This is a genomic window from Nonomuraea sp. NPDC003709 (genome assembly GCF_040610775.1).
Lineage (GTDB): Bacteria > Actinomycetota > Actinomycetes > Streptosporangiales > Streptosporangiaceae > Nonomuraea > Nonomuraea angiospora_A.
On the sequence record NZ_JBEXMW010000010.1, the window covers coordinates 1 to 461,373 of the forward strand.

At 70.1% G+C, this 461,373-nt stretch carries 335 protein-coding genes, 4 tRNA genes, 2 pseudogenes and 1 riboswitch (1 of these 342 only partly in view); of the genes and pseudogenes, 166 read left to right on the plus strand and 175 right to left on the minus strand.

Translation table 11 applies throughout. The annotated features are described in order from the left end of the window. The first annotated feature begins 100 nt into the window (after nucleotides 1-100). The 4 genes from ABZX61_RS28915 to ABZX61_RS28930 all read left to right on the plus strand — a co-directional run bounded on the left by ABZX61_RS28915 (nucleotide 101) and on the right by ABZX61_RS28930 (nucleotide 4,208). Nucleotides 101-811 (plus strand): hypothetical protein, encoded by a 711-nt coding sequence (locus tag ABZX61_RS28915; protein ID WP_355199327.1) that lies wholly within the window; start codon nucleotides 101-103, stop codon nucleotides 809-811. Between the two features lie 505 nt (nucleotides 812-1,316). Further along, nucleotides 1,317-1,550, plus strand: coding sequence for a hypothetical protein (locus ABZX61_RS28920; RefSeq protein ID WP_185067672.1), 234 nt, complete (start codon nucleotides 1,317-1,319; stop codon nucleotides 1,548-1,550). 29 nt (nucleotides 1,551-1,579) lie between these two features. After that, nucleotides 1,580-3,571 carry a DUF6571 family protein gene (locus ABZX61_RS28925; RefSeq protein ID WP_355199329.1) on the plus strand — a complete coding sequence of 664 codons (1,992 nt, stop codon included), beginning with the start codon at nucleotides 1,580-1,582 and terminating at the stop codon, nucleotides 3,569-3,571. Between the two features lie 19 nt (nucleotides 3,572-3,590). After that, entirely contained in the window at nucleotides 3,591-4,208 is a 618-nt protein-coding gene (locus ABZX61_RS28930) for a hypothetical protein (RefSeq protein ID WP_355199331.1), read from the plus strand. Nucleotides 4,209-4,626: 418 nt separating this feature from the next. Here the strand turns inward: ABZX61_RS28930 and ABZX61_RS28935 are convergent, their stop codons facing one another. Beyond that, nucleotides 4,627-5,991, minus strand: a complete 1,365-nt coding sequence (locus tag ABZX61_RS28935) for a tyrosine-type recombinase/integrase (RefSeq protein ID WP_355199333.1) — start codon at nucleotides 5,989-5,991, stop codon at nucleotides 4,627-4,629. Then, the gene (locus ABZX61_RS28940) at nucleotides 5,988-6,179 is read right to left on the minus strand and encodes a helix-turn-helix domain-containing protein (protein WP_355199335.1); all 192 of its coding nucleotides are present in this window, start codon (nucleotides 6,177-6,179) and stop codon (nucleotides 5,988-5,990) included. Before ABZX61_RS28940 ends, ABZX61_RS28935 begins: the two co-directional genes overlap by 4 nt. A 994-nt stretch (nucleotides 6,180-7,173) precedes the next feature. Here ABZX61_RS28940 and ABZX61_RS28945 point away from each other — a divergent pair. Beyond that, nucleotides 7,174-7,533: a hypothetical protein gene (locus ABZX61_RS28945; RefSeq protein WP_355199337.1), complete on the plus strand. Its 360-nt coding sequence runs from the start codon at nucleotides 7,174-7,176 to the stop codon at nucleotides 7,531-7,533. Nucleotides 7,534-7,573: 40 nt separating this feature from the next. Here ABZX61_RS28945 and ABZX61_RS28950 read toward each other — a convergent pair whose 3' ends face one another. Together ABZX61_RS28950 and ABZX61_RS28955 are read right to left on the minus strand one after the other, a co-directional pair. Continuing rightward, nucleotides 7,574-7,867, minus strand: a complete 294-nt coding sequence (locus ABZX61_RS28950; RefSeq protein WP_355199339.1) for a hypothetical protein — start codon at nucleotides 7,865-7,867, stop codon at nucleotides 7,574-7,576. A gap of 402 nt (nucleotides 7,868-8,269) precedes the next feature. Then, nucleotides 8,270-8,887 carry an ATP-binding protein gene (locus ABZX61_RS28955; RefSeq protein WP_355199341.1) on the minus strand — a complete coding sequence of 206 codons (618 nt, stop codon included), beginning with the start codon at nucleotides 8,885-8,887 and terminating at the stop codon, nucleotides 8,270-8,272. Nucleotides 8,888-9,091: 204 nt separating this feature from the next. Between ABZX61_RS28955 and ABZX61_RS28960 the strand changes: the two genes are divergently transcribed. Together ABZX61_RS28960 and ABZX61_RS28965 are read left to right on the plus strand one after the other, a co-directional pair. After that, a complete protein-coding gene (locus ABZX61_RS28960) occupies nucleotides 9,092-9,913 on the plus strand; it encodes a helix-turn-helix transcriptional regulator (protein WP_355199343.1) in 822 nt (273 codons plus the stop codon). Then, nucleotides 9,900-10,127: a DUF397 domain-containing protein gene (locus ABZX61_RS28965; protein WP_355199345.1), complete on the plus strand. Its 228-nt coding sequence runs from the start codon at nucleotides 9,900-9,902 to the stop codon at nucleotides 10,125-10,127. Before ABZX61_RS28960 ends, ABZX61_RS28965 begins: the two co-directional genes overlap by 14 nt. Nucleotides 10,128-10,281: 154 nt before the next feature. Here the strand turns inward: ABZX61_RS28965 and ABZX61_RS28970 are convergent, their stop codons facing one another. The 3 genes from ABZX61_RS28970 to ABZX61_RS28980 form a co-directional block, all read right to left on the minus strand. Further along, nucleotides 10,282-10,530, minus strand: coding sequence for a helix-turn-helix domain-containing protein (locus tag ABZX61_RS28970; RefSeq protein ID WP_355199347.1), 249 nt, complete (start codon nucleotides 10,528-10,530; stop codon nucleotides 10,282-10,284). 308 nt (nucleotides 10,531-10,838) lie between these two features. Next, complete coding sequence (locus ABZX61_RS28975; RefSeq protein WP_355199349.1) at nucleotides 10,839-11,735, minus strand: DNA methyltransferase; 897 nt, start codon at nucleotides 11,733-11,735, stop codon at nucleotides 10,839-10,841. Continuing rightward, the gene (locus tag ABZX61_RS28980; protein WP_355199351.1) at nucleotides 11,735-12,415 is read right to left on the minus strand and encodes a hypothetical protein; all 681 of its coding nucleotides are present in this window, start codon (nucleotides 12,413-12,415) and stop codon (nucleotides 11,735-11,737) included. Before ABZX61_RS28980 ends, ABZX61_RS28975 begins: the two co-directional genes overlap by 1 nt. Nucleotides 12,416-13,075: 660 nt before the next feature. Between ABZX61_RS28980 and ABZX61_RS28985 the strand changes: the two genes are divergently transcribed. The 10 genes from ABZX61_RS28985 to ABZX61_RS29030 all read left to right on the plus strand — a co-directional run bounded on the left by ABZX61_RS28985 (nucleotide 13,076) and on the right by ABZX61_RS29030 (nucleotide 25,474). Beyond that, nucleotides 13,076-13,489: a hypothetical protein gene (locus ABZX61_RS28985; protein ID WP_355199353.1), complete on the plus strand. Its 414-nt coding sequence runs from the start codon at nucleotides 13,076-13,078 to the stop codon at nucleotides 13,487-13,489. A 343-nt stretch (nucleotides 13,490-13,832) separates the two neighbouring features. Beyond that, complete coding sequence (locus tag ABZX61_RS28990) at nucleotides 13,833-14,741, plus strand: hypothetical protein (protein WP_355199355.1); 909 nt, start codon at nucleotides 13,833-13,835, stop codon at nucleotides 14,739-14,741. Between the two features lie 327 nt (nucleotides 14,742-15,068). Continuing rightward, nucleotides 15,069-15,488, plus strand: a complete 420-nt coding sequence (locus tag ABZX61_RS28995; protein ID WP_355199357.1) for a pilin — start codon at nucleotides 15,069-15,071, stop codon at nucleotides 15,486-15,488. 221 nt (nucleotides 15,489-15,709) lie between these two features. Next, entirely contained in the window at nucleotides 15,710-17,182 is a 1,473-nt protein-coding gene (locus ABZX61_RS29000; RefSeq protein WP_355199359.1) for a hypothetical protein, read from the plus strand. Next, nucleotides 17,179-18,141, plus strand: coding sequence for a PrgI family protein (locus ABZX61_RS29005; protein ID WP_355199361.1), 963 nt, complete (start codon nucleotides 17,179-17,181; stop codon nucleotides 18,139-18,141). The genes ABZX61_RS29000 and ABZX61_RS29005 overlap by 4 nt, the downstream gene beginning before the upstream one ends. Beyond that, nucleotides 18,138-19,970 carry an ATP-binding protein gene (locus ABZX61_RS29010; protein ID WP_355199363.1) on the plus strand — a complete coding sequence of 611 codons (1,833 nt, stop codon included), beginning with the start codon at nucleotides 18,138-18,140 and terminating at the stop codon, nucleotides 19,968-19,970. Before ABZX61_RS29005 ends, ABZX61_RS29010 begins: the two co-directional genes overlap by 4 nt. Continuing rightward, nucleotides 19,967-22,531, plus strand: a complete 2,565-nt coding sequence (locus tag ABZX61_RS29015) for a type IV secretion system DNA-binding domain-containing protein (RefSeq protein WP_355199365.1) — start codon at nucleotides 19,967-19,969, stop codon at nucleotides 22,529-22,531. Before ABZX61_RS29010 ends, ABZX61_RS29015 begins: the two co-directional genes overlap by 4 nt. Nucleotides 22,532-22,568: 37 nt before the next feature. After that, nucleotides 22,569-23,603 (plus strand): replication-relaxation family protein, encoded by a 1,035-nt coding sequence (locus tag ABZX61_RS29020; RefSeq protein WP_355199367.1) that lies wholly within the window; start codon nucleotides 22,569-22,571, stop codon nucleotides 23,601-23,603. Beyond that, entirely contained in the window at nucleotides 23,600-24,562 is a 963-nt protein-coding gene (locus tag ABZX61_RS29025; protein WP_355199369.1) for a C40 family peptidase, read from the plus strand. The genes ABZX61_RS29020 and ABZX61_RS29025 overlap by 4 nt, the downstream gene beginning before the upstream one ends. A gap of 207 nt (nucleotides 24,563-24,769) precedes the next feature. After that, nucleotides 24,770-25,474: a hypothetical protein gene (locus tag ABZX61_RS29030; RefSeq protein ID WP_355199371.1), complete on the plus strand. Its 705-nt coding sequence runs from the start codon at nucleotides 24,770-24,772 to the stop codon at nucleotides 25,472-25,474. 103 nt (nucleotides 25,475-25,577) lie between these two features. Here ABZX61_RS29030 and ABZX61_RS29035 read toward each other — a convergent pair whose 3' ends face one another. The 6 genes from ABZX61_RS29035 to ABZX61_RS29060 all read right to left on the minus strand — a co-directional run bounded on the left by ABZX61_RS29035 (nucleotide 25,578) and on the right by ABZX61_RS29060 (nucleotide 30,268). Further along, nucleotides 25,578-25,919, minus strand: coding sequence for a hypothetical protein (locus ABZX61_RS29035; protein ID WP_355199373.1), 342 nt, complete (start codon nucleotides 25,917-25,919; stop codon nucleotides 25,578-25,580). A 92-nt stretch (nucleotides 25,920-26,011) separates the two neighbouring features. Continuing rightward, nucleotides 26,012-26,521 carry a hypothetical protein gene (locus ABZX61_RS29040; protein WP_355199375.1) on the minus strand — a complete coding sequence of 170 codons (510 nt, stop codon included), beginning with the start codon at nucleotides 26,519-26,521 and terminating at the stop codon, nucleotides 26,012-26,014. Between the two features lie 29 nt (nucleotides 26,522-26,550). Beyond that, nucleotides 26,551-27,144 carry a hypothetical protein gene (locus ABZX61_RS29045; RefSeq protein ID WP_355199377.1) on the minus strand — a complete coding sequence of 198 codons (594 nt, stop codon included), beginning with the start codon at nucleotides 27,142-27,144 and terminating at the stop codon, nucleotides 26,551-26,553. A 170-nt stretch (nucleotides 27,145-27,314) separates the two neighbouring features. After that, nucleotides 27,315-27,761 carry a hypothetical protein gene (locus ABZX61_RS29050; protein WP_355199379.1) on the minus strand — a complete coding sequence of 149 codons (447 nt, stop codon included), beginning with the start codon at nucleotides 27,759-27,761 and terminating at the stop codon, nucleotides 27,315-27,317. Between the two features lie 200 nt (nucleotides 27,762-27,961). Next, complete coding sequence (locus ABZX61_RS29055) at nucleotides 27,962-28,966, minus strand: DUF932 domain-containing protein (protein WP_355199380.1); 1,005 nt, start codon at nucleotides 28,964-28,966, stop codon at nucleotides 27,962-27,964. Between the two features lie 213 nt (nucleotides 28,967-29,179). Further along, on the minus strand, nucleotides 29,180-30,268 hold the full coding sequence (locus tag ABZX61_RS29060) for a hypothetical protein (RefSeq protein ID WP_355199381.1): 1,089 nt from the start codon (nucleotides 30,266-30,268) through the stop codon (nucleotides 29,180-29,182). A 412-nt stretch (nucleotides 30,269-30,680) separates the two neighbouring features. Between ABZX61_RS29060 and ABZX61_RS29065 the strand changes: the two genes are divergently transcribed. Further along, complete coding sequence (locus ABZX61_RS29065) at nucleotides 30,681-31,928, plus strand: hypothetical protein (RefSeq protein ID WP_355199382.1); 1,248 nt, start codon at nucleotides 30,681-30,683, stop codon at nucleotides 31,926-31,928. 73 nt (nucleotides 31,929-32,001) lie between these two features. Here ABZX61_RS29065 and ABZX61_RS29070 read toward each other — a convergent pair whose 3' ends face one another. Beyond that, entirely contained in the window at nucleotides 32,002-32,271 is a 270-nt protein-coding gene (locus ABZX61_RS29070) for a hypothetical protein (protein ID WP_355199383.1), read from the minus strand. Nucleotides 32,272-33,640: 1,369 nt separating this feature from the next. Beyond that, nucleotides 33,641-34,399: an ATP-binding protein gene (locus ABZX61_RS29075; RefSeq protein ID WP_355199384.1), complete on the minus strand. Its 759-nt coding sequence runs from the start codon at nucleotides 34,397-34,399 to the stop codon at nucleotides 33,641-33,643. A 282-nt stretch (nucleotides 34,400-34,681) separates the two neighbouring features. Between ABZX61_RS29075 and ABZX61_RS29080 the strand changes: the two genes are divergently transcribed. Continuing rightward, nucleotides 34,682-35,137: a helix-turn-helix transcriptional regulator gene (locus tag ABZX61_RS29080; protein ID WP_355199385.1), complete on the plus strand. Its 456-nt coding sequence runs from the start codon at nucleotides 34,682-34,684 to the stop codon at nucleotides 35,135-35,137. Here the strand turns inward: ABZX61_RS29080 and ABZX61_RS29085 are convergent. After that, nucleotides 35,127-35,846: a bacterial transcriptional activator domain-containing protein gene (locus ABZX61_RS29085; RefSeq protein ID WP_355199386.1), complete on the minus strand. Its 720-nt coding sequence runs from the start codon at nucleotides 35,844-35,846 to the stop codon at nucleotides 35,127-35,129. The two genes, ABZX61_RS29080 and ABZX61_RS29085, sit on opposite strands and share 11 nt — an antisense overlap. Before the next feature lie 1,277 nt (nucleotides 35,847-37,123). On the opposite strand from ABZX61_RS29085, the gene ABZX61_RS29090 reads away from it, so the two are divergent. Both ABZX61_RS29090 and ABZX61_RS29095 read left to right on the plus strand, forming a co-directional pair. Further along, nucleotides 37,124-38,131: a LuxR C-terminal-related transcriptional regulator gene (locus tag ABZX61_RS29090; RefSeq protein ID WP_355199387.1), complete on the plus strand. Its 1,008-nt coding sequence runs from the start codon at nucleotides 37,124-37,126 to the stop codon at nucleotides 38,129-38,131. A gap of 19 nt (nucleotides 38,132-38,150) precedes the next feature. Next, nucleotides 38,151-39,983: a S9 family peptidase gene (locus ABZX61_RS29095; protein ID WP_355199388.1), complete on the plus strand. Its 1,833-nt coding sequence runs from the start codon at nucleotides 38,151-38,153 to the stop codon at nucleotides 39,981-39,983. A gap of 5 nt (nucleotides 39,984-39,988) precedes the next feature. Here the strand turns inward: ABZX61_RS29095 and ABZX61_RS29100 are convergent, their stop codons facing one another. From ABZX61_RS29100 to ABZX61_RS29110, 3 genes are all read right to left on the minus strand, one after another. Beyond that, on the minus strand, nucleotides 39,989-40,165 hold the full coding sequence (locus ABZX61_RS29100; protein ID WP_355199389.1) for a hypothetical protein: 177 nt from the start codon (nucleotides 40,163-40,165) through the stop codon (nucleotides 39,989-39,991). Between the two features lie 223 nt (nucleotides 40,166-40,388). Then, nucleotides 40,389-41,231 carry a hypothetical protein gene (locus ABZX61_RS29105; RefSeq protein WP_355199390.1) on the minus strand — a complete coding sequence of 281 codons (843 nt, stop codon included), beginning with the start codon at nucleotides 41,229-41,231 and terminating at the stop codon, nucleotides 40,389-40,391. Nucleotides 41,232-41,233: 2 nt separating this feature from the next. After that, the gene (locus ABZX61_RS29110) at nucleotides 41,234-42,133 is read right to left on the minus strand and encodes a DNA-processing protein DprA (RefSeq protein WP_355199391.1); all 900 of its coding nucleotides are present in this window, start codon (nucleotides 42,131-42,133) and stop codon (nucleotides 41,234-41,236) included. A 1,024-nt stretch (nucleotides 42,134-43,157) separates the two neighbouring features. On the opposite strand from ABZX61_RS29110, the gene ABZX61_RS29115 reads away from it, so the two are divergent. Next, a complete protein-coding gene (locus ABZX61_RS29115; RefSeq protein ID WP_355199392.1) occupies nucleotides 43,158-43,385 on the plus strand; it encodes a winged helix-turn-helix domain-containing protein in 228 nt (75 codons plus the stop codon). Between the two features lie 97 nt (nucleotides 43,386-43,482). Then, the gene (locus tag ABZX61_RS29120; RefSeq protein ID WP_355199393.1) at nucleotides 43,483-43,956 is read left to right on the plus strand and encodes an NUDIX domain-containing protein; all 474 of its coding nucleotides are present in this window, start codon (nucleotides 43,483-43,485) and stop codon (nucleotides 43,954-43,956) included. On the opposite strand, the gene ABZX61_RS29125 is transcribed toward ABZX61_RS29120, so the two are convergent. After that, nucleotides 43,953-44,099, minus strand: coding sequence for a hypothetical protein (locus ABZX61_RS29125; RefSeq protein WP_355199394.1), 147 nt, complete (start codon nucleotides 44,097-44,099; stop codon nucleotides 43,953-43,955). The two genes, ABZX61_RS29120 and ABZX61_RS29125, sit on opposite strands and share 4 nt — an antisense overlap. A gap of 844 nt (nucleotides 44,100-44,943) precedes the next feature. Here ABZX61_RS29125 and ABZX61_RS29130 point away from each other — a divergent pair. Then, nucleotides 44,944-46,812: a DUF262 domain-containing protein gene (locus tag ABZX61_RS29130; RefSeq protein WP_355199395.1), complete on the plus strand. Its 1,869-nt coding sequence runs from the start codon at nucleotides 44,944-44,946 to the stop codon at nucleotides 46,810-46,812. A gap of 526 nt (nucleotides 46,813-47,338) precedes the next feature. Here the strand turns inward: ABZX61_RS29130 and ABZX61_RS29135 are convergent. The 9 genes from ABZX61_RS29135 to ABZX61_RS29175 form a co-directional block, all read right to left on the minus strand. Further along, nucleotides 47,339-49,198 carry an ATP-dependent helicase gene (locus ABZX61_RS29135; RefSeq protein WP_355199396.1) on the minus strand — a complete coding sequence of 620 codons (1,860 nt, stop codon included), beginning with the start codon at nucleotides 49,196-49,198 and terminating at the stop codon, nucleotides 47,339-47,341. Next, nucleotides 49,195-51,102 (minus strand): AAA family ATPase, encoded by a 1,908-nt coding sequence (locus ABZX61_RS29140; RefSeq protein ID WP_355199397.1) that lies wholly within the window; start codon nucleotides 51,100-51,102, stop codon nucleotides 49,195-49,197. Before ABZX61_RS29140 ends, ABZX61_RS29135 begins: the two co-directional genes overlap by 4 nt. Nucleotides 51,103-51,235: 133 nt before the next feature. Then, nucleotides 51,236-52,981 carry an N-6 DNA methylase gene (locus tag ABZX61_RS29145; RefSeq protein WP_355199398.1) on the minus strand — a complete coding sequence of 582 codons (1,746 nt, stop codon included), beginning with the start codon at nucleotides 52,979-52,981 and terminating at the stop codon, nucleotides 51,236-51,238. A 212-nt stretch (nucleotides 52,982-53,193) separates the two neighbouring features. After that, nucleotides 53,194-54,087 carry a serine/threonine-protein kinase gene (locus ABZX61_RS29150; RefSeq protein WP_355199399.1) on the minus strand — a complete coding sequence of 298 codons (894 nt, stop codon included), beginning with the start codon at nucleotides 54,085-54,087 and terminating at the stop codon, nucleotides 53,194-53,196. After that, complete coding sequence (locus tag ABZX61_RS29155; RefSeq protein ID WP_355199400.1) at nucleotides 54,084-56,222, minus strand: UvrD-helicase domain-containing protein; 2,139 nt, start codon at nucleotides 56,220-56,222, stop codon at nucleotides 54,084-54,086. Before ABZX61_RS29155 ends, ABZX61_RS29150 begins: the two co-directional genes overlap by 4 nt. Continuing rightward, nucleotides 56,219-62,617 carry a DEAD/DEAH box helicase gene (locus tag ABZX61_RS29160; RefSeq protein ID WP_355199401.1) on the minus strand — a complete coding sequence of 2,133 codons (6,399 nt, stop codon included), beginning with the start codon at nucleotides 62,615-62,617 and terminating at the stop codon, nucleotides 56,219-56,221. Before ABZX61_RS29160 ends, ABZX61_RS29155 begins: the two co-directional genes overlap by 4 nt. After that, the gene (locus ABZX61_RS29165) at nucleotides 62,614-67,599 is read right to left on the minus strand and encodes a class I SAM-dependent DNA methyltransferase (protein ID WP_355199402.1); all 4,986 of its coding nucleotides are present in this window, start codon (nucleotides 67,597-67,599) and stop codon (nucleotides 62,614-62,616) included. The genes ABZX61_RS29160 and ABZX61_RS29165 overlap by 4 nt, the downstream gene beginning before the upstream one ends. Beyond that, nucleotides 67,596-70,379 (minus strand): DEAD/DEAH box helicase, encoded by a 2,784-nt coding sequence (locus ABZX61_RS29170; RefSeq protein WP_355199620.1) that lies wholly within the window; start codon nucleotides 70,377-70,379, stop codon nucleotides 67,596-67,598. Before ABZX61_RS29170 ends, ABZX61_RS29165 begins: the two co-directional genes overlap by 4 nt. Before the next feature lie 10 nt (nucleotides 70,380-70,389). Then, complete coding sequence (locus ABZX61_RS29175; protein WP_355199403.1) at nucleotides 70,390-71,391, minus strand: serine/threonine-protein kinase; 1,002 nt, start codon at nucleotides 71,389-71,391, stop codon at nucleotides 70,390-70,392. A 459-nt stretch (nucleotides 71,392-71,850) separates the two neighbouring features. Here ABZX61_RS29175 and ABZX61_RS29180 point away from each other — a divergent pair, with 459 nt between their 5' ends. Then, nucleotides 71,851-74,613, plus strand: a complete 2,763-nt coding sequence (locus tag ABZX61_RS29180) for an AAA domain-containing protein (RefSeq protein ID WP_355199404.1) — start codon at nucleotides 71,851-71,853, stop codon at nucleotides 74,611-74,613. Between the two features lie 216 nt (nucleotides 74,614-74,829). On the opposite strand, the gene ABZX61_RS29185 is transcribed toward ABZX61_RS29180, so the two are convergent. Further along, the gene (locus ABZX61_RS29185) at nucleotides 74,830-78,138 is read right to left on the minus strand and encodes a type ISP restriction/modification enzyme (RefSeq protein WP_355199405.1); all 3,309 of its coding nucleotides are present in this window, start codon (nucleotides 78,136-78,138) and stop codon (nucleotides 74,830-74,832) included. Between the two features lie 523 nt (nucleotides 78,139-78,661). Here ABZX61_RS29185 and ABZX61_RS29190 point away from each other — a divergent pair. Next, a pseudogene (locus ABZX61_RS29190) lies at nucleotides 78,662-79,933 on the plus strand (IS256 family transposase). A 33-nt stretch (nucleotides 79,934-79,966) separates the two neighbouring features. On the opposite strand, the gene ABZX61_RS29195 reads toward ABZX61_RS29190, so the two are convergent. Next, the gene (locus ABZX61_RS29195; protein ID WP_355199406.1) at nucleotides 79,967-80,407 is read right to left on the minus strand and encodes a hypothetical protein; all 441 of its coding nucleotides are present in this window, start codon (nucleotides 80,405-80,407) and stop codon (nucleotides 79,967-79,969) included. Here ABZX61_RS29195 and ABZX61_RS29200 point away from each other — a divergent pair. Next, nucleotides 80,400-80,984, plus strand: a complete 585-nt coding sequence (locus ABZX61_RS29200) for a VWA domain-containing protein (RefSeq protein ID WP_355199407.1) — start codon at nucleotides 80,400-80,402, stop codon at nucleotides 80,982-80,984. The genes ABZX61_RS29195 and ABZX61_RS29200 overlap by 8 nt on opposite strands. A 134-nt stretch (nucleotides 80,985-81,118) precedes the next feature. Continuing rightward, the gene (locus ABZX61_RS29205) at nucleotides 81,119-81,418 is read left to right on the plus strand and encodes a hypothetical protein (protein ID WP_355199408.1); all 300 of its coding nucleotides are present in this window, start codon (nucleotides 81,119-81,121) and stop codon (nucleotides 81,416-81,418) included. A gap of 377 nt (nucleotides 81,419-81,795) precedes the next feature. On the opposite strand, the gene ABZX61_RS29210 is transcribed toward ABZX61_RS29205, so the two are convergent. Then, nucleotides 81,796-82,983, minus strand: a complete 1,188-nt coding sequence (locus ABZX61_RS29210) for a DUF3578 domain-containing protein (protein ID WP_355199409.1) — start codon at nucleotides 82,981-82,983, stop codon at nucleotides 81,796-81,798. Between the two features lie 328 nt (nucleotides 82,984-83,311). On the opposite strand from ABZX61_RS29210, the gene ABZX61_RS29215 reads away from it, so the two are divergent. Beyond that, a complete protein-coding gene (locus tag ABZX61_RS29215) occupies nucleotides 83,312-83,887 on the plus strand; it encodes a hypothetical protein (protein WP_355199410.1) in 576 nt (191 codons plus the stop codon). A gap of 66 nt (nucleotides 83,888-83,953) precedes the next feature. Here the strand turns inward: ABZX61_RS29215 and ABZX61_RS29220 are convergent, their stop codons facing one another. Beyond that, entirely contained in the window at nucleotides 83,954-84,211 is a 258-nt protein-coding gene (locus ABZX61_RS29220) for a hypothetical protein (RefSeq protein ID WP_355199411.1), read from the minus strand. 827 nt (nucleotides 84,212-85,038) lie between these two features. Here ABZX61_RS29220 and ABZX61_RS29225 point away from each other — a divergent pair. The 8 genes from ABZX61_RS29225 (at nucleotide 85,039) to ABZX61_RS29260 (ending at nucleotide 99,111) form a co-directional block, all read left to right on the plus strand. Then, entirely contained in the window at nucleotides 85,039-85,692 is a 654-nt protein-coding gene (locus ABZX61_RS29225; protein ID WP_355199621.1) for a VWA domain-containing protein, read from the plus strand. A gap of 33 nt (nucleotides 85,693-85,725) precedes the next feature. Then, nucleotides 85,726-87,147, plus strand: a complete 1,422-nt coding sequence (locus tag ABZX61_RS29230; RefSeq protein ID WP_355199412.1) for a protein kinase — start codon at nucleotides 85,726-85,728, stop codon at nucleotides 87,145-87,147. 638 nt (nucleotides 87,148-87,785) lie between these two features. Further along, the gene (locus tag ABZX61_RS29235; protein ID WP_355199413.1) at nucleotides 87,786-90,554 is read left to right on the plus strand and encodes an AAA domain-containing protein; all 2,769 of its coding nucleotides are present in this window, start codon (nucleotides 87,786-87,788) and stop codon (nucleotides 90,552-90,554) included. Further along, a complete protein-coding gene (locus ABZX61_RS29240; protein WP_355199414.1) occupies nucleotides 90,532-91,977 on the plus strand; it encodes a hypothetical protein in 1,446 nt (481 codons plus the stop codon). Before ABZX61_RS29235 ends, ABZX61_RS29240 begins: the two co-directional genes overlap by 23 nt. 7 nt (nucleotides 91,978-91,984) lie before the next feature. Next, on the plus strand, nucleotides 91,985-94,351 hold the full coding sequence (locus tag ABZX61_RS29245; protein WP_355199415.1) for a hypothetical protein: 2,367 nt from the start codon (nucleotides 91,985-91,987) through the stop codon (nucleotides 94,349-94,351). Next, nucleotides 94,348-96,291 carry a DUF2357 domain-containing protein gene (locus ABZX61_RS29250; protein ID WP_355199416.1) on the plus strand — a complete coding sequence of 648 codons (1,944 nt, stop codon included), beginning with the start codon at nucleotides 94,348-94,350 and terminating at the stop codon, nucleotides 96,289-96,291. The genes ABZX61_RS29245 and ABZX61_RS29250 overlap by 4 nt, the downstream gene beginning before the upstream one ends. A gap of 1,022 nt (nucleotides 96,292-97,313) precedes the next feature. After that, the gene (locus tag ABZX61_RS29255; RefSeq protein ID WP_355199417.1) at nucleotides 97,314-97,550 is read left to right on the plus strand and encodes a helix-turn-helix domain-containing protein; all 237 of its coding nucleotides are present in this window, start codon (nucleotides 97,314-97,316) and stop codon (nucleotides 97,548-97,550) included. Further along, nucleotides 97,543-99,111, plus strand: coding sequence for a tyrosine-type recombinase/integrase (locus ABZX61_RS29260; RefSeq protein WP_355199418.1), 1,569 nt, complete (start codon nucleotides 97,543-97,545; stop codon nucleotides 99,109-99,111). The genes ABZX61_RS29255 and ABZX61_RS29260 overlap by 8 nt, the downstream gene beginning before the upstream one ends. Before the next feature lie 211 nt (nucleotides 99,112-99,322). On the opposite strand, the gene ABZX61_RS29265 is transcribed toward ABZX61_RS29260, so the two are convergent. Further along, nucleotides 99,323-99,396 (minus strand) — tRNA-Arg (locus ABZX61_RS29265). Between the two features lie 1,069 nt (nucleotides 99,397-100,465). Here ABZX61_RS29265 and ABZX61_RS29270 point away from each other — a divergent pair. Next, complete coding sequence (locus ABZX61_RS29270) at nucleotides 100,466-101,248, plus strand: phosphotransferase (protein WP_355199419.1); 783 nt, start codon at nucleotides 100,466-100,468, stop codon at nucleotides 101,246-101,248. Further along, nucleotides 101,232-102,158, plus strand: coding sequence for a cobalamin biosynthesis protein (locus ABZX61_RS29275; RefSeq protein WP_355199420.1), 927 nt, complete (start codon nucleotides 101,232-101,234; stop codon nucleotides 102,156-102,158). The genes ABZX61_RS29270 and ABZX61_RS29275 overlap by 17 nt, the downstream gene beginning before the upstream one ends. 60 nt (nucleotides 102,159-102,218) lie before the next feature. Here the strand turns inward: ABZX61_RS29275 and ABZX61_RS29280 are convergent, their stop codons facing one another. The 3 genes from ABZX61_RS29280 to ABZX61_RS29290 all read right to left on the minus strand — a co-directional run bounded on the left by ABZX61_RS29280 (nucleotide 102,219) and on the right by ABZX61_RS29290 (nucleotide 104,469). Next, nucleotides 102,219-102,452 (minus strand): hypothetical protein, encoded by a 234-nt coding sequence (locus ABZX61_RS29280; RefSeq protein WP_350728071.1) that lies wholly within the window; start codon nucleotides 102,450-102,452, stop codon nucleotides 102,219-102,221. A gap of 90 nt (nucleotides 102,453-102,542) precedes the next feature. Further along, nucleotides 102,543-103,322, minus strand: a complete 780-nt coding sequence (locus ABZX61_RS29285) for an exodeoxyribonuclease III (RefSeq protein ID WP_355199421.1) — start codon at nucleotides 103,320-103,322, stop codon at nucleotides 102,543-102,545. A 364-nt stretch (nucleotides 103,323-103,686) separates the two neighbouring features. Then, nucleotides 103,687-104,469, minus strand: a complete 783-nt coding sequence (locus tag ABZX61_RS29290) for a hypothetical protein (RefSeq protein WP_355199422.1) — start codon at nucleotides 104,467-104,469, stop codon at nucleotides 103,687-103,689. Nucleotides 104,470-104,604: 135 nt separating this feature from the next. Here ABZX61_RS29290 and ABZX61_RS29295 point away from each other — a divergent pair, with 135 nt between their 5' ends. Beyond that, the gene (locus ABZX61_RS29295; RefSeq protein ID WP_355199423.1) at nucleotides 104,605-105,333 is read left to right on the plus strand and encodes an AfsR/SARP family transcriptional regulator; all 729 of its coding nucleotides are present in this window, start codon (nucleotides 104,605-104,607) and stop codon (nucleotides 105,331-105,333) included. Nucleotides 105,334-105,404: 71 nt separating this feature from the next. Here the strand turns inward: ABZX61_RS29295 and ABZX61_RS29300 are convergent, their stop codons facing one another. Next, nucleotides 105,405-108,407 (minus strand): BTAD domain-containing putative transcriptional regulator, encoded by a 3,003-nt coding sequence (locus ABZX61_RS29300; RefSeq protein WP_355199424.1) that lies wholly within the window; start codon nucleotides 108,405-108,407, stop codon nucleotides 105,405-105,407. A 212-nt stretch (nucleotides 108,408-108,619) separates the two neighbouring features. Between ABZX61_RS29300 and ABZX61_RS29305 the strand changes: the two genes are divergently transcribed. The 3 genes from ABZX61_RS29305 to ABZX61_RS29315 are packed head-to-tail and all read left to right on the plus strand — an operon-like array spanning nucleotide 108,620 to nucleotide 110,417. Then, the gene (locus tag ABZX61_RS29305) at nucleotides 108,620-109,723 is read left to right on the plus strand and encodes a zinc metalloprotease (protein WP_355199425.1); all 1,104 of its coding nucleotides are present in this window, start codon (nucleotides 108,620-108,622) and stop codon (nucleotides 109,721-109,723) included. Between the two features lie 8 nt (nucleotides 109,724-109,731). Next, nucleotides 109,732-110,052: a hypothetical protein gene (locus ABZX61_RS29310; RefSeq protein ID WP_350728077.1), complete on the plus strand. Its 321-nt coding sequence runs from the start codon at nucleotides 109,732-109,734 to the stop codon at nucleotides 110,050-110,052. A 32-nt stretch (nucleotides 110,053-110,084) separates the two neighbouring features. Next, the gene (locus ABZX61_RS29315) at nucleotides 110,085-110,417 is read left to right on the plus strand and encodes a DUF4326 domain-containing protein (protein WP_350728078.1); all 333 of its coding nucleotides are present in this window, start codon (nucleotides 110,085-110,087) and stop codon (nucleotides 110,415-110,417) included. A 1-nt stretch (nucleotide 110,418) separates the two neighbouring features. Here the strand turns inward: ABZX61_RS29315 and ABZX61_RS29320 are convergent, their stop codons facing one another. Continuing rightward, on the minus strand, nucleotides 110,419-111,036 hold the full coding sequence (locus ABZX61_RS29320) for a hypothetical protein (protein WP_355199622.1): 618 nt from the start codon (nucleotides 111,034-111,036) through the stop codon (nucleotides 110,419-110,421). Nucleotides 111,037-111,056: 20 nt separating this feature from the next. Between ABZX61_RS29320 and ABZX61_RS29325 the strand changes: the two genes are divergently transcribed. Then, nucleotides 111,057-111,224 carry a hypothetical protein gene (locus ABZX61_RS29325; protein ID WP_350728301.1) on the plus strand — a complete coding sequence of 56 codons (168 nt, stop codon included), beginning with the start codon at nucleotides 111,057-111,059 and terminating at the stop codon, nucleotides 111,222-111,224. Here ABZX61_RS29325 and ABZX61_RS29330 read toward each other — a convergent pair. Further along, entirely contained in the window at nucleotides 111,200-112,759 is a 1,560-nt protein-coding gene (locus tag ABZX61_RS29330) for an ABC transporter substrate-binding protein (protein WP_355199426.1), read from the minus strand. The two genes, ABZX61_RS29325 and ABZX61_RS29330, sit on opposite strands and share 25 nt — an antisense overlap. Nucleotides 112,760-112,931: 172 nt before the next feature. Between ABZX61_RS29330 and ABZX61_RS29335 the strand changes: the two genes are divergently transcribed. Further along, nucleotides 112,932-114,818: a nitrate- and nitrite sensing domain-containing protein gene (locus ABZX61_RS29335; protein WP_355199427.1), complete on the plus strand. Its 1,887-nt coding sequence runs from the start codon at nucleotides 112,932-112,934 to the stop codon at nucleotides 114,816-114,818. Then, the gene (locus ABZX61_RS29340; protein ID WP_185067699.1) at nucleotides 114,811-115,167 is read left to right on the plus strand and encodes a DUF742 domain-containing protein; all 357 of its coding nucleotides are present in this window, start codon (nucleotides 114,811-114,813) and stop codon (nucleotides 115,165-115,167) included. Before ABZX61_RS29335 ends, ABZX61_RS29340 begins: the two co-directional genes overlap by 8 nt. Here ABZX61_RS29340 and ABZX61_RS29345 read toward each other — a convergent pair. Further along, nucleotides 115,145-116,554, minus strand: coding sequence for an MFS transporter (locus ABZX61_RS29345; protein ID WP_355199428.1), 1,410 nt, complete (start codon nucleotides 116,552-116,554; stop codon nucleotides 115,145-115,147). The two genes, ABZX61_RS29340 and ABZX61_RS29345, sit on opposite strands and share 23 nt — an antisense overlap. 75 nt (nucleotides 116,555-116,629) lie before the next feature. On the opposite strand from ABZX61_RS29345, the gene ABZX61_RS29350 reads away from it, so the two are divergent. Then, the gene (locus ABZX61_RS29350; protein WP_350728082.1) at nucleotides 116,630-117,091 is read left to right on the plus strand and encodes a MarR family transcriptional regulator; all 462 of its coding nucleotides are present in this window, start codon (nucleotides 116,630-116,632) and stop codon (nucleotides 117,089-117,091) included. On the opposite strand, the gene ABZX61_RS29355 is transcribed toward ABZX61_RS29350, so the two are convergent. Genes ABZX61_RS29355 through ABZX61_RS29385 form a run of 7 tightly spaced genes read right to left on the minus strand, consistent with a single transcriptional unit; the run spans nucleotide 117,084 to nucleotide 124,909 of the window. Continuing rightward, nucleotides 117,084-117,950: an ABC transporter ATP-binding protein gene (locus tag ABZX61_RS29355; protein ID WP_355199623.1), complete on the minus strand. Its 867-nt coding sequence runs from the start codon at nucleotides 117,948-117,950 to the stop codon at nucleotides 117,084-117,086. The two genes, ABZX61_RS29350 and ABZX61_RS29355, sit on opposite strands and share 8 nt — an antisense overlap. A gap of 2 nt (nucleotides 117,951-117,952) precedes the next feature. Further along, nucleotides 117,953-118,756, minus strand: a complete 804-nt coding sequence (locus tag ABZX61_RS29360) for an ABC transporter ATP-binding protein (RefSeq protein WP_355199429.1) — start codon at nucleotides 118,754-118,756, stop codon at nucleotides 117,953-117,955. After that, complete coding sequence (locus ABZX61_RS29365) at nucleotides 118,753-119,607, minus strand: ABC transporter permease (RefSeq protein ID WP_355199430.1); 855 nt, start codon at nucleotides 119,605-119,607, stop codon at nucleotides 118,753-118,755. Before ABZX61_RS29365 ends, ABZX61_RS29360 begins: the two co-directional genes overlap by 4 nt. Further along, nucleotides 119,604-120,620, minus strand: a complete 1,017-nt coding sequence (locus tag ABZX61_RS29370; RefSeq protein WP_355199431.1) for an ABC transporter permease — start codon at nucleotides 120,618-120,620, stop codon at nucleotides 119,604-119,606. Before ABZX61_RS29370 ends, ABZX61_RS29365 begins: the two co-directional genes overlap by 4 nt. Before the next feature lie 2 nt (nucleotides 120,621-120,622). Beyond that, entirely contained in the window at nucleotides 120,623-122,248 is a 1,626-nt protein-coding gene (locus ABZX61_RS29375; protein WP_355199432.1) for an ABC transporter substrate-binding protein, read from the minus strand. A gap of 23 nt (nucleotides 122,249-122,271) precedes the next feature. Beyond that, nucleotides 122,272-123,846, minus strand: coding sequence for a hydantoinase/oxoprolinase family protein (locus ABZX61_RS29380; RefSeq protein WP_355199433.1), 1,575 nt, complete (start codon nucleotides 123,844-123,846; stop codon nucleotides 122,272-122,274). Continuing rightward, nucleotides 123,839-124,909: a DUF917 domain-containing protein gene (locus ABZX61_RS29385; RefSeq protein WP_355199434.1), complete on the minus strand. Its 1,071-nt coding sequence runs from the start codon at nucleotides 124,907-124,909 to the stop codon at nucleotides 123,839-123,841. Before ABZX61_RS29385 ends, ABZX61_RS29380 begins: the two co-directional genes overlap by 8 nt. 106 nt (nucleotides 124,910-125,015) lie before the next feature. Here ABZX61_RS29385 and ABZX61_RS29390 point away from each other — a divergent pair, with 106 nt between their 5' ends. Beyond that, nucleotides 125,016-125,450 (plus strand): RpiB/LacA/LacB family sugar-phosphate isomerase, encoded by a 435-nt coding sequence (locus ABZX61_RS29390; RefSeq protein WP_355199435.1) that lies wholly within the window; start codon nucleotides 125,016-125,018, stop codon nucleotides 125,448-125,450. 23 nt (nucleotides 125,451-125,473) lie between these two features. Here ABZX61_RS29390 and ABZX61_RS29395 read toward each other — a convergent pair whose 3' ends face one another. After that, the gene (locus ABZX61_RS29395) at nucleotides 125,474-127,471 is read right to left on the minus strand and encodes a zinc ribbon domain-containing protein (RefSeq protein WP_355199436.1); all 1,998 of its coding nucleotides are present in this window, start codon (nucleotides 127,469-127,471) and stop codon (nucleotides 125,474-125,476) included. A 418-nt stretch (nucleotides 127,472-127,889) separates the two neighbouring features. Here ABZX61_RS29395 and ABZX61_RS29400 point away from each other — a divergent pair, with 418 nt between their 5' ends. From ABZX61_RS29400 to ABZX61_RS29415, 4 genes are all read left to right on the plus strand, one after another. Then, nucleotides 127,890-128,114: a hypothetical protein gene (locus tag ABZX61_RS29400; protein ID WP_355199437.1), complete on the plus strand. Its 225-nt coding sequence runs from the start codon at nucleotides 127,890-127,892 to the stop codon at nucleotides 128,112-128,114. 156 nt (nucleotides 128,115-128,270) lie between these two features. After that, nucleotides 128,271-129,434 (plus strand): amidohydrolase, encoded by a 1,164-nt coding sequence (locus tag ABZX61_RS29405; protein ID WP_355199438.1) that lies wholly within the window; start codon nucleotides 128,271-128,273, stop codon nucleotides 129,432-129,434. Between the two features lie 27 nt (nucleotides 129,435-129,461). Beyond that, on the plus strand, nucleotides 129,462-131,969 hold the full coding sequence (locus ABZX61_RS29410; protein ID WP_355199439.1) for a Tex family protein: 2,508 nt from the start codon (nucleotides 129,462-129,464) through the stop codon (nucleotides 131,967-131,969). Between the two features lie 330 nt (nucleotides 131,970-132,299). Continuing rightward, nucleotides 132,300-133,433, plus strand: a complete 1,134-nt coding sequence (locus ABZX61_RS29415; protein WP_355199440.1) for a hypothetical protein — start codon at nucleotides 132,300-132,302, stop codon at nucleotides 133,431-133,433. Between the two features lie 179 nt (nucleotides 133,434-133,612). On the opposite strand, the gene ABZX61_RS29420 is transcribed toward ABZX61_RS29415, so the two are convergent. Continuing rightward, nucleotides 133,613-134,197 (minus strand): TetR/AcrR family transcriptional regulator, encoded by a 585-nt coding sequence (locus ABZX61_RS29420; protein WP_355199441.1) that lies wholly within the window; start codon nucleotides 134,195-134,197, stop codon nucleotides 133,613-133,615. A gap of 79 nt (nucleotides 134,198-134,276) precedes the next feature. On the opposite strand from ABZX61_RS29420, the gene ABZX61_RS29425 reads away from it, so the two are divergent. Then, nucleotides 134,277-135,149 carry an NmrA/HSCARG family protein gene (locus ABZX61_RS29425; RefSeq protein WP_355199442.1) on the plus strand — a complete coding sequence of 291 codons (873 nt, stop codon included), beginning with the start codon at nucleotides 134,277-134,279 and terminating at the stop codon, nucleotides 135,147-135,149. Here the strand turns inward: ABZX61_RS29425 and ABZX61_RS29430 are convergent. Continuing rightward, the gene (locus ABZX61_RS29430; protein ID WP_350728096.1) at nucleotides 135,142-135,837 is read right to left on the minus strand and encodes a TetR/AcrR family transcriptional regulator; all 696 of its coding nucleotides are present in this window, start codon (nucleotides 135,835-135,837) and stop codon (nucleotides 135,142-135,144) included. The genes ABZX61_RS29425 and ABZX61_RS29430 overlap by 8 nt on opposite strands. A 102-nt stretch (nucleotides 135,838-135,939) precedes the next feature. On the opposite strand from ABZX61_RS29430, the gene ABZX61_RS29435 reads away from it, so the two are divergent. Both ABZX61_RS29435 and ilvD read left to right on the plus strand, forming a co-directional pair. Beyond that, entirely contained in the window at nucleotides 135,940-137,160 is a 1,221-nt protein-coding gene (locus tag ABZX61_RS29435) for a saccharopine dehydrogenase C-terminal domain-containing protein (RefSeq protein WP_355199443.1), read from the plus strand. Between the two features lie 48 nt (nucleotides 137,161-137,208). Then, nucleotides 137,209-138,858: a dihydroxy-acid dehydratase gene (gene ilvD, locus ABZX61_RS29440; RefSeq protein ID WP_355199444.1), complete on the plus strand. Its 1,650-nt coding sequence runs from the start codon at nucleotides 137,209-137,211 to the stop codon at nucleotides 138,856-138,858. A gap of 215 nt (nucleotides 138,859-139,073) precedes the next feature. On the opposite strand, the gene ABZX61_RS29445 is transcribed toward ilvD, so the two are convergent. The 6 genes from ABZX61_RS29445 to ABZX61_RS29470 all read right to left on the minus strand — a co-directional run bounded on the left by ABZX61_RS29445 (nucleotide 139,074) and on the right by ABZX61_RS29470 (nucleotide 144,142). Beyond that, entirely contained in the window at nucleotides 139,074-139,283 is a 210-nt protein-coding gene (locus ABZX61_RS29445) for a hypothetical protein (RefSeq protein ID WP_355199445.1), read from the minus strand. An 18-nt stretch (nucleotides 139,284-139,301) separates the two neighbouring features. Then, on the minus strand, nucleotides 139,302-139,679 hold the full coding sequence (locus ABZX61_RS29450) for an STAS domain-containing protein (protein ID WP_350728100.1): 378 nt from the start codon (nucleotides 139,677-139,679) through the stop codon (nucleotides 139,302-139,304). A 41-nt stretch (nucleotides 139,680-139,720) separates the two neighbouring features. Continuing rightward, entirely contained in the window at nucleotides 139,721-140,698 is a 978-nt protein-coding gene (locus tag ABZX61_RS29455; protein ID WP_355199446.1) for a phosphotriesterase-related protein, read from the minus strand. Between the two features lie 58 nt (nucleotides 140,699-140,756). Then, nucleotides 140,757-142,169, minus strand: coding sequence for a methionine--tRNA ligase (locus ABZX61_RS29460; RefSeq protein ID WP_355199447.1), 1,413 nt, complete (start codon nucleotides 142,167-142,169; stop codon nucleotides 140,757-140,759). A gap of 152 nt (nucleotides 142,170-142,321) precedes the next feature. Continuing rightward, nucleotides 142,322-143,575 (minus strand): APC family permease, encoded by a 1,254-nt coding sequence (locus ABZX61_RS29465; protein ID WP_355199448.1) that lies wholly within the window; start codon nucleotides 143,573-143,575, stop codon nucleotides 142,322-142,324. Nucleotides 143,576-143,662: 87 nt separating this feature from the next. Next, on the minus strand, nucleotides 143,663-144,142 hold the full coding sequence (locus tag ABZX61_RS29470; protein WP_355199449.1) for a universal stress protein: 480 nt from the start codon (nucleotides 144,140-144,142) through the stop codon (nucleotides 143,663-143,665). Nucleotides 144,143-144,226: 84 nt separating this feature from the next. On the opposite strand from ABZX61_RS29470, the gene ABZX61_RS29475 reads away from it, so the two are divergent. Then, on the plus strand, nucleotides 144,227-144,592 hold the full coding sequence (locus ABZX61_RS29475; protein ID WP_355199450.1) for a hypothetical protein: 366 nt from the start codon (nucleotides 144,227-144,229) through the stop codon (nucleotides 144,590-144,592). Here ABZX61_RS29475 and ABZX61_RS29480 read toward each other — a convergent pair. Continuing rightward, entirely contained in the window at nucleotides 144,553-145,182 is a 630-nt protein-coding gene (locus tag ABZX61_RS29480) for a DUF998 domain-containing protein (RefSeq protein WP_355199451.1), read from the minus strand. The genes ABZX61_RS29475 and ABZX61_RS29480 overlap by 40 nt on opposite strands. Nucleotides 145,183-145,396: 214 nt before the next feature. Here ABZX61_RS29480 and ABZX61_RS29485 point away from each other — a divergent pair, with 214 nt between their 5' ends. Continuing rightward, entirely contained in the window at nucleotides 145,397-146,371 is a 975-nt protein-coding gene (locus tag ABZX61_RS29485; RefSeq protein WP_355199452.1) for an aldo/keto reductase, read from the plus strand. A 13-nt stretch (nucleotides 146,372-146,384) separates the two neighbouring features. Here the strand turns inward: ABZX61_RS29485 and ABZX61_RS29490 are convergent, their stop codons facing one another. After that, nucleotides 146,385-147,317, minus strand: coding sequence for an anti-sigma factor RsbA family regulatory protein (locus tag ABZX61_RS29490; RefSeq protein ID WP_355199453.1), 933 nt, complete (start codon nucleotides 147,315-147,317; stop codon nucleotides 146,385-146,387). Nucleotides 147,318-147,497: 180 nt separating this feature from the next. On the opposite strand from ABZX61_RS29490, the gene ABZX61_RS29495 reads away from it, so the two are divergent. From ABZX61_RS29495 to ABZX61_RS29505, 3 genes are all read left to right on the plus strand, one after another. After that, a complete protein-coding gene (locus ABZX61_RS29495) occupies nucleotides 147,498-148,052 on the plus strand; it encodes a DUF1707 domain-containing protein (protein ID WP_355199454.1) in 555 nt (184 codons plus the stop codon). A gap of 67 nt (nucleotides 148,053-148,119) precedes the next feature. Continuing rightward, entirely contained in the window at nucleotides 148,120-148,536 is a 417-nt protein-coding gene (locus tag ABZX61_RS29500) for a hypothetical protein (RefSeq protein ID WP_355199455.1), read from the plus strand. Nucleotides 148,537-148,629: 93 nt separating this feature from the next. Beyond that, entirely contained in the window at nucleotides 148,630-150,099 is a 1,470-nt protein-coding gene (locus tag ABZX61_RS29505) for a DUF2079 domain-containing protein (protein WP_355199456.1), read from the plus strand. Here the strand turns inward: ABZX61_RS29505 and ABZX61_RS29510 are convergent. Beyond that, nucleotides 150,075-151,187 carry a glycosyltransferase gene (locus ABZX61_RS29510; protein WP_355199457.1) on the minus strand — a complete coding sequence of 371 codons (1,113 nt, stop codon included), beginning with the start codon at nucleotides 151,185-151,187 and terminating at the stop codon, nucleotides 150,075-150,077. The two genes, ABZX61_RS29505 and ABZX61_RS29510, sit on opposite strands and share 25 nt — an antisense overlap. A 23-nt stretch (nucleotides 151,188-151,210) precedes the next feature. On the opposite strand from ABZX61_RS29510, the gene ABZX61_RS29515 reads away from it, so the two are divergent. The 3 genes from ABZX61_RS29515 to ABZX61_RS29525 all read left to right on the plus strand — a co-directional run bounded on the left by ABZX61_RS29515 (nucleotide 151,211) and on the right by ABZX61_RS29525 (nucleotide 156,599). Then, complete coding sequence (locus ABZX61_RS29515; protein WP_355199458.1) at nucleotides 151,211-152,029, plus strand: PIG-L family deacetylase; 819 nt, start codon at nucleotides 151,211-151,213, stop codon at nucleotides 152,027-152,029. Between the two features lie 49 nt (nucleotides 152,030-152,078). Then, entirely contained in the window at nucleotides 152,079-153,137 is a 1,059-nt protein-coding gene (locus tag ABZX61_RS29520; RefSeq protein WP_355199459.1) for a lysylphosphatidylglycerol synthase domain-containing protein, read from the plus strand. Nucleotides 153,138-153,203: 66 nt separating this feature from the next. Next, the gene (locus ABZX61_RS29525; protein WP_355199460.1) at nucleotides 153,204-156,599 is read left to right on the plus strand and encodes a BTAD domain-containing putative transcriptional regulator; all 3,396 of its coding nucleotides are present in this window, start codon (nucleotides 153,204-153,206) and stop codon (nucleotides 156,597-156,599) included. On the opposite strand, the gene ABZX61_RS29530 is transcribed toward ABZX61_RS29525, so the two are convergent. Continuing rightward, nucleotides 156,568-157,068: a hypothetical protein gene (locus ABZX61_RS29530; protein ID WP_350728115.1), complete on the minus strand. Its 501-nt coding sequence runs from the start codon at nucleotides 157,066-157,068 to the stop codon at nucleotides 156,568-156,570. The two genes, ABZX61_RS29525 and ABZX61_RS29530, sit on opposite strands and share 32 nt — an antisense overlap. Nucleotides 157,069-157,221: 153 nt before the next feature. Here ABZX61_RS29530 and ABZX61_RS29535 point away from each other — a divergent pair, with 153 nt between their 5' ends. Beyond that, complete coding sequence (locus tag ABZX61_RS29535; protein ID WP_355199461.1) at nucleotides 157,222-157,740, plus strand: VTT domain-containing protein; 519 nt, start codon at nucleotides 157,222-157,224, stop codon at nucleotides 157,738-157,740. Here ABZX61_RS29535 and ABZX61_RS29540 read toward each other — a convergent pair. Beyond that, nucleotides 157,717-157,926 carry a DUF1508 domain-containing protein gene (locus ABZX61_RS29540; RefSeq protein ID WP_192787332.1) on the minus strand — a complete coding sequence of 70 codons (210 nt, stop codon included), beginning with the start codon at nucleotides 157,924-157,926 and terminating at the stop codon, nucleotides 157,717-157,719. The two genes, ABZX61_RS29535 and ABZX61_RS29540, sit on opposite strands and share 24 nt — an antisense overlap. Before the next feature lie 101 nt (nucleotides 157,927-158,027). Between ABZX61_RS29540 and ABZX61_RS29545 the strand changes: the two genes are divergently transcribed. Then, nucleotides 158,028-158,864, plus strand: a complete 837-nt coding sequence (locus ABZX61_RS29545; RefSeq protein ID WP_350728118.1) for a serine hydrolase — start codon at nucleotides 158,028-158,030, stop codon at nucleotides 158,862-158,864. Here ABZX61_RS29545 and ABZX61_RS29550 read toward each other — a convergent pair. From ABZX61_RS29550 to ABZX61_RS29580, 7 genes are all read right to left on the minus strand, one after another. Further along, on the minus strand, nucleotides 158,826-159,599 hold the full coding sequence (locus ABZX61_RS29550; RefSeq protein ID WP_355199462.1) for an ATP-binding cassette domain-containing protein: 774 nt from the start codon (nucleotides 159,597-159,599) through the stop codon (nucleotides 158,826-158,828). The two genes, ABZX61_RS29545 and ABZX61_RS29550, sit on opposite strands and share 39 nt — an antisense overlap. Further along, nucleotides 159,596-160,573, minus strand: coding sequence for an ABC transporter ATP-binding protein (locus ABZX61_RS29555; RefSeq protein ID WP_355199463.1), 978 nt, complete (start codon nucleotides 160,571-160,573; stop codon nucleotides 159,596-159,598). Before ABZX61_RS29555 ends, ABZX61_RS29550 begins: the two co-directional genes overlap by 4 nt. Next, nucleotides 160,570-162,327, minus strand: a complete 1,758-nt coding sequence (locus tag ABZX61_RS29560) for an ABC transporter permease subunit (RefSeq protein ID WP_355199464.1) — start codon at nucleotides 162,325-162,327, stop codon at nucleotides 160,570-160,572. The genes ABZX61_RS29555 and ABZX61_RS29560 overlap by 4 nt, the downstream gene beginning before the upstream one ends. Next, nucleotides 162,324-163,766 (minus strand): ABC transporter substrate-binding protein, encoded by a 1,443-nt coding sequence (locus ABZX61_RS29565; RefSeq protein WP_355199465.1) that lies wholly within the window; start codon nucleotides 163,764-163,766, stop codon nucleotides 162,324-162,326. Before ABZX61_RS29565 ends, ABZX61_RS29560 begins: the two co-directional genes overlap by 4 nt. A gap of 96 nt (nucleotides 163,767-163,862) precedes the next feature. After that, entirely contained in the window at nucleotides 163,863-164,456 is a 594-nt protein-coding gene (locus tag ABZX61_RS29570) for an MBL fold metallo-hydrolase (RefSeq protein ID WP_355199466.1), read from the minus strand. A gap of 266 nt (nucleotides 164,457-164,722) precedes the next feature. Next, on the minus strand, nucleotides 164,723-165,238 hold the full coding sequence (locus ABZX61_RS29575) for a hypothetical protein (protein WP_355199467.1): 516 nt from the start codon (nucleotides 165,236-165,238) through the stop codon (nucleotides 164,723-164,725). Nucleotides 165,239-165,290: 52 nt separating this feature from the next. Further along, the gene (locus tag ABZX61_RS29580) at nucleotides 165,291-165,470 is read right to left on the minus strand and encodes a hypothetical protein (RefSeq protein ID WP_185067740.1); all 180 of its coding nucleotides are present in this window, start codon (nucleotides 165,468-165,470) and stop codon (nucleotides 165,291-165,293) included. 72 nt (nucleotides 165,471-165,542) lie between these two features. Here ABZX61_RS29580 and ABZX61_RS29585 point away from each other — a divergent pair, with 72 nt between their 5' ends. Then, complete coding sequence (locus ABZX61_RS29585) at nucleotides 165,543-166,595, plus strand: LacI family DNA-binding transcriptional regulator (protein ID WP_355199468.1); 1,053 nt, start codon at nucleotides 165,543-165,545, stop codon at nucleotides 166,593-166,595. 9 nt (nucleotides 166,596-166,604) lie between these two features. Here the strand turns inward: ABZX61_RS29585 and ABZX61_RS29590 are convergent, their stop codons facing one another. Both ABZX61_RS29590 and ABZX61_RS29595 read right to left on the minus strand, forming a co-directional pair. Next, entirely contained in the window at nucleotides 166,605-166,979 is a 375-nt protein-coding gene (locus tag ABZX61_RS29590) for a DUF4267 domain-containing protein (protein WP_355199469.1), read from the minus strand. 97 nt (nucleotides 166,980-167,076) lie between these two features. After that, nucleotides 167,077-167,421, minus strand: a complete 345-nt coding sequence (locus ABZX61_RS29595) for a patatin-like phospholipase family protein (protein WP_355199470.1) — start codon at nucleotides 167,419-167,421, stop codon at nucleotides 167,077-167,079. Between the two features lie 88 nt (nucleotides 167,422-167,509). Between ABZX61_RS29595 and ABZX61_RS29600 the strand changes: the two genes are divergently transcribed. Further along, the gene (locus ABZX61_RS29600) at nucleotides 167,510-167,785 is read left to right on the plus strand and encodes a hypothetical protein (protein ID WP_350728128.1); all 276 of its coding nucleotides are present in this window, start codon (nucleotides 167,510-167,512) and stop codon (nucleotides 167,783-167,785) included. On the opposite strand, the gene ABZX61_RS29605 is transcribed toward ABZX61_RS29600, so the two are convergent. The 5 genes from ABZX61_RS29605 to ABZX61_RS29625 all read right to left on the minus strand — a co-directional run bounded on the left by ABZX61_RS29605 (nucleotide 167,767) and on the right by ABZX61_RS29625 (nucleotide 173,575). Beyond that, on the minus strand, nucleotides 167,767-169,587 hold the full coding sequence (locus ABZX61_RS29605) for a serine/threonine-protein kinase (protein ID WP_355199471.1): 1,821 nt from the start codon (nucleotides 169,585-169,587) through the stop codon (nucleotides 167,767-167,769). The genes ABZX61_RS29600 and ABZX61_RS29605 overlap by 19 nt on opposite strands. A 76-nt stretch (nucleotides 169,588-169,663) precedes the next feature. Next, complete coding sequence (locus ABZX61_RS29610; RefSeq protein ID WP_355199472.1) at nucleotides 169,664-171,067, minus strand: MmgE/PrpD family protein; 1,404 nt, start codon at nucleotides 171,065-171,067, stop codon at nucleotides 169,664-169,666. Between the two features lie 13 nt (nucleotides 171,068-171,080). Continuing rightward, nucleotides 171,081-171,875, minus strand: a complete 795-nt coding sequence (locus tag ABZX61_RS29615) for a cyclase family protein (RefSeq protein WP_355199473.1) — start codon at nucleotides 171,873-171,875, stop codon at nucleotides 171,081-171,083. 76 nt (nucleotides 171,876-171,951) lie between these two features. Continuing rightward, nucleotides 171,952-172,764: an RNA methyltransferase gene (locus tag ABZX61_RS29620; protein ID WP_355199474.1), complete on the minus strand. Its 813-nt coding sequence runs from the start codon at nucleotides 172,762-172,764 to the stop codon at nucleotides 171,952-171,954. Continuing rightward, on the minus strand, nucleotides 172,757-173,575 hold the full coding sequence (locus ABZX61_RS29625; RefSeq protein WP_355199475.1) for a DUF4184 family protein: 819 nt from the start codon (nucleotides 173,573-173,575) through the stop codon (nucleotides 172,757-172,759). Before ABZX61_RS29625 ends, ABZX61_RS29620 begins: the two co-directional genes overlap by 8 nt. 117 nt (nucleotides 173,576-173,692) lie before the next feature. On the opposite strand from ABZX61_RS29625, the gene ABZX61_RS29630 reads away from it, so the two are divergent. The 12 genes from ABZX61_RS29630 to ABZX61_RS29685 all read left to right on the plus strand — a co-directional run bounded on the left by ABZX61_RS29630 (nucleotide 173,693) and on the right by ABZX61_RS29685 (nucleotide 189,007). Beyond that, the gene (locus ABZX61_RS29630; protein WP_355199476.1) at nucleotides 173,693-174,331 is read left to right on the plus strand and encodes a hypothetical protein; all 639 of its coding nucleotides are present in this window, start codon (nucleotides 173,693-173,695) and stop codon (nucleotides 174,329-174,331) included. A 192-nt stretch (nucleotides 174,332-174,523) separates the two neighbouring features. Further along, complete coding sequence (locus ABZX61_RS29635; RefSeq protein WP_355199477.1) at nucleotides 174,524-176,296, plus strand: substrate-binding domain-containing protein; 1,773 nt, start codon at nucleotides 174,524-174,526, stop codon at nucleotides 176,294-176,296. A 118-nt stretch (nucleotides 176,297-176,414) separates the two neighbouring features. Further along, nucleotides 176,415-177,959, plus strand: a complete 1,545-nt coding sequence (locus tag ABZX61_RS29640; protein WP_355199478.1) for a sigma-70 family RNA polymerase sigma factor — start codon at nucleotides 176,415-176,417, stop codon at nucleotides 177,957-177,959. A gap of 286 nt (nucleotides 177,960-178,245) precedes the next feature. Continuing rightward, complete coding sequence (locus ABZX61_RS29645; protein ID WP_350728136.1) at nucleotides 178,246-178,608, plus strand: hypothetical protein; 363 nt, start codon at nucleotides 178,246-178,248, stop codon at nucleotides 178,606-178,608. Further along, complete coding sequence (locus ABZX61_RS29650; protein WP_350728137.1) at nucleotides 178,605-179,735, plus strand: GNAT family N-acetyltransferase; 1,131 nt, start codon at nucleotides 178,605-178,607, stop codon at nucleotides 179,733-179,735. Before ABZX61_RS29645 ends, ABZX61_RS29650 begins: the two co-directional genes overlap by 4 nt. Nucleotides 179,736-179,876: 141 nt before the next feature. Continuing rightward, nucleotides 179,877-180,710 (plus strand): glycosyltransferase family 2 protein, encoded by an 834-nt coding sequence (locus ABZX61_RS29655; RefSeq protein WP_350728138.1) that lies wholly within the window; start codon nucleotides 179,877-179,879, stop codon nucleotides 180,708-180,710. Nucleotides 180,711-180,721: 11 nt separating this feature from the next. Beyond that, nucleotides 180,722-181,663, plus strand: coding sequence for a glycosyltransferase family 2 protein (locus ABZX61_RS29660; protein WP_355199479.1), 942 nt, complete (start codon nucleotides 180,722-180,724; stop codon nucleotides 181,661-181,663). Further along, nucleotides 181,660-182,463: a polysaccharide deacetylase family protein gene (locus ABZX61_RS29665; RefSeq protein ID WP_355199480.1), complete on the plus strand. Its 804-nt coding sequence runs from the start codon at nucleotides 181,660-181,662 to the stop codon at nucleotides 182,461-182,463. Before ABZX61_RS29660 ends, ABZX61_RS29665 begins: the two co-directional genes overlap by 4 nt. Further along, nucleotides 182,456-183,772, plus strand: coding sequence for an oligosaccharide flippase family protein (locus tag ABZX61_RS29670; RefSeq protein ID WP_350728141.1), 1,317 nt, complete (start codon nucleotides 182,456-182,458; stop codon nucleotides 183,770-183,772). The genes ABZX61_RS29665 and ABZX61_RS29670 overlap by 8 nt, the downstream gene beginning before the upstream one ends. A gap of 89 nt (nucleotides 183,773-183,861) precedes the next feature. Continuing rightward, the gene (locus tag ABZX61_RS29675; RefSeq protein WP_355199481.1) at nucleotides 183,862-187,092 is read left to right on the plus strand and encodes a hypothetical protein; all 3,231 of its coding nucleotides are present in this window, start codon (nucleotides 183,862-183,864) and stop codon (nucleotides 187,090-187,092) included. A gap of 109 nt (nucleotides 187,093-187,201) precedes the next feature. Beyond that, nucleotides 187,202-188,368: a DUF418 domain-containing protein gene (locus ABZX61_RS29680; RefSeq protein WP_355199482.1), complete on the plus strand. Its 1,167-nt coding sequence runs from the start codon at nucleotides 187,202-187,204 to the stop codon at nucleotides 188,366-188,368. A 6-nt stretch (nucleotides 188,369-188,374) separates the two neighbouring features. After that, nucleotides 188,375-189,007, plus strand: coding sequence for a GNAT family N-acetyltransferase (locus tag ABZX61_RS29685; protein WP_355199483.1), 633 nt, complete (start codon nucleotides 188,375-188,377; stop codon nucleotides 189,005-189,007). On the opposite strand, the gene ABZX61_RS29690 is transcribed toward ABZX61_RS29685, so the two are convergent. Continuing rightward, nucleotides 189,000-189,698, minus strand: coding sequence for a uridine kinase (locus tag ABZX61_RS29690; protein WP_355199484.1), 699 nt, complete (start codon nucleotides 189,696-189,698; stop codon nucleotides 189,000-189,002). The genes ABZX61_RS29685 and ABZX61_RS29690 overlap by 8 nt on opposite strands. A 101-nt stretch (nucleotides 189,699-189,799) precedes the next feature. Next, entirely contained in the window at nucleotides 189,800-191,383 is a 1,584-nt protein-coding gene (locus ABZX61_RS29695) for an alpha/beta hydrolase (protein WP_355199485.1), read from the minus strand. 416 nt (nucleotides 191,384-191,799) lie between these two features. On the opposite strand from ABZX61_RS29695, the gene ABZX61_RS29700 reads away from it, so the two are divergent. Both ABZX61_RS29700 and ABZX61_RS29705 read left to right on the plus strand, forming a co-directional pair. Continuing rightward, nucleotides 191,800-192,576: a MerR family transcriptional regulator gene (locus tag ABZX61_RS29700; protein WP_355199486.1), complete on the plus strand. Its 777-nt coding sequence runs from the start codon at nucleotides 191,800-191,802 to the stop codon at nucleotides 192,574-192,576. A 161-nt stretch (nucleotides 192,577-192,737) separates the two neighbouring features. Beyond that, nucleotides 192,738-193,400: a hypothetical protein gene (locus ABZX61_RS29705; protein WP_355199487.1), complete on the plus strand. Its 663-nt coding sequence runs from the start codon at nucleotides 192,738-192,740 to the stop codon at nucleotides 193,398-193,400. Between the two features lie 3 nt (nucleotides 193,401-193,403). On the opposite strand, the gene ABZX61_RS29710 is transcribed toward ABZX61_RS29705, so the two are convergent. Next, the gene (locus ABZX61_RS29710) at nucleotides 193,404-194,291 is read right to left on the minus strand and encodes a hypothetical protein (protein WP_355199488.1); all 888 of its coding nucleotides are present in this window, start codon (nucleotides 194,289-194,291) and stop codon (nucleotides 193,404-193,406) included. 225 nt (nucleotides 194,292-194,516) lie between these two features. Continuing rightward, nucleotides 194,517-194,837, minus strand: coding sequence for a hypothetical protein (locus ABZX61_RS29715; RefSeq protein ID WP_350728149.1), 321 nt, complete (start codon nucleotides 194,835-194,837; stop codon nucleotides 194,517-194,519). Between the two features lie 326 nt (nucleotides 194,838-195,163). Between ABZX61_RS29715 and ABZX61_RS29720 the strand changes: the two genes are divergently transcribed. Further along, on the plus strand, nucleotides 195,164-196,039 hold the full coding sequence (locus tag ABZX61_RS29720) for an alpha/beta fold hydrolase (protein WP_355199489.1): 876 nt from the start codon (nucleotides 195,164-195,166) through the stop codon (nucleotides 196,037-196,039). Here the strand turns inward: ABZX61_RS29720 and ABZX61_RS29725 are convergent. From ABZX61_RS29725 to ABZX61_RS29735, 3 genes are all read right to left on the minus strand, one after another. Next, nucleotides 195,987-197,036, minus strand: a complete 1,050-nt coding sequence (locus ABZX61_RS29725; RefSeq protein WP_355199490.1) for a hypothetical protein — start codon at nucleotides 197,034-197,036, stop codon at nucleotides 195,987-195,989. The genes ABZX61_RS29720 and ABZX61_RS29725 overlap by 53 nt on opposite strands. Beyond that, nucleotides 197,033-197,362, minus strand: a complete 330-nt coding sequence (locus ABZX61_RS29730) for a PadR family transcriptional regulator (RefSeq protein ID WP_355199491.1) — start codon at nucleotides 197,360-197,362, stop codon at nucleotides 197,033-197,035. Before ABZX61_RS29730 ends, ABZX61_RS29725 begins: the two co-directional genes overlap by 4 nt. 81 nt (nucleotides 197,363-197,443) lie before the next feature. Next, nucleotides 197,444-197,911: an ATP-binding protein gene (locus tag ABZX61_RS29735; protein WP_355199492.1), complete on the minus strand. Its 468-nt coding sequence runs from the start codon at nucleotides 197,909-197,911 to the stop codon at nucleotides 197,444-197,446. A gap of 197 nt (nucleotides 197,912-198,108) precedes the next feature. On the opposite strand from ABZX61_RS29735, the gene ABZX61_RS29740 reads away from it, so the two are divergent. Then, nucleotides 198,109-198,936 carry a helix-turn-helix transcriptional regulator gene (locus ABZX61_RS29740; protein WP_350728155.1) on the plus strand — a complete coding sequence of 276 codons (828 nt, stop codon included), beginning with the start codon at nucleotides 198,109-198,111 and terminating at the stop codon, nucleotides 198,934-198,936. Then, nucleotides 198,926-199,138 carry a DUF397 domain-containing protein gene (locus ABZX61_RS29745; protein WP_350728156.1) on the plus strand — a complete coding sequence of 71 codons (213 nt, stop codon included), beginning with the start codon at nucleotides 198,926-198,928 and terminating at the stop codon, nucleotides 199,136-199,138. The genes ABZX61_RS29740 and ABZX61_RS29745 overlap by 11 nt, the downstream gene beginning before the upstream one ends. A 660-nt stretch (nucleotides 199,139-199,798) precedes the next feature. Here ABZX61_RS29745 and ABZX61_RS29750 read toward each other — a convergent pair. The 3 genes from ABZX61_RS29750 to ABZX61_RS29760 all read right to left on the minus strand — a co-directional run bounded on the left by ABZX61_RS29750 (nucleotide 199,799) and on the right by ABZX61_RS29760 (nucleotide 203,170). Continuing rightward, complete coding sequence (locus ABZX61_RS29750) at nucleotides 199,799-201,187, minus strand: xylan 1,4-beta-xylosidase (protein ID WP_350728157.1); 1,389 nt, start codon at nucleotides 201,185-201,187, stop codon at nucleotides 199,799-199,801. 160 nt (nucleotides 201,188-201,347) lie between these two features. Then, on the minus strand, nucleotides 201,348-202,097 hold the full coding sequence (locus ABZX61_RS29755) for an SDR family NAD(P)-dependent oxidoreductase (RefSeq protein WP_350728158.1): 750 nt from the start codon (nucleotides 202,095-202,097) through the stop codon (nucleotides 201,348-201,350). A 44-nt stretch (nucleotides 202,098-202,141) separates the two neighbouring features. Continuing rightward, nucleotides 202,142-203,170 (minus strand): phosphotransferase family protein, encoded by a 1,029-nt coding sequence (locus ABZX61_RS29760; RefSeq protein ID WP_350728159.1) that lies wholly within the window; start codon nucleotides 203,168-203,170, stop codon nucleotides 202,142-202,144. Between the two features lie 158 nt (nucleotides 203,171-203,328). Between ABZX61_RS29760 and ABZX61_RS29765 the strand changes: the two genes are divergently transcribed. Beyond that, entirely contained in the window at nucleotides 203,329-204,411 is a 1,083-nt protein-coding gene (locus ABZX61_RS29765; RefSeq protein ID WP_355199493.1) for a GNAT family N-acetyltransferase, read from the plus strand. Beyond that, a complete protein-coding gene (locus ABZX61_RS29770) occupies nucleotides 204,408-205,541 on the plus strand; it encodes a DegT/DnrJ/EryC1/StrS family aminotransferase (protein WP_355199494.1) in 1,134 nt (377 codons plus the stop codon). The genes ABZX61_RS29765 and ABZX61_RS29770 overlap by 4 nt, the downstream gene beginning before the upstream one ends. Here ABZX61_RS29770 and ABZX61_RS29775 read toward each other — a convergent pair. Continuing rightward, nucleotides 205,522-206,229: a hypothetical protein gene (locus ABZX61_RS29775; RefSeq protein WP_355199495.1), complete on the minus strand. Its 708-nt coding sequence runs from the start codon at nucleotides 206,227-206,229 to the stop codon at nucleotides 205,522-205,524. The two genes, ABZX61_RS29770 and ABZX61_RS29775, sit on opposite strands and share 20 nt — an antisense overlap. A gap of 88 nt (nucleotides 206,230-206,317) precedes the next feature. Continuing rightward, nucleotides 206,318-207,700: a PLP-dependent aminotransferase family protein gene (locus ABZX61_RS29780; RefSeq protein WP_355199496.1), complete on the minus strand. Its 1,383-nt coding sequence runs from the start codon at nucleotides 207,698-207,700 to the stop codon at nucleotides 206,318-206,320. 71 nt (nucleotides 207,701-207,771) lie between these two features. Here ABZX61_RS29780 and ABZX61_RS29785 point away from each other — a divergent pair, with 71 nt between their 5' ends. The 9 genes from ABZX61_RS29785 to ABZX61_RS29825 all read left to right on the plus strand — a co-directional run bounded on the left by ABZX61_RS29785 (nucleotide 207,772) and on the right by ABZX61_RS29825 (nucleotide 217,601). After that, the gene (locus ABZX61_RS29785) at nucleotides 207,772-208,410 is read left to right on the plus strand and encodes a pyridoxamine 5'-phosphate oxidase family protein (RefSeq protein ID WP_355199497.1); all 639 of its coding nucleotides are present in this window, start codon (nucleotides 207,772-207,774) and stop codon (nucleotides 208,408-208,410) included. Nucleotides 208,411-208,458: 48 nt separating this feature from the next. Continuing rightward, nucleotides 208,459-210,786: a serine/threonine-protein kinase gene (locus ABZX61_RS29790; protein WP_355199498.1), complete on the plus strand. Its 2,328-nt coding sequence runs from the start codon at nucleotides 208,459-208,461 to the stop codon at nucleotides 210,784-210,786. A gap of 106 nt (nucleotides 210,787-210,892) precedes the next feature. Further along, entirely contained in the window at nucleotides 210,893-212,548 is a 1,656-nt protein-coding gene (locus ABZX61_RS29795; protein ID WP_355199499.1) for a serine/threonine-protein kinase, read from the plus strand. A 21-nt stretch (nucleotides 212,549-212,569) separates the two neighbouring features. Beyond that, on the plus strand, nucleotides 212,570-213,904 hold the full coding sequence (locus tag ABZX61_RS29800) for a hypothetical protein (protein ID WP_355199500.1): 1,335 nt from the start codon (nucleotides 212,570-212,572) through the stop codon (nucleotides 213,902-213,904). Between the two features lie 49 nt (nucleotides 213,905-213,953). Beyond that, nucleotides 213,954-215,084 (plus strand): DUF2510 domain-containing protein, encoded by a 1,131-nt coding sequence (locus tag ABZX61_RS29805; protein ID WP_355199501.1) that lies wholly within the window; start codon nucleotides 213,954-213,956, stop codon nucleotides 215,082-215,084. 68 nt (nucleotides 215,085-215,152) lie between these two features. After that, nucleotides 215,153-215,746 carry an oligoribonuclease gene (gene orn / locus ABZX61_RS29810; protein ID WP_350728169.1) on the plus strand — a complete coding sequence of 198 codons (594 nt, stop codon included), beginning with the start codon at nucleotides 215,153-215,155 and terminating at the stop codon, nucleotides 215,744-215,746. Between the two features lie 67 nt (nucleotides 215,747-215,813). Next, nucleotides 215,814-215,889 (plus strand) — tRNA-His (locus ABZX61_RS29815). A 188-nt stretch (nucleotides 215,890-216,077) separates the two neighbouring features. Further along, nucleotides 216,078-216,272 (plus strand): LuxR C-terminal-related transcriptional regulator, encoded by a 195-nt coding sequence (locus tag ABZX61_RS29820; RefSeq protein ID WP_235030925.1) that lies wholly within the window; start codon nucleotides 216,078-216,080, stop codon nucleotides 216,270-216,272. Nucleotides 216,273-216,380: 108 nt separating this feature from the next. Next, on the plus strand, nucleotides 216,381-217,601 hold the full coding sequence (locus ABZX61_RS29825) for an NAD(P)/FAD-dependent oxidoreductase (protein WP_350728170.1): 1,221 nt from the start codon (nucleotides 216,381-216,383) through the stop codon (nucleotides 217,599-217,601). On the opposite strand, the gene lat is transcribed toward ABZX61_RS29825, so the two are convergent. The 5 genes from lat to ABZX61_RS29850 all read right to left on the minus strand — a co-directional run bounded on the left by lat (nucleotide 217,591) and on the right by ABZX61_RS29850 (nucleotide 222,168). Then, entirely contained in the window at nucleotides 217,591-218,865 is a 1,275-nt protein-coding gene (lat, locus tag ABZX61_RS29830) for an L-lysine 6-transaminase (protein ID WP_355199502.1), read from the minus strand. The two genes, ABZX61_RS29825 and lat, sit on opposite strands and share 11 nt — an antisense overlap. Before the next feature lie 66 nt (nucleotides 218,866-218,931). Then, a complete protein-coding gene (locus ABZX61_RS29835) occupies nucleotides 218,932-219,474 on the minus strand; it encodes an HdeD family acid-resistance protein (protein WP_355199503.1) in 543 nt (180 codons plus the stop codon). A 46-nt stretch (nucleotides 219,475-219,520) separates the two neighbouring features. Next, nucleotides 219,521-219,886 carry a PPOX class F420-dependent oxidoreductase gene (locus tag ABZX61_RS29840; protein ID WP_355199504.1) on the minus strand — a complete coding sequence of 122 codons (366 nt, stop codon included), beginning with the start codon at nucleotides 219,884-219,886 and terminating at the stop codon, nucleotides 219,521-219,523. Next, nucleotides 219,886-220,533 carry a hemolysin III family protein gene (locus tag ABZX61_RS29845; RefSeq protein ID WP_355199505.1) on the minus strand — a complete coding sequence of 216 codons (648 nt, stop codon included), beginning with the start codon at nucleotides 220,531-220,533 and terminating at the stop codon, nucleotides 219,886-219,888. Before ABZX61_RS29845 ends, ABZX61_RS29840 begins: the two co-directional genes overlap by 1 nt. A 120-nt stretch (nucleotides 220,534-220,653) precedes the next feature. Continuing rightward, nucleotides 220,654-222,168: a penicillin-binding transpeptidase domain-containing protein gene (locus tag ABZX61_RS29850; RefSeq protein ID WP_355199506.1), complete on the minus strand. Its 1,515-nt coding sequence runs from the start codon at nucleotides 222,166-222,168 to the stop codon at nucleotides 220,654-220,656. Nucleotides 222,169-222,239: 71 nt separating this feature from the next. Here ABZX61_RS29850 and ABZX61_RS29855 point away from each other — a divergent pair, with 71 nt between their 5' ends. From ABZX61_RS29855 to ABZX61_RS29880, 6 genes are all read left to right on the plus strand, one after another. Further along, nucleotides 222,240-223,061, plus strand: coding sequence for a fused MFS/spermidine synthase (locus tag ABZX61_RS29855; protein WP_350728176.1), 822 nt, complete (start codon nucleotides 222,240-222,242; stop codon nucleotides 223,059-223,061). A gap of 97 nt (nucleotides 223,062-223,158) precedes the next feature. Then, nucleotides 223,159-224,097: an SPFH domain-containing protein gene (locus ABZX61_RS29860; RefSeq protein WP_355199507.1), complete on the plus strand. Its 939-nt coding sequence runs from the start codon at nucleotides 223,159-223,161 to the stop codon at nucleotides 224,095-224,097. Beyond that, entirely contained in the window at nucleotides 224,097-224,363 is a 267-nt protein-coding gene (locus ABZX61_RS29865; protein ID WP_350728298.1) for a hypothetical protein, read from the plus strand. Before ABZX61_RS29860 ends, ABZX61_RS29865 begins: the two co-directional genes overlap by 1 nt. Next, complete coding sequence (locus ABZX61_RS29870) at nucleotides 224,332-224,973, plus strand: GPP34 family phosphoprotein (RefSeq protein ID WP_355199508.1); 642 nt, start codon at nucleotides 224,332-224,334, stop codon at nucleotides 224,971-224,973. Before ABZX61_RS29865 ends, ABZX61_RS29870 begins: the two co-directional genes overlap by 32 nt. Nucleotides 224,974-225,014: 41 nt before the next feature. Continuing rightward, nucleotides 225,015-225,554 (plus strand): MarR family transcriptional regulator, encoded by a 540-nt coding sequence (locus ABZX61_RS29875; protein ID WP_350728179.1) that lies wholly within the window; start codon nucleotides 225,015-225,017, stop codon nucleotides 225,552-225,554. Then, nucleotides 225,551-225,910 carry a hypothetical protein gene (locus tag ABZX61_RS29880; RefSeq protein ID WP_355199509.1) on the plus strand — a complete coding sequence of 120 codons (360 nt, stop codon included), beginning with the start codon at nucleotides 225,551-225,553 and terminating at the stop codon, nucleotides 225,908-225,910. The genes ABZX61_RS29875 and ABZX61_RS29880 overlap by 4 nt, the downstream gene beginning before the upstream one ends. On the opposite strand, the gene ABZX61_RS29885 is transcribed toward ABZX61_RS29880, so the two are convergent. The 10 genes from ABZX61_RS29885 to ABZX61_RS29930 all read right to left on the minus strand — a co-directional run bounded on the left by ABZX61_RS29885 (nucleotide 225,903) and on the right by ABZX61_RS29930 (nucleotide 233,921). After that, the gene (locus ABZX61_RS29885; RefSeq protein WP_355199510.1) at nucleotides 225,903-226,232 is read right to left on the minus strand and encodes a nuclear transport factor 2 family protein; all 330 of its coding nucleotides are present in this window, start codon (nucleotides 226,230-226,232) and stop codon (nucleotides 225,903-225,905) included. The genes ABZX61_RS29880 and ABZX61_RS29885 overlap by 8 nt on opposite strands. Further along, nucleotides 226,229-227,314, minus strand: a complete 1,086-nt coding sequence (locus ABZX61_RS29890; RefSeq protein WP_355199511.1) for a low temperature requirement protein A — start codon at nucleotides 227,312-227,314, stop codon at nucleotides 226,229-226,231. The genes ABZX61_RS29885 and ABZX61_RS29890 overlap by 4 nt, the downstream gene beginning before the upstream one ends. Nucleotides 227,315-227,364: 50 nt before the next feature. Then, entirely contained in the window at nucleotides 227,365-227,937 is a 573-nt protein-coding gene (locus tag ABZX61_RS29895) for a superoxide dismutase family protein (RefSeq protein WP_355199512.1), read from the minus strand. Nucleotides 227,938-228,032: 95 nt separating this feature from the next. Continuing rightward, the gene (locus ABZX61_RS29900; RefSeq protein ID WP_185067795.1) at nucleotides 228,033-228,293 is read right to left on the minus strand and encodes a 4a-hydroxytetrahydrobiopterin dehydratase; all 261 of its coding nucleotides are present in this window, start codon (nucleotides 228,291-228,293) and stop codon (nucleotides 228,033-228,035) included. Between the two features lie 9 nt (nucleotides 228,294-228,302). Then, nucleotides 228,303-229,148, minus strand: a complete 846-nt coding sequence (locus ABZX61_RS29905; protein ID WP_355199513.1) for a carbohydrate ABC transporter permease — start codon at nucleotides 229,146-229,148, stop codon at nucleotides 228,303-228,305. Beyond that, nucleotides 229,149-230,063, minus strand: a complete 915-nt coding sequence (locus tag ABZX61_RS29910; RefSeq protein WP_350728185.1) for a sugar ABC transporter permease — start codon at nucleotides 230,061-230,063, stop codon at nucleotides 229,149-229,151. A 4-nt stretch (nucleotides 230,064-230,067) separates the two neighbouring features. Further along, the gene (gene ngcE, locus ABZX61_RS29915; RefSeq protein ID WP_355199514.1) at nucleotides 230,068-231,507 is read right to left on the minus strand and encodes an N-acetylglucosamine/diacetylchitobiose ABC transporter substrate-binding protein; all 1,440 of its coding nucleotides are present in this window, start codon (nucleotides 231,505-231,507) and stop codon (nucleotides 230,068-230,070) included. Between the two features lie 175 nt (nucleotides 231,508-231,682). Beyond that, nucleotides 231,683-232,600, minus strand: a complete 918-nt coding sequence (locus ABZX61_RS29920) for a hypothetical protein (protein ID WP_355199515.1) — start codon at nucleotides 232,598-232,600, stop codon at nucleotides 231,683-231,685. Next, entirely contained in the window at nucleotides 232,597-233,139 is a 543-nt protein-coding gene (locus ABZX61_RS29925; protein WP_355199516.1) for a sigma-70 family RNA polymerase sigma factor, read from the minus strand. The genes ABZX61_RS29920 and ABZX61_RS29925 overlap by 4 nt, the downstream gene beginning before the upstream one ends. A gap of 431 nt (nucleotides 233,140-233,570) precedes the next feature. After that, nucleotides 233,571-233,921, minus strand: a complete 351-nt coding sequence (locus ABZX61_RS29930; protein WP_355199517.1) for a helix-turn-helix domain-containing protein — start codon at nucleotides 233,919-233,921, stop codon at nucleotides 233,571-233,573. 54 nt (nucleotides 233,922-233,975) lie between these two features. Here ABZX61_RS29930 and ABZX61_RS29935 point away from each other — a divergent pair, with 54 nt between their 5' ends. After that, the gene (locus tag ABZX61_RS29935; protein ID WP_355199518.1) at nucleotides 233,976-234,578 is read left to right on the plus strand and encodes an NAD(P)-dependent oxidoreductase; all 603 of its coding nucleotides are present in this window, start codon (nucleotides 233,976-233,978) and stop codon (nucleotides 234,576-234,578) included. Here ABZX61_RS29935 and ABZX61_RS29940 read toward each other — a convergent pair. Beyond that, nucleotides 234,572-235,780, minus strand: coding sequence for a DUF4032 domain-containing protein (locus ABZX61_RS29940; protein ID WP_355199519.1), 1,209 nt, complete (start codon nucleotides 235,778-235,780; stop codon nucleotides 234,572-234,574). The two genes, ABZX61_RS29935 and ABZX61_RS29940, sit on opposite strands and share 7 nt — an antisense overlap. A 64-nt stretch (nucleotides 235,781-235,844) precedes the next feature. Between ABZX61_RS29940 and ABZX61_RS29945 the strand changes: the two genes are divergently transcribed. Next, entirely contained in the window at nucleotides 235,845-237,371 is a 1,527-nt protein-coding gene (locus ABZX61_RS29945; protein ID WP_355199520.1) for a DUF885 domain-containing protein, read from the plus strand. Here ABZX61_RS29945 and ABZX61_RS29950 read toward each other — a convergent pair. Both ABZX61_RS29950 and ABZX61_RS29955 read right to left on the minus strand, forming a co-directional pair. Further along, complete coding sequence (locus ABZX61_RS29950) at nucleotides 237,366-238,001, minus strand: class II aldolase/adducin family protein (RefSeq protein ID WP_350728193.1); 636 nt, start codon at nucleotides 237,999-238,001, stop codon at nucleotides 237,366-237,368. The two genes, ABZX61_RS29945 and ABZX61_RS29950, sit on opposite strands and share 6 nt — an antisense overlap. A 40-nt stretch (nucleotides 238,002-238,041) precedes the next feature. Beyond that, the gene (locus tag ABZX61_RS29955) at nucleotides 238,042-238,626 is read right to left on the minus strand and encodes a TetR/AcrR family transcriptional regulator (RefSeq protein ID WP_355199521.1); all 585 of its coding nucleotides are present in this window, start codon (nucleotides 238,624-238,626) and stop codon (nucleotides 238,042-238,044) included. A 46-nt stretch (nucleotides 238,627-238,672) separates the two neighbouring features. On the opposite strand from ABZX61_RS29955, the gene ABZX61_RS29960 reads away from it, so the two are divergent. Beyond that, on the plus strand, nucleotides 238,673-239,590 hold the full coding sequence (locus ABZX61_RS29960) for a carbohydrate kinase family protein (RefSeq protein ID WP_355199522.1): 918 nt from the start codon (nucleotides 238,673-238,675) through the stop codon (nucleotides 239,588-239,590). Further along, nucleotides 239,587-240,801 (plus strand): aminotransferase class III-fold pyridoxal phosphate-dependent enzyme, encoded by a 1,215-nt coding sequence (locus tag ABZX61_RS29965; protein WP_319719253.1) that lies wholly within the window; start codon nucleotides 239,587-239,589, stop codon nucleotides 240,799-240,801. Before ABZX61_RS29960 ends, ABZX61_RS29965 begins: the two co-directional genes overlap by 4 nt. Here ABZX61_RS29965 and ABZX61_RS29970 read toward each other — a convergent pair. From ABZX61_RS29970 to ABZX61_RS29985, 4 genes and pseudogenes are all read right to left on the minus strand, one after another. Beyond that, nucleotides 240,798-241,643 carry an alpha/beta fold hydrolase gene (locus ABZX61_RS29970; protein ID WP_355199523.1) on the minus strand — a complete coding sequence of 282 codons (846 nt, stop codon included), beginning with the start codon at nucleotides 241,641-241,643 and terminating at the stop codon, nucleotides 240,798-240,800. The two genes, ABZX61_RS29965 and ABZX61_RS29970, sit on opposite strands and share 4 nt — an antisense overlap. Before the next feature lie 251 nt (nucleotides 241,644-241,894). Next, a pseudogene (locus ABZX61_RS29975) lies at nucleotides 241,895-242,260 on the minus strand (hypothetical protein); the annotation flags it as partial. Nucleotides 242,261-242,560: 300 nt separating this feature from the next. Continuing rightward, a riboswitch (cyclic di-AMP (ydaO/yuaA leader) is annotated at nucleotides 242,561-242,696 on the minus strand. Nucleotides 242,697-242,862: 166 nt separating this feature from the next. Next, nucleotides 242,863-243,063 carry a DUF5302 domain-containing protein gene (locus tag ABZX61_RS29980; protein WP_355199524.1) on the minus strand — a complete coding sequence of 67 codons (201 nt, stop codon included), beginning with the start codon at nucleotides 243,061-243,063 and terminating at the stop codon, nucleotides 242,863-242,865. Between the two features lie 48 nt (nucleotides 243,064-243,111). Further along, entirely contained in the window at nucleotides 243,112-244,560 is a 1,449-nt protein-coding gene (locus tag ABZX61_RS29985) for an MDR family MFS transporter (protein WP_355199525.1), read from the minus strand. 56 nt (nucleotides 244,561-244,616) lie between these two features. Between ABZX61_RS29985 and ABZX61_RS29990 the strand changes: the two genes are divergently transcribed. From ABZX61_RS29990 to ABZX61_RS30000, 3 genes are all read left to right on the plus strand, one after another. Beyond that, nucleotides 244,617-245,111: a PadR family transcriptional regulator gene (locus ABZX61_RS29990; RefSeq protein WP_355199526.1), complete on the plus strand. Its 495-nt coding sequence runs from the start codon at nucleotides 244,617-244,619 to the stop codon at nucleotides 245,109-245,111. A 110-nt stretch (nucleotides 245,112-245,221) separates the two neighbouring features. Further along, nucleotides 245,222-246,190: a rod shape-determining protein gene (locus ABZX61_RS29995; RefSeq protein WP_355199527.1), complete on the plus strand. Its 969-nt coding sequence runs from the start codon at nucleotides 245,222-245,224 to the stop codon at nucleotides 246,188-246,190. 59 nt (nucleotides 246,191-246,249) lie between these two features. Next, nucleotides 246,250-246,690, plus strand: coding sequence for a hypothetical protein (locus ABZX61_RS30000; RefSeq protein WP_355199528.1), 441 nt, complete (start codon nucleotides 246,250-246,252; stop codon nucleotides 246,688-246,690). A 37-nt stretch (nucleotides 246,691-246,727) separates the two neighbouring features. Here the strand turns inward: ABZX61_RS30000 and ABZX61_RS30005 are convergent, their stop codons facing one another. The 4 genes from ABZX61_RS30005 to ABZX61_RS30020 are packed head-to-tail and all read right to left on the minus strand — an operon-like array spanning nucleotide 246,728 to nucleotide 250,294. Further along, on the minus strand, nucleotides 246,728-247,948 hold the full coding sequence (locus ABZX61_RS30005; RefSeq protein ID WP_350728203.1) for an ABC transporter permease: 1,221 nt from the start codon (nucleotides 247,946-247,948) through the stop codon (nucleotides 246,728-246,730). Beyond that, nucleotides 247,948-248,643: an ABC transporter ATP-binding protein gene (locus tag ABZX61_RS30010; RefSeq protein WP_355199529.1), complete on the minus strand. Its 696-nt coding sequence runs from the start codon at nucleotides 248,641-248,643 to the stop codon at nucleotides 247,948-247,950. Before ABZX61_RS30010 ends, ABZX61_RS30005 begins: the two co-directional genes overlap by 1 nt. Beyond that, nucleotides 248,640-249,773, minus strand: coding sequence for a peptidoglycan-binding protein (locus tag ABZX61_RS30015; protein ID WP_355199530.1), 1,134 nt, complete (start codon nucleotides 249,771-249,773; stop codon nucleotides 248,640-248,642). The genes ABZX61_RS30010 and ABZX61_RS30015 overlap by 4 nt, the downstream gene beginning before the upstream one ends. Next, the gene (locus tag ABZX61_RS30020) at nucleotides 249,773-250,294 is read right to left on the minus strand and encodes a hypothetical protein (protein WP_355199531.1); all 522 of its coding nucleotides are present in this window, start codon (nucleotides 250,292-250,294) and stop codon (nucleotides 249,773-249,775) included. Before ABZX61_RS30020 ends, ABZX61_RS30015 begins: the two co-directional genes overlap by 1 nt. 156 nt (nucleotides 250,295-250,450) lie before the next feature. Between ABZX61_RS30020 and ABZX61_RS30025 the strand changes: the two genes are divergently transcribed. From ABZX61_RS30025 to ABZX61_RS30035, 3 genes are read left to right on the plus strand one after another with little or no spacing between them, the layout of a single operon-like run. Then, entirely contained in the window at nucleotides 250,451-251,107 is a 657-nt protein-coding gene (locus ABZX61_RS30025; RefSeq protein ID WP_350728207.1) for a response regulator transcription factor, read from the plus strand. Between the two features lie 26 nt (nucleotides 251,108-251,133). Then, complete coding sequence (locus ABZX61_RS30030; RefSeq protein WP_355199532.1) at nucleotides 251,134-252,489, plus strand: ATP-binding protein; 1,356 nt, start codon at nucleotides 251,134-251,136, stop codon at nucleotides 252,487-252,489. Nucleotides 252,490-252,508: 19 nt separating this feature from the next. Beyond that, a complete protein-coding gene (locus tag ABZX61_RS30035) occupies nucleotides 252,509-252,865 on the plus strand; it encodes an ArsC/Spx/MgsR family protein (protein WP_355199533.1) in 357 nt (118 codons plus the stop codon). A gap of 327 nt (nucleotides 252,866-253,192) precedes the next feature. Here the strand turns inward: ABZX61_RS30035 and ABZX61_RS30040 are convergent, their stop codons facing one another. From ABZX61_RS30040 to ABZX61_RS30050, 3 genes are all read right to left on the minus strand, one after another. Further along, complete coding sequence (locus tag ABZX61_RS30040) at nucleotides 253,193-253,354, minus strand: hypothetical protein (RefSeq protein WP_355199534.1); 162 nt, start codon at nucleotides 253,352-253,354, stop codon at nucleotides 253,193-253,195. Between the two features lie 173 nt (nucleotides 253,355-253,527). Continuing rightward, entirely contained in the window at nucleotides 253,528-254,016 is a 489-nt protein-coding gene (locus ABZX61_RS30045; protein WP_355199624.1) for a hypothetical protein, read from the minus strand. Between the two features lie 215 nt (nucleotides 254,017-254,231). Beyond that, nucleotides 254,232-254,888: a methyltransferase domain-containing protein gene (locus ABZX61_RS30050; protein WP_355199535.1), complete on the minus strand. Its 657-nt coding sequence runs from the start codon at nucleotides 254,886-254,888 to the stop codon at nucleotides 254,232-254,234. Between the two features lie 132 nt (nucleotides 254,889-255,020). On the opposite strand from ABZX61_RS30050, the gene ABZX61_RS30055 reads away from it, so the two are divergent. Further along, on the plus strand, nucleotides 255,021-256,778 hold the full coding sequence (locus ABZX61_RS30055; protein ID WP_355199536.1) for a protein kinase: 1,758 nt from the start codon (nucleotides 255,021-255,023) through the stop codon (nucleotides 256,776-256,778). Beyond that, a complete protein-coding gene (locus ABZX61_RS30060) occupies nucleotides 256,775-258,490 on the plus strand; it encodes a protein kinase (protein WP_355199537.1) in 1,716 nt (571 codons plus the stop codon). Before ABZX61_RS30055 ends, ABZX61_RS30060 begins: the two co-directional genes overlap by 4 nt. Here the strand turns inward: ABZX61_RS30060 and ABZX61_RS30065 are convergent. Beyond that, nucleotides 258,487-259,329, minus strand: a complete 843-nt coding sequence (locus tag ABZX61_RS30065; protein WP_355199538.1) for an SDR family oxidoreductase — start codon at nucleotides 259,327-259,329, stop codon at nucleotides 258,487-258,489. The two genes, ABZX61_RS30060 and ABZX61_RS30065, sit on opposite strands and share 4 nt — an antisense overlap. Nucleotides 259,330-259,416: 87 nt before the next feature. Between ABZX61_RS30065 and ABZX61_RS30070 the strand changes: the two genes are divergently transcribed. The 3 genes from ABZX61_RS30070 to ABZX61_RS30080 all read left to right on the plus strand — a co-directional run bounded on the left by ABZX61_RS30070 (nucleotide 259,417) and on the right by ABZX61_RS30080 (nucleotide 262,690). Next, nucleotides 259,417-260,121: a hypothetical protein gene (locus ABZX61_RS30070; protein WP_355199539.1), complete on the plus strand. Its 705-nt coding sequence runs from the start codon at nucleotides 259,417-259,419 to the stop codon at nucleotides 260,119-260,121. A 230-nt stretch (nucleotides 260,122-260,351) separates the two neighbouring features. Next, entirely contained in the window at nucleotides 260,352-261,734 is a 1,383-nt protein-coding gene (locus ABZX61_RS30075; RefSeq protein WP_355199540.1) for an AMP-binding protein, read from the plus strand. Then, the gene (locus tag ABZX61_RS30080; RefSeq protein WP_355199541.1) at nucleotides 261,731-262,690 is read left to right on the plus strand and encodes a hypothetical protein; all 960 of its coding nucleotides are present in this window, start codon (nucleotides 261,731-261,733) and stop codon (nucleotides 262,688-262,690) included. The genes ABZX61_RS30075 and ABZX61_RS30080 overlap by 4 nt, the downstream gene beginning before the upstream one ends. A 1-nt stretch (nucleotide 262,691) precedes the next feature. Here the strand turns inward: ABZX61_RS30080 and ABZX61_RS30085 are convergent, their stop codons facing one another. Next, nucleotides 262,692-265,637: a BTAD domain-containing putative transcriptional regulator gene (locus tag ABZX61_RS30085; RefSeq protein ID WP_355199542.1), complete on the minus strand. Its 2,946-nt coding sequence runs from the start codon at nucleotides 265,635-265,637 to the stop codon at nucleotides 262,692-262,694. A 98-nt stretch (nucleotides 265,638-265,735) separates the two neighbouring features. Here ABZX61_RS30085 and ABZX61_RS30090 point away from each other — a divergent pair, with 98 nt between their 5' ends. The 10 genes from ABZX61_RS30090 to ABZX61_RS30135 all read left to right on the plus strand — a co-directional run bounded on the left by ABZX61_RS30090 (nucleotide 265,736) and on the right by ABZX61_RS30135 (nucleotide 284,329). Beyond that, nucleotides 265,736-267,535 carry a glycoside hydrolase family 15 protein gene (locus tag ABZX61_RS30090; RefSeq protein ID WP_355199543.1) on the plus strand — a complete coding sequence of 600 codons (1,800 nt, stop codon included), beginning with the start codon at nucleotides 265,736-265,738 and terminating at the stop codon, nucleotides 267,533-267,535. 27 nt (nucleotides 267,536-267,562) lie between these two features. Further along, the gene (locus tag ABZX61_RS30095) at nucleotides 267,563-268,453 is read left to right on the plus strand and encodes an SseB family protein (RefSeq protein WP_350728219.1); all 891 of its coding nucleotides are present in this window, start codon (nucleotides 267,563-267,565) and stop codon (nucleotides 268,451-268,453) included. Continuing rightward, nucleotides 268,450-268,854, plus strand: a complete 405-nt coding sequence (locus ABZX61_RS30100; RefSeq protein WP_350728220.1) for a hypothetical protein — start codon at nucleotides 268,450-268,452, stop codon at nucleotides 268,852-268,854. The genes ABZX61_RS30095 and ABZX61_RS30100 overlap by 4 nt, the downstream gene beginning before the upstream one ends. 105 nt (nucleotides 268,855-268,959) lie before the next feature. Beyond that, on the plus strand, nucleotides 268,960-269,364 hold the full coding sequence (locus ABZX61_RS30105; protein ID WP_350728221.1) for a YbaB/EbfC family nucleoid-associated protein: 405 nt from the start codon (nucleotides 268,960-268,962) through the stop codon (nucleotides 269,362-269,364). Continuing rightward, the gene (locus ABZX61_RS30110) at nucleotides 269,361-269,705 is read left to right on the plus strand and encodes a hypothetical protein (RefSeq protein ID WP_355199544.1); all 345 of its coding nucleotides are present in this window, start codon (nucleotides 269,361-269,363) and stop codon (nucleotides 269,703-269,705) included. Before ABZX61_RS30105 ends, ABZX61_RS30110 begins: the two co-directional genes overlap by 4 nt. A gap of 10 nt (nucleotides 269,706-269,715) precedes the next feature. Then, a complete protein-coding gene (locus tag ABZX61_RS30115; RefSeq protein ID WP_355199545.1) occupies nucleotides 269,716-280,089 on the plus strand; it encodes a hypothetical protein in 10,374 nt (3,457 codons plus the stop codon). 49 nt (nucleotides 280,090-280,138) lie between these two features. After that, nucleotides 280,139-280,663, plus strand: coding sequence for a hypothetical protein (locus ABZX61_RS30120; RefSeq protein WP_355199546.1), 525 nt, complete (start codon nucleotides 280,139-280,141; stop codon nucleotides 280,661-280,663). Then, the gene (locus ABZX61_RS30125) at nucleotides 280,656-281,201 is read left to right on the plus strand and encodes a hypothetical protein (RefSeq protein ID WP_355199547.1); all 546 of its coding nucleotides are present in this window, start codon (nucleotides 280,656-280,658) and stop codon (nucleotides 281,199-281,201) included. The genes ABZX61_RS30120 and ABZX61_RS30125 overlap by 8 nt, the downstream gene beginning before the upstream one ends. Nucleotides 281,202-281,289: 88 nt before the next feature. Beyond that, nucleotides 281,290-283,626 (plus strand): right-handed parallel beta-helix repeat-containing protein, encoded by a 2,337-nt coding sequence (locus tag ABZX61_RS30130; RefSeq protein ID WP_355199625.1) that lies wholly within the window; start codon nucleotides 281,290-281,292, stop codon nucleotides 283,624-283,626. Nucleotides 283,627-283,744: 118 nt separating this feature from the next. After that, nucleotides 283,745-284,329, plus strand: coding sequence for a phospholipase (locus tag ABZX61_RS30135; RefSeq protein WP_355199548.1), 585 nt, complete (start codon nucleotides 283,745-283,747; stop codon nucleotides 284,327-284,329). 48 nt (nucleotides 284,330-284,377) lie between these two features. On the opposite strand, the gene ABZX61_RS30140 is transcribed toward ABZX61_RS30135, so the two are convergent. Further along, a tRNA-Lys gene (locus tag ABZX61_RS30140) sits at nucleotides 284,378-284,451 on the minus strand. Nucleotides 284,452-284,570: 119 nt separating this feature from the next. On the opposite strand from ABZX61_RS30140, the gene ABZX61_RS30145 reads away from it, so the two are divergent. Together ABZX61_RS30145 and ABZX61_RS30150 are read left to right on the plus strand one after the other, a co-directional pair. Continuing rightward, entirely contained in the window at nucleotides 284,571-285,419 is an 849-nt protein-coding gene (locus ABZX61_RS30145) for a MoxR family ATPase (protein ID WP_185067936.1), read from the plus strand. Further along, nucleotides 285,403-286,767 carry a VWA domain-containing protein gene (locus ABZX61_RS30150; protein ID WP_355199549.1) on the plus strand — a complete coding sequence of 455 codons (1,365 nt, stop codon included), beginning with the start codon at nucleotides 285,403-285,405 and terminating at the stop codon, nucleotides 286,765-286,767. The genes ABZX61_RS30145 and ABZX61_RS30150 overlap by 17 nt, the downstream gene beginning before the upstream one ends. 50 nt (nucleotides 286,768-286,817) lie before the next feature. On the opposite strand, the gene ABZX61_RS30155 is transcribed toward ABZX61_RS30150, so the two are convergent. Further along, entirely contained in the window at nucleotides 286,818-287,564 is a 747-nt protein-coding gene (locus ABZX61_RS30155) for a nuclease-related domain-containing protein (protein WP_355199550.1), read from the minus strand. A gap of 200 nt (nucleotides 287,565-287,764) precedes the next feature. Here ABZX61_RS30155 and ABZX61_RS30160 point away from each other — a divergent pair, with 200 nt between their 5' ends. Then, nucleotides 287,765-288,355 (plus strand): TetR/AcrR family transcriptional regulator, encoded by a 591-nt coding sequence (locus ABZX61_RS30160; RefSeq protein WP_350728229.1) that lies wholly within the window; start codon nucleotides 287,765-287,767, stop codon nucleotides 288,353-288,355. On the opposite strand, the gene ABZX61_RS30165 is transcribed toward ABZX61_RS30160, so the two are convergent. From ABZX61_RS30165 to ABZX61_RS30175, 3 genes are read right to left on the minus strand one after another with little or no spacing between them, the layout of a single operon-like run. After that, complete coding sequence (locus ABZX61_RS30165; protein WP_355199551.1) at nucleotides 288,326-289,369, minus strand: acyl-CoA dehydrogenase family protein; 1,044 nt, start codon at nucleotides 289,367-289,369, stop codon at nucleotides 288,326-288,328. The two genes, ABZX61_RS30160 and ABZX61_RS30165, sit on opposite strands and share 30 nt — an antisense overlap. Further along, nucleotides 289,366-290,529: an acyl-CoA dehydrogenase family protein gene (locus tag ABZX61_RS30170; protein ID WP_350728231.1), complete on the minus strand. Its 1,164-nt coding sequence runs from the start codon at nucleotides 290,527-290,529 to the stop codon at nucleotides 289,366-289,368. Before ABZX61_RS30170 ends, ABZX61_RS30165 begins: the two co-directional genes overlap by 4 nt. Beyond that, a complete protein-coding gene (locus ABZX61_RS30175; RefSeq protein ID WP_355199552.1) occupies nucleotides 290,526-291,728 on the minus strand; it encodes an acyl-CoA dehydrogenase family protein in 1,203 nt (400 codons plus the stop codon). Before ABZX61_RS30175 ends, ABZX61_RS30170 begins: the two co-directional genes overlap by 4 nt. 109 nt (nucleotides 291,729-291,837) lie before the next feature. On the opposite strand from ABZX61_RS30175, the gene ABZX61_RS30180 reads away from it, so the two are divergent. From ABZX61_RS30180 to ABZX61_RS30190, 3 genes are read left to right on the plus strand one after another with little or no spacing between them, the layout of a single operon-like run. After that, a complete protein-coding gene (locus ABZX61_RS30180; RefSeq protein ID WP_350728233.1) occupies nucleotides 291,838-292,413 on the plus strand; it encodes a GNAT family protein in 576 nt (191 codons plus the stop codon). Nucleotides 292,414-292,420: 7 nt separating this feature from the next. Then, nucleotides 292,421-294,229 carry a hypothetical protein gene (locus ABZX61_RS30185; RefSeq protein ID WP_355199553.1) on the plus strand — a complete coding sequence of 603 codons (1,809 nt, stop codon included), beginning with the start codon at nucleotides 292,421-292,423 and terminating at the stop codon, nucleotides 294,227-294,229. Between the two features lie 20 nt (nucleotides 294,230-294,249). Next, nucleotides 294,250-294,822 carry a hypothetical protein gene (locus tag ABZX61_RS30190; protein ID WP_355199554.1) on the plus strand — a complete coding sequence of 191 codons (573 nt, stop codon included), beginning with the start codon at nucleotides 294,250-294,252 and terminating at the stop codon, nucleotides 294,820-294,822. Between the two features lie 14 nt (nucleotides 294,823-294,836). On the opposite strand, the gene ABZX61_RS30195 is transcribed toward ABZX61_RS30190, so the two are convergent. From ABZX61_RS30195 to ABZX61_RS30220, 6 genes are all read right to left on the minus strand, one after another. Next, entirely contained in the window at nucleotides 294,837-295,721 is an 885-nt protein-coding gene (locus ABZX61_RS30195; RefSeq protein ID WP_355199555.1) for a hypothetical protein, read from the minus strand. Nucleotides 295,722-295,865: 144 nt separating this feature from the next. Beyond that, nucleotides 295,866-296,240, minus strand: a complete 375-nt coding sequence (locus tag ABZX61_RS30200) for a VOC family protein (protein WP_355199556.1) — start codon at nucleotides 296,238-296,240, stop codon at nucleotides 295,866-295,868. A 45-nt stretch (nucleotides 296,241-296,285) separates the two neighbouring features. Continuing rightward, entirely contained in the window at nucleotides 296,286-298,436 is a 2,151-nt protein-coding gene (secA2, locus tag ABZX61_RS30205; RefSeq protein ID WP_355199557.1) for an accessory Sec system translocase SecA2, read from the minus strand. A 187-nt stretch (nucleotides 298,437-298,623) separates the two neighbouring features. Continuing rightward, a complete protein-coding gene (locus ABZX61_RS30210) occupies nucleotides 298,624-299,487 on the minus strand; it encodes an EamA family transporter (RefSeq protein WP_355199558.1) in 864 nt (287 codons plus the stop codon). A 171-nt stretch (nucleotides 299,488-299,658) separates the two neighbouring features. Then, nucleotides 299,659-300,474 (minus strand): SAM-dependent methyltransferase, encoded by an 816-nt coding sequence (locus ABZX61_RS30215; protein WP_355199559.1) that lies wholly within the window; start codon nucleotides 300,472-300,474, stop codon nucleotides 299,659-299,661. A gap of 67 nt (nucleotides 300,475-300,541) precedes the next feature. Beyond that, on the minus strand, nucleotides 300,542-301,627 hold the full coding sequence (locus tag ABZX61_RS30220) for an acyltransferase (protein ID WP_355199560.1): 1,086 nt from the start codon (nucleotides 301,625-301,627) through the stop codon (nucleotides 300,542-300,544). A 151-nt stretch (nucleotides 301,628-301,778) separates the two neighbouring features. On the opposite strand from ABZX61_RS30220, the gene ABZX61_RS30225 reads away from it, so the two are divergent. Then, the gene (locus ABZX61_RS30225; RefSeq protein ID WP_350728241.1) at nucleotides 301,779-302,120 is read left to right on the plus strand and encodes a PRC-barrel domain containing protein; all 342 of its coding nucleotides are present in this window, start codon (nucleotides 301,779-301,781) and stop codon (nucleotides 302,118-302,120) included. Between the two features lie 58 nt (nucleotides 302,121-302,178). Here ABZX61_RS30225 and ABZX61_RS30230 read toward each other — a convergent pair whose 3' ends face one another. Beyond that, the gene (locus ABZX61_RS30230) at nucleotides 302,179-302,775 is read right to left on the minus strand and encodes a nucleotidyltransferase (protein ID WP_350728242.1); all 597 of its coding nucleotides are present in this window, start codon (nucleotides 302,773-302,775) and stop codon (nucleotides 302,179-302,181) included. A gap of 113 nt (nucleotides 302,776-302,888) precedes the next feature. Between ABZX61_RS30230 and ABZX61_RS30235 the strand changes: the two genes are divergently transcribed. Further along, on the plus strand, nucleotides 302,889-303,038 hold the full coding sequence (locus ABZX61_RS30235) for a GPGG-motif small membrane protein (RefSeq protein ID WP_165959640.1): 150 nt from the start codon (nucleotides 302,889-302,891) through the stop codon (nucleotides 303,036-303,038). 347 nt (nucleotides 303,039-303,385) lie between these two features. Continuing rightward, nucleotides 303,386-303,565, plus strand: coding sequence for a hypothetical protein (locus tag ABZX61_RS30240; protein WP_355199561.1), 180 nt, complete (start codon nucleotides 303,386-303,388; stop codon nucleotides 303,563-303,565). Here ABZX61_RS30240 and ABZX61_RS30245 read toward each other — a convergent pair. Together ABZX61_RS30245 and ABZX61_RS30250 are read right to left on the minus strand one after the other, a co-directional pair. Further along, nucleotides 303,562-304,293 carry a metallophosphoesterase gene (locus ABZX61_RS30245; RefSeq protein WP_221519178.1) on the minus strand — a complete coding sequence of 244 codons (732 nt, stop codon included), beginning with the start codon at nucleotides 304,291-304,293 and terminating at the stop codon, nucleotides 303,562-303,564. The two genes, ABZX61_RS30240 and ABZX61_RS30245, sit on opposite strands and share 4 nt — an antisense overlap. Then, on the minus strand, nucleotides 304,286-304,534 hold the full coding sequence (locus ABZX61_RS30250) for a BON domain-containing protein (protein WP_192787480.1): 249 nt from the start codon (nucleotides 304,532-304,534) through the stop codon (nucleotides 304,286-304,288). Before ABZX61_RS30250 ends, ABZX61_RS30245 begins: the two co-directional genes overlap by 8 nt. 206 nt (nucleotides 304,535-304,740) lie before the next feature. Between ABZX61_RS30250 and ABZX61_RS30255 the strand changes: the two genes are divergently transcribed. The 3 genes from ABZX61_RS30255 (at nucleotide 304,741) to ABZX61_RS30265 (ending at nucleotide 307,942) form a co-directional block, all read left to right on the plus strand. Further along, nucleotides 304,741-305,016 (plus strand): hypothetical protein, encoded by a 276-nt coding sequence (locus ABZX61_RS30255; RefSeq protein ID WP_350728245.1) that lies wholly within the window; start codon nucleotides 304,741-304,743, stop codon nucleotides 305,014-305,016. Between the two features lie 7 nt (nucleotides 305,017-305,023). Further along, a complete protein-coding gene (locus tag ABZX61_RS30260; RefSeq protein WP_355199562.1) occupies nucleotides 305,024-306,031 on the plus strand; it encodes an SDR family oxidoreductase in 1,008 nt (335 codons plus the stop codon). A gap of 84 nt (nucleotides 306,032-306,115) precedes the next feature. Further along, nucleotides 306,116-307,942, plus strand: coding sequence for a transketolase (locus ABZX61_RS30265; protein WP_355199563.1), 1,827 nt, complete (start codon nucleotides 306,116-306,118; stop codon nucleotides 307,940-307,942). Between the two features lie 87 nt (nucleotides 307,943-308,029). Here ABZX61_RS30265 and ABZX61_RS30270 read toward each other — a convergent pair whose 3' ends face one another. Together ABZX61_RS30270 and ABZX61_RS30275 are read right to left on the minus strand one after the other, a co-directional pair. Beyond that, nucleotides 308,030-308,515: a ChaB family protein gene (locus ABZX61_RS30270; RefSeq protein ID WP_350728248.1), complete on the minus strand. Its 486-nt coding sequence runs from the start codon at nucleotides 308,513-308,515 to the stop codon at nucleotides 308,030-308,032. Nucleotides 308,516-308,528: 13 nt separating this feature from the next. Continuing rightward, nucleotides 308,529-308,810 (minus strand): hypothetical protein, encoded by a 282-nt coding sequence (locus ABZX61_RS30275; RefSeq protein ID WP_350728249.1) that lies wholly within the window; start codon nucleotides 308,808-308,810, stop codon nucleotides 308,529-308,531. Nucleotides 308,811-308,848: 38 nt separating this feature from the next. Between ABZX61_RS30275 and ABZX61_RS30280 the strand changes: the two genes are divergently transcribed. From ABZX61_RS30280 to ABZX61_RS30290, 3 genes are all read left to right on the plus strand, one after another. Further along, nucleotides 308,849-309,358, plus strand: a complete 510-nt coding sequence (locus tag ABZX61_RS30280) for a shikimate kinase (protein WP_350728250.1) — start codon at nucleotides 308,849-308,851, stop codon at nucleotides 309,356-309,358. Nucleotides 309,359-309,370: 12 nt separating this feature from the next. Further along, the gene (locus ABZX61_RS30285) at nucleotides 309,371-309,925 is read left to right on the plus strand and encodes a GNAT family protein (protein WP_355199564.1); all 555 of its coding nucleotides are present in this window, start codon (nucleotides 309,371-309,373) and stop codon (nucleotides 309,923-309,925) included. Nucleotides 309,926-310,021: 96 nt separating this feature from the next. Beyond that, a complete protein-coding gene (locus ABZX61_RS30290; RefSeq protein ID WP_355199626.1) occupies nucleotides 310,022-313,330 on the plus strand; it encodes a serine/threonine-protein kinase in 3,309 nt (1,102 codons plus the stop codon). Here the strand turns inward: ABZX61_RS30290 and ABZX61_RS30295 are convergent. Genes ABZX61_RS30295 through ABZX61_RS30305 form a run of 3 tightly spaced genes read right to left on the minus strand, consistent with a single transcriptional unit; the run spans nucleotide 313,327 to nucleotide 317,243 of the window. Further along, nucleotides 313,327-315,114: a serine/threonine-protein kinase gene (locus ABZX61_RS30295; RefSeq protein ID WP_355199565.1), complete on the minus strand. Its 1,788-nt coding sequence runs from the start codon at nucleotides 315,112-315,114 to the stop codon at nucleotides 313,327-313,329. The genes ABZX61_RS30290 and ABZX61_RS30295 overlap by 4 nt on opposite strands. A gap of 58 nt (nucleotides 315,115-315,172) precedes the next feature. After that, entirely contained in the window at nucleotides 315,173-316,174 is a 1,002-nt protein-coding gene (locus tag ABZX61_RS30300; RefSeq protein ID WP_355199566.1) for a hydroxyacid dehydrogenase, read from the minus strand. Nucleotides 316,175-316,208: 34 nt separating this feature from the next. Continuing rightward, nucleotides 316,209-317,243 (minus strand): substrate-binding domain-containing protein, encoded by a 1,035-nt coding sequence (locus ABZX61_RS30305; RefSeq protein WP_355199567.1) that lies wholly within the window; start codon nucleotides 317,241-317,243, stop codon nucleotides 316,209-316,211. A 98-nt stretch (nucleotides 317,244-317,341) separates the two neighbouring features. Between ABZX61_RS30305 and ABZX61_RS30310 the strand changes: the two genes are divergently transcribed. The 3 genes from ABZX61_RS30310 (at nucleotide 317,342) to ABZX61_RS30320 (ending at nucleotide 319,179) form a co-directional block, all read left to right on the plus strand. Then, nucleotides 317,342-318,442, plus strand: a complete 1,101-nt coding sequence (locus ABZX61_RS30310; RefSeq protein WP_355199568.1) for a winged helix DNA-binding domain-containing protein — start codon at nucleotides 317,342-317,344, stop codon at nucleotides 318,440-318,442. Between the two features lie 259 nt (nucleotides 318,443-318,701). After that, nucleotides 318,702-318,854, plus strand: a complete 153-nt coding sequence (locus tag ABZX61_RS30315; protein ID WP_355199569.1) for a hypothetical protein — start codon at nucleotides 318,702-318,704, stop codon at nucleotides 318,852-318,854. 67 nt (nucleotides 318,855-318,921) lie between these two features. Next, nucleotides 318,922-319,179, plus strand: coding sequence for a DUF1876 domain-containing protein (locus ABZX61_RS30320; protein WP_185067965.1), 258 nt, complete (start codon nucleotides 318,922-318,924; stop codon nucleotides 319,177-319,179). A 1-nt stretch (nucleotide 319,180) separates the two neighbouring features. Here ABZX61_RS30320 and ABZX61_RS30325 read toward each other — a convergent pair whose 3' ends face one another. The 5 genes from ABZX61_RS30325 to ABZX61_RS30345 are packed head-to-tail and all read right to left on the minus strand — an operon-like array spanning nucleotide 319,181 to nucleotide 325,604. After that, the gene (locus tag ABZX61_RS30325) at nucleotides 319,181-320,086 is read right to left on the minus strand and encodes a dihydrodipicolinate synthase family protein (protein WP_350728258.1); all 906 of its coding nucleotides are present in this window, start codon (nucleotides 320,084-320,086) and stop codon (nucleotides 319,181-319,183) included. Further along, the gene (locus ABZX61_RS30330) at nucleotides 320,083-321,117 is read right to left on the minus strand and encodes an ABC transporter ATP-binding protein (protein ID WP_355199570.1); all 1,035 of its coding nucleotides are present in this window, start codon (nucleotides 321,115-321,117) and stop codon (nucleotides 320,083-320,085) included. The genes ABZX61_RS30325 and ABZX61_RS30330 overlap by 4 nt, the downstream gene beginning before the upstream one ends. Then, entirely contained in the window at nucleotides 321,110-323,047 is a 1,938-nt protein-coding gene (locus ABZX61_RS30335; RefSeq protein ID WP_355199571.1) for a dipeptide/oligopeptide/nickel ABC transporter permease/ATP-binding protein, read from the minus strand. The genes ABZX61_RS30330 and ABZX61_RS30335 overlap by 8 nt, the downstream gene beginning before the upstream one ends. Next, nucleotides 323,044-324,003: an ABC transporter permease gene (locus ABZX61_RS30340; RefSeq protein WP_355199572.1), complete on the minus strand. Its 960-nt coding sequence runs from the start codon at nucleotides 324,001-324,003 to the stop codon at nucleotides 323,044-323,046. The genes ABZX61_RS30335 and ABZX61_RS30340 overlap by 4 nt, the downstream gene beginning before the upstream one ends. Continuing rightward, nucleotides 324,000-325,604, minus strand: coding sequence for an ABC transporter substrate-binding protein (locus tag ABZX61_RS30345; RefSeq protein ID WP_355199573.1), 1,605 nt, complete (start codon nucleotides 325,602-325,604; stop codon nucleotides 324,000-324,002). Before ABZX61_RS30345 ends, ABZX61_RS30340 begins: the two co-directional genes overlap by 4 nt. A gap of 132 nt (nucleotides 325,605-325,736) precedes the next feature. On the opposite strand from ABZX61_RS30345, the gene ABZX61_RS30350 reads away from it, so the two are divergent. After that, nucleotides 325,737-326,447, plus strand: a complete 711-nt coding sequence (locus ABZX61_RS30350; protein WP_355199574.1) for an FCD domain-containing protein — start codon at nucleotides 325,737-325,739, stop codon at nucleotides 326,445-326,447. Here the strand turns inward: ABZX61_RS30350 and ABZX61_RS30355 are convergent. Then, nucleotides 326,444-327,031, minus strand: a complete 588-nt coding sequence (locus tag ABZX61_RS30355) for an HD domain-containing protein (RefSeq protein ID WP_355199575.1) — start codon at nucleotides 327,029-327,031, stop codon at nucleotides 326,444-326,446. The two genes, ABZX61_RS30350 and ABZX61_RS30355, sit on opposite strands and share 4 nt — an antisense overlap. A 37-nt stretch (nucleotides 327,032-327,068) precedes the next feature. Between ABZX61_RS30355 and ABZX61_RS30360 the strand changes: the two genes are divergently transcribed. Continuing rightward, entirely contained in the window at nucleotides 327,069-327,926 is an 858-nt protein-coding gene (locus ABZX61_RS30360; protein WP_350728265.1) for a DUF4429 domain-containing protein, read from the plus strand. A gap of 54 nt (nucleotides 327,927-327,980) precedes the next feature. Further along, nucleotides 327,981-328,409 carry a nucleoside deaminase gene (locus ABZX61_RS30365; protein ID WP_355199576.1) on the plus strand — a complete coding sequence of 143 codons (429 nt, stop codon included), beginning with the start codon at nucleotides 327,981-327,983 and terminating at the stop codon, nucleotides 328,407-328,409. Nucleotides 328,410-328,492: 83 nt separating this feature from the next. Here ABZX61_RS30365 and ABZX61_RS30370 read toward each other — a convergent pair whose 3' ends face one another. Beyond that, nucleotides 328,493-329,701, minus strand: a complete 1,209-nt coding sequence (locus ABZX61_RS30370; RefSeq protein ID WP_355199577.1) for an NADP-dependent malic enzyme — start codon at nucleotides 329,699-329,701, stop codon at nucleotides 328,493-328,495. Between the two features lie 320 nt (nucleotides 329,702-330,021). Between ABZX61_RS30370 and ABZX61_RS30375 the strand changes: the two genes are divergently transcribed. Both ABZX61_RS30375 and ABZX61_RS30380 read left to right on the plus strand, forming a co-directional pair. Further along, the gene (locus tag ABZX61_RS30375; RefSeq protein WP_350728268.1) at nucleotides 330,022-331,434 is read left to right on the plus strand and encodes a carboxyl transferase domain-containing protein; all 1,413 of its coding nucleotides are present in this window, start codon (nucleotides 330,022-330,024) and stop codon (nucleotides 331,432-331,434) included. A 12-nt stretch (nucleotides 331,435-331,446) separates the two neighbouring features. Then, complete coding sequence (locus ABZX61_RS30380; protein ID WP_350728269.1) at nucleotides 331,447-331,656, plus strand: DUF5988 family protein; 210 nt, start codon at nucleotides 331,447-331,449, stop codon at nucleotides 331,654-331,656. A gap of 257 nt (nucleotides 331,657-331,913) precedes the next feature. Here the strand turns inward: ABZX61_RS30380 and ABZX61_RS30385 are convergent, their stop codons facing one another. Beyond that, a complete protein-coding gene (locus tag ABZX61_RS30385; protein WP_350728270.1) occupies nucleotides 331,914-333,581 on the minus strand; it encodes a 2-isopropylmalate synthase in 1,668 nt (555 codons plus the stop codon). A 209-nt stretch (nucleotides 333,582-333,790) separates the two neighbouring features. On the opposite strand from ABZX61_RS30385, the gene ABZX61_RS30390 reads away from it, so the two are divergent. Beyond that, complete coding sequence (locus ABZX61_RS30390; RefSeq protein WP_350728271.1) at nucleotides 333,791-334,669, plus strand: UbiA family prenyltransferase; 879 nt, start codon at nucleotides 333,791-333,793, stop codon at nucleotides 334,667-334,669. A gap of 16 nt (nucleotides 334,670-334,685) precedes the next feature. On the opposite strand, the gene ABZX61_RS30395 is transcribed toward ABZX61_RS30390, so the two are convergent. Together ABZX61_RS30395 and ABZX61_RS30400 are read right to left on the minus strand one after the other, a co-directional pair. Further along, nucleotides 334,686-335,615 carry an aldo/keto reductase gene (locus ABZX61_RS30395; RefSeq protein WP_355199578.1) on the minus strand — a complete coding sequence of 310 codons (930 nt, stop codon included), beginning with the start codon at nucleotides 335,613-335,615 and terminating at the stop codon, nucleotides 334,686-334,688. Between the two features lie 211 nt (nucleotides 335,616-335,826). Then, on the minus strand, nucleotides 335,827-338,571 hold the full coding sequence (locus ABZX61_RS30400) for an AAA family ATPase (protein ID WP_355199579.1): 2,745 nt from the start codon (nucleotides 338,569-338,571) through the stop codon (nucleotides 335,827-335,829). 899 nt (nucleotides 338,572-339,470) lie between these two features. On the opposite strand from ABZX61_RS30400, the gene ABZX61_RS30405 reads away from it, so the two are divergent. The 3 genes from ABZX61_RS30405 to ABZX61_RS30415 all read left to right on the plus strand — a co-directional run bounded on the left by ABZX61_RS30405 (nucleotide 339,471) and on the right by ABZX61_RS30415 (nucleotide 341,932). Beyond that, complete coding sequence (locus ABZX61_RS30405) at nucleotides 339,471-340,418, plus strand: sensor histidine kinase (protein ID WP_355199580.1); 948 nt, start codon at nucleotides 339,471-339,473, stop codon at nucleotides 340,416-340,418. Continuing rightward, nucleotides 340,405-341,067 (plus strand): response regulator transcription factor, encoded by a 663-nt coding sequence (locus ABZX61_RS30410; RefSeq protein ID WP_355199581.1) that lies wholly within the window; start codon nucleotides 340,405-340,407, stop codon nucleotides 341,065-341,067. Before ABZX61_RS30405 ends, ABZX61_RS30410 begins: the two co-directional genes overlap by 14 nt. Before the next feature lie 133 nt (nucleotides 341,068-341,200). After that, nucleotides 341,201-341,932, plus strand: a complete 732-nt coding sequence (locus tag ABZX61_RS30415) for a 4'-phosphopantetheinyl transferase superfamily protein (protein ID WP_355199582.1) — start codon at nucleotides 341,201-341,203, stop codon at nucleotides 341,930-341,932. A 228-nt stretch (nucleotides 341,933-342,160) separates the two neighbouring features. On the opposite strand, the gene ABZX61_RS30420 is transcribed toward ABZX61_RS30415, so the two are convergent. Both ABZX61_RS30420 and ABZX61_RS30425 read right to left on the minus strand, forming a co-directional pair. Then, nucleotides 342,161-343,012: an ABC transporter permease gene (locus ABZX61_RS30420; protein ID WP_355199583.1), complete on the minus strand. Its 852-nt coding sequence runs from the start codon at nucleotides 343,010-343,012 to the stop codon at nucleotides 342,161-342,163. Continuing rightward, nucleotides 343,009-343,854, minus strand: a complete 846-nt coding sequence (locus tag ABZX61_RS30425; protein WP_350728278.1) for an ABC transporter ATP-binding protein — start codon at nucleotides 343,852-343,854, stop codon at nucleotides 343,009-343,011. Before ABZX61_RS30425 ends, ABZX61_RS30420 begins: the two co-directional genes overlap by 4 nt. 161 nt (nucleotides 343,855-344,015) lie before the next feature. On the opposite strand from ABZX61_RS30425, the gene ABZX61_RS30430 reads away from it, so the two are divergent. The 5 genes from ABZX61_RS30430 to ABZX61_RS30450 all read left to right on the plus strand — a co-directional run bounded on the left by ABZX61_RS30430 (nucleotide 344,016) and on the right by ABZX61_RS30450 (nucleotide 350,112). Continuing rightward, nucleotides 344,016-344,732, plus strand: coding sequence for an ABC transporter ATP-binding protein (locus ABZX61_RS30430; RefSeq protein ID WP_355199584.1), 717 nt, complete (start codon nucleotides 344,016-344,018; stop codon nucleotides 344,730-344,732). Further along, nucleotides 344,729-345,451 (plus strand): ABC transporter permease, encoded by a 723-nt coding sequence (locus tag ABZX61_RS30435; RefSeq protein WP_350728280.1) that lies wholly within the window; start codon nucleotides 344,729-344,731, stop codon nucleotides 345,449-345,451. Before ABZX61_RS30430 ends, ABZX61_RS30435 begins: the two co-directional genes overlap by 4 nt. Then, entirely contained in the window at nucleotides 345,448-346,749 is a 1,302-nt protein-coding gene (locus ABZX61_RS30440; protein ID WP_355199585.1) for a sensor histidine kinase, read from the plus strand. The genes ABZX61_RS30435 and ABZX61_RS30440 overlap by 4 nt, the downstream gene beginning before the upstream one ends. 3 nt (nucleotides 346,750-346,752) lie before the next feature. Next, nucleotides 346,753-347,388, plus strand: a complete 636-nt coding sequence (locus tag ABZX61_RS30445; RefSeq protein ID WP_185067987.1) for a response regulator transcription factor — start codon at nucleotides 346,753-346,755, stop codon at nucleotides 347,386-347,388. 219 nt (nucleotides 347,389-347,607) lie between these two features. Beyond that, nucleotides 347,608-350,112, plus strand: coding sequence for a PEP/pyruvate-binding domain-containing protein (locus tag ABZX61_RS30450; protein WP_355199586.1), 2,505 nt, complete (start codon nucleotides 347,608-347,610; stop codon nucleotides 350,110-350,112). A gap of 62 nt (nucleotides 350,113-350,174) precedes the next feature. Here the strand turns inward: ABZX61_RS30450 and ABZX61_RS30455 are convergent, their stop codons facing one another. The 18 genes from ABZX61_RS30455 to ABZX61_RS30540 form a co-directional block, all read right to left on the minus strand. After that, nucleotides 350,175-351,149 carry a methyltransferase gene (locus tag ABZX61_RS30455; protein ID WP_355199587.1) on the minus strand — a complete coding sequence of 325 codons (975 nt, stop codon included), beginning with the start codon at nucleotides 351,147-351,149 and terminating at the stop codon, nucleotides 350,175-350,177. Nucleotides 351,150-351,160: 11 nt separating this feature from the next. Beyond that, nucleotides 351,161-351,904, minus strand: coding sequence for an alpha/beta fold hydrolase (locus ABZX61_RS30460; protein ID WP_355199588.1), 744 nt, complete (start codon nucleotides 351,902-351,904; stop codon nucleotides 351,161-351,163). Beyond that, a complete protein-coding gene (locus tag ABZX61_RS30465; RefSeq protein ID WP_355199589.1) occupies nucleotides 351,901-352,935 on the minus strand; it encodes a Gfo/Idh/MocA family oxidoreductase in 1,035 nt (344 codons plus the stop codon). The genes ABZX61_RS30460 and ABZX61_RS30465 overlap by 4 nt, the downstream gene beginning before the upstream one ends. Further along, nucleotides 352,932-353,999, minus strand: a complete 1,068-nt coding sequence (locus ABZX61_RS30470) for a saccharopine dehydrogenase NADP-binding domain-containing protein (RefSeq protein ID WP_355199590.1) — start codon at nucleotides 353,997-353,999, stop codon at nucleotides 352,932-352,934. The genes ABZX61_RS30465 and ABZX61_RS30470 overlap by 4 nt, the downstream gene beginning before the upstream one ends. Then, nucleotides 353,996-359,458 carry an amino acid adenylation domain-containing protein gene (locus ABZX61_RS30475; protein WP_355199591.1) on the minus strand — a complete coding sequence of 1,821 codons (5,463 nt, stop codon included), beginning with the start codon at nucleotides 359,456-359,458 and terminating at the stop codon, nucleotides 353,996-353,998. The genes ABZX61_RS30470 and ABZX61_RS30475 overlap by 4 nt, the downstream gene beginning before the upstream one ends. Next, a complete protein-coding gene (locus ABZX61_RS30480; protein WP_355199592.1) occupies nucleotides 359,455-365,739 on the minus strand; it encodes an amino acid adenylation domain-containing protein in 6,285 nt (2,094 codons plus the stop codon). The genes ABZX61_RS30475 and ABZX61_RS30480 overlap by 4 nt, the downstream gene beginning before the upstream one ends. Nucleotides 365,740-365,869: 130 nt before the next feature. Next, the gene (locus ABZX61_RS30485) at nucleotides 365,870-368,947 is read right to left on the minus strand and encodes an amino acid adenylation domain-containing protein (RefSeq protein WP_355199593.1); all 3,078 of its coding nucleotides are present in this window, start codon (nucleotides 368,945-368,947) and stop codon (nucleotides 365,870-365,872) included. A 2-nt stretch (nucleotides 368,948-368,949) separates the two neighbouring features. Further along, the gene (locus tag ABZX61_RS30490; protein WP_355199594.1) at nucleotides 368,950-369,768 is read right to left on the minus strand and encodes a hypothetical protein; all 819 of its coding nucleotides are present in this window, start codon (nucleotides 369,766-369,768) and stop codon (nucleotides 368,950-368,952) included. Between the two features lie 26 nt (nucleotides 369,769-369,794). Then, nucleotides 369,795-397,244 (minus strand): SDR family NAD(P)-dependent oxidoreductase, encoded by a 27,450-nt coding sequence (locus tag ABZX61_RS30495; protein WP_355199595.1) that lies wholly within the window; start codon nucleotides 397,242-397,244, stop codon nucleotides 369,795-369,797. Between the two features lie 57 nt (nucleotides 397,245-397,301). After that, entirely contained in the window at nucleotides 397,302-398,204 is a 903-nt protein-coding gene (locus ABZX61_RS30500; RefSeq protein ID WP_355199596.1) for a VCBS repeat-containing protein, read from the minus strand. Nucleotides 398,205-398,381: 177 nt separating this feature from the next. Further along, nucleotides 398,382-399,170, minus strand: a complete 789-nt coding sequence (locus ABZX61_RS30505; protein WP_350742342.1) for a hypothetical protein — start codon at nucleotides 399,168-399,170, stop codon at nucleotides 398,382-398,384. Further along, nucleotides 399,167-400,066, minus strand: a complete 900-nt coding sequence (locus tag ABZX61_RS30510) for an ATP-binding cassette domain-containing protein (RefSeq protein WP_350742340.1) — start codon at nucleotides 400,064-400,066, stop codon at nucleotides 399,167-399,169. Before ABZX61_RS30510 ends, ABZX61_RS30505 begins: the two co-directional genes overlap by 4 nt. A 39-nt stretch (nucleotides 400,067-400,105) precedes the next feature. Next, nucleotides 400,106-401,527, minus strand: a complete 1,422-nt coding sequence (locus ABZX61_RS30515) for an isochorismate synthase (protein ID WP_355199597.1) — start codon at nucleotides 401,525-401,527, stop codon at nucleotides 400,106-400,108. Between the two features lie 25 nt (nucleotides 401,528-401,552). Further along, nucleotides 401,553-403,142, minus strand: a complete 1,590-nt coding sequence (locus ABZX61_RS30520; RefSeq protein ID WP_355199598.1) for an AMP-binding protein — start codon at nucleotides 403,140-403,142, stop codon at nucleotides 401,553-401,555. 48 nt (nucleotides 403,143-403,190) lie between these two features. Next, the gene (locus tag ABZX61_RS30525; protein ID WP_355199599.1) at nucleotides 403,191-412,601 is read right to left on the minus strand and encodes an SDR family NAD(P)-dependent oxidoreductase; all 9,411 of its coding nucleotides are present in this window, start codon (nucleotides 412,599-412,601) and stop codon (nucleotides 403,191-403,193) included. A 34-nt stretch (nucleotides 412,602-412,635) separates the two neighbouring features. Next, nucleotides 412,636-423,525 carry a type I polyketide synthase gene (locus ABZX61_RS30530; RefSeq protein ID WP_355199600.1) on the minus strand — a complete coding sequence of 3,630 codons (10,890 nt, stop codon included), beginning with the start codon at nucleotides 423,523-423,525 and terminating at the stop codon, nucleotides 412,636-412,638. A 31-nt stretch (nucleotides 423,526-423,556) separates the two neighbouring features. Then, nucleotides 423,557-449,011: an SDR family NAD(P)-dependent oxidoreductase gene (locus ABZX61_RS30535; RefSeq protein WP_355199601.1), complete on the minus strand. Its 25,455-nt coding sequence runs from the start codon at nucleotides 449,009-449,011 to the stop codon at nucleotides 423,557-423,559. Between the two features lie 37 nt (nucleotides 449,012-449,048). Continuing rightward, entirely contained in the window at nucleotides 449,049-449,798 is a 750-nt protein-coding gene (locus ABZX61_RS30540) for an alpha/beta fold hydrolase (RefSeq protein WP_355199602.1), read from the minus strand. 336 nt (nucleotides 449,799-450,134) lie between these two features. Between ABZX61_RS30540 and ABZX61_RS30545 the strand changes: the two genes are divergently transcribed. Together ABZX61_RS30545 and ABZX61_RS30550 are read left to right on the plus strand one after the other, a co-directional pair. Further along, nucleotides 450,135-451,175, plus strand: coding sequence for a MupA/Atu3671 family FMN-dependent luciferase-like monooxygenase (locus ABZX61_RS30545; RefSeq protein WP_355199603.1), 1,041 nt, complete (start codon nucleotides 450,135-450,137; stop codon nucleotides 451,173-451,175). Beyond that, complete coding sequence (locus tag ABZX61_RS30550; RefSeq protein WP_350741595.1) at nucleotides 451,172-451,690, plus strand: flavin reductase family protein; 519 nt, start codon at nucleotides 451,172-451,174, stop codon at nucleotides 451,688-451,690. Before ABZX61_RS30545 ends, ABZX61_RS30550 begins: the two co-directional genes overlap by 4 nt. Nucleotides 451,691-451,733: 43 nt before the next feature. Here ABZX61_RS30550 and ABZX61_RS30555 read toward each other — a convergent pair. The 3 genes from ABZX61_RS30555 to ABZX61_RS30565 all read right to left on the minus strand — a co-directional run bounded on the left by ABZX61_RS30555 (nucleotide 451,734) and on the right by ABZX61_RS30565 (nucleotide 453,402). Next, a tRNA-Lys gene (locus tag ABZX61_RS30555) sits at nucleotides 451,734-451,807 on the minus strand. A 41-nt stretch (nucleotides 451,808-451,848) separates the two neighbouring features. After that, nucleotides 451,849-452,772 carry a nucleoside hydrolase gene (locus ABZX61_RS30560; protein WP_355199604.1) on the minus strand — a complete coding sequence of 308 codons (924 nt, stop codon included), beginning with the start codon at nucleotides 452,770-452,772 and terminating at the stop codon, nucleotides 451,849-451,851. A 237-nt stretch (nucleotides 452,773-453,009) separates the two neighbouring features. Further along, nucleotides 453,010-453,402: an OsmC family protein gene (locus ABZX61_RS30565; protein WP_350741599.1), complete on the minus strand. Its 393-nt coding sequence runs from the start codon at nucleotides 453,400-453,402 to the stop codon at nucleotides 453,010-453,012. 52 nt (nucleotides 453,403-453,454) lie between these two features. On the opposite strand from ABZX61_RS30565, the gene ABZX61_RS30570 reads away from it, so the two are divergent. Together ABZX61_RS30570 and ABZX61_RS30575 are read left to right on the plus strand one after the other, a co-directional pair. Continuing rightward, nucleotides 453,455-454,156: a hypothetical protein gene (locus tag ABZX61_RS30570; protein WP_355199605.1), complete on the plus strand. Its 702-nt coding sequence runs from the start codon at nucleotides 453,455-453,457 to the stop codon at nucleotides 454,154-454,156. A gap of 50 nt (nucleotides 454,157-454,206) precedes the next feature. After that, nucleotides 454,207-454,983, plus strand: a complete 777-nt coding sequence (locus ABZX61_RS30575) for an FAD:protein FMN transferase (protein ID WP_355199606.1) — start codon at nucleotides 454,207-454,209, stop codon at nucleotides 454,981-454,983. A 74-nt stretch (nucleotides 454,984-455,057) separates the two neighbouring features. On the opposite strand, the gene ABZX61_RS30580 is transcribed toward ABZX61_RS30575, so the two are convergent. Further along, nucleotides 455,058-455,333 (minus strand): hypothetical protein, encoded by a 276-nt coding sequence (locus ABZX61_RS30580; RefSeq protein WP_185068012.1) that lies wholly within the window; start codon nucleotides 455,331-455,333, stop codon nucleotides 455,058-455,060. A gap of 134 nt (nucleotides 455,334-455,467) precedes the next feature. Here ABZX61_RS30580 and ABZX61_RS30585 point away from each other — a divergent pair, with 134 nt between their 5' ends. Continuing rightward, on the plus strand, nucleotides 455,468-455,848 hold the full coding sequence (locus ABZX61_RS30585; protein WP_185068013.1) for a phage holin family protein: 381 nt from the start codon (nucleotides 455,468-455,470) through the stop codon (nucleotides 455,846-455,848). Nucleotides 455,849-455,855: 7 nt separating this feature from the next. Beyond that, nucleotides 455,856-457,214: an aromatic amino acid lyase gene (locus ABZX61_RS30590; protein WP_355199607.1), complete on the plus strand. Its 1,359-nt coding sequence runs from the start codon at nucleotides 455,856-455,858 to the stop codon at nucleotides 457,212-457,214. 56 nt (nucleotides 457,215-457,270) lie between these two features. On the opposite strand, the gene ABZX61_RS30595 is transcribed toward ABZX61_RS30590, so the two are convergent. Continuing rightward, nucleotides 457,271-458,260 (minus strand): LacI family DNA-binding transcriptional regulator, encoded by a 990-nt coding sequence (locus tag ABZX61_RS30595; protein ID WP_355199608.1) that lies wholly within the window; start codon nucleotides 458,258-458,260, stop codon nucleotides 457,271-457,273. Nucleotides 458,261-458,503: 243 nt separating this feature from the next. Between ABZX61_RS30595 and ABZX61_RS30600 the strand changes: the two genes are divergently transcribed. Both ABZX61_RS30600 and ABZX61_RS30605 read left to right on the plus strand, forming a co-directional pair. Beyond that, nucleotides 458,504-459,364 carry an amidohydrolase gene (locus ABZX61_RS30600; RefSeq protein ID WP_355199609.1) on the plus strand — a complete coding sequence of 287 codons (861 nt, stop codon included), beginning with the start codon at nucleotides 458,504-458,506 and terminating at the stop codon, nucleotides 459,362-459,364. Continuing rightward, nucleotides 459,361-459,894 carry a cysteine dioxygenase family protein gene (locus ABZX61_RS30605; RefSeq protein ID WP_350741611.1) on the plus strand — a complete coding sequence of 178 codons (534 nt, stop codon included), beginning with the start codon at nucleotides 459,361-459,363 and terminating at the stop codon, nucleotides 459,892-459,894. The genes ABZX61_RS30600 and ABZX61_RS30605 overlap by 4 nt, the downstream gene beginning before the upstream one ends. On the opposite strand, the gene ABZX61_RS30610 is transcribed toward ABZX61_RS30605, so the two are convergent. Further along, nucleotides 459,863-460,531 carry a (2Fe-2S)-binding protein gene (locus ABZX61_RS30610; protein WP_355199610.1) on the minus strand — a complete coding sequence of 223 codons (669 nt, stop codon included), beginning with the start codon at nucleotides 460,529-460,531 and terminating at the stop codon, nucleotides 459,863-459,865. The two genes, ABZX61_RS30605 and ABZX61_RS30610, sit on opposite strands and share 32 nt — an antisense overlap. Before the next feature lie 10 nt (nucleotides 460,532-460,541). Then, nucleotides 460,542-461,373, minus strand: partial view of an MFS transporter gene (locus ABZX61_RS30615; RefSeq protein ID WP_355199611.1) — the 3' portion only. 341 nt of this gene lie beyond the right edge of the window; 832 of the gene's 1,173 nt are visible here — the last part of the coding sequence; the start codon falls outside the window, past its right edge; the stop codon is at nucleotides 460,542-460,544.

Below are 461,373 nucleotides of genomic sequence, written 5' to 3' on the forward strand. Positions count from 1 at the left end.
AGATGCAGTACCGCCCCAAGCTCTTAGACGCCTTCCTGGCACACACCGGCCTGATCACAGACCTGAGATCGAGATGACACCCCGAACTTTCATTTCTGTGATGCAGGACATCGCGGCGGAGGACGAGCACGACTCCCAGGCCGGGTTCCGGACCGCCTCGGAGTACAGCATGAAGCCCAACTTGCAGGACAGCTGGCGGGAGTTCACCGAGGACATCTTGCAGCCGCTGTTCGACTTCCTCAGCGAGCGCGTCGGCGCTGAGAGCAGCATCCTGCACACCCTGCAGCGCTATCGGACTCGCATCGAGTGGTTCGATCGCGAAGAACTGCACGCGCGATACACGGCGGACACCCGCAACGGTGAGGAGATCTACAATCTCGACCTTCAACGCTTTCTGTTCCTCGAGGGCGATCACATCACGCATGCCAAGCCGCGATCAGCCTCTGGTGAAGCGGACCTGATCGGCGACCTCGACGGTCGCGAGCCCTTGATCTGCGACGGAAAGATCTTCGACGGTGACGGGCGGGGCAAGTCCTACCTCATCAAGGGCCTGCACCAGATCATCAAGTACGCCCACGACTACGGGGAGCGCACCGCCTACCTCGTCGTCTACAACGTCACCGACAAGCTCCTAGACTTCCCTACCGACGGCACCCCCGGCGCCTGGCCGCCGTTCACCGAACTAGCCAGTGTCCGGGTGTATTTCATCCACGTCCGTGTCCTGCCGCCGACCACCACCGCCAGTAAGGCCGGTAAGGCTACCCGCGTCGTCATCGCCCGTGACGACCTCACCAACCCCGACAGCACCTGAACGCCCCCCGCCAAACGGTGCGACTGGGGCAGTTGGCAGCGCAGAGCCAGCCAGTCCATCGCGCCATGTGGTTGTGCGTCTCACAGTGACCGGTCGCGCCAGATACCGATCCCAGAATCACGCTTATCGCGCAGACAAAGTCATGTTGTGGGCTTTAGGCCGGATCTACACCACCCGACGGGACGTAGCCAGCGCACAGGCGGCTCCTCTACGCGCCGTCCCGGGTTCCATCGCCGCTCTGATGCGAATCGCCGACCTGAACTCACCGAGGCGAGACTGGCCCGGTGGAGCCCTTCACGAATACTCGCATGCCACTTGAACTGCACGGATGGAGTTTCGACAGGCGCACCATCCACGGTCTGTCCGCGCCATAGCCACTTCCCACCTTGTACGTACGGCCGGAGCTTTCGGGTTCGAGCGATATCCACTTGGTCGGACTCGTCCCAGATGTGCCATCCATGGTTACCATTCAAGCGTCCAGTCGTCTTTCCCGGGTCAGGCCGTCATGCCGACGAAAGATGAGGTAGAGACCGCTCGCCGACAGATCGAGCGTCTTTCCGATCAGTGCGAGGCGGATTTACGCGAGCTCATCCGCCTCGCCGAGGGTGGTGCGCTGAAAGGGCCGGAGGGCGACAAACTCTCCGCCGATATCCGCCAGTGGGAGCGCGACACCAAGAACTACTTCCGGGCGGCCCTGGACACGCTCCACAACCTTCCCGCGTCCGAGGTGTCTCCATGAGTCCTCGCGTGGGTATCAACCCTGAACTCATGACCAAGGTCATAGCCATGCTCAAGCGCACGGGACCGGAGTTCCGGGAGTCCAGCCGCCAGGTCGAAAGCGCGCTCGGCCGTCTCGGCGTCGAGTTCTGGACCTCGCCCGCGCTGCGCAGGGTCGCCGACCAAATGAGCGAGAAGCCACCGGACCTTCAAGGTCGCCTGGACCTGATCCTCGCCACCCCCGACGCGGAGCTCGAGCGCGACGGCATCATCTGGGCGGACGGCGCGGACTGGCAGTCCAGCACCACGGAAGGCGCCGCTCTCGCCCAGGCGGTGGCGGCGAAAGTCCGTGCGCAGGCCAAATCCGGGACCTTCGACGCCCAGACGATCGCCGAACTTGAGAAACACAAGAACGATCCTCTCTTCGCGGCCGCGTTCGCCAAGGAGATCCCGCCTGATGAGCTCAAGCGATTGATCTCCCGCATGTTCAGAACAGATCTTCCCCCCGCCGGCCGCCCGGATGAGAAGGACCTGGGCACGGAGAAAAAGGTCGCCGGGCTGTTCAGCACCATCCTGGGCACCGCCTCCCGGGCCAGGAAGCTGCCCAATAACTACGCCGATGAACTGCTCAAGGACCTGGACGACCCGCAGAGCGCCTTCGCCATCGGCAAGCTCCTCGGCAAGGGGAAGTTCGACCACGCGTTCATGCTCGATGTGGTGAAGCGGGTCTACGACTTCGACGTGGCTCACCCGCAGGCGCGGGCAAGAGAGCCGGAGTTGCCGCTTCCCGGCCAGGACAAGGTTCGGCATGCCCCCGACGTGAGCCCCATGAGCACGGTGCTGAGTGCTCTGATCCATCATCCGAAGGTGGCCCAGGATTTCTTCACCGACCCCCAGCGGAGGCCGCTGGCCTACCTGATGCGCGAGCGGCGGTGGGGGCCGGAGAGCGACAACCTGCTCGGCGCGGCCCTCTACGAGGCGTCAACGAAGTTCCGGGACCACGGCATGCCCCGGGAGCAGTCGAGCGGATACAAGGCCGCGCTCATCACCTCATGGGCGAGCCATTACTGGGCCGAGGAGAAGGTGCAGCAGAACCTGCCGAACACCCGGATCTGGGCCGCCTCCATCCACGCCAACTACATCAGCGACGTTCACCGGGCCTACCAGGCGCCGCCGACCACGGAAATAGGCGTGGACGCCGCCTACGATCCCGACAAGTCCCTGTCCGGTGTACAGCCCTATGGCGCCGTCTTCAACAAGGACGAACTGAAGAAGGCCATGACGTGGGCGTTCAAGGACAACGACGCGTTCATGACCGTGGCGGCGGCCCACGCGCAGTACTCGGTGAAGGTCCTGGACGAGACGGCGTCCGAGCTGGCCGGGGAGGTCAGAGCCGAGTTCGCGGCATGGCATAAGTCGCATCCCGACGCGACCAAGAAGCAGATCGACGAGAAGCGGCAGGACATCCTCGAGAAGAAGATGGGAGGCGGCGGCGGGGCTTTCGAGTTCCAGGGCGCGGTGAACGACCTCAGCGAGACGACGTACGCGATCACGGATGCCGCGAACATCGCCAAGATCGAGGAGGCCAAGAAGAACGACGAGCGATACGCGGCGTTCAAGAACATGGTGACAAAGATCATCGACCTGGCTCCGGGACCGCAGGGCAAGTTCGTCGGCCTGCTGGTGGACGAAGCGAAGGATCACATCTACGGAAAATTCACCTCCAACTCAGAGGACAAGGCAAAAGTAGCGGCCGGGAACGCGATCGAGGACGCCAAGGTCATGTTCCGGGATGCCACCGCGGCAGCCATGATGCGGCACGGACTTTTCGGTGACGGATCGGCACCAGCACCAACTCATCCATACGCTTCCAAGCAGTTCCCAAAGGGCTCTCCCGGCGACTTCCTGGTAAATGGGGAGATCATGTCAAAGGATGAAATGAGCGCAGACCAAAGAAGGGCCTACCGTGAATGGCTCTATCTGAACGATGATACGAAACGTGTCTTCTATGGCGCAAATTCCGCCATAACCCGAGACTCTTGATCCACAACAGAGGCCCCCCATGAGCCAAACCTCCTTCAGCACGAGGAGAAGCCTGTTACCGCCCACGGCATTACTTCTTGCGGCAGGCCTGCTGACTGCCTGCTCGGCCTCTCCATCATCGCCTCCCTCACCCACACCGGACACGCGGCCGCTCGGCGATGTCACCACTGCGCCCAAGGAATGTGGCCTGGTCTCGAAGCAGTCCATCGAGCGCGCCACCGGCCTCGGCGATTTCACTGTCGAGAAGTACATGTCCGACGATGGCAAGTACCTCGATTCCTGTTACATCTACACCAAACCCCGCAACAAAAGCGGCTATCGCCTCAGAATCGAGATAGATACGTCACCACTCCCGCTAAGCAATATTGAGCAAATCAAAGCATCCAGTGATGGAGTCGACCTGCCCGCCGACGCCGGGCCCGGATTCACCTTCACCCTCGTGGAGTCCGGGGTAAAATACGAGAGCGCCGGCTGGGCATGGGCGCGGGACGGCAGCAGCATGCTCACCGTGACGCTCGCCGAGACCCCGTCGAACAGGGATCCGCAGAAGGACGCCGCCGAGTTCATTCGTCAGCTCAGGCCCATCGTTCTCGACACGGACAGAGCATCGACGCGGGCTTCCGGCCGACGCCAGTGATGGGCTCACGCGTACACAGTCGATCGAAGGCCGAGACTACCGACTGCCTCACCAGCAGGGCGACAACCAGCTTGGCCACTTCCACCGACTCTCGGACGGAGGTATCTACCTCCACCTCATAGCAACCAGGCGCATGGAGCGGCTCATCAAACGACGGTATCGAATTCCTGCCAGTCCGCCCTGATATCCATTCACGCCGGTGATTGAGCAGGCTTTTTGGCCTCTAAGGGTTGCCCGGCCATGGTGTCACGGAGGCATCGAGCGGGCGGATGCCGTGTGGCGACTGTGCAGGGAGCCGACAGGGCGAATCATTCAGGCATACCGAGCGCGGCGTCTCGTGGCGGGAACACCGACATGACGCGGGGCAGGAAGTGAAAGGGCCCCGGTCGGGCCGGGGCCGAAAGCAGATACATGTAGGCTATTCGTCCAGAGCCTCGTTGATCTTGCCATTGATGTGCTCTTGCTGACCGTCCACGCATTTCGCGTAAACCCGCAGCAGGACATCCACGCTATGGCCGGCGCGCTTGGCGACTTCGACGGCCGGGACGCCCACGTTCAACCAAAGAGAAACTGCCGCGTGCCGCAGATCGTACGGTCGAGCAGCCAAAGAAGAGGCGAACTGCGCGGGGGTGAGCGCGAGTTTGCGAGCTTCCTGCCAGACGTAGGAATGCGCCGAACTGGAGTAGGTGCCACCGGTGCCTGTGTGGAAAACTCTGCCGTCCGCGGCGGTACCGTACTCGGTGATGTGCTCGCGAAGCATGGCGACCAGGACGGGCGGGATGGGGATCTCTCGTGTTTCCCTGTCCGCACGGTGCTTCAGGTTGCGCGACTCGTGGGTCTCGCCGGAGTTGGTCCAGCGCTTCGTTCCCTGGGGCCGCGCCTTTTCCAGGACGATCAGGCCCCAGCCCGCGTCCGGCAACGTGCAGTTGGCCAGCCGCAGGTCCGCCGCTTCCTCCGGCCGAAGCGCGGCGTAGTAGACGCATGCGAACAGCGTCTTGAGCCGAGGGCCGCGCTTGCGGCCTACCTTGGGCACTGCGTCGAGGAGTTGCCGTGCTTGGGCGGGGTTGACCACCGTGCGGGGATCAACGAGTGCTACAGGCTTGGGTACTCTCCTTTTGATCTTGTCCAGCGGGTTGCTGTTGAACAGTCGCTCCTCGACTGCATGCTCCAGCAGGTGATGCAGGATGGCGCGCTTGCGCCGTACCGTGTTGGCTGCCGCCGGCGTACCGGAGAAGGTGATCGAGATGGCGTCGAGGGCCTTGCGAAGAACCTGTGCTTCTTCCAAGGCCGTCAGCGGTAGAGAGGTCCTCTCCAACCAGCTCAAAGCCACGGCCTGTGCCGGTGTCAGGTCGGCCCGCCGCTTCTCCGGGAGCAGCGCGTGGATCCGGAGAACCTCCCTGAGTTCCCCAGCGGTGGGACGGTGCGGTGCATCGATGACCAGCGCAGGGACGAGAGACAGCAGTGCGTACGCGTCTGTCTCTCGAGTTCGAGGCGCTGTCGAGTTCCAGCGCCGAAGGACGTACGCCTGAGCGAACTGCAGGACGGACGGCCCGGAGGATTGCCGCGCGCGCTTCGACACTGGGAGACCGGTGGCGAGGTCGAACTCCTCCCCCACCTTGGTCGCCTGCCGCAAGTCGGACATGAAGGCGTTGGCCAGGCCCTTGGTCCGGAAGCTCTTCGACCTCTCCTTGCCGGCCACTCGCCAGCGAGCGATGTAGGTGGGTGCACTTCTATTGGAGCGCTGCTGAACGCAGCCCAGTTTCACGTCGTACGTGGTGCTCACCTCGACTCCCGCCGTGAGTCGAGCCAGGCCATGAGATCGCTCCGCCAGACGCGGAGTTCGAGGTTGGGCAGTTGGAGGCAGACCGGTGCCCGGCCAAGCTGACGCCAGCGGTAGAACGTGCGGCGGGACACACCGCCCAGCTCTTTGAGGACCTGAGGAACGGTCAGCAACTCGTCATGCCTGGTCATCGACCAACTCCCGTGTTTGGATCGCAGATACCGGTGCAACCGCTGTCCGCAGGGCCGGATAGCGTACGGACACGTCGGATCTTGCAGTGGACGCCGTGTGCGCTGTCCGGCTCATGGGTGGTGTTGTCGTGGCGCAGGAGCCCGCTTGGGGTGCGATTGGGGCGCTTCACACTGCCACGTAGGTGAATGCGTCGACGGGGCCCGCCGATTCTGCGGATGTGGCTGGCCCAGCAGTCGTCAGTCCGGCCGTTGAGCCGGTCCGTCGTCTCCATGGCGGCGCGGGAATGGGCAAGGTTCTCCAAGGTACGCGTCTTTCCTCTCCAGTGATCTACTCTGGCCTCGACCCGTCGGGTGTCCTGACGGACGTATGGCCCCGTGATCACCCGCGTGGTAGCGATCGCCGGACGGCCGAGGCACGGGCTATGGACCCTCACCTCTGGCCGCGTCGTCAAGTCCAGCGATTTGGTGCGCTCACGTGTCACGGCAGCTCAGCGCTGATCCAACCGTCGGGCGGATAAGCGGCGAGGAGTGGGATATCGGCGGCTTGCGGAAGATCAGCAGATCTTCGCGCGCGGTGGCATGGATCGGCAGTCCACGCACCCAACCCATACATGCTTCGACCAGTTCGAAGAACTGGAGCTGGGACGTGACATCCTGCGCCGGGCGGCCAAATATTTAGCCGGCGAGACCAACTGGTCAGCGCTTCCAGTTCGTCGTCGACCACGCGGGCGCCTGCGGCGGCAAGCGGCAGGCGCACATGCGCAGAGCGCCGCCTCAACATGAATGGACGCCACCGCCAGGATCGGTTGACCTGAGCAACGGCAACTCTCCCCAGCCCGGAGCGGCTCGCAATGACGCTGGATCGATGGCCTTGTGAAGCACCGCCCAAATGTTGATCAAGCCATGTCGCCAGGGATGCTGGGCTGCGGGCCCCAGACACGCAGGAGGTTCACAGTAGCTCCGTTCTGATCTCCTCACACGGAACGGATAGCCCATGCTCCGTCGCATCGCCCTGTCAGCCGCCGCTCTCGCCGTCCTGCTGGCTCCTTCGCCGGCCAAGGCCCAGACCTCGGACGGCTGGCATGATGACGCCGGCTGGGGATCGGTCAGCGTCTCTGCCGACCGCCACCGCATCACCGTCTGTGACCTAAGCAACGACGGCCGTGCCGTCCGGGTCGAATACGCCACCTCCTACCTGCAGACATGGACCATCGTCGACTCCAACGGCGCCCGCTGGGGCTGCAAAACCGACTCCACCTTCTTCAGCCGCATCACCGCCTTCAAGCTCTGCGAAGGTCGTAAATACGGCTTTTGCCGCCCCTCCACCTGGATCTCACGATCCGGCCTTGGGTAAGCCGGGCCAGTCTGCAATCTTGCGCAAGCGGCCGGGCAGTCTATGCGCTCCTTCTTCGGCGTCGTCCTGCCACGATCTGCGCGGCCGTCAGCCCGCACACGTGTTCTACATACCATCGGCGGCTGTTTGCGGCTTTCCGGCCATCCCAATCCTTGAGGTCCTGATTTGAGATATTGAGAGGGGCCGCCACTTTGATCGGCCGGTAGGTGGCACGCCAGATCTGCGGGTCACGCTCATAGGTGGGGTTCCAGTACGTGTAGTCGCCGCCAACGACCGCCTCGGGATCGAGATCGATGCGGAGACCACCGCGATCGAACAGGTACACCTTGATCACGTCCCTGCCGCACTCGCGGCAGCACGCTCGTCGGGCGCTCATGTCGCGTTACCAGCGTGCGCGGGGTGCGCTCCCAACAGGTGAAAATCCGACCGCATCATGGAGGAGTGCGGCGGCACTTGGCGGCGTGTGGGCCATATCACTGCCGCGCCTGCCACGGGTCCGGGGCCGAAGGAGGCGCATCTCCGGTCCGAGGGTTCGTCCTGCCCTAGATCGCCACGCCCAGCTTGCTCGGCGCATTGCACGGCACGAGTGGCGTGCCGGCGTTGAGGTTGCTCATGTCTCGCACCGCAGCCGCGTCCCCCACATCGCTGATCGATGCGTACGCCAGGACGGTGCCGTTGACTTACGGGGGCCCCTCCGAGCCTGTAGGTGTGCGGGCTATTGATCCTCTTGCCGTGGTCATTGACCATGAGCGATGTCCCTGCCGACACACCTGTGAGGTTGGTCTGCCAGACCGTGGAGGGCCTGGCAGCCTGCAGTCCCCCGCCCGCCGTCGGCGATACCTGCCGCTTGGAGTTGGGAAGGCTCAACGGGACCATCGACTCTCGCGTGGCCTGTCGCAGACGCGTCTTCCCCCAGTACAGCCCACACATTGCGGCGTCCGGCATTGCAGGTGTAGGTGCCCCAGGCAGAGGCGTACTCCGCCACGATGCCCAGGCCGCGACCTGTCTCCGAGGTGAAGGCAGGCGAATGCGGCTGCGGCAAGGGGGACATGTCCAGGGTGCCGGGATCGATGACCTCCAGCAGGAGGAAGCGGCGGCCGCGGCTGACGCGTAGCACTACCGACTCACGCCCCAGGCCGTGTGCCGGGTGGATGACGGCGTTGGTGAGCAGTTCGCTGGCCACCTGGAGGAGCGAAGGGAGCAACAGATCGTCCTTGCCAATCCACTGGGTGAGGACATGTCGCCCCTGGCGAGGTGCCCTCGCGTTACGAGGCAGGCTGATCTGCGAAATCAGGATCATCGCTGTCGGCGGGCGAGATTCCTGCACCGGCACGGGCGCGGTTTCCGTTGGCATGGATATCACCGACCATCTCGGGGGCTTGGCCTCAAGGTCCACAAGATCGGCTCTTCTTGTGAACCCGAGTTCGCCTGGTTCGTTGAAGACACTCCCCAGACTGGCCCCCGCCAGTTACTTTGAGTAGTCAACAGGCGACACAGTTGCTTCACACATCGGGTTCACGGATGTGTGTGTACTTGTGAACGTGAGGGTGATGCGTCCATGGCCGCAAGCGAACTCGACCCAGGAGCCAGTCCTCTCGCTCTCTTCGGGGCCGAACTGAGGAGGCTGCGGGACGAAAGAGGCGTAACGCAAGAAGAGATCGCGGACTACGCCCATGTCAGCAAGAGCCTGGTCAGCCAGATCGAGAACGCCAAGCGCACACCGCAGCGAGACTTCACCGAGCAGGTAGAGAGCCTTCTCGGCCTCAAGGGAGACCTGCTCCGCCTCTTGCCCCTCGTAATCAAGACAGGACCGACCTGGTTCCGCCAGTGGCCAAAGATCGAGGCCAACGCGCATACCCTGCGGACGTGGCAACCCCTCGTGGTTCCCGGACTGCTTCAGACGCGCAACTACGCTCGCGCGATCCTGAGCGGGCAGCCGGGCATCAGCAACGAACGCGTCGACGAAGAAGCTGAGGCGCGCCTCGCCAGGCAGGTGGTGTTCGACCGTCCCGAGCCACCCATGTACGCGGCGGTCATCGACGAAGGAGTCCTCCTGCGCCCCATTGGAGGAGCCGGGGTGATGCGACAGCAGCTCGACCACCTCCTCGAACTGCTGGCTCACCCCTGCATCACCCTGCAGATCGTTCCGATGACCGCCGTACCCACGATCGGCCTGTTGGGCGGATTCGTCATCGCCCAACTCCTCCAGGGACCAGACGCCGTGTACTTGGACTCAGCCGCGGACGGCGAGGTAACAGATCGCGTGGACCGCGTGCGCACCGTTAGTGTCAGATTCGACGCCATCCGGTCATATGCCCGACCGGTCAATGAGACCGCAGACGCGATACGCGAGAAGATGGTGATGTATGAACGTGACTGACGAGCTGGCTGCCGAGCTGGAGACAGCGCAGTGGCGTAAGTCCTCCTTCAGCGGCGCCAATGGTGGCGACTGCATCGAGGTGGCCCAGCTGAGCGGCGACCACTTCGGCATCCGAGACACCGAACAACCCGACGACGTGCAGCCGTGGATCGTGCGCGGGAGTGTCTTGCGCGCCTTCGTGGCCGGCGCCAAGGCTGGCGAATTCGACTTCTAGCCCAATCGAGGAGGAGGGCGAGATCACCTCACCCTCCTCTCCCACCTCCGGACAGGCGCTTGGCCATAACCGCGGTCGTGCTACGGGGGAATCTGCCCTTGGCGACTTTGAGCTCCTTGCTCGCCGCCTTATCAGGGTCTTTCGCTATCGGGGGTTATCCGTCCTCGCGTGCAGGGCGGCTCTCGCTGCCGCCCTCGTTCATGTGGTCGAGTAGCGCCCGCAGCCCGCGCACCGGCACCGCGTACCGGCCACCGATACGCAGCACCCGGCACGGAAACCCACCTGCCTTCGCGAGGCGGTATGCCTTGGTGCGGCCCATGCCGAGCAGCCGCCCGGCCGCAAGCAAGCTGATCACCTCCGGCTCCTGCTGTGCCGGGTGGCTGGTTGGGGTTGTGCTGGTCATGCATCGCCTCCATGAGCATTTGATGAACAAGGACATGCGGGTCGCGTGGACCGCACGTTCCTGGCGGGCTGTGGTGGGCGCCACGCCCCAAACCCGGGCCCGGGCTGGCCCAGGGGCGCGGGGGTGGGACCGCCGTTCATCGACGGGCGGCCACAGCCCCGGTTCGGGGTTCGGTACCGCGGCGGATGGGTGGGTGGCAGGCGGTATCGACGCCACCTCCATGGCGTGCGTCCAGCGAAATCCGCAGGTCTACGACCGCGCCCCAGCGCCCGGCCCGAAGCCAGGCCGGGGACCAGGGCTACGCGGGGCTACTCCAGCTCGTGGACGGTTGCCAGTGCAGAGCCAGGATCGAGCTGGGCCAGCAGCTGAGACCGGCGAAACACGAGCAGGTCTTCATGCGCGACTGCGTGGATCGGCAGCCCGCGCGCCCATCCCTTGCGCGCCTCGTGGAGCTGGAAGAATGACGCCCGGTTGAGGAGCTGGCCGTCGCCGAGCCCGCACAGCAGGCAGACGATCCGATCCACGAACTCCAGCCCGTTCTCACGAGCAAGAGACTGTACGTGGCCGGGTAGGTTGACCAGTTCGCCGCGTATCCGGTACGGCCGCACCGTGATTGCCACCACGCCGCCCGGCCGCAGCAGTGTCACGCATCCGGCCAGGATGCGGCCGAACCCGTCGAGGAGTTGCGGGAGCTGCTGGTGGGCGAGGTTGGCGCGGTCGTGGGAGTAGCGCTGGTTCCATTTGCGCACGCCCGGCTCGCCGGTATCACGGGTGGAGCGGATGTGCCCGTGCGTGGCCGCTCCGTACGGGGGCGAGGTGAGCACCAGCGCCGCCTTCCCTACCAGGTCGGGGAGCAGCCGGGCGATGTGCCGGGAATCCCCGGCCATCACCCGCCCGAAGCCGGACGCACCCTGCTTGCGGGCGTAGCCAAGGTTGGCGATCGCCAGCCGCGCCCACCGCTCCTCGTACTCCACGCCTGCGGCGTGCCTACCGAGATGGGCAGCTTCGACGAGGGTGGTGCCGATCCCGCACATCGGATCGATCACCAGTTCTCCTGGACTGGTATAGGTCTCGATCACCCTAGCGGCGATCGAGGGCAGCATCTTGCCGGGATGCTGCATCGACTCCGGCACGTACCGGTCCCGCCGCTGCACCCGCGAGGGCCGTTGCCCGGTCGCCCACACCGAAGTCGTCACCTCAACCATCAACGCTCACCTCCGGTCCGAGCCGAAGCCTCGGTGCCCTCCATGCCTGGAAGCGTCGATGCCTCTGGGCCCGAGGGCATCTGAGGTTTGGCGAACAGCAGCACGTCCGAGTGCACTCGCGCGCTCGCCGGCAACCCGGCGCACGCAGGCAGCTCTCGTAGCCCGGCCAGAGAACAGCGGGAGACGTACGGCTCGATGCGCTCACCGCGGACGGGGTGCCGCAGAGCAATGACATGCTGCAGATACACCAGTCCCGCGTCACGGGCCAGCTCGATGACCTCCGGCACCGGGTCTACCACCGTGCCTTCGCGCTGCAGACCGGTCACCACGACCAGATGTCCGCCCGGCTTCACCAGCCCCGCAGCGTGGGCGATGTCGAAGACCTCGGCTTCAGACTCCGAGCCCGGCCGCCCGGTCGACCGGCCCAGGGGCTGCCGGCAGGTCTGCTCGGCCACGACCAGCCCCGCACTGCCGGCGAGATCCGCCAGCACCGAGGACTCATCGGAAGAATCAGTGACGCGCAGTTCAGCGACCTCCAGGTCGTAGTCCGGGTGTGTACGCGCGAGGCAGGTCCAGGACACACCCGCGCGAGCTACGTCGGCGAAGACAGCCACCGGCAGGCAGCCCGCCGTCAGCGCGGCCGAGACCAGCTGATGATCCGTCGCGCCGAGGTTGATCACCGTCTCGCCGAGCCGGGTGCACGCAGCGACGAGGTGACGGGCCAGTGGACCGCTAACCGGGTGGCAGCAACCCGCCGGACAGGTCGCTACCGATTCGGTGTCGGCTGCCGCAGACCACACCGACAGCGGCACATGCCCCCGAACCAGCCGAAAGCCGGAGCCATGGAGCCGAGCGTCCAGTCCGGATGCGATGAACGAGGCGTCAGCCGTGGCAGGCCTGGTAGAGACGCAGGAACTGGCAGATGCAGGAGCAGTCGAAGATGTAGTGGGTTCGGTCATGTGGGTGTGGCCCGAATACCGGGCCACCGATCCCTGTCACTGATCCAAATACCTGCCGCAAGACCCCAGTTGAGACAACCCATCACGTAAAGGTTCGGCAAGGCCGGCTCCACTCCAGGGCCCGTCCCCCGGCGCTCCCTGGCGGATGGTCCGCAGGCTGTCGGCGACCGTGCCGGGCAGGCGCTCGCCAGATCACACTCCCCCACCTCCTTCCTCCGGCTCTTCGCCAACGAAGCTTGTTTTCGCAGGTCACAGCTCTTTCGTGCATGTTCCGAGCAACCTCCGTCACCGGGCTCATCACGATGGCCAAGCACTGTTGCCCGGTGCGACCTACCCTGAGAAGACAGCACACCGCGACGTGTCAGCCGGGAGGCGATCTGCATGCCGAACCGGAAGGACGAACTGGCCGAACGCCGCTTCGCCAAGCTCGTCGACCAGGTCAAGGCGATGATGGTCGCCTGCCTCAAGCCGGAGTATCGCGGCTTCTACGGCCAGCTCATTCTCGCCCGCGACGCAATGGACGAGTTGGGTGATGTGGCCGAGGTCCGACAGGCCGCGAGGGCGGCGGGACGTCAGCTCGGCTGGCGGGTTCGGACTCATGTCACCGACGACGGGACAGTCATCGTCATCGATGACCGCGACCCGCCCCAAGAGGTCCGGGAGCTGGCGGCTCACCGTTCAGCCGATGCTGTCTCGGCTGTCCTTGCCCGAGCGCAAGCCGAGGCCCGCATGCTCCGCACCAGCGCGCCCATCCCCCTCCCTACCCGTCCGCCCGGCCCCGGCGTGGACCTCTGAGTGACACGCCGCAGGCCCATCTCGGCGGCGGCGATCCAACGGTCCAGGCCTCGTCCACCGCGTTGACACAAGCTTGACCTGGGACTTTCAGCTTCATCCCGTTACCGCAGCTCACGGCAGCTTTCCGTGCGCAGCGTCATGGATCTCGTCTCCCTGCCATCCAACGGACATTGGTACAGCAGGCCAGCGTTTCCGCAGGTCATCATCGGTTCCGACGCATGATCCAAGCATGGTGTGATCTTTGCCGTGTCCGATGTCTGATCATTTCCTGCCCGGTTCCTGCCCGGGCGCTATGGCGACCTAGCGACGTCCGAAACGAACACGCCTAATCGGGAGCGTCGCTATGTCCCACCCTCTGGTCCGCCTCTCCGCTGGCACCGCCAATGCGGCCATCGCGAGCACGACCATCACCGACCCGGTCGAACCGTTGTCCACCCTCGCCCTCGAAGCAGACCACGCCCAACCCAGCCAGGCGCCCGACCGCCTCGGCGGCAGCCCATGCCGCCAGGGCGGCTCCCTGCCGCTGGACGTGGTCGAACACGCCTTCACCCTCCTCATGCGCGGCCCTGCCCCGCTGTCGGTCGACGGCGCGCAGCTCGGACACGGGCTTCCAGCCCGGTCGATCCCGCTGAACGAGCTGCGAGAGATGCTGCTGCATCCGTCCTGTTCACGCACCACCCGTGACCACGTGTGGCGGCACCTCATCGAGCAGGCCCGCACCCATCGAGGAGCGTGGATGGTCGCCGCCGTCGCCCTGGCGATCCCGATGCTGCGCCGCCTCGTCAGCACCCTCGCCAGCAAGATCCCGGCCGAACGGGTCGATCGCGAGGACCTGGAGGCCGAGGTCCTGACGGCCTACATGGAAGCCATCTGCCGGGTGAACCTGGCCTGGTCGCATCCGGTGCTGCGACTGTCGCGGCTGACCCACATCGCCGTCATCCGCGCCCACGCCACCGACCAGCCCACTCTGCTGGCCGACCCTGATCTCACCGACCGGGCCGAGAGCGGTCAGCAGACGCTCGCCTACCCGGCCGGCCACCCTGACCTGCTCCTCAACAGGGCCGTCGCCCAACAGATTCTCACCAATGAGGAGGCTGAGCTCATCGCCTTCACCCGGCTGGAGGGCATCCCGCTCAGCTCCTACTGCCGTCGCCGCGGCCTGCTCTACTGCACTGCGCTCAGGCGACGCCAGCGCGCCGAAAACGCCCTCTACCAGGCACTCCAGCGCGGCGAACTATCCCGCGACCTGTAGCGATCACGTCGGGCGCCAGCGGCGAGCACCCAGCAAAGACTGCACAAAATTCGCTGGCCCCGATGCCTTAACTCGGCTCTTCACCCAGGTCTTTTACCAGATGAGAAGGCAGCGCGGAGGGCGCCGAGCCCGGCAGCGGGACCTGTACCTGGTCACCGGTCCCTGTCACCCGGCCCAGCCCATCTCTTCCGCCGCTCGAAGGAGGACGCCCACCGGCCCCGCGCCGTGCCCGGTGCCTCCGCGCCGCCTTCACCCGACGAGAACCAGGCCGCGACCATCCAGCGCCCCAGGCCACACGGACACCTAACCGCTCCAGGGAGGCAACACATGACGTCCCGCCCACGCCGAACCACCTCCTCGTCCCAGATCCTCAGCCTCAAAGTCCTGCTCGTCGCCTTCACGATCCTCGGCGGCATCGTCCTGGGCACCCTGCTCGAGTACGCCATCGCCCACGCCGCCACAGTCACCAGCTCTTCCAGTGCCGTCCTGGCCTCCGGCCGGTTTCTAGCTGCGCCGGCATCACTGAACGCGGTGATCGACAACCTTCGCAACGTCATCGTCGGCCTGCTGGTGGCCCTGGCCACGCTCTTCCTCACTGTCGGAGGAGTCCGCTACATCCTGGCCGGAGGCGACCCAGGGGAAGTCGAAGCAGCCAAGAAGACACTGCGCTACGCCGCCCTCGGCTATGGCATCGCCGTCCTCGCCCCTCTCCTCGTCACCATCCTCAAAGGCATCGTCGGAGCCTGACCATGCCTCATCCGTCACAACGGCTCAGACGGCCGCGGGGCCTGCCTCGGCTGGCCACCATCATCGCCATCCTGACTCTTTTCGCCGGGCTCGCCACGACAGCACCCGCCCAGGCCGAGCCGACACCCACACCCTCGCCTTCATCCGCTTCCAGCCCTGCCCCGTCACCGCAGGTGACCTGGATTCCACCTATCCCGTCACCCTCCTCACCGTCTGCAGGCATGCAGGAGTGCGGATGGATGGATATCGGCTGCAAGATCAACCAGGCGATGAACGGCTGGTTCACCCACCTGGTGGTCGATGCCATCAATCCGGCTTTCGTCCTGGTCGGCAGCGTTCTGCTCTCCGCGCCACCGCCGACGATGCTGGAGCGGGTCCGGGAGCTGTCCGGTCACGTAAGGCTGGTCGCCAACGCGCTGCTCGTGCTGATGGTGCTTGCCGGGGGCGTCATCGTGATGGCGTACGGCAGCGCGCAAAGCTCCACCACCCCGGCCGAGGTCATCCCACGCCTCGTCGTCGCCGTGGTGGCATTGAACGCCTCGCTCACCATCTGCCAGTACGCCATCGAGCTGGCCAACGCTCTGGTTGCCGCGCTACTCGGCGACGGAGTCGACGGGCAGCGGGCCGGGAACCTCATCGCCACCAAGGTCGACACCCTGATCAAGGACCCGGAAGGCACCGCGCTGTTCCTGGTGCTGCTGATCGGCGCGGCGGTGCTGATGGGGCTCCTGCTTGCCTTCATCGGCCTCATCCGCGTCACCCTGCTGCTGTTCCTCATCGTCGCCGCACCGCTCGCCCTGCTGTTTCACGCCCTCCCGCAGACCGAAGGCGTCGCCCGGTTGTGGTGGCGGTGCTTGTTCGGGCTGCTCGCCATCCAAATCTTGCAGGCCCTCGGCTTGATCCTGGCGTTCAAGTTGTTCCTGACCGATTCACCCGGCACCTATCCGCTCCAGCCGGTCGGCCCCAGTCTTGGGGATGCGGCCGAGGCGACGTTGCGGCCCACGGTCAACCGTGTCTTGGACGCGCTCATCGTGATCGGCATCCTCTTCGTCTTGATCAAGATCCCGGGGTGGGTCGCCCGCACCATCTGGCAGCAGGGCCAACCCCACATGCTCAAACGGCTGCTCAAAGCCGTAGTGGTCTACAAGACCATCGGTGCCGCCCGCGCCCTCGGCAAAGCCGGACATGCAGCCAAGCGCGGAACCGCACAGACCAGACGTCGACACAGCGGGCCACCGCCCCAAGGCCGCCCCACCCGACCGCAAGGCCCGAGGGGCCCACGACCGCATCACCCTGGCCCCCACACTCCGCCCAGCTCAACACCGGGAGCCGCAATGCCCAGCCACACGCCCGCCTGGCAGCAGCTCCCACTGCCCCTCCACCTGCCATCCCGCTCAACGAGCGCACCGACACCCAAAGCTGCAGCTGCTGCGGCCAAACGTGCCCGCCAGGGCACCCAGCTCGCGCTGCCGTTCCCGGTCACTCGCCTTCCACGCCCACCCCACACCGCGTCAACGGCAACACCCTCCACCTCGGCGGGGCTGTGGATCCGGCCGCGCCCGCCCTGGGTTCAGGACCGGCTGCCCGGCATGCCCACCCGCACGCCGCGCCCTGGCCAGCTCCGCCTCCGCCTCGACCCGCCACCCCGCCGCATCCCACGCACCCAGCGCCAACCCGGAAATGAGGGCCGGTGAACCACAGCCCAGAGCCGCCGCCACTGCTGGCCCGCATTCCCGCCAATGTCAACCAGCCCGACAAGATCGCCTACGGTCTCACCTTCCGGCAGATCCTCATCGTGGTCCTGACCGGCAGCATCGCCGCTGCCATCTTCTACCTGTTCCACCGGCACCTGCCCGTCATCATCCTCGCCGCCATCCTCCTCCCGCTCCTCGCGCTTGGTCTCACGGTCGCACTAGGCCAACGAGATGGGTTGAGCCTGGACCGCCTCCTCCTCGCTGCCCTGTTCCACAGTCATGCGAACAAAAGACTGGTCGCCGCGCCGGAGGGGATCGCCGGACCGCCGAGGTGGTGCCGCCTGCGCGGCAAGCTGCCCGCCCCACTCCAGCTACCCGTCCGGGCAATCCGTACCGACGGCGCACTTGAGCTCGCAGACGGAGGGGTCGCGGCGCTAGTGGAGACCAGCACCCTGTCCTTCCACCTACGCACCACGAGCGAGCAGGCCGCGCTTGTCGGGGCGTTCGGGCGGTGGCTGAACTCGCTTGAAGCACCCGTGCAGATCCTCGCCCGCGCCCGCCCTGCCGACCTCACCGACCTGGCCGAGACCGTTGAGCAACAGGCAGCGAGCCTGCCCCACGCCGCACTCGCCGCAGCCGCCCGCGAGCACGCCGACTACCTGGCCGAGCTCAACGCCTCCCGCGAACTACTGACCCGGCAGGTGCTCATCGTGCTCCGCGACCACCCCGCCGCCCGTCGGAGCCGCCGCTCGGTACGGCGAGACGTCGCCGCAGCCGTAGTCCTGCGGCGGGCCGCCGAAGCAGAACGCAACCTCGCAGCGCTCGGCGTCACCACCCGCATCCTCGACGCCGAGGCAGCCAACCAGGCGGTGACCGAGTGCCTCGACCCCGGCGGCCGGCACCCGCTCGGCCATGCCCTCCCCGACGAAATGATCACCTCGACCAGGAGCACTCCGTGAAGCTACGCCGACGCAACCGCAACGAGGCCAGCACCCTCGCCCACCCGGGATCGGCGCACATTGGCGTCAGGACTGTGACCCTGCCCAGCGCTGTCACCGCGTCGTTCGCCATCATCGGATATCCCCGCGACGTCGGCGCCGGGTGGCTCGAGCCCCTACTCACCTACCCTGGCCGCCTCGACGTGTCCCTGCATGTCGAGCCGATCCCACAGCAGGTGGCCGCTATGCGGTTGCGCCGCCAGCTCGCCCGGCTGGAATCGGCCAGCCGCTCCGACGCACAACACGGCAGGCTCCAGGATTTCGCCGCCGAGGCCGCCGCCGATGACGCCACCGACCTGGCCGACAGCCTCGCCCGTGGCCACGGCCGTCTGTTCAAAGTCGGTCTCTACCTCACCATCCACGCTCCTACAGAGCCCGCTCTCGCCGCCGAAGTGGAACGCATCCGTGCCCTCGCCGCCTCCCTCCTGCTCGACGCACAACCCGTCACCTTCCGCGCCCTGCAAGGCTGGACCACGACGCTGCCTCTGGGCGTCGACTCCATCCAGGCAACACGTACGTTCGACACGACCGCTCTGGCGGCGGCCTTCCCGTTCACCTCGCCGGACCTGACCACCACCATCGGCGAGACCGGGGTCTTGTATGGGCTGAGCGCCACCAGTTCTGGCGTCGTCTTGTGGGACCGCTACGCCCAGGACAACCACAACTCCGTCGTTCTCGCACGCTCCGGCGCCGGCAAGAGCTTCTTCACCAAACTCGAAACCCTCCGCCTCCTCTACCAAGGCGTTGAGGTCTCTGTCATCGACCCTGAAGATGAGTACGCACGCCTCGCTCAAGCAGTAGGCGGCACCTGCCTGCACCTCGGCGCGGCCGGAGTTCGGTGGAACCCCTTCGACCTGCCCGCCAGCCACGGCCCGCACGATGACGTGCTGTCCCGGCGGGCCATGTTCCTGCAGACCCTCGTCACCACCATGCTCGGCGGCACGCAGCTCACGCCGCAGATGCGCGCCGCGCTCGACTCGTCGATCATCGCGACCTACCAGACCGCAGGAATCACCCGGTACCCCGACACCTGGACCCGACCCGCACCGCTGCTCGCCGATCTGGTAACCACGCTTACTAAAGAGATAGGCGGTCAGGCTGAGGCGGAACTGGCCGCACAGCTCGCTCCCTATGTCTCCGGCTCTTACCGCGAGCTGTTCGACGGCCCGACCACCACCCACCCAGCCGGGCACCTGACGGTCTTCTCCCTACGGGACCTGCCTGAAGAGATGAAAGCCGTCGGCACCCTGCTGGCTCTCGATGCGATCTGGCGGAAAGTGGCCAACCCCCGCGACCGCAAGAAGCGCCTCGTCGTCGTGGACGAAGCCTGGCTGCTCATGAAGGAACCGGAAGGCGCCCGCTTCCTCTTCCGGATGGCCAAGGCCGCGCGCAAGCACTGGGCCGGACTCGCTGTCGTCACCCAGGACGCCGCCGACCTGCTCGGCACCGAGCTGGGGCAGGCGATCGTCGCCAACGCCGCCAACCAGATTCTCCTACGGCAAGCACCACAAGCGATCGGTGCAATCGGGGATGCCTTCGACCTGACCGACGGCGAGCGCCAGTTCCTGCTCACCGCCGAGCGCGGCGAGGCGCTCCTGGTCGCTGGCCCCGCCAGCCGAGCCGCTTTCCACATCATCGCCTCACCCCGCGAGGTCGAGCTGATCACCACCGACCCAGCCCATCTCGCTCAACTCAACCCGCTCCAGGCGCGAACTTCGCAACCGGCCGACTCGCCCGGCTTCTTCGAGATCAGCACCGGTCACCATGACGAGGAAGGCGACCCGCTATGACCAGCAACCCGTCACGGGGCCCAGATGGGCCGTGCCTGCTGTGCGGGATCGACGAGCATGACGTCCAGACCGCCCTCGACTTCCTGGCCGAGCTACCCGCCCGCCTGCCCGAACTAGCCCTCACCTACGGCCCCCGTCTTGCTCTGGTCGGGGGGTTGGTGTGGGTCGTGGCTGCTGCGGTGCGCTACCTGCTCGGCTGGCTTCATCACGCCGATATGACACCCGACGCCCGCTTGATCGAGATCTCCAGCCCACCGCGCAGTGACCCCGAAGGCGCCGTGGTCCTGTGGCGGCAGCTCGTCGGGTTGCTCCGGCCCGCGTGGAAGCGCGCCTTCACCGGACAACCGCACCTGGTGTGGGAGTACCACGGCAGCGACGCGGGAGTGCGCATCCGCGTGTGGGTGCCCGGCGCCATCCCGCCCGGCATCGTGGAGAAGGCGATCCAAGCCGCATGGCCGGGCGCGATCACCACCACATGGCCGGCCACCTCGCCCCTACCTGCAGCGGCCGAGATTACCGGTGGACGGCTCGTGCTGGCCGCGCCGGAGCACTTCCCGCTCAAGACCGACCACGACCACGACCCCGTCCGCTCCCTTCTGGAAGCCATGAGCGGCCTACGTGAAGGCGAGCACGCGGTCGTCCAAATCCTGGCCCGCCCGACCACCGGCAGGCGCCTGCGCCACGCGTACCGGGCAGCCGCCAACCTGCGTGGAGGAGGCAGCCGTCACAGCCTCGGCCGCGTCTTCGACGAACTGCTTCCCCTCCCCGATGCCAGCCGCAACCGCCAGCACAGCGGCGAGCTAGCTCGCGAGTTTCCCGAACGCGCCGAGCAGGTCCGCGCGATCCTGGCCAAGGCTGGCCAGCCGCGCTACACGGTCGCCATCCGCTACGCCGTCGCCACCAACCGCGAACCCACCTTCGCCAACGCGCCGACAGGCGATACGGATTCGCGTGACCTGGTTCGTGGGTGGCTGCGAGGCCAGGCCCACACTCTGGCCGGCGTCTTCGCCCTCTTCACCGGTGGCCATCAGTACCTGCGCCGAGCCCGTCTCTGGCGCGCTGACCGGGTGATCGGCTCGCGCCGCCTCGACGGTGGCCACCTGCTGTCCGTCGCTGAGCTGGCCGCGCTCGCCCACCTGCCGTGGGACATCGACGCCCCCGGCATCACCCGTGCCGGGGCTCGTCCTGTCGCGCCGTCCCCGGCCGTACCCCGCCATACGGCGGGCGGTACGGCCCGCATCCTGGGCGACGCCGACAGCGGACCACAGCGGCCCGTGGCGTTGCCCGTGGCCGACGGCCGCCATCACACGCACGTCCTGGGCGGGACCGGCGTCGGGAAATCCACCCTGTTGGCCAACATGGTCCTGGCAGACGCTCATGCCGGGAGAGGTGCCCTGGTCATAGACCCGAAGGGGGACCTGGTCACCGACATCCTCAACCGGCTGCCCGAACGAGCGGTCGGCAAGACCGTCGTGTTCGACCCGCAAGACCCGACACCACCACCCTCGATCAACATCCTCGCCGGAGGCGACCCCACCTTCGCCGTCGACTCCGTCGTCACCATCTTCCATCGCTGCTTCTCCACAGCCTGGGGACCACGCGTGGATGACCTGCTGCGCTCCACCTGCCTCACCCTGACCAGCGTCCTGGGCCGCAAAGCCACCCTGGCCGACGTTCCACGGCTGCTCACCGACTCCGCCTTCCGTACCCGGATCACCTTGGGCCTACAGGATGAGCTACTGGCCGGCTTCTGGGACTCCTACGAAGCTCTTACCCCGGCCGGCCAAGCAGGCGTCATCGGGCCCGTGATGAACAAACTCCGCGCCGTCCTGCTGCGACCGTTCGTACGGCAAGCGCTGGCCAGCCCCGACACCACCGTCCCCGTCGGCCAACTCCTCGACCGGGGCGGCCTCATCCTGGCCCGCCTGCCGAAAGGCATCCTCGGTGACGACGCCGCCCGGCTGTTCGGCTCCATCCTGGTCGCCCACACCTGGCAAGCCACCACCCGCCGCACCAACCTCGCCGAAGCAGACCGGCCTGACGCCACCCTCGTCATCGACGAATGCCACAACTTCCTCAACCTGCCGGGCCACATCAACGACGTCCTCGCCGAAGCACGCGGCTACCGCCTCTCCCTCGTCCTGGCCCACCAGCACCTCGACCAGCTCCCCGCCGACCTGCGCGAAGCCCTGTCCGCCGACGCTCGCAACAAGATCTACTTCAACGCCTCACCCAAAGACGCAGGCGAGTTGAAGCACCACACCGCCCCTCTGATCAGCCCGCACGATCTCACCCACCTCGGCGCCTATCAAGCCGTCGCCCGCCTCATCGTCGACCGCCAGCAGACACCCGCCTTCACCTTGCGCACCCGCCCCCTCCCTGCCCCAGCCGAAGGTCGGGAAGAAGCCATCCGCCAAGCGTCGCGTGAGCGGTTCGCCAGCGGTGCCACCACCGGGCACGCAAGCCGCTCACACAAGCAGCGAGCGGGTAATAGCGCACCCGGCCATGACCCCCGCGACAGCGAAGCCTCCCAAGCCCAGCAGTCCACCAACCGGTCCTGACCCAGCCCACGCCCCATCACTTCACGGAGTCACCACCATGCCGAACACGCCCTGCACCTGCTCGTGCACCTGCCAGTCCAGTGACCAGCCCGTCTCCCGCCCGCCCTCCCGCAAGCTGGCTCGCTGGACCGTGCAACCCATCCCCGCAGCCCAGCCCCGCCTCGACCGCGCTGCCCTGACCGCCCTCGCCGCAAGGCTCACCGAACGCGATTACCAGATCCTTGACTATCTGCACCGCCACCGCGTCCTGACCACCCACCAACTCCAGCGCATCTTCTTCGGCATCCCCCAAGCCACCCGCAAACGCATGACCACTCTGTTCCACCTCAACGCCATCACCCGCTTCCGCCCCTGGGCCGGATACGGCGCAGGCTCAGCTCCCATCCACTGGGCCCTCGGTAAAGCGGGAGCCGCCGCACTGGCCGCCCACCACGGCATGTCAATCAAGGAACTCGGCTACGACCCCGACGTCACCATCGCCGTCTCCTCCCGTCTGGCTCACCAAGTCGGCGTCAACGACTTCTTCTCCCGCCTGCAGCACCACGCCCGCCACACCTCGTCAACCCACTTGAGAGCGTGGTGGTCGGAGAAGCAGTGCGCCAAGCAGTGGGGTGACCTGGCCCGGCCCGATGCCTACGGCTGCTGGCACGAAAGCGGCCACGAGATTGACTTCTTCCTCGAACACGACACCGGAACCGAAACCCTCCAGCGCGTGGCCGACAAACTCCACAGCTACCGCGATCTCGCCGACGCCACCCAGATCACCACTCCCATCCTGTTCTGGCTACCCAACCCCACCCGCGAAGCCAACCTGCGCAAACTCCTCACCAACCGTGACCTCCCGATCGCCACTGCCGCCCACACCACCTGCGGCGACGGCCCCGCCGGACCCATCTGGCTTCCAGCCCCAGCCGAGACGAGCCAGCCCAGGATGCGGCTGGCCGATCTCGCCAACGGCTGGCCCCACCTCACCCTCGGCCGCACCCAACCCCAGCCCACCACCGGCAGCCACCACGACACCGACGCCGACTTCCTCGACAGCCTGTTCCCGAAAGAAGACGAGAAGAGGTGAAGGCCGCCGCGGCCGGCGCTGCCCTCCTGCTGCTCATCGTCTTGGCCTTCGTCGCAGCCGCCACCAGCATCCTGACCAGCTCGCCAACACCCGGCGGCATCGCCTGCACGATCGCACCCACCACAAGCAGCATGACGGGCGGCCCGGTCACGGTCCCACCCTCGGCTCGTACGGCACCGATGCTGGATCTCGACGTCGAGCAGCAGGCTAACGCCGCGCTCATCGTCCAGGTCACCATGGAACGCGCTCTGCCCGCGCGAGCGGCCGTCATCGCGGTCGCCACCACGCTCCAGGAATCCAAGCTGCGAAACCTGCGGAACGGGCACCTCGATAGCCTCGGCCTGTTCCAGCAACGCCCCTCACAAGGCTGGGGAACACCCGAGCAGATCCTCGACCCCCGCTACGCCACCGGCACCTTCTACGACCACCTGGTGAAAGTGCCCCGCTGGGAACAGCTGCCACTCACCCAAGCAGCCCAAGCCGTCCAGCGCTCCGCCGCGCCAAGCTCCTACGCACAGTGGGAGCCGCTCGCCCAGCGCACCGTCGACGCACTCGCCGGAACCTGCGTCACCGTCATCCCCGGCGAGCGCGTGATGGCCGTCCTCGCCTACGCCCATGCCCAACTCGGCAAACCGTACCTCTGGGGGGCCGAAGGACCGACCGCCTTCGACTGCTCCGGCCTGACCATGCGCGCCTACCAAGCAGCCGGGATCTCGATTCCAAGGGTTGCCGCCGACCAATGGAGGCATGGACCCCCTATCTCGCGCGGTCAGGAACAGCCCGGCGACCTGGCCTTCTTCCGCATGGAAGCAGACGGCCCGGGACACGTCGGCCTTGTCATCGGAAACGGACGGATGATCCACGCCCCCAACCGGCGCACCGTCGTCAAAATCGACACCTACCAGCGCGAGGACCTGATCGGGTTCACCCGGCCCCACGCTCACCCCGCCACCGACTGACCACCGTAGCGGCATCCCCAACCACTCACGCCCATGGAACGGCCTACCGGCCGCCGTACAGCCCCGACCGGCCATGAAGTGGCACTCGCAGCGCCTATCCGGTGGGTGAGCTGCTGGTTTCTTCCCGGAAACTCGTGGTCACGGAGAGGAAGGTGACCGATACTGTCCGGGAAGATCTCCAGCGGCTCAGGTGAAGGAGATGGCCGCGTGTGCGCGATCCGGCTTGCCCCCTCACAGCTCGTCGTCAGCCTCTCCTATGACCTCAACAACCCGATGAAGATCCGCTCCAAGCACAAGGTCGCCGGCATGCTTCTACTCGACCGCGACCACGCCAACCGCCTCGACCGAGGCTGGAATGTCCCCGGCGCATACCTACTGCTCGACCGACCGAACACCGAGGGCCGGTGGGGAGCCTACGTCGGCAAAGCCACCACCCCGGGACTACGCCACCGCGTCCTGCAGCAGCTCAAAGACCGCGACCACTGGTACCGTGCGCTGCTCATTCGCTACGAATCCAACGACGATGAGACGTTGAACAGCAGTGAGGCTGGATGGCTGGAAGAGCGCCTCTACGACCGCCTCGCCAATGCCGGGCAAGTCGATCTGCGCAACCGCAACCGCGCCCACGACCCCACCCTCTCCGACGACGACCAAACGAGCCTCATCGACTATCTCCTGCCCATCGAAGCCGTCCTCCGACTCATCGGCCATACCCTCGACCGCAGGCCAGATGGCGCCCCCGACGGTGGTGGGCCAAGGGTCAGAATGATCGACACCACGCCTGGGAAGCACCTCACCACAGTGATCGGCACCGCTCCAGCAGAAGGGCCCGACGTACATAAGGAGCAGATACTCGCCGACCTGGAGACCAAGCTGAAGAGCTTGAATGACGGCACCTATGAAGGTTGGTAGGAAAGCTTGAGCCGACAGAGCCGGTGGTGCAGGAGGTGTGCCCCGGCCAGCACAATACGGATGTGCTGGCCGGGGCATGCCTCCTACGCCACCGGATCAGGCGCTATCGGATGTAGCCCTCTCCCTTCTCCCCACCGAACATCCGGCAGGTAAGTTCCTCCTCAGCGGTGAGCACCACGGCGAACAGTTCCGGAACGCCGGTGTCCAATGCTTTACGGAGCCGGTGCCAGCCGTCGATGATCAACAGCCCGCCGTTGGGGACCGGGGCCACGATCAACGGCTCGGACAGATCCACCTGAGCCGCGTGCTCGGCGTTGATGGCGACCAGCCGGAGCATGCCCGCCCATTCGCTCGGCTCGATCTGGCCGTCCGGCGTGCGGCCCTGGGTCAGCTTCTTGGCGGCGGTAACGTCCCACCGCCAAGCCAGCATCTGGAAGAACTCCACGCGCGAGCTATCCATCCGGCCCTGCGCAGTTTTGCTCGCGAGTGGAGACTCCGGCGGGACGGGAGGGTGATCGCCGGTAGCGGCTCGGTGGCTCATGCTGTCGCCTCCTGCCCGGTCGAAGCGCCCGGAGACTGCTCTGTGGAGCAGGCCGACACGAGCATCTCGGCTTGTGCGAGGAAGGCGCGAGCGGCGCCTTGCCGGATAAGTGCCAGGCTGCGGTCGAGGTGGGCCAGGGCGAGTTCGTGCTCGCTGCTCAAGCCGAGGGCCTGTACGGCGATCTCGGAGTCTGGTGGGGTGGGGTCTTCGAGGTAGGGGGTGATCCAGGAGACGAACCTGGCTATGGCCTGAGCCGGAGGCAAGCTTCCGCCATCGGCGTGCTCGATGTGCCGGGCCACCAGCAGCCACCACGTGGAGAGGGTCTGCGCGTGCAGGGTGTTGTGGAGTTGCTCGGCGGTCAGCCGCTCGCCCCGGCCAAGACGCCGGAAGAGGTCGTCGATGTGCTGCTGGCGGGTGCTTCGGGCCTGGTCGATGACCGCCTCCAGTGAAGCCGGAACCACTGTGGACGGTGCGCCGGTGGCGGGATGCTGCTGGGAGTTGTTCATGACATGGGTTCCTTTCTTTAGGGGATGCGCTAGTGGGGTCGACTGCTTGGTCCTGGCCCCGCCGCTGTCGAGGGGGCCGTGCAGGGGCTGGCCAATTGAGGGCGGTCGTGTTCCACGGGTGCGGCCGTGACCGGGCTGCCTGCCTGGTCGATGAGGTGCTGGGTGAGGAGGTGGCCGCTGTCGTTGAGGAAGTCTCGGGCGGCTATGCGCGCGGCGTGGGCGAGGGCGTGATCGAACAACGTGCCCGGCCGGGCGGCCGGTGGTTCCCCGGTGAGGTAGTGGCGGGCCCAGGAGCGCACCCGCCGTACGGCGTGATCGGGTGCCAGCTTCTTGCCGGCGATCTCCTCGTCCACCAGATCCCACCAGGCGCGTGATGCCTGGGCGTGGGCGGCGGCGAACGACTGCTCGCCGGACAGTCGCTGCCCGTTCTGCAAGGCGAAGACCGCCTCGGCTGACGCCGCGTAGAACATGCGGCGGGCGGCGCTAATCTTTTCGGCGGTCCGCTGCTCGAACAAGCGCGCCGCCTTCTCGGTCTGGTTCGCAATGACGTCCGAGGCGAGGGTGGCACCGCTTGGCTCACCGGGCGGGGACAGGGGGCCGGGCTGGCTGAGGTCATCCATCATGTGTCTTCCATTCGTCGGGTGACAGGGTGGTGAAGGGTGAAGGTCGTGAGGGCCGCCCGTCTGGTCGGCTCGGGGGTTCACCCCGCCCGAGCTCAACAGGCACGGGCCGGGTGGGGCGGACGGTGGGAGGAGGTTGGCCGCCCCGCATGCAGCGCGCTCGTCAGCGGCGGTCAGGATGGCCGGGACTCGCTGGTCGCGGTCGTTGGGATGTCAATGCCGGCCGAACGGGCATCCTGATCGGAGGGGAGGGCAAGTGCCTCGGCGAGCTTCTCGGTCGCGTCCAGGAAGGCACGCGCGCCGCCCCGCCGGGATTCGGCCATCGCCTGGGCGAACAAGCCGCCGTTGTTAACCGGGCGGGCGTTGATCAGGGACTCGTGAGCCCGTTGCCGCACGGTCAGCAGCGCGGTACCGCCGTCAACCGTCTCTTCGCTGCCGTGGGTGAGATCGGTGACCTGCTGCCACCACGACATCCGTTGGTAGGCGTAGGCGATGCGGCCCAGGTCCTTGTCGTGCAACGTCCCTTCATCATCGAGGGAGGCGATGCGGTTGAGGGCCTCGCTGAGTTCCCAGCGGGCGGCGTTGGCGTAGTGGACGGCCAGGTCTTCGAGTCGTCCCATCGGGATCTCCTTGGGTAGCGGTTGGTGACGTACGTGGGGCGCGAAATCAGCCGGTCGGAGCGCCCGTCTCGGACCGGACCCACCGCCCGCCGGGGGCAACCCGGGGATGGTGTGGCGGGTGGCCCGTGTGACCGCCCGGGGTTGGTCGGCGTTGGTCCTGTACGGCCCGCGCCGGGGCCGTACAGGGCGCTCTTCGGTAGTCAGGCGGTGGCGAGGAGCCGGAACGCGCGAGTCTTGATCTTCGCGTTGTCGTGGTCGTCGAGCAGGGCCCGCTCAGCGCGCACGGTGGCCACGTCGCGGGTGCCGAACACCGGGCTCTTGTGATCGAGCCGCTCGGTCACCGCGTTGTAGGCCGCCCACCGCGTGTTGCGAATCGGCTCCTGCGTGGGCGCAGTGGTGAACAGGTACTCCAGCTCCCGCATCGTCAGGTCGTGATTGCGCTTCGCGAGCTCTTTGGCGTCGGCGGGCAGGGGGTGGAGGCGGGCGGCGAACTGCCGGAACTCCTTCACACCCATCGGCATGGCGAGGAGCTTCTCGGCTTCGGCGGCGAACGCCTGACCGTGCCGCCACGTCAGCTTCAGCGCATCACGCGCCTCGGCGATGCGCCCCGCCATGCGGCCGGTGTGCCGGACCGTGAACTTCGAGGCGTGGTTGGCCAGCGCGGCTCGTTCGGTGTTGGCGCACACCACCCGTACCGGCGTCGCGACCGTGACAAACGACCCCCACCCGTCATGCCGGGAGAACGCCGCCAGATATAGATCGAGCTGATCGAACCCGCCGACCATGAGCGGCTCGGGCAGCCGCATGGTGACGAAGATGCGCCGCCCATTGTTCAGAGACCCGCCCGTGTCGAACACAGCCCCGGACTCGTCCACGAGGGTCTGCAGAAAGGCGGTGACCTCTTCGTTCTGCAGCACCTCGTACTCTTTGCCGACGCGGCCGAGCCGTTCGGGCTGACCGGTTACGGGGTTGGTGCGCACCACGAGGAAGTCCTCGTCCGTGGTGACCGGCTGACCGGTGGCAGGGTCCGTGACCTGGCCGACCGGCACCTTCCGAACGTTCCATCCGGCGAGGTTGGCGCGGGTCAGAAGTTCCTCGGCGGTCATCGGGCCGGGCGCGGTGTAGCCGAGCCGGTGCCAGCCCGGCTTCCCGGCGGCGGCGAACCCGGCCGAACCGTTGGCGAAGATCTCGATCTCGTGAGCCATGACAGTGCCTTTCTGATCTGTGGGCATGCGAAACAGACGCGATGTCGGATGTGGCGAAGTGGGGGCCGGTTGGTCGCTTACCGCTCGGCGCGAGGGACGGGGCTGCCGTACGTGGCGGTCGGGATTGCCTATGGGCGTCGGTAAGGCACCTCGACCGGGTTAGGGGTCCGGGAGGGCGGGCCGGTGTGGGGTGGCCCGCCCGAACACCTGGACTCAGTCGCCGTAAGTGTCGGCGCCCGTGGTGGCCGTGTCGCCGGGCTCGGCCGGGGCGGGCGCCTCGGCGGTGGGGGCGAGGGCGAACCGGCGGGGCCGCTCACAGGTCAGCACCGCGTGACCGAGATTGACGAGCCGGTCCAACGCGTTGGCCACCGCGCCGGACGAGGCGTCCAACACCCTCGCGATCTCATACGGGGTGAAATCCTTCCCCGGGAACTCGATCAGGTGTGCGTGTACCCGGTCACGCAACGCGCCCGGCCGTACGCCGCCGCCCACGCCCCCACTCGGCCGGGCGGACGTGGCGCGGGCCGGGGCGGCGACGATGCCGGTCAGCACCGCCCGCGCATTGCGGTGTACCGAAGCGACCTTCGCCACCGCCATTTCCAGACACCCCAACGCCACCACCGTGTCGTCGTGGGCGTCCTTCTCCGTCACCACCCGGCCTAGGAGGTTGACCAGTTCGATCAGCTCGGTTCGAGCCTGTGTCCACGCCGGATCTTCCACCGCCACCGACTCGAATGTGTCCTCGGACGCGTCGGCGAGGACATTTGATGCGGTCCCGCCGTCCGTCTCGTCCGGGTGACCATCCGGCTCTTCGGCCGGTCCCTCGTCGGTCGGCTCATCCTCGTCTGCCGGGATGGCATCAGCTGTCTCCGTGGCGTCGGTGATCGCTTCCCCGTCCGGGGCAGACGCGAGGTCCGCGTCGTCGGCGAGCGATGCTTCGGCGTCCGGGGCGATGTCGGGGGTTTCGCCGGTGACCGCATACCACCGGTCAGGGGTTCGGCCTCGGGTCTGGCCGTCCTGCCCGCCCGGCTCACGGCGTGCCTGTCCGTCGGCTTCGAGCTGGTTGAGGATCTTGCCCGCAACCATCCGGCTCAGATCGGCCGCCGCGCCGATGATCGTGGCGGATGCGCCCGGCTGGGCGTTCAGCGCCGCCCACACCGCCGCCACCCGCACGTCCACGTCCACCGTGGGGTCAGCGTCCGGGCGGACAGTTACGGGGCTGTCAGGGGCCATCAGGGGCGCGGCGTCGGTGGCCGCAGAAATCGTTTTGTCGGCGGTCTTTTCCGGGGTGGTGATAGCCATTGCGTAACGCCCTTTCCGGTCGCATTTACCGGCCCCAATTCCGGGCCGGCGTTTTGTTTGTGCGACGACCATCCCTCGCACACAACGGGGAAGCAAGCCGACCCGGAAACTTTTTTCGTCACCCCAACGGCTGGAGAGGCTAACCTAAATAACAATACATGCGACCTGCGAAAACATCTCGCGAGAAGCTCCCAAGACGGCTTGACATTCGCCGCCGGCCCGGCTCTTCCCGCATTCCACCGGACGACGGCGAACGACGCCGTTTTGCCCGATTCCCGATTAGCGAAATCTCGCAGATAAATATGCGTCCCGGTTGACATTCATGCGCGATCGAGCGTCCATGGAATTAGGCGGGAAACACCGCCGACAAACCGCACCCGAATAACCAACCGGGAAAACGAGAGGGAAACGCATGACACCCGCAATCGCCGCCGCCGACGCCATCACCGTGGACGCTGCCCACATACACGGCCTGACCGCCAGCGGCCCCGGGCGGGCACTGATGTGGGATGGACACGACGTGTTCACCGCAACCGCCGACGTCGCCGACGACGGGACCGTCCTCGAGATCATCAACTACGAGGACGCCACCGCCATGCACGAGCAGTCCGCCCGGCGCGGGCAACCGACCGACCCCGCCACCATCGCCGCCGACGTCACCGGCCAGGCCCGCACCCGCCTCAGCCAATGGCGGCACACCCAGAAGATGATGCGCGTCACCGGCCCCTACACCACCGCCCTACGCCCCCACGGCATCCACCGCCACCAGGTCAGCCACCACGCCACTAACGACGGCTACATCACCACCGCATACCGGATCACCCCGACGGGCGCGACCTCCTCGATCACCATGCCGTACTTCCCCGACTCGATCACACCCATCACGATCACCATCGCCGACCCCCGCTCTGGCACAGACCCCGCGTACACCGTGACTGTCCCCCGCCGCACCCCGCCCGCCGCCGTCGCCGCACTGATCGCCGCCGCCGCCGGACTCACCCCGCACACCGTCACCGGCTACCGCCATCCCAACGACACCGGCTTCCCCGACAGCCCCCGCTACCTCGAAGTCGAACCGGCGCACGCCCGCGCCCTAGCCGCCCACGGCGCCGGCTGGTCGATCATGTGGAACGACCGCCACGCCCAACCCGTCATCATGCCCACCGAACGCGGCGACGACGGTTCCCTGCTCGAAATCTGCTCCTACGAAGGAATGTTCAACCTGAGGGGCCAACACGACAACTGCGACGATTGCACTACCTGTGGCATCGACGACAATCCCGACTTTGACGCCATCGCCAACGACATGACCGACATCCTTGGCGACTTCTACTCCAGCCGTGATGCCATCGCCGACTACATGTGCGAAACCATCCCTTACACCCGCGCCCTCAGCGAACACGGCTTCCACCGACTCTCTCAGGGCACCCTCAACGACGCCACCTTTGATCAGCACTACCGCTCACCCGACGGCCACCTCGTCATGCTGAAGATCCCCGTCGCCCCCAACACCCCGCTCACCATCGCATGGACCTACGTCAGACTCGCCAACCCGGATGCCCCCACGCCCGTCACCGTGATCCCCGCCGACACCACGCCCGCCGACGTAGCCGCCCTGATTGCCGCCCACATCGCCATTCACCCACCAGCCACCACCTGACCTCCCCCGACAACCGGACGGCCCCGGCATCGCCCCTACGGCGATACCGGGGCCGCACGCGTCCCCTCACCAGTCAGCCGACGTCGGCGAACCCGTAGCCGGTCGCGTCATCCAACGCCGCCAACCCCAAACAGTCCGACTCGCACGGTTCCGCCGGCCCCGCGCCACACCCCTCACACGCCCGTGACGGGTCGGCCGGACGGAAGATGTCGATCATGCCACCCGGTAGGCGTGCCGCGTCCGTCACGTACCGAGCCGGGTTCAGCACCACATCCGTGGGCCGAACGTCCGCAGCCGTCACCGCCATGAACTCGCCATCCCAGTCCCCCGACGGATAAACCATCTTCTTTTCCTTTCCGCTTTTCTCGCCGACATTCTTATTTTATCTCGACAACGCCAACACCCATAGACCATGGGACTTTTTCTCGCCGCTACAAGGTAAAGTCTTCAGGCGATTCCCGGCCCGCGCACCGACACCGCGCCAGCCCCGGCCGTACCGCCCCGACGCATGTCGGACACCGAAACAGCCCCCAGAACGAAGACGTGAGCGCCATCCGGGCCAAGGTCAGCGCAAGGGCCGGCCCTGCGGCCTCGGCCGCAGGCCAGCAAATAGCAGCGGGGAGGGAGGCCAAGACCCCAAGGCAAGCAAGGAGGGGACACAAAGAGCACAGCCGACCGTGACAACACACGCGCGCGCATATTCAGGGACTCGTCTTTAGACGAGTCGGGCCGCCCAACGCACCGGCCGGAACCGGCAAGACCCGCGAAAACAAATCCGAATGGGGGTAGCGGCCTTAATTGCCAATCCGAACGCTATCCCTATTTCCAGTGCGCAAATCAGTCCCCATTCAGACACCAATGTGAGGCCCGATCCGCAACCGTGGGCAAGGGTGGGCTCGCCTCTCCCCTCCATGGGCGGCCCCCACCCCGGCCCGTCCGGCCGCCCGGTCCCCTTCCGCGCCGGGCGGGTGGAGCGGCATCAACGCCCACCTGCACCCCAGGTGTCAAGCGCGCGTCCCGCCCGCCACGCGCCGGATGTTCCACCACTCAGGCAGCTGCCACGACGGTGGACCTCGACCGGACTCGCCGATGGCGAGACCCACTCACCGGCCCGTCCCGGCCGAACGGGCGCGCGCCTTTCCCAACACGCGAACTGTCCCGCGATCGGTCCCGACGCCTGCGCCACGGCCACCATCCCCACCCGTGCGACCACCATGCCACCCGCGCCCGGTCAGCGGCGACAACCGCCCACGTGCCTGTCCCGGACCGTTCCCGCGACGCTGACCGAACAGCCGCCACAGTGCCGCTCAGCCCTGTCCCGGGCCCATCGACCCCGTGCCCCCCATCAGTTCCCGCCGCTAACGCCGAAGCCGGTGACGTTCTCGATCTCGCCTGGTTCACATCCATTTCCGTCGCCAGCAACTCGGCCAAGGCCGGTAGAACCGTGCTGGGCCCCCTCTCGCCGTGCTCGACCGGACCGGACCCGGCCGAGACTGGCTCCATTAGGCCTGGCCTGGAAGGGATCGGCGGCAGGGCCTGACGCAGCTCCTCTGGTCCGGTCGCGCTGATCATCGTCTGCTTGCCGCGCATCGCCAGCCACCGATACCGCACTACCAGAAAAGCCCAGTCGGGCCAATCCCGGCGCAACCCTGCCACCGCCTGCCGCGCCCACGGCTCTTGCCCGAATGCGGACACCTGGTCCGCGTTCGGCCTCAGCTCGCCTCCCACAAGCCTGCGGAAGGGTCCAGGCCAGCAGCTCCTTCCTCGCCAACCGGCCCCGGCCTACTCGCCGAAATCATCACGCCCTCCCGCAAGGCGCCCAGCCGACCATCTGGTACATCGCCCAATGCTCCCTGCTGCCCCACGAACGCACGGTGGGGGCAGGCGACCTCGCCGGTGATCACCGGCTCACTCGGCCCAGCAGGAACCGGCTCCAGCGCGAGATCAGCCCAGACCGCGTGGCCCGTGATCGCATCACCCGCGATCCCTGTCCGGGCCGCCAGCGCAGCCACCCCGGCCAGGCCCCACCCGTGCTCGGCCGCCTCGGGCACTGAGCCAGGTGCGCGGGAGAAGTCCGGGGATGGGCCGCCGCCCAGGTCATAGACCACGATCCGGGCCACGTCTGTGCCGCGTAGCACCTCGACCACGAAGAACCCTCGCTCCCGGCCCGAACGCGAGTGCCGCAGCGCGTTGCTGACTAGCTCGGCTGTCACCCACCGCGCGTCATCCACCCGGCCGGTGTCCGCCAGAAGCTGGCCCACCATGCGGCGCGCGGAAGCCGACTGATCTCCCCGCCCGGGAAAGGCCCGCCGCCAGGCCATCCCACTCCACACCTGCGAGGCGCGCAGCGTCGACATCACCAGCCCCGGCGCCAGATCCGGGAACTCCTCCACCGCTGACGGCCGCTGGCATGTCGCCGAAACGAGGAGAGGGTTCGAGTCGGCCGTGGCGTGCTGTGTGCGTGTGTCCATGCGGATGTCCCTTCGGTCACGCCCCCGGCCCAATCCGGGGAGCGGCCTGCACGATCACTCACCTCGCCGCCCGAATCACACCCCCAACCCGCCAGCACGCGCCCGCCCGCCCCCACCTGCGGCAACACCATTCCCACTATCGCCGACACCCGAGACCGACCCCGGCGATCACCCCATGCGGAGACTGGAGCCCCTCCCCAAAGGCCGCCTACCGTCCCCCAGCCCCGGATGCGGGGCACCGACTCGCCCACCGCGCGTGGGCAGGAAAGGGGAGGTCAACGCATGTCAGGTACCGGATACCAGACGCTTCTTGACTGCCGCCGCCGCAGCCGATACCTACGCCAGCACGGCTTCACCGTGGACCAGATCGCCGTCATCCTCAGCCTCGACCATCCCTCCACCCCGCTCCGCCTCTACCGGCATGCCGCCGGACTCACCGCGGGGCAGACGATCGAGGTCTTCCACCAGCTCGCCGGCACCATGGGGGCCGGACTGCGCGAGTCTCGCCTCTACGACTACGAGAACTGGCCGCAAGCAGGCCGGCGACCCTCCGTCTCCACGCTCTGCCTGCTAGCCCGCATCTACGGCACCCACCCCGTCCGCCTGCTCACGGCCGAGATGCTGGCCACCTACGCAGGGCACGACCAGCGCATTCTTCACGAAGAAGGTGGGCCCCGGCCGGGGCACTGCCAGGTCTCTATTATCCGCCGCTCTTCGGCGGGCCCAGTTAACGAATGAACCGCTCATACACCTGCCGCGCCTGCGTACTCGGCACAGCGTCGATCTCCGCCAGCCGCTCCCTCAACAGCTCGAACGAACGCCGTACCGCAGGCAGGCGCCCAAGTTCGCCTTGAACCGACATCAGCAGGCACCACAACGTCTCGCTGCACGGATCGATGCGCTCAACCGCCAGCCGCAGCACGTCCACCGCCCGGCCTGGATCATCGGCCCGCACCAGCTCGGCCAACCGCTCAGCGGCATCCGCCGCCTGCCGCTGAGCGGCCTGCCGCAACGGGAGCACCCACAGATCATCACAGCCAGCCAGCAGCGTCCCCCGATACAAGGCCAGCACCTCATGCAACGCCGCCACCCGCATAGCGTCCTCGGCCGCGATCGAGGCCAGCTTGCACGCGTCCTCGAACCGCCAGAAGTCCGCATCGAACGATGCCGCAGGCAGCAGTCGCCGCTCCCCGGACTTCAGCACGAACCGCACGCCAGTCGCGCACCCCGTCGCCTGCCGCATCACCCGGTTGATCTCCCGCACCGCCGACTCCAAGCGGCGCCCGCCAACCTCCCCCGGCCACAGCGTCTCGGCGATCCCCTCCGCCGAAACTCCGTCCCGCGACACCGAAAGCAACGCGAACAACTCTCGCGCCTCGGCACGGCCGAAGGAGACCTCTGCCCTGCCACACGACAGCCGCGGTACCCCCAGCACCTCGACCTTCACCTTTCCCACCGCCGCTACGAACCCCGATCCCAGCCCAGCCGAAGCGCCTGGCACGAAGGGCGCCTCAGCCTTCATACCTGCTTCTGCCCCCGCCGGGCGGGAGTTGGGCTGGTCAAGCTGAGACGTAGTCACCGCCAGATGCTCGCTACGGTCAGGCTCGGCAACCGACTCCGCCGTCACGCAGTCGACCGCAGGCGCCTGCGCCCCAGCGGATGCCAGGACAACCGCCGGGGGTACTTCAGCGTCTTCACCGTTGCGACCATCGATACCGCGCAGACAGGCGGCACCGCCAGACAGGCCCGCGGCAGACGAGCCCGCGCTCGCCTGCACCGGCCAGGACCGTAGACGACCTATAAGCGCAGCGCTCAGGACCATGAGCATGAGCCCGAACGCCAGCGCAACGCCCAGCGGTCCCCTCGCCTCAGGCAGATACTCTGACCTCGGCCTCACCGCATCGCCCGGTGCAGGCGCAGAGGAAGACGTGGAGGCCGATGCCGACGGCATTTCCGATGGAGCCGGTGGTGTGAGAACCATCGTGGACGATGGCTCCCTACCGTTTCTTCGTGGGCGCTGCTGACGGTCAGCCCTTACCTGACGATTTCGGTTGAGAACTCGACCCGGAGCCCGGCCAGCTTCCCCGCCGCTTTCACGCGGCATGCGCGGTTCGGCATCCCTCCTACGAAATTTGGCCGGCACAGCTTCAGGCTGTTTCACCGTAGAAACCACCTCACGTGGCCTCGACACCTTCTGCGGCTTAGGAGAGAGCGAGGCATGCACCGGAGTGCGCTGCGACCGTTCCAGCAACTCCGGGAGATCCAGCGCCCGGCCTTCCACCAGGTCGCCATACACCAACGCACAGAACTTCTCGATGTCGTACACCTGACGTGGCGCTCGGCCCACCTGCGGACAGTAAGGCTCTGCGTTAGCAAACGAACCGGCTGGCGAACTGACGCCAAACAGAATTGACGCCGCAACCGCTGCACTCAGCTTCCTCGCTACGTCTTCGACGAGTTGCCGCCGCATACTGCCTCCCTGCCGCTTTTGAGCCTTCGCACTGATCAGACCGTGCGCGGCACCGCAACAGGGCTGGTGAAACTCTCCACGGCAGCTACTGGCGGGCGCGCGGTGTCCGGAGCAGCGAGAACGCCTATGACAGCGGGCCTCTGGGACACAGCGCTCGATGGTGAGAACTCACCATCGCTCGGAACCACTCATCGCCCGACACGGCAAGAAGGGCCATCACAATGCGCGTTTGGGCCACTACTCTCTGATCGGAGGTGACGGTGGACGGACAGGATCAGGTCAAAGCGCAGCGCCTATTGGAGGGCGTCGTCCCGGAAGAGATCTTCGTGTCGTACTCCATGCTGCTCACGGAGGGCGGCTGCCCTGAGGACGACGCCGCGTCCCTGCTTGGAAGCAGTGAGCAGGTCGCGGAACTCACGGCCCGCGGGATGGCGCATCGCCGGCCGGACGGCCCCTCGATGCCGCCACGTCTCGTGCCCGCTCCCCCGGAACTCGCACTGCAGGGCGTCTTGACGGACCTTTCGCGCCGTCTCGTCAGCGATCAGGAGCGGTTGCTGGCTGGACACAAGCGGCTGAGGGAGTTCCACCAGACGCCGGCCGCGGCGTCCTCGAACTCTGCGATGGACCGTCTCGTGCAGATCGTCACCGATCGGGACGAGATCAGCCGCCTGTCCTACGCACTCATCAACGCCGCGCGGCACGACTGGCTCACGTTGGACAACTACGTCCTGGAGGCGCCCGTCGAGGACTCCACCGGGTACGTACCGCTACCAGTCTTCGAGGGCCAGGTGCAATGCCGGGCGATCTACGAGACCCGCTGCGCAGAGCATCCAATAGGCGCGAAGACGATCGAGGCTGCGGTGCAAGCCGGGGAACAGGCGCGGCTGCTGCCTCGCATCGGGATGAAGATGAAGCTCGCAGACGAGGCAGTCGCGCTCCTTCCGCTGACGCCCACAGGGATGGGAGGAGCTCTGCTCGTACGCTCGCCCGTCATCGTCGGTGCGCTGCGCGAGTACTTCGAGCTGCTCTGGGAGAAGGCGATCCCGTTCGGCAGTACGGAAGCCGTCGGGCCACTCACCCCTGCGCAGTCGCAGGTACTGCAGTTGCTCAATCAAGGACTACCCGACGAGGCGATCGCCCGGCGGATGGACATCAGCATCAACACCATGCGCAGGCACTGGACCGCCATCCGCGATGCGCTGGACGTGGAGACCCGCTTCGCCGCCGGAGCCGCAGCAGTGCGCCGCGGCTGGATCAACTGAACCCGAGAGGCCCTGTCACATGCCCGAATACCTGGACTTCGTTCCCCAGCAACGCTTCCAGCCCACCCTTGCGCTGTCCCCGGACGGCCAACTGGTCGCCTACTCCAGCCACGCCTCCGGGCACTACGACCTGTGGGTCGTTCCCGTCACCGGTGGCGAGCCACGCCGCGTGGCGGGCTTCGACGACCGGACAGTCCGCCAGATCGCCTGGACCCCCTCCGGCGGCCGACTGGTCTTCACCGCCGACGAGAACGGGGACGAGCAGTTCCGCATCTACCTCGTCGCTCTGGATGGCAGCGGCCTGACCGAGATCAGCTCCGGTCCGGACTGTCAGCGTGTCCTGGCCACGTCGCCGTTCGACCCGACCGGCCGCTTCCTGGCCTACACCGCCAATGACCGCGACTCCGCCGCTCAGGACCTCATCGTCCACGATCTAGAGAGCAGCGAGCTCCGCCGCTTCACGCCCCCGCAAGGGGTCGCGTTCGAGGCCGTCAGCATCTCCCCCAACGGCCGCTGGCTGCTGGCGACCGGGTTCCGTTCCAACACCGACATAGCCATCTATCTCACCGACCTGAGCGACCCGGACGCCACGCCGATCTGCGTGACATCCGCCCTGGGCGAGGGTCTCTTCGAGCCCGGAGTCTGGGCGGCGGACTCCAGCGGCTTCCACCTGCTCACTGACCATTGGAGCGAGTTCACCGCCGCCGCCTTCTACGACCTCGCAGCCGGCTCCCTGCAGGCGATCGCGCGCCCGAGTTGGGACGTCGAGGTCCTCGACGCCGCTGCGGGAGTCCGCATCTGGTCAGTCAACGAGGGCGGCAGCTCCCGCCTGCACGCCGACCGCGACGGCAGCCCCATCTCGCTGCCCGGCATCCCGCCCGGCGTCATCTCCGCGCTGTCCCTGGCGCCTGACGCCTCCTTCGCGGTCGTCCTGATCAACTCCGCGGCGAGGCCGGCGGAAATAGCGGTCCTGGACCTGGCCCGCCACGAGTTCCGCTACCTTACCGACACCCGCCCTCCGGCACTGCACGTCATCGACCCCGTCGTCCCCGAGCTGATCACCTACCCGGCTCGCGATGGACGCGACGTCCACGCGCTGCTCTACCGCCCGGACGGCCCTGGCCCTCACCCGGTCCTGCTGTCCATCCACGGCGGTCCGGAATCCCAGGAACGTCCCCTCTACGCCCGCTCTGGTCTCTACCAGCATCTTCTCCATCAGGGCATCGCCATCCTGGCCCCCAACTTCGCCGGATCCACCGGCTACGGAACCGCTCACCAGAAGCTCATCTACTGCGACTGGGGCGGCATCGACCTTGACGACCTGGACCACGCCGTCAAGTACCTCCACACCCTCGACTGGACCGACCCGAACCGCCTCGCCGTCATGGGCGCTTCCTACGGTGGTTTCGCTGCTCTGTCCTGCCTGGCCCGTCTCCCCTACCCCTGGGCTGCGGGCGTCTCCATGTGCGGTCCGAGCAACCTGCTCACCTTGGCGAAGGCGTCGCCCCCCACCTGGAAGACCTTCGTCGCTACAGTCCTCGGCGACCCTGACACGCGCGCCGAACACCTCTTGGCACGCAGTCCCGTCACCCACGCCGACGGCATCAACGCTCCCCTGTTCGTCCTCCAGGGAGCCCATGACCCACGCGTCCCCCAAGCCGAATCCGACCAGATCGTCGCCCGACTGCGTGAACGCGGCGTCGAAGTCCGCTACGACATCTACCCCGACGAAGGACACGGCTTCACCAACCGCGCCAACGAACTGACCGCGTACGAGGCCATCAGCGCTTTCCTTCACACCCACCTGCTTGCCAAAACTGCCGACCGCTCCGCATCGCTCCACGTGGGCTGACAATTTCAATGAGCGCCGAACAGCTTCAGACAGGCCGGAGTGAACATGCCTACGTGCCGGGCGAACGCGTGGAACTCCGAATGATCTCCGACCAGGACGTACCAGGTGCAGAAGGAGCAGCCGGCGCGCCAGCCTGGCCGCCGCCACCAGTGGTCGCGCATCTCGGTGTCGTCCGTCGCCAAGGCCTCTTGCGAATTAGTCGTCCGGTCTCGAAGTGTTCAGCGCCAAGCTTCTCCTATTCGTTGCAGACCAGCGAGGCTGCCGTCCACAACCCGGCGGGAGACCTCTTCCCATTCGCGGATCACTCGTCGCCTGCCGTCAGGGATTGATGGCCAGTCTGCTCGAGTCACGGACTTGCCAGCGTAGATGCTTCCCTGGTGATGAGAGGGGCCGGGGAGTTGGGAGCTAGGAAACCTCGTCGGCAAAGTCCTCGCGGCTCCGGCGCTTCAAAGCGCCTCGCCCGCGTACTGGGTCGCAGAGACAACAGTGGGCAAAGCTGAACGGCCGAGCGCACGACTCCCGCCAAATGCCGGCGCTGTAGGGATCCTTGGAGTCGGGGTTGATGTGTCGTGCGACGACGAGCGTCACAACCGCTGCGGCGCCTTTCTCGATCAGCGCGGACGCGGCGCTTTGCACGTGAGCGCCGGAGACGAACAAGTCGTCCACCAGCAAAACCCGCTGCTTGTCCAGCCTGTCGCCCCGGACGCGGAATACCTTCCGATGAGACTTGCGGTTGGCAAGCACCGGGGCATAGGTGTCGACGACCTCCAGAAGGAGGGGCCGATGAAGGCTGGCCAGCGCTCCAACCATGCTGACGACCCGCGTCATAGTGTCGAACGCCTCAGCGGGCTGCTCGGTTCGGGTGCTGGGAATCGTGGCCACCACGGTGAAGGGGCCACCGGCACACCCTTGAAGGCAGCGGCCATGTTTCTGGAAGAAATGGGTCACCGTCGCGGCGAGGAAGTCCGGCCGTCTCCGGCGACCTGAGGTGCCGTTGGGATCGTTCTTCCGAACCAGCACGTCGTACAGCTGGGTGTTCTTGGCCGTCAGCGAGATCGGCACCACGTACTCGGCGTGGCCGTACAGGTGCTCGGTGGTGCGTTTACAACTCGCACAAGTGGGCCATGGCACACCGTCCCCGCGGTCGTTCGGACCGGAATGACAGATGCGACACACCCCCGCCCGAGTGGGCGGGACGGGGCGGAACAGCGGCAAGAAATCGTGGGTGAACGCCTCGGCGCCACCCATGATCAGCAGGTGCTCGTGCGAGGGGTCATATCTACAAGATTGACCGCCCGCTTGGAGAGGTCGTCAATGTCTTGGACGGCAGTCATACCTCCCCGGAAACCTGCCTGGTCGACCCACGCCTGTTCCTGCTGGAGCCGGTGGGACACGAACACATGCTTGCCGGTCTCCAGCGCTCGCTCGACAAGCTGAGAGGAGAAACCGCCAGCCAGACCGTCGACGACATACAAGCAGTCGGCTAACCCGCAGGTCACGACGCGCGCGAGTTCAGCAGTGCGGGAGGTGGGGAGAGCATCGGGCCAGAAGGGCGTGACGACCGCGCCGCGCGCGGCTATCTGCTCGGCCACACTGCCGTACTGTCCGAGAGCGGACTGCTCGGAGATGCCGCCGGCCAGCACCGCCAGCGCGCGACCGCCCACCGCGAGCGTCGCCTCGTGAACCGCAGCATCCAGGTCCGTACCGAGCGGTGCCACGACGGTCAGCCCGGCCTCAGCCAGGGCCCGCGCCGCGGCGACCGCATGGCCGGTCTCGTGCTCGCCAATTACGGCGATTGCCCGGTCGTCACCGACCGCGAAACTGCCGCGGACCCACAGAAATGGCTGACGGTCGTAGGCGAAGCGCAGATTAGCCGGATAGCTCTCGTCAAGCACTGTGACGAGATGCACGCCATCGGCGCGCATGGCGGCGATGAGGGCACGCGCCCAGTCCAGGTCCTCTGGCTGGACGCATGCGGCGATGGCGGCGGCGTGCGCCCGGTCGTCCTCGTCCCGGCTCAGGCAGTAACCGTCGAGGAGCGTCAGGGCACTGCCTGCGTCGAGAATGACGCGCGCGGTGTAGAACCAGGGCTTGTCCTGGGTCGCTCGGGTGAGTGCGAGGACGGCAGCCTGCTCATCAATCGGGATCACTGTCATCACCATCTCGAACGTGGTTCCGGGAGGAACGTACGCTCCGACACCGACAAATACGGCAACGGGATGCGCGGTTCTGTGCTGGCCCTATCGTGCCGACGCCGGCAAGACGGCGCCCCATGATTGGCGTGAACGGGCCATGTGGATTCAGGGTGTTGACAGCCCCGAGCCACCCTGCTCGGGTCATATCGACGCCAACAGAGAAGGCTTCCACCTCGCGGCAGGCAGGCCAGCTCCACACATACGGCGGAGCCTTACATGTCGTGCAGGAAGCGGCACCGCTGTCCAGGATGACCCCGTTGAAGAACGCCGGGGTGATCGCCAGCGGATCAATCTTCATGTCCCGTCGGCATGAAGGCTGCCGGCTCACGACCTCACTGCAATCCGAGCCTGGTCTTACACCTGGCCACGAACGTATCCACGGCGTCCAGGTAGGGAGGCGTTCTCACCGCGCTTCGCCCTGCATGATCTGCCGCCACAGCGTCACGGCGTCACGGACTCTTACCCATGGACTCTCAACGACAGACTGGGGCGACACGGAGCGGTCATACCGCCGCACGAATCCCGATCCGCCAGCCACGCACCGCTCGAAAACCAGAGGCGAGCACTCGCAGGTATGCTCCCGGACCCGGACAAGATGCGCACCCGGTTGGAGAGGCGACCACTTGACTCGTGTCGCATCGGGGCGAGGCGGGACAGGGTGCAGGCTGTGATACTCACCGAACTCACCCACAGATACACCCTCCTCCGTGCCGAAAGAGTGCCGTCGCCTAGCCATCGATGCCACTGAAGGACGCCGGCGAGGGGCAGGCGTGGTGAGCGAGTAGCCAGCTCTGGCCACATTGTGCGCCCTTACGGGGGCAGCCAGAGCACACATGTGAAGCCCCACCCGGAGGGGCCCTGGTTCGTCGCTCACCAACGCCATGCCCAGAACCTATACTATCCTGTCCTAGCATGTCTATAGCATTCTTAGCCATGCCTGTTCTATGTCGGAAGGTCCAGAGATACCTAAAGTCGTCCTGTGATCGAGTGGGACCCAAGGCTCTACAAGTGGGAGCAGATAACGAATGTCGTCGCTGAGCGCATCGAGAGCGGCGAGTACCCACCCCTCGCCTTGATCTCCGAGGTGAAGCTTCAGGAGGAGTTCGATGTTGCCCGTATCACCGTGCGGAAGGCGATGGAAGCGCTCAGAGACCGTGGGCTGATCACCACCAAGCCAGGCAAGGGCTCCATCGTCGTGCCTAAATAGCTATGTCCGGCGTTGCATCGCCGAGTACGCTGCCGAGCTCGATCAGCCACGGCAAGGCGCCGAACGTTGGACTCTCAACTGAGTAGGCTCCTGGCCCGTGAGCCAGCGGATTGACTACCACAACGACCCGAACGCGCCTGCCGCTAACAGTCTCGTCCCTTCCGTGAACGTCGTGGTCACCAACGACGCCGACGAGGTGCTGCTGATCCGACGCTCCGACAACGGCAACTGGGCCCTACCCGGCGGAGCCATCGACCTCGGCGAGTCCATCCCTCAGGCAGCCATCCGCGAGACCTTCGAAGAGACCGGAATCACCTGCGAGATCACAGGACTGGTCGGCACCTACAGCGACCCCCGCCACGTCATCCACTACACCAGCAACGACGAGGTCCGCCAGGAGTTCTCCCTCGTCCTCACGGCCCGGGCCATCAGCGGTCAGCCGACTCCGAGCACGGAATCGAGCGAGGTGCGCTGGGTACCGCGGCACGAGCTCGACATGCACAGCATGCACAGCTCCATGCGCATGAGGATTAGCCACTACTTCGAAGAAGACGGCCCGCACATCGGCTAGATCAACTGCAGGAACCGGCTGCCAAGCATCAAGCGCGACGGATGCAACGACGACGACACATGATCGCGGGTGGTGGTTCGGGGCACGATTCGGATCGGTTCGCCGTTGTCGTGCACAGTGATGTAGGTGTCGTCGACGGCCACGTCGAGGATCTTGCGGGCATGGACCCGGCCGCCTGGATCTTCTGACCAACGACCTGGAAGCAGCCGCGGCTGGAGACGACGCGTTGCAGGACGACCAGTTCGGTGGATGGTGCCGGCGGCGGGCCGGCGATGCGGGCGCCGCGTAGGCGTCCGCATGCGGTGCCAGAGACGCCCTCGGCGAAGCGCTGGCCTGGTCACCATTAGTAAGGCCAACCCGGAGCACGAGCAGATACGGTACGTCGCAGCCCTCTTCGCCGGTGTCAACTTCAGCGACCTGGCTGCGACCTACATCCTGCGCCAGCTGGTCGAAAACCTGAACCAGAAGCACCGCACCGTTCTGATGGTAGATGATGCGCAAGCTGATCGAGGTCGCCCTTCCGCCGGAGACGATCATCCGCAAGTCGGCCCCGGAGAAGTCGACCCGCCATGGCCACCCCTCGACGTGCACCTGTGGTGGACTCGGCAACCGTGGTCGCGGCGCGAGTGGCCCTGTTCGCTCGGCTCCTCGACGACCGGTCAGCGCATCCGGACGAGTTCCCGACCAAGGAAGCACAGCCCGCTGAGCGCGGCGGGTCCACGGGATCATCGGCGCTTCGCGGTGCGGGAGAACGTGCGTAACGAGCGCCTGCTTACCAGGACCCGCGCGAGATCATCAAGTCCTGTGATGGCAACCCTCCGCCGATCTACGACCTGTTCGCCGGAGGCGGCACCATCCCGCTGGGAGCGCAGCGACTGGGTCTGGAAGCGCACGTCTCGGCCCTCAATTTGGTCGTGTCGATGCTTCCAAGGCTGCCCCGGTCCAAGATGTACAGGGCAAGCTCGATTTCGTGGAGGACGAGTTCTGATGGGGTTCCAGACGCCGCTCTACAAGCTGGCCGACTACCTGAAGTGGACCACCAGCGGGGAGATCCAGCTGCCTGACTTCCAGCGCGGCTACAAGTGGGAGGAGGAGCGGATCCGTCAGCTGCTCGTTACGGTTCTACAGAGCCACCCTATGGGGGTGGTGATGCTGCTCAAGACCGGCAACGACCAGATCCGGTTCAAGCCGCGTCCGATCGAAGGTGTGTTGCTTGCCGACGGCACCGAGCCGACTTCCTTGCTCCTGGACGGGCAGCAGCGGCTGACCTCGCTGACCCAGGCTCTGACCGGCCACGGCGTCGTGTCGACCAAGGACAGCCGCGGCAAGCTCCTGGACCGCCGATACTACGTCGACATCAAGCTTGCTCTCCAGGGCGCGGACCGCATGGACGAGGCCGTCATGTCGGTTCCTGGTGACGGCGTGATCCGCACCAACTTCGGCAAGGACATCGTGCTCGATCTCTCCGACGAAGACAAAGAGCGGGCTGCGGGCTACTTCCCGTTCCGACTGCTGTACGACCCGCTGAAGGCTGCGACATGGCTCACCAAGCTGCCCGACATCTCGCTGATGCCGGAGTTTATGGCAAAGGTCTTAAGTCCAGCGGCGACGTACGACATCCCGGCGATCGAGCTGGACAAGGACACGAGCAAGTCCGCTGTCGCCACCGTCTTCGAGAAGGTCAACACCGGCGGCCTGACCCTCAACGTGTTCGAACTCCTTACCGCAACCTTCGCCGGCGACAAGGACTACTACGACCAGCATGGCGAAGACTTCCGTCTTAACGAAGACTGGCTGAAGACCCAGGAGATCTTCGCTACGCACTCGGTGTTGCACGCAGTGGAAAACACCGACTTCCTTCAGGCAGTCACGATGCTTGCAACGCTCAAGCGCAACCAGGCCGATACCTCGGAGCGACCCCCGGCGGTCTCCGCCAAGCGTGAGGACGTCCTCAAGCTCCAGCTGAGCGAATACCTGGAATGGGTGCAGCCACTGCGCCTGGGTTTTCTGTGGGCCGCCACCTTCCTTGCGGACCTGCACATCTTCGACCAGCGCTCAGTGCCCTACGCCAAGCAGCTCGTCCCGATGGCGACACTGCGGGTCGTGCTGGGCAACGACATCGATCTCCATGGCGTCCGCGAGCGGATCATCCAGTGGTACTGGTGCGGCGTCCTGGGCGAGCTCTACGGCAGCGCCAACGAGACCCGATTCGTGCGTGACCTAGAGCAGGTACCGGACTGGGCACGCGGCAAGGACGCTGCCACGGTGCCACGGACCATCCAGGACGCGGCGTTCGTGGAGTCCCGACTGCATTCGCTGCGGACACGTGGAGCGGCGGCGTACAAGGGAATCCACGCACTCGTCATCGCGGACAACGCGGCAGACTGGATGTACGACAAGACTTTCGACAAGGTTCAGTACGTCGACATGAACGTCGATATCCACCATGTCTTCCCTCACAAATGGTGCCTTGACAACGGTATCGATGACGAGCGCCGTGAGAGCATCGTCAACAAGACGCCTCTGTCCGCGGCCACCAATCGCAAGATCGGAGGCGTCGCACCGTCGAAATACATGGCCGCTATTGAGAGGACCGCAGGCGTCACTTCCGACCGGTTGGACGCCTTGGTCTCGTCGCACCGGTGTCATCCGGCTGCGATGCGTGCCGACGACTTCGACGCCTTCTTCGTGGCGCGGCGCGAGGCTCTGGTCAAGCTGGTGGAGAAGGCCATGGGCAAGACCGTGCAACGCGACGCTTCTGAGGGCGAAATGCAGGAATCTGCCGACCAGTTCGACGCCGCGGACGACGCCGTCATTCCGGACGAAGAGGAGCCTTATGGTGACGAGCAACCGTGATCGCATCGGATAGATGTTCTAGGTCCGGAGTTCTCCGGTCTTGTCTTGTGGACACCTGATCGTTCGGCACGATTGGCCCGGGAGGAGTTCACAAGTGCCGAAGTAACTACCTCTGTACCCACCGAAGATCCGGGGGCAGATGGTGAATCTGGTGCCGGCGGGCCGGACATCAGAGGAGTTGGCCGAGGAGTCCGGGCCAACCCCCCAATAGATCCGTGTCTGCATCAACCCGGCCTACCTCGATGACGGGCGCGGCAGGACTGCCGTCCAACGCAGAGAGGGAGAACGACTCTGCCACGGCGCCTGCGGTCCCGCTTTGCCGCGGTCCGGATCGCCTTGCCGCCAGACATCCTAGGTCCTCACCGCGCCCATGACGCTTCCTGCTGCGATCGTGACCAGCAACAACACCCTCGATACGCGGCAGAGACCGGCTCAGGGAACTGCCGGGGCTCTACGTCGGGCCTGCCACCGGTTGGCCACAGCTGAGGTTGTGTGCTGGCTGGCGAACGAGCAACCCGATCAGGGCTCACGCAGTGCTGATGTCAGGAACCGATGCTCCGATCGGGCCCATGCGACGGAGCATCTCAGCGACAATTCTGGACACGCCATAGGTGTTACGCTCTCCCCACTCCGTTTCCCAATATCTTCCGTAGAAGAGAACAGCAGCGATCTTCGCGCGGGTAAGGGCAACGTAGAAGGCGCGACGCGCTTCTGCGAGCTGTTTGGGGCTCGGATCGAGGTGAGTCCGATGCGCTCCGGACCACTTGCGATATGGCATGATACCGTCGACCAGGCCGGGCAGGAGTACAAATTTCCACTCTCGTCCCTTGGCCGAGTGATAGGTCGTCACCACGACCTTCCCCAGGCGTACGGAACCTGCAGCGTCGCCCATAGTCAGGCCGTGCCTCAACGCAGCGTCTTGGAAGCTCTCAAGCGCTTCCTGGTCGCGTCTGACGCGACTTGCGGCGCCAATTTCATGTAGTTCAAGAGCATCCGCCAAAGTAGATACCCATGGCGCCAACATATCATTGGCATCGCTCGATTTGAGGGCGATGTCGAGACGACTCCCTGCTGCATTAATGAGAAGCTCGGGGAGTCCACTCGACCGCCGTAGCCTGTTGTAGGCGTGAGTAAGCTCCGTGAGCGTGCTCACATGGTCGAGGTGGCGATCACTTTTGACTGATGACGGCTGAGGTCCAAGGATAGCCCGCGCTGCGCAATCGCGAATGAAGTCTGCCATATCCCCTTGCGGCAGCCGCTCGTCCGCCTCTAGGACGTAGGGAATGCTGGCAACGTCCAGAGCACCTCGTAGATGGCTCAGGAGCGTCCGATTGGGATACAAGACTCCGATGGAGTGCAGGGGGTGCCCATTTGCAGTGAGCGCCGAGATTTTCTGAACCACCGCGTACGCGTGGTCGACTAACCCGCCGCCGATGTAAACCGGCTCGACAAGCCCAGCGTCCTGCCGGAGCGGGTCTGCACGGTGAGACCGTGTCTCGTCGAGAGCCATCTGACTTGCCGCAATGATCGCTTGGCCACAGCGATAGTTGATGCTCAACAGGATTTCGCGGAACTCCTGTCGGATGGCAAGCTCCCAGAGATAGCGGGGATCAGCCCCCGCGAAGGCCATCACACTCTGATCAGGATCGCCAAATGCTGCGATCTTCACTTTCTCGACCATATGAAGGTGCAAAACGAGAGTGTGTAGGACAGGGCCAAGATCTTGATACTCGTCGACGATCAACCAGGGAAATCTTGCGCCGACCATACTCGATACGTCAGGGTTCTCCTGCAGGATACGTAGTGCTAGGGAGACGATCAGGTCGTAGTCAAACAGGCCTGCATCCAGCAGTCGCTCCTCGAATAGCCGCGCGAACGAAAGGAGATGCGCCGTCTCCACATCCTCTTCACCTGCTGCGCGAATTCGGCGCGCCCTGTTCAGTGCCGTCTTGTCCGGGCAGATGCGGAGATCGTCCTTGCAGGAGTTGAAGATCCTGCTCCACTCGGGCGACTTCTCGTCGATGATGGAGCCGGGACCTGGTGCAGGTACACCAACCAGCGGGCCATAGGGGCGCAGGATGTTGCCGAGGCACCAGCTGTGCAGGGTGCTCGAGATGAGTTGCCGTCCCGGCGTGAAGCCGAGAGATCGGAGTCGCGTAGTGACCTCTCGCGCCGCCGAGCGTGTGTATGTGATGGCTGCGATGCTCTGCCAGGGAGAGATCTGACGCGTCGCCAACAAATAGCCGATCTTGACTACGAGCGTTCGCGTTTTCCCTGAGCCCGGCCCGGCAAGCACCACCAGATTGCCGAGGTGCTGAGCAGCCTCGCGCTGCTCGTCGTTGAGCGCCGCCAGTTCAACCGCCAGGGACGAGGGCACGAAAGTCACTGACCCTCCCCGCACGCCTTGTTGGCGCCTGAGGCATTGGAAATGAGCCCGCAGCCACGCACCTGCCGCGAGATGCTATCCAGCGCGGCCAGAAGGTAGCCGTATGAGCCTTGGTCGATCAGCGGCAGCTGGCTGGACTGTACAGCCGAGGCGAGATAGGTGGCTTGCTCGACATGAGCTGCCAGCCGCTGCGCGAATCGGCCTTTGCTGACGTAATCTATCCGCCGTAGCAAGCGGGCGTAGTCGTCAGCAGTACCTCCACTATTCTTGATCGCCGAAATGGCGGCGTCAAACTTGCCCACAAGGTTGGTAGAGTTCTCCAGCTCGCGATGCGCGGCGCTCATCTCGGCGCCCAACAGCGGAACGATATCCACCTCGAGAGTTACATGCCCCACGAAAACACCGGCCTGCAAGACAGCCTCCCGAACCTCCACCGAAGCCGGGGCTCCTGCCTCGATGTGTGATTGCAGAGTTTCACCCAATTGGATCTTGCTGTCGTTGTCCGGAAGGAGTCTGACGGCTCTCGCGAGGCCGGAGAGGGTGTAGGCGTCCTTGGTGTACGGGTCCCCGTCAGTCACGATCACGTGAGGAACGTTTAGTGCGTCCTGGCTAAGCAGGGTGCGATACGGTCCAAAGTTGACGCCATCGATGTTGGCGACGATCACCCCGTGCGCGTCGAGATCGAACCCGAAAGCACGGGCGAGAGCCGGAAGCAGGTAGACCTCAGAAGGGCCCTCTACGAGGAGGGCTCCTTTGCAGAAGAGCAGTTCCGCACGGCTCACGGTCAGGTAGCGCTCCAAGTCTGCCCGTTCCTGTTCGGAGATTTTGATCGCAGACGTCGTGGCTGCCACAGTCCCGCCGGTGTCAGCGGCGCGAAGAAGGACGAGAGAGTTCAGCGAAGTGACGGCAGCGATGTGCGGGCTGTGCGAAGTAACTACCAGCGCCGAGTCTATGCCGAGCAGGTATCGGAAGAGCTGGCGCTGCAGCACAGGATGGATGTGCGCCTCTGGCTCTTCCACACACAGAATGGCGTGAAGAAGAGAATCTTCAATTTGGACTTGGCGAGAGGCCAAGCGCTCCAGCAGAAGGCCCAGGTAGACGACGTTAGCTGTACCGGTTGAGGCTTCGTTGATACCTCGGGTGCGACCGGAGTCAACGAAGAGCCGGATAGACCGCATCAGGCGCGTGGGATCGCTGGAGGCGAAGCCTAGAGACGGGGTGATATCCAACTGAGGGCCGGCCATCTGCCCGACACGGCTAGCAAGATCGTCAGCTACTCCAGTGATCCCTCCGTCCTGGGCAAGGATATCCATGGCGCCCTGGATGGTTCCGGCGGCCGTAGCAAGCGCCAGAGCGCCGGGTGGTCGGGCATCAAGGAGTTCCTGAAGGGGTGAACCTCGCCGGGAGAGTTCCGCCACGGCGTCACGCAGCGGAGGGAGAACGGTGACGGAGACAGCGTGACGAATGCGCTTCGCGTTACCTTCGTCGTCCGGCCCGCCAACGATGTCGAAGTCGTAGTCCTTCGTGGTCAAGCGAGAATTGGCTTCAAGGACTCTTGGTCGCCACAGATAGGTGATCCGAGCGGTCAGAGGGTTCGTGGACACGATGCACCCGTCGAGTGCAGCCCGCGTCTGCGGATCGTCAGCGAACCCGGTCAGGTCCACTTCGACGCGAACTTCCACGCCATCGACGAGGCTGCCGGCCCCGAACTCCGAGATGTCTTCTTCGCGGAGCTTCCGCGCACTATCCGGGAGCTCGGGATCGAGGACGAGGCGAAGCGCGTACAAGAAGTTCGACTTACCGATGCCATTCTCCCCCACCAGGACGGCACTCTGCGGGAAGTCGACAACCTCCAGGTGAGCGAAGTTACGGAAGTTACGGATGAGGACACGACTGATGCGCACGGTTACCGTTCCTATCTCGCGGCATGAAGCGTCGCCTGTCTCTCAAGGCCCCCACCATGCGAGAACAGTCACGGGAATCAAGCTAGCATGTGAGCTGAGTTCACAGAGCGAAAATTCGATACCCGCGTTCAGGTCAGCGGAGTCTTCCTGCCGCAAGATCCTCGAACCCCCGACGTATCAGCGCGGCCGCCTCGGCAGCGCTCCGGTTGACAGCCCTCTCGAAGAGCTCCAGATTGCCGAACGCCTCTCCAAGCCGCCGCTGCTCATCGATGGGGAGGCGTGGGATCTCGACGCGCCGGATGTCCGAGCGGGACGTTCCCGTCTGACCACGCAGTGGCACCGACGATCCGTAGACCCGGAGAAAACCCGCAAGGCACGTAGGATCGATCCGATCGCGATCGACTCGGAAGGCGTACAGACCCGGCCCTAGTACGGCCCCACCATCTTCGACCACGCGGACCACCAGGGCACGTCCGCCCGATGGAACTACAACGTCGCCCGGTTGAAGGACGACCATCCCGGTGATCGGTCTCGTGTGGGCGCTGGGCTCGTTACCCTCAATCACATCGCTCAGGGTAAGGACGGGGAGCTTGCCTGGTTGGATGTCGGCTTTGGGCGCCTGGAGAATGACGACGGCCCCTGCACGCGCCTGCTCAGCGATGGTTGTCTTGGGTAGATCCAGTTGTGCCTCACGGAGTTGCCGAAGATTGCGCACGGCCTGCTGGAGGTGACTAACCGAATCAGTCACCCCCTCCAAAAGAGTGGAGAAACTTAGGTCCGCGTTGGGCGATCGACGAGCGCTAGTTCGACGAGCGGGCGTCAGATCGACCTCGTCGTCCAAGAGGTCGATGACCGCAACCGTGTCCTCTTGCTCGGTATCAGAAGAAGCTGTGAACGCACGCCACCGCTCAACGACCACATCGCGAAGTTGGTCTTCTGGGAGGTCGGACAGATCAAGCATCAGAACGCGTGTGGGTATCGGGTCTCCGGTTGACGGTCGACGCAGGACCCACAAGTGAGGGGAAGCCAGGGCGCCGGGAACAGCACCCGCGGGCAATGAAACTACCGCGCGCAAGGTCCCCGTACGCAGAAGTTGAGCTCGGATCCGGCGCCCCGAACGACGATCGGCAGCAGCCGGCGGCATGACGACAGCCATATGACGACCGGGTTTCAGGTGATAGAGACCGTGTTGCACCCAGGGAAGCTCCGGCTCGCCACGGGGAGGAAGGCCGTAAAGCCAGCGGACATCCGAAGTAAGCTCCTCATAACCCCAATTACGTTCGCCGAACGGCGGCACACAGGTAACCGCGTCCGCCTGAAGGGAGCTAAAGGCATCCTCGCGGACGGCATCTCCAGCACAAACAGCACCCTGATAGCCATGAAGCCGCAGCCGAACGGCGGAAATCTGAGCCGCGTGGTCTTCCCGTTCCTGACCGTAGAGCTCGTTGGCGCCTTCTTCCGCTGCTGTCATGAGCACCGAGCCAAGACCGCAGGAAGGATCGAGGACGATTCCGCTGGTAGCATCCGCCAGGGCCACCATAAGTTTCGCTACATGGCTTGAGACAGCACCCACACGGCGCGAATGCGCCTCCAGATAGCGCTCATAAATAAAGTCGAAGATATGGGCCGCGCTGCGTTCTGTTGCCAGGTCTGCGATAGCTCGCAGAAGCCGAGCTTCCAAGATACTCATGGGCTCCCCAGGAATATCAAGAGAAGCAAGTTCATACGCCAGCCGGTCGGCCAGTTCCTCGTCAGCCCTCTTAGCAAGTTTCTTCCAGGCCCCGGATTCCTGATCGAGAAAGACAAGGAAGGCGCCCACGTGGCTCACTGCATGACCAAGGTGCAGATCTGCGACACTAGCCTTGATCTCCTGCCACACGCGCTCCTCCGCAGGGATCACCCTCAACTTGCCCTGCCGTCGTAGCCAATCCTCAACGTCGGCGAGCGAAAACAGCGGACTACTGGAGGTACCCCCAACCGGGACAGGAAAGTCTTCGAACCGTCGCCGCCAGTTGCTGACGGCAGCACGTCCGACTCCGGCTAGCCTTGCAATATCGGCGGCGGCGACGGTGGCACTGTCTTGCATTTGTGTTACCCCAAACATGAAAGCGCCGCTGCATACATGCGCACTGGATCGGTGGAGACGTCTCTCTCCACCCAGCCATGCAACGGCGAAGGATTGCCAATAAATGAGAAGAGTCGCCGGTATACCGTTATTGCCCTATCGGGACGATCCTCTGGACTCTTAGCCAGCAACCTTAGAGTCAGATCCTCCAACTCAGCCGGAACACCTTCCATAGGTGGAGGTTCTTCCTCTTGACTTCGAGCTATTTCTCGTAGGAGATCATCGTGCTGGAATGGCCTGGAACCGGTAAGCAATTCATACAACAGGCACCCGACGGCATAGAGGTCGCTAGCTTGACTGACCGACTCGCCCTTGATGAGCTCAGGTGCCATATAGCGGGCCGATCCCGGAATCTGGCCGAAGCTGGTGATTGTGGAGAACTCACTTGCCCCGAGCGCAGTCGCCACGCCGAAGTCAACGACCTTGACCATGCCGTTGGGGCAGAGTACGAGGTTTTCCGCTTTGACGTCCCGATGAATAAGGCCGGCATCGTGCGCTGCCGCTAGTACGGCACACACCTGCGCACCTATAAAGGCCGCCCAGGGATATGGCAAGCGTTCGAACTCATCCTTGAGCTTGCCGATGCTGTCACCGGACAGCGCTTCCATGATCATGAAAAGGTCACCATCGTTGCCGAAGTCGTAGACGGTCGGCACGCCTGGATGGCAGATGCGGGCAGTGATACGGGCCTCGCGGTTGAACCGGCGGCGCGCATCCTCAGCCGAGACGAGATCGCCTGAGCGGATCAATTTGATGGCGACCGGGCGGTTCAGTCGCAGGTCCGTACCTCTCCAGACCTGGCCCATGCCGCCCTGGCCGATGGGGCAGGTGATCTTGTAACGGTCCGCGATGGTCCTCATGGCAGGAACCTGCTCTTGCGCCCATGCCAGGAGAACACGACGCTGTCGCGCGCACGGGTGGCGGCCACGAAGAGCAGGGATCGGGCGCCCTGCATCTCCCGGCGGTAGCGCAGCGGGTCGTCGTCCTTGTACGCCGCGATGCGGTGGGCGGGCACGAGCCCTTCAGCAACTCCCGCGATGATCATCCGCTGGTATTCCAGGCCCTTGAAGCGATGCATGGTCCCCACATGCACCGGCGCCTCGACCAGTCGCGGGCCGTCGGCGGTGATGGGTGAGGACTGAATGCCCGCGCGGGCCAGGCGCTCCTCGACCTCCGCCACCTTCCGTCGCTCGGGCACACAGACCGCGATCGAGCCGCCGCCCCACTGCCTCACCCGCTCCACCACCCCGTCCAGTTCGGCGTCCCAGGTGGGGTACGACGCGAACACCGGCTCGGGACCACGCAGGACCGAGCGGTAGCCCCTCAGGTTGTCCAAGCCGTCGTCAAGGTCGTCCCACTCTTCCTGGCCCAGGAGCCGTACGGCCATCCCGAGAATCTCGTGCGTGGTCCGGTAGCTGAGGGTCAGCCGCGAGGACCTCCCGCGGATGTTGATCCCCAGGCTGCCCAGGGACACGTAGTTGCTGTAGATGCGCTGGTGGGTGTCGCCGGCGATGAACAGGTCGTTCGGCCCTTCGGGAACCATGGCCCGCAGCATCTTCCAGTGCGCGGCGCTGAGGTCCTGCGCTTCATCGACGACGATGTGCCGATATCGAGGACGGTGCCAGATGCCGGATTCGCGTTGGACGCCAGCGTTCGCCTCGTAGGACTCCCGTGCACGAGCGCGTTCGAGTTCCAACCGGGCCGCCCGCTCGGCGACCTGCCGATACGTCCACAGGCCCTTCTCGTCGAGCCGCATCACGAAGCGCTCGGCGAGTTGCCAGATCGCAGCCCGGTCCTCCCGGCTGATGGCGCGGCCCCGTCCCGCACGCCGGGCGCGGAAATAGTCGGTCCGCGAGGCCGTTCCCTGGCCCAGGATCACATGTGACCACTCGGCGTTCAGAAATTCGGCGTCCCAGCGACGTTCGCCCACCTCGTCCAGGAGTTCCTGCCACTCGGCGAGCACCTTGGTGTCGTCGATCAGTTGCCGCCGGGGGCCGGTGTAGTGGGCCTCGGCGACGATGTTGCTCGCGAGCTTGTCGACGTTGATGATGTCGACCCGGTCGACGACGTCGGGTCCGGCTAGGTCGAGGAGCCGCTGGCGCAGGTCGGCGGCGAGGTTCTTGTTGAAGGTGGTCAGCAGGACGTCCTTGCGGCCGGCCGGTCCGCTGAGCCGCTCCACCAGATATTTGACCCGATGCAGGGCCACGATCGTTTTGCCGGTGCCGGGTCCGCCGCTGACGCGGGTGGGACCGCTGTAGTCGCGCTGTGCGATCTTGCGCTGGGTCGGGTGAAGAAACACCCGCCAGCGGCCGAAGTCGCCCTGTTCGAGCACCTCCTGCAGCGCGGTGTCCTCGGTGGTGACGGCGGTGGCGGGGCGGGCGAGCGCTGCCTGGTAGTCCTCGGAATCGATGTCCTCGGTGGCCGCGACAGGAGTGGTGATCTGGTCGAGGACCTCGTCCGGCGTCTTGTCGGAGTACAGCGCCAGCAAGACCTCGCCGGTGAGCTGCGGGGCGTACGAGGCCAGGCCGATCAGCTCGTCCTCGGTGGTGATCTTGGCGATGAGCCCGAGGAGCGGCTCAGCGACACCCAGTGTCAGCAGGGTCTCAGCGGAGAACTTTGCAAACAGCGGCTCCGGCCCGGTCTCCGTGACCTTTTCCTCGATGGTCACCAGATCGACGAACTCGATGCCGCCCGTCACCGGGTTGATCTGGTAGGCGAACTTGTCGAGGTTGTCGTAGACCTCCTGGCGAGGTTTGACCGCCACCAGGATGTACTCCGACTCGCCGGCGTGCAGCAACAGTGCCCGGTAGTCCAGGTTCACCCGGGCGGAGAACAGCCGCGGGTGTCCCTTGAGCTGCTTGAACCGGAGCCCGGGGTTGTTCGGATCATGGCGGAACTTGTGCTGGAAGTCGTAGATCGCGCCTTTGACCGCTCTAGGGAGCTTGAGGATTTCCTTGTCGGCCTTGTCGAGCAGCCGCAGCGTCGCCGTACTCACTCCGATTCTCCGATCCGCTCGGCCAGCTCTTCGGGCGTCCAGCCCGTTGCCGGACGTACGTCCCAACCCGCCTCCGCATAGGCGGCGTCGCGTTTGCGTGCCTCATCGTCGTCACCGGCAAGCACGACCGCTGCCTTCACCGCCGGCCAGGCGAGCTCCGCCTGCCACGCCTGCACACCCAGCTCGTAGCCGATCTCGGGGGGCCGGGTGCGTTGGTCGGCGAGGGCGTGGGCAAGCTCGGCCAGCCCTGGCTCGTCGGGCTCAAGGAGGTCGAGGACCTCCTCCCATCGTGCTGACCTGCCCGTCGGCTCGGAAGGAGGAGGCGTCGTCCCCCGGACCGGGGTGGTCTCTTCGGGCGAGCGCAGGTCCTCGTCCAGCGGGGCCAGGCTGAGCGCGCTCAGGAACCCGACGCCGCCCGCGGCGGCGACTTGTGCCGGGTCGAACGCGTCCAGATCTGTGAACGCTAGTTGTCCGCTGTCTCCCCGACCGGCGTCGAGGAACTGCAGAAGGTTTCCCCAGTACAGCCACTTGGCCCAGCGGTCCCGGTGGCCTGCCTCGTCGGCGTTGATCGTCTCGTTCCGATCGTCGATGACGATGAACGCGCTCCACACCGGTTCGGCGGAACGCTGATCGAAAACGATCGTAAGCGGGTCGCTGATACAGAGGGTCACCTGCTGATTCCCGGAGGCGGAGGCCGGGAGAGGCAGGCCACGGAGAGCGGCGGCCAGCCGCTCGGCGACGCCATCGGGACCGCATCTGCTCATGGCCGTGCTCGCCGGTACCGCACCCGCGACCACCGCTTCGGTGCGCTTCAGCCAGAGGCCGGGCATGGGGGATGCGAGGTAGGCGAGCAGCGTCTCGATGGGGTTGGTCCACATGGTGCGCACCAGTTCCTCGGGATCGCCCTGTGAACTGGTGTAAACCCGGCGGGCGGCGTTCTGCGCGTTGCCCAGGTAGGGGGCGCGCAGCGGCTCGCGTGAGGTGTTCGGCGCGAAGTCGCGCTGCTCCCACTCTTCCAGGTCGTCCCAGGTGAGCTGAAAGACCAGCCCGCGGTGCGCGCGCAGCCGGGCGCGCTTGGCGGCGTCGCCGGCCAGCCGGTTGATCTCGGGCGCGGCGTGATAGGCGTACCCGTCGAGGTAGACCGACACCTCCTGCGGCTCGGAGTCGATCAGCCGGAACACCACGTCAGGCCGGGTCTCCCTGATGGTGTTCTGAAGGATCATCCGCCAGTGCCGGATGATGCCGTCGGGGCCCTCGATCCGCAGGTCGGCGGTCTTCCTGCGGTTGACGACCTCACCTCTGGCGAGTGTCCCCGGAGTGTCGGCACGCCGCGCCCACGTCTCCAACCCGCCGAGGAAGCGGGCTTCGAGCTCGCTTTCCACCTGCTCCCACAGCGAGATCTCGCCGGTGTCTGAGATCTCGGTGACCTCCCACTCGGCCAGGAGACCATCCAGCAACTCAAGAGCGTCGGCCCGGCTGACCTTGTCGTACATGCTGCCGGGGACGTGGGAGAGCAGGCAGCGGTGGCAGGCCCGCTTGTCGCGCTCCTCCTTGCACGGGCACTCCATCACGATCTTGTGTGCCGCGGACAGGACCTCGCGGAAGCCTTCCGGGGTGGACAGCCGGTGCAGGTAACCCGTGCCGCCAGGCAGCGTGTCATGCAGGACGAGGAACCGACGCCGCCGTCCGGTGTCGTGGTCGGGCATGGTCGCGGTGACGATCGCCAGGTGGTCGGGGTCGCCGCCGTACTTGGCCGCGACGCCGGTCATGAGCGCGGCCTGGAAGGTGGCGGTGCGCTCCTCCGCCATCAGTGTGGCGATCGGGAGGAGGATGCGCAGTGCCTCCGTGCGTAGCTCGTGGGCGAGGATCAGCTTGACGTGCTCGGTGTCCTGAGCGGCGCGCCGGTAGACACACCAGGGACGGTGGTGCCTGCGAGCCTGGTCGGTGGTGGAGGTGGCGAGCAGCCCGTCCGACGTTCCGGCGGCAGGGGGGCCGTCGGTGGTCGTGCCTCCGCAGGACGGGCAGACGTAGAAGGGGTTGAGCCTGGCGTCCTCCCCTGCGAACTTCTTCACCTCCTGCCGGTCGTGGCGCATGGTGCCCAAGTTGAACCGGCGAATGACGGCCTTGCGGGTGAAGTCGACGCCAAAGACGGCCTTGCCGTGCCGCCATGATCCTGGCGCAATGTCCACCTGGTCGATGTCCACCGCGACGGCGCTCTCGTAGTAGCGCTGCTGCCGGTCGTCGTTGTCGTCGTCGATCTGCGCGTCGTCGCGGCGGTCATGGGCGGTGACGCGGGTAGGGCGCAGGACCTTGTGCAGGGAGTCGAGCTCGCCGATGTCGCGGCTGCCACAGCGCGGGCAGGGTGAGATGTCCTCGATGGCCAGGGCGGTGCGTACATGGCCGCAGCCGGGGCAGACCCGCCAGTCCACCCAGGCGGGCCGGGACGGCGTCCCGATGTCGAGGCCGCTGATCTTGTGCTGGTATCCGCGCATGTAGAAGGAGTTGCCGGGCGCAAGTTCGGTCAGCGCGAGCCGCGCCGGACGTTTGTACTCACGGACCTCGGAGTGATATTGCTTCCCGCCCGGCACCTCCTCCTCCCACGTGATCGTGGCCTCCAGCGCCGTGCTGGAGTCGATCAGGGAGTAGTTCGGCAGCAGTCCCAGCTCGACCAGGGCGGCCTGGGCGTTCTCCCGGCCGATCTCGCCGATGTGCCGGGACACGGCCCGCCGTTCGGCGGCCAGCGACCTCTTGACCCCCAGCTGGGACGGGTCCGATTCAACCAGCGCCTCGGTGGCGGTGTCGATGGTCTTCAGGCGCTCGCGCAGATCGGCCAGGCGCTGCTCCCATGCCTGCTGTGCCTGCTCCACGGCCCGTGCCAGCCCTTCGGCCGCGAAGTCACGCAGGTCGGCTGCTGCTTCTGGCATGACGGAGTCGCCGAATAGGTCGAGGAAGCCGTCGACCGCGTTCGAGGCGAGGGCTGCGGGCACGAATGCGGCCAGCCAGCCGGTCTCGCCGAACAGTGCCGAGGCACGCCGGGGTAGCGGCAGCACGCCGGGCAGCCGGTCGCGAGCGCACAGGTCGACCAGGTGGGCGACGTACTGGCGGCGCAGGATCTCCACGGCCGACAGGTAGCTGCCCGGTGGCACGATCTGCCCGGCGATCATGTCGCGAGGTTCGTTGAGGAAGTACAGGTCGCGTGGTGACCTGCCGACCATGGTGACTAGGAACGCGTTGCCGGTGCGGCGGCCCGCGCGGCCGACGCGCTGCACGTAGTTGGCCGGGCCAGGGGGCAGGGAGGCGAGGATGACCGCGGACAGTTCCCCGATGTCGATGCCCAGCTCCAGCGTAGGGGTGCAGGACAACACGTTCGGGTCGTTGTAGCGGGTGCCATCGCGGAAGCGCTGCTCGACGTGCTCGCGCTGGCGGCGAGTGAGCGCGCCGGTATGCTCGGCCGTGACGACCCGGAACACGCCGTCGCCCAGATAGAGACGGCGGTAGTAGTCGTTGCGGTAGTCCTGGGTGCCGCGGTCGGTGAGGAAGCCACCGCACCGGTAGCGGGGGCACGGCTGTCCATCCCAGTCGGCGACCTGTTCAGGGAGGATCGTCTGGGTCCACGCGCACCTGTCGCAGCCCAGACCCGCTTCGTTGACCTGGCCGTTCTCCAGGGCGTGGATGAGGATGTGGCCGGGCTGCAGGCCGTACACGCCGGTCGAGCCGTCGGCGGCGGTCCGCTTGGCAATTACGCCTTCGCCGGCGAGGACGGGCAGCAGCTTCGCCAGGTACTGTCCCGCCTGGCCGCGCGCCAGGCCAAGGCAGCGGGTGGCCCAGTCCTGGGACCAGCCTTGCTCGGCGTCGATGCGGTCGAACTCGGAGTTCTTCTTGAAGCGGTCGAGCAGGAAGGTGGGGGCGCTGAGACCGCGAGGGAAGGCGGGCATGCCGTCCTTACGCTGCCCCCAGACGGCTCCGTAGCGTTTGGTGCCGGCGTTGGCGAGCCAGTTGTCCAGCCACTCATGCTTGATCGCACCCCGGTAGCGAAGCCGTTCGAGGAGGCCACGAACGAATACCAGATATCGCTCGTCCGCTTGTGGCTCGATCATCCCGGGCGTGAGCTGGTGCACGTCGCGGGCCAGGCTGGCGATCTTCTGCGGGTCCGCGAGGACGACCTCGCCGACGGCGGTGCGGGTCAGTTCGAGCGTACGACCTTGCCGGGAGCGCAGCCCGAACTCCAGGATCGTCTGGAAGGCCAGCCGGTCCCCAATGAGGTCCCACGCCTGCTTGGAGCCACTGGTCTCCTCAGCGAGGATCGCGTCGATCTCTGGCCGGTCGTGCAGATCGGGCGGCACCACGGAGGGCAGTACACGCGACTCACTGGCCGCGGCCGCCAGGTCGCCGATCAGGTCGTTGAGCAGGATCGGCGCCTCTGGGACCAGTCGCTGGCTGATCAAGCGCCGCAGAGAGAAGGCGAAGGACCGGTTGGCGACGAAACCCGCCCGGTGCGCGGCGTCCTGCACCGAGTCGTTGAATAGCAGCGTCTTTCGCTGCCCGTCCTCCAATTGCCGGCCGCCGAACAGCTGAGTGATCGCCACGGACGCGAGCGTGGCCAGACCGGCACCGAGGAAGCGGATGCCCTGGTCGGTGGCGCAGGCCGGGCAGCGGTCCTGGTCGGCGGCGTTGTTGGCCTCCTGTTTGGTGTCCAGATCGGCCAGCACGAACACGATGTCGCCCTCGCCGTACACGTCCTTGCCGGGGTCGTATGCCCGTACCCGAGCCCCGTCGAGCACCTGCAATCCCTTGGCGACGGCTGCGACCTCTCCCTCCGTGGCCTGGATGAGCGGGCGGACTCGCTTCTTATCTGGGCCGACCGTCGCCCGGTAGATCCGCTCCGGGTTGGGGATCAGCGTGGTGGGGTCCTTCTCGGCGAAGAACCCGGCCCATCCCGAGCGTCCGCAGTGGCGGCAGTAGACGGCGGGTAGCAGGGTCTTGCCGAGCACGTTCATGGTGGAGTCGGCGTCGGTCACGGGGAGCTCGCCGATCCAGGCGAAAGCCGGCGTGTGGTGGGCTAGGCGCAGCAGGCGCGACACGGCCCGAACCCACATGTGGGTCTCGATCAGCAGGAACGGCCGGGAGGGGGCTTCGGGGTCGCGCGCCTGCGACAGCAGCGCGACGAATCTGGCCAGCGCCGTCGCGGCCTTGATCGGGTTGTCGCGGATGTAGGCACCCCAGTTATAGGCGCCCCTACGGGGGAGCAACTCCAGCATCTCGTCCAGCGTGCGGGGACCACCGCTGAGCAGGTCGAGTACTGCCTGCGTGAGGATGTGCTTCTTCAGCACCTCCCCCAGTTCGGCGCTGTTGATGGTGTTCCTGCCGGTGACCGCGGCGGCGAGCTGCTCCATCGTGCCCGGGTCGCGCAGCGGGTCGCCACAGGCGATCAGGTCGTCGGGCCCCGGCAGCGGAAGCGTCACGTCGATCTCGCCGACGAACTCCTCCACCGCCAGCCGGTCCTCCCCCACCAGGGCGTCCTCGGGGAACGCCGTGCCGAAGACCTGCCCGGCCACCTCGCGGATCGCTTCGCCGTCACCGCCTTCGCCCAGAGTGGCAGAGGTGGCTACCGGGCAGATGTCACCCAACGGCCTGCCGGGGCGGGCGTGCCCGGTGGCGGCGGCCAGCCGGCGCAGCAACATAGCCACGTCGGTGCCCTGCGCGCCGTCGTAGGTGTGGAACTCGTCCACCACCACGTACGCCAGGTCCGCGTCCTGCCACATCAGCAGGTCATCGGCGCGTTGGAGGAGGAGGTCGAGCATCTTGTAGTTGGTGATGAGGATGTCCGGCGGGTTGCGGCGGATCTCCGAGCGCTGGGTCATCACCTTGGGGTAGCCGACTTCGGGCGTGTCGCCGATGTAAAGCGCGGCGGTCACGTCCTCCAGGCCGGTCTGCAACAGATAGTCGTTGATGCGGTGCGCCTGATCTGTGGCCAGGGCGTTCATCGGATACAGCAGCACGGCCTTGATCCCGTGCCTACCCTTGTGTCGCTGCCTGCGACAGTGATCGAGCACCGGGATCAGAAACGACTCGGTCTTGCCAGAACCTGTGCCTGTGGTGATGAGGGTGGGCTCGGCCTGCTTTCCGCGCGTGCTCAGGCGCGCGAACGCCCGCGCCTGGTGCCGGTACGGTATGAAGCCCGCCGGCGCCCACTCCACGCACTGTCGCCACCCGTCCTCGGCAGGGCGGAACGGGGTGCGGATGCGCAGATAGGGGCCGCGGAAGATGCCCTGCTCTGGGTGGTTCAGGAAGCGCGTCAGCGCTTCCTGAACGGGGCGGTCGGCCAGGGCGAAGGTGGTCGTGAGGTACTGGGTCAGGCTGGTGCGCACCTCGTCGGCGGCCAGCGTCGGTCTCACGCGTCACCGTCCTTTCCAGTACGGCCGACCCACCCGGACTTGCTGAGGCGGTCGGCGAAGACGGCGTGGGCTTGGCGATACTCGGCCTCGCGGTCGGCCTTATAGAAGGGGGCGGTGTAGCCGTCGGGGACCGGGCCGTTGACTTCAGGATCGACATGGGCCATGAGCTGCCCGAAGTCCTCCTTGGTCTGGCCGTATCCATAGGTGTTGTGGTTGCCCGCGATCTTCCGGCCGTTGGCATCGAACCAGATCTGCGCCTCGTAATCGGAAAGGACTGGATAGCGAGAACGGTAGATGGCAACGAGCTGCTCAGCAGTCATACCAAGCCAGATCGCGACCAAAGCATCAAGCTCAACCAGCGCCGCACGCCGTTCGCGTTCCGTCCGGAGAGGCGTAGTGTACTGCCAGTCCGGAGCAACATCGCCGAGGGGCTGCATCCCAGACCAGTCCACAGCCCACGTCTCCGTCTGCCAAGCCGAATCAAATAGCTCAACCCAGAGGCCGCTGTAGGCATTAGTCACGCAGTTCAAGCGAAGTGTCCGGAGAAAAAGTGCTGCAGCCAATGGATGGTTGGGATCACCGGTGGGCATGCCTTGCACATCTGCTGCGTCAAGGTTCGCCTTACCAGAAATCCGAAGAAGGTAATCCACCGGCAACGCTGCAAAGAACCCAGCGGCCAGCACCATATCCTGCTTGCTATCCAGCACTATTGACAACAGCGAATGTATATGCGCTGGACCAGGTGGAATCAGTGCGGCATAAAGCGACCGCTCAGTATCGAAAGGGATCATCTTCCGCCACGCTAGGCGGTAATTGCCAGCATATCGCCTGCCGTCACCAGTGTTCTGCCCGAGGCGGTGGATGGAACCTATTTCCGCCGCCCTGTAATTTGTCAGCGGCAAAGCGTCAGCAGGAATCTCCGCCAACCCGATAGGGCTCCAATCGGTATTGTTTCGGCATGGAATTTTGGGCTGTTTCCGCAGTGGTGTCGCGATCCCAATATGCGGCCCTTGGAGGACTACATCTTGCCACTTCTGAACCGGACCGGTTAGCCAGTAAATCTCGCCCGCCGCTCGAGCTCGAGGCTCATCGTATCCTCGGCTTACGATGAGGTCGAGTGAACCAACCCTCTGATCATAAACAGCCAGTGCGTTGATTGCACCCGCCTCTGCACTGGTAACGGGATAAAGCAGCGGAGTCTGCTCGACCGGGACGTCGATAGCACCTGCGATTGCACGCCATTGAGAAAGTAGCTCACGGTCTACGCGAACCAGCCGCTCCCTATGCGGGCGCAACTCCCACTTACCTTCATACTTAATTCCGGGCAAGTCGCCGGTTCCATCATGATTGAGCGAGCCTTCCAATACAGCTGGATCGAAAATCCAGCTTGCATGCGAGAATTCGATATCCCCGCGCTTGCCATAGACATGGATACCAAACTCGGTATTTGCGTGAATTTCGGGAAATATGCCGCGCCGATTATAAAAGTGTGCATGCATCAACAGGTGGCGGTAAGTTGCAGCGCGCAGGCGTCCTTCTTTTACCCCGCCAAAGTGGGTGTCAGGGTGAATCAACCCTGCAGTACCGAATCCATGGAGGGCAAGCCATACACGGCACATGAATGCCCGATAAAGATCCGGCTGCGTGCCCATCAACAATGGATAGGCGATCCCGGACCCAAGAAATTCGAGTGTTGCCGTCATAGCGGAAAGCTCGTCCAGATAGTAGCTGGACGCTGTTTCATGCTGGAGGATGTCCGCTCTCCGGCCGCGCCATTCGTCGGCACTTGGCTTTTCTGCTAGCATAAACCATGGCTCCAATTCGGCCAGGATCGGGGCTTCAATCCATCGCGGCCTAACCCACGGTGGATTGCCGACCTGGAGGTCGAAGCCGCCCTTTTTGAAGATCTGGGCAAACTGCAGTTCCCAGTGGAAGAACCCCTGTTCCTCCGCGATGTCCTCCGCCACGTGCAACCACGGGAACCGCTCGGGCAGCTTCAGCTCCGAGTCCATCCCCATCCACGCGGGCAGCTGATCCTCGTACTCCTCGAGATGGGCCAGCGAGGCGAAGCTCGCCACCAGCGAGTCCTCGGGGATGTCCGCCCGCCCCAGCACGGCCTCGGCGAAGTCTAGCCAGTTGTCCAGGTTCGTCAGCGGGATCACCGGCCGCACCGGGTCCAGCACGGGCCGCGGCTTGGCGACACGCTTGGGTCCGCCACCCGTCACGGCCTTGGCCTCCAGTGCGTAGGCAGCCAAGTCGAGTTGCTTGTCCCCCACGCTGAACAGGGACTCCGTCACATACATTTGACCGAACCCAATCGACTCCTCTGACACCGGCGCAGGAGACGTCACTTCGGCCAGGCGTACCTGCTCCAGCTCAGTCCCCGCGGCTCGGTCGTAGACCGGGTCAGAGCCGTCGAGCAGGCTGACGCGGTCGAGCGGCCAGAACCAAAGCGCGCACCAAGCGTCCATAACCTTCTTGAGCCGCCAGTACGGCGTGCCAGGCGAGGTCAGGTCCTCGAAGACCTTCTCCTTGGGTACTGCGTGGGCCGGCTGGTCGATCCAGTCGGCGCCCCACACGTCAATCTTGCGGCTGATCTCGCGCTCGGAGATCGTGAGCCGCTGCACTACCAGGTCCCACAGGTACCCGGCACGCCCTGCCAGCGCCTGCAGCCTCTGCATCTGGCTCTGCCGCCGGCCGCTCGCCTTCTTATCCGACACCTTCGCGCGGATCGCCCTGCGCCACGCGGTGAGCTGCTTGGTCTGCTCGGGGGCCAGTTCCTTAGCCTCCTTGGCCCCAGCGACTGCGCCCCACCCCTCGGCGGGCAGGAGAAAGTGGTGGACCCGCCCGGAGGGCAGGGGCCCAGCGGAGAAGGGAAGGTCCTCGGGGGCTTCCTTGAGCCAGGTGCCCTTGGCTAGTTGGGCAGCCTGGTAGACGCGGCGGCCCGCGCCGATGAGGGAGTTGCCGCGCCGCAGGTGCAGTCCAAACCAGGGGGCCTGGAGGCCGGGGTGCATGACGTTGAGCCAGACCGAAACCTCGGCCAGCTCAATCGCGGTCTCATTGAGATCGACGCCGTAGGAGTTGTGCAGGGCGATGTACGCCTTGACCCGCTGCAGCTCCTCCTCGTACTGGTCTGGCTCAATCTCCTGGCCCAGCTCCTGCTGGCGACGCTTGAGGTATTCGGCGGCCACCTGGTTGATGGCCTCGTTGAGGAACGCGCCCGAGCCGAGCGCGGGCTCGCAGATCTTCCAGCCGAGGATCTCGCGTGCCAAGGTGGTGGTGCCATCCTGGTCAAGGCGGTGTTGCAGGGCGAGCTGGACGGTGACCCGGGTCAGCGACTCGGGCGTGTAGTATGAAGCGCTCGTCTCCCGGTCACGGCCGGCGAGGCGGTAGACGAAGGAGCCCTCGGGGTAGCGGACGTACTCGTCCGTCTTGTGACCGTCCTCGTCGATCCGACGAACGAAAACCTCGGACGGGTAGTCGTCCACCTTCGAGGCCGGGATCATCCACGACCCGTCCTTGACGTCCCCGCCCTTGGCGACCTCGTACAGGTCCTCGGTGGCGATGAAGCCCGTGTAGGACATCAGCCCCTCGTACACGGCACCGAGTTGGTTGATGCCGAGGTGGGCGTACGAGATGAACCCGCCGCGCGCCTTACGTCGACCCTTGGTGAGCATGAGCTTGCGCAGCACCTTGTACAGCGTCTCATTTCGCAGCCGCGTGTCGATCTTCCATGGCTCGAGTTCGTCGTCCAGGGAGATACTGCCGATGAGCCTGATCGCCTTGGGGTTGAACAGGTCGGACTTTAGCGGCTCGAAGCGCAGCCCTTCATCCTCGGAGACCTCGTGGCCGGTGCGGGGCCGGTGACCGTCGTTGACCATACGGAACAGCAGGTCGAGCGACTCGTACAGGTGGAAGGAGTTGTGGGCCTCCTCGCCGGACAGGTCGCGGACGACCAGATCGCCGAGGCGGCTCAGGCCGTAGCCCTTGGTGTAGTCCTCGTCGTCGGTCGGCAGGATGCCCAGCTCGGGCCGCGCCTCGGCGTACAGCAGGAACAGAATGCGGTAGAGGTAGCGCAGCGACTCACGCCCGAGCTCCTTGGCCAGGGCGGCCGACTCCATGATGTCCTCAGGCCTGGCACCCTGAGCGCGGATGCGGTTCAGAATCTCGTTTGCGATCAGCTCGACGGACTCCTTGAGCCCGTCGCGCAGCTCCTTCGAAACTCCGACGGCGTGATTACGGGAGTTGGCGAGTAGGTCGGCGAGAGGTTCAGCGCCGCCTTCCGCGGGCGGGAGCAGCGAGTCGGCGCCGAACAGTACCGCGATGACCTCAAGCTCGGCCTGGTCATTGCGGCCCAGCGCGACGTCCAGGCTGACCGCGAGGTAACGGCCTTCGCCCCACGTCGCCCGGTCGGCCAGGATGAGCACGCCACCGGCCAGGATGAGCACGTAGCGCGGCGGATTCTCACTGGCGAACAGCCAGGAGGCCAGCTTGGTGCACTCGGTGAGCTGCTCCCGGTTGTCCAGCTGCACCGGATAGAGGACCTCACCATCGATGGCGGCGTCGACATCGACGGCCCACGCGGACTCGACCGCGATCAGGTGGTCGTCAGCGTAAGCGACCTGGACGGAATGCTCCTTGCCTGCCCGCTCCACGATCAGCTCGCGGGGCTGGGCGGTGTAAGCCAGGGCCCGCAGCACCTCGCCGTGCAACTCCCCCAGCGCCTTGCGCCACTCCGGCAGTTCCTCTGGGATCTCGCCGTCGCGCAACCGCTGATCCATGTCGGCGAAGTACGGCCGCTCGGCGAAGTACGGCTTGCCGAGTGCCCGCAGTCCCTTTCGGGGCGTCGTGCGTCCGTTCTCTTCCTGCTCGCTCCAGCGGGCGAGCAGGCCGTCCTTCTTCTTCAGATCCTTGGGCAGCACCTCGGCCAAGTAGTGGGCCGAGAAGTAGTCGCCGCGGTTGACCAGCGAGTCGAGCCTCACTGCCCTGCCTCCTCGGGAACGAGAACGGCGAGGACTCGCAGCAGCGGTTCGCCGGTGGTCTTCATGGAGTCGAGCAGGCGCTGCTGCCGCTCGACGGTCTCGCGGACGCGCTGTTCCTTGCGCCCGCGTTGGGAGACGTGTACACCATCGAGCGTGAGCTGCTGCCACTCCTCGAGCTGACCGCGGTAGTCATCGAGAGGTGCGACCACCCGCACGTCGTAGTCGGATCGGCGAGCCTCCAGGTGCTCGCGCGCGACGGCGACGGCACGCGGGAGCTGCTCCTGGAGCGAAGCGAGGTCGAGCGGCCGGCCGGTGTTTGTCATGCGGGGGCCAACTCCGGCCCTCGTGATGACGTCGGTCATCTCTTCGGGCAGCACGCCGTCCGAGGTGACCGCCATCCATTCGACGACGGTGGGCTGGCCGAGCGTGTTTGAGTAGATGCCCTGGATGAGGAACGTGGGCTCGCTTACCTGGGCGGTGATGGCGGGGGCCTTCTGGCGGCCGAGGCGTACCAGGACCTTGTCTGTCACCCACTCGACCAGGGGATGCAGATCGGACAGGTAGGCGATCTCCGGCCACATGGTCTTGGTCTGCCGGGCCTCCGCGAGCTTGCGCTGTGCCAGCTCGCGTTCGAAGGTCACCTTCATGCGCTTACGCACGTCATGCGTCCGCAGGTAGTCGGCTGGCAGTGCGGAGAGCCGGTGAACCAGGTCCGGGGGCGGCGTGAACGCGAGCATCTCGCCATCGTCCTCCAGATCCTTGAGCAGGCCCAGCGTGCTGATGGCTTCCTTCACGAACGACTCCGAGCCGTCGAAGAGCCGGGGCACGTCAGCCTGGAGCGGATCGGCGTCGGCCGCGTCAGTGCCACCAGACAGCCTGCGTTCGACCGAGCCGAACAGGTCGAACATGACACCGTGCTCCGGGTTGTCCTCAAGGGACTGTTCCACGGTCTTGCCGGCGAGGAGGTCCTGAATGAGCCGGCGTTCCTCGCGTTCGGCCCGGTATTCGCCGGTGACGGCCTCGGCGGTGCCCAGCGTGCGGTGCGCGGTCGCCTCCTTGTCCAGCAGCTTCTCCGCGACTGTCCGGTCGTCCTTGGCGCCTTCGACGCTGGAGGTGAGGTTGAGCGCCCTGAACTGAGGCTGGTTCTCCTGCCCGTAGCGGTCGATGCGGCCGTTGCGCTGCTCGATGCGGATCAGGCTCCACGGCACGTCGTAGTGGACCAGGTGGTGGCACTGCCGGTGCAGGTTGACGCCCTCGGAGGTCACGTCCGTGGTGACCAGCACGCGGACCGGGCTGTCGGACAAGCCGAACCTTTCGATAATCTCTTGCTGCTGCTGGTCGGACATGCCGTTGCCGAGCATCATGTCGATCGCGTTGGCAGGCAGGCCCAGCCGCTTGGGGAGGACTTCGCTCAACCATCTGACAGTCTCGACGCTTTCGGAGAACACGACGGCCCTGGTCGTGCTGCGAGGCCCTATACCGATCTTGGCCAGCACGTCGACGAGCGCGGCGAGCTTGGCCGAGTCTTCGTCGGCCATTTGGGCAACGAGCGATTGCAAGGTCTTAAGCGCATCGATCTCGCGCCGTTCGTCGGCGTTCCTGAGCCGGTTGGCGACCGTCTTGGCCAATGCCTTGTGCGAGGAGAGGAATGCCTTGAGCAGCGTGTAGGGGAACAGCCGATTCTTCGAGGTGACGACGGGGCCCCCGGTTCGCTGGTCTCCGGCGAGCCAGACCTGGGTGAGCTCCTCGAAGATCCGCTCTTCCGCCCGCGTGGCCGCGCATCTGATCGGGATGGACGGACCGCGTTCGGGCCACTTGCTGCCCATCTGGTCGCGCACCTCGGGGCTGATCTTGGTGCGGCGGATGTAGAGGTGGTCGATGTCCCTGGCTTCGTACTTCTGGTGATTCGCGATCGCGGCCGGGTCGAGCATGCGGATCAGCTCGGCGAACGATTCGCTGTTGCCGTTGTGCGGGGTGGCGCTGGCCAGCAGGAGGGCATCCGTCTGCCGGGCCAGGAGCCTGGCCAGCTTGTTGCGGAAGCTGGTCTCACCGATCAGATTGTGGGACTCGTCGATGACGACCGCGTCCCAGTGCATCTTCTCCAGGTGCTGCCCGTACTTGCCCTCGTTCTTGAGGGTGTCGATGGAGACGATGATGCGCTTGTAGTAGGTGAACGGGTTGCGACCGGCGGGGATCTCCCGCTGGATGCGTTCGATGCCGACGGAGTCGAGACGGATGAGTGGAATCGCAAACCGGGTCCACAGCTCGTGCTGAAACTGCTCCAGGACCTGCTGCGGGGTGACTACCAGGATGCGCTCGCCTCTGCCGCGCCTGATCAGCTCGGCGAGGATGAGGCCAATCTCCAAGGTTTTGCCCAGGCCGACCACGTCGGCGATGAGAATGCGCGGGCGCAGGCCCTTGAGCGCGAGCTCGGCGGGCCGCTGCTGATAGGGCAGCGGGTCGAGGAGGAACCGGTCGGCCAGGGCCAGCCCCTTCTCCGTCTGCGGCAGTGGGGTCCTGCGAAGCACCGCTTCGAGGAAAAGCCGGCTCTGAGCGAAGCGGGAGGTCCCATCCTGTTCCAGCACCGTTTCCTCGGGCGTGAGCAGGCTCACCGTGTCCAGTTCGGTGAAGAAGACTGCGTCCTCGTCGCGTACGAACTCCGATGCGCCAACCGCTGTGATCTTGTATCCGTCATGCGCGGTCTTTGCGCAGGTACGGACAATCCACTCGGCGTCTCGTACTTCGATCCGGGCGCCCGGGGGGAAGGAGGTCTCGCTCACAGGGGTGCTCCTAGAAGGCGGCGTTGACGGAGTAAACAGAGCGCAGGCGGTCGGCCAGCTTGGCCACGACCGAGCCGGGCACCACGACCTCGGACAGGTCTTTTCTGGGCGGCCTCGATGGCGGCGCGATGTCTGGAGGGTCGGTTTCTCGCTCAACGTAGGTCGCCTCGACAAGCCGCTTGAGGGCAGCCGGTCCACAGAGTTCCTGCAGCCAATCATGTGTTTGGGCGACCGTCGGACGTGCGGTGGGGTTGTGCGCGAGCATCTTCTCGACCAAGGGCCTGGTCCTGTCCGACAAGCCGTCGAGGTTCGGTGGTTTGTCGGCACTGATGATGTTCATGAGCATATGAGCGACTGTCGCGCCATCATAGGGATAGTGCTTGGTCAACGCGAACAGCAGTGTCGCGCCGAGGGCGTAGACGTCAGCGGCCGCGGTGATGTGCTTTGGCGTGTTCGCCTGTTCTGGCGACATGCACGATGGCGTGCCAATCGTGGACTCGGTCGTGGTCAAATCGGTGGGCCCATCGGCGAAGGCGACCAGCCCAAGGTCAATAACCTTGGGACCGTCACGACCGAGAATCACGTTGGCGGGTTTGAGGTCTCGGTGGAATAACCCGGCGGTGTGGATGTCTTTGAGGGCTCCCGTGAGCACCACACCCAACGCCGCGACGTGAGTCTCGTCGAGGGGACCGCGGCTCTCCACGAACTCCTTCAGTGTCAGACCACGGATGTACTCAACCGCAAACCACGGCCGCTCTTCGCCTTCGTCCGAGGCGTCCACGAGAGCGGCGATGTGCGGGCCTTGGACCGTGCGCAGCGCGTCCGTTTCACGGGCGAAACGGGCACGAACCTCGGCTCGCGCGGCAAGTTCTTCGCGGATCACCTTGATCGCCACGGGTTCGCGATCATCGGTTACACCGAAGTACACGCGGCCCATCCCACCGAATCCGAGCCTGCCCCGCAGGGAGATGTCGCCGATCCGTATGGGATCGGAGCGGTCCAAAGGATCCACATCCACCTACCTTGACATCGGAGAAGACACAGACTCTTATCGCATGATGTAGCCACCCGTTACTTCGGCCACTCGGATCACCTTAGCCGATACGACATCGGGGGTCTACGGAAAAATCTACTGTGAACTGGATTCATGGAACAGATCAGTGCTAGCCTGCCGGGGCGCACCTAGAGTCCCGACCAGGCAGGGCTGGACTGTCCAGGCTGGAAGGAGACATCAACGGTTTGGTTGCTACGAATTGGTTGCGACATCGTGAATGACATCGGTGATCATCGTGTACCGAAACTTCGGCCGTCATGCCGCCACGCATGAAATATGAGGCAAGTCATCACGAGGGTTAGCGCTGAGTTGCCTGCGTCAAACGCATCTTCTCGCGAGACCACTACCGGCGAAAGCTGGAGCGGCTGCTCAACTGATCGTCTTCCCCACGCCAGCAATAACTGACTGGAGTTTCCCATGGCAGGTTCCAGGAAGCCGAATCTGGTCTCCATCGTCCAGAAGGCCTTGGAGAACGGACCCGTGCCGGCCGATGAGCTGCTCACCACGGTTCATCAAGCCGGGCTGCGTTGGATCGATCCAGGGACTCTTTGGGAGGCATGCGCAACACACGGCCTCGCCGATCTTCGAGATGGCTTGTGGGTGCCGAGGGGATGGGCGCAGGCACCCGCCGTACCGGCCCGTCATCAGGAGTCGATCGAGGAGCGGGCGGCCGCGGAGGCGACACGATTAGCAATGTCGCTTGGATTGCCCGCGCACGAGCCCTTGCCACCCGTCGGACCGATGTCACCTGAGTGGCCGGAGGCAGCCAGAAAGGCGGCAGCCGCGCTGCGCCACGAGCTTCAGGCTGTCTCCAAACGCCGGGTCCAGACCGACATCCCACTCATCGCCGTCGCGGGCGCGACCACACCAGGCGGCCGACTGAGGCGTTTCGAGGCACAAGGCGAAATCGGCGCTGCCGAGGGCATGCCCGCTACGTTGATCGCGAACAACCAGCCGTTCCAGGTGGAGATCGTGTCAGTGTTCGGCAGTGTGGTCACATTGTCGACGCCGTCGGACATGCCAACGGTTACCGAGGCGACGCTGCGCACCGACTTGTCTTGGCTGCTGACCGAGCAGAGCAGACGGCTGGGCGAGCTTGTCCACGGTGGGCCTGGGTTCGATGCCGTAGCAGCACTGGCCGTGGTGACACCACCCGAAGTGAGGGGTCGCGTTCGCCCTACGACATCAATCAGCGTCAAGGGTCTAAATGCGGGGCAGCAAGCGGCGGTCCAACTTGCGCTCACATCCGGAGTTACCTGGCTGTGGGGTCCGCCGGGCACCGGTAAGACGACAACGGTTGCCGCCCTGATCGCCGAACTGTGCGCACGAAAGCAGAGGGTGCTGCTTGCGGCGCCGACCAACGCGGCCCTGGACGTGGCGATCCAGGCGCTGCTCAAACGCCAACCCAGCCTGGCCGACGGCGCGCTCGTCCGGATCGGCCAGCCAGCCGACCCCGCTCTCACGCGCAGGGTCCTCGCCGACGAGATAGCGGCCATGCGGGGCGCTCCGCTGGCGCAGCGTCGCGTTGCGGCGGGCAGCCGGCTACGTGAATGCCGTAATCACCTTGATGCTCTCAAGCAGAGGGAGCTGTCTCGAGCTGAGGAGACCGCACGACTGCGGCTGGAGACGGAAATCGCCGAGTTGCAGGTGTTCGTGCGCGAACTCGATGGCAAGCTCAAGCAGGTGCGGCGACAGATCTGCCGAGAGGCCACCGTGGTGGCCGCCACAGCCCACCAGCTCTCGCTAGAGACCCTCAAGAACCTCACTTTCGACGTCGTGGTCCTCGACGAAGCCAGCATGACCACCGCTGCGCTTGCCATGCTGGTCGCCGGAGCAGGTAGCGGGCACACCGTCATCGCCGGCGATTTTCGGCAACTCCCGCCTGTGGTGATCGCTGACACTCCAGAAGCACAGGATTGGCTGCGCCGAAGCCCGTTCGAAAAGGCAGGCATTCCCCACGCCGTGTCAGAGCGCAAGGATCCGCCTCGCTTAGCTGCCTTGACCAAGCAATACCGTATGCGCCAAGCCATCGGCGACGTTGTCAGCACCGCCTTCTACGACGGCCGCCTCTCGACCGCACCGGGCACTGCCGCCAGAACCGTGCGCAGCCGGGCATCCTGGACCAAGGCCGAGCTTGTAATCATCGACACCACCGCCATGCGCAGCCGCACCGCACGCAGACAGGGCAGTTTGTCGCGCTACAACCTCGCCCACGCCCAGCTGACCGCATCCCTCACCAGCACCGCCACAGCTACAGCAGCGGACCTCGGTCTGATCACACCGTTCGCACCGCAAGCCCGCCTGTTAGAAGCGCTGCTACCCGCAGACCATCTAGAGGACTGGGCGGCCTCCACGGTCCACCGTTTCCAGGGCGGTGAAAGAGACATCGTCGTCTACGACACCGTCGACACCGGCCGCGGCGTCTCGCCACTCAACCGATGGTTCACCGAAGGTAACGCTGGCAGCGAAGGCGCTCGCTTGCTTAACGTGGCAGCCAGCCGGGCGCGCGATCACCTGATGGTCATCGGCGCGCTAGACGCGCTGCACGAGCGCTCCGCCGCCTTCCGCGACCCGGTGTGGACCTTTTTTGCACACCTCATCGACACTGCCACGCCGATACCGTGGCAGTCGGCTGTCTCCACGGGACTGACCGAACTCATTGAAGATGATGATCTCATCACTCGACTACGTGACGACATCAAACGCGCTACGACTGTCGACATGTGGTTACCTGGTAGTTCCCTACACGCTATGCCGCTCCTTCTTGCTGAACTCACCACCATCCGCGCGGACGGTCCTGAATCCGAAGCGGTAACCATCTGGGTGGAGCCGAAGCCAGACGGTCACCTGCACCTCGAAGCCCTTCAGGCACGGCGAGAAGGGATCAACATTCGCCCCTGCTTGCCCATCCTCGAATCCAGCGCCATCCTCGGCGACGTCGTCTGGTCCGCATCCAACTCACTGCTCGCGGCAGCGCCGGGAGTCGTGTTGCGCACCGAGCACCGCGCCTTCGCCGATGCCGCCCGCCGCGCTCAGCACCGTCGTCCCGGCGCGGGGGCACCAAGCAGCGGGCAACATGGCCACGACTGCGGCCGCTGCGGCCGGATGCTGATCCGGTACGAACAGGATCGGCGCGGGAGGACCGGCCTCCGCTACGAATGTTCAGCCTGCGGAGCGTAACCTCAAGAGGCAGCCAACGGAGGGTCGTGATACAGGCGGTGAAACACGAGCTTGACGACCCTTGGCCTTTCTTCTGCGACAGATATGCGATCGGCCCTTCGAGAGCAGCACGCCACTCGTCGATCTACTGATCGCCGATCTCTCGGATGCCGGCTTGCACTGTCGATAAGGATCACCCAATACCGCCTGAAACTGATTCATGGCGGGTGTGGGTGCTCACAACAGAGTGGGGGCCTCAGAAGAACCCCTACGAGGGGCCTTACGGGCGCTTTCAGGTAACGGAACCACGTTCGCATGCTGCAAGTCGGCTACGGTGACGAGGGGGCCGTTGCAGATCTTCTCCAGCAGGGTTGCCTGCTCGGGCTCAAGCTCAACGCACAGCGTGAGCACGTGAAGAAGCTGGAGCAGTTCGGTGGTGAACTCTGCAGGCCACTCCTCCGTGTTGATCTCGTCGAGAGGTGATGACTTCCTACCCGCGGGATTCTTCTTCCGATAGCCGAACCACTTCTTGACGACCTTCATCCCCGACACCTCGTACGCCCAGACCTCGGCTCGGACGGGCGAGATGCGGCCAGAGCCCACGTGGAGGGTCTCCGTCTCGGCATCGTAGGAAATGTCATCAGGCATCTCCTCGGTCGTACTTGGAATCGGTGCCCGAGCCTTGGCACGTTGATCAGAAACCGGCTTCGGCGGTCCCGCGGGACGGCCATCCTCAGGATCGACGAAGCGTTCACCGTAGGTGTGCAGCCAGATGACGCGCTTGCCAATCCGTACAGCTCGCGCCCACAGGTCAGGGTCAGCCGTGAGGGGCACCCGAACCCCCGGAGTGCGTAGTTGCTCGGCGAAGCGCGCGGTGTAGCCGCTCTGCGCTGTTACCGCCGCCACATAGGCAAGCACGTCCGGAGGCGTAACGGCCAGGCCGAGGCGCTGCGAGAGGATGGGGATCAGGCCGGGAGCAAGGTTGGCTGATCCGGCGACGCAGTCCCGGTAGAGCGGGAGCACCCGCCCGCCACCGCTTCCCTTGAAGTGATGCATGTCGGGCACATGGGCACAGAAGGTCAAACCTGGTCCGCAATCGATCGGCTCGGCGTGAAACTCCGAGACAAAGACCTGCGTGCTTCCGCGGGCTTGCCATAAGGCTGGACGAGCGAAATCGATCACGCGAGGGTCATATACAATCCTCTGCCTGTCGAAGCTTCTATACGCGACGATCTCGATGGCGGGCTCCATCGAGGTCTCCCGTGAGACCGGACAGTCCGCTGGCGTGCCGCCGGGTAAGTCGCCGACGAGAAGGTCGACCCGCCGGTCCCGCGTTCCCTTGAATAGAGCGGCTTTCTCGGCGGCGGGTGTTTGGATCAGCCGTTCCCAACGCCTGCGTAGGACTGCGGGGCTCGGGTCGTATACCCAGGTTCGATTGGGTTTGACGCCGGGAGCCTGCCAGGGCATGAGGTCTCCCAGAGTCGGGTAACTCAACCAGTCGTCCTCCCCTGTCGGCCGGAGGCGGTCCTGCCAGCCGCTCGCGCAGTCCATCCACTGCAAGTCGTCCAGGGACAGGTGAGCCATGCGGGCGAACTTGTCCGCGCGGCTCCCATCTACGCTCACGTGATGGATCAGTGCGGGTGTCGCCCGGTCGCCCACTCCGTACCGGGCGAAGACTCCGATGCAGAGAGGCTGCTGAACACCGGGGAAGACCCGTGTGGGCACGTCGGGCTGATGCCCTTCCGGCGATAGGTCGATGATCCATCCCTCGTCGGCCGTTCGGCGGAGGTACTCCCGCATCCCGGCGAAGCCGGGGCCGCGTGTATAGCCGGACGTAGTGATGAAGGCGACGATGCCGACGGGCTGCTCGGGATGGGCGTCGAAGACCTTCCAAGTCGCCCATCGCCAGAAGTACACGTACAAGTTGGACAGCACGTACTCGTACCGGCCGAGCCCTGTCGCCTTGAAGGCACGCAGCGGAATGTCCTGCCCGGAGTTCTTCGCGCCCTGTTCGATCCAGCCGCCCAGTCCTCCCGCTCGATCCCCATAGGGAGGGTTGCCGATGACCACCTGGACCGCCGTCTCCCGCTTCACTCGATTGGCTTCTCGCCGGGAGCGCACTATCGGCTCGTACATCGAGCCGAGATCGAGTCGCGTATTCTCGAACGGGCTGTCGAGAGTGTCGGCGACGAAGAGCTGCTGATCCTTCTCGGCGATCTCCGCACCGTACTTGGCCTTCAACGCCTGGTTCAAACGGAGCTCGGCCACTGCGTACGGCCCGGCCTGCCGTTCCATCCCTACGAGGCGGCCGAACAGCTTCTTGAGCTGCCCAGGCACCGCCCCCTCACCCTCCTCTTCCTCCACCGCCCGGGCGACGGCGTCGACGATGTTGAGGAGGTAAGTTCCTGTGCCCATCGCCGGGTCGACGACCACGACCTCATCGGCGGCAAAGCCGCCCACCCGTCCGAACCTCGTTCGCAGGATGTCGTCGACGAAGCGGACCATGAACGAGACCACTTCGTTGGGGGTGTAGTAGGACCCGCTCCGCTTGCGAAGCTCGGGGTCATAGGCCTCGAGGAAGTGCTCGTACAGGTAGAGGTAGGAGTCCCTCGAGCCGTCGGTGATCTTGCCCCAGTCCACTGCACCGATCACCCGCTTGAGTGTCTTGACGACGACACTCCGGTCCTCCACCCCGTCGTGCGTGAGCACGGCGAGGGCTTTACCCATGAGCAAGTGGTTCTTGCCGAGCTGCGCAGCAATCAGGCCCAAGCTGCGGCCCTCGAAATCGATGCCGTCCACGCGGGCGAGCAGTAGTGCGAACGTCACCGTCTGGGCGTAGGCATCGGCGAACTCCTCCTGTGTCAGTCCCGGGAAGAGTAGCTTGTGCCAGTCCTTGCTCAGCTCGGTGAAGGTCTTCTGCTTCTCCTGGCCTCGGCGCTCGCGGGCGATCGCCTCCATAACCTCATCCCGCAGCAACTTGCACAGCCCGGCGACGGCGCGCACGAGCTGCCGGACGTTCCTCGGCGGGTTCGGTTTCCAGAGGAGGAAGTCGGAGACGACGCGGGCGAATTCCCCGTCGAGCGGGGCGAGCTTGCTCCCCGCCTTCCGCACGTCGCCGTTCAGGCGCGCGACTTCCCCGACCAGTTCGCCATTCCGATACAGTGCCCAAAGGGCTCCATCGGTGTAGAGCACGTTGGGCAACAGCCGCAGCTTCTCCCACTGAGCTCTTTCATGCCTGTTCGGTGTCCAGGCTGAAGGAACACCGCGACCGGGAGCCTTGAGTTCGATGTGACCCACCCGTGCGCCGGCCACATCAACGGCATAGTCCGGGCGTACGCGGAGCGACTCCAGACGGGTCTCGCCGATCATCACGATGGAGACGCCGAGCGCGTCGGCCATGTCAGCGAACAGCCGCTCCAAGGGTGCCCGGAGCTGATCCTCTGGTTGCCCACCACCGTGCAGCTTGAGGGCAGTGGATTTGCCGAAGCGCCCAACAGCTTCGGCGGCCTTGTCCAGCAGCGGCTTGGGGAGGTTCGTCGCGGCCATAGGCACCCGTTCGGTCTGAAGTTATTCCAGCAGAGGGCTACCTATGTGTTATTGACCGCTTTGCGCCTCGTTAGAAAGCTTCCAAAGCGCTACATGTGAGTTCGCGAGCTTATGGTCGATTCTGTACCTGAGAGGGTCATAGTAAGTCCCACTCGATCCGCAGCTTCTGGCCCCAGGTCTCCAACTTTGGCTGCTGAGGGCTGTGCCCGCCGGCCTTCCGGGGCCCTTGCCGACGTGCCCGGTCGTTTGGTCCAGGCCTCACCAACGGACGTGGACGGTCGCAAACCCGTGGGGACCGCTAAGGCCTTATCGACTACAGACACCGTCAGCGGGTCGGGGACCCGAGGGGGGTCGCGTCCGAGATGCGGTGTAAAAGTGAACGAGCGTAGGTTGCCGTGCTGAACCGACCAAAGTTCACACAACGCAAGGACCTACGCTCCTGCCACGCACACTACCGCCCGTTCAGGCCATCCGCGCCGAGATCGACGCCCTGTGCGCCGACGGCCGTGACCTGGTCGAGGTCATCGAGGACGTCGCCCGGCTCGGTGCCCGCCTGATCATCCAGACCGCTGTCGAAGCCGAGGTGGACGCGTTCCTCAGCCGCGCCCGCTACCAGCGCACTGCCACCGTCACCGCAACCGGCGGCGACGAGGAGGCCCCGGTGCGGCCGGGCTACCGCAACGGCCACTGCCCGACCACCGTCAAGACCACCAGCGGCCCGATCACCATCGCCCGGCCCAAGCTGCGCGGCACCACCGAGAAGTTCGCCTCCCGCCTGTTCGGCACCGGCGTCACCCGCACCCATGCCCTGGAAACGCTCGTCATCGCCTCGTTCGTGCGCGGCCTGTCCGTCCGTGACATCGAAGGCGCCCTCGCCGACGCGCTCGGCCCCGAGGCCGCCCTGAGCAAGCCCACGGTCTCGACCATCCGCCAGGCCATCGTGGCCGAGTATGACGCCTGGTGCCGCCGCGCCCTGACGCACGTCGAGCTGGACTACCTGTTCCTGGACGCCTCGCACTTCAAGATGCACGATGGCAGCCGGGCCGAGCCGATCTTGGCAGCCTGGGGCATCACCACCGCCGGCAAGCCCGTCTTCGTCGGTCTGGCCACCGCCGCGGCCGAGTCCACCGACGCCTGGCACGACTTCCTGTCCGACCCCGTCGCCCGCGGTCTGCGCCCGCCGCTGCTCATCATCTCCGACGACGCGCCCGGCCTGATCAGCGCCGCCGAACAGGTCTTCCCCTGCTCGCTGCGCCAGAGGTGTCTCGTGCATCGCGCCCGCAATGTGTTGGCGAAGGTCAGCGCCGGCGACCAGGCCGAGGTGAAGGCCACCTACTGGCAGATCTTCGACCTCAGCGAGCTGGGCGATGACATCACGGTCGGCCAGGGGTTGGTCGACCTGGTCCAGCGGCGCATCGACGCCTTCGCCGATACCTGAGCCGGCCGCTACCCGGCGGCGGCCAAGTGCCTGCTCGCCGACCGCCAAAGCCTGACCACCTACCTGCGCTTCCCGATCGAGCGCCACAAGCGCATCCGACATTCCAACTTCATCGAGCGCACCTTCGGCGAGACCCGCCGCCGTGTCAAGGTCATCGGCCGCTTCCTCGGTGAAACCTCGTGCGTGTCGCTGGTCTGGGCGGTGCTGGATCGCGCCGCCCGCGGCTGGCGCGGCTTCACCCTGATCAGCAAGGGCCTGCGCATCCTGCACGACCTCCGCCGGGCCCTGCTGCATCCGCCCGCCCAGCTCCGCCCTACCGACGAACCGGCCTTGGCACCTATCACGGAGGCCGCCTAAGATCCACTCACGGCACCTACCTCGTCGAGCTATTTACACCGCTCCGAGGACGCGACCCACCGAGGGGGGTTCCACCAGAGAGAAGGACAGGGCCGTGGTGACAAGGATGGCGCCGCCGGCGGCGAGGACGGCGGCTCTGTCGACTCGTTGGTGGATGACGGTGAAGCTGCCGGGGAGGGCGTTGAGAACGCCTTGGAGCTGGTCGGCGTTTTCGGTGCGGTGGTAGGAGCCTCCGCTGGTTTGGGCTATCTGTTTGAGTGCGGGCTCGTGGATCATGCGGACCTTGCGGCCTCTGTCGATCCCACCGCGGCCGTCGAAGCCGCGGCCGTCGAATTGTGAGTTGTCGCAGACCATCCGGGGGGCCGGGTTCGGGGTGCCGAAGCCGATGGTGAAGACGCGGGCGCGGCGCAGGGCTGCTTCCTGGGCGGCGGTCTGTGGGGCGACGCTCTGGGTGTTGGCGCCGTCGGTGAGCACGACGATCGCGGCGCCCGCGCTCCACCGTGCGCGTCACCTCGCTCGCACTCCTACGCAGCGCGCTGCCCACCCGTACGTGCTGGACCCGGAAGATCCCCCGGCACTGTTCATCACCGGAGTCGCTCTGCTCGCAGTCGGGGCCGCCAGGCCGCAGGCGTCGGCGACGATCCCGCTCGCGCTCGACACCTCCGGCTCCATGTGCTCTACGGACGTTGACCCCAATCGCATCACCGCCGCGAAGAAGGCCGCGGCGGACTTCATCGAGTCGCCGCGGGGCGGGCCGCCCATCGGCCTGGTCACCTTCGCAAGCACCGCGGGCCTGCTCATCCCGCCCACCGACGACACCGACTCGCTGATCGACGCGCTGGACGACCTCATCGTGTCCCGCGGCACCGCGATCGGCCAACCGGTGCTCACCTCGATCGACGCCATCGCGGAGGGCGACCTGTCGGTCCCCCCACCGGCGCGAGCCCACCGGCAGCGGCGGGGCTGGCTACGCCGGCGGCGCCGCACCCACTCGCGGATGGCGAAGATCAGCGGGATGGTCAGGATCGATAGCAGCGCCCACGGGCCATGAGAACGTCATTCAGGTCATCGTGGGATTGGAGCACAGTGAGCGCCGCTCCTGCCGTGAGCAGCGCAAGGGCGAGCCCGATCAGGGCACCGGCGAGGGGCAGCAGCTCGTCGGAGATGGTCAACCGCAGGTCAATCGTGTCAGCGATCCCCTCGCGCCGCGCGGCGTCGGAGGCGGGGCGGTTCGCCGCGGCGTTCCGACACCGCCGCACCACCTTCCACCACCCGGCCGATCATCTCAGTGAACTGTCTAACAGTGACGAAGTCGTCGCGACCAAACTCTCCTATCGCTGGCTGGCCCAGGACTCAAAGCCGCCGCCCGGGCGGCGTGCCTGTCCCAGCGGCTCGGCGGCAATGGCGGACGGCCGGTTCCCGCTTAGCGGCCACATCTTGTACTGCGTGTCGGCCCGCGACTTGATCGCAGTGGCTTTCCTCTGACTGTCCTTGACGCGGTCGGGCAGTGGGCGCTTTGTGGCTCATGGGCACAGATTGCTCCGCTCTGTATTGCTCGCAATCATGCTCCGGCACTGCGACCCGACCAGCACAGAACAGCACGTTGATTCGCCTCTATCGGGACTAACCATCAGCCCAAGAAGCGCGCCGGCCGAGCGACAGGTCAGGGGAGCCGCTCGGGATGGACGACAGGGGGCCATGGACGATCCAGCAGCGGACCTGGACCAACAGCAGCGCCTTCGCCTCGCCTACGACAGAGCATCTGAACCCAGTCCGGAACGCTCCCCTCCGCCACGTTCGTCCCTGGCTCTGGAGCGCCGCGACCAGCGGCGGCAATGCACTCAGTTAACTGATCCCCAGGACTATCTCATGAGCGTTTGGAGTAGGCCCGGTCCCCCCGGGGCACCAGCGCCCGCCCAGCCACCTGGGGTCTGCCAGATGGACTCGATGTCCAGTGACGATAGGAGCTGCGCGAACGCCTCACCAATGGGCTCAGAAAACAGTCCCACGAGGTGGGGATCCTTTATTCCCTGCTCACGGTACAGGAAATGCCGATAAGATACTAGTTGCCCGATGGCCTCCCGTACTGCGAACTCAGGGTTAGCTCCTACCGTCTTCGCCTCAATGAGCCAGTGCGTTTGATTGAACTCTACGGTCAAATCGCGAGGATGCACGTTATTGTTGGGGACAAGCCCTCGGCCTCTGACCCATGTGCCGAATGCTTCGATTAGTGCTTCGTGTCGACGCTGTCGCGTTTGCTCGTGCGCCTTAACATAGGCCGTATACTCACTGGAATTCTTTGGACGGAAGATAGATCCCTTTGGCGTTCGCAGTTTCACTTTCTTAACCGTGGATGAACCAGACGTGGTCTTTAAGGCCGACGGGTCAATTGCGCGGATCTCATCCTTGATGTCGATGCAGGTACTATAAAGCGCGCGCAGCCTTGTCAGATCATCCAGCAACTGGCCGTCTGAAGGAAGGTGTTGCAGATCATATTCGATCGATGCTATGTTTCCGTATTCATATGCACGAGGCAAGAAGTATTTTACGGGAGCACCAAGGTCGATATTGGGGATCATACCAATCAGCGCTTCGGCGCTGAGATGTGAACGAATGAGGTCACTTTCACTGGCGAGCTCTTCACAAGCAGCCGCCTCGGCGGCCACGCCCTTGAGTCCTCGACCCTCCGCTCCACGCCTGTGTTGGGTTGCCCCTTGGTTCATACTTAAGTAGACGCGAGATAAATCTCTACGATAGAGATAGACGACGTAAAGTCCCTCCTGAGCTGTTTTGGTAATATTTTCATCCAAGATGGCGACCCATGGGATCACTGGCAAACTTTGACCTGATCCACTTACGCGCACTCGCATACCAGCAGGCACGAGTAGCTGCAAGTCCCGCCGCACAACCTCCAGATGCTTCTGCGCCGGCTGCTCCTTACCAGCGGAATGACCGTAACTGTGTGCACGAACACCGGCAAGCAACTTATGTAGTCCCATCAGATCAGTATAGGCCAAAACCGACATACGAATCCACGGGAAGATCGTCACAATTTATACCAAAATGTCGAGCTAGCGATGAACCCTTCCCAATGCGAGTTTTGCCACCTTTGCAGCTAATCTGCGTAGGGCTCAGTCTTAGGTGTGAGACTCCTGATAGCCACATCCGCCCAGGTCATGGAGCAGGACGCCCTTGTTTCCCATTCCCGGCTCCCAACAGCTCGTGCCCGTTCGATGTCCAGCGAAGCCTCCTGGGGCAGCCTCAGCCAGTTCATCGAGCAGATAGAAGAGGACCGGTTCGTTTTCCACCGTAGTGTTCCATGAGCAAATTCAGCGATCGCCACCCGATTCCCACTTCCCACACCTACAGTGACGACTCGTGACCGATGCGCTAGTTGTGGCCTACGTCGGCGTCGGAGGCACCCTCGCCGCGACGATCGTCAGCTTCATGGGAACCGGCTTCCTTCAATGGCGGCGCAACCGCTCAGGTGAACGGAAATCTAGAGAACAGACAATCTCTGAGGTGCTCACCGCCGCGGTCCTGCTCACGAATGGAGTCCAGGTATATCGCACCACATGGGTGGATCACTCGGTGCTACGCACCGCCGCCATGAGGCTCCTCAAGATCTTCCCTACGGGCTCGGTAACCGCAGGTTGGCATGGCCGCGTGGCCGACGTTGCGACCGAGGTCGAGCAAGATAAGCGGGACCTGGCAGACGACTTTCACCGCACCCTCACGCCGAAGCTTGAGCGGATGGTGAAGGCGCTGAGTGACGTCAGCCTGTGGAGCGAGCGCCGAGCGCGCAATGTCGTGGCCGCCGCACTAGTCCTTGCCGATGCGGCCGGTCAGCTTGTGGAAGCAACCGCAGCCAAGAACCCGAAGTACAGACAGGCCAGGCAAGCCTTTGAGGAGGCCCTCAAGGACTTCCGGGAGGCAGCCGATGCCAGACGGTGACCCCTCACGTGTTTGCCAGCCTATCTCTCCTGGCACCCTGCCTCACGACCGATGATGTCGCCATTGTCAAGTTGCGCTGTTGGCGCGGATGTCCGCCAACGCCGCCCGTATAGCCTGCCCCGACGCCCCACTCTCGCCGGCGACCAGCCCTCGATCACGCTCAGAGGTGCGATCGAAGACCCGGACTTCGTTGTCCACGTCGCCGTACATGTCCTGGCCGCGATCGGTGATAACCGCACCTATTTGCTGACGCCCGCTGCCTGCGCTCCGCCCCCGGGTCAGCTCCAGTCGCTGCGCAGCGGCAAGAACCTGATCGTCATGCACCACAGGATCGAAACCAGCGCCGTCCGCTGGTGAGCCGCACGTCGATTACCTGCACATACGGGCTAATCGCGGGGTTCAGGCCCGAGCGGGCGCGCCCGCCATGGTCAGGTCGGCTGTCCGGGACATACGCGGGATGATCTTGCATGGCCCAGGCACCGTGCAGGCTATTTGCCCAGGTCAAGCCACCCAAACAGGTGAACCTACCTCCGCTCTCCTACAGCAGGTGTCGAGGGCGCGGCTTGTGCCGCAGGCGCTGAGTCCGTGGGAGTGACCATGGTCCGGCAGGAGACAGTTGAGCTGAAGCCCTTCGCATGGATCGACATGAACCGGCCACCGGCTCTGTTGCCTCCTCATTTCAGGGAGTGCGAAACCGGTACAAGTGACGCGAGACGCTCGCAAGCTCAACTCCTGCCCAAGCGCCGGATCAAGCCGTTGCACATCTGACCGGATTCAGACCTGAAGGGGCAGATACAGGATGACAGGGACATCCAAGCACATCGAGATATGCAACGGCGTGAAGCGTTGAGATCCCGCGGATGGTGAAGGCCCAGCCCAGCGCATACGTGAGGCCTTGGCTACAGATACGCCACGTTGGAGGTCAGGTCTACAGCGTCTGATCTCATCGCCCGGGTTTCTCCTTTCCGCTTCTTCTCGACGACGAGATCCCTTGGCCGGAATTGCGGCACCTGAACACTGTCCGGTGTGATTCGTAGTACCGTATCTTCTTCATGTCGGAATTACCTGGCCGTAATGATGCATACGTCAGCCTGGAGCGGCCATCTCGTGGAAGACGATGGAGGAACCTCGTGAGTACCGCGCCCCGGTTCATGACCGCGAAGGCACGTCCGCTACCGGTACTTGTGCTAGCAGACGTGAGCGGAAGCATGGGAGAGCCTCGGGAGAAGATCGATGTTCTAAATGAGTGCATCCGTCGCATGCTCGATGACTTCGCAACAGCCGACATTGGGCGAGGGGCCATTCACGTCGGAGTGATCGCCTTCAGTCAGGATGGCGCTGTCCTGCATCAGGAGCTCGTGCCCGCAACAGAGGCTTCCTGGACTGATATGGAAGCTCGGGGCGGCACCCCACTCGGCGCGGCACTCTCGCTCGCCGACGAACTGCTGCACGACGAGTTGGTCGTTCCCGCCCGAGCTTTCGCCCCCACCCTTGTCCTCATCTCTGACGGTATGCCCACCGACGAGTGGGAGGAAGCCCTCGACCGCCTACTCGGTTCCCCGAAGGGCTCCAGGGCTAACCGGCTCGCGATTGCCATCGGGCCCGACATGACCTCGCAGGCCAAGGCTGTGCTGCGCCGATTCGTTAGCGACGAAGCCAGCGGCGTGTTCGAGGCACAGGACGTTGGACGGATCCAGCAGTACTTCCGCTGGGTCACCGTCACCGTCACCCAGCGCGCTCAGAGCACTCGTCCTGACCGGACACCGGTGTTGAACCCCGAGGACCTGTCCAGCTTCGGCGCTTAGGCAACACGAGCGCGCGACGAGAGGAACCCAACCGTGGCATCACGCTGGGACCTTGGTGGTCTGCTGCGGCCCGTTGAGGATGAATACCATCAACTGTGGTCACTTTCTCATTCCATCGGAGCCGGCGGCCAGGGAGAGGTGTGGCTGGCCCGAGGTGGACGCACCGCGGTCAAGATAATCACTGCCTCGACGCAGGAATCGGCCGAGGCCGTTCACGCCCGGCTGCGTCGCATCCAGCGCCTTCCGCTGGAAGGTATCCCTCTGGCGGGCGTACTCGCCCTACTTGCGCCGCCAAAGCTCGGCTATGTCATGGAACTCGCCGATGAGATGGTTCCGTTGGACACTCTGTGCGTCTCCGATGAGGAGGATTTAGCGGCCTGGTACCTGCGCACTGGCGGATTGAACCGCCGACTACGTGTGCTGGCCAAACTCGCAGACTCAATCGCCCGGTTGCATGCTCGGGCCATTGTCTATCAAGACCTGTCTCCGTCGAACATCCTGATATCTGCCGACCCCGAGCAGCAAGAAATCCGACTCATCGACGTGGACAACCTCGGTCTGATCTCCGCAGTTAGTTCCACACCAGTTCACACCCCAGGGTACGGAGCTCCGGAGATCGTTTCGGGGCACAGCGGCGCCACCACCCTGACAGACGCGCACGCGCTCGGTGTGCTGATCTTCGAGGCTCTCACCGCGAGCCATCCGTTCCGCGGCGATGAGGTGCTCGACGGCGATCCCGACTATCAGCGGGAGTACGCCGACCGCTTCCGTCTGCCATGGATCGATCACCCCACCGACCACACGAACGAATGCACCCTTGGCATCACACCTCGGCAAGAGCTGCTGTCCGGCCAGCTGTGGAACCTAGCTGCCCGTTGTTTCGTGGACGCTGTGGACGACCCGCTGGTCCGGCCACCCGCTGCCCAGTGGGCGGCGGCACTGCACTCTGCGGCGGAGCAGACGGTTCTGTGCCCGGATTGCCGTTGGTCCTACCGCGCCGTTGCAGCCTCCTGTCTCTTGTGCCGACGCCCCAGGGACCGAGTCTGGGTGCTGCGCCACGGACTAACCGGTCCGGTGGGTACCGAGCCTAAAGGTTCGCCGGAGACCGGCGATGACGTACCCGGCGTCCAGCTGTCCGAGGTGCCGCTGCTCGATTTCACCGTGCTGCGCCGCGGTGCCGAAACAGCGCTCACCGCCCGGCACACCTCTCCGGCTCCGGACCAGCCCGACACAGTGGTCGCTCAGGTGCGACTCGACGGTCGTGATGCCACTGTGCTGAACCTCTCACACAGCGCTCTCTGGCTCGATTATCAGGATGGGCGGCCGTGGCGGGAGATTGGCCAAGGGAGTCAGGCCACCGCACCTGTCGGCGGCCGGCCATGGACACTGCATTTCGGAGAACAAGATGCCATCCACCGCTGGGTGCGTCTGATGGCGCTGGAGGCGAGTAAGTGAACGTGCGCCTCAGGGAACCGGCCATGCCAGCCCGTATGCCAGGTGAGCCAATCTTCGTGTCGTTCTTTTGGCACCGCGTGCCATGGCCCTCCTCTGAACAGACACTTCCTGACGGCGCCGAAGTCCGTCTCTATCGTCGCCCCACCGGCCAACTCGACCTAGTCACTGACTCCGCCACGTACGGAATTCGACCCGCCAATCCCGAGGATCAACGCAAGCTCGACCAAGTTTGGGCAGCTGGCCCCAACTGTGTAACGGTGACCGCTCATCCAGTAAGGCCGACGCCACCTACGGCGGCCACGCCGCAACGCCCCCGCGCGGGGAGGCCGAATCCGCCTACATCAGGTGCGAGCCAACCGTTCACCGTGCGAGTTCACATCTACGCGCCCGCCGTGGGACTTGCTCTCCCGCTCAGCTCTGGGCTGCGGCTTGACATCAATGACACCGTACTGGAAGACGCTGCGAAATACGCAGACCGGGCGGACACCGTCAACGCTGCGTCCGTCATAACGTTCCTGACACGCGAGCTACTCCTGGCTCCGCGCCCGGGGGCTTCCACCGATGCCAGGCGCATGGTGATCTCAGCTGGACCGGCGGGGAGTTTTGACACTGGCTTCCGGGTTCACGGGCCAGGCATCATGGCCGATGTCGAGAAAAACAGTACGGGCTATCGAATCGTCCGTTTGCTCAGCGCCGTCTACGATCGCGGCCTTGGGCAGAAGGCGCTGGCGGTCGGTCCCATTGAGTTCCGCGATATGACCGCCAGACAGCGCGATCGGGAAAGGATCCAGCAGGGACTCGACTTGGTGGCTAGCCAGAACAGTTATCTGGCAATGTGGGACAGATATCAGGAGCTAGAGGCTCGCCACATTCGAGGGCGTATCCGCGACTTCGGAACCATTCGCTACAGCGAGGTCAAGATCGAGTCGGATGGCCGCTGCACATTCATCGTGGACCTGAGGCGTGCGTTGCCCCGTACCCGAGCCGCTTTAGAGAACGTGACAACGATCGAGCGGATAGAGATCGAGGCTGCGGCGTCAATTCCGGCCTCCGCAACCGATATCACGATGACCGATCGGGAGTGGCTAGTCGCCTCCCGCGCACAGAAGGGACGGGCGTGGGTCGGTGAACCGCTCGGATACGACAGCGTCACCGAGACCTTACGGCTCGTCGCGACCCTCAACGACCAGAGGGACCCACCGCCCGAAGGCTGGCTCTACCTGGCACACCGCGGTGACCAGCGTCGACTCGACCGCCGCGAAAAGGCGATGCAGAAGCTGCGTACCGACGGAACCCACATTCCCGCGCTACCCACGTTGTTGGAGGGTGGGATCTGGCCACAGCCGGCGCAACGGCGGATCACGAGGCTCTCCCGGTCCGCACTCGACTGCTTCGCTCCGCATGGACCGACGCCCGCGCAGCGAGAAGCAGTGCTTACTGCTCTCAACACACCCGATGTGGCGATCATTCAAGGACCGCCAGGCACCGGGAAAACTCAAGTGATCGCTGCTCTGATCAACCAATTGGGCGATCTCGCTCAAGGTGGAGACGTTGCGGGAAGCACTTTGTTGACGAGTTTCCAGCACGCGGCGGTGGATCATCTGGTTGCCCGTGGCTGGGTCTTCGGCCTGCCCCCTCTGAAAGTCGATTCCCGCGGTCGGGGCAGTACGGTCGCGTTGGACACCTGGCGCATCGAAGCAGCTCGCTCCGCCGACCTACGGCTGCGCGAGCGCCCGGGGGGCCACCATCTGGCCGCTCAGCGCGCGGCCACCGAGTTCGCCGCCACCTACCGGGTGGCACCGGTCCCGCCCGAGTTTCTGCCTCAATTCCTCGACCAGGTGCTCGCTGAACTCGGCAACATCGCTGAACCGTCACTGGTAGAGGAACTACGCAGCCAAAGGACCAGAGCCGAGAGACACCGGCAACGGCTTGCCGCTGTCACCGAGCCCGAGACCCGCGCGGACTTGTTGCCGTACGTACGCTCGTTACGATGTACAGCAATGGGTTTCCAGGACGACGGCCCCCGCACGGCCCGTGCGCTGCTGACCCGACTCGACCTCGCCGACAGCCCACTGCTGGACGGCATCTCGTACCGCAGGCCGCTGCGGGCGGCAATCAATGCCACCTCGGCGCGTCCCGAACTGCTGGTCTTGCTCGTCGAGTTGCGCGACGTTTTGCTCGACCGTCTCACCGCGCGGATCCGACTGCCGGAGATCACCGTGGCCGATCCAGGAATCGTGGATACCCTTGACCGGCTCGCCGCTCAACTTACGGAGGCGGTAGGCCGGTCACCCGACGCTGTGACGGCGGCGTTACTCGAGTATCGGGACGATCTGCGCAGTGATCCCGAAGGAGTCGACGACACCCTCCGCGCCTACACTGTCTCGCTCGCCTCCACCTGCCAGCAGGCCGCTTCTAAAGCCATGACCGAGGTCGGCCGTCAGGATGGAGTATTCGAGTCGGTCATCGTCGATGAAGCAGCCCGGGCCAATCCACTTGACCTGCTCATCCCTCTCGCTCAGGCCCGCCGCCGGATTGTCCTGGTCGGCGACCATGTCCAGCTTCCGCACATGCTGGAGCCCGACGTGGAAAGAGAGCTGGGCTCGCTCGGTGACGAGGTTCGCGACAAGCTACAGGAAAGTTTGTTCCAGCGCTTGGCCGAGCAGTGGAGGCACGGCTCATCCGACGGCCATCCCCGGTTCGTCCGCCTCGACACTCAGTTCCGGATGCATCCGGTACTCGGCAGCTTCGTCAGCGACAATTTCTATGACGAACCCCTACACAATGGTCGTGAAGCCGTCGAGTTCACACACGGAATCGACCGGTATGGAGAGGTGCCAGCAGTGTGGATCCCCGTACCACTGTCCTCGGGCGGCGAGACACAGCGGGGCACCAGCCGGGCCCGTAATGCCGAGGCCACTGTCATCGCGGGGGAGATCGCCGCGTTGATCGAGCAGTACCCACAGTTCACATTCGGGGTCATTACATTCTATGCGGCACAGGTCATCGAAATCTGGAAGGAATTGAAGAAGGCTGGGCTTGCCGAATTCACAGAGGCGGACGGATGGCGTCCCATCCCACGACTCTGCCGGGACGAGGACGGTACACCGCTCGACCGGTTACGTGTGGGCACTGTCGACGCTTTCCAGGGAATGGAATTCTCCGTCACTTACCTGTCGACAGTGCGCAGCTGCGCGCCTGCCGCACGCACCGATGCCAAACGCGCCTACGGACACCTGACCGTCGCCAACCGGCTGTGCGTGGCAATGAGTCGTCAGCAGCGGCTGCTGGTCGCCGTCGGCGACGACGAGATGTTTGGGGCTGAGTCCCCGAAAGATGTCAAGCCTCTTACGGCGTTTCTTGCGCTGTGCCGGGAGGGAGTGCATGGTCGTGTCGTTCGACCGTAAGACTCCAGTTTTCCAACTGGCTTTCCCCCCTCGGGGACACTATCGGCCTGTTCTGCTGCCGCTATGGGTCTATCAGGTGACCGCACCGACCGGCTACTCCCGGGCACTGGACGTCTTCCAGATGGTGGTGCTGCGCCTGTGCGCCGCTGGAGTCCGCGATGTCGGAGACCTGTCACGGCTGATCGGTCTGGACACCACCTTGTGCCGTACCGTGGCCGCCCGGCTTGTAGAGGGCCAGCTGATGGAACCCGGCCTCCGACTCACAGAGGCAGGACGACGGACGCTGGCTGAAGGAGAGGTCCCGGAGACTGATCCTCGGCTTGTGCGCGTCTTCCAAGATCCGGCCACCGGAACGCTGTTACCCCGCATCCTGGTCGCCGATCCGGTACGCGCCGACGTACGGGAGCACCGCGGCCGTTGGGTTACCATCCAGTTCGGCACCGCTGGCGCCTCCCGGGAGGTCAGGGCACTGACGTTGCACGGCACCGGCACTTCGCTGCGTCCGTCGGAACGGGATGTGCTCGATGCCTGTCGGAGCCATGACATGGCAGCTCGAAACCTTCGCGGCACCTCCCGCAACAGCGACCACACCACGACGACAGCCCGGCGGGTCGGGTTTCACGGCATCCCCAACCCTGCCTACCTGGTGTGTTACACCGTCCAGGACGACGATGGCTCCGGGCGTAACTGGACCCTCCACGACCCGTTCGCGGTCGGCGACGGCCGTGCCTTCGCTGACCTGCTGGCCGGACGCGTCGAGCAGGACGAGCAGCTAAGCGGGCTGATCGACGACCTGGTCGGACGAGAGCGCCGCGATCGGACTACTACCGCCCGCAAGGTCGACCGGGAACTCGCCGAGGATGCCCGCGCTGACGTGGTGCAAATACTTGGCGAAGAAATCCGGGAGCACCCCGAGGTATTCGCCCACCTGGCAGACATCGAGCTGGCACTCGTCAAGGACACCGCACGAGAGCGCGAGAACGCAGCACGCAACGCGATCCGTGTCTTCGAATGCATACTGCCCGGACTCAACGAAAAATTCCCTGCCCAGCTACCGGCATCCCGGGTACCAGGCGTGCGAGAGCGCGCATTCGTACTTGCCGCGCAGCGCCTGGGCGCCACCTCCGTGCCACCAGAATTACGAAAACGCTGCGCCAACCCGTCAAACAACCTGATCGGGGACATCATCAGAGCGATCTGGGCAGCCGGAGACAACAGCCAGCATCCCTTTGGCGAATTCATTCGGCAACGCCCCACGCTTCTGGAGGAGCTCGACCGGTCGCGCATCCTACGAAATAAAGCAACGCACGGAGCCACCGGTGCGCCAGCATCCGACGAGTTGGCATTTATCCGGACTCTCGCCCACGAAGCAGCCCGTCACTTACTCGGGCTAAGCGGCGGCCGACCGACAGCAAGAGGGTGAAGGCGTCATGGGAAAAAAGCAGCCGAGAGACCGCGGCAATCGGAACGGGGGCATGAGGCCGGGCCAGCCGACGGCTTCCCAGCATCCCACGGCCGGCCGTGCCCGTCTTTCCAGTGCAGCCTTCGCCACGAAGCGCCCGGAGGGGCAAACCAGCATGGCGGCACTTGTTGAGGAAATCCAGCAGGTGGCGGCTGAGGCCCAGGTGGTCCTCGCAGTCGGCGACGAGCCGACCAGCGACGCCGCCGAACTTGAGCGCGCCTGGCATTTGTACCGCGCGCTCGCCAAGCGCGCGGCCGACCACGCGGACGCGCTGATGATGCAGGGGAACCGGCTTCGTTCGGAACGGTCGGAGTTCGACACCGCAGTCGTTCGACAGACGGAAGAAGCAGCGGCCCTCCAAGAGGAGCGAGAGATACTCGACGCCCGAGCGGCTTTGCTCGACCGCAAGGAAGGTGAACTGTCTGATCGTGAGCAAGAGGCCGAACGTCGGTTCGCCGAACGGCGTCTGGAAGCGGGCCGGGAACTGGAAGCCTGGCTGGCAGACCAACGCCGGGAGGCGGCCGAAGCCCTCGATACGGACCGCCATGCCTGGCAGACCCGATGGACCGAGGCGCAACGTCGCCTGACCGACGCACAGGCAGACTTGGATCAGCGTAAGAGCGATCTCGCTCGATGTGAAAGGGACTTGCGATCTGAGCGAGCCAGGCTGGATGACGACCGCGAGGACGCCGCCCAGCTCAAGGCTGCGCTCAAGGAGCAGCAGGGCAGCCGTGGCGAGCGGTTCGAGCGCGAAGTGGCGGACCGCATCGGCCAATTGGCTCGACAGATGGAGGACGACCGGCGTCGGATTACTGCTCTCACCGCAGGCAACGAATCTCTGAGCGCCCGCCTCACTGAGTACGACACCGCATTGGCCTCCCTCGGAGGCATGACGCTGGAGCAGGTCGTCGAGCGCATGACCCAACTGCGTGCTGAGAACGCCCGTCTGGTGGAAGAGAACGCCACTGCGCCGCGTGCCGATGCCCGCATGCTCGAACAACTGCAACAGCAGGTGATGCAACTCGCCGCCGACAACGAAGAGCTGGTAAGGGAGCGAGGAGAACTGGAATCCGCCTTGCAACGCGATCGCATCGCTGTCAACGAACGCCAGAACTACCTGGAGGCCAACAACTGGCTGCGCGCCGCCAACAGTCAACTTCAGCAATTGCTAAATGAGGAGGCAGCCAAGCTCAACGCAACTGCTCAGGCAGGCAGGGAGGGCCACGCGTTTCCCGCCTGCTCTGTCATGGACCAGGAATTCGGCACGCCGCAGCCGCATGTTCCGCACGTTCCGGAACTGTCTGAACTCGTGGAACAAATGCAGGCGGTCATCCGGCAGGAGAATGGTCTATCCTATCGTCAATTAGATCTACGTTTGGTCCTGGCAGGTATGGCAATGAGCCGCCTCCATCTATATCAGGGCATCAGCGGCATCGGCAAAACCGGGCTGGCGCAGGCACTGGCCACCGCCTTTGGAAGCACCAGCAGTGTGTCCGTCGTCCCCGTACAGGCGGGTTGGCGGGATCCGCAGGATCTTATGGGGTACTACAACAGCTTCGACCGAATCTTCTATGAGTCCGAATTCACCAAGGCTTTGTATCGAGCACAATGCCCCGCGTTCCGAGATCGGCCTTTCTTTATTGTACTCGACGAGATGAACCTTTCCCATCCGGAGCAGTATTTCAGCGGAGTGCTCTCAGCCCTCGCTATCAAGAACCAGCCTAGATTGGCGCTGACCACGGCCCCTATCAAGAATCCCCCCAAGCTAGTTATCGATGGGACACACATCGCCATTCCGGACAATGTGTGGTTCATTGGAACTGCCAACCACGACGAGACGACCGTCGGTTTCGCAGACAAAACTTACGACCGGGCCTTCGTTCTGGAACTACCCTGGCAGCACCCAAACCTCCCGGAGAGCATGGCCACGCCGCAGGACGCCCTCGCTCATCGAGGTCTCTCCCGAGCTTTCACTGAAGCGCAGGCCGCCTACAGCGCCCAAGCTGCCAGCATCATTGACTTCCTCGACAACAACTGGCGCCGCCGCCTCGCCGAGGAACTGCGCATCGGCTGGGGCAATCGGCTGGAACTGCAGATTCAGGCGTTTACGCCCGTCATAGTGGCCGCCGGCGGCAGCCCAGGCGAGGCGCTGGACCACCTTCTCTCCACTCGCATCCTTCGCTCCGTCCGAGGACGGTACGACATTCATGCCGACACGCTCGACACACTACGCACTGACCTCCTCGAGAGCCTGAGGCAGTTCGACTCCATTCACGAACCCACCTCAACACGACAACTGTTGGATGATGAGATCCGCTCGCGGGGTCGGCAATGAACGGAGAAGCGGTTGAGCCAGATCTCGACTCCCTGCTGGTCCGCCATCTACTCGCCTTGTCGGCCCATCTCTCCGAGGAGGCCGACACGCTCGACGACTGGCTGGCCATGCCGCCGATCATTCTCGACGTCTCCGACGAGACCGCAGCGCTGCCGGTGGAAGATGCCTTCGAGCGTGAATCCGGTGCACTGCGTACGGTATGTCACCGCCCATACACTCGGCTGCATACAGTAGAGGAGATCCTTCCGACGTCCCGGCTGCGTTCTATGGCTCCCGGTGCGGTGGCACGTCTGGCAGCCCGTCCAGAGGACTGGGCCTCACGTACGCTCACCGGCGTCCGGCCAACTCGCCTCCTGGCTCGGCGCAGCGAGGAAAACGCTGATATCTACGAGAACCGGGTCGCTGTCGCCGTCCTGAACGTGATGCGATCACATCTGCAACAGCGGATCGCCAGAGTAAGTGACCTGAGCAGGATGGTTGGCGATGTGCAGGGGCTGTTGATGTCCCCGGAGGGGAGCACGTGGCGGGCCCTTCGGCACCTGACCGGGCTGCTGCGAAATATCGAGGGCTCCAATAAGCATCAGGCGGCAGCGCAGCTTCGCCTGCGGGAACTCGAATCAGCCCTAGCCGCTGTGGAAATCATGCTTAGCTCGCCACTGGCACGCGCGGTCGACCACCGTTCCGCGCCACTCCGCGAATTGCATACGACGAATCTGCTCAGCAGCGATCCCAATTACCGGAGAGTAGCTGTCCTGTGGCAGACGTGCACCACGATGGAAGCCCTGCGGCCCGGAGCAGCCGAAACTGACCGTCGCCGACAGGAATTTCGCATCGCCTTCGAACATTTCACCGGTCTCCTCGTACTCCTCGCCTGCAAACTTCTCCAGGCGACCCCGGACGTCGACCAGTCGGTTCCCGGCCCTGGCCAGACCACTCGCTTTCAGCTGCGAGGCGTGCCGTTGACGGTTACATGGTCATTAGCAGGGGACTTCGTCATCCACTGGCGTGGACGGCAAGCGTTGCGCATCCTGCCGATCTCGACCGACTTGTGCACCGCTCCTGATGCGACCTCGGTCATTGCCTTGATCACAGATATCTGCAGAAACCGACCGCCTACCAAGCACGGGAACGACCTCATCGTCTACCCAGGCTCGCACCAAACACGCGAGAACGCTGAACCAGCAGTCCTGCACGCCGCATACCGAATCGGGCATAGAGACGATGCCGCGCCGAAACATCGTGCCGATACCGCTCCCTTGTCCCCACTGGAGATCTTCAGCGTCAGCCGTCTAGTACGGGCAATCCACTGGGCGACCTTGGGTGCCGACGCCTACTGCTATCCTCACTCGATACCCATGCCCACGGGCGAACGGTCAGCTCTTGCGGAATGCGACTGGCTCGAACCCCGTCCTGACGGTGTCGCGATCCTACGCGCACCGCTCCCGGACGAGTTGAACCAGCTGCCTGCGCTGTTGGAACGATCGCGGCCGCTCCACAACGGTGGCCGGACAAACAGGCACGAGGCCCGGCGGTTGCGCGAATTGTGCGCGACTTTGGAAGACGCAGCCACCAAGACGGCATTCCTCGAAGTTTGCCCTATATGCGCCAAGGCCGATCCTCGGCGTCGGGTCGTGTTCGAGCCTCGAGATAAGGGTCTGTTCGCTGCGTTCTGCCCTCTCTGCCGTACCCGATGGGAACTCCGCCGTTGCCTTACCTGCAACCACGCCTTCCCAGTACTCGCCCCGGACGACCTCGTCTTCCGTGGTGCCCCAGAACCCGACCTTGACCGCCGCCGCGGTGGCGCCCTCCTGGCGATCCCCTGCTGGGCCGAAGACCGCACCGGCCAATTCATCTGCCCAGCCTGCGACACCTGTGGTCAGGCGGCCCGAAACCCTTCCTGCCCACGTGGATGTTCGGCTCGCGGGCGGATCGTGTCCTGAGGCGAGATGTGTTGTGGTGGCGCGGAAAGAGCGCAGTTACTCCACCTCGACTCGCGACACAGCACCTAGAAGTGTGTTAGGACCTCTAGCCAGGCGAGTCGCCCGACCATGGGCAGCCAGGGCCGATGCCGTGTGGAGCGTGAACAGCGATGTGCAGTAAATCGTTCATCGCCGCCAGCGCCAACACTGGGGCCTTCAACAGGCGGGACAAATACGGGATGATCAATGGGTCTACCCGACCGGTTTCGGAAATATATGCAGGTCAAGCCAGGTAAGAAGCAAGTATGGTCCACGCTCTCCTAATGCGAGCCCTCTTGTTAGCGTCAAGGGCACCGGTGAGTCGAACGCTCAACCCGCCGCGATCCATGGGGTGATCGTTGGTTGTGAGCCACCACCACCAGGCACCGGCGAATCAGATACGTGATCTTGTTCGTTCTTTACCTGCACTCGTGTCCGGATTCGTGCCTGGAGACAGGTATTTAAACAGTGACAGGGACCAGGTGACTCGGATGATCGGGCCACATCACCATGACACGACCCAACCACATCACCCTTCGAAGTCCAGCATCCACCACGCCCATCAGGCCCAACGACCTCAGCCAGAACAGGCCCTGGCATGCGCCGCCGAGCGGCTCGCCTGAGCTGCCTCAACGCGATCAACTGTCTGCTGAGCACCTCAGGTCAGGAGCGGTCACCAGATGGGGCTTGTTTTCGCTTGTCCGCCGTGCACAACCATCCCTGAGCGCACAACCTCCCGATCTACGCTGGCACCCCCGACGGGCTACTCATCATCGTCACGGTGCCTCACAGCGCCATGCAATGCGTGGCTCCCGTAGCGACGATCGAATCGGGCTTGAGTGCCGCCGCCGAGGTGGGCGTCGATACGTCGTGCCCGGCACCGCGCTCGGGGCGGTGGGCGATGGGGAGTATCACGCTCACCCGATCACCTGCGCCGCCGTATCCGTGCTCGTGCTGGGCGGGCTCACGGCAGTCGCGCGTCCTTCTCGGCCTGGAGGCCTGTGATGAGGCGCGCGCTGACGTTGGCCGAGATCCAGCAACTGCCGGCTGTGGTCGACGTGGTCACCGCGGGACGGGCGCTCGGATTGGGACGCACCACGGCCTACCAGCTCGCCAGGGACGGCCAGTTCCCCTGCCGGATCATCCGCATCGGCAAGAAGTACCTGGTGCCCACCGCCGCCCTGCTCGCGCTGCTCGGCGATCACACCCTCACGGAGGAGGACAGGACAACCGATGGCTGAAGGCAGCACGTTCAAACGCTGCTCCTGCCGCGACGGTGACGGCAAGGAACTCGGGCAGAAATGCCCCAAGCTGCGCCGCCCCAGCGGCGGCTGGAACCACCGGCACGGCATCTGGCACTACCAGATCGAACTACCACCCACCCCCGACGGCAAGCGCCGCGGCCCGCTCCGCCGCGGCGGCTTCACCAGCCAAGACGACGCCGAAACCGAACTCGCCCAGGTACGCGCCCTCTTGTCGTTGGCCGGTCCGCGCGAACCCGCCACCCGCACCCAGATCGCCGACCTGATCAAGCGCACGCTGGCCGAGACCAAGACGCTGCCCAACATGGAGACCGTGCGCCGCAAGATCAAAACCGGGCTGGACCTTACCCAGGAGATCACCGTCGAGCAGTGGCTGGAGGAGTTTCTCCAGCGCAAGCGGAAGATCGAGGAGAGCACACGGCGCTCTTACGAGGGCCACATCCGCCTCTACTTGATCCCCTACCTCGGCCGGCTGGCGTTGGACCGGCTCAAGGTCAGCGACATCGCGGTGATGTTCGAGCAGATCGAAGAGTTCAACGACACCATCGCCGAACGCCGCGCCAGCCCCGACCCGAGCGTGCGGGCCAGCGTCAAGTATCGGCGGCCGGTCAGCATCGCCACCATGCACAGCATCCGCGCCACCCTGCGACACGCCCTGAACATGGCCATCCGGCAAGACCGGCTGCTCGACTTCAATCCCGCCGCCGTGCTGGAGTTGCCGGCCAAGACCCGGCCCAAAGCGTTGGTGTGGACCGACGACCGGGTCCAGGACTGGCAGGCCGCCTTCCACGAGCGCCTGCGAGCAGACAAGCAGCGCCGGGGCGGGCGGCGGGTGGATCCGGTCGACGCCTACACCAGCACGCCCCGGCCTTCCCGGGTGATGGTCTGGACGCCGGCTCAGACCCGGCTGTTCCTGGAAGAGGCCCAGCGGCACCGCCTCTTCGCCCTGTACCGGCTGATCGCGTTGCGTGGTCTGCGCCGGGGAGAGGCGTGCGGGCTGCGCTGGAAGGAGGTCAATCTCGACGCCCAGACCATCACGATCAACTGGCAACTGGTGCAGTTGGCCGGGCAGGTCCACGAAGGCACGCCCAAGACCGACGCCTCGGTACGCACCATCGCCCTGGACGCCGAAACCGCCGCGACGCTGCGTGCGCACCGGCAGCGGCAACTCCAGGAACGACTGGCCAAGGGCCAGGCCTGGAAGGACACCGGGTTCGTCTTCACTCAACCCGAGGGAGATCGGCTGCATCCCCAGCACGTCACCGACCAGTTCCTGTGGCTGGCCTACCTCGCCGGCCTGCCACCCATCCGCCTCCACGACCTCCGCCACGGCGCCGCCTCTCTGATGCTGGCCGCCGGGGTGGAGATGAAGGTCGTGCAGGAGACTCTGGGGCACACCTCCAGTTCCTTCACGGCCGACACCTACACCTCGGTCTTCCCCGAGGTGGCGATGGCGGCCGCGGAGAAGACCGCAGCACTTCTGCTCGCCGAGGAGGAGGACCAGGAGGGGCCGGGAGAGGTGATCCCGCTGCGGGCCTGACCCGCTACATCAGGAACCGGCCCCGTGATCGCCGCGCTTGCACGGCGATCACGGGGCCGTTTCCTTTGCCGAGATAGCCCCAGAACGCCGATGTCGATCATGGTGTGTGCGGGGTTGGTGCGCGCGAGCGCGCACGGAGCACGCAACCGCTAGACGAAAATTCTAGAACGCATCCGATCCCGCATAACCGCAGGTCAGACCATGATCAAAGCGCGCCCTGCAGGATTCGAACCTGCGACCGTCGGATTAGAAGTCCGGTGCTCTATCCAGCTGAGCTAAGGGCGCTCCCGCCTTATTGTGCATGATCCGGCGACATGTCACGCACACGTTTTCCTCGTGTCAGTCTGTCAGGCCGATCACACTCGCCATGAACAGCGTTCCCAAGGCGGTAGGCGTCAGGGTCGAACCGGTGGCCGAGCAGGGTGTGGGGGCCTCTGGGAGGATATCGGAGGCGGCCAGATAGGGGAGGAAACCGGCGAAAAGACCCGGGTGGGCGCTCCGGGTGCTGTCCGGGATGGTGGTGAGGGAGGTCAGGGGGCGACGCGTCCAGGAGCAGGAAGGTCGAGATGTGGCGGCGGGCGTGTCGTAGAGGGATGCGACCGTTCGGGAAGTCGTGAGCGGTTAATCCTGTCGCCGCGATCAGCGTCGGGGAGGTGTCCGTCTGGGCGCGGGGCTGTCCGGGTGGCCGGGGGCGATTAGAGCGTCGGTGGGGAGGCCGACATCGGCGTGGGGACGGGCGGTGGTGGGTGGCGCGGGGTGGGTGGCGCGGGGTGGGTGGCGCGGTGGTCGGGCATGGTCATCTAGTGTTCGGCGATAGGGATGGGTTGGAACGCTCGGGCGAAGATCAGCATCGGCGGGGGTACTCCGAACGCCTCCGCCAGGGGTTTGGGGAGGAAGTCGAAGGAGGACTCGCCGAGCATCGCGCCAGCGGTGGCGTTGAGGGCCCTGCCTCATAGGGCCCTGCGGTGCTGCGCCCTGCGGCACAGCGTCCGGTCGCGCAGGACCCGCGGCACAGCGCCTGGCCCCATAGAACCCCGTAACACGACACCCCGCGCCCAGCACCTGGGCTCGCAGGACCCCGCGGCACAGGACCCCACGGCAGCGCCTGGCCGCACAGGACCCCCCGCGGCACAGGACCCCACGACACGGCGCCCGGCCGCGCAGCGCCCCGCGGCGTAGGAGCCCACGACGCAGGAGCAGGTGGCTGTGGGGATGGTGCGGTGGGTGGAGGGGCAGGAAGGGGCGCCTGGTGGGGAGGGGTGGTGGGGGAGGTTGTTGTGGAGGGTGGGTGGAAGGTTGGAGCTGGAGGAAAGGCTGGGCGGGGGTGGGGCAAAAGGGTCTAAGCTCTCGTGGCATGGTCGCGACGCTCCTGCATGAGATTCCGTTGCAGGGCGGGGACGTGACTGACGGGGTGGTGCGGGTCGGTGACACCGTGCGTAGACCGGCCAGTACGTCGACACCCGCCGTGCACGCCCTGCTCCGGTACCTCGAGGCCCGTGGGTTCGGAGGGGCGCCGCGGGTGGTGGGGATGGACGGGCTCGGGCGGGAGATCCTGACGTATCTGCCGGGGACGACCGGGTTGCGGCTGGAGAGCGTGAGTGATGAGGCGCTGGCCGGGCTTGCCGTGCTGCTTCGGGAATTTCATGACGCGACCGTCGGGTTCCCGCTGTCCCTGGAGGGGTGGGAAGGCGGGTCGAATGATGACAAAGCGCCAGAAATCATCGGACATTGTGATTTAACGCCAGCCAACGTCATATTTCGCGGAGGACAGCCCCACGCGCTGATCGACTTCGATCTTGCGCGCCCCACCACGCGGCTGTTCGACATCGTCACCACGCTCCGCCACTGGGCTCCCATCGCCGACCCCGTGGACCGGTCCCCGCTGCTCCGCAACCTCGACGTGGGCGAGCGGCTGAGGCTGTTCTGCGACGCGTACGGCGTGCCGCCCCGCGACCGCCGCCGCCTCCTCGAACTGGCCAGGCTCCGCTTCCACCGCTCCTACGACGTCATGCGCACCCGCGCCTCGGCGGGCGGCAACTGGGCGAAGATGTGGGCGGGCGGCGCCGGCGAGCGCATCCGCCGCGCGGCGGCCTGGCTGGACGTACACGAAGACGAGCTCCATGCCCACCTGGTGTGACCCGCTGGGGCTCGCCCTCGGGGTGGCCCTCGACCGGCTGATCGCCGACCCGCGGAGCGCCGCCCACCCGGTCGCGGTCTTCGGGCGTGTCGCCGCGAGGGTGGAGAAGTCCCTGTACGCGGACAAGAAGGCGCACGGAGTGGCACATGTCGCCATCTGCGTCGGGGGCGCGACCGCGCTCGGAGTACTCGCCCAGCGGATCCCCCACGCCCGTACGGCCGTCACAGCCGTCGCCACCTGGGCCGTGCTCGGCGGCACCACGCTCGCCCGCGAGGGCGAGTACATGGCGGACGCCCTCGAAAGCGGCGACCTGGAACGGGCCAGGGCCCGCCTCCCTCACCTCTGCGGCCGCGACCCCTCCCACCTCGAGGCCAAGGAACTCGCCAGGGCCACGGTCGAGTCGCTGGCCGAGAACACCTCCGACGCCGTCGTGGCCCCGCTCCTCTGGGGTGCGGTGGCGGGCGTGCCGGGGCTGCTGGCGTACCGGGCGATCAACACGCTGGACGCCATGGTCGGCCACCACTCCCCCCGCTACGAACGGTTCGGCTGGGCGGCGGCCAGGCTCGACGACGTGGCGAACTACGTACCGGCCAGGGTGACGGGGCTGCTCACGGTCCTGACCGGGCCGGACCCCGGCCGCGCGCTGGCGGTGCTCAGGCGGGACGGCCACCGGCACCCCAGCCCGAACGCCGGCAGGTGCGAGGCCGCCTTCGCCGGGGCGCTCGGCGTCACCCTGGGCGGCACGAACGTCTACCAGGGCAGGACCGAGCACCGGCCCACCATGGGCGACGGACCCGAGCCCGACGTCAAGGACATCCGCCGCGCGGTACGTCTTACGCGCGCCGTCAGCCTGGCCGCCGCCGGAGCGGCCGTGCTGACGGCTTGGGCCCTGCGAAATCGCCACAAATAGGCCATCGGGAGGATTGCGGACGGCCGCGCAATTGCGCGGTAATCAGCTATTGATTGCTTTTCACATTACGCGGTTGAGGTTGAGCACCAGCCAGACCACGAATATCGCGAGCAAACTGATGCCGATCATCGCCTTCGCGGCGCTGTTCGCGACCGCCTTCCTGGCTGTGACCTGCTTGGCGCTCTGCTTCCACACCTGACGCATGATGATCATCGTCTGGAAGCGGCGGCCGAGGGCGAACACGGCGAGAGCGATGATGATGAATAGAATGACGCGACCGTCTGCAGGTTCCACGGAGATCCCCCCTGTGGGCCGTGAAGCTACTCAATCCCCGAGACATTTGAGAAAACAGGATACTCGGACGGACGCGGTTTGTGATTTGAATTATGGTCCGAGATCAACGACGATCGGGGCGTGGTCGGAAGGGCCCTTGCCCTTGCGGGCCTCGCGATCGACGTACGCCGACCGCACCCGCCCGGCGACGTCCGCGCTCGCGTAGACCAGGTCGATGCGCATGCCCATGTTCTGGTGGAACATCCCGGCCCGGTAATCCCAGTACGTGAACGGGTGCGGGCCCTTCATCGGCGTCGGCACCACGTCGTGCAGCCCCAGGGCTCGCAGGTCGGCGAGGGCCCGCCGTTCGGCGGGGGTGACGTGGGTGGCGCCGACGAACAGCGCGGGGTCCCAGACGTCGGCGTCCGTGGGGGCGACGTTGTAGTCGCCGCACACCGCCAGCGGCATGGCCGTCTCGGGCCCCAACGCGTCCCGGAGCGCCGCGAACCAGGCGAGCTTGTACGCGTAGTGCGGGGAGTCCACGGTGCGGCCGTTCGGCGCGTACAGGGACCAGACGCGCATTCCCGCGCAGGTGGCGGCGATGGCGCGGGCCTCCGGGGCCACGGCTTCCACGCCGTTCAGCTCGCCGGGGAAGCCGAGGGTCACGTCGTCGAGGCCGACCCTGGAGAGGAGCGCCACGCCGTTCCACCGGCCGTCGCCGTGGGCCGCGGCGGCGTACCCCAGCTCCCCCACCTCCGCCGTGGGGAACGCCTGCGCGGAGCATTTGGTCTCCTGGAGGCAGAGGATGTCGGGTTTCGCCTCGGCGAGCCATTCGAGCAGGCGGGGCAGCCGGGCCTTGACGGAGTTCACGTTCCACGTGGCTAGGCGCATCCTTCCAGCCTGCCACTCTTCCGGAGATCCAGCTTTCCCACTCACGGCGGGCCACCCACCCGCCGCACGTGGTGCTCTCCTCCAGCTTTTACGCTCACGGCGGCCCGTCCACCCGCCGCACGTGGTGCTCTCCTCCAGCTTTTACGCTCACGGCGGCCCGTCCACCCGCCGCACGTGGTGCTCTCCTCCAGCTTTTACGCTTACGGCGGGCAACCCACCCCCCGCACGTGGCCGGGCTCTGTCCAGGGAGACGGTCACGAGGTGTGCGGGGCCGGGCGCCGTTACGCCGCCTTCTGGGCCATCGGACGGGAAAACCCGTGACCGCCGGACAGACCCCCCAGAAGGCGGCGAGACCGGGATCGGGTCAGCGGCTGGTCCAGAGGGGCTTGTTGTCGCGGGAGTAGATGATGATCCGCCCGTCATCGCTGACCGCCAGCCACGCCCCCGGGTTGCCGGCCGTCTTGGTGGTCCACAGGGCCTTGTTGCCGCTGTCCACCACCACCCAGTTGCCCTCCGCCTGCATGATCGACCGGGCGCCGGGGTGACCGGCCGTCGGCGTGGTGAACAGGCTGCGCTGCCCGTCGTACAGCACCGCGTTGCCCTCGTCCTGCTGGATCAGCCGGTAGCGGCCGTTGCTCGACTGCACCACCTGGCCCGGCCGGAGCACGTGCCCCGAGGGCAGCTTGCCGATGTACGCCTTGGACGACCACAGCGGCCGGTTGTCCCGGCTGTAGATCACCAGGTTGCCGCTCTCCTTGGGCAGCAGCAGGTACGCGCCGGGGTTGCCGGCGGTCGGCGTGGACCACAGCGGCTTGTTGTCGGCGCCGTAGATGACGAGGTTGCCCTCCTTCTGCATGGTCGCGCGGGCGCCGGGCTTGCCCGAGGTGGGCGAGGTCCACAGCGCCTTGGTGCCCTCGTAGAACACCAGGTTCCCCTCCGCCTGCTGGACGAGCTTGAACCGGCCGCCTTCCGAGGTCAGCGACTGCCCGGGGAGCAGCCACTCGCCGGGCCCGAGCCGGTCCTTGGCGGCTGCGGCGTGGGCGGCGGTGACGGCGGCGGCGCCCGGCTGCGTCAGGGCGACGGCGGCCACCGGGCCCGCCAGGAGCGAGCCGGCCAGCACGGCGATCGCGGCCTTCTTCGTGATCAACTTGGGTCTCTTCCTGTGTAGGCGTAGAGCGTGAGTGAAAGACCCTGGCAGAGCGCATTGGCGTTCTGTTGGTGCGAGTACGGCGCCGTAACCGTCTTTAGCGGGGTTTTAGCGCTTCCGGGCATCCTGTGACAGATGGATCACTTGGAGTACTGCCTGCTCGGGTCCATCGACGCCTGTGTCGGGGGACGCCGCCTGGAGATCGGGCCGCGTAAGCGTCGTTACGCACTGGCCGCGCTGCTGCTGGACCTGAACCGTCCGGTCCCGGTGGAGCGGCTGGTCGACGCCGTATGGGAGGGAACTCCCCCGGACAGCGCGCGGATGACCGTGCAGGGACACGTTTACCGGCTGCGCCGGACGTTGCCGGGCGTGCGCCTGGAACGGGACGCCTCGGGGTACGTGCTGCGTGCCGACCCCGAACGCGTCGACGCGCTGCGCTTTCGCCGCCTGGTCGCCGAGGCGGCGGGCCTCGGCGACGAGGCCGGGGCCGATCTGCTGGACGAGGCGCTGGCTCTGTGGCGCGGCCCGGCGCTGGGCGGCTCGGGGGGCGGCAAGGCGCTGGAGGTGGCGGCGGTCGAGCTGGACGAGGCGCGGCTGGCCGCCGTCGAGGAGCTGGCCCGCAGGCGGCTCAGGACGGGCCGGCCGGAGCTCGCGGTGACGCCGCTGCGCGCGAGCGTGACGGCCGATCCGCAGCGGGAACGGCTGGTGTCGCTGCTGATGACGGCCTTCTACCGGCTCGGGAGGCAGGCCGAGGCGCTCGAGCTGTACGAACGCACCCGCCGACTGCTGGCCGACCAGCTCGGCGTGGACCCCGGAGCGGAGCTTCAAGCCACGTTCGAGTCCCTGCTCGCCACCCCACCCTGAACCGGGTCAGACCCGGCACGGAGCGGCGGGCCACCCCGCCGGTGAGCCGGGCCACCCGCCGGTGAGACAGGTCAGGCCTCGTCGAGCACCGCCAGGGCAGCGGCCTCGTCGAGGCGGTGGCCGAACTCCCGGTGCACCTCCAGGGCCCTCCTGGCGCAGTCGCGCCCCTCGCCCGCCGAGCCGTCCCGTACGTGGAGCCGGGCGAGCAGCGTGAGCGCCTGGCCTTCGAGCAGCCGCAGCCCGTACCGCACGGCCGCCTCGCGCGCCGGCCCGGCCACGGCGGCGGCCTCGTCCCACCGGCCGCCGTCCACCAGCACCTCGGCCAGCCACACCCGGGCCCGGGACTCCAGGTAGGGGTAGGTGCGGTCCCGGTAGACGGCCAACACCTCGTTGAGCATGCCGACGCGCTCGCCGAGGTCGAGCGACTCGTCCACGCGGGCGAGCGTGCTGCGCGCCTCCTCGTGCTCGTGGGCCGGCGGGCGCGCCCGGGTTATGTCCACGGCCCGCCGCGCCAGTTCGGCGGCACGGGCGCCGTCGCCGCGCAGGTGGTGCGCGAAGGCCACGCTGGACAGCGTCGCGGCGAGCTGGAGGTCCTTGGCGACGGCCAGCGCCCGCTCGAAGTCCTCGACGGCCGGCCCGAGCTCGCCCAGCGCCACGCGGATGTCGCCGAGGATGGTGTACGCCCTGGCCTGCCAGGGCGGCTGCCCGCCGAGCTCCTCCCTGATCCGGACGGCCCGGAGCTGCCGGTCCAGCGCCTCGCGGGGACGCCCGGCCCACAGGAGCTTGATGGCGTAGTTCTCCAGGGTCACGGCCAGCTTCGTGGACGGCTCGAACTTCTCCCACAGCCGGATGATCCGCTCCTGGCTCTCCAGGCTCTGCTGGAGATCCCCGAGGCTGGAGCGTGCCACCGCGAGGTTGGTCAGCGTGAGCAGCGTGCCGGTACCCCAGCCGACCTCCTCATAGAGGTCGGAGGCGATCTCGTAGTGCCGGACGGCCGGCCGCGGCTCGTTCAGCGCGAACATGGCGTTGGCCAGCGTGTGGTGCATGCTGGCCTGGCCGGCGCGGTCGTCCGCCCGCTCGGCGGCGGCCAGGCCGCGGCGGGCCGCGGTGATGATCACGTCGGGCTGGTAGGCGCCGTACATGAAGGCGCGCAGGGTCTCGGCCAGCCGCCAGAGCAGCCGACCGCGGGCGTGGTCGATCACGGTGAGCAGGTTGTGCTGCTCGGCCTGGAACCAGGCGCGCGCCGCGTCGGCGTCGGCGAAATCCTCCGTGTCGCGCGGCGGGTCCTCGCCCGTCAGCGGGAGCAGCTCGATGGAGGGCGCCAGCAGCGGCGCGACGGCCCGCGCGGTGTGCAGGTAGTACGCGTGCAACGGGGCCGGGTCGTCGGCGGCGTCCGTGCAGTGTTCGCGGGCGTAGAGGCGGACCAGGTCGTGCAGGCGGTAGCGGCCCGGCGCGTGCTCCTCGACCAGGTGGGCCGAGGCGAGCCTGGCCAGGAGCCGCTTGGCCGTGCCGGGGTCCGTACCGGCGAGTCTGGCCGCCGAACTCGCGGTGAAGTCGCAGCCGGGGACCAGCCCGAACCGCCGGAACAGCACCTGGGCGTCCGGCGTCAGCGCCGCGTACGAGCCGGCGAAGGCCGTGGCCACGGTCGCCTGCGCGTCGCCTTCGACGGCCAGCGTGTTCAGGCGGTCGTCGAGGAGCTCCGCGAGGTATTCGCGCAGGCCGGCCCGGCCGATGAGGTTCGCACCCGCGATGGCCAGCGCCAGCGGCAGGTGGCCGCAGAGCTCGGCCAGCTCGGCGGCGGCCGCCGGGTCGGCCTGGATCAGGTCCGGGCCGACGAGGTCGGCCAGCAGGTCGCGGGACTCGCCGGGGGTGAGCGTGCCCAGCCGTACGGTCTGCGCGCCCTGCAGGGCCAGGCCGCGCAGTGTGTCGCGGCTGGTGACGATGACCGCGCTGGAGGAGCCGCCGGGCAGCAGCGGGCGTACGTGCTCGGCGTGGGCGGCGTTGTCGAGCACGACCAGCACCCGCCTGGTGGCCGTCGTCGAGCGGTAGAGGTCGAGCTGCTCGGCGGCGCCGCTGGGGGCGGGCACGCCGAGGGCTCCGAGCAGGCGGGGCAGCACCCGCTCGGGCGGCAGCGGCTCGCCCTGGCCGTAGCCGTTGAGGTCGACGTGGAGCTGGCCGTCGGGGTACTCGGCGGCCACCTGGTGGCCGACGTGCACGGCCAGCGCCGACTTCCCGATGCCGGCCGCGCCGGTCACCACGGCCACGCGGCCGCCGTGCAGCAGGTGCCTCAGGCGCTCGGCCTCGGCCTGCCTGCCGACGAAGCAGGGGACGTCCCTGGGGAGCTGGCGCGGCACCACGGGCCGGTGGCCCTCGACGATGCGCTGGTGCAGGTCCCGCAGCCGCGGCCCGGGATCGACGCCCAGTTCGCCCGCCAGCAGCCGTTGCACGTCGTGGAACAGCTCCAGCGCCTCCGCCGGCCGCCCGTCGTGCCACAGCGCTGTCATGGCCAGCGCGTGCGGCGTCTCCCTGAGCGGCTCCTCGTCCCTGAGCTCCTGCAGCAGCGCGGGGACCTCGCGGTGCCGGCCCAGCTCGATCAGCGCGACGGCGTGCTCCTCCAGCAGGTCCCACCGCTCGCGCAGCAGCGGGCGGCGCACCCGCCGCTCGACCCAGTCGGTGCCGAGCCCTTGCAGCGGCTGCCCGCGCCAGAGCCCCAGCGCCCGCTCCCACGCGCCGGCCGCGTCCCGCGGCTGTGCTGCCCGTCCCTGCGAGGCGAGCGTGCGGAACCGCCCGAGATCGACCTCTTCCTCCGGTACGGCGAGCGCGTAGCCCGCCGTGGTGCTCGCGATGCGCCCGCCCAGGGTCTTGCGCAGCTGCGACACCTTGAGCTGGACGATGGTCCTGGCGGTCTTGGGCGGGTCGCGCTCCCACAGCGCCTCGATCAGCCGGTCCACCGGCACGTACGCGCCGAGGTGCGCAGCGAGCAGGCCGAGCACGCACTGCTGCTGCGCTCCGTCGATCGGGATCTCGACGTCGCCGTCGTAGACCTCGACCGGGCCCAGCACGCGGATGTCCATCGGGCCCGAGCATAACGGCGGTCCGGCCGCTCCCGGTCAGGACGGGGAGCGGCGTGCGCGTGGATCCGAGCCGGAACCCTTGCCCTCCTTTGGGCTTTCGACCGGGCGGTTCGCGGTACGAGTGCATCAGCGTCCGACCGGCCGGATCGCGGTCCGCCCTTCTTCTGCGATCCGGCCGGGCGGCCTCTCTCTCTTCACTTCTGGGGGAAATCATGATGGACGAGTCAGAGTTGTCCGAACCGTTCACGCGAGACCTGTGCGGCACCATGCCCGTGCACCGCCGGCTGCTCAACGAGAGCATGTCCTACCGCGCGCGGCGGGCGTCCATCGAGAACCAGGCCACGCAGTACAGGCTCGGCACCCGCATGGTCAGCCGCGTCGGCGTGATCAGCATCCCCGTCGTCGTGCACGTCGTCCACAACCCGGCCCGCCCAGAACAGAACATCGGCGCCGACCAGATCCACAGCCAGATCGAGATCCTCAACCAGGATTTCCGGGCCGCCAACCCCGACGTGACGAAGGTGCCGCCCGTCTGGAGGTCGCTGGTGGCGGACACGATGGTCGAGTTCCACCTCGCGAGCCGCGGCCCGAACGGGGAGCCGACGGACGGGATCGTCCGCGTGGAGACCCAGCGGATGGGCTTCACCTTCGACGACCTGGTGAAGTCGAGCGCCAGCGGCGGCGCCGCCCCGTGGCCCAGCGACCAGTACCTCAACATCTGGGTGTGCCAGCTGACGGGCGGGCTGCTCGGCTACGCGCAGTTCCCCGGCGGGCCGCCGGACACCGACGGCGTCGTCATCCGCCACTCCGCCTTCGGCAGCACGGGAACCGCGGCGCCGCCGTTCCACCTGGGCCGGACCACGACGCACGAGATCGGCCACTGGCTGAACCTCTTCCACATCTGGGGCGACGACGGCGAGGGATGCAGCGGCGACGACAAGGTGGCCGACACCCCGAACCAGGCCGGCAACAACACCGGAATACCGACATTTCCCCATATTTCGTGCAACAACGGTCCCAATGGCGACATGTTCGTGAACTACATGGACTACACCGACGACGCCGGCATGATGATGTTCACCAGCGGTCAGTCGACGCGGATGAACGCCTGCCTGGAGGGCCCGCGGGCGTCCTTCCTGGTCCCGCAGCTGGCCGCGCGCGCCGAGGAGCGGATCCCCGCGGGCGTCGCCTCCCCCGCCGAGACGCGGCTCACCGGCAACGGTTCGCAGCGCGACCTGGAGCAGCTGCTCCAGGAGGTGCTGAAGGACACCCGCGCGGCGCTGAACGTGGTGGCCGGGAACCGCCAGGTCCGATGAGCGTCATCATGATGAACGAGGAAGCGCCGGACGTCGTCGGAGCCTGGACGCACTCCTACGAGGAGGACACCGACGCGATGGCGGTGTACCGGCCGGACGATTTCGCGTTCCGGCCTTCGCGGCGGCCCCGGCGCGGGATGGAGTTCCACTCCGACGGCACCTTCGTCGAGTGGCTTCCCGGGCCGGACGACCGGCCCAGGAAGATCGTCGGTCACTGGGAGCGCCAGGGAGCCGACCGGATCCGGATCACCTTTCCCGGGGGTCCGGGGCAGCCGTTCGTCCTGACCGTCGTGTCCCGCGAGAACGACCAGCTGGCCTTCGCGAAATGAACATGGCCGCCGCGGCGGAGGTCTAGGAACCCATGGCACACCGCGTCAAGGTCGAGGGCGACCGGTTCCACGGCCGCGTGCCCGAGGGCGCCGAGTACGTCGGGCGCGAGTTCCCCGGTCACCGGCGCAGCCCGTTCGCCAACCCGCACAGCCTGTCGGAGAAGGGCTGCCGGGTCTGCGGCGGCCGGGTCCACCAGCGGTCCCAGGTGATCGAGCTCTACCTGGCCCACCTCCGCGAGCACCCCGAGCTCGTCGAGCGGGCCCGCCGCGAGCTGCGCGGCAAGGACCTGGCCTGCTGGTGCGACCCCGATCAGGAGTGCCACGCGGACGCGCTGCTGGCCGTCGTGGCCGGCGCGGAGCCGTAGCTCACGGACGTTCGACGCCCACGGTGATCTCGTTGCCGAGCCGGCGCTCCATCAGCAGCTCCAGGTCGTCGCCGCTCCAGAACTTCCCCGGGTCGTACCAGTTGGGCCGGCGGCCGCCGGGCAGCAGGCCCATCTCCTCGTACGTGACCGCCACCACCTCGGCGCAGTACGCGCTCTCCAGCGTCTCCTGGCGGCGGCGCCGTCGCGGCAGCCGTCCCCTGGCCCAGCGGGCGGCCAGGCGGGCGGTGGAGGGGAACGGGGTGCCGTCGAGCCGGGCCACCGTGCGCAGGGCCGCGTCCTCCATCTCGGGCGTCGCCTCCGGCTCGAGCTGGCGCAGCCAGGGCCGCTGGCCGTAGCGGCCGACCCACGTGGTCACCGCGTCGCGCAGGTCGTGCAGCTGCACCCCGCGCTGGTGCGTGCCCGACCACAGGTCGATCAGCGACTTGCCCAGCTCGGCGTGCCACATCATCGGCGGCAGGTCCTCAACCACTATCGCCATGCCCACGTGGTTGACCGGGCTGTTGGTCATCGTCTGGATGGCGCGGTCGGGGACCGAGCGCCCGCGGAAAATCCACAGATCGCCGGTCCTCGTCACCCTTATGGCCTCGTCGAGAGTCAGCACACCGTTAGCCTAGGCACATGCGCTGGTGGAAGATGCTCGGTCTGGCGGGAATCATGGGCGTGGCGGCCACGGGAGTGGTGATCGCGCGCGCCGAGCGCCGCCGCCGGGCCTACACGCCCGAGGAGATCAAGGTCCGGCTGCGCGAAAGGATCGAGAACCCTCAGCCCGAGGGGCGTAGGTCGTAGACGAAGACCACGTCCGGGTAGGCCGGGTTGTCGTTGTAGCCCTGCACCGCGCCCTGGTAGGCCCGCTGGTAGTTGACCACCCACGGCATCGCCGCGGCCGCCCGCTGGTCGAGCACCCGCTTCGTGGCCTGCTCGTACGCCCGCTGCGCCGCCGGCCGGTCGGTCACGGTCAGCTCAGGCACGGTGTCGAGCAGCGCGTCCAGGCCCTGGTCGCGCAGGTAGGCCAGGTTGAACACGGGCGGGTTCCCGCTGTGGAAGACGTTGCCGAAGTAGGAGTAGCCGTCGGCGTAGTCGGGCCACCAGTACATGACGAAGATGTCCTGGCCGCGCTTCTTGCCCTGCTCCCACTGGGCGGTCCAGGGCATCGCCCGGGCGTCGATCGTCACGTTGAGCGGCTTGAGGGCGGCGGTGAGCGTCGTGGCGAGCAGGTGCCAGTCGGTGTCGCCCTCCCCGTACGTCAGCCGCAGCCGGAGCGGCCGGCCGCCGGGGCCGTACCCCGCCCTGTTCAGCAGCTGCGCCGCGCCTACCAGGTCCTGCCGGGGGACGCGGCCCGGCACGTACCCCATGAGCCCCTCGGGGATGATGCCGCTGGCCGGTGAGACCGCGCCCTTCAGGTCCTTGACCAGACCCTGGTAGTCGACGGCCTTCTGCACCGCGCGGCGCACGCGGATGTCCTTCATGGGGCCGTTCGCGGTGTTGAACAGCAGCATCGCCGTCTGGAACGACGCCCGCTCGGAGGTGCGCACGCCCGGCGCGGTCGAGGCGGCGGCGAACAGGCGCGGGTTCAGCCGCGCCACGAAGCTCGCCTCGCCGCGCTGCAGCAGCCGCCACGCCCTGTCGGGATCGGGCACGACGCGGAACTTCACCGTGTTGTAGTGCGGCCGGCCCCACCCTCCCCAGTACTTGTCGTACGCGCTGAGCGTGAGCTCGTCCTCCTTGCCCTTCTGCCACTTCGTCACCGTGTACGGCCCCGAGCCCGCGTCCCTGCCCGACGCGAAGAACTTCCCGAGGTCGGGCGCCGCCTGCGTGTCGTAGATGTAGGCCGCGTACGTGGAGGAGGCCACCAGGTCCAGCGGGACCGGGTACTTCAGCGCGAACGTCACCGTCGTGGGCCCGTCGACCCTGATGGACGAGACGGCGTCCCAGATGTAGGAGGCGCCCGCCTTGGCGCTCATGGTGCGCTCGACCGACGACTTGACCGCCGCGGCGTCCAGGGGCCTGCCGGTGTGGAAGGTCACCCCGGGGCGGAGGTTGAACGTCCACGTCCGGCCGTCGGGCGACGAGCGCCACGACGTGGCCAGCCTGGGGCTGGACTTCTTGGTGACCGGATTCCAGAAGGTGAGCGTCTCGTAGATGTTCTGGAGGGCGACGATCTCGTTGGAGTAGGACTTGGAGGGGTCCCACTCGGTGACGATGTCCAGGTTCTCGACGTAGACGAACGGGGACTGCCCGGACGGCGCCTGCGGGGGCTCCGGAGGCGGCGAGCAGGCCGCGAGGAGTAAGAGCGCGGCGGCCGCTGCGAGACGACGGCGCAACGCATCTCCCTCTGTCGGCGATGTACTCGGGAAACCTACTCCAAGATCGATGGGATCAAGGCCCAGGTGTCCAAAAGTCCCGAAAAATTGGGCATTTTGATGATCCAATTGCTATTCTCTGGGCTTGTCCCGTCCGGGGTTGCCAGCAGGGGACCGACCGGAATGAGGTGTCATGGGTCGTAGCCGAACGATCCGCATGAAGATCATCGGACTACTACTCGTGCCACTGGCCTCCATGGTGGTCTTGTGGGGGGTCATTACCGCCGTCACCGCCACCGAGAGCTTGGAGCTGCGTCAATACAAGACACTCTGGACGAACCTCCGTCTTCCCGCGTACAAACTGATCAGCGAGATCCAGCGTGAACGTCTAATCTCGGCCAGGCTCCTGCGTAACTCGGGGGACAAGTCCGCCGTCGCCGCGCAGCGCACCCGCACCGATGCCGCCAGTGACGCGTTCAGGCAGCTCTCCAGCACATCCAAGGACCGATCGGAAGAGATCCGCACACAGGTGGACGCGGTGTACACGCAACTCGACAGGCTCGATGCGATCCGAGGCGAGATCGACACGGGTCTGTCCGACCGTCTGCACACCGTGGAGGCCTACAGCGCGATCAACGACACGCTCTTCGGCCTGCACAAGCGGGTCGCGCTGATCGACGACATCCCGATCTACGAGCAGTCGCGCATCGTCATCGACCTCGGGTACGCCAAGGAGCTGCTGACCAGGGAACAGGCCGTCGCGTTCGGGCCGACCCAGCCCGCCGAGCGCCGGCTGTTCACGGAGCTCGTCGGCAACCGGCGCTTCCTGGTCGACCAGTCGCTCAACGAGCTCGACCCGAGCCTGCGCGACCAGCAGGTGGCGCTGATCACCTCCCCCGCCTACCAGCGGCTGCGGATCATGGAGGACCAGATCATCGCCGGGAAGGCGCCGCGGAGCTGGCTCACCCTCACAGAGGGCCTGTCCAAGTCGTTCCAGGAAGCGCTGATGCGGGCCAGCGCGGTGCTGAACACGCGGACCGAGCCGATCGCCGACCAGGTGCTGTCCCGGGCGCTCCTGCTGGCGGGCGCGACGCTGGGGCTGGTGGTCGTGTCGATCGCGTTCTCGCTGCGCATGGGCAACCGGCTGTCGAAGGAGCTGGGCGCGCTCCGGCTGGCCGCGCTGGAGGTGGCCCAGGAACGGCTCCCCCACGTGGTCGCCAAGCTCCGCAAGGGCGAGAAGGTCGAGATGCCGGAGCTGTCCGTGGCGAGCACCACGGTCGAGATCGACGACGTGGGCCAGGCGTTCTCCACCGTCCAGCAGACGGCCGTCGAGGCCGCGGTCGGCCAGGCGCAGCTCAGCGAGGGCGTCGGGCACGTGTTCCGCAACCTGGCCAGGCGCAGCCAGACCCTGCTGCACCGCCAGCGCATCCAGCTGCAGGACATGCAGCACCGGGCCACCGACCCCGACGCGCTGGACGACCTGTTCAAGCTCGACCACCTGACCACCCGCATGCGCCGCCACGCCGAGGGCCTGATCATCCTGTCGGGCGCCACCCCCGGCCGCGGCTGGAGCCGGCCGGTGCCGCTGCTCGACGTGGCCCGCGGCGCGTCGGCCGAGGTGGAGGACTACCAGCGGGTCACCGTCGAGCCGATGTCCGGCCAGCGCCTGGCCGGACCCGTGGTCGGCGACGTGATCCACCTGATCGCCGAGCTCATCGAGAACGCCACCGTCTACTCGCCGAAGCACACTCCGGTCATCGTGCGCGGCGAGGTGGCGGCCCGCGGCTTCACCTTCGAGGTCGAGGACCGCGGGCTCGGGATGAGCGCAGAGGAGCTGGCCGAACTCAACGAGCGGCTGGCCAGCCCACCGGAGTTCGACCTGGCCGACAGCGACCGGCTCGGCCTTTTCGTCGTCTCCCGCCTGGCCGCCAGGCACGACATCCGCGTGACGTTACGCGGTTCACCATATGGAGGGACCACCGCGATCGTGTTGATCCCGGAAGAGCACGTGGCAGAGCCCGAACCGGAGGCCCACGTGAAGGAACCCGCTCGACCCATGCGGGTGGTGCGAAGTGAGTGACGAACGCTGGCTGGACGAGGACGCAGGTCCTATCGTCCCGGCCTACCTACTGACCCGGGGCCGTACGGTCCCCGCGAGCGAGGCCATCGACCTCATCGCGGTGATCATCACGGCCGGTGGCCTGGCGCCGCCGATGGGCCTGGGCCCCGAGCATCTGATCATCATGCAGAAGTGCACCAAACCGACCCGGCTCGTGGACGTCGCGGCCGAGCTGAACCTGCCCATCGGCGTGGTGCGGGTGCTGGTCGGTGACCTGCACGCGCAGCAGCTCGTGCAGGTCGAGCACCCGCCCCCCGCGCCCGATGCGAAGGTGCTGCTCGAGGTGATCAGCGGCCTGAAGGCCCTGTGACCGTCGCGCGGTTGAGCCGCCCGTACACGGCCGCGAAGAGCGCGGCCGTGGCCCCGGCCACGGCCGCCGTCCCGAAGACCCACCGGTAGCCGCCCACGCCCGGCTGGGCGGCCAGGATGGCGGCGATGGCCGCGCCGGCCGTGCTGCCGCCGACGATGCGTACGAGCGCGTTCACGCCTGCCGCGAGGGCCGTCTTGCCCGGGTCCACGTGCTCCACGGCCATGGTGCCCAGCGCCGCGTAGCCGATGCCGAGGCCGATACCCATCAGTGAGGTCGCCACGTACAGGTGGGCCGGGCTGCTGTGCGCGACCACCAGCCACAGCCCCGCCAGCCCCGTGGCCGCCGACCCCGCCGCCACCATGGACGAGGCCTGGAAGCGGCGCATGATCCGGCCCGCGAACAGCGAGATGACCAGCATGAAGATCGTGCTCGGCAGCAGGAAGAAGCCCACCTGGAGGGTGGAGGCGCCGAAACCGTAACCGGTCTCCGTCGGCACCTGGGCGAAGCTGGACGTGCCCGTCATGAGGGTGAAGAACGAGAATCCGAGCAGCATCGAGGCCACCGTCGCGCCGACCGTGCCCCGGTGGACCAGCATCGCCATCTCCACCAGCGGCTCGGCCACCCGGCGCTCGACCGCGACCCAGACCGCCGCCAGCGCCGCCGCGGCGGCGAACAGGCCGAGCACGCCCGGCGAGGTCCAGCCCCACGAGCCGCCCTCGCTGATGCCCAGCAGGAGCGCGACCAGCCAGGCGGTCAGCAGCGCCGCGCCGGCCAGGTCGGGACGACCCTTGGGGCCCACCGGGGCGCTGTCCTTCACGAGCAGGGCCACGATCGCGACGGCCACCAGCGAGATGCCGGCCGTGATCCAGAAGACCAGGTGGAAGTCGCCGGACGCGAGCCCGGCCAGGATCATCCCGCCGCCGCTCCCGAACCCCATCGTGGCGCTGATCACCCCGATGCCGGTGGCCAGCTGCTCCCTGGGCAGCACGTCGCGCGCCACCCCGATCGACAACGGCACCAGCGCGGCCACGGCTCCCTGGAGCACCCTCGCCACCATCAACCAGGTCAGCGAGGGCGCCAGCGCGGCCATGACCGAGCCGACCACCAGGAGGCCCAGGGCGCCGAGGATCATGGGGCGCCTGCCGTACATGTCGCCGAAGCGCGACAACAGCGGCGTGGCCACCGCCGCGACCAGGAGGCTCAGCGTGAGCGTCCAGGTCACGGAGGAGAGCGGGGCGTTCAGCTCCCGCTGCAGCACGGGAAGCAACGGGACCACGGCGGTGTTCTGAAGTGCGGCGATGGAGGCCGCGAAGGCCAGCGCGACCACCCCGGGCCACGGACTTCTGGTGGACGTCGTACGTGCCGCGGACGCGACGACTGTCGCCATGTCGGCTCCTTTGGCTAACTTAGGTAAGTAACAGGGCAAGATAATACATACGTAAGTTAGGTAAGCAAATCGGTTATGGACGAAGATCTCAACAGGACGGTGTCGGCGTTCCGCTCAGTCGTGGACGCGCTGAACCGCGCCAAGACGCACGAGCGCCTGACCGAGGCCGCCGGCGTCCGGCTCGACCGGCCCGACGTGAAGATCCTCGTCCACCTGCTGGACGCGCCGGAGCCGCGCAGGATCGGCGCGATCGCCGAGGCACTGCAGGTGGAGAGCCCTCACGTGACGAGGCACGTCGCCTCGCTGGAGCAGCGCAAGCTGGTCGAGCGGGTACGCGACCCCGACGACGGCAGGGCCTGGCGCATCGCGCTGACCGAGGAGGGGGCCGAGGTGGCGAGCAGGTGCCGCCGGGTGACCACCGAGTTGTTCGAGGGTGCGCTCACGGACTGGTCGGCGGAGGACCGGGCGGAGCTGTCCCGGCTGATGGGCAAGCTCTCGGGCGACCTCTGCGCCCACCTCAAGAACCTCGTCAGCTGAGCAGCACGTCCTCGGCCCGGTGGCAGGCGACCTGGCGGCCTCCCAGGTCCCTGAGCGCGGGCGGCTGCTCGCACTCCGGCGCGGCCAGCGGGCAGCGCAGCCGGAACGGGCAGCCGGTCGGGGCGGGCACGGCCTCCGTCCTGCCCTTGGCCACGGGCGGGGCGCCGCCCAGCTTCGGCACGGCGTCGCGCAGGGCCCGCGTGTAGGGGTGGGCGGGCTTCGCGAGGAGTTCGGCCGTCGGCCCCGACTCGACGACGCGGCCCGCGAAGAGCACGTGCGCGGTGCGGCACAGCCGGTCCACGACGGCGAGGTTGTGGGTGATGAGCAGGCGCTCGGTGTCGAGGGAGGCCAGCAGGTCAAGGATCCTGGCCTGGACGGTGACGTCGAGCGCGCTGGTGGGCTCGTCCAGGATGAGCAGGCGGGGGTCCACCGCCAGGGCTCTGGCGATCACCACGCGCTGGCGCTGGCCGCCGGAGAGCTGGTGAGGGCGGCGGGTGGCCAGGTCGGGGTCCAGGCCGACCTGTTCGAGAAGGTCCTTGACCCGGCCTCGCGCGGCGCGCGGCAGGGCCTCGGCGACGGAGGCGCCGATGCGCATCCTGGGGTCGAGGGCCTCGGCCTGGAACACGGGTTGGACGTCTTTCCGGAACTTCCGCATGTCCGCTTTTTTCAGCGTTTGGTCGCCGTACCAGATATTTCCGGACATGGGGGTGAGGAGGCCCAGGAACGCGCGCGCCAGGGTCGTCTTGCCCGAGCCGCTCTCCCCGATCAGCCCGACGCCGCCCTCGGTGATGTCCAGGGTCACGTCGTGCACGACCGGGGTGCGGCCGTAGCCGAGCGTCACGTGCTCGGCCCTGAGCATGGTCACGGCAGCGCCTCCAGCAGCTCGCGCGTGTACGGATGGGACGGCTCGGCCAGCACCCGCGCGGCCGGCCCCGACTCCACCACCGCGCCGTCCTTCATGACCAGCACCCGGTCGGCGATCGTCGAGACCAGGGCCAGGTCGTGGGAGACGAGCAGGAGCGCCAGCCCCCGCTCCTCCCGCAGCCTGCGCAGGACGCCGACCACCTCGGCCTGCACGGTCACGTCCAGCGCGCTCGTGGGCTCGTCGGCGAGGATCACCTCGGCGCCCAGGGCGATGGCCAGCGCGATCGCGAAACGCTGGGCCTGACCGCCGGAGATCTCGTGGGGGTAGCGGCGCAGGATCTCGCGGTCGAGCATGACCGCTTCCACTGCCTCTCCCATGATCTCCTCCAGCCCTCCCTTCCCGGCTGCGGGTTGTGGAGGGGTGCTGTCCTTCGGGCCGGGGCGTGGGCCCGCGGACCTGCCGACGCCGTGGAGCTTGAGGGCGCGGCGCATCAGGACGCCGAGGCGGGTGGCCGGGCTGAGGGCCGCCTGCGGCGACTGCATCACGAGTGCCACCCTGGCGCCCCGGATCTCGCGGAGCCTGCGGGGTGGCGCCGTGAGCACATCGACGCCGCACACCCGTACACGACCTGAAATTTCGGCATCTGGGGTGAGGCCCAGCAGCGACATCAGCGTGGTCGACTTGCCCGAGCCGCTCTCCCCCACGATCGCGACGCACTCGCCCTCGCGCACGTCCAGCTCCGGCACGTCGGCCACGACGCGCCCGCCGTAGCGCACCCGGAGGTCGCGCACCTCGATCATCTGACCGCCCTTCGCGGATCGAGCGCGTTGCGCAGCCCCTCACCCAGGACGTTGAACGCGAACGCCGTCACCAGGATCGCCAGGCCGGGGAACGTGACCACCCACCAGTTCGTGGTGAAGAGCGTCTGCCCCTGCTGCACCATGAGCCCCCACTCCGCCGTCGGCTCCTGCGCACCCAGCCCCAGGTACGACAGCGCCGCCGAGGTCAGGATCACGCCGCCCGCGTCGAGCGAGAGCTGGACCAGGACGGGCGTGAGCGAGTTCGGGAGGACGTGCCTGAGGATGATCAGCGGCGCGGGCACGCCGAGGCACCGGGCGGCGTCCACGTAGCTGCGGGTGGCGATCGAGGCCGCCACGGAGGCCGCCAGCCGGGTGTACCAGGGCCACCAGGTCACGGCGATGGCCAGGATGACCGTGTTCACGCTGGGCTGGAGCACCACGGCCAGGGCCAGGGAGAGCAGCAGCGCGGGGAAGGCCAGGAAGATGTCCGTGATCCGCATGATCACGTCCCTGATCCAGCCGCCCGCGTACCCGGCGACCACGCCGAGCGTGACCCCGATCACCGCCGACACGGCCAGCACGGCCACGGCGATGAACAGGGAGGTGCGGCCGCCGTACAGGACTCTGGTGAGCACGTCGCGGCCGACCTGGTCGGTGCCGAACCAGTGCGCGGCGCTCGGCGGCTGCAGGTTCTCCAGCGGCTTGACCTGGTCCACCGGGTACGGCGCGAGCCACGGCGCCAGGATCGCGGCCAGGACGACCAGCACGATGAGCACCGCCCCGAACGCGGCGAACCGGTCGGGGATCCTGGGCAGGAAGGTGCGCCGCAGCGGCGCCTCGACGCTCGTCATCGGGCCCTCGCTCGCGGGTCGACAAAGCCCTGGAGGATGTCCACGACCAGGTTGGCCAGCACGTACACCAGGGCCACCAGGAGCGTGACCCCCGCGATGGCCGGGGTGTCCAGCGACTTGATCGACTCGGCGGCGTAGCGGCCCAGGCCGGGCCAGTTGAAGACCGCCTCGACGAGGAAGCCGTTGACGATCGCGTACGCGAAGACCAGGGCGATCAGCGACAGGACCGGGTTCAGGGCGGGCCTGAGGGCGAACCTGGTCAGGATGGACGTCTCGCCGAAGCCGAGCGCGCGCTCCAGCTTGGTGTGGTCCTGGCCGGACTCCTCGATGAGCGCCGCCCTGGTCATCTGGGCGATCACGCCCGTGGGGTAGGCGGCCACGACCAGCGCGGGCAGCACCAGGTGCTGGAGCGTGCTGGTGAAGATGGGCCAGTTGCCGGTGATGAGGGCGTCGACGATCGTGATGTTCGTCCAGAGGGTGAGCGGGCTGGTGGTGTCGAGCGAGGAGTCGTACTCGCCCGCGATCGGGAACCAGCCGAGGTTGCTGGCGAAGACCGTCTGGAGGGCCAGGGCCAGCCAGAAGACGGGGACGGAGACGGCCAGCATGCTGCCAACCCGAACCCCCAGATCCGGAAATTTCGCCTTATAGCGGGCGGCGAGCACTCCGACCGGAATGCCCACGACGACCGCGATGAGCAGGGCCGTGCCGACCAGCTCCAGCGAGGCGGGGAACGCCACGTAGAGGTCGTCGAGCACCGGTTGCCGGGTGCGCAGGCTGACGCCCCAGTCGCCGGTGAGCAGGTCGCGCACGTAGTTGAGGAGCTGCACGGGGATCGGGTCGTCGAGCCCGAACCGCGCGCGCGCCGCCGCGAGCTCCTCGGGCGTGGCCTTCGGCCCGGCGAACGCGACCGCCGGATCCCCCGGCACCAGCCGCATCACGACGAACGTGAGCACGACCACGCCGGACACGACCAGGAGGGCCTGGCCGAGCCGGCGGGTCAGATAACGCGACATCGTCAGCTTGCGCGCTTCTTGAGGTCGTAGAAGAAGACCACGTTCGGATAGGCGGGGTTGTCCACGTATCCCTCGACGTCGGACGTCAGCGCGCGCTGGTAGGTCTGCACGTACGGCACGGCCACCGCCGCCTGGTCCTGGATGATCTTCTTCTGCAGGTCCTTGTACGCCTGGTCGGCCTTGAGCTGGTCAGTGGCCGTGAGCTGCGGCAGCGCGTCGATCTCCGTGTCGATGGCGGAGTCCTTCAGGTACGACAGGTTGAACTGCGGCTTGTCGGCGCTCTTGAACACGTTGACGTACCAGGAGTAGGCGTCCGGATAGTCCGGGTACCAGTACATGACGAAGATGTCCTGGCCCTGCTTCTTGCCCAGGTCCCACTGCGCGCTCCAGGTCATGGGCTTGGCCTGCAGCGTCACGTTCATGCCCTTCAGCGCCGAGCTGAGCAGCGTGACCAGCAGCTTCTGGTCGTCGTCGCCCTGCGCGTAGGTCATGGTGAGCTTGAGCTCGGGGTTGTCCGGGCCGTAGCCGGCCTCGGCGAGCAGCGCCTGCGCCTTGGCGAGGTCCTGCTTGGGCTCCATGTCGTTGGCGTGGCCGAGCAGGCCCTGCGGCACCAGGCCGTTGGCCTTCTGGCCGGAGCCCTTCAGCGCCGCCACCAGGCCGTCGTAGTCGATCGCGTACTGCAGGGCCTGCCGGACCCTGACGTCCTTCGCGGGCCCGCTCGCGGTGTTGAACAGCACCAGCAGGTTCTGGAACGACGGCGAGGCGGAGGTCTGCACGTTCGGGGTCGTCCCGGCCTGCTGGAAGAGCTGCGGGTTCAGCCGCTGGACGAAGTTGACCTCGCCCTTCTGCAGCAGCTGCCAGGCCGTGGTGATCTCGGGGGTGACGCGATAGGCGACCTTCTTGTACTGCTCCGGCTTCCAGCCGCCCCAGTAGCCCTCGTACGCCTTCAGCGTGAGCTCGGTCTCCTTGCCCTTCTGCCAGGAGCCGATCGTGTACGGGCCGGTGCCGGCGTCCGACTTGCCGTCCTTGTCCACGGCGTTCACGTCGTAGATGTAGGCCGCGTAGCCGGAGGAGGCCACGAGGTCGAGCGGGGTGGCGTACTTGAGCGTGAACTTCAGCGTGGACGCGTCCACCGCGTCGATCGTCTTGACCGCGTCCCAGATGTAGGCGGCGCCGCCCTTCTTCTCGATCGTCCGCTCGATGGCCTTCTTGGCGGCCTCGGCGTCGAGCGCGGCGCCGGAGTGGAACTTGACGCCCTGCCGCAGCTTGAACGTCCACTCCTTGCCCTCGTTCGCCGAGGTCCACTCGGTGGCCAGGCGCGGCTCGGCCTTCTTCTCCTGGGAGTTGTACCAGGTCAGGCCCTCGTAGATGTTCTGCATGGCGACAATCTCGTTGGAATACGAGGTCGCGGGGTCCCAGTCGGTGACCACGTCGAGGTTCGGCACGTACACGAACGTGCTGTCGTTGGCCTGCGCGGCCGGGGAGGCCGCCGGTTGGCTGCTGCCGCTGCTCTCGGCCGGCTTGGGGGTTCCGCCGGCCCCGCGCACCTGACCGCCCGCGCACGCGGATGCGGTCAAGGCCAGGACACCGGTGACCCCGGCGACGAGCAGACGCTTGTGCCAGCGCATGGAGGGGGGATCCTTTCGATCTGTCACCGGGCGAGAGGTCCGGCTGCTTTGACGTGTACCCGCACGGCGGGCTCGGAGAGGTAGCTCAGCGGCACCTCGAGGAGGTCCACGATCTCTACGCCGGAGGGATCCGCCCCCGCCGCGACGGCTCGCGCCGCCGCCTCCTCTTTGGCCCTTTCGATCGCTTTTGACCGGCTATCTCCCGCAGGCAAGATCGTATCCACTCTGCCACTCGCGAGTGCGATGGCGGCGCCCACGGCGTTGGCCACTTCGGCGTGCTCGGGACGGACGACCCGGCTCGCGCCGGGGATGGCGTCGGGCAGCAGGAAGGCCCCGCCACCCACCGCGACCAGGGGTCTGTCCGTTTTGCCGAGCGCCATCCGGTCCACCGCGTCGATGATCATCTCGTCCGCGACGGCCACCGCTCTTTGCAGGGTGTCTGCCATTCTTTCCGACATGTCACCCGAGTCGCGCGCCCGGACGGCGGCCTCGAGGCGCTCGCGCCACCCGGCCGCCTCGTCCGGGGTCCGGCCCGCCGCCACCGCCGCGTCGGTCATCGTCACCGTGGAGCCGCCGAACACGAGCGCCTCCCTGACGATCCGGTAACCCACCGAGTCGGGGCCGATGCCCGGATTGCGGACGACCGTGCCGCCGCCGAGCGCGATGGCCAGGATGTCGGGCATGCGGAAGTTGGTCAGCACCCCGCCGATCTCGACCGCCGCCGCCGACTCCCTCGGGAAGCCGCCCACCAGCACGCCGAGATCGGTGGAGGTGCCGCCGACGTCCACCACGATCGCGTCCGCCACCCCCGACAGGTACGCGGCGCCGCGCAGGGAGTTCGCCGGACCCGAGCCGATCGTGGAGACCGGCAGCCGGGCTGCGTGCTCCAGCGTCATGAGCGTGCCGTCGTTCTGCGCCAGGTACGGCTTCGCGCCCAGGCCCCGTTCGGCCAGCGCGGTGACCAGGGCCTCCGTCACGTGGGCGGCGACGCCGTACAGGGCGGCGTTGAGCACGGTGGCGTTCTCGCGCTCCAGCAGCCCGAGCGAGCCGATCTCGTGGCTCACCGAGACCGGCAGGCCGTACTCGGCCTTGATCAGCTCCTCGACGACGCGCTCATGATCGCCGCTGGCCGGGCTGAACACGCCGGTGACCGCCACGGCGTCGGCCTCCAGGCCGTCCAGGAAGCGGCGCACGGCGTCGAGCCCCGGCCGGCCGATCTCGCGGCCGTCCACGTAGTGGCCGCCGGGCACGATCGCCTCCCCCGCCGAGACGGCCGCGCGCAGGTCGCCGGGCCAGCCGGACAGCGGCGGGACGGAGGTGGTGGCGGGCGCGCCGAGCCGCAGCACGGCGACGCGGCCGAGGTTGCGCCGCTCGAGGAGGGCGTTGGTCGCGTGCGTGGTGCCGAGCATGACCCGGCCGATCCGGTCCTGCTCATTCCCTAGCTCGCCGAGCACCGCGTCCAGGGCGGCCCGCAGCCCTTCCGTCACGTCGGGGGTGGTCGGCCGCTTGGCCTTGGCAATCACGCAGCCGTCGGCGTCGAGCACCACCGCGTCCGTGTTCGTGCCGCCGACGTCGATCCCCACCCGCAGGTCAGCCATGCGCCGTCAGCTCCTCGACGGGAACGTAGTCCAGGTCGTAGCCGAACGCCCGCGGCCCGGCCGTCTCCAGGCCCTTGGGGGTGCGCCAGAGCGGGTCGCACGGCCAGGCGAGCACCGTGACGCGCTGGCCGTACCTGAGCCCCTCGGTCTGGACGGCGGCGGCCGTCTCGGTGTCCACGACGGTGATGAGGTCGGGCACGATGGCCCGCACCCGGCCGTCCTCCAGGGCGACGAGGTTCTCGTTCTGCAGCTCCAGGGTGAGGCGGCGGCCCCGGTCCTCACCGGTGCCCTCGATCGTGGCCGTCCCCCGGACGAACCCGCCCGTGGTGCGCCGCTCCACGTCCGTCAGCTTGCCGGTGATCAGCCGGGCGGCGCCCAGGCTCCCCTGGAGCGCGCCGAGTGGGTCCGCCGCGCCCTCCGTGGCCCTGCCGATCTCGATGGCGCGGGTCACCGTGCCCTCGATGACCGCGCCTCTGGCCCGTACGGTGGTGAGCACGTAGTCGGCCATCAGCGCGGACGAGCCCGCGGCCACGCAGACCGCCCTGGCCAGCCGTTCCGACCAGAGGCCGTCGACCGGGCGGATGGTCACCACGTTCCCGACGATGTCAGACATGATCACCAGGTCGGCCGGCAGCCCCGCCACGTACATCGACACCATCTGGACCTCGGGGAACGCCCGCCCCATGCCGTCGGCGTCGAGCAGCGGCAGGCCGAGCCGGGCGGCCCAGGCGACGGGCGCGACCCCGTTGGAGCCGCCGATCTCGGAGGACATGATCGCGCTCGGCGAACGGCCGAAGAGGCGTTCGATCTCCTCGGCGATGCGCTTGGGCTCGTCCGCGCTGTGGATCATCTCGTGGCTCACGGTCGGAGCCCCGATGCCCGACAGCGGCACGATCAGCGCGTCGTCGTCCAGCTCGTCCAGGCCGATCAGCGGGACCTCGCCGTACTCGCGGACGGCCCCGATCGCCGCCAGCGATCCGGTACGCACGTCACCACCGCCCCCGGTGCCCAGGACGGCGCACCCGCGGGCGAGCGCCGGAATATCGCTCTCGTCAATATTCATATGGCGACACAACCAAGCACACTTCATCTCATTTAGCCAGTCCAGGGCATGTGCTGGCGCCTGGGCCGCGGCCCTTGATACATCTGAGGTCGGAACGGGAGGGCACATGCGGATTTCGGTGGCCGCCGACAGCAAGGACGGGGTGGCCGAGCGGGTCGTGTCGGAGCTGCGCAGGCGGGGACACGAGGTGGTCACCCACGGCGCGCTCAGCGAGGAGGAGCGCGACGACTGGGCGTGGGCCTCCGAGCTGGCCGCCCGCGACGTGCGCGAGGGGCGGGCCGACCAGGCGGTGGTCTGCTGCTGGACCGGCACGGGCGCCTCGATCGCGGCGAACAAGGTGCCCGGGATCCGCGCGGCGCTGTGCGTGGACGCCTACACGGCCGACGGGGCCAGGAAGTGGAACGACGCCAACGTGCTGGCGCTCAGCCTGCGGCTCACGTCCGAGGTGGTGCTCGACGAGATCCTCGACGCCTGGCTGGCGGGACGGCCGAGCGCCGAGTCCGCCGACGTGGCGAACATCTCCCACCTGGACGAGATCTGACTAGCGTCTGCGATTCTCTGTGTTTACCTGAATATTTCTGGCAAATCGGTCGGGCGTGGCCGTGGCGGGCCGTCTGCGTAGTGTCCCAGGGACAGTACGGGGGTGGCCGCGACGCGGTGGAAGCCGGTCCGGTGTTGAGGATCGCGTACAAGCCCTGTACGTCCCGCTGGTGGGCGGGTCGCCTGGGGTGCTTGGCCCGCCGGACGCTGTCCCGCCCTGGACGTGCCGGGGACGGGGGCGGGCACCGTGCGCCGGTCGGGCACACGGCTGGAAGTCATGGAGTTGTTTGCGGTGCGGGTGGGCCGTTTCGGGGTGGGCCGGTTCTTGGATCGGTCCCGCGCTGCCAGGCGGGGGTGCAAATCGGTTCGGGTGCGGCGGGCACGGCGGGCGGCCCGGGTCGCCTTGCGGGGTCGGCGGGCTCGGGCCAGGTTGCCCTCCACCACCGCGAGGATGGTACGGACGCCGGTGGCGCGGTCGGTGCGGGTCGCCTGCTGGCCGAGCAGGCCGCGCGCGAGGATGCGTTCGGCCGCGGCCCAGTCCCGGTTACACGACAGGCCACAGGCCGGACAGGACGCCCACGCCCAGCCCCGCTCGGTGCGCCGGTCGGGAGCCGGGCAATGGGTGAGGGTCGAGGTGCCTTGGCCACAGCGGGGGCAATACTTGGACGTGCCACGGGCCGGGACGGTGACCACGGCGATCGCGTGCTTGGCCGCCAGATGCCGGATCGCTGCCACGACCTGCCCGCGCACCTGCCCAGACAGGCGCGCGTTGGCACGTCCCCGGCGCCCGCGTGCTTCCAGGGTGGCCAGGTCTTCCAGGTAGATGACCGTCGCTCCGGAGGCGAGGGCCTGATCGAGCGCCCAGCGGGCCGCTGACCAGGCCAGCGTCTTGTTCACATGCCGGATCTTCGCGCACACCCGCTCGTGCTCTGCCCTGATGGCCTCGTGCGCCGTACTCAGCGCGGCGAAGCGGGTATCGGCGACGGTCATGCCGACCAGGAGCCGTTCCTGGTGGGTCTTCTTGGCGGCTAGGTGCTCACGCTCGGCCCGCAGCCGGTGCAGCTTGGCCGACACGCCGCTGGCGTCGTAGGCCAACGGCCGCCCATCCGAGACGACCCTGCCCTTGGCCATCAGACGCCCGACCGTGCCGGTGAGCAGGGTGTTCAGCCCCCAGTCGAAGCCGCACCCGATCACATGACCGGCCGCGGGCGCGAAGCCGATCGGGCTCTGGAACGGCAGATCAACGCGCACCCGGCCCTTGGCCACGCGCAGAGTGGGGGTGCATAACGTCGCCTCTGCAGGGACGGTCGGGGGCAGGGCGATCGGCAGCACGTGCCATGCCCAATCCCTCCCGGAGGCGGGACAGGCAACCAGCGGCAGCTTCACTCGCAACCGGGCGCCGAGCTCGCCGACGCGCTCCAGGGTGGCCAGTTGCCGGTCAGCGGCGGCCAACACTATCTGCGTCGCACTGGCCGGAGCTTCCTCCAAGTCTGTCAGGTCGGCTGGCAACACGTGATGCCGGTCGAGGTAGGCGCGGATCTGCCGGGTGCGGTTGCGGATCTCCGCCGCGCTCACTCTGTCCGACAGCAGCGCCCGCAGCGCCTGCCATTCGGCGTCGGTCCGCTTGCCCGGGTGCTGCGGCCAGGTCGCCACGATCGCCGCCACCAGCGCGCGGCGATGCTGCGCCAGCCGCAGCAGACGGGCCGCCTGCTCTTGAGCGCACCGCGCTACCCGATCACACACATGTTGGCCCGAAGCCGGAGTCACGCCCCAGGCCAGCCTCCGCAGGGCCACCCAGCCCTTGGCCGGCAATGCCCGCCCATCCAGTCCGACTCCGGACGCCAGCGCATCCAGATCCGCTGCAGTCCATCGAGCGGCGATCAGGCGGGCGGTCAGGTCCCGCGCCAGGCCGGCCAACCATGCCACCCGCTGGGCCAGCAGCGCCTGCGGGACGACCTGGCCGGCCACCTCCACGATCGCGCCGTGGGCGGTGCAGGTCGCGGTCGCGGTGAGCCTACTCATCCCTGCACCGGCCCGCCTCGAGGCGGGCCGGGCCTGCCAACAGTGCTGGGATCGTACGCCATCCGGTCATGCTCAATGACCGGCACGCCCGCATGCCCGCACCCCTCCCGCTCAGACTTTCACCGTCAGTGCCCGCAAGACTACAACAAGTGCGCCTGTCGGATAGAACGCGTGAGCGACAAGATGCCCACTTCACCTATCGGGACACAGTCGCCGCCCGGCGCGACGCGGGCGTGAAGGCCCGGTGACATCGCGGGACGACCAGGCCGACGGGCGCATCACCAAGCGCCGGCCTGACAGGGTGATCCTGACCGGGGCCTGGCCCTCGCCGCCAACCCGAAGAGCGCAACTACGAGATCAGGTCAGATGTTGAGACTTTCGTAGCGAATATGAAGAGCAGTCCATACTCTGTACCGGCATGTCGAACTTGCACTGTACGCACTGCGGTGAGGAGGGGCTCGAGGCCGGGTTCATCCGAGACTCGGGCGAGAACTCTCCGGGCTTCGCCAGATGGGTCGAGGGCGCGCTGGAGCGCGGGATCTTCGGCGGCGCCAAGCTGATGGGCCGGCCGAAGTGGGAGATCGACGCCTACCGCTGCCGATACTGCTACCACGTGGAGCTTTTCGCGGCCCGCCGCGACTGAGCGCGACCGTCCGTGACTGGCCGTGACTTGACGCGCCCGGTCGCGGCCGAGAAACGGCGAGATCTTTCGCGCGGCGCCGCCCGTGAACGTGACCAGTCTCGGCCGATCCCGGCCGGGAGGCGGAAATCGTCGGCATCGCCGTTTAGGGTGCTTGCCATGACCGACGTGCTGCTCCGCGGCGGGCACCCCTGGGGGCGTGACGCCCCCGCCGACATCCTCGTCCGTGACGGCCGGATCCACCTCGTCGCCCCAGGCGTCGAGGCGCCGGGCGCCCGGATCGTCGACATCACCGGGCAGCTCGTGCTGCCCGGTCTCGTCGAGGCGCACTGTCACCTCGACAAGACCCTCTACGGCGGCCCGTGGGTGCCCCACTCGGCCGACGACACGCTGGCCGGGCGCATCGGAAACGATCTCGGCCGCCGCGCGGAGCTGGGCGTGCCGAGCGCCGAGCGGATCGGCGCGCTGCTGGCGCGCATGAGCGCGGCGGGCACGGCCCACGTCCGCACCCACACCGACATCGACCCCCAGGTGGGGCTGCGGGGCGTGGAGGCCGTGCTCGAAGCGGCCGCCTCCTCCCCCGTCGACGTTCGGCAGGTGGCCTTCCCCCAGCACGGCGTGCTGATCAACCCCGGCACGGCCGAGCTGCTCGAAGAGGCGCTGAAGAACGGCGTGGAGGCGGTCGGCGGCCTCGACCCGGCGGGCATCGACCGCGACCCCGTACGCCACCTCGACCTGGTCTTCGGCCTGGCCGAGCGCTACGGCGCCCACCTCGACCTCCATCTGCACGACGGCGGGTCGCTCGGCGGGTGGGAGCTCGAGCTCATCACCGAGCGCACCAGGGCGCTGGGGCTGGGCGGCCGGGTGACGGTCAGCCACGCGTACGCGCTCGGCCAGCTCGACGACGCCTACCAGGACCGCCTGGTCCAGGGGTTCGCCGAGGCGGGCATCGCCATCGCGACCGCGGCCGTCTACAGCTTCCCCGTGCCGCCGATCAAGAAGCTGCGGGCCGCGGGCGTCACCGTCGCCTGCGGCCACGACGGCATCCGCGACCTGTGGGGGCCCTACGGCAGCGGCGACATGCTGGAGCGGGCGATGCACGTCGCCTACCGCAGCACGTTCCGCAGGGACGAGGACATCGAGCTGGCGCTGGAGGCCGCCACCTACGGCGGCGCCCGCGCGCTCGGGCTGGAATCGTACGGCCTGTCCCCGGGCGACCGGGCAGACCTGGTCGTGGTGCCGTGCGGGGGCGCGGCGGAGGCCGTGGTCGTTCACCCTGCGCGCACTCTGGTCATGAAAGACGGCGTCGTCCTGCACAATTGACCGGCGGGACCATCGAAAGGCAGGCAAGTGCTCTCTATTCACCAGCGGATCGCGGCAGAGCTGGGCGTACGCGACGGCCAGGTGCAGGCGGCCGTCGAGCTGCTCGACGGCGGCGCCACCGTGCCGTTCATCGCGCGATACCGCAAAGAGGTCACCGGCACCCTCGACGACGCGCAGCTGCGCACGCTCGAAGAGCGCCTGCGCTACCTGCGCGAGCTGGAGGAGCGGCGGGCGGCGATCCTTGAGTCGATCGAGTCTCAGGGCAAGCTCGACGACGAGCTGCGCGAGCAGATCATGGCGGCCGAGACCAAGGCCCGGCTCGAGGACATCTATCTGCCGTACAAACCCAAGCGGCGCACCAAGGCGCAGATCGCCCGCGAGCTCGGCCTGGAGCCGCTGGCCGACCAGCTGCTCGGCGACCCGACGCTCGACCCCGCCGCCACGGCCGAGGGCTTCGTCACCGAGGGCGTGGCCGACGCGGGCGCGGCGCTGGAGGGGGCCAGGGCGATCCTGATCGAGCGGTTCGCCGAGGACGCCGACCTGATCGGCGGCCTGCGCGAGCAGCTCTGGAGCCGCGGGCAGCTCGTGTCGAAGGTCCGCGAGGGCAAGGAGGAGGCGGGGGCCAAGTTCTCCGACTACTTCGAGTTCGGCGAGCCGTTCACGAAGCTGCCCTCGCACCGGATCCTGGCGATGTTCAGGGGCGAGAAGGAGGAGGTGCTGTCGGTCGCGCTGGAGCCGGACGACAGCCCCGAATACGAGATGCGCATCGCGTCCCGGTTCGGCGTCTCCGACCAGGGGCGGCCGGCCGACAAGTGGCTGGGCGAGACCGTGCGCTGGGCCTGGCGCACCCGCATCCTCGTGCACCTCGGCATCGACCTGCGGATGCGGCTGTGGCAGGCGGCCGAGGACGAGGCGGTGCGGGTCTTCGCGACCAACCTGCGCGACCTGCTGCTCGCCGCCCCCGCCGGGAGCCGGGCGACCATGGGCCTCGACCCCGGTCTGCGTACGGGGGTCAAGGTCGCCGTGGTCGACGCCACGGGCAAGGTCGTCGAGACCGCGACCATCTACCCCCACGAGCCCAAGCGGCAGTGGGACCAGTCGCTGGCCGTCCTGGGCGCGCTCGCGCAGCGCCACGGGGTCGAGCTGATCGCCATCGGCAACGGCACCGCCTCCCGCGAGACCGACAAGCTGGCCGGTGACCTGGTCAAGCACATGCCGTCGATCACCAAGATCGTCGTCTCCGAGGCCGGGGCCTCGGTCTACTCGGCCTCGCCGTACGCGTCGCAGGAGCTGCCCGAGCTCGACGTGTCCCTGCGCGGCGCGGTCTCGATCGCCCGCCGGCTCCAGGACCCGCTGGCCGAGCTGGTCAAGATCGACCCCAAGTCCATCGGTGTCGGCCAATATCAGCACGACCTGGCCGAGTCCAAGCTCTCCCGCTCGCTCGACGCGGTGGTCGAAGACTGCGTCAACGCCGTCGGGGTCGACGTCAACACCGCCTCGGCGCCCCTGCTCACGCGCGTGTCCGGCATCGGCTCCACGCTGGCCGAGAGCATCGTCCGCCACCGCGACTCCAACGGCCCCTTCCGTACGCGCGCCGCGCTCAAGCAGGTGCCCCGGCTCGGGCCCAAGGCGTTCGAGCAGTGCGCGGGCTTCCTGCGCATCCGCGAGGGCGACGACCCGCTCGACGTGTCGAGCGTGCACCCGGAGGCCTACCCGGTGGTCCGCCGGATCCTCACCTCGGCCAAGACCGACCTCAAGTCGCTGATCGGCAACACCGCGGCCCTGCGCTCGATGAAGCCCGAGACCTTCACCGACGAGACGTTCGGCCTGCCGACGGTCACCGACATCCTGCGCGAGCTGGAGAAGCCCGGCCGCGACCCGCGTCCCGCCTTCAAGACCGCCGTCTTCAAGGAGGGCGTCGAGAAGCTCTCCGACCTGTCCTCGGGCATGATCCTGGAGGGCGTGGTCACCAACGTCGCCGCCTTCGGCGCCTTCGTGGACATCGGCGTCCACCAGGACGGCCTGGTCCACGTCTCGGCCATGTCGCGAACCTTCGTCAAGGACCCGCGTGACGTGGCCAAGCCCGGCGACATCGTCCGCGTCAAGGTCCTCGACGTCGACATCCCCCGCAAGCGCATCTCCCTGACCCTGCGACTGGACGACGAGACCCCCGCCCAGTCCCCGGGCGACGGCTCCCGCCGAGGCGGCGGCCGCGGAGAGGGCAACCGCGGTGACGGGGGTCGCGGCGAAGGCGGCCGCAGAGACGGTGCACGTGGCGACGGTGCACGCGGTGACGGCGGGCGCGGCGACGGGAAGGGCAACGGCGGCCAGCGCGACCGCACCCAGGGCCGCGGCGACGACCAGCGCGGCCGGGGAGACGGCGGCCGTGGGGACGGCGGCCGTCGCGGCGGAGGCGGCGGAGGCGACCAGCGCGGTCGCGGAGACGGCCAGCGCGGCGGCCAGCGCCGCCAGGACCGCCCGGCCCCCTCCGGCGCCATGGCCGAAGCCCTCCGCAAGGCGGGCCTCACCGACTAACCCACCACCAACCCACCGGGCCCCTCCGCGGAACCACTCCGCGCGAGGGGCCACGGTGTCCCACCCCCAACACCCCTCCGACGCAGCCGACACACCCACCACCCGTGCAAGGGGCCACGGACGCGCCACCCCACCGTCCTCCCGTCGGCGCAGCTGACTCGCCGCCTCGCACACCCGCCGGACATCGCCCCCGCACGCGGACCGCTGATGCGGCCACCTGGGGCGTTCGCGTGGAGGTGCCGTGTGCGGCGCGCGTCGATGACCTGGGCCGGGCGACCGGGCAGTGTGCCGACGCGCGCTGAGGGCCGGCCGGGGCGATACGGTCGAAGTGTGAGCACGACAGCCTTCAGCACAGCGATCGCCCAGGCCCGCGACCTCCTCCGATGGTGCTCGCCGCTGAGGACCGAGCTGTGGGCGGCGCGGCTCGCCGCCGATCTCGAGCCGGACCAGGTAGACCCCTTCCTGCGGCAACTGTCCAAGGACGGCAGGACGGAGGCGCGGCTCGCGCTCGCGGCCCTGGCGGCGGTCGACCCGGCCGCCGAGGCACGCCCAGCGTCCGACGCGCAATTCGCGTCCGATGCAGGACCCGTATCCGATACACCCCTCCCATCCGATACACGGCCCGCGTCCGGCGAAGGTCCTGTGGCCGATGTGGGCTCGGGGTCCGGAGCGGGCGCTCGGGGTGGGGCGGAGTCTCAGGGCCAGGCGGCGGCGAGCGTGTACGTGAGGGCCGCTGACGGCGTCGTGGAGACGCTGCCCGGGTGGGTGCGGCGGATGGGGCGGGTGGCGTGTGAGGGCGGCTGGTACGGCAAGGCGGACCCGTACGGTGAGCAGGCCCTCGCGGCCCTGTCGTTCCGGTACGAGAACGGCAAGGAGCCGCACCTCCTCGTCGTAGCCATCGACCAGGTGAACGGCGGTCTGGCGGTGGACGCGGTGGTCGAGGAGGTGAAGTTCCTCGACGACCTGGGCCTGCGGGCCGCGGAGCCGGGCGCGGTCGCGGGGCGGGTGCTGGACGCGTTCGAGCTGGGTGACAGGATCATGGGGGCGCTGGTCGCCGACACGCTGCCCGCCGTGCGGCCGGTCGCGCTCTCCAGGGCCCGCGCGGTGCCCGATCTCGTACGTCCGGCGCCCGACGACACCGTGAGCCGGTTCCGCGAGCTGCCGGACCTGCCCGGGGCGCGGGAGGCGTTCGAGAAGCTTGCCGAGTTCGTGGGCGATCGTCCTCTGTGGTGGAGCCCGGCGCGGGTCACCCAGTTCCTGACGTCCTGGTTGCCCAGGGAGGCCATCCTGTCGGATGCGGAGATCGCGGCGATGCCGGAGGTGGTGCGGGCCTGGAGCCGGTTCTGCGGAGCACATCCCGCGGTGCTCGCCCAGGTCGAGGCGGACGCGCCGCGGCTGCCCGCCCTCATGGCCGACGAGTCCTTGGCGAGCCTCGGCAAGCGCATCGCCAAGAACCGCCTCTGACGCCGGCGTCCCGATGCCCCCAGAGGTTCGCCGGCGTTCCGGTGCCTCCCAGGAGGTATGCGGGCGTTCCGGTGTCCCCGGAGGTGCGCCAGCCTTCCGGTGCCCCCAGAGGCAGGCCGGCGTCCCGGTACGCCCACGAGTGCGCCGCCGTATCCGGATGCGGCCGCCGGCGGCCCCCGCTACGGCCGCGTTGAGGGCCGTAGCCCGTCGATGGCGAAGGTCAGCAGCCGTTCCCCCTGCTCGGGCGTCGTCTGCTCGCCCGCCCACGCAAGCGCGTTGATCAAGGTGTAGAAGTCCGAGGCGGTCGCGTCGGAGCGCACGGCGCCGGCCGCCTGCGCGCGTTCGAGCAGCCGTTCGCCGGCGGTCAGCACGGACTGGCAGGCGGCGTGCAGCTCCGAGGTCTCGTCCTCGATGCTGCGCATGAGCGAGGTGGCCAGCCCCCGATACATCGCCGCATGCGCGATCCCCGCGCGCGCCCAGGTGATCAGCGCCTCGTGGGCGTCCGGGTGGTCGAGGAGGTCGCGGGCCCGGCCGGCCAGGGCCTCCATGCGGTCGCGCATCAGGGCCTCGAGCAGCGCCTGCCGGGTGGGGAAGTGGCTGTAGAGCGTGCCGTTCGCCACCCCCGCGCGCCGCGCGACGTCCTCCAGCGAGGACTCCACCCCGTGCTCGGCGAACGCCGCCGCCGCTTCGGCGAGCAGCCGTTCGTAGTTGCGGCGCGCGTCGGCGCGCATCCGGCGCCGGGGCGCTGGGCCGGTGGTCGTCATGGACACTCCCAGGTTGCTTAACTTGAGACTATCTCAATATATTTCTTGAGACAGTCTCAGCTTACTGTTAGGAGCCCTGGTGAACCTCGTCGACAAGCCCGTCCTGGTGGCCGGCGCCACCGGACGCCAAGGCGGCGCCACCGCCGTCCAACTGCTGGCCTCCGGCTGGCCGGTCCGCGCCCTCGTCCGCGACCCGGACGCCCCGGCGGCCCAGGCGCTGAAGGCGAAGGGCGCCGAGCTACGCGTTGGAGACCTCGACGACACCGGCTCGCTCGCGGAAGCGGCGGCCGGCGCGTACGGCGTCTTCGGCGTCACGCCCGACGACGACGACCTCGACCGGGAGATCCGCCGCGGCCGCGCCCTCGTCGACGCCGCCGCCGCGGCCGGAACCTCCCACTTCGTGTTCACCTCGGTCGGCGGCGCCGACCGAGGTGCCGGCCTGCCCTACTGGGACAGCAAGTGGCAGATCGAGCAGCACATACGCGCGTCCGGCCTGCCCGCGACGATCCTGCGGCCGGTCCGGTTCATGGAGAACCACACCATTCCCGGCCTACCCGTCGGCGGGATCGCAGGCGGCGAGCTCAGGCACCTCTTCGGCCCGGACACGCCGGTGCAGCTCATCGCCGCCGCCGACATCGGCGTCTTCGCCCGCCTCGCCTTCTCCCACCCGCGGGACTACCTCGGGCAGGCGATCGAGATCGCCGGGGACGAGCTGACCCCCAGGCGGACGGTGGAGCTGATCGGCCGGAGCCTCGGGCGCGAGATCACCTACCGGCAGCTGCCCATCGGCTCTCTCGGGCTCGGTCCGGACGCCGAGAGCGCCTTCGCGGACGAGCGCGGACTGTGGCGCGCCGACATCGCGGCGTTGCGCGAACGCCACCCCGGTCTCCTGGACTTCCGCACCTGGCTCCGGGACGGCGGCACCGAGCAGATCCGGGCCCTGCTCACCTGAGCTGCGCGGACGCGCTCGACAGGAGCATGTCGAGGGCCGTGGGGTAGGCGCTGTCGTTCATCTCGGCCACCAGCAGCGGCGCCGTCGCGGCGATGTTCGGGTGCGTACGGGCGGGCAGCCGCGCGTACGTGGCCTGCCACACCTCCTCGTCCGCCTCCCGCGCCGCCTTGGGCAGGGCCAGCGTGGCGGCGTCGAGGATGGCGAAGGCCAGGCTCTGGTCGATGAACGCGTGATAGATCCGCACCGCGTCCCCGTCCGCGAATCCGGCACCGCGCAGGATGCCGATGATGGTCTCGTCCCCCGCCACCTCGTTCGGCCGGCCGGTGACCCGGCTGGCGGTCAGCACCGCGGCCTGCGGGTGCGCCAGGTACGCGTGGTGGATGCGCAGGCCCAGCTCGCGCAGGTCGGCGCGCCAGTCGCCGGTAGGCCGCCAGTCGGCCATCGCCGTGCCGAACAGCTCGTCCGCGATCGCCAGCACCAGGTCGTCCATGCCGCGGAAATAGCGGTAGACCGTGCTGGCGTCCGCGCCCAGGGCCAGGCCCAGGCGGCGGGCGGACAGCCCCGCGGCACCGTGCTCGCGGAGCATGCGGAGCGAGGTCTCCACGATGAGCTGATGGGTGAGGACCTGCCCGTGTTTGGTGGGGCGGCGCCGCCTTCGCGCCGCCTCCGGCACCACTCGCTTGGCCACGAGTACGGCCTCCTTATGCCAACGCCATTGACGTTGACGAGCCTACCCAAGTTAAATTCTCGACACACCCCCCAAAACAGCATTAAAAGGGGACTTATCGTCATGCGTATCCTTCTCGTTGGAGCCGGCGGCGTGGGAACCGCCATTACCCGGATCGCCGCCCGCCGCCCTTTTCTCGACCACATGGTGGTCGCCGACTACGATCTCCCCCGCGCCAAGGCCGCCGTCGCCGCGCTGGGCGAGCAGGCGGACCGGTTCACCCCTGTCAAGATCGACGCGGCCGACCGGGCCGCGGTCACCGCGCTGCTGAAAGAGCACCGGTGCGACGTCCTCCTGAACGCCACCGACCCCCGATTCGTGTTGCCGCTGTTCGACGCGGCCCTCGCGGCCGACGCCGACTACCTCGACATGGCCATGTCGATGTCCAGGCCGCACCCCGACCGCCCGTACGAGGAGGTGGGGGTCAAGCTGGGCGACGACCAGTTCGCCCGCGCCGGCGAGTGGGCCGCGCAGGGCCGGCTGGCGCTGGTCGGCATGGGCGTGGAGCCCGGCCTGGCCGACGTGTTCGCCCGCTACGCCGCCGACGAGCTCTTCGACGAGATCGAGGAGATCGGCATCAGGGACGGCGCCAACCTGACCGTCGACGGCTACGAGTTCGCCCCGTCGTTCAGCATCTGGACCACCATCGAGGAGTGCCTCAACCCGCCGGTCATCTACGAGAAGGACCGCGGCTGGTACACCACCGAGCCGTTCAGCGAGCCCGAGATCTTCGACTTCCCCGACGGGATCGGCCCCGTGGAGTGCGTCAACGTCGAGCACGAGGAGGTCATGCTGGTCCCCCGGTGGATCCCGGCGCAGCGGGTCACCTTCAAGTACGGGCTCGGCGAGGACTTCATCGGCAAGCTCAAGACCCTGCACGCGCTCGGCGTGGACCGCACCGAGCCGGTCGCGGTCCGGACCGACGACGGCACCGCCAGGGTGTCGCCGCGCGACGTGGTGGCCGCCGTGCTGCCCGACCCGGCGGGCCTCGGCGACCGCATGCGCGGCAAGACCTGCGCCGGGACCTGGGTGAAGGGCGTCAAGGACGGGCGGCCCCGCGAGGTGTACCTCTACCACGTGGTGGACAACCAGTGGTCGATGCGCGAGTACGGCTCCCAGGCCGTGGTCTGGCAGACCGCCGTGAACCCGGTCGTGGCCCTGGAACTGATGGCGAACGGGGTCTGGAAGGGCGCGGGCGTGCTGGGGCCCGAGGCGTTCGAGCCGGGCCCGTTCCTGGACCTCCTGGTGGAGTACGGGTCACCCTGGCGCATGCGCGAACAGTGAGCGCGAGATCATGGAGGCGTAACGACCCGCACGACGAAGGACAGCGCCTTGAGTATCGCCGACGACCCCGACCGCGCACCGGCCCGCTCCCACTTGTACGCCATGGGCTGGTCGGAGGAGGACATGCGCCGCCCGGTGGTCGGCATCGCCTCCACCTGGACCGGCACGATGCCGTGCAACCTCACCCACCGTGAGCTGGCCGCCCACGTGGCCGAGGGGGTGCGCGCGGCGGGCGGCACGCCGATGGAGTTCAACACGATCGCGGTCTCCGACAACCTCACGATGCACACCCCCGGCATGCGCACGTCGCTGGTCAGCCGCGAGGTCATCGCCGACTCGATCGAGCTCATGGGCCGCGCGCACGGCTTCGACGCGCTGGTGGTCATCGTGGGCTGCGACAAGACCGTGCCGGCCGGGATCATGGCGCTCGCCCGCCTGGACGTGCCCGCCGTCGTCCTCTACAGCGGCACGATGATGCCCGGCAGGTGGCGCGGACGAGACGTCACGATCCAGGACATGTGGGAGGCCCTCGGCGAGCGCGCCGTCGGCCGCCTCGACCAGGCGGAGCTGGACGACCTGGCCAAGCACGCCTGCCCGGGCGCCGGCACCTGCGCCGCCCAGTACACCGCCAACACCATGGGCAGTGTCGCCGACTTCCTCGGCCTGGCGCCGTTCGGGGTGGGTGACATCCCGGCGGTGGCGGAGGAGAAGAACGCCGCGGCCCGGCGGGTCGGCGAGATCACCATGGAGGCGCTGGCCCGCGACGCCCGCCCCTCGCGGGTGCTGACCGCGGACGCCCTGCACAACGCGATCGTCTCGGTCGCCGCCATGGGCGGCTCCACCAACGCCGTCCTGCACCTGCTGGCCATCGCCCGCGAGGCGGGGCTGCCGCTGCGCATCGACGAGATCGGCGAGGTCTGCCGCCGGGTCCCGATCATCACGGGGCTCAAGCCGAGCGGCGGCGACCACACGGCCCTGGACCTGTGGCGGGCCGGCGGCACCTCGCTGGTGGTGCGCCGCCTGCTGGAGGCCGGGCTGCTGCGCGAGAACGCCACGCTGGTGGACGGCCGCACGCTGGCGGAGGTCGCGGCCGACGCCGAGGAGACGCCGGGGCAGGAGGTGGTGGCGAGCGTGGCCGAGCCGTTCAAGCCGCGTGGCGCGCTGGCCATCCTGCGGGGCTCGCTCGCGCCCGACGGCTGCGTGCTCAAGCTGGGCGGCAAGGACGACTTCCGCCACGAGGGCCCGGCCAAGGTGTTCGACTCGGAGCACGACTGCTACGTCGCCATCCAGGAGGGTCACATCGTGCCGGGCGACGTCATCGTCCTGCGTTACGAGGGCCCCGCGGGTGGCCCCGGCATGCAGGAGATGCTCTCGATCACGGGTCCGCTCGTCGGCCGCGGCCTCGGCGCCTCGGTGGCGCTGGTCACCGACGGGCGCTTCAGCGGGGTCTCGCACGGGCGCGTCGTCGGGCACGTGGCGCCGGAGGCTTACCACGGCGGGCCGATCGCGCTGGTGCGCGACGGTGACACGGTGGTCATCGACAGCGCGGCGGGGGCGATCGAGCTGGTGGTGCCGGAGGAGGAGCTGGCGCTGCGCCGCGCCTCGTGGAAGCGGCCCGAGAGAGAGGTCGAGCGGGGGGTGCTGACCAAGTACATGGCGACGGTGGCCTCCGCCTCGGACGGCGCCATCACGGCCTGATCCGGGTCGAGCAGGCGGCGCGGGCCGCTATGCTGCGCAGTGACGTACTCGAGTCGTTGTTAGGAGATTTGCGCGATGTACAAGGAGTTCGCTGTCGAGGCCGTGATGTGGCTCGTTCCGGTCGCGGTGCTGATCGGGGTGGCACTCCTCGTCACCGCGTGAGCCAAGGGCCCAGCCAGGGGTCGGCTCGGCCCCTGGCGGCCGCTCAGCGGTAGTTACCTGTACGAGACGTACGTGTAGGCGGAGTAGCGGAATCTGGCGAAACCGTCCAGCCAGTTGTTGTAAGACTGAGACAGGGTCCGGGTCCGCACGGTGCAGGCGGCCCACTTGGTGCGGATGAGCTGGGCGCCGGCGGTCGTCGTCTCCGTGGACGCCGACGCGCTGGCGGGTGCCGCCATGAGCGTGGTGGCTGCGGCCGCGACCAACCCCGCAAGGCCAGGGGGCTACGCGGGGAACGGCGGGGGTTCGTTGAGCTCGGCGATGGCCAGCTCGGCCGTGGTGCGGATGTCGAAGAACTTGTCGAGCGCGGTGATCGCGAACAGGTGCTTGCACCGGCCGTTCAGCCCCGCCAGCAGCAGCCGGCCGCCCGAGGCGGTGACGGCCTTGTGCAGGTAGACCAGCACGGACAGGCCGGAGGAGTCACAGACGCTGACCGCCTGCATGTCGATGACGAGCATCGGGGGCTGGGTGAGATCGAGGGCCTTGGTGACACGGTCACGGACCTCGGCGGCAGACCCGAAGTCGAAGTCCCCCGTCAGTCGCGCGATGACACAGGGTCCCTGGAGCCCGAGGCTTATCGACAAGGCCTGCTCCGAAGTCACCCAGCTCCACCTACCTGCATTGCTTGCCCGATCCACCTACTTTACGAGAAGTAGCGCTTCGGGTTGAACACCAGCATCTGCTCAATCTGGTCGTCGGTCACACCCGAGTCCAGCAGTGCGGCCAAGACGTCATCGTGGATGTGATCGTAGCGCCAGTTCGGCGCGAGCGTTGAGCGGGCCTCGTCCCAGGCGCCGCCGAAGTAGTCCATGAAGCACGCCGTGTCGTGGCTGAGGACCATGCGATCGGCGTATCCGCGCCGGCACAGCTGCGCGACCGTGGCCACCCGCTGCGCGGTCGGGTTGTACGGATCCAGCCCGAACCGGTCCATCCCCAGCGTCGCGCCCGTGTCGGCCAGGCGCATGAGGTAGTCGAGGTCGTTGCTGTCACCCGCGTGCCCGACGACCACCTTCGCCAGGTCGACGCCCTCCTTGGCGAACAGGTCGAGCGCTATCAGCCCGCTCTGCGTGAAGGAGTTCGTGTGGATGGTGATCGGCGCGCCGGTGCGCAGGTGCGCCTGCGCGACGGCCCGGCAGATGCGCTCGACACCGGGCGTCAGGCCCTTCTGCTCGACCACGCACTTGAGGAACGCCGCCTTCACGCCGGTGTCGGCGATGCCCTCGGTGAGGTCGCGGACGAAGTCGTCGATCATCGGGTCCGGCATGTCGATGAACAGGCCGGGGCCGCGGTGCTCGTACTGGTGGGGCAGCTCCTCGAAGGAGTAGATGCCGGTGGCGACCACGATGTTCAGGCCGGGCACCTGCTCGGCGACGCGCTGGATGCGCGGGATGTAGCGGCCGAGGCCCCACACCGTCGGATCGACGATCGTCCGCACGCCCTTCGCGGCCACCGCTTTCAGCTTGGCGACCGCGTCCGCCACCCGGGCCTCCTCGTCCCACCAGGCACCTCTGCCGTAGTTGTCGAGGTGCTCGGTGGCGAGGACGAACACGTGCTCGTGCATGAGCGTCTGCCCGAGCTCCTCGACGTCTACGGGGCCGCGAATGGTGGGGACGGTGGCCATGGGCGCCTCCATACCGGCTGGTCGGTGTGCGCCACCGTAGGCTCCCTCCGGACCTCCGTCAACCAGCCACCCCGGCCGTGGCGAGGCGGCGGAACAGCGGCTCGGGCCGGGGCAGCCGCTCGCCGGCGACCGCCGCCGCCACCCGAGCCGCCGCCGTCGGCAGGAAGGGCTCCAGCTGTACGGCCAGCGTCCGGCACGCGTGCACCAGCGTCCCCAGCGCGGCCTCCTGCCCGGCCCGGGGCTGCCGCCACGGTTGAGTCCGCTCGACGTACCTGTTGGCCTCCTCGACGAGCGCCCAGACGGCCGTCGCCGCCCGCCGGAAATCGAATGCCTCCAGCGCCTCGTCCACCGGCACCGCGGCCAGTTCCTCCCCGGCCGGGGGCACGTGGCCGTCCAGGAAGCGGTGGACCATGGTGACGACCCGGTTGACCAGGTTCCCCAGGCCGTTGGCCAGGTCCTCGTCCGCCCGGGCGACCAGCCGTTCCTCGGTGAAGTCGGCGTCGCCCACGCGCGGCACCTCGCGCAGCAGCCACCACCGCACGGCATCGACCCCGTACGCGTCCACGAGCGCCACCGGGTCGGCCGCGCCGCCCGACGACTTGCTGATCTTGCGGCCGCCCACCGTGAGGTAGTCGTGCACGAAGATCTCCGTGGGCAGCGGCTCGCCCGCGGAGAGAAGCATCGCCGGCCAGTACACCGCGTGGAACCGGATCACGCCCTTGCCCATCAGGTGCACCTTGCGCCGCTCGGAGACCCACCAGCGGTCGTAGCCGTCGCCTTCGAGCGCGGTGACGTAGTTGGCCAGCGCGTCCCACCACACGTACACCACCTGGTCCGGGTCGCCGGGCACGGGGATCCCCCACCCGCGGGCGCGGGCGGCGGAGCGCGAGACGCTGATGTCGTCCAGCCCGGCCTCGATGAACGCCAGCACCTCGTTCCGCCGCGCGACCGGCTCGATCCTGAGCCGCCCGCCGCGGATGAGCTCGCTCAGGGCGTCCTGGTAGCGGGAGAGCCGGAAGAACCAGTTGTGCTCGGAGATGCGCTGCAGCGGCGCCTCGTGCCCGTCGGGACAGGGGCCTTCCGGGTAGAACTGCTCGCAGCCCACGCAGTAGAGCCCCTCGTAGTGCCGCTGGTAGAGGTCGTGCCCGGTCGCCTCCCAGATCCGCTCGACCCCGGCCCGGTGCCCGGGGTGGACGCTCGTCCGGATGAACGAGTCGAACGACAGGTCCAGCGGCCCCCGCAGCCCTTCGAACGCGGCCGCGTTCCGGTCCACCAGCTCCCGCACCGGCACGCCCGCCGCCTCGGCGGCCAGCACGTTCTTCAGCGAGTTGTCGTCGGTCCCGGTCTGGAACCGCACCGGCTCGCCGCGCCGCCGGTGGTGCCTGGCCAGCACGTCGGCCTGCACGAGCTCCAGGGCGTGCCCGAGGTGGGGGCGGGCGTTGACGTACGGGATGGTCGTCGTGAGATACATCAGGTGCCTCCAAGGGGCCCCGAACACGACGAGAGGCCCCGCTCGCAGGGCCTCGACAAGACGTCGCCGACAAAACCCCCTAAGGGGCCATCATCTTCGGCGAGATCGTCATGCCGCCCATGCTAACGACCTGCACCCGCCCCGGCCACCCGTTAACGCCCGGCGCGGTGGCGGAACAGCCAGACGGCCAGGCCGACCGCGAAGACCGCCAGGCCCGCCAGCACCGACGCCGGCGGGAGCGTGGCGGCCAGCAGCACGCACAGGCCCAGCCCCAGCCCGGCGACCGGCCGGGGCGGCGCGCCTTCCGCGCGGCCGAGCGTGAGCGCGCACGCGTTGGCGATGCCGTAGTAGACCAGCACGCCGAACGACGAGAACCCGATCGCCCCCCGCAGGTCGGCGGCCAGCAGCAGCACGATCACCGCGGCCCCGACGGCCAGCTCGGCCCGGCGCGGCACCTGCCGCGCCGGATCCACCACGGCCAGCACGCCGGGCAGGTCGCGCTCGCGCGCCATGGCCAGGACCGTGCGCGAAACGCCCAGCAGCAGCGCCATCAGCGCGCCCAGCGCCGCCACCGCGGCCCCGGCGCCCACCACCGGCACCAGCCACGGGGCCCCGGCCGCCCTGACGACGCCGGCCAGCGGCGCCGGGGACCTGGCCAGCAGCTCCGGCCCGAGCGCGCGCAGCGCGGCCACCGCGACCAGCGCGTAGACGACGAACGTGACGCCCAGCGCGATGCCGACCGCCCGGGGGATGGTGCGGGCGGGGTCGCGCACCTCCTCGCCGAGGGTGGCGATCCGGGCATAACCGGCGAACGCGAAGAACAGCAGCCCGGCCGCCTGCAACACACCCCAGACGTCGACCTGCGACCCGGGCAGGGGCTCGTAGGCGAACCAGCCGAACGTGACCGTGTCGTCGCCGAGCAGCCCCGTGACCACCACCGCGGCGAGCACGGCCAGCACGAACACGACGATCACCCGGGCCACCCCGGCCGAGCGCCGCACGCCGTACAAGCTGACCGCCGTCAGCGCGGCGACCGCGCCGACGGCCAGCGGCCTGGCCAGCGCGGGGGCGACGTAGGCGCCGAACGTGAGCGCCATCGCCGCGCACGAGGCCGTCTTGCCGACCGTGAAGCCCCAGCCCGCCAGGTAGCCCCAGAGCGGGCCGAGCCGCCGCCTGCCGTAGACGTAGGTGCCGCCGGACTCGGGGTAGAGCGCGGCCAGGCGGGCCGAGGAGGTGGCGTTGCAGTACGCCACGACGCCGGCCAGCACGAGCGCCACCGGCAGCCAGGCGCCCGCGGCGGCCGCCGCGGGCGCGAAGGCCGCGAACACGCCCGCGCCGATCATCGCGCTCAGCCCCACCACGACCGCGTCGGTGGTGCCGAGCCGCCGCGACAGCTCCTCCGGCACGTGCCCGCCTCCTCTCCCGCCTCAGGAGGCTCCCACTCTGCCGTATCGCACCGACGACCCGGCCGACAGCGGGGTGAACGCCCGCTGTCAGGTCACCGCGTCGTCGGTGGCGTCGTCGGTGGCGGGGGCGGGCACGACCAGCACCGGCCGGCCCGCGTTGTGCAGCACCCGGTCGGACGTGCTGCCGAGCAGCAGCGAACGGACCCCGCCGAACCCCCGCGTCCCCGTCACGACGAGCCTGGCGTCGATCTCGTCGGCCACGTCCACGATCGTCGACCACACCGCCACCGAGTCCGCATCGCACCGCGGGGTCGCGTCCAGGCCGGCCTCGCGGGCGAGGTCCGCGCCGTGCTCGGCGAGCTCCCGCATCGCCCCCTCGATCGCCGCGTCCTCCGTGCCCAGCTGGTCGATCGCCATCATGAGCCCGGCGGAGGCCCTGGCCGAGACCATCGCCGCCCGCTCCCACACCGTCAGCACGACGGCGGACTCGCCCTTCAGGAGCTCGCCCGCGAAGGCGATCGCGGCCTTGGCGTCGTCGGAACCGTCATACGCAATCAAAATCGTCATCTCAGCACTCCCACATCGTGATCGGGCCCGTACCCCTATCCCGGGCAAGCCGTTTCACGCCTACGTCAGGGGTAGCCGCCTCATATGACCGTTACGCGATTCCACGACCTGCCCCTCGCCGAGCGCGATCGCGAGTGGGACGCCGCCGCGGCGGACAAGCGGGTGCGCAAGTGGGCGGACGCCGAGGACAAGCCGAACGCGAAATACCGCGAGGCCTTCATCTGGTACGACGCCGACGACGCCGACGAGTTCGGAGCGTACAAGCTGCCGATCGCCGACATCGTGGACGGGGAGCTGAAGGCGGTGCCCCGGGCCGTGTTCGCCGCGGCCGCGGTCATGGAGGGCGCCAGGGGCGGGGTCGATCTGCCGAAGAAGGACATCGAACGCGTCAAGGAGCACCTGGCGCGCTACTACGCCAAGCTGGGCGAGGAGCCACCCTGGGAGCGCTGAGCCAGCGGCTTGAGCATCGACAGCCCGGCCAGCGCCAGCACGCCGATTTCGGTGACGACCACGGCCCGCTGGGTCAGCCCGGCCGGGATCTCGTCGTTGGTCAACGGGATGCCGAACATCCGCACCACGTACGGGACCACGACCAGCAGCAGGGCTCCGAGCGCCACCCCGCTGAGGATCCGCACCGCCCTGGCGTACCGGATCCTGGCCTTGGCCAGCAGCATCCCCGCCGCGGGCATCACCAGGAACGCGGCGAAGGCGGCGTACCGGTGGATGCCACCCGACAACGACAGCGGCACTCCCGGCCGGTCGGTGGGAAAGGCGCCGATCAGGAACATGCTCGCCCCCCACGCCAGCAGCAGCGCGACGACCCAGCGGCTCATCCCGGCGCGGCGCATCGCCTCGGCGATCAACGCGGAGCCCACCGCGAACAACGTCAGCGAGGCGGGCAGCAACCAGCCGGACGCCTGGAAGGCGTACTCGCTGATGACGCTGTGCAACGGGTCGAGGTCGGATTCCGCGTGGAGGGTGAGCATGGCGCCGCTTCCGGTGCCGATGGCCGCGAATCCGCTGACAAGCAATGCCTTCATGCCTCAAAGCTCGTGGAACGCGGCCTCGCGGAATATCGGAGATCGACCCTGAAGTGACCTGAACGATCCCTTAATACCTCGGTCGGAAACGACCCTGAGAACACCCGGCCACCTGCGCAGACGTGACCCTGAGTAGGGAATCCCCCCTCAGGGTGGGTCCTGGGCGCCTGACCCGGTTTGACCTGGAACGCACTCCAGGGGTGAACCTGGAAACATGAAGAAGCGCACTCTCGGGAACGGCGGGCCTCAGGTCTCGGCGCTGGGCCTCGGCTGCATGGGCATGTCCGACTTCTACGGCCCGGGCGACGAGAAGGAGTCGATCGCCGTCATCCACCGCGCACTCGACCTGGGCATGAATTTTCTGGACACGGCCGACACCTACGGGCTCGGGGCCAACGAGGAGCTCGTCGGCCGGGCCGCCAGGGACCGGCGGGACGAGGTGGTGCTGGCCACCAAGTTCGGCGTCAAGCGCGGCGGCGGCACCCGCTCCGTCGAGAACAGCCCGGAGTACATCAGGGCCGCCTGCGACGCCTCGCTCCGGCGCCTCGGCGTGGACCACATCGACCTGTACTACATGCACCGCCGCAACAGGAACGTCCCCGTCGAGGAGTCGGTCGGCGCGATGGCCGAGCTGGTCGAGCAGGGCAAGGTACGCCATCTCGGGCTGTCGGAGGTGAGCGCGGACACCCTGCGCAGGGCCTCGGCCGTCCACCCGATCGCGGCCCTGCAGAGCGAGTACTCGCTGTTCACCCGGGGGCTGGAGGCGGAGATCCTGCCCACGGCCAGGGAACTGGGCGTGGCGCTGGTGGCGTACTCGCCGATCAGCCGCGGCTTCCTGTCCGGCGCGCTGCCGCCCGTGGAGGAGCTGTCCGAGGACGACGTCCGCCGGTGGATGCCGCGCCTCGCGGGCGAGAACGCCGAGCGCAACGCCGGGCTGGTCGCGGAGGTACGGAAGATCGCCGACGCCGCCGGGATCACCGCCGCGCAGCTCGCGCTGGCCTGGGTGCTGGCCCAGGGGGACGACGTCGTGCCGATCCCGGGGACGAAACGGCTGACGTACCTGGAGGAGAACGCGGCGGCGGCCGACATCACGCTGACCGCCGACCAGCTCGCCGCCCTGGCCCGCGCCGTCCCGGCGGACGCCGTCGCCGGCACCCGTTATCCGGATATGTCGGAGATCGAGGGGTAGTCGCCGGCCGGGCTCAGGCGACGGGGCCGGGCGCGTCGAAGTAGACGCGGATGGCGGTCGCCCCGGGGCGGGTGTGCACGCGTACGAGGTCGCTCAGGAGGTTGACGATCAGCAGCCCGCGCGACCCCGCGTGGCGCGGGTCGACCGGGCGGCGGCCCACCAGCGGGTCGGTGATGTGCCCGGCGTCGCTGACCTCGCACACCAGCCGCCCACCCTCGGCCCAGGCCCGGATCGTGCCCGAGCCGCCGCCGTGGTCGAGGCTGTTGGCGCCCAGCTCGGCCACCGTCAGCTGGATGTCGTCGAGCCGGTCGCCGGAGAACCCCATCTCCGCCGCCCGCCGCGCGGCCAGGCCGCGGGCCGCCGACAGGCTGGTGCGGTCGAAGCGCAGCGAGACGAAGTCGGCGGGCTCGTCGAGCGGCCGGTTGTGCGCGGAGACCACCAGCTCGGGCGCGTATTCGGCGCTGGCCCACTCCCCCGAGAGGTCGCACAGCACGGGGTGGGTGCGCTCCGCCTCCTGGAGGACCTCGGGAGCGAGCCGGTCGGCGTCGTACGGGCACAGGATCGTGACCCGCCGCCCCGCGAACGACAGGTTGATCAGCGCCTCGTGCTGCGCGGCGGCCCCGTATTCCGTCCTGGTGCGCCCCGGCCAGATCGGCTCTCCGATGATCCGCACGTGCCCGCCGGCATGCCGGTCGGCGAAGTCGCGCAGCACGGCGGGGATGATCCGCCCCGGATTGCGCCCGGCCTCCTGCATGTCGAGCAGGTGCACGGACTTGGCGTCGTCGCCGAGCTCGGCCTCGATCAGGGCCAGATTGCGGGCCGGCACCGCGATCGCGACAGGCTCGTCCAGGGCCAACCCCGCGCGGACGAATGCGCTGGTGGCAGCCACATATTCCCGGTCGCCCCGATAGAGGAGCGCCGGGTGTGTGAACGGTTCCGCCAACATCAGAATTCACGCTACCCAAGGAAGATGACTTCACAGCAATCCGGTGGGTACGTAATTGGCGTGAAGCGAATCCGGGTCGTTCGCCGCCCCCGCCTCGTCCGGGGGCCGCTCCCCCTTGATCTCCGCACCCCTTCCGGCCGACAACTCCCGTTCTGAGCGCTGCGACTCTATGCTCAAGATATGTCGCAATTGCAGATGCGAGTGTCCGACGAGGACCGAGAGCGCACCGCGCAACAGCTCCAGCACGCCTTCGCCGAAGGCCGGCTCACCCAGCTGGAGCTCGAAGACCGCCTTGAGATCGCCCTCACAGCGAGGACCTACGGCGAACTGCTGGGCCTGATCGAGGATCTCCCCACCGACCAGCCGCAGGTCGACGACGTGATCGAGCTGGAGTCCAAGAACGGCCAGATCAAGCGCGCCGGCGACTGGGCCGTCCCCCGGCGGCTGCGGGCGGTCTCCAAGTACGGCGGCGTCGAGCTGGATCTCTCCGAGGCCGTCATCACCCACCCGGTGGTGGACATCGAGCTCGACCTCGCGTACGGCTCCGCCAAGATCATCCTCCCGGACGGCGGCGTCGCGAACGTGGACGCCTTCCGCAGCGACTGGGGCCAGGTCCACACCTCCGACGTGCCCGGCAGGCCCCGCCCCGGCGCCGTGCACGTGGTGATCAGCGGCAGCACGAAGTACGGCAGCCTGACCGTCCGCTACCCGCGCAAACGCTGGCTCGCCCGCTGAGGCTTTACGCCCACTTGATACCCGTGGTGTTAGTGGGGTGCAAGCGACAGTCAAGGGCTGATCCATAATGTTCCCTTCGTTCGTAGAAACCACCGAAGGGCAAGAAATGACTCCCCCTCGTCGTCGCCTGGCCGTCGCGGCCGCGACGCTGACCCTTGCTGTCCTCACGAGCACCGGCTGTGGTGCGCTGGGCCAGGCGGTTGACTGCAACACCGCCGCCCAGGAGGCCACCAAGATCATGAATGAGTGGACGACCACGATCACCAAGGACGCCACCGACACGAAGGCCATCGGCACGGCCTCGAAGGACGCGGCGGGCAAGACCAAGGAGCTCGCGGGCAAGTACGACGGCGAAGTCGCCGCCGCACTGAACGACCTCGCCGCCGGTTTCGAGACCCTGGAGAAGGGCGACCTGGCCGAAGTGTCCTCGTTCACGGGCAAGATGCAGGGCTTCTCGACCAAGATCACCTCTGCCTGCAGCTGACGCTGAGCCCGCGGTCGCCGTTCCGCCTGTGGGGGGCAGGACGGCGCGGCGGCCGCGCCACGTTCGGGTGGATTCGTTCTACCCTTGCTGCCCGTGACGGGTGACACTCTGGCGGCGCGACAGGGGGCGTCCGCCGCCGCCTTCCTCTGGAAGATCCGGCTGTCCGGCCACCGCGTACGTGTGGGCGCCATCGCGCTCGTCGCCGCGGTGGCCTATGCCGTGCTCGGCCTGGTCAAGCTGGCCACGTTCCGGGCCACGTCATTCGACCTGGTGATCGTGGACCAGGCGGTGCGCAACTACGCGGCGCTGCGGCCGCCGCACATCCCCGTACTGGGCATGTTCCACGGGCGGGGCATGGACTACGTGCAGCTCGCCGACCATTTCTCGCCCGTCTACGCGATGCTCGCGCCCTTCTACTGGATCCACGACGGGCCCGAGACGCTGATCGTCGCGCAGGCGCTGCTGTTCGCCGCCGCGATCCCGTTCATCTGGCTGTTCACCCGGCGCGTGCTCGGCGTGGCGCCCGCCTACCTGGTCTCCGTGGCGTACGCGCTGTCGTGGCCCGTCGCGCAGGCCGTCGCGTTCGACGCGCACGAGGTCATGTTCGTCCCCGTGCTCACGGCGATCATGATCGAGCGCTACCACGCCGGCCACCGGCTGCCCGCCTTCATCGCGATGCTCGACCTCCTGCTGGTCAAGGAGGACATGGGGCTGATGGTGATCGGGGCGGGGCTGTGCCTGATCGTCCTGGGCGACCGGCTGCGGGGGCTGCTGTGCATGGCGCTCGGGACAGGGGCCGTCCTGCTCGTACGCGGGCTGGCGATCACGGCCTTCGGCGGCGACTCCAAGGACTTCTGGGCCTACAACCATCTCGGCCCCGACGTGCCGAGCGCGATCCTGGCGCTGCTGCACGACCCGATCGCGGCCGTGCTGCTGCCGTTCAGCGAGGAGGCCAAGGTCGACACGCTGTTCCTGCTGGTGTGGCCGACGCTGCTGCTGTGCCTGCTCTCGCCGCTGTCGCTGGTGGCACTGCCGCACGTGCTGGAGCGCATGTTGTCCGACCGCTCCCAGTGGTGGCAGGCCGACTTCCAGTACAGCGCGTTCACCGTGGTCATCCTCTTCTGCGCGGGCGTGGACGGGCTGGCCAGGCTGCTGCGCTGGATGAAGCGCTCCGACGACACCTCGCTCAAGCTCGCCTGGGCGACGGCCGCCTGCGTGGTCGCGATCACCCTGGTGCCCAGATTCGCGCTGGACCAGCTCTACCATCCGCCCTTCTACCAGGAGCCCAAGGCTGCCGCCGCCGCCGAGGCCGTGAGCAAGGTGCCCTCCGGGGTCACCGTCGAGGCGGTCAACTCCGTCGGCCCCGCCCTGACCTCCAGGACCACCGTCCTGCTGTGGACGGCCCAGTCGCACGGCGCGCCGTGGGTGGTGGCCGACACCTCCCGCTGGGAGTTCCCCTTCGGCTCGGCGGACGAGCAGCGCGCCACGGTCGACGCGCTGCAGGGCCAGGGGTACGCGAAGGTGTTCGAGCGCGACGGCTACGTGGTGCTCCGGCGCGGCTGAAGCGCCTCCGCGTAGGCCCGGTCGAACCCGTCGAGGACGGACGGCCACGAGCCCGCCGCCGGAGGGGTCGCCCGGTTGTGCGCGGCGATCGACTCGCGCAGCGCCGCGTCCGTGCAGAGCCGGGCCACCGCGCGGGCCAGGTCGCCGAGCGTGTGGCCGAGCAGCCCCTCCGTGCCGTCCGCGACGAAGTCGGCGACCCCGCTCTGCGCCCTTGCCACCACCGGCAGCCCCGCCGCCCGCGCCTCCAGCGCCGCGATGCCGAACGACTCGCGCGGCGCGGGCGCCACGAACACGTCAGCGGCCTCCAGCACCTTCGCGATCTGCTCCCGCGTGTAGCGGCCCGGCAGGGAGACCCAGCCGGCCATGCCGTGCCGGGCGAGAAAACGTTCCATCTGGCCGCGAGCCGGCCCGTCGCCGACGATGGTGGCCCGCATGGGGATCCTGGCGGGCACCCGCCGCCTGGCCGCCTGGAGCAGCCTCAGCAGGCGTACGGGCTGCTTGCGCGGCGCCAGCCGGCCCACCGCGACGATATGCACCTCTTCCCGCCGGTCGGGCGTGCCGGGAGGCGGCGCCCAGCCCGACAGGTCGAGGCCGTTGGAGACCACCCGGACCGGCACCTCGGGCCCGGCCACGGCGCGGATCGGGACCGCGGCGGCGTTGCTGACCGTGGTCGCCACCAGCCGCCACCGCTGCCAGCCGAACGCCAGCCGCAGCAGCCGGTAGAGCGCCCGCGTGACCGGGTCCCACATGCTGTGCACGGTCACCACGCACGGCAGCCCGGCCCGCGCGGCGGCCCGCACACCCATCCAGGCGAACGGCGAGACCGCCCCCGTGTGCACGTGCACCACGTCGGGGCGCAGGGACGTGAGCCGGCGCGTGAGATGCCCCACTCCGAACGGGTGAACGGGCAGGTCGAACGGCATTCTGGCGACGATCCGGTGGACCCCCGGCAGCGGCTCGCCCCTCGTCGCCGTGGCCACGGAGACGTCGTGTCCCGCCTCCCGCTGCATCCGCACGAGATCGGCCACCTGGACCTCGATCCCTCCGAGTCGCGGCAGGTAACAGTCGCTCACGTGAAAGATCCGCACCCCTCCCAGACTAATCTGGGCGTGTGCCTCCACGTACCGCAGTGTTCTTTCACGCTCACCCTGACGACGAGGCCCTGCTGACGGCGGGCACCATGGCGATGCTCGCGGCCGAGGGACACCGCGTGGTGCTCGTGGTGGCCACCGCGGGCGAGCGCGGCCTGGCCGAGATGGCGCCCGGCGAGGCGCTCGGCGAGACCAGGCTCAAGGAGCTCTACGAGTCGGCCGCGCTGCTCGGCTGCGCCCGCGTGGAGTGCCTCGGCTACGGCGACTCGGGGCTGAGCCCCAAGGGCGGCATCGCCGAGGAGCGGCCCGACAACGCCTTCATCGACGCCGACACCGAGGCGGCGGCCAAGGCGCTGGCCGCGATCCTGCAGGAGGAGGAGGCCGACCTGCTGGCGATCTACGATCCGGCGGGCGGCTACGGGCACCCCGATCACGTGCAGGTGCACCGGGTGGGTAAACGGGCGGCCAAGATCGCCGGGACCGAGATCGTCCTGGAGGCGACGGTCAACCGCGATCCGCTGGTCAGGCTGCTGCGGCTGGCGGGCCGGTTCTACAAGTTCCCGCCGGAGTTCGACGTACGGACGTTCGAGAGCGCGTACTCGTCGAGCGAGACGATCACCCACCGGGTCAACGTCAGGAAATACACCCGCCAGAAACGGGCCTCCATGGCCGCGCACGCCTCCCAGGCCAGCGGCGGCGACAGCGACCGCACGCTCGCCGTCATGCTGAAGGTCCCGCGCCCGATCTACCGCCTCGTCTTCGGCACCGAGTGGTACGTCCGCCGCGACCTGCCACCGGGCACCCGGCTCACTCATCCCTTCGACCGGTGGCCGAAATGATTCCTCCGAAGGAGGATCCTCGTCCGGCGACCCGTCAGACTGGACCCCGATGAAGAACAAGTGGCTCCAGATCGCGCTGTCCGTGCTGTCGCTCGGGCTGGCCGTGCTGCTCGTGGTCTACCTTCCGCAGATCGTGCGCACGCTCACCGGCAAGCCCGTCTCGTGGCACGAGATCGGCAGGGTCTTCGGCGCGCTCGGCCCCGGCGAGATCGCGCTGATGACCGCGCTGTGGCTGCTGAGCCTGCTGGCGTACACGTTCGTGCTGACCAACTCCCTGCCCGGCCTCAACAACCTGCAGGGCCTCACGATCAACGCGGCGGGCAGCGCGGTCAGCAACCTGCTGCCGTTCGGCGGGGCGGTCGGCGTGGCGGTGACGTTCGCGATGACGAAGGGCTGGGGCTTCTCCAGCCGGTCGATCGTGGTCATGACGCTGGTCAGCGGCATCTGGAACACGATGTTCAGGTTCATCCTGCCGGCCGTCGGGATCATCGCGCTGCTCGCGGCCGGCGAGGCGCCCAACGCCACCGTCGCCAAGGCCGGCTGGACGGGCGCGATCTCCATCCTCGTGCTCTGCGCGATCGTGGCCGTCGCCCTCTACTGGGACCGCGCCGCCGTCGTGCTCGGCCGCGCGCTCGACAGGATCACCCGGCTGCTGCGGCTGCGGATCCACGCCTCGGACGCCTTCCACCAGCTGCGCGCCGACACCGCCGGCGTCGTCCGGACCAGGTGGCCCGGACTGTCGCTCGCCATGGTGTTCTTCCTCGGGTTCCAGTGGGCGATCATGGCGGTGTGCCTGCAGGTGACGGGCGCCTGGCCGGGGTTCGCCCAGTCGATCGCCGTCTTCGCCCTCTCCCGCGTGCTCACGGCCATCCTGATCACGCCCAGCGGGGCCGGGATCATGGAGGGCGGCGTGGTGCTCCTGCTCACCGAAGGGTTCAATGTCGGAGGCGCTCCCGCCACCGCGACCGCACTGCTTTTCGGCTTCTGGACTTACACTATCGAGATCCCGTTCGGCGGCCTGGCTCTGGGCGCATGGGCGCTCCTGCGCAGGCGCAACGGCCGGAACGCCGGGGCGGAGCCCCCGTCCGCGATCTCGAAGGCCCAGTAGTGACAATCCCAAACCCATCAAAGACCTTGTGCGTGATTCCTAGGCCCGCATAGCGTGGCGGCTGACATGGTGGCGTTCCGAGTTCTGGGGCCAGTCGAGGCGTACGAACACGACGACGAACTCGACCTCGGCGGGTTGCGGCAGCGGGCCGTCCTCGCCCGGCTTCTCGTGGCCAGAGGTCAGGTCGTGCCCGTTGACACGCTTCTTTACGATCTGTGGGATGACGACGGGGCCAAGGGCGCGCAGTCGGGCCTGCAGGTCTACATCTCGCGCCTGCGCCGGGTGCTGGAGCCCGGCCGCCCGCGCGGGGGGCCCAACCGGCTGCTGGTGACGGTCGCGTCCGGCTACGCGTTGCGGGTGGCCTCCGACCAGGTCGACGCGCTCAAGTTCGAGCAGCTCGTCCGCGCGGCGGGCGAGCACCTCGAAGAGGGCGATCCGCAGTCCGCCCGAGGCCGCCTGGAAAAGGCGCTGGGCCTGTGGCGCGGCACTCCCTATTCCGACTTCGCCGACCAGTCGTGGGCCGAGGCCGAGGTCAACCGGCTGGCGGAGCTGCGCCTCGTGACCCGCGAGCGGCACGCCGACACCGGGCTGCGGCTCGGCCTGCACGCCGAGACCGTTCCCGACCTGGAGGCGCTCACCACCGAAAACCCGCTGCGCGAGGAGGGCTGGCGGCTGCTGGCGCTGGGCCTCTACCGCTGCGGCCGGCAGGGCGACGCGCTGGCCGCGCTGCGCCGGGCCAGAAACATCCTGGCCGACGAGCTGGGCATCGACCCGGGGCCCGCGCTGCGCAAGCTGGAGTCCGACATCCTGGCCCAGTCCCCGGAGCTGGATCTGGCCGTCCCGGCGCGCCCCGCACGGCCCGCCGCGCCGGTCACCGACACCTGGCCGCCCAGACCGGCCGCGGCCGTCGAGCCGCCGCCGCTGGAGCCCGAGCCGTTCGTCGGCCGCGACGCCGAGCTGGCCAGGCTGACCACGGCGGCCTCGCGCACGGGCCGGTTCCAGGTCGCGATCGTGGCCGGGGTCGCCGGCGCGGGCAAGACCACGCTGCTGCGCCAGCTGGAGAGCAGGCTCGCCACCGACGGCTGGATCACCGCGTCCGGCGCGTGCCCCGACTCCAGTGCCACCCCGCCGGGCTGGGCCTGGGTGGAGATCCTGCGCACGCTCACCGTCGCGACCGGCGCCGGCGAATACGCGCAGCTGCTCGCGCCGCTGCTCGACGACGCCGCCCCCGACCCCGACGAGGACGAGGCGTCCGGCGGCTTCCGACTGCACCGCGCGGTCGGCGGCTACCTGGCCGGGGTCGCGCGCCGCGCGCCGGTGCTGCTGACCCTGGAGGACCTCCACTGGGCCGACGACCAGACGCTCGCCCTGCTGCGCGCGCTGCCGAGCCTGCTGGCGACCAGCCGGGTGCTGCTCGTGGTGACGTGCAGGGAGAGCGAGCTCGACGACCGCCAGTCCGACGTGCTGGCCGCGCTGGCCAGGCTGGGCCCGGTCCGCGTGGGCCTGTCGGGGCTCGACCCGAAGGCCGTGGCCGAGCTGGTCAAGGCGACGTGCGTACGCGACATCGACGAAGACGCGGTCGAGTCGATCGTCGAGCGCACGGGCGGCAACCCGTTCTTCGTCCGCGAGACCGTGCGCCTGCTCGACTCCGAGGGCGCGGCCGACCGGGCCAGCGCCACCGAGGTGCTCTCGCAGGTGCCCTCCGGCGTGCGTGACGTGCTGCGGCGGCGCATCTCGCGGCTGCCGTCGGGCGCCCAGCAGATCCTGCTCCAGGCCGCCGTGATCGGGCGCGACGTCGATCTCGACGTGCTGATCGCCGTGTCGGGCGACGAGGACGCGGTGATCGAGGCCGTGGAGGCGGCGCTGCTGGCCGGGCTGGTGACCGAGCCGGGGCCCGGGCTGCTCAGGTTCGACCACGACCTGGTGCGCGACACGATCTACTCCGACGCCTCCAGGCTGCGGCGCACGCGGCTGCACGCGGCCGTGGCGGCGGTCATCGAGCAGCACACGCCGTCCGACGTGGCGGCGCTGGCCCACCACTACTTCCTGGCCGACGCGGCCGGGAAGGCGGTCCACTACGCGGGGCTGGCGGCCGAGCAGGCCGAGCGGCGCTTCGCCCACCGCGAGGCGGCCACCCTGTGGGAGCAGGCCATCGCGGCGTTCGACCGCTCGCGCGACGAGCAGAGCGGCGCGCAGACGCCCGAGCGCAGCAAGGAGCGCCTGCGGCTCATGCTGCGCCAGATCAGGGCGCTGGCGCTGTGCGGCGACATGACGGCGGCCCGGCTGCTGCGCCGCCAGGCCATGGACGCCGCGCTGCCGCTGGGCGACCTGGAGATCACCGCCAAGGTGGCGGCGTCGCTGGCCGTGCCGCACAAGGGCATCGCGCGCGACTTCACCCGCACCGCGTGGGAGATCGTCGACATCACCGAGAAGGCGCTCATGGAGCTGCCCGAGGGTGAGCAGCGGCTGCGGGCCAGCCTGCTGACCACGCTGGCGCTGGAGCTGGAGGGCTCCTCCTCCCCCGAGCGCGGGCGTCAGGCGTCGCTGGAGGCGCTGGAGCTGGCCCGGCAGAGCGGCGACCCGACGCTGATCGCGGCGGCGCTGAGCGGGCGGCTGCGGCAGTCGTACGACATCCCCGCCGTGGACACCCGGGAGAGCATCGGCAGGGAGCTGCTGGAGGTCGCGCAGCGCTCGGGGCAGATGGCCACGCAGGCGCTGGCCCACCTGGTGCTGCTGGAGTGCGCGGCGGCCAGGGGCGAGTTCGCGGTCGCCGACCAGCACGCGTCCGCCGCCGACGCCCTGGCCAGGCAGTACGACCTGTCGGCGCCGGCCGCGGTCGTGGTCTGGTACGCGGGCCAGCGGCTGATGATCGCCGGCGACTACACGGGCGCGGAGCGGGCCTATCGCGACGCGACCAGGATGACGGCACGGGCGGGCATGCTGGAGGGCCGCCAGGACCTCCCGCTGATCACGACGTTCTGCCTGCATCTGGTGGACGGCCGGGCGGCCGAGATGGTCGACCTGCTCGCCGACGCCCACCGGCGGGGCGCCAAGTGGACGCTCGACGCGTACGCGCTGGCCCTGGCCTCGTCCGGGCACCTCCAGGACGCCAAGGCCGTGGCCGCCACCCGCCCGCCGGTGCGGCCCGACTTCCTCTACGAGCTGGCGATGACCTGGCGGGCGCTGGCCGGCATGCTGCTCGACGACCGGGAGCGGATGGTCGACTGCTACGACAAGCTCAAACCGTTCGCCGACCGGGTGGCGGGCGCGGGCACCGGCGTGGTGGCGCTGTGGCCGGTGGCGCTGACGCTGGGTGACCTCGCCGTGCGCCTGGGCCAGCCGGACGCGGCCCGCGCCCACTACGAGAAGGCCCTGGAAGTGGCCGAGCGGGTCGGCGTGCCGCGCTGGGTGGAGGCGGCGCGGCGGTCGGTCAGCAGCTCACCTGGAAACGGTCGCTCGTGACGGTCTTGACGCCCTTGGCCGACAGCTCGACGCGATACCAGCCGGGGTCGCCGGAGAGCTCGGGCCGCCACTCGACGGTCTGCGCGGCGCCCACGAAGCCGTCGTAGTCGACCAGGTACGTGCGCCACGACTTGGTGGAGGGGCTCCAGCGGGCGAGCTTCCAGCCGTAGTGCACGCTCCGGCCGGGCTCGGGGCTGACGAGCACGCTGCGCGCGACGAGCGGCCCCGAGCAGGCGCCGGCCAGTCCGCCGAGGGTGACCTGGCCGGGCTGGGCGGCCGGGGCCAGCTCCTCGGCGACGGGCACCTCGCGGGCCGACAGGGTGATGGTCGTCACGGCGGCCGGCGCGCCGTCGGCTGCGCTGTAGGCGGAGAAGCCGATGTACGCGCTGGTGAACGCCAGGGCGGCCACGATGAGCTTGGCCGCGTTCGTCGTGCCACTCGCCAGGACGGCCGCGCTTCTCGACGCCATCTTCAACACCCCTTTTGCCTCACCCATAGAGTGAGCTCGGGTGGTTGAGGCCTGCTTGTCGGCTGGTTGCGGCGGCTTGCAAGCCGATATGGCGAAAGCTTGCAACTTGAACTAAGGTAAGCCTGACCTAAGGCTTGGGAGGGGTGGGAGAGCATGACCGGCATCGCCGATCCCACGAGGCCTTATTGGCTCGGTCTGCCCTACTGGCTGGTGGGCGCCATCCTGATCCTGGCCCTGTTCGGCGCGTTCCAGGTCTACTACTGGGTCGGGCGCAAGCTCGGCGTGAAGCTCTACGACTCGCGCGTCGGCGCCCGGGTGGGACGCGAGCGCATCGCGAAGATCGAGCATGTCGTCGAGAAGTGGGGCGCACTGGCCGTCTACGGCTGCTTCTGGGTGCCCATGCTCCGGCACACGCTGCCGTGGGTGGCGGGGGCGCTGCGGGTGTCCTACCCCTGGTACGTGGTCGCGAGCGCGCTGGGCTGCCTGACCTGGGCGCCGATCTGGTGGTTCGGCATCACGGCGCTCGTGTGGGGCTGGCTGGAGCTGGCCGCGCGCTCGCCCGTCACGGCGGGGGTCGTGGCCGTGCTGGCCGTCGCGGCGGCGTTCTGGCTGGTGGTGCGGCGCAGGAGGAAGCGGCGCGCGGCCGCGTCAGAGAAGGCTCTGGTCTCCTAGGCCCCGCCCGGTCCGGTCGTCGATGACGGCCTCGGGAGCGTTCCTGCGCACGGTCTCGATGCCGTTCACGCAGGCGGCCTTGCTCGGGTAGCCCTCGCCGACCGCGAGCGTCTGCCCGTTGTTCGCCACGAGGGCGAACCGGAATCCGCCCTGCCCGTCCTCACTGATCACGAACCTGCCCGCCACTGCCGCTCCTCTCTAACCTGGCATTGATTTACCCCCATCTGATCGGGCTTTATGGCGTAGTTAGGCAAACGGACCCTTGATCTCCTGTCAACATGATTGCCATGCGTATTGGGGGTTTCATTGGCTCCGCCGTACTCGCGCTGGTTGTGGGAGTCGCCTCCCCGGCCGCGGCGGCGGACGCGCCGGAGGTCGGGGCAAAGTCGGCGTACCTGGTCGACTCTGCGGGAACGATCCACTTCGGCAAGCGCGAGACTCGCCGGGTGCCCGTGGCCAGCCTGGTCAAGGTCATGACGGCGTACGTCGTGCTGCGCGAGGCCAGGCTGAACGACACGATCACGATCACGGCGACCGACGTCAAGCACGCGACCAGCAACGGCGCGACCACGGCGGCGCTGAAGAAGGGTGAGCGGCTCACGGTCAACGATCTGCTGTACGGTCTCATGCTGCCGTCGGGGGCCGACGCGGCCAACGCCCTGGCGCGGCGCTACGGCCCGGGCAAGACGGCGTTCGTCGCCAAGATGAACCGCGCCGCCCGCGCCCTCGGGCTGTCCGACACCCGCTACACCAACCCCGACGGCCTGCCGACCCCCGGGAACGGCGGCTACTCGACGGCCGTCGACCAGGTCAAGCTGGCGGAAAAGGCGCTGGACAACAGCACCTTCGCGGCCGTGACGGGTACCAAGGTGCACAAGGTGGCCAAGACCGCGCTGCACCGGGCGCACACCTGGCGCAACTCGAACAAGCTGCTCTCGCGGGCCGACGGCGTGCTCGGCGTGAAGACCGGCTACACGCGCGCCGCCGGCTACTGCCTGCTCTTCGCCGGGGAGCGGGGCGGCAAGCGCGTGGTCGGCGTGCTGCTCGGGGACCAGAACGAGCGCCGCTTCGAGACGGCCGAGCGGCTACTGGACTACGCGGGCGAGCAGATCGCCGGCGGCTAGCAGCTCGCGGGTGTACGGGTCGGCGGGGGCGGCCCACACCTGACCGGCCGGACCGGTCTCGACGATCCGGCCGTGGCGCAGCACCGCCACGCGATGCGCCACGTGCCGGATCAGGGCCAGGTCGTGGCCGATGAACAGCTGGCCCAGCCCCAGCTCGTCGCGCAGCTCGGTGAGCAGGTTGACGATCCCGGCCCGTACGGACGGGTCCAGCGCGGACACGGGCTCGTCCAGCACGAGCAGCCTGGGCTCGCAGGCCAGGGCGCGGGCGATGCCGACGCGCTGGCACTGCCCGCCGGACAGCTCGGACGGCCTGCGCCGGGCGAGCGCGGGATCCAGGCGGACGAGGTCGAGGAGCTCGCGGACCCGGGCGGGGCCGGTCAGCGGGTCCCAGCGGCCCTGGACGCGCAGCGGCTCCGCGATCGCGTCGTGTGCCCGCAGGCGCGGGCTGAGCGAGCCGTACGGGTCCTGGAAGACCGGTTGCAGCGCGGGCCGCAGCGGGCGCAGGGCGCGCTCGTCGAGCGCGGTGAGCTCGCGGCCCTCGAAGCGCACCGAGCCCGCCTCGGGCCTGCGCAGCATGAGGACGGCGGCGGCGATGCTCGACTTGCCCGACCCCGACCCGCCGACCAGGGCGAGCGTCTCGCCGGCGGCCAGGGTGAACGAGACGCCGTCCACCGCCAGGTTCGGCGTGGGGTAGCGCACGGTGAGATCGCGCACCTCCAGCAGGGGTGTCGTCATGCGGGCTCCTGGTAGAGATCGGTGGCCGGGCCGGGCAGCTCGCCGAGCCGGTGGCAGGCGGCCAGCCTGTGTTCCCCGGCCTCCTGCGGCTGTGGCTCCCGCTCGTGACAGACGTCGGCGGCGGCCGGGCAGCGGGGGGCGAAGGCGCACCCGGGCGGCAGCGCTCCTGGCGCGGGCGGCGAACCGGCGATCGCCGGGAGCGGCCGTCCCGTCACCTCGCGCGGCGGGAGGGACGCGACGAGGCCGCCGGTGTAGGGGGCGCGCGGCCCGCGCAGCACCGCGCCGGCCGGGCCCGACTCGGCGAGCCGTCCCGCGTACATGACCAGGACGCGATCCGCGTACGCGGCCGCCGCCCCCAGGTCGTGCGTGATGAGCAGCACGGCCGGCCGCGTTCCGTCGCGGGGCTCCGTCAGCAGGCTGAGGATCCGGGTCTGGAGGACGGGGTCCAGCGCGGTGGCCGGTTCGTCGGCGACGACGAGGGCGGGGTCGTTGACGGTGGCCATGGCGATCACCGCCCGCTGGCGCATCCCGCCGGAGAACTCGTGCGGGTAGGCGCGGGCCCGCCGCGGGGCGTCGGGGATGCCGACCCGTTCCAGCGCGGCCACCGCGCGCTCCCATGCCTGCTTGCGGCCCGGTCGTCGCACGGCGCGGGCGAGCTGGTCTCCGACCGGGTACACGGGGCTGAGCACCGACAGCGCGTCCTGCGGCACGAAGGCGATCCGCCGGCCGCGTGCCTGCCGGTAGACGTGCTCGGGCGCGCCGGACAGCTCCCGCCCGTCCAGGCGCACGCTGCCGGACATGTGCGCGCCGGGCGGCAGCAGCCCGAGCACGGCCCGGGCGGTCAGCGACTTGCCCGCGCCGGACTCGCCGACGACGGCGAGCGTCTCGCCCTCGGCCACGTCGAACGAGAGCCCCCGTACGACCTCCGTGCCCGCCACGCCGACCCGCAGGTCCCGTACGCGCAGCAGCGTCATGCGGCACCCCCGGTCCGGCGGCCCGCCGTGGAGAGCGAGACCGCCAGGGCGGCCAGCAGCAGGAGCATTCCCGCGGGGACCAGGGCCGCCCATGGCGCGCGCTCCACGTACGGCAGCGACTCGGCCAGCGTCAGGCCCCACTCCGGAGCGGGCGGCTGTGCCCCCAGGCCGAGGAAGCCGAGGGAGGCCATGGCCAGCGCGATCCCCGGCAGCCGCAGCACCGCGTGCCTGGCGACCGGGCCCGCGACCGCGGGCAGGACGTGGCGGGTCAGGATCCAGGCGGGCGAGGAGCCGATGGCGCGCTGGGCGGTCAGGTGGGCCGCGGCACGTACCTCGGAGACGAGGGCCGCGGCGTGGGCCGCGAGCGCGGGCCACGAGACGAGGGCGACCGCGACGGACGCGCCCGGCGTGCCGGGCCCGAGCACCGCCGCCACCAGGATCCCGGCGATCACCGGTGGCACGGCGTTGGCCACCTCGGCCGCTCCGGAGGCCAGCCCGGGGAGGAGGCCGACCGTGAGGGCGATGACGTACGAGCCGGCGCAGACCAGCGCGGAGACGCCGAGCGTGGCCGCGGCGCCATGGCCCACCCTGGCCAGCACGTCCCGGCCCAGCGCGTCGGCGCCTAGCGGGTGATCCCAGCTCGGCCCCGCCAGCCGCGCGGCCACGTCCACGGTCAGGGGGTCGAGCAGCGACCCCCACCCGACGGCGACCGCCAGCACGACCCCGCACACGCCGGCGACCGGGCCACCACCTCGCCCGCCACCGCCTCGCCGGTCGCCGTTGCCCTGGCCGCCGCCGATGGCCGGTGCGGGCAGCGAGAGGGCGGCGTCGCGGAGTCCTGGGCCGAGCATCCAGTGCCGGGCGGCGCTCGCCAGGATCCCGGCGAGCACACCCAGCAGGACCAGGGCGAGCACCGCGGCCTGGAGCAGCGGAAGGTCCTGAGCCTCCGCGGCACCCAGCGCGGTCCGGCCGATGCCGGGCACCGCGAACACCGTCTCCACGGCCACCGCCCCTCCCGCCAGCCCCACGGCGACCAGCCCGAGCTGGGGCACCAGCGCGGGCAGCGCCCGGCGCAGCGCCGCCCGCGCGATGACGCCGGGACCGCAGCCCGCCGAACGCCACAGCCCCACCCACGGCTCGGCGAAGGCCGCGGGCAGCGTGTCGTCCACCAGCCGCCCCAGGACGCCGCCTGCCGGGATGCCCAGGGCCAACGCGGGCAGCACCAGGTGCCGCGGCTCCTGCCAGCCGTAAGGCGGCAGGAGGCCCAGCCACACCGACAGCGTCACCAGCAGCACCGTCGCGATGAGGAATTCGGGCAAGGCCCCGAGCACCGCCGCCACCGCCCCCCTACCGCCGCCCCGCAGGGTGCCACGCGCGCCGCGCACCAGGGTGGGTGCGCACAGGGCGCACGTCAGTGCCAGCGTCACCGCCAGCGCGGCGGCCATCAGCGTCAGGGAGACGCCGAGACCGGACAGCACCGACGGCAGCACCGCGCTCCCGTCCGCCCACGAGCGTCCGAAGTCGCCGCGCAGGACGCCGCCCAGCCACTCGCCGAGCAGCGGCAGCGGGCCTCCGTCCAGGCCCAGCTCGTGGCGGATGGCCTCCAACGCCTCAGGCGTCGGCTCCTGCTCGGCCGAACGGGCCCGCAGCAGCGACAGCGCGGCATCACGACCGGACAGCCAGGGCAACAACCCGACCACGGCGACGATCGCCACGACCACGACACCCCGCGAGAACAGCACCCCGCCGGTCATTTGAGGCGGGTCTCCGCCGTGATCAGGACGCGCTCGCGCGGGTCCTTCGCCGAGTCCAGCACCGTGGTGGCATCGCCCTGGATCACGCGCTCGTGCAGCATCGGGATGGCGGCGTCGGTACGCAGGATCGCCGCCTCGGCCTCAAGGGTCGCCGCGTGCCTGGCGGGACCGGCGTCCGCCGCCGCGGCCTCGCGCACCGCCCGGTCGACGTCCTCGTCACACAGGCGGGCCAGGTTGAAGGAGCCGTCGCAGGTGAAGTCGGCCTGCATGTACGCCACCGGATCCCCCGAGTCGAGCACGGTCGCCCGGGAAAGGACGAACGCGTCGAACCTCCCGGCCAGCGCGTCCTCCTCGATGTGCGCGTACTCCCGTACGACCAGCTCGACCGCGAACCCCGCCCCCCGGAGCTGCTGCTGCAGCACGGAGGCGACCTCGGGCAGCTCGGCCCGGTCGGAGTAGGTGGCCAGGGTGATCGCCACGCCCTTCGCGCTCGCGGGAGCCGTACGCTCCCCCAGGCTCTTGCGGCCCTCGGCGGCCCACGGCAGGGCGGGCCCCAGCAGGCCCGAGGCGACGTCGGCGCGCCCCTCGTACACCCCCCGCACGAGTTGCCCCGCGTCGATGGACGCGCGCACGGCGGCGCGCAGGCCGGGGCTCTCGAACGGCCCCTTGGCGGCGTTCAGGTACAGGGTGTTGGTGCGCGGCATCGGCACCTCGCTGACCGTCTCCCTCGCCAGCAGCGCGGCCTGCGAGACCGGCACCGCCTCCGCGATGTGCGCCTCGCCGCTGCGGATGGCGGCGGCGCGGGCGGCGCCGTCCGGGACGAAGGAGACGTCGATGCCCGGCGCCTTGGCCTTCGTGCCCCAGTAGCCGTCGTGCCGGTCGAGGGTGGCAGTGGTGGTGCCGTTCACCTTGACCAGTTTGAACGGGCCGCTCCCGGTGCCGACCGGATCGACCTTGCCGTCGGTGCCGTACGCGCGCTCGGCCAGGATCGCCAGCTGCGGCGAGGACAGGCGGTGCGGGACCAGCGGGTCGGGCTCGCGGGTGGTCACGACGACCTTGCCGCCCTCCGCCCTGGCGGTCAGCTCGACGCCGTCGAGGATGCGCGGCTTGGGCGTGGCCCGGGTGGCGCGGGTCAGCGCGGCGGCGGCGACCCGGGCGGTCAACCGGCTGCCGTCGTGGAAGGTCACGCCGTCGCGGACGGTGAACTCCCAGGTCCGTTCGGAGGTACGGGTCCACGCGGTGGCGAGGGCGGGTCGCGCGTCGCCTCTCGCGTCCAGGTTGACCAGGGTCTCGGCGGTGGACCAGCGGGAGAGCTTGAAGGCGTCGTCACTGAAGGGCGACAGGCCGGAACGCGGCGGCTGGAGCATCGCCACCTTGATCCGGCCCGTGCTCTGCCCGCCCGCCGGGGCGGAGCACGCGGACAGGGAGAGGACTGTCATGAGGGCAAGCCAGGAGCTGCGATGTTGCACGGATTGTCCCAAATTCAGGGGGAATGAGCGGGACGAGACATTAGCACATGATAACCGTTTCCATATTCACATCCGATAGGCGCGCCCCTCGACGCCCCACTCCCCGAACGGCAACCGCTCTCCCCGGTCGATCGCCCGGATGGAAGGGCGGCCGACATGGGCGAACACCAGCCGCCCCACCCCGTGATCGCGCGCCTCCCGCGCGACCTGGAGCACGCTCGCATGCCCGCCCACACCCCCGGCGAAGCGGATCGGCCGGTCCCAACCGGCGGCGTCGGCGAACATCAGGTCCACCCCGGCCGCCCAGTCCGGAAAGCCCCAGAACTCCGGCGCCCAGACGGCCCGCGCCCCGGCCGTCCTGATCAGGTAGCCGTAGGTGTGATGAGAGGTGTGGCTGACCGGCAGTGGCACGATCTCCACTCCCGCGGCCTCGAAGGTCGCCACCGCGGCGGCCAGCCCGAGCGCCCGCGCCGTACGGCGGATCTGGGGCATCAGTTCGGCCCGCTCATCGCAGACCAGCCAGCCGTCGAGCCGCTCACCGGCCGCGGCGTTGCCACCCCCGTCGAGCAGGACGCGGTGACCGCGCCAGCCGACCAGCAGCCCGGCCGGGCTGTAGCGCGGCGAGTTCATCGCACCGACCCCCACCAACCGCAACCACACGACCGCCACCCCCACCCCAGACGCAGCCGCTACCCACTCCCCCAGCCCGACAACCGACGTCGACGACGCGCCCACACCGCAGGCGACCACCAGCGGTCCCCACGACCGCAGGTGGCGACCCGCGGTCGCCCCCACGGCGGGGGTTCCCACGCCACACGCGACGGCCAAGGGGCGCGACGTTCCGCGCCCGCGCCGCGGAACGGGTCACGGGCGGGCACCCTGAGGACGAGCCATCCCCCAGAGGCCGGGGGACCCGCGAAGAGGGCTCACCCGAAGGTGATCTTGCCGCTCCCAGGAAGCGTGCTCATCCCCCGAGCGGCGCAGCCGAGGATGGCCGCCGCCGGTGAGAGGCCGCCGCGGACGCGCTCCCCCTTGAGCGCGCCGGCGGCGATGGCGCCGGTGAGCAGGGCGTCGGCCGGATGCTGGGTGGCGAGCCGGTCGGCCTTGATGTGCAGCCTCGAGGTGCCGACGGGCCGGCCGTCCCCGCCGAACCAGGTGATGACGGCACCCCCGCGTACATCGCGGGCACTGGTGCACGAGGCCTGCGCGGTGGCCTTGACGGCGACCCAGCCGGAGCGCAGGGACGCGGCCGAGCCGTCGGGTGAGGTGCAGTCGGTGAGCTGGAGGTTCCCCCGGGCGGCGACGCGCCGCGGTGTGAGGCCGACCTGCGGCGTGAACGCCAGCGGCCGCTCGGACGGCGTGGCGACGGCGCAGGTCAGGGCCGGGTCCGGGAGGCCGGCCGGGGCCGAGGTGGCGATCGCGATGATCCAGTCCAGGTACATAAGCCTTCCCCGTTGGCTGCTGTACGTAATCAACGCATCACATTGTGCTGCATCACGCGGTACGGCACGCCGGATCCAGCCGATCCGCGGTCCACCTGAGCGAGTGCGCCACCCGTACGCGCACCTTGGCCCTCGCGCGGTGCGGCCGCCGGGGCGCGCCCGGCAGGGCTTCGCCGAGCGACTCCCGGTAGCCCATCGCGGTCTGGTGAGCGAGGACTTGCATGGCATCCATAAACCCTCCTTAATCAATTAAGATCTTAATCAATTAAGACAGGCCGGGCAAGCTCTTCGGTACGGTGGGACGATGGCCAGGGTGACACTGCAGACGATCGCCGACCGGCTGGGCGTGTCCCGGGCCACCGTGTCCTACGCGTTCTCCCGGCCCGACCAGCTCAGCGACGGGCTGCGGCAGCGGATCATGGAGGTGGCCGACGAGCTCGGCTACGCGGGGCCCAACCCGACGGCGCGATCGCTCCGACTGGGGCGGGCGGGGGCGCTCGGGCTGCTGTTCAGCGAGACGCTGGCCTACGCGTTCGCCGACCCGTACGCGATCGGCTTCTTCCAGGGGCTGGCGACGGCGGCCGAGGACGCGGGGGTGGGGCTGCTCATCCTGCCGTTGCCGCACGGCGACCGGCGCAGCGAGACGGTCAGGGACGCGGTGGTCGACGCGTTCTGCGTGATGTCGCTGCCCGACGGGCATCCGGCGCTGGCGGAGGTGCTGGCCAGGAAGCTGCCCGTCGTCGTGGTGGACGAGCCGTACGTGCCGGGGCATCCGTTCGTGGGGACCGACGAGCCGGCTGCCGCCGCGGCGGCGGCGCGGCACGTGCTCGAGCTCGGGCACCGGCGGATCGGGGTGGCCATGGTCGGGCTGCACGACGACGGCCACACCGGCTGGGCCTCCCCGGAGCGCCAGGAGGGCGCGGTGTTCGAGGCCATGCGGCGGCGGTGCGGCGGCTACCGGCAGGCGTGCGAGGAGGCCGGGATCGACTGGCCAGGGGTGCCGTTCTACGAGCTGGCACGTAACTCCCGCGAGGCCGGCAGGAAGGCGGGGCACGCGCTGCTGGGGCGGGACCCGCGCCCCACCGCGATCCTCACCAACACGGACGTGCTGGCGCTGGGGGTCCTCGACGCCGCCGCCGACCTGGGGCTGGAGGTGCCCGGGGAGCTGTCGGTGGTGGGGTTCTCCGACAGCGCGGCCGCGGAGGCGGGGCTCACCACGATCCGGCAGGCCAAGCAGGAGATGGGAGCGGCGGCGGGGCGGCTGCTGCTGTCGGGGGCCGCGGCGGAGCCGGAGCGGCTGGTGTTCCCGCACGAGCTGATCGTCCGCGCCTCGACCGCTCCCCCGGCACACGCTTGACGAACCAGGTCACGCCAGGAGGAGCAGCACGCCCGCCGCGGCGCTGACCAGGGCGGTGGCGCCGTGTATGCCCCACGAGATGCTGGGGTGGCCGCCGCGCCTGGCCACGATGAGCGCGTCGCCGACGGGGATGATGCTCATGACCAGGATGACCCACCCCAGCGTGTGCGCGTCCGCCACGGCGATCATGACGAAGATGGCCAGGGCGGTGCCGAGGTCACGCACGGCCTTCACGGAGAAGTAGGCGCCCGCGTCCATCCCCGAGGCCGAGCCCGGCACGCCGTACGCCTTGGCCGCGGCCTCGGGGACGAAAAAGAAGCGCAGGCTGACCACGACGAGGCCGATGCCGACCAGGGCTGCGATCACATAAGCGGTGGTGACCATCTTGTGCACTCCAAGCGAGAGTCATCGGTAGAAGTGCTAGCAACGCTAATCTAGCGATGACTCAATGTCTAGCAGCGCTAGAAAACTGGTCGCCTAGTCATGCCAGACCGCGGCCGTCGCCCAGCTCCGCGATCTGCTGCTCCACCCCGGGCATGATCCCCCCGCCCCGCGTGATCGGCGCGATGACCACGACGCGGTCGTAGCCGGCGGCGAGGCTGACGACGGCGGGCGAGCGCATGCCGCCGTCGATGTAACGGCGACCGCCGATCGTGGCAGGCGGCCGTACGCCGGGGCCGGCCGTGCCGGCGCAGACGGCGTCCAGCAGATCGACGCCGCTGCCGGCGTCGAAGTCGGCCGGTTCGCCGCTCTCCGCGTCCACCGCCGTGATCACCAGGCGCTTGTCCGGCCACTCCCGCACCTCGTCGCCGAGCCACCGGGCCATCGGGTCCGGGCCGGCCGCGGGAAATCGGTTACCGACCGGGAGTCACGTAGGTAAGGTTGCCCTCACACCTCTCCCGAAGGACAGCCCCATGGCGCAATTCATCGAGGTCCGAGCGACGGTCGAGGGCCATGAGAGGGCGGCCGCCCTGGCGAAGGGCATCTTCAGCGCCGGCCTGGCGGCCTCGATCGACATCGCCGAAGTGCCGTCCCCGCGCCGTGACACGACCGTCTGGGAGCTCACGCTCATCACGACGGACGGTCAGGTCACCACGCTCGAACGGCGCATCAGGGAGACCGCCGACGGCTGCTCCGTCACCAGCCGGCCGGTCACGCCCGACGCCGACGGCTACCCCGACTGGCTCTGAGCGCCTCCTCGCCTGAGGGCGTTCTCCACCCATTCGGCGGCCCGCACCGCGCCGGTCCGGATGTCCCGGTCGCTCGCCTCCACGGCGGTGTACTTGACCTCGATGACGAGGTTGTCCTGGAGGAAGGTCAGCTCCGTGTAGTGCACGCCACCCGCGCGGGGGCCGACGTCGGCGGCGAAGGCCTCCTCGCCGATGCCCGGCACGTCCCGTGGCCCCGTGGTCAAGTCCCTGAACACCCGCTCGACCCCGATGTCGTCCCGCCGCCATTCGATCCCCGAGGAGGCGCCGGGGGCGAGCTCCTGCCGCCGGAGGAACTCCTGGCGCGCCGCCGATGTCCTGGGGTGCCACGATCTGGCGGCGTCCGGTTCGGGCCCCAGCGGTGTCACGTCGAGGGCCCGGCCTTGTGACGTCCAGGTGCAGCCGCCGGTCTTGTCGTCGTACCGTTCGCGCGGCCGCGGGACGAGTTGCCGGACCTGACCCGGTTCGAGGAGGGCGCAGTAGTCGATGGACCGCGAGAACCGGCCGCTCTCCTGTGGCGTCGGGCTCGCGGTGAACTCGGAGTCCGAGAGGTCCGATAAGTCCGACATTTCGGGACTCCCCGGGGAGAGGGCGATGATCGCCAGTGCCACGAAGGGGCTCACGAAGAGGGCCACCATGATCCGGTCGCGTAACCTCCGAGAGGTCGGGTCCACGGCCTTCGCCGGGCGCGGCGGCGCGGGGATCTCCCGGCCCCGTGCGGGCGACAGCCGCGTCTCTTGCTCGTGCGCCGAAAGCCCGGCGCTCCCGGCCTTCGTGGACCTCGGGCTCGGCGAGCCCACCACAGTGGACGCACCGCCGGGCGCGTCGGCGATCGGCTCCACCACGGCGGGCACGTCATCCGGCTGCTCCGGGGGTGGGGCGGACTCGGCGACGAGGGTGCGGACGGCCTCGGCGACGGGGTCGGGCAGCCACCGGGCCTCGGTGTACAGCTCGGCGAGCGCGCCACCCCCCGTGGCACCGTCCGACAGCTCGTCCAGCAGCGCCGTCGCGCTCGGCCGTTCTTCGGGCCGCTTCTCGAGGCACCGGCGCACGATGGAGCGCAGCCGGGGCGGGAGCCCTTCCAGGTCCGGCTCCTCGTGCACGGTCCGGTACCACAGCCCCTGCCACGACCCGCCCCCGAACGGCCCGGTACCCCTGGCGGCGTACGCGAGCACCGCCCCCAGGCAGAACACGTCACTGGCCGGCCCCACCGAGTCCCCCGTCAGCTGCTCGGGAGAGATGAACCCCGGCGTTCCCACGGACACGCCGGTCCGCGTCAGCCTGCTGCCTTCCACCGCCACGGAGATGCCGAAGTCGATGACCCGCGGCCCGTCCACGGCCAGCAGCACGTTGGAGGGCTTCAGGTCCCGGTGCACCACCCCCGCCGCGTGGATCGACTCCAGCGCCTCGGCCAGCCCGGCCCCCAGCGCGAGAACGGCCTCCTCGCGCCAGGTCCCGTGCTCGGCGACGGCCTCGTCCAGGGACAGGCCGGGCACATAGGCCGTCGCCAGCCACGGCGGCGCCCCCTCCGGATCGGCGTCCACCACCCCGGCCGTGAAGAACCCGCTCACCGTGCGGGCCAGGGAGATCTCACGGGCGAACCGCTGCCCGAAGTTCCGGTCGGCGGCGAGCTCCGGGTGCACGACCTTGACCGCCACCGCGCGTCCGCTCTTCGACCGCCCCAGGAAGACCCGCCCCATCCCGCCGGCGCCCAGCCTCGCCTCGATCCGGTACGGTCCCACCTTCCGCGGATCCTCCGGCCGCAGCACCTCGAACACGGACACGCGCCCTCCCCAGGGTCCGCGATCAGACGTGTCGAATCACCACATTAGCCCGATCGCCGAAGGAGAGGGATCAACTTCACATAGCGACGGTCAGCCGGAGCAGCGGCGCCACCGAAGGCGCCGAGGGAAGGTCCCCGACCGCCGCCCGGAGGGCGTCCACCCTGTCCGGCGGCAGCGCCCGTCCCGCGTTGGCGCGGAACTTGACCCCCAGCTCATCCGCCGTCAACGGGTGCTCCGGCCCGCCCCGAGAGGAGTCCACGCGGTGCTCCAGGGTCGAGCCGTCACGCAGCCGTACCCGCATCACCGCCGCGAACGCGCGCGGGAAGATCTCCGACGCCCGCTCGTCAGCCACGCAACGCACCCGCTTGGCCAGCTCCAGCCGCTCCGGGGACAGGGCGGCGAAGTCGTCCAGGGAGAGCCCGAGCCCGCCGCCGCCGTGCAGCGCCGCCGCGACCGTGTACGGGCCGGAGAACTTCGCGTGGTACGGCGACCTGGGCGCGGTCTTCTCCTCCCTGGGCTCCGCGATCGTGCGCAGCACCGGGGCGGGCACCCCCAGCTCGATGTCCTCGACGTCGTCCGGGGACAGGCCGCCGGCCCGCAGCGCCAGGGCGCAGTCGATGGCCGGGTGGGTGAAATGGTTCGTCGGGTAGGGCTTGTAGACCGTGCGCAGGAGCTCCCACCGCTCGCCCAGGCCGGACAGCAGCGCCGCGTCGTCGTACCGGCCATCGAGCCAGGCCTGGAAGAACCCGAACCGGCCCTCCAGCACGGTCGGCGGCCCGGTCACGCCTTCCAGGGCGAGCACCGCGGCCGAGACGCCCGCGTGCGCGGCCCATCCGCAGTGGACCCGCTTGATCGTCCCGCCCGTGCGGTTGGCCTCGATCACGCCCGCGCCCATGCTGGCCGCCACGCCGACCGCGTGCGCGATGCCGTCCGCCGTGAGGTCGAACAGCAGCCCCGCCGCGACCGCGGCGCCCAGCGTGCCGCAGATGGACGTCGCGTGCTGGCCCTTCTCGAAGAAGAGCGAATTGCGCGCCTCCGGCAGGTAGGAGGCCATTCCGAGGCGGTTGCACACCTCGACGCCCGCCGCGATCGCCGCGGCCAGCGCGGCGCCGCTCGCCCCGGTCGCCTCGGCGACGGCCAGCGCGGCGGGCACCACAGAAGCGCTCGGGTGCAGCACCGACGGCAAGTGCGTGTCGTCGTAGTCGAGCGCGTGCGCCAGCGTGCCGTTGACCAGCGCCGCCGCCGGCGCGGGGAGCCGGTCGCCGCTGCCGATCGCGCTCGACTCCTCGATGCCGCCCCACCGGCGTACGGCCCGCAGCACGGCCGGTCCCGCGTCGCCCTCCGGCTCGGCGTGGGCGGCCAGGCAGTTGCCCAGCACGTCGAGCACCCGTCCGGTCACATCGTCGCGCACCCGGTCGGGAACGCCCTTGTCACGGCAGGCGACTGCGAACTCGGCCAGCCGCTGGACATGGGTTGTCATGATCCCTCTCAGGTCAGTCGATCACGGCGAGCGGACGGACGGGGGCGCCGGTGGCGCCGACGACCGGCAGCGGGTTCAGCACCAGCACGAACTCGCGTGCCCCCGAGTCCAGCAACTCGGACAGCCGCATGGTCTCCACGATGTTGATGCCCGACTCCACCAGCATGATCCGGTGCACGGGCAGCGTGGCATGCCCGCGACCGGGCGCGATGTGCTCGAAGGCGATGGACTCGCCGCCCACCACGCGCGGCCGGCGCTCGGCCAGCCAGCGCGCCGCCTCGACGCCCGGCCCGGGAACGCCGCCCCGCTGCCCGACGAACTCCTCCGCCGACGACCACAGCCGCGACCAGCCGGTGCCGATGAGCACGGCGTCGCCGGCGCGGATCTCCAGGTCGCCGGCGGCCCGCGACAGGTCGTCGGCGGTGATCTCGTAGCCGGCCGGCAGCGTGTCCACGCCGTGCACGGCGGCCACGTCGAGCAGGACGCACCGGCCCACGTACGGCTCGAAGGCGTCGATGCCGAGCGCGCCGAACCCCTCGTGCGACATCACCTCGGACGCGGGCCGCCCGCCGTACAGGAGCCCTTCCTGCGAGACGTGCGCGAGCGCGTCGACGTGCGTGCCGACGTGACCGCCCGTGACGATGATCTCGTTGGCGGCGGAGCCGCCGTCCGGCCTGACCATGTCGCCGTGCCTGCGCTCCAGCGCCATCCGGAACGGGGGGTGGTTCGGTGACTGCGGCATGCCTTTGCGCATCGGCTGCGCGAGATCAAGGACACGCGCCCCTTCCAGCGCCTTCCACAAGGACATCTTGGACGGCTCTCCTTATGTTCCGATCATGAAAACAGCGTCTCGACAGTACACAAGACGGACAAAACCGACTTAATCAGCCCGCAGATCGCATCAACCCATGACAGGCGATGGCCGCGGCGGCCACCACGTTGAGCGAGTCGACGCCCGCCGCCATCGCCGACCGGCTCATCGGGATGCACACCGCCCGGTCGGCCTCGTGCAGCCAGTGGGAGGAGAGCCCGTCGCCCTCGGCGCCGAGCAGCAGCGCGACCCGGTCCGCCAGCTCGACGGTGTCCAGGGGCGTGGCCTCCTGGTCCGGAGTGAGGGCCAGGGTCTGGAAGCCCGCCTCCCTCAGCTGCGCCAGCCCGCCGAACCAGTCGTCCATCCGCGCGTACGGGATCGAGAACACCGCCCCCATCGACACCTTCACCGCCCGCCGGTAGAGCGGATCCGCGCACCGGGGAGACAGCACGACCCCGTCCACCCCCAGGGCGGCGGCGCTGCGGAAGATGGCGCCGATGTTGGCGTGGTCGACCAGGTCCTCCAGCACGAGCAGCCGCCGGGCGCCGCCCTTCAGCAGGGTCTCGACGGCGGGGAGCGGGAGGCGTTCCATCGAGGCGAGGGCGCCGCGGTGCACCTGGAAGCCGACGATGCCCGACATGATCTCTTCGCTCACCACGAAGACCGTCGCGTCGCCCAGGACGTCCTCGAGCGAGGCCAGCCAGCGAGGCGTCGTCAGGACCGAGCGGATCGGGTGGCCGGTGCCGATGGCCCGCCTGATCACCTTCTCCCCCTCGGCCAGGAACAGGCCGCGCGACGCCTCCAGGCTCTTGCGCAGCTCCACGTCCCGAAGCCGGGTGTAGTCGGACAGGCGGGGGTCGTCGGCGTCGGTTACGTACTCAAGCACCTTCCGATACTGCCATGCGCCGCCTGACCTGCCAGACCGCCGCGTAGCAGGCGAGCACCAGGCACAGGCCGATCAACGTTCCGGCGCCCGTCTTGGTGATCACGCTGGGCAGGCCCAGGTGCGGGACGGGCTCGTCCACGAGGGGCCAGAGGAACGCTCCAGCCACCGTGCCGATCGAGCACAGCGTCATGACGACCGCACGCACGCGCGGGGCGATCCGCAGGCGTTCCGGTACGGGGGCCGCGGGCATCCGGGACAGACGGCGCCAGCCCCACCACACCACGACGGCCAGGCCGATCACGGACGAGACGTACTGCAACAGCCGGAAGAGCCTGATCACGCCCATGACCGAGACCGCCAGCCAGCCGCCCCACTCCACCGGGCCGGTGGAGTGGGTGAAGGAGTCCCACAGGACGTGGCTGGCCGCGCCGATCACGCCCCCGACCGCCATGGGGAGCAGCCGCAGCCGGGACGGCGCCAGGAGCGCGGCACGGCCGGCCAGCGAGGACGGGAGCAGCGAGATCAGCGGGTCCCTGAAGACGCCGTGGAAGAGCGGCAGCAGCACCAGCACGGCGGCCAGGTCGATGGTGACGACACCGAGCCAGGAGTGCCAGTTGCCGTAGTCGGGCAGGAACGGCAGGAAGATCGGCAGATCGGGCACCATCGCCCCCAACGCCATCGCCCACGGATCGGCGAACCTGCGTACGCGCTGTGACGAAATCAGCGGCACCATCGCGGCCATATGACTGGGCGTGAACGGCAACCGGCCCTCCCTCGGCGTTCCGGGCAACCTTCGCGACCTGGCGATCAACGCTCATTATGCGGGCAAGCTTGACCATCCTTTGCCCGGACGAAACTACGCTACTGTCTGTAATGGGTACGGTACGTATCGCTGTCGACGGCCGGATAGCCGGGAGTGCGGGGGGTCATGGTGCCTGACCAGCGGATTCATGAGCGTCCGGCCGCGTCAGCCGATTGGCTGCGCGCAGCCCGCGCCGCCCGGTCGCTCTCCGTCGCCACCCTGGTCTGGCTGAGCGTGGAAAGCACGCTCGGCCTGGCCGCCGGCTTCGCGGCCCACTCGCTGGCGTTGATCGGCTGGGGGCTGTCGGCGTTCGTGGAGGCGGCGGCCAGCCTGATCGTGGTGTGGCGGTTCACCGGCGCCCGCACGCTCTCGCCGAACGCGGAGAACACCGCCAGGAAGGCGGTCGCGGTGAGCTTCTGGCTGCTCGCGCCGTACCTCGTCCTGCACGTGGCGCACGACCTGGACGCGGGGCACCGGGCCACGCCGAGCGTGCTGGGGATCGTGGTGACGACGTTCAGCCTGGTCAGCATGCCGGCGCTGGGGATCGCCAAGCGGCGGCTCGGCGCGCGCCTGGCGTCGGAGGCCACGTCCGGCGAGGGCACGCAGAACCTCATCTGCGCGGCCATGGCGGCGGGGGTGCTGGCGAGCCTGTGGCTCAACACGCTGGGGTGGTGGTGGGTCGATCCGGCCGTGGCGGTGGTGCTGGCGGCGGTCGCCGTACGGGAGGGAAGCCGGGCGTGGCGCGGCCATCAGTGCTGCCATTAGCCCCCGATTCGCCGATCATGCATATCTCTCAGAAACCGTCACGCACGCGGCCAACACCACCCACACAGGGTAATCACCGCACCAAAAGGGCTGTTTTCCCGCACTCGCCACACCGAGTATCGTTCCCGGAGTATTGCGGAGCATCTCCCGCTAGGGTCTCCGGAAGGTCTCAAGCACACCTAAGAGGACATCGTGGGGCGACACCGCACAGACGAGCTTGATGGCGGATACAGAGCGCACGAACCACCCCCAGCCCGCAGAAGGTCGAACGGCCGCGGCAGGGTTCTCGTACCGCTGGCCGGCGCCGTCGCGCTGGCCGTGCTCCTCGGTGTCGCCGCGTTCGTGATCTTCAACCGCGACCACGACTGCTCGGGCGGCAAGCTGGCGCTGCGGGTCGTCGCGACGCCCGACATCCAGCCCGCGCTGAACAAGGTCGCCGGCAACTACAACAAGGCCATGCACTCGATCGACAGCAAGTGCGTCGAGGTGACGGTGGCCAAGGAGGCCGCGGCCAGGACCGCGAACGCGGTGGCCGCCGGCAAGGCCAAGGCGGACTTCTGGGTGGCGGACTCCAGCCTCCTCATGGAGAGCCTGCGCAACACCCCGGCCGGCCAGGCCCTGCCGCAGATCGAGGGGTCGATCGCGACCTCGCCCGTGGTGCTGGCGACGGCGAAGTCGTTCGCGTCGAAGCTGAGCGGCGCCCTCCAGCCGAGCTGGGCCGCCATGATCTCGGCCGCGAACGTGGCCAACGTGGACGGACCGGGCAAGAAGGTCCGCGTCCTCGCTCTCGACCCGCAGAAGAACTCCGCCGGGCTGGCCGCGCTGCTGGCCGCCGCCGGCACGGCGAAGGAGGCCGGGCTGGACAAGGCGCTGGTGGGCGCGATGAAGGAGCTGTCGGGCCAGCTCGCCTCCGACCCCACGGCGCTGCTGGCCAGCCTCACCGTGAAGTCCGGCAGCAGGGTGCCCATCGGCGTCACCTCCGAGCAGGCCATCTACGCCCACAACGCGAAGAAGCCGGAAGCGCCGGTGGTCGCGCTCTATCCCAAGGAAGGCACGCTCAACCTCGACTACCCGGTCACGGTCCTGACCAAGGACCCGGCGGTGCTCAAGGCGGCGGCGGACTTCAAGCAGGACCTCGCCACGGAGTCGGCCAAGAAGACCCTGCGTGACGCGGGCTTCCGCAGTACGGACGGCAAGGCGGGCGACGCGCTCGCGACGGACAAGGGCTTCAAGCAGGAGACCCCGACCGCGCTGGAGCCGCCGGACGGCAAGACCGTGGCCAGGATGGTGCAGACCTGGTCCCGGCTGAACCTCGGCAGCCGCCTGCTCACGCTGCTCGACGTCTCGGGCACGATGGCGCTGCCGGTCCCCGGTACGGGCATGACCCGCATGCAGGCCATCAACAAGATCGCCACCGAGGGCCTGGGCCTGTTCCCCGCCGACTCCGAGCTGGGTCTGTGGACGTTCTCCACGCATCTGGACGGACAGGGCAAGGACTGGAAGGAGCTCGTCTCCATCGGACCGGTCAGCGAGTCGGTCAACGGGACGCTGCGCAAGGACATGCTGGGCAAGGCGTTCGCCTCGATCCAGGCCAAGCCCACGGGCGACACCGGGCTGAACGACACGATCAAGGCCGCGTACACGCAGCTGACGAAGACGTACCAGGAAGACAAGATCAACACGCTGCTGGTCCTCACGGACGGCGCCGGCAACGACGACCCGGACGGCGGCGTCAAGAACAGCGAGATCCTGCAGTTCCTGAAGAAGACCTACAACCCGAAGCGGCCCATCAGCATCCTGCTCATCGCCTTCGGCCCGGAGGCCGAGAAGGGCAAGCAGCAGATGGACGCCCTGGCCAAGGCCGCGGGCGGCGAGGCGTACATCGCCAAGAACGTCCTTCAGGTGCGCGACTTCTTCCTCCAGGGCATGGAACGCCGCCTCTGCATGCCGGGCTGCGACGGCTGAGAGGCGGGCAAGGTGCACCCTTATGCCCGATGGGCATAAGGGGCGAACCCGTCACAATGAGGCCGCGTCCTCTCCGCGTGGGGCTTGAGAGCCCGTTCTACCCGCGGGGGAGGAATTCGTGCCTGGATGGCCGTCCGTCGGTCGCGCCGAGGATCATGAGCTGTTCGAGGCTCTGCGGCGCGCGGATACCGGCGCTCCCGCCAAGCTGTACGACTGCTACGGCGAGCGGCTGCACGACTACGCCGCCTCCTTCGCCCAGGACCTGGCCGTCGAGGCCGTGCACGACGCCCTGGTCACCGCGCAGGGGTGCGTGCACCGGCTGAAGGAGCCGGCCAGGATGCGGGCCTGGCTGTACGCGCTGACCAGGTTCCAGGTGCGGGCCAGGATGTCCCGCCGGACCCCCGTGGACGGCGTGCCGCTGCCGGAGCTCGAGGCGCAGGGGGACCCCGAGCTGACCGACCTCGTCCACGAGACGCTGGGCGAGCTGAGCAGGAACGAGCGCGAGGTCCTGGAGCTGTCGCTGCGCCACGGGCTGACCCCGGCGGAGGTCGGCGCGGTGCTCGGGCTGACCTCGCGGCAGGCGACCGGCAGGCTCACCAGGGCCCGCGACCAGCTGGAGAACGCCGCCGCGGCCGTGGTGCTGGCCAGGACGGGCCGGGCGCACTGCCCCGACCTGTCGGCGATGCTGGACGGGTGCGAGGGCCCGCTCACCCCGCTGCTGCGGCGGAGGTTGTCGGGCCACATCGGCGGGTGCGAGGTGTGCACCGAGGGCCGGCACCGGCAGGTCTCGGCGGCCAGGCTCCTGGACCTGGTCCCGGTCGCGTACCCGCCCATCTCGCTGCGCCGCCGGGTGATCGACACGTGCGTCAACCCCGAGCGCGACCAGACTCGCACCTTGATCACCGATCGCGGTGACAGCTTCGACCGGACCGGGTTCCCCGTGGCCGTCGAGAACCGCTCGCGGCGGCGCAGGCCGCGCCGCCTGGCGCCGGTGCTGCTGGCGGGCGCGTGCGTGCTGGCCGCGACGGGGGCCATGGTCGTGATCAACGGCCGCGACGTCTCGACCGGCACGCCTCTGCGGTCGGCGCCCTCCCCCTCCTCCCCCGCCGCCTCGCTCGACCCGAGCGAGGAGAGCCCGTCGCCCGATCCCTCACCGGAAGAGGACGAGCTCACGCCGGCCCTCACCCCCACCCCCACCCCGAGCCGCACTCCCGGCACCCGCGCCACGCCGGTCGAGCGGCCCAGCGCCCGGCACGCCGCCGGGCCGACGCCCACCCGCCGCAGGCCCGCGCCCGGCGCCCGGCTCCGCACCTCCTGCCCGAAGGCGATCGACGGCGCCGCCAAGATCGGCCTCGGCGCCCGCAACGCCACGGTCTCGTGGGTGGCGACCGCCTCGCAGGGGCTGGACGTGTTCCCCGCGAGCGGGTCGATCAAGGCGGGCGGGTCGGTGGCTATCTGGGTCACGATCGTCGACCCGAACGCCGCCGGCCGCGGCCGCGTCGCGTTCACGTCGAACGGCGGGAGCGCGAGCTGCTCGCTGTCCTGGGACGGCGACGGTCCCGAGACGTCCGACCCGACCGACGAGCCGACGAACTCCAGCGAACCGACTCCGTCACCCTCCGTAACCGCGTCGGCCGAGAATACGGAGACGCTGGAGGGGTAAAACGGACGCCAAGCCGGAGTAGATCAACTTTTCTTGCCAACAAACCCGGATAAATCGGACCCTGGCTCGAAGAACCTCGGTCACATAGGGCATTCTGGTGTGCTTGGGGGCCACGTCCGGGCCGGAGTCACTTGACCGTGTGTTGAACATCACACGAGAAATCTCTGCCTGCCGGTAAACCGGGATGCGTCCTCAAGCGTCGGCATTGACGTGTCCTGGCGCAGATTGGTCCCATGAACTGCGATCAATCGTGCTTTAACCAGCAGAAGCAGGAGAGAAAAGGGAGATGCTCAAGCACCGGAGAGCGCTGGCCTGGCTGCTGGCGCTCGCCTGCATAGCGGGAGCGGTCGTCGCGCTGTTCGACATAGAGACACCGCTGCGCCCGTTCTTGATCTCTCTGTTCCTTCTCGTCGTCCCAGGGGCGGCAGTGGTGGGACTGTTGCGTGATCGTGACCCCCTTGCCGCACTATCAGTAGGAGCCGCGGCAAGTCTCGTGCTGAACGTGCTCCTCGCTCAGGCCATGCTGCTTTTCGGCGCGTGGTCGCCCCGGGCGGGCGTCGCGACGGTCGCCGTGCTCGGAGGGTTCATGTACGTGCTTCGCGTGTTGTACCGGGGGAAGAGCATGCAGACCCAACAGGGGGCCAGGTGAACATCCAGGTAGTTCGGCCCAGAGAGCTCGGGGACTCCGAGCGGGCACGATGGCGGGAGCTGCAGAAGGCCGACCCGAGTCTGGACAACCCGTTCCTGTCTGTCGAGTTCGCCGTGGCGATGGACCGCTTGCGCGACTACGTGAGGGTGGCGGTCATCTCCGACGCGAGCGGCATCGTGGGGTTCTTCCCGTACGAGCGGCACAGCTTCGGCATCGGCAAGCCGCTCGGCGGCTTCCTCACCACGTGCCACGGCCTGATCGCCGGCCCGGACCTCAAGCTCGACGCCAAGGCCCTGCTGCGGGCCTGCAAGCTCAGCGTGTTCGACTTCGACCACCTGGTGGCGGGGCAGCCCACTTTCGCCCCGTACGAGCAGGATGTCCGGCCCGCGCCGGTCATGGACTTCACCGCCGGGTACGACGCCTGGATCGAACAGGTGAAGACCAACTCCCCCAAGAACCTCAAGACCGTCCGCTACAAGGAGCGCAAGCTCGGCAGGGAGCAGGGCGAGCTGCGCTTCGAGTGGGCTTCGGCCGACCCCGAGGTGCTCCGCACGCTGCTGAACTGGAAGTCCGACCAGTATCGAAGAACTGGCCGCGTGGACAGGTTCGCCCAGCCGTGGATCGTCGAATTGACGGACATGATGCATGCCGAAAAGTCATCGGACTTCGGGGGCGTCCTGACCATGCTTTATGCCGGGGACGTCCCGGTAGCCGGACATTTCGGCCTCCGCACGGCCACCACGCTTGTAGGGTGGTTCCCCGCCTACGACACCGAGTTCGGTCGCTACTCGCCGGGCATCGTCCATCATCTGCAGATGGCCGAGGCCGCCGCGAACGACGGCCTGCACATGGTGGACATGGGCAAGGGCGGCAAGGAGTACAAAGACTGGCTGAAGAGCGGGGTCCTGTACGTTGCCGAAGGCCGCATCTCGCGACCGTCCGCCGCCGCGGCCGTTCACTGGATGGGCCGAACTCCTTTCAACAAAGCCCGAACAATTGTCATGGACCGACCGTCTCTTTATAGGGCGGCCGACCGTGTCCTCAAGGGCTTCGGTCGGGTGCGCACCTCCATGCAGCAGCAGGAGTCACCCAACGGAGTAGTCAAAGAACCAACGGGAGCACGCTGAGCGCTCCCAAGTCCCGGCAGACACCCTCACAGCACAGGACCCTTCAATGCACCGTTCACCGGCTTCGCCATTCCCGCAGCACCCGGGGGTGGCCGCGACCGGACCGCAGCAGGGCGGGGTCCCGGAAGGATTTCCCTCGCCATGAGTCCCGAGATAGCCAAGCACAACGGCAAACTGCAAGCCTCGCCCTTGCGGTCGATGCCGCCCCCTTCGAGCTTCACGCCCGTCACCCCGCACCTGGCCATTTCGCCGACGGTCAGTGTGGTCGTGCCGGCGATGAACGAAGCCGAGAACCTGCCGCACGTCTTCGCCACCATCCCCCAGTGGGTGGACGAGATCGTGCTCGTCGACGGCAACTCCGTCGACGACACGGTTGCCGTGGCCAAGCGACTGCGGCCGAACGTGAAGATCGTCACGCAGACCGGCAAGGGCAAGGGTGACGCCCTGTCCGCCGGCTTTGCCGCGTGCACGAGCGACATCATCGTCATGATCGACGCCGACGGCTCGACCGACGGACGCGAGATCATCAACTTCGTGGGCGCGCTGGTGACGGGCGCCGACTTCGTCAAGGGCTCGCGCTACGCCTCCGGGGGCGGCAGCGACGACCTGACGCTGAACCGCCGGCTGGGCAACAAGGTCCTCACCGGCATGGTCAACGTCATGTACAACACCAAGTACACCGACCTGTGCTACGGCTACAACGCCTTCTGGGCCCGTCACCTCGACGCGCTCAACCTCGACTGCGACGGCTTCGAGGTGGAGACGCTGATGAACGTGCGCGCGGCCAAGGCCGGGTTGAAGGTGCACGAGGTGCCCAGCCACGAGCGCAACCGCATCCACGGCGAGAGCAACCTGCACGCCGTACGAGATGGCTTCCGCGTGCTCAAGACCATCCTGAGGGAGTGGCGTCGCCAGCCCGCTCCCGCTCAGCCTGAGCCGACCGCCACTCCTGCCGCTGACCGAGGCGTCGCTTAAGAAGGAACGCTGTGAACACGTCTGTTGTCATCTGCGTCTACACCGAAGAGCGGTGGGAGGACATCAGGCAGGCAATCGAGTCGGTCGAGAACCAGACCAGCCCGGCACACGAGCTGATCCTGGTGGTCGACCACAACACCGACCTGCATCTCAAGCTCAAGCGCGCGTATCCGCAGGCCATTGTGGTGGAGAACACGCATGAGAAAGGGCTGTCGGGGGGCAAGAACACCGGAGTGGCCACGGCCAACGGTGAGATTGTCGCGTTCCTCGACGACGACGCGGTCGCCGACGCCGGATGGCTGGAGGCTTTGGAGGAGGGCTTCCAGGAATCCGGTGTGGTGGGCGTCGGGGGTCGCACGGATCCGCTGTGGGCGTCCGAGCGACGCCCGCGGTGGTTCCCGTACGAGTTCGACTGGACGGTCGGCTGCACGTACCGCGGCATGCCCGCGGTACGCGCGCCGATCCGCAACGTCATGGGCGGCAACGCCGCGTTCCTGCGCGACGTCGTGTCCGAGGTGGGCGGCTTCCACAGCGGCATCGGGCGCAGCGTGCAGGGGCGCAAGTCGCGTCCGCTGGGGTGCGAGGAGACGGAGTTCTGCATCCGGCTGAGCCAGCGCAAGCCCGGCTCGGTCATGCTGTTCGAGCCGCGTGCCGTGATCGGGCACAAGGTGTCGAAGCAGCGCGAACGGTTCGCCTACTTCAGATCCAGGTGCTACGCGGAGGGGCTGTCGAAGGCCCTGGTGACGAAGGAGGTCGGCACCCAGGACGGGCTGGCCAGCGAGCGGGCGCACGCGCTCAAGACGCTGCCGCTCGGCGCGCTGCGCGGGGTCGGTGAGGCCGTCCGCGGCGACGTGGGCGGGCTCGGCCGGGCCGCCGCGATCGTGATCGGGCTGGCCTGGACGACCTGGGGTTACGTGGTGGGCTCCGTACGGCTGAAGGCGGCACGATCATGACCCGCATCCCGATCCTGATGTACCACTCGGTCACCGACACGCCCAACGACGAGACCAAGCCGCATTCCGTGCGACCCTCGGACCTGGCCGAGCAGCTCGCGTACCTGTCGGAGAGCGGCTTCACCCCGCTCACCCTGGCCGACCTCGTGGCCTCCCTCAACCAGACCACCGGCCGCTCGATGCCGGACAAGCCGATCGTGGTGACGTTCGACGACGGCTACGCCGACTTCCACGGCCACGCCCTGCCCCTGCTCGAGCGCTACAACTTCCCGGCCACGGTCTTCCTGACCAGCGGCTGGGTGTCCGACGCGGGCAAGGACGCGGCGGGCCGGCCGCTGGACGACATGCTGTCCTGGGGCCAGGCCCGCGAGATCGCCCAGACCGGCATCGAGATCGGCGGCCACAGCCACAGCCACCCGCAGCTCGACCAGCTCCGCATCGAGGACCTGCGGCAGGAGCTGCGCAAGAACAAGGGCCTGCTGGAGGAGAAGATCGGCGCGCCGGTCGCCACCATGGCCTACCCCTACGGCTACTCCAGCGCCCGTGTCCGCCGCGAGGTGCGCAAGGCCGGCTATTTCGCCGCCTGCGCCGTGAGCAACACGATCGCCGCCGACCGGCACGACATGCTCGCCATCCCCCGGCTGACGGTCGGCAAGCACACGACCATCAGCATGTTCAAGCGCGCCGTCGAAGGCAACGCCGTACCCCTCATCTACCTGCGCGAACGCATCCTCACCAAGGGGTACGCGGTCGTGCGCAGGACGAGGTACGGGCTGCAGCGGGTGCGCGGAAATGTCTAGCGTCTGGGGGAAGATCCTCCACGACCTCCGCAACCCGCTGTTCCGCCAGGGCTACGCGCTCATGGCGAACACCGTGGTCACCGGCGTGCTCGGCATGGGCTACTGGCTGCTGGCCGCCCGCCTCTACTCCCCGGAGGAGTTCGGCCGCGGCCAGGCGGTGATCACGGCGATGCGGCTGTTCGCGTCGCTCACGGCGCTGGGGTTCGTGGGCGCGCTGGCCCGCTTCCTGCCGGTCGCCGGGCGCCGCACCCCCGAGCTGGCCCTGCGCGGGTACGGCCTGGCCGCCGCCACGGGCGGGGTCGCGGCGCTCGGCTTCCTGCTGACGCTGCCGATGTGGGGCAAGACGTACTCGGTGCTGAGCGGCTTCTGGCCCGGGCTGTTCTTCCTGGCGTCCGTGCTGGTGTGGGCCGTCTTCACGCTCCAGGACGTGGTGCTGACCGGGCTGCGGCGGGCCACGTTCGTGCCCCTGAACAACCTGGTCTTCGGCATCGTCAAGATGGGGCTGCTGGTCGCGCTGGCCGGTGCGCTGCCGTCGGGCGGGATCTTCGTCTCGTGGGTCATCCCGACCGCCCTCGCGCTGATCCCCGTCAACTGGCTGATCTTCGCCGTCGTGGTGCCCAGACACGTGGAGAAGAGCGACGCCGAGCAGGAGCCTCCTCGGCTGCGCGAAATTGGAAGGTTCCTAGCTGGGGATTTCCCGGGGACGCTGTCCATTCTCGGCATCGTCTACCTGGTGCCCGTGGTGGTCGCCACGCAGGTGGGCGAGGCCACGTTCGGCCGCTTCTCGATGGCGCACACACTCGCGAGCATGATCGAACTGCTGGCCATGAACATGGCGGTCTCGCTGACCGTCGAGGGCTCTTTCGACCGTGCCAAACTGGCCGAGAACTGCCGGCGGGCGCTGCGGCGGGCCTTCATGATCGTCACCCCGATCATCGCGGTGGCGATCCTGGCCGCGCCGCTGATCCTGACCATCTTCGGCTCGGCCTTCGCGGCCGAGGGCACGACGCTGCTGCGGCTGATGTCGCTGGCCGTGCTGCCGCGGGTGCTGATCGAGGTCTACCTGAGCGCGCTGCGGGCGCAGAGCCGGGCCCGTACGCTGGCGACCGTGCAGATCGGGCTGGCCGTGCTCGTGCTGGTGTCCACCGTCGCGCTGTTCCCGTACGCGGGTGTGAACGCGGTGGGGTACGGGCTGCTTTTCAGCGAACTTCTCGTGGCAGTTTTGATCTTCGGGAATCTACGTAAAATTCTCAAGTTCGGCGAAACCCGTACGCCGGTTGTCACCCAGGGGTCGTCCGGGGCCGCATGATGGTCAACGTGAAGCAACGGGACGGCGATGGCGTGGCAAGCTCCTCGGAGGTGCGAGGGGAGGTGCGCGGAGACAAGGAGGAGTCAGACGTGCCCTTCGATCCGGAGGCGACCGGGGTCATCCCGAAGCTGACGTTCGACACCGCTCCCCCGGAGGGCCCGCCTGCGGAGGACCCGCCTGCGGAGGACGCCGAGCCGGATTCGGACACGACGACGATGATCCGGCTGCCGGCCGCCCTGCACATCGGGCACCCGCCCACGGTGGAGGAGGCCGCCGACCCGGACGCGACGGGCACGGTGACCACCCCGGCGCAGACCGCCCCACCCGCTGACACCTCCGCGACCAAGCCTGGACTGCGGTCGCAGCCGGCGAGCGGGCCGCAGCCGACCGGTGACGGGAAGGCGGCCGCGAACGCCAAGGCGGACATCCGGCCTCAGCCGGCGAGCGGGCCGCAGCCTGCCGATGGGGCGCGGGCCGATGGCGATGGCGATGGGCAACGTGGCGCATCGGCGGAGGCGACGAGCACGAAGCCCGACACCGCCGCCGAACCCGGCACCACCACGCCCAGCGGCGCTACCTCCAGCCCCGCCGCGCCCGGCACCTCCAAGGACGCCGCGCCCGGGAAGGCGTCCGCCAAGAGCGCGTCGCCGGCCGAAGCGCCCGCCAAGGGGCCGGACGGCAAGTCCGGCACCGCCGTGCCCGGCACCGCCAAGGACGCCGCGCCCGGGAAGACGCCTGCCAAGGGTGCGGCGCCTGCCAAGCGGCCCGTCACCGAGACCGCGGCCGCCGGGACCGTGCCCGTGCCGATAGTCCGTCCTGCCTCGGCGCCCTCCTCCGGAGGAGGAGCACCGGCCGGAACGACGCCCACCGGAGCGACGCCCGCCGGTGGCTCGGCCCCCAGCGCGTCAGCCGCGAGTGGGTCGGCCACGAGCGGCTCGGCCGCCGGCGCGTCGGCCGGCGGGTCGGCCGCGAGTGGATCGGCCGCGAGTGGGTCGGCTGCCGCGCCTGTGGAGGCGCCGCAAGCCTCGCCCATGCCCGCCGCCGCCCCGCCCACCGCCCCGCCCACCGCGCCCCCGCAGCCCGCGGCCCCCCAGGTCGCGACGAAGCAGGCCCCGCCCCAGCAGGCGACCCCCCAACCGGCCCCTCAGGCGGCCCCCGGCAAGCCGCGCACGCTCGGCGGTCGGATCGGCGCGCTGGTCGCCAGTGCGCCCAAGTGGCTGCCCGTGCTGCTGGTCCTCGAGGGCCTGGTCATGTACATCCTGGCCCTCAAGGTCGCGCCAGGACCCCTGCGCGGCGTGGACCCCAACAAGATCGACGGCCTGGGCCTGATCTCGGCCCTCCCGACGACGGCGTTCATCGCCATCCTCATCATGATCGTGTCGTTCTTCGTCACGGTCGCCCAGAGCACCGACCGCAAGTTCCTCCTGCTGTTCCAGATCGCCGCCATCACCTTCGCCCTGCACGGCGCGGGAGCGCTGGTGGCCACGGCGCCGCGCTTCCCCACGGCGTACATCCACGCCGGTTTCGTGGAGTTCATCAGCAGGACCGGCGAGTCGGCCATCAGCATCGACGCCCGCATGGGCTGGCCGGGCTTCTTCGCGCTGTTCGCCTTCGTGACGAAGGCCGCCGGGATCACCGACCTGACGCCGATCCTGCAGTGGACGCCGCTCGTCTCGAACCTGCTCTACCTGCTCCCGTTCGTGCTGATCCTGCGCCAGGTCGTGGCCACCACGCGCGCGCGGTGGTTCGCGGCGCTGCTGTTCGTGCTGGTGCAGTGGATCGGGCAGGACTACTTCTCGCCGCAGGGCTTCACGTTCGCCTTGTACCTGGCGTTCATCGCGATCCTGCTCAGATGGTTCGGACGGGTCGAACAGCGGACGAAGCCGATCCCGCCCAAGGGCCTGCGCAAGCTGCTCGGCAAGCTGGACGCGATGACCCCGGGCGAGCTGGCCAACACCGGCACGTACCGGGCCGACAAGCTGCTCATGCTGATGATGCTGCTGGCGCTGTTCGTCGCGTCGGTGGCCTCGCACCAGATCACCCCGTTCATGATGCTCGGGGTCGTGACGGCGTTCCTCATCTTCAAGCGGACGTCGCTGACCTGGGGGTTGCCGTTCTTCCTCGGGCTGCTCGTGCTGGCCTGGATCAGCTACATGACGGTGGGCTTCTGGTCCAGCCAGATCGGCGCCATCTTCGGCGGCTTCGGCCGGATCCTGCAGAACATCGGCAACAGCACTGGCGACCGGATCGAGGGCAGCGACCCCGCGCACGCGCTGGTGCTGCAGGCGCGGCTCGGCATTCTCGTGGTGATCCTCAGCCTGGCGGCCACCGGGCTGTTCCGGCGGTTCCGGCGCGGGGTGTTCGACCGGTCGGCGCTGATCCTGCTCTGCGTGCCGGTGCTGGCGCTGGGGCTGCAGAGCTACGGCGGCGAGATCGGGCTGCGGATCTACATGTTCGCGCTGCCCGGGGCCTGTCTGCTGGCCGCGTACGCGTTCTTCCCCAACCTGCCGGCCGACAGCGCGGACGTGCGCGAGGAGACCGTGCCGCTGCGCAAGCGGAACGTGCGCTTCAACCCGCAGCTCACCAAGAAGCTCTCGGTCGTGCTCGCGGCGTGCTTCGCGGTGCTGTTCGCGTTCGCGTTCCTGCTGGCCAGGTACGGCAACGAGAAGTTCGAGCGGGTCACCGTGGGTGAGGTGGCCGCGCTGCACTACGTCTACCAGCACGACAAGCCGAGCGCCAAGGTGCTCTACCTGGTCCCCAAGACGGGGCCGGAGGTCACGCCGACCCTGCCGTGGGGCGAGAAGGACGTCGAGCTGGTCAACTTCGGCGTGCAGGCCCTGGTGCACAAGGACCCGACGCAGGTCGCGGACGCGATCGCGGCGCTCAAGGAGCAACCGCGTAACTCGTACCTGATCGTGAGCCGCGGGCAGGTGAGCTACCTGCAGCTCAACGAGGGCTTCCCGGAGGACTGGGGGACGAAGTTCCGCGCGGCGCTGGACGCCTCGCCGGACCTGAAGCGGGTGTTCTCCAACGAGGACGCGGCCCTCTACACCTGGAAGAAGTTCGTCCGGGGCACCGAGATCCCCGAACCGCAGCCGTACAAGGGACGCGGCGACCCCACCACCCCGTGGACGCCCGTGGGCATCGGCGCGCTGGCCGTGACATGGGTCTCGCTCTTCGCGTACGAGGTCATCCGGCTGAACGGCCCCAACCGGGCACGCAAGGCCAGGAAGCGCCTGCTCTTCCTCGCCGTGCCCGCCTTCGTGGTCGCGCTAGCGGTGATCATCGAGCGATTCATCTATATCGCACAAAATAACTGAATTCACAGGAAACGCTCAGCTTGTACGGGATGATGTTCTCCATATGAGGACACAGGAGACGCTTCCCGCCATGCCGAACGCACGACTCGCGGCTGCGAGGATCGCTTCTGTGGATGCCTTACGAGGCTTCGCACTCCTGGGCATCCTCGTAGTCAACATCGCCTTCCTGGCCTCCGGCTACCGGATGGCCGGGATGGCCGAACCCGCCTTCCAGTCCCCGCTGGACTGGACCGTGCGGTTCACCGTGACGCTGCTCGTGGAGAACAAGTTCTACCTGCTGTTCTCCTTCCTGTTCGGCTACAGCTTCACCCTCCAGGTCGACTCGGCGGCGCGGCAGGGTCGCCCGTTCGGGCCGATGTTCCTGCGCCGCCTGGCCGGGCTGCTGCTGATCGGGCTGGCGCACGCCGTGCTGCTGTTCCCCGGGGACATCCTGACGACGTACGCGGCCGTGGGCCTGGCCCTGCTGATCTTCCGCAAGCTCCGGCCCAAGGCCGCGGTGGTGCTGGCGGTCATGTTGACCGCGATGCTCGCGCTCGGCTTCGTGCTGCTGGCCCTGCTCGCCACGTTCGGCCTGGACATGGGCGGCACGGTGGCGGACTCGGCCGCGGAGGCCACCAAGGCGGACACGGCGCTGGCGGCCTCCGCCCTGCAGATCATCTCCGAGCACCTCAGGAAGCTGTCGCTGATCATCGTCTTCCGGGTGCTGTTCCAGGGCCCGGCGGTGCTGGCGGCGTGCCTGATCGGCCTGGCGGTCGGCAAGCTGGGCGTCATGCGCGACCTGTCGGCCCACACGGGCACGCTGCGCAAGCTGCAGTGGACCGGGTTCACGGTCGGGCTCGCGGGCGCCTTCATCTACACGACGTCGGCCTGGCACGGCACGATGCACAAGTTCTGGGGCGAGGCCGTGGACCTGGTGACGGCCCCGCTGCTGGCGGCGGCGTACGCGGCGACGTTCCTGCGGCTGCTGCCGTACATGCCGCGCATCGCCCGGGCGCTCGCTGCGCCGGGCCGGATGGCGCTGTCCAACTACCTGGCGCAGTCGCTGATCTGCTCGCTGATCTTCACCGGGTACGGGCTGGCGCTCGTGGACCGGGTCAGCCCGCCGCTGGAAGTGCTGATCGCGCTCGGCGTCTTCGTCTGCCAGGTCTTCTACAGCCACTGGTGGCTCAAGAGGCACCGGTACGGGCCCGTGGAATGGCTCCTGCGCTTCCTCACGTACTGGCGCAAACCAGGCCCCAGCCGCCCGCACCAGGCACGCCACGCTGTGGAGAAATGACGGGCTATGCGCCACTGGCCCGTGTTCAACCTCCGCCTCACCACGCCCCGCCTCGAGCTGCGCATGCCCTCTCTGGACGATCTCGACGAGCTGGCCGACCGGGCCGTGGAAGGCGTGCACGATCCGGACGTGATGCCGTTCGGCGTGCCGTGGACGGACGTCCCCGCCGACGAGCTGCCGGCGAACGTCGTCCGGTACCAGCTCGGCCTCATCTCGCGGTGGCAGCCCGAGCGGTGGTGCTGCAACTTCGTCGTCGTCCACGAGGGACGGGTGATCGGCACCCAGGACCTGTCCGGGCACGGCTTCCGGGTCACCCGCGAGGTGCACACGGGCTCGTGGCTGGGCCGCGCCCATCAGGGCAAGGGCCTCGGCACGGAGATGCGCGCCGCCGTCCTCCACCTGGCCTTCAAGGGGCTCGGGGCCCTGACGGCGGTCTCCAGCGCGTACCTGGACAACCCGGCCTCACTGGGCGTCTCCCGCAAGCTCGGCTACCGGCCGGACGGGCTGATGGTGGACGAGGTACGCGGCAAGCGGGCGTTCCAGCAGCGCCTCCGCCTCGGCCGGGACGACTTCACCGACCCCGTCCCCGTGCGGATCGACGGCCTGGAGCCCTGCCTGCCGCTCTTCGGGCTCACCTGATGCGAGGCCGGTCGAAGACGGTGTTGTCGATGACGACGTCCATCCGCCTCAGCGGGTCGGTCTCCTCGAGGTAGATGCGCTCGGCGACCAGGTACCGGTTCCGGTGGATCGATTCCGCCTCCGACCCGGCCCAGTCCTGGTCGCGTTCGGCGCCTCTGCGTACCGACAGCTCGGCGTCCACGTCCATCCAGATCCGGAGATCCCAGTACTTGTCGATCTCCGGCCGGAACGCGAACACCCCGTCCACGACCACCACCGAGTCGGCCGCCAGCGGCGTCGTCGTCCCGGAATGATCGATCTGCGTCAGCGGATCGATGCCGCACAGCGCGCACGACACCGCCTCCACGGACCGGCCGGGCTCCAGCAGCAGCCTCTTGACCGCCTCATAGTCGTAGGCGTTGCGGTAGTAGCCCTCGCCCGACTCGCGGTCGTAGAGGTGCCGGTCCTTCCACGGCTTCTTGAAGTCGTCCAGGGTGGCGCGGAGCGCGGGCCGCCCCGCCTTGACGATCTCCTCGGCCAGCTCGTGCCCGAAGCTCGTCTTGCCCGAGGCGGTGAACCCGTCGATCCCCACCAGCACCCGCCCGCCGCCGCAGGCCAGCACCCGCTCGACGACCCGCGCCACCAGCGCGGAACGCTCCGGTGAGGCCGGGGCCGGGCAGGGCTGCTGCCACGTAGAGACGGAATGCTGCACCCGCGCACCAGAAGCACCAGAGAATCCCACCAGCACACCCTATCCACGGGCATTTCCCCCAACGTACGAAGGTCACCCGGCGGACAGCTGTTCTCACCTACTCAGAGCTTGCACCGGGCCCCGTCGGCCGGGGACTTGAGGTCGATGAGGTAGGCGGCCGCGGCGTCGTTGACGCAGGCGTTGCCGGCCAGGAGGGCGCCGTGCTGCTCGCCCTCGACGGTGAGCAGGCTGCCGCCGAGGGCCTTGGCCAGGTTGATGCCGCCCTCGTGCGGCGTCGCGGGGTCGTCGGTGACGGAGACCGTCAGCGTGTCGGGCAGGTCCTTGATGTCGGTGGCGTAGGGGTAGCCGAGCGTCGGCTTGACGGGCCAGTACTCGCAGCCGTCACGCGCCTCCTTGAACGGACGGCCGGGGTCGGTGAACGGCGCCGCCTTGAACCAGGCCCGGTTCAGTGCGGTCTCCTGCTTCGGCGTGTGGCGCTCCTCGTCCAGGCAGTTGATCGTCATCGTGGCCTCGAGCGAGTCGGGGTAGCCGCCGTCGGCTCTCCGCGCGTGGTAGGTGTCGCGCAGCTTCAGCAGGGTGTCGCCCTTGCCGGCCTTCAGCTCGGCGATGCCCGTGATCGCGACGGGCCAGAGCGCCTTGCTGTACATCGCGGCCGTCACCCCCTCGACCGCCTGCTCGTACGTCAGCCCGCGCCCGTCGGACGTACGGGCCGGTTTGTCGATCAGCGGTCGCACGAGTCTCTGGAAGGCCTGGGTGGCGCGCTTGGGGTTGGTGCCGAGCGGGCAATCCTGCTGGGTGGCGCAGGAGGCGGCCATGCGCTCGAACGAGGCCTGCATCCCGGTGGCCTGCTGGACGCGCCGCTCGTAGGTGCCGGCGTAGGGGTCAAACGCCCCGTCGAGCACCAGCGCGCGGACCTTCTTGGGGAACATCTCCGCGTACACGGCGCCGAGCCGGGTGCCGTAGCTGCTGCCCGCGTAGGTGAGCTTTTCGTCTCCCAGGGCCTGACGCAGCACGTCCATGTCCCGCGCCACGTCGCGGGTGCCCACGTGCGCGAGCACCTGCATGCCACCGGAGCGCTCGGCGCACTGCTCGACGAGCCGGCGGGTCTCCTCCCTGGTCCAGTCGTCGATGCCGGCGGGGATCGAGGAGAGCTTCGCGCCGCGGTCGCGCTCGGCATCGGTGTAGCAGTCGAGCGCCGGCGTCGAGGCGCCGACGCCGCGCGGGTCGAACCCGACCAGGTCGAAGCGCTCGATGATCGGCGACTTCCCCCACACGGCGGCGGTCACGGCCGCGTGCTCCGTGCCGGGGAAGCCGGGACCGCCGGGGTTCAGCACGAGCGACCCGATCGGATCCTTGCCGCGCGCGGGCACGCGGAGCACCGCGATCTCCGCCTGCCTGCCCTTCGGATTCTGGTAGTCGAGCGGCACCTTGAGGCGGGCGCACTCGGCCTTGACGGCCGGCACGCCTGGCGGCAACTGCGGATCGCAGGGCTTGAACGCCAGCTTCTGTCCATAGAAGCGGTCCAGGCCGGTGCCGGCCTCGACAGCCTGGCCACCCGCCTGCCCACCTGCCTGCACGCCGCTCTGGCCGCCGGTCTGGCCGCCGGTCTGGCCCGCGCAGGCACCGAGCAGCAGCGTCAGCGCTGCGGCGCCCAGGACCGCGGCCGGTCTCTTGCGATATGGCATGTGTCTTCTCCCGTTGTCGGAGGTGATGGTCAACTGGGGAGGAGGGCCGAGCAGGCTCACGTCCGATGCGCGGCACCCCCGCTCTGGCCGCGAGTTCGTCACCGGTCAGGACGCGTGGCTCCAGGCTGGTCAGCCACGGACACTCGACCGGCTCGCGACGGAACCGCAGGGCCAGGCGTCGTGCAGCTCCCCTGGTCGTGCTGGTTGCGACACCGAGCTAACAGCGTGCCCTTGGGGCACGGTCAAGGGGTGCCACGCACAGCCCCGACTTCTGGCGTTCCCGCTCCCCGCTTGGGCGCGCGCGATATGTCCAGGGCCCGTTTTTTGACTGTGCCCCTGGGGCATGGTGTGGACTTGTCGTAAGGGCCGCGTGGCGTGGGGCACCCGCACAGCCGCAGACGACGAGGGGGCGGAGAATGGCGTGGAGCACCCGGCAACTTGCCGATCTCACGGGATCGACGGTGAAGGCCATTCGGCATTACCACGAGATCGGGTTGCTGGATGTGCCCGAGCGCGCGGCCAACGGGTACAAGCAGTACCAGGTCTCGCACCTGATCCGGCTGTTGCAGATCAAGCGATTGCGCGATCTTGGGGTGCCGCTGTCCCGGATCGCGGCGCTAGGACGGGCCGACGAGGAGCCGGACGAGGCGATCCGGATGCTGGATGCCGAGCTGGCGGCGACGGTCGAACGGCTCAATCGGGTGCGTGCGGAGCTGGCTGTCATTTTGCGTCATCGCGCACCGATGCATGTGCCGCCCGAATTCGCTCCCCTCTCTCAAGACCTCTCCGACACGAACCAGTCCTTGTTCATGATCTTTTCGACGGTTTTCAGCGAGGAGGGCATGGAGGAGTTCCGTCAGATAGTCGCCGTGCGCGACGACCTCGGTGACGAGTTCGATGCCCTCCCCCCGGACACCGACGATGCCACGGTCGACCGGCTTGCCGAGCGAATTCTGCCGCTGGTCCGCAGGATGCGGGAAGAGCACCCGTGGTCGAACGACCCGGTGGCTGATTCGCCACGAGGAGCGGAGCTGGCCGAAAGCACGATGGCCCACGCGGTGGTGGAGCTCTACAACCCCGCACAGCTACGAGTCCTGCAGCGCCTGAACGTCCTCCTCGAACAGGCAACGGACGCGAACGACGACACACCCCGACACGGCGCTGCCCACGACGCCGAACCGCGCGGCCAGTAGTGCGGCAGGAGAAGACGCAGCCACCGAGAAAGGTCCTTCCAGGGCCCCGGTAGCCGTGCATCCCATCGCCCCCGAAGCCGGTCGCTTCTCCCTCCCCGAAGAGACCGCGCAGGGATCTCGATGTTGCCGAGCGCTTTCCGAATGATGATGTGGAGCCAGAGATGTTCAAGGAATGGCGGAGAAGCCGGGCCGTGCAACGGGTCCAGCTCGGAAACGGACGTTCACTCAGACGTTTCCGCTGGTGGCAGCCACTTTCCCGGGCTTTGTTCTATCTTCCGCTGAAGAACGATGATGGCCGGCAGGTGGTCTACGCCATCGACGTCAACCATGTGCAGCGGTTTATGTCCGACGACGGCAAAGGTAAGGCCCACCTGTACCTCGACGGCAAGCATCACGCCGAGTCCAAACTCCCTGCCGCATTTCCCGTCCAGGGCGGCACGATCGAAGTAGCGGCGTCAGCCTTCGGCCTCAAGCGCTGCCACTACGTCACCGACGAGGGAACCGAGCACCAGCTCATCCCGGACCGGAGCTCCAGCGAAGGGCGCCGCGCGCACCTCGACCTCGCGCACCCCGTACTGAGCCGCTGGATCGGCTTCCTCTCGCTGATCCTGCTCGTCATCCCTCTGCTTCTCCTCATCCCGCAGCTCATCGAAGTGGCCTTTAAGATTCCCCCCGTAACTGAGCGCTTCGGGACTTTCACCTCGCCCATCCGTCTACCGGCCTGGCTCAACTTCACACTCGCGCTCGGTGCCGCCGCGGCGGCCTGGGAGCGCGCACTGCGCCTGCGCTACAACTGGTTGCTGGACTCCATGGCCAAGGGATGACCATCACGCCTCGTCGTCCAGGCGGCGGATGTGGATCGGGGTGTCCCACGTGATCGAAGTGTCCTCCGGGCGCCGGTCGCTCAGGTACGCCCGGCGCAACAGCGCCTCCGTACGGTGATTGCCGTCGAGCACGACCCGGCCCCTGACCGTGATGTACATGTCCTCGCCCGGCTTGAACACCGCTTCGAGCAGCTTGTGATCCGGCAGGCGCGCGTAGTGGTCGGTCTTTCCCCGGCTCAGCGCGCTGCGGTCGAGGTCGGGGCAGATGAGATCCTTCAGCTGGCGCACGGTCGCGTTCGGCGCCGCGGGCGACTTGCCGCGCCGCGCCGCCCCGGCCTCCCGGGGCGCGCGAGCCTCGAGGAGCGGTCGCAGCCGGTCGCGCACCTTCTGGGCGAGCGTACGGCCGAAGAGGCGTTCGAGGGTGCGGCGGAAGGCCGCGACGGCCCGCTGCACGACGACCCGGCGCTCGGCCACCTGCCGGTACGCGGCCACCATCGCCGCGCCGCCCGCGATCGCAGCCGCCGCCACGGCGGCCACCACGTACGCGGCGGAGGCGGTCAGAAAGACCTTCAGGTGCTCGACGACCGTGGCGGCCTGCTCGTGGCCGTCCGCGAGCAGGCGCGACAGGGAGGCGAGCGTGGTGAGGTGCCCGCCCTCGCGGTGGTAATCGGCTGTGTAGGCCCGCATCGCCGCGACGTCGTCGCCGTCACCGGCCGCGGCGGCTGTCGCCGCTCCCGCCGTCATGGTGGGGACGGCCTGCGTGTCGAGCGTGCCGGCGAACGCCCGGTACGCGGCGGCGACCTCGCGCAAGGCATGCTCGTCCTCGTCCGGCCAGGGCACCCCGAGCAGCCGAAGCCCGGCCTCTAGCCCCGGCCCAGCCGTCAGCACCACCGGTGCCGCCCCGCCCAGGCCGTTCCTCGCCTCGCCAAGCCCAACCGCAGCCGCGCTCCCCAGCCCGCATCTCGTCGCCTCGCCGAGCCTGAGTCTGGACGCCTTCCCCAGGCCGCATCCCGTCGCCTCGCCGAGCCCGAGTCTGGACGCCTTCCCCAGGCCGCATCCCGTCGCCTCGCCGAGGCCGAGCGCGGTCGCCCTCCCCGGACCGGGCCCGGAACCCCGCTACAGGTCACGCTCAGGAACCGCCGCGGCGTCGGCATCGACGGCCTCCACCGCCATCGCCCGCATGGCCGCGCCCGTCCCCGCCAGGTTGTCCCCCAGGTGCGCGCACGCCTCCCCCATGAGATCGCGTACGGCGGCCATCGCCGTGCCGACCGCCCCCGAACCCCACGGCTCCAGCCCTTCGGTCCCGGCCCGGAGCGCAGCGGCCGCCCCCGTCAGGATCCCCGCGGTCTCCTCCACCCGGCGTGCCCCATCCCCCAGAGCGTCCGGCTGAATCCGCCACTCGCGCCCCACGTCGGCTCCCCGTCGCTCATCCGTCACCGCCGCCGGAACCGTAGCGCGCGGACACCCGGACGAGGCTCCCCTTCAACGAAGCTGGAAGTGTATAAACAAAGGTCAGAAGCCGTTCACCGGCCCGATCGCGCGACGTTCACGGAACCGTTTTCAGCTCTATGCGGTCGACGAGTTGAGGCATCGGCGCCACCGTGCCACTGGAGCTGAGGCAGGCGGCAGCAGACGTGGGGCAGCCGGGGCGCGAAGGGCAGTTACTGAGGTACGACCGGTTCTACCGGTCGCGGCGCGCTGTTCTCGGCCGGGCCATCGGTAAATGTCGGCGTTCGGCAGCAGATAGCCGCTACCGTGCCTCCATGTTGGATGCGCACGAGCGATTTGTGGCCTCCGGGCCGCTGCGGATTTGGACTGAGCGGGTCGGGGATCCTGGGCTTCCCGCTGTTTTGATGGTCATGGGATCGGCTGCTCAGGGTGTCAGCTGCCCTGATGCACTGGTTGGTCGGCTTGTTGAGCGTGGGGTTCAGGTGATCCGGTTCGATCATCGGGACACCGGTCGGTCCAGCGTTGTCGACTTCGATGCTCACCCGTACACGATCGGAGACATGGCTCGCGACTGCCTGGCCGTGCTGGACGGTTATGGACTGGGCTCCGCTCATGTGGCTGGGACTTCCATGGGCGGCATGATCGCGCAATGGCTGGGGGTGTACGCGCCGGACCGGGTCCGGTCTTTGACCGTGATGTCCAGCTCGCCGATGGGTCATGATCCGGGTCCGGTGTGGGCACGGGCGCTGGCCGGGGAGCCGGCCGACCCGGATGATCTACCGCCGCCGTCGCCGGCGTTTCTCGCGCATAGGGCCGCCGGGCTGCCGCCGGGAGTGGAGTCCGACGTGGCCTTGTTCCGGGTCTTCAACGGGCCGGTCCGGCCGTTCGACGAGCCGGCCGCCCGGGCGATGCTGGAGTTGGCGCTGTCGCGGGCTACCGACCCGGCGGCCGCGGCCAACCATCACCGGGCCGTGTGGATGGACGCCCCTGACCTGCTCGCCCCGCTATCGTCGATCACTGCTCCGACCTCGATCGTGCACGGCGACCAGGATCCGGTCTATCCGCTCGGTCACGGCGAGGCCCTGGCTGCCGCGATTCCGGGCGCGGTACTGCACGTCGTGCCCGGAATGGGCCATGTCATGACTTCGCCCGGCCTGCCCGAGGAGGTCGCCGACCTGATCCGGCTGTGACCCGCCTTGCGGGGCCGCGCCGATGAACGCCCCGCGCACCCATCCAGGCGAGCGCGGTGGACAGAACCCAGAGCACCGCGCACTGGGCGCAGACCATCGTCCACGAGGCACCCTCGGGAAGGTTGTCGAGCAGGGGCAGCCGCACCATCAGCAGGAGCAGCCCGGTGGCCGTCATGGCCAGTGCCCATGACGGGGAGCTCCGGCGGGCGAGGACGACCACGGCGCCCGCCGCCCATACGAGGATCGTCGTGCCGAAGCCCAGCCACAGGTAGGGCCAGTCCATGTTGTACGGTCTCAGGGCGACGATCAGCCAGGTGCCGCACAACACCGCCAGGCCGGCGGCCGCCGGTGACAGGGTGGCCGCCCACGACCGGCGTCGCGGCGTGATATCGCTGTGGAAGCCCATCAGGAGCGCGATCACCGGCGCCGCTGTGAACACCAGGGTCGCGGGTTCCGACAGCGGCCGGTCGCTCAGGGGCCCGGCCAGGATCATCGGGATCAGCGTGTAGACCAGTGGGGCTGCCACCCCGATCACGGCCGTGACCTTCGCCGTCCTGACGTGGCCGCGCATGATCGCCACGAACGCGACGGCCGAGCACAGGTCCGCCGCGGAGACGGCGATCGACACCAGCCGTTCGACGGAGCCCGGCGAGCCCGTCCACGCGACGTCCGTCCCGAACGCCAGCGCGTGACCCCAGTACAGAAACTGGTAGACGCTGCCCACGGCCTGATAGCCCAGTCCGAGCAGTGCCACGAGCCGGACGGCCGCACCCCAGGCGACGAAGCGGGGAGATGCGCCCGGGCCGCCGAGGCGCACCCGTAAGGATAGAGAGAGCACGCTGGCGATCTCGCCCCACCGGGGCCGCGGGTTCGCCTCGTCGGGCGCCTCGCCCGACATCTCCATGAACGCGTCCACCATCTCCTCCTCGCGCTCGGCGCGGTAGGAGGCCGGCAGCAGGCGCAGGACGGAGCGGTAGCGCTGTTCGAGCAGGCTCATGCGGCGCCTCCGGCCGTCCTGGCTCGCAGGCGGGCGGTGGCGGCCTCGGCGGTGGCGGCCATCTTGGCGGCCTCTTCCCTGAGCGCCTTGGCGCCATCATCGGTCAGCCGGTAGTAGCGCCGCAGCCGTCCCTGCTGGGCCTCTTCCCGGTCGAGTTCGACCAGGCCGGCGGCCGAGAGCCGGTCGAGCACGCCGTACAAGGTGCCGATCTTGAGTTGCACCTTCCCCTCGGACAGCCGATCGACCTCCTGGACGATCCCGTAGCCGTGCCGAGGCTCATCCGCCAGCGCGGTCATCGCAAGGAACATGGGCTCCGTGATGTTCACACATCCACGATATCCTGTCTCACAGGATATCGTGGATACTGCGACGCCAGACTGCCGCTCAGGATGAAATGGCCTCACGGATCACCGAATGGGGACGTGGCACCAGACCACGCGTTCCTCTCGCTCGGTGAGGTACGTGCCCCACGTCCCGTCGCAGATCGCGGCGACGGTGGCGATACCCATGCCTCCGGGCCGCCTCATATGCGGGATCCAGTCATTCCAGTCAGCCGGGAGCGGCAGGCACTCCGGCTCCGACATGGGGTTGCCGGGATCGGTGACGACGAGGCGGACGCAAGCCACCGCTTCGTCCAGACCTTCGCCCAGACCTTCGCCCAGACGGAGGCGCACCCAGTCGCGACCAGGACCCTTGAGCGCGTGCCGGACAGCGTTGGTGACCAGCTCGGAGGCGACGAGCTCGGTGTCGTGCAGCGCGGGATGCGCCGACCCCAGCCAGGACCTCACGGCCAGCCTGGCGCGGTGGGGTGCGTACTGATCCTTCCGCAGCGTGGCACACCGCAATCGCCGAGGCACTCTCGCGCCTTGCCGCATGGAAATCACCTCGAAGCACACAAGAGCGGTCGGAAGGTGGAGGGCTACACAGGCCTAAAACTCCGTAGCCACTGCACAGAATGGCGTCAGGCGGTTACGTTGTGTTTCCAAAAGGCGGCTTCACTTCCCGCCAACCACCGGCCACGTGTGTGTGGGCCTTGTAGGGACGTGCGGAGACAGAGGTGAAGGGGCGTGATATGACCGTAAACGGAGAAGAACCTGGCCTACGCGCACGAGCGGAGTATGGCGCGCGGATGCGGAAGTTTCGGACACGTCAAGGGCTGTCACAGGAACGCCTTGCGGCGGCTCCCGGGGTCACCTACAGCGAGAGCCAGATAGGGGCCGTCGAACGCGGTAAGCGCACGCCGAGCGAGGCTTTCACGGAGGAAATCGAGCGCGTTCTCGGACTGAATGGGGAACTGAAGGAACTGCTGCCCGAGATCCACAGCGACTTCGGCCCCAAGTGGTTCAGACCCTGGCCCGGCATCGAGGCCACCGCCCACACCATCCGCACGTCCGAACCATCCTTGATTCCTGGACTCCTCCAGACGGAGAGGTATGCCGAGCAGGTCTTCCTGGGAAAACCCGGGATCACGCTCGATGAGGCGCAAAAGGCCGTCAAGATTCGGCTCAAACGCCAGGAAGTGTTCGATTCGCCGAACCCACCCATGTACTCGACCCTCATCGATGAGGGTGTCCTGTCTCGACCGGTCGGCGGGGCCTCCGTGATGCGCGAGCAACTCGCGCGCCTTCTCACCGCTATGCAACACCCGTGCATCACGGTACGGATCGTCCCACTGTCGGCAGGGATGACCACCGGCCTCCTGGGCGCATTCGAGATCGCCCAGATAGTCGGTTCACCCGATACCGGCTACCTGGAGAGCGCCCTCACGGGAGAGGTGATCACTCACTTCGACGGCGTCCGAGCCCTCAACGTGCGATGGGATGCCTTGAGCAGCATGGCCCATCCAGTGAACGTCAGCGAGCAGGTCATTCGCGAGGTGATGGAGAGGTATGGAGACTGACAACGAACTCGTAACCGCCGCATGGCGGAAGGCCAAGGCGTCCGGCGACAACGGCGGGAGCTGCGTCGAAGTGGCTCCCCTCAGCGGCGGACGCGTCGCCGTGCGAGACAGCAAGGACCGCACCGGCCCCGCCCTGGTATTCACCGCACCAGAGTGGGCCGCCTTCAAAGACGGCATGGCCAAGGGCGAATTCGACTTCTAGCCGGAAGCACCGAGGAGGGGCTCTGATCCCTTCCAAGCCCCTCCTCCTTCCTCCCGCACACCAAGATCCCTACACCGAGGCGCCGGAAGCCTCCACACACGCCCGGAGGGATGTGCGACCACGACGGATGACCGTAACGTCGCAGGTGGGAAGACGTAGAAAGGTCTCTGTCGTGAGAGTTTCCGCAATCAAGGAAGAGGGCGCTTCAAAGAATCGCCCGTCGAGCCCCGAAGAGAAACCCCACCCCGGCGAACCTCAGGCGCCGAATCGGGAAGACGACGGCCGCGCGCGTCAGCCAGGGCGGCGAGGGCCATCGACGGAGCAGCCCGACGGTACCCGGATATCGCGGAATCTGCGGGAAAGCCTGCGGTTCCTCGCCGAGCACGACCCTCGCTAGAGCGCGAACTCGTCGGCAACCACCCCGGGATCAGCGATCCGGATGTCGCCGTCCAGGTCTCCCATGTGCTGCACACAACCGCGATCGAGCTAATTGGCAAGGGGGCTTCATTCATGTCTGCGGCCTGGAGGCGAGGCACGCCCGGGGCTAATCAAGGCTCACTGGGTAACCGCGCAACCGGCGGGACCTCAAGCGAGCGAAGCGAGCGGGGGTTGAGGGGGGATCGAAAAGGGGGCGGAGCGCCCCCTGCGGAAGGCCGTGCTTTAGGTGCCGCCGCGGCCCGACCATTTGATTTCGTGGGGTTTCAGGGTTACCTGGCGGCCGTCGACCGTGGCCGTGACCTCGCGGTCCGAGGTGTTCACCATGACCACCTGGCGTTCCTGGCCGATTGCCTTGATCTTGGGGTCCGAGGTTGTCACGGGCTCGACGCGTACGCCTGACGGGAACCATTTGGTGAAGCCGCTGAGCAGGCCCGCCATCGGCATCTCCCCGCCCACCTTGGGGCTCCAGAGGCAGCCGGCGCAGTCGCCTTCGCTCTTCTGCTGCGGGTTCCAGTAAAGGGCCGTCGTCACGCCGCTCTTCGCGAATTCCATCAGCGCCGTCGCCTGCACCGCCGTGCGCTTCGCCTCCGACCAGCCGGAGTTCTCCGGCTCGACGTACCATTCGGCCCACCACACGGGCAGGTCCTTGCTCTGCTGCCGCAGCCACGTCGTGATGGCGGCGAACTTGGCCTGGGCGGCGAAATCGTCGGGTACGTTGCCCCGGTCGTTCGTCATGGACGCGCCGTCCACCACGACAAAGTCGGCGCCCTTCTTGTGCTCCAGCCAGTACGTGATCGCGTCCAGTGCCCGCTGGTCCACCGTGCCCCACGGGCCGCTCAGCTCTGAGGGGCCGCCCTTGGAGTTGGTCTCGATGGGGATGTACGGGCCGCCGACCTGGATGTCCTTGTTCACCTTCTTCAAGGCCGCGTAGACCTTGTTGTACAGCTCGGTGTACCCCTCGGCGTCCCAGCGGTTCGTGGACGGGTCCCAGAAGCCCTTGAACTCGTTCCACACCATGTAGTGCTTGACCGTCGGGTACTGCTTGGCGACCGTGGCGGCCAGTTTGGCGTAGTCGTCGAAATGCTCGCGCTTGGGCGCGACCGTGTGGTTCTTGCTCCAGTCCGTACGCCCGGCCTGCCCGCCCTTCATCCAGTCCGGCGCGCAGCACAGCGTGATCACCGGCACCGCCCGCGACGACGCCATGAACTTCAGCCGCCGGTCCAGGTCACGGAAGTTGAACTGCCCGGGACTGGGCTCCGGGTTGCCGACGCCCCAGCCCATGATGTGCTGGTTCTGCAGCATGGGGACCCGGCCGAGCACGCCCCTGGCTTCCTCCACAACCTGCGGCGGCTCGTTGTCCGCGCTGTACTGGGTGTGGGTGACGCCCCAGCGCGGCCAGTTGTCGAGCGCGGGCGGCTGCTCCAACTGCGGCGCGGGCTCGCTGGGGAGCGTCGTGGCGACGTCCTCGCCCTTGAACACGCTGCGTGACTGGCTGCGCATCGACGCGTAGACCATGATGCCCGCCACCAGGACGACGGCGAGGACGCCCGCTCCCAGCGCGAGCGGCCACGGCGATCGTCTTCGTGCGTGCCGGCCGTCAGTCGGAATCACCGAATGCTCCTCATGCTGCGGCAAAGGTACAAGGACTCACGAACCTACAAGGGCTCTGGATTCTGCGAGGGCTGCGAACGTTCCAAGAGACTGCAAACGTACAAGAGCCTGACCCTTAATAGGCTAATCGCCCCACTTGCAAGGCACTTGCCGTTTCCGTTCAGGAGACAGGGGGGCGCTGGCCTCCCACGGGGCCCGGAACCCCTGCGTAGCGGTACGGGACCGGCGGCCGGCCGGGCTGCACGACCAGGAGCGTGCCGGGGGTGTCGGCGTAGAAGGCGGACTCGACGGCGGCGGCCACGTCCTCGGCCGTGAGCAGGGGGAACCCGGCGTTGACGAACATCTCCCGCGACTCCGCCACCAGCGGCGTGTCCGTGAATCCAGGGCAGACGGCGCTGATGCGGATGTTCTGGGCGGCCAGCGGCTCGGCGAGCGCCCTGACCAGGCCGACGACGGCGTGCTTGGTCATCGTGTAGATCGGGTCGCCGGCGAAGCCCACGAGCCCGGCCAGCGACGAGGTGGCCACGATGGCGCCTCCGCCCGATCGCTTGAGCAGCGGGAGGCCGGCCTGGACGCCGAAGACGACGCCGTCCACGTTCACCCCGACCACCTGGCGGTAACGCGTCAGGTCGAAGTCCGCCAGGTCCACCCGGCCCGGGATCCCCGCGTTCAGGTGGACCAGGTCGAGCCGTCCGTAGCGCTGCTCGGCCAGCGCCACCGCCTCCAGCGAGGCCTCCTCGCGGCTGACGTCGGCGGCCAGCCACGCGCCGTCCACCTCCTTGGCCAGCCTCTCGGCGCCCTCGCCGTCGAGGTCGACGAGGACGCACTTGACTCCGCCCGCCGACAGCCGCCGCGCCACCGCCGCCCCGATGCCGCTGGCCGCTCCGGTGATGAGTGCAACTGTGCTCATGGCGTGCTCCTTGCGTCGGGGGTGTCCTTCGCGAAGGCCGACCGTCAGGGCTGGTCGAGCATGCGATGCGCACGGGAGATCAGCGTGGGCACCGCGGACCCGATGCGGTCGAATCCCTCCCCAACGGTCTTACCTTGCCGGAACCGGGCGTGGATACCCTCCACGATGACAGCGAGCTTGAAGTTGCCGAAAGCTACATAAAACCCAAGATCCGAAATATCCCGGCCGGAGACCTTGGCATAGTGCGCGGCGAACTCCGCCGCGTTCATGAAACCCGGCGCCACCGTCACGTCCCCCGCCACGGGGATCCGCGCCCGTTCCTCGTCCCCCTGATCGTGCCAGTACGTCAGCGTCAGCCCCAGGTCGGCCAGCGGATCGCCCAGCGTGGACATCTCCCAGTCCACCACGGCCATGATCTCGATCGGCTCCCCGAACCGGATCAACGTGTTGTCCAGCCGGTAGTCACCGTGCACCAGCGTGCTGTCGGAGGCGGCGGGCAACCGCTCCCGCAGCCGCTCCACGAGCCGGTCATACTCGGGCAGGTCTGCCGTCTTCGACCGCTCCCACTGCTGCCCCCACCGTTCGAGCTGCCTGGCCAGATAGCCCTCGGGCCGCCCGAAGTCCCCGAGCCCCACCTCGCGGTAGTCCACCGCGTGAATGGCCGCCAGCACTTCGGCCAGCCGCTCCGACAGCCGCCGCGTCTGCGCCGGCGACGGCGAGCCGAGCTCCTCCCGGGTCCGTACGGCGGCGCCCTCCACGTACCCCATGAGATAGAACGGCGCCCCGACGACGGACTCGTCGGCGCAGAACGCGATCGGCGAGGGCACCGGCACGGGCGTGCCCGACAGGGCCGAGATGACCCGCCATTCGCGCCGCATGTCGTGGGCGGTGGGCAGCACGTGGCCGAGCGGTGGGCGGCGCAGCACCAGGCGGCGGTCGCGGGCCTCGATCAGGTAGGTGAGATTGGACCTGCCGCCCGAGATCAGCGAGACGGACAGCGGCTCGCCCGCATCGGGCACGTTCCGGCCCATCCACGTGATCAGTGCAGGCCAGTCGATGCCAGGTACGGTCATGAACACACATTAGAACGACACTCGGTCCTGAACACCACCTGAGAGTTCGGTAACGTTCGGGACCTGCGGTTACGACTGCTCTGGTAATAACCTTTACCCTGGCTGTACAGGTCCCCCCTCAAGCTTGAAACACAGTGGCATGCCGACGGTAGGAGCCCATGCGCGTCACCCTTGCCCTGCCCCGTGAGCTGGGACAATCCGAAGTGAGCCGCTGGAGAGAGCTGCAGGAGGCGGACCCCGCGCTCGACAGCCCCTTCTTGTCCCCGGAATTCACCATCGCGGTAGGCGAACTCCGAAATGTCGTACGGGTCGCGGTCCTCTACGACGGCCCGGACATCGTCGGTTTCTTCCCCTTTGAACGACATCCCCTGGGCATCGGCAAACCGGTCGCCGCGGGGCTGACGGACGCGCAGGGGATGGTACGTGCCAAAGAGCTCCCCATCGATCCGCGCCGCCTCCTCAAGGAGTGCGGGCTGGCGGTGTACGAGTTCGACCATCTGGTCTCCGGCCAGCCGCTGCTGAACGAGCGGCACGAAAGGCATCCGTCGCCGATCATCGACCTGCGCGGAGGCTACGAGCACTACACCGACATCCTCCGGGAGCACTCCGGCAAGACGTACAAGACCACCCTGGCCAAATCCCGCAAGCTGCAGCGCGAGGCCGGGACGATGCGTCACGACTACGCGACCACCGACCTGACGCCCCTGCACACGCTGCTCGGCTGGAAGACCGACCAATATCGCCGCACCGGGCGCACCGACAGGTTCGCGCACCGGTGGATCGTGGAGCTGGTCGAGCGGCTGCTGGCCACCCAGTCGGACAGCTTCGCCGGGGTGCTCGACATGGTCTCCGTGGACGGGCGGCCGGTGGCCGGGCATTTCGGTCTCCGCACGCGTACGACGCTCGCCGGGTGGTTCCCCGCCTACGACACCCACTTCGCCAAGTACTCCCCCGGCCTCATCCACCACCTGGCGATGGCCGAGCAGGCCGCGGCCAACGGCATCCAGGTGATCGACATGGGCCGGGGCGAGAAGGAGTACAAGGACAAGCTCAAGACGGGCCAGCTCGAAGTGGCCGAGGGGCGGGTGGCCAGGCTCGGGGCGGCCGCCGGGGTCCACTGGATGATGCGGGTGCCGGTGCGCAAGACGCGCGCCACGGTGATGGCCAACCCGTTCCTGCTCAAGACCGCCGACAGGGCGCTGAAGACCTACGGACGGCTCCGTACCGTCCTGCAGGGGTGAGGCTCGTCGAGGAGCGCACCGGCCGTCGCTGCCTGGCGCTCCCCTCCAACCGCCTCGGCCTCTACCTGGCCTTACGCCACTGGTGCGAGCCGGGCCAGCGGCTGCTCATGTCGCCGATCTCGGCCGACGAGATCCTGTTCCTGGTGCTCGCGGCCGGCCTGCGCCCGGTGATCGCGCCGCTGTCCCCGCGCGACGGCAACATCGACGTCTCCCGCGTCGACCTCGCCACGGTGGACGCCGTCCTGACGACCAACCTGTACGGCCTGCCCGACGACGCCCCCTCCTTGTCCGGAGAAATGTCCGGAAAAATCCTGATCGAGGATGTGGCGCACGCCATGGAGACGAGCATCGGCGGCCGGCCGCTGGGGACCTTCGGCCAGGCCGGGGTGTTCAGCCTCTCCAAGCACCCGGGGGCGGGCTCGGGCGGCGTCCTGGTCGTCGAGCACGAGTCCGACCTGCGCGCACTCCAGCGTGCCCGTGACGCCCTGCTGGCCCCCGGCTCCCTGCGGGCCGACCTGACCGGCGTGGCCACCTCGATGGCCCGCCAGGTGGCGCTCAGGCTCGACCTCGTACGCCCCGCGCTCAGGCTCATGCGGGCACTCGGCATGCAGGAGGACCGCGAGGGCTACCGCATCGCCCTGGAGCCCGAGGCCCTGAAGCAGGCGCTCGAGCGGATCCCCGAGCTGCCGCCCTTCGACCCCTGGGTACGCGCCGACCTGCACGACTACCGCGCCCGCCGCGGCCGCGTGGCCCGCTGGTACCAGTCCAGGCGCCTGGCCAAGGTCTCCGCCGACCGCGGACGGCGGCTCGCGGGCGTCGCGGCCCTGGCCGAGCTGCCCACGGTCGCGCCCGCCGTGCGCGACGACGTGCGCCGGCCACTGTTCCGCGTGCCGCTCCTGGTGCGCGACAGGGACGCGGCCATCGCCGAGCTGGAGCGGCGCGGGGTGGCCACGGGCTACCTGTACGACCCGCCGTACGACGACTACGCCCCCGCCTTCACCGAGCCCTCCCCCGACCCCGGCCCCGCGCGCTGGTGGGCGCGGCACGTGCTGCCCGTGGACCCGGTGTACGCCGCCCGCGCCCTGCCCGTCCTGCGCGACCTCGAGGCTCCTACGCAAGGTCCGCCCTGATCAGCCGCAGGAACGCCTTCAGCCCCGTGATCACCTCCTGGTTGTCGTTCAGCCCGTCCACGGTCTCGTCGAACCGGCGGGCCATGAGCGTCATCCGGCGGCCCAGATCGTGGTCGGCCAGCTCCAGACCCTGGCGGGCGGCATTCAGGTCGTCGATGTCCCTTTTGAGGCCCTTCATGACCGTCTCCAGCTCGGACACCCGGTCGCGCAGGGAGATCACGTCCGCGCGCGGGTAGCGCACCTCCTGCCCGAGCGTCCTGACCCGGTCACGCAGGTGCTTCGTGTACGCCGCGATCGGCCGGAAAGCGGTGGCGAGCAGGTAGAACCCGGAGAAGTAGTAGCCGAGCTGGGCTCCCGCGAAGAACGTGACGACCGCGATCACGGCGGCGGAGACGACGTGGCCGGAGATCGCGAGCACGAGCATGCGCCGGGCGATGCGCCGCGCCTCGTCCTCGCGGTGCTGGGCCACCTCGATGCCGGCCTCCCTGGACACCTGGATCTCGTGGAGGACCTGGCGGGCGGCCAGGCACAGGTTCCACGGGACGGTCAGGACGACGACCAGCCAGAGCAGGCTGATCGCGCCGGCGCCCAGGGAGAGGAGCGTGGACGGCGCCACGCCCGCGTAGAGGATCAGCCAGACGGTCAGCAGGGTGACGATCAAGGACGCGAGGAGTAGCCACCATTTCATGGGGTTCAGCATGCTTCGGGGGTGGGGTGGGGGGCGAGAGCTCGGCTACTCAAATCCACCCTGAGCACCCGACGTACTCCGGCGGGGGTCAGTGGGGGTGGGTGGAACGGATGAGGTCGGCGAGGATGCGGCAGCCGCGGCGGACGTCGGCGAGCGAGGCGGAGCCGTAGCCGATCACCACGCCGTGCAACCGCGCCCGCCCGTGGTGGTGGCGGCCGATGGAGTCGAGCAGGACCCCGCGCTCCCTGGCCCGCTCGACCACGTACGGCTCGACCGACGACGGCAGCTCGGCCACCACGTGCAGCCCGGCCGTGTCGCCGCGCAGGCGGCAGACGGGCCCCAGGAGCTCGACGACCGCGGCGCGGCGGCGGGCGTACTCCAGGCGCATCCTGCGCAGGTGCCGGTCGAGGTCGCCGCACTCCAGCAGGTTGATCACGGCCTGCTGGACGGGCCCGCTGGTACGGTCGCCGACGCTGCGCCGCAGGCGGGCGATGGCGGCGACCAGCTCGGGATCGCCGACGAGCCAGCCGACACCCACGTCGGGCGCGAGCGTCTTGGAGAGCGTGCCGAGGAGCACGACCCGCGAGGGGTCCAGGCCGTAGAGGGCGGGCAGCGGGGCGACGTCGTAGCGGAACTCCGCGTCGTAGTCGTCCTCGACGATCGTCGCGCCCGTGCTCCTGGCCCAGGCCAGCAACCGCTCCCTGCGCGGGATCGGGAGCCGCCCGCCCAGGGGGTACTGGTGCGCGGGCGTGGTGTAGAGCACGCGGAGGTCGCCGGGCAGCCCGTCCACGATCACGCCGTCCTCGTCCACCGGGCACGGCACCACCTGGGCGCCCCTGGCCGCGAAGACCGTGCACGCCACGTGGTAGCCCGGGTCCTCGACGCCGGCCCGCGTGCCGTTGCCGAGCAGGGCCAGCGCGCACAGGTCGAGCCCGTTGCCGGTGCCCCGGGTGACCAGGATGTTCTCGGGGCCGACGGCCATGCCTCTGGCCCGTCTCAGGTGGTCGGCGAGCAGCTCCCTGAGGCGCGGCAGGCCGTACGGGGTGGGGTCGGCGCCCGGCGGCAGGTCGGCGGCCTTGCGCCAGGCCCGCTTCCACGCCGCCGGGTCGTAGTCGCGCACCCAGGGCTGGCCCGGTGTGAGGTCGATCCAGTCGGCGGGGGCGGGCGGCGGCGCGGGCACGTACGGCGTCTGCTCGCGCGGCGGCGGGGCCACCTCCATGTCGGCCACGAACGTCCCGGAGCCGTGCCGCCCGTCCAGCCACCCCTCCGCGTACAGCTGCTGGTACGCCTCCGTGATCACGGTCCTGCTCACCGCGAGCTGGGTCGCCAGGGAACGCGTGGACGGCAGCCGCTCGCCGGGCGCCAGCGTGCCGTCCAGCATGGCGCGCCGCAGCCAGTCGGCGAGCTGCGCGGTCAGCGGCGCGTCCGAGTCACGGGAAAGGGAAACGGGCAGGTCAACATGGGTACGCACGGAAGTGGTCTCTGCGAAGGGCTCGATAGTGGCCCTACAGGATAGGTCCACTTCCTGGTTACGGTCGAATCATGCTCTCCACCACTTCCCGTACCGCGCTCGGCCGCTCGAAGGAGCGGGGCAGCACCGACAGGAACGATCTCCACGAGGTGCTCGACACCGGCCTGGTCTGCCACCTGGGCGTGGTCGTGAACGGCCACCCCATGGTCGTCCCCACGGGCTACGGCCGCATCGGCGAGACCCTCTACCTGCACGGCTCCACGGGGGCCACGACGCTGCGCGCCGCCGACGGAGGCGAGGTGTGCGTCACGGTCACGCACGTGGACGGGATCGTGCTGGCCCGCTCCGTCTTCCACCACTCGGTCAACTACCGTTCGGCGGTCATCTACGGCCGCGCCCGGCTCGTGACGGATCCGGAGGAGCGGATGGCGGGGCTGCGGGCCCTGTCGGAGCAGCTCGCGCCGGGACAGTGGGACTACGTCAGGCAGCCCAACCGCAAGGAGCTCGCCGCCACCGCCGTGCTGGCCCTGTCGTTGGAGGAGGCGTCGGTCAAGATCAGGCGCGGGGCGCCCAAGGACGAGGAAGAGGACTACGACCTGCCGGTCTGGGCCGGGGTGCTGCCCCTGGTCACCACGTGGGGCGAACCCGAGCCAGATCCGATGCTCCCAGAAGGTATCGACGCGCCTGTTCACATCCTCCATCGGGAGTAGTTCCATTGAGCAGGCAACACCTGCTCCTGATGGCGATGGGAGACGGCGATGGAGTGGAGCGCTCCCGGATATACGGAAGTCAAGCAACTCGGCGCGGGCGCCAGCGGGCGCGTGGCGATGGCCGTCCACGACGAGACCGGCGTCAAGGTCGCCATCAAGTACCTCTCCGAGGGACTGCTGCGCGATCCCGCCGCGCTGGGCAGGTTCCAGGCCGAGGCGCGGCTGCTGACCACCCTGCGCGACCCGAACATCGCCACGATGTGGGAGTACGTCCAGGACACCGGTGGCGCGGCCATCGTGATGGAGCTGGTCAACGGCGTCTCGTTGCGGGCCCTGCTGCGCGAGAACGGCGCGACCGAGCCCGAGGCGGCGCTGGTGGTGCTGAAGGGGTCGCTGCTCGGGCTGGCCAGGGCGCACGACCTCGGGCTGGTGCACAGGGACTACAAGCCCGAGAACGTGATCGTCAGGGACGACGGGGTCAGCAAGCTCGTCGACTTCGGCATCGCGGTGCGGCAGGGCACGCTCACGCACCCCGAGGGCACGCCGCCGTACATGGCGCCCGAGCTGTGGGAGGGGCTGCCCGCCTCGCCCGCGACCGACGTGTACGCGGCCACCGCCGTCTTCTTCGAGTGCCTGACAGGGCACCGGCCCTACCGCTCCACCGAGCCGAGCGTGCTCGGCTACCAGCACGTGCACGCCCCTGTGCCGTTCCACGACGCGCCGCAGCCGGTGCGCGAGCTGGTCAGGCGCGGGCTGGCCAAGGATCCGGCGCGGCGGCCGGCGAGCGCGCACGCGTTCGTGGCGGAGCTGGAGGCCATGGCCAGGGCCGCGTACGGCGAGGACTGGGAGGAGCGCGGAAAGCGCCGCCTGGCCGCGCTCGTGGCCCTGCTGGCCCTGCTCCTGCCCACGGCGCAGACGCCCGTCCCCGAGGTGACGACCTCGCTGGCCCGGACGGTCTTCCGCGGCCTGCGCTCGAACGCGACACGCATGGCCATGGCCGGAGCCGTGGCCGTGGCGACCGCCGTGGCGGTGGTGGTCGTGCTGGCCAACCGCCAGTCGCCGCCCACGGAGGAACTCGGCGCCGCGGCGGCCGTCCCGCCCTCGCAGTTCACGACGGAGCCGGCGGCCGATCCCCCGACCACGCCGGAGCCGACGCCCGAGACCACACCCGAAACCACACCTGAGGTCACCCCGAAGGCGACGCCCGCGAGCACCCCCAAGGCGGTCGTCCCGATAAAGACGCCCGTACACACCCCCGTGAAGACCCCGGTCAACACACCGACCGCCACGAAACCGGTCAAGACGCCCAAACCCACCAAGAAGGCCACCCCGACCCCCACCCCCACCCCCAAGCGGACGCCGACCCCCACCCCGACTCCGACGCCCACCCCCACTCCCACCCCGGAGCCCGCGACCGAGGTGCTCGGGGTGAACGTGGGCGGCCTCACGGTCGACGAGGACGGCGACGCCACCGCCACGGTCACCGTGCGCACCGACGGCACCGCCGCCGTCATCGCCACCGCGACCTGGTCGGCCCCCGGCGCGGGCGGCCGCACCCAGCGCCTGCGCCTGGCCGGCGCCAGGTCCTACACCCGCACGCTCTCCTGGTCCATCGGCGAGCGCCCGTGCGGCAGCACGGTGACGCTGACCGTCGCCACCTCCCCTGCGGCCCCAGGAGGCGCCAGGACGGCCTCGCTGGCCGTGCCGCCCTGCCCGACGAGGGTGACCGGCCTGCGCGTCTCTCTGGACCTGCCGGACGCGCCGGGCCGCACCGCGGAAGCGGCGGTGCGGGTGACCGCGAGCGGCACCGGGGAGATCCCCGTCGAGGCCCAGTTCGCGGTCAACGGCGATCCGGTCGGCACCCGTTCCGCGACCCTGTCCGGCCGGACCTCCTACGCGCGCTCGTTCGCCCACACCTTCAGGTCCCGCCCGTGCGGCGCGACCCTGTCGGTGCGGGTGCGCGCCGGTGACCGGACCGCCACCGCGCGGGCCTCGGTGCCCTGCCCGCCGCGGGTGGAACGGGTCTCGATCGTCAGGGCCGGTCAAGGCGAGGGCGGGCTCGTCGCGACGATCTCGGTGACCACGTCGAGCACCGAGCCGGTACGCCTCGTCGTGTCGTTCTCGGCCGGCGAGGGCGGGGGCACGGAGTCGGTCACCCTGTCCGGCGACACGTCGTACACCAGGACTTTGAGCCACTCCGTCAAGCTCCCCTGCGGCACGAAGTGGTCCGTGACGGCCTCCACCGACCCGGCGGCCGGCAACGGGAGCGACAGCGCGAGCGGGGCCACTCAGGAGTGCCCAAGGGAGGAGGATCCTCCCAAAGAGGAGGAGCCAAGCAAGACACCTAGCCCCGGCACAGACGACAACATTGGGTGACATTGTTGACTAATAGGGATATCGGTAGCGGGAAAGCGGTTCCCTCTGGTTAAGCTACGGCCGTTTGATGAGGGTGGGGGCCCGGCAGACTCCAGAGGAGACCGTTATGCACGGTGAAGGCCAGTGGGGGGTCCCCGGCTACACCGAGATCCGCGAGCTGGGCTCGGGTGCGTCCGGGCGTGTGGTCCTGGCCAGGCGCGACCTCGACGGCGTCGAGGTCGCGATCAAGTACCTCAGCGACGAACTGAAGAACGACGTGGGGTTCGTCGCGCGCTTCCGGCACGAGGCCCGGCTGCTCGGCACGCTCCAGAGCCAGTACCACGCCCGGCTGATCGACTACGTCGAGTCCGGCCGGGGCGCGGCGATCGTCATGGAGCTGATCAGCGGGGTGTCGCTGCGCGAGATCCTCAGGTCCGAGGGCCCGACCGGCCCTGAGGCGGCGCTGACCGTCCTCAAGGGCTCGCTCCAGGGTCTGGCCTCGGCTCACGCGCTCGGCGTCGTCCACCGCGACTTCAAGCCCGAGAACGTCATGGTCCAGGGCGACGGCACCAGCAAGCTCGTGGACTTCGGCATCGCGGTCAAGGCGGGCGAGGGCGCGAGCGCCGCGGGCACGCCGCCGTACATGGCGCCCGAGCAGTGGGCGGGCGGCCCTTCCGGGCCCCCGACCGACGTGTACGCGGCGACCGTCGTGTTCTTCGAGTGCCTGACCGGCACCAGGCCCTTCCGCGCCCCCAACGTCGCCGCCCTGGCCCGCCAGCACCAGAGCTCGCCCCCTCCGGTGGACGAGGTGCCCGCGCCGCTGCAGAGCCTCGTCGAACGCGGCCTGGCCAAGGAGCCGGCGCAGCGGCCGCCGTCCGCGGAGGCGTTCCTGAGCGAGCTGGAGGCGGTCGCGGCCGAGGGGTACGGGCCCGACTGGGAGGAGCGCGGCCGCCGCCGCCTGGCCGCGCTCGCCGGCCTGCTGGTCCTGCTCTTCCCGACCGCCCTCGACGAGCCCGCCCAGACGCAGACCTCGCTGGCCGAGACCCGGTTCCGCGACCCGTCGCGCGTCCTCGGCAAGCTGCCCGCGAAGATCGCCATCGGCGCGACCGCCGTCGGCGTGCTGGTGGCCGTGGTCGTGGTCATCGCCAACGCCTCGTCGGACACTCCGGTGCTGCGGGCGCAGACCAATACGGTCTCCCCGACCACGGCCGTGCCCGCGACGCCGGAGCCCGAGGAGACCGACGAGGAGCCGACGCCCACTCCCTCGGCCGAGGCGACCACCCCGGAGGCGACGCCGACGCAGAGCGCCGCGCCACCGCCCGTACAGCCGACCGCCACCACGCGCCCCACGCGGCGTCCGACGCGCAAGCCCACGCCCAAGGCCGTCGCCACCCCCGTCAAGACACCTCCCAAGATCAAGAAGCCGACCCCGACCCCGTCTCCGGAGCAGTCCCGGATCACCGGCACGCCCCACGACCCCGAGGGCGACATCCCGCCGACCACGGCCGCGCCCACCCCGACGCCTCCTCCCGCCACCACGGCCCCGCCGACCCGGCCGACCCGGCCCGCCCCGACGCCCAGCTCGCCTCCCGGCGACGGCGGCGAGGGGGGCGAGGGCGGAAGCGGAGGCGAAGGGGAGCCGTCGCCGGAACAGCCTCGGATCGATCGCGGGAGTGACGCGCAGGCCGCGCTGATCGCCTTCGGCCTGATGACGTCCGGCGCGGTTCCGGTCACACTTGCGGTGAGACGCCGTATGGCGGGACGCCACAGAAGGAAGCGCTGAGACGCGCCGGGGGGACGGCGGATGAACAACCCTGGACACGGGATCGCCGGTTTCCGGCTCACTGAACACACCTGGATGACCGAGCTCGGCAACTGGATCGACGCGATCTCACCCGATGGCCGCAGGGCGGGGGCGCTGCTGTTCGACCCGAAGATCATCGCCCTGCCCGGCGTGCGCGACCGGGTGGTGCACGCGGTCATGACCGACCAGCGGCTGGTGCTGGGCGGGCTGACCGGGCTGATCCCGGTGGCCGACGTGGTGGCGGCGGGTGACCAGGTGTGGCTGCTCACCGCGCAGGCGGTCAGCCCCACTCTGTCCGATCTGCTCGCCGCCGGGCCGATCGGCCCGGCGGGTGCGGCGTCCGTACTCGTGGAGACCGCCCAGACGCTGATCGCGCTGCACGCGGCCGGGGTCACGCACGGGTCCGTGCACCCGGGCACCGTGGTGATCACGGCGGAGGGCGCCCCGCTGCTGTCCGAGCGCGGGCTGTCCGACGCCATCCGCGGCCGGGTCGCGCCTCGCGAGCGGGACGCGGCCGGGTGGGCGTCGCTGGCGCGCGGGCTGGCCGCCTCGTTCGGGCAGGGCCGGCAGGAGGCCGAGCTGTTCGAACGCGCCGCGGCCACGGCCGGGACCCTGGGCCTGGCCGCCGCCCGCGACCTGCTTGCCGGCCGGGCCACCGGCCGGGAGGAGCTGGCGCAGGCCGCCCGCGGGAGGTCGGCGTTCGCCCAGGCACGGGCGTACGCGCCGCCGCCCGTCCTGCCGCCCAGGGACGAGGGCGACATCGTCACGCTGCTGCACGTCCCGGGCCGGTCGTCGGGGCCGGTGCAGTTCGGGCCGGGGATCGGCACGCAGGAGCAGCGGCCGGAGACGACGGCCGAGCGGATCTGGCGGGCCGGGCGCGACCAGGCCGCCACCGAGCACCGTCCCGGCGTCAGGCTCGCCAAGGCCTCGCGGGCGCGGCGGCGGCGCACGATCACCTCCGCGGCCCTCTTCGCGGTCATCATGGCGGGGGCGGTCCTGGCCTGGTTCTACGCGGGGAACACGCCGGAGCTGGCGGTCGAGTCGATCGACGTGGTGGCGCCGAAGAAGACCCAGGGCTGCGACAAGGCCGTCCTGATCACCGGGACGGTCGTCACCAACGGAGCGCCTGGCGAGATCACCTACGAGTGGCGCAAGAACCTGGACAAGGAGGTCGTCAAGGGGACGCTGCGCACGAAGGCGGACCAGACGACGTACGAGGTGCCGCTCCGGTGGACGCTCCAGGGCAGGAGCAACGTCAAGGCCACCGCCACGCTGCGGATCCTGACGCCCGGCCCGGTCCGCAGCGACAAGGCCAGCTTCACGTACAAGTGCTGATGCCCTCGCAACAATGCATATCAATGAGGTTCTTACTAATCTGGCGAACATGACCACGCAGACCCCCGCGGGCTGGTACCCGGACCCGTACGGAGAGCCCCAGCTCCGCTGGTGGGACGGCACCCAGTGGACCGACGCCCTCCATGCGCAGCAGCAGCCCGGGCCGGGCGGACCCCCGCAGCAGCCCTCCGGGCCGCAGCCGCAGCCCCCGTCGCAGCCCCAGCCCCAGTCACAGCCGCAGCCGCAGCCGCAACCCCAGCCGCAGCCCCAGTCGAGCCCCGACTGGTCGGCGACGCCCGCGAACCCCACGCTCCAGTTCGGCCAGCCGACGTACGGTCAGGGGACCTACGGCCAGCCCGCGGCGCCCACCCAGTGGGGCGGCCCGCCCCTGCCCGGCGTGAACTACGGCCCGCCGCCCAAGCAGTCCAACCCGCTGCCCTGGGTGTTCGGGGGGCTGGCGGCCCTGGTGGTGGTCGCGCTGATCGTGGTGGCCGGCATCTTCTTCGTCAACCGGAGCACCAGCCCGACGGCGTCGCTGCCGACACCGGCCGACACGTTCGAGCAGGAGGACCCGCCGAGCCAGGAGCCCCCGTCCAACGAGCCGCCCTCCCAGGGAGTCACCGAGCTGCCCCAGCCGGTCGGCGGCCGCATCACCGACCCGCAGGCCGGCCTGTCCTTCCAGGTGCCCGACAGCTGGACGGTGCCCAAGGCCGCCGAGATCAACGGCTCCAACCCGACCCCGACCCAGCAGTTGTGGTCGAGCGGGCTGCAGGCCGTCTCGCAGGCGAAGTACGACGGCGAGGGCGACTGGATCGGCAACATCTACACGGGCCTGCTCAACGAGCTCTATCCCTATTCCGGCGCCTCCGGCATGGGCGACACGGCCAAGGCGGTCTTCGTCGACTTCTCCACCAAGTTCTACCAGGTCGCTCACGAGACCAAGGTGGTGGAGGACAAGGCGATGAAGATCGGCGACAAGGACGCCTGGGTGCTGCAGTTCCAGCTCGACTTCTCCAAGGTCTCGGAGGAGAAGGGCTACAAATGGAAGAAGGAGAACGGCGCGATCGTCCTCATGGACCGTGGCGACGGGCAGCGTCCGGCCATCATGTACGCCTCCATTCCCGACAATCTGGGCACCGACGTGCTGGCCAAGGTTCTCGGCTCGCTCAAGCCCGCCTAATGAGTGGCACTAGGCTGGTGGGGTAACAAGCGGGCGGATTGCTCCGAGCCGCTGGGCGAGGAGATCGAATGAGTGACTTGCTGGTCTGGATCGACTGCGAGATGACCGGGCTCGACCTGGGTCGCGACGCGCTGATCGAGGTGGCGTGCGTCATCACCGACAGCGAGCTCAATCAGCTCGACGAGGGCGTCGACGTGGTCATCAAGCCGCCGCCGGAGTCGCTGGAGCAGATGTCGCAGGTCGTACGCGAGATGCACACCGCCTCGGGGCTCCTGCCCGAGCTGGCGGGCGGTGTGACGCTGGCGGAGGCCGAGTCGGTCGTGCTCGACTACATCCGGCGGCACGTCCCCGAGCCGAAGAAGGCGCCGCTGTGCGGCAACTCGATCGGCACCGACCGCACGTTCATCGCGCGCGACATGCCCGGGGTCGATGGTTATCTGCACTACCGGATGGTCGACGTCTCGTCGATCAAGGAGCTGGTGCGCCGCTGGTTCCCCCGCGTCTACTTCGCGGCACCCGAGAAGCAGGGCGGACACCGGGCTCTGGCGGACATCACGGAGAGCATCAGGGAGCTTCGCTACTACCGCGCGGCAATCTTCGTCGCCCAGCCGGGGCCCGATTCGGCGACCGCGAGATCCCTGGCTGAGCGTGTCAGCGGCTAAAGGAGTGGCGTAAAGACTCCCGAACCCCGCTACACTTTTCCTGTGCCACCACACAGCGGTGGCCATGGTGGGTGTAGCTCAGTTGGCAGAGCGCCAGGTTGTGGTCCTGGATGTCGAGGGTTCAAGTCCCTTCACTCACCCCAACGAGGCACGGCCGGTCCTTCGGGGCCGGCCGTTGTCGTTTTCTCCCAACAACGGCCCCAAATCATGACATTGCGAGTTATGCTCGCTGTCTACCGCTAACGCCGGAAGCACGGGGGCCATCGGCGATCTGACCGTCTGCGCGCCACCCGGAGGCCGGATGAGAGTCGACGACGCAGCGTTCGATAGCGTGTTCACGTCCCTGAGCAAGCGTGAAGCCGAGGTCATGGATCTGATCGCCACCGGTCAGTCCAACGGGCAGATCGCTCAACGGCTGTTCCTCAGCGAGAAGACGGTCAAGAACCACGTCAATCGCATCTACGCCAAGCTAGGGGTGGACTCCCGGGTCACCGCCATCGGCCTGTGGCGGTCCCGCCAGGAGTAGCCCGCTTCGCTCGACCCGTCACGAGCGACCCGCCTCCCCGATCCGGCGGGCCGCCTACAGGCCTGAGCCGCCGGTTCCGTGAGCGCATTCAGGGGCAGACCCCATGGCATGGTTCAGAGACCGCGGGTCGTGGTGGTGGGCGGCGGATTCGCCGGGCTGGCCGCCACCAAGGAGTTGGCCAAGGCCGGAGCGCTGGTGACGCTCATCGACCGCAACCCGTACGCGACTTTCCAACCCCTCCTCTACCAGGTGGCCACCGCCAGCATGGGCAGCGCGGACGTGTCGTACCCGATCCGCACGTTCGCCGCCAGGTGGCCCAACGTGCGGGCGCGGCGGGCCGCGCTGAGCAAGATCCTGCCGGGCGAGCGGCGGGTGGAACTCGACGACGGCAGCGGGATCGAGTACGACTACCTCGTGCTGGGCACCGGCGTCACCACCAACTGGCTCGGCATCGAGGGCGCGCAGGAGAACGCGCTGCCCATCTACTCGCTCGGCGACGCGGCGGTGCTGCGCCGCCGGTTCCAGGACTACCTGGAGGACACCGCGGCGGGCCGGCGCGAGAGCGTGCACGTCGTGGTGGTCGGCGCGGGCGCGACCGGGGTCGAGATGGCGGGCACGCTGGCCGAGCTGCGGCGGCGCACGCTGCCGCTGACGCATCCCGAGATCAAGCCGGAGCAGACCAGCGTGACGCTGGTGGAGCGGTTCGACTACGTGCTGGCGCCGTACAAGCCGCGGCTGCGCGACAGGGCGGCGGCCGCGCTGCGCAAGCGAGGGGTGAACCTGCGGCTGGGCGCCACGGTGGCGTCCGTCGAGCCGGACGCCGTGGTGCTGTCCGACGGCACGCGACTGCCGTCCGACGTCACCGTGTGGGCGCTCGGCGTCACCGCGCCCAAGCAGGCGGGCGACTGGGGCCTGCCGCAGGGCAAGGGCGGGCGGATCACGGTCACGCAGGCGCTGAACGTACCGGACCATCCCGAGATCTTCGTGGCGGGCGACCTGGCGGGGCCGCCCAATCCGCTCCCCCAGCTCGCCCAGCCGGCGATCCAGATGGGCGAGCACGTGGGGCGGCAGATCGTCGCGGTGCACCGGGGGCGGTCACCGGCGGCGTTCAAGTATCACGATCCGGGCATCATGGCCACCGTCGGCAAGGCGGAGGCCGTGTTGCAGCTGTCCAACGGGCTGATCATGTACGGGCTGCCCGCCTGGCTGGCGTGGATCTTCATCCACGTGGCGTACCTGCTGGGCGGGCGCAACCGCATGACCGTTCTGCTGAACTTCTTCTGGCGCTACTTCGGGCCGCGCCGCGCGGCCACCAGCGTCACGCAGTAAGAGCCGCCGACAGGGCCCGGAGGCCGTGGTCGACGTCGGCCTCCGGGATGTTCAGCGCGGGCCTCAGGCGGATCGAACGGGGCCCGCAGGACAGCACCAGCACCCCGTGCTCCTCCCTGAGGCGGGTCACCAGGGCGTCGCGCTCGGCCTGGTCGGGCAGGTCGAACGCGCACATCAGGCCCCGGCCGCGGACGTTCGAGATCGACTCGGGGCGCTCGGCCTCCAGCTTGGTGAGGCTTTCGAGCAGCACGTTGCCGAGGGCGCCGGCGCGGGCGATCAGGCCGTCGCGTTCGACGATCTCCAGGATGCCCCGGCTGCGCACCATGTCCACCAGGCCGCCGCCCCAGGTCGAGTTGATCCGCCCGCTCTGCCGGAACACGTTGTCCGGCACCAGGTCCACCCGGCGGCCCGCCATGATCCCGCCCACCTGCACCTTCTTCGCGAAGGCCACCACGTCCGGAGCGAGACCCAGCTGCTGGTACGCCCACGGCGTCCCGGTCGTCCCGCCGCCCGTCTGAACCTCGTCGAGGATGAACAGGGCGTCGTACTCATGGCACATATGCTGCATGGCCTGCAGGAACTCGGGCCGCATGTGGTTGTCGCCGCCCTCGCCCTGGATGGGCTCGGCGATGAAGCAGGCGATGTCATGCGGATTCCGCTCGAACGCCTCACGGGCCTGGGCCAGCGCGCGCTCCTCGGCGGCCTCCACGTCTCCGAAGTGGATGGCGGGCACGTCGATCCGCGGCCAGTCGAACTTGGGGAAGCGGTCGGTCTTGCCCGGCTCGGTGTTGGTGAGGCTCAGGGTGTAGCCGCTGCGGCCGTGGAAGGCCTTGGCCAGGTGCAGGACCTTGGTGCCCAGGTCACGCGAGCGTCCGGCGGCCTCGTTGCGGCGGCTCTTCCAGTCGAAGGCGGTCTTGAGCGCGTTCTCGACGGCCAGGGCGCCGCCCTCGACGAAGAACAGGTGCGGCAGGTCGGGGTCGCCCAGCACGCGGACGAAGGTGTCGACGAAGTCCGCCAGATGCTCGGTGTAGATGTCGGGGTTCGCCGGTTTGTTCCGGGCAACCTGGCCGAGCAGGAGGGCGAAGTCGGGGTCGAAGGGCGGGTTCACCCCGAGCGGGGCCGAGGCGAAGAACGTGTAGAAGTCGAGGTAGCGGCGGCCGTTTCGGGCGTCGACGAGCCAGGAGCCGCGGCTGAGCTCGAGATCGAGCACGAGCCGGTATCCGTCGACGAGCAGGTGGCGGGCGAGGCGGGCGTGTACGTCCATAGCGACTCCACGTGCGTCGGTCTGACCGGATGTTCCTCTTGAGGAACACGGACATCTACGCAAAATTTACGGCATACCTACCCTGCGAGTGAAGTTCTTCACGCGGAACGACAGGGCGATCATGGCGATGCCGTGCAGGATCGCGAAGATGCCGACCAGCCAGACGAGGCTGAGCAGTCCCGCAGCCGGCCAGATGAGCAGCAGGATGCCGAAGATCAGCGACAGGATGCCGCCGACGATGAGCATCCATTCGTTGTCGATGGACTTGCGGAGTTTGATGCCGGCGATGATCTCCGAAACGCCCGCGAAGACGGCCCAGAAGGCCACGACGTAGAGCAGAGCCAGTGACGTGATGCCCGGCCAGATAAATGTCGCGATACCGGCCAATATCCCGATAATTCCCGAGATGATTAGCCAAGCTCGCGACTCGGCCCCGTGCCGGAACCCGGCGAACAGCTCAGCCACACCGCCGACCAGCGCGTACGCACCGAAGAAGATCACGAGCACGAGCAGCGTGATCGCCGGCCAGATCAGCGCCAGGATGCCGAAGATCAGCGAGGCGAGGCCGCGTATGAGTAGAAGCCACCACGACCGTGTGATATCTCCCATACTGATCTGATTTCCAGGTAATGCCCGAAATCAGACCAGTGTGGGGTCAAATGTCGGTGACCCGCACTCCAACGGTGCCGGTGCTCCCCCTGCGGAGCCTGCTGCCGAGCAGCGTGATCCGCCCCATGAGGCCGTACTTGCGCCGCAGCAGCCCGCGCACCCGCTCGGTCTCCGCCGCGTCCAGCACCACGGCCCGGCCCTTGACCGGCTCGGTCTTCACCTTGCCCCGGACGTCGCACCCGGCCACGCTGACCTCGGGGTTGTTCCGGATCCGCTTGATCTTGCCGGAGTCGGCGACGGTCCAGAAGACCACCGCGTCACCGTCCTGCACGGCCCACACCGGGGTCGCGACGGGGGTGCCGTCCCTCCGGTACGTGGTCACCGAGATGTACTGCTCTGCCCCAAGGTTCATCACACGTGCGAATAAACCACAATCGACACCGCGATGTACTGGACCAGGTACGCCGCCAGGGTGAAGGCGTGGAACACCTCGTGGAAGCCGAACCAGCGGGGCGACGGGTCCGGGCGGCGCAGGCCGTACACGACGGCCCCGGCCGAGTAGAAGACGCCCCCGACGGCCACCAGCGCGACGGCGGCCACGCCCGCGCCCGCCAGCAACTGCGGCATCACGAAGATCGCGGTCCAGCCCAGCGCCAGGTAGAGGACGGTGTAGAGCCAGCGCGGCGCACCCATCCAGAACACCCGGAACAGCACCCCGGCCAGCGCGCCGCCCCAGATCACGGAGAGCACCGCGATCCTCGCCACCCCGTCCAGCGCGAGCAGGGCGAAAGGCGTGTACGTGCCGGCAATGATCAAATAGATGTTGGCATGGTCGAACCGGCGCAGGAACTCCGCCAGCCGCGGCCCCATCGTGCCCCGGTGATAGGTCGCCGAGATCCCGAACAACAGACCGGACGTGATGGCGTAGACGGCGGAGGCCACCCGCGCCTGCAAGGTCGGGCCGAGCGCCACGAGCACGAACCCCGCGACCAGCGTCACGGGCAGCGCCCCGGTGTGCAACCAGCCTCGCAGCCTGGGCTTGACGGTGATGGTCGTCATGAAACCTACGGTACCGTAGGTTAGGGTCGCCTTCTCACCGACCCCAAGGTGCTCGCGGTCAGGGGCTGGGGGCCTTTGAGGGAAAGGCGGAGGCGTCCGTCGGGGGTGGCCTTTCGCAGCTCAGAGGCCGTTGAAGAAACGCGCGGCGATGGGGACGGCGGCCTGCCGGCCCGAGCCGCCGTGCCGTACGAAGACGCAGAAGGCCAGGTCGTCCCGGTAGCCGATGAACCACGCGTGCGAGAGTTCCTCGTCCGGCACCTCGGCCGTCCCCGTCTTGCCCGCCACGCCCGCCGGCAGCCCCATGTCGCTCGCCGTGCCGTGATCGACCACGGCGGCCATCATGTCCCTGAGCGAGGCCACGATCCCCTCGTCCATCCGCACGTCCTTGTGCGGGATGCCGTCGATCCGGCGCACCTCCGCGTCCGACAGCAGCCGGGGCGAGCGCCAGGTGCCGCTCTGCACGGCGGCGGCGAGCGCGGCCATGCACAGCGGCGTCGCGACCACCTGGCCCTGGCCGATCGCGTCGAGGCCGAACATGTCGGGATCGTCGGTTTCCTGCATGGCCCCGCAGGTGCCGCCGATGCCGGTCGCGATCTGCCGGCTGAACCCCCACTCGTCCGCCGTCTCACGCAGTTGGTCCGCGGTGAGCCTGGTGGTGGCCTGCTCGACGAACGTCGTGTTGCACGAGTACGCGTACGCGTCGGTGAAGCTGATGAGCCCGCGGTCCACCTCGCCGTCGTTCTTGAAGGGCGCGTGGAACGGGATGGTGTACGTGCCGGGGCACCGGACCTCCGCCGCCGGGTCGAGCCCGCTCCCGAGCAGCGCCGCCGCCGTGATCGTCTTGAAGACGGACCCCGGAGGGAAGACGTCCCGGACCGCGCTGTAGTTGTTCTTGAGCCGGTCGGCCAGCGCCAGGATCTCGCCGGTGCTCGGCCGGATGACGACCATCGCGGAGTCGTCGACCCCGTCCAGCGCCCTGGCGGCCGCCGCCTGCACGGGCCGCGACAGCGTGGTGCGCTCGACGTCCGCCTTGGGCAGGCGGGTCAGCAGCTGCTTGGCGGGCTGCCCCGGCGCCTTCGACACCAGCTCCCAGCCGCGGGACGACGACCCGAACTCGGGTTTGAGCTGATTGAGATAGGCGTCCGCGTAGCTGTCGTTCGGGATCCGCTCGCCCTCGCTGGTGACCAGCTCGGTCACCGACGCGTCGACCTCGTCCAGCTCCAGCGTGCCGCCGTCCTTGAGCAGGGGGTGCAGCGTCTCCGGGGCCCACAGCACCTTCCAGGCCCGGTCCCGCACGCCGAGCCGCAACGTGCTGTCGAACGGCCACGCCCCGAGGTCGGCGAGCTGCCGCACCCCGGCGAACGGCACCTCGGCGGCCCCCTCCCCCGTGCTCTTCAACCGCCCCGGGGTCAGCCGGATGGACTCGATGTGGAGCTCCTCCGTCAGCCGGTGATGCCGGACGGCGAAGTCGGCCGGCGGCTGGTACACCAGGCGCGCCATGCGCGACACGTCACCCTTGCGCCAGGCGTCGAAGTAGTCCGCGGCGGTCTGGGAAGCGCTCCCCTTGACCCGGTTCGACGCCGCGACTGCGAACGCACCCGCCCCAACTACCGCGACAAGTGCGATAACGAGCACAATCAGCCTTCGTCGTCGCATACGGTTTCTCCCAGGAGGGGATCAGCGTGGCACGAGGACAACGGGAACCGATGCCCGGCGTGTATCCGGTGACGTTCGGCGAGGTCGAGCTTCTCCGCGACCTGGACAGGCAGGACGGCTGGGTGCTGTCCAAAGATGGTGTACCTCAGTCGTACGTTGATCTTCAAGACCCGACATTTCTGGAATTTGAGTATGTACGACTCATGGCGGATGTGATCGACCTTTTGTCGGAAGGACCGCTGAGCTGCGTACACGTGGGTGGCGGCGCCTGCACCATCCCCCGCTACGTCGCCGCCACCCGGCCCGGCTCCCGCCACATCGTCATCGAGCCGGACGGCCTCCTCGTCAATCTGGTACGCGAGCAGCTGGACCTGCGTTCGGTGCCCCGCCTGAAGGTCATCGTGGCCGGGGGCCGCGAGGGCACCGCCAAGGTGTGGGACGACTCGGCGGACCTGGTGGTGCTGGACGCCTTCACGGGGGCGACGATGCCCGTGGACCTGGCCACGACCGAGTACATGGGGGACATCGCCAGGATCCTCCGCCCGGACGGGACCCTCCTGATCAACCTGGCCGACGGCAAGGGCCTGGCCTTCGCCAGGCGCCTGCTCGCCACGGTGACCGGCACGTTCGGCCACGTGGCCCTGCTGGCGGAGCCGGGCATCATGCGGGGCCGCCGCTTCGGCAACCTGATCGTGGCCGCGTCCCGTACGGGCCTGCCGCTGGACCTCCTGACGCGGCGCGCGGCGGGCGGGCTGACGCAGGCGAGATGCGTGCACGGCGAGGCGCTGACGAACTTCATCGCCGGCGCCGCCCCCATCAAGGACGGCGACCCGGTCCTCGCCCCCGTCCCCCCGCCCGCCGTCTTCGGCTGACCGGCCGATCCTCCCGAGCCGAGGCCTCTTCCCCGTGCGCCCAAAAAGTGATATCACTTTGATAGCAGACAAAGTCAGCTAGAAAAGGGGACGGGCGATGACAGACACATCGTTCGAAGGGACCGTCGTGGACATGCCGGCGCCGCACACCAGCGAGCACCCCGTCCGGGCGGCCAACGGATTCGTGCTGCTGGGGGTCGCGGTGGTGCTGATCCTGGGCGGGGCGGCGTTACTCGCGCTGGGGATCATCATGCTCGCCGGCGGGGCCGGGCAGTCCGGCGCGTGGCTGGTGGTGGCGGCCCCCCTCGTGGTCCTGGTGGGCGCGACGCTGTGCTGCGGGCTCACCGCGGTGGCGCCCGGCGAGGCGCGGGTCGTCCAGCTGCTGGGCCGGTACGTCGGCACCCTGCGGACGCCGGGCTTCCAGTGGGTCAACCCGTTCACCCTGCGGCGGCGGGTGTCCACGAGGATCCGCAACCACGAGACCGAGGTGACGAAGGTCAACGACGCGGACGGCAACCCGATCCAGATCGCGACCGTGGTGGTCTGGCAGGTGCAGGACACGGCGCAGGCGGTGTTCGAGGTGGATGACTTCGTGGAGTTCGTCGCGATCCAGGCGGAGACGGCGGTGCGGCACATCGCGGGCAGCTATCCGTACGACGCGCACGGCGAGCCGCGGCTGTCGCTGCGGGACAACGCCGACGAGATCAACGAGCGGCTGTCCGCGGAGATCGGCGCCAGGGTGGCCTCGGCCGGGGTGAAGGTCATCGAGTCGCGCATCATCCACCTGGCGTACGCGCCGGAGATCGCCCACGCGATGCTCCGCCGCCAGCAGGCCGGGGCGGTGGTGGCGGCCAGGCAGCGGATCGTCGAGGGGGCGGTCGGCATGGTCGAGATGGCCCTGGCCAGGCTCGCCGAGCACGACGTGGTGGAGCTCGACGAGGAGCGCAAGGCGGCCATGGTCAGCAACCTGCTCGTGGTGCTGGTCGGCGACCGTGACACCCAGCCGGTGGTCAACACCGGCACGCTCTACCAGTAATCGCCGTGGAGCGGAAGAAGATCCTGCTGCGGCTCGACCCGGTGGTCCACGACGCGCTGGCGAAGTGGGCCGCCGACGACCTGCGCAGCACGAACTCGCAGATCGAGTTCCTGCTGCGCAAGGCCCTCTCGGAGGCCGGTCGCCTGCCCGACAGCGTGGGGCGCATGCGCCCCCGCGGGCGCCCGCGCAAGGCCCCGGAGACCGAAGAAGCCCTGGAAGGAGGGGAGACGGCGGATGGAACCGCGGACGACGACACAGCAGGGTGAGTCCCCGCCGAGGTCGGTTTTCCTGCTGGCCTTCGACCTCCGCAAGGAACGGCCGACCAACCGCCGCCGGCTGGGCTGCCTCCTGCGCGCGGCGGCGCTCGCCGAGCTCATGACGAGCGGCAGCCTGGCGGACGAGTCGGGCAAGGCGCGGGCGGTCACCGCCCCCGCCGCCCCCGGCCGGCTGCAGGCGGCCGTCTGGGAGCAGATCGCCGGCTCTCCGCCCCGGTCGTGGGGGAGCTGGATCCGCAAGGACCACGCGCAGGCGTACCGGCTGGTCCGCGACGAGCTGGAGGCCGCCCGGCTGGTCCGGGTGGAGCGCCACCGGGTTCTGCTGTTCCCGGTCGAACGGGTCACGCCACGCAGGCCACACCTCTCCCGCAGGCTCGTCGAGCGCGTCGCCCGCGCGGTCCACGGCGGCCGGCCCGTCAGCCGGCTGAGCCCGGAGGTCCGGGTCCTGGCCGCGCTGGCCGCGGCAGCCCAGCTCAAGACGGTCCTGCCCGGCCGGGAGTGGCGCCGCCACCAGCACAGGGTGGAGCAGCTGTCTGCGCCCATCGAGCCGATCACCACGGCGCTGCGGAAGAACCTGCAGGCCGCCGAGAGCGCCGACTGAGTGGCGATTTGTGGAAGTACGTAATAAAGTATCGCTTCATTATGAAGCTAGAACACGATGACACCGGATTGCTCTACGACCCCAACGCCAGAGCCGCCATGAGCCGGCTCGCCGGCGACGACACCCTCACCTTCGAAGCCGCCGCCGCCGTCCGCACCGCCTTCCAGGCCATCGAGCGCATGCGCGCCCACGGCAGCGAGGGCCGCGGGCTCAGCTCCGGGGCGATGGACCTGCTGCTGCGGCTGAGTGACGCGGACGACGACGGCGTCAGCATCGGCGAGCTGGCCCAGTCGGCGGGCGTGAGTTCGAGGAACGCCACCGGCCTCGTCGACACCCTTGAGAAGGACGGGCTCGTGCAGCGGGTCCAGGACCGGCGCGACCGGCGGTCGGTGCTGGCCCGGATCACCCCCGAGGGGCGGGCCTGGATCGAGGCGTTCAGGAGGCCGTCGCAGCTCGCCATGGCGGCGATCTTCCGCGGGTTCTCCCCCGAGGAGCTGACGTCGCTGCGCCACCTGTGCCTGCGGCTGGCCGGCAACCAGCAGCGGCTGGCCGAGCACCTGGCCGCCCAGGAGGCCCGATGAGCGCGCGCGAGGTCGTCAGGGCCTATCACGACGCCCGCTTCCGGGGCGCGGTCGAGGAGGCGGCGGCGCTGGTCGGCGAGCCGTTCTCGTTCAGGAGCCCGTTCATCTCCTCCGCCGACCCGGCCGGGCACCTGGCCGGGCTGGAAGGCTTCCTGCGGGTGGTGACGGAGGTGGAGATGATCAGCGAGCTGTACGGGGAGTCGGAGGCGACGCTGGTCTACGACGTGCACACGGCGACACCGGCCGGGATCCAGCGCACGGCCGAGCACTTCCGCCTCCGCGGCGGGAAGATCAGCACGATCATGCTGATCTTCGACGCGGCGCCGTGGCAGCCGATGGCGGCCGCGATCAGGTGACGGGGGCGGCGGCCGCCGTCTGCCGCCAGATCCTGCCATCCCTGACGACCAGGGTGCCGTACGTGGTGACGCGGTTCCCGGCGATCGTCATCAGGGCGTTGTAGAAGATCACGTCGTCGGTCGTCCGCACCGAGACGATCTCGTCCACCTTGGGCTCCGCCGAGAGGTACGCGGCGAACAGGTCCCTGATCTCGGCGGGGCCCCGGGCGACGCGGTCGAAGCGGACGACCGTGGCGTCGTCGTGATACTGGCCCAGCAGCGCCTCCAGGTCGCGGTCGGCGATGGCGGCCAGCTGGCGGTCGAACAGGTCCTTGGCGGTCATGCGACACCTTCCGGCTGCGGGCGGAACAGGTCGTACGCGACCTGCGCCGCCGCGTACAGGATGATCAGGGGCAGCGCGGCGGCCACGGGAAGCGCCGAGGTGGCGAGCGTGAGCGCCGCCGCGCCGAGGCGGATGGCGCCCGCCCGCCGGTCGGACGAGCACAGGTGTTGCAGGCCGAGCACGGCGAGCACCACGGCGGCGGGCAGCCCGAAGGACCAGCTCGACGAGGACGGGTCCATGATCGCGTGTTCGATCCCGATCCCGAACGCCACCAGTCCCAGCGAAAGCGGCAGATGCGAGTAGACCCACACCTGTCCGGCCAGCCGGGTACGCAGCACGACGGACTCGTCGGTGTGGCCGAAGTACAGCCACCAGAAGCCCATCGCGATCGCCACCCCGGCCAGGGCGATCATCAGCGTGCCCGGCGTCACGTCGTGGCCCTTCAGCCCGAGGACGACCGCCGCCACGACCTCGCCCAGGACGATCACCACGAACAGGCCGAAGCGCTCCGGCAGGTGCTCGGACTGCGGCGGCAGCTTGCCCTGGGCCCGCCGGGTCAGCAGGGGCGTGACGAGGTCGATCGCGAGGGCGACGGCCCAGAACGCGTAGCGCTGGGGCGGGTCGACGGCGAGCGAGGCCAGCCAGATGAGCACCGCGACCGTGAACCCGATGGCGTAGCGGGTCGTCAGGGGCCGAGCCTCGGGCACGTGGCGACCGGCGCGGACGTAGGCCACGATCAGCAGCACTCTGACCACCGCATACGCGATGGCGAAAAGTCCGGAACGCTGCTCGATGTCGCTCACGCTCGCCGCCATGGCCGCCACGGCCAGGATCTGCGGCAGCGCGAGCAACCGGTGGCTGACGTCGTCGGTGTCGAACCTGTTGGCGTAGAAGACGTAGCCCAGCCAGGCCCACCAGATCGGTACGAACAGGCCCACGAAGGCCGGCAGGCTCGTGGGGAGCACATCGGCCAGTTCGGCCACGGCGACGACGAAGACGAGGTCGTACAGGAGCTCCAGCCAGGTCGCCCTGCGGTGCGCGTCTTCGAACAGCCGTAATCTGGGTGGCTGCCACTGGGTCACAACTACACCTTCCGTTATGTAATTGTGTAATTATGCCCGTGACTGGGTGGTTACGACACCTTTTTAAGGGTCAGGCAGGCCACGCGGTCCCCCGCCGTACCGACCTCCGGACCTGAGGTCTTGGTGGCCTTGGCGTGGATGACGAGCGAGCCGGGCAGTTTGGCCGGGTCGAGGACCCAGTCGTTGCGGGCGGACGAGCGGCCCGCGCCCTCACCGTTGGTGGTGAAGTCGAGCCAGACCTCGCTGGCCGGGCTGATCTCGCCGGCCTTGTGCTGGTAGTGCGGCCCCGCCTCGTCGGGCTTCTTCCCGCAGGGCTTGACGTGCAGGTGGGCGCCGTAGTGGCGGTTGGGGAGCAGGCCCTCGACGACGAGGGTCGTGCGGGTCTGGCCGTCGGCCGACTCGACGTGGGCGCTGCCCTGGGCGCCCTGCGGGACCAGCTTGCGGTCGTAGACGATGGCGGCGGTGTCGGAGGCGGTGAACTCCCCCTCGCCGGACAGCCTGATCGCCGCGCTCGTGGCCCCCTCGCTGGGGCCCTCGCTGGGGCCCATGGCCTGCTGGAGCGGGGCGGGCGGGCCCGCGCAGGCTGCGGTGAGCATGATGAGCAAGAGTGCGGGCACGCGCATGAGACCCTCCATGGTTCGAGCCCCTTCGACAGGAGGGCTCCGGGAGGGCACCCACTCTAACGAGTAATCGAGCTACTACGGTGAGTATTCAGCGGTTAGGCGCCGTGTTTCGCCGCGATGTCATCGATGACGGCCGCCAGCGTGAAGTCGAGGTCGGTGAGCCCGCCCGCGTCGTGGGTGGTGAGGACCAGGTGGAGAGTACGCCAGCGGATGTCGATGTCGGGGTGGTGGTTGAGCTCCTCGGCCTTGACCGCGATCTCGTCGACGATGCGGATGGCCGTGGGGAAGTCGGGCGCCTCGATCGTGCGACGGATCTCGTCGCCCTCACGCCGCCATTCGGGCAGGTTCTCGCTCATGGCGCCACGTTACTTCAGCGCCCCCGAGCCGAGCCCGGACTGGATCTGCCGTTGGAAGATGATGTAGACGACCATGACCGGCAGGATCGTCATGCTCAGCGCGGCGAACAGGCCCGGCCAGTCCGCCTCGTATCCGGCCAGGGTGGAGATCTTGGCGATGCCCTGGGTGAGGACCCATTTGTCCGGGTCGCCGGCCAGGAGCACGAGGGGCAGCAGATACTGGTTCCACTGGCCCAGGACGTTGAAGATGGTGATGCTGATCAGGCCGGGCCGGGCCATGGGCACCATGATCTGGAAGAACGTCCGGGTGTGCGAGGCGCCGTCGATCATCGCCGCCTCGGCGACGGTCTCCGGCAGCGTCCGGAAGAACGCCGCCAGGAAGAAGACGGTGAAGGGCAGGGAATAGGCGATGTAAACGAGAATGAGCCCGACGTGGGAGTTCAGCAGGCCCAACTGCTTGACGACGAAGAAGAGCGGCCCCAGGGCCAGGAACACGGGAAACGCCAACCCGGCCACGAAGTAGTAGTAGATCAGCTTGTTGCCGATGAAGGTGTAGCGGGCCAGCACGTACGCCGCCATCGACCCGAACAACATCGTGCCCGCCGTGCCGAAGAAGACGACGACCACGGTGTTGAACATGTACTGCCCGATGTGCGCCTTGTCCCAGGCCCGGCCCCACGAGTCCAGCCGCAGCGGCCCCGGGAGTTGCAGCGGGTCGCCGAAGATCTCGGTGTTGTTCTTGAACGACGCCAGGAACGTCCACAGCAGCGGCAGGATGATCAGTAACGCCCAGACGGCCAGCGCCACGTGCGAGAGCCCGTTGAGCACGCCGGGCCGCGGCCTGTTTCTGGCCATCTAGAGCTCAACCCTTTCACGCCTGGTCGTCCGCAGTGTCAGCACGGCGAAGGTCACGGTGAGGAAGAACAGCGCCACGCCCATCGCGGAGGCGTATCCGACCTTGTTGTAGGCGAAAGCCGTTTTGTAGATGGTGACCGGGAGAATGGTCGTGGCACCGTCCGGCTCGCCTTTGTCACCGGCCAGCACCTGCACCAAAGCGAATCCGTCGAAGGCCGCGATCCCCAGGTAGATCCAGCCGACCTGGATGGTGTCGCGCAACAGCGGCAGCGTTATCGAGAAGAACAGCCGGACGCGTCCGGCGCCGTCCAGCGCGGCGGCCTCGAAATAGTCCTTGGGAATGGCCGCCATGCCCGCCGAGAACAGCACCACGTAAAAGCCGACGCCCTGCCAGATCATCACCGCGATGATCGACCAGAGGGCGAGGTCGGGCTCGGTGAGCCAGCCGACGGGCTCGGCGCCGAATCTGGCGAGCACGCCGTTGATGACGCCGTCCGCGTCGGGGCGGTAGACCGCCTGGAAGAGCACGCCCACCACGGCGACGGCCAGGACCTGGGGGAAGAAGAACACCACCCGGTAGAACTTCGACCCCCAGACCCCTCTCATGCCCGCGCCGCGCGTGCCGCCGCCCAGATTCAGCAGGAACGACAGGAACAGCGCAATGACGATCGTCGCGATCGGCAGCACGAGCAGCATGATCCCGTGGTTGCGCAGGGCCTGCCAGAACACCTCGTCGTCGAACAGCCGGCCGAAGTTGTCCAGCCCCACGTACCGCACGATCGAGCTGTATCCGTTCCAGCTCGTCAGGGAGAGCTGGAACGCCTGGACATAGGGGCTGATGACGAAGACCGAATAGAGCGCCAGGGGGACGACGAGAAATCCGGCGACGAACCCGTACTTGCGCAGCCGCTCCATCTGCTCACTGGCTCCGCGTCTGCTTCGCGACCGCGTCGTCCTTCTTGATCTCGTCGGCCTTCTTCTGCATGTTCGCGCAGAACCTCTCCGGGGTGATGCGCCCGGCCATGACCACGTTGATCTGCTGGGTGCCGTAGTCGAACAGCTCCTTGTACCAGCCCTCGAAACGCGCGTCGGTGATGATGTTCTGGCCGGCCGCGTCCTGGGCCTTGGCGGCGCTCATCAGTCCGGCGGGCAGGTCGAGTCCGGCGGCGGCGCCGTTCACCACGGTGAGGTTCTCGGTCTTCTCCGTGAATCCGCGCGCGCCGTCCTTGGACAGCATGATGCGCAGGTATTCGAGGCCGCCCTGCGGATTCTTGCCCTTGGCCGCGACGACGAAGTTCTCGCCGACGCCGACCTGGATGGCGCCGTACGGCATCTTGTCGGCGGCGGTGACGTCGGGAATGGGGGCGATGGCGTATTCGAAGTCGTCGGGCTTGTCCTTGGCCATCTCGTTCTCGACCCAGGAGCCCACGGGGTAGAAGAGCAGCTTGTTCTGGAGCTGCTTGACCTGGGTCTGGGTGTGGTCGAGGCCGAAGTACGCTTTGTCGCCATATTTCGCCTGGATGTCCACCCAGGCCGTGACCGCCTGCTTCATCGGCTCGGCGTTCCAGGCGTTGTCGACCAGATTGTCGATGTCGATGATGACCTGGTTCCCGCCGATCTTGGCGGCCGTGTAGAGGACGTTCCAGAGCTGGTAGTACGGGCCCTTCTGCCCCGGGTACGCGAAGAGCAGGATGCCTTCCTGCTTGGCCGTGTCCCCCAGCGCCGTGAACTCGGCCCACGTCCTCGGCAGCGACCACCCCTTGGACGCGAACAGCTTGGCGTTGTACCAGAGCGCGCGGTGGGAGACGGTGTAGTTCAGGACGAGGTCCTTGCCATTGATCTTGGCGTTGTCGATCACGGCGGGGGTGACGGTGTCGCGGATCTTCTTGGCCGGGTCGTCGATCGACGGGGCGTCGAAGAGCACGGTCAGGTCGGCGAGGTGGTTCTCGGCGGCCAGCGCGGCCAGGTCCATCGAGTCGGGGCCGGAGTTGTTGAGCACGTCGGGCACGTCGCCGCCAGCGAAGCGCGGGCGTAACTGGGTGCCGATCTGCTGGGTGGCGTTGTGCTTGATCGACACGCCGGGGAACTCCTTCTTGTAGAGCTCCTCGTGCAGGTCCTTGGCGTACGCGTCACCGTACCCGCCGCTGAAGATGACCACCTCCAGCGGCTTCTTGGGGTCGACGCCGAACGGGTTCTTGCTGCCGGCCGAGGCGGTGATGCTGGGGGCGGCCGACGGCTCGCCGCCCGTGCCGGCCGTGGCGCAGGCGCTCAGGAGGCCCGCACCGGGGCCGGCGACGAACGCGGTCATACCGAGGCGGCGCAGCAGCTGACGCCGAGTGATCTCGCCCGGATGGGTCATGGAGGGCTCCTGAATTAGGAAAGTTTCCTAAACGTTTGCCCGAACGTACGAACGGCCGCCGACACGCGTCAAGGGGGCGCAATCGAGACGTGACCTTGCCGTGTTCCCTGCCGTGATCCACTCGCCTGGCCAGATGCCAGCATCGCGGACGAGAGTGTGGACGGCAAGAGCGGGCTCAGTCCTTCCACCAGTCGGGATCGTCGAACACGGCGGATTTGGGCAGCGACCCCAGCGGCACCCCGGGACCGGCGTCGACCGACAGCCGGACGGTGTCGGACGCGGTCTTGCTGGCAAAAGCGACGGTCCAGTCGTCCTTGACGTACGCGCCGTCCACTTTGTACCCCTCGCCGCTGCCGTCGGGGCTGGTGGTCCACATCACCACGTACGTGATCTTCAGCCCGAGCTTTTCCATGTCGGCCCTGACCTCGGAGACCCGCTTGCCGTGAGCCTTGTAGCCGTCGATCATCCCACCGTCGGAGGGCGGAGAGATCTGGCCCTGGGTGGCATAGCGCTCCCCCGGCGCGGCCGGTCGGCCGATCCCGAAGATGACCTTTCCCTTGAAGTGGATGGGGATGGAGACCGTGCCGCACCAGGCGGATGCGCAGTCCTCGGTCCATGATCCGCTCACGCCCGTACCGGGCGGGAACTCTCCGTCCATGATCGGGCCGACCAGCTCCCCCACGTCCTCCGGCGCCACCGGCGCCTTCTTCACCTCCGCGTCCAGCCCGACCGCCCGGAACGCCTCCGTGAACTCCGCCGCCTCGGCCTCGGGATCGTTGATCGCCACCTCCAGGTAGTCGTCGCCCGCCTTGACCGAGACGGCGGCGTTGGCGTACTCGGTGACCGGCCCGCCGAACGGCACTCCGACGACGAGCACGACGGACGCGGCGACCGCCACCGTGGCCAGCCCGAGCCACCGTCCTCTGCGCGGGGAACGCCTGCGCACCGGCACCCGTTCCTCGGCCATGATCGACTCCCTCAGCGCCCGCGCCCCCGCGCCGGACGCCTGCCCCACCGGGTCCCCGGCCAGATCCTCGTCCCGTACGCGGGCGAGCTCGGCGATGTTCACGGGCTGCTCCCTACGGATGCTCACAGGCTGCTCCCTTCGATCGCGACGGCATTCGAGTACTCGACCCCGGCCTCGGCCAGGCCACGGGCGAAGCGTTTTCGCGCACGGAAGAGCCTGACCCGCACGGCGTTGCGCGAGATGCCGAGGATCTTGGCGATCTGACCAGGATCCAGCCGCTCCCACGCGACGAGAGCGAGCAACTCCCTGTCGTCCCCGGACAGGGCCCGGAACACCTTGCCCATCTGCGAGAGGTCGTCGCCGGGCAACTCGGCGACGAGCGGCGAGGCGGCCAGCTGCTCGCGCAGGGCGGCGGTGCGCTGCTCATGCCGCCGCTCGCCGCGCCGCTGGTTGGCCAGCACCTTCCTGGCCACCCCGAACAGCCACAACCTCGCCTCGTCGCCTTCGGGCACCTCCTCTATCCGGCGCCACGCGACCATGAACGTCTCCGCGACGACGTCGGCCGCGTCGTCCGGGTCCGGGCATCGGCGTAAGGCGTATCCGAGCAGTTGGGGGTATGCCGCTTCGTATATCGCCTCGAACCGGCTTTCGGGATCGGCTCCCATCCGTTCTCCTCACTGTGGTCCACCACCACTCACCCCATGTCCGGAACCCCGCCACCATTACCGACCGTCCTCGACTACGGAAGCGCGCGGTAACGCGGGGGCGGCGGCGAGCGGCGATGTCGGGCCACTGAGGGGCGGGGCGCGGTGGCGGGGCGCGGGCGGTGCGGTGATGAGGGGCGGGCACGGACGACGACAGTGCACCCCCGGAGCCCTCCGGCGCCGGTGCGGCGAGAGGAGTCACGGCGGCACCCGGCGCAACGCGTACGGCGCCTGGACGGCGGCCGCTCCAACGACGCGAGAGCAACGGCGGCAAGCGGCGGGCGGCGCGGCGAGCGGTGAGCGCTCCGACGACGCGACGGCGGCGGCGGGCGGCGCGGCGGGCGGCGCGGCGGCGCGGCGGGCGGCGCGGCGGCGAGAGGGCCGGGTGGAGGTTAGGCGGATTGGGTGCGGTGGGTGAGGATTTCGGTTATGTGGCCCTCGGCCCATGCCGCCACCGCCGAGATCGGCTCGTGCAGTGAGCGCCCCAGGGACGTCAACTCGTACTCCACCCGCGGCGGCACCTCCGCGAACACCTCCCGCGTCACCAGCCCGTCCGTCTCCATGGCCCGCAGCGTCTGCGTCAGCACCTTGGGGGTGACCCCGCCGATCCGACCCCGGAGGGCGGTGAAGCGCATGGGGCCGTGGGCGAGACTGAGGAGTACCAGCACCGACCATTTATCGCCGATCCGATCCAGAACCACCCGGGTCGGGCAGTTAGGGTCGAAGACATCGCCGGTATCCATAAGGTACTTATAGCACGATGAAGTAACCAGTATCCGATGGATACTCTGGCGCACATGAAGATCCTGCTCTTTGGCGCGACCGGCATGATCGGCCAGCGCATAGCCACCGAGCTCGCGAATCGCGGCCACCAGGTGACCGCCGTCAGCCGCAAGGGCCCCGTCAAGGGTGACGTCCACGACGCCGCCACCCTGGCCAAGGACTACGACGCCGTCGTCTCCGCCATCGCCCCGCCCCGCGACGGCACCGAGCCCGAGCCGCCGTTCCTGGACGCCAACCGCGCGCTCATCGAGGGCGTACGCGCCGCCGGCGTACGCAGGCTGATCATCGTGGGCGGCGCCGGCAGCCTCCAGATCGCGCCGGGACAGGACCTGGTCGACACGCCCGACTTCCCAGAGCTCTACAAAAAGGAGTCCAAGGCCCAGAGGTCGGCCCTCGGCCTCTACCGGGAGGTCGAGGACCTGGACTGGACCTACATCTCACCGGCCGCGGAGATCGCGCCGGGCGAGCGCACCGGCGTCTACCGCATCGGCGGCGACACGCTGCTCGCCGACCGCGAGGGCCGCAGCTTCATCTCGGCCGAGGACTACGCGGTCGCCGTCGCGGACGAGCTGGAGAACGGCGCCCACCCGCGCAAGCGCATAACCGTGGCCTACTGAGCCGCCTCCTCCGGGAGCAGCGCCTTCTCGTCGGGCTTGTGGACGAGCACGTTGTCCACGTACGACTTCACGGCCGCGGCCAGCCCCACGTCCGCGCCCGTCTCCTCGGACAGGTACCAGCGGTGGTCGAGTATCTCGTGGAAGAGCTGCGCGGGCTCCAGCTTGCCGCGCAGCTCCGCGGGGATGGCCTCGACCGTCGGCTGGAATATCTCCGCCAGCCACCGGTGCGCCACGATGGCCTCGTCCTCGTGCCGCAGCCCCTTGGCCACCCGGAACCCGTCGAGGTCGTTGAGCAGCCGCCGCGCCTGGTTCTCCTCCACGTCGAGCCCGGTCAGCCGGAGCAGCCGCCGCTGGTGGTGGCCGGAGTCCACGACCTTGGGCCGTACGATGAGCCGCCCGGTGCCGACCTTGCGCCGCACCATCATCTCGGCCACGTCGAAGCCGAGCAGGTTCAGCCGGCGGATCCGCTGCTCCACGCGGTGCCAGTCGACCTCCTCGATGATCTCGCTCTGGGTGATCTCGTCCCACAGGCGGTGGTAGCGGGTGACGATGTCCTCGGCGGTCTCCATGGGGTCGATGGACGGGTGCAGCAGCCCGCCGGCCTCCAGGTCGAGCATCTCGCCGAAGATGTTCGTGTGCGCGGTGTCGATGTCGGCCAGCCGCTGCCCCTCGCTGAGCATCGGGTGCATCTCGCCGGTCTCGGCGTCCACCAGGTACGCGGCGAAGGCCCCGGCGTCCCTGCGGAACAGCGTGTTGGACAGCGAGCAGTCGCCCCAGTAGAACCCGTTCAGGTGCAGTCGCACTAACAGCACGGCCAGCGCGTCCAGCAGGCGGGTGAGCGTGTCGGGCCGCAGCGTGCCCGACATGACGGCGCGGTACGGCAGCGAGAACTGCAGATGCCGGGTGATCAGCGCCGCGTCCAGCCCTTCCTCGCGGCCGGTCACGTAGGCGACGGGCTCCACGGCGGGGGCGTCGAGGCGGGCCAGGTCCCACAGCAGCTGGTATTCGCGCTTGGCGTACCGTTCGCTGATCTCCTTGATCGCGTACACCTTGCCGGACAGCCGGGCGAACCGCACCACGTGCCGTGAAATGCCGCGCGGCAGATCCACGAGATGGTACTGCGGCCAGTCTTGGAGGGGGACCTCCCAAGGGAGGCGGATCAGGTCAGGGTCGCCTAGCGCGCCAGTGATCTGCAGGGGCATTTCCACAGGATATGGTGCATTGGTGGACGAGTTTCTCAAGTGGTACTTTTCCGACCGTCCCGTCGTGGCCAGCTTACTGGGGGCCGACGGTTATGATCACACCCTCGGCGACTTGACGGCCTCCGGCTGGACCGCCCGCGAGCGGGAAGAGGCCCGCTGGCTCGACCGCCTCTCCTCCCTCCAAACGGCCACCCTTGACGACGCCATCGACAGAGATCTGGTCCTCTCCCAGCTGAGAGGCTCGACCGCGCTCGCCTCCTGGCCCGAGTGGCGGCGTGACCCGGCCGTCTACCTGTCCGCGATCTTCTCCTCCATGTACACGCCGTTCCAGCGGCGCCTCAAGCCGGAGCCCGAGCTGGTGTCCTCGGCCGTCTCCCGCCTGGCCGAGGTGCCCGGCGTGCTGGCCGCCTGCCGCGCCAACCTCGACCCCGAGCTGGCCGCCCCGCTGCTGATCAAGCGCGGGCTCGGCCAGGCCCGCACCGGCCGCAACTTCCTCACGCGGACGATCCCGTCCATGGTCGAGGACCCCGACCTGGCCGCCAAGCTGGCCGAGGCCGCCGAACCGGCCGCGCGGGCGTTCGACGAGCTGGTCGCCTTCCTCGAGGGCTTCGAGTGCGGTGGCACCTGGCGGATGGGCGAGAAGCTCTACTCCACACTGCTGCGCGAACGCGAGATGCTCGGCTACGGCGCCGCCGAGCTGCATGAGAAGGGCAAGGCCGCCTGGGCCGAGCTGGACGCGCGGATGCGCCAGGTGGCGCTGCGGGTCAACGGCGGCGAGGACTGGCGGGCGGCGATGGAGTTCCTCATGGACGACCATCCGCCGACCCTGGCCGACATGCGGGCCGAGTACGCGGCCGAGACCCAGCGGGCCAGGGAGTTCGTGCGGGAGCGGGACCTGGTCACGTTCGCCGACGGCGAGGAGTGCGACGTGCTCCCGTCCGCCGAGTACACCCGTCCGGTGCTGTCCGTCGCCCACTACCTGGCGCCGCCCCCGCTGAGCGCCTCGCGCAAGGGCGTCTTCTTCGTCCCCTACACGCCCGACGACTTCACCCCCGAGCAGGTACGCCAGCGCCTCCGTACGAACTCGCGGGCCCAGATGCCCTCGATCGCCGTGCACGAGGCCTACCCGGGGCATCACTGGCACCTGTCGTACATGGCGGGCAACCCCCGTACTGCCAGGAAGGTCTTCCGCACCCCGTACTTCACCGAGGGCTGGGCCCTGTACGTGGAGAAGCTCCTGCACGAGCAGGGCTACTTCGACACCCCCGCCACCGAGCTGGCCCACCTGGACTGCCGGATCTTCCGCGCCGCCAGGATCGTCGTGGACACCGCGCTGCACTGCGAGGACATGTCGATCGAGGAGGCGGAGACGTTCATGGCGACCAGGGCGTCGCTGTCGCCGGGCACCGCTCAGGGCGAGGTGAACCGCTACTGCGCGTGGCCCACGCAGGCGCCCTCCTACCTCACGGGCGCGATCGAGATCGACCGCATCCGGGAGTCGTTCCAGGGGTCGCTGAAGGAGTTCCACGACCGGATCGCCGGGTCGGGCGGGCTGCCGCTGGGACTGGCGGAGCAGGCGGCGCTCTCATAGGCGACGAGGGAACGTCGGGGGGTTCAGCGCGCGCTCGATCACCGCGTTGAGCTGCTCGTTCGTGAGGACGGCCGGCTTGCCCACGCTGAGCCCCCGGACGTAGACCTCGCACAGCCACTCCAGCAGCCGGGTGGCCTCGAACGCTTCCTCCAGCGTCGCCCCGACGGTCACCCCGCCGTGGTTGGCCATCAGGGCGGCCTTCTTGCCCTCCATCGCCGCCCGGACGTTGGCGGCCAGCTCGGGCGTGCCGTACGTGGCGTACTCGGCCACCTTGACCACGCCGCCGAGCAGCAGCGCGTTGTAGTGCACGGGCGGCAGCTCGGTCATCGTCGTGGCCACGATCGTGCCGAACACCGAGTGCGTGTGCACGATGGCCTTGGCGTCCGTGGTCGCGTAGACGGCCAGGTGCATGGGGGTCTCGCTGGACGGCTGCAGGTCGCCCTCGACGAGGTAGCCCTCGACGTCCACGACCGGGCACATCTCCGGGGTCAGCCGGTCGAGCGCCGCCCCGGAGGGGGTCACCGCGACCAGATCCCCCTCGCGCACGCTCAGGTTGCCGGACGTGCCGATGACCAGGCCGAGCTCGACCGCGCGCCGACCGTACTCGCACAACTGCTCGCGCAGGCTCATGCGCGGCAAATGTAGTCGGTCGTCCGAAATACATCAACGGTCACAAACGATCCAGCGCCTGGAGCATGAGGCGCTCGACGTCGACGCGCTTGAGCCGGCCCGGGTAGAGGAGCAGGTGCAGGCTGAGGCCGTCGACCAGGGCGAGCAGGTGCTCGGTGAGGTCGTCCAGGTTGTCGTCGGTGCGCAGCTCACCCGCCGCACGAGCCTGCGCCAGCAGGTCGCGTACGGCGGCGCGCAGCTCGTCCGCCTCCCTGCGCTGGACCTCGGCCAGGCGCTCCGAGGCCAGGCTGCGGCTCCAGAAGCTGACCTCCAGGCGCGACTCCTGGGTGCGCTCGCCGTCCAGCGGCAGGTTGTCCAGCAGCAGCTCGCGCAGCGCGGCCAGCCCCGTCGCGCCCTCGACCTTGCGGGTCAGCCGGTCGCGGATGCGCTGGTGCGACTGGCGCAGCGCCGACAGCAGGATCTCGTCCTTGTCGGCGAAGTAGTGGGCGAGCACGCCGTTGGAGTATCCGGCCTCCTTGGCGATGGCCCGCGTGGTGGCGGCGTCGATCCCGTCCCTGACGATCACCCGGCGGGCGGCTGACAGGACCTCGCGCCGGCGCTCGTCGTGATCGACGATCTTGGGCATCGGCTCCTCCATTGACTTTTTATTCGGACGTCTGTCTATTTAGACTATGACCGTCGCCACCGTCGGCGTCCACATCGTCGACATTCTCGCCAGGCCCATCGATCACATCCCCGAGGGCCAGGACACCGTACTGGTGGAGCAGATCCGCCTCACCGCCGCCGGCGCCGCCGCCGGAACCGCCGTCGACCTGGTCAAGCTGGGCAACCCCGTGATCACCATGGGAGCCGCCGGCGACGACGAGCTGGGTGACTTCCTGGTGGCGGTGCTCGCCAAGCGCGGCGTCGACGTCTCGCGCCTCGTGCGCAGGGCGGGCGAGCAGACGGCCGCGTCGATCCTGCCCATCAGGCCCGACGGCGGGCGGCCCAGCTTCCACGTGCCGGGGGCCAACCTCAGCGTGACGTACGCGGACCTCGACCCCGACGTGCTGCGCGGCGTGCGGGCGATCCACCTGGGCGGGATGGACGTCACCTTCGGCCTCGGCGACCCGGCGTTCTTCGCTCTCCTGGACGAGGTACGCGCGTCCGGCACCGTCATCACCATGGACCTTCTTTCGGAGATGCCCGACTTATTGGGAATGGCTCGCGCTTTCCTGCCGCACGTGGACTACGTGCTGCCGAACGAGTCGCAGGCCCTCCTCATGACCGGCGCCTCCGACGTCGGCGAGGCCGCCCGGGCCCTGCTGGCCGACGGGCCGCGCGGCGTGCTCGTCACGCTGGGGGCCGCGGGCAGCCTGGTGGTCACTCGGGAAGGCGCGGAGACGGTGCCCGCACTCAAGGTGGACGTCTCGGACACGACCGGCTGCGGGGACGCGTACTGCGCGGGGTTCCTGACGGGCCTCCTGCACGGGCAGGACGTGCTGACCGCGGCCCGCTGGGGCACGGCCGCCGCCGCCCGCGTCGCCACCGGGCTCGGCTCGGACGCCGGCCTCATCGATCTCGACTCGACTCTAAGGACTCTCGGATGACCGACGCAGAACTCCGTCAGCGCGCACTGAAGGTCGTCCCCGGCGGCATGTACGGCCACCTCAACGCCGCCCTCTTCGCCCCCGGATTCCCGCAGTTCTTCGAACGCGGCGAGGGCTGCCGCCAGTGGGACGTTGACGGTCGCGAGTACATCGACTTCATGTGCAGCTGGGGCCCGGTCGTGCTCGGCCACCGCCACCCGCGCGTGGAGGAGGCCGCCGCCCGGCAGGCCGCGCTCGGCGACTGCCTCAACGGCCCCGGCCCGATCATGGTGGAGCTGGCCGAGCTGCTGGTGGACACCGTGCCCAGCGCCGACTGGGCGATGTTCTCCAAGAACGGCACCGACGCCACCACGCAGGCGCTCATGGTCGCCCGCGCCGCCACCGGCCGGACCAAGGTGCTGATGGCGCACGGCGCCTACCACGGAGCGGACCCCTGGTGCACGCCCTCCCTGGCGGGCACGACGCCCAACGAGCGGGCCGACCTGGTGGAGTTCACGTACAACTCACTCGAGTCCTTGGAGGCCGCGGCGGCGACCGTGGAGGGCGACGTGGCGGCGATCATCGTGACGCCGTTCAAGCACGACTCGTTCGAGGACCAGGAGCTGGTGGAGCCCGCCTTCGCGCGGGGCGCCCGCGCCCTGGCCGACCGGCTCGGGGCCGCGCTGGTGATCGACGACGTGCGGGCCGGGTTCCGGGTCGACCTGCGGGGGTCCTGGGAGCCGTACGGGGTGCGGCCCGACCTGACCGCCTGGTCGAAGGCCATGGCGAACGGCTACCCGATCGCCGCCGTCACCGGCACGGACGCGCTGCGCGGACCGGCGCAGACGCTGTACTCGACGGGGTCGTTCTGGTTCTCGGCGGTCGCCATGGCGGCGGCCAAGGCGACCATCGAGACGCTACGCGACACGGACGGCATCGGCGCCATGGAACGCGCGGGCACGCAGCTCCGTGAGGGGCTTTACGCGCAGGCCAAGTCCCACGGGTTCGTGGTGAACCAGACGGGACCCGTCACGATCCCGTGGCTCAGCTTCGACGGGGACGCCGACCTCTCCGTCGCGATGTGGTGGAGCGACGCCTGCCTGCGGCACGGGGTCTACCTGCACCCGTGGCACAACTGGTTCATGTCGGCCGCGCACACGGAGGCCGACGTGGCCAGGGCGCTGGAGGGCACGGACCAGGCGTTCGCGGAGACCCGTGCCCACTTCGGCTAGGGAGCGGTGAGCTTGCTGATCTCGGCCACGACGGACGGCCAGAGCATGCGCGGCAGGTCGTGGCCCATGCCCGGGTAGGTCACCAGCCGGGCGCCCGGGACGGCCGCGGCCGTGGCCTGGCCGCCCGCGACCGGGACGAGCTGGTCCGCCTCCCCGTGCAGCACCAGCGTGGGCACCCGCACCCCGGCGAGCCCTGCCGTGCGGTCGCCCGAGGCCATGATGGCGGCGAGCTGCCGGGCCGTCCCGCCGGGGTCGAAGCAGCGGTCGAACGCGAGTCCGGCCAGCAGGGTGATCCGCTCGCGGTCCAGCTCGTATCCGGGCGAGCCGATGACCGACCAGGTCAGCACCGCCTGGGCCTGGACCGCTTCGCGGTCGGCGGGAGGCGCGGCCATGAGGGTGGCGAGCGCGGCCTCGGTGGGCGGGGCCGCCGAGGGGCCGGGGGTGGACATGATCGAGGTCAGGGTCAGCACCCGGTCCGGGTGGCGGATGGCCAGCGCCTGGGCGATCATGCCGCCCATCGACGCTCCGACCACGTGGGCGGCCGGCCAGCCCAGCGCGTCCATGAGTCCCGCCGAGTCGTCGGCCAGGTCGTCCAGCAGATACGGCGAGGGCGCCCCCATCGCGGGAACGCCCTTGTCGTGGAAGTGTGTGGAGAGACCGGCGTCGCGGTTGTCGAACCGTACGACGTGGTGTCCCTGGTCCGCCAGCAGCGCGCAGAGCCCTTCATCCCAGTGGATGAGCTGCGCGCCGAGCCCCATGATGAGGAGCAGGGGGCGCCCCTCGTGCGAGCCGAAGCTCTCGTAGGCGATTTCGATGCCGTTCGCGGCTACGCGGGTGGTCACGAGGACCAGAATGACATTCTGGTCCAGGTCCGTAAAGTTCAGCCCTTGAGAAGATTGCGAACGCGGTCGCTGGCGAGCACCACGCCGCCGCCCACCGCGGCCACGGCGCTGGCCACGACGGCGCCCGTGCTGGCGCTCCACTCTCCGGCCTCGCGCGCCGGCGGCGGCACGGCCGCACCGGCCGCCGGGGGCTCGGCCGGGTTGTCGTCGCGCTCGGACCAGGCGCCGGTCGAGAACGGGACCGGGTAGTTCTTCTTGCCGGGACCGTTGCCCCACTTGGTGATGACGTAGTCGACCTTGATGTGCCCCTGGCCGCCGACGCCGTCGACGCCGAGCGTCTCCATGTTGAACGAGCCGCCGGTCAGCTCCGCGAACGTCTTGCCGTCCAGGTCGAGCATGACGCCGTTGTTGGAGGGCACGCCCGGGCCGCGGTCGCCGACGAAGAAGGGCAGCTTCTTGCCGTCGTGAATCACGTATCCCTCGGTCATGAGCGGCCAGCTCGGGCTGGCGGCCATACCTTTCTGCATGGGCTTGCCGCTGGCGGGCAGGCCGGTGTCCCCGGCGCGGCCGGAGGAGTCGTCCCAGAAGTACGAAGCAGTGGTCGAGCCCTTGAGCAGGACCTTCTCTTCCGTGTTGGAGTCGGCGTGGGCCGCGGTGCCGGCGATGGTGAGCGCGCCGACGGTGGAGGCGGTGAGCAGAGCGAGGGTACGCAAACCAGAACGTGCAGACATGAAAAGTACAGTCCTTCGCGAGGGGGCAGGGAGATTGCGCTCGCTTGAAAAAGGGCGTAGCAGGGGAAAGCACCTGACAGGGGGAGAGCTACGCGGAGCGCGAAACGAGCCTGGAGAAGGGACCGCTCAGAGGGCGGCCGTCATCACGCTGTAGGGGTGTTCTACGTGATCATTCAAGTTCTGCATATGTCCTCTCCATCTCGCCTACCGGGTTAGCTGACGGGTTCGGGCGGTGGAGTTGCCCTACCGACGCAAAGTCGGATTCACCCCAGGGAGGTGGGTCCCCGGCTCCCGAGTGATCGGGATTAGGCGCCAGCCGGCTGGTTCCCTTGTGTGGTCCACGCCACCGGCTGGTAAGTGGGCATCACTCTAACCACGTATTCCGGACAAACACAAACAGTTCGTCATGAATCGGTGTAAAGATCTACCTGCCCCCGGCATAGAGAAAGGGGGCACGGCATTGCCGTACCCCCTTGAAATTCCCGGCCTCAGCCGCCGCTCTTGCGCCTGAACGATCTTTTACTCGCAGCCGGACCGTGCGCCCCGTGGATCTTCGATGGGTCGCCGCCCTTGCCACCCGCGCTCGAGTCCGCGTGCTGGTTACGCTTGCGCTCCAGCGCCTCGCGGAACTTGCGCTTCATCTCGTCCTCGGGAGTCTCGCTGACTTCCGGCTCCGGTGTTTCCGCCATGAGGACCTCCATGGTGTTGGGGACTATCACAGCTTCGCATGGCGCCGCTTATGACGCGAAACTGGCCTCAACCCTGTTCTGCGGCGTGGCGGGCACCTCCAGCCGCCTGGCCGGCATCACCACCAGCGCGATCAAAGCGAGCAGCGCCCCTGCCACCCCCAGCGACGGGATGACCGCCGCCGCGGCGGAGGCGTGCGCGGCGGCCAGGCCGTGCACGGGCGCCTCCGCCGTGACCGTCGAGGTGTAGAGGGTGCCGCCGACGGCCAGCGCCACGGAGCCGCCGATCTGGCGGAAGAAGGTCAGGTTCGCGGAGGCGACGCCGATGTACTGCGGCTCGACGGACTGCTGGGAGGCCACGGTCAGGCCGGACAGCATCGGGCCCATGCCCAGCCCGATCAGCAGCATCCAGCCGGCCAGCAGGAGCCCGTTGGTCTGCGCGGTCAGGTTCAGGCAGAGCAGGGCGCCCGCGACGAGCAGGAACGGGGAGGCGACCAGCCACGGCTTGTAGACCCTGGTCCTGGACATGAGCGTGCCCATGACGACGCTGCCCAGGACCATGGCCAGCGTCATCGGGTAGATCCTCAGCCCGGACTCGGTCGCGCTGACGCCGAGGGACTGCTGGAAGTAACGCGGCAGGAACACCACGCCGGCGTACATGCAGAAGGCCGTGAAGAAGGACGTGACGTTCACGAGCGTGTAGGTGCGGTTGCCGAACAGGTGCATGGGCATGATCGGGCTGACCGCCCGCCTCTCTACCAGCACGAACACCGCCAGCAACGCGACCGCGAGCACGATCGGCCCGGCCACGGCGGCGTCGGTCCAGGTGTGGCCGTCCAGGCCCTTCTCCGTCAGGCCCAGCAGCAGCGCGCTGATGGCCACGGTGAAGACCGCGATGCCCGCGTAGTCGGGGCGCCCGCCGCCGCCCACGCCCGGCCGGTTCGGCAGGCGGCGCGCGACGATCGCGATCAGCACGAGGCCGATCGGCACGTTCACGTAGAAGGCCCACCGCCAGGTCGCGTGGTCGGTGAACAACCCGCCCAGGAACGGCCCGGCCAGGTACGTCAGGCCCATCACGCCGCCGAACGCACCCTGCACGCGGGCGCCGTTCGTACCCGGAGGGAACATCTCCATCACCAACGCCATCGACAGCGGCAGCAGCGCGCCCGCGCCGAGTCCCTGCAGCGCGCGGAACGCGATGAGCTGCGGCATGTCCTGCGCCGCCCCGCACAGCGCGGACCCGGCCACGAACACCACCATCCCGATCAGCAGCAGCGCCTTCCTGCCGTGCTGGTCGGAGAGCCGGCCGTAGAGCGGCACGGTCACCGTCGAGGTGAGCAGGTACGCCGTCACCACCCAGACGTAGAGCGTCGTACCGCCCAACTCGGCCGTGATCCGCGGTAACGCGGTGCCGACGATCGTCTGGTCGAGCATCGCCAGGAACATCCCGCCGAGCACCGCGAGCAAGAGGAGCCCTTGAGGCTTCATGTCATCATTCACATGTGAAGATTGATATGTAAATCCTGACATGTCAAGTCTTCGATATGCTGGCGCGCATGTCCCTTCGGATCGCGCTTCTCGGGCTGCTCGAGGCCGTCGGCCCGGCGAGCGGGTATGACCTGGCCAAGAAGTTCGAGCACTCGCTCAACCACGTGTGGCAGGCCGGGCACACGCAGATCTATCCCGAGCTGGTGAAGATGGCGGCCGACGGCTTGGTGGCGGCCTCGTCGGAGGGCGCGAGGGGGCGCAAGATCTACACGATCACCCCCGAGGGGGCGCGGGAGCTGCACACGTGGCTGGTGGAGCACGAGCCCGTCTTCGTCGTACGCAACGAGACCGCGCTGCAGGCGTTCCTGCTGCCGCTGCTCTCCACGGACGAGGCGATCGCGGTGGTCGAGCGGATCAAGGCCGGGTACGAGGCACGGCTGGTGGTCCTCGACTGCCAGCCTGCGGAGGGGACCGGCCACTACGCGCTGCGGCTCGGGCTGGCCCAGGTCCGCACCGGCATCGAGTGGGCCGAGGAGACCCTGGCCGCCCTCAGGAGCCGCTGAGCCCGCCCGCTCAGGTAAAGGGGAACCACTCCGTTCCTGGTGTTGTGTTGGAGCGGCCCAGGAAATAGACCCGGCATGCCCGCCACGATCGCCACGTCCGCAGTCGCGTCATGAGTCTCCTCGGCCGCGACCTGGCGATGGACCTCGGGGGCTCCCGCACGCGGATCTACGTCAGGGGCAAGGGCATCGTGCTCGACGAGCCCTCCGCGGTGACGATCGACGGCCGTACCGGCAAGATCATCGGGTACGGCGCGGACGCGACGGGCGAGGAGATCTGCTGGCCGGTCAGCGGCGGCCTGCCGGCCGACGGCGACCTCACCCTGCGGATGGTCAAGCACTTCCTGAGCAAGGTGCACCGGCGACCGCTCGCCAGGCCACGCCTGATCATGGCGCTGCCCGACGGCTCCACGCCGATCGAGCGGGCCACGCTGCGCGACGTGGCGTACGAGGCGGAGGCCAGGCAGATCCGGCTGATCCCGCACTCGCTCGCGGCGGCGCTCGGCGCGGGCCTGCCGGTCCGCGACTACGTGGGAGGCATGGTGATCGACATCGGGCGCGACTCCGCCCGGATCGCCGTGCTCTCCGGCGGGGAGGCCGTGGCCACGACGGCGGTCCCGGGCGGCGGCCGGGCCGTGGACCGGGCCATCGCCCGCCTGGTCGAGCACGAGCACGGCCGCACGATCGACGAACGCGCGGCCGAGGCGGCCAAACACCAGGCCGGCGCCGACGGGAATCCCGTTACCGTACGCGCCAGGGACCCCGAAACCGGTCAGGAGCACGACGTGCGGCTGCCCGCGGAGCGGATCCGGGAGGCGGCCGGTCCGGCGATCGAGTCCATCGTGTGGGCGGCGATGGAGACCGTCGAGCGCTGTCCCGCCGAGCTGACCGGCGACCTCGGAGAACGCGGCGCGGTGCTGGTGGGGGGCGGCGCGCTGCTCGCGGGGCTCGCGCAGCGGCTGCGGGAGTCCCTGGGCATGCCGGTACGGCGGGCGGAACGGCCGCTGGAGTGCGTGGCGCTCGGCCTCGGCACCTGCGTGGACGACCTGGGGCTGCGTGCCCGGCTCCGCCGGCGCCGTTGATCATTCTGTTTTCGCTTTTTTGGTGGAGGGCCCCGGACGATCTCGGATATGGTCCGATCGTGCGCGCCTGCCGTCACGGCTTATCCGCGGTGCTTCTCTGCGTCGCGGCGATGACGGCCTGCACGGCGGCGGCCGAGCTGCCCACACTCGAAGACGCCGCCCGGCAGCTCGACTCCGACGGCGGCGCCCTGCTCAGCTCCGCCGGCCTCCGGCTGTCGGCCGAGTCGCCGGTGGACGACGACTCGTGCGTGCCGGGGCAGGCGCGGCGGTACTTCCGCGCCGAGAGTGACCTCGCCTCCGCCTCCTCGGGGCTGCTGGATCGGCTCCAGGCGATGGGGTACGACAAGGTGGTCGACGACCTGGACCTGCGGGATGGGGATCAGGACGTCTCCGTGCTGCGCAATCCCGAGACACGGCTGACGTTCGAGCTGACCGTGCTCTCCGGTGACCGGCCCGGCGTCCGGGTCATCGGCAAGACCACCTGCTACGCCACCGACTGACACCACCCGGCCCCTTGGGTCCGCCGCCGGGAGGGCCTCAGGGGGTGGACAGGGCCTCGGTCGGGGAGAGGCGGGAGGCGCGGATGGCGGGGTAGAGGCCGGCCGCGGCGCCGATGGCCAGGGTGGCAGCGAGGCCGCCGACGGTGGCCCAGGCCGGGACCACGGAAGGCCAGCCGCTGTACAGCGCGTAGCCCATCGTGACACCTGTCCCCAGCAGGATCCCCCCTCCCCCGCCAAGTGCCGACAGAAGCAGCGACTCCGCCAGGAACTGGGTGCGGATCTGCCCCCGGGTGGCCCCGAGCGAGCGGCGAAGGCCGATTTCGGCGCGGCGTTCCAGCACCGAGATGACCATCGTGTTGGCCACCCCCACCCCGCCCACGAGCAGGGCCACCGCGCCCACCCCCAGCAGGAGGTTGGCGAACGCCTGGCTGGTCGCCTGCTTGGCGGCCAGGGCGTCGGACGGGCGGGAGACGTCCACCTCGTTGGGCGCCTCCGGGTTGGCGGTCCCGGCCAGCACCTGGCGTACGGCCTCCAGCTTGGACTCCTCCGAACGGGTGTAGAGCGTGGTCGGGTGCCCGTCGAAGCCCAGCCTGGACTCCGCCACCGGCCAGCCCACCAGGACGCCGCTGTCCAGTTCGGTGGCGAGCGCCACCGGGTTCATGACCCCGACGACCGCGAAGCGGACGCCGCCGATCACGACCTGCGTGTCGGGCCCGATCGAGCCCACGCCGAGCCGTTGGGCGGCGGAGGAGCCGAGCACGGCGGCCGGGTAGCGTTCGGTGGCGGCGTTGAGCCAGGTCCCGCTCCGCAGCGTCGCGCCGACGGTGGCGGGCAGGTCGAGGCGGGCCGCGTACGTGGTCATGCCGCCGGTCTGGGCCTCGGGGATCTCCTCCGACCGGTAGACCTTGGCCTCGCTTATGCGCCCGATCGACGAGGCCGCCTGGACGGGGCCGATCCGTTCGATCATCGCCTCCGCGTCCTTCGGCATCTGCGCGGCCTCGCCCATGAGCGTGGTTCCGGACGAGACCGTGAGCAGGTTGGTGCCGAGCGCGGAGAGCGTACGGTCCAGCTCGGCGCCCGACGAGGACGACAGCCCGACCACGCTGACCATGGCCGCGATGCCGATGGCGATGCCGAGCGCCGACAGGAAGGCCCGCAGCGGTCTCGTACGCAGGCCGACCGCCCCGACGCGCATCACGTCGCGGGGCCGCATCCTGGCCGGGGACAACTTCGGCCGGGGCGCTTCCACGACGGCCATCACACCGCCTCCAGCGGGACCCGCGCGCTGTCGGAGATGATCCGGCCGTCGCGCATCCGCACCTGCCTGGGCAGGCTGGCGGCGATCTCCCGGTCGTGCGTGATGATCACGATGGTGGTGCCGCTCGCGTTCAGCTCGTGCAGCAGCTCCATCACCCCCGTACCCGACACCGAGTCCAGGGCCCCGGTCGGTTCGTCGGCCAGGAGCAGCGGCGGCTCGCCCGCCACCGCCCTGGCGATGGCCACGCGCTGCCGTTCGCCGCCGGACAGCTCGTGCGGCTCGTGGTCCATCCGGTGCCCGAGCCCGACCCGTTCGAGCGCCTTGGCCGCGCGGCGGCGCCGCTCCGACCGGCTCAGGCCGGTGTAGACCAAGCCGTCGGCCACGTTGTCCAGCGCCGGGACCTTCGCGGCGAGGTGGAACGACTGGAACACGAACCCGATCGTGGTGGCCCGCAGCGCCGACAGCTGGTTGTCGGAGAGCTTGGAGACGTCGTACCCGTCGATGTGGATGGTCCCGGAGGTGGGCCGGTCGAGGGTGCCGACGACGTTGAGCATCGTCGACTTGCCCGAGCCGGACGGCCCGACGATGGCGATCAGCTCGCCGTGCTCGATGCTCAGCGACACCTCCCGCAGCGCCGCCACGCCGCCGGGGTACGTCCTGGACACGTCCGTCAGCGCGATCATGGGGTACGTCATTTCGGCATCCCCACGGTCATGCCCTCGGTGAGCCCGTCACCGCTGACCTCGACCCGTCCCCCGGCGAACAGCCCCGTCTCGACCTTGATGTAGCGGGACCTGCCCCCTTCGACGACCTCCAGGCCGTAGCCGCCCTCCTGCAGCGCCACCAGCGCCGCGACCGGCACGGTCAGCACGTTCTTGCGCTGGGAGGCCGTGAACGTCACGTCCACCGCCGCCTTGTCCAGCCCCTTGGCGGACTTGGACTCGCCGATCGAGACGAGCGCCTCGACCCGGGTCTCCGGCTCGGCGTTCTGGCCCTCGCCCGGCTTGACGACCGTGGCCACCTCGGTGACCTTGCCCCGTACGTTCTTGCCGTCCGGCAGCGTGACCTCGACCTTGGCCCCCTTCTTCGCCATCCGCTGGTCCTCGGCCTCCAGCTCGACCGTGATCACCTTGGACGTGCCCGTATAGGTCAGGATTTTCTGTCCCGGCGTGGCCGGCTGGCCCTTCTCGGACTCCAGGCTCTCCACCCGTACCTTGCCGGGGGCGAAGACGACCCGGCCCAGCTCGACCACGCCCGTCTCGTCCAGGCCGCGGTCCTCCTGCCACTCCTTGACGGCCTCGGCCGTGTCGTAGGTGTACTCGTCGTCGACCGTGAAACCGTCGTAGCCGAGCTTCTTGAGGTTGCGCTCCAGGTTCTCGACGTCCTTGCCCTCCACGCCGACCTTGAGGTCGCGGTAGGCGGGCGTGTCGCCGTACAGGAGCATGACCGGCTGGTTGTCCACCCGGTACAGCGACCGGCCGCGGGTGATCTGGGCGCCGCTGTCGGGCAGCCAGGTGATCGTGCCGGGCTTCCTGCTCATCGCCGTGGTCACGGGGCCGTAGCCGAGCTCGCCGTCGGCGTCCCTGGTGTCGTTCAGGGTCTGCCTGGTCACCGCGGTGGTGGCCGGGGGCAGGGCGGCGGCCGACCGGGTGGGGCCGGCGCCGCCCTTCAGCAGGCCGGCGCTGTTGATCGCCACGAACCCGCCGCCCGCGGCGACCAGCGCGATCAGGAGCCCGGCGACCACCTTGCCCCGGCCGCGTCGGCGGCGCGGCCGGGAGGGCGGGGAGCCGGGCTCCGCCTTCCCGTCGATGGTGGCCATCCCCATCACATGCCTCCCATGCCCGCCTCAGAGAGCTCCTTCTCGCACTTCTGCTGGGCGGACTTGAAATCGGGGTCCTGGCCGACCTCGGCGTTGATGCGCACCATGCCGCCCTCGGGGTCGGGGTAGGACTCGACGCCGTTGTCACGCATGCACTGGGCGACCTTGCGCAGCGCCTCGGCCCGCTGGGGGTCGATCTTGCCGCCCTCTCCGCCCATCTTCGGCGCGTACTGCTTGCACGCCTCCTGGGCGGCCTCGACCTTCTCCTGCGGGACGCTGCCGTCGAACTTCATCATGATGCCCTTGCCGGGCTCGGGGTCGGGGACCTCCACTCCGTTCTCGCGCATGCACTGGGCGAATTTGAGACCGCGCTCCTGCGGGTCCTCGCTGGGCTTCGCGCTGGCCGCGGCCTGGGTGCCGGTGCCGGACACCGACGCCACGTCGGAGCCGCCGCCACCGCCCGAACCGCAGGCGGCCAGGGTCAGGGTGAGCGCCAGGGCCATCGTGCTGAGGACTGGTCCTCGCATGGGTGTTCTCCTCCGTCGAATGAACGTGGTTCGAGGAGAGATGCAATAGGGGCCGCTGTTTCCTCAGCGTTTCCGTCCGCTGTTTGTTCTGCGGCTTATTTTGAGCAAATGCCGTCTACGCCACACTCGGCTCCGTAAGCAGAAGAAAGGTGCACGATGCGGGTGCTGGTGGTGGAGGACGAGCCGCTGCTCGCCGACGCGATCGCCGAGTGGCTGCGCGAGGAGACGCACGCGGTCGATCTGGCGCGCGACGGTGCGGCGGCGCTGGAACGGATCGCGGTCAACGAATACGACGTGGTCGTGCTGGACCGCGACCTGCCGCGCGTGCACGGCGACGACGTGTGCCGGGAGCTCGTCGCGTCCGAGCGCGACGCGCGGGTGCTGATGCTGACCGCCGCCGTCCAGCTCGACGACCGGGTCACGGGCCTGTCCCTGGGGGCCGACGACTATCTGTCGAAGCCGTTCGCGTTCCCCGAGCTGGCCGCGCGGGTCCTGGCGCTGGGACGGCGCTCGCGGCCGGCGGTGCCGCCGGTGCTGCGCAGGGCCGGGATCACGCTGGACCCGGCGCGCAGGGAGGTCTTCAGGAACGGGCGGTTCGTCCCGTTGTCGAAGAAGGAGTTCGCCGTCCTGACGGAGCTGATGCGGGCGAACGGCACCGTGGTCTCGGCCGAGCTGCTGCTGGAGAAGGCATGGGACGAGCACGCCGACCCGTTCACGGGCGCGGTCCGGCTCACCATTCTCAAGCTGCGCCGCAAGCTCGCCGACCCGCCGGTGGTGGAGACCGTGCCGGGGGTCGGGTACCGGATCCCATGAGCTTCCCTCGCATGAGCTTCCCTCGCATGAGCTTCCTGAGGCGGCTCGTACGGCCGCGGCCCACGCTGCGGCTGCGGCTCACCCTGTTGTTCGGCGCCCTGTTCATGCTCGCCGGGCTGACCCTGCTCGGCGTCACCTATCTGCTGTTCAACCAGCAGCTGACGAACTCGTTCGAGAGCCGGTTCATCGCCCCGCCGGGCAAGTCCAAGCAGCTGTTCTTCGTCCAGGACGGCGTCCAGCTCTCCGGCGAGGCGGCGTACGAGTGGATGCGGCAGCAGGAGCTGACGCTGCGCGGCGCGGCCATCACGTCGCTCCTCACGCAGGGTCTGATCGCGCTGGTCGTGGTCGGCGCCGTGGCCGTCTGGCTCGGCTGGGTGGTCGCCGGACGGGTGCTGGCCCGGCTGCACCGGGTCACCGAGACGGCACGCAGGATCGCCGCCGCGCCCATGGCCGAGCGCGGGCTGCACGAGCGGATCGCGCTGGCGGGGCCGGACGACGACGTCAAGACGCTCGCCGACACGTTCGACACCATGGTGGAGCGGCTGGACCAGTCCTTCGACGGGCAACGCAGGTTCGTGGCGAACGCCTCCCACGAGCTGCGCACGCCGCTGACGCTGAACCGGGCGCTGGTCGAGCTGGCCATGCACCGCCGTACGGCCTCGGCGGAGATCAAGGAGCTGGGCGAGAGCCTGCTGGAGATCAACGCCCGCCACGAGCGGCTCATCTCCGGGCTGTTGCTGCTGGCCAGGTCGGAGCAGGAGATCACGGACCGCTCCCCGGTGGACCTGGCCGACGTGGTGGCGCACGTGGTCAGGCAGACCGCCGCGGACGCCCACGACTCCAAGGTCACCGTGCACGAGGTCACCGCGCAGGCGCCCACCGTCGGGGACGCCCTGTTGCTGGAACGGCTGGTGCACAACCTGGTCGAGAACGGCATCCGCCACAACCTGGACGACGGGACCGGGTGGGTGCGGGTGGTGAGCCGGGTCGTGTCCGGCGGCCCGGGCGGCTCGGCCGGATCGGGCGGGTCGGCCGGATCGGGCGGCTCGGCCGGATCGGGCGGCTCGGCCGGATCGGGCGGCTCGGCCGGATCGGGCGGCTCGGGTGGCTCGGGTGGCTCGGGTGGCTTCGGCGGCTCGGGCGGGAGAGCCGAGGTCGAGGTCAGCAACACCGGGCCGGACGTGCCGCCATACGAGATCCCGCAGCTCTTCAAGCCGTTCCACCGGCACGGGGCCGAGCGCGTGATCACGGCCAGGAGCGCGGGGCTGGGGCTGTCGATCGTACGGTCGGTGGCGGTGGCGCACGGCGGGGACGTCCGGGCGGAGCCCCGGGAGGGCGGCGGCCTGGTCGTGACCGCGTCGCTGCCGCTCGCCTTCCATTAGCTCGGTACTGTCGGGTGTCATGGAGATCTGGATCAATCCGGCGTGTTCGAAGTGCCGCTCCGCGCTGTCCATCCTGGACGCCGAGGCCGCCGAGTACACCGTGCGCCGCTACCTTGAGGACCCGCCCAACGAGGCCGAGATCCGCGCGGTCCTGGCCCGGCTGGGCCTCGAACCGTGGGACGTCACCAGGACCGGCGAGGCGCGGGCGGCCGAGCTCGGCATGGCCACCTGGCCGCGCGACGCGGACGCCCGTGACCGGTGGATCGGGGCGCTGGCGGAGAACCCGATCCTGATCCAGCGACCGATCATCACAGCCGACGACGGAACAACGGTGGTCGCCCGGTCCGAGGACGCCATCCGCTCCGTACTCCCCTGACCGTCCCCAACGGCTCACCACCGAACACGACCAGACAGCCACGAACCACCACCAAACCAACACGCCCAGCACCCATCTCGGTGCCATGTCGGTCCGGCCACCACCCGCCCGCACCCCTTCGGCGCCACGGCGGTCCGACCACCATGCCCACACCCATCCCAGTGCCGCGGCCGGCCGGCCACCGCCCGCCCACACCCACCCCAGCGCCGCGGCCGGCCAGCCACCGCCCGCCCACACCCACCCCAGCGCCGCGGCCGGCCAGCCACCGCCCGCCCACACCCACCCCAGTGCCGCGGCCGGCCAGCCGCCACGCGCCCGTGCCCCTTCTCAGCGGCCCGGCAGTAAGCCCGCCAACACGCCCGCGCACATCTCGGCGGCACAGCGGTCCCCGCAGCCACCCATCCGTTCGTCCGGCCGATTTCCGATTTCGGCCGGATCCGCGCGGATGCGCAGGTCGTCGTGCTCGCGGGGACGGACGGCGAGGATCATCGACGCCGACACCGGCCAACTGCGGGCATCGCCCCCGTCGTTGACGACGACCCGGCGATGCGCGGCCGTACTCCACCAGCGGTGCGCGGCCGTACTCCCCCGGCGCCGCCTCGGCCGCGATGGGGGTGGGGCGTGGTGCACGCGGTCCTACGACCCCCGTGTGGATCGCTTGGTCAGTTGACGCAGTCCTGCGTCTTGAGGCTGAGCGCCAGCTCGTAGACCTTGCCCTTGGAGAGCAGGAACGAGTAGTTGGCCTTGGAGTTGCCGGGGACGCTCACGTACGGGTAACCGCTCGCCGCGGTCTTGACGCCCGGGTACGCCTTCTTGATCTGCGTCATCGTGGAGCCGAGGCCGATGCCCTCGGGCGTCTTGACACCCTTCGCGGCGAAGATCAGGGCCACGCCACGCTTCTTGGAGACGTACAGGCCCACATTGTCCTTGCCGGTGGGCAGGGCCTTCAGGTCCCAGCCCGCGCACGAGCCCGCCTCGCCGGCCTTCTTGAACACGACCTCTCCGGTCGCCTTGGCCTGCTTCTCGCTCATGCCGAGCCGGACCTTGCCGTAGCCGTAGGGCCCCAGCGCGGTCTGGGCGGACTGGGCGAACGCGGGCGCGCCGGCGGTGAGCAGTGCCCCGCCTGCCAGGACCGCCACAAGCACCTTCATCACGATGATCTCCCCTGTGTCGAACGGTACGCATGCTTCGAGTGGTGGACCCGGCGGAAAGTTCATCCGGATTAGTCACGAACGCGCCACACCGGCGGCGCAAACAGGCTCACAGCCGTGACGAGCACGGCCGCCACAGCGCCTGCACTCGCCCCTGGTGCCGGTCTGAAGATTCGGGGACACTCTGCCAGGCTCCACCGACAGTTCCGGGGTGGTCAGGCTGGGGCGTAGTGCGCGTTGACGGCGGGCTGGCCGGTGTAGTTGGGGCCGGCCTGGTCGTCCGCGCCCAGGTAGCGGTACGGGAGGTCGAGGCGTCTGCGGCCCCGGCAGCTGATCCTCCTCGTGCGCCCGTCGTACGTCATCCCTTGCGAGCGCAGGGCGGTGGTCAGGGGGCGGCCGGCAGGGGTGTCGTCCGGGAGGCGGATGCTGCGGGTGTCGAAGTTCGCGACGAAGAGGCCGTCTTCGGTGAGCCAGTCGGCGGCCTTCGCCAGGAGTGCGAGCTTGTCGCCGATGTAGTGCAGGCCGTGTACGCAGGTGATGAGGTCGAACGGGGTATCGGGGCGCCACGTGGTGACGGAGGCGGTGATCAGTCGCAGCCGTGGCGGGGTCGGCGGGCAGGCGAAGAAGTCGACCAGGTCCACGCCCACGATCTCGGCGTCCTGTCCGAGCAGTGCGGTGGCCTCGTTGAGGGCGTTCGCCGTGCCGCAGCACAGGTCCAGCCAGCGCGCCGGCCGGGCTTCCGTGGCGCGGAGCACGTCGATGACGTCGATGCCGAGCTCTCGGTTGTAGGAGGGGAGGCGGCGTTCGCGGTTCATGAGGCTGTTGGCCACGACGGGCGAGCCCTCCAACTCGTCGTCCGTGGTCAGCGGCATGATCGCACCCTTCTGGCCGCGCCCGGGATTACCGGAAGGTTTCCGACAGATCCGGAACTTCGCCACAAATCCGTATGCAGTCGCTATCGTACGTAACGATCAGCCGCCCCCGTCTCAGGAGTCACTTCTCTCATGCCGCAAGTCGAACCGCTGCGGGAGGATGACCCAGCGACAGTAGGGGAATACCGCCTGTTCGGCCGGCTGGGCGCGGGTGGCCAGGGGACCGTCTACCTCGGGCAGGCTCCCGGCGGGAGCCCCGTGGCGGTCAAGGTGCTGCGCGAGGGTGCGGGGTTCGACGACAGGCTGGCGAAGGAGATCGCGGCCGCGCGGCGGGTGGAGCCGTTCTGCATCGCGCAGGTGCTGGACGCCTCGCTGGGCGGCCCACGACCGTACATCGTGACCGAGTACGTGGACGGCCCCTCACTCCACCAGGCAGGCCGCCACAGCGGAGCCGACCTGCAACGGCTCGCCGTCGCCACGGCCACCGCGCTGGCCGCCATCCACCAGGCGGGCATCGTGCACCGGGACTTCAAGCCCGCGAACGTCCTGCTCGGTCCCGGCGGGCCGCGCGTCATCGACTTCGGCATCGCCCGGGCCATGGACGACGCCCTCACGCACACCAGCAGCATCGTCGGCACGCCCGCGTACATGGCGCCCGAGCAACTGGCGGGGCAGTCGGTGGGGCCGGCGGCGGACGTGTTCGCCTGGGCGTCGGTCATGGCGTGGGCGGCCAACGGGACGCCGCCGTTCGGGCAGGACACGCTGCCGGCCATCATCAACCGCATCCTCCACAACGAACCCCAGCTCGGCGACGTCCCGCATCCGTTACGGGGCATCCTGTACGACTGTCTGGCCAAGGATCCGCATGCCCGGCCGACGATGCGGGACGTCATCCTGCGACTGCTGAGCGGGCAGAACTCCGGGGGGCAGGGTCCGATGGCCGGGGTCCCCCAGGGAGCGGGGTCCGGTCCGATGCCAGGATCCGCAGGGCAGGGGCAGGCGCGGGGTTACGGGTCGGTGCCAGGGCAAGGTCCGATTCCGGGGCCGGGGCAGGTTTTCGGGGCTGGGAACGGGCCGGTGCCGATGCAGGGGTCGGTGCCGATGCAGGGGTCGGTGCCGGGGCAAGGGCCGATTCCCGGGCCGGGACGTGGGCCGGTGCCGGGGCAAGGACCGGTGCCCGGGCCAGGTCAGGGGTATGGGCCAGGGCCGGGGCGGCGGGGGGTGGCTGGGCGGCGGGTTGTGCTTCCGGTGGCCGTGGGTGTGTCGGGGGTCATGGTGGTGGCGCTGGTCGGTGGCGTCGTCTGGCTTGCCCCCTGGTCGAAGCAGACCGGTCAGGCGTCGTTCGCCGCCGATCAGCTCAGCCCGTCCGCCGCCACCAAGACCACGGAGCCCCCGGCCACGAAGACGCCACCCCGGAAGACCCGCAAGCCCACCCCCAAACCCACCCAGAAGATCACCCCCAAGGTCACGTCCACGCCACCGTCGGCGACGCCCACTCCCAAGCGCACCACGGCGCGCCCGACCGTGGCTCCCACCCCCACCAAGACCACCAAGAAGCCGGTCGCGAACGCCAGGGTCAGCATCCTCGAGATCGAGCTGTTCGGCGGCCCCGGCCAGAGCCAGGGAAGCGGCTGCTACATGCCGCCGGTCCACTTCCAGACCAACGTGGAGTCGACCCGGCAGAAGGTGTGGGTCTCCTACAAGTGGCTGCTGGACGGCAAGGCGGTCACGGGGAACAGGTCGTGGGTGTCCGAGGGCGGGTACACCGCGTTCGCGACCTCCGGCCAGTACATGCTCAAGGCCGGGCGCCACACGGTCGCCCTCAAGGTCACCTCCCCGTCGGCGACGCAGAAGAGCGTGTCGTTCAACGTCTGCGCCATCCCGACATGATGATGCCGGAGGCCATCGGCCCGTACCGGGTCGTCAAGCAGCTCGGCGAGGGCGGCCAGGGCGTGGTCTACCTGGCCACCGCCCCCGACGGCACCCGGGTCGCCGTCAAGGCGCTGCATGAGGGGCTGCCTGGTGACGGCCGGTTCGCGAAGGAGATCGCGGCCGCGCGGCGGGTGGAGCCGTTCTGCATCGCGCAGGTGCTGGACGCCTCGCTGGGCGGCCCACGACCGTACATCGTGACCGAGTACGTGGACGGCCCCTCACTCCACCAGGCAGGCCGCCACAGCGGAGCCGACCTGCAACGGCTCGCCGTCGCCACGGCCACCGCGCTGGCCGCCATCCACCGGGCCGGCGTCGTCCACCGGGACTTCAAGCCCGCGAACGTCCTGCTCGGACGCGACGGGCCGCGCGTCATCGACTTCGGCATCGCCCGCGCCATGGACGCGGCGCTGACCCGTACCAGCAGCGTCGTGGGGACGCCCGCGTACATGGCGCCCGAGCAGTTCATGGGCGCCGCCGCGGGTCCGGCGGTGGACGTGTTCGCGTGGGGGGCCGTTATGGTGTACGCGACCACGGGCGCCCCGCCGTTCGGCAACGACTCCGTGCCCGCGGTGCTCAGACGGATCCAGTACGAGGAGCCGCAGCTCGGCGGGGTGCCGGAGCCGCTGCGCTCGATCGTGTACGCCTGCCTGGCCAAGGATCCGGCGGCCCGCCCGGCCATGCACGACGTCCTCTTCCAGCTGATCGGCGGCCAGGCCCCTCCGCCACGCGGTTCAGCCCATCCGGCCTCACCAGGACCGGGGCCGGGGGCGTTCCCGGGCGGCCCGGTGCCGCAAGGATCGGCGGGTCCGGGCGTGGCGCCCATGGGATCAGGACATGCGGGTCCGGGGGCGTTTCCGGGAGGGCCCGCATATGGGGCCGTCCCGGGCGGACCCCATGGGCCTGGCCCGTACCGGGGACCCGCGCATCACCCCGGTGGCCCCTTTCAGCCGCCGATCGCCCACCTCCGGACCAACCCGGGACGGGGATCCTCCGGCAACGGGCGCATCCTCGCGTTCCTGGCCGGCGGGACCGCGGTCGTCGTGACCGGCACCGTGGTGGCCGCCTGGGCCTGGGCGCCGTGGTGGCCCGGCCGTGCCACCACCGCCAACATCGTCACGGCCTCCACCCCGACCGTCTCCGGCTCGGGCACCGGGGCGAAGGGATCCGCCAAGACCCCGCACCCCACCAAGAGCACGAAGACCTCCAAAACCCCGAAAACGCCCAAGACCTCCACAACCCCCAAGGCCACCACCGCGACCCGCCCCACCGCCGAGCCCACCTCCGAGCCCACCGTCAGCCGAACGTCCAGACCGACCACGAAACCCAGCACCTCCAAACCGACCGCGACCAGCGGCGGCGGCGGGGTGAAGTCGGTGTCCTTCAGGTACGAGGGCTACAAGCTGAGCGACTGCTGGCGCAACGACACGAACATCTGGGCCACGGTCTCGGCCACGGGCACCTACAGCTACCGGTGGCTCGTCAACGGCCAGAACCAGGGCAGGCAGGAGGGCACGTCGTCGTCGAAACCCCTGCTGCCGTCCATCACCTGGAAGGGGGCCGGGACGTACAACATCGTCTTCGAGGTGGTCACCCCGACGAGGTTCACGAAGAGCGCCACGGTGAAGATCTGCAGCAACAGCGAGAGCTGGGGCGAGGAGTGGCCGGACTAGCCTTGGCCCCTGGCCAGGAGCTCCTCGAACGTGGTCGCGGCGTGCCCGGTGAGCGTGGGGATCGCGTCGCCGACCCCCTCCAGCTCACCGGCGGCGATGGCCTCGTACGTCGACACCCACGCCGCCACCTGCCACGCGGGCGCGTTGTAGCCGCGGCGTGACTCGTAAGCCTCTTCGACCGTCTCCGGGTGGTACGTGATCGCGCGCCCGGTCGCCCTGGTCAGCGAGGCGGCCACCTCGTCCAGCGTCAGGGCCTGCGGCCCGGTGAGGTCGTAGGTCGCACCCTCGTGCGCGCCCGGATCCAGCAGGACCGCGGCTGCCGCCTCCGCGATGTCGTCCTGGGCCACCGCCGCGACCCGCCCCTGACCGGCCGGGCCGCGGATCACGCCGTCCTCCCCCGCCATGCCCGGCAGGAAGTCGGCGTACAGGTTGTCACGCAGGAAGGTGAAGGGCAGGCCGCTGTCGCGAATGTGCTGCTCGGTGGCCCAATGGTCGCGCGCCAGCGTGAACGTGGCGTCCGGGGCGGCGCCGTAGAACGAGATGTACACCAGATGGGCGACACCGGCGTCGCGGGCGGCGTCCACGAACGTGCGATGCCGGTCGAGGCGGTCGGCGCTCTCCGACGCGGACACGAACAGCACGGTCGAGGCCCCTTCGAGGGCCCGCCGCACCGCGCCGGGATCGCCGTACTCGGCGCTGACCGCGCTCGCGCCCGCGAGCGGGGCGACGCGGTCGGCCTGCCGTGAGACGAGCCGCTGCTCGACCCCGGCGGCGGCGAGCAGCGCGGCCACCCGCCCGCCGAGGCGGCCGGTGGCACCGGTGGTGACGATGAACCCCATACCGTCACCCTATTGCGGCCGGAGCTGTCAACCAGGCGTCCCCCTGCACCGTCTCCTCATGGTCCCCATCCGTCGCAAGGAGTCGCCGTGCGTGTTCTGCTGCTCGTCCCAGCCGCCACCCTGTTGCTCTCGTCCGCCACCGCCCGGGCCGACGTCGTGGAGTACGCGTGCAAGGTCCGCGCCACGGGCCAGACACAGGACGTGAAAGTCGAGGTCGAGCTGAAGGTGCCCACGGACGCGCAGGTAGGCGAGCAGATGGCCATCGGCTGGCACGGCACGTACGTGGAGGGCTCCGAGTTACGTGCACCCGCCACGGGCCTGGAGGACGGCCTCAAGCTGTACGCGTACGCGGGCATCAGCGGCATCGACAAGCTGACGTCGGCCACCGGCGTCGCCGAGCTCGAGCCGATCATCCCCGGGGCACCCGTCCGACTCCCCGCGACGACGGTCGACATGAAGACGACACCCAAGAACCCGGGCACCGGCACCGTGCACGCGGCCTCCATCAACTTCGGCACCACCCCCAGCGATCGCGCGATCGAGTGCGAGGTCAAGAACGAGGGCGCCCGGACGGAATACCCCCTCAGCATCCCCGGAACCGGCGAGACCACGAGCGCCAGCCCCAGCGAGACGGACGCGAAGACCAAAACCCCGGCGGGCGCGGCCGACACGGGTGGCGGTGGTGAGGCGGGGCCCGACGGGCGGGTGCTGGTGGGGGTGGGGGGCCTGCTCGTCCTCGCCTCCGCAACCGGCCTGGTCCTGCGGCGGCGCAGGGTTGTAGCGGGCTTGTAGCGACCCTGTAGGACCCGGGCTGATCGTTTACCGCAGAGGGGCGCGAGAAGCCCCCCTGTCCCGAACAACGAGGGAGAGTCCCATGGTCAAGACTGTTCGCCGGTACGCCAAGTACGCCATCAGCACGCTGTCGACCGCGGTTTTCGTCCTCAACGGCTGACACCCAGGTGTCCCCCCGGGCGCTCCGGGCCCGGGGGACACTCTGCACCATCGCGACAGGAGGGCGAGGCGTGTTCGGCACAGCGGTGCGGCAACTGGGCTACGCGTGGACGATGATGTCCGGCCGCAGGTTCCGGATCAAGGACGTGCGGGCGCTGGTGGAGGACACGCGGGCGACCATGGAGGCGTTCGGATCGCCCGGCGAGGGCTCCGACGACATGCTCGCCGCCGCCGACCCGGAGATCCAGGAGGACCTCACCAAGCGGCGCCTGCGCCGCACGATCAGGCACGCCCGCGCGGAGGTCCCGTACTACCGCGGTCTCGAGTCGGACGACCTGGCCGGCATCGCCCCCACCCCCAAGCAGGCACTGCGCGGCATGTCCGCCGCGTTCGTCTCCGAGCTGGCCCGTCCCGCCGTGCTCGCGCACACGACCGGCACGACCGGCAGCCCCACGCTCGTGTGGTTCTCCGCGTACGAGATCGAGCTGATGTCGTCGATGGCCGCGCTCGCCGCGATGCTGAACGGCGGCCTGCGCTCCGAGCACCTGTGGGCCAACGCCATCAGCTCCCGTTCCATCGCCCAGATCGTGGCCGAGCGGGCGGTGCCGATGACGGGCGCGGGCTTCGTGCACCTCGGCATGATCGACCCGCGCGCCACCCTCGACCGGCTGGCCACGCCGATGCACGTCCCCGGCAAGCAGCCCCTCATCACGCACCTGAACGTGACCGCCTCCTATCTGGCCGCGCTGGTGCAGGAGGCCGAGCGCGGTGGCTGGAGCCCGCGCGACTTCGGGCTCATCGAGGTGACGTCCGGCGGCGAGGTGCTCACCGACGCGCTGCGCCTGCGCGCCGAAGAGGCCCTGGGCGCCAGGGTCTACGACGGCTACTCCATGACCGAGATCGCGCCCGTCACCGGGCGGGTGTGCGATGACGGCCACCTGCATCTGCCCTCCGACCAGGGCCTGATCGAGGTGCTCGACCCGGTCACCATGGAGCCCGCCGGGCCGGACGCGCTCGGCGTCCTGGTCGTCACCCCGTACTCCACCTTCCGCGACACCACGCTGCTGCTCCGGTACGTCACCGGCGACCTGGTCAGAACCCTGCCCGAGCCGCCCACGTGCGCGCTGGCGGCGATCCCGGCGACCTCCCGCATCCTGGGACGCGCCGTGGACGGCGACGTGACCACCCGTGACGTGCTGGACCTGCTGCAGGCCGAGCACGCGCTGCCGCTGCCGACCAGGTTCGCGGTCGAGGACGGGATCCTGCACGTCGTGTCGGGCAAGGACGACCCGGCGCTGCTCCGCCGGCTGGAGGAGCGGGCCGCCGCGACGAAGCTCAAGGGCATCGTGCTGGTCGAGAGCCCGGACGACCTGCCGCGCCCCTGCCACGTCCGGGCGGACCTGATCGAGCAGAGCTTCGAGCACGCCGCGCACCTCCCGATCGGAGTCCGATGACCGCGCACGTCCTGGGCCTGCACACGCTCATCGCGCTGACCGTCGCGCTGGCGGCCCTGTTCCTGTCCCGGTACGAGATCCCGCGACCGCCGGTCGGCAAGTTCGTCGGGTCCGACATCGCCGTCATGATCGTGGCGCTGGTGGCGATGCCGTTCGCGTACCTGCACATCCCCGTCGGCATCGTCGTGACGATCTTCGGCATCGTGGTGTTCACGCTCGCGCAGCTCACGCTGGCGCCGGTGCTCGGCGGGCGGACGGCGGCGATCGCGGCGGCGGTGCTGGTCGGCGGCGACGTGGCCGCGTACTTCGCCGGCTGGGAGCCCGCCGTCCTCGTGCTGAACGACGTGGCGGTGATCCTGCTCGTCGTCGGCGTGGTCAACCTCTGGGTCCAGACGGCCGTCACCCCGGCCCAGGTGGCCGCCCTGGCCGCCGCGCTGACCTGCTACGACACGCTCGCCACCGGGCTCAGCTCGCTCACGCTCGACTTCGTGGCGCGGCTGGACGGGCTGCCGTTCGCGCCGGTGCTGGCCACCCGCTACGGCGCCGACGCCTCGCTCGTCGGGCTGGGCGACTGCCTCATGCTCACGTTGTGGCCGCTGGTGGCGTACAAGAGGTACGGCCGGCGCGCCGGCTGGCTGGCCGCCGGGATCGACGCCGCGCTGCTGGCCGTCGCGGCCACGGCCTTCCTGTCCGGGAGCGGCGCGATACCGCTGCTGACCCCGCTCGGCCCGCTCATCGTCGCGCAGTGGCTCTTCTGGCGCACCCGCCCGGTCCCGGCGCCGTCGCGGCCGGTGGTGGAGCGGGCGCTGGGCGAGATGATCCCCGCGGGCGTGTGGGTGGCGCTGGCCGACGGCGAGATCGTGGGCGAGGGCTCCACGCCGGGAAGCGCCCGGCGGGCGGCACGGCAGTCGGGCCTCGCAACCGTCCCCGTGGTACGGCACCGCCCGGCCGAGTAGGTCAGCCCTGGGCCTCGTTCAGGAAGCCCTCGACCTGGGCCCGTTCCGGCCCGCTCTCGAACAGCTCGGCCGACTCGCGCCACACCGCCGCCGCGCACGGGTGCTCCCCCAGCTCGGCGTACGCGCGGCCGAGCTCCCTGAGCACGCGGGCCCGCCAGGCCGGCGGCCCGCCGGGCCCGAGCCCGTCGCGGGCGGTGACCAGCAGGCCGAGCGCCTCCGCGGCGCGCCCCTGCCGCAGCCGCACCTCCCCCAGCGCGTACGTGGCCAGCGCCTCCCCCAGCCCGTCCCCGCACTCGCGGAAGAGCGACCTGGCCCGGTCGAGCGCGTCCACGGCCTCGCCGAACCGCCCGAGCGCCCCCAGCGCCTCGCCGAGCCTGCGCAGCACCTTGCTGGACGCGACGCGATCCCCGATCATCTCGCTGACCACCAGGCTCTCCTGGTAGCACCACACGGCCTCGGCCACCTCGCCGCGCAGGTAGCAGGCGGTGCCCAGGGCCCGCAGCAGGTCACCGCGGGCCCGCCGGTCCTCCCCCGCCTTGGCCAGCCGCTCCTGGCAGAGCCGCACCGCCTCGCCGTACCGGCCCAGCTCCATGTGGATCCAGACAGGCCACGTCCAGGCGTAGTCGAGCCCGCCCTCGTCACCCAGCTCCTCCATCAGGGCGATGGCCCGGTACGCCTCGTCCAGCCCTTCCTCGAACAGCCCGGCCCCGTGGAGGCAGGCCGCCCGGTTGATCAGCGCGTACGCGGCCCCGTGCGAGTCCCCGATCCGCAAGCAGTCCTGATATATCCGATGGAAGTGCTCTCCCGCCGACCCGTAGGCCCCGCGCGCCAGCGGCACCCCGGCCAGCACCAGCTCGGCCCGCAGCGCGATCCGCTCGCTCGGCGCCGCCGCGATCACGATCCCCTGCAGCCGCTCCACGTCGTCGAAGAACCCCTCCAGGTTCAGGTACGCCGACAGGTGGTGCGCCAGCTCGGCCGCCTCCTCCGCCATCCCCAGCTCGACGGCCGCCGACACGCTGTGGACGAGCGTCCTGCGCTCGGCGGCCAGCCACGCGATCCCGACCCCGTCGATCGCCTCGGCCTGAGGAAAGGGCGGCGCGGTCGGGATGGGCAGGTCGCTGGTGGCCGCCCTGAGCCGGCGCAGGCACTCCAGCACGTGCCGGGTCAGCGCCGCCCGCTGCTCCTCCAGGTCGTCCTCGACCCGGGCCCGCTCTTCGGCGTACACGCGTAACAGGTCGTGCAGGCGGTAACGCGGCTGTCCCGCCCCGTCGACCTCGCCCGAGTCGAGCATCCCCCTGGCGACCAGCGTCTCCAGCGCCGCGTCCGCCTCCAGCCCGGACGAGCCGAGCAGGGCCGCCGCCGACCACTCGGCGATGCTCCCCAGGTCGGCCAGCCCCAGCAGCCGGAACGCCCGCCGCGCCGGCTCCGGCAGGGCCGCGTAGCTCTCCCCGAACGTGCCCCGCACGTCCAGCCCGCCCACGATCAGCTCGTCGAGCCGCCGGTCCTCGAGCCTGCTGGCGAACACGCCGACCGGCCAGGACGGGCGGATCGCCAGCCGCGCGCCCGCCACCCTGATCGCCAGCGGCAGCAGCCCGCAGGCCTTCAGGATCGCCCGCGCGGCCTCCGGCGCCGCGCGGAAGCGCGCCCCGCCCGCCACCCGTTCCAGCAGCAGCCGGGCGTCGTGCTCGCCGGGCAGGTCGAGCTGCAGCCGGGTGGCCCCTTCCAGGGCGGGCAGCCGCGACCTGGACGTCACCAGCACGCAGCTGCGCGCGGTGCCCGGCAGCAGGTGGCGCACCTGCGTCTCGTCCTGGGCGTCGTCGAGCACGATGAGCACGCCCATGTCGGCCAGGCGCTGCCTGAGCAGGCTCGCCCGCTCCTCCAGCGGCCCCGGGACCAGCGTGCCGTCCACGCCCAGCGAGCGCAGCAGCTCGCCGAGCAGGTCCTCCGGCCGCCGCGGGCCGGCCGCGTCCCGGCCCAGCCGCAGGAAGACCTGCCCGTCGGGGTAGTCGGCGCGTAACAGGTGCGCCGCGTGCACGGTGAGCGTGGTCTTCCCCACTCCCGGCAGCCCCGAGACGACCACGATGGGCGGCGACATCCGTTCCGGCCGGGCCCGCGCGGCGGGGAGCAGCACGTCCAGCTCGGCCTTGCGGCCCACGAAGTCGGAGGTGTCGGCGGGCAGCTGGCACAGCGGCACGCGCGGGGAGACCGGGGCGCTCGGCGCGGGATCGCCGGCCAGCAGGGCGGCGTGCAGGTCGGCCAGCTCACGGCCCGGCTCGATGCCCAGCTCGCTGCTGAGCACCGCGCGGGCCTGGCGGAAGGCGTCGAGCGCCTCGCTGCGCCGCCCGCTTCTGTGCAGGGCCAGCATGAGCTGCGCCCACAGCCGCTCGCGCAGCGGGTGGGCGGCGACCAGCGTGCGCAGCTCGACCACCAGGTCCTCCCCGCCGAGCTCCAGCCGGACGTCGATCCACTCGGACCTGGCCAGGAGGAGCTGCTCCTCCAGCTCGGCGATCCTGGGCTCCATGGCGCTGCCGAGCCGGCTGTCCTCGGCGGGCCTGCCCCGCCACAGGGACACCGCAGCCTTGTAGGCCTGCTCCGCGGCCTGGTGCTCGCCCGCCTGCCGCGCGCGCCGCGCCCGGCGTACGAGGTCCTCGAACGCGAGCAGGTCGAGCCGGTCGGGCGACAGCTCGCACGCGTACCCGGCGGGCTCCGTGCGCAGGCGGAGCGCGGTGCCGCTGACGACGCGGCGCAGCTGGGAGACGTACGTCTGGAGGTTCGCCACAGCGGAGCGCGGCGGGTCGTCCCAGACGGCGGCGACCAAGCGCTCGGTTGAAATCACGACATTGGGGTGGAGCAGCAGGACGCTGAGCACCGCGCGCTGCTTGGCGCTCAGCCGAACGGGCCCTTCTGCGCCTTGTACGCGTAAGGATCCCAGAATCGAGAAATCCATCGTGGCAATCTCCCCGAGGCCGTCCGGACCCACGACGCAGTACATCCCTTGCCGGATGTTTTGGCAACTGCCGACCTTGACGGGTCTAGTTTGATGTCATGGGATATCTGCCGATCGGCGAACATGGGCTGATCGGCGACCTGCGAACGGTCGCCCTGGTCGGCACGGACGGCACGATCGACTGGTACTGCTGCCCGCGCTTCGATGCGCCGAGCGTCTTCGGCTCGATCCTGGACACCGAGCGGGGCGGCTGTTTCGAACTGGCCGCCGACCTCGACATGCGGACCAAACAGTTCTACATCCCCGACACGAACGTGCTCGTCACCCGGTTCTTCGCGGACGAGGGGATGGCCGAGGTCCAGGACTTCATGCCGGTCGTCGAGGAGGAGACGCACGAGGCCGACCGGCACCGGCTGATCAGGCGGCTGGTCTGCGTACGCGGCTCGCTGCCGTTCCGCGTGCTGGTCGCGCCCCGGTTCGACTACGCCGCGCAGGAGCACAGCGTGCGCCTGTACGACGACCGGGCCACGTTCGAGTCATCCGGGCTCTCGCTGACCTTGACCTCGACCGTGCCGCTGGAGAGCGACGGGCGTGACGTGCGGGCATGGTTCACGCTCTCCGAGGGCGAGCAGGCCGTCTTCGCCCTCGACCGGTCCGACATGGGGCTCGGCCCGAAGTCGTGCGCGCTCGCCGAGGCCGAGCAGGAGCTGGCCGACACGGTGCGGTTCTGGCGGTCGTGGCTGTCCGGCTCCCGTTACCGCGGCAGGTGGCGGGAGATGGTGCACCGCTCGGCGCTGACGCTGAAGCTGCTCACGTACGCGCCGACCGGCGGCATCGTCGCGGCCCCCACCACGAGCCTGCCGGAGCAGATCGGCGGCCCGCGCAACTGGGACTACCGCTACGTGTGGGTGCGCGACGCGGCCTTCTGCGTGTACGCGCTGCTGCGGCTGGGCTTCACCGAAGAGGCCGAGGCGTTCATGAACTTCCTGTCGGAGCACGTCACGCTCGGCCGCGGCGACCAGTCGGCCCCGCTGCAGATCATGTACGGCATCGACGGCCGCGTCGAGTTCCCGGAGCGCGAGCTCACCCACCTGGAGGGCTACCGCGGATCGGCCCCGGTACGCGTGGGCAACGCCGCCGCGGACCAGCTCCAGATGGACATCTACGGCGCGCTCATCGACTCCGTCTACCTGTACGACAAATGGGGTAAGCCCATCTCCAGCGACCGCTGGGACGAGCTGTGCACGCTGGTCGACTGGGTCTCCGACAACTGGGACCAGCCGGACGAAGGCATCTGGGAGACCCGCGGCGGGCGCAAGAACTTCGTCTACTCCAGGCTCATGTGCTGGGTGGCCATCGAGCGGGCCATGCGCATGGCCATCCACCGCGGGCTCCCGGCCGACATCCCGCGCTGGCGCGAGGCCCGCGACGGCATCTACCGCCAGATCATGCGGAACGGCTATTCGGCCACGCTGAACGCCTTCGTCCAGCATTTCGGCGATGACGTGCTGGACGCGTCGGTGCTGATGATGCCCCTGGCCAAGTTCGTCTCGCCCATGGACCCGAAGTGGCTGTCCACGCTCGACGCGCTCGCCGACGGGCTGGTCTCCGACTCGCTGGTGTACCGCTACGACCCCGAGGCCAGCCCCGACGGGATGCAGGGCTCGGAGGGCACGTTCTCGATCTGCACGTTCTGGTACGTCGAGGCGCTGGCCAGGGCGGGCCGGGTGGAGGAGGCTCGCCGGGTCTTCGACAACATCCTGAGCTACGCCAATCACCTGGGCCTGTACGCCGAGGAGATCGGGCGCTCAGGGGAGCAGCTCGGCAACTTCCCCCAGGCGTTCACCCATCTGGCGCTGATCAGCGCCGCCTTCAACCTCGACCACGCCCTGGGTTGACGCGTTCCGCTCCGGCAAACTGGGCGGATGACGTCGAGTGATCACGAACCGGCCACGCCGTTCGAGGAGCGGTTGTGGGCGGCGCACCGGGACGGGCAGGACGCGCTGTGCCTGAGCCTGCTCCGCGACGCGGACCTGGCGCTGCCGATCACCGCCGCCGCGGCGGACGGGACAGAGGCTCCCGCGTGGGCGACCGCCGCCGACGCCGAGCGGACGTGGCTGCTCGCCTACACCTCCGTGGAGGCGATGCGGCTGGCCACCGGGGGCGTCGCCACGCACTGCCGCGTCCTGTCGCTGGTCGAGCTGGCGGCCGGCTGGCCGGACCCGCGGTGGGGGCTGGCGATCAATCCGGGGCTGACGGCCGCCTTCATGCTGGAGTCGGGGACGGTGGCCAGGCTGGCGGTGCCCACGCTGGCCGCGGATCTCGTGCTCGACCCCGGCTCGGGGGTGCCGGCGGTCCAGAAGCTGCTGTCCCCCGCCGCCATCCATGACCTGCTGACCGGGGGCGAGCCGCGCGTCTCCGGCTACTGCCATCACGCCCTGGACGTCTCGCACATCGCGACGCCCGTCGTGCTCGCCGACGCGCTGGGGCAGCCGGACCTGCTGACCGAGAACGGCTCGCTCAACATCCTGCGCTGGCGCCCCGTGGGCCTGGCCGGCTACCGCACCCCCTACGGCGGGACCGACGAGGAGCGCAGGGCCGCGGTGGCGGGCTGGGTGGTCGAGGAGCCGCCGTTCGTGGGGATGGGCCTGGTGCCGAACGTCGACCAGGTCATCCGCGAGTACAAGGTGTACGGCGTGGGCCTGCCGCACGGCGCGGAGATCTGGGAGCTCACCTCGGGAGGGACGGAGCACCGGCGCGCGATCTACCACGGCGACCTGGGCCGGTGGCTGCTGGTCGGGAGGCGGACTGGATGAGCTGGCACTTCTACCGGGCCCGCTGGCAGGGGGCGGACTACGTGGCCAGCCCCGAGCCGCACTCCCTGGAACTGTGGATCCGGCTGCGCAGCCCCGAGCCGGCGGACGGGTTCGAGGAGGTCGAGCCCGGCTGCCACGTACGCCCGGTGCCCGCGTCCGAGTGCGCGGCCCTGGACTTCGTGACGACGGTGTGCACCTGGCGGGGAGAGCGCTTCCACGTGCACGGCGAGCGTGACGGGCGGCTGCTGCTCGAATACCTGGGCGGGTCCGCGCCCGCGGCGGTGGAGCTCGGGCTGGAGCGCGTCGAGCGGGGCGTGTACCGCCTCTGGGTGCCCCGGGCCGAGGTGACGGATCTCCACGAACACACCGAACCACTAAATGTCGTGAAACAACACTTTTGAACACACTCTTGTCTGATGGTGTTCATGTGACGGAAACTAACTAGAAACGTGGAAGTTTCGTAAGAGGATTTCCCGTAGACGGGAGGCCTGGCTTCAGGGGGTGTCATGGAGTCGCTCGACCAGCCTGATTCGGCGGCGATGAGGGCATACGCCGACGAGCTGCGCGCCATGTTCCGGCAGATCCAGGACGCGGGCATGGAGCTGCACGCCCAGGCCAGAGGGGTGCAGTTCACCGAGAAGTCACGCGACGGCCTGGTGTCGGTCACGGTCGGCCCGCGTGGCGAGCTCGTCCGGCTCGACCTGGACCCGCGCATCTACCGGCGGCCCGAGGCACGGCAGCTGGCCGACACGATCGTCGAGACGGCTCAGCGGGCGGCGGCCGGCGCCCGCGAGCGCGTCACGGAGATCCTGGAGCCGGTGATCCCCCGTGCGGAGCTCGAGGCACACCTCGACGGCGACGTCGAAACCGCCCTGACGCAACTCGCCGAGCGGATGGAGGGTGAACGATGAGGCTCTGGGACGGTACGCAGATCATCAAGCCCAGCGTGGACCGGGGGCTGTCCGAGTGGTCGACGATGGCCGAAGACCTCGAACACGAGTCGGCGAGGCTGGTCGCCCTGGTCCAGGAGGCGCTCGAAGCCGCCCCGTGGGGTCCCGGCGCCGAGGGCGAAGCGTTCAGGGCCGCCCATTTCCGCAACGACGGCCCCAACCAGATGCTCAGCCAGTGCACCCAGCTGGCCAAGGAGATCACCGGCGCGGGGAGCGGGGTGCGCACGGCCGTCGACAACACCCTGAAGATGGATCTCGACATCAAGCGCGACATGGCGGCCGGGCGGGTGCGGGAAATCTGAGGCCCAGGACGTGACGGTCAACGCCGACACCGGGGTCCACGGCTCCGGCAGCAAGAACGGCGGCGGCCTTGCCGCCCCGCGGCCAGCGGTCCGCATCGACAGCGACGTCCTCCCCGCGTGGGAGACCGAGGCGCTGCCCGACTGGGTCGTCTACTGGCTGATCCCCCTGCTTTCGGCTGGGCAGAAATGGCCCGGCGCCAGCGAGAGCGGGCTGTCGAAGCTGTCCGAGGCGTACGACAAGCTGGCCGAGGGGTCCGTCAGCTCCGCGCCGGCCGCGGGCTCGGCCACGCGGGTCCTCCTGGACGGATGGATCTCGCCCGCGACCGCGAACTTCGTCACCAGGGCCACCTTCCTGTACGGCCACGAGGGCGGGCTGGCCGGGGTGTCCGGGAACGCGCGGGCCTACTCGCAGCAGGCCAACAACTTCGCCGTCGAGACGCAGTACTCCAAGCTCTCCGTCAACGTGGCCTTCTGGGTGACGGTCGTCGCCATCGCGATCGCCCTCTTCGTCGCCTTCTTCACCGCCGGCTCCTCCACCGCGATCATCGGGCCGTACGCGGCGGGCGCCCGCGCGGCCATCACGCGGATCCTCGTCAGGCTCATGACCCTGGGCGGCCGGGAACTGGGCGTGCGGCAGCTGGCCAGGGTGACCGCGCTCAGCGGCGCCACCGGGCGCGGCCTCATCGCCAGGCTGCTGGCCTCACCGATCGGCCGGGAGCTGATCGAGGAGATCGGCGAGGAGTTCTTCATCGACGCGGCCTCCCAGTACCAGCAGCTCCAGATGGGCACCGTGCAGGACTGGGACGTGAACAAGTCGGCCGCCTCGGTCATCGGCGCGGGCGGCGGCGCGCTCTTCGGCACGGCCCTGGCCGGGCCCGTGTCCCAGATCACCAGCCACGTGCCGGGATTCGCGGGCCGCGCCCTGACCACGGGCCTCACCAACACGATCGCCTCCCCGGCCGGCAGCTTCATCGCCAACGGCGTGGTCTACGACCAGTGGCAGAACCCGTTCACGGCCGATTCCCTCCTGGGTGGCTTCATGGGCGGCGCCGGGCGTACCGGGACGATCAGCCCGTTCAACCCCGAGGTCTACACCGCGCTCGCCCACCCGGTCACCTCTCTCGCCTCCGCCTACGACCTCGCCGCGCACACCGACGCCGGCCGCGCGGCGGGTGGCCCGCCGGGGGGCCCGGCGGACGGGAACACGTCGGGCGGCGGCCCCACGAACGGCGGTCCCCAGCCCGGCATGCCCGGAGCCGTGCGCCAGCCCGACCCCGCGGGGCCCACCACCGTGAGGTCCGGCGGGCAGGCGACCGCACCGGCGACCCCGAGGCCCGACGCTCCGGCGACCCCGAGGGCCGACGGCAGCCGGGACGGCGACGGCCGGCGCAACCCCGCCGCGCCGGACCCGGACGCGGCCTCGCAGCGGCGGACCTCCAGGGGCGAGGACCCCGACCAGACAGACCCGAATGCGGCGGCACCCGACCAGGCGGACCCGAGTGCGGCGGCACCCGACCAGGCGGACCCGAGTGCGGCGGCACCCTCCCAGGACGACGCCGCGCCGCAGCCCGCCGGCGACGCGGGCCCGCGACCGGACGACGCCTCGGGACAGGCCGGGCGCCCCTCAGCCACGGGCCAGTCACCGGACGGCACCCCCGCGCCCGACGCCGACCCGGCCCAGCCAGACAACAACCCCGCCCAACTGGACGCCAACCAGGCAACCCCGGACAACCCGGCACAGCCCGACAACAGCCCCGCCCAGCCAGACGGTCAGACGGCGCCCGACGGCCAGACGGTGCCCGACGGCCAGACGGTGCCCGACGCCCAGGCCGCGGCCGGCTCGACGCAGCTCGCCGACGACGGCTCCGGGCAGCCGGTCACCTCCCTCGACGGGTCGGCCCCGACCGGTCAGCCCATGCCCGCCGCCGTCCGAGCCCGTACGGCGCTGATCGGCGCGCTCGCCGCGAACTTCCCCAACGCGGTGGTCGGCCCGGAGGGCGACCTCCTCATCTCCACCCCCAATGGCGTGCGCGTGATCTCCGCGGCCACCATGGGCCGCGTCCGCTCCGCGCTGGACATGCGGGCCGAGGAGGTCCAGGACCTCTCGGAGCTGCAGGCCGAGGCCGCCGCCCTGCTGGCGGTCGTCCAGGGCGAGGACGTCGTCCAGACCGGGCAGCCGACCGCCCCCGCCGCGGCCCCGGCGCCCGACGCCGCACCGGCGTACACGAGCAAGCCGGGGACGGTCACGTCGCGGCCGGTGCCCGGCACCAGGTACGTCCCCAACGGCCGCCAGGGCCCCGACCTGGACTTCGACGAGGTGTACGACGCGGTCGCCGAGCTGCTCGCGGCCCACTTCCTCGACCAGGGCGTGACCGGCTTCAGCTGGTCGCAGGACGGCCGGACGCTGGCGGTCCACACGGCGACGGACGGCACCCACTACTTCCGGCCCGTCATCGGCGGCCTGTCCCCGAACCTGATGGGCGAGACCGAGGTCAGGACCGGCAGGACCGAGGACGACGCCCATCTCGTCCACTTCAACCCGCGCGTCGCCACCGACCAGCTGCCCAGGGTCTGGCTGCACGAGATCACCGACACCCTGCAGAAGCTGCAGGAGGCCGGCGACGGCGGGCGGCGGAGCATCCTGCCGCGCAAGAGCGGCGAGGCCAAGCAGAACGCGTGCGTGCGCGCCTGGCTCAACGAGCTGGCGTTCCTGGCCGACAAATGGCACCAGGCCCAGACGCTCCCGGAGAAGCGGCTCATCGCCGTCGACATCGACGGTGTGGCCCGCCAGCTGCGCGAACACGGCCAGACCCCGCCCCTGCCGCCGTGGGCCCCCACACAGGGCACCCGGCCGTCCCTCGCGCCCCCCTTACCCGGCCCCAACCCGTCCGCCGAGGACGTACAGGCCGTCATCGACGCGCTGGTCCAGGCCGAGCAGGCGCTCAAGATCCAGATCCAGTCGAAGACAAACAGCGCCGAAGAGGCGCGCAAGAAGGCCCGCCAGGCCACGCGGGACGCGCGCAAGGCGATGAAGCAGCACGATCAGGGCCGCTTCGAGCGGGCGCGCAAGGCACGGCAGGAGAACCGCGCGCACCGCGCCACGCAGGCGCGGCACACCAGGATCGCGAAGGCGTACGGCCCCGCCCTGGCGCAGGCGACGCAGACGAGAAAGGCCTACGAGCAACTGCTGTCGGCGATGCGCCGGACAGGAGCGTCCACCCGGCCAGGCGAGGTCGGCATGGCCTCCATCGCCCGATCGCTGGCGAATGAGGCCGCGCGGCGCCACCGGGGCTATCTGAACGCCCTGTCAGCGGCGCTGCCGCAGCAGGACAGCCTGTCCATGGCCATGCCGACGGGCCCGCTCGCCCATCACACCGCTCTCACCACCGCCGTCAACAACGTCCTGGAACGCCACAAGATCGGCTACCAGTTCAGCACGGACGAGCTGGAGCGCGCCCTGCGCGCCGACTTCCACAAGCTCGTCTCCCCCGATGGCGTCGTGCTGCGGGTGGGCCGCGGCAGCAACGCGGCGGAGGTGCGGGTCAAGCTCTCCCTCGCCGACCTCGTCGAAGTGCTCGACCCGGGCGTCAAGGCGTCGGAGACGATGGTGGGCCTGTTCTTCCAGGCGGGCCGTACGGTCACCGCCACCGAGTCCGGCAGCGGCGGGCTGCCCCTCGGCTTCAACACGGCCGTCCTGGCGCAGCTCCTGCCCGAGGGCGAATGGGCCAGGACGCTGACCGAGATGCTCGGGGTCGGCGTCGGGGTCGTGGCCGGCCGGAACTGGTCGGCCACGGGCGGCGCGGGGATGTACGCGCAGGGCGGCTCCGTCTCCGACAACAGGAGCGAGTCGCTGCTGTTCGACGCCGCCGCGACGTGGACCGTCGAGATCCGCACGCGGAAGACGGACGGCTGGCAGAAGGCCGCCGTCGTGAACTCCGGCGCACCCGGCGACGCCGCCGGGCAGCGGTTGTGGGTCTCGCACTCCTTCACCGACCAGGCGCCGCGGAAGCTGGCCTGGGTCGACGACGCCAAACGCGACGACAAGCTCCCCAACCACATCATCACCAGCATGACCGGCCTGGAAGGCGCGCTGGACACGGTCGCCGGGGCGCTGGGCGGGCTGTACGACCAGGTCGGCGCCATCCCCCACGACCAGCTGCGGACCTTCGTGACCGAGGAGCTGCCCCACCGGCTCCGCGACGCGGTCAACGGCGATCTGGAGCGCGTCTTCACCAGGAACGGCAAGCCGCACGCGAGGGTACGCGCCGAGACCCGGGTCGTGCTGGTGGCGAGCGAGCCGCTCGGCGGGGCGAGCGCCGAGGAGTGGGAGGAGGAGGTGCTCGTCGACTTCGCCGCGACGCCGGGCGGGGCGTCGTCCGGCGGGTCGCTGGAAGCGAGCGCCTCGGCCGGGCTCACCCATCCCGCGCTGCAGGAGATCGACGGGTTCGGCAGCTACGAGCCCAGCATCGGGCCGCGGGTCCGCGGCTCCAGGTCGGCGTCGCGGTCGTACTCGGCCACCGCCAACCAGCAGGCGATCCACCCGAGCGTGCACCGGAAGACCAGCCCCAAGCAGAGCTACCGGCTCGCGCTGGAGACCACGTTCATCGTGGAGGAGTTCGGCAAGCCGCCCGTCAAGCTCCGGCCGATGCGCAGCGCGGCGGTGGTCACCATGCGGGAGTCGGCCGCCTACCGCTTCGGCCTGCCGGTCGATCAGGACGCGCTGGTGTATCACGACGGCCGGCCGCTGCTCGACGCGGACGGCAACCAGGTGCTGCGGGGCGACCCGCGCCCCGGCCCGCCCCCCGGCCGCAAGCCCGAGCTGCCCTCCTGGCTCGGCGACGGCCCGGGCCAGATGCGGGGCGTCGGCCCCGGCCTCGTCCAGGACATCGACGGGCTGGCCGAGGTCAGGCAGAAGGTGATGGACCAGCTCGCCGATCGCGGCATCATCCCGAAGACCGTGGGCGACGTCCGGCAGTACGCGTCCAACTCGCTCGCCCGCGCAGCCCAGATCCTCAACCTGCAGGAGGTCACCGAGCAGCTGTCCGAGCACCGGATCAGGTCCGGTTACGACACCCTGGCCCAGGAGGGCATCGCCGTCGACCTGGTGACGCACGGCCTGAACGGCGCCCCTGAGCACCACATGCTGCACATTTCGCTGAAGCAGGACTTCAAGAACTACCGCTACATCGGGTACACGGACTCGGAGACGGTGGTCAACCTCGACATCGGCTCCGACACCTCGGCCCGGGCCGTCAGCCAGTCCAGGACGTACGGCGGCGGCGCCTCGGTCGCCGAGAGCGACGGCCCCGACAAGGGACACGACGGGCTGTCGCACGAGGTGGGCGTCAGCGCCGGCGGCAACCGCACCCGTACGGCGGGTTCGAGCGTCGGCAGCACGGTCAACGTGGTGAGCCTGCACGAGAGCACCGGCCCGGTCGCGATCTTCTCCGTGGGCCACGACCTGAAGGTCGATCTCGTGCACGACGGGGAGACGACCCCCCTGGCGTCCGGCAGGGGCTCGGCCAGGCTGCTGTTCGCGGCGGACCTCCTCCCCGCGAAGGACGGCTCGGCCCCCGCCTCCATCGGCAAGGTGTCGAAGAAGGTGCTGTCCAGGGCGAAGCTCGTCCACTGGGACGCGCACGGCAGCCTGCAGACCGCCGCGAAGAAGGTGCAGCCGGGGAGCATGCGCCAGGACTCGGTGGCGTACCAGATGTTCATGGCGGTCCTGGGCGTGCGCAACCTCGTCTCGCACCCCAGGATGCTGATGAGGCTGCTCACCACCGGCCTCGCCGTCCGCCCGCAGGGGACGCCCACCCAGGCGTCCATGACGGTGACGGGCGAGGTCGGCGAAATGGAGGTGCTGGGCGTCATCGACCACGTGAAGGGAGAGATCCTCTTCGGGCTCGGCAGCGCCGGCGTCTCCTGGGGCGGCTCGTCGGGTCACTCCGTCGGCGCCTCGACCAGCGTCTCCGACCTCGACGGCGGCGGCACGTCGAGCGACAGCGGCTCGCTCTCGCTGCCCTCACGGTCGGGAGGCACCTCCGTCTCCACCTCGGTCCTCGACATCTGGGGCGACGAGGGGCTCTCGATCGACTTCGGCCGTCAGATCCTCCTCCGGGCCACCGCGGACCTCACGGTCACCGGCTCGGAGAGCATGGCGCACGCGGTGCCGCTGGCGGGCCGGGTCCCGAGCGGCGAGCACGAACCGGCCACGGCGCAGGGCACCGGGCTGTTCATGCTCTCCGAGGACGACGCGCTGGCGATGTACGCCGAAGGCGAGCTCCCGCTGCCCGGCCCCCTGGTGGGCGACGCCGTCGAGCGCTTCCTCAACGGCAGCATGAAGCTCGACCCGAGCCTCGCCGTGCCCCTGGTCCAGCGCTACATCATGGACGTCGCCAAGGCGCGGGCCGCCGGCGAGGACGTGGGATACGCCGCGCGGCACACCCCGCAGGCCCTGCTGGAGAAGATCAAGGAGCTGACGGGCCTCGGCCCGGCGGCCACCACGGCCCAGCAGGGAAACGAGCAGCAGCAGCTCGACCAGACCCTGAGCGAGGCGACGGACCTGATCGACCGCTCCAGGGACGTCGTGCTGGCGCCGTCGTACGACGGGACGGTGGGCCTGGGCACGGTGGAGTCGCTCGACCTGACCGACGAGCAGGGCAATCCCGTCGACATGATGGATGCGGTGCTGAACGCCGTCCGCGCCGCCCACCCCGAGGCCGTGGACGAGAGCCCGACCCTGCTCGACGAGCTGAGCGTCGATTTCTCCAGTGACGCCGCGCTGATCCACGTCAACGACATGTGGTCGACGCAGGGCTACGAGAAGAGCTACCACGTCCAGGTCGGCTCGCAGACCGCGCAGGCCGAGGAGGTGACGGTCACGGCGCGGCTGGTGTACGACGACCCGGAGGACTCCCGCCGGGGCCGGTTCCTCACGCACACCTCGCAGGCCGGTGTCATCAGGCAGCGCTACCGCTACACCGACCTGTCGCACTCCGAGTCGTACAACGGCTCCTACTCGGCAGGCGTGAACCAGGGCAGCGTGGACAACGGCGACGGCCACGGCGTCGGCGTGGGGACGGACCGGGGCCGCTCGTACTCGGGCTCCACCAACCGGCAGGGAACGCGGCTGCAGCGGATGGCCGTGTTCAACGGCATGAACCGGGTCGAGCAGAAGATGACGCTGGTCATCGAGGTCACCCGCAGGCCGGTGCGCGCGGGCAAGTTCCGGTCCGCGGCCCGGCGCGCCGCGGACGCGCTCCGGCGCATCCTCCGCGTCGCGCCCCCGGTCAAGTACCGCGCCACACTCGTGCGGCGCATCCCGACCGGCATGATCCGGCCCGTCGGCGAGGACCCGGGGCCGGTCACCCCCGTGATCGACCCCCGGCGGGTCGAGCTGCGTCCCGGCTACTTCCCCGACAGGCTGCGGGAGCACGCCGGCAAACCCCTCCTCTTCGACATCATCACCTCGCGGTTCGCGAAGATGCTGGGTGCCGCCTCGGTCGCGGAACGCCGGGCCGAGCTGGTCAAGCGGCTGTCCCACGACGCCCTGCTGACCGGGTTCGAGCGGATGGCGGGGCCGGCCGGCCTCGTCGTGCCGCTGGCCAGGCAGAAGTTCAAGAACCAGGGTGCGCAGGTCACGATCCGGGCCCGCCTGTCGGACTTCACCATCATCGCCGGGCCCATCGACGCGGAGAAGGGCGAGGTCGACAGGGCGGCCGACGCCCAGAACGCGACGGTGTCCCGCGGCCGCACGCTGCCCGTCGGCACGAGCGGCAGCATGAGCGACGGCGAGTCCGGCCTCGACGGCGGTGTGCGGGCCGGCGAGCAGGCGTCCGAGAGCGTGTCGGACCACCACGGGGCGCGCCGCGAGCGCAGCAAGTTCGAGCAGGGCAAGGCCTACGTCGTCCGGCTCAGGGTGGACTACGACCTCACCTTCGAGCACGTGGCGCGGCTGCGGGACGGCAACGAGCACCCCGTCGGCGATCCCGTCCACATGGCGGGGGCCACCAGCGGCGAGATCGACGTGACGCTCTTCGAGGACGAGATCGCGGAGCTGCGCTCCCGGGTGGAGTCGAACGTGCGGCTCACACCGTCGGTCGATCCCGGCTGGACGACGTTCTCGTTCGCTCCGGCCGAGGGCCGCTCCGGGTTGATCCAGATCCTCCAGGACGCGCGACTGGCCGCCCGCGAACGCGGCATGGTGGCCCGGGTCGCGATCCGGGAGGCGGACGGGATCCACCGGTACGACGCCGCCCCCGACGGCACGATCCACAGCACGACGCCCGACGGCGGCTTCGCCGAGGCGTTCGCCACCCTTCCGCCCAACCTGCTGGACGCCGCCGACCAGGCGGGCCTCGACCTGCGCCACGTCTTCATGAACTCCCACGAGCCCGGCACGTTCGTCCATCAGGTCAGGGCCGCGCTGATGGCACAGGGCATCCTGCTCGCCGACGTCGACAAGTCAGTGTGGCCCGCCGACCGGGAGGCGACGAGCCCGACGGCGGGCGGGAGCGTCGCCCAGGGGCTGACGCCCGGCGGCATGCCCTCCCCCGCGATCGAGGGCACGCCCTTCAGCCGGTCGGGCCGGCCCGACGGGGTCCCCGACCTGACCATGGACGAGCTGCGCAACCAGGACATCACCCTCGGCGATCTGGGCGGCGCCGCCGCGCACGTCGCCTGGAACGGCGACACGCTGACCGTCCAGGTCCCCAACGCGCCCGATCAGCACGTCCGCGTGCTGATCGGGGAACCGGGCGCAGGCAACGACGCCTCCACCGAGTTGCGCACGGGCACGGCGGACGACCCACACGTCATGCGCTTCTGGCCGCGCGTGCACCCGGACGTGGTGTCGTCGGTCCTGGTGCACGAGCTCTCGCACGTCCTGCAGGAGACGCTCGCCGCGTCGTCGGGCGCTCCGCAGGGCGTGATCAGGACCTCCTTGTCGGAACACCAGACCGAGGGCACCGACTACTGCCTGCTCCCCCGCCTGAACGAGCACGCCCACCTGTCGCGCAAGTGGCACGCGACCTCCGACCCGGCCACGCGCTCGCTCCTGGCCGACGCGATCGACGCCATCGCGGCCGACCTCGAACGCCGCGGCCACACCCCGCCCGCGCCACCGTGGGGAACGGGCCCGCGGGCGCCGGCCGCCCCTCAGCCGCTGAGCCGGCTCGCGCGGCTGCTTAACGGAGGAGGCCCGGTGGGGCTGGACACCTCGCCGGCCGGGCTCGGCAGGCTGGCGCAGACCGCCGGCGTCGCCGACCTGGCTCCGGCGGGGCCCCTGGGCGAGTTCACGGTGTCCACCAGGAGCGGGACCTTCACCGTGGCGCTGGCCGACGCCGCGCCGGGCGCCACGGACGTGACCGTCGACTCGCGCGAGCCGGGGCGGCTGGCGCTTCGCGTGCCCGCCGACGGAGGCGAGCGCGGGGTCGTCGCGGTGGCCGAGCAGATCGCCGCGCACGCGGCCGCGCTGGACGGCCGCCCGGCGGGCCGGACGCTCGGCCCGGGGCCGGCCTTCGGCGCACACCCCACGGCGCCGGGACAGGTGCTCGGGGTGGCCGACGCCGCGACGCTCGCGCGGCTGCGCGGGCTGGCCCGCGCGGTCACCGAAGGCGGCTGGAGCGGCGCGGCCGAGGCGCTGCGTGCCGAGGCGGCGCGGGCCGGTCTGGCGCCCGGCCAGGCCGGGGCGGCGCCCCGGTTGCTGGCACTGGCGCGGGCGGGCGAGCTCTCTCCCGCCGACGTCACGGCGATCCGCGGCCATGCGACGCTGCCGGAGACGGCCGCGGCCAGGGCCGTCGAGCGCGGCGCGGCGCTCATGGGCGCCCGGGTCCACGACTACGGCTCCGGCCTGCTGGACATCGTGCTCCCCGGCCGCCCGCCCATCCCCGTAGAGGTGCGGTCGGGCCCGATGGGTGACCCGGGCATGCTGACCGTCCAGGTGGACGGCCGCCGCACGATCGGCGCGAACGAGCGGGCCGCCGCCGCGACCGTCGCGGGAGCGGTCGCCCGTACGCTGGGCGCGACGGCCGCCGGCGACCACGCGGCCCTGGCCGAGCTGTACGAGGCCGTGCGCCAGGCACGCGCGGCCACCGCCCGCCAGCGGCCGGCCCGGCTCGGCGTGCTCCACGACCTGCTCGCCGCCACCCGCCCCCAGGTGTGGCAGCTCGTCCCGCAGCCGCTGGCCACCGAGCTCGCCAGGCTGGCGGACGGGGCGCGTCCCCGGGACCTGCCGGCGTACATGGACCGCCTGCGCACGCTCGCCAACGCGACCGGCTGGTCGCCGCCGGAAGAGGGGAACTGCCGGTGCCCCGCCGACGGGCCGTGCGAGTGCGGCCTGCGCGCCGGGCGGGAACCGGCCGTGGCGCGCACGATGGCAGTGTGAGCGGGATCGCGCGTTCCGGCATGATGGGACTTCCGAGGAGAGGACGGCTATGGCATTCGCGGTGGCGCGGACGAGGGATGAGGCGCATCTCTACCTCGATCTGCACCCGTGCGCCTGCGGGTCGGTGGACACGACCTGGCACAGCGGGCTGGTAAGCGTCGAGGAAGGGCTGGTCAACCGCTATTCCGGCGTGTGCGGGGAGTGCGGGACGGCCCGGGAATACCTGTTCGGCCTGCCGGAGCGTCCCGTGCTGCCCACCGGCTATCCGACGTTCGGCGGGACGGAGCCGTCCGAGCTGCTCGACGCGGGCGAATGGTTGTGGGTGGCCGACCTGAGCGCGGGCAACGTGCCGGTGGACGACCAGGCCGAGGCTCAGCGCACGCTGCGGGTCGCGACCGCGGCCGTCGAGGAGGTCGTCAAGTTCGTGCCGCCGGGGGCGGACGCGGTGCCCGACGACGGGTTCTGGTCCGAGCGCGGGCAGCAGTTGCGGGCGGCCGACCCCGGCAGGTTCCAGCTCGACCGGCTGCTCATCGTCAGGGACACCTACCAGGACCTGGCGGGCCGGCATGCCTGAGCGCGGTCTCGCCCGTTCCCTCGTGGAGGCGTACGTCTACTTCGATCTGATGGCCGGCGGGGAGCAGGGCGCGTCGCGCCGGGCGGAGGCCGAGCAGGACGCGGACGGCTGGGTGGTGCGGCTCGGCGGCACGGAGGTCCTGGTCCCCCAGGAGGCCGAGATCGTGGCGAGGCAGGCGGGGCTGATCTTCGGCTCCGGCCTCTCCGAGCTGATCGACCCCGGCCAGTGGGTGCTCGTCGCCGCCACCTACGCGAGCCGGGCGCTGGAGGGCGGGCTGTTCTTCGCCGCGGACCCCTCGGACCCCGAGGCGTTCGGCAGGATCGAGACCGACTGGCGCTTCGCCGCCGACGCCGTGGCCGAGGCGCTGAAGTTCTTCCCCCGAGGCGCCGCCGAACTGCCCCCTGACGCCTTCTGGACCGGGATGGGCAGGGCGTTGCGGGAGTCCGAGCCTCATCGGCTCACCAGGCAGAAGCTGGAGAGCGATCTCGCCTTCTACCGCCAGAGCCTGGACGACTTCCACCGTCTCCACGACCGCTGAGGGTCGGCCTCGGTCAAACGATTGATCTCTGGGTCACACCTGTAATATTTTATCGATTATGGTGCGACGCAGCCGAATCAGAAACGTGATGGTCATCCTGGTCGCGGTCTTACCGGCGACCGCCGCGACGCAAGCCCCGGCGGCGGCCGCCGCCCCGCTTACCGTGTACGTGTCGCCGGACGGCAGGGACGGGGCCCGCGGCACCGAGCAGGACCCGTTCGCGACCGTCGAGCAGGCCCGCGACGCGCTGGCGGGCCGGACGAGCGCCCGCTCCCCCGGGATGGTCCGCATCAGGGGCGGCGTCTACCGGACGTCCAGGACCGTCCAGCTCAGCGGGGAGCGCAATTCCTACGTCACCTATGCCGCCTATCCGGGCGAGCGGGTGGAGTTCGCCGGGGTCACCACGCTCTCGCCGGAGAAGTTCCGCAGGCTGAGCGACCTCCCGGCGGGCGAGGCCAAGTGGTCGTCGAAGTCGCGGGTCCGGGACTCGGTGTCCGGCAATGTCTACGTCTACGACCTGGCCGCCGAGGGCATCCCGGCCGGGCGGCTCAACAAGAACGGGTTCAACTGGAAGCCGCAGCCGTATGCGCCCGAGTTGATCACCGACGACGTCGCGCAGACCCTGGCGCAGTATCCGAACGGCGGCGAGAAACTGGACCGCGCCGACCTCACCGTCAAAGAGGCGCCGAAGGGCGCCCGCGACTACTTCTCGGACAAGACCGCGGACGGCACCACCCTGCCCTACGAGGACATGCTGAAGCTGCCCGGCCCCGCCTACACCGCGGTCGACCCGGCGCTCAAGGAGCGCTCCGCCACGTGGGCCCCGCCCGGCGGGACCGCCGACAACACGACGTACGAGACCGACGGCTGGCTGTCCGGATATTTCGGCAACAACTATGCCAACGACCGCGTGCGCATCGACTCCGTCAACGGTGACGAGCTCAGGACCCGCTACCCCACGATGTACGCCGCCACGGACAAGTGGACGTCGTTCGTGGCCCAGAACGTGCTGAGCGAGCTGGACGCCGAGGGCGAGTACTACATCGACCGCTGGAACGGCGGCGACTCCCTCTACTACTACCCGCCCGGCGGCACGGTCGAGGGCAAGCGGATCAGCCTGACCTCCTTCGACGCCCCCTTCTTCACGCTGGAGAACGTCAAGGGGGTGACGCTCAAGGGGCTGAAGCTCAACGGCACGACCGGCACCGGCGTACGCCTGCTCGACGCGGAGTCGTGCACCATCGACGGCCTGGAGATCCTCAACGTCAGCATGGACGCGGTCGCGATCGGCGAGGCCAACGACGCGATCACGGCCATCGCCGAGTACCGCACGAGCCGGGGCGGCCACCGCAACCGGGTGGTCAACAGCAGGCTGCACGACCTGGGCGGCGGCGGGGTGTTCACGGCCGGCGGCGACCGCGACTCGCTCGAGCGCGGCGACCACGTCGTGGAGCACAACGAGATCTACGACTTCTCCAAGCTCGCCACCTACACCCCGGCGGGCTACCTGTACGGCGTCGGCAACACCTTCAGGTACAACAACGTCCACGACGCGCCACACATGGCCATCCAGATCATGGGCAACGACATGGAGGTGAGTCACAACCGGTTCGAGAACCTCGTGACGCACGCCTCGGACCAGGGGGTGATCTACGCGGGCCGCGACTACACGTACCTGAACAACGTGATCTCCTACAACCTCTTCAGGAACGTCGGGCCGAAGGGCAACCAGGCCGTCTACATGGACGACGGGATGTCGGGGATGGTGATCCACCACAACTTCTTCGACGGGGCCCAGCACGGCCTGTTCTACCAGTCGGGGCACAGCAACGTCGCGACCGACAACGTGTTCAAGGACGTGACGTACGTCGGGCACGACAAGCTCTACCACGAGAGCGGCGGGCGGCTGCCGGTGCCCAACTCCAAGGTCGTGGTCGAGCGCTTCAACGACATGCTGAAGGCCGGCGACGGCACCGGCTTCACCAACACGCGCGAGAACATCGAGAAGTGGTACCGGCACTACGGCCGCCAGTACCCGAACATCCGGTCCTGGTACGTCCCGGCGGACGCGAGCGGCCGGATCTGCACCGCCGTCGGCGCCACGGAGTGCACGGACGCGTACGTCTGGCGCGACCCGGACTCCGTGTACGTGCCGTCCCACAACGTGCTGACCCGGTCGGTGAGCATCGCGTCGGGCGGCTTCGCCTACACCGACGACGCCGGCGGCCTGAGCAACAAGACGTTCAACCCCGACTTCGACTCCTTCAACGTCAGGAAGGACACCGCCGCCGGCTTCGCCTTCGACCCGGCGACGGGGAAGTTCGACGCGGCCGCCACGCCGCTGAACTCGGCCGAGGGCTTCGGCCCGAGGTGGGTGCGGGAGTGGAACGCGCGCTTCACCCTGGAGGGCATCGGGCCTCACTGACTCCACGACTGACAGAAAAGCGGCACCATGTAAAGATCGAGACTCGGCGAACCCTTCTTTCGGAATTGAGCAAGATCTGCTTCTGCCCTTCCCGATGGTTTCGGGTCATCGTGAGGACGTGCATCCGACCCCCCGGCAACAGGAGCAGGTCCTCATGGTCAGACGATCCCGCGCGCTACTCGCCGCTTTCGCCCTCTCTGTGATCACCGTACTCGGGTTCGCCTTGCCCGCCCACGCGGTGACCTTGGAGCAGAAGCTCGCCGCTCTTTCCGGTTTCTCGCAGCCCACGGCCGCCAGCGCCTCGTCCTGGCGGGCGGCCTGGGAGAACCAGGCCGCGTGGGCGGACTACGCCTTCGACTGGTCGACCGACCTGTGCTCGAGCAGCCCGGACCAGCCGCTCGGCTTCGATTTCCGGATGCCGTGCAGAAGGCACGATTTCGGTTACCGCAACTACAAGGACGTGAGCCAGTTCCCGGCGAACAAGTCGCGCATCGATGACTCGTTCTATTACGACATGAAGCAGGTGTGCGCCAAGTACTCGGGCGTCTCCAAGTCCACCTGCAACGGCCTGGCCTGGACGTACTACCAGGCGGTCAAGGAGTTCGGGAACCTCAACGTCACCCAGGAGCAGATCCAGGAAGTGCAGCAGGAGGCGCAACTGAGCGCGCAGAACGCGGAGAGCACAGGGAGCGTCGAATCCTGACAACGAAAAGGGCGGGGATGCCTTGGCATCCCCGCCCTTTTCGTGCGGTGCGCCGCCAGGGACTCGAACCCCGGACCCGCTGATTAAGAGTCAGCTGCTCTAACCAACTGAGCTAGCGGCGCTTGCAGAGAGGAATATACCGGTGATCCGCATCCTGGTCGAATCGGTAGCAGGCGGGCCTGTCGGGCGGTCAAGGCTAGAATAAAGTTCGGCCCCCGGCTCCCGGCAGACAGGATCATCGATGTTCGACTCTCCCGCCGAGGTGGCGGAGCGGCTCGCCGCCGTCGACTACCTCTCCGACGACGCCATCTCCACCTCGGTGTTCCTGGCCGCGGCGCTGGGCAAGCCGCTGCTGGTCGAAGGCCCCGCGGGCGTGGGGAAGACGCAGCTGGCCAAGGCCGTGGCCCTGGCGACCGGGGCCGAGCTGATCAGGCTGCAGTGTTACGAGGGGCTCGACGAGGCCAGGGCCCTGTACGAGTGGAACTACAAGAAGCAGCTGCTCAGGATCCAGGCCACCAGCGCGGACGACGACATCTTCTCCGAGGAGTTCCTGCTGGAGCGGCCGCTGCTGAAGGCGATCAGGGCCGCCGGCCCGACCGTGCTGCTCATCGACGAGACCGACAAGGCGGACGTCGAGGTCGAAGGGCTGCTGCTGGAGCTGCTGTCGGACTTCCAGATCACGATCCCGGAGCTGGGCACGATCGCCGCCACGCGCCGGCCGTACGTGGTGCTGACCTCCAACGCCACCCGCGAGCTGTCCGAGGCGCTCAAGCGGCGCTGCCTCTACCTGCACCTCGAATACCCCACCCCCGAGCGGGAGCGGGACATCGTGCTCAGCCAGGTGCCGGGCATCCGGGCCGACCTGGCCGAGCGGCTGGCCAGGACGGTGGCCACGCTGCGGGCGTTGGAGCTGAAGAAGGCGCCGTCGGTGGCCGAGACCGTCGACTGGGCCAACACGCTGCTGGCGCTCGGGCGGGACGACCTCGACGAGGCCACCGTGGCCGGGACGCTGGGCGTGGTGCTCAAGCACGCCTCCGACCAGGCGCGGGCGGTCAAGGAGCTGGGGTTGCCGGATGTCGCTGATCGATAGGCATGTCGGGTTCGTGCGGGCGCTGCGCGAGGCCGGGATCCCGGTGTCGGTGGCCGAGGGGCTGGACGCCGCGCACGCGTTGCGGGTGATCGAGCTCAGCGAGCGGGAGTCGCTGCGCGCCGCCTACGCGGCCACGCTGGTCAAGAAGCCCGCGTACCGGCCGGGGTTCGACGTGCTGTTCGACCTGTGGTTCCCGGCCTCGACGTCCGGCATGCACACCGAGCGCGCCGAGCGGCCGATCGACCTGGAGACGGCGCCCGTCGACGAGCTGCGCGACCATCTCGCCCGGCTCCTGACTGGCGGCACCGACCAGGAGCTGCGCGAGTTCGCCCAGGCCATGGTGGGGCGCTTCGGCCACCAGCCGGCCGCCACCCCCGGGCGGCAGAACTGGTTCTCCTACAGCGTCATGCGCGCCCTCTCCCCCGAGACGCTGATGGCCCGCATCCTCCAGAACGTCCTTCAGGGCCAGGAGCGCGGCGGCCTGGCCGAGAAGAACGCCCGCAGGACGGTCTACGACAACACCCGGCGCTTCGAGGAGGCCGTGGCCACCGACGTGCGCCGCCGCATCGCCGAGGACTCGGGGATCGAGCGCATCGCCCGCTCCGCCGTCCGGCCCCCGCTCGACCAGATCGACTTCCTCCGCATCACCAAGGCGGATCTGGCCAGGCTGCGCCGCGAGGTCCATCCGCTGGCCAGACGCCTGGCCACCCGCCTGACGATCAAGCAGCGCAAGGGCAGGCGCGGCCGCCTCGACTTCCGCAGGACCATGCGGGCCTCGCTGCAGAGCGGCGGCGTGCCGCTGACCACGCACTTCAGGCCACCGCGGCCGCACAAGCCCGAGCTGGTCATCCTCTGCGACACCAGCGACTCGGTCTCGTCGTTCGCCCACTTCACGCTGCTGCTCACGTACGCGCTGAGGGAGCAGTTCACCAAAGTGCGGGCGTTCGGGTTCGTGGACACGGTGGACGAGATCACCCGGTTCTTCGTCCCCGGCGCCGACGTGGTCGAGGCCATGACCAGGCTGACGAACGAGGCCGACATGGTGCGCTTCGGGCGTACCAACTACGGGCACTCGCTGGAGCGCTTCGCCGAGCAGTACGGCGACGCCATCGGGCCCAGGACCTCGCTGCTGATCCTGGGCGACGCCCGCTCCAACTACCAGCCGCCCGCCCTGGACGTGCTCAGGTCGCTCGTGGGCCGCTCGCGGCACGCGTACTGGCTCAACCCCGAGCCCGTGGCGCAGTGGGACACGGGAGACTCGGTCGCGAGCGAGTACGGAGCGGTCGTCCCCATGCACGAGTGCCGCAACGTCGCCCAGCTCACGGCCTTCATCGAGACGCTGGCCTGAAGCCTGAGGCGCCGGCCTGAAGCCGCCGGCGCCGGCGCCGGCTTGAAGCCTCAGGCGCGGTGCAGCTCCCTGGCCGCGGTGCGGGTCAGCAGCTCGATCTGCTCGGCGTTGAGCGCGACGTGGTCGGCCGACTTGATCACCTTGGCCGCCAGCCGCGGCTTGAGCAGCGTCAGGCCCTCGGCCACCACGATGCCGCCCTTGGGCAGCAGCCCGCAGTGGACGGCGAGCAGGGGCGTGATCGTCACCGGGATGCGCGTCTCGCGGCTCAGCAGCTCGGCGAACGCCTCGGAGGCCTCCACCAGCGGCTTGGCCGTCTTGGTGCCGTACTTCTCGCCGAAGAACAACCGGCCGGCGTAGCAGGCGATCTCGGTGTCGGGGCTCCAGGACTCGTTGTCGATGATCCACAAGCCGCCCGGGCCGATCACCAGGTGGTCGATCGACGCCTGGCCGCGGATGGCGCGGCCGTCGAGCACGGTGTAGCCGAGGCGGCCGAGGGACCTGCGCAGCAGCTTCCCGGTGATCGCCTCTCCCTTGCGCGCGCCGCGCCACACGGCCGTCGCGTGGAAGGAACGCCAGTCGAGGAGCCAGTCGCCCGCCGCCACGAGCCCGGCCAGGAGCAGGCCGAACAGCGGAGCGGCCCCGGACATGCCGAACCTCAGCGCGAGCGCTACCCCGATCACGAAGCCCACGGCCGCCTTGACATACCGGGACTTGCGCCGGTTGGACGCGTCCTCACGCCAGAACTTCTCGTACCACCACTGCGGAGAAGACCCTGTGTACTTCTCGTCTGGTTGCACATAGATAGAGCCACCGGGCACGGCAAACCCCCAATGTAGATGTGATGCAGGATCTGCCACGCCGAAGATCCCTCGCCAGTCAAGGGATACCCGCCCCTCAACCAAGGCGAGCCTAAGGTGACGTAATTAGTACCCGCAAGACCAGCAAATGACCTCAACCGACCAGTCGGTATGCTAAAGCAGGTGACAAAGGGGGACATGTGAAAGAGGAACCGGTCAGACAGCGACTGCTCGCCGAGGCGACCCGCCTGTTCGCCGAGCGCGGCTTCGAGAGCACTTCCGTCCAGGAGATCGTCGTGGCGGCCGGCGTCACCAAGGGCGCCATGTACCACTACTTCGGCTCCAAGGACGACCTGCTGCACGAGATCTACGGCCGGGTGCTGCGCATGCAGATGGACCGGCTGACGCGGATCGCCGACGGCCCCGGCGACGTGCGGCAGCGCCTGTACCGGGCCGCGGCCGACGTCGTGGAGACCACGGCCGCGAACCTGGACGACTCCAAGATCTTCTTCAGGTCGATGCATCTGCTCGCGCCCGAGACGCAGAAGACTGTACGCGCCGAGCGCCGCCGCTACCACGAGCGCTTCCGCGGCCTCGTGGCCGAGGGCCAGCGCGAGGGCGTCTTCAGCGCCCGGGTCCCGGCGGAGCTGATCGTCGACTACTTCTTCGGCTCGGTGCACCACCTGGGCTCGTGGTTCCACGTGGACGGGCCACTGACCGGCGCCCAGGTGGGCAGGCACTTCGCCGACCTGCTGCTCACCTCACTCGGGGCCGGGCACGTCGACGAGTGAGGCCAGCGCCGCGCGGTGGTCGCCGGGCGTGCCCAGCGCGATCTCCGCGGCCTTGGCGCGCTTGAGGTAGAGATGCACGGGATGCTCCCACGTCATCCCGATCCCGCCGTGGAGCTGCAGGGCCTCTTCGGCGGCGTGCACGGCCACGCCCGCGTTCCACGACTGGGCCACGGCCACGGAGAGCGCGGAGCCGTCGGTCGCGGCGCTCCGGGCGGCGGCCCTGGCCCGTACGACGTCCAGCCACAGGTCCGCCAGCCGGTGCTTGATCGCCTGGAAGGAGCCGATCGGCCGGGCGAACTGGTGGCGTTCCCTGACGTAGGCGAGCGTCGTGTCGAGACACCATTCGGCCACCCCGAGCTGCTCGGACGCCAGCAGCCCCGCCCCGAACCTGAGCACCTCCGCCAGGTCGCACTCCCCCACGTCCCTTGCCTCGGCCCCGTCGAAGGTGACGGTCGCGACGGGCCTGGTCTGGTCGAGCGACGGCACGACCTGGACGAGCGCATCCCCTTCCACGGCGTGCAGCCTGCCGCCGACGGGCACCAGCAGCACGTCGGCCACGTCGGCCCCGGCCACCCCGGTGACGGTCCCGGTCAGCCGCCCGTCCTCGAGCCGCATGGCCGCGCCCGCCCGGTACGGGGAGGCCGCGAACGGCACGACGAGGGCCGCGGTCTTCCTGCCCTCGGCCAGCTCCTCCAGAAGCGCGTCACCGGTCGGCAGCAGCGCGCGGGTCGCCAGCACCGAGCTGGTGAAGAACGGCACCGGCGCCACTCCCCTGCCCAGCTCCTCCAGCACGACGGCCGCCTCGCTGGCCGACGCCCCGGCGCCGCCGTACTGCTCGGGGATGAGCAGCCCGGCCACCCCGATCTCGCCCGCCAGCGTCTTCCACAGGTCCAGGTCGTAGGGCTCGGACTCGATCCGCTTGAGCACGGCGGCGGGCGGGCAGCGGTCGGCGAGCAGCCCGCGCACCGCGGCCCGCAACTCCTCCTCGACCTCTGAATACAGAAGGGTGGTCATCGCGGCAGGTCCTTCCAGGGCACGTCCTTGTCGACGCGGGGCTCTGAGGGCAGGCCGAGCACCCGCTCGGAGATGATGTTGCGCAGGATCTCGGACGTGCCGCCCTCGATCGAGTTGCCCTTGGCCCGCAGGTAGCGGTAGCCGGGGCCGCGGCCGTAGAAGTCGACGTCCTCGGAGCGGCGGAACGTCCAGTCGTCGTAACCCAGGTCCCGCCCGAACTCCACCTCGAAGCCGGACAGCGCCTGGTTGAGCTTGGCGAACGACAGCTTCATGCCGGACCCCTCGGGCCCCGGCTGGCCGGCGGCGAGCTGCTCGCGCAGCCGCGCCCCGGACAGGCGGGTGACCTCCGACTCCACCCAGAGCGACAGCAGCCGCTGGTGCAGGTCGTGGGTGCGCAGCTCGGGGTGGGCGCGCCAGGAGTCGACCACGACGCCGACCATGCCGCCGCCGCGCCGCACGGGGGCGCCGCCGATGGCGACGCGCTCGTTCATCAGCGTGGTCTGCGCGACCCGCCAGCCGTCGCCGACCTCGCCGAGCCGCAGCTCGTCGGGGAGCCGCACGCCGGTCAGGAACACCTCGTTGAACTCGGCCTCACCGGTGACCTGCCGCAGCGGCCGCACCTCGACGCCCGGCGCGTGCATGTCGCAGATGAAGTACGTCATGCCGCGGTGTTTCGGCACGTCCGGGTCGGTACGGGTGACGAGGATGGCCCACCTGGAGTGATGGGCGCCGGACGTCCACACCTTCTGGCCATCGACGACCCATTCGTCCCCGTCCTTGACGGCGCGGGTCGCGAGCGTGGCCAGGTCGGATCCCGCGCCGGGCTCGCTGAAGAGCTGGCACCAGATCTCCTCGCCGGTCCACAGCGGCCGGAGGAAGCGGCGTTTCTGCTCCTCCGTCCCGAACGCCAGGACCGTCGGGGCCGCCATCCCGAGCCCGATGCCCTGGACGCCGACGTTGAGCTGCGGCGTGCCGGCCAGCTCCCGCTCCACGACCAGCTGCAGCTCCCGCGACGCGCCCAGCCCGCCGAGCCCTTCGGGGAACCACACCCAGGCCAGCCCCGCGTCGAACCTCGCCCGCAGGAACTCCAGCCGGTCCCCGTCCGGGTCGTGCTCCGCGAGGAACGCCGCGACCCGCTCCTTGATCTCCGCCTCGTTCACATGTACCTCTTCAGCTCGCGATAGGCCAGGGACCGCTTGTGCACCTCGTCGGGGCCGTCCGCCAGGCGCAGCGAGCGGGCGCCCGCCCAGAGCCCCGCCAGGGGGAAGTCCTGCGAGACGCCGCCCGCACCGTGCACCTGGACGGCCTTGTCCAGGATCCACTCCACGGCGATCGGCGTGGAGATCTTGATGGCCTGGATCTCGGTGTGCGCGCCCTGGTTGCCCACCGTGTCCATGAGCCAGGCGGTCTTGAGCACGAGCAGGCGCAGCTGCTCGATCCTGATCCGCGACTCGGCGATCCACTCCTGGACCACGCCCTGCTGGGCGACGGGCTTGCCGAACGTCGTCCGGGCCAGGGCCCGCCGGCACATCAGCTCCACGGCGCGCTCGGCCATGCCGATCAGGCGCATGCAGTGGTGGATGCGGCCGGGGCCGAGCCGGGCCTGGGCGATGGCGAAGCCGCCGCCCTCCTCGCCGATCAGGTTCTCCACGGGCACGCGTACGTCCTCGAACACGATCTCGGCGTGGCCGCCGTGGTCGGCGTCGGTGTAGCCGAAGACGTGCATGCCGCGCTTGATGTGCAGCCCGGGTGTGTCACGGGGCACCAGGATCATGCTCTGCTGGCGGTGCTTGGGCGCGTCCGGGTTCGTCTTGCCCATGACAATGAAGATCTTGCAGTTGGGGTTCATCGCGCCGGAGATGAACCACTTGCGGCCGTTGATGACGTACTCGCCGCCATCGCGGTCGATGGAGGTGGCGATGTTCGTGGCGTCCGAGGAGGCCACGTCGGGCTCCGTCATCGCGAACGCGGAGCGGATCTCCCCGTCGAGCAGCGGCCGCAGCCACTCCTTGCGCTGCCACTCGCTGCCGAACATGGAAAGGACCTCCATGTTCCCGGTGTCGGGCGCGGCGCAGTTGGTGGCCGTCGGGGCGATGGTGGGGCTCCGGCCCATGATCTCCGCCAGCGGCGCGTACTGGAGGTTCGTCAGGCCGGCGCCGTGCTCGCCCGGGAGGAACAGGTTCCACAGGCCGCGCTTCCTGGCCTCGTCCTTCAGGTCCTCCATGAGGGGCGGCGGGCTCCAGCCGCTGGCCGCCGCCTGCTCCTCGAAGGGGGCCTCGGCGGGGTAGACGCATTCCTCCATGAATCGCAGCAGTCGTTCGCGCAGGTCCTCGGTGACGCTGTCAAAGGCGAAGTCCATGCCTGCGAGCCTACCGACCGGCCGGTATGAGTGTCGACAGGTGGTTCCCCACAAAAAGGTGCAGGTGGCCATAATCGGGACTTCACAGGCGCCCCTAGAGTTGCCTGCCATGACCGCGAAGCTGCCTGCCCCCGTGGTGCTCGAGAACGGCGTCGTCCGGCTCGAACCGCTCACCCTCGACCACGTTCCCGACCTGTTCGCCGCCTCCGGCGCCGACGAGGAGGTCTGGCGCTGGCTGCCCGCGCCCGCGCCGCGGTCCGAGGAGGAACTGGGGAAGGTCGCCCTCGGGCTGATGACCGACGACAACCACGTCCCCTTCGCGGTGGTGCTCAAGGAGAGCGGGCGGGCCGTGGGCTGGACCACGTACGGCGACGTGCCGGGCTTCGACGCCAGCATCGAGATCGGCTGGACGTGGTACGGCCGATCGGTGTGGCGCACGGCCGTGAACACCGGCTGCAAGGTCCTGCTGATCGACCACGCCTTCGCGTTCGGCTACAACCGCGTCCTGCTCAAGACCGACCACCTCAACCTCCGGTCGCAGAACGCCATCAAGCGCATCGGCGGGGTGCACGAGGGAACGCTGCGGCGGCATCGCAAGCGGCCGGACGGCACCTGGCGCGACACGGTCTATTTCGGCATCCTCGAAGAGGAGTGGCCGCAGCACCGGGCCCGCTTGGACCGTTAAGGGGTGTATGACTGATCGGCTGGGAGGCTACTGGCTCGGCGCCCGGCTCGACGGCGGCGGGCACGTCATCGTCCGCGAGGCCTACGACGAGTCGGGTACGCGGCATGCGCTGGGAGTGCCCTGCCTGCCGGACGCCGAGGCCCGCGCCAGGCTCGCCACCGCCGCCTCGGCGGCCGGGCGCGTGCGGTCGCTGTCGGTCGCCAGGCTGACGGAGGCCTGCCTGGACGGCGATCCGCCCTACCTGGTCGGCGAGTACATCCCGGGCCCCACCCTGCGGCAGGTCGTGGACCGGCACGGCCCGTACACGGGCGACGCCCTCTACCGCCTGGCCACCGCCGTGGCCACCGCGCTGGCCGCGGCCCACGAGGCGGGCGCGGTGCACGGGTCCCTCACCCCCGACAAGGTCATCCTGGGCACCGAGGGGCCGCGCCTGGTCGGCCTGGGCTGGTGTCTCTCCCGGGAGCAGGCGGTACCGGCCGCGGACGTGCACGCCTGGGGGCGGCTGCTGATCTTCGCCGCCTACGGCCCGGACGAGCTATCAGGCCACGGCGAGCGGCTGGACCGCCCGTTACGCGGGCTGGTGGCCGCCGCCCTGCAGCGAGATCCCGAACGCCGCCCGAGCGCCCACCAGCTCCTCCTCTCCCTCCTCGACGCCCCGCAATCCCAGCAGGGCCGCCTGCTGCCCCCCGAGCCCGTCTCCGACCCGCCGCTGGGCGTCCGCGCCGAGACCGTGTACGCGCGACTCAGCCCGGCCGAGCAGGACCTGGTGCCGGACGTCTTCCTCCGCCTGGTGGACCTGGACTCCGACGGCTCCGACATCATCGTCACCGCCTCCAGAACCGACCTGGTCGCCGGCCGCGCCACCGACGAGGTGACCTCGATCGACGGGGTGCTGGAGGCGTACGGCAAGGCCGGCCTCCTCACTGAAGGTGACGACTCGCCGGCGATCACGTACGCGGCGCTCCTGCGGGCCTGGCCGCGGCTGCACGAATGGCTGGACGGCGAGCGCGACGGACTGGCCGTGCACAGGGAGCTGGCGCGGGCGGCCCGGCGGTGGGAAGCGGGCGGGCGGCGGGAGGCGGCGCTGTTCCGTGGGGAGCCCCTGGACAGGGCACTGGCGTGGGCGGCCAGCGGCCGGAGGCGGGTGACGCTGAGCGCCGGCGAGCAGACGTTCCTGGACGCGGGGCTCGCCAGGGTACGCCGGAGGTCGCGCCGGCGGTGGACGGTCATGGCGGGGCTGCTGTCGGTGGTGGTGCTGCTCGCCCTGTGGCAGCGGGGCGCCGCCGACGGACGCCTGGACCAGGCGATGGCGAGGGTGGCGGCCTCCCGTGCGGAGGCGCTGCGGCTGGCGGACCCGGTGACGGCCCGCAAGCTCAGCCTCGCCGCGTGGCGCCTGGCCCCGATCCCCGAGGCGCGCCGGGCGTTGACGTCGGCGGATCCGGCGGTGGACGTGTTCGCCGACCCGTACGCGGGCCCCCGCTCCCTCCACGCCATCAGCGACGACGGCTCCCGCCTCGCCGCACTCGACGAGGGAACCCTGCGGGTGTACGACATCCCCTCCCGCCGCCTGCTCGCTGAAACGGCGGGCCCGGTCAGACCGTACGCGCCATGGCCTGGTCCCCCGACGGCCACACGCTGGCCCTCGTCGGCGTCGACCGCTCGTACCTCTGGGACACCACGTCCGGCGACGGCGTCGGCCCGCCCTTCGGCCGCGGCCTCGGCGCCCCCGGGGAACAGTCGGCATGGTTCAGCCCGGGCGGCGGCCTGCTGTTCGCGGCGGCCCGGCTGTCGGGCGAGCGCTGGGCGTGGGACCTGAGGGCGCGGCGAGCCGCGTTCGTGGGCGAGTACGCGGTGGTGGGCCCCGGGGACCGGGTGGCGCTGGTCTTCGCCGGCAATCGTTCGGAGCTCCGCCGCCCGCCCCGGCCGTCCCGCGCGCCGTGGCTGGACCGGATGCCGTGGGAGTACACGACGTTCGCCCCGGACGGCGAGCGGGTGGCGATCGCCGAGGAGAGCGGGATCCAGATCTACGGCCTCGACGGAGTGCCCACCCGGTCCACCCGGCTGCGCCCCTCGCCGGGCCACCTGCGGTTCAGCCCGGACGGGCGGCTGCTCATCAGCACGGACAGCGATCGGGTACGGGTCTGGCGGCTCGATGACGGCACCGGCACGCCGGTGGCCGACAGGGCGGTGCCCACAGCCGGCGTCGACCGGGCGGCCCAGGCCACGATCACCGGGGACGGGCGGCGGCTGCGGGTTCTGGCCGGACACGGAATCGTGCTGACCATCGATCTGGCACCCGGGCCCGCGCCCCGGGATCACGCCGCGTACATCTGCTCCCGCTACGGCGCCCTCTCCCCGCAGGAGTGGTCGCGGCACCTGCCCGAACTACCGCACCGCGACACCTGCTGACCACGGACGAAGGGTCAGCCGGCCTGGGAGGTCGCGGACACCGGCTCGGGGGCCGGCTGGGGCTGCGTGGGGGTGGGGTGGGAGTGGTCGGGGGCGAGGCGGCCGAGGGTGATCGTGCCACCGATGGTGAGCGCGCTGGCCAGGATGGCGGGGATCGCGGTGGAGGGGTTGGTCGGCAGGGGCTCGCCGAGGAGGATCACGCCGGCGAGGACCGAGGTGATGGGGTCGATGACCTGTACGCCGGCGTACGCGATGCCGAAGTAGCCGACCGCGTACGAGCGCTGCAACAGCACCACCGCGCAGACCAGCAGCACGGGCACGGCGAGCGTGAACCAGTGCACCAGCCGGCCCCAGTCCCCCTCCATGCCGCCCCCGACGACCCGGACGAACGTGGACACGCTCGCCGTCACCACGCCCGCGCCCACGGACAGCAGTAACGCCCTGCTCGGCCCGTGCACCCGGGCCGCGATCAGCTGCGTCACCAGGACGATCACGCCGATCACGGCCAGGAACACGAGCGCGGCGCCGTCACCCAGTCTCGGCGTCACGTTGTGGTGCGGCACCAGGAGCATGAGCCAGAGCAGGCCCACCGCCACCGCGATCGAGCCGAAGATCTCCGCGCGGTACGGCTTGCGCCCGTACATGAACGCGGCCAGCGGCACGGCGAACACCAGCGTGGCGACGCTGATCGGCTGGACGGCCACCAGCGGGGCGAAACTCAGCGCCACGGCGTGCAGGCAGGCGCCGGTGAGGCCGATGGCGCCGCCGATCAACCAGCGGGGGCGCCGGACCAGCTTGAGCGAGGCGCCCCCGGCCACGGCCTCGTACTGTTGCAGGGCCGCGCCGAGTGCGTATCCAAGCGCTCCTGCCAGGGCGATGATCAGGCCGACCCAGGTCATGGGCGCCCGCGCAGGGGCATGGATCCTTCCAAGAGCATTCCTCTAGCTTATGAGGGAAGCAAAGCTGGCGAATCATACTTTTGGTGGATCGTTCGGGCGGAGCTGATCCCGGCCAGGACACATGTGTGACCGGCTGGGAAGAGGTCAGGAGCGGTCGGGGCAGACGCAGAACAGGTGGCCTGCGGGATCCTGGAGGACGATCCAGCCGACGCCCTCCTCCGTGATCCCCGGCTGGAACTCGGGCTTCGTGGCCCCCAGGGCGACGTACTCCTCCGCCGCCTTCTCCACGTCCGGCACCCGGAAGTCCAGGTGGAACTGCTTGTCCGGGCTCGGCCAGGTCACCGGCTTGCGGTCGGGGATCCGGCCGAAGTAGATGCTGGTGGTGCCGTTCCCCACGGCCGCGTACTCGTCCTCCGCGTACTGGATCTCCCACCCCGTGATCTCGTGGTAGAACTCGGCCAGCTTCTTGGGCTCCGCGCAGTCGAGGGTAACGGCCAGGAGCTTTGCTTTCGTCGTCATGAGCCCATGGTTCCAGCCGTACCTGTCACCTTCTGTCAGGTACGGCTAGCCGCGGCGGGTGGCGGCCGTCACACGCTTGAGGATGCGGTCCCACTCCGTGCCGAACGGGTTGTCCTGCACCAGGTACGTCCAGGTGGCCGTCGGCCGCTTCAGGTCCGGCTCGGGCGCCTCGAAGGACTCCAGCGAGCGCCGCTCCACCTCCGCCAGCAGCGACTTGTACTCGGCCACCGCCTCCCGGTGGAACTCGTCGACCGGGCTCATCCGGCCCAGCGCGCGCAGGTGGATGCCCTCGCGCAGGTCCGTCAGGAACGCCAGGTGCTCGGTCCAGCAGCGGTCGATGGCGTGCAGGACGATCTGGCGGGCGGTCTCGTCCCTGGAGTCCTCCGGCAGGGCCTCCCAGCGTTCGGCATCGGCCGTGGACAGGGCCTTGGAGGCGGAGTCGCCGTGCAGGACCTTGTCGCGCCACTCCAGGATGAGCTCGCGCTGGTGCTCCAGGAGGCGGGTGTAGCGCCACGTGTTGCGGTGGATCTCCAGGTTGACGCCCTCGGCGACGCGCTGGGCATGGCCGACGAGGTACGCGCCGCGCCGGTGGCGGACGATGCCGTCGGCGTCGGCGGCGGGCGGGCGCTCGTCGGGGACGAACTGGGTGATCAGGTCGTCCTGCGTGCTGACGAAGAAGACCGAGCCGCCCGGGTCGCCCTGGCGGCCGGCGCGCCCGCGGAGCTGGTCGTCGAGGCGGCTGCTGGCGTGGCGGCCCGAGCCGATCACGTACAGGCCGCCCAGCTCGGCGACGCCGTCGCCAAGGCGGATGTCGGTGCCGCGACCGGCCATCTGGGTGGAGACGGTGATGGCGTCGCGCTCCCCCGCCTTGGCGATGATCGCGGCCTCTTCGGCGTCGTTCTTGGCGTTGAGGACGACCGGTTCCATGCCGCGGCGCTGGAGGAGCTTGGCGAGGTTCTCCGATTCGGCGACGTCGAGCGTGCCGATGAGGATCGGCCGGCCGGTGGCGTGGATCTCCTGGATCTCCTCGACCAGCGCGGCGTCCTTGTCGGGGACGGTCGGGTAGATGCGGTCCGGCTCGTCCTCGCGCACGCAGGGCCGGTTGGGCGGGATGACCGCGACCTTGAGGCCGTAGAACTCGCCGAGCTGCTCGCTGACCGCCACCGCCGTACCCGTCATGCCGCAGATCTCCGGATAGCGGCGGATCAGACCCTGAACGGTGATCGAGTCGAGGATCTCGCCCTTCTCGCTCGGCGGCAGCGCCTCCTTGGCCTCCACGGCCGCCTGGAGGCCGTCGGGCCAGCGCTGGAGCAGCGCCACCCGGCCGCGTGAGGGGTTGATCAGCTGGACCTTGCCGTCGCGCACGATGTAGTCGACGTCGCGGGCCAGCAGCGCGTGGGCGTGCAGGGCCAGGTTGAGCTCGATGAGCGTGCCGGGCTCGTGCTCGTCGTAGAGCTCGACGCCGAGGAGGTTCTCGACGCTGTCGGCGCCCTTGGGGGTGAGGTAGACGTTGCGGGCCTGCTCGTCGATCTCGTAGTGGTAGCCGCGTACGAGCTGCCTGACCAGCGCCGCCATCTCCGGCACCGCGCTGCCGGGGTCGGTGGACCCGGCCATCACGAGCGGCACGCGGGCCTCGTCGACCAGCACGGAGTCGGCCTCGTCGATCAGGGCCACCTCGGGCGCGGGCACGATGATCTCGCCGGCCACCGTGCGGAGGCGGTCGCGCAGCACGTCGAACCCGATCTCGCTGACGGGCCCGTACGTGACGTCCTTCGCATACGCCTCGCGCCGCTCCTCCGGCGTGGAGTTCTGGCCGATCCAGCCCACGGTGACGCCGAGCGCCTCGTAGAACGGGCCCATCCACTCGGCGTCGCGCCTGGCCAGATAGTCGTTCACCGAGATCACGTGGACATGCTTGCCCTGCAACGCGTAGCCGGCCGCCGCCATGGCGCCGGACAACGTCTTGCCCTCACCGGTGGCCATCTCGGCGACCTTCCCGTCGAGGAGGGCCAAGGTGCCGAGCAACTGCACGTCGTACGGCCGCAGGCCCAGCGTCCTGTCGGCGGCCTCGCGTGCGATGGCGCAGAACTCGGCCAGATCGTCCATCTTCGGCTCGGGCAGCTCGTCGAGCTTGCGCAACCGATCGGCGCGGCCCTCCGCCGCCTTGACGATCTTCTCATAGGGGGTCAGGGGCACCCCTCCTGGACGATCCAGGAGGTTCCTGATAATTCCCTTTATTGAGGCCACAGTTCCTCCAACGCACGCTTCGCCGACACCGTTCCCTCTTACAAGGGAGGGGAGCGGAGCGACGTTACGGCAAGCGCCGCCGTACCGGACATTAGCTCATCCGGGACGCTGCGCCGCCACATCGCTCATGCCCGAGTCACCCGGATTCAGCCCGTACGGCGAGAACTGTGACGGCGGCCAGCAGCAGCACGCACCCCGACCAGGCAAGAGGGGTGAGCCGCTCCCCGAACAGCACCACGCCGAGCACCGCCGCACCCACGGCCTCCCCGAGCGTGATGATCGACACCGTGGTGGCGCGCAGCGCGGTCAGCGCGCGGAAGAACAGGCCGTACGCGAGCGCCGTCGGCACCGCTCCCAGGTAGAGCAGCAGCGCCACGGACGACAGGCTCATGTTCGGCACGACCCCTTCCACCAGCGCGAACGGCGCCAGGCAGGCCGCCCCGACCACGAACCCGCCGATCGCCACTCCCTGCGGATCGTCGCCCCCGTTCCTCCGGGAGAGGATCGTGACCCCGGCGTACCCGGCGGCCGAGAGCAGGGCGAGGCCGATGCCCGCGATGGAGGACGTGCGGGCCCGCAGCGCGGTCTCCCCGGTGAGGAGGACGAGCCCGACCAGGGCGGTGGCGAGGGCGGTGAGCGCGACGCGGCCGAGCGGCTCGCGGAGGAGGAAGCGGCTGCCCAGGGCGGTGAAGACGGGGGTGGCGCCCATCGTCACCACGGTCGCGATCGCCACGCCGGAGTGGGCGATCGCGGCGAAGTACGCGGTCTGGTAGACGGCCATCCCGGCGCCGATCAGCAGGATCCGGCCGTTGACCACGACGGGGCGGCGGGTGAGGAGGAGAAGGAAGGCGGCGCCGAGAAGGTAGCGCCAGAGGGAGACGCCGACGGCGCCGAGGCCGCCGGACTCGAAGAGCAGCGAACCGGCGGCGCCGCCCGTGCCCCAGGCGGTCGCGGCCACGGACACGTAAAGGGCGCCCCGCCGGGCGGAGACATGGGTCATGACAGGAGTGCTCCGGATGGAGTGGTCGGAATGGGCCCGGTGTGCGGGCAGCAACCACCCCCGGATCGGTCAGACCCGGAATCTCAGGGAATGCCGCCCGCTAGAGGGCGGGCGGCGGGGAGCAGATCAAGCGTCGGTGCACTCGCTCACCCTAGCGCGGCGCGGCGGAGGCTAGGGTTTGCGGGCCACGCCGCCCAGCAGGAGCTGTTCCCAGGTGGCCAGCGGGCCGGGCAGGCGCTCGTCCGGATGCCATTCGGGAAAGTGCACCACTCCGGGCTCCACCAGCGCCAGCCCGTCGAAGTACGCGGCGATGGAGTCCCGGTCGCGGAAGTAGCCGGTGCCCATGGTGACGTGGAGCATGGCCTCCAGCGCCTGGGCCTTGGGGTTGTCCGAGGCCATCATGTTGGAGGCGGCCAGGTAGCTGCCCTTCGGCAGCGCGGACATGTACCGCCGGACCAGCCCGTGCGGGTCGTCCTGGTCCGGCAGCAGGTGCAGCAGGCCGACGATGAGAATCGCCGTGGGCTGGGCCGGGTCGATCAGGCGGCGCAGCGAGGGGTGGCCGAGCACGGCGTCCACGTCGCGGACGTCGGCGGTGATGGCGTCGGCGTACGGATTGCCGTTCAGGATGGCGCGGGCGTGCGGCTCGACCATGGGGTCGCTGTCGACGTACACCACCCTGGCCCTGGGGTCGGCGAACTGGGCCACCTCATGCGTGTTCTCCACCGTGGGCAGCCCGGCGCCCAGGTCGATGATCTGCCTGATCCCGGCCTCGCGGACGAGGAAGTCCACGACTCTGCCGATGAAGGCGCGGTTGCACCAGACGAGGTTCACCACCTCGGGCACCGTGTCCTTCAGCTTGCGGGCCACCGAGCGGTCGGCGGCGAAGTTCTCCATGCCGCCGAGCAGCGCGTCGTGTACCCGGGCCACGCTGGGCCGCGTCGGGTCGACCCCGGGTGGAGCCCACTCGTACTCTCCGCTGAGACTCAACCCCGCCCCCTTTGCGTGCTTTGACCGGGATCGTAGTCGCACTTGGGGGCTTAACGGGAAGAACGCATCAGATTGTGGGACGCCCCGCGACGAACACGCCCAGTGACGGAACGGCCGGCCGGCCGGACAGCAGGCGCTTGAACGCCGGTGCCAGCGGCCGCTCCACGAACCTGTGCACCAGGTACGCGGCCCCGCACATGACCGCGACGAGCGCGACCAGCAGCACGTACTTGTTCACCGCGTCCCCCACCCGGTTGAACACGATGAACCCGATGTGCCCGTGCAGCAGGTAGAGCGGGTATGTGAGCGCGCCGGCCGTCACCAGCCACGGCCTGGCCAGCAGGCGGGTGGCCCGCAACGCCACGAGCGTCATGACGAGGAAGACGAGCACGACCACGGCGGTGATCACCGTGTGTGAGTACGACACCGCGTACCGCGAGCCGACGGCGTCGGCGTACCCGATGGCTCGGTAGACCGCGTTGCCCAGGCAGATCGGCACCAGCAGCGCGATCTGGCGGTTCAGCCCGAACTTGTAGAGCATGAACAGGGCCATCCCGGCGATGAAGTAGTGGGAGAACTCCGACTGCACGACCAGGTCGGCGAACCCGGGCAGCAGCCCCGTCTCCACCGCGAACGTCAGCCCCAGCCAGCCCCACAGCCCCGCCATGACCCGGCCTCGCGTCATCCCGATCCAGGTCAGGGCCAGGATGAGGAAGTAGAAGCGCATCTCGGCCCAGAGCGTCCAGTAGACGACGTCCACGTTCGCGATGTCCGGCACCGCCTGGAACATCGTCAGGTTCGCCAGCACCTGCGGCAGCGTCACCTGGAACAGCCCCTGCCCCAGCGTCACGGTGACCACGGCGGTGACCGCGATGCCCACCCAGTACGCGGGGTAGAGCCGCACGGCCCGCGACACCACGAACGAGCGCGGGCTCCTGCCCCACGCGCTCATCAGCACCACGAACCCGCTGATCAGGAAGAACAGGTCCACGCCCAGGTAGCCGTACTTGGACCAGGAGCTCTCGGCGGCGAAGGCCACCGGGCTGTTGCCGCCGGCCCAGCCGGAGAACGTGTAGTGGAAGAGCACGACGCAGAGCGCCGCCAGCAGCCGGAGGCCGTCGATCTCGTAGAGCCGGTCTGAGCTGGTTCGCATGGGTTCCACCCCCTCCTGTTCATGGAGAGAGTGCGCCCGGCCGCTTGCCGCTCGCCTGCATGCAAGTGCTTTGCAAGACGTTTACGCGGCCGTGGCCGGGTAGCAGGAGGCGTGCCCGAGAAGGACGGAAGAAGAGAGGGAGAGAGCCCCCATGGAGCTCTGGAACTATCGCGCTGACGTCTACGACCGCGGCCAGCCCCTGGATCTCGTGGGCTACCACGTCCAGGCGACCGATGGAAAGATCGGGTCCGTCGACGAGGCGACGTACGAGGTCGGCGAGAGCTACATCATCGTCGACACCGGCCCCTGGATCTTCGGTAAGAAGGTCATGCTCCCGGCACAGGTCATCACGAGCATCGACCCTCAGGAGCGCAACGTGTACGTGGCGCGCACCAAGGCCGAGATCAAGGACGCTCCCGAGTTGGACGAGGGCAGGTTCAAGGAACCCGAGTACCGGACGCGGCTAGGCGACTACTACGGCCGGCTCGTGTAACTGACATGCCGCAACAGAAGGGCCGCGCCCCCCAGGGGGCGCGGCCCTTCGCGGCGTTTCACGGCCATTTCGGGTCGCCCTTCGGCTCGATCGGGCCCTTCAGCACGTCCAGCCGCTCCAGGAGCGTGATGAACGTCATCGCGTACGGCGAGTCCTGGAGCACGGCGGCCACGCGCGGCCAGTCGACCTGCTCGCGCAGCGCGCGCACCTGGGCCAGCAGGGCCCCGTAGTCGCAGGCGTGCTCCGACAGCGGCAGCAGCCACGAGATGACCAGGTCGGTGGCCTCCAGCACGGGCACGATCACGGCGGACGCCTTCAGCGGCTCGGCCCGGTCCAGCAGCTCGTCGGTGATCGGCTGGTCGGACACCCGGAAGATCAGGTCCACCAGCCGCCCCTCGTCGTACGCCTTGACCAGCCAGTCCTCCGGCGGCTTGGCCGTCTGGAAGCCGATCCCGCGCAGCGCCTCCAGCGCGGTCGGCACGTCGTGCTCGGTCAGCATGAAGTCGACGTCGTGCAGCGACGGTGCGGCGCCTCTCGCGTAAGCCGCGCATCCGCCGGCCAGCGCGAATTTCACCCCGGCGTCCTTCAGCCCTGAGCTGGCACGCTTGAGCGTGTCGAGGATGGCGTCGGTGACAGCGTGACCGTGGCTCGTCATGTTTTCGGGCTACCCAAACGATCGTCAACTAGGCGTTGGATGCCGGGGTCTCTTGCCCATCAATGAGGGAAAAAACATGTTATGCGAACCCCCCTTAGGGCAGTGGCAGACCCATGGCTACTTTGCTCTGGATCATCGCGGTAATACTGGTCATCTCCGGGATCTACGTGATCCTGGCCAGGCGCGACCTCCTCTGGGGGATCGTGCTCATCGTCCTCGGATTCCTGGTCGGACCTGGCGGAGTCAGCATCTTCAACGTATAAGTTCCGCGCTCCCGAGGGCATGGGGAGCGCGTGAACACATATCCGCCGTTCACCCGCTTCGAAACCGGCGCGGCATCGGCGAGAGTACGTGAACAACTGGCGCGCCTGCGGCACCGCAGGCGCTCCGAAGCCATACTCGACCAGGCCACGGCCCGGCTGGCGACCGAGCTCGACATCCGCCCGAGCGGCCCTCTACCTGACCCCCGTCGGGTCGCGTGGTCGACTTCCGCACCCTGGCGGCCAACCGCCACTCCCGGACCGTGTCCGGGAGTGGCGCCGGCGAGCCGGCCGGATGCCGGCTCCCGGCGGTCACCCCGGGCGTGGCCGGCCACGCTGAGCGTCCGCGCGTGGACGCTCAGCGTGGCCCCGAAGGAGCGCACCTACGCCTGGACGAACGCCGGGCGCCCCGCCCCCGTGCTGATCAGGGGCGGCAGCGCCGCGCTGGTCGAGGGGTGTCGGGGGTGATGCTGGGGGCGTTCGACGTGACCGAGGACGACATCTGCCTCCTGGCCGCGGTGGTCCTCTAGAACCCGGTCTCGCAGTCGAGGCAGTAGACCGCGTAGGCCCGGCCCAGCACCGGCAGCGCCACGTTACGGACCCTGATGCCGCCCGGCGTCATGCCCTTCTCGCTGCCCTTGTGCGCGTGGCCGTGCAGGATCAGGTCGGCGCCCGCCGTGTCGACCGCCTCCGCCAGCAGGTAGCTGCCCAGGAACGGGTAGATCTCGTGCGGCTCCCCCTCCAGCGTCTCCTTGATGGGGGAGTAGTGCGACAGCACCACGCGCTTCTCGGCCACGATCTCCTTCAGCGCGACCTTCCAGGACTCGGCGATGTAGCGGGTGTGGGCGACGAAGTTCTTGATCTCCCGCTCGCCGAACTCGCTGGCGCACTTGCCCGCGAACCCGCCGCCGAACCCCTTGCCGCCGACCACGCCCAGCTTCCTGTCGCCGCACTGGACGACGGCGCCGTCGTCGTCGAGCACCACGACGCCCGCGTCGCGCAGCTCGCCGGCGATCTCGTACTGCAGGTCGGAGTGGTAGTCGTGGTTGCCGAGCACCGCGACGACGGGGATCGGCAGGCCGCGCAGCTCGTCGGCCACGACCCGCCCCTCCTCCAGCGTGCCGTGCCTGGTCAGGTCCCCGGCCAGCATCAGCACGTCCGCGCGTTCCTCGATGCCCACCAGTCTCTTGCGGTACTGGCCTCTGTCGTCCTCCCCCAGGTGGATGTCTCCGACGGCCGCGATACGCAGGTCAGTCAAGACGCTCATCCTCCCCCGGCTCACTGGCCTCCACGACTCTGATCTCGTTGTGCAGGTGGAGCTCGGGCGCGGCCTCGTGCGCCACCTGGCCGAGCCGCTCGCGCTGCCCTGTCCCGCTGACCTCACCGCGCAAGAACAGCTGGTCGCCTCGTATGTCGACGCGGATTCCGAGCTCGTGCGTGCGTCCGTCCTCGGCCAGCGCCTGCTGGACACGGGCCGCGACGTACTGCGGAGCTTCCATCGCTCGCCTCCTTCTTCTGTCGCCGCATGCCCCTGGATTAACACCTCAAACGGCACGAATAAGGTCAATAACCGCCTGCTCGACCGGGCCCGCCGTGGCCAGTTGCCCGAAATCGGTGTCCGCCCCCAGCTCGGTCAGCGCGGTCGCCAGGCCCACGGCGGCTTCCCCGGAAGTTAAGGGACAAACAGAACGGGCAGGTGGGCGGCATGTCGGATAACAGGGACATACCGGATAACGGAAAGTGGCACGAGGAGCGGGACATCAGGGGCCATGCCATGGTGCCCGCGACGCCACGCGACGTGGCGCACATCAGGATCGGGTCGTTCCTGCTGGTGTTCATGTTCGCGTTCGCGGTGCTCGGGATCATCGTCGGGGCGCCTGTTATGACGGGGATCGCGCTCGTGGTGGCCCTGGCGACGGTGGTCGACATCGCATTGGCCGTACGACGCCAGAAACTGCGGCAGGACGGAGAGGCGGGCTGATTGCGACATGGCACCACTTGAAGGGCGCGTAGTGGTGGTGACGGGTGCCAGCGGCGGGGTCGGGCGAGCGGTCGTCCGGCAGCTCGGGCACCAGGGTGCGAAGGTGGCGCTCATCGCCCGGGGCACGACCGGGCTGGGCGCCGCCGCCGTGGACGTGGGGGTGGAAGGAGGCACCGGCGAGGTATTCGAGGCCGACATGGCCGACTACGACCAGGTGCGGAGGGCGGCCGAGCGTATAGAGGCGGAGATGGGGCCCATTTCCGTCTGGATCAACACCGCATTTTCATCTGTCTTCGCCAAATTCACCGATATTTCCCCAGATGAGTACGCCCGCACCACCGCGGTGACGTACCTGGGCTACGTCTGGGGCACGAAGGTGGCCCTGGACCTCATGGGCCCGCGCAACGCGGGTGCGATCGTCCAGACCGGCTCGGCGCTGTCGCAGCGCGGCATCCCGCTGCAGTCGGCGTACTGCGGCGCCAAGCACGCGGTCAAGGGGTTCACGGAGTCGGTCCGCACGGAGTTGCTGGCCGACCGCAGCGGCATCGACATCACGCTGGTGCAGCTGCCCGCGGTCAACACCCCCCAGTTCGACTGGGTGCTGTCCAAGCTGCGGCGCCACCCGCAGCCGGTCCCCCCGATCTACCAGCCGGAGGTGGCCGCCAGGGCCATCGTGCACGCGGCCGAGCACCCGGAGCGCAAGGAGTACTGGGTGGGGGCCAGCACGGCCGCCACCCTCCTGGCCCAGCGCGTGGCGCCGGCGCTGGTGGACCGCTATCTGGCCAGGACCGGCGCGCAGTCCCAGCAGACGGACGAGAAACCGCCGGAAGGCGTCGCCAACCTGTGGAAGCCGGCGGACGAGGACGTGGACTACGGCGCCCACGGCTCGTTCGACGCGCGCTCCCACGCCCACAGCCCCCAGCTCTGGCTGGCCCAGCACCGCGGTGCGGTCCTCCTCGCGCTGGCCGGCGGCGCGGCCGCCGCGTGGGCCGCCCTGCGCCTGCGCGGGCGATGAGCCGAGCCCCGTCCCCCCTGATCGACCCGACTTAAGCGGGCCTGGCGGGGTAGGCGGCGGGAAACCGCTTCCGAGGAGGCCATAATGCCTGAGCGCGATCTTCAGTACCTGACCGAGCTGGCCGCGCAACTGCGGGTCGATTCCGTGCGGGCGGCCGCTGAGGCCGGGTCCGGCCATCCGACCTCGTCGATGTCGGCGGCCGATCTGATGGCCGTGCTCTTCGCGTGTCATCTGCACTACGACTTCGAGAATCCGGACAACCCCGCCAACGACCACTTGATCTTCTCGAAGGGGCACGCGTCCCCGCTGCTCTATGCGCTCTTCAAGGCAGCCGGGGTCGTCGACGACAAGGAGCTCCTGACGTTCCGCCGGCGGGGCAGCCGGTTGGAGGGGCATCCGACGCCGCGGCTGCCGTGGGTGGACGTGGCCACCGGGTCCCTCGGGCAGGGGTTGCCGGTCGGGGTCGGGGTGGCCATGGCCGGGCGGCTGGAGCGAATGCCGTACCGGGTGTGGGTGCTGTGCGGGGACAGCGAGCTCGCCGAGGGGTCCATCTGGGAGGCGGCCGAGCACGCGGGGTGCGAGGGGCTGGCCAACCTGACCGCGATCGTGGACGTGAACCGCCTCGGCCAGCGCGGGCCCACCCGGCACGGATGGGACACGGGGGCCTACGCGCGCAGGTTCGGGGCGTTCGGGTGGCACACGATCGAGATCGACGGGCACGATCCCGGGCAGATCGACTACGCGCTCAGCGACGCCCGCAACACGCGCAGGCGGCCGACGGTGATCCTGGCCAAGACGCGCAAGGGCGAGGGAGCCCTGGAGGTCGAGAACCGCGAAGGGGCCCACGGCAAGCCGCTCAAGGACCCGGACAAGGCCGTCGAGGAGCTGGGCGGCCGGCGGGACCTGCGAGTCGAGGTGCACAAGCCCGAGGCCCCGGCGGCGCCGTACCGGTTCGAGACCAGGCCGATGAGCCTGCCCGCGTACAAGGTGGGCGACAAGGCGGCCACGCGGACGGCGTTCGGGGAGGCGCTGGCGGCGCTCGGCGCGGCCCGTGGGGACGTCCTGGCGCTGGACGGCGAGGTGGCGGACTCGACCAGGGCGGAGGCGTTCGGGAAGGAGTTCCCCGAGCGGTTCTTCGAGATGTACATCGCCGAGCAGCAGCTCGTGGCCGCCGCCATCGGCCTGCAGGTGCGCGGGTGGAAGCCGTACGCGGTCACGTTCGCGGCGTTCCTGACCAGGGCGTACGACTTCATCAGGATGGCCGGCGTGAGCAGGGCCTCGATCCGGCTCGTGGGGTCGCACGCGGGGGTGGCGATCGGCGAGGACGGGCCCTCCCAGATGGGCCTGGAGGACCTGGCGATGCTGCGGGCGGTCTACGGCAGCACCGTGCTCTACCCGTGCGACGCCAACCAGGCGGCGGCGTTGACGGCTGAGCTGGCGGACGTCGAAGGCGTCTCCTACCTGCGCACCACGCGCGGGGAGACGCCGGTCATCTACCCGCCGGACGAGCGGTTCCCCGTGGGCGGGTCGCGGGTGCTGCGGCACTCGCCCAACGACCGGGCCACCATCGTGGCTGCGGGCGTGACCGTGCACGAGGCGCTGGCGGCGGCCGACGAGCTGAGCGGGGCCGGGATCCCGGTGGGGGTGATCGACCTGTACTCGGTCAAGCCTGTCGACACGGCCGCGCTGGTCGAGGCGGCCACCACCACGGGCAACCTGATCACGGTGGAGGACCACCGGCTGGAGGGCGGGCTCGGCGACGCGGTGTCGGACGCGGTCAGCGAGCTGGGGCCGCGGGTGGTGAAGCTGGCCGTGACGGGCCTGCCCGGGTCCGCGACGCCCGAGGAGCAGCTGGCCGACGCCGGCATCGACCGCCACGCCATCGCCGAGGCGGTCAAGCGGCTCCTGTGATGGATATGCCGGACATGAGTGAGGGCCGAGGGGCGACCTGCCCCCGGCCCTCCCTTTTGGCGTGGCCCCCTGAGCGGGAAGCCCCCGTCAACGGGCCTTCGCCGTCAGCCTCCTGTTGGCCCTCCTGATGGCGTTCACCAGCTCCTGCTTGGTCATCTTCGACCGGCCGCGCACGTCGAGCTTGGCGGCCATCTTCTGCAGGTACTCCCTGGTGGCGTTGAGGTTGACGCCCTCGACGACGCCCTCGGCCGTCTTGGCCGTCCGGGTCATCGCGGCCTTGGCGGTCCGGGTGGCGGCCTTGGCGGTCCGGGCCATCGTGGCCTTGCCACCGGTCCGGGTCGTGGTCGCCTTACCGGTCCGGGTCATCGTCGCCTTGTCGGAGGGGCCCTTCTTGGGCTCCCAGTGGTCGCCGACCTTCTCGAAGGATCGCTTCAGCGCGGCGAACGCGGTCATGTGGGCGCGCCGGCCCTCGCCGTACTCCCTCACGGCGTTGTCGTGCGCCTTGATCCACGTGTTCTGCGCTCTCTTCGGCGAACGTTTGATGGTCGACGGCAGCTCTTCAACAGCTGGCATGTCGATTCACCTCCTACAGCGGTGGTTCGTCGTAGCGGCGGCGTTCCTCGTACACGGTGGTCCTGCGGGCTTCAGGCTCCTCGTAGACCTCGTGACGGTGAACCGGCTCGTCGACGGGTCCGACCGCTCTACGGGTGACGCTGATCCTGTAGATGCCGAACAGCAGACCGACGAGGCCGCCGAGCATGAGGATGACCCCCACTACGTTGATGTCGAGACCGGCGAGGTCGAACTCGACGGCCCAGGTGAGGATCGCCCCGAGCATGATGAGGATGATGCTTCCGGCGATGGTCATCAGATTTACCTCCTTGACACGAAGGAACCTCTATCCACATGTCGAAAAACAAACCAGTCGTACTGGTCGGGCTCATGGGCTCGGGCAAGTCGAGCGCCGGCCGGTTGATCGCGCAGGCGCTCGGGCTGCCGTTCAGCGACAGCGATCCGTTCCTTCAGGAGCGCTACGGCGGCACCGCCGCGCAGATCGCCGAACGCGAAGGAGCGGACGCACTGCACCGGTACGAGGCCGACCACGTGCTGCACCAGTTGGCCGGCGAGCCGGAGGTCATCGCGGCGGCGGCCAGCACGGTCGAGTTCCCCGAGGTGCGCGCGGCGCTGGCCAAGGCGTTCGTGGTCTGGGTGGACGCCGCCGACGAGGTGCTGGCCCAGCGGATGAAGTCGAGCAGCCACCGCCCCGACTACGGCCCCGCTGTCATGCGGGCCCGCCGCGAGCCGTTCTTCCGGGAGGTCGCGGACCTGAGGTGCGACGTCGGCGAGCTGACCCCCGAGCAGGTGCGGGACGCGACGCTGCGGGAAATGGGTTTGCCCGAAGGCGATCGGCACTGATAGCCAAAGGGGATGTTCGCCGAGAAGCCCACCCTGACGGGTGACCGCGTGACCCTCTGCCCGGTCGGCCCGGAGCATGTCGACGGCCTCTTCGAGCTGGTCTCCGACCCCGAGGTGGGCCGCCTGACGGGCTCGCACGGCGAGATCGACCGCGGAGCCGCCCGCCAGTGGTATGCCACCAGGAAGGACCACGCCGACCGGCTCGACCTGGCCATCATGGCCGCCGGCGAATACGTCGGCGAGATCGTGCTCAACGAGCTCGACCAGCACAACCTCGCCTGCAACCTCCGCATAGCCCTCATCGGCGAACGCGCCTTCGGCAAGGGCTACGGCACCGAGGCCATCGAGCTGGTTCTCGACCACGCCTTCGCCACGACGCCGCTGCACCGCATCAGGCTGGGCGTCTACGCCTTCAACGAGCGGGCGCGGCACGTCTACAAGAAGGTCGGCTTCGTCGAGGAGGGCGTCGAACGCGACGCCCTGCTGTGGGACGGTGAATGGCACGACGCGGTGCTCATGTCGGTGCTCCGGCGCGAATGGCCGGCAAGATCCGGAAGCCTGGCATAATGATCATGACGCATGGGTCCCCCGAGGCGCGCGGGGGACCTGTGGCGTCTTTGGGACAACCATTGGGCAGTGGCGTGCATCTAAGCATCAGTGACGATGCGCTTGGTGCCCGGTGACCCCGAGAGGCTCGGCGGCTTCTGGCCGGCGGCCAGACTCGGCGCGGGCGGGCGCGGCGTGGTTTACGACGCCTACGACGACGAGGGCCGCCGCTTCGCGGTGACGGTGCCGCGTGGCCAGGTCGGTCGCCGGTTCGAGCGGGTCACCTGCCCCCATCTGGCGGAGGTGGTCGCCGTCGGCGACGACGAGGGCGTGCCGTACGTGGTGAGCGAATACGTGGACGGACCTGACCTGCGGCGCGCGGTCGAGCTGCACGGGCCCTACGCGGGCGACGAGCTGGTCGCGCTGGCCGGCGCGCTCGCGTCGGCGCTGAGCGCGCTGCACGAGGCGGGTCTGACGCACCGGGGGCTCAATCCGGAGAGCGTGCTGCTGGCCGCCGACGGGCCCAAGGTGATCGAGCTGGGCCTGCCGGCCGGCGGCACGTACACGTACACGGCTCCCGAGGTCCTGACCGGGCGCGACTCGGGGGCCGCGGCCGACGTGTTCGCGTGGGGCGCCGTGGTGCTGTTCGCGGCCACCGGGGACGATCCGTTCAGCGGGACGAGCCTGGGCGGGGTCATGCACCGGCTGCTGACCGTCGACCCCGACCTCGGCGTGCTGCCGGAGCCGCTGCGCGAGCTGGTCGGACGCGCCCTGGCCAAGGATCCCGCCGACCGGCCCGCCGCGCCGGAGCTGTGGGTCGAGAGCCCGGCCGACGTGCGGCCGCCCGAGGGGCACGCCGGGCCGCGCTCGCTGGGCGAGGTGGCCGAGGAGGTCTACCTCGCGCTCACGCCGCGGCAGCAGGCGGAGGTGCCGGGGCTGCTGCTGCGCCTGCTCGACGGCGACAGCCCGCACGACGAGGGCGACGTGCTCGGCCCGCTCATGGAGGCGGGTCTCCTGGTACGCCGCAGCGTGCGCGTGGCCCCGACCGAGACGCCCGTGGGCAAGCTCGTCGCGGTCAGCGACCAGCGGGTGGCCCCGGCCAGCGCGGCCCTCTACCGGGCCTGGCCCCGGCTGCGCGCCTGGGTCGAGGACGAGCGCGAGAGCATGCACGTGCACCGGGAGATCCGCGACGCCGCCAGGAACTGGTCGGAGCACCGGCGCGGCAGGAGCCACCTCTTCCGCGGCCAGGCGCTCGACACGGCGCTCGCCTGGGCCGCGACCAAGCGCCGTCATCTACGCCTCAACCAGCTCGAACGCGACTTCGTCAACGACAGCGTGACCCTGTCCAAGCAGCGCAGGAGGCTGCTCACGCCTGCGCTGGCGGCGCTGGCCGCCGTGCTGGCCATCGCCGTGACGCTGTCCGTGGTGTCCGTGCACGGGCAGAACCAGCTGCGCGGGCAGCTCGTCGAGGCCAACGCGCGGGCCGTGGCCGCCAGGGCGGAGGCGCTGCGGTCGTCCGATCCGCGTACGGCGATGCGGCTGAGCGTGGCGGCCTGGAAGCTGTCGCCGGTGTTCGAGGCGCGGGCGGCGCTGCAGGCCTCGCTGGTGCAGCCGGAGCTGGGGGTGTTCACCGACCCCGCCGCCGACCTGCGGGCGCGTTACGTGCTGCGCGGCGACCAACTGGTCAAATGGGGCACGGGTACGGTCGCCGTCTGGGACCTGGCCGGCGGGCAGCGGCTCGGCTCGTACTCGCTGCCGGCGGGCAGCGTGCTGAGCGACGACGGGAGGTTCGCGGAGGCGGCCGACGGCCGGCCGTTCGAGGTCTCCACGGGGCGCGCGCCCTTAGAGCCGGTCACCTACGCGATCGGCCAGGGCAACAGGACCAGGGTCTACCGGGGCGGGCGGCTGCTGTTCGACGTCGCCGACCGCCAGGTGGCGCTCTCCGCCGACGGGACCAGGGCCGCCTTCTCCAGCCTGAGCGGGCGGGTCGATCTGTGGGAGCTGGTAGGGCGGACCAAGACCGGCACCGTCTCGGTCCGGCCGCCCACCGGCGCGGACGCGGCGGCGCCCGCCCTGGCGTTCAGCCCCGACGGGGCGACGCTGGCCGTGGCCGGACGCGACGGGATCACGCTCGTGGCGGCCAGGCCCCCGAGCCCCGTCATCCCCAAGCGGGCGACCACGCCGAACCCCACGGCGTCCGGAACACCCGAGATGTTCCGGGCGGAGGGGCGCACGGCCCGGGAGTCCGTGCGCGGCGTCGAGGTGGTCGGGGCCGACGCTCTGGGGCACACCTCGGCCGACCCGCCCGCCTTCAGCCCCGACGGACGCCTGCTCGCGCTGCCGGGCGACGGCGAGGTCCGGGTCTGGAACGTCGCCGAACGCCGCCTCGCGGGCGCCTACCCCCTCCGAAACCCCGAGCGCGGCCTGGCCTTCTCCACCGACGGCCGCTCGCTGCGCTACCTGAGCGGCACCGGCTCCGTGGTCTCGCTCGACGTCTCGGGGCTGCCCGTGCCGTCCGAGGACGCCCCCTCCGCCGCCTTCTCCGGCAACGGGCGGGTCGCCGCCAAGGAGGTCGGCGACTCCATCGAGCTCACCGACACCGTGGAGCGCAAGCCGCTCGGCCGCATCGCCGCCGCCGGCGACCTGGCCTTCGACGCCGACGGCCGGCTGCTCGCCGTCGCGGGCGACCCCGTGACCGTGTGGGAGGTGACCAGCAGCCGCCGGGTCGCCGCCATCGACGCGGGCGGCGACGTGCTCGCCGTGGCCCTCTCCCCCGCCGGCGACACGCTGGCCACCGCGCGGGGCAGGACCCTGGAGACGTGGGACGTGCGCAAGGGGCGGCGCATCAAGGCGTACGAGGGCGCGGGCGACCTGGCGATGGCCTTCAGCCCCGACGGCTCGACACTGGCCGCCGGCGCCAGGCTCCTCGACCTGCGCACCGGCGCGATCACCCCGCTGGTCCTCGACCGGTCCGCCGACGCCGGCGAGGACCCGCCGGCGCCGACCGCGCTCGCCTTCTCGCCCGACGGGCGCACGCTGGCGTTCGGGCTGGAGGGCGGGCACGTGCTCCTCTGGGACCTGCGCAAGGGGAAGGCGCGGGGCACCATCCAGACGGGGACGGCCCCGGTGGACGAGCTCCGCTTCTCCCCTGGGGGCGACCTGCTGGCCATCGACGCCGCCCGTACCTCGCTCTGGGACGCGGGCACGATGCGGGAGGTCGGCCAGGCGGGCTCATGGGCCGCCGGACCGGCCTTCACCCAGGACGGCAAGCGGCTGCGCGGCGTCGGGCCGGACGGCACCGTACGCGAGAGCCCGGTCGATCCCGGGCTGGCGGCGCAGGCGGTGTGCGCCAGGGCGGGCGGGTCGCTGAGCAAGGCGGAGTGGACCCGGCTGATCCCGGAGAGCGGATACCAGAAGATCTGCTAGTCGCTCGCGTAGGTCTTGACCACCTTGCCCTGGAGGTTGGCGACCAGGTAGCCCGAGCTGTACTCGTCGGACGCGTAGACGAGCAGCACCTGGCGCGGGGTGACGAACGCGTAGTCGGGGTCCACGATCAGGTACCGCGAGGTCGGCTTGGCGACGCCGAGGTCCTTGTTCGCCTTCTTGAACAGGGCAGGGAGGGCGTCCCAGTTGTACTTCTGCAGGTCCACGAAAGGCTTGCCGCTCATCTTGCCGCCGGCGCTCGAGCGGGTGATCTCGCCGTCGCGGTAGAAGTAGGTGTCGTAGACGGCCTTGTTGGCCTTGGTCGGTGCCTCGATCGAGGCGTACGTGGGGTACACCGTCATCCTGACGACCTTGGTGCCGCCGAGCTCGTTCTTGATCTTGGTGATCAGGGCCCGCATTCCCGCAGGGGTGTGCAGGTTGCCGGGCGTGGCGGGTGTGCTGTCGCGCGGGGACTCGGGATCGGTGCGGTCCACCTCGGAGGAGTCCTCCGAGGTGGAGCGCACCGACGGGTCCTTCCTCGTGGTGCTCCTCGACGCGGAGGGGATCAGCTGCCACACCAGCACGCCCGCCACCGTGACCGCGACGGCCGACGTCACGATGCCCACGGTGAGGCCCCCGCCGCCGCGACGGCGGCCGTGCACGGTGGTCGCCTTCGGGATCGGCGCCGGACCCCACGGGGGCTGCTGCGGCGCGTGCCCGTACCCGGGCGGCATGGTCTGCCCGCCCATCGGCGGCCCTGGGCGACCGGCCATGGGCGGCACCGTGTGGGCGGCATGCGGCCCGGGCGTCCCGGGGCCCGTCGCGTGACCCATCCCGGGACCTGTCGCGTGACCCATTCGGGGGCCCATCGCGGGGCCCGCCGGGGCGGGGCCCCGGGCGTGCGGGCCCGGCATCGCCGGGGAAGGGGCGGGGGTGGGGGGCATCGGAGGCGGGGCCGCGCCGGGGTCGGCGGCCGAGGCCAGCATGCGGTCTAGGGTCTCGGCGTCGGGGCGGCCCGCCGGGTCACGCCTCAGCAGCGCGCTCAGCACGGGGGTGAGCGCCCCGGCGCGCTCCGGCGGCGGCACCTCCTGGTTGAGCACCGCGGCCAGGGTCGCCAGCGTGGTGCTCCTGCGCAGCGGGTGCCGGCCCTCCACCGCCACGTACAGCATCATGCCGAGCGACCAGAAGTCGGAGGCCGGGTCGCCCTCGACGCCGTTAATGCGCTCGGGCGCCATGTACTCGGGCGAGCCGATGAACGACCCGGTGGCCGTCAGGCTCGTGGACTCGCGTACCGCCGCGATGCCGAAGTCGGTGAGCACCGACCGGCCGTCCTCGCGTAACAGGACGTTGGCGGGCTTGACGTCGCGGTGCTGGATGCCGACGGCGTGCGCGGCCCGCAGCGCGGACAGGACCTCCCGGCCCAGGCGCGCCACCTCCTGCGGCGACATGGGCCCGCGCTGGATGCGGTCCTGGAGGGAGCCGCCCGTGACCAGCTCCATGACGATCCACGGGTAGCCCTGCTCGCCGGGGTCGACGATGTGGTGGATGGTGGCCACGTGCGGGTGGTTCAGCCGGGCCAGGGCGCGGGCCTCGCGCAGCACCCTGGCCCGCAGCTCGCGGGCGCCCGCCGGGTCGTGCTCGTCCATGGAGGGGTCGGGTGGGCGTACTTCCTTGAGCGCGACCTCGCGGTGCAGGGCCACGTCCCAGGCCCGCCACACCAGGCCCATGCCCCCGCCACCGAGCCGCTCCGTGAGCTCGAAGCGGCCGTCGATCACCCGTTTGTGCATGCAGAGCAGCGTAGGGCCGACCCGCTGCCCGCGCCATCGAACCCCGGCAGTACGGGCATCACGCGCTTATCGCCAGCGACCCCGCTTCGACGCCGTACCGGAAGGGCAGACCCTGGGCGTACCTGGACAGCTCGTCGAGCGCCTGGTGGGCCAGACGGGACAGCTCGCCGCCGAGCGACCCGGCGATGTGCGGGGTGAGCAGGACGTTCGGGAGGTCGAAGAGGGGCGAGTCGGCGGGCAGCGGGTCGGGCTCGGTCACGTCGATCACCGCGTACAGCCGTCCACTCGCCAGCTCGGCGACGAGCGCGTCCTGGTCGACGAGCGCGCCCCTGGCCGTGTTGATCAGCGTGGCGCCGTCGCGCATGCGGGCGAGGCGGGCCGCGTCGATGAGGTGCCTGGTCTCCGGGAGCGAGGGCGCGTGCAGGCTGACCACGTCGCACCGCTCGATCAGCTCGTCCAGCCCGACGTGCGGCACGCCCAGGTCCTCCGTCAGGTACGGGTCCGCCACGAGCACGTCGAGCTCGAACGGCCGAAGCAGCTCGATCACCCGGCGGCCGATCCTGGAGGCCCCGACGATGCCGACCGTGCGCCGGTAGTTGCCGAACCCGGGGAAGCGACTGTCCGCGTCGATCCGTGCCCGTTGCTCGCGGTAGAGCGCGGCGATGTCGAGCACGCGCTTGTTGGCGAACAGGATCGAGGCCAGCGTGAACTCGGCCACCGGCTCGGCGTTGGCCGCCGCGGCGGACGACACGGCGATGCCGCGCTCCCAGCACGCCTCGGTGACGTGGTGCTTCACGGTGCCGGCGGCGTGCACGATCGCGCGCAGCCTGGGCGCCCTGGCCAGCACGTCCCCGGTGACGGGCGGGCACCACCAGCTCGTGTAGAGCACCTCCGCGCCAGCCAGCGCCCCGGCCACGGCCGGATCGGCGAAGTCCTCGGCCACCAGGCCGGGGTCCACGTCGGCGATGCCGACCAGGCGGTCGCGCACCTCGCCGGTGAAGAGCCGGGCCGCCACCGGTCGACCCATGGCCAGCAGCGTCTTCGGCCGTGATTCGCTCATATCGCTCCCCCTGCAATCAATACGATCGAATCGATCATAACGAAGGGGGTGCGGACGACTCCCGGGGCCTGAGCTCGGGCAGCAGCGCCACGTGGCGACCGACCGGGGCCGCTCCTGCGGTGAGGCGGGCGATCAGCAGGTCCACCGCGCAGCGCCCGACCTCCTCCTTGGGCGGCGCCACGGCGGTGAGCGAGGGCGAGCAGAACGCGGCCACCTCGTCGTCGTAGGCGACCAGCGACACCTCGCCCGGGATGTCTACGCCCGCCGCGACCAGGTGCCTGACCAGCGTGAGCGCGTCCTCGTCGTTGTGCACGAGCAGGCCCGTCACGCCCCGGTCGCGCACCAGGCGCAGCACGCCCGCCACGAGCTCGTCGGTGCGGTCGCGGTCGATGACGATCTCCGCGGGGGTGTCCAGGCCCAGCGCCGAGGCGCCCGCCAGCAGGCCCGCCCGGATCCCCGGCGTGGTCGGGCTGGGGAAGGCGACGAGCGCGAGCCCGCGGTGGCCCAGCTCGGCCAGGTGGCGTACGGCGAGGTAGGCGCCGTGGGCGTGGTCGGAGGCGACCGCGTCGAGCGTGGCGGCCGGGCCCGCCGGCTCGGCCCGGCGCTCCACGAGCACAGCCGGGACGCTCAGCCCGGCCAGCCACTCCACGTGGGAGCCGTCGGGCTGCCTGCTCGGGGTGAGCAGCAGGCCCTCCGCGCCGCCCTTGACGAGCTGGCGCACCTGGGCGCGGTCCTCGGCGTCCTCGTACCGGGAGATGCCGAGCACGAGCCGCGCCCCCGCCCTGGCCGCCTGCTCCTGGGCGCCCTTGATCACGGCCGGGTAGTAGTAGTGCGCGGTCGGGACCAGCATGCCGATGGTCAGCCCGCCGGCCCGCGGGGCGGGGGCCGCGGCGGGCAGCGTGACGCCGCCGTGCACCCTGGTGAGCAGGCCCCGGGCGGCCAGGTGCTCGACATCCCTGCGCAGGGTGACGGCGGAGACGCCCAGCGCCTCGGCCAGGTCGGCCACCCGGGCCGAGCCGCGGTCGCGGACCTGGCGGAGGATGAGCCTGTGGCGCTGCTCGACGGACATGCCTCGATCCTATGCCTTTCGAAATGATCGTTTTAGTTTCGTTCGATCAATTGCCCTTGAGGACCGGAATAGACCTCATCAACCCCTACCTTTGACCCATGGACCCCCTCATCAGCCGCAGAGCACTCAACCGGGCCACGCTCGACCGCCAGCACCTGCTGCGCCGCACCGACAACTCCGTGGTCGAGGTCGTGGAGCGCCTCGGCGGGCTCCAGGCGCAGACCCCGCACACCTGGTACACCGGCCTGTGGAACCGGGTGGAGGGCTTCAAACCCGCCGACGCCGCCGACCTGCTGCTCTCGCGCGAGCTCGTACGCATCGCGCTGCAGCGCGGCACGATCCACCTCGTCTCCGCCCGCGACTGCCTGGCCATCCGGCCGCTGCTGCAGCCCGCCATCGGGCGCATGACCACGTCGACGTTCGGCAAGCGGTGGCAAGGGGTCGACCTGGACGAGCTGGCCGCGGTCGGGCGGGAACTGCTGGAGGAGCGGCCCATGACGTTCGCCGAGCTGGGCCGGAAACTGGCCGAGCGGTGGCCGGCGAACGATCCGCACGCGCTCGGCCAGGGCGTGCGGTGGCTGGTGCCGCTCGTACAGGTGCCGCCCAGGGGCGTGTGGGGCAAGAGCGGGCCCATCGCGCACACGAGCGCCGAGTCCTGGCTGGGCTTCGAGGTGCCGCCGATGACGGCGGCCGAGCTGGTGCGGCGCTATCTCGCCGCGTTCGGGCCGGCGTCGGTGATGGACGTGCAGACGTGGTCGGGGCTGACGCGGCTCGGCGAGGTGGTGGACTCGCTCGACTTGGTCCGCTTCAGGGACGAGGCCGGCCGGACCCTGTACGACCTGCCCGACGCCATACGGCCCGACGAGGACACCCCGGCGCCGGTGCGGCTGATGTACGACTTCGACAACCTGTTCCTGTCGTACGCCGACCGCTCCCGGGCCATCTCCGACACTGGAGCGACCGCCCTCCAGGGCTTCATGGGCACGAACGTGGTGCCGCGCGTCATCCTGGTGGACGGCTTCACCGCCGGGGACTGGACGGTGGCCCGCGCCAAGGGCACCTCCACGCTCACCATCCACCGGTGGATGCCGATCCCGGTCCTGGAGGAGGTCGAGGAGGAGGCGCGGAGACTGCTGGAGTTCCTGGCGCCGGGCGACAAACACGAAATCACGGTCTCCGACGGTGCCTCCAAGCCCTGACACGGGCGTGCAGCGGGGGGAACGGCATGGTCTTCGCTGGATAGCGCTTCGCGCATTGGAGCTCAGGCTGTGAGTTTGGGGGGCGCGGCCCCCAAACCCCCGCTCAAAGCCGCTTCGCCGATTCGTCAGGCGATCAAGTCTTGGCGAGTCGTCAGCCCGCATGCCAGGAGTGCGACCTTGTCGGCCGAGTCACGAGAGCCGGGGTGGAGCCCACCCGAGCGGCTCAGCACGGCGTGAGCGGCGTGGCGGCCGGGGTGGCGTGCGCGATGGAGGCGGTGTGCGCGGCCGGGGCGGCGGGGTGGCGTGCGCGGCGGGGGCGGGCGCGGTGATCTCCCAGGGCGGCTGGGAGAGCCTGCCGCGGCGGGCCGGCCTGGACCTGGTGTGGCGGCCCGCCGGCGGCGGGAACAGGTGATCAGGCACCCTGACCTTTACCTTTGGGCTCGTAAGAGAGACCCTCGAAGGTAGGGAGGTGTCTTCCCATGGAGTACAAACAGTGGAACATACAGATCTGGATCAGTGAGGACGACGAGGACGCCGTGACCACGGCCACGGCGGTGCTGTTCACCGCGGACGGCAAACGTCACGAGAGCGTGGCGCACGCCCGACGCAATCCCACCGACCGCCCGGTGCCCGGGATCGGGGACGAGCTGGCCGCTGGGCGGGCCCTGTCCAACCTGGCCTCGAAGTTGATCGAGGACGGCGCGGACGACGTGGCCCAGCTGGCCGGCACGGCATAGTTCAGAGCAGCCCGGCGGCAGCCAGGAGCTTGCCGATCCGGCCTACCTCGTCGTCATTGAGCGGAACCTGCGGGAGCGCGGTGATCGGGCAGTCGATGACACCGCGTAGGTGAAGCGCGGCTTTGAAGGCTCCGAGGCCCGACGAGCTGCCGCCCATGCGTGAGCCGCCTACACGGACTATCTCGAACAGCCTGACCAGGCGCTCCTGCTCCGCTCTTGCCGCCTGCCAGTCGTCCCGGGAGGCACACTGGTAGAGCTCGACGTATCCCTGCGGGTCCACGTTGCCCAGCCCGGGCACCACGCCGTCCGCGCCCATCCACAGCGCCGAGTCCACGGTCACCTCGGACCCCGTGAGCACGCTGAAGGGCGCCTCGCGGCCCAGGATGACCTGGCGCAGGCCGCCGTCGTCGCCGCTGGAGTCCTTCACTCCGGCCAGCGCGCCCTCGGCGGCCAGGCCGAGCAGGAGTTCGGCGCTCAGCTTCGTGTGCACGGAAACCGGCAGGTCGTACGCGTAGACCGGCAGACCGCCCCGCGCGGCGATGGTCCGGAAGTGGGTGCGGATCTCGTCCGGATGGGTACGCGTGTAGAACGGCGCGGTCGCCACCAGCCCCGACACCCCCGCCTCGGCCGCGACCCGCACGTGTTCGAGCACGCGTGGCGTCGTCATGTCGATCACCCCGGCCAGCACCGGCACCTGCCCGCCCACGTGGCCGACCACGGTGTCCAGCACCACCCGGCGCTGCGCGTCCGTCAGGTACGCCACCTCCGACGACGACCCCAGCACGAACAGCGCGTCCACGCCCCCTGCCAGCAGGTGGTCGACCAACCGGACCAGCGAGGCGGCGTCCACCTCGTAGTCAGGGGTCAACGGGGTGCAAACCGGGGGAATGACGCCGGTCAAAGTCATGCGCGCTCCTGGATCAGCTCTACATCAGTTGCTCCCGCCGCCACCGGGTGGTGGCAGTGGAAGAGGTGGTCGCCTTCGGTCTGCGCCGCGGGCCGGTCCTCCGCACGGAGGTGGTCGCCTTCGGTCCGCGCCGCCGGCCAGTCCTCCGCACAAAGGTGGTCTGCCCGCCAGCACCGGGTGCGGAACGGGCAGCCGCTCGGCGGTCTGGTGGCGGAGGGCACCACGCCCACGAGCGGGATCGGGTTGATCGGCGAGATCAGGCCCGGGGTCGCGGAGAACAGGGCCCGCGTGTACGGGTGGCGGGCGCCCATCGGCACGGCCCGCGCGGGCGCCTGCTCGACGATCCTGCCGAGGTACATGGTGACCACGCGGTCGCTCATCCTGCGGACCGTCTGGATGTCGTGCGAGACGAACACCAGCGCGAGCCCGAGCCGTTCCTTCAGGTCGAGCAGCAGGTTGAGGATCTGGGCGCGGACCGACACGTCGAGCGCGCTGGTGGGCTCGTCGGCCACGACCAGGTCGGGTTCGAGCGCGAGCGCCCTGGCCACGGCCACGCGCTGGCGCTGCCCGCCGGAGAGCTGGCTGGGCAGCGCGTCGGCGGCGCTGGCGGGCAGGCCCACCAGGTCGAGCAGTTCGCGTACGCGGGCGTCGCGCTGGGCGGGGGTGCCGCGGCGGTGCACGTTGAGCGGGTCGCGCAGCACCTGCCTGACGGGCAGGCGCCGGTTGAGCGCCGTGGACGGGTCCTGGAAGATCATCCCGACGCTGGAGCCGATCAGCGCGCGCCGCTCGCCCTCCTTCAGCACCCACAGGTCCTTGCCGCGGAAGGTCACGCTGCCCTGGGTGGGCTGTTGCAGGCCGACCAGCACCCTGGCCAGCGTGGACTTGCCGCAGCCCGACTCCCCCACGACCCCGACCGTCTCGCCGGCGCTCACCGTGAGGTCCGCCGCGGTCAGCGCGTGGACGCGGTCGCGCGAGAACAGGCCGCCCGAGCGGGCCTTGTGCACGACGTGCACGTCCTTCAGCTCAAGCATGCTGCTCACTTCCTACGAGCGCCGGATGATGGCAGGCCACCGCGTGCGTGGTGTCCCCCGTCAGCACCGGAGCCTCGGTACGGCACACGTCCGTGGCCATGGGGCACCGGTCGGCGAACCGGCAGCCGGGCGGGAAGTCGGCCGGGGCGGGCACCACGCCGGGGATCTGCGTGAGCCGCTCGGCCCCCGACTCCAGCGACAGCACCGAGCCCAGCAGGCCGCGGGCGTAGTGGTGGGCGGGCGCGCCGACCAGGGTCGCCGTGGCGCCGGTCTCGACGATCTGGCCGCCGTACATGACGACCACGCGGTCGGTGACGTCGGCGACCAGCGCGAGGTCGTGCGAGACGAGGATCAGCGCGAACCCCAGCTCTTCGCGCAGCTTCAGCAGCAGCTCGATGACCTGGGCCTGGACGGTCACGTCGAGCGCGGTGGTGGGCTCGTCGGCGACGATCAGCTTCGGGTCGCGCGACAGCGCCATCGCGATCAGCACCCGCTGCCGCTGGCCGCCCGACAGCTCGTGCGGGTAGGCGGACAGGGTGCGGCGGGCATCGAGGCCGACGAGTTCGAGCAGTTCGGCGGGGGTGCGCCGGCCGCCGCGGCGGGTGAGCTGCTTGATCTGGGCCTTGATGGTCATGGCCGGGTTCAGGGACGAGAGGGCGTCCTGGTAGATCATCGCCATCTCGTGGCCGAGCAGGCGGCGACGGGCGCGGCGCGACTCCGCGAGCAGTTCGCGCTGGTCGAAGCGGACATGGCCGCTGACGCGGGCGTTGCGCGGCTGCAGGCCCATGATGGTCAGCGCGGTCAGCGACTTGCCGCAGCCCGACTCGCCGACCAGGCCGAGCACCTCGCCCGGGTGCACCTCGAAGCCGATGCCGTCCACGATGTCCACACCGTCCGCGAAGCCGATCCGCAGCCGTTCCACCGAGAGGATCGGTGGCCCCTGCGGGAGCGGGCGGGCGCGTTCGGCCAGCCTGCGGGCGGCCTCGGCCAGCCCGGGCAGCTCGACGACCTCGCCGGAGCCGGGCCTGGCCCGCTCGAACGCGTCGTCCTTCTTCGGGACAGCCCTGCGGGTGGCAGGCGCGGCCCAGGCATCGGAGATGCCCTCCGAGAGGATGTTGAGCGCGAGCACGGTCAGCAGGATCATCAGGCCCGGGAAGACGGTGGCCCACCAGCCGCCGAGCAGCACCATGTTCTTGCCGTCGGCGATGACGCTGCCCCAGGAGGGGTTCGGCGGGCGCACGCCGGCGCCGATGAACGACAGCGACGCCTCGAACACGATCGCGTCGGCCACCATCACCGTGCAGAAGACCAGCACGGGCGCGGCGCAGTTGATCGCGACGTGCTTGACGACGATGTACGGTGTGCGCGCCCCGATGATCCGCTCGGCCGCCACGTAGTCCTCGCCGTACTGGGCGATCACGTTGGCCCGCACGACCCTGGCCACGGACGGCATGTAGAGGAAGGCCATGGCCATGACCAGCACCGGGATGCTGCCGCCGAACACCGCCACCAGCACGGCCGCCAGCGCGATGCCGGGGAAGGCCATGACGACGTCGAGCAGGCGCATGATGGTCTCGTCCACGGCCCGGCGCGAGGTGGCCGCGACCGCGCCGACGACCGCCCCGGCCACCAGGGCGAGCGCGGTCGCGCCGAGGCCGATGATCAGCGACCAGCGGGCCCCGTACAGGAGCCTGGACAGGATGTCGCGGTTGGCGCTGTCGAGGCCCATCCAGTGCGCGGCCGACGGGCCGCCGCCGGTGACCTCCTGGAAGTACGGCGAGTGCGGCGCGATCCACGGCGCCAGCAGCGCGGCCAGCACGACCACGGCCACGATGCCGACCGCCACCCATGACAGGGGCTTGAGGCGGCGCAGGCCCACGCCCGGCCCCTTCTTCGGCACGGAGAGCCGTTCCGTCAGTCCACGTCTCATGCGGCGCTCCTGAGGCGGGGGTTGACCAGCAGGTAGAGGACGTCCACGACCAGGTTGACGACCATGAAGCCGACCGCGATGGTCAGCACCACGCCCTGGACGACGGCCGGGTCGCCGTCGCGCACGGCGTTGATCATGAGCTGGCCCATGCCGGGCAGGCCGTAGATGGTCTCGATGACGACGGTGCCGCCGATCAGGTAGCCGATGCGCAGGCCGAGCACGGTCAGCGGGGTGATCAGGGCGTTGCGCAGCACGTTCCTGCCGACGACCACGATCGGCGGCAGGCCGCTGCCGATCGCGGTGCGCACGTAGTCGCGGTCCAGCTCCTCCACCATCGAGGTGCGGATGATGCGGGTGAGCTGGGCCGCGATCGGCAGCGACAGCGACAGCGCGGGCAGCGTCATCGACTGCAGCCAGCCCGCCGTGGAGTCGGCCGGGTTGATGTAGCCGCCCGTCGGGAACAGGCCCTCGCCGACGGCCAGGTACTGGATCATCAGCAGCGCCAGCCAGAACGACGGCGCCGCCACCCCGACCAGCGACACCACGCGGATCACCTGGTCCGGCCAGCGGTCGCGGTACAGCGCCGCGGTGACGCCGAACACCAGCGACAGCACCACCGCGACGGCCAGGCCCAGGAACGTGAGCTGCAGGGTCAGCGGCAGCGCGGTCGCGATGGACTCCACCACCGGCTTCTTGGTGAGCACGCTGGTGCCCATGTCGCCCTGAGCCAGGTCCGCGACGAAGCGGACATAGCGCAGGGGCAACGGGTCCAGCAGGCCGTTCTCGAGCTGGAACTGGTGGATCTGCTCGGGGGTCGGGTTCGCGCCCTGGAAGTACGCGTACTCCGGCTTGCTGTTGGAGAAGCGCATCACGATGAACACGAACGCGACCACGCCGAGCAGCAGCGGGATCAGCATGAGGAGCCGCCGGAGCAGCATCCTGGCGACGAGCGTCATGTCCTCTTGGCCTGCAGCAGGTTGATGCCGGGGTAGGGCTGGGCGCGGATGCCCGACAGCTTCTTCGGGTCCCAGGCGGTCATCAGCTCGTTGTGGACGACGGGGTAGAGGATGGCCTGCTCAGCCACAAAGTCCAGATATTTGTGGATAACTTCGGTCCTCTTGGCCTTGTCGGTTTCCTTGCTGGCCTCGTCCATCATCGCGAACAGCTTCTTGGCGTCCGCGGTGCCGTCCCAGTGGCTGTACTTCATCCACAGGCCGCCGGGCACGTAGTTGTAGTGCAGGATCAGGTCGGCGTCCATGCCGAACTGGTTGGGGTTCGAGGCGGCGGCAACCACCTGGTAGTCCTGGAACTGGTCCATCTTGGCGAACAACGCGGCCGTGTCCTGCGGCTCCAGCGTGGTCTTGACGCCGATGGCCTCCCAGGAGGCGGCGATGGTGGGCAGGCAGTCCGCGATCCAGCTCACGTTCACGGCCATGAGGTTGATCGTGAGGTTCTTGACCCCGGCCTCGGCCAGCAGCGCCTTGGCCTTCTCGGGGTCGTAGTCGTAGACGACCGAGGCCCGCTTGTAGGCGGGGTTGCCCTCGTTGAGGAAGGAGCTGGAGGCCGTGCCGTGGCCCTTGAGCGCCACGTCGATCATCTTCTGCTTGTCGATCGCGTAGTGCAGGGCCTGGCGCACCCGTACGTCGTCGAAGGGCTTGGCGCCCGTGTTGAACATCAGGAACATGTGGTTCATGCCCTTGCCGCCCTCGACCGTCAGGCCCTGCTGCTTGAGCTGCTCGACGTTGGCGTACGGGATGTTGTCGGCGATCTGCGCCTCGGCCGAGCCACCGGAGATCTTGGCCACGCGGGCGGCGGCGTCCACGATCGTCAGCCAGTTCATCTTCTTGGCCGTGGCCGGGCGCGGCCCGTTGTAGCCGTCGAACGCCTCGAAGGTGGTGTTGGACTTGGGGTTGTGCGCGGTCTGCTTGTACGGCCCCGAGCCCATCGTCATGCCGCTCTTGGCCTTGTCCCACGCGCCCGCCTGGCTGAACACGTGCTTCGGCATGATCTTGGCGATGGTCAGCCTGGGCGCGGCGTCGGGGAAGGGGAACTTGAAGACCAGCTCGACGTTCCTGTCATCGACCTTCTTCACCTCCTGGAGCCAGGACTTGAAGAAGTTGCCGGTCAGGACGTTGTCGGGGCCCAGGATCCGCTCGAAGGTGAAGACCACGTCGTCGGCCGTGACCGGCTGGCCGTCGTGCCACTTGGCGCCGTCCCTGAGCGTGAACTTCCAGGAGGTCGCGTTCAGGTCGGTGGGCAGAGCGGTGGCCAGGGCCGGGTACGGCTCGCGCGTGATCGGGTCGGTGTCGAGCAGGCCCTCGTAGATGTGGCTGATCCCCGCCATCGCGAACGCCGACGCGGTCTGCGTCGGATCCCAGCTCTGGTCGTTGCCGTACCCGATGACGGCGGTGATCAGATCCTTGTTGGATCCGGCGCCGACCGATCCGGTCGAGGCCGGACCGCCGGAACACGCGGAGAGCGTCGCCGCGACGAACGCTGCCGCACCCGTAGCCCCGCTGTAACGCAGAAAGTCGCGGCGGCTGAACTCAGAGCTCACGGAATCCTCCTGGGACGTAGCACGTGGGACATCCCATGTCCTATCTTTGCCGTAACGTGGACGCTAGATGGTGTCACCGCTTGAGGTCAACAGAAGATTTCCGGAATGTTACACAGGGCGAAAGGAATTTCCATGGCCACAGTCCCGCGTCCGGCGCGGCCGAGCCGTGCCGTCGAGGCCCAGGAGGGCGTCAAGGACCTGATCGTCCGGCGTGGACTGGTGGCCGGGGACCCCCTGCCGACCGAGTCGGAGCTCATGGAGGAGCTGCGGGTCAGCCGCAACTCGGTCAGGGAGGCGCTCAAGGCCCTGCAGGCGGTCGGCATCGTGGACATCCGCCACGGCTTCGGCATGTTCGTGGGCCGGATGTCGCTGGCGGGGCTGGTGGACGAGCTGACCTTCCACAGCCGCATCACGCTGCAGAACGGCAAGAACCACCTGGCCAACCTGATCGAGATCCGCGAGATCCTGGAGAGCGGCCTCGTCGAGCGCCTCATCGAGCTGGGCCCCGGGGCCGACCTGACGCCGGTCGCCGACGTCATCGCCAGGATGGAGGCCGAGGCGCCGATCGGGCCGGTCTCCCCCGAGACCGACCGCCTCTTCCACGACCTCCTCTACCGCCCGCTCGGCAACCCGCTGGTGAGCCAGCTCCTGGGGGCGTTCTGGGACGTCTACTACCAGCTGCGCGACGAGCTGGGCGCGCCCGACGAGCCGCCGGGCGACGTGGTCAGGCGCCATCGCGACATCTACACGGCCGTGCTGGCCGGCGACCGGGGCGCGGCCGTGGCCGCCGTGCACGCCCATTTCGAGGGTGTGCGCAACCGCGTGGCCAGGATCGGCGGCTAGTACGCGCTGAGCCGCTCCACGCGGGGATGCCAGCGCGTGCGCCACTCCCCGAACCACCGGGCGAACCAGGGGTGGGCGCCGGCCAGCGGCATGATGTAGGCCACGGTCTCCAGGTAGTAGCGCCGCTGGAACCGCCACGGCATCCGCTGCAGCTCCTGCACGTTGCTCACCCGGTCGGCCAGCTTCACGAACACCGCGTGCAGCGGCGCCTGCACGAGGGTGCTCAGGTAGTCGACCTTCGCGACCCCGCGCGGCTTGGTCACCCACCGCACGAGCTCGGCCACGCCGGAGCCGTACCTGCGCGCGATGTCCGCCTCGGTACACGGCGTGTCCTCCAGCACGTCGTGCAGCACGATCGCCACGAGCACGTCCCGGTCGGTCAGCTCGGCGCCGACCACGGCCACCTCCAGCGCCTCGAGCAGATGCTCCACGTACGGGCGCCCGGTCGGCCGCTGCTGCACCCCGTGCTGCGCGCGGGCGAACGCCACCGCGTCACGCAGGGACTCCGTGGTCCCCGGCGGGAGCGCCTCGCTCACAGGGCCTTCCGCCTGCGCCCAGGACGACCAGCTCGTGAAGATCTCCATCCCGCTCCTCTCGTCCCGCGTGTCCTAGGCTGAGAATATGGCCGAGATCGCCGTCGCCGACGGCTCGTGGACGTTCAACGGCGAGTTCCTGCGCATCGTCCCCGGAAGCGACAAGGGCGTGCACGAGCTGCGCAGGACGCTGGGCGAACTCGTGGTGCCGCTGGAGGCGATCGCGAGCATGGCGTTCGAGCCGTCGCGCAAGGGCGGCCACGTGCGGATGCGGCTGCGCAAAGGGGCCGACCCGCTCTCCGACGCGGTCGCGGGGCTGCTCGGCCCGCCCGCCGACCCGTACCGGCTGACCGTCCCCAAGAGCCGCGCCGGCGCGGCCGAATACTTCGCCGACGAGGTCCGCGACACCCTGCTCGTCTACCAGACGCCCACCGCCGCCTGCGAGGACTACCTCCTGGCCGGGCCCTCCGTGCCCATCTCGGCCACGGCGGGCGACGGCACCGCGCTCTTCGACGGGGAGCGGGTGCGGCTGGAGTGGACCGGGTTCGCGAGCACGGAGAAGGAGAAGGCCGGGCCGCAGGAGTTCCCGCTGTCGGACGTGGCCGGGGTGGAGTGGAAGCCGCAGTCCGGCATGGGGTACGGCACGCTGCGGTTCCGCGTCAAGGGCGAGGGGGCCGCGCAGCCGCCGCAGAAGGACCTCCACTGCGTGTCGTGGGGCATCCAGCGCTTCGGCGGGACCACCGCCCTGGTCGCCGCGGCCGTACTGGCCCGGCTCCCGAGGGAGGCCGAGCTGCCGCCGCCTCCCCCGCCCGTCTCCGACGACGTGCACGACGCGGTCCTGCGCCGCCTGGGGGAGCTCGGGGAGCTGCACCGGTCCGGGGTGCTGACCGACGAGGAGTTCGCGGCGGCCAAGCAGGCCATGATCCGCCGCCTCCAGGAGACGTGACCCCGCCCGAGCGGGGCAAAATGTGGCCAGATGCCCAATATCGGAGGACCTAGAGTGACCCACGACGAAGAGAAGCTCCTGCGCCGCGCCATCGAGCTGGCCGCGGAGGCCCGTGCCGGTGGCAACCCGCCGTTCGGCTCGCTGCTGGCGGGCCCGGACGGCTCGATCCTGGTCGAGGAGCGCAACAGCTCGCTCACCGACCGCGACATCACCGCGCACCCGGAGCTGAAGCTGGCCCGCTGGGCCGCCCGCGAGCTCGACCCCGCGGCCGCGGCCACGACCACCATGTACACCAGCTGCCAGCCGTGCGGGATGTGCGCGGGGGCCATCGCCCGTTCGGGCCTGGGCCGCGTCGTCTACGCGCTGTCCGGCGATCAGCTCAACGGCCTCAAGCCGCCGGGCAGCGCCTTCGTGGACCCGCCCGTCGAAGGCCCGGCCCTGTACGACGAGGCGCGCATACCCGTCGAGGGCTATTACGTCTGACCCTTCCCGCGACGAGCGGCCTGCCGGGACGCGACCGGCCTCCGCGGTGCGACCGCGGAGCCGGGCGCCCCGGCCGGTGCGCCTCAGAGGCCGCGCAGGCGGGCCACGCCGTCGCGGCGGGCCTGGTCGGCCACCGCCGCGGCGACCGCGGGCACCACCCGGGGGTCGAACGGCTCCGGGATGATCCGCTCCGCCGACAGCTCCTCCTCGATCACGCCGGACAGGGCGTGCGCGGCGGCCATCTTCATGTTCTCGGTGATCTCCACGGCCCGCGCCGACAGGGCGCCCCTGAACACGCCGGGGAAGGCGAGCACGTTGTTGATCTGGTTGGGGAAGTCGCTGCGCCCGGTGGCCACGATGGCGGCGTGCTCCAGCGCGATCCCCGGGTGGATCTCCGGCTCGGGGTTGGACAGGGCGAACACGATGGAGCCCGGGGCCATCGACGCGATGGCCCGCTCGCTGATCGTCGAGCCCGACAGGCCGATGAAGACGTCCGCCCCGGCCATGGCCTCCTCGGTCGTGCCGGTGTGGCCCGACTGGTTCGTGCAGGTCGCGATCAGGGCCTTGTACGTGTTGAGGTCGCCACGGCCCTGGTGGATCACACCTTTGCTGTCGGACACGATGACCTCGGAGATGCCGGCCTTGAGCAGCATGCTCGTGACCGCGAGCCCGGAGGCGCCCGCGCCAGCCACTACGGCCCGCAGGTCCCACAGCCGCCGCCCGGTCAGCCGGGCCGCGTTACGCAGCGCGGCCAGCACCACGATCGCCGTGCCGTGCTGGTCGTCGTGGAAGACCGGGATGCCCAGCCGCTCCTTCAGCCGGCGCTCCACCTCGAAGCAGCGCGGGGCGCTGATGTCCTCGAGGTTGATGCCGCCGAAGGACGGGGCCATCCGGGCGATCGTCTCCACCAGCTCGTCGACGTCCGTGCAGTCGAGGCAGATGGGCACCGAGTCCACGCCACCGAACTGCTTGAACAGCAGCGACTTGCCCTCCATGACCGGCATGGCCGCGGTGGGGCCGATGTCGCCGAGCCCGAGCACGGCGGTGCCGTCGGTGACCACGGCGACCACGTTGGACCGCCAGGTGTAGTCGTCGGCCAACTCCGGCCGCTCGGCGATGGCCGTGCACACGCGGGCCACCCCCGGCGTGTACGCGAGCGCCAGGTCGCCGGCGTCACGCACCGGCACCGACGGGCGCGTCTCCAATTTGCCGCCCTCGTGCAGGCGGAAAGCCGGGTCCTGGTCGAGAAGCGTGGCGAGGCTGATGGCCGGCGCGGTGATTTCGGTCGTCATCCGGAGCTCCTAGAACCGCAGCATCCGGCCGGACGGGGTGCGTAAGTCAGGCACCTCGTTCCACACCGTGGTACGCGCCGGGCGCGCCTTTTTGAGCTGTGCACGTTTCATGACGTCCATGCCTTTCTGCGCGGCCCCGTCCGCTACGTCGATGTGATTAACAACACAGCTCGAGTGTCACACGGGCGGCCATTCCCGGTTACCCCATGTCCCCCCTATATCGGAGCCACCCCCTGGTAAGAGGTACGAGGCAGTAGGGGTTGTCCGGGATAGGGGTCGGTCGGGAAATTCGAAGGACAGATACCTGCGAAAGGACAACGATGACGGTCCTGACCGCTTTTCCCACGGAAGCACCACTCGATCCGCGGACGCCATCGGCACGCCTCTCGCGGCTCCTGGATCCCGGCTCCATGGTGCCGATGCCCGGCGACGAAGAGAGCGGCGTGCAGGCCGTACACGGTCTGATCGACGGCTCGCCGGTCATCGCCTACTGCACGGACGCGACGCGCATGGGCGGCGCGCTGGGCTGGGCAGGCGCGAATCGCATCGTCGAGGCCATCCAGCTGGCCGTCCGCCGGCGCTGCCCGGTGATCGGCCTGTGGCATTCCGGCGGTGCCCGGCTGGCCGACGGCGTGGAGTCGATGGACGGCGTCGGCCGCATGTTCGCCGCCATGACCGCGGCCTCCGGCCTGATCCCGCAGATCTCGGTAGTCCTCGGACCGGCCGCGGGCGCGGCCGCCTACGGGCCCGCGCTGACCGACGTGATCATCATGTCGGACGTCGCGCGGGTCTTCATCACCGGGCCCGACGTCGTCCGCAGCGTCACCGGCGAGGAGATCGACATGGCGGGCCTCGGCGGCCCGGAGGCGCACGGCCCCAAATCGGGGGTCGCGCACATCACGGTCGACTCCGAGCAGGCGGCCTACGACCGGGCCCGCCTGCTGACGGGGTTCTTCACCCGGCCCGGCCGGTTCGACTTCGCCGCGCTGAGCGAGCCGCGCGACCTGCGGGCCCTCCTCCCCGAGCAGCCGCGCCGCGCCTATGACGTCCGGCCGGTCCTCCGCGAGCTCCTGGACCCGGAGTTCCTGGAGTTCCAGCCCCGCTGGGCCCCCAACATGGTGATCGGGCTCGGCCGGCTGGGCGGGCGGGCCGTGGGCGTGATCGCCAACAACCCGCTGCGCAAGGGCGGCTGCCTCGACTCGCTCTCGGCGGAGAAGGCCTCGCGTTTCGTGCGGATGTGCGACTCGCTCGGCGTCCCGCTCGTGGTCGTCGTCGACGTGCCCGGCTACCTGCCCGGCGTCCAGCAGGAGTGGGGCGGGGTGGTCAGGCGGGGCGCCAAGCTCCTGCACGCCTTCGCCGAGTCGGTCGTCCCCCGCGTCACGCTCATCACCCGCAAGTCGTACGGCGGCGCCTACATCGCCATGAACTCCAGGTCGCTGGGCGCGACCGCGGTGTACGCCTGGCCCGACGCGGAGGTGGCGGTCATGGGGGCCGAGGCGGCGGTCGGCATCCTGCACCGCAAGCGACTGGCCGCGGTGCCCGAGTCCGAGCAGGCGGACCTGCACGCGCGACTGGTGGAAGAGCATCGGCGGACGGCCGGCGGGGTCGAGCGGGCGATGTCGCTCGGCGTGGTCGACGCGGTCGTCTCGCCTCTCGAGACCCGGCTCCGGCTGGCGGAAGCACTGGCATCGGCACCGCAGGACCGCGGCTGCCACTCCAATATCCCGCTCTGAATCGAGGAGACCATGTCGAACATCAAGGTAATGCTCGTCGGCGGACCGAACCACCTCCCGGCCGAGCAGCGGATCGTGACCCTCGCGAAGTTCTGCGAGAAGATCAAACTGCCTTTCGGCAGCGGGTACGAGCACTTTCTCCACAATGGCGAGCGCACGCGCGTGGACGGGCAGGAGGTGCCCGCGTACCACTGGATCATGCGGACGGCCATTGCCGAGTGACAGGTGCCCGCCTAAGGGTTCGCTAGGGGTGGGAAAACAGCCGGACCGGCGATTCAATATGAGTAGTCGGGTTTGCCGGATGTTTATCCCGCCGGAGAGGTGAGGCATTGATCTAGACGCACTTCCCCTTTTGCGAAGCCCCCAGCAGAACGAGAGCCACCGCCCTAAATCAAATGGACGGTGGCTCTCGTTCTTGCTTTTCACGTAAAAACGCCGCGACGGCCGCCTTTCGGCGGCCGTCGGCGTGTCCTCCGGCATCAGCTGGCGTTCGCGAGCGTGACCCCCGTCCGGCCGCTCCGCCTGGCGGCCGAGCCGACCGCGGCCAGGGTCGCGTCGACCACGTTGGTGTCCACGCCCACGCCCCAGACCGTCGTACCGTCCACCTTGCACTCGGCGTAGACCGTCGTCTTCATGCTCGTGACGCGCTCGGTGCCGTCGGCCCGGTGCACCGCCCGCACGTCGACGCCCCAGGGCGCCATCGTGGCGCCGATGGCCCGCACGGCCTGCTCCTGCTGGCCGTCCATGTGGAGCGTCGCGGTGATCCGGTCGCCCCGCCCCAAGGTGTCGGTCCGGGCCTGGCCGGTGAGGTACTCCTGCTCGAACAGCGCCCAGATCTCGTCGGGCGTCAGCTCGCTGCCCCGTGCCTCCGCCCGGGCCTGGACCAGCCCGGCGAACTCCCGCTGCAGCTCGCGGGGCAGCCGCATCCCGTGCCAGGCGCTCATGACGTACGCGATGCCGCCCTTGCCCGACTGGCTGTTGATCCGCACGATCGCCTCGTACGTGCGCCCGACGTCCTTGGGGTCCACCGGCAGGTACGGCATGCTCCACGGCATCTCGTCGACCTCGACGCCGCTCTCGCCGGCGGCCCGCTCCAGGTCGTCGAAGCCCTTCTTGATCGCGTCCTGGTGCGAACCGGAGAAGGCGGTGTACACGAGCTCGCCGCCGTAAGGGTGCCGGGGGTGCACGGGGATCTCGTTGCAGAGCTCGACGGTGTCGCGGATCCGGTCGATGTCGGAGAAGTCGATCCCCGGGTCCACCCCGTGGGTGAACATGTTCATGCCGAGCGTCACCAGGCAGACGTTGCCCGCCCGCTCGCCGTTGCCGAACAGGCACCCCTCGATGCGCTCGGCCCCGGCCAGCAGCGCCAGCTCGGACGCGGCCACCCCCGTGCCGCGGTCGTTGTGCGGGTGGATGGACAGGCAGACGTGCTCCCTGCGGGAGAGGTTGCGGTCCAGCCATTCGATCTGGTCGGCGAACACCGAGGGCAGGGAGCGCTCGACGGTGGTGGGGAAGTTCAGGATGATCGGGCGGCCGGGGCCGGTCTCCCACACGTCCATGACCGCCTCGCAGACCTCGAGGGCGAAGTCCGCCTCGGTCTCGTTGAACAGCTCGGGCGAGTACTGGTAGCGCAGGTCGCAGTCCGCCAGGTCCCGCTCGGCGTACTTCATCATCAGCCGGGTGCCCTGCACGGCCAGGTCCTTGCACTGGGCGCGGTCCATGTTGAACACCACGCGCCGGAACAACGGCGCGGTCGCGTTGTAGAGGTGGAAGGTGGCGCGGGGGGCACCGGCCAGCGCAGTGACCGAGCGCTCGATCAGCTCGTCCCGCGCCGGTACGAGCACCGAGATCCATACGTCGTCCGGGATGCGGTCCTGCTCGATGAGCATCCGGACGAAGTCGTAGTCGTCCTGGCTGGCCACGGGGAATCCGACTTCGATCTCCTTGTAGCCGAGGTCGACGAGCAGCTCGAACATCCGCAGCTTCCGGGCCGGCGACATCGGGTTGGCCAGCGACTGGTTCCCGTCGCGGAGGTCCGTCGACAGCCAGCGGGGCGCCGCCACGATCCTCTTGTCCGGCCAGGTACGGTCGGGCAGGGCCAGCGGGGTGAAGTTCGAATAGCGCTCGACGGGACGGGTCGGGGCCATCGTGAATCTCCTTCGCAGGTCTCATGGTGTGGCTCTAGGAGATCTCCGCACTCAACGTACAAGCGGCGACTGGCCCGCGAACAGGTCGGGGATCATGAGAGTGCCGGTCCTGACCAAGGGATTCCGCAGGGGTATCGAGAGTACGCGCCCCCGGTATCTTTCGACGCACCCCCCTTCTCCGGCCCCTGCCGGCCCTGCACACTCCGATCATGGCGACTATCGAACCGGCGATCCGGCGAGGCGGTCTGTGCTTCGCGGAGGCGCGGCCTACAGTGCAGTTCATCTTCCTGCTGCGCTTCCTCACCGGCACGGCGCTGTGCGCCTCGGTCGCCGGCGACGACGGCCATCTGGGCAGAACGGTCTGGGGCGCCGCGGCATGGGTGATGATGATCTTCGCTGTCTACCTCTTCAACGGCGTCATGGACGTGCCGGAGGACCGGCTCAACGGCTCACGCAGGCCCATCGTCCGCGGCGACCTGCCGCCGGGCTTCGCCAGCGCGGTCGCGATCGGGGCGGCCCTGCTGTCGCTCGCGGCCGGCTTCGCGCTCGCGCCGCTGATGGGCGGCATGCTCGCCGTCGTGCTGACGCTCGGCTACCTCTACTCGGGCCCGCCGTTCCCGCTCAAGCGCAGCTCCGGCGGCACGGTCCTGACCGGAGGCGTGGCCACCCTGCTCACCTACTACGGGGGCGCCTTCTCCTACGCGAGCGAGATCAGGAGCTCGCTGATGCTGGTCGTCTTCGTGCTCGCCGCGTCGCTGTGGACCGCTCTCGTGGGCTCGACGACCAAGGACCTGCCCGACATCGAGGGCGACGCCCGCGCCGGGCGGATGACCTTCGCGGTCATGCACGGCGAGCGCGTCCTGCGGCTGACGATCTGCTGCACGGCGATCGGGCTGGCGCTGGCCTTCGCCGCGGCCGTCCTGCTGCTGAAGCTCCCGCTGTGGCCGTCCGCGCTCGCCATGATCGGCGGGGCACTGGTCATCACGGTCCTGTGCTTCAAGGGCCGCCGCCGCGAGCCGTACGGCGCCTTCATGGCCACCCAGTACGCGCTGCACGGCCTGGCGATCCTGCCGCTCCTCCTCATCTGACAGGCGGACCGGCCGATCAGAGCGCGCAGTCCGCGCCGGTCGAGCCGGGCGGGAAGGCCTCCTCCACCCGCCGGCACACCGTCTCGGTCAGCAGGAGCCTGACAGAACCCACGTTCATCTCCAAGTGGACCGGGTCGCGCGTGCTGGGCACCGGCACCACGTCCGGCCCCCGCGACAGCAACCAGGCCAGGGCCAGGCGGCCCGTGCTGACGTCCATGTTCGCCGCCTCGGCCTGCAGCCGCCGGAGCATCGCGCCGTTGCGCGGGAGGTTGTGCGGCGAGAACCGGGGATCCGCCCGGCGAGGGTCGGCCGGGCCGAGCCGCGAGGCCGACAGGCTGCGCCCGGTCAGGAAGCCGCGGCCCAGCGGCCGTCCGGCCAGCACGCCGATCCCGAGCTCGCGCGCCACCGGCAGCTGGTCGAGCTCGACCGTACGGTGCCAAAGGGAGTATTCCATCGCCAGGGCGGCCATCGGATGGACCGCGTGCGCCCGGCGGAGCTCCTCCCCCGTCACTCCCGACAGGCCGACGTGGCGGGCCTTGCCCGCGGTCACCAGGTCCGCCAGCTGGTGGGCGGTCTCCTCGACCGGTACGGACGGCTCCTCGTGGCTCGCGATGTAGAGGTCGACGTAGTCGACGCCCAGGCGCTTCAGCGAGGCGTCGCACGACTGCGCCAGCTCGCCGCAGCCGGTGCCGCGCCGGACGGTCCGCGTCGCCAGGAGCACGTCCTCGCGCCAGGGGCGGACGGCCTCGCCGACGAGCCGCTCGACCTCCCCGTCGGCCTGGTCGTCGGACATGTCGAGCAGCGTCACGCCCACGTCGAGAACGTAGTGGATCAACGCCAGGGACTCCGAGCGGTCCACGTCGCCGTACACGCCTGAGAGGGCCAGACACCCGAAGCCCAGACACGAGGTGATCAGCCCCGCATCGCCCAGCCTTCTGCTGTCCACGACACTCCCCTCCATTTGGCCGTCACGTTATACATACGATCTGTGGGCCGCGATTGTGCCACAACCCCTATCCCCCCTGTGGGCGGATGAATAAGGGGAGAATCTTTCCCGTTTAAGCCGCCTGACACAGAACGCAACGATCAGTTATACACCCAGTTAATGGCGCTGCCCACCGCGCGGACTCCGCGCGGTGGGCAGGATCTGGGAGGGGTTAGCGGACGGTCGGGCTCAGCTCCAGATCGGTGGGAAGATCCGATCTCTGAGTGATTCCGAGCTTGCGATAGATGCGCGTCAAGTGCTGTTCCACCGTGCTCACCGTGATGAACAGCTTGGCCGCGATCTCCCGGTTGGTGTAGCCGACCGAGGCCAGGCCGGCGACCCGGCGCTCGGCGTCGCTGAGGATCGCCACGACCTTGCTGATCTCCGCGCTCTGCCCGTCGCCGGCGGAGGAGCCGTCACCGGCCAGCGCCTGGCTCAGCGGCTGGGCGCCGCACTCCTGCGCGAGGATGCGCGTACGGCTGGCGATGATGCCCGCCCTGCGGAACTCCCCGACGCTGTGGAACGCCTCGGTGAGCTCGAACAGCGACCGGGCCAGCTCGTAGCGGTCGCCGCAGGCCTGCAGCCGGTCCGTGGACTGCCGCAGCAGCATGGGCCGGTGCCGGAGCTCGCTCGTGGCGGCCAGCAGGCGCAGCGCGATCCCTTGCGTACGGGAGGCCATGGGGCCGCAGCGCGACAACTGCTCCTCGACCAGGGAACGGGCCTCGTCATGCTCGCCCATCCGGATGAGCGCCTCGGCCGCGTCGGCACGCCAGGCGATGAAGCCCGGCGTGTCCATCTCCCACTCGCCCATGAGCTCGCCGCAGAAGCGGAAGTCCCGCAGCGCCGCCGCCGGATGGTCCACGGCCAGGTGGTAGCGCCCGCGGGCGTGCAGGTAGTGCAGTCCGAAGCGGGTGCGCAGCATGGCCTCCGGGACCGCGGTGTTGACCTGGGCGAGCGCCTGGTCGTACTGCCCCATGGCCGTGCTGGCCAGCATCAGGTTGGCCAGCGGTGAACCCACGGTCACCCCCCAGCTGGCCGGCGGGATGAGCTCCAGGGCCAGGCGCGCGGACGAGGCCGCGGTCTCCAGATCGCCGCGCCGCATGGCGATCTCGGCGCGGATCGCGGTGAGCCGGGCCCGGCGGGCCGGCGCGCTGCGGGACTGCGCCTCCTCGATGAAGGCGTCGCACCACGGCGCCGCCTTGTCCGGCCAGCCGCCGTAGGTGAGCGCGAGCAGCGAGCTCTCCACCGTGTCCATGGACATCTCGTCCAGGCGGGAGCTGTGCAGGATCCGCTCCACCGTGGCCAGGGTGCGCTCGCGGGGACCGCGGGTGAGCACCGAGGTCAGAGCGTTGATCGCCTCCAGCCGCCGGCTCACCCGCACCGGTAGGACGGCCTCCTTGTTCTGCTCGGTGGTCGCCCTGTTGACGTGGGCGAGCAACGGCGGCGCCGAGGCGCGCAGCCACAACCGGGTGCCGACGAGCTCGGCCACGGTCTGCGGCTCGGTGTCGCCGCTCTCCTTCAGGTGCTCGAGCACCTGGCAGGCGTCGTCCACCTTGCCGTGCCAGAGCAGTGCCCTGGCCAGCACGACCGCGTCGCTGCCGCGCAGGGTGCCGTTGTGCAGGGCGTCGGTCAGCTCGGCGATGTGCTCGGCCGGGGTGCTGGGGTTGATGCGCCACTCCGCGCGCATCAGGAGCGTGGCGATGGTCGTACGCCGCCGCTCGTCCGTGCAGCAGCGCCAGGCGAGCTTGAGATAGTCGACGGCCTCGTCCACGAACCCGTCGTCCAGCCGGTGCAGCGCCGCGGCCTCCAGCACGGGGACGGCCCACGGCAGGTCGGTGGCGTCGGCGCCGACCAGGTGCTCGGCTATCGCGACGTCGTCGGCCGCCTCCAGGTGCAGCAGCTCGGCGGCCCTGCGGTGCACGCTGCGCCGCGTCTCGTCGCCCAGCTCGGCCAGCACCGTCTCCCTGGCGATCTCGGCCCGGTAGTGGCCCGACTCCAGCAGGCCGGCGGTCTCCAGCCAGCGGGTGGCCTGGGCGACCGTCGTGCCGTCCGCGTCGACCAGGCGCTGCAGGAGCTCCGGGTCGTCCAGCACCGCGAGCCAGCCGGCGACCTGCAGGAGCGCGGGGTCGGCCCGGTGCAGGCAGGACAGCACGGCCTCGCCGTAACGCTCGGCGGGGGCGCCGCCGCTCGTCCCGAAGTCCTCGATCAGGCCCCTGAGCAGGAGCGGGTTGCCGCCGCTCAGCGCGTACCAGTCCGGTGCGACGGCTTCGGCCGCCGCCTCGCCCAGGTGCTCGGCCGCCATGCTCACCACCGCGTCGTACGACAGCGGCGCCAGCCTTACGGCCGTGCAGTGCGGCTGGCGCAGCATCTCGGTGGCGAAGAAGCCGTGGGTGTGCGGCCGGTAGTCGGTCTGGCCGAACACCGCCATGAGCGGGGAGTATCTGGCCCTGCGGACGAGGTAGGACAGGCAGAGCAGCGAGGCCCTGTCGGCGAGGTGGACGTCGTCGACGACGATCACCAGCGGGTGGCGCTCGGCGAGCGAGAGCAGCACCGCGGACAACGAGTGGACGATCTGGGCGTCCACCTGTTCAAAGCTCTCCCCCTTCGCGGGGGAGGCCATCTGCGCGCCCTCTCGCAGCAGGTCCGCCGCGAGCGCGCGTACGTCTTCCTGTAGCGGCGCGTTCTGGAAGAGCTGGCCGAGCACGCCCAGCGGCAGGTCGCTCTCCGCCCGGGTGGCGGAGGCCACCAGCGGCAGCGCGCCGTGCTCCAGAGCCTGCTCGGCGAAGGCGTGCAGGAGGTCGCTCTTGCCCGTCGCAACGACTCCCGTCACCATTGCGACCCGGCCCTTGCCGCCCACGGCCTCGGTGAGGAGACCTTGCATGGAGGCCATGGCGGTGTCTCTTTCGTACAGCCCCATGTTGGACACCCCTTTTAGAAAGGCAATTTCCGGCCGGAAGGGGTTCTGAGGTCCAAGGAGCCATTCAGCTCTTTTTTCGGTTTCGAATTCACGATCCGTCGGACTTGCCGCATGACCCTCAACCTCTTCCGTATCCGGTTATGGGTTGACGGTCATCACGTTAGGTGCCAGTTCGGGGTGCCCACAATATGGCTTATCCTTAATAACGCCCGCCGCTCCACACGGACCAGTCCGTCTCCAACTTTCGGACCAACGGGTGGTCCGAGTCGATCGGCCGGGCGGTCGACTCGGTGCGGCGCCTCGGTGCGGCACCAGGCCCTGGGCCACCGTCCGCGACCCCGCGGTCCAGGGGTGGGCCGGGGCCCGGCCGTCCCGGCGAAGCGCTTGAATCATTTATTACCCGCGCGTAAACGTTGGCCGAGCAGCGCCAATGCGAGCCGTGCTCATGTCGATCTGGGCCTTACCGACCGCGGCAGCTTCACATCTCACAAACGACCCCTATTGGACGGTGAGCACAAGATCGACCCCGCCTCCCCGGCCCTGGAGGCCCCCGCCGAGCCGCCACGAGATAGGGCACCCTAAGTCACGAAATATTGACATTCCTACGTCGCAGGCGTTCCCACTGGTCACAGGGCTCGCGGGCCCGGAGCGCAGCCCGCGGCGCATCGGGGCCTATGTTCATACAGTTGCCTACTCATCAGTGTTGACCCAAGATGTAAGCATTCGTGCATTTCCAAGGGGACATGGTGGGAGAAATTGCGCAAAGGGGCGAGCATGATGCCACGGGGACGGCGAATCTTATCGAGGAGTGTCGAGCCGACATACTGAGCAGGTACGAGCAGGGACTGGCCTCGATCGGCAGCGTACTGATCAGGGATCAGCACACGAAAGCCCAGGTCATGGCTAACGCGGGCGAGATCCTGACGGAGATGGCCGGCACGCTGCGAGCAGGCCGCTTGCTCGACGACGAGACGTCCCGTTTCCTGTCCTGGGACATCGGCGTGTCCAGAGCGTCCGCCGGTATCCACCCGAGAGAGTCCCTCCTAGCCGCGTCGGTCTTCTTCCGCGCCGCATTCACTACTCTTAGTCACCGACTTCAGGACGACACCCAGGCGGCCAGGCTGCTCAGGCTTGTGGTGACGGCTCTGGAACAGAGCATCTCCCTGCGGATCAGAGAGGCATCAAGCAGCTACACCGGGTTCTTGCTGAACCAGGTGACCGAGGCGCAGATGGCCGAGCGCCGCCGGATCGCCAGGGAGTTACACGACCGCATCGGCCACAGCCTCAGCGTCGCCCAGCGCCAGCTGGAGCTGTCGAACCTCTACCGGCCGTCCGAGCCGGCCAAGGCGCTGGCCAAGCTGGAAATGGCGCAGCAGGCCATCCAGGAGACGATGTGCAGCCTGCGCCAGGTGACCTCCGACCTCCACCCTCCCGACGGGAGGACCCTAGAGAAGGGACTGCTCGGCTACCTGGACGTGATCGGGACCGACGACGTACAGGTCGAGCTCGTCGTCAACGGCGACCAGAGCTGGGCGCCCCCGATCGTCAGCGAGGAGTGCCTGCTCATCCTGCGCGAAGCGGCCCGCAACGCGCTCACCCACGGAGACCCTTCGACCATCTTCATCAGGATCGACGTCGCGCCGCACGAGCTGATCGCCTCCGTGATCGACGACGGCTGCGGCTTCGACCCGAGCCAGCAGGCGCCCAAGGGCAGCCTGGGCCTGTCCTCCATCCGGGAACGCACCCAGCTGCTCGGCGGCACGGTCAACATCGTGAGCGAACCCGGCAAGGGGGCAAGGGTCGACCTCGCGGTGCCCATCCAGAGGCGACCCGATGATCAGGAGTGAGCAACCGACCACAGTGGCCATCGTGGACGACCACGCGCTCTTCCGCGAGGGCCTCAGGGAGATCCTGGAGTCTCAGGAGGGGCTGGTCGTGGTGGGCGAGGCCGGCACCTCCAGCGGCGCGCTCAAGATGGTGGCCGACAAGAAGCCGGACATTCTCCTGCTCGACGTGGAGATCCCCGGCGACTCCGCCACCGACACCGTGACCCGCCTGCGCATCCAGTCACCGAACACGCAGATCATCATCCTGAGCATGTACGACGGACCGCAGCTGCTGCACCGGCTCCTGGCCGCCGGCATCCGCGGATACCTGCTGAAGAGCGTCCACTGGCACGAGCTGGTGTCGGCCATCCGCAGCGTGCACGACGAGCCGGAACGGGTCGTGCTCGCCGTCTCCCGCGAGAGCCTCGCCCAGATGGAGAGCACACCGTCCGAGGTGCTGACGAGCAAGGAGCGGGAGGTCCTCGAGCTGGCCGCACAGGCGCTCAGCAATCGGCAGATCGCCGCCCGCATCAACACCACGGAAGCCACGGTGAAGCGCCACCTGCGCAACATCTTCGTCAAGCTCGGGGCCGCCTCGCGCATCGACGCCGTCAACCGGGCGATCGACGCCTCACTGATCACACCATCACGGACACGATCCGACAATTAACCCTAAATCGCCATATATCTGTATAAATCAGACCCCCTTCCCGGGGTAGGTTCACCCCGCAACCGTCTCCGGAGAGCCCGAGAAGAAGCGCCCGAACATTTTCTTCCGCGAAGGCCCTGCCTAGCGTGGAATTGTGAACACCAATGCATTCATCGGGAGCATCCTCCCGCCGTGGGTGGTGGCGGTCGACACGTTCGACGACCACGACGCGGTGCTCTTCCCTGCGGAAGAAGAGGTGATCAGCCGATCGGTGGAGAGCCGGCGCAAGGAGTTCGCCACGGCACGCATGTGCGCCAGGACCGCAATGGGGCTGCTCGGCCTGCCCGAGCAGCCCATCCTGCCGGGCGTGCGCGGTGAACCTCAGTGGCCGACGGGCTTCGTGGGCAGCATCACCCACTGCGCCGGTTACCGCGGCGCCGTCCTCAGCCCCGGCACCGACACCATCACGATCGGCATCGACGCCGAGCCCAACCAGCCGCTGTCGTACGGCGTCCTGGAAGCGGTCTCCCTGGCTGAGGAGCGCAAGTCGCTGAGCGCGCTCGCCGCCGACTACCCGGACGTCGCCTGGGACCGCCTGCTGTTCTCGGCGAAGGAGTCGGTCTACAAGGCCTGGTTCCCGCTGGCGAAGCGGTGGCTCGACTTCGAGGACGCGATCCTCACCTTCAACCCGGTGCAGGGCACGTTCTCCGCCCGGCTCCTGGTGACCGGGCCGCACGTGGAGGGCCGGCAGCTGATGGGCTTCTCCGGCACGTGGAAGGCCCAGGACGGCCTCATCGTCACCGCCATCGTCAAGGCCTCCGGCCCCGCCACCCGCCGCCACCGCGCGGCGCACAGGCGCCCCGCCGCCCAGCCCGCCAAGGCCTGACCCGGCCGGACGGCGCGGCCCACTCCTGCCGCGCCCGATTCCCTATCTCCGGCCGGGTACCGGGCGCGTCGCGCGCCCTCCTCTCCCCGCGACCGCGAGGCGCGTGAACGGCCCCCGCCCCGGCGGCGGCGCGTGAGGACCCCACCGACGCGAAAGCCCGGCGCAGAGGCCGGGCATGCGATTGACGGTGGCGTTCAGGCGACCCGCCACCGTCACGAGGATTCGAGGTCAGCTGTCCTTGGCCGTCCAGCGGAACGTCTTCAGGCACAGCAGCAGCGCGCCGACGCACCAGGCGCCGAGCACGAGGGCGGTCATCGGGAGCTGCCACGAGCCGGAGGGCTCCAGCGCCGCCGCGTGTTCCGGCAGGAACACCGAGCGCATGCCCTGGGTGATCCACTTGAGTGGGAACAGCGACGCGAAGAACTGGAGAACGCCCGGCACGTCGGAGAAGGGCATGAAGACGCCGGAGCAGAACTGCACGATGAGGAAGGGCAGCGTGATCACCGCGTTGGCCCCGCGCGTCGACTTCGGCAGGCTGCCGGCCGCGATGCCCAGCAGCGCGCAGGCCGTACCACCCAACAGCAGGACCCAGGTGAACGTCAGCCACCGGTCGAAAGAGGTGGGCACCTGGATGCCGAACAGCAGCGCTCCCACCGTGACCAAGATGGCGACCTCGGCGACCATGCACACCAGGACCTGGATGACCTTCCCGCCGAAATACGCCATCCGTGGCAGCGGCATGCCGTAGAGCCTCTTCAAGGTCCCGTCATGGCGTTCCAGGGCGATGTTGATGCCCAGGTTCTGGAAGGACGTGCCCATCACGCCGGCGCCGATCATGCCGGCCGTGAGGATCTGGGCGCCCGTGATCCCGGCGATGGCCGGCTTGTTGATCTGCATCGCGCCGAGCAGCATCAGCATGATCGCCGGAAGCGAGAAGATGACGATGAACTGGCTCTTGGTGCGGAAGAAGCTTCTGAGCTCCAGCCCGCCGCGCTTGAGCGCCAGGCCCCAGGCGCCGGGCAGGCTCACCGAGCTCGCGGCGGGGATGCGAGTCGTCGGTCTCGACATCGTGGTTGTCACGGCTGGTCTCCGATCAGGCCGAGGTAGATGTCTTCGAGGGTCGGCCGGGTCACGGCCAGCTCCGGGATCTCCCCCTCGAACTGGCGGCCCAGCTCGGCGACGACCTGCGTGGGCGTCGCCGTCTTCACGCTGCGCTCCCCGTCCGGGCCGGCCCAGCTGACGGTGGCCATCGCCTGCGCGCGGCCGGCCAGCGTGGCCGGCTCCCCCAGCGCGACGACCTTGCCCCCCACGATCACTCCCACCCGGTCGGCCAGCGCCTCGGCCTCGTCCAGGTAGTGCGTGGTCAGCAGGATGGTGGTGCCCTCGTCGGCCAGCTGCGAGATCAGGTCCCAGAACTGGCGGCGCGCCACGGGGTCGAAGCCCGTGGTGGGCTCGTCCAGGAAGACCAGCTCGGGATTGCCCACGACGCCGAGCGCCACGTCGACCCTGCGTCGCTGGCCGCCGGAGAGGTGGCGGGTGCGGACGTCGGCCTTGCCAGTGAGCCCGACGAGCTCGATCACGTGGTCGGGGTCGCGCGGGCTCGGGTAGTAGGTGGCGTAGTGGTGCACCATCTCCCGGACGGTCATCTCCGCGGCGTCGGTGGCCGACTGCAGCACGATGCCGAGTCTGGCGCGCCAGGCCCTGCCGGCCTGGCCGGGGTCCTCGCCGAGCACGCTGATGTCGCCGGCGTCGCGGCGGCGGTGCCCTTCGAGGATCTCAACAGTGGTCGTCTTGCCTGCGCCGTTGGGGCCGAGGAGCGCGAACACCTCACCCCTGGCGATGTCCAGGTCGACGCCGTCAATGGCGACCACGTCGCCATATCGCTTGCGCAGCTCACGTACCCGCACCGCTGTATCGCTCATACCCATCAGGGTTGGGGATCGGCTCCGCCACCGACACCCCTATTTAGGGTTTCACCTGGTCAAACGTCTAAGCCGCAGGTCGGACCCCAAATCAAGGAGCTGACCCCCTATCAACCGTTCGGAGGATGTCGGAAGTCGCGGCCACCGATGATTCTGTAAACATGACAGTCATCGAAATCGAGGGCATGAGTAAGAGCTACCGAGGCAAGCAGGTTCTCGAGAGCGTATCCCTGAAGGTGGAAAAGGGCGAGATCTTCGGGATCGCCGGCCCCAACGGCGCGGGCAAGACCACGACCGTGGAGTGCATGGCGGGCCTGCGGCACCGCGACGGCGGTGTGCTGCGCGTGCTGGGCCTCGACCCGCAGACCGACCGGCGCCGGCTCCTTCCGCGCGTTGGCGTCCAGCTGCAGGAGGCGGCCCTGCCGGACGCGCTCAAGGTGGGCGAGGCGCTGAAGATGTATGCCTCCTTCTACGAGAAGCCCGCCGACTGGAGGGCGCTCATGGACGAGTGGGGGCTGACCGAGCGGCAGCGCTCCAGCTTCAGGAGCCTGTCGGGCGGTTGGAAGCAGCGCCTGTTCATCGCGCTGGCCCTGGTCGGCAACCCGGAGGTCGTCTTCCTCGACGAGCTCACCACCGGCCTGGACCCCTCGGCCCGCCGCATGACGTGGGGCCTGGTCCGCGAGATCCGCGACCGCGGGGTGACCGTCGTGCTGGTCACCCACTTCATGGACGAGGCCCAGGCGCTGTGCGACCGCATGGCGATCATCGACCAGGGCCGCGTCATCACCCACGGCACCCCGGGCGAGCTGAAGGCCCAGGGCCGTACCGAATCGCTCGAGGACGCGTACTTCGCTCTTACGGGAGGGCAGGCGGCATGAGAGGCATCACTCAGGTCATCGCGGTCGAGCTCAAGCTGATCGCACGGGACCCCATGTCGGCGTTCTTCGCGCTGGCCTTCCCCGCGATCATGCTCTGGGTCAAGCTGCGCAACGGCGGGTCCCTTCCCAGCGGGCTGTCGCTGGCGGACGCCAACGTGCCCATGCTGACCACGTTCGTCATCGGCATGGCCGCGCTGGTCATCCTGCCGGCCACGGTCGCCCAGTACCGGGAGCGCCTGGTGCTGAAGCGGCTGCGGGCCACGCCGGCCTCGCCCGGCATGCTGTTCGGCGCCCAGTGGGTCGCTCACATGCTGCTGGCCGTGTTCGGCACGGCGCTGCTGGTGGCCATCGGCTTCTTCGTCTACGGCGCGTCGGCCCCCGCCAACGTGGGCGGCGTGGTCGTGGCGTGGCTCCTCGCCGCGCTGAGCCTCAGCGCCATCGGCTTCCTGCTCGGCGCGGTGGTGCCCTCCGGCCGCGGCGCGACCGTGATCGGGCTGAGCCTGTTCTTCCCGATGGTCTTCATCTCCGGCGCCATCATCCCCCGGGAGAGCATGGGCGGTTCGATGCGGGCGATCGGTGACCTGACCCCCATGGCACCCGCCGTCCAGGCCATCCGCGCCGGCTGGGAGGGCAGCGCGATGTCCCCGATCTCGCTGGCCGTCATGCTCGGGATCTGCCTCGTCGCCGGCGGTGTCGCCATCAAGGCCTTCCGGTGGTGAGCAGCGTCGACCGTGAAGGGCCGGGGCCGGTGGTCACCTCCACCGGCCCCGGCCCTTCACGATGGGACCGGGTCTGGCCCTATCTGCCCTACCTGTTCATCCTGCTTCCGGCAGGCTTCTCCCTGCTGCAGAACTGGCGGCCGGACACGCTGGTCCTGGCGCTGTTCGCGATGGCCTGGCACTGGTTCATGGTCGGCGCGCACCCGGAGTGGATCAAGCACCACCTCGTCGCGCTCGTCTACTTCGCCGTCCTGCTCGCCGCCATCGGGGCGCTGGTCAGCATCGACTCGGTGTTCACGGTGGCCGGCCCGGCGGTGTTCATCCAGTCCTTCGCGCTGCTGCCCCGCTGGTGGGCCTACGCCGGGGTGGTCGCGACCGCGGGGGTGCTGGTCTCGATGCGGCCGGAGGCCGGGCGGAGCCCGGCCCAGATGCTCTTCTCGTTCCTGGTGGCCGCGCTGGTCGCCTCCGCGGTCGGCCTGGTCGTCCAGACCATCTCCGACCAGAACGAGAGCCGCAGGGTGATGATCGCGCAGCTCCAGGAGACCGGCGCGAGGCTGGCCGCCCTCGCGGCCGAGAACGCGAACCTGCAGGCCCAGCTGCTGACCAAGGCCCGCGAGGCCGGAGTGGTCGGGGAGCGGCAGCGGCTGGCCAGGGAGATCCACGACACGATCGCGCAGGGTCTGGCCGCCATCGTCACCCAGGTGGAGGCCGCCGAGGAGGCACTCGACGACGTCAAGGCGGCTCGTGCCCGCCTTGACACGGTTCGCATGCTGGCCAGGGACAGCCTGAAGGAGGCCCGCCGGTCGGTGCAGGCCCTGCGCCCCGCGCCGCTGGCCGAGTCGCAGCTGCCGGCCGCGCTCCAGGACGTCTCCGGCAAATGGTCGCAGGCCAGCGGCGTGGCCTCGTCCCTGGAGGTCACGGGCGAGGCCCGGCCGCTGCACGCGGAGGTGGAGATCACCCTGCTGCGGGTGGCGCAGGAGGCGCTGGCGAATGTCGCCAAGCACGCTTCCGCCGGACGAGTTGCCCTCACTCTGTCGTACATGGAAGATGTCGTGGTGCTGGACGTACGCGACGACGGAGCCGGTTTCGCCCCCGAGCCACCGGGCCTGCCGGCCGCGCACGCCTCCGAGGCAGGCGGTTTCGGCCTCCTGTCCATGCGCCAGCGCGTGACCAGGCTGGCGGGCGACTTCCAGATCGAGTCGGCCCCCGGCGAGGGCACCGGCATCTCCGCCGCCGTCCCCGCCATCCCCGCCGAAACGGGCCTCGAGCCATCCGACCGATCCAGAAACGCCGGGTGAGACATGCCGATTCGGCTGATCATCGTGGACGATCATCCGGTCGTCCGCGACGGGCTGCGCGGAATCTTCACCGACGACGAGTTCGAGGTGGTCGGGGAGGCGGGTGACGGGTTCGAGGCGCTGGCCGTGGTGGAGCGCACCAATCCCGACGTCGTGCTCACCGACCTGCGCATGCCGAGGATGAAGGGCGCGGAGCTCATCCGCCGGCTGCGCGAGCAGGCGCCCGACGTCCGCGTGCTCGTGCTGACCACGTTCGACGACGACGTGGACGTGCTGCCGGCCATCGAGGAGGGGGCGACCGGCTACCTGCTCAAGGACACCCCGCGCGCCGAGCTGCGCCGCGCCGTGCAGGCGGCGGCGCGCGGCGAGACCGTGCTGTCCCCTTCCGTGGCCGGCGTGCTGACGCAGAAGCTGCGCGCGCCGCGCCAGCAGCCTCTCAGCCGCCGCGAGCTGGAGGTCCTGTCGCTCATCTCCCGGGGCGCCACCAACCGCGACGTGGCCAAGCGGCTGTTCATCACCGAGGCCACCGTGAAGACGCACCTGCTGCACATCTTCGCCAAGCTCGAGGTCAACGACCGTGCGGCCGCCGTCGCCGCCGCCTACGAGACGGGCCTGCTCAGGCCGGGCGCCGACAGCTGATTAAGGGCGCCTAGGGGTGTGCCGCCCCTCCGGCCGCTTCGTACCGTGGAACAGGCGGCCGTTCCATCTCTACCCGAGGGCACCTTTCCTGCCCCGGACGCGACGAGTCAAGCGGTGTGTCAAATGTGGCCACCGCATTTCCTTTTCCCCTGATGAATTCTTTCGCGTGCCGCCGAATCGGTTCCTGGAGATCGTCCGGAAGGATTTGGAGATGAGCTCATGAACACGCTTGCCCTGGCCGACCCGAGGGCCGAGCTGGAGATCGTCGGCGGCAAGGGGGAGTCCCTGGCGCGCCTGGCCAGGGCTCGGCTGCCCGTGCCGGCGGGTTTCCACGTCACCACCGGCGCCTACCGCGACTTCGTGGCCCGCCATGGTCTGCGCGAGGCGATCCTGTCCGGGGACGCCGAGGAGATCCAGGCGCTGTTCGCCGGGTGCGAGATCCCGCCGGAGATCGCCGAGGACATTCTGGCCTCGTACGCCACGCTGGGCGAGGACGCCGCGGTGGCCGTCCGGTCGTCGGCGACCGCGGAGGACCTGCCGGGGATGTCGTTCGCCGGGCAGCAGGACAGCTATCTCAACATCCGCGGCGCCGAACAGCTCCTGGACGCGGTCAGGCGCTGCTGGGCCTCGCTCTGGACCGACCGGGCGATCGCCTACCGCGACCGCCACGACATCCCGCGGGACCAGGTGGCCATCGCCGTCGTCGTCCAGGAGCTCGTACCCGCCGACGCGGCGGGCGTGCTGTTCACCGAGGACCGGGTCTCCCCCCACGACCGGCTGACCATCAACGCCGCATGGGGTCTGGGCGAGGCGGTCGTCGGCGGCCTCGTCACCCCCGACACGATCACCGTCGACCGCGCCGGCCTCACGGTCGTCGAGGAGCGCATCGCGTCCAAGGCCGTCATGACCGTGCGCACCCCGGACGGCACCCGGGAGGAGCCCGTCCCGCCCGCCAGGCGCGACGAGCCGGTCCTGACCTCGGCGCAGGCGACCCGGCTGGCAGAGCTGGGCCTGGCGATCGAGGAGCTGTACGGCCGCGCGATGGACATCGAGTGGGCCCTGCACGACGGGCGCCCGCACATCCTCCAGGCCAGGCCGATCACCGGCCAGCGCGAGGTGTGGAACGACTCGCTCCAGGGCGACTACCTGTGGACCAACGGCAACCTGGGCGAGGCCATCCCCAGCGTCATGACGCCGTGCACCTGGTCGCTCGTGCAGGCGTTCATCTCCGAGATCATGGTCGTCGGCGACCTCGGCGGCCACCCCATCTGCGGGAACATCGGCGGCCGTGTCTACATGAACATGAGCCTGACCGCCTCACTCGGCAAGGCGCTCGGCATGACCAAGAAGATCAAGGACTCCCAGGAGCCGATCTACGGCAGGCTGCCGGAGGGAGTGGGGACCCCGCTGCTGCCGATGTCGCGCTGGCAGACCCTCAGGGCGGCCAGGCCGATGGCGGGCGGCCGGCGCGAGATCCAGAAGCTCGTAGCGCGGATCCCCGAGTACATAGCAGACGCGCCCCGCCGCACGGAGGAGCTCCGCGCCATGATCGCCGAGAGCGACGACCTGGTCGCGCTCTGGCAGAGCGAGATCGAGCCCAGGTTCGACGAGTGCAACCGCATGCTGGCCGCCGCGGCCCGCCAGGACGCCGGCTCGCTGGTCTACCTCGGCGCCCGGCTGACGAAGCTGGTCGGGGAGGCGGACGCCACCGTGCTGATGTCCGGCATCCAGGCCAGGGACGGCCGGCTGGAGAGCCTCGGCCCGCTGCTCGGGCTGGCCCGGCTCAAGCACGGCGAGATCTCCCGCGAGGAGTACGTCCGCAGGTACGGGCACCGCTGCCCGGACGAGTTCGAGGTCTCGGCCGCCCGGCCGGTGGAGGACCCGGCGTGGATCGACGAGCAGCTCGCCGCCCTCACGGTCGACCCCACCGAGCTGCTCGAACGCCAGGAGGCGGCGAGCACGGCGGCCTGGCGGCGCTTCCGCGAGCGTCACCCGAGGCAGGCCGAGAAGTTCCGCCGCCAGATCGACCGCTGGGAGGCGATCGTCCGCTCCCGTGAGGAGACGCGGTCGGAGATGATGCGCGGCTTCTGGATGGTGCGCGACTTCGTCCTGCGTGCCGGCGAGGTGACCGGGCAGGGCGACGATCTGTTCTTCCTGACGGTCGAGGAGATCCTGGGCGTGCTGCGCGGCTGGAACCGGCCGCTGTCGTACGTCGCCAGGCGGCGGGCCACGTACGAGCTGTACAAGGCGCTGCCGCCGTACCCGGGCATCATCCGCGGCCGGTTCGACCCCGAGCGGTGGGCCGCGGACCCGCACCGGCGCGGCGACGTGTTCGACGCCGAGGACACGGCGGCGCCCCCGTCGCAGACCATCAGCGGCTTCCCCGGCGCGGCCGGCGTGGTCGAGGGGACCGCCCGGGTGCTGGCGTCGGTGGCGGAGGGCGACCGGCTGGGCGAGGGCGAGATCCTCGTGACGACCGTGACGAACGTGGGCTGGACGCTGCTCTTCCCGCGCGCGGCGGCGGTCGTCACCGACGTCGGCGCTCCCCTGTCGCACGCCGCTATCGTCGCCCGTGAGCTGGGGATCCCCGCCGTCGTCGGGACCAGGAACGCCACGATGCTGGTGCGGGACGGCGACCGGATCCGCGTCGACGGCAGCAAGGGCAGCGTCGAGGTGATCGGCGAGTCGGCGCGGGAGCGGGAGGAGGCGCTCGTCCTGAGCTGAGGCCACGCGGAAGGCGCCGGGCTCTTCAGGAGCCCGGCGCCTTCGTGGTGTTCGGCCCGGTTTCAGCGGGTGGCGGTGAGCAGCCGCATCCCGAGCGGCAGGTCGAGCAGCCTGCCGGGGGTCAGGTCGGCCTCCTCCAGGAGCGCGCGGTACTCCGCCTCGGTGCGCTCCCGTCCCCCGGTCATCACCATCATGTGCAGGTCGTACGCGAGCGGCAGGTACGAGTCCTGGCCGACGACGCGTTCGACGACGAGCAGCTCGGCCCCCGGCTCCATCGCCTTGGCGCAGTTGGCCAGCAGGACGGCGCAGCGCTCGTCGTCCCAGTCGTGCAGGATGCGCGAGAGCACGTAGACGTCGCCGCCCTCCGGCACGGCGTCGAACAGGTCGCCGCCGACCAGCTCGCACCTGTCCAGCACGCCCATCCGCGCCAGGTGCGCGGGCGCGGCCTCGACCACGTCCGGCACGTCGAACAGCACGCCGCGCGCCGCGGGGCTGCTCCGCAGGACCGTGGCCAGCAGGGCGCCGGTGCCGCCGGCCAGGTCGACCACCCGGCGCGCGCCGGAGAAGTCGTAGGCGTCGGGGACGCCGCGGAAGAACGAGGCGCCCGCCGCCATTCCCCGGTTGAAGACGGCCGCCTTGCCCGGGTCGCCGGCCAGGTGCGCGAAGACGGGCTCGCCGTGGACGTGCTCGAACGCCGGCTCCCCGGTGCGGACCGCGTGTGCCAGGCCGTCCCAGGCGGAGGCGAAATAGTCCTCGCCGTAGAGGGTGGCCAGCGGGCCCAGCGCGTCGCCGCGCAGCTGCGCCCCCATCGGGGTCAGCCCGTACCTGTTGTCGCCGTCGGCGTCGGCCAGGCCCACACCGGCCAGCAGCCGTAGCAGGCGGTGCAGCGCGTCCGGGTGCGCGCCGACCTCCTCGGCGATCTCCTCGGGGGCCAGGCGCCGCCCGTCGAGCGCGTCCGCGACGCCCAGGCGCACCGCGGCGAAGATCGCCTGCGCCACCCATCCTCCGGTGAGGATGCGCATCAGATCCTGCTCCATCGAATCCTTCCTCAGGGTGTGGACGGCCACGCGGTGGCGATGGCGCGGGACAGCTCCGCGATCACGTCGCCCTGCCGCGGCACGAGGTAGAAGTGGTCGCCCTGCATCACGCGGACGGCGAATCGGTCCCTGGTGAGCTCGCCCCATCGCGCCGCCTGCCCGGCGGTCACCTCGGGGTCGTCGCTCCCGAGCAGCGCGGTGACGGGGCAGGCGAGCACGCCGCCCGGCCGGTGCCGGTAGGTCTCGTCGACCCGGTAGTCGTTGCGTACGGCGGGCAGGGTCAGCTCGCGGATGTCCGGATCGTCCATGAGCTCCCGGTCCACGCCGCCGAGCCGGACCAGCTCGTCCACCAGCTCGTCGTCGGAGCGGGCGTGCGTGTCGCCGGGGCGGTGCTCGTGAGGGGCGTGCCGGCCGGAGGCGAACAGGTGCGTCACGCCCCTGCCCCTGGCCTCCAGCGCGCGGGCCACCTCGTACGCGATCAGCGCCCCCATGCTGTGCCCGAACAGCGCGACCGGCCGGTCGAGCAGCGGCGCCATGGCGTCGGTGACGAGCTTGGCGAGGTGGACGGCGTCGTCCACGAGCGGGGCGGCGCGGTGATCGCCGTGTCCCGGGTACTGCACGGCGCGTACCTCGACGGAGTGCGGCGCGTCCCCGTGCCAGCTCCGGTAGAAGCTCGCGGAGCCGCCCGCGTGCGGGAAGCAGAACAGCCGCAGCCCGGCGTACGGCCTGGGCCGGTAACAGTGGAACCAGTTCATGTGAGCTCCGCGGCGGACAGGGGTCGTGGTGCCGTCTGGACCAGCAGTTCGGGCCGGCCGATCGCGGCGGTGGCGTCGAGCCAGAGGCGGCTGAGCGTCAGGTGGTACTGGCCCTGGCGCAGCGGATCCCGCCCTTCTTCGACGTCCTGGCGCAGCTCCGACAGCGCCCGCCGGACGCCGTCGGGCCACACGGACGTGACGATGTCGTGGAAGGTAGGCGCCTGCGCCGGTCCGATGGTGGTGGCGCTGGGCAGGCGCAGGTGGCCCGCGCCGGTGTCGAAGCGGTCGTCGGCGTCGCGGCCGACGTACATGCGGGGGCTCCACACGAGCGGGCCGTGCGTGTTGACGAGGGTGAGGCTGCCGCCCTCCGTCCCCACGGTGACGCGGTGGAGCAGGTGCAGGTGGGCGTCGGGGTCGTTGGGGGCGATCTGGTTCTGCACCCGGAGGGTCAGCGGCACGCCGCCGACCGTTCCGGTGAGGCAGGTGAACGGCGTGCCGGGGGCCGGGGCGGTGAACGTCCACGGGCGTAACGCGCCCAGGGCCCGGCCGAGGATGTCGAACAGGGCGTAGGCGACGTGGACACTACAGGCGGCGTCCACGTAGAGGGGCCGCTGGAGCTCGAACAGGCGGCGGGCGGTCTCGATGAACCGGCGTACCGGGTCGAGGTGGACGTACAAGGTGTTCACGTGGTGCACGGCGGAGGCGGCCCGGGCAGTGCGCAGGCAGCGGGCCAGCTCGTCGGCGTGCAGCGGATGCTCCTGCAGCACGTGCACGCCGCGGGCCAGCAGGGCGCCGGCCAGCTCGCTGCCCTCTCCCCCGACGACTCCCGACCGTACGACCACGCAGGCCAGGTCCGCGAGCTCGGGCACCTGGTCGGGGTCCGTGAGCAGCGGGACCCTGTACTCCTCGGCGTACGCGGCGGATCGGGCGCTGCCGCGGGCGAGGACGCCGGTCAGCTCGAAGGGGCCGTCCCGCAGCGCGGAGAGGTAGATCTGGCCGAACTTGGTCCCGCACACCACCACCCGCTTCACAGCGCGCCCTCCTCGAACACCGGCGCGACCAGGTCGATCGGCGCCACCGCCTCGGTGATCTCGATCTTCGCCACGGGCTCCAGGTCCGCCAGCACCCGGGCCGGGTCGAGCACGGCGTCGGCCTGGTGGAGCCCCGCGGCGACCTCGCCGCGGAGCACCGCCATGGCCGCGTGCGCGGCGACCGCGGCGGTGAGCGCGTAGGAGTCGTGGGTGCGCAGTGCCAGGGTGCGGGTGCCGTGCGGGCCGCTGAGCTGGAAGAGCAGGACGTAGTACGGGGTGCGCCCGGCCAGTTCGAGCTCGGCCGCGCGCGTCAGGTCCGCGGCCTGGCCGGCGGCGCTCGCGGCGGCGAGGACGCCGTCGCCGGTGATGACGTTGTACCAGCGGGCCTCCGCCAGCCCGAGCTCCGCGGCCACCCGCTCCGCCTCGGCGCTCAGGTAGGGGTAGGCGGTGACCGGTCCTGGGAAGTAGGGGAGCTGGACGTCGTGGACGGGGGTCAGGGCGCGGGAGACCCTGGCGCCGTCACGCCACGCGGCCAGCGCGGCGCCCCGCTCCTCCTGCCCGGCCAGCAGGAAGTCACCGGCGGCGGCGGGGGTGAGCCGATCCAGCCCGCCGGTGTAGACGTCCAGCCGGAGCCCGGCGTTCGGGGAGGCGAGGGCGGCCAGGTGGCGGGGCACGAGTCCGGTGAGGCCGGGAAGCATTCCCGCCGACAGCACCGCCGTACGTCCCCGCGTGCCCGCATCGGCCTGGGCGAAGGCGGCGGCGTCACCGGCGGCGTCCACGTAGTCGGCCCCGGCGGCGAACGCGGCCCGCGCCACCCGGTCCCGCAGGAGGTAGGAGGGGCCCGCGCAGTTCACCACGACCTGGCAGTCCGCGCAGAAGCGGGCGAGCTCGGCCCCGTCGAGCGCGTCCACCTGCCACGCCTCGCCGTGCCCGCCCAGCTCCGCGTCGACGAACCGCCGGGCCGCCGCCCCGTCCCGCCCGCCCACGCGCAGCCCCGGGTGATCGGCGAGCAGGCGGGCCGCGGTGCCGCCGACCGCGCCGTAGCCGCCGAGCACGCCGATCACGCGACCACCTCGGTCACCAGCTTCGCCACGTCGGCCGCGTACGGCCCGCTGAGGCAGCTGAAGTGGTCGCCCTCGATGTCGAGCGCGGTGAGCCGGCCCAGGCAGAGGTTCTGCCAGAAGTCCGTCATGTCGTCCTGCAACGTCGGCACGAGGTTGGTGACGCCGCGCTGGCGGAGGAACGTGATGTCGCCCGCGTACGGCTCCGGGTCGTAGTGGGTGACGGCCGTGAAGCTCTGCCGGAAGACCCGGTAGGCCAGGTCCACCCGCTCCTGCGGTTGACCGAGGGCACGGGCGACGGCGGCCAGCCGGTCCGTGGGTGAGGTGGCGGCCAGTTCGGCGAAGTGGCGGCCGATCTGCGCGAGGCCGGGATCCGCGCTGCCGGCGAGCGCGGCCAGGCTGCCCTCGGGCACGTGTCCGGGCGACGACTCCAGCACCACCCGCAGGGCCCCGGCGAGGTCTCCGCCGGGGTGGCCGAGCCGGACCGGGTCCAGGCCGCAGGCCTGCGCGAAGCCGTACTCCAGCATGAGCTCGTCGCTGATCCGGTAGGGGAAGCGGGAGCTGCTGACGACGGTGAGCCCGTCGACCACCGCGCCGCTCTCGGTGAGCCGGCGGGCGACCTCGGTGGCGATGAGGCCGCCCATGCAGTAACCCACGATGTGGTAGCCGGCCGCGCCCTCCTCGATCAGGAGCCGCGCGTACGATCCGGCCAGCGATTCCACCGTTTGCGCGGGGTCCAGCTCCAGGTAGCGCTCCGCGTCGTTGATCACGAGGCCGAGCAGCGGCGTCCCGGAGAGCTCGGGGACGAGCGCCCGGTACGGGGTCAGGGTGCCGGTGCCGTCGTGCAGCAGCACCCGCACCGAACCGCCCTTCGTCCCGTCTCCGGACAGGCGTACCAGCGGGCTGGCGTGCGTTCGCGGCAGCCCTTGTTCACGGTCGTCGCGGGCCTGGCGGAGATGGGCGGCCAGCGCGGCGACGGTCGGCTGGTTGACGAGCTGGCGGACCAGGCTGTCCCAGTAGAAGCCGCTCGCCTCTTCCAGCTCCTCGCGCACCCGCCCGGCCAGGCGGGTGACCAGCAGGGAGTCGCCGCCCAGCGCGAAGAAGTCCTGGTCCCGTTGGACGCGCGGGAGCCCGAGCAGCTCGGCCCAGAGGGCGGCCAGCCGCCGTTCGAGGTCGTCGCGCGGCTCCTCGCCGCCGGGCGCGCTCTCTCCTGCCGTGCTGGGCAGGAGGGTACGCAGCCGCGCCCGGTCGATCTTGCCGTTGTCCGTCAGCGGCAGCTCGTCGACCACCTGGACATGAGCCGGGAGCATGTAGTCGGGCAGCCGCTCGGCGAGGAACGTCCGAAGCTCCGCCAGGTCGATCCGCTCCCGGTCGTCGGGGAAGCGGGCCGCGAAGACGCACTGCCCGAGGGACGCCAGCGGGTCCCCCGGCCCGGGCAGGCAGGCGAGCGTACGGGCGCCCGCCCCGCGCAGCAGGTCGAGCCACTCGTCGCGGGTGACGAACGTCCGGTCGCGGCCCTGCCGCACGTCGGCGTAGTCGTGCGGGTTCATCAGGAACTCCATCGAGCTCATGATCTGGACGTGCTCGCGGGTGGTCTCGATGAACACCAGCCACCCGCCGGGCACCAGCAGCTCGCGGAACCTGGCCAGCACGGCGGCGGCGTCGTGGGAGTTGTGCAGGACGTTGGCGCAGAGGATGACCTCGAAGGAGTTCGGCTCGTAGCCCTGGGCGCGGTAGTCGGCGTTGATGTCGAACAGGCCGTACCGCACCCACGGGTGGTCCGCGAACCGTTCGGCGGCCTGGGTGAGGAAGAACCGCGACAGGTCGGTGAAGACGTAATCGACCTGCTGTCCGGCCAGCTCGGGGATCAGCTCGGCGCTGGTGCCGCCCACGCCCGCGCCCGCTTCCAGGACGCGCAGCGGCCCGCCGGTGTGGTGCTCGGCCACGCGGCCGACCACCGCGCGCACGATGCGGTTGACGTACCTGCTGAGCACGTTGTCCTTGTATGCGCCCTCGGCCGTCCCCACGTCACCCTCGGGGAACAGCAGCTCGCGGGCGTCGAGCTCGCCGCGCATCAGCTCGGACAGGTGCGTGGTGCTGACCCGCAGGAACCTGATCAGCTCGGCCCCGTAGTCGAGCCCTTCGGCCAGGATCCCGACCCGGCGCCACAGCGGCTCCACGCCGGTGTCCCCGCGCAGGTTCCGGTACCGCCCGTCGGGGTCGCGGTCGAGCCGTCCGCGCTCGTGCAGCGCCGTGAGCCAGCGCCGGACGAGCCGGTGGTGGTCCGGCGCGACCCGCGCGGCGGCCAGGATCTCCTCAAGGGCATGGCCGTCCTCGGTGGTGAACAGGCCGCCCGTACGGAGCGCCGCCGCCATCGACGCGAGCGCGATCTCGTCGAGCGTCTCGGCCACCGCCACGACGCGCGCCAGATCGACGCCCTCCAGGGCCGCGACCGCCGCCACCTCGGCCGCACCCGCGACATCGAGCCCGCCATCCCGCCCAGCCCCTGCGTCCGGCGTGTCGCCCCGCTCAGCCTCCGCGTCCGGTGCGCCGTCGTCCTTGCGGGCGGCGGCCTGCGCGAAGGCGATCAGGCGGCGTTCCAGGGCGCGGTCGCCGTCCACGATCACGGTCCCGGCCGCGACCGCGGGGTGTGCCTGCAGCGCGGTCTCCACCTCGGCCAGCTCGATCCGATGGCCGCGGATCTTGACCTGGGAGTCCTCCCTGCCGAGGAACTCGATGTTGCCGTCGGGCCGGTAGCGGCCGAGGTCACCGGTGCGATAGAGGCGCTCGCCGCCGTGAAGCACGAAGCGCTCGGCGGTCCTCCCCTCGTCACCGAGGTAGCCCATGGCCACGCCGGAGCCGCCGATGTACAGCTCTCCCGGCACCCAGTCCGGGCAGGGCCGCATGGCGGCGTCGAGCACGTGGAAGGTCTGGTTGGCCAGCGGCTTGCCGTACGGGACGCTCACCCAGCCGGGCAGCGGGTCGCCGACGGGGTGGTAGATGGACCAGATCGCGGCCTCCGTGGCCCCGCCCAGGCTGATCACGTCCAGTCCCGGCACGCGGCGGCGGATCTGGCCGGGCAGCGCCACCGGGATCCAGTCGCCCGACAACATCGCCAACCTCAGCGAGGGCAGCTCCGCCGCAGGCTCCGCGTCCAGGTAGTGCTGGAGCATCTGGAGCTGTGCGGGCACCGAGTTCCACACGGTGACCCCGTGCCCGGCGGCGAGCTCGGCCCAGTGGGCCGGGTCGCCCCGGTGTGACGGGTCCGGCAGCACGAGGGCCGCCCCGACGGCGAGCGGTCCGAAGATGTCGTAGACCGACAGGTCGAACCCCAGGCCGGCCAGCCCGAGCACGCGGTCGTCCGGGCCGACGCCGAAGCGGGCGCTGATGTCGTCGATGGTGTTGCGGGCGGCCCGATGGCTGATCATCACGCCCTTGGGCACGCCCGTCGAGCCCGAGGTGTAGATGACGTAGGCCAGATCGTCAGGATGCCGCCGGACGCCGTCCTCGGCGTGGGCCGGCGAGAAGGCGTGCTCGGCGTGGGTCGGCGGGAGGGTGTCGACGGCGATCCAGTCGTGCTCGGCGTGCCAGGACTGCGTGAGCACCAGGCGGGCCGAGGCGTCGGCGAGGATGCGGTCGCGCCTCGCCGGTGGCTGCCCGGTGTCGACCGGCAGGTAGGCGCCGCCGGCCAGCAGCGTGCCGAGCACGGCCACGACCTGCTCGACCCCCTTGTCCATGACCACGGCGACGATCTCGCCGGACCGGTGCCCCGCCTCGCGCAGCGCCCGCGCCACCCCGGCGGCCCGGCCCAGCAGCTCGCCGTACGTGATCGAACCGGCGCCCGTGACGACGGCGGTTCGTTCCGGTGTGCGGCGTGCCTGGGCCACGACCTCCTCGTGCAGCAGCCCGTCCGGGAGCGGCGCGGCGGTGGCGTTGACGAGGGCGCGGCGGCGCGCCTGCGCTCCGGGCAGCTCGACGGGGTCCTCCGACGACCAGGCCTCGTCCGAGGACAGGCCGTGCAGGAGCGCGGTGAACGCGGCGAACATGTCGTCCACGAGCCCTTCGGGGAACACCCCCGCGCGCACGTCCCAGTTGACCAGCAGCGCGTCGCGGTGCTCCTTGACCTGGCAGTCGATCCACACCTGGGGCGTCTGGCTGATGCCGTACTCCGGCGTGCCGTGCTCGGCGTCGTCACGGCCGAGGCCGATGGCGCTGGTGAACACCACCGGCATCAGCGCGGCGTCCCGGCCGCGCCGGCGGGCCAGCTCCCGTATGACCTCGATGCCGCCGCAGCGGCGGTGCTCCATGTCGGCGAAGAGCTGCCGGCCGATGGCGTGGGCGCGCTCGGCGAAGGACCGGCCTGGCGTGGTGTCGACGGCGAGCAGGTTGAGCGTGGTGAAGTCGCCGACGACCCGGTCGATGTACGGGTGCAGCGGCGGGCGGTCGAGCAGCGTCAGGTTGAGCGTGAACCTGGTCCGCCGGCTCCACCTCCCGATGACCTCGGCGTAGGCGGCCAGCACGGCCTGCGACGGCGTGATGCCGGCCGCGGCGGCCCGGGTGCGTAACCGCGCCCATTCCGCCGGCTCCACCCTGCTCTCCCACCGCCCGAACCGGGCGTCCACGGCGGCCTGGTCGAGCGCGGGCAGTTCGGGCGCGGGCGGCAGGTCGTCCATCCGTTCCCACCAGTAGGCGCGATCCCGGTCGTAACGGGCGCTCTCGCGCTGCGCGCGCAGGGCCAGCAGGCAGTCGCGGAAGCTGACCGGGACGGGGGGCAGGTCGGCGTCGGGGTTCTCGTGCAGCAGGTGCAGCTCGCCGAGCAGCAGCTGGATGCTGACGTAGTCGGCGATGAGCAGGTCGATCGAGGCGTGCAGGAGGGCTCCGCGATCGGTGAGCGAGATCCGCAGCTCGAACAGGGGCCAGCTGCCCGCCGGATAGACCGTGTTCGCCATCTCCTCGCGGACGGCGGCGAGCCGCTCCTCCGGGTCGGTGCCGCGCAGGTCCGTCACGCGGACCTCGTAGCCCGGGACCTCGGCGAGCACCTGCTGGTGGCCGTCGGGGTGGATCACGGCGCGGAGCATGTCGTGGCGGGCGATCAGGGCGCGCCACGCGGCCTGCACCCGTTCCGGGTCGAGCCGGGGGAAGGAGACCTCGACATAGCCGTGGCAGGCGACTCCGCCGTAGCCGAACGCGTCGTTGCGGCCGAGCAGGTAGGCCTGCTGGACGTCGGTCAGCGGGAAGGGGTCGAGGCGGCGTTCGGGCTCGGGCCGGACCGTCTCGGCCTCGGACTCGCGGCGCAGGTGCGCGATGATCTCGGGCTTCGCGCCGATCAGCGCCGCGCGCCGATCCTCGGTCAGCGCTCCCTTGGGCGCCCGGAAGCGGAGGCTGCCGTCGTCCTCCCACAGCCGAATCCCGGCGGCCTCCATGTCGGCGATGAGTTCGTGTACGGCCGGTGCCTGGGTCACAGCACGCCCTCTTCCGTCTCTTGGGTGTCGTCCGCCGTCAGGCCGATCGCCTCGGCGCAGTCGGCGATGGTGGGAGTGGCGAAGAAGCGGCGCAGGGACAGCTCCACGCCGAGCCGCCGCCGTACGATCTCGGCGAAACGGGTGGCGAGCAGAGAGTCGCCACCGAGGGCGAAGAAGCTCTGGCCCCGGCCCGGCGGCGGGATCTCCAGCAGCTCGGCCCACAGCTCGGCGAGCAGCGCCTCCGCGCCCGGGCGTGGGGGGTCGTCATCCGGCAGAGGTTCCAGCCGGGTGGACAGAGCTCCCCTGTCGATCTTGCCGTTGGCGGTCAGCGGCAGCCGATCCAGTACGGTGATCGTCGGCGGGACGGCATAGCCGGGCAGCCGATCGGACAGGAACGAACGCAGCTTGTCGAGATCGACGTCCTCAGGCGTGACGAAAGCGGCCAACCGGCGCTGCCGCCGATCCCCGACCGCGACCGCCACCGCGCGGGCCACCTGCGAAGACGCCTCCAGGGCGGCCTCGATCTCCCCCAGCTCGATCCGATGCCCCCGGATCTTCACCTGATGATCAGCCCGCCCCAGGAACTCCAGCGTCCCGTCCGGCCAGTACCGGCCCAGGTCCCCGGTCCGATACCAACGCTCGCCCTCGTGCTGGACGAACTTGGCCGACGTCGTCTCCGGATCTCCCCGGTACCCGATGGCGACGCCTGCGCCGCCGATCCACAGCTCTCCCGCGACCCAGTCCGGGCAGTCCCGGCCGCGCCCGTCCACCACCCGATAGCGCTGATTACGCAGCGGCAATCCGTAAGGGATCGACGTCCAATGCGCCGGGACCCGATCGACCTCCCACGCGTTGGACCAGATCGCCGCTTCCGTCGCGCCGCCCAACGCCACCAACCGGCACTCGCTCTGAGCGGCCAGCCGCGCGTGAAGGTCCAGGCCCACCCAGTCACCCGACACCAACGCCAGCCTCAGACTCGGAGCCGTGGTGTGCAGGAGCATGTCGAGCAAGGTCGGGACGGTGTTCCAGATCGTCACCCCGTGCGCGGCGCACAATCGGGCCCAAGCCTGCGCATCCCGCCGCTCCTCCTCCTGCGGCAGAACGAGCGCACCGCCCGCCGACAGCAGGCCGAAGATGTCGAAGACGGACAGGTCGAAGTCCAGCGCCGACACCGCCAGGACGCGATCGTCCGGACCCACGCCAAAGCGCTGGTTGATGTCCTCGATCGTGTTGAGCGCCGCCCGATGAGAGACCTCTACCCCCTTCGGCTCGCCCGTCGACCCCGACGTGAAGATCACATACGCCGACATATCCGGCGCGACCATCACCGGCTCGGCCAACCCTTGTGACTCCCCGGGCAGACCGGTCAGGACGTGACGCGCACCCGCTCGCGACAGGATGCGCTCCCGCCGCGCGACCGGCTGATCCACCCCTACCGGGACATACACCCCACCAGCGGCAAGAACACCCAAGACAGCGGCGATCTGGTCCGGTCCCTTGGGCAGCACGACCCCCACCGCATCGCCTGTTGCGACCCCAGCCGCCCGTAGATGCCCCGCGACCTGCAACGCCTGATCCGCCAGCGCGCCATACGAGACCACCTGACCGTCAGCGATCAACGCCGCACGATCAGGCTCACGGGCAGCCCACCCGAAGAACCCCTCGTGCAAAACGCCTTCCGGCAACGGCCCCGAAGTAGCGTTCACCCGCTCCCGCACCACGGCCTGACCAGCAGGCAACCCCACCGGAGCAGCAACCGACCAATCCCCCTCCGCCAACCACTCCAACAACCCCCCATAGGCGGCGAACATCGCATCCAGCGCACCCGGCGCGAACAGTTCCTCCACCGCGTCCCACCGGACCAGCAGGTCTCCCTCGACCTCCCCCACCTGGCTGTCCAGCCAGACCTGCGGGGTCTGCGACACTCCCCAGACCTGCTCGGCGAAGGAGGGGCCGAACGCGCCGCCGCCGGCGACGCCGAGCGTGCTGGTGAACACGACCGGCATGGTCATCTCGATCGAGTCGCTCCGCCTGGCCAGCTCCCGCATCACCCAGACCGCCGACACCTCGCCGTGTTCGAGCCCGCGCCACACCTCTTCCTGCAGCCCGCGCGCCCCGTCCAGCCAGCCGGCTCCCGACCGGTAGCCGGCGAGGAGGAGGGAGGTGAAGTCGCCGAGCACGCGGTGGATGTCGGGGTGGACCTCCCGCCTGTCGAACAGCGTGAGGTTGAGCGTCAGCGCCTCCTGGCCGCTCCACCTGCCCAGGACCTCGCCGAAGGCGGCGGCCAGCACGGTGGCGGGGGTCAGCTCGTGCCGCCTGGCCAGATCCGTGATCGTACGCCACCGCTCGGCCGGTATCCGGAGCTCGCGGCGGGCGAACCGGGGCCGGTCGATCAGCGCCGGGTCCACGCGCAGTGGCAACCTCGGGGCGGGCGGCAGTTCGGGCAGCCGGGCGGCCCAGTATTCCTTGGCCGTCTCGAAGACCGCGGGATCGGGCTCCTGCGCGAGCACGTAGTCGCGGAACGACACCTCGATCGGCGGCAGGACGGTGTCGGGGTCGTGGTAGAGCTGGTCGAGTTCGGCGAAGAAGACCATCATGCTGAGCGCGTCGACGATGATGTTGTCGAAGCTGACGCCGAGCCGTACCCCGCCGTCGTGGCGGGCGGCCCGAGCGTCGAACAGCGGCCAGCTGGACACGTCCAGCACCTGGTGCGACATCTGCTCGCGCAGCTGTTCGACGCTGTCGACGGCGGCGACGGCGAAGCGCGGCACCTCGGGCAGGATGCGCTGGAGCCCGTCCTGGTCGAAGACCGCGCGCAGCATCTCGTGCCGCTCGATCAGCAGGTTCCAGGCCGTTTCCAGCCGTTCGAGGTCGATGTCGCCGTCGAACTCGGTGTAGAAGTGGCAGCCGACGCCGCCGAGCGTGAAGTGCTCGGCCCGGCCGAGCCAGTAGGCCCGCTGCACCTCGGTGGGCGGGAACGGGTCGTGCCGGTGCTCGACGTCCGGGACCAGCACGGGAGCGGGCGCAACCGCCTCCCCCACGGTGAAGGTGGCCGCGAAGTCCGCCAGCACGGGCGTCTCGAACAGCAGGCTCAGCCTGGCGTCGGCGACGCCTTCCGCACGCAGGCGCGCGATCATGCGGGTGGCGAGCAGGGAGTCGCCGCCGAGGGCGAAGAAGCTGTCCGTGCGCTGTACGACCGGGAGTTCGAGCAGGTCGGCCCAGATCTTGGCGAGCACGGTCTCGGCCGGTCCCACGGGCGGCTCCTGGACGGTGCTCTCCGCTGTCTCGATGACCAGGGCGGTGAGTGCACTTCTGTCGATCTTGCCGTTGGCGGTCAGCGGCAGCCGATCCAGTACGGTGATCGTCGGCGGGACGGCATAGCCGGGCAGCCGATCGGACAGGAACGAACGCAGCTTGTCGAGATCGACGTCCTCAGGCGTGACGAAAGCGGCCAACCGGCGCTGCCGCCGATCCCCGACCGCGACCGCCACCGCGCGGGCCACCTGCGAAGACGCCTCCAGGGCGGCCTCGATCTCCCCCAGCTCGATCCGATGTCCCCGGATCTTCACCTGATGATCGGCCCGCCCCAGGAACTCCAGCGTCCCGTCCGGCCAATACCGGCCCAGGTCCCCGGTCCGATACCAACGCTCGCCACCGCTCTCGACGAACTTGGCCGACGTCGTCTCCGGATCTCCCCGATAACCGATGGCGACACCGGCGCCGCCGATCCACAACTCCCCCGCCACCCAGTCCGGACAGTCCCGACCGCGCCCGTCCACCACCCGGTACCGCTGATTACGCAGCGGCAATCCGTAAGGAATCGACGTCCAATGCGCCGGGACCCGATCCACCTCCCACGCATTCGACCAGATCGCCGCCTCCGTCGCGCCGCCTAACGCCACCAGCCGGCACTCGCTCTGAGCGGCCAGACGCGCATGCAGATCCAGGCCCACCCAGTCACCCGACACCAACGCCAGCCGCAAACTCGGAGACGTGGTGTGCAGAAGCATGTCGAGCAAGGTCGGGACGGTGTTCCAGATCGTCACCCCGTGCGCGGCGCACAGCTCCGCCCAGCGTTGGGCATCACGCCGTTCGCTCTCTTCGGGCATTACCAGCGCGCCACCCACGGACAGCAGGCCGAAGATGTCATACACCGACAGGTCGAAGTCCAACGCCGACACCGCCAGGACCCGATCGTCCGGACCCACGCCAAAGCGCTGGTTGATGTCCTCGATCGTGTTCAACGCCGCCCGATGAGAGACCTCCACCCCCTTCGGCTCGCCCGTCGACCCCGACGTGAAAATCACGTATGCCGACATATCCGGCGCGACCATCACCGGCTCGGCCAACCCTTGTGACTCCCCGGGCAGACCGGTCAGGACATGGCGCGCACCCGCTCGCGACAAGATCCGCTCCCGCCGGGCGACCGGCTGATCCACCCCCACCGGGACATACACCCCACCAGCGGCAAGAACACCCAACACCGCCGCGATCTGGTCCGATCCCTTGGGCAGCACGACCCCCACCGCATCGCCTGTCACGACCCCAGCCGCCCGCAGATGCCCCGCGACCTGCAACGCCTGATCCGCCAGCGCGCCATACGACACCACCCGGCCATCACCGATCAACGCCGCACGATCAGGCTCACGGGCAGCCCACCCGAAGAACCCCTCGTGCAAAACGCCTTCCGGCAACGACCCCGAAGTAGCGTTCACCCGCTCCCGCACCACCACCTGACCAGCAGGCAACCCCACCGGAGCAGCAACCGACCAATCCCCCTCCGCCAACCACTCCAACAACCCCCCATAAGCGGCGAACATCGCATCCAACACACCCGGCGCGAACAACTCCTCCACCGCGTCCCACGCCAGATGCAGCCCATGGTCGTACTCGTTGATCTGGTGATCGAGCCACACCTGCGGCGTCTGCGTGATCATCCAGCCGGGAGCGCCGAAGGCCTCGCGTACCTCCGGGACGATCAGCTCGGTGCCCAGGTTGCAGGCGAACACCACCGGAGCCCCGATGTGCTCGCCGCCGCGGGCGAGGTCGCGGAGCACTTCGACGCCGGAGTACCCGGTGTGCCGCGCGTCGGCGCGGAAGCGGGCCTGCAGGGTTCTGGCGCGCTCCGCGAACGGCTGCGCCTCGGACAGGTCGGCGGCCACCAGGATCAGGTTGGTGAAGTCCGCGACGAGGTGGGCCACGTCCGGATGCACGGTCTCGTCCCGGTCGAACAGCGGCAGGTTGAGGAGGAAGCGCTTTTCGCCGCTCCACGCGGCGAGCACCTCGGCGTAGGCGGTGGCCAGCACCATGGCGGGGGTCAGCCCGTACGCGCGGGCCTGCTCCTGGATCCGCCGCCACGAGTCGAGGGACAGCCACCTCTCGCGGCGGACGAACCGGGGCCGGGCGATCCGGCCGGGCTCCACGGCGAGGGGCAGCTGGGGCGCGCCGGGGAGCTCGTCCAGGCGGCCGCGCCAGTACTCCTGGTCCCGTGCGCGCCGCGCCGCGCGTTCGGCGTCGCGGGCCGCGAGATATCGGGGGAACGAGCAGGCCAGCTCAGGGAGCGGCCGGTCCGGGTCCAGGTAGAGCATGGCCAGGTCCCGCAGCAGGATCTGCAGGCCGAGCACGTCGGCGACCAGGAAGTCCACCTCGAAGTGCACCCTGGTGCGGCCGCCCGGCAGCAGCGACAGCCGCACGTCGAAGACCTCGCCCCTGGAGGCGTCGAAGCGGCGGTGCGACAGCCGTTCCCTGACGGCCTCGGCGGCCTCCTCCCCGAGCTCCGTCAGGTCGTGCACGGTCAGGCCGGGCCAGGGGCTGGTGTCCGTGATCTGCTGGGTGCCGTCGTCGTGGAAGATCGCGCGGAGCATGCCGTGCCGGTCGATCAGCGCGCGTACGGCCCGCTCCAGCCGCGCCGGGTCGATGCCGGAGCCGTCGAACTCCAGGTACGCGTGGCAGCCGACACCGCCGATGACCTGCCCGTCGCCGCGCCCGATCCAGTACGCCAGCTGGACCGGGGTGAGCGCGAACGGCGCCGCCTCGTCCACGACCGGCTCCGGCGCGGGGACCTCCACGGCCGGGGACAGTCGCGAGCTGACCAGCGACCACCAGGCCGCGAGCGTGAACTCCGTCGCCAGCTCGCTGAACGCGATACCGGCCCCGGCGCGCCGCCACCGCCCGGCCAGCCGCATCGCGCGGAGCGAGTCGAGCCCCAGGCTGATCAGGTCGGCGTGGTCGGTGACCGCCGAGGGGTCGAGGTCGAGCTGGCCCGCGATGTCCGCGCGCATCGATTCGAGGGTCGGCGGAGAGGTGGAAGGGGCATGGGGAACGACGGCTTTGTCCGACACGAGAGAACCCGCCTATCGAGTAGTGCCTGCATCACGCCCGCGGCCGGGTGCGGACCCGGCCGCGGGTTCGTCAGAGGTTCGCGCCGGCCGCCTGCAGCCGCCGGGCGAGGCCGGCCGGCGTCGGCTCCTCGAAGATGTCCTTGAGCTTGAGCCGGATCTGGGTCTCCCGCTTGATCTCCTGCAGCAGCTTGACCGCCAGCAGCGAGTGCCCGCCGAGCGCGAAGAAGTGGCTGTTGGGGCCGAGATCGTTGCGGTTGAGCATGACCTTCCAGAGCGCCACCAGGGAGTCGACCAGCTCGTCCCCGCTCTCGGACGGGAGTTCCTCCTCCACGCTGTTCTCGGCGTCGCGCAGCTCCGTGGCCAGGCGGCGGAGGGCGGGGTAGTCGACCTTGTCGTTGCCCGTCATCGGGAACGCGTCCACGGTCACGTACTCCTGGGGGGTCGCGGCGTACGGGAGGGAGGCGCTGGCGTGCTCCCACAGCTCCGAGGTGACCTCGGGGCGCTCCGGCGCCACCACGAAGGCCCACAGGACGGCGTCGGCGCTGGGGTCGCCGACGACCACCACCGCGGCGGCCCTGACGTCCGGGTGGGTCAGCAGCACGCCCTCGACCTCGGCGAGCTCGATCCGGTTGCCGCGCAGTTTGATCTGGCGGTCGAGCCTGCCGAGGATCTCCAGCCGGCCGTCGGACGTCCACTGGGCCAGGTCGCCCGTGCGGTAGGACCGGCCGTACTGGGGGTGCTCGCCGAACCGCTCGGCGGTCAGCTCCGGGCGGTTGTGGTAGCCGATGGCCACCCCGTCGCCGGCGATGCAGAGCTCGCCCCGGGTCCCGATCGGCAGCGGGCGGCCGTCGGGGGCGGAGACGTACACCTTGGTGTTCGCGATGGGCACGCCCACGTCGACGCGGTCGGCGGCCGGGTCGATGCGGCCGGAGGTGGACCAGATGGTGGTCTCCGTGGGGCCGTACACGTTGTAGAGCTCGCACCCGGTCGCGGACAGCCGTTTGGCCAGGACGGCGGGCATCGGCTCGCCGCCGCAGAGCACGCGGCGGCCGGCCAGCTGCCCGGCCACCTGGTCGATGACCAGACGCCAGGTGGTCGGCGTGGCCTGGGCGACGGTGACCTCGTAGCGCCGCAGCGCCTCCGCGAGGGGTTCGCCCTGGGTGCGGGCGTCGTCCGGCGCGACGGCCAGCCGCGCGCCCGTCGTCAGGGGCAGGAACAGCTCCAGAGCGGAGATGTCGAAGCTGAACGTGGTCAGCCAGAGCACGGTGTCCTCCGCGCTCACGGCCAGCTGGTGCGCGAAGTGCGCGATCAGGTTGGCGAGGCTGTAGTGGTCGATCAGCGTGCCCTTGGGAAGCCCGGTGGAGCCGCTGGTGTAGATGAGGTACGCGCAGTCCTCCGGCCTGACGCTGCTGAACGCCGTCACCGTGCCGGAGACCGGCGTCACCGAGTCGACGGGCACGAGCGGCAGGACCGTACGGTCGCCGGAGACGACGATCCCCTCGCCCGCGAGGACCACGGCGGCGCCCGCGTCGTCGAGCTGGTAGTCGAGCCGCTGCTGCGGGTGGTCGGGTTCGAGCGGCAGGTACGCCGCCCCGGCGAGCCACACGCCGACGGCGGCCGCGGCCAGCTCGGGACCGCGCCGCGCGAGCAGCGCGACGACGTCGCCCCTGCCCACGCCGGCGGCCCGCAGCTCGTCGCGGGTGGCCTCGGCTGCGGCCCACAGGCGGCGCAACCCCACGCGGCGCTCGCCGTCGAGCACCGCGTCGGTGTCCTCCGGCGGCGCGGCGGAGACCTGGCGGGCGATCTTGTCCAGTACGGTCGCCGGCGTCACGGCGCGCTCGGTGGCGTTGGCCAGCTCGATGGCCGCCCGGTCCTGGTAGCACCAGACGGGCAGGTCCGCGAGCGGTGTGTCGGGCTGCTCCGCGAGCGTGACGAGCAGCTCGTCGAAGCGGGCCAGCAGCAGCTCCACGTCGGCCCGGTCCAGGACGTCCACGCAGAACGCGGTCCTGATCCTGATCGCCTCGGGGGTGGAGGTGACGAAGAACTCCAGGTCGAACTTGCTGAAGCCGTTCTCGATCACCACCTGCGCGGCCCGCAGCCCGCCCAGCATGAACTCGGCGGACAGGTCGGCGGGCACGTAGTTGAAGGTGTGCCGGAAGAGGTTGTTGCGCCAGCCGTCGCGCGGAACGATCTCCAGCAGGTCGTCCACCGGGTGGTCGGCGTGCGACATGGCCTCCATGAACGTGCGGCGGGTGAGCCGCGTGTACGTGCGGAAGTTGTTCGCCCATTGCACGCGGGTGCGCAGGGTGAGCACGTTGATGTGGTAGCCGAGCCGGGTGGCGGCCTCGGGCGTCCGCACGCTGATGGGTGAGCCGATGGTGAGGTCGGGGCCGGCGCCGTGGGCGGCGAGCAGCACGCCGTACGCGGCCATGAGGACGACCGACTCCGGCGCCCGCAGCTCGCGCTGCATCCGCCGCGCCGCGTCGCGCGCGGCGGGGGACAGCTCCCAGTTGACCACGTCGCCGAGGAGGGTGACCTGCGAGGCTTCCGGCTGCTCGCACCACAGGTCCAGCTCGTCGGCGCGGAACCCGTCCAGCTTGTCGTGCCAGAACTCCCGGCTGCGCGGGTCGGCGGCCGGCTCCTCCCAGGCCGGCACGGTGTCGCGCGGCGGCGACTCGCCCGCCGCGAGGGCGTTGTAGGTCGCGGCGAGCTCGTTCATCAGCAGCGCGGACGACAGCCCGTCGAAGATCGAGTGGTGGATCGCCAGGCAGTAGACCTCGCCCGCCTCCTCCTCCAGGACGGCGGCACGCACCAGGAGCTCGCCGTCCGGCCGGAACGGCCGGGCCACGAACTCCGTCAGCCACTCGCGTGTGGCTCCCCGGCCGCCCTCCTCGAAGCGCAGCTCGGCGTACTCGGGCGGCAGGACCTCCCGCGTCATGCCCTCGGCCTCGATCCCGAAGACCGTGCGCAGGATCTCGTGCCGGCGCAGGACGTGGTTGATCGCGTCCAGCATGAGGGTGCGGCTCGGCAGTCTCGCCACGCTGAACGCCACGCCCAGGTTGTTCACCCCGGTACCGGGGACCAGCTCTTCCAGCATCCACAGCGCCTGCTCCTTGCGCGAGGCGCGCTGACCCAGCATCTGTTCCATGATCATCTCTCCAGCAGCTTGGTGACGGCCCTGGCGACCTCGTCCGAGGTGAGCAGCACGTCGTGGCCCTCCTCGAACCTGAGCTCCTCGGCCACGACGGTGCGACCGGAGTCACGCAGCCGGTTCAGGCCGTTCCTCGGGTTGGACGAGCTCACCGCGATGGCGCGCAGCCACCCCTCCCAGGGGTCCAGGTGGTCGGCGTAGGTGAGGAAGGCCAGGAAGGCGCTGAACGTCTCCCACATCTCCTCGGAGTACTCCGGGTCGAACCCGGCCCTTTCGAACGCGCGGTGCCCGACCTCGCGGAAGGTGGCATACAGCTGGGCGGCGTAGCCCTCGACCGTGATCCCCTCGACCTGGAGCGTCGTGTCCATGGTCTCCCGGAGCTGGGCGACGTCCTCCTCGTTCAGGATCGAGGAGAGGATGCCGAAGACCTTGCCGAACTGGAAGTAGACGTTCTCCAGGCTCGTTGGCTCCGGGTCGAAGAGGATCAGCTCGGGCGTCGAGCCCTGCAGCTCGGCCAGCTGGTCGACGAGCTCGGTCGCGTAGACGGCGCCCACGCAGTAGCCCATGACCGCGTGGACCTTCCTGCCGCTCTCCTTGATGGGCTCCACCCAGGAACGGACATAGGCGGCACCGTCGATCCCGCAACCGGGCGCCACGGCGGGCGGGCGCACGTGCCAGAAGGTCGCGTCATAGTCAATGTTCGCCACCAGCTCGGGGAAGCCCGCCTCCGCGCGGCCGGTCTCCGTGAAGTCGACGCAGAGGACGAGGTCCGCCGAATTGGATGCTTTGAGCGTCGTCCAAGTGGTTACCAGGGTCATGATCATTCCTTTGATCGGAGTTCTGCCTAGGAACTCCCGCCTTCAAGGGCGAGCTGAATCAGGAGGTCGGCGTCCATGCTGTCGATCTCCTCGGTCCTGCCGTTCGTCTCTCCGTCCTCCTCCGGGCCGGCTAGGCGGAACAGGCTGTCCAGCAGCCCGGCCTCACGTAGCCGTGAGATCGGGATGGTCGTCAGGAGCTGCCGTACCTCGGCGTCGCTCCGGACCGCGGCGGGCCCGGCCGTCCTGGCCGCGACGGCCGGGAAGAGCTGCTCCAGTACGAATCGCGTCAGGTCGTGGGGAGTCGGGTAGTCGAAGATGAGCGTGGCCGGGAGCTGAAGTCCGGTGGCCGCGTTGAGCTGGTTGCGGAGTTCGACCGCGGTCAGGGAGTCGAAGCCGAGATCCTGGAACTGGCGCCCCGGCTCGATCGCCGACCCGTCGGCGAACCCGAGCACCGCCGCGACCTGGCCTCTGACGAGTTCCGACAGGGTGTCCTGCAGCTGGTCCGGCTCCATCGTGGCCAGCCGTTCCGCCAGTCCTTGGGCCGGGCGGACACGGCGTGGCCGGGTACGGGTCCCGGCCTTGGTGAACTTCGCGGGGACCAGCGCGGCGCGGCCGGAGCGGACGCCGACGTCGAAGAGTTCCAATCCCTCCTCAGTGGTCAGGGGCTGCACGCCCGCGCGTTCCATGCGGCGCAGGTCGGTCTCGGTCAGCTCGCCCGCCATGCCGCTGGTCGTCCAGAGGCCCCAGGCGAGGGAGGTCGCCGGGAGACCCTGGGCTCTGCGGTGGTGCGCCAGGGCGTCCAGGTACGCGTTGGCGGCGGCGTAGTTGCCCTGGCCCGCGCTGCCCAGCACGCCGGCCAGCGAGGAGAACAGCACGAACGCGGTCAGATCGAGCCCTCGCGTGAGCTCGTGCAGGTGCCAGGCGGCGTCGGCCTTGGGCCGCAGCACCGCGTCCAGCCGCTCGCCCGACAGGGAGGTGATCACGCCGTCGTCCAGGACACCGGCCGTGTGCACCACCCCGGTCAGCGAGTCCGCCACCGAGGCCACCACCCCGAACAGCGCCTCGCGATCGGCCACGTCGCAGGCGGCCACCTCCACCTCGGCACCGAGTTCCGAGAGCTCGGCGACCAGCTCGGCCGCGCCCGGCGCCTCCGGGCCGCGACGGCTGACCAGCAGCAGGCGTCTGACCTCGTGTTCGGTGACGAGGTGCCGGGCCACCAGCGCACCCAGCCCGCCCGTGCCACCGGTGACCAGCACCGTGCCCCCCGGCCCGAACACCGGACCCTGATCTTCCAGATCTGTGGCCCGGCCCAGCTGCGGCATCCGTAGCTCGCCCGCCCGCACCGCGAGTTGGGACTCACCCGACGCCAGCGCCCGGCCGATCACGTCTTCAGGTGTGTCGCCGTCCAGGTCCAGCAGCACGAACCGGCCCGGCTGCTCGGCCTGCGCGGCCCGTACCAGACCCCACACCGCCGCCTGCGCCGCATCCGGTACGTCGTCGGCAGTCGCGGCCACCGCGCCGTGAGTGACGACGGCCAGCCGGGACGAGGCCAGGCGGTCGTCGGCAAGCCACTCCTGGACCAGCTCCAGCGTCGCGTGGGTCGTGGCGTGCACGTCCTGGCCGGCGGCCGGGCACGCGACCAGGACCGCCTCCACCGGCTGAATCGAGGCCAGGTCGGGGTACGTCTGGGCGCCGGTTCCGAAGTCGTCGGGACCCAGCACAGCCCACCGAGGCGCTTGCGAGCCGGCCGCGGGCGGGATCGCGATCCAGTCGAGCTGGTGCAGCGAGCTTCGGTTCTCGGTGGTGGACAGGGCACGCAGGGCCAGGGTGCCGATCTCGGCCACCGGCGCGCCGCTCTCGTCGGCGATGCTCAACGTGATGCTCGCCTCGCCAGCCTTGCTCACCTTGACGCGCAGGCCGCTCGCGCCGGCCGCGTGCAACGACACCCCGCTCCAGGCGAACGGCAGATACGGGCGTCCTGCCTCCGGTCGCGGCACCACGTCGCCCAGCGCGGCCGCGTGCAGGGACGCGTCCAGCAAGGCCGGGTGCAACCCGAACCGGCCCGCCTCGGCGTGCGCCTGCTCCGGCAGCGTGATCTCGGCGAACACCGAGCCTCCTTGCCGCCAGGCCGCAGTCAGTCCCTGGAACAGCGGCCCGTACTCCAACCCATCCGCGGCCAGGTCGTCGTACAGCTGCTCGACGTCAACCGGAGCCGCCCCGGCCGGAGGCCATTGAGCGAGGTCGAACACCGGCTCCTCGGCCTGGTCGGCGAGCAGGCCTTGCGCGTGCTGCACCCACTCCGCGGCCTGGTTGCTGCGGGAATGGATGCTTATGGGGCGGGTGCCTGACTCGTCGCATGGTCCGGCGACCAGCTGGATGTGCACGCCTCCCTCGGCAGGCACCAGCAACGGCGCCTGGATGGTCAGCTCCCGCAGTTGCGGGCAGTCCAGCTCATGCCCGGCCCGCACCGCCAGCTCCACCAGCGCCGCACCCGGCACCACCACCCGGCCGTTGACCTGGTGATCGGCCAGCCAGGGCTGTGAGGTGAGGGACAGGCGGCCGGTGAAGATGACCGACGCGCCGCCGGCCACCTCGGTCATCGCACTCCACATCGGATGCTCGATGGCGCCCAGCCCGGCGGCGTCCACATCACCGGACTCCAGACTGGCCGGCACCCAGTACCGCTGGTGCTGGAAGGCATAGGTGGGCAGATCGACGTGCCTGGCCGGGGTCAGCACCGCCGTCCAGTCCACGGCGATGCCGTGGGTGTGCAACCGGCCGAGCGCCTCGACCAGCGCGCGGACCTCATCGCGGTCCTTGCGGGTGGCGGGGATGAACACGCCGTCAGCGATGCTCTGCTGAGCCAGCCCGGTCAGCACCCCGTCCGGGCCGACCTCCAGGAAGCAACCGGCCTCCGCAGCCGTCACCCCGTCGGCGAACCGCACGGCCTGGCGCACGTGCTCCACCCAGTAGCTCGGGGTGGTCAGCTGGCCCGGCTCGGCCAACTGGCCGGTGAGGTTGGAGACGATCGCGACCGTCGGCTCGTGGTAGGTCAGACCGGAGATGGCCTGCTCGAAGTCGGCGAGCATCGGCTCCATCAGCGGCGAGTGGAAAGCGTGCGAGACCCGCAACCTGCGCGTCCGAACACTGACCCGCCCCTCGATCTCAGCGATCGCCTCGGCGTCGCCGGAGATCACCACCGACGCGGGGCCGTTGACCGCTGCGATCCCGACCTGGCCCTCCAGCAGGGGCAGAACCTCTGCCTCGGGTGCGGCGATCGCGAGCATCGCGCCGCCGGTCGGCAGGGCCTGCATCAACCGGGCCCGAGCCGCGACCAGCGCGCACGCATCGGCCAGCGAGAACACTCCGGCCACGTGCGCGGCGGCGATCTCCCCGATCGAATGCCCGACCAGCACATCCGCGCGGATACCGAAGGACTCCAGCAGCCGATACAACGCCACCTCGAAGGCGAACAACGCCGGCTGCGTCCTCCCCGTCTCGTTCAACACCCCATCCGGGTCGTCGAACATCACCTCACGGACCGGCAGGAACTGGTTGATCTCCTCCAGCGTCCCGGCGAACACCGGGAACGCCTCAGCGAGCTGCCGGCCCATGCCGACCCGCTGGCTGCCCTGACCGGCGAACAGCAACGCCAGCCTGCCCCCAGCCGCCACCTCCGAGGAACCCTCAGCCAGCGCCCGCAACCCAGCCAGCAGCTCATCACGATCAGCACCCACCACGACCGCACGCCGCTCCAACACGGCCCGCCCCGTGGCCAACGACCACGCGGCATCGGCCGTCTTCAGCTCCGGCCGCTCCTCCAGCCACGACGCCAGTCGAGACGCCTGAGCCTGAAGCGCCTCGCGACTTCTCGCGGAGACCAGCCATGGCACCACCCGTGGCTCCGCGCCACCGGTCTCGGTTGTCGAAGCGGGAGGCTCCTCCAGCACGACATGGGCGTTCGTACCGCTGATCCCGAACGAGGAGACCGCAGCACGACGGGCATTCCCGTTCTGCTCCCACGGCTGCGCGTCGGTGAGCAGCCGCACCGCGCCCGCCGTCCAGTCCACGTGCGGCGAAGGCTCGTCCGCATGCAAGGTCTGCGGCAGCACCCCGTGCCGCATGGCCATGACCATCTTGATCACGCCACCCACACCAGAGGCGGCCTGCGTGTGACCGATGTTGGACTTCAGCGAACCGAGCCACAGCGGCTGGTCCCGCTCCTGGCCGTAGGTCGCGAGGAGCGCCTGGGCCTCGATCGGGTCGCCGAGCTTGGTGCCCGTGCCGTGCGCCTCGACCACGTCCACATCCCCGGCCGACAACCCGGCGTTCGCCAGCGCCTGCCGGATCACCCGCTGCTGAGAAGGACCGTTCGGAGCCGTGATCCCGTTGCTCGCACCGTCCTGATTGATCGCCGAACCCTTGACGACCGCCAGCACCCGGTGGCCATTACGCCGCGCGTCCGACAACCGCTCCACCAGCAGCACACCGACACCCTCACCCCAGCCCGTACCATCCGCCGAAGCCGAGAACGCCTTGCACCGCCCATCCGCCGCCAGCCCCCGCTGCCGCGAAAACTCGATGAACATCCCCGGCGTCGACATCACCGTCACACCACCGGCCAGCGCCAGGTCGCACTCACCGGACCGCAACGCCTGAGCAGCCCAATGCAACGCCACCAACGACGACGAACAGGCGGTGTCCACAGTCACCGCCGGGCCCTCCAACCCCAACGTGTAAGAGACCCGACCCGACACCAAACTCCCACCGCTGCTGTTCGCCGGAGTGCCCAGACCGTAGTCGTGGTACATGACCCCGGCGAACACACCCGTCCGGCTCCCCCGCAACCCCGTCGGATCGATCCCCGCCCGCTCAACCGCCTCCCACGACGTTTCGAGCAACAACCGCTGCTGCGGATCCATCGCCAACGCCTCACGCGGCGAAATCCCGAAGAACACAGGGTCGAACTCGGCGGCGTCGTACAGGAACCCGCCCAGACGCGTGTAAGTCTTGCCCGGCGTGCCGGGCTCCGGCCCGTACACCCCTTCCACATCCCAGCCGCGATCGGTCGGGAAGTCTCCGATCGCGTCCCGGGCCTGCGACACCAGCTCCCAGAGGCCCTCCGGCGAGGTCACGCCACCCGGGTACCGGCACGCCATGCCGACGATCGCGATCGGCTCGTCCGTCGCCGTCGTGGTGGCCGCCACGGCCTGCGAGGTCTGCCCGCCGACCAGCTCACCCGCCAGGAACTCCGCCACTGCCTCAGCGGTCGGGTAGTCGAAGATGAGGGTGGCCGGGAGCTGAAGTCCGGTGGCCGCGTTGAGCTGATTGCGGAACTCGACCGCGGTCAGCGAGTCGAAGCCGAGATCCTGGAACTGGCGTTGCCGGTCGATGGCGGACCCGTCTGCGAACCCGAGTACCGTGGCCGCGCTGCCGCGGACCAGGTCTGTAAGCATCGCTCGGCGTTCGGCCGGGTCCAGCGCGGTCAGACGCTGGGCGAGGCCGTTGGCGCTGCCGGCACGACGCACCGGGGTGCGCCCGTTGGTCCGGGTTTGTACGAACCGTGCGGGGATCAGCAGCGCCTGCCCGGACGACACTGCGGTGTCGAAGAGTGCGAGCCCGTCGTCGATGGACAACGGCTTCACGCCTGCGCGTTCCATGCGGCGTAGGTCGGATTCCTTGAGCTCGCCGGCCATACCGTCGGTGGCCCAGACACCCCAGGCCAGCGAGGTGGCCGGGAGACCCTGCGCTCTGCGGTTGTGCGCCAGCGCATCCAAATATGCGTTGGCCGCGCCGTAGTTGCCCTGGCCCGCGCTGCCCAGCACCCCGGCGACCGAGGAGAACAGCACGAACGCGGTCAGATCGAGATCCCGTGTGAGCTCGTGCAGGTGCCAGGCCGCGTCGGCCTTCGGCCGTAGGACGGCGTCGATGCGCTCCGGCGTGAGGGAGGCGATGACACCGTCATCCAGAACACCTGCCGTGTGGACGACACCCGTCAGCGGGTGCTCAGCGGGAATCGAGGTGATCAGGTGGACGAGGGCGTCTCGGTCGCCGACGTCGCAGGCGGCCACCGACACGTTCGCGCCGTGCTCGGCCAGCTCGACCACGAGTGCGGCGGCGCCCGGCGCCTCCAGGCCCCGGCGGCTGATCAGCAGCAGGTGCCTGACCTCGTGCGCCACCACCAGATGCCGGGCCACCAACGCGCCCAACCCGCCGGTGCCACCGGTGACCAGCACAGTCCCCTCTGCCTCGAACAGCAGCCCGCTGAGCTGCTCCGGCTCCGAAACCGGGCCTGCTGCCCGCTTGAGGCGCGGGGTCAGCAGTTGACCGGCTCGGACGGCCAGTTGGGCCTCGCCCGTGGCCAGGACCTGGTCGATCGTCTCTGCGCGCAGCGACTCCGCGTCCAGGTCCAGCAGCGTGAACCGGCCCGGCTGCTCGGCCTGCGCGGCCCGTACCAGACCCCACACCGCAGCCTGGGCCGGATCCGGCACATCCTCCGGACCGGCCGCCACCGCGTCACGTGTGACGACGACCAGCCGGGACGAGGTCAAGCGGTCGTCGGCGAGCCACTCCTGGACCAGCTCCAGCGTCGCGTGGGTCGTGGTGTGCACATCCTGGCCGGCGGCCGGGCACGCGACCAGGACCGCCTCGGGCGGCTGAACGGAGGCCAGATCCGATCGGGTCTCGGTCCCCGTGCCCAGGTCATCGGACCCCAGCACTACCCACCGGTGCGCCTCTTGCGCGGGAGCGGCCGGGACCACCTCCCACTCGAGCTGGTGCAGCAAGCCCTGGGTCTCGGACGCGCTGAGTTCGGTGGCGGACAAAGCTCGCAGGGTGAGCGCATTGACCTCGGCCACCGGCACGCCGCTCTCGTCGGCGATGCTCAACGTGATGCTCGCCTCGCGGGCCTTGCTCACCTTGACGCGCAGACCGCTCGCACCGGCCGCGTGCAGCGACACCCCGCTCCAGGCGAACGGGAGATACGGCCGCCCGGCTTCCGCTCTCGGCACCACGTCGCCCAGCGCGGCCGCGTGCAGGGACGCGTCCAGCAAGGCCGGGTGCAAACCGAACCGACCCGCCTCGGCGTGCGCCTGCTCCGGCAGCGTGATCTCGGCGAACACCGAGTCTCCCTGCTGCCAGGCGGCGGTCAAGCCCTGGAAGAGCGGCCCGTACTCCAGTCCGCTCGCGGCCAGGTCGTCGTACAGCTGCTCGACGTCAATCGCAGTTGCTCCGGCCGGGGGCCATTGAGCCAGGTCGAACACCGGCTCCTCGGCCTGGTCGGCGAGCAGGCCTTGCGCGTGCTGCACCCACTCCCCCGCCTGGTTGCTGCGGGAATGGATGCTCACCGGACGGGCGCCTGTCTCATCGGATGGTCCGGCGACCAGCTGGATGTGCACGCCTCCCTCGGCCGGCACCAGCAACGGCGCCTGGATGGTCAGCTCCAGCAGTTGCGAGCAGTCCAGCTCATGCCCGGCCCGCACCGCCAGCTCCACCAGCGCCGCACCCGGCACCACCACCCGGCCGTTGACCTGGTGATCGGCCAGCCAGGGCTGAGTTGTCAGCGACAACCGACCCGTGAAGGTGTGAGTGTCGGAGTCCGGCGCCGAGATGGCGGCACGGAGTACGGGGTGATCGATGGCACCCAGCCCGGCGGCGTCCACATCGCCGGTGTCCTGCGCGGCAGGCACCCAGTAACGCTCCCGCTGGAAGGCGTAGGTGGGCAGATCGACCTGCCTGGCCGGTGCCAGTACCGCCGTCCAGTCCACGGCAATGCCGTGGGTGTGCAACCGGCCGAGCGCCTCCATCAGCGCGCGGACCTCATCCCGGTCCTTGCGGGTGGCAGGGATGAACACGCCGTCGGCGATGCTCTGTTGAGCCAGCCCGGTCAGTACTCCGTCCGGGCCGACCTCCAGGAAGTGGCTCGCCCCGGCGGCCGTCACTCCGTCGGCGAACCGCACGGCCTGGCGCACGTGCTCCACCCAGTAGCTCGGGGTGGTCAGCTGGCCCGGCTCGGCCAACTGGCCGGTGAGGTTGGAAACGATCGCGAGAGTGGGTTCGTGGTAGGTCAGACCGGTGATGGCCTGCTCGAAGTCGGCGAGCATCGGCTCCATCAGCGGGGAGTGGAAAGCGTGAGAGACCCGCAGCCTGCGTGTCCGAGCGCTGACCCGCTCCTCGATCTCAGCGATCTTTTGGGAGTCTCCGGAGATCACCACCGACGCGGGGCCGTTGACCGCCGCGATCCCCACCCGACCCTCCAGCAGCGGCAGAACATCCGCCTCGGGTGCGGCGATCGCCAACATCGCACCGCCGGTCGGCAGGGCCTGCATCAACCGCGCCCGAGCCGCCACCAGCGCGCACGCATCGGCCAGCGAGAACACTCCGGCCACGTGCGCGGCAGCGATCTCCCCGATCGAATGCCCGACCAGCACACCCGCCCGGACCCCGAAGGACTCCAGCAGCCGATACAGCGCAACCTCGAAGGCGAACAACGCCGGCTGGGTCATGCCCGTCTCGTTCAACACCCCATCCGGGTCGTCGAACATCACCTCACGGATCGGCAGGAACTGGTTGATCTCCTCCAGCGCCTCGGCGAACACCGGGAACGCCTCAGCGAGCTCGCGGCCCATGCCGACCCGCTGACTTCCTTGACCGGCGAACAGCAACGCCAGCCTGCCCCCAGCCGCCACCTCCGGGGAACCCTCGGCCAGCGCCCGCAACCCGGCCAGCAGCTCGTCACGATCAGCCCCCACCACGACCGCACGCTGCTCCAACACGGCCCGCCCCGTCGCCAACGACCACGCAGCGTCCGACACCGAGAGCGACGGCTGCGCCGACAGCCACGACTCCAGTTGAGCCGCCTGAGCCTGAAGCGCCTGCGGGTCCTTGGCCGACACCAGCCACGGCACCACCGGCAACTCCGCGCCACCGGCCTCGGTTGTCGAAGCGGGAGGCTCCTCCAGCACGACGTGGGCGTTCGTACCGCTGATCCCGAACGAAGAGATTGCCGCACGACGCGCATGCCCGTTCTCCTGCCACGGCTGTGCCTCGGTCAGCAGCTCAACGGCACCGGCCGACCAATCCACATGCGGCGACGGCTCGTCCACGTGCAACGTCTGCGGCAGAACCCCGTTCCGCATCGCCATGACCATCTTGATCACGCCCGCGACGCCCGCCGCGGCCTGCGCGTGGCCGATGTTCGACTTGATCGACCCCAGCCAGAGCGGCTGGTCCCGGTCCTGGCCGTACGTCGCGAGGAGCGCCTGGGCCTCGATCGGGTCACCCAGAGCGGTCCCGGTGCCATGTGCCTCGACCACGTCCACGTCCCCGGCCGACAGCCCGGCGTTCGCCAGCGCCTGCCGGATCACCCGCTGCTGGGAAGGGCCGTTCGGCGCGGTCAGGCCGTTGCTGGCACCGTCCTGGTTGATCGCCGAGCCCCGAACCACCGCCAGCACCCGGTGACCGTTGCGCTGGGCGTCCGACAGCCGCTCCACCAGCAGCATGCCGACACCCTCACCCCAGCCGGTGCCATCAGCGGCGGCCGAGAACGCCTTGCAGCGCCCGTCCGGCGACAGGCCCCGTTGCCGGGAGAACTCGATGAAGGTGCTCGGTGTGGCCATCACGGTGACGCCGCCGGCCAGCGCCAGGTCGCATTCACCCGATCGCAGGGCCTGCACCGCCAGGTGGAGCGCCACCAGGGAGGACGAGCATGCCGTGTCCACGGTCACGGCCGGACCTTCCAGGCCCAGGGTGTAGCTCACCCGGCCGGAGGCGATGCTGCCGGAGCTGCCGGTGCCGATGAGCCCTTCCAGCTCGCCGGGCACGGCCGAGAGCTGGGGCGCGTAGTCGTGGTACATGACCCCGGCGAACACACCCGTCCGACTCCCCCGCAACCCGTGAGGATCGATCCCCGCCCGCTCAACCGCCTCCCACGACGTCTCCAGCAACAACCGCTGCTGCGGATCCATCGCCAACGCCTCACGCGGCGAAATCCCGAAAAATCCCGAATCGAACTCCGCCGCGTCATACAAGAACCCGCCATGCCGCGCATACGACGTCCCCCGACTGTCCGGATCCGGGTCATACAGCTTCTCGAGGTCCCAGCCACGATCGGCGGGGAACTCCCCAACCGCATCCCGACCCGAGAACACCAACTCCCACAAGCCCTCCGGCGAAACCACACCCCCCGGATACCGGCACGCCATCCCCACAATCGCGATCGGCTCATCCACCACCGAGGCGGCGGTCACCACGGCCTGCGAGGCCTGCCCACCGGCCAGCTCACCCGCCAGGAACTCCGCCACCGCCTCAGCCGTCGGGAAGTCGAACACCAACGTCGCCGGCAACCGCAGCCCGGTCGCGGCGTTGAGCTGGTTGCGGAACTCCACCGCAGTCAGCGAGTCGAAGCCCAGCTCCTGGAACCGTTTGGTCGGCTCCACCGCGTCGCCGCTCTGGAACCCGAGCGCCGTGGCCACCTGGCTTCGGACCAGTTGCAGGAGATCGGCCGGGTTCGCGCTGGTGGTGGTCGTGCTGGTACGGCGGGCAGGCACGCGGACCAGCCCGTGAAGGAGCGCGGGCAGCGTGCCCGCCTGCGCCTGGGCCTGCAGCGCCGGCATGCTCAGCGCAGCCGGGACCAGGTCGGCGCGGTCGCCGTTGACCGCAGCGTCGAACAGAGCCAGCCCGTCGGCGATGGGCAGGGGTGTGATGCCGCCGCGTTCGAGGCGGCGCAGGTCGGACTCGTCCAGCTCGCCCGCCATGCCGCCGGTCGCCCACAGGCCCCAGGCCAGCGAGGTCGCCGGAAGGCCCTGCGCTCTGCGCCGCTGGGCCAGGGCGTCCAGGTACGTGTTCGCGGCGGCGTAGTTGCCCTGACCCGCGCTGCCCAGCACCCCGGACAGGGAGGAGAACAGCACGAAAGCGGTCAGATCGAGACCCTGCGTGAGCTCGTGCAGGTGCCACGCCGCGTCGGCCTTGGGTCGCAGGACGGCGTCGATGCGCTCCGGCGTGAGAGAGGCGATGACACCGTCGTCCAGAACACCTGCCGTGTGGACGACACCCGTCAGCGGGCGGTCGGCGGGGATGGACGCGATCAGGCGGGCGAGGACCTCGCGGTCCGCCACGTCACAGGCGGCCACGTCCACCTCGGCGCCCAGGTCGGAGAGCTCGGCCACCAGCTCGTCCGCGCCCGGCGCCTCCGGACCGCGACGGCTGACCAGCAGCAGGTGCCTGACCTCGTGCGCCACCACCAGATGCCGAGCCAACAACGCGCCCAACCCGCCGGTGCCACCGGTGACCAGCACGGTCCCCTCGGACCCGAACTGCTCTGGTCCCGAAACCGGGCCCGGTTCCTGCGGCCCTGCTGCCCGCTTGAGGCGCGGGGTCAGCAGCCGGCCGGCCCGTACCGCCACCTGGGGCTCACCGGTGGCCAGCGCCTGGGAGACCGGCTCCGTCGAGTCGTCGTCCACGTCCAGGAGCAGGAACCGGTCCGGCTGCTCGGCCTGCGCGGCGCGTACCAGACCCCACACCGCCGCCTGCGCCGGGTCCGGCACGTCGTCCGGGGTCGCCGCGACCGCGCCGTGCGTGACGACCACCAGACGTGCGGGCGTCTCCTGCACCGCCGCCAGCGCGGCATGGGTGGCGTGCCTGATCGCCTCCGGGGTTCCCGCCTCGGTCACGGGTACGTCGAAGATCTCGTACTGGAGGTCGTTCTGCGCGGTACGGCCACCGGCCGGCACCCAGTCGATCTGGAACAGGCTGTTGGAACCGGTCGTCCGCTGGTCGGCGGAGCTCGGGCGCAGCGTGAGCGAGCCGACCTCCATGACGGGCACGCCGGCGGCGTCCGCCATGGTCAGGGCGACCACACCGGGGCGGGCCGTGGGCGCGATCCTGACCCGTAGCACCGTCGCACCGTCGGCGTGCAGCGCCACCTGGCTCCAGGCGAAGGGGATGTACGGCCGTCCCGGTTCGGCCTGCGGCAGCAGCCCGGACATGGGGATGGCGTGCAGGGAGGCATCGAGCAGCGCCGGGTGCAGGCCGAACCGCCGGGTCTCGGTGTGCTCCGGCAGCGCGATCTCGGCGTAGACGGCGTCGTCGCTCTTCCAGGCGGCCCTGAGGCATTGGAAGGCGCCGCCGTACTCCATACCGGTCGTGGCGAGGTCTTCATAGACGCTGCCCACGTCGAGGGACTGCGCGCCGGGCGGCGGCCACTGCGTGAGATCGAAGCCGGGTACGGCGGCGGCCGGGGCCAGCGTTCCCTGGGCGTTCTGGCTCCAGTCCGTGGCGTCCTCGGCCCTCGAGTAGATCGTCACCGGCCGGCGTCCCGACTCGTCGGCGGCTCCGACCACCACCTGGAGATGGAGGGTGCCCCGCTCGGGCAGGACCATCGGGGTCTGGTGGGTGAGCTCGTCGAGCACCGGGCAACCGGCCTCGTCCCCGGCCCGTACCGCCAGCTCCACCTGTGCCGAGCCAGGCACGACCACCCGGCCGCCCACCACGTGGTCGGCCAGCCATGGCTGCGTGGCCGGCGACAGGCGGCCGATGAGGGTGAGGGTGTCCGTCCCCGGAGAGGGGACGGTCGCGGTCAGGAGCGGGTGCTCGACGGCCGCCAGCCCACCGCCCGAGGCGACGTCACCGGTGGCGTAGCCGGCGTCGAGCCAGTACCGCCGGCGCTGGAAGGCGTAGGTGGGCAGATCGACGTGCCGGGCGGGGACGGAGGCGAAGTAGGCGTCCCAGTCCACGATGATGCCGTGGGTGTGCAACCGGCCGAGCGCTTCGACCAGCGCGCGAACCTCGTCCCGGTCCTTGCGGGTGGCGGGGATGAACACGCCGTCGGAGATGCTCTGCTGAGCCAGTCCGGTCAGTACTCCATCCGGGCCGACCTCCAGGAAGCAGTCAGCCTCCGCAGCCGTCACCCCGTCGGCGAACCGCACGGCCTGCCGCACGTGCTCCACCCAGTAGCTCGGGGTGGTCAGCTGCCCCGGCTCGGCCAGCCGGCCCGTGAGGTTGGAAACGATCGCCAATGCGGGCTCGTGGAAAGTCAGACCGGAGATGGCCTCCTCGAAGGAAGCCAGCATCGGCTCCATCAACGGCGAATGGAAAGCATGCGAGACCCGCAACCTGCGTGTCCGAACGCTGACCCGCTCCTCGATCTCAGCGATCGTCTGGGCGTCGCCGGAGATCACCACCGCTGCCGGGCCGTTGACCGCCGCGATCCCAACCCGGTCCCCCAGCAGCGGCAGAACCTCCGCCTCGGGCGCGGCGATCGCCAACATCGCACCGCCCGTCGGCAGGGCCTGCATCAACCGGGCCCGGGCCGCCACCAGCGCACACGCATCGGCCAGCGAGAACACCCCCGCCACGTGCGCGGCGGCGATCTCCCCGATCGAGTGCCCGACCAGCACATCAGCGCGGACCCCGAAGGACTCCAGCAGCCGATACAGCGCCACCTCGAAGGCGAACAACGCCGGCTGAGTCATACCGGTCTCGTTCAACACCCCATCGGGGTCGTTGAACATGACCTCTCGGATCGGCAGGAGCTGGTTGATCTCCTCCAGGGTCTCGGCGAAGACCGGGAACGCCTCGGCCAACTGCCGGCCCATGCCGACCCGCTGACTGCCCTGACCGGCGAACAACAACGCCAGCCTGCCCCCAGCCACGACCTCCGAGGAACCCTCAGCCAGCGCCCGCAACCCCGCCAGCAGCTCGTCACGATCAGCACCCACCACGACCGCACGCCGCTCCAGCACTGCTCTCGTGGCGACAAGCGCCTTACCGACCCCGGCAAGCGATACGTCATCCCTCGATGCCCAGTCCGCGAGCCTGCCCGCCTGCTCCCGTAGCGCTGCGGGGTCGTTGGCCGAGATGAGCCAGGGCACGGCAGGCATCGACGGGGTGTCCTCGCCGACGGGCTCGACAGCGGCCGGGCCCTGCTCAACGATCACGTGGGCGTTGGTGCCGCTGACGCCGAAGGACGAGACTCCGGCCCGGCGCGGGCGGTCCTGGAGGTCCCACGGGCGGTCCGAGGTCAGCAGTTCGACCGCCCCCGCCGACCAGTCCACGTGCGGCGACGGCTCGTCCACGTGCAGGGTCCGGGGCATGAGGCCATGCCGCATCGCCATGACCATCTTGATCACGCCACCCACCCCGGCGGCGGCCTGCGTGTGGCCGATGTTGGACTTCAGCGACCCCAGCCACAACGGCCGGTCCCGCTCCTGCCCATAGGTCGCGATGATGGCCTGCGCCTCGATCGGGTCGCCCAGCGTCGTACCGGTGCCGTGGGCCTCGACCACGTCCACGTCCGAGGTCGTCAGACCGGCGTTGGCCAGGGCCTGGCGGATCACGCGCTCCTGGGAGGGGCCGTTCGGGGCGGTCAGGCCGTTGCTGGCGCCGTCCTGGTTGATCGCGGTGCCCCGGACGAGGGCGAGGATCTGGTGGCCGTTGCGCTGGGCGTCCGACAGCCGCTCCACCAGCAGCATGCCTGCGCCCTCGGCCCAGCCGGTGCCGTCGGCGGAGGCGGAGAACGCCTTGCACCGGCCGTCCGCAGCGAGTCCGCGCTGTCGGGAGAACTCGATGAAGACGTTGGGCGTGGCCATCACCGTCACCCCGCCGGCCAGGGCGAGATCGCACTCGCCGGACCGCAGGGACTGGGCCGCCAGGTGCAGCGCCACCAGCGACGACGAGCACGCCGTGTCCACCGTCACGGCCGGGCCTTCCAGCCCGAACGTGTAAGCGACCCGGCCCGAGGCGATGCTGCCCGCGCTGCCGTTGAGCACGAACCCCTCGAACCCTTCGGGCGCCTGCGGCAGGCGCGTGCCGTAGTCGTGGTACATCACGCCCGCGAACACGCCGGTACGGCTCCCGCGCATCGCCTTGGGGCTGATCCCGGCCCGCTCGATCGCCTCCCACGAGGTTTCGAGCAGCAGCCGCTGCTGCGGGTCCATCGCGGTGGCCTCGCGCGGCGAGATCCCGAAGAGCGCGGGGTCGAAGAGATCGGCGTCGTGCAAGAACCCGCCCTCTCGGGCGTAGCTGGTGCCCGCGTGGGCGGGGTCGGGGTCGTACAGCCGCTCCAGGTCCCAGCCCCGGTTGCCGGGGAAGGTGGTGATCGCGTCGGCGCCCTGGGTGAGGAGCCGCCAGAGGTCCTCGGGCGAGACCACGTCGCCGGGGTAGCGGCAGGCCATGCCGACGATCGCGATGGGCTCGTCTGCGGTCCCGGTCTGGGCGGCCACCTGGTCGGCCCGCGAGGATCCGGTGAGCTCGGCGCGCAGGTGCTCGGCGAGTTCGTCGGGAGTGGGGAAGTTGAACAGGAGCGTGGCGGGCAGCCGCAGGCCGGTGGCGGCGTTGAGCCGGTTACGCAGCTCGATGGAGCTCAGCGAGTCGAACCCGAGGTCCTTGAACGCGGTCCCGATGTCCACGGCGTCGGCGTCGGCGTGGCCGAGCACCTGCGCGACGCTCGTACGGATGAGCGACAGCAGCGCGCCCTTGTCGGCCCGCGCCCTCGCCTGCCTGGGGGCCGCAGGCTTGCGCGCCGGGGCTTTGACCAGGGAACGGAAGACGGCGGGGATCTCGTCCTGGCGGCGCAGGGCGGTTGTGTCGAGGCGGGCGAGTATCTGCACTCCCCTGTCGAGCACGAGTCCCGCGTCGAACAGGGACATGCCCTCGGCCACGGGCAGCGGCGCGAGCCCGACCCTGTTGAGGCGGGCGACGTCGACCTGGCTCAGCGCGCCGGCCATGCCGCTGTCCGACTCCCACAGCCCCCACTGGAAGGAGGCGGCGGGCAGTCCTAGCGCCCGCCGGTGCAGGGCCAGGGCGTCCAGGTACGTGTTCGCGGCGGCGTAGTTCGCCTGTCCGGCGCTGCCGACCGTGGCCGCTACGGACGAGTACATCACGAAGAACGACAGGTCCTCGGTGAGCTCGTGCAGATGCCAGGCGGCGTCCGCCTTCGGGCCGAAGACGCGGTCGATCCGCTCGGGGGTCAGCGAGGTCACGGCGCCGTCGTCCACGATCCCGGCCAGGTGCACGACACCCTGTAGCGGCCGGTCCGCGGGGATGCCGGCCAGCAGGGCGGCCAGTTCGGCGCGGTCGGCGACGTCACAGGCCGCCACGGTGACCTGCGCGCCCAGCGAGGTCAGCTCGTCCAGCAGCGCCTGCGCGCCGGGCGCCGCGGCACCGCGGCGGCCGGCCAGCAGCAGGTGCCGGACGCCGTGCCCGGTGACGAGCCGCCGCGCGGCCAGGGCCCCCAACTCGCCCGTGCCACCGGTCAGCAGCACGGTCCCATCCACCGTCATCGACGCGGTCGCGGGCGCGGTCTGGGTCACGGGAACGATGCGCGGCACGCGGAGCTCGCCCTGCCGCAGGGCGACCTGCGGCTCGCCGGACGCGCAGGCGCGCAGCAGCGCGGCCGCGGAGTCGGGATGGTCGTCGGTGTCGACGATGACGAACCGCCCGGCGTGCTCGGACTGGGCGGACCGCATCAGGCCCCAGACAGGCGCGGTGGACAGATCCGGCACCTCGCCCTCGACCGCGCTGACCGCCCCACCGGTCACCAGCGCCAGCCTGGCCTGCGCGAACCGCTCGTCCGCGAGCCACTGCTGGACGAGCGCCAGCACCTCGTACGTCCTGATACGTCCCTCACCGGCCGGAACCCGGGCAAGCACCAGGTCCGGGACCGCCTCCACGTCACCCAGCGAGGCCAGGCCGTCGAGCTCCACCACGCGCTCGGGCTCCGGCCCGGCGGTGGCGGGCGCGGTCACCCAGTCCAGCGCGTACGGCGTGCTCCCGGGCGACAGCTCGGCCGTCACGGGCCTGACCACCAGGGAGTCCACGGTGAGGATCGGCGCGCCGGTGTCGTCCGCGACGCTCAGCGACAGCTCGCCCTGGCCCTTCGCCGTCGTACGGACCCGCGCCATGGTCCCGCCCACGGCGTGCGGCGAGATGCCGGACCAGGCGAAGGGCAGGAACGGCTGCCCGGGCTCGGTACGCGGCAGGAGGTCTCCGAGCGTGATGGAGTGCAGCACCGCGTCCAGGAGAGCGGGGTGGAACCCGAACCGCTCCGCGCCCGTCAGCGCCTGGTCGGGCAGCACGATCTCGGCGTAGACCGCGCCGTCGCGCTGCCAGGCGCTCACCAGCCCCTGGAAGGCTTCGCCGTACTCCAGGCCCGAGGCGGCCAGGTCGTCGTACAGGTGGTCGATGTCGATGGGCTGCGCACCGGGCGGCGGCCATTGCGCGAGGTCGAAGCCGGGTTCGGCGGCGGCGGGGCCGAGGGTGCCTTGAGCGTGCCGCTGCCAGGAGTCGCCGCCTTCGGGGCGGGAGTACACGGCGATGCCACGCCGGCCGCCGTCGTCCGGCCCGTCGATGACCACCTGGAGCTGTACGGGGTGCTCGTGCGTGATCACGAGAGGAGCTTGGATGGCCAGTTCGGAGACCGCCTCGCAGTCCTGGGTCTCCGCCGCGGCCCGCAGCGCGATCTCGAGGAAGCCCGTGCCGGGAAGGATCACGGTGCCGTTGACCGCGTGGTCGGCGAGCCAGGGCAGCGTGGCCAGGGACAGCCGCCCGGTGAGCGTGAGGGTGTCGGAGTCGGGGGCGGGCACGGCCGCGCTGAGTATCGGGTGCTCAACGGCGCTCAGCCCGGCGGCGGTCACGTCGCTGGCGGCTCTGCCCGACTCCAGCCAGTACCGCTGGTGCTGGAAGGCATAGGTGGGCAGATCGACGTGCCTGGCCGGGGCCAGCACCGCCGTCCAGTCCACGGCGATCCCCTGGGTGTGCAGCCGGCCAAGCGCCTCCATCAAGGCGCGGACTTCATCCCGGTCCTTACGAGTCGCGGGAACGAACACCCCATCGGCGATGCTCTGCTGAGCCAGCCCCGTCAGCACCCCGTCCGGGCCTACTTCCAGGAAGCAGTCAGCCTCCGCAGCCGCCACCCCGTCGGCGAACCGCACAGCCTGCCGCACGTGCTCCACCCAGTAACCGGGACGGGTGAGCTGCCCCGGCTCGGCCAGCCGACCGGTGAGGTTGGAGACGATCGCAAGAGTGGGCTCGTGGTAGGTCAGACCGGAGATGGCCTCCTCGAAGGAATCCAGCATCGGCTCCATCAACGGCGAATGGAAAGCATGCGAGACCCGCAACCTGCGCGTCCGAACACTCACCCGCCCCTCGATCTCAGCGATCGCCTCGGCGTCTCCGGAGATCACCACCGCAGCCGGACCGTTGACCGCCGCGATCCCCACCCGACCCTCCAGCAGCGGCAGAACCTCCGCCTCGGGTGCCGCAATCGCCAGCATCGCACCGCCGGTCGGCAGGGCCTGCATCAACCGGGCTCGGGCCGCCACCAGCGCACACGCATCGGCCAGCGAGAACACCCCCGCCACGTGCGCGGCGGCGATCTCCCCGATCGAATGCCCGACCAGCACATCCGCCCGGACCCCGAAGGACTCCAGCAGCCGATACAACGCCACCTCGAAGGCGAACAACGCCGGCTGAGTCATCCCCGTCTCGTTCAACAGCCCATCCGGGTCGTCGAACATCACCTCGCGGATCGGCAGGAGCTGGTTGATCTCCTCCAGGGTCTCGGCGAAGACCGGGAACGCCTCAGCGAGCTGACGGCCCATGCCGACCCGCTGACTACCCTGGCCGGCGAACAGCAACGCCAGCCTGCCACCCGAGCCGCTCCCGGAACCCCCATCCGAAGCAAGCGCCCGCAACCCGGCCAGCAGCTCGTCACGGTCAGCACCCACCACGACCGCACGCTGCTCCAGCGCAGAACGCCCCGTCGCCAACGACCAAGCGGCGTCCGGCACCGAGAGCGACGGCCGCGCCGACACCCACGACGCCAACCGCCCGGCCTGCTGCACCAGCGCCTCGCGGCTCTTCGCCGAGAGCACCCATGGCACCACCGGCGAGCCCACGACCTCGTCAGAAGCCGGCTCGACCGGATCCCCCTGCTCAAGGATCACGTGAGCGTTGGTGCCGCTCACCCCGAAGGACGAGACGGCGGCGCGGCGCGGATGATCCTGAACGTCCCACGACCGGGCCTCGGTCAGCAGCTCAACAGCACCGGCAGACCAGTCCACGTGCGGCGACGGCTCGTCCACGTGCAAGGTCTGGGGCATGAGCCCGTGCCGCATGGCCATCACCATCTTGATGACCCCGGCCACACCTGCGGCGGCCTGCGTGTGACCGATGTTGGACTTCAGCGACCCCAGCCACAACGGCCGATCCCGCTCCTGGCCATACGTCGCGATCAAAGCCTGCGCCTCGATCGGGTCACCCAAGCTGGTCCCGGTCCCGTGCGCCTCGACCACGTCCACCTCGGCGGCCGACAAACCAGCGTTCGCCAGCGCCTGGCGGATCACCCGCTGCTGCGAAGGACCGTTCGGAGCCGCGAGGCCGTTGCTCGCCCCGTCCTGGTTGATCGCCGAGCCCTTGATGACCCCCAGCACCTGGTGCCCGTTGCGGCGGGCGTCCGACAGCCGCTCCACCAGCAGCACGCCGACGCCCTCGCTCCACCCCGTGCCGTCGGCAGAGGCCGAGAACGCCTTGCACCGCCCGTCGGCCGACAACCCCCGCTGCCGGGAGAACTCCACGAACGTGCCGGGCGACGCCATCACCATCGCGCCGCCCGCCAGGGCCATGTCGCACTCGCCCGTCCGGAGGGCCTGCGCGGCCAGGTGCAGCGCCACCAGCGACGACGAGCACGCCGTGTCCACGGTCACCGCCGGGCCCTCGAACCCGAACGTGTACGACACCCGCCCGGACGCCACGCTGGCCAGCTGGCCGGTGAGGAGGTATCCCTCGACCGCGTCGGAGCCCTCGGAGCGCCGTGGCCCGTACTCCATCGGCGCGATGCCGGTGAAGACCCCGGTCTGGCTGCCGTGCAGCGTGGCCGGGTCGATGTTGGCGTGTTCGAAGACCTCCCACGAGGCCTCCAGGAGCAGCCGCTGCTGCGGGTCCATGCCCAGGGCCTCGCGCGGCGAGATGCCGAAGAAGGCCGCGTCGAAGTCGGCGGCGTCGTACAGGAAGCCGCCCTGCCGGGTGTAGGAGGTGCCCCGGTTGCCGGGGTCGGGGTCGAACAGCCGCTCCAGGTCCCAGCCGCGGTCGGTGGGGAACTCGCCCACCGCGTCCCGGCCCTGCGCGACCAGTTCCCACAGGTCGTCCGGCGACAGCACGCCGCCGGGGAAGCGGCAGGCCATGCCCACGATCGCGATCGGCTCGTCGTGGCCGGCCGACCGCACCGCGGTGGCCGGCGTGACGGAGCCGCCGAGCAGTTCGGTACGCAGGTGGTCGGTCAGCGCCTTGGGCGACGGGTAGTCGAACAGCAGCGAGCTGGGCAGTTGCAGCCCGGTGGCGGCGTTGAGCCGGTTCCTGAGCTCGACCGCGGTGAGCGAGTCGAACCCGGCGTCCTTGAACGCTCCGGTGGCGCTGATGACGTTCGGCGTCACGTGCCCGAGCACGAGGGCGGCCTGGCCGCGTACCAGGTCGAGCAGGGTGCGCTCCTGCTCGTCCGGGCTCAGCCCGCGCAGGGACTGCGCCAGCGATGCCTCGCCGGAAGCGGAGCCGGAGCCGGAGCCGCCGGCCGCGCGGCGCTCGACGGGCTTGCGCAGCATCCCGCGCAGCATCGCCGGTACGGGGTCCGCGACCTTGGCCAGGCTCAGCCGGGCGGGCAGCGTCGTCACGGCGCCACCCGCGAGCGCGGAGTCGAAGAGCTCCAGCGCCTCGTCGCGCGGCAGCGGGGCGACGCCGAGCCGGGCCCAGCGCGCCAGGTCGGCCGTGGCGAGCGTGCCCGCCATGCCGCCGAATTCGGCGGAGTTGTCCCACAGGCCCCAGTCCAGGGCCGTGGCGGGCAGGCCGAGCGAGTGGCGGTGGCGGGCGAGGGCGTCGAGGAAGGCGTTGGCGGCGGCGTAGTTGGCCTGGCCGGCGCTGCCGAGCGTGGCCGCGCACGACGAGAACAGCACGAATGCCGACAGTTCGCGCTCGCGGGTCAGCTCGTGCAGGAGCCAGGCGGTCTCGGCCTTGGTCCGCCACACGGTGTCGAGCCGCGCGGGGGTCAGCGCCGGGACGACGCCGTCGTCGAGCACGCCGGCGATGTGCACGACGCCGGTGAGGTCGCGGCAGGAGTCGATGAGCCCGGCCAGCGCTTCGCGGTCGGTGACGTCGCAGGCGACCAGTTCGGCGTGCGCGCCGAGCTCGGCCAGCTCGGCCGCGATCGCGACGGCCCCGGCCGAGTGCGGGTCGCGGGTGACGAGGACGAGGTTCCGTACGCCGTGCCGGGTGGCGAGGTGCCGGGTGACCGTGCGTCCCAGCGCGCCGGTGCCACCGGTGACCAGCACGGTCCCCTCGGGATCCCAGGGCCGGTCCGCCGCCGGCCGGCCGCGCCGCGCCAGCCTCGGGACGTGGATCTTGCCGGACCTGATCGCCAGCTGGGGCTCGTCGTAGGCGAGGGCTGCGGCGACGGCGTCCTCGGCGCTGCCGTCGTCGTCGAGCAGCACGAACCGGTCCGGGTACTCCGTCTGCGCCGACCGGACCAGGCCCCACACGGCGGCGCCGGCCAGGTCGGGCACCTCGTCGGTCGCTCCCCTGGTGACGATCACCAGCCGGGCCGACGCGGGCTGCTCGCCGTCGAGCCAGTCCTGGACGGCGGAGAGCACGCGGAGCACGGCCGCGCGCGCCCGGTCCGGCCCGTCCCCTTCGTCCTCTTCGTGCCAGGGCAGGAGCACGTCGCCGGGCGCGATGGTGGCATCGCCCGTGGCGGGTACGGGCATCCAGTCCACCTCGAACAGCCCGACGTGCTCGGTGGGCAGGTCCACGGGACCGCGCGCCTCCAGCCAGAACCGCTGGCGTTGGAAGGCGTAGGTGGGCAGGTCGACGTGGAGCGCGGGGGCGGGCCCGAAGTAGGCGTTCCAGTCGACGGTGACGCCGCAGGCGTGGAGCTGTCCGAGGGCCTGGACGAAGGTGTCGATCTCGTCGCGGTCCTTGCGTACGGCGGGGACGAAGACGCCGTCCGAGAGCATCTGCTGGGCCAGCCCGGTGAGGACGCCGTCGGGCCCCACCTCCAGGAAGAGCGCGGCGTCCGCGGCGGCGATGCCGTCCGCGAAACGGACGGGCCGCCGTACGTGGTCGACCCAGTAGCGGGGGCTGGTGAGCAGGCCGGGCTCGGCGAGCCTGCCGGTGACGTTGGAGATCACCGGGATCGTGGGCTCGTGGTAGGTCAGCCCCGCGATGGCCTCCTCGAAGGGCGCCAGCATCGGCTCCATCAGCGGTGAGTGCGCGGCCTGGGAGATCCGCAGCCGGCGCTTGCGTGCCGTGACGTTCCCCGCGATCTCCTCGATGGCGGCCTCCGCGCCGGAGATGACCACCGAGGTCGGGGTGTTGACGGCCGCGATGGCGACCCGGTCCTCGTACCAGTCGAGCAGCGGCAGGACGTCGGCCTCGGACGCGGCGATGGCGAGCATCGCGCCGCCCGGAGGCAGCATGTGCATGAGCCGGGCCCGTACGGCGATCAGGGTGCAGGCGTCGGCGAGGGAGAACACCCCGGCCACGTGGGCGGCGGCGATCTCGCCGACGGAGTGCCCGACGACCACGTCCGCCCGTACCCCGAGGGATTCGAGCAGCCGGTACAGGGCGACCTCGAAGGCGAACAGCGCCGGCTGGGTCATGCCGGTCTCGTTGAGCACCCCGTCGGGGTCGCTGAACATCACCTCGCGCAGCGGGTGCGGCAGGTGGGGGTCCAGCAGCGCGCAGATCTGCTCCAGCGCCTCGTCGAAGACGGGGAAGGCGGCGGCCAGCTCGCGGCCCATGCCGAGCCGCTGGCTGCCCTGCCCGGTGAACAGCAGGGCGAGCCGGCCCGCCGGTCCGCTGCCGGTCAGCACGCCGGGCGCGGCGGGGCCGCCGGCCAGTGCCCGCAGGCCGGCCAGCAGGTCGTCACGCTCGCGGCCGACGATCACCGCGCGGTGTTCGAGCACGGACCGCTCGGCCGCCAGCGCGGCGCCGGCGGCGGCGACGGGGATCTCGGGCGTCGCCTCGGAAGCCCAGGACGCGAGCCGCTCGGCCTGCCCGGCCAGCGCCTCGGGCGTCCTCGCCGAGATGAGCCAGGGGACGGCGGGGAGGCTCGCGTCGTCGCGGGGGGCCGGGACGGCCGGGTCGCCCTGCTCGATGATGACGTGGGCGTTGGTGCCGCTGATGCCGAAGGAGGAGACGGCGGCGCGGCGCGGATGATCCTGCACGTCCCACGGCCGGGCCTCGGTGAGCAGCTCGACGGCACCCGCGGACCAGTCCACGTGCGGTGACGGCTCGTCCGCGTGCAGGGTCTGCGGCAGCACCTCGTGGCGCATGGCCATGACCATCTTGATCACGCCACCCACGCCGGCGGCGGCCTGGGAGTGGCCGATGTTCGACTTCAGCGAGCCCAGCCACAGCGGCTGGTCCCGCTCCTGGCCGTAGGTCGCGAGGAGCGCCTGGGCCTCGATCGGGTCGCCGAGCACGGTGCCGGTGCCGTGTGCCTCGACCGCGTCCACGTCCCCGGCCGACAGTCCGGCGTTGGCCAGCGCCTGGCGGATCACCCGCTGCTGGGAGGGGCCGTTCGGGGCGGTCAGGCCGTTGCTGGCGCCGTCCTGGTTGATCGCCGAGCCCTTGATGACGGCCAGCACCTTGTGGCCGTTGCGCCGTGCGTCCGACAGGCGCTCCACCAGCAGCATGCCGACACCTTCGGCCCAGCCGGTGCCGTCGGCGGAGGCCGAGAACGCCTTGCAGCGCCCGTCCGGCGACAGCCCGCGCTGCCGCGAGAACTCCACGAACATGCCGGGGGACGCCATCACGGTCGCGCCGCCTGCCAGCGCCAGGTCGCACTCCCCCGATCTCAGCGACTGCGCGGCCAGGTGCAGCGCCACCAGCGACGACGAGCAGGCTGTGTCCACCGTCACCGCCGGGCCCTCGAACCCGAACGAGAACGCGACCCGGCCGGAGATCACGCTGGCGGAGGTGCCGGTCAGCACGTAGCCCTCCGCAGCGCCGGTCGCCTCGTGCAGGCGCGGGCCGTAGTCCTGGGCCATCGCGCCCGCGAACACGCCGGTACGGCTGCCACGCAGCCCGGCCGGATCGACACCCGCCCGCTCGATCGCCTCCCACGACGCCTCCAGCAGCAACCGCTGCTGCGGATCCATCGCCAACGCCTCACGCGGCGAAATCCCGAAAAATCCGGGATCGAACTCCCCCGCGTCATACAGGAAGCCGCCGTGCCGCGCATACGACGTCCCACGGCTGTCCGGATCCGGGTCGTACAGGGCCGCCAGGTCCCAGCCGCGATCGACGGGGAACTCCCCGATGGCGTCCGTACCGGAGATCACCAGGTTCCACAGGTCGTCCGGGGAGCGCACCCCGCCGGGGAAGCGGCAGGCCATGCCCACGATCGCGATCGGCTCGTCCGCCACCGAGGCGGCGGTCACCACGGCCTGGGCGGCCTGCCCGCCCGTCAGCTCCGCGCGCAGGAACGCGGCCAGCGCCTGCGGCGAGGGGTAGTCGAACAGCAGCGAGCTGGGGAGTTGGAGCCCGGTGGCGGCGTTGAGCCGGTTCCTGAGCTCGACGGCGCTGAAGGAGTCGAAGCCGAGCGCCTTGAAGGCGGTGGCGGTGTCCACGGTCGCGGCGTTGGCGTGGCCGAGGACGAGCGCGATGCAGGTCCGTACGAGCTCCAGGAGCAGCTGCTCCTGCTCCGGCCCCGGCAGGCCGTGCAGCCGGTCGGCGAGCGGCTGGGTCCCGTCGCCGGTGGCCGCCGGCTCCGGGGGCGCGGGTGGGGGCGGCGCCGCGCCGTCCGGCTCGGGAAGCCAGTGGTACGTGCGCTGGAAGGCGTAGGTGGGCAGCGGGACGCGCCGCGCGCCGGGGTACAGGGCGTCCCAGGCGGGCGCGGTGCCGCGTACCTGCAGCTCGGCCAGGGCAAGGGCGGCGCTGTGGCATTCGTTCCGGTTGTCCCGCAGCGTGGCGACGAACCGGGTGCCGGGGTCGGCGGGCAGGCAGTGCTGGCCCATGGCGGCCAGCACCGAGCCGGGGCCGACCTCGACGAACGTGGTCACGCCCGTGTCGGCCAGCGCGCGGATGCCGTCGCTGAAGCGCACGGCCTCGCGGACGTGCCACACCCAGTGGCCGGGCGAGCACAGGTCCTCGCCGGACGCGACGGCCCCGGTGAGATTGGAGACGATCGGGATGGCCGGCTCGCGGTAGGTGAGCGACTCGGCCACCTGCCGGAACTCCGCGAGCATCGGGTCCATCAGCGGCGAGTGGAAGGCGTGGCTCACGCGCAGCCGGCGGGTCTTGCGGCCATGGGCGCGGAACGCCTCGGCGATCTCCGTGACGCGCTCCTCCGCGCCGGAGACGACGACGGAGTCGGGGCCGTTGATCGCGGCGATGCTGACCGAGTCGTCGAGATGGGGGCGGAGCTCCGCCTCGGTGGCCTGGACGGCGATCATCGCGCCGCCGGCGGGCAGGGCCTGCATCAGCCTGCCGCGCGCCGCGACCAGGGTGCAGGCGTCGGCCAGGGACAGCACACCGGCGACGTGCGCGGCCGAGATCTCGCCGATGGAGTGGCCGATGAGCCGGTCGGGGCGGATGCCCCAGTGCTCGTACAGGCGGGTGAGCGCGACCTCGAAGGCGAAGAGCGCGGGCTGGGTCATCCCGGTCTCGTCCAACACCCCGTCGGGATCGTCGAACATCACCTCGAGCAGCGGCCTGGCGAGCTCGCCGGCGAAGCAGGCGGCGATCTCGTCGAGGGCCCGCGCGAAGGCCGGGTACGCGGCGTAGAGCTCGCGGCCCATGCCCGGGCGCTGGCTGCCCTGGCCCGAGTAGAGGAAGGCGACGTCGCCGTCGCTCGGCCGCCCGGTCACGATCTCGGCGGCGGCCTCTCCCCTGGCGAGCCGGTCGAGCGCGGCGGCCAGTCCGGACGGCTCGTCGACGACGATCGCGGCGCGGCGGTCGAAGGCCGTGCGCGTCGTGGCCAGCGAGTAGGCCGTGTCCACGGCGTCGGACACGGCGTCGGACACAGCGGCGGACACGGCGGCGGACACAGCGGCGGACACGGCGGCGGACACGGCGGCGGCGGCGGGCTCGGCGAGCAGGTGGTCGCGCAGCCGGCCCGCCTGGGCGCGGAGCGCGGCCTCGCTCTGCCCGGCCAGCGGCAGGATCACCGGCCCGGCGGGGCCGGGCGCCGGCCGCGGCGTCTCCCTCGGGTGCTCGGCGAGCACCACGTGGCAGTTGGCGCCCCCCATGCCGAACGAGCTGACCCCGGCGACCAGCGGTTCGCCGGCGCGCGGCCAGGCGGACAGCGCGGTGTTGACGCGCAGGTTCAGCTCGTCGAAGGGGATCAGCGGGCTGGGCGTCTCGAAGTTGAGTGACGCCGGCAGCTCGCGGTGCCGGATGGCCAGCACGGTCTTGAGCAGGCCGACGATTCCGGCGGCGCCCTCCAGGTGGCCGATGTTGGTCTTGGCCGAGCCGACGAGCAGCGGCGTGCCCGCGTCCTTGGCGGTGCCGAGGGCGGCGCCGAGGGCGCGCGCCTCGATGGGGTCGCCGACCCGGGTTCCGGTGCCGTGCAGCTCGACGTACTGGACGTCGGCCGCCGGCACGCCGGCCCGCTCGCAGGCCAGCCGGATGACCTCTTCCTGGGCGTCCTGGTCGGGGACGGTGAGCCCGTCGCCGCCGCCGTCGTTGTTCACGGCGCTGCCGGCGATCACGCAGTGGACGTGGTCGCCGTCGGCGAGCGCGCGGGCCAGCGGCTTGAGCACGACGATGCCGCCGCCCTCGCCGCGGACGTAGCCGTTGGCGCGGGCGTCGAAGGTGAAGCACCTGCCGTCGGGCGACAGGGCGCCGAACCGGAGCGCGGCGAGCGTGCTGTCGGGGGTCAGGTTGAGGTTCACGCCGCCGACGATGGCCAGGCCCGACTCGCCGCTGCGCAGGCTCTCGCAGGCCAGGTGCACGGCGGTGAGCGAGGCTGACTGGGCGGAGTCCACGGTCATGCTGGGGCCGTTCAGCCCGAGCGTGTACGAGATCCGGTTGGCGAGCAGCGCCCGGCTGATGCCCGTGAGGCTGTGCCGGGTCAGCGCCGCGCGGCCGGTGCCCTGCAGCAACTGGGCGTAGTCGCCGGCCATGGCGCCGATGAAGACGCTGGTGCCGGTGCCCCGCAGGCTGTCCGGGACGATGCCGGCGTCTTCGAGCGCCTCCCAGCTCAGCTCCATGAGCAGCCGCTGCTGGGGGTCCATCATCGCGGCCTCGTTCGGCGAGATCCCGAAGAACTCGGCGTCGAACTCGGCTATGCCGGTGAGGAAGCCGCCGCGGAGCGATTCGGTCTCCGGGGAGTTCCACCGGCCGCTGGGAACGTCGGTGACGGCGTCGCCCCCGTCGCGCAGCAGCCGCCAGAAGGAGTCCGGGTCCGGGGCCTGAGGAAGGCGGCAGGATATGCCGACGATCGCCACCGCGTCGTCGGAAAAACTACGAGAGGAGCGTTCGTAGGACATTGAACCAATCCAGTTTCCGACGGAGCGAGCAGAGGGCAGGGAAACGCTCTTGGGCCATCAGCTGATGACGTCGTACTTGCCGAATCCGGTGCCGACGGTGACCGGCTCGCGGAAAAGGTCGAGCGGGTCCTCGGGCCTGAACTTCCCGGAGTGCAGATACGCCTCGAGCGTTCCGTCGGGGCGCAGACCCAGCAGGTCGGGCCGGCCGTCCAGGTCGATGTCGGTGAGCGTCACCAGGCGCATGTCCTGCCAGCCGTGGGCGACGGTGTACCAGGCGCCCTCGGTGGTCGCGGCGGCCGGGGTGCCGGGCGGGGCCGCGAACTCGTACAGGTCGAGGTCGCCGTTCGCGCGGCGGACCAGCAGGTCCAGGTTGCCGTTGCCGGTGAAGTCGGCCATGGCGACGGGAAGGTCGTCGACGCCGACCTCGGTGAGCCGCACCGGGTCCTTGTCGTAGGTGTCGTTCCGCACGACCCCCAGGTCGCGGTGGGGGAAGACGTCCACGTTGCCGGCATCCTTGCCCTTGCCGAACGTGTCGTCGGGACCGGTTCCGGTCACGTCGGCGAACCCGATCGTCTCCCATTCCCGGCCGTCGTCGCGCTTGCCGGACACGCGGATCGGCTCGGCGAACGGGCCGATCTCGCCGGGGCCGCCCAGGTTGCGCAGCAGGAAGAAGCCGTGCTCGCCGTTCTCGCCGGGGTTGATGCCGTACTCGCTGGCGCTGAACGCGCAGATGTCGGCGTGCCCGTCGCCGGTCGCGTCGACGGCGCGGACGAAGAAGAACCGCCACCAGCCGAAGCCGTCACCGATCTTCACCGGGTCGCCGTAGGTTTCGGTCCCGTTGAACTCGCCGCTGTGCGGATGGACGAACAATTCGCCGGTTTCCGTGTTGCGCACCAACAGGTCCGGCCGCCCGTCGCCGCGGAAGGAACGGCACTGGCCGTTCGCGAAACTCGACGCCATTGTTGAACGCCCCTCCCCGCCAGAATTTCCCGGTCAAGCGTCATCAGTATTCGCGAGCCGGGATAAGGCGGGTAACCCCTAGCGCCCATTAAAGAGGCCGCTCAAGCCCCACTTCGGGGCCGGACGGCACGCCGAATTCCCGGCGCGCGTGACGCGCGCCGGGAACGGGGGAACATCTCAGGTGTCGCGCGAGCGGAACAGCGCGAACGCCACGAACAGCAGGACCGCGGTGAACGCGGCCATCACGCCGAGCCCGGACCACGGGAGCATCCGATCCGGCAGTTGCACGGTGGTGGTGATCTGGAGGCCCGCCGAGATCGGCCAGTACGTCGTCACCCAGTCGCCGACCGCGTCGGGCAGCAGCCTGGGCGTGATGACGGGGATGATGAAGTTGATCGCCACCACCACGGTCGTGGCGCTCATCGTGGCCCGCAGCAGGCCGCCGACCGCCACGCCGACCAGGCCGACCAGCGCCCAGATCAGGCCCATGCCGACGATGGCGCGCAGCACGCCCGGCTGGCCGAGCGAGGCGGTGGGCGCGCCGGCCGCCCCGATCACCCGCTGCCCGAGGAAGTACGCGCCGAAGCCCGCCACCAGGCCCATCAGCAGGGCGATCAGCCCGAATGTGGCCACCTTGGCGGCCAGCAGCCGGCCGCGCCGCGGGACCACGGTCACGCTGGTGCGGATCAGGCCGGTGGCGTACTCGTGGGTCACCACGAGCACGCCCAGCGCGCCCACGGTGATCTGGGCGAACAGGAACCCGCCGTACATGCTGATGTAGGTGGGGTCGAACATCGCCCGGCCGGTCGCGGAGGCCGCCAGGTAGCCCTCGGCCGCGCCGTTGGCGGTGGCCGCGCCCAGGCCGACCATGAGCGCCACGGCGGTGAGGATCGTGGGGATGTTGGACGGTATCGTGCGGAACTTGGTCCACTCGGAGCGGATCGTGTCCGCTATGGCCACGCTCATGCCACACTCGCCTGGAACTCGATGCTGTCACGGGTCAGATCCATGTAGGCCTGCTCCAGGGAGCGCTGCGGCGTCAGCTCCGTCAGCACCACCCCGGCGGCCAGCGCCGCCTTGCCGATCTCCCTGGGCTCCAGCCCGGTGACGATGAGGGCGCCGTCGGCGCCCGGGTGGACGGTGGCGCCGGCCTCGGTCAGGAGCGGGAGGAGCAGCTCGTGCTCCTCGGCCCGCACCAGCACGTTGGAGCCCTGCCGGACGAACTCGCTGATGCCGATGTCCGCGATCAGCTTTCCCCTGCCGATCACGATGAGATGGTCGGCGGTCTGCGCCATCTCGCTCATCAGGTGGCTGGAGACCAGCACGGTGCGGCCTTCCGCGGCCAGCCCCCGCATCAGCTCGCGGATCCACTTGATGCCCTCGGGGTCGAGGCCGTTGACGGGCTCGTCGAATAACAGCACCTTCGGGTCGCCGAGCAGCGCCACCGCGATGCCGAGCCGCTGCCCCATGCCCAGCGAGAAGCCGCCGGCGCGCTTGCCCGCCACCGACTCCAGCCCGACCAGGCGCAGGACCTCGTCCACCCGACGGGCGGGGATGGCGTTGGTCTGGGCGATGCAGAGCAGGTGGTTGCGGGCCGTGCGCCTGGGGTGCACGGCGCGGGCGTCCAGCAGGGCGCCCACCTCGCGCATCGGCCGGGGCAGGCCAGCGTAGGCGCGCCCGTTGACCGTCACGCTTCCCCCGTCGAGGCGGTCGAGGCCGAGAATGGCCCTCATCGTGGTGGATTTGCCGGCGCCGTTGGGGCCGAGAAATCCGGTGACCCGCCCGGGGTGGACGCTGAACGTCAATCCGTCGACCGCGGTTTTATTGCCGTAGCGTTTCGTCAAGCCGGTTATTTCAATCATTTCCAGCCCCTCCAGAGACCGGTCGTTTCCAAGATCTTCTCATCGGGACTGTCTATATGGTGCCCTTTCCGACAACGGAATCGCCAGCGCATTTAGCATGGGCCGGAACTTGAGCCGGGTCTCCGCCAGCTCGGCCTCCGGGTCGGAGCCCGCCACGATGCCGCATCCGGCGTACAGGGTCGCGGTCTCGTCCTGCACGTGCGCCGAGCGGATCGCCACCGCGAACTCGCCCTCCTGCTCGTCGTTCATCCACCCGACGGGGCCCGCGTACCAGCCGCGGTCGAAGGGCTCGGCGTCGCGCACCCACTCGAGCGCGGCCTGGCGCGGATGACCGCCGACGGCGGGTGACGGGTGCAGCCGCTCCACCAGGTCGAGGACGCTGGCAGTCTCCGGGTCGGCGATCTCGCCGACGATGCGGGTGTGCAGGTGCCGCAGGTTCGGCAGGTCGAGCACGTGCGGCTCGTCCGGCACCGTGACCGTGCGGCACACCTGGTCGAACGCGTGGCGCAGCGTCGCGGTGACGATCCGCTGCTCGCGCCGGCTCTTGTCGTCCTGCAGCAGGGCGGCGCGCAGGCACGCGTCCTCGGCGGGCGTCGCGCCGCGCGGCATGGACGCCGCCAGGCTCATCGACTCGGCACGGCCGCCGCGCAGGCCGACCAGCCGCTCCGGGGTGGCGCCGACGAAGGCGTGCCCGTACGCGGCCACGGCGAAGACGGTGCTCCCCGGTTGCGTGTCGCGCAGGGAGCCCAGCACGGAGGCCAGGTCGTACCCCCACGGGGAGGTGATCCGCAGCTGGCGGGCCAGCACGGCCTTGTCGAACCTGCCGCGGGCGATCTGCTCGGTGGTGTGCGCGACCAGCGCCTTCCACTCCGACGCGGAGGGGACCTCGATCATGGTCGTGCCCGGGAGCAGCGGGCTGGGGCAGGGGCGGATCCCGCCGGACGAGATCAGGGCGAAGGCGTCCGCGACCGTGCGCGCGGGCCCGTCCGTCGTGGTGGGCCGGGGGTCGACGCTGACGCTGAGCGCGAGCGAGGTCGTGCCGTCGGGGTCCCGCGAGATCAGCACCCTGGGCACCCACATCAGCGCCTCGGGCAGCGGCCCGGGGCGCGGCGCGAAGGCGAACCCGCCGACCAGCGACGGCATGGCGCGCGGCCCCGGTCCGCCGGAGACCGCGGTCCCGGCCGCCCGTTCCCAGCCTCGCCGGATGCCGGCGAACCTGTCGTGACCGGTGTGCGTGAAGTCCGTAGCGCTGCCCATCGCTATGACGCTGGCGTGCGGCGACATCCAGACGAAGGTCCGCGTGGACCGCTCGAACAGCGGTCTCAGCAGCCCGACCGGGTCCACGGGCGGGATCTCCTGGCGCCAGGTCGCCAGCGCCGGGCAGGCGTTGTTGCGCGCCTCGATGGTGGCCTTGGCGTGCACTTCCAGGAAGCCGGGCAAGTCGATGTCTGCGACGTGCATCGGGTACATCCTCTGCGAGCGTGGGTTAGCTGAACATCCCGGCGAGCGCCTTCTTGCTGACCTTGCCGAGCGGGGTGACCGGGAGCTCCTGGACGATCTCCAGGCGGTCGGGGAACTTGAAGGCCGCCACCCCGCGCTCTCGCAGGAACGCGGTCAGGTCGCCGAGCGCCGGCGGCGTGCCGCGGGGCACGACGCACGCGCACGCCCGCTCGCCGAGCACCTCGTCGGGCAGGCCCACCAGGGCGACCTCCCTGACACCCGGGTGCGCGAGCAGGTGGTTCTCCACCTCCTCGGCCGCGATCTTCTCGGCGCCCCGGTTGATCTGGTCCTTGACCCTGCCCTCGAAGACGACGTGCCCGGCCGGCAGCAGCCGTACGAGGTCGCCGGTCCGGTAGTAGCCGTCGGCGGTGAACGTCCTGGCGTTGTGCTCGGGTGCCCGGTAGTAGCCGCGCACCGTGTACGGGCCGCGCGCCAGGAGCTGCCCCACCTCGCCCGGCGCGACGTCGCGGTCGTCCTCGTCGACGACCCGCACCTCGTCGTCCGGGGAGACGGGCAGCCCCTGGCTGACCAGGACCACGTCCTCCGGGTCGTCCCACCGGTGGAACCCGCACAATCCCTCGGCCATGCCGAAGGCCTGCTGGAGCCGGCAGCCGAGCGCGGGCTGGACCCGGCGGGCCAGCTCGTTCTGGAGCTTCGACCCGCCGATCGTGACGCGGCGCAGGCTGGACAGGTCGTATTCGTCCCACTCGGCGGCCTCCATCCACAGCAGGGCCGCGCCGGGGATCAGGCCGGTCTCGGTCACCCCTTCCCGCTCGATGAGCGGGAAGGTCTCGTCCGGGCTGGGGACGGGCGCCAGCACGAGCGTGCCGGCGGCGTGGAAGGTGGCCAGCAGTCCATGGGTCAGCGGCCAGTTGTGGCACAGCGGCAGGCTCACCAGGTGGACGGTCTCCTCGCCGTAGTCGCACGCCTCGGCGACCGCGCGCCCGCTGTAGGCCCACTCCTGGTGCGCGCGGGGCACGAGCTTGGGCACGCCGGTCGTACCGCCCGACAGCAGGAAGAGCGCCACGCCGGCGGGGTCGGGCCGGGGCAGGCCGGTCGCCCCGGCGTCCGCGTAGTCCAGCCGGGTGAAGCCGCCCGGGTCGCCCGCGACGAGCACGTGCTTGAGCGTGGGCACCCGCGCGGCCACGTCGGCGGCCAGGTCCCGGTAGTCGAACCCGGCGTGCACGTCCGGGATGACGTACGCGGCCGCCTCCGTGAACTCGCAGAAGTACGTGATCTCGCTGCCGCGATGGGCCGGCAGCGCCATGACCGGAAGAGCGCCGAGCCTGAACAGGGCGAACAGCAGCGCGACGAGCTCCGGGACGTTGGGGAGCTGCACGACGACCCGGTCCCCCGGGCCGATGCCGATCTCGCGCAGCCGCGCCGCCATGCGGTCGGCCCGGCTGTCCAGCTCGGCGTAGCTCCACCGGTGGTCGCCTGCCACGAGAGCGAGCTTGTCCGGGTGGGAGCGCGCCCGCGCGCCGAGGATCTCGCCCAACGTCTCGTCGCGCCAGTGACCGGCCGAGCGGTAGCGCTCGGCGAACTCCTCCGGCCAGGGCGTGCAGCCATCCAGCATGGGTGCGTCCTTTCTCAGGTGGGGTCCGCGAGGGGTGGGTCCGCGAGCTCAGCTCACGGCCTCCGCGAGCAGGTGCTCGGCCAGCTCGGCGGGGGTCGGGTAGTCATAGATCGCGTCGGCCGCCACCTCGATGCCGGTCAGCTCGACGAGCCTGTTGCGCAGCTCCACCGCGGCCATCGAGGAGAAGCCCAGCTCGAAGAACTCCGCGTCCCGCTCCACCGCGTCGGGCAGCGGCAGCTGCAGGATCGCGGCGGCCTGGCCGCGTACCACGTCGAGCACGATGCCGTGGTGCTCGTCGGCCGGGCTGTCGGACAGCAGGCGGCGGAAGGCGGCGATGCCGTCCACCACGTCGTCCGGCCCGTCCTGCCGGGCCGCCGCCTGCGGGATCTCCCCCAGCAGCCGGGCGGGCCCGGCCGCGGCGAGCGCGGCCCAGTCCGGGTCGGCGACGACGAGCGCCCTGTCCCCCTGGCGCAGGGCCTGGCGGACGGCGGAGACCGCGTCCGCGGGCTCCTTGAGGCCCGCCGCGACGGCCAGCGCGGGCTGCCCGGACGCGAGCCGCTCGTCGGCGAGCGCGGTGAAGTACTCGTACGTTCCGGCCCCGTCCCCGCCCCAGGCCGCGTGCGCCGGGGCCAGCATGACGAAGACGGGCACGTCCGCGGCGCGGGCGGGCTTGTCGAGCGTGTACGCCGCCTCGGCGGCCGTGCAGACGACGGCGGTCACCCGGCCCGCGGGCAGCCGCCCGCCGACGGCCCGGACCACCACGCCCGGCTCGCTTTCGAGCTCGGCGTGCGGCTGGGTCAGGACGACCTCGTCCGCGCCGTTGCGCGCGGCCCATCTGGCCAGCTCGGCGGCGGTCTCGTCGAGCGGACCGGCCACCAGGACCGTGCCGCCGGGACGCCATTCGCGGCCGGCCGGGGCGCCGCGCGGCGGTGCCGGGCGCAGCCTGCGGGCGAAGGCCCCGCCGGAGCGCACCGCCACCTCGTTCTCGCCGGTCCGCCCGGACAGCACCCCGCACAGCCGGCGCGTGACCTGCTCGTCCAACCGGTCCGGAAGGTCGATCAGCCCGCCGCGCCCCTGACCGGCCGTGGCCCGCAGGTCGCCCCAGTCGCGGGCGGCCTGCGGCCCGGCCAGCGGGTCGGACGGCGCCACCTGGATCGCTCCCCGCGTGAGGAACCAGGCCGGCGCCGATCCCGCCGGAAGGTCCGGAGCGGTCGCGCCTTCCGGCAGCAGGCACACGACGCCCGCCACGCCGCCGTCGGAGTCCGGCATCGCGGACAGCCGTACGGTGTCCGCGCCGTGCGCCGCGAGCCCGGCCACCAGCGCCTGGCCCGATGCGGTGCCGACCGGCGTCCCGTCCGGGCCGGCGCAGTCGGGCGCGACCACCAGCCAGGTGCCGCGGAGCGCGGGTGCGGGCAGATCCGTCAGGGGCTGCCAGCCGAGCTGGTAGCGCACGTCGGCGTGGTCGGCGCCGTCCTGGCCGCGCAATCTGGCCAGCGCGGGCAGCAGCTCGTCGAGCGTCGCCCCGCCCCGCAGGCCGAGCACCGCGAGCAGGCCGTCGCGGTCGCCCCGGGCGACGGCGTCCCACAACTCCTGGTCGGGCCCCGCGGCCTCCTCGTGCCGGGGCGCGTCCGGCCAGTAGCGCTGCCGCTGGAAGGGATAGGTCGGCAGCGGTACGGGCGTGCCCGTGCCGATCACCGCGCCCCAGTCGACGCCGACGCCGTTCGCGTGCGCCCGGGCCAGGGCCTCGACCAGCGTGGTGGCCTCGGCCCGGTCGCGGCGCAGCACCGGCGCGGCGACGCCGCTCCAGCCGTCCAGGCAGTCCTCGACCATGGCCGACAGCACGGCGTCCGGGCCGAGCTCCAGGAACGTGGACACGCCCTGGTCCCGCAGGGTCCGCACGCCGTCGCAGAAGCGCACGGCCTGCCGCAGGTGGCGGGCCCAGTACTCGGGCGAGGTCAGCTCGTCGGCGGTGGCGAGCTCGCCGGTGACGTTGGAGACGATGGGGATGGCCGGCGGCCGGAAGGCCAGCCCCCGCGCCACGCTCACGAACTCCTCCAGCGCGGGCTCCATCAGCGGCGAGTGGAACGCGTGGCTGACGGTCAGCCGCTTGGTCTTGCAGCCGCGCCGGGCCAGCCGTTCGGCCAGCTCCAGCACGCTCGTCTCGGCGCCGGACAGGACCAGGGACGCCGGTCCGTTGAGCGAGGCGATGCCGACGCGCTCCTCGAACCCGGCGAGCAGCGGCAGCACCTCCTCCTCGGTGGCGCCGCGCACCGAGACCATCGCGCCGCCGGGCGGCAGCGCCTGCATGAGCCTGCCCCTGGCGGCGACGAGCGTCACCGCGTCGTCCAGCGACAGCACGCCGGCGACGTGCGCGGCGGCGATCTCGCCGATGGAGTGGCCTGCCAGGTAGTCGGGCCGCACGCCCCACGCCTCCAGGACCCGGAACAGGGCGACCTCGACGGCGAACAGCGCCGCCTGGGTGTACCGCGTCTGCTTGAGCAGCTCGGCGTCGCCGGCGATGACCTCGCGCAGCGGCCGGTCGAGGTGCCGGTCGAACCTGGCGCAGACCGCGTCGAAGGCCTCGGCGTACTCGGGGTAGGCCGCGTACAGCTCCTCCCCCATGGCCGGGCGCTGGCTGCCCTGGCCGGTGAAGAGGTACGCCGTCCTGCCGCGGGCCGCCGATCCGGTGATCACGTTGTCCGCCGCGGTCCCCTCGATCGCCGCCTCCAGCCCGGCGGCGAGCTCGTCACGGGTGGCGCCCAGGACGACCAGCCGCCGCTTGAACGAGGACCGCGTGGTGGCGAGCGACCAGGCCAGGTCCGCCGCCGGGCGGGTAGGCCGGGCCGCCAGGTGCTCGCGCAGCCGGCGGGCCTGGGCCTTCAGCGCGTCCTGCGTCTTGGCCGACAGCACCCAGGGGATCACCGGCCGCCCGGTCTCCGCAGGCGGCGCGGCGGGCTCCTCCTGGACCTGCTCCACGATGACGTGCGCGTTGGTGCCGCTGATGCCGAAGGACGAGACGCCCGCGCGGCGCGGCCTGCCGGTCTCCGGCCACGGGGTGGCCTCGGTGAGCAGCCTGACGGCGCCGGCGTCCCACGCGACGTGCGTCGTCGGCTCGTCCACGTGCAGGGTCTTCGGCAGCACGCCGTGCCGCATGGCCATCACCATCTTGATGACGCCCGCCACTCCGGCCGCGGCCTGGGTGTGGCCGAGGTTCGACTTCACCGAGCCCAGGTAGAGCGGCCGGTCCTGCGGCCGGTCCTGGCCGTAGGTGGCGACGATGGCCTGCGCCTCGATCGGGTCGCCGAGGGTGGTGCCGGTGCCGTGGCCCTCGACGGCGTCGACGTCGGCGGCGCCCAGCCCCGCGTCGGCCAGCGTCTGCTCGATGAGCCGCTGCTGGGAGGGGCCGTTGGGCGCGGTGAGCCCGTAGCTGGCGCCGTCCTGGTTGATCGCGCTGCCGCGTACGACGGCCAGGATGGGGTGGCCGTTGCGGCGCGCGTCGGAGAGCCGCTCGACGAGCAGCATGCCCACGCCTTCCGCCCAGCCGGTGCCGTCGGCGGCCGCGGCGAACGACTTGCAGCGGCCGTTGGAGGCAAGGCCGCGCTGGCGGCTGAAGTCGACGAACACGGAGGGGGTGGACAGGACGGTGACGCCGCCGGCCAGGGCCAGCGAGCACTCGCCGCGCCGCAGCGCCTGGATCGCCATGTGCAGCGCCACCAGCGAGGAGGAGCAGGCGGTGTCGAGGGTGACCGACGGGCCCTCGAACCCGAAGGTGTACGACACCCGCCCGGAGGCGACGCCGGCCGAGATGCCGGTGCCGACCAGGCCCTCGAGGTCGCTCGCCGGCTGCTGCAGGTGCATCCCGTAGTCGTGGTACATCAGGCCGACGTACACGCCGGTCTTGCTGCCGCGCAGCCCGGCCGGGTCGATGCCGGCGTGCTCCAGCGCCTCCCACGAGCTCTCCAGCAGCAGGCGCTGCTGGGGGTCCATGGCCACGGCCTCCCTGGGCGAGATGCTGAAGAACGCCGGGTCGAACGCGGTGGCGTCGTAGACGAAGCCGCCCTCGCGGGCGTACGTGGTGCCGGGGTGCTCGGGGTCCGGGTGGTAGAGCTCGTCCAGGTTCCAGTTGCGGTCGGAGGGGAACATCGACATCGCGTCGCCGCCCTCGGCCACCAGGTTCCACAGCTCGTCGGGGTTGGTGACGCCGCCGGGGAGGCGGCAGCTCATGCCGACGATGACGATCGGCTCCTCCTCACCGGCCCGGGTCGTGGCGGAGACGGCCGTCTGGGGGCCGTCGAGCAGGCGGCCCCGGAGATACTGGACAAGCTGGACGGGCGTCGGGTAGTCGAAGATCAGCGTGGCGGGCAGCCGCAGCCCGGTGGCCGCGTTCATCCTGTTGCGGAACTCGACGGCGGTCAGCGAGTCGAACCCGGCCTCGTTGAACGGGCGGTCCTGCTCCACGGCGCCGGCGTCGCGGTAGCCGAGCACGGTCGCCACCTGGCCGAGCACCAGGTCGAGCAGCACCCTGGCGTGCTCGGCCTCGGGCATGCGGGCCAGGCGCTCGCGCAGCTCCGACGCGGCGGCCGGGTCGTTGCCCACCACCCGCCGCTTGGAGGTGGGGACGAGCTCCTGAAGGATCGTGGGCAGTGCCCCGAACTGGGCCGCCATCCGCAGCGCGGCGAACTCCAGCCGGATCGGCACCAGCGCCGCCCGGTCCGCGGCGCAGGCCGCGTCCAGCAGCGCGAGCCCGTCGGCGGTGGACAGCGGCGCGACCCCGGTGCGGGCCAGCCGCGCCCGGTCGGTCTCGCTGAGAGTGCCGGTCAGCCCGCTGTCCTGCTCCCACAGGCCCCAGGCCAGGGACAGGGCGGGCAGGCCGAGCCGTCCGCGCCACTGCGCGAGGGCGTCCACGAACGCGTTGGCGGCGGCGTAGTTGCCCTGGCCGGGGCCGCCGAAGACGCCGGCGGCCGACGAGAACAGCACGAACGCGGTCAGCGGCAGGTCCTTGGTCAGCTCGTGCAGGTTCAGGACGGCGTCGGCCTTGGCCCGCAGCACGTTGTCGATCCGCTCGGGCGTCAGCGCGGCCAGGACGCCGTCGTCCAGCGCGCCGGCCGTGTGGACGACGCCGGTGAGCGGGTGCTCGTCCGGGATGGCGGCCAGCACGTCCGCCAGCGCCTGCCGGTCGGCGGCGTCGCAGGCGGTGACGGTCACGTCCGCGCCCAGCCCGGTCAGCTCAGTCATCAGGTCGGCCGCGCCGTCGGCGTTGGGGCCGCGCCGGCTGATCAGCACCAGCCGCCGGACCCCGTGCTCGGTCACCAGGTGACGGGCGACGATCCCGCCCAGGGTGCCGGTGCCGCCGGTGATCAGCACGGTCCCGTCGGGGGTCCACGTGCCGTGGCCGGCGGGTTCCGCGGCGCGGTGCCGGGCCAGCCGCGGGACCAGGGCCTCGCCTTCGACCAGCGCGAGCTGGGGTTCGCCCGCGGCGAGGGCGGCGGGGACCGCCTGCCAGGACGCGTCCGTGCCGTCCACGTCGAGGAGGACGAACCGGCCGGGGTTCTCCGACTGGGCCGAGCGGATCAGCCCCCATACGGCGGCGCTCGGCAGGTCGTCGCCGGTGGCCCCCTGGGTGAGGACGACCAGGGGCACGTCGGCGTACCGCTCCTGTTCGAGCCAGGACTGGGCGGCGGCCAGCACCTCACCGGTCGCGGCGCGGGCGCCGGCGGCCGGGTCATCGCCCGCGTACGGGGTGCAGACCAGGATCGCCAGGTCCGGCACGGGGCCGTCCGGGTCGAGGGCGTCCACCGGCAGGCCGAGCCGGGTGGCGTCGCCGCCGGCGAGCGCGTATCGGATGCCGTCCCGGGCGGGGGCGGGCTGCGCGGGCACCCATTCGAGGGCGAACAGCGCGTCCCGCAGCGGGTCCGCGGCGGCCTTGAGGTCGGCGGCGGCCATCGCGCGCACGACCAGCGAGTCCACGGAGGCGACGGGCGCGCCGGTGGCGTCGGCCACCTCGATGCGGACCGCGTTCGCTCCCGCAGGCGCCAGCCGGACCCGTAACGTGGCCGCGCCGGTGGCGGCCAGCCGCACGCCGGTCCAGGCGAAGGGCAGGACGGGCCCGGCGCCGTCCTGGGCGGGGAAGAAGTCGCCCACGGCGAGCGGCTGGATGGCCGCGTCGAGCAGCGCCGGGTGCAGCCCGAATCCGGCCAGGTCCGCGGTGGCCTCTTCGGGCAGGGCGACCTCGGCGAACAGCTCCCGGTCGCGCCGCCAGACGGCCCGCAGGCCGCGGAAGGCCGCGCCGTAGCCGACGCCGATGCCCGCGAGCAGCTCATAGACGTCGTCGGCGCCGACGGCGGTCGCGCCCGCGGGCGGCCACGACGGCTCGCCGAACGCCACGGCGCCGGTGTCCTTGGCAAGGAAGCCGGTGGCGTGCCTGGTCCAGGGCTCGTCGTCGAGCCGGGCGTGAATGGTCAGCGCCCGCCGGCCGTCCTCGTCGGGCGCCCCCACGGCCACCTGCACCTGGACGCCGCCGCGCTCGGGCAGGATCAGCGGGGCCTGCAGGGTCAGCTCTTCGAGCAGGTCGCAGCCGGCCTCGTCACCGGCCCTGACGGCCAGCTCCACGAACGCCGTGCCGGGCAGCAGCACCTGGCCGTTGACCTGGTGGTCGGCCAGCCAGGGGTGGGTCTTCACCGAGAGCCTGCCGGTCAGCAGCACACCCTCGCCGTCCGCGAGCGACACCGCCGCCGCCAGCAGCGGGTGCCCGGCGGGGCCCATGCCGACCTGGGTGAGGTCGCCGTTGGACTGGACGGTCTTGGGCCAGTACGGCTCGCGCTCGAAGGCGTAGGTGGGCAGTTCGACCTGGTTCGGGCGGGCGGGCTCGTACACACCGGCCCAGTCGATCTCCACGCCGCGTACCCACAGCTCGGCGGCGCTCGTCCACAACCTGCGCAGGCCGCCGTCGTCGCGGCGCAGCGTGCCGCAGGCCACCACGTCCTCGACCGTCTCCTGCACCGCCATCGTCAACACCGGATGGGCACTGACCTCAACGAACACGCCATGCCCCTGCTCGGCCAGCGCCCGCACCGACGGCTCCAGCCACACCGTCCGCCGCAGGTTCTCGTACCAGTACGCGGCATCCACCTCGGTCCCGGTCAGCCAGCACTGCCGGACAGTCGAGTACCACGGAACCTCGCTCGTTTGCGGTGTCACCGGGGCCAGCAGCCTCGCCAGCTCGTCCTCGATCGCCGCGACATGGGCCGAATGCGAGGCGTAGTCCACCTCGATCCGCCGCGCCCGCACCCCCTGCGCCTCATAGCCGGCGATCAATTCGTCAATGGCGTCCGCGTCACCTGACACCACCGTCGAGGCCGGCCCGTTCACCGCCGCGATCGAGATCCGGTCACCTGAGATCACTTCTGCAGCCGGTAGCGGGATCGACGCCATACCGCCCTGTCCCGCCAGCGCCACGATGGCCTGGCTCCGCAGCGCGACCACCCGGGCGCCGTCCTCAAGCGACAACGCACCCGCCACCACCGCGGCGGCAATCTCACCCTGGGAATGGCCGACCACGGCGGCCGGGGCCACTCCGAGCGAGCGCCACACCTCGGCCAGCGACACCATCACGGCCCACAGCACCGGCTGCACCACGTCAACCCGGTCCAGGCCCTCCCCACCGCGCAGCACATCTGTGAGGGACCAGTCCACGAACTCCGACAGCGCCGCCTCACACTCCGCCATCCGCGCCGCGAACACCGGCGACTCATCCAGCAACTCGACGCCCATACCGAGCCACTGCGACCCCTGACCAGGAAAGACGAACACCGTCTTGCCGCACGGCCCGGCCACACCCCGCACCGCGCCCTCGTCCAGACCGGCCAGCAGCTCCTCCCGGTCCGCGCCGATCACCACCGCACGGTGGTCGAACGCCGAGCGGCCGAGCAACGACCAGCCGATGTCCACCGCACCCTGCTCGGGATGCGACCGGGTCCACGAGGCCAGCCGTCCGGCCTGCCGCTCCAGCGCCTCGCCCGTCCTGGCCGAGAGCGTCCACGGCACGACGGGCAGCTCCCCGCCGGGCTCCGCCGGGGTCTCGGCGGGCGCCTCCTCCAGCACCACGTGCGCGTTCGTGCCGCTCATGCCGAACGACGACACGCCGGCCCGGCGCGGCTCGCCGCCCGCGGGCCAGGGGCGGGCCTCGGTGAGCAGCTCCACCGCGCCCGCCGACCAGTCGATGTGCGGCGAGCGCTCCTCGGCGTGCAGTGTCGCGGGCAGGACGCCGTTGCGCATCGCCATGACCATCTTGATGACGCCCGCCGCGCCGGCGGCCGCCTGGGCGTGGCCGATGTTCGACTTGATCGACCCCAGCCACAACGGCTGGTCCCGCTCCTGGCCATAGGTCGCGAGCAGCGCCTGGGCCTCGATCGGGTCACCCAGCGGGGTCCCCGTGCCGTGCGCCTCGACCGCGTCGACCTGGACGGGCGCGAGCCTGGCGTCGGCGAGCGCCTGGCGGATCACCCGCTGCTGGGACGGGCCGTTCGGGGCGGTCAGGCCGTTGCTGGCGCCGTCCTGGTTGACCGCCGAACCGCGGACGACCGCCAGCACCGGGTGGCCGTTGCGGCGGGCGTCCGACAGCCGCTCCACTAGGAGGATGCCGACTCCCTCGGCGAGCCCCATGCCGTCCGCCTCGGCGGAGAACGCCTTGGAGCGGCCGTCCCTGGCCAGCCCGCGTACCCGGCTGAAGCCGATGAAGGTGCCGGGCGTGGACAGGACGGTCACGGCCCCGGCCAGCGCCAGCGAGCAGTCCCCGTTGCGCAGCGCCCGTACCGCGAGGTGCAGCGCCACCAGGGACGAGGAGCAGGCCGTGTCGATCGTGACGGCCGGTCCCTCCAGGCCCAGGGTGTAGGAGACGCGGCCCGACACCACGCTCGGGGCGACGCCGGTCATCAGGTAGCCCTGCAGCTCCGGCGGCGCCTGCATCATCATCGTGAGGAATTCGGGGCTGTTGGCGCCCACGAAGACGCCGGTCCGGCTGCCGCGCAGCGCGTCCGGGTCGATGCCGGCCCGCTCGATCGCCTCCCACGAGGTTTCGAGCAGCAGCCGCTGCTGCGGGTCCATGGCCACGGCCTCGCGCGGCGAGACGCCGAAGAACGCGGCGTCGAAGGCGGTGGCGTCCCGCATGAAGCCGCCGTCCCGGACGTACGAGGTGCCGACCGCGTCGGGATCGGGGTTGTACATCGACTCCAGGTCCCAGCCGCGGTCGTCCGGCATCCCGGAGATGGCGTCGGTACGGCCGGACACGACCCGCCACAGGTCCTCGGGGCTCGCGATGTCGCCGGGGTAGCGGCAGCCGATGCCGATGATGGCGATGGGCTCGTGGTCCTTGTCCTCGGCCGCCTGCAGCCGCTTCTTGCTGTCGTGGAGCTCGGTCGTCACGCGCTTGAGGTATTCGACGAGCTGCTCTTCTGTCGCCATGTGTGCTGCCTTCCTAGCCTTCGGTGACGCCTGCTCAGGAGAGTCCGAACTCGCTGTCGATGAAACTGATGATCTCGTCGGCCGTGGCCGAGCTGAGCTGGCCGGCCACGTCCTCGACGGTGGCTCCGGATTCTTGGTGCCGTTCCTTCCAGGAGAAGACCAGCTGTTCGAGCCGGGCGGTGATCTCCCCGGCGGTGGCGCATTCGGCCGCCATGACGGCCAGCCTGGCCTCGATCCGGTCGAGCTCGGCCAGGACCTGCTGTTCGGCGCTGTGCGCGGGTGGCGCCAGCTCCTCCAGCAGGTGCCCGGCCAGCGCGGCGGCGTTGGGGTAGTCGAAGATCAGGGAGACGGGCAGCCGGAGTCCCGTGACCGCTTTGAGCCGGTTGCGCAGCTCCACGGCGGTCAGCGAGTCGAAGCCGAGGTCCTTGAACGCCCGTCCCGGTTCGACGGACTCCGGCCCGGCGAAGCCGAGCACGGCGGCCACGTGGCCGCGTACCAGGTCGAGGAGCATCGGAGCCCGCTCCGTCTCCGGCAGGGCGGCCAGCCGGTCGGTGAGCGACTCGCCCAGGGGCGTCTCCGCCGCGAGCACGCGGCGCGTGGAGATGCGTACCAGGCCGCGGAAGAGCGGGTGGCCGAACCCCTTGGCCGCGCCCGCGCGCAGCGTGGCGAGATCCAGGTGGATCGGCACGAGCGCCGCCTCGTCCACGCTCAGCGCCCGGTCGAACAGGCCGAGTCCCTCGTCGAGGCCGAGCGCGCCCATGCCGGACCGGCTCAGCCTGCTCAGGTCGGCCTCGTCCAGGTGACCGGTCATGCCGCTGCCGCTCTGCGGCGACCACAGGCCCCAGGCCAGGGAGGTCGCCGCCAGCCCGCGGGCTCGGCGGTGCTGGGCGAGCGCGTCCAGGAACGTGTTCGCCGCGGCGTAGTTGCCCTGGCCGGGGCTGCCGAGGATGCCCGCGGCGCCCGAATACAGGATGAACTGCGCCAGGTCGAGATCGGCGGTCAGCTCGTGCAGGTTGGCGGCAGCGGTCACCTTCGGGCGCATGACGGCCTCGACGCGTTCCGGGGTGAGCGAGGAGATCATCCCGTCGTCGAGCACGCCCGCCGTGCTGACGACCCCGGTCAGCGGGTGCTCGGCGGGGATGCTCGCGAGCAGCGCGGCGAGGGCGTCGCGGTCGGCGGCGTCGCAGGCGGCGACCGTCACGGTGGCGCCGAGCCCGGTCAGCTCCGCCTCCAGCGCCGCCGCGCCGTCGGCGGCGGGGCCGCGCCGGCTGGCCAGGACCAGGTGCCGCACGCCGTGCTCGGTGACCAGGCGCCTGGCGGCGAGGGCGCCGAGCGCGCCGGTGCCGCCGGTGACGAGCACGGTGCCCTCGGGGTCGAGGGCGGGCGGTGCCGTCAGGACGACCTTGCCGATGTGGCGGGCCTGGGCGACGTACCGGAACGCGTCGGGGGCGCGGCGGACGTCCCACGTGCTGATCGGCGGGAGCCGGAGCGCGCCGCGCGCGAACAGGGCGGCGATCTCGGCCAGGATCTCGCCGGTGCGGGCCGGGCCGAGCAGGGTGAGGTCGAAGTTCTGGTAGCGGACCGAGGGCAGCTCGGCCGGGTCCCGTACGTCCGTCTTGCCCATCTCGATGAAGCGCCCGCCCGGCCGCAACAGGCCCAGCGAGGCGTCCACGAACTCGCCCGCGAGGGAGTTGAGCACGACGTCCACGCCCGGGGCGAAGGTCCGCGCGAACTCCAGCGTCCGGGACGAGGCGATGCGCTCGGCGGGGACGCCCAGCTCGCGTACCGCGTCCCATTTGCTCTCGCTGGCGGTGCCGTAGACCTCGGCGCCCAGGTGGTGCGCGAGCTGCACGGCGGCCGTGCCCACGCCGCCCGCGGCGGCGTGCACGAGCAGCGCCTCGCCTGCTTGAAGCCCGGCGAGGTCCACCAGGGCGTGGTAGGCGGTGACGAAGGCGATCGGCACGGACGCCGCCTGGGCGAACGTCCAGTCGTCCGGGATGCGGGCGAGCAGCCGGTGGTCGGTGACCGCCTCCCGGGCGAAGCCGTCGACGATGCCCATCACCCGGTCGCCGGGCGCGAGCGTGGTGACGTCGTCGGCCACCTCGATGACGACGCCAGCGCCCTCGCCGCCCATCGGCGCGTTGCCCGGGTACATGTCCAGGGCGATCAGCACGTCGCGGAAGTTCAGGCCCATGGCCTTGGTGCCGATGCGGACCTCGCCGGGCGCGAGCGGCGCCGACGGGGTGGGGAGCAGCGCGAGGTCGTCGAGCGTGCCGCGGGCGGTGACGTCCAGCCGCCAGTTCGCGGCCTCGGCCGGCGGGGTCAGCGCGCCGTCGGCTCCGGGCCGGGCCAGGCGGGGCGCGTACGCCGTCCCCTTCCTGATCGCGAGCTGCGCCTCGCCTGTCGCGAGCGCGGCGGGCAGCGCCCGGTAGGAGTCCACGTCACGGTCGAGGTCGAGGACGACGACCCGTTCGGGGCTCTCCGACTGCGCGGACCTGACGAGGCCCCAGACCCCGGCGTTGACCAGGTCCGGCACCTCCTCTTCCGCCGTGGTCGCGACCGCGCCCCGGGTGAGGAGGACGAGCTTGGAGGCGGGGAAGCCCTCCTCGGCCAGCCAGGTCTGCAGCAGCTCCAGCACCTGGCAGGTCCGGTCGGCGACCGCCGCGGCCAGATCGGGCTCCGGTTCGCCGTCCAGCGGGACGACCACCCATTCGGGCACCGATCCGGTGGCCACGAGTTCGGCCAGGCCGGCGTGCGCGGCCGCGCCGATCCCGGCGGCCGCCAGTTCTGACGGGTCGCCGATGACCGCCCATCGCTGCTCGCCCGCGGGTTCGCCGGCGGGCACCGGCGCCCATTCGAGCGTGTAGAGCGAGTCCTCTCCGGTGGCGCGCTGCTCGGCGCCGAGGTCGGCGGGAAGCGGGCGCAGGATCAGCGAGTCCACGTGCGCGACGGGCACGCCGGTCGTGTCGGTGACGGCGAGCGTCACGTCGTCGGTGCCGCGGGGGGTGAGCCGGACGCGGATCGAGGTCGCGCCGGTCGCGTGCAGCCGTACACCGGTCCAGGCGAACGGCATCCGCGGCCCGTCCTCGGCGGTGGCCGCGTTGAGCGCGACGCTGTGCAGCGCGGCGTCGAGCAGCGCCGGGTGCAGCCCGAATCCGCCGGTCTCGGTCCCTTCCGGCAGCGCCACCTCGGCGAACAGCTCCTGGTCGCGCCGCCAGGCCGCCTTCAGGCCCTGGAACGTGGGTCCGTAGCCCAGGCCGACCGCGCCGAGCCAGTCGTACAGGCCGGTCATCGGGAGCGGCTGCGCGCCCTCGGGCGGCCAGGCGGCCGTCTCCTGGGCGGGCGGCGCGGCGGCCTCCGGCGCGAGCACGCCGGTGGCGTGGCAGGTCCACGGGTCGTCGGCGGCTCCGCCGTCGGGCCGGGTGTGGACGGTGAGCTGCCGCCGCCCGTCCTCGTAGGGGGCGCCGACGGCCAACTGGAGCTGGATCGCGCCGCGTTCCGGCACGATGAGCGGGGCCTGCAGGGTGAGCTCTTCGAGCAGGTCGCAGCCGACCTCGTCGCCGGCCCTGACGGCCAGCTCCACGAACGCCGTGCCGGGCAGCAGCACCTGGCCGTTGACCTGGTGGTCGGCCAGCCAGGGGTGGGTCTTCAGCGAGAGCCTGCCGGTCAGCAGCACGCCGTCGGAGTCGGCCAGCGAGACGGCGGCGGCCAGGAGGGGATGCCCGGCCGCCCCGAGCCCGGCGGCTCCGACGTCACCGGCGCTCGCGGTGCGCTCCTCCAGCCAGAAGTGCTGGTGCTGGAAGGCGTAGGTGGGCAGGTCGACCATCCGGGGGGCGGCGGGCTCCAGGGCCTGGGCCCAGTCGACGTTCACTCCGCGTACCCACAGCTCGGCGGCACTGGTCCACAGCCTGCGCAGGCCGCCGTCGTCGCGGCGCAGCGTGCCGCAGGCCACCACGTCCTCGACCGTCTCCTGCACCGCCATCATCAGCACCGGGTGAGCGCTGACCTCAACGAACACCCCGTGGCCCTGCTCGGCCAGCGCCCGCACCGACGGCTCCAGCCACACCGTCCGCCGCAGGTTCTCGTACCAGTACGCGGCATCCACCTCGGTCCCGGTCAGCCAGCACTGCCGGACGGTCGAGTACCACGGCACCTCGCTCGTTTGCGGGGTCACCGGGGCCAGCAGCCTCGCCAGCTCGTCCTCGATCGCCGCCACATGCGCCGAATGCGAGGCGTAGTCCACCTCGATCCGCCGCGCCCGCACCGCGTCATACCGAGCCAGGAACTCCTCAATGGCATCCGCATCGCCTGACACCACCGTCGAGGCAGGCCCGTTCACCGCCGCGATCGAGATCCGGTCGTCCACCGCCACCTCCGAAGCGGGCAGCGGGATCGACGCCATACCGCCCCGACCGGCCAGCGCCACGATCGCCTGACTCCGCAACGCCACCACCCGCGCGCCATCCTGAAGCGACAGCGCGCCCGCCACCACCGCAGCGGCGATCTCCCCTTGGGAATGGCCCACCACGGCGGCCGGGGCCACTCCGAGCGAGCGCCACACCTCGGCCAGGGACACCATCACGGCCCACAGCACCGGCTGCACCACATCAACCCGGTCCAAGCCCTCCCCGCTACGCAGCACCTCTGTGAGGGACCAGTCCACGAACTCCGACAGCGCCGCCTCACACTCCGCCATCCGCGCCGCGAACACCGGCGACTCATCCAGCAACTCGACGCCCATACCGAGCCACTGCGACCCCTGACCAGGAAAGACGAACACCGTCTTGCCACCCGGCCCGGCCACACCCCGCACCGCGCCCTCGTCCAGACCGGCCAGCAGTTCCTCCCGGTCCGCGCCGATCACCACCGCACGGTGGTCGAACGCCGACCGCGAAGCCACCAGCGAATGCGCCACATCCACCGGCCGGACCCCGGCCACCGCATCGGCCAACCGGCCCGCCTGAGCCCGCAACGCCTCCGCGCTGCGACCCGACAGCACCCACGGCACCACCGGCGGCTCGTCGACGGGCTCGGGCTCCTCGTCCGTGCCCGGCACCTGCTCGATGATCACGTGGGCGTTGGTGCCGCTGATGCCGAAGGAGGAGACGGCGGCGCGGCGCGGATGATCCTGCACGTCCCACGGCCGGGCCTCGGTGAGCAGCTCGACGGCCCCGGCCGACCAGTCCACGTGCGGCGACGGCTCGTCCACGTGCAGCGTCTGCGGCAGCAGGCCGTGCCGCATGGCCATGACCATCTTGATGATCCCGGCGACACCGGCGGCGGCCTGGGTGTGGCCGATGTTCGACTTGACCGAGCCGAGCCACAGCGGCTGGTCCCGGTCCTGGCCATAGGTGGCGATCAGCGCCTGGGCCTCGATCGGGTCGCCCAGCGTCGTGCCCGTCCCGTGCGCCTCGACCACGTCCACGTCGGCGCCCGACAGTCTGGCGTTGGCCAGGGCCTGGCGGATCACCCGCTGCTGGGACGGGCCGTTCGGCGCGGTCAGGCCGTTGCTGGCCCCGTCCTGGTTGATCGCCGAGCCCTTGACGACCGCCAGCACCGGGTGGCCGTTGCGGCGGGCGTCCGACAGCCGCTCCACCAGCAGCATGCCGACGCCCTCTGACAGCGCGAACCCGTCCGCCGCGCCGGCGAAGGGCTTGCACCTGCCGTCCCGGGCGAGCGCGCCCTGGAGGCTGAAGCCGATGAAGCCGAGCGGGGTGCACATCACCGTGACGCCGCCGGCCAGGGCCAGGTCGCAGTCGCCGTTCCGCAGCGCCTGCGCCGCCAGGTGCAGCGCCACCAGCGACGACGAGCACGCCGTGTCCACCGTGACCGCGGGCCCTTCGAGCCCCAGCGCGTACGCGACCCGGCCGGACGCGATGCTGCTCAGCGTGCCGGTGACCAGGTGCCCCACGGATTCCAGCGGGACCTGGTCGGAGTGGCGGCCGTACTCCTCGTAGGCCGCGCCGACGAAGACGCCGGTACGGGTGCCGCGCAGCGAGCCGGGCTCGATCCGGCCGTGCTCGATCGCCTCCCACGAGGCTTCGAGCAGGACCCGCTGCTGCGGATCCATGGCCAGGGCCTCGCGCGGGCTGATGCCGAAGAACTCGGGGTCGAACTCGGCCGCGTCACGCAGGAAGCCGCCGTCCCGGACGTACGAGGCGAGCTGCGCCTCGGGGTCCGGGTCGTAGATCCCCTCGACGTCCCAGCCGCGATCGTCCGGGAGGGCCGAGATCGCGTCCCCGCCCTCGGCGACCAGCCGCCAGAGGTCGTCGGCGTTGGTCACGCCGCCGGGCATCCGGCAGCTCATCCCGACGATCACGATCGGGTCGTCGGAGACCGGCCCGCGGCTCTCGCCGGTGGGCCCGGCCTCCGTCCGGGTGCCCAGGATCTCGCCGCGGACCAGGCCCGCGAGAGCCTTGACGTTCGGGTAGTCGAAGACCACGGTCGCCGGGAGCCGCACGCCCAGCGCGGCGTTGAGCCTGCCGCGCAGCTCGACCGCGGTGACCGAGTCGAAGCCGAGGTCTCGGAAGGCCCGGTCCACCTCCACCTCGCCGGGGGCGTACCCGAGCACGGCGGCCACCTGCTCGCGCACCTGCGCGACCAGGAGCCGGTCCTGCTCGTCCTCGCTCAGCGGGAGGAGCTTCGCACGCAGCTCGGAGGACTCGGAGTCGGCTACCGCCTCCTTCTGGAACACCGCCACGGCCTCGGGGACGCCGTCGAGAAGGGGCCGCCGTCGGGCGGCGGTGAAGATGGGGAAGAACCGTTCCCAGTCGACGTCGGCGACGACCAGGTTGGTCTCGCCGTCGTCCAGGGCCTGCCGCAGGGCGTCGATGGCCAGGCCGGCGTCCATGTAGCGGACGCCGGTCCTGCGGGCGTCCTCCTCGTCGAGGAGCGTGGTCATGCCGCCGCCCGCGGCGTCCCAGAAGCCCCAGGCGACGGCCGTAGCGGCGAGGCCGCGGGCGCGGCGGTGCGCGGCCAGCGCGTCGAGGTAGGCGTTGCCGGCGGCGTACGCGCCGTTCAGCGCGCCGCCCCAGACACCGGCGCCGGACGAGAACAGCACGAACGCGTCGAGCGGTCCGTCGAATGCCGCGTCCAGGTTGGCGGCTCCGACGATCTTGGCTTGGGTGGCCTCGGCCAGCTCGTCCCGTCCGAGCCGGGTGAGGGGCTGCATGTGGGGCACGCCCGCGGTGTGGAAGACCGATCGGACGGGGGCGTCCGCCTCGATCTCGCGGACCAGGGCCGCGAGCGCGTCGCGGTCGGCCACGTCGCACTTGGACACCGTCACCCGCGCGCCGAGCTCCTGGAGTTCGGCCACGAGCGTGGCGGCGCCGGGGGCGTCGGCGCCGCGCCGGCTGGTGAGCACGAGGTGCTCGGCGCCGTCGCGGGCCAGCCACCGCGCGACGTTCGCGCCCAGACCGCCGGTGCCGCCGGTGATCAGTACGGTGCCGCGGGCCCGCCAGTGCTCGGCCGAGTCGGTCCGCGCCCTTGGCGCCCTGGACAGGCGGCGGGCGAAGATCCCCGAGGCGCGGACGGCGAGCTGGTCCTCTTCCCCGATCCCGGCGAGCACGGTGACCAGGCGGGTCAGGACGCGCTGGTCGAGCGTCTCCGGCAGGTCGACGAGACCGCCCCAGCGGGCGGGGTGCTCCAGGCCGAAGACCCGGCCGAGCCCGGAGACCGCGGCCTGCTCCGCGTCGCGGACCGGGTCGGCCCGGCTGACGCTCTCGGCGCCGTCGGTGGCGATCCAGAGCGGCGCCGCCACGCCGGCGTCGTCCATGGCCTGGATCAGCGTGACTGTCCGGGCCAGGTCGCAGTGGAGGGCGAGCACGCCGGCCGGCGCCTCGTCCCCGCCCAGCAGCGCGGCGAGGTCGCCCCTTCCGGAGTCGCCGGTGACCTCCAGGAGCTCGCACCGGGCTCCGTGCCGTTCGAGCGCCCCGGCGACGGAGGCCGCCGCGTCGCCGCCGGCCCGGTCCGCCGGGACGACGACGCGCCAGGTGCCCGACAGCGCGGGCGGCTTCCCGCCGGGTGCGCCGACGGGCGTCCAGGTGACGCGGTACCGCCAGGAGTCGAGCACGTCCTGGTCGCGCCGCCGGCGCCGCCAGGACGACAGCGCCGGCAGGATGGCCGCCAGCGGGGAGCCGTCCTCGATGCCGAGGGTCGCGGCGAGCGCGGCCACGTCCTCGCGTTCGACCGCGGCCCAGAACTCGGGGTCGACGGAGCCGTCGGGCGCCTGCTCGGCCGGGGTCGCGCCGGGCATGAACCAGAAGCTCTTGCGCTGGAAGGCGTATGTGGGCAGCTCGACGCGCTGGGGGACGGCGTCGGCGAAGTACGCGTCCCAGTCGACGGCGACGCCCCGGCAGTGCAGCCGGCCGACGGCCTCGACGAAGGCGCGGGCCTCGTCGCGGTCCTTGCGCGTGGCGCTGACGAAGAACGCGGCGTCGTCGCCGTCGAGCGTCTGCCTGGCCAGGCTGGTCAGCACCCCGTCCGGGCCGATCTCCACGAACACGGTGGCGCCGCCGGCCCTGGCGGTGGTGACGGCGTCGCCGAAGCGCACCGCCCGGCGGACGTGGTCCACCCAGTAGCCGGGGTCGGTGAGCTGCCCGGGTTGCGCCTTCTGCCCGGTCACGTCAGAGATGATCGGAATGGCGGGCTCGCCGTACGTCAAGGACTCCGCCACCTGCCGGAACTCCTCCAGCATCGGCTCGACGAGCGGCGAGTGGAAGGCGTGGGAGACGCGCAGCCGACGGGTGCGTACCTGCCCTGCCTCGAGTGCCTGCGCGATCTCGTCGATGTCGCCGGCGGCGCCGGAGACGACGACCGCGCCCGGCGCGTTGACCGCGGCGATCCCGGCCCGGTCCGCGCGGCCGGCCAGCAGCGGGAGGACCTGCTCCTCCGGGGCGGCGACGGCGAGCATGGCGCCGCCTGCGGGCAGCGCCTGCATCAGCCGGGCCCGCGCGGCGACCAGCGCGCAGGCGTCGCCGAGCGAGAGCACCCCCGCGACGTGGGCGGCGGCGAGCTCGCCGACCGAGTGCCCGGCGAGCACGTCAGCCTCGATGCCCAGCGAGGTCAGCAACCGGTACAGGGCGACCTCGAAGGCGAACAGGGCGGGCTGGGTCATGCCCGTCTCGTCCAGCACCCCGTCGGGGTCGGTGAACATGACGTCCCTGATGGGGTGCGGCAGCAGCGGGTCCAGCACCTTGCAGACGTCTTCGAGCGCGGCGGCGAACACCGGGAACGCCTGGGCGAGCGCGGCGCCCATGCCCACCCGCTGGCTGCCCTGCCCGGCGAACAGGAAGGCGATCCTGCCTCCCGCCCCGGAACCCGTGACGGCGGTGGCGCCGTCGGCGAGCGACCGGAGACCGGCCAGGAGCTCGTCCCGGGTCTCCCCCACGATCACGGCGCGCTGGTCGAGCGCCGCCCGGCCGGTCGCGAGCGACCAGCCGACGTCCTCGACGCGCAGGTCCGGCCGCGTGGCCGCCCACGTACTGAGCCGGTCGGCCTGCGCGGCCAGCGCCTGCGCGTCCCTGGCGGAGACCGTCCAGGGCACCAGCGGCAGGTTCAGCCCGGCCTGTTCGGCGGTGTCGTCCTGCTCGGCCGGCGTCTCTTCGAGGATCAGGTGGGCGTTGGTGCCGCTGAAGCCGAAGGCCGAGACGGCGGCGCGGCGGGGCGCCTCGCCGGACTCCCACGACCGGGGCTCGGTGAGCAGCTCGACGGCGCCGGCCGACCAGTCCACGTGCGTGGACGGCTCGTCCACGTGCAGGGTGCGCGGCAGCGTCTCGTTGCGCAGCGCCATCACCATCTTGATCACGCCGCCGACGCCGGCGGCGGCCTGGGCGTGGCCGATGTTCGACTTCAGCGAGCCCAGCCACAGAGGCTGGTCCCGGTCCTGCCCGTACGCGGTGATGAGCGCCTGGGCCTCGATCGGGTCGCCCAGGGTGGTGCCGGTGCCGTGCCCCTCCACCGCGTCCACCTGCGAGGGCGACAGGCCCGCGTCGGCCAGCGCCTCCCTGATCACCCGGATCTGGGAGGGGCCGTTCGGCGCGGACAGCCCGTTGCTGGCGCCGTCCTGGTTGACCGCGCTGCCGCGGATGACCGCGAGGACGTGGTGCCCGTTCTCCCGGGCGTCCGACAGGCGTTCGAGGAGCAGCACCCCCACGCCCTCGCTCCAGCCGGTGCCGTTCGCCGCGTCGGCGAAGGACTTGCAGCGGCCGTCGGCCGACAGGCCCCGTTGCTGGGAGAACTCGATGAAGGTGTTCGGGGTCGCCATCACCGTCACGCCGCCGGCCAGCGCCAGCGAGCACTCGCCGCGCCGCAGCGCCTGCGCCGCCAGGTGCAGCGCCACCAGCGACGACGAGCAGGCCGTGTCGACCGAGATCGCCGGGCCCTCGAGGCCGAGCGCGTACGCCACCCGGCCGGAGACCACGCTGCCGAGCGCCTCGGCGCGGAAGTAGTCGTGGTACATGACACCGGCGTAGACGCCGGTCCGGCTGCCGCGCACGGAGTTCGCGTCGATGCCGGCGCGCTCGAACGCCTCCCAGCACGACTCCAGGAACATCCGCTGCTGCGGGTCGGTCCCGAACGCCTCACGTGGCGAGATCGCGAAGAAGCCGGCGTCGAAGTCGGCCGCGTCGTAGACGAAGCCGCCCGTCCGGGCCGTGGTCGTGCCCGGGTTGTCCGGGTCGGGGTGGTAGAGGTTCTCGTCCCAGCCGCGGTCGGTGGGGAACTCGGAGATCGCGTCGACGCCGTCGGCGACGAGCCGCCACAGCTCCTCGGGCGAGGTGACCCCGCCCGGGTAGCGGCAGGCCATGCCGACGATCGCGATCGGCTCGTGCTCCCGGCCCTGGATCTCCCGCAGTTGCTGCCTGGTTTGGTGCAGGTCGGCCGTGACCCGCTTCAGGTAGCCCCGGAGCTTGTCTTCGTTTGCCATCGAACGTAGCCCTTCTGAGCCGCTGCAACTGTCAAGAGATCTCGAGCTCGTTGTCGATGAAGGCGAACATCTCGTCGTCGCTGGCGGACTCGAGCTGGTCCGCAACGTCCGACTCGCCCGTGCCGTTCAGGCCCGACAGGAGCTCTTTGAGGCGCGCGGTGAGCCTGGCGCGCACCGTGCTGTCCTCGGCGAGTGTGGTCAGTGAATCCTGGATCTGGTCCAGCTCCGCGAAGATCCGCAGGATGCCGGCCTCCTCGTTCTCCGCCCCGGCTTCGCCGAAGTACCCCATGAGGTGGTCGGTCAGGGCCACCGGGGTGGGGTAGTCGAAGACGAGGGTGGCGGGCAGCCGCAGGCCCGTGGCCCGGCCGAGCTGGTTGCGGAACTCGACCGCGGTCAGGGAGTCGAACCCGAGGTCCTGGAACGGGCGCTGCGGGTCGATGGCGGATCCGTCGGAGAACCCGAGGACGGCCGCCACCTGGCCGCGAACGGTGTCCGACAGCGCCGACCGCCGCTCGGCCGGCTCCATCGCGGACAGCCGCTCGGCGAGCCCGTCGGTGGTTCCCGCCCGCCGCATGGAGGTCCGCGCACTGGCGCGGGCCTGGACGAATCGGGCCGGGATGAGCAGTGACCGGCCGGACGTGACCGCGGTGTCGAACAGCTCCAGCCCGTCGGCCGCGGACAGCGGCGCCACGCCCATGCGCGCCAGGCGGCGCAGGTCGGCCTCGGTCAGCTCGCCGGACATACCGCCCTGCTCCCACAGCCCCCAGGCCAGGGACGTGCCCGCCAGCCCTTCGGCGGCCCGCAGCTGGGCCAGCGCGTCGAGGAACGCGTTCGCCGCGGCGTAGTTGCCCTGGCCCGCTCCTCCCAGCGCTCCCGACATCGAGGAGAACAGCACGAACGCCCGCAGGTCGAGCCCTCGTGTCAGCTCGTGCAGGTGCCAGGCGGCATCGGCCTTGGGCCGCAGGACCGTGTCAAGACGCTCGGACGTCAGGGACGTGATCACCCCGTCGTCCAGAACACCGGCCGTGTGCACGACACCGGTGAGCGAGTCCGCCACCCAGGCGACCGTCGCCGCCAGCGACTCACGGTCGGCCACGTCGCAGGCCGCCACCTCCACCTCCGCACCCAGCTCCGAGAGCTCGGCCACCAGCTCGGCCGCGCCCGGCGCTCCCAGGCCACGACGGCTGACCAGCACCAACCGCCTGACCTCGTGCTCGGTGACGAGGTGCCGGGCCACCAACGCACCCAGCCCGCCCGTGCCACCGGTGACCAGCACCGTGCCCCCCGGCCCGAACACCGGGCCCCGATCCTCCAGATCCGTGGCCCGGCCCAGCCGCGGCACCCACAGCTCGCCCGCCCGCACCGCGAGCTGCGACTCACCCGACGCCAGCGCCCGGCCGATCACGTCCTCGGACGTGTCACCGTCCAGGTCCAGCAGCACGAACCTGCCGGGCTGCTCGGCCTGCGCGGCCCGCACGAGGCCGCCGACCGCCGCCTGGGCGAGGTCCGGGCTCTCGCCGGCGGTGGTGGCGAGGGCGCCGCGCGTGAGGATGACGAGCCGGGACGACGCGAGGTGCTCCTCCGCCAGCCAGCTCTGCAGCAGTTCGAGGACGCCGTGCGTCGCCGCGTGATGGTCCTGCCCGGCGGAGGGGCCGGTCAGAACCGCCTCCGGGAGATCGGCCGGGTCGTGCAGCGAGACCAGAGTGGCCAGGTCCGGATAGGTGACGCGGCCGGTGCCGAGGTCGTCGGCACCGAGCAGCGCCCAGCGCGGCGTCTCGGACGCGGGCGCGTCGGGGAGCCGGGTCCACTCGATCTGGTGCAGGGTGCCCTGGTTCCCGCCGCCTTGCCGGCCGCCGGCCATCGGGCGCAGGGTGAGGGTCTCGACGGCGGCGACCGGCGCGCCGAGCTCGTCGGCGATGCTCAGCGTGATGGCAGCGCCGCCGACGTTGGCGATCTTGACGCGCAGGCTGGTCGCTCCCGCCGCGAGCAGGGACACGCCCGACCATGCGAACGGCAGGTACGGCCGCCCCGGCTCGGGCCGCGGCAGCAGACCACCCAGGGCGGTGGCGTGCAGCGCGGCGTCCAGCAGGGCGGGGTGCAACACGAACCGCCCGGCGTCCGCGTGCGCCTCCTCGGGCAGGACGATCTCGGCGAACACCTCGCCGCCCCGCTCCCAGGCGCTTGTCAGCCCCTGGAACGTCGGCCCGTAGTCCAGTCCGATCGCGAGCATGTCGTCGTAGAGGTCCTGGACCGGGACCGGCTCCGCGCCGGCGGGCGGCCACTGCCGCAGGTCGATGTCCGGCTCGGGCACGGTCGCGGTGAGCGTGGCCTGGGCGTGCTGGGTCCACTCGGTCGCGTCCTGCGTACGGGAGTGGATCGCCAGCGACCTGCGGCCCGGCTCCTCGGTGGCGGTGGACACCAGCTGGAGCTGGACGCCGCCGCCCTCGGGCAGAACCAGAGGGGTCTGCAGGGTGAGCTCCTGGAGGTGCGGGCAGCCGCTCTCGTCCCCGGCCCGGACGGCCAGCTCGACGAGCGCGGTGCCCGGCACGATGACGCTGCCGCCCACGACGTGGTCGGCCAGCCAGGGGTGCGTGGCGACCGACAGCCGCCCGCTGAAGATCACCGTCTCGCCGCCGGCCACCTCGGTCGCCGCGCTGAGCAGCGGGTGCTCGACGGCGCCCAGGCCCGCAGTGGTGACGTCGCCGGTGTCGGGGCCGGGCTGGAGCCAGTAGCGCTCGTGCTGGAAGGCGTACGTGGGCAGGTCCACCCGGGACGGGCGGGCCGGCGCGAAGAACGCTTCCCAGCCGACGGCGACGCCGTTCGCGTGCATCCGGCCCAGGGCCTCGACGAACGTACGGGTCTCGTCGCGGTCCTTGCGCGCGGCCGGTACGAAAGCGCCGTCCTCCAGGCTCTGCTGGGCCAGCGCGGTCAGAGTGGTGTCCGGACCGACCTCCACCCACACCTTCGCCCCGGCGGCACGAGCGGCAGCGACCCCGTCGGCGAACCGCACGGCCTGGCGCACGTGCTCCACCCAATAGGTCGGGGTGGTCAGCTGGCCCGGTTCGGCGATCTGGCCGGTGAGGTTGGAAACGATCGCGACCGTCGGCTCGTGGTAGGTCAGACCGGAGATGGCCTGCTCGAAGTCGGCGAGCATCGGCTCCATCAGCGGCGAGTGGAAGGCGTGGGAGACTCGCAACCTGCGTGTCCGAGCGCTGACCCGCCCCTCGATCTCCGCGATCATCTCGGCGTCGCCGGAGATCACCACGGCTGCGGGGCCGTTGACCGCCGCGATCCCGACCTGGCCCTCGAGCAGCGGCAGAACCTCTGCCTCGGGTGCGGCGATCGCGAGCATCGCGCCGCCGGTCGGGAGAGCCTGCATCAGCCGGGCCCTGGCCGCGACCAGCGCGCATGCGTCGGCCAGCGAGAAGACTCCGGCCACGTGTGCGGCGGCGATCTCGCCGATCGAGTGCCCGACCAGCACATCAGCGCGGACCCCGAAGGACTCCAGCAGCCGGTACAACGCCACCTCGAAGGCGAACAACGCCGGCTGAGTCATCCCCGTCTCGTTCAACACCCCATCGGGGTCGTCGAACATCACCTCGCGGATCGGCAGCAGTTGGTTGATCTCTTCCAGGGTCTCGGCGAAGACCGGGAACGCCTCGGCCAACTGTCGGCCCATCCCGACCCGCTGGCTGCCCTGACCGGCGAACAGCAGTGCCAGCTTGGCCCGCGAGCGCACCAGCCCCGTCTGGGTCCTCGGCTCGTCCGGGCTGCCGTCGGCCAGCGCCGCCAGTGCTTCGAGCAGTTCGGCGCGGTCCGCGCCGGTGATCACCGTGCGGTGCTCCAGCACCGACCGGCCCGCCGCCAGCGACCAGCCGACATCGGCCACGTCCAGCTCGGGCCGCGACTCGATCCAGGAGCGGAGCCGTCCGGCCTGCGCCGACAGCGCCTGCTCGCTGCGTCCCGACAGCACCCACGGAACCATGGGCAGCTCGCCGGCGGGCTCCGGCTCGGGCGCGACCGGGGACTCCTCCAGGACGACGTGGGCGTTCGTGCCGCTGATCCCGAAGGAGGAGATGCCGGCGCGGCGCGCGTGCCCGTTCCGCTGCCAGGGCTGCGCGTCGGTGAGCAGCCGCACCGCGCCGGCCGTCCAGTCCACGTGTGTGGACGGCTCGTCCGCGTGCAGGGTCTGCGGCAGCGTCTCGTTCCGCAGCGCCATCACCATCTTGATCACGCCCGCGACGCCCGCGGCGGCCTGGGAGTGGCCGATGTTCGACTTGATCGAGCCGAGCCACAGGGGCTGGTCCCGCTCCTGGCCGTAGGTCGCGATCAGCGCCTGGGCCTCGATCGGGTCGCCGAGCACCGTGCCCGTGCCGTGCGCCTCGACCGCGTCCACGTCCGCGGCCGACAGTCCGGCGTTGGCCAGGGCCTGGCGGATCACCCGCTGCTGGGAGGGGCCGTTCGGGGCGGTCAGGCCGTTGCTGGCACCGTCCTGGTTGACCGCGGATCCGCGGACGACCGCCAGCACCTGGTGGCCGTTGCGGCGCGCGTCCGACAGCCGCTCCACCAGCAGCATGCCCGCGCCCTCCGACAGCCCGACGCCGCCCTCGGCCTCGCCGAACGCCCTGCACCGGCCGTCCACGGAGAGGTTGCGCTGCCGGGCGAACTCGATGAACGTCCACGGCGTGGCCATCACGGTCACGCCGCCTGCCAGCGCCAGGTCGCAGTCCCCCGACCGCAGCGCCTGAACCGCCAGGTGCAGCGCGACCAGGGACGACGAGCACGCGGTGTCCACGGTCATCGCGGGGCCCTCGAAGCCGAAGGTGTACGACACCCGGCCGGAGGCGACGCTGCCCGAGTTGCCGGTGCCGATCAGGCCTTCCAGCTCTTCTGGCACCGAGGACAGCTGGGACGCGTAGTCGTGGTACATCACACCGGCGAACACACCCGTCCGGCTGCCCCGCAGCCCATGGGGATCGATTCCGGCGCGTTCGAGCGCTTCCCATGAGGTTTCGAGCAGCAGCCGCTGCTGCGGGTCCATGGCCAGCGCCTCACGCGGCGAGATCCCGAAGAAGCCGGGGTCGAACTCGGCGGCGTCGTACAGGAAGCCGCCGTGCCGGGCGTACGAGGTGCCCCGGTTGCCGGGGTCCGGGTCGTAGAGCCTGTCCAGATCCCAGCCTCGGTCCGCCGGGAACTCGCCCACGGCGTCCCCGGCCTGCGCCACCAGCCGCCACAGATCCTCGGGCGAGGCGACCCCGCCGGGGTAGCGGCAGGCCATGCCGACGATCGCGATGGGCTCGTCGTCGGCCGCCGACGTCCGTGCCGTGACCGCGACCTCACGCGTACCCAGCAGCTCGCCGGACAGGAACCTGACGAGCGCCGCCTGGGTGGGATAGTCGAAGACCAGCGTCGCCGGCAGCCGGATGCCCGTGACCTCGCTGAGCCGGTTGCGGAACTCCACCGCCATCAGCGAGTCGAAGCCCAGCTCCTGGAACGACATGCCCTCGTCGAGGGCCGACCGGTCGGCGAAGCCGAGCACCACGGCCAGCTGATCGCGTACCAGATCTTCCAGCACGGACTGCTGTCCGGCCGGCGGCATGCTCGCCAGCTGCTGCTTCAGCGTGGCGGCGGCCTCCGACGCGGCCGTCACCACGCGCCTGGCGGGACCGGACACGAGCCCGCGCAGCAGCGGGGGCAGCATGTCCGCGTGGGCTCCGAGGACCTTGAGGTTCAGCTGGGCGGGGACCAGCGTGGCCCGGTCGGTGCCCAGCGCGGCGTCGAGCAGGGCCAGCCCGTCCTCGGCCGACAACGGGTCGACGCCGGAGCGTGCGAGCCGCCGCAGGGCGGCGTCGTCGAGCTCCGCGAGCCCGCCTTCCCTCCACAGGCCCCAGGCCAGCGAGATCGCGGGCAGCCCCTGTGCTCTGCGGTGCTCCGCCAGGGCGTCCAGGTACGCGTTCGCCGCCGCGTAGTTGCCCTGGCCCGCGCCTCCCATCACGCCTGCCAGGGAAGAGAACAGGACGAACGCGGACAGGTTCAGATCGCGGGTGAGCTCGTGCAGGTGCCAGGCGGCGTCGGCCTTGGGTCGCATGACCGTGTCGAGCCGTTCGGACGTCAGGGACGTGATCACCCCGTCGTCCAGGACGCCGGCCGCGTGCACGACGCCGGTCAGCGAGTCCGCCACCGAGGTCACCAACGCCGCCAAGGCCTCACGGTCGGCCACGTCGCAGGCGGCGACGCTCACCTCCGCGCCCAGCGCGGACAGCTCGGCCACCAGGTCCGCGGCCCCCGGAGCATCCGGCCCGCGCCTGCTGACCAGCACCAGACGCCCCACCTGGTACACCGTGACCAGGTGCCGGGCCACCAACGCGCCCAGACCGCTCGTACCGCCGGTGACCAGCACCGTCGACTCCGGCCCGAACACCGGCGCCCGGCCTTCCGGCACCGCCGCCCGCGCCAGGCGCGGGACCCGCGCCTCACCGGCCCGCACGGCCACCTGGGCCTCGTCGCCGGCCAGTGCCTGGCCGATCACGTCCTCGGGCGTGTCGTCGTCCAGGTCGAGCAGGACGAACCGGCCCGGCTGCTCGGCCTGCGCGACCCGTACCAGGCCCCAGATCGCCGCCTGTGCCGGATCCGGCACGTCCGCCGGACCTGCCGCCACCGCGCCACGCGTGACGACGGCCAGCCGCGACGACGTGAACCGCTCGTCCGCCAGCCACTCCTGCAGCAGGTCCAGCGTCTCGTGCACACCGGCCGGAGCCGCCACCGGCACGCATTCCGGAACCGTCCCGACCTCGGCGAGCCCTGCCAGGATCTCTTGCGGGTCGCCCGTCGCGCTCAACTCCACCGGCACCCAGTCGACCTGGAACAGCTTGTTCCTGCTCCTGGCCGCCGGGGTGGTCTCCAGCTGGCCGGTGGACACCGGACGCACCGCGAGCGAGGCGACCGTGGCCACGGGCAGGCCGCCCGTGTCCGTCAATGTCACGGAAACCGCGCCCTGTGCCCGCAAGGAGATCCGTACGCGGAGCTTCGTGGCGCCGGAGGCGTGCAGCGCCACGCCGCTCCAGGCGAACGGCAGGGACGGGCGGCCGGGCTCCGCGTCCGGCGCGAACCCGCCGAGTGCGGTGGCGTGCAGCGCCACGTCGAACAGCGCCGGGTGCAGCCCGAACCGGGCCGCGTCGCGCGCCATCTCCTCCGGCAACGCCAGCTCGGCGAAGACCTCGTCGCCCTTGCGCCATGCGGCCCGGAGCCCGCGGAAGGCGGGGCCGTAGCCGAGGCCCATGGCGGCGAACTGGTCGTACAGGCCGTCCAGCGCCACCGCCTCTGCCCGTTCCGGCGGCCAGACGCTCTCGGGCTCCGGCGCCGTCACGCCGGCTCGCGTCAGCGTTCCGGCGGCGTGCTGGGTCCAGGGCTCGTCCTGCGCGCCGTGGAGGCGGGAGTAGATCCCCAGCCGCCGGCGGCCGTCCTCGTCCGGGGCGCTGACGGCGACCTGGAGCTGGACCGCGCCGCGCTCGGGCACGACGAGCGGCGCCTGCAGGGTGAGCTCTTCGAGCAGGTCGCAGCCGGCCTCGTCGCCGGCCCTGATGGCCAGCTCCACGAAGCCCGTGCCGGGGAGGAACACCTGCCCGTTGACGGCGTGGTCGGCCAGCCACGGGTGGGTGGCGATCGACACGCGGCCGGTGAGGACCACCGCTCCGCCGTCGGCGAGGCCCGTGACCGCGCCGAGCAGCGGGTGTCCCGTGGCCCTGAGGCCGAGGCTCTCCGCGTCGCCGGCACCGGCCGACTCCAGCAGCCAGAAGCGCTGGTGCTGGAAGGCGTAGGTGGGCAGTTCGACCTGGTTCGGCCGGGCGGGCTCGTACACACCGGCCCAGTCGATCTCCGCGCCGCGTACCCACAGCTCGGCGGCGCTCGTCCACAGCCTGCGCAGGCCACCGTCGTCGCGGCGCAGCGTACCCACCACGACCGCCTCGGCGCCGGCCTCCTCGACCGCCTCGCGCATCCCGATCTGCACCACCGGATGCGCGCTGACCTCCACGAAGAACCGGAAGCCCGAACCCGCCAGCTCACTCACCGCCGGGGCGAACCACACCGTCTGCCGCAGGTTCTCGTACCAGTACGCGGCGTCCACCTCGGTCCCGGTCAGCCAGCACTGCCGGACGGTCGAGTACCACGGAACCTCGCTCGTTTGCGGCGTTACCGGGGCCAGCAGCCTCGCCAGCTCGTCCTCGATCGCCTCGACATGCGCCGAATGCGAGGCGTAGTCCACCTCGATCCGCCGCGCCCGCACTCCCTGGGCCTCATAACCGTCAATCAATTCCTCAATGGCGTCCGCGTCTCCTGACACCACTGTCGAAGAAGGTCCGTTCACGGCCGCGATGGAGATCCGGTCGTCTGCGGTCACTTCTGCAGCCGGTAGCGGGATCGATGCCATGCCGCCCTGTCCCGCCAGCGCCACGATGGCCTGGCTCCGCAGCGCGACCACCCGGGCGCCGTCCTGAAGCGACAGCGCGCCCGCCACGACTGCGGCGGCGATCTCCCCTTGGGAGTGACCGACCACGGCGGCCGGTGTCACCCCGAGCGAGCGCCACACCTCGGCCAGGGACACCATCACGGCCCACAGGACCGGCTGCACCACATCGACCCGGTCCAGTCCCTCCCCGCTGCGCAGCACCTCTGTGAGGGACCAGTCCACGAACTCCGACAGCGCCGCCTCGCACTCCGCCATCCGCGCCGCGAACACCGGCGAGTCGTCCAGCAGTTCGACGCCCATGCCGAGCCACTGCGACCCCTGACCGGGGAAGACGAAGGCCGTCTTGCCACCCGGCCCGGCCACGCCCCGCACCGCGCCCTCGTCCAGCCTTTCCAGCCGGGCCAGCAGTTCCTCCTGGTCGGCGCCGATCACCACCGCGCGGTGGTCGAACGCCGAGCGGCCGAGCAACGACCAGCCGACATCTGCCGGTCGGATCCCGGTCACCGCATCGGCCAACCGGCCCGCCTGGGCCCGCAACGCCTCCGCGCTACGGCCCGACAGCACCCACGGCACCACCGGCGGCTCGTCAACGGGCTCCGGCTCCACCGGGGCCTCGATCGGCGGCTCCTCCAGCACCACGTGCGCGTTCGTGCCGCTGACGCCGAAGGAGGAGACCGCTGCCCGGCGCGGGCGGTCCTGCCGGTTCCACGGCTGCCGCTCGTTCAGCAGTTCCAGCGCGCCCGCCGACCAGTCCACGTGCGGGCTGGGCTCGTCCGCGTGCAAGGTCCTGGGAAGCACGCCGTTGCGCATCGCCATGACCATCTTGATGACGCCCGCCGCGCCGGCGGCGGCCTGCGTGTGGCCGATGTTCGACTTGATCGACCCCAGCCACACCGGCTGGCCCCGGTCCTGGCCATAGGTGGCGAGCAGCGCCTGGGCCTCGATCGGGTCACCCAGCGGGGTCCCCGTGCCGTGCGCCTCGACCACGTCCACATCTGTGGCCGACAGCCCGGCGTTGGCCAGGGCCTGGCGGATCACCCGCTGCTGGGACGGGCCGTTCGGGGCGGTCAGGCCGTTGCTGGCGCCGTCCTGGTTGACCGCCGTACCGCGAATGACCGCCAGCACCTGGTGGCCGTCGCGCTGCGCGTCCGACAGGCGCTCCACCAGCAGCACCCCGATGCCTTCGCTCCAGCCGGCGCCGTCCGCCTCGGCCGAGAACGCCTTGCAGCGGCCGTCGGTGGACAGGCCGCGCTGCCGGCAGAACTCGATGAACGTGCCCGGCGTCGCCATCACGGTCACGCCGCCGGCGAGGGCCAGGTCGCACTCGCCGGACCGCAGCGCCTGCACCGCCAGGTGCAGCGCCACCAGCGACGACGAGCAGGCCGTGTCCACGGTCACCGCGGGGCCCTCGAAGCCGAAGGTGTACGACACCCGGCCGGAGGCGACACTGCCCGAGTTGCCGGTGCCGATCAGCCCTTCCAGCTCCTCCGGCACCGAAGTGAGCTGAGAGGCGTAGTCGTGGTACATGACGCCGGAGAACACGCCGGTCCTGCTGCCGCGCAGCCCGTGCGGGTCCATTCCGGCCCGCTCCAGGGCCTCCCACGAGGTTTCGAGGAGCAGCCGCTGCTGCGGGTCCATCGCCAGCGCCTCACGCGGCGAGATCCCGAAGAACCCGGGGTCGAACTCCCCCGCGTCGTACAAGAACCCGCCGTGGCGTACGTAGGAGGTGCCCCTGGTGTCGGGGTCGGGATCGTACAGTTTGTCCAGGTCCCAGCCGCGGTCGGTGGGGAACTCCCCGATCGCGTCCGTACCGGAGAGTACGAGCTCCCACAGCCCTTCGGGAGACACCACGCCACCGGGATACCGGCAGGCCATCCCCACGATCGCGATCGGCTCGTCGTCGATCACCGTCCGGGCCACGGCGACGGACGCCGCGGACGCGACACCCGTCAGCTCCGAGTCCAGGTAATCGGCGACCGCGGCGGCGGTCGGGTAGTCGAAGACCAGCGTGGCGGGCAGGCGCAGCCCGGAAACGGCGTTCAGCCGGTTACGCAGCTCCACCGCGGTCAGCGAGTCGAAGCCCAGCTCCTGGAAGGCGCGATCGGGCTGCACCGCGTCCCCTGAGGCGTGGCCCAGCACGGTCGCCACTTCCTGGCGCACCAGCTCCAGCAGCACCTGCCGGCGCTCCGCCGGCTCCAGACCGGCCAGCCGCCGCCCCAGCGCCGACGCGTCCGAGCGCGCCACCCGCCGGGCCGAGCCGCGTACCAGCCCGCGCAGCAGCGCCGGAAGGCCGTCACCCCGCGAACGCAGTGCCTGCGCGTCGACCCGCAACGGCACCAGCACCGCCGCCTCCGCGGCCACGCCCGCGTCGAACGACGCCAGGCCCTCGTCCACCGACAGCGCCGGCAGACCCTGACGCCGCATCCGCTCCAGGTCGGCCTCGCTCAGCCAGGCGCTCAGCCCGGTCTCGGCGTCCCAGAGCCCGTACGCCAAGGACGTCGCCGGCAGCCCCAGCGAGCGACGGTGCACCGCCAGCGCGTCCAGGAACACGTTGGCCGACGCGTACGCCGCCTGCCCGGCCGCCAGCACCAACCCGCCGGCCGACGAGAACAGCACGAACGCCGACAGGTCCAGATCCCGGGTCAGTTCGTGCAGGTGCCAGGCTCCGTCGGCCTTCGCCCCCAGCACCCCGTCGATCCGCTCGGCCGACAGCGAACCCACCAGCCCGTTGTCGGCCACGCCCGCCGCGTGCACCACGCCGACCAGCGGATGCTGCTGAGGGACGGAGGCGATCGCCTCGGCCAGCGCGTCCCGGTCGGCGACATCGCAGGCCGCCACCGACACCTCGGCCCCGAGCTCGCCCAGCTCGGCCACCAGATCGGCCGCGCCCGCGGCCGCCGGCCCGCTGCGGCTGGCCAGAAGCAGGTGCCGCACTCCGTGGGTGACCACCAGGTGCCGGGCGACCAGCGCGCCGAGCCCGCCGGTGCCACCGGTCACCAGCACCGTGCCGTCCGGCCCGAACGCCGGTGACCCGCCTTCCGCGCTCGCGGCCCGCGCGAGCCGCGGCACCCACACCTCGCCCTCGCGGACAGCGGCCTCGGGCTCCCCGGAAGCGACCACCGCGCCCAGAGCGCGCCAGGACTCCTCGCTGCCGTCCACGTCCACCAGGACGAACCGGCCCGGGTTCTCGGCCTCGGCCGCCCGCACCAGCCCCCATACCGGGGCCACGCCGACGTCCACAGGCTCGTCGGGCCGCACCGCCGCCGCGCCACGCGTGACGATGACCAGCCGCGACGACGCGAACCGCTCGTCCGCCAGCCACTCCCGCACCGATTCCAGGACGGGACGGATGACCTGCCGTACGGCGGTGGGGATGTCCGTCGCGGGGTCGGTGGCCGGGCACTCCAGGAACGCCCACTCCGGCACCGCGTCCCCCAGAGCCGCCAGGTCCGGGTACTCGCCCACTTCGACGGGCGCCGCCGGAACCTCGGCCGGCTTCGTCCAGGTCACCTGGTAGAGGGGGTTCTGACCCGTTTGCAGCTGGCCGGTGGACAGCGGCCGGACGGTGAGCGCGTCGATGTCGGCCACCGGCGCGCCGGTGCCGTCCGCGATGGTCAGCGAGACGGAGGTGCTCCCGGCGGCGGTGTTCTTGGTGGCCTTCACGCGCAGGCCGGTCGCTCCGGTCGCGTGCAGCGACACTCCCGACCAGGCGAAGGGCAGGAACGGCTGACCCGGCTCGGGCGTCGGCAGCAGATCGCCCAAAGCGCTGGCGTGCAGCGCGGCGTCCAGCAGGGCCGGATGCATCCCGAACCGCGCCGCCTCGGCGTGCGCCTGGTCCGGCAGCGTGATCTCGGCGAACACCTCGCCCGGCCGGGTCCACGCGCTCGTCAGGCCCTGGAAGAGCGGGCCGTACTCCAGGCCGATCCCCGCCAGGTTCTCGTACAGGTCCTCGACATCGACCGGCGCCGCGTCCGCCGGCGGCCACTGCGCCACGTCGAAGCCCGGCTCCGCGGCCGTGGCCGCCAGCACGCCCTCGGCGTGCCGGACCCACTCGTCCCCGTCACCGGACCGGGAATGAATGCTCACCGACCGCTGACCGGACTCCTCCACCGCGCCGACCACCACCTGCAGCTGCACGCCGCCCTCGGCGGACACCACCAGCGGGGCCTGCAGGGTCAGCTCCTGCAGGCACGAGCAGCCCACCTCGTCACCGACGCGAACCGCCAGCTCCACCAGGCCCGCGCCGGGAAGCAGGACCATGCCGTTGACCAGGTGATCGGCCAGCCAGGGCTGCGTGGCCAGCGACAGCCGGCCGCTGAAGACCACCGATTCGCCGCCGGCCACCTCGGTCACCGCGCTCAGCAACGGATGATCGACGGCGCCCAGCCCTGCGGCGTCCACATCGCCGGTGCCCTGTGCGGCGGGCACCCAGTACCGCTCCCGCTGGAAGGCGTAGGTGGGCAGGTCCGCCCGCTGCGCCCCCACGGGGGCGAAGAACGCCTCCCAATCGACGGTCAGACCACAGGCGTGCATCCGTCCCAGGGCTTCGACCAGGGTACGGACCTCGTCGCGGTCCTTGCGGGTGGCGGGGATGAACACGCCGTCGGCGATGCTCTGCTGGGCCAGCCCGGTCAGCACCCCGTCCGGGCCGATCTCCAGGAAGTGGCTCGCTCCTGAAGCCGTCACCCCGTCGGCGAACCGCACAGCCTGCCGCACGTGCTCCACCCAATAGCTCGGGCTGGTCAGCTGACCCGGCTCGGCCAACTGGCCGGTGAGGTTGGAAACGATCGCGACCGTCGGCTCGTGGTAGGTCAGACCGGAGATGGCCTGCTCGAAGTCGGCGAGCATCGGCTCCATCAGCGGGGAGTGGAAGGCGTGGGAGACCCGCAACCTGCGTGTCCGAGCGCTCACCCGCTCCTCGATCTCAGCGATCTTTCGGGCGTCTCCGGAGATCACCACCGCAGCCGGACCGTTGACCGCCGCGATCCCGACCTGGCCCTCCAGCAGGGGCAGAACCTCCGCCTCGGGTGCGGCGATCGCGAGCATCGCACCGCCGGTCGGCAGGGCCTGCATCAACCGGGCCCGGGCCGCCACCAGCGCGCACGCATCGGCCAGCGAGAACACTCCGGCCACGTGCGCGGCGGCGATCTCCCCGATCGAATGCCCGACCAGCACATCAGCGCGGATCCCGAAGGACTCCAGCAGCCGATACAACGCCACCTCGAAGGCGAACAACGCCGGCTGGGTCATGCCCGTCTCGTTCAACACCCCGTCGGGGTCGTTGAACATGACCTCACGGATCGGCAGGAGCTGGTTGATCTCCTCCAGCGTCTCGGCGAAGACCGGGAACGCCTCAGCGAGCTGTCGGCCCATGCCGACCCGCTGGCTTCCTTGGCCGGCGAACAGCAGCGCCAGCCGGCCACCAGAGCCACTCTCGGAAACCCCATCCGAGGCCAGCGCCCGCAGCCCGGCCAGCAGCTCGTCACGGTCAGCGCCCACCACGACCGCACGCTGCTCCAGCACCGCCCGGTTCAACGCCAGCGCCGCCCCCGTACCGGCGATCGAGGTCTCCTCCGAGACCCACGACTCCAGACGCCGGACCTGGGCCTGCAGCGCTTCGGTGGTCCTGGCCGAGATCAGCCACGGCACCATGGGGAGAACCGCGTCATCACTCGCGACCTCGGCGTCAACCTGCTCGATGATCACGTGAGCGTTCGTGCCGCTGATCCCGAACGAGGAGACCGCCGCCCGCCGCGGCCGGTCCTGCCGCTCCCACGGGCGGGCCTCGGTCAGCAGCTCAACAGCCCCGGCCGACCAGTCCACGTGCGGCGACGGCTCGTCCACGTGCAAGGTCTGAGGCATGAGGCCATGGCGCATGGCCATCACCATCTTGATGACCCCGGCGACACCGGCCGCGGCCTGCGTGTGACCGAAGTTCGACTTCAGCGAACCCAGCCACAACGGCCTGTCCCGCTCCTGGCCATAGGTCGCGAGGAGCGCCTGGGCCTCGATCGGGTCGCCGAGCTTGGTGCCCGTGCCGTGCGCCTCGACCACGTCCACATCCCCGGTAGACAACCCGGCGTTCGCCAGCGCCTGCCGGATCACCCGCTGCTGCGAAGGACCGTTCGGGGCCGTGATCCCGTTGCTCGCACCGTCCTGGTTGATCGCCGAACCCTTGAGGACCGCCAGCACCTGGTGCCCGTTGCGGCGCGCGTCCGACAGCCGCTCCACCAGCAGCACGCCGGCGCCCTCGCCCCAACCGGTACCGTCCGCCGCGGCGGCGAAGGACTTGCACCGGCCGTCCGTGGCCAGGCCGCGCTGGCGGGAGAACTCGATGAACGTGCCCGGCGTCGACATCACCGTCACACCACCGGCCAGCGCCAGATCGCACTCACCGGACCGCAGCGCCTGCGCCGCCAGGTGCAGCGCGACCAGGGACGACGAGCACGCCGTGTCCACGGTCACCGCCGGGCCCTCGAACCCGAACGTGTACGACACCCGCCCGGACACCAGGCTGCCGCCGCTGGTCGACGCCGGAGTGCCCAGCCCGTAGTCGTGATACATCACACCGGCGAACACACCGGTCCGGCTGCCGCGCAGCGCGACGGGACTGACGCCGGCGCGCTCAAGCGCCTCCCACGAGGTCTCCAGCAGCAGCCGCTGCTGCGGATCCATGGTCAACGCCTCACGCGGCGAGATCCCGAAGAACCCGGGGTCGAACTCGGCGGCCTCGTACAAGAACCCGCCGTGGCGTACGTAGGAGGTGCCCTTGCTCTCCGGGTCGGGGTCGTACACCCTGCCGAGGTCCCAGCCGCGGTCGGTGGGGAACTCCCCGATCGCATCCGTGCCGGAGGAGACGAGCTCCCACAGCCCTTCCGGAGACACCACGCCACCCGGATAGCGGCAGGCCATCCCCACGATCGCGATCGGCTCGTCGTCGATCACCGTCCGGGCCACGGCGACGGACGCCGCAGATGCGGCTCCCGTCAGCTCCGAGTCCAGGTAATCGGCGACCGCGGCGGCGGTCGGGTAGTCGAAGATCAGCGTGGCCGGCAGGCGCAGCCCGGTGACCGTGGTGAGCCGGTTGCGGAACTCGACCGCGGTGAGGGAGTCGAAGCCGAGATCCTGGAACGTCCGATCGGGCTGTACCGCGTCGGCCGAGGCGTGGCCCAGGACGGTCGCCACCTCCTGGCGCACCAGGTTCGACAGTGCCGAGTGGCGTTCGGCCGGCTCCATGGCGGCCAGCCGGTCGGCGAGCCCGTTGACCGCGGCGGCCCGCCGCGGCTGGGTGCGAGCGCTCCTGGCCTGCGCGAACCGCGCCGCGACCAGCACCGGCCGATCGGAGCACAGCGCGGCGTCGAAGAGCGTCAGCCCTTCTGCCTCCAACAGCGGCTTCAGCCCCACGCGCTCCATGCGGCGCAGGTCGGCCTCGGTCAGCTCTTCGGTCATGCCGCCCGTGTTCCACAGGCCCCAGGCCAGCGAGATCGCGGGCAGCCCCTGTGCTTTTCGGTGTTCCGCCAGGGCGTCCAGGTACGCGTTCGCCGCCGCGTAGTTCCCCTGGCCAGGGCCACCCAGCACCCCGGCGATCGAGGAGAACAGGACGAACGCCGACAGGTCGAGATCCCGGGTCAGCTCGTGCAGGTGCCAGGCGGCGTCGGCCTTGGGCCGCATGACGGTGTCGAGCCGCTCGGACGTCAGGGAAGTGATCACGCCGTCGTCCAGGACGCCGGCCGCGTGCACGACACCGGCCAGGGGACGCTGCATGGAGGCGATCAGCTCGGCAACGGCGTCACGGTCGCTCACGTCGCAGGCGGCCACACTCACCTCGGCGCCCAGCGCGGACAGCTCCGCCACCAGTTCTGCGACCCCCGGAGCGTCCGCGCCCCGCCTGCTGACCAGCACCAGATGCCCCACCTGGTACGCCGTGACCAGATGCCGGGCCACCAGCGCACCCAGACCGCTCGTACCACCGGTGACCAGCACCGTCGACTCCGGCTCGAACACCGGCCTCAGGCCCTCGGGCACCGCCGCCCGGGCCAGGCGCGGCGCCCACACCTCACCGGCCCGCACCGCCACCTGGGCCTCACCACAGGCCAGCGCCCGGCCGATCATGTCCTCAGGTGTGTCGTCGTCCAGGTCGAGCAGGACGAACCGGCCCGGCTGCTCGCCTTGCGCGGCCCGTACCAGGCCCCACACCGCCGCCTGTGCCGGCTCCGGCACATCCGCCGGACTCGCCGCCACCGCGCCACGCGTGACGACGACCAGCCGCGACGACGTGAACCGTTCGTCGGCCAGCCACTGCTGCAGCAGGCCCAGCACCTCATGTACTGCTCCCCGTCCGGCCGGGGCCGCCACCAGCACGCACTCCGGAACCGTCGCGGTTTCGGCGAGTCCCTCAAGCAATGCCCACGTGGGTACCTGCGCCGCGGGATCGGCCGGAATTGTGCTCCACTCGAGGTGGTGCAGCGACTCGAGGCTGTTCCTCTTGGCCGTGGCGAGCTGGTCAGCCGAGATCGGGCGTACGGCGAGCGACTCCACGGACAGGACCGGAGCCCCGGTGGGATCGGCGATGGTCAGAGCGATGGCGTTGTCGCGCAAGGGGGAGATCCGCACCCGTACGCTGGTCGCGCCGGCCGCGTGCAGATCCACTCCGGCCCAGGAGAACGGGAGGACCGTCGGCCCGTCCCCGGCGACCAGCTGCGCGTGCAGCGTGGCGTCCAGCAGAGCCGGGTGGATCCCGAAGCGTCCCGCGTCGGCGAATGCCTGCTCCGGCAGCGCGACCTCGGCGAATATCTCTTCGCCGCGCCGCCAGGCCGCCTGCAGCCCCTGGAAGACCGGCCCGTATTCGTAACCGCGGTCCAGCAGCATGTCGTAGGCGTCCGCCACATCGATCCCGACGGCATCGGACGGCGGCCACTGCTCCAACCTGGACGCCGACACCGACACCGGCGGAGCCGTGGTCAGCGCGCCTTCGGCATGCCCCGTCCACGCGCCCGCGGCGTCGGTCTCGACACGGGAGTGGATCGAGACCGGCCTCGTCCCGGACTCGTCGCTCGCGCCCACCACGACCTGCAGCTGACAACTGGCATCCGCAGGCAGCAGCAAAGGTGCCTGAAGAGTGAGCTCCTGCAGGCGCGAGCAGCCCACTTCGTTCCCGGCGTGCAGCGCCAGCTCCAGGAACGCCGTGCCGGGAAGCAGGATCGTGTCGTTGACCATGTGATCGGCCAGCCAGGGCTGCGTGTCCACCGACAACCGGCCGCTGAAGACCACGGACTCTCCGGCGGCCACTTCGGTCATGGCGCCCAGCAGCGGATGGTCCACGTCCGCCAGCCCGACGGAACTCATCTCACGGGCCTCGACCTGCGCGTTGACCCAGTACCGCTCCCGCTGGAAGGCATAGGTGGGCAGATCGACGTGCCTGGCCGGGGCCAGTACCGCCGTCCAGTCCACGGCAATGCCGTGGGTGTGCAACCGACCAAGCGCCTCCATCAGCGCGCGGACCTCATCCCGGTCCTTCCGCGTGGCGGGGATGAACACCCCGTCGGAGATACTCTGCTGAGCCAGCCCGGTCAGCACCCCGTCCGGGCCGACCTCCAGGAAGCAACCGGCCTCCGCAGCCGTCACCCCGTCGGCGAACCGCACGGCCTGGCGCACGTGCTCCACCCAATAGCTCGGGCTGGTCAGCTGGCCCGGCTCGGCCAACTGGCCGGTGAGGTTGGAAACGATCGCGAGAGTGGGTTCGTGGTAGGTCAGACCCGTGATGGCCTGCTCGAAGTCGGCGAGCATCGGCTCCATCAGCGGCGAGTGGAAAGCGTGCGAGACCCGCAACCTGCGCGTCCGAACACTGACCCGCTCCTCGATCTCAGCGATCTTTCGGGCGTCTCCGGAGATCACCACGGCTGCGGGGCCGTTGACCGCCGCGATCCCGACCTGGCCCTCCAGCAGCGGCAGAACCTCCGCCTCGGGTGCGGCGATCGCGAGCATCGCGCCGCCGGTCGGGAGAGCCTGCATCAACCGGGCCCGGGCCGCCACCAGCGCGCACGCATCGGCCAGCGAGAACACTCCGGCCACGTGCGCGGCGGCGATCTCCCCGATCGAATGCCCGACCAGCACATCCGCCCGCACTCCGAAGGACTCCAGCAGCCGGTACAACGCCACCTCGAAGGCGAACAACGCCGGCTGGGTCATCCCCGTCTCGTTCAACACCCCATCCGGGTCGTTGAACATCACCTCACGGATCGGCAGGAACTGGTTGATCTCCTCCAGCGTCTCGGCGAACACCGGGAACGCCTCAGCGAGCTGACGGCCCATCCCGACCCGCTGGCTCCCCTGACCGGCGAACAACAACGCCAGCCTGCCCCCAGCCGCCACCTCCGGGGAGCCCTCGGCCAGCGCCCGCAACCCGGCCAGCAGCTCGTCACGGTCAGCGCCCACCACGACCGCACGCTGATCCAACACGGCCCGCCCCGTGGCCAACGACCACGCGGCATCGGCCGTCTTCAGCTCCGGCCGCTCCTCCAGCCACGACGCCAGTCGAGACGCCTGAGCCTGAAGCGCCTGCGGGTCCTTGGCCGACACCAGCCACGGCACCACCGGCGGCTCGTCCACAGGCTCCGGCTGCTCCTCCACAACCGGCCCCTGCTCGATGATCACATGCGCATTGGTGCCGCTGATCCCGAACGAGGAGACCGCAGCACGACGGGCATGCCCGTTCTGCTCCCACGGCTGCGCGTCGGTCAGCAGCTCAACGGCACCGGCCGACCAGTCCACGTGCGGCGACGGCTCGTCCACGTGCAAGGTCCGGGGCATGAAGCCGTTCTGCATCGCCATGACCATCTTGATCACGCCGCCCACACCAGAGGCGGCCTGCGTGTGACCGAAGTTGGACTTCAGCGACCCCAGCCACAACGGCCGGTCCCGCTCCTGGCCATACGTCGCGAGCAAAGCCTGAGCCTCGATCGGGTCACCCAGCGTCGTACCGGTCCCGTGCGCCTCGACCACGTCCACATCGGCGGCCGACAACCCGGCGTTCGCCAGCGCCTGCCGGATCACCCGCTGCTGAGAAGGACCATTCGGGGCCGTGATCCCGTTGCTCGCACCGTCCTGGTTGATCGCCGAACCCTTGAGGACCGCCAGCACCTGATGCCCATTGCGCTGCGCATCCGACAGCCGCTCCACCAGGAGCACACCGACACCCTCACCCCAGCCCGTACCATCCGCCGAGGCCGAGAAAGCCTTGCACCGCCCATCCGCCGCCAGTCCCCGCTGCCGCGAAAACTCGATGAACATCCCCGGCGTCGACATCACCGTCACACCACCGGCCAGCGCCAGATCACACTCACCGGACCGCAACGCCTGAGCAGCCCAATGCAACGCCACCAACGACGACGAACAGGCGGTGTCCACGGTCACCGCCGGGCCCTCCAACCCCAACGTGTAGGAGACCCGGCCCGACACCAAACTCCCGCCACTGGTGTTCGCCGGAGTGCCCAGACCGTAGTCGTGGTACATGACCCCGGCGAACACACCCGTCCGACTCCCCCGCAACCCGTGAGGATCGATCCCCGCCCGCTCAACCGCCTCCCACGACGTTTCGAGCAGCAACCGCTGCTGCGGATCCATCGCCAACGCCTCACGCGGCGAAATCCCGAAAAATCCCGAATCGAACTCCGCCGCGTCATACAAGAACCCGCCATGCCGCGCATACGACGTCCCACGGCTGTCCGGATCCGGGTCATACAGCTTCTCGAGGTCCCAGCCGCGATCGGCGGGGAACTCCCCAACCGCATCTCGACCCGAGAACACCAACTCCCACAAGCCCTCCGGCGAAACCACACCCCCCGGATACCGGCACGCCATCCCCACAATCGCGATCGGCTCGTCCGTCGCCATCGGGGTGGCCACCACGGCCTCCGACGACCGCCCACCGGCCAGCTCACCCGCCAGATACCCGGCCACCGCCTCAGCCGTCGGGAAGTCGAACACCAACGTCGCCGGCAACCGCAGCCCGGTCGCGGCGATCAGCTGGTTACGGAACTCCACCGCGGTCAGCGAGTCGAAGCCCAGCTCCTGGAAGGCGCGATCCGGCTGGACCGCGTCCATCGAAGCGTGTCCGAGCACCTTGGCGACCTGCTGCCGAACCAGCTCCAGCAGCGCCCGGTCCCGCTGGTCGGCCTCCATCCCTGCCAGCCGCCGTGCCAGCCCCGTTCCCGCCGCACGCGCCACCTGCCGCGCGGGACCGCGTACGAGCCCGCGCAACAGTGCCGGAAGCCCTTCACCGCGGTTCCGCAGGGCCGTCGCGTCCACCCGCAACGGCACCAGCACCGCCGTGTCGCCGGCCGACCCGGCGTCGAACAGCGCCAGCCCCTCCTCCACCGACAGCGCCGGCAGGCCCTGGCGCCGCATGCGCTCGAAGTCGGCCTCGCCCAGCGCGCCGCCCATGCCCGCGTCGGTATCCCACAGGCCGAAGGCCAGCGACGTCGCCACCAACCCCATCGACCGCCGGTACGACGCCAGGGCGTCGAGGAACACGTTCGCGGCCGCGTAATTGGCCTGCCCCGCCGCCAGCACCAGGCCACCGGCCGACGAGAACAGCACGAACGCCGACAGGTCCAGACCCGCCGTCAGATCATGCAGATGCCACGCCGCTGCCGCCTTGGCCCCCAGCACCCGCGCGAGCCGCTCCACCGACAGCGACCCCACCAGGCCGTTGTCACTCACCCCGGCCGCGTGCACCACCCCGGTCAACGAGTCCGCCACCGAAGCGACAACGCGGGCCAGCGCCTCCCGGTCGGCCACGTCGCAGGCCTCGACCGCGACCTCGGCTCCCAGCTCGGCCAGCTCCGCCACGAGGTCAGCGGCGCCGGGCGCCTCCAGGCCACGCCGGCTCACCAGCACCAGCCTGCGCACTCCATGCGCCGTCACCAGGTGCCGGGCCACCAGGGCACCCAGCCCGCCCGTGCCACCGGTCACCAGCACCGTGCCGTCCGGGCCGAACACCGGCTCGCCGGCCGACGCCTGCGCCTTCACCAGCCGGGGAACCCGCACCTGCCCGTCACGAACAGCCGCCTCCGGCTCCCCCGAAGCGACCACCGAACCCAGGGCACGCCACGACTCCGCGCTGCCGTCCACGTCCACCAGCACGAACCGGCCCGGATTCTCCGCCTCGGCCGCCCGTACCAGGCCCCACACCGGGGCCGTACCGACGTCCAGGCCCTCGGCGGCCTGCACGGCCACCGCACCACGCGTCACCACGACCAGCCGCGACGACGTGAACCGCTCGTCGGCCAGCCACTCCTGGATCACGACCAGGGCCTCGGCGGTGATCTCGTGGACGGCGTCGAGGACCTCACCCTCCGGCGCGGACACCACGTACGTCACGGCCTCGGGCACGGCGGCATCCTCGGCGACGGCCGTCAGCTCGGGCAGCTCCTCGGCCCCGGCGGGGGCGAGCGAGAGCGGTGTCCAGTCCACGCGGAACAGCGCGTCGGCGTGGTCGCCGCGAGCGGCGGTGAGCTGACCGGCCGAGACAGGGCGCACGGCCAGCGACTCGACCGACAGCACCGGCGCGCCGTCGGCGTCGGCGATGGTCAGGGCGATGGAGGTGTCCCGGATGCGGGAGATCCGCACCCGGACGCTGCTCGCGCCGGCCGCGTGCAGCCGCGCTCCGCCCCAGGAGAACGGCAGGACGGTCTGCCCGTCCCCGGCGATCAGCTGCGCGTGCATGGCGGCGTCCAGCAGGGCGGGGTGCAGTCCCGACCTGGCCGCGTCGGCGTGCGCCTGCTCGGGCAGCGCGACCTCGGCGAAGACGTCGCGGTCTCGGGACCAGGCCGCCTGCAGGCCCTGGAAGACGGGCCCGTACTCGTATCCCATGTCCAGGAGGAGGTCGTAGGCGTCGGACACGTCGATCACGGCGGCGCCGGACGGCGGCCACTGCTCCAGCCCTTCCACGTGCGTGGACGCGGCATCGGCCAGCGTGCCGTCGGCGTGCAGCACCCAGGGGGCGTCGCCGTCGGCGCGGGAGTGGATCGAGACCGGCCTCACCCCGGCGTCGTCACCGCTGCCGACCAGCACCTGCAGCTGGCGCCCGCCGTCGGCGGGCAGCAGCAGCGGCGCCTGCAGGGTGAGCTCCTGTACGACCGGGCAACCGACCTCGTCCCCGGCCTGCAGCGCCAGCTCCAGGAACGCGGTGCCGGGCAGGAGAATCGTGCCGTTGACGGCGTGGTCGGCCAGCCACGGCTGCGCGGCCACGGAGAGCCGGCCGCTGAGGATCACGGACTCGCCGCCGGCGATCTCGGTCACCGCGCTCAGCAGCGGATGATCGACTGCCGCGAGCCCGGCCCCGGCCATGTCCCCGGCGTCGGCCCGCGCCGACATCCAGTACCGCTGGTGCTGGAAGGCGTAGGTGGGCAGATCGACCTGCCTGGCCGGTGCCAGTACCGCGGTCCAGTCCACGGCGATGTTGTGGGTGTGCAGCCGGCCGAGCGCCTCGATCAGAGAGCGGACCTCATCGCGGTCCTTGCGGCTGGCAGGGATGAACACGCCGTCGGAGATGCTCTGCTGGGCCAGCCCGGTCAGCACCCCGTCCGGGCCGACCTCCAGGAAGTGGCTCGCTCCTGAAGCCGTCACCCCGTCGGCGAACCGCACAGCCTGCCGCACGTGCTCAACCCAGTAACCAGGGGTGGTCAGCTGCCCCGGCTCAACAAGCCGGCCGGTCACGTTGGAAACGATCGCAAGAGTGGGCTCGTGGTAGGTCAACCCGGAGATGGCCTCCTCGAAGGAAGCCAGCATCGGCTCCATCAACGGCGAGTGGAAAGCGTGCGAGACCCGCAACCTGCGCGTCCGAACACTCACCCGCCCCTCGATCTCCGCGATCACCTCGGCGTCGCCGGAGACCACCACCGCAGCCGGACCGTTGACCGCCGCGATCCCCACCCGGTCCCCCAGCAGCGGCAGAACCTCCGCCTCGGGCGCGGCGATCGCCAGCATCGCACCGCCCGTCGGCAGAGCCTGCATCAACCGGGCCCGGGCCGCCACCAGCGCACACGCATCCGCCAGCGAGAACACCCCCGCCACGTGCGCGGCGGCGATCTCCCCGATCGAATGCCCGACCAACACACCCGCCCGGACCCCGAAGGACTCCAGCAGCCGATACAGCGCAACCTCGAAGGCGAACAACGCCGGCTGCGTCATCCCCGTCTCGTTCAACACCCCATCCGGGTCGTCGAACATCACCTCACGGACCGGCAGGAACTGGTTGATCTCCTCCAGGGTCTCGGCGAACACCGGGAACGCCTCAGCCAGCTGCCGACCCATCCCGACCCGCTGGCTCCCCTGCCCGGCGAACAGCAACGCCAGCTTTCCGCCAGAACCACTCCCGGAAACCCCATCCGAGGCCAGCGCCCGCAACCCGGCCAGTAACTCGTCACGGTCCGCCCCGACCACGACCGCACGCTGCTCCAGCACGGTACGACCGGTCGCCAGCGTCCACGCGACCCCGGCGGCGTCCGGCTCCGGGCGTTCCTCCACCCATGACGCGAGCCGCTCGGCCTGCCCCGCCAGCGCCTCGGGCGTCTTCGCCGAGATCAGCCACGGCACCACCGGCAGCCCCGTGTCGTTGCCGGCGACCGCGTCGGTCTCCTCACCCTGCTCGATGATCACATGCGCGTTGGTGCCGCTCACCCCGAACGACGAGACGGCGGCACGACGCGGATGATCCTGAACGTCCCACGACCGGGCCTCGGTCAGCAGCTCAACAGCACCCGCCGACCAGTCCACGTGCGGCGACGGCCGGTCCACGTGCAACGTCTGCGGCAGAACCCCGTTCCGCATCGCCATGACCATCTTGATCACGCCACCCACCCCGGCCGCAGCCTGGGAGTGACCGATGTTCGACTTCAGCGACCCCAGCCACAGCGGCCGTTCCCGCTCCTGGCCATACGTCGCGATCAACGCCTGAGCCTCGATCGGGTCACCCAGGCTGGTCCCGGTCCCGTGCGCCTCCACCACGTCCACGTCTCCGGCCGCGAGCCCGGCGTTGGCCAGGGCCTGCCGGATCACCCGCTGCTGGGAGGGACCGTTCGGCGCGGTCAGACCGTTACTGGCACCGTCCTGGTTGATCGCCGAACCCTTGACGACCGCCAGCACCCGGTGGCCATTACGCCGCGCGTCCGACAGCCGCTCCACCAGCAGCATGCCGACACCCTCGGCCCAGCCGGTGCCGTCCGCCGAAGCCGAGAACGCCTTGCACCGCCCATCAGGGGACAACCCGCGCTGCCGCGAGAACTCCACGAACGTGCCCGGCGTCGCCATCACCGTGACACCGCCGGCCAGCGCCAGGTCGCACTCCCCCGACCGCAGCGCCTGCACCGCCAGGTGCAGCGCCACCAGCGACGACGAGCACGCCGTGTCCACGGTCACCGCCGGGCCCTCGAACCCGAACGTGTACGACACCCGGCCCGAGGCGATGCTGCCCGAGTTACCGGTCCCGACCAGGCCCTCCAACTCCTGGGGCACGGAGGACACCTGAGGGGCGTAGTCGTGGTACATCACCCCGGCGAACACGCCGGTACGGCTGCCACGCAGCCCGGCCGGATCGACACCCGCCCGCTCGATCGCCTCCCACGACGCCTCCAGCAGCAACCGCTGCTGCGGATCCATCGCCAACGCCTCACGCGGCGAGATCCCGAAGAACCCGGGGTCGAACTCCCCCGCGCTGTACAGGAAACCGCCGTGCCGCGAGTAGGACGTCCCACGGCTGTCGGGGTCCGGGTCGTACAGCTTGTCGAGGTCCCAGCCGCGATCAGCGGGGAACTCCCCGATCGCGTCCCCGCCCGTGGCCACCAGGTCCCACAGGTCCTCCGGTGACAGGACCTCGCCCGGGTAGCGGCAGGCCATTCCGACGATCGCGATCGGCTCGCGCGCCGCCTCGGCGAGAGAACGGTTCTGCGCACGCAGCCGTTCCGTCTCTTTCAATGAGGAACGCAGGGCCTCGATGAGCTTGGTGTCGTTCGCAGCCATTCTCGCCTCGTACTCTTCCTGCAACCGAAAGGGGGACCTACGCCTGGACGGCGGGGATGTTCTCGGTGATCTTCCGCATGACCGCTGCCGCGTGTGAGTTCAGGTAGAAGTGGCCGCCGCGGAAGACGTGCATGTCGAACGGGCCGCTGGTGTGCTCTTTCCAGCGCTCGGCCTCGTCCAGCGACACGTGCGGGTCGGAGTCGCCGACCAGCGTGATGATCGGCGCGTCGATCCTGATGCCGGGCGGGCAGCGGTAGGTCATGATCGCCGTGTAGTCGCCGCGCAGCGACGGAAGGATCATGTTCACGAGCTCGGGATCGTCCAGCATCCGCGTGTCGGTGCCGCCGAGCCGCCGCACCTCGGCGATGAGCGCCCGGTCGCCCTCCTTGTGCACGGTCTCGACGCGTACGCTCGACGGCGCGCGCCGTCCGGACGCGAAGAGCACCAGCGGCGAGACGCCGTCGCCCATCAGCCTCTTGGCCACCTCGAACGCGACCACCGCGCCCATGCTGTGCCCGAAGAAGGCCATCGGCCGGTCCGCCAGGGGCAGGATCTCCCCGGTGAGGCGATCGGCGAGGGTGCCTATGTCGTCGATGCACGGCTCCAGGCGGCGTTCCTGCCGGCCCGGATACTGGATCGCCAGGACGTCGAGCCGCGGTGCGAGCTGTTTGGCGACCGGGTGGAAATAGGAAGCGGAGCCGCCCGCGTGCGGGAAGCAGATCAGACGGGTGGCGGATGCCGGCGCGGCGAAGAACCGCCGTACCCACGCTCCGGTTTCGGTGATCACTGAACATTCCTTCCTCTGCCGACAGGGAATTCGGCACCACGCCGCGGGATATCACCGTTCATTCCAGCCCATGCGGCCGCGGCGTAGCCACGGGATTCGCCCCCTAATGTCCGGGGGTATTCCCCTAACGAATCAACCGACGGTCCGGCGCGTGGTGAAGCCGCGTCGAGATAAGGGGCGATAAGGGTTGCCCGAGCGCGTCAGGCCGTGCTCAGCAGGGCGGACGCCCGACGGCCGGCACGCCTAGTGGGCGCTAGGGGTTACCCCGCTTTCTCCGCTCACAAATACTTGTGACACCCGGACCGGGCGCATCAACGCGGTACGCAAGGAGAAACGATGGACTTTGGTCTATTCTATTTCGCGGACGATGTCAGGGCGGGAACCGACCAGTACCGGCTGCTGCTGGAAGGGGCCAGGTTCGCCGACACCCATGGATTCTCCGCGGTGTGGACACCCGAGCGGCATTTTCATGAATTCGGCGGCCGATATCCCAATCCCGCCGTGAGCGCCGCGGCCGTCGCCGCCGTGACCGAGCGGGTCGCCATCCGCGCGGGAAGCGTCGTGGCGCCGCTGCACCACCCGGTTCGCATCGCCGAGGAATGGGCCATGGTGGACAACCTGTCCGGCGGCCGGGTCGGCGTGTCCTTCGCCCCGGGCTGGCATGTGGTCGACTTCGCGTTGCGGCCCGAGAACTACGCCGGCCGCCGGCAGGTGACGACGGACACCATCGACACGGTGCGGCGGCTGTGGCGGCAGGAGGAGGTGGAGCTGGTCGACGGGGCCGGCGAGTCGGTCAAGTTGCGCGCCTACCCGGCGCCGGTCCAGCCGGAGCTACCCACGTGGCTCACCAGCTCGGGCAACCCGGAGACGTTCCGCCAGGCGGGCGATCTCGGCTACGGCATCCTGACGCACCTGCTCGGCCAGAGCCTGGACGACCTCGTACGCAAGGTCGCCGACTACCGCGAGCACTACGCCAGAGCGCACAACGGCACCGGCCACGTCGCGCTCATGCTGCACACCTTCATCGGCGAGGACCGCGCCCGCGTGCGCGAGATCGTTCACCAGCCCTTCACCGACTACCTGCGCAGCTCTCTCGGCCTGGTGCTGAAGGCGGCCGAGGACCTGATGCCCGGCATCGACCCGGACTCGATGGACCCGGAGGACATCGAGTTCCTCCTGGAGGTCTCGTTCGACCGCTATTTCGACACGGGCGGCCTGTTCGGCACGGTCGACGACGGCATGGCGGTATTGAGCTCGCTCCAGGAGATCGGCGTGGACGAGGTCGCCTGTCTCATCGACTTCGTCCCCGACACGGACACCGTCCTCGACGGGCTGCGCCACCTCGACGAGCTCAAGCGGCGCTGGAGCACACGATGATCGACAGCCTGAGGCTGAGGCGCGTGCTCGGCCACTACCCGACGGGGGTCGTCGTGATCGCGGCGCTGGAGGACGGCGAACCGCACGGTTTCACGGTCAACTCCTTCACCTCCGTCTCCCTCGACCCGCCCATCGTGAGCTTCTGCGCCGCCCACACCTCGGCCACCTGGCCCCGCATCAAGGCCGCGGGCGCCTTCACGATCAGCGTGCTGGGGGCCGGGCAGGAGCAGGTGTGCCGGTCGTTCGCGGCCAAGGGGAGCGACAAGTTCTCGGGGGTCGGCTGGTCGGTGCGGGAGAGCGGGCACCCGGCGATCACGGGCGCGGTCGCGTGGATCGACTGCGTCCTCGATCTGAGCCACGTGGTGGGCGACCACGAGCTGATCCTCGCCAGGGTGGTGTCGCTCACCGTGAACGACTCCGACGACGACCCGCTCGTCTTCCACCGTGGGCGCCTCGGCCGGGTGTGCGCCGAGACCTTCCCGATCCTGACGCGCCGATGCCCGGCGCCCGCCTGATCAAAAAAGCCCAGGCCACCTGAGTGACCTGGGCTTTTCGCTGTGCGCCGCCAGGGACTCGAACCCCGGACCCGCTGATTAAGAGTCAGCTGCTCTGACCAACTGAGCTAGCGGCGCAACAGGTGTAACTGTATCAGCCGCCGAGCCCTGACCGCACATCATCCGAGCCGCCCCGCCAGCCTCTCGTACGCTCCCAGCACCAGCTCCCAGAATCCCTTGACGTCGATCGACGTGGCCACGAGCGCGTTCGAGTCCTGCTCGCTCACCTTGAAGTCCGTCACGGTCATCCCCCGCGTGTAAAGCCCGGCGGTCTCGACGTTCACCGTCGCGGGGACGCAGGTGAAGAGGGAGGGGTCGAGCACGTACGCCACCGCGCACGCGTCATGGATGGCCGGCCCGCCGTCGGCCGTCACCACTCCGTAGAACTGCGCGGCGGGCACCAGCAGTTCGGCCAGCTTGCCCAGCGGCCGCATCCGGTCCAGGACGTCCGAGGTGACTGTGGCGGACAGGGTGACGTCCAGCCCCAGCATCCGCACCGTCCACCCGGCGCCGAAGACGATGGCCGCCGCCTCCGGGTCGGCCAGCATGTTGAACTCGGCCGCCGGATTGTGGTTGCCACGCGTGAACGAGCCACCCATGATCACCAGTTCGCGGGCCCACTCCACGACGCGCGGCTCGCGGCGTACGGCGAGGGCGATGTTCGTCAGCGGGCCCACGGCCACCAGCGTGATCTCGCCCGGAGCGGCCTTCAGGGTCTCCACGATGAAGTCGACCGCGTGGCCGTCCGAGGGCCCCAGCTGCGGGGTGGGGAGCACCACGCCGCCGAGACCCGTGGTGCCGTGCACGCGGGTGGCGCGCACGGTCTCGCGCAGGAGGGCGCCGGCGCTGCCCGGCGTCACGGGGACATTCCCCATTTCCAGGAACTCGCGCAGCGCCAGGGCGTTCGCGGTGGTCAGGGAGAGGTCAACGTTGCCCCCCACGGTGGTAATGCCCACCACGTCCAGGGAGGGGGAGCCGGCGGCCAGGGCCAGAGCGAGCGCGTCGTCGATGCCGGGGTCGCAGTCAATCAGCACTTTCTTCACGAAAGGGGAGGATACGCATAGATCGGGCCGGGCAGTTCCCCCAAAGCTGCCCGGCCCGATCGGCGGCGGTCCAGGCCGGCGCTTCCCCCAAAACGCCGGCGGTCCCGCACTGGCGAACCGCGGTCCCCCTCCGCGTCCGCTTCGGTGAAGGTCTATTGGCCTCTTGACCTGCTACAACGCTACCGAGACGAATGCAACGGTCGCGTCATAACGGGGTCGAATATCTGTTTAATCCGACTACGGAAGCTCCAACCGAACCTCCGTACCTTCCTGAAGCGACCTGCTCACCGTGCAGTACTTCTCGTGCACCCGCTCCGCGACCGCCCTGAACACCTCGTCGGCCTCTTCCGAGGGCAGCTCGACGTCGTAGGTGACGGTGACCGGGCCCAGCTTGCTGGGCTCGACCTTCTCCGCCTGCACCGTCATCGCCAGGCGGACCAGCCGGTGACCCCGCTTGGCGGTCAGCGGCTCAACCGTCACGATGTTGCATCCGCCCACGGCCGCCAGCAGCAACTCCACCGGGGTGAACACCCCGTCCTCGTCCCCGCCGCCCATCCGCACCTCGGCGCCGCGGGCGTTCGTGGCCCGGAATCCGCCGTCCTCAGTTCGCTCGACACTCACGTTAGCCATGTTTCAGACCCTACTCAGAAACCTTTAATGTTCATTCAGCATCGTGAGTGGCATGGCTAGCGAGGCGAATGCGAACCAAGGTCCCATCCTCTTCTGGTGCGGGGTCGCGGTGGCCGAGTTCGGTGCGATCCAGCCGGGATTCGGCTACCCGTGGCGACCCAGTGCCTACGCCGCCGCGGCGCTGCTCGTCGCGTTCGGCCTGATCACCGTCAAGGCCGCCGACTACCTCCGCACCGAGGAGGCCAGGCAGCGCCTGCGGCTCGGCAGCTATCTCGCCGGCGCGCTGCTGGTGGCCCACCAGTTCAGCTCCACGGCGTACGTGACCGACCTCAGCCGCGCCGGCTCGCTCGTCCTGTACGCGATGGCGGCCGTCATGGCGGTCTGGAGTCACCAGCTCTCCCACGCGACCAGGCCGACCCTGCTGATCGCCACCGGCCTCGACGCGGCCGCCCTGCGCGAACGGCTGGCCGGCACGCCCGACACCGTGGCCGTCTACCGCACCGAGCGCGCCACCGACGAGCTGCGCGAACTGGAGGCCCGATACGGGCTCATCCTCGTCGAGGGCGCCGAGCACGACCCCCGCGCCAAGGAGCGCCTGAGCGCCTCCGGCCTGAGCCGCCAGATTCCCGACATCGCCGAACGCGACGTGGTGGTGGCCGGTCCGCGGCAGTTCAAGAGGTACGTACGCGGCGCGTTGTCACGCCTTGCTGTCCCAAGATCACAGATTCATTTCAAATCACGGCAAAAGGTTTAGCTCCACATTACGCGCCATCTGCAACGGTTGGCTGCGGACAAGGAGGCAAGGTGACGACTTTCCCCGGAAGCGCCCGTGTCGAGATGGTCATGGGCATGCCGGTCAGTGTGGACATCCGCACCGCTCTCCCGGTGCGTGAGATGACGCCCCTGCTGGATGACGCGTTCTCCTGGCTGAGGTGGGTGGAAGACACCTTCAGCCCGGTAAGAGAGGACAGCCAGATCGGCCGCCTCAACCGCGGCCAGACGATCAAGCAGATCCCCGAGCTCATCGAGGTCCTCCACCGCTGCGACGAGATCAGCCAGGCCACCGACGGCTACTTCGAGGCCCGCATCAACGGCGTCACCGACCCGTCGGGCTACATCAAGGGCTGGGCGCTCGAGCGCCTTTCCCGCGCCCTGGTCAACGCGGGCGCGGGCGACCACCGCATCAGCGCGGGCGAGGACATCAGGGTGCGCGGCTCGGCCGCCCCGGGCAAGCGCTGGCGGGTCGGCATCCGCGATCCGCGCAAGGACGTGATCCGCAAAGTCGTCTTCGCCCACGACCTCGGCATCGCCACCTCCGGCGGCGCGCCCGTCGTCAACCCGCACACGGGGGCCGTCGAGGAAGGGCTCGGCTCGGTCACCGTGATCGGTCCCGACCTGGGCCAGGCCGACGCGTACGCGACCGCCATCTACGCCATGGGGCCCATGCTGTCCAGGCGCTTCGCGGCCGACCTGGCGGCGGCGGGGCCGTACCAGACGATGATCATCACCCGTGACGGGCAGGAGGTCAGCACGCCCGGCTTCGCCGAATACAGCGGCAGCGAGGCCCGCATGGCGGGCTGAGCGCGCCCGTGTGATTACGGAGGGTGGCCCGTATCGGACTTGCGAGGTCACCCCCCGGCGCCCTGGGAGCACGGTCAGGCGTCGGGATGTTTACGCAAATACTCTATGTAGATCGGGCGCAGCGCCTCACCCAACTGCCCCTCGCCGGAGGCGATGGCATCGCTGAGCAGCGCGGAGACCCTGCTGAGGTCGTTGGCGGCCTCCGTCCCGTGACCGCTGGCGGCCTCGGCGGCCGGGATCACCTTCAACAGGTCCCAGAGAAACCCCAGGTCCCCGTGCCGTACGGCGTACCGCACCGCACGGTCGTGCAACTCGTCGGCCGGCAACGACTCGAGCCCGTTCGCGTCCATCTCGCTCCCTCCCCCTGGACGCCTCTTCCCGAGTTGGGCCAACCATAACCGACGACTACGCACAGTAGCCGCTGAGAATCGTAGTGGCCGCGCCACTATCGAAGTGCCGATCTCAAGTGGGAGGATCAAGCAGCGTGAGATTCATCATCAGAACCATCGCCGCGGCGGCGGCCCTCTGGGTGGCCATCCAACTGGTCCCCGGCATCGAGGTCAGCACCTCCCCCAACTCCGCCAAATACTGGGGCGTGCTGCTGATCGTGGCGTTGATCTTCGGCATCGTGAACGCGATCGTCAAGCCCATCGTCAAGGCCCTCGGATGCGCGATCATCGTTCTGACACTGGGCCTGTTCCTCCTCGTGATCAACGCGGCCATGCTGCTGCTGACGAGCTGGATCTCGACTCAGCTCGACATCCCCTTCCACGTCGACAACTTCTATCCGGCCGCCTTCTGGGGCGCGATCATCATCAGCGTGGTGAGCTGGCTGCTGGGCCTGTTCATTCCCGACGGCGACTGAACCGCCGGTGGAGCTCGACGGCGCCGGCCTGACCTGCGCGCAGGTCCACGAGGCCGCGTACGACGGTGCCCGGGTCACGATCGCCTCCCTCGATCGGGCCCGGGCCGCGTGGGCCACCGCTCAGGAGCTCACGGGCCCCGTGTATGGGCGGAGCACCGGCGTGGGCGCCAACAGAGGCGTCATCCTCGACAAGCCCGGCCTCGACCTGCTCCGCAGCCACGTGTGCGGCGCCGGCCCGATGATCCCGCCGGCCCGCGCCCGGGCCATGCTCGTGGTCCGGCTCAACCAGCTCCTCGTCGGCGGCTCCGGCATCGACCCGGCCGTCCTGCCGGCGCTGGCCGAGGCGATCAACGGCGGCTTCACCCCGCCGATCCAGACGTACGGCGCCATCGGCACCGGCGACCTCTCCGCCCTCGCCACCACGGCCCTGTGCCTGCTCGGCGAACTCCCCTGGCACCACGAACCCCCACCCCCGTTCCCTCCGGGGACGCCTTCGATCGACGTGGCCGGGCCCCGATTCCCCTTCGCCCCGGAGGACGCGCTGCCGTTCATCAGCTCGGGGGCCGCCACGCTGGCCGACGCCGCCATCGCCTGCCACCGCCTCCGGCTCCTCCTGGAAGCCGTCATCGACGTGGCGGCGATGTCGTTCACCGCCGTTGGCGCCTCGGCCGAGCCGCTGGCGGCCGCCGTACAGGAGGCCCGCCCCCACCCCGGCCAGGCCGCCGTGGCCGCCCGCCTGCGCGGCCTGCTCACCCAGGAGCTGGCGACCCGCGTGCAGGACCCGTACGGCTACCGGGCCTTCGCCCAGGTGCACGGGGCCGCCGTGGACGCCCTCGACCGGGCCACCGCCGCCGTCGAGATCGACCTCAACGCCGCCGCCGAGAACCCCCTCATCGCCGGCTCCCTGGCCTGGCACAACGGCAACTTCCACTCGGCCCCGCTGGCGCTGGCGCTCGACGCGTCGCGTGCCGCGCTCGTGCAGACGGCCCAGCTCAGCGCCGCTCGCCTGGCCACCCTCATGGACCCCGCCTACACCGGCCACCACCCCTTTCTCGCCGACCGCCCGGGGTCGTCGGGGGCGCTGATCCTGGAGTACGTGGCCCAGGATGCCCTGGCCGAGCTCCGACTCCTCGCGACGCCGGTGACGACGGGCACGGCGGTGATCTCCCTGGGCACGGAGGACCACGCGGGCTTCGCGACCCAGGCGGCCCGCAACGCCCTGCGCTGCCTGGAGCCCCTGGAAATCGTCCTGGCCTGCGAACGCACCGCCGCTCTCCGGGCTCTCAACACCCCCACCGCGGACCGCCCCCTCACCGACGACCTCACCGCCTCCCGCCAGGCCCTGACCCTCCACCCACCCCTCTGACCCCCCGAGGCTGCCCGCTCCCGATAGCCGGGCTCCCACCGAGGTCGGGGGAGGCGTCACGGCACGCGGGCGACCGATCCCCGTTCCCGAAGGGTGGGCTCCTGGACGACGCGCCGCCGCCGGGTCCCCCCGTCCGCCGCCGCCGAGATGAGGCGGACCGCCGCCTTGACGATCCCGTCGATGTCCCAATCGACGGTCGTGAGACCAGGCGTGAGCAGCCCGGACATCGGGTGATCGTCATACCCCATGACCGACACGTCGTCGGGGACGGCCAGCCCCAGCTCCTGAGCCGCGGCGTAAACCCCGTAGGCGATCGAGTCCGCGAAGCAGAACACCGCGCTCGGCCCCTGCCCCGCCAGCAGCTCCCGCGCCGCGGCGGTGGCCCCCGCCAGCCCGTGCGGGGCGGTGGCGACCACGATGTCCAGCCCCAGCCGGTCGGCCTCGGCGGTGACGTGCACGTCGGCGGGCCGGTCGGGAGTGCTGTCCCGGGTCGGGGTGAGGACGGCGATGCGGCGGTGGCCCAGCGCGCGCAGGTGCTCCAGCGCCAGCGTCACGCCGCGCCGGTTGTCGAAGACGACCTCCCCGGCCGTGCCCGCGATCGAGTCGCCGATCGCGACCACCGGCAGCGACTCGCACAGCTCGGGCCAGAACGCCGCCGCCGGATCGATCGGCTGGACGATCAGCCCGTCGACGCGCTGGTCGCGCAGCCGCTGGGCGAAGGCCCGTTCGCGGGCGGGATCGCCCACCGCGTCAAGGATCAGGGCATAGCGGTCTTTCTCCCGCAGCCCTCTGCTGATGCCGACCGCCAGGGACTGCTGCCACAGGTCCTCCAGCGAGCCGCACAGCAGGCCGATCATGCCGGTGCGCCCGCTGGCCAGGGCCCTGGCGATGGGGTCGGCCTCGTAGCCCAACTCGGCGGCCGCCGCGCGGACACGCTCCATGGTCTCCTCGGAAACCTGCAGGCCGCGCAGCGCATACGAGACGGCTGCCGGTGACAGGCCTGTGGCCTGAGCCACCTCCCGGATCGTGGCTCTCTTGCGAGGCATTAAGCCAGCCTATTCGCTAGCGCCGACAGAACCGATTCCAGTCAGACGATTCGCGCTCCCCACTGAGGGTGCGCCGCCCCGGAACGCCGGGCCTGTCGGTGTTCCCGGCCGCGTCGGGCCCGTTGACAACGGCCTTGTGAAGCGGTTCACTGAACCGTATCACTGAAACGCTTCACAGCTCAGTGTCGCAAGGTGGCGCGGGTTACCTGTAATGTTAGTAGGGAATAGGGGAAGGAGGAAGCCGTGAGCATCGACGTCCATCAGCACGTGTGGACGCGCCCGCTCGTCGACGCCCTGCGCGCCCGCTCCTCCCCTCCCCACGTCGACGGCTGGACGTTGTTCCTCGACGACGAGCCCCCGTACGAGATCGACCCCCAGGACCTCGAGCACCGCGACACCACCGGCCTGGAGCTGGCGCTGGTGTCGCCGTCGAGCCCGCTCGGCATCGAGTTCCTGCCGCCGGAGGAGTCCTGGCCGGTCATCGACGCCTACCACGACGGCGCGCTCGCGCTGGGCGAGCCGTTCGGGGCCTGGGCGTCGACGTGCCTCAGCCGGCCCGACCCCGAGCGCCTGGCCCGGGACCTCGGCCGCGGCTTCGCGGGGCTGCAGATCCCCGCGACGGCCGTGCCCGACGACGGCCTGCTCGAGGTGCTGACGGACCTGGGCCTTCCGCTGTTCGTCCACCCCGGCCCGGCCGCGAAGACCCCGGGCACGCCGCCCTGGTGGCCCGCCGTGGTGCCGTACGTCCAGCAGATGCACGCCGCGTGGCACTACTTCCACGCCGTCGTCCGCCCCAGGCACCCGGAGCTGCGCGTCTGCTTCGCCCTCCTCGCGGGGCTGGCCCCGCTGCACTCCGAGCGCCTGATCGCCAGGGGCGGCGGCAGCCGCGGCCTGGTCGATCCGAACTTCTTCGTGGAGACCTCCTCCTACGGCCCGCGGGCGATCGACGCGATCGTCCGCGAGCTGGGCATCGACGTCGTCGTCAACGGCTCCGACGCCCCTTACGCCACCGCACCCGAGCCCGGACTCGGCGCGGCCGCCGGCCACGCCATCCGGGTCGTCAACCCCCGTCGTCTATTGAGCGGAAAGGAGACTCGTACGTGAGCACTCAGCAGATCCAGGACGGGGGCACCTGTGCCCGGTTGCCCGAGCGCACGCTCGACCGGCGCGAACTGCGCGACCTGGTGAACGAGCTGGCAACCCACCCCGAGGAGTGGCGGGACCAGGTGCAGTTCCCCGAGGACGGCGGCAGGCACTACGCCTCGCTCTACCGCGACGCGTACGTGGACGTCTGGCTGCTCTGCTGGCGCCCCGAGGACGACACCGGCTGGCACGACCACGACATCTCCTCCGGCGCCGTCCACGTGGTGCAGGGCGCGCTCCTGGAGTGCAACCCGCGCATCGGCGGCGAGCACCTGGAGACCGTGGTCACGGAGGGGCAGTCGTTCTCGTTCGGGCCCGATCACATCCACCGCCTCAACGGCGCGGTGGACGAAAGCGTCTCCATCCACGCCTACTCGCCGCCGCTGTGGCGGCTCGGCCAGTACTCCATCGACGACACCGGCGTCATGCGCCGCGTCTCGGTGAGCTACGCCGACGAGCTCAGGCCGCTGGACGACGCGGTGGTGGCCTGAGCACGCAGCAGCTTCCGCAGGGCTCGACATCGGGCAGTGTGATCCACAGGCAGCAGGTCCTGCGGAAGTAGCCGTCGCCGGCGGGCTCGATCAGCCCGTCGACCGGCGGGCCGATCTCCTTCAGCAGCCGCATGTAGTCGCCCGGCACGATCGACGTCAGCGGATGGGCGAGCGCCTCGGCCGTGGATCCCCACAGCGTCCGCTCGCCCACCTTCGCGATCGCCCCGACGGCCCGCACCAGCGGCGCCTGCGACTCGGCGAGCGCCTCGCGGATCGCGGCGGCCCCTTCGGACCAGCTCACCCGCGTGGCCGCGATCGTCACCCCGGCGTCCGACACCTTGAAGTACGTGTCCGCCGGCCGCATGATCGGCACCCGCCCGTCCAGCGCCCAGCCGAGCGCCATGGGCATGGTGTGCCAGTAGCCGTACGTCTTCCAGAACAGCGCCGCGCCGACGTGGCGTGGCGCGTTCCAGCGCGCGGCCGTCTCGTCGATCAGCCCGAGCAGTGCCGCGTACGGCTCCCGCAGCAGCTCCGTGACCGGCGTCCAGCTGCCGTCGGGCTCGATGACCAGGCGCGGCTCGACGCCCAGCACCCCGCCACGCGCGTCGGCGACCCGCTGGAGCGTCTCGGTCAGCACCCTGAACCCCCTAAAGGTTAGCCTTACCTAAGGTAGCAGGCCGCCCCGCGAACCACCCAGCCGCGATCTGCACCACGAGCACCCCCAGCCCCGCCAGCAGCGGCACCGTCCAGCCGCCGGAGACCTCCCTGAGGAACCCGAACAGCAACGGCCCCACCGCCGCGATCCCGTACCCCACGGACTGCGCCACGGCCGACAGCGCGGTCACGGTGGCCGGATCGGCGGGCCGCAGCGCGATGATCAGCAGTGCCAGCGCGAACGAGGCGCCCTGGCCGATCCCCAGCACGATCATCCACAGCCAGGGCGCGGCCGTGGGGGCCAGCAGCATGCCGAGGTAGCCGAGCACGGTCAGCACCCCCGCTCCGACCACGTACGGCACCTGCGAGGCCCGCCGGCCCGCCAGGACGGGGATCGCCAGCGAGGTGCCGACCTGGACCAGGTTCGTCAGGCTGAGCAGGTAGCCGGCCTGGTCGGCGGGGAGTCCGGCCTCCAGGAAGATCGTCGGCAGCCAGGCCAGCATGACGTAGAAGGTGAGCGACTGCAGGCCCATGAGGGCGGTCACGGACCAGGTCACGGGGCTCCTGAGCACCACTCCGAACGGCCTGGGCCCGTTCTGCGCCCCGCTCTGCTTGCGCAGCGCCTGGGGCAGCCAGAGCAGCGCGGCCAGCAGGGCGGGCACGGCGAGCAGCGCGGAGACGCCGCGCCAGCCGTACCCGGTGGCGTGCTCGATGGGGACGACCAGCCCGGAGGCGAGGGTGGCGCCGGCCACCACGGCGGCGACGTAGACGCCGGTCATCAGGTTGACCCGGGTGGGAAAGTGCTCCTTGACGACGGCGGGCATG

Excerpts from the sequence above, each read along its gene's own strand:
- ABZX61_RS28915 (WP_355199327.1), top strand. The coding sequence starts at position 101 with ATGCAGGACATCGCGGCGGAGGACGAGCACGACTCCCAGGCCGGGTTC.
- ABZX61_RS28920 (WP_185067672.1), top strand. The coding sequence starts at position 1,317 with ATGCCGACGAAAGATGAGGTAGAGACCGCTCGCCGACAGATCGAGCGT.
- ABZX61_RS28925 (WP_355199329.1), top strand. The coding sequence starts at position 1,580 with ATGACCAAGGTCATAGCCATGCTCAAGCGCACGGGACCGGAGTTCCGG.
- ABZX61_RS28930 (WP_355199331.1), top strand. The coding sequence starts at position 3,591 with ATGAGCCAAACCTCCTTCAGCACGAGGAGAAGCCTGTTACCGCCCACG.
- ABZX61_RS28940 (WP_355199335.1), bottom strand. The coding sequence starts at position 6,179 with ATGACCAGGCATGACGAGTTGCTGACCGTTCCTCAGGTCCTCAAAGAG.
- ABZX61_RS28945 (WP_355199337.1), top strand. The coding sequence starts at position 7,174 with ATGCTCCGTCGCATCGCCCTGTCAGCCGCCGCTCTCGCCGTCCTGCTG.
- ABZX61_RS28955 (WP_355199341.1), bottom strand. The coding sequence starts at position 8,887 with ATGCCAACGGAAACCGCGCCCGTGCCGGTGCAGGAATCTCGCCCGCCG.
- ABZX61_RS28960 (WP_355199343.1), top strand. The coding sequence starts at position 9,092 with ATGGCCGCAAGCGAACTCGACCCAGGAGCCAGTCCTCTCGCTCTCTTC.
- ABZX61_RS28965 (WP_355199345.1), top strand. The coding sequence starts at position 9,900 with ATGAACGTGACTGACGAGCTGGCTGCCGAGCTGGAGACAGCGCAGTGG.
- ABZX61_RS28970 (WP_355199347.1), bottom strand. The coding sequence starts at position 10,530 with ATGACCAGCACAACCCCAACCAGCCACCCGGCACAGCAGGAGCCGGAG.
- ABZX61_RS28975 (WP_355199349.1), bottom strand. The coding sequence starts at position 11,735 with ATGGTTGAGGTGACGACTTCGGTGTGGGCGACCGGGCAACGGCCCTCG.
- ABZX61_RS28985 (WP_355199353.1), top strand. The coding sequence starts at position 13,076 with ATGCCGAACCGGAAGGACGAACTGGCCGAACGCCGCTTCGCCAAGCTC.
- ABZX61_RS28990 (WP_355199355.1), top strand. The coding sequence starts at position 13,833 with ATGTCCCACCCTCTGGTCCGCCTCTCCGCTGGCACCGCCAATGCGGCC.
- ABZX61_RS28995 (WP_355199357.1), top strand. The coding sequence starts at position 15,069 with ATGACGTCCCGCCCACGCCGAACCACCTCCTCGTCCCAGATCCTCAGC.
- ABZX61_RS29000 (WP_355199359.1), top strand. The coding sequence starts at position 15,710 with ATGCAGGAGTGCGGATGGATGGATATCGGCTGCAAGATCAACCAGGCG.
- ABZX61_RS29015 (WP_355199365.1), top strand. The coding sequence starts at position 19,967 with ATGACCAGCAACCCGTCACGGGGCCCAGATGGGCCGTGCCTGCTGTGC.
- ABZX61_RS29020 (WP_355199367.1), top strand. The coding sequence starts at position 22,569 with ATGCCGAACACGCCCTGCACCTGCTCGTGCACCTGCCAGTCCAGTGAC.
- ABZX61_RS29040 (WP_355199375.1), bottom strand. The coding sequence starts at position 26,521 with ATGAACAACTCCCAGCAGCATCCCGCCACCGGCGCACCGTCCACAGTG.
- ABZX61_RS29045 (WP_355199377.1), bottom strand. The coding sequence starts at position 27,144 with ATGATGGATGACCTCAGCCAGCCCGGCCCCCTGTCCCCGCCCGGTGAG.
- ABZX61_RS29050 (WP_355199379.1), bottom strand. The coding sequence starts at position 27,761 with ATGGGACGACTCGAAGACCTGGCCGTCCACTACGCCAACGCCGCCCGC.
- ABZX61_RS29055 (WP_355199380.1), bottom strand. The coding sequence starts at position 28,966 with ATGGCTCACGAGATCGAGATCTTCGCCAACGGTTCGGCCGGGTTCGCC.
- ABZX61_RS29060 (WP_355199381.1), bottom strand. The coding sequence starts at position 30,268 with ATGGCTATCACCACCCCGGAAAAGACCGCCGACAAAACGATTTCTGCG.
- ABZX61_RS29065 (WP_355199382.1), top strand. The coding sequence starts at position 30,681 with ATGACACCCGCAATCGCCGCCGCCGACGCCATCACCGTGGACGCTGCC.
- ABZX61_RS29070 (WP_355199383.1), bottom strand. The coding sequence starts at position 32,271 with ATGGTTTATCCGTCGGGGGACTGGGATGGCGAGTTCATGGCGGTGACG.
- ABZX61_RS29075 (WP_355199384.1), bottom strand. The coding sequence starts at position 34,399 with ATGGACACACGCACACAGCACGCCACGGCCGACTCGAACCCTCTCCTC.
- ABZX61_RS29080 (WP_355199385.1), top strand. The coding sequence starts at position 34,682 with ATGTCAGGTACCGGATACCAGACGCTTCTTGACTGCCGCCGCCGCAGC.
- ABZX61_RS29095 (WP_355199388.1), top strand. The coding sequence starts at position 38,151 with ATGCCCGAATACCTGGACTTCGTTCCCCAGCAACGCTTCCAGCCCACC.
- ABZX61_RS29105 (WP_355199390.1), bottom strand. The coding sequence starts at position 41,231 with ATGGGTGGCGCCGAGGCGTTCACCCACGATTTCTTGCCGCTGTTCCGC.
- ABZX61_RS29130 (WP_355199395.1), top strand. The coding sequence starts at position 44,944 with ATGGGGTTCCAGACGCCGCTCTACAAGCTGGCCGACTACCTGAAGTGG.
- ABZX61_RS29150 (WP_355199399.1), bottom strand. The coding sequence starts at position 54,087 with ATGAGGACCATCGCGGACCGTTACAAGATCACCTGCCCCATCGGCCAG.
- ABZX61_RS29180 (WP_355199404.1), top strand. The coding sequence starts at position 71,851 with ATGGCAGGTTCCAGGAAGCCGAATCTGGTCTCCATCGTCCAGAAGGCC.
- ABZX61_RS29185 (WP_355199405.1), bottom strand. The coding sequence starts at position 78,138 with ATGGCCGCGACGAACCTCCCCAAGCCGCTGCTGGACAAGGCCGCCGAA.
- ABZX61_RS29225 (WP_355199621.1), top strand. The coding sequence starts at position 85,039 with ATGACCGCGAAGGCACGTCCGCTACCGGTACTTGTGCTAGCAGACGTG.
- ABZX61_RS29235 (WP_355199413.1), top strand. The coding sequence starts at position 87,786 with ATGGCCGATGTCGAGAAAAACAGTACGGGCTATCGAATCGTCCGTTTG.
- ABZX61_RS29240 (WP_355199414.1), top strand. The coding sequence starts at position 90,532 with ATGGTCGTGTCGTTCGACCGTAAGACTCCAGTTTTCCAACTGGCTTTC.
- ABZX61_RS29245 (WP_355199415.1), top strand. The coding sequence starts at position 91,985 with ATGGGAAAAAAGCAGCCGAGAGACCGCGGCAATCGGAACGGGGGCATG.
- ABZX61_RS29250 (WP_355199416.1), top strand. The coding sequence starts at position 94,348 with ATGAACGGAGAAGCGGTTGAGCCAGATCTCGACTCCCTGCTGGTCCGC.
- ABZX61_RS29255 (WP_355199417.1), top strand. The coding sequence starts at position 97,314 with ATGAGGCGCGCGCTGACGTTGGCCGAGATCCAGCAACTGCCGGCTGTG.
- ABZX61_RS29260 (WP_355199418.1), top strand. The coding sequence starts at position 97,543 with ATGGCTGAAGGCAGCACGTTCAAACGCTGCTCCTGCCGCGACGGTGAC.
- ABZX61_RS29270 (WP_355199419.1), top strand. The coding sequence starts at position 100,466 with ATGGTCGCGACGCTCCTGCATGAGATTCCGTTGCAGGGCGGGGACGTG.
- ABZX61_RS29275 (WP_355199420.1), top strand. The coding sequence starts at position 101,232 with ATGCCCACCTGGTGTGACCCGCTGGGGCTCGCCCTCGGGGTGGCCCTC.
- ABZX61_RS29285 (WP_355199421.1), bottom strand. The coding sequence starts at position 103,322 with ATGCGCCTAGCCACGTGGAACGTGAACTCCGTCAAGGCCCGGCTGCCC.
- ABZX61_RS29295 (WP_355199423.1), top strand. The coding sequence starts at position 104,605 with ATGGATCACTTGGAGTACTGCCTGCTCGGGTCCATCGACGCCTGTGTC.
- ABZX61_RS29300 (WP_355199424.1), bottom strand. The coding sequence starts at position 108,407 with ATGGACATCCGCGTGCTGGGCCCGGTCGAGGTCTACGACGGCGACGTC.
- ABZX61_RS29305 (WP_355199425.1), top strand. The coding sequence starts at position 108,620 with ATGATGGACGAGTCAGAGTTGTCCGAACCGTTCACGCGAGACCTGTGC.
- ABZX61_RS29310 (WP_350728077.1), top strand. The coding sequence starts at position 109,732 with ATGATGAACGAGGAAGCGCCGGACGTCGTCGGAGCCTGGACGCACTCC.
- ABZX61_RS29315 (WP_350728078.1), top strand. The coding sequence starts at position 110,085 with ATGGCACACCGCGTCAAGGTCGAGGGCGACCGGTTCCACGGCCGCGTG.
- ABZX61_RS29325 (WP_350728301.1), top strand. The coding sequence starts at position 111,057 with ATGCGCTGGTGGAAGATGCTCGGTCTGGCGGGAATCATGGGCGTGGCG.
- ABZX61_RS29335 (WP_355199427.1), top strand. The coding sequence starts at position 112,932 with ATGGGTCGTAGCCGAACGATCCGCATGAAGATCATCGGACTACTACTC.
- ABZX61_RS29345 (WP_355199428.1), bottom strand. The coding sequence starts at position 116,554 with ATGGCGACAGTCGTCGCGTCCGCGGCACGTACGACGTCCACCAGAAGT.
- ABZX61_RS29350 (WP_350728082.1), top strand. The coding sequence starts at position 116,630 with ATGGACGAAGATCTCAACAGGACGGTGTCGGCGTTCCGCTCAGTCGTG.
- ABZX61_RS29355 (WP_355199623.1), bottom strand. The coding sequence starts at position 117,950 with ATGCTCAGGGCCGAGCACGTGACGCTCGGCTACGGCCGCACCCCGGTC.
- ABZX61_RS29360 (WP_355199429.1), bottom strand. The coding sequence starts at position 118,756 with ATGATCGAGGTGCGCGACCTCCGGGTGCGCTACGGCGGGCGCGTCGTG.
- ABZX61_RS29365 (WP_355199430.1), bottom strand. The coding sequence starts at position 119,607 with ATGACGAGCGTCGAGGCGCCGCTGCGGCGCACCTTCCTGCCCAGGATC.
- ABZX61_RS29370 (WP_355199431.1), bottom strand. The coding sequence starts at position 120,620 with ATGTCGCGTTATCTGACCCGCCGGCTCGGCCAGGCCCTCCTGGTCGTG.
- ABZX61_RS29375 (WP_355199432.1), bottom strand. The coding sequence starts at position 122,248 with ATGCGCTGGCACAAGCGTCTGCTCGTCGCCGGGGTCACCGGTGTCCTG.
- ABZX61_RS29380 (WP_355199433.1), bottom strand. The coding sequence starts at position 123,846 with ATGGCTGACCTGCGGGTGGGGATCGACGTCGGCGGCACGAACACGGAC.
- ABZX61_RS29385 (WP_355199434.1), bottom strand. The coding sequence starts at position 124,909 with ATGAATATTGACGAGAGCGATATTCCGGCGCTCGCCCGCGGGTGCGCC.
- ABZX61_RS29390 (WP_355199435.1), top strand. The coding sequence starts at position 125,016 with ATGCGGATTTCGGTGGCCGCCGACAGCAAGGACGGGGTGGCCGAGCGG.
- ABZX61_RS29395 (WP_355199436.1), bottom strand. The coding sequence starts at position 127,471 with ATGAGTAGGCTCACCGCGACCGCGACCTGCACCGCCCACGGCGCGATC.
- ABZX61_RS29400 (WP_355199437.1), top strand. The coding sequence starts at position 127,890 with ATGTCGAACTTGCACTGTACGCACTGCGGTGAGGAGGGGCTCGAGGCC.
- ABZX61_RS29405 (WP_355199438.1), top strand. The coding sequence starts at position 128,271 with ATGACCGACGTGCTGCTCCGCGGCGGGCACCCCTGGGGGCGTGACGCC.
- ABZX61_RS29420 (WP_355199441.1), bottom strand. The coding sequence starts at position 134,197 with ATGACGACCACCGGCCCAGCGCCCCGGCGCCGGATGCGCGCCGACGCG.
- ABZX61_RS29435 (WP_355199443.1), top strand. The coding sequence starts at position 135,940 with ATGCGTATCCTTCTCGTTGGAGCCGGCGGCGTGGGAACCGCCATTACC.
- ABZX61_RS29455 (WP_355199446.1), bottom strand. The coding sequence starts at position 140,698 with ATGGCCACCGTCCCCACCATTCGCGGCCCCGTAGACGTCGAGGAGCTC.
- ABZX61_RS29460 (WP_355199447.1), bottom strand. The coding sequence starts at position 142,169 with ATGTATCTCACGACGACCATCCCGTACGTCAACGCCCGCCCCCACCTC.
- ABZX61_RS29470 (WP_355199449.1), bottom strand. The coding sequence starts at position 144,142 with ATGACGATTTTGATTGCGTATGACGGTTCCGACGACGCCAAGGCCGCG.
- ABZX61_RS29475 (WP_355199450.1), top strand. The coding sequence starts at position 144,227 with ATGACCGTTACGCGATTCCACGACCTGCCCCTCGCCGAGCGCGATCGC.
- ABZX61_RS29480 (WP_355199451.1), bottom strand. The coding sequence starts at position 145,182 with ATGAAGGCATTGCTTGTCAGCGGATTCGCGGCCATCGGCACCGGAAGC.
- ABZX61_RS29485 (WP_355199452.1), top strand. The coding sequence starts at position 145,397 with ATGAAGAAGCGCACTCTCGGGAACGGCGGGCCTCAGGTCTCGGCGCTG.
- ABZX61_RS29490 (WP_355199453.1), bottom strand. The coding sequence starts at position 147,317 with ATGTTGGCGGAACCGTTCACACACCCGGCGCTCCTCTATCGGGGCGAC.
- ABZX61_RS29495 (WP_355199454.1), top strand. The coding sequence starts at position 147,498 with ATGTCGCAATTGCAGATGCGAGTGTCCGACGAGGACCGAGAGCGCACC.
- ABZX61_RS29500 (WP_355199455.1), top strand. The coding sequence starts at position 148,120 with ATGTTCCCTTCGTTCGTAGAAACCACCGAAGGGCAAGAAATGACTCCC.
- ABZX61_RS29520 (WP_355199459.1), top strand. The coding sequence starts at position 152,079 with ATGAAGAACAAGTGGCTCCAGATCGCGCTGTCCGTGCTGTCGCTCGGG.
- ABZX61_RS29525 (WP_355199460.1), top strand. The coding sequence starts at position 153,204 with ATGGTGGCGTTCCGAGTTCTGGGGCCAGTCGAGGCGTACGAACACGAC.
- ABZX61_RS29530 (WP_350728115.1), bottom strand. The coding sequence starts at position 157,068 with ATGGCGTCGAGAAGCGCGGCCGTCCTGGCGAGTGGCACGACGAACGCG.
- ABZX61_RS29535 (WP_355199461.1), top strand. The coding sequence starts at position 157,222 with ATGACCGGCATCGCCGATCCCACGAGGCCTTATTGGCTCGGTCTGCCC.
- ABZX61_RS29545 (WP_350728118.1), top strand. The coding sequence starts at position 158,028 with ATGCGTATTGGGGGTTTCATTGGCTCCGCCGTACTCGCGCTGGTTGTG.
- ABZX61_RS29550 (WP_355199462.1), bottom strand. The coding sequence starts at position 159,599 with ATGACGACACCCCTGCTGGAGGTGCGCGATCTCACCGTGCGCTACCCC.
- ABZX61_RS29555 (WP_355199463.1), bottom strand. The coding sequence starts at position 160,573 with ATGACGCTGCTGCGCGTACGGGACCTGCGGGTCGGCGTGGCGGGCACG.
- ABZX61_RS29560 (WP_355199464.1), bottom strand. The coding sequence starts at position 162,327 with ATGACCGGCGGGGTGCTGTTCTCGCGGGGTGTCGTGGTCGTGGCGATC.
- ABZX61_RS29565 (WP_355199465.1), bottom strand. The coding sequence starts at position 163,766 with ATGACAGTCCTCTCCCTGTCCGCGTGCTCCGCCCCGGCGGGCGGGCAG.
- ABZX61_RS29575 (WP_355199467.1), bottom strand. The coding sequence starts at position 165,238 with ATGTACCTGGACTGGATCATCGCGATCGCCACCTCGGCCCCGGCCGGC.
- ABZX61_RS29580 (WP_185067740.1), bottom strand. The coding sequence starts at position 165,470 with ATGGATGCCATGCAAGTCCTCGCTCACCAGACCGCGATGGGCTACCGG.
- ABZX61_RS29585 (WP_355199468.1), top strand. The coding sequence starts at position 165,543 with ATGGCCAGGGTGACACTGCAGACGATCGCCGACCGGCTGGGCGTGTCC.
- ABZX61_RS29590 (WP_355199469.1), bottom strand. The coding sequence starts at position 166,979 with ATGGTCACCACCGCTTATGTGATCGCAGCCCTGGTCGGCATCGGCCTC.
- ABZX61_RS29595 (WP_355199470.1), bottom strand. The coding sequence starts at position 167,421 with ATGGCCCGGTGGCTCGGCGACGAGGTGCGGGAGTGGCCGGACAAGCGC.
- ABZX61_RS29600 (WP_350728128.1), top strand. The coding sequence starts at position 167,510 with ATGGCGCAATTCATCGAGGTCCGAGCGACGGTCGAGGGCCATGAGAGG.
- ABZX61_RS29610 (WP_355199472.1), bottom strand. The coding sequence starts at position 171,067 with ATGACAACCCATGTCCAGCGGCTGGCCGAGTTCGCAGTCGCCTGCCGT.
- ABZX61_RS29615 (WP_355199473.1), bottom strand. The coding sequence starts at position 171,875 with ATGTCCTTGTGGAAGGCGCTGGAAGGGGCGCGTGTCCTTGATCTCGCG.
- ABZX61_RS29630 (WP_355199476.1), top strand. The coding sequence starts at position 173,693 with ATGGTGCCTGACCAGCGGATTCATGAGCGTCCGGCCGCGTCAGCCGAT.
- ABZX61_RS29645 (WP_350728136.1), top strand. The coding sequence starts at position 178,246 with ATGCTCAAGCACCGGAGAGCGCTGGCCTGGCTGCTGGCGCTCGCCTGC.
- ABZX61_RS29655 (WP_350728138.1), top strand. The coding sequence starts at position 179,877 with ATGAGTCCCGAGATAGCCAAGCACAACGGCAAACTGCAAGCCTCGCCC.
- ABZX61_RS29665 (WP_355199480.1), top strand. The coding sequence starts at position 181,660 with ATGACCCGCATCCCGATCCTGATGTACCACTCGGTCACCGACACGCCC.
- ABZX61_RS29670 (WP_350728141.1), top strand. The coding sequence starts at position 182,456 with ATGTCTAGCGTCTGGGGGAAGATCCTCCACGACCTCCGCAACCCGCTG.
- ABZX61_RS29685 (WP_355199483.1), top strand. The coding sequence starts at position 188,375 with ATGCGCCACTGGCCCGTGTTCAACCTCCGCCTCACCACGCCCCGCCTC.
- ABZX61_RS29695 (WP_355199485.1), bottom strand. The coding sequence starts at position 191,383 with ATGCCATATCGCAAGAGACCGGCCGCGGTCCTGGGCGCCGCAGCGCTG.
- ABZX61_RS29700 (WP_355199486.1), top strand. The coding sequence starts at position 191,800 with ATGGCGTGGAGCACCCGGCAACTTGCCGATCTCACGGGATCGACGGTG.
- ABZX61_RS29705 (WP_355199487.1), top strand. The coding sequence starts at position 192,738 with ATGTTCAAGGAATGGCGGAGAAGCCGGGCCGTGCAACGGGTCCAGCTC.
- ABZX61_RS29720 (WP_355199489.1), top strand. The coding sequence starts at position 195,164 with ATGTTGGATGCGCACGAGCGATTTGTGGCCTCCGGGCCGCTGCGGATT.
- ABZX61_RS29725 (WP_355199490.1), bottom strand. The coding sequence starts at position 197,036 with ATGAGCCTGCTCGAACAGCGCTACCGCTCCGTCCTGCGCCTGCTGCCG.
- ABZX61_RS29735 (WP_355199492.1), bottom strand. The coding sequence starts at position 197,911 with ATGCGGCAAGGCGCGAGAGTGCCTCGGCGATTGCGGTGTGCCACGCTG.
- ABZX61_RS29740 (WP_350728155.1), top strand. The coding sequence starts at position 198,109 with ATGACCGTAAACGGAGAAGAACCTGGCCTACGCGCACGAGCGGAGTAT.
- ABZX61_RS29745 (WP_350728156.1), top strand. The coding sequence starts at position 198,926 with ATGGAGACTGACAACGAACTCGTAACCGCCGCATGGCGGAAGGCCAAG.
- ABZX61_RS29755 (WP_350728158.1), bottom strand. The coding sequence starts at position 202,097 with ATGAGCACAGTTGCACTCATCACCGGAGCGGCCAGCGGCATCGGGGCG.
- ABZX61_RS29760 (WP_350728159.1), bottom strand. The coding sequence starts at position 203,170 with ATGACCGTACCTGGCATCGACTGGCCTGCACTGATCACGTGGATGGGC.
- ABZX61_RS29765 (WP_355199493.1), top strand. The coding sequence starts at position 203,329 with ATGCGCGTCACCCTTGCCCTGCCCCGTGAGCTGGGACAATCCGAAGTG.
- ABZX61_RS29775 (WP_355199495.1), bottom strand. The coding sequence starts at position 206,229 with ATGAAATGGTGGCTACTCCTCGCGTCCTTGATCGTCACCCTGCTGACC.
- ABZX61_RS29785 (WP_355199497.1), top strand. The coding sequence starts at position 207,772 with ATGCTCTCCACCACTTCCCGTACCGCGCTCGGCCGCTCGAAGGAGCGG.
- ABZX61_RS29790 (WP_355199498.1), top strand. The coding sequence starts at position 208,459 with ATGGAGTGGAGCGCTCCCGGATATACGGAAGTCAAGCAACTCGGCGCG.
- ABZX61_RS29795 (WP_355199499.1), top strand. The coding sequence starts at position 210,893 with ATGCACGGTGAAGGCCAGTGGGGGGTCCCCGGCTACACCGAGATCCGC.
- ABZX61_RS29800 (WP_355199500.1), top strand. The coding sequence starts at position 212,570 with ATGAACAACCCTGGACACGGGATCGCCGGTTTCCGGCTCACTGAACAC.
- ABZX61_RS29805 (WP_355199501.1), top strand. The coding sequence starts at position 213,954 with ATGACCACGCAGACCCCCGCGGGCTGGTACCCGGACCCGTACGGAGAG.
- orn (WP_350728169.1), top strand. The coding sequence starts at position 215,153 with ATGAGTGACTTGCTGGTCTGGATCGACTGCGAGATGACCGGGCTCGAC.
- ABZX61_RS29825 (WP_350728170.1), top strand. The coding sequence starts at position 216,381 with ATGGTTCAGAGACCGCGGGTCGTGGTGGTGGGCGGCGGATTCGCCGGG.
- lat (WP_355199502.1), bottom strand. The coding sequence starts at position 218,865 with ATGGACGTACACGCCCGCCTCGCCCGCCACCTGCTCGTCGACGGATAC.
- ABZX61_RS29835 (WP_355199503.1), bottom strand. The coding sequence starts at position 219,474 with ATGGGAGATATCACACGGTCGTGGTGGCTTCTACTCATACGCGGCCTC.
- ABZX61_RS29840 (WP_355199504.1), bottom strand. The coding sequence starts at position 219,886 with ATGAACCTTGGGGCAGAGCAGTACATCTCGGTGACCACGTACCGGAGG.
- ABZX61_RS29845 (WP_355199505.1), bottom strand. The coding sequence starts at position 220,533 with ATGACGACCATCACCGTCAAGCCCAGGCTGCGAGGCTGGTTGCACACC.
- ABZX61_RS29855 (WP_350728176.1), top strand. The coding sequence starts at position 222,240 with ATGCCCGGCGTGTATCCGGTGACGTTCGGCGAGGTCGAGCTTCTCCGC.
- ABZX61_RS29860 (WP_355199507.1), top strand. The coding sequence starts at position 223,159 with ATGACAGACACATCGTTCGAAGGGACCGTCGTGGACATGCCGGCGCCG.
- ABZX61_RS29870 (WP_355199508.1), top strand. The coding sequence starts at position 224,332 with ATGGAACCGCGGACGACGACACAGCAGGGTGAGTCCCCGCCGAGGTCG.
- ABZX61_RS29875 (WP_350728179.1), top strand. The coding sequence starts at position 225,015 with ATGAAGCTAGAACACGATGACACCGGATTGCTCTACGACCCCAACGCC.
- ABZX61_RS29880 (WP_355199509.1), top strand. The coding sequence starts at position 225,551 with ATGAGCGCGCGCGAGGTCGTCAGGGCCTATCACGACGCCCGCTTCCGG.
- ABZX61_RS29885 (WP_355199510.1), bottom strand. The coding sequence starts at position 226,232 with ATGACCGCCAAGGACCTGTTCGACCGCCAGCTGGCCGCCATCGCCGAC.
- ABZX61_RS29895 (WP_355199512.1), bottom strand. The coding sequence starts at position 227,937 with ATGCGCGTGCCCGCACTCTTGCTCATCATGCTCACCGCAGCCTGCGCG.
- ABZX61_RS29900 (WP_185067795.1), bottom strand. The coding sequence starts at position 228,293 with ATGAGCGAGAACCTGCCCGAATGGCGGCGTGAGGGCGACGAGATCCGT.
- ABZX61_RS29905 (WP_355199513.1), bottom strand. The coding sequence starts at position 229,148 with ATGGCCAGAAACAGGCCGCGGCCCGGCGTGCTCAACGGGCTCTCGCAC.
- ABZX61_RS29910 (WP_350728185.1), bottom strand. The coding sequence starts at position 230,063 with ATGGAGCGGCTGCGCAAGTACGGGTTCGTCGCCGGATTTCTCGTCGTC.
- ngcE (WP_355199514.1), bottom strand. The coding sequence starts at position 231,507 with ATGACCCATCCGGGCGAGATCACTCGGCGTCAGCTGCTGCGCCGCCTC.
- ABZX61_RS29925 (WP_355199516.1), bottom strand. The coding sequence starts at position 233,139 with ATGGGAGCCGATCCCGAAAGCCGGTTCGAGGCGATATACGAAGCGGCA.
- ABZX61_RS29930 (WP_355199517.1), bottom strand. The coding sequence starts at position 233,921 with ATGGATACCGGCGATGTCTTCGACCCTAACTGCCCGACCCGGGTGGTT.
- ABZX61_RS29935 (WP_355199518.1), top strand. The coding sequence starts at position 233,976 with ATGAAGATCCTGCTCTTTGGCGCGACCGGCATGATCGGCCAGCGCATA.
- ABZX61_RS29940 (WP_355199519.1), bottom strand. The coding sequence starts at position 235,780 with ATGCCCCTGCAGATCACTGGCGCGCTAGGCGACCCTGACCTGATCCGC.
- ABZX61_RS29950 (WP_350728193.1), bottom strand. The coding sequence starts at position 238,001 with ATGAGCCTGCGCGAGCAGTTGTGCGAGTACGGTCGGCGCGCGGTCGAG.
- ABZX61_RS29955 (WP_355199521.1), bottom strand. The coding sequence starts at position 238,626 with ATGCCCAAGATCGTCGATCACGACGAGCGCCGGCGCGAGGTCCTGTCA.
- ABZX61_RS29960 (WP_355199522.1), top strand. The coding sequence starts at position 238,673 with ATGACCGTCGCCACCGTCGGCGTCCACATCGTCGACATTCTCGCCAGG.
- ABZX61_RS29965 (WP_319719253.1), top strand. The coding sequence starts at position 239,587 with ATGACCGACGCAGAACTCCGTCAGCGCGCACTGAAGGTCGTCCCCGGC.
- ABZX61_RS29980 (WP_355199524.1), bottom strand. The coding sequence starts at position 243,063 with ATGGCGGAAACACCGGAGCCGGAAGTCAGCGAGACTCCCGAGGACGAG.
- ABZX61_RS29990 (WP_355199526.1), top strand. The coding sequence starts at position 244,617 with ATGTCCCTTCGGATCGCGCTTCTCGGGCTGCTCGAGGCCGTCGGCCCG.
- ABZX61_RS29995 (WP_355199527.1), top strand. The coding sequence starts at position 245,222 with ATGAGTCTCCTCGGCCGCGACCTGGCGATGGACCTCGGGGGCTCCCGC.
- ABZX61_RS30005 (WP_350728203.1), bottom strand. The coding sequence starts at position 247,948 with ATGGCCGTCGTGGAAGCGCCCCGGCCGAAGTTGTCCCCGGCCAGGATG.
- ABZX61_RS30010 (WP_355199529.1), bottom strand. The coding sequence starts at position 248,643 with ATGACGTACCCCATGATCGCGCTGACGGACGTGTCCAGGACGTACCCC.
- ABZX61_RS30015 (WP_355199530.1), bottom strand. The coding sequence starts at position 249,773 with ATGGGGATGGCCACCATCGACGGGAAGGCGGAGCCCGGCTCCCCGCCC.
- ABZX61_RS30020 (WP_355199531.1), bottom strand. The coding sequence starts at position 250,294 with ATGCGAGGACCAGTCCTCAGCACGATGGCCCTGGCGCTCACCCTGACC.
- ABZX61_RS30025 (WP_350728207.1), top strand. The coding sequence starts at position 250,451 with ATGCGGGTGCTGGTGGTGGAGGACGAGCCGCTGCTCGCCGACGCGATC.
- ABZX61_RS30030 (WP_355199532.1), top strand. The coding sequence starts at position 251,134 with ATGAGCTTCCTGAGGCGGCTCGTACGGCCGCGGCCCACGCTGCGGCTG.
- ABZX61_RS30035 (WP_355199533.1), top strand. The coding sequence starts at position 252,509 with ATGGAGATCTGGATCAATCCGGCGTGTTCGAAGTGCCGCTCCGCGCTG.
- ABZX61_RS30040 (WP_355199534.1), bottom strand. The coding sequence starts at position 253,354 with ATGATCCTCGCCGTCCGTCCCCGCGAGCACGACGACCTGCGCATCCGC.
- ABZX61_RS30045 (WP_355199624.1), bottom strand. The coding sequence starts at position 254,016 with ATGAAGGTGCTTGTGGCGGTCCTGGCAGGCGGGGCACTGCTCACCGCC.
- ABZX61_RS30050 (WP_355199535.1), bottom strand. The coding sequence starts at position 254,888 with ATGCCGCTGACCACGGACGACGAGTTGGAGGGCTCGCCCGTCGTGGCC.
- ABZX61_RS30055 (WP_355199536.1), top strand. The coding sequence starts at position 255,021 with ATGCCGCAAGTCGAACCGCTGCGGGAGGATGACCCAGCGACAGTAGGG.
- ABZX61_RS30060 (WP_355199537.1), top strand. The coding sequence starts at position 256,775 with ATGATGATGCCGGAGGCCATCGGCCCGTACCGGGTCGTCAAGCAGCTC.
- ABZX61_RS30065 (WP_355199538.1), bottom strand. The coding sequence starts at position 259,329 with ATGGGGTTCATCGTCACCACCGGTGCCACCGGCCGCCTCGGCGGGCGG.
- ABZX61_RS30080 (WP_355199541.1), top strand. The coding sequence starts at position 261,731 with ATGACCGCGCACGTCCTGGGCCTGCACACGCTCATCGCGCTGACCGTC.
- ABZX61_RS30085 (WP_355199542.1), bottom strand. The coding sequence starts at position 265,637 with ATGGATTTCTCGATTCTGGGATCCTTACGCGTACAAGGCGCAGAAGGG.
- ABZX61_RS30090 (WP_355199543.1), top strand. The coding sequence starts at position 265,736 with ATGGGATATCTGCCGATCGGCGAACATGGGCTGATCGGCGACCTGCGA.
- ABZX61_RS30095 (WP_350728219.1), top strand. The coding sequence starts at position 267,563 with ATGACGTCGAGTGATCACGAACCGGCCACGCCGTTCGAGGAGCGGTTG.
- ABZX61_RS30100 (WP_350728220.1), top strand. The coding sequence starts at position 268,450 with ATGAGCTGGCACTTCTACCGGGCCCGCTGGCAGGGGGCGGACTACGTG.
- ABZX61_RS30105 (WP_350728221.1), top strand. The coding sequence starts at position 268,960 with ATGGAGTCGCTCGACCAGCCTGATTCGGCGGCGATGAGGGCATACGCC.
- ABZX61_RS30110 (WP_355199544.1), top strand. The coding sequence starts at position 269,361 with ATGAGGCTCTGGGACGGTACGCAGATCATCAAGCCCAGCGTGGACCGG.
- ABZX61_RS30120 (WP_355199546.1), top strand. The coding sequence starts at position 280,139 with ATGGCATTCGCGGTGGCGCGGACGAGGGATGAGGCGCATCTCTACCTC.
- ABZX61_RS30125 (WP_355199547.1), top strand. The coding sequence starts at position 280,656 with ATGCCTGAGCGCGGTCTCGCCCGTTCCCTCGTGGAGGCGTACGTCTAC.
- ABZX61_RS30130 (WP_355199625.1), top strand. The coding sequence starts at position 281,290 with ATGGTCATCCTGGTCGCGGTCTTACCGGCGACCGCCGCGACGCAAGCC.
- ABZX61_RS30145 (WP_185067936.1), top strand. The coding sequence starts at position 284,571 with ATGTTCGACTCTCCCGCCGAGGTGGCGGAGCGGCTCGCCGCCGTCGAC.
- ABZX61_RS30150 (WP_355199549.1), top strand. The coding sequence starts at position 285,403 with ATGTCGCTGATCGATAGGCATGTCGGGTTCGTGCGGGCGCTGCGCGAG.
- ABZX61_RS30165 (WP_355199551.1), bottom strand. The coding sequence starts at position 289,369 with ATGACCACCCTTCTGTATTCAGAGGTCGAGGAGGAGTTGCGGGCCGCG.
- ABZX61_RS30175 (WP_355199552.1), bottom strand. The coding sequence starts at position 291,728 with ATGGACTTCGCCTTTGACAGCGTCACCGAGGACCTGCGCGAACGACTG.
- ABZX61_RS30180 (WP_350728233.1), top strand. The coding sequence starts at position 291,838 with ATGACCGCGAAGCTGCCTGCCCCCGTGGTGCTCGAGAACGGCGTCGTC.
- ABZX61_RS30185 (WP_355199553.1), top strand. The coding sequence starts at position 292,421 with ATGACTGATCGGCTGGGAGGCTACTGGCTCGGCGCCCGGCTCGACGGC.
- ABZX61_RS30195 (WP_355199555.1), bottom strand. The coding sequence starts at position 295,721 with ATGACCTGGGTCGGCCTGATCATCGCCCTGGCAGGAGCGCTTGGATAC.
- ABZX61_RS30200 (WP_355199556.1), bottom strand. The coding sequence starts at position 296,240 with ATGACGACGAAAGCAAAGCTCCTGGCCGTTACCCTCGACTGCGCGGAG.
- ABZX61_RS30210 (WP_355199558.1), bottom strand. The coding sequence starts at position 299,487 with ATGACCCATGTCTCCGCCCGGCGGGGCGCCCTTTACGTGTCCGTGGCC.
- ABZX61_RS30220 (WP_355199560.1), bottom strand. The coding sequence starts at position 301,627 with ATGCGAACCAGCTCAGACCGGCTCTACGAGATCGACGGCCTCCGGCTG.
- ABZX61_RS30225 (WP_350728241.1), top strand. The coding sequence starts at position 301,779 with ATGGAGCTCTGGAACTATCGCGCTGACGTCTACGACCGCGGCCAGCCC.
- ABZX61_RS30230 (WP_350728242.1), bottom strand. The coding sequence starts at position 302,775 with ATGACGAGCCACGGTCACGCTGTCACCGACGCCATCCTCGACACGCTC.
- ABZX61_RS30235 (WP_165959640.1), top strand. The coding sequence starts at position 302,889 with ATGGCTACTTTGCTCTGGATCATCGCGGTAATACTGGTCATCTCCGGG.
- ABZX61_RS30250 (WP_192787480.1), bottom strand. The coding sequence starts at position 304,534 with ATGGAAGCTCCGCAGTACGTCGCGGCCCGTGTCCAGCAGGCGCTGGCC.
- ABZX61_RS30255 (WP_350728245.1), top strand. The coding sequence starts at position 304,741 with ATGTCGGATAACAGGGACATACCGGATAACGGAAAGTGGCACGAGGAG.
- ABZX61_RS30260 (WP_355199562.1), top strand. The coding sequence starts at position 305,024 with ATGGCACCACTTGAAGGGCGCGTAGTGGTGGTGACGGGTGCCAGCGGC.
- ABZX61_RS30265 (WP_355199563.1), top strand. The coding sequence starts at position 306,116 with ATGCCTGAGCGCGATCTTCAGTACCTGACCGAGCTGGCCGCGCAACTG.
- ABZX61_RS30270 (WP_350728248.1), bottom strand. The coding sequence starts at position 308,515 with ATGCCAGCTGTTGAAGAGCTGCCGTCGACCATCAAACGTTCGCCGAAG.
- ABZX61_RS30275 (WP_350728249.1), bottom strand. The coding sequence starts at position 308,810 with ATGACCATCGCCGGAAGCATCATCCTCATCATGCTCGGGGCGATCCTC.
- ABZX61_RS30280 (WP_350728250.1), top strand. The coding sequence starts at position 308,849 with ATGTCGAAAAACAAACCAGTCGTACTGGTCGGGCTCATGGGCTCGGGC.
- ABZX61_RS30285 (WP_355199564.1), top strand. The coding sequence starts at position 309,371 with ATGTTCGCCGAGAAGCCCACCCTGACGGGTGACCGCGTGACCCTCTGC.
- ABZX61_RS30290 (WP_355199626.1), top strand. The coding sequence starts at position 310,022 with ATGCGCTTGGTGCCCGGTGACCCCGAGAGGCTCGGCGGCTTCTGGCCG.
- ABZX61_RS30295 (WP_355199565.1), bottom strand. The coding sequence starts at position 315,114 with ATGCACAAACGGGTGATCGACGGCCGCTTCGAGCTCACGGAGCGGCTC.
- ABZX61_RS30300 (WP_355199566.1), bottom strand. The coding sequence starts at position 316,174 with ATGAGCGAATCACGGCCGAAGACGCTGCTGGCCATGGGTCGACCGGTG.
- ABZX61_RS30305 (WP_355199567.1), bottom strand. The coding sequence starts at position 317,243 with ATGTCCGTCGAGCAGCGCCACAGGCTCATCCTCCGCCAGGTCCGCGAC.
- ABZX61_RS30310 (WP_355199568.1), top strand. The coding sequence starts at position 317,342 with ATGGACCCCCTCATCAGCCGCAGAGCACTCAACCGGGCCACGCTCGAC.
- ABZX61_RS30320 (WP_185067965.1), top strand. The coding sequence starts at position 318,922 with ATGGAGTACAAACAGTGGAACATACAGATCTGGATCAGTGAGGACGAC.
- ABZX61_RS30325 (WP_350728258.1), bottom strand. The coding sequence starts at position 320,086 with ATGACTTTGACCGGCGTCATTCCCCCGGTTTGCACCCCGTTGACCCCT.
- ABZX61_RS30330 (WP_355199570.1), bottom strand. The coding sequence starts at position 321,117 with ATGCTTGAGCTGAAGGACGTGCACGTCGTGCACAAGGCCCGCTCGGGC.
- ABZX61_RS30335 (WP_355199571.1), bottom strand. The coding sequence starts at position 323,047 with ATGAGACGTGGACTGACGGAACGGCTCTCCGTGCCGAAGAAGGGGCCG.
- ABZX61_RS30340 (WP_355199572.1), bottom strand. The coding sequence starts at position 324,003 with ATGACGCTCGTCGCCAGGATGCTGCTCCGGCGGCTCCTCATGCTGATC.
- ABZX61_RS30350 (WP_355199574.1), top strand. The coding sequence starts at position 325,737 with ATGGCCACAGTCCCGCGTCCGGCGCGGCCGAGCCGTGCCGTCGAGGCC.
- ABZX61_RS30355 (WP_355199575.1), bottom strand. The coding sequence starts at position 327,031 with ATGGAGATCTTCACGAGCTGGTCGTCCTGGGCGCAGGCGGAAGGCCCT.
- ABZX61_RS30360 (WP_350728265.1), top strand. The coding sequence starts at position 327,069 with ATGGCCGAGATCGCCGTCGCCGACGGCTCGTGGACGTTCAACGGCGAG.
- ABZX61_RS30370 (WP_355199577.1), bottom strand. The coding sequence starts at position 329,701 with ATGACGACCGAAATCACCGCGCCGGCCATCAGCCTCGCCACGCTTCTC.
- ABZX61_RS30375 (WP_350728268.1), top strand. The coding sequence starts at position 330,022 with ATGACGGTCCTGACCGCTTTTCCCACGGAAGCACCACTCGATCCGCGG.
- ABZX61_RS30380 (WP_350728269.1), top strand. The coding sequence starts at position 331,447 with ATGTCGAACATCAAGGTAATGCTCGTCGGCGGACCGAACCACCTCCCG.
- ABZX61_RS30385 (WP_350728270.1), bottom strand. The coding sequence starts at position 333,581 with ATGGCCCCGACCCGTCCCGTCGAGCGCTATTCGAACTTCACCCCGCTG.
- ABZX61_RS30390 (WP_350728271.1), top strand. The coding sequence starts at position 333,791 with ATGGCGACTATCGAACCGGCGATCCGGCGAGGCGGTCTGTGCTTCGCG.
- ABZX61_RS30400 (WP_355199579.1), bottom strand. The coding sequence starts at position 338,571 with ATGGGGCTGTACGAAAGAGACACCGCCATGGCCTCCATGCAAGGTCTC.
- ABZX61_RS30405 (WP_355199580.1), top strand. The coding sequence starts at position 339,471 with ATGGCTAACGCGGGCGAGATCCTGACGGAGATGGCCGGCACGCTGCGA.
- ABZX61_RS30410 (WP_355199581.1), top strand. The coding sequence starts at position 340,405 with ATGATCAGGAGTGAGCAACCGACCACAGTGGCCATCGTGGACGACCAC.
- ABZX61_RS30425 (WP_350728278.1), bottom strand. The coding sequence starts at position 343,854 with ATGAGCGATACAGCGGTGCGGGTACGTGAGCTGCGCAAGCGATATGGC.
- ABZX61_RS30430 (WP_355199584.1), top strand. The coding sequence starts at position 344,016 with ATGACAGTCATCGAAATCGAGGGCATGAGTAAGAGCTACCGAGGCAAG.
- ABZX61_RS30435 (WP_350728280.1), top strand. The coding sequence starts at position 344,729 with ATGAGAGGCATCACTCAGGTCATCGCGGTCGAGCTCAAGCTGATCGCA.
- ABZX61_RS30445 (WP_185067987.1), top strand. The coding sequence starts at position 346,753 with ATGCCGATTCGGCTGATCATCGTGGACGATCATCCGGTCGTCCGCGAC.
- ABZX61_RS30450 (WP_355199586.1), top strand. The coding sequence starts at position 347,608 with ATGAACACGCTTGCCCTGGCCGACCCGAGGGCCGAGCTGGAGATCGTC.
- ABZX61_RS30455 (WP_355199587.1), bottom strand. The coding sequence starts at position 351,149 with ATGGAGCAGGATCTGATGCGCATCCTCACCGGAGGATGGGTGGCGCAG.
- ABZX61_RS30460 (WP_355199588.1), bottom strand. The coding sequence starts at position 351,904 with ATGAACTGGTTCCACTGTTACCGGCCCAGGCCGTACGCCGGGCTGCGG.
- ABZX61_RS30480 (WP_355199592.1), bottom strand. The coding sequence starts at position 365,739 with ATGCGCGCGGACATCGCGGGCCAGCTCGACCTCGACCCCTCGGCGGTC.
- ABZX61_RS30485 (WP_355199593.1), bottom strand. The coding sequence starts at position 368,947 with ATGGAACAGATGCTGGGTCAGCGCGCCTCGCGCAAGGAGCAGGCGCTG.
- ABZX61_RS30490 (WP_355199594.1), bottom strand. The coding sequence starts at position 369,768 with ATGACCCTGGTAACCACTTGGACGACGCTCAAAGCATCCAATTCGGCG.
- ABZX61_RS30495 (WP_355199595.1), bottom strand. The coding sequence starts at position 397,244 with ATGTCCTACGAACGCTCCTCTCGTAGTTTTTCCGACGACGCGGTGGCG.
- ABZX61_RS30500 (WP_355199596.1), bottom strand. The coding sequence starts at position 398,204 with ATGGCGTCGAGTTTCGCGAACGGCCAGTGCCGTTCCTTCCGCGGCGAC.
- ABZX61_RS30505 (WP_350742342.1), bottom strand. The coding sequence starts at position 399,170 with ATGAGCGTGGCCATAGCGGACACGATCCGCTCCGAGTGGACCAAGTTC.
- ABZX61_RS30510 (WP_350742340.1), bottom strand. The coding sequence starts at position 400,066 with ATGATTGAAATAACCGGCTTGACGAAACGCTACGGCAATAAAACCGCG.
- ABZX61_RS30515 (WP_355199597.1), bottom strand. The coding sequence starts at position 401,527 with ATGCACGTCGCAGACATCGACTTGCCCGGCTTCCTGGAAGTGCACGCC.
- ABZX61_RS30520 (WP_355199598.1), bottom strand. The coding sequence starts at position 403,142 with ATGCTGGATGGCTGCACGCCCTGGCCGGAGGAGTTCGCCGAGCGCTAC.
- ABZX61_RS30525 (WP_355199599.1), bottom strand. The coding sequence starts at position 412,601 with ATGGCGACAGAAGAGCAGCTCGTCGAATACCTCAAGCGCGTGACGACC.
- ABZX61_RS30530 (WP_355199600.1), bottom strand. The coding sequence starts at position 423,525 with ATGGCAAACGAAGACAAGCTCCGGGGCTACCTGAAGCGGGTCACGGCC.
- ABZX61_RS30535 (WP_355199601.1), bottom strand. The coding sequence starts at position 449,011 with ATGGCTGCGAACGACACCAAGCTCATCGAGGCCCTGCGTTCCTCATTG.
- ABZX61_RS30545 (WP_355199603.1), top strand. The coding sequence starts at position 450,135 with ATGGACTTTGGTCTATTCTATTTCGCGGACGATGTCAGGGCGGGAACC.
- ABZX61_RS30550 (WP_350741595.1), top strand. The coding sequence starts at position 451,172 with ATGATCGACAGCCTGAGGCTGAGGCGCGTGCTCGGCCACTACCCGACG.
- ABZX61_RS30565 (WP_350741599.1), bottom strand. The coding sequence starts at position 453,402 with ATGGCTAACGTGAGTGTCGAGCGAACTGAGGACGGCGGATTCCGGGCC.
- ABZX61_RS30570 (WP_355199605.1), top strand. The coding sequence starts at position 453,455 with ATGGCTAGCGAGGCGAATGCGAACCAAGGTCCCATCCTCTTCTGGTGC.
- ABZX61_RS30580 (WP_185068012.1), bottom strand. The coding sequence starts at position 455,333 with ATGGACGCGAACGGGCTCGAGTCGTTGCCGGCCGACGAGTTGCACGAC.
- ABZX61_RS30595 (WP_355199608.1), bottom strand. The coding sequence starts at position 458,260 with ATGCCTCGCAAGAGAGCCACGATCCGGGAGGTGGCTCAGGCCACAGGC.